The organism is Bradyrhizobium sp. LCT2 (assembly GCF_009931255.1).
Taxonomy (GTDB): domain Bacteria; phylum Pseudomonadota; class Alphaproteobacteria; order Rhizobiales; family Xanthobacteraceae; genus Bradyrhizobium; species Bradyrhizobium diazoefficiens.
In genome coordinates, this window is the sequence record NZ_CP034432.1 from 5007063 (window position 1) to 5464749 (window position 457687).

Genomic DNA, 457687 nt, shown 5'->3' on the forward strand with positions numbered 1-457687 from the left:
TTTTATGCAGGGGATCTTAAGGGGCGCGCGCGAGCTGGGTGGCGAAATAGGCGACGGTCTTGGAATAGACCTCGCTCTTGTTCCACTGCTGTAGTACCGCGAAATTCGGGCTTCCCGGCTGCCAATCCTTGCCACGCTGCCAGCCATAACCGGCGAGGTAATTGGCGGTGGAGGCGAGCACGTCGGGCGCGTTGTGCAGGAGATCGCGCTTGCCGTTGCCGTCGAAATCGACGGCGTATTTCATCCAGGATGAGGGCATGAACTGGGTCTGGCCGAGTTCGCCCGCCCAGGCGCCCTTCATGTCGGCGGGTGCGAGATCGCCGCGCTGGACGATGCGCAGCGCATCCATCAGTTCGCCGCGGAACTGCTCGGCGCGCCGGCAGTCATAGGCCAGCGTCGCCAGCGAGCGGATGGTTGCGAACTTGCCGGTGTTGACGCCGAAATCGGTTTCCAGGCCCCAGATCGCGACGAGCACCTCGCCTGGGACGCCGTAGGTCTGCTCGATGCGGGACAGCACCGAGCCGTATTGCTTCATCATGTTGGAACCGCGCGTCATGCGCGGCGGCACCATCCGGCCGGAAAACTCCTCGAAGGTCTGGGTGAAGACCTTTTGCGAGCGGTCGCGGTTGAGCACGCTCTGATCGAGCGTCACGCCGGCGAGCCCGGCGGCAATGGCCTGCTGTGAGATGCCTTTGGCCGCGGCGTCGGTCTTGAAGTCAGCAAGCCATGCGTCGAAATTGCCCGAGCCGCAGGCAACGGCGGCGAGCGCTGGCTGGGCGGAGAGGATTGACGTGGTGAGGGCTAAGGCTGCGAGAGCGAGACGAGAAATCGTCGGGGTCATCAGATGAAATGGATTCCGTGAAGTGATCTGACCGGCGAGGTCCAATCTCGGTCGGAACCGCGGCCAAAGCAAGGCGCATGACGGGGGCCGGTCCCGCCCGGAGCCGGGCAGGACCGGATGTCACGAGATCGTTAGGCGTCTGTCCGATTCCGCCACGGGAAGAGGTTGGCGGGGAAGTCGGCGGCGGGCTTGCGCGGACGATGCGGCGGAGGCGGCACAGGCCGGGCACCGGGATCGGAAACGATCACCTTGCGGTAGAGATGCCAAGTGGCATGGCCGAGCAGGGGGATCACCACGGCGAGGCCGAGGAACGCCGGGATCGTGCCGAGCGCCAGCAGCACCGCCACGATCAGGCCCCAGGCCGCCATCGGCACCGGGTTCCTGGCGACAACGCGCAGCGAGGTGACCATGGCATCGAACGCGCCGGCATGGCGGTCGAGCATCAGGGGGAACGACACGGCGCTGATGCAGAGCGCGGCGAGCGCGAACAGGAAGCCGGTGCCGCAGCCGACCACGATCAGCCACCAGCCCTGCCTGGTCGTCAGCACGCGCGTAATGAAGTCCGAGATCCCGGTCACGCCCTCATAGCCGAAGGCTGCGACATAAATCGCCTGTGCGGTTGCAACCCAGGTCACGAACAGGGCGAGCAGCAATGTGCCAAGACCGAGCATGGCCCCGAACGAAGGCGAGCGCAGCACCTCCATGGCATCCCAGGCGCTGGCCTCTTCATGGCGTTCGCGCCGGCTCGAGAGCTCGTAGAGACCCAAGGCAGCGAACGGCCCGATCAACGCGAAGCCCGCAGCCAGCGGAAACAACAGCGGCAGCACCGAATAGCCCATCACCACGCGGGCGAGCACGAGGCCCAGCACCGGGTAGATCACGCAGAGAATAATGGCGTGGCTCGGAACCGCCTTGAAATCCTCCCAGCCGCGCCTCAGCGCGTCATGCAGGTCGGACAGTTGGATCGTCCGGATGATTGGTCCCGCCGCATCAGCGGGCGGGGCCATTGTGGGGACATTGCCCTGGTAGAGTGTGGCCATGGTCGCTTGCTCCCTTGCCATGCGACCGCATCCGGCGCCGGCAAACGGCGCAAGCGGCCGCTTTTCTTGGATGATCGCGATCCCAACCAGGCGCGAATTCCGGAAGGCATCGCGAGCTGAACAGAAACCGTACTCCCAATTCCAAGTCCTGTCCCTCACGCTTGGGTGAGATTCGATGCCGCACCGCAACCTCGACGATGTCATTCGGCCGTCATTTCGCCGCAGATAAGCTGATGCTGGTTGTCGGTTCGCATGATCCGCGGGCGCAACGCAGAAACTTCGTCTATAAGTGCCACTCAAGGCCCTTCCAACGGATCCTTTTCGGGGAGAAGACATGAGCATTTTCGGGAGAATCATGAGCGCGATCTTCGGTAGCCAACCGGCTTCCGCCGCGCCTGCCGGTGGCGCAGCGCCGGCCGGTGCCCCCGCAGGGGCCGCGCCGGGCGCATCGGCGCCGGCAGCCGCGCCCATGGCGTCCGTCGACGTCGCCGCCATCGTCGACAAGGCGGTCGCCGCGCACAAGGGCGAGAAGCTGGAATGGCGCACCTCGATCGTCGATCTCATGAAGGCGCTCGACATCGACTCGAGCCTCGCCGCGCGCAAGGATCTCGCCCGGGAGCTCGGCTACAGCGGCGACACCAACGATTCCGCGAGCATGAACGTCTGGCTGCACAAGCAGGTGATGTCCAAGCTCGCTGCCAATGGCGGCAAGCTGCCGCCTGAGATCAAGCACTGACCGATCGCTCGGACGCAGCCAAGGGCCCGCGAGATCGCGGGCCCATTTGCGTTCAGGCAACGAGGTCCGCGTCCTCCGGATGCTTGTCGAGATAGTCGACGACGAAGCCGCAGCCGGCGATCACCTTCCTGCCGTCGCGGCGGATCAGCTCCAGCGCGCCCTTGACCAGCTCGGAGGCTATGCCGCGGCCGCGCAGCGCGCGCGGCGTCTCGGTATGGGTGATGATCACCGCCGACGGCGTCAGCCGGTAATTGGCGAAGGCGATGTCACTGCCGACATCGAGCTCGAAGCGGCTCCTGTCTTTGTTGTCGCGTACCGATGCCGCCATGCGTAATCCTTCCGAAGCGATGTCTGCGCTCTGATCTAGGCGCCTGAACCCGCCCTTGCCAAGGTGCGACCAAGGGAGGTTGCCGCAGGGGAGATACCCGGAAAATGCGCGTCCCGCTCAGCATCATGGCGTTGCTCGCTGCGCTCGCCTCGACGGCGCCAGCGCCGGCCGAAGGCGGTCCGGCCTGGGACGCCTGCGTCGGATTGACGAGCACGCCGGACGAACGGGTCGCGGCCTGCTCGAGCGTCATTGACACGAAGAGCGAGACCGGCCGCAGGCTCGCCGGCGCCTATTGCAACCGCGGCCATGGCCTCACCGAGAAACGCGAGCTCGATGCCGCGCTGTCCGATCTCGACGAGGCGGTCAGGCTCGATCCGGCCTACGCCTGCGCCTACAACAACCGCGGCCGCGTCTACAGCTTCAAGCGCGACTATGATCGCGCCATCGCCGATTACGACGAGGCTATCAAGCTCGATCCGTCGCTGGCGCTCGCCTACAGCAATCGCGGCGAGTCGCGCTTCAACAAGGGCGACCTCGACGGTGCCATTGCGGATTTTGACGCGGCGATCAAGCGCGATCCCAACTATGCCACCGCCTACGCCAATCGGGGCTTCGTCTACGCCCGCAAGCACGACACGGCGCATGCGCTCGCCGACTACACCATGCGGATCAAGCTTGCGCCCGATCTGCTCGCCTATATCGACCGCGGCAACGTGTATCGCGACAACGAGCAGCTCGACCGCGCCGCCGCCGACTATGGCGACGCGATCCGCATCGCTCCGACAGATGCGCGCGGCTGGCGCAATCGCGGCATGATCCGTCTCTTCCAGGGCGACAACAAGGGCGGCCTCGCCGACTACGACAAGGCGCTGCAATACGATCCGTCCGACGTGTTCTCATGGAGCAACCGCGGGCAGGCCCGCTTGCGGCTCGGCGACAAGCAGGGCGCGATTGTAGATTTCCGGAAGGCGCTGGAGTTGCGGCCCGGACTGCCCGTCGCGCATGATGCACTGCGAAAGCTTGGGGCGCTGTAGCCGGTGTGAATTCTTGACCCGTTGGACGTCACGTGGCGACCGCAAAAAATCCTCAGTGTCGCTCTTGCAAGTTCCACCGCGGTTCCCACGTCCTTGAGAGGACATACGCCCGAATGCGGCCGGCACGGTCGCTAGACATTCGGAGTGTCGTGATCGCCAGCCGCAGACGTATGCCTCTTTTGCAGGAGGTTACGATGTCGGACTTTGGTTTCTTGAATACTCATCGAACATGGGAAGACTGGTGCGGGATGCTGCTCGGTGCGCTGATTGCTGCGTCGCCGTGGTTCCCAATCCAGGATAGCTCGGGGATTGCCGGACACGACACGATGGTCCTGAACACGGTCGCAGTCGGCCTCGTCGTATTTGGCCTCAGCCAGCTCGAATATGTCGCCTTGCAGCGCTGGCAGGAGGTGGCGACCATCCTGGTCGGGCTGTGGCTCATTGTCTCGCCCCTGGTGCTTGGCTATTCCGGCGAAGGTTTTCTCCGGATCTACCACACCAGTCTGGGCGCAGTGGCGGTGATCCTCGGCGTACTCCAGTTGTGGCAGGACTGGGACATGAGTGACCAGGATTTACTGAAGCATGGGCAATAGGCTGCGGATTTCGGCAGGCCCGCCGCGCGATCGGTGGGCCTGCGCTCGCTCATCTCTTCACCAGATCCGCATAGTCCGGGTGCTTCTCGATCCACGCCTTCACGAACGGGCATTGCGGGATCAGCTTCAAGCCGGCGGCGCGGACCTGATCGAGCGCGCCTTGCACTAGTTTCGAGCCGACGCCCTTGCCGCCCAGCTCCTTCGGTACGTCCGTGTGCTCGAACGTGATGACGTTGCCGTCGAGCTTGTAATGTTCGGTCGCAAGATATCCCTCCACCTCCAGCTCGAAACGGTGATGGGCCTTGTTGTCGATGACGTCGCTCATGTCGTCTCCGGTCAGCTCTTCAGCGAGTCTGTCAGCATCTTGCGGATCGACCAGGCTTCGCCGTCGGAGGAGCCCTTGATGTCGTCGATCCGCCAGCTCCCAACCTCGCGCACGAAGTCGTAACGCACGATCAGGTCGGCGGGTTTGCGGTCGTTGCGGTGTCCGGTGATGGTCACCGCAAGTATCGCCTTGTCGGCCTCCATCTTCTCGGCGTCAACCTTGAACGACTTCACGTCAGGTTCCTGCGAGTTGGTGACGGGATCGAAATCGACCGGTCCGACGTCGCCCTTGGGCGTATGCGCATCGGCCTTGGCCCACAGCGCGACCAGCGCCTTGGAGAGATATTGGCTCTTGGCCGCCTTGTTCTCGATGACGAAGGCACCGCCGCCATCGCCCTTGCCCTTGGCGGCGCGGGTGTAGATCGCAGTCAGAATAGCGAGCGGTTCACTGGTTGCGGGAGCCTGGGCGAGGGCGGGGCCGACGCCGGCGAGGAGGACAGTAGCGATGAGGCTGCGACGGGTGAGCATGGAGTGTCCTGGTTGGGGTGCGCACGTCAGTAGAGCTTGATTGCGCCCGGCAGGTTCAAACGCGAAGGCCGATCAGAGCGGCTCTGATCGGCCTCGGCCATGCGTGCACGGGGTCGGCGGACCCAGGGCGTCTTGATCAGTATTTGGCGACGACGGGGCCGGCCGAGAAATGATAGTTGACGCCGACCCGGGCGATCTGCTCGCGGAACGGGGTCGATGTCGTGAACACGATGGCCGGAACGGTGGAGGAGGCGACGTTCAGCGTCCGCCGGCCAAGGTCGACGTAGAGGTACTCGGCCTTGAAGCTCCAGTTCGGCGCGAACATCACTTCGGTGCCGGCGCCGGCGGTCCAGCCGGTGCTCGTCCCCGAGGAGGCGCCGCTGGCGCAGATGGTCGCGCCCACGATGCATCCGCCGGTCACGTCGGTGGTGCTGAACGAGGATTTGGTGCGGCCATAGGCGAAGCCGCCGGTGCCGTAGAGCAGCCATTGCGGCGCTACCAGCACGCCGACCCGGCCACGCACGGTGCCGAACCAGTCGATGCCCTTGCTGACCGTCGTCGAGGTGGCATCGAAGCCGACCGGTGCGAGCGCCTGGGTGGTCGTGCCCTTGACGTCCGCGCCCTGGAAGTCGGCCTCGAGGCCGACCAGCCATTGCGGGGCGACCTGCCAATTGTAGCCGGCCTGGACGCCGCCGATCACGCCTTTCGCCGACGGCGACAGCGCGGTCGGAAATGAACCGGCCGCAACCAGCGCGGCGAGCGGGGCCGCCAGTGCCGGATCGGTCGACAGGACGGAAATACCCGTGGAGCCCGTGCTCCAGTCGTAGCCGACATTGCCGCCGACATAGAAGCCATTCCAGGTCTGAACCGGGGCGATCGCCTTCACCGGCATTTTGTAGGTCGGGGCAAGATCCGCGGCATGTGCCGTCCCCCAAGCCGCCCCGACAGCCACGACGCCCGCAAGCACAAGTTTCTCGAAATTCTTCATTGGCCCAATTCCCCGATTCCGACGTGGTTTTACGCTACATGGCGGCTGAACGCTGTGACCAATTGGCAACTCCGGGTCGGGATCGGAGCGCCTTCAGGCTGGATCGCACTCAAACCAGATGGAAATTGGCCGACGTCAGGCTTGCCAACGCGGTGTTGGTGATGGTGACCACGTGAGTAGCGTCGAGCGTGAGCACGGTGTCCGCCCCAACCTGATGCAGGTCCGCGAAGACGTTGGCGAGACTTCCGAACTGCGATGCCTGCAGCTGAATGTCGTCCAGGGCCGTATGGAAGTTGTTGATGGTGTTGTGACCGAAATCGCCGGCGAACACGAACGTATCCCGGCCGTAATTGCCGGCAATCAGCGTGTCGCCGGGGCCGCCGATCAGGATCTCGTGGGCGTTGAAGGTCGAGGCGGCCGTGATGGTGGCGCCGCCAGCGCTGCCGTCGAGGACGGTATTGCCATAACCGGTGGTGGCGGATCCGCCGGCGGGAACGAACACGAAGTTCTGGTTGCCGCCGATCACCTGGACGGTCAGCGTCGATGTCGAGGGCGCCGCATGGCCGTTGCTCGCGGTGTAGGTGAAGTTGTCGTAGGCGACGCCGGTGACGCCGCCGCTGGCAGCGTAGGAATAGCTGCCGTCGGCATGCACCGTGAGGCTGCTATAGGCGCCTGCGATGCTGTGATCGACGGCGCCGGCGAGCCCGTTGACCGCGCTGACCACGACGTGATCGGCGGGGTTGGTGTCGGTGTCGTTGGCGAGCAGGCCGTGCGCGGCATCGGCGGTGACGGTCTGGCCGGCGACGACACGGTTGCTGTCTGCGTGCGCCGTGACGAGTGAATCGATCACGGCAAGTCCGGTGAATGTCGTGGCGATATTGCCGAGATTGGCGGCGTTGCCGGCGAGGTCGCCGATCGCTCCGCCGTGCAGATCTATGCCCGTGACCGCCAGCGCAGATGTGAGCGTGTCGCCGGCTCCCACCGTGTAGTTGAACACGAGCTTGCTGGAATCATGCAAGGCCGCGGTCGCAGCCGCATCGAAGGTGGCGATGCCGTTATCGTTGAGCGAGAGGGTGGGCGCACCGCCCGACAAGGTCACGGCTTCGGCGAGGGCGACCGTGATCGTGACAGACTGGCCGGCTCCGACCGCGCCGCTCGCGGGCGATGCGCTGACGGCGACGATATCCGGCGCGTGCGTGTCGATCTGCAAGATCCCGGCGGGGTTGACGGTGCCGCCCGGCAAGGTGAGATCGTTTCCGGCGAGGTCGCGGATGGTCCCTGCATTGAGCAGGATCTGGTTGACCGAAAGATCGCTCGTGTTCTCACCCGCAGCCACGAGATAGCTGAAGGTCAGCACGCTGCTGCCGCTGCCGCCCGCATAGGTCGCGACGCCGCCATCGTTGAGCTGCATGGTCGGCGTGCCGCCGGTCAGATCGACGTTGACCGCTTCGCTGAGATTGAGCGTCAGGATGACGCTATGGCCGGCGTTGAGATCGCCGCTGCCTGCGACGATGCCCGCGCCCGAGGTCGCGATCGACATCACCGTCGGCGCGATCGAATCCACCCGAACGCCGGCGGTCGAGCCGACATTGTTCAGCGTGAGCACGGCGGCGTTGCCGACCGCGTCCTTGATCGTGCCGCCATTGAGAACGATCGCACTGCCGAGCGCGACGCCATTGGCATCGCTCTCGCCGGCAGCCACCGTGTAGCGGAAGGTCAGCGAGGAGGCGCTGCCTTGGCCGACATATTGGGCTTCGACGAGGCCACCGGTGTCGAGCATGATCGCGACTTCCGGGGTGCCCGTCACCGACACCGCCTCGCTGAAATTGACCGTGAAGTCGAGATTCTGACCGGCGACGTAGGTACCGTTCGCGGGCACGCTCACCGACGTCACGGCCGGGGCCGTATGCTGAACGGTGTAGACGTCGCCACCGGTGAATCCGTTCGCCACGGCGTTGCCGGCGGCATCGGCAATGCCGGTGCCTGAAGCGTTCAGGTCGAGGCGCAGCGTGCCGTCGCCGGTCACGCCGTTGACGGTCACGGTATAGACGTTGCCGCTGACGGGCGTCACGACGATGCCGGTGTCGGTGACACTGCCGGTGCGGGTCGCCGTGAAGTCGCTCGCATCGACGCCGGTGACGTCTTCCGAGAACGTCACCGTGAACTGATCGCTTCCGGCATTGTTCGGGTTCGAGCCGTTCGCGACGATCGACGAAACGCTCGGAGCGGTATGTCGAATGGTGTAGACGTCGCCGCTCGAGAAGCCCGCGCTGGCGCCATTGCCGGCAGTGTCGGTGACGCCGCTCGAGCCGCTCTTGAAATCGAGGCGCACGGTGCCGTCGCCGGTGACGCCGCCGACAGTCACCGTGTAGGTCTTCCCGTCGGCGGAGGTGATCTGGCTGATGCCGGTGGTGGAGAGGGCGATACCACCCGGTGTGTTGGTCGTGGTCAGGGTGAAATCGGTGGCGGTCAGGCCGCTGACGCTCTCCGAGAAGGTCACCGTGAACTGTTCGGTGCCGGCGTTGTTCGGGCTGGCGCCCGACGCGGCAATCGACGTCACGGTCGGAGCGGTGTGATCGATCGTGTAGGTCTGTCCGGTGAAGCCGGCAAATATGGCATTGCCGGCGCGATCGGCGATGCCGGTGCCGGACGCGTTGAGCTTGAGGCCTAGCGTGCCATCGCCCCTGACGCCGGTGACCGTCACCGTATAGACGCTGCCGCTGAAGGGCAGCACGACCATCCCGCCATATGAGACGGACCCGCCGGTGACGATAGTGAAGTCACTCGCGTCGACCGCGCTCACGATTTCGGAGAAGGTGACGGTGAAGGTATCGCTGGTCGCGTTGCTCGGATTGCTGCCGGCGGTATTGATCGACGAGACCACAGGTGCGGCGGTGTCGATCGTCAGGTGCAGGTCGGTGGCTGTGCCGGCCAGCACGGCATCGTTGCCCGAGCCGTCCTTGATGGTGCCGCCGTTCAGGAGAAGGTTCTGCACCTGCAGATCACTGCTGCTGTCGCCGGCCTGCACCGTGTAGCTGAACGTCAGCGCGGTGCCGCCGCTGCCGCCTTGATAGGTCGCGATCACATTGTCGCTGAGCTGGAGCTCTGGCGCGCCGGTGACATTCACAGGGTCGGTGAAGGCCACCGTAATGGTGACGACCTTGCCGGCATTGAGATCGGTCGCATTGCCCGTCGTCGCCGCCGTGACCGAGCTGACGAGCGGAACGTGGAGCAGATTGACCGTGCTGGTCGCGGTGTTGCTGGTCCCGTTGCTGGAGGAGCCGTCGGTCACGGTCCATTCGATGGTCCGGGAGCCGGGCGCGGTCGATCCGGGGGCGCTGAACGCGATCGATTCCAGCACGGTCTGGTAATGATCGAGCGTGTCGGTGCCGCTCAGCGTGAGCAGGCCGGTAGCGGCGTTGTAACTGCCGGTGATGTTGTTCTGGCTGATGAAGCTCAACGCATCGCCGCTGACGAAGCCGCTGGCAATCTTGATGGTTGCGCCGGTCAGATTGCCGCCACTGTCGGGGTCGGCGACGATCAACGTGCTGTCGAGCAGGGCTGCCACACTGCCGACCGGATAGTTCAGGCTGGCACCTGCGGTGACGGTCGGCGCGGTATGGACGACGCCGAGCACGCTCGCCGTCAGAGGCACCTCGCTCGAGATGAGCGTTGTGGAGGCGGTGCCGTATTGCTCGCCGAGCTCGACCTGATTGCCCTGGGAGTTCGTGCCCACGCTCGCGACGGCGCGACCGGTCAGGTCCGGGAGGGCGAAGGTGGACTGGCCGTCGCCGCCATAGGTCGTTCCGATGAGCGCAAACAGGACCTGGTTCTGTGAGATCGACAGTAGCTGGCCCTGGCACTCGGCCCAGCCGTGCGCCAGCATATAGTCGAGGTCCGTGCCGTTTCCGGCGTAGGAAATGATCTCGCCGACCCATGGAGCGGAGTCCGAGTACGAGCCGCTCTGGGAGGGAAATATTCCTTCGAGAGAGATCAGATAGTGCAGAGCGATGGAAGGCTGGTAGTTGCTGAAGTCGGCTGAAGCCCCGACTGGATGGGGCAGGTTCAACGTCGAGAGCGTGGTCGTGTCCTGGCCGATGACCGTGCCAAGTTGGAAATCGCCGATCGAGTTCGTTCCGACCCCGATGATGGTGCGGCCGGTGAGGTCCGGCAGCGCGAACGTCGTGACACCATCGCCGCCATACGTCGTGCCGATGGCGTTATAGAGGTTCGGATAGTCGGCGATGTTCAGCACCTGGCCAGCCGCCAGCAGATATCCTGTCGGCGCAAAATTGCTGAGAAACGGGACAATTTCGCCGGCTACGTCGAGCCAGTTCGAGGCTGAGCTCGCGCCCGGTCCGCCGGTGTTGATGAGATAGTTGATGGTCAGCGAAGGCTGGTCGTTGGTGAAAGCCTGCCCCGCGCCGAAGCCCGAGGGCAAATTCTGGGTCCCCAGCGTGACCGTGTCCGTGCCGTAATTGGTTCCGAGCGAAAAATTCGCGCTGTTCTCGGAGCCGACCGTGAGCTTGGCCTGGAGGTTGGGTAGCTCGAAGGTCGTCTGTCCGTTGCCGCCATAGGTCGTGCCGAACAGCGAGAACAGGGCGGTGTTCTGGGCGATCGACAGCAGCTGCCCGCTGGCAAGCGCCGTGTGGCTGGGAGCAAGGCTTCCGGCGAAGGTCCTGATGGACCCGAGATCGATGGTGCCGGGATCGGACGTGCCGTCTCCATGCGAGGGATAGGTGCCTTGAAGCGGGATCAGCTGGGTCAGCCCGAGTGAGGGCTGATCGTTGTCGATCGGGGATGCCGTGATGTTCGTGTTCGTCCCGTCCGACACCTGCCAGGTAATATCGCGAACCTGGTGCGTGCCGCCGCCGGTCGGATCGCCGTTCCCCGAAAAACTGTAGGTGATCGAGCGCAGCGCATCCTGATAGTCGGCGACCGTATCGCTCCCGCTCAGGGTGAGGATGCCATGCGCGGCGTCGTAGCTGCCGTGAATGTTGTTCTGGTCCGTGAAGTTCAGCGTGTCGCCCGCGACGAAGCCGACGAGACTCACCACGGCCGATGAGAGTGTTGAGGAGGCGCTGTCCGTTACGATCAGGTTCGGTGCGATGGACACGGCGGCGCCACCGCCGTGGAACGTCGCTGACGTGCCGGGGGTCAGGCCGATGATGCCGAGCGTCGTGCTGAAATTTGCAAGCGCCTGCTCCGCGAAGGGCGCGCTAACGGCAGCCGCTGCCGGGGTGGTCGAGACGTCGAGCGTCCAGCTTGCGGGATCGGCATTGCCGATCACATGCGTCGCCGCGTCGACGGTGACGCCGCCGGCATAGGCGGAGAGGTCGGAGATGAACTGGCTTCCGGTCGCGCCCGCGGCCGTGTCGCAGGCATAGAGGGCGAGAGCTCCGTCGGATGCGAGCGAGGCGCCGATCGCGGAGAGTGCGGCGGCATCGTTCGCGAGGTCCGCGTCGTGGATGACGGATGAGCCGATCTCAATCTCGCCCGGAGCGCCGTGACCGACGATCGAGATCGACGCGAGCCCGGTCAGGCCGTTGTTCTTGAGGATGGTTGCGATCTGGGCGAAGCCGTCGCTGGCGCCGTTGAGGACAAAAGCCTGTTCGTCCGGGGCCAGCCCGTCCAGCAAGGCATCGATGTCGGAAACGCGGGAATCAATGAAAACAACTCTTCCCATACTCACCACATTCCACGCCGAAACGGCGCATATCCACCCGGGAGCCAGCCGCCGGGCCAGCCAAACAAATGCATTAAGCAGCGATTAACTAGCGTGAAGCTTGCGCCGGAACAAGCCTGCGCGCGGCACATGCAACCGGAGCGCGACCGCCGTCCTGCGAGGCAAATGTCGCGTTTTTCCGCGTTTTTTGGCGATAGTTGTTTGAAAACGAGACATCGCGCAGGGCGCAGCGCTTCGCCGTTCATCAATGGCGGTTGATCTTCGCGCATGATCGCGCCGACCGGCGCCGGTACGCGTGACCAGCCCGCTGCGCACTGGCCCCGGTGCGGCGGCTTCCCGGCGGCTTCAAACCGATGTCTGTCAGTCCGCGGCCTTGGCCACGCGCGTATCTTCGCTCGGCTGTTGGCGGACGCAGCCCTGGCAGATGACGAGGGCGCGGTTGACCCTGGCGTCCTGCTCGGCCTCGATACCGTCCTGCGCCTGCCACCATTCCTTCGAATAGGGCTGAAGTCCGGCTTGCGAACTGTTGCGCTCGGATACCGCGGCGGATCGCGTTGTTCGCGATGGCCCCGAGGCGGGGCGCTGCTGATTGGGATCTTCGCCCGCACCGTCCCAGGCAAAGCGGGCAGGCCTGAAGGCCGGATCGGAAGCGAGATGCGCCTGCGGCGCGACGGCACATCCGGCAAGCGCCAGCGACAACAGGAGGAAGGCGGGCGCTTTGACCATGATGCGGCACTCTGTACGCGAGAACTGGCTGAGGTTGCGCCGATCATGTTTAAAAATCCCTGAACGACTGCGGCATCGCCGACGACCAATGCGCATGCGCTGTTTCATCCTCCTGCTCGCTCTGCTCGTCACCGCTGCGCGCGCCGACGACGCAAGACCATTCAACCCGGCCGACTATCCAGCCGGTGTGCAGAAGGCGCTGCGCTACGCCAACGAGGAGTGCGACAGCCAGGACGGTGGCGCGGTAACCTTTGCGCCGGACACGGTGCGCCGGATCGACCTGACCGGTGACGGCCGCGACGACTACATAGTCGATTTCCGCGACACAAAATGCGGGGAGCGCGAGACCACTTATTGCGGAACCGGCGGCTGCGTCATGAACATCCTGGTGACGCTGCCGGATGGCAGCGTGCGCCCCGTGTTCGACGGCTATGTCCGCAGCTACAAGATCGTGACGTCGCCGGTGAAGCGCGGCGCCGCGCGCACCATCCGGTTCGATCTGCATGGCAGCTATTGCGGCGGTTTTGGCGCGCAGGCCTGCGTCAAGGAGAAGACGATCACGGCGACGCCGTTCGCGTTCAAGCAGCCGTAGAGCAGGTGCGCGGCCGGCGGCCTTGCGGGGGTGCGGGCGTTGGCGATAAATGGGCAGCAAGGAGCGGGCGGCTTGCGCGCCGTCCGCAGTCGAAGAGGAAGCCCCATGCAGCCCCTGCGCATGTCCCGCCGCGTCATGAATCTCGCTCACATGCTGACCCAGAATGCGCGGCGGCATGGATCGCGTCCCGGTTTCGTCTGGGGTGACAGGTCCTGGACCTGGCGCGAGATCGACGCCCAGGTCTCGGCACTGGCGGCGGCGCTCGCCGCGCGCGGCATCGCGAAGGGCGACCGCATCCTCGTCCATTCCAAGAATGGCGATGAGATGTTCTTCTCGATGTTCGCAGCGTTTAGGCTCGGTGCGGTCTGGGTGCCCACCAATTTCCGCCTGATGCCGGACGAGGTCTCCTACCTCGCCCAGGCCTCCGGCGCGAAGGCGTTTCTGTGCCACGTCGATTTTCCCGAGCACGCGGCGGCCGTGAGCGGCGGTGCGCTCGCGTTCACCTGGAGCATTGACGGCAAGGGCGCGTTCGGCGAGGCGTCGGTTGCAGATGCCATCGCATCGCATGCGGGGCACGCGGTCGAGAACGTCGCTGTCGAGCACGACGATCCCTGCTGGTTCTTCTTTACCTCCGGCACCACGGGCCGCTCCAAGGCCGCGGTGCTGACCCACGGCCAGATGGGCTTTGTCGTCACCAACCATCTCGCCGATCTGACGCCTGGCGTCACCGAGGACGACGCCTCGCTGGTGGTGGCGCCGCTCTCGCATGGCGCCGGCGTGCATCAGCTGGTGCAGACCGCGCGAGGTGTACGCACCGTGCTGCTGCCGACAGAGAAATTCGACATCGACGAGGCGTTCCGCCTGATCGAAAAGCATCGGGTCAGCAATCTCTTCACCGTGCCAACCATTCTGAAGATGATGGTCGAGCATCCCGCCGCCGACAAATACGATCACTCCTCGCTGCGTCACGTGATCTATGCCGGCGCGCCGATGTATCGCGAGGACCAGAAGGCCGCGCTGAAGAAGCTCGGCAAGGTCATCGTGCAGTATTTTGGACTGGGCGAGGTCACCGGCAACATCACCGTGCTGCCGGCGGCGCTGCACGACCCCGAGGACGGCCCGCATGCGAAGATCGGCACTTGCGGCTTCGAGCGCACCGGTATGCAGGTCTCGATCCAGGACGACGAGGGCCGCGAGCTCGGGTCGAACCAGAGCGGCGAGATCTGCGTGATCGGTCCTGCGGTGCTCGCCGGCTATTACGACAACCCCGAGGCCAATGCGAAGGCGTTCCGCAACGGCTGGTTCCGCACCGGCGATCTCGGCCACATGGACGAGGAGGGGTTCGTCTACATCACCGGCCGTGCTTCCGACATGTACATCTCCGGCGGCTCCAACATCTATCCGCGCGAGATCGAGGAGAAGATATTGACGCATCCTGCGGTCGGCGAGGTTGCCGTGCTCGGCGTGCCCGATGCGACCTGGGGCGAGGTCGGCGTCGCCGTCTGTGTGGCGCGCGAGGGCGCGAAGGCTGTGAGTGAAGCGGAGATGGCGGCATTCCTGTCGCCCAAAGTGCCGCGCTACAAGATGCCGAAGCGGTTCTTCTTCTGGGAGGCGCTGCCGAAGTCCGGCTATGGCAAGGTGCCGAAGCGCATGGTGCGTGACGAGCTCGAGGCGCGCGGATTGCTCGACCTCGACAAGACGAAAACAGGCTGAGCGGGGGGACATGCGCAGCATCAAGCAGCCGGGCGCACCTGGCGCAGAACGCATCCAATGGGTGGAGGCGAGGGGACGCGCTTTCACGTTCATGCTTGAGGCAGGCGTGCCGCTGCTGGAAGCCGCACGCCGCGGCTTTGCGGGGGAGGGTTTTGCCGGCGGCGTGCTGAACTTCGGCCGCGGCACGCTCGGGCCGTTTGCCTATGTGATGCCGGCGCTGTCGAAGACCGGCGAGAACGCCGCGTTCTACAGCGAGACGTTCCGGCCCGAGGGCGTGACGCGCACGAAGCTCGGCCGCATGACGCTCGGCACGCGGGACGGCGCGCCGTTCTTTCATTGCCATGGGCTGTGGACCGAGGCAGACGGCAAGGCAAGTGGCGGCCATATGCTGCCGGACGAGACGATCGTGACTGAGCCGTTCGAGGTCGAGGCCTTCGGCCTCGACGGCGCGATGTTCACGGCCGAGCCCGATCCCGAGACCAATTTCAAGCTGTTCGGACCGGTTGCGGCTGCGAGCACTGGTGCGCGCACGACCAGCCGCGCCTTCGCGCTGCGGCTGCGCCCCAACCAGGACTTCGCTTTCTGCCTCGAAGGCTTTTGCCGCGAGCACGGCATTGCGCGCGCGAAGATTCATGGCGGCGTCGGCTCGACCATCGGCGCCCGCTTCACCCATGGCGGCGTGACCGAGCCGTTTGCGACGGAGCTCGCGGTGACCGCGGGTGCGATCGCGCCGGGCCCTTCGGGTGCACTCGAAGCGGCGCTCGATGTCGCGCTGATCGACTACACCGGCGGCATCGCGGAGGGGCGTCTGATCCGTGGCGACAATCCCGTGCTGATGACCATGGAATTGGTGCTCGAGGTGTTGAGCTAATCTCGGCGAGCGATCGTCAGTGAGAACGTAGCTTGGCAATGGCCAAGTACGTAGAGTCACTTAGCCCCGAGCCGGATCCCTGAAAGAGATTGAGCAAGGGGGATTGTCCCTGACCGATGCTCTGGCCGTTTTTGACGTCATACATGGCGGAGAAACGGCCCAGCAGCTTTTCGACCTTCGCGGGATCGGAAAGATCTTTGATCTTCATGAATTTGTCCACGAACTTGGCCTGCTGGTCGATTGGCATCGCCGCCATCGAGTCAGGCAAATTGAAGGTGGTCCTGAACACCTCCGAAAGAGCCTTGTCGGCAAGGATGTCGTATGCGGACGTGATCTCCCCCGCCTTTCGCTGGAAATAGAGCGCCAGGCGCACGCCGGGATTCGTATCGCCCTGCTGCTGCTCGAGGCTTTGCTGGAGATAGTTCGCCTGTGTTTCCCGCAGCTGGACTTGCTTCTGAGGACCAACCATCGCAAGGCGCGCGACATTGCCCTTGCTGTCGAAATTGAACGACGCCGCGATCTGGGCAAAGCGATGATCGCTCTCGGTGTTCGCGAAGCTCTTTGGATTATTCAGATCGGACGCGAATATCTTCTTCAGATATTCGGTGCTGACCTTCTTGGGGTCCAGGCCCTTGGCGACGAGAATGAAATCGACCATCTTCCGGTTCGCAAGCAGCTCAGAAACGCTGTCGATGCCTGCGATGGCCTCCTGATAGGACGTCGCGTCTTTCTGGGCCTGTTCCCGAACCGCTTTCTGCTGCTCAGGGCTTGCCTGTTTCAGCACTGCAATGACGTAGTCCTTCGCGGTCTGGAGGACTTTTGCCGAGTCCTGAGCCACCAAGGGGGTCGTCAGATTGCCCTTTGCGTCGAAGTTGAAGGCGCGCGCGAGCTCGACGTATCGGTTGTCCTTGAGCGTATAGACGAAGCTCTTGGGATCGCTGAGATCGCTTTCGAGGGCCGCCTTGACGGTGGCCTGCGAGACCTCTGCAGGATCGAGGCCGACGGCGCCCAGCGCAAAATCATACACGGCTGGAGTCGATACGAACGCCTGGACTGAATCGATCTTGCCGATCGCGTTTCTGAATTGAACGGTTGCGAAGGCCTCATTCAGGGGACTTGCCGCCGCATAGACGTCGGACTTGCTGTCGTCGAACCGCTTTGTCGTGAGCGTGACGTTTGCAGCAGTCTGCGCGGGCACACCCGACGGCAGCGACCCGTCAGCCGAAAACTCGAACGCGCCGGCCAGGTCTACAAAGCCACCTATCGTCGCGATCTGGTCGTTGAGGCTGGAAATGCTCTTCGTGTACGACTCCAGGTGATATTTTTCGACCAGGATCTGGACGTTCAACTGAGCCACGTCGGCGCCCGGTTGCGAGAGTTGGGCCGTGTAGTCGGCGATCTTCGTATTGGTGGCGCTCACGTCCGATTTGGCTTGAGCGAGCTGGGCGTTGAGGCCGGTCAACTGAGACGCGAAGGCGGTGTTGACGTAGCTGTTCGGATCGGATGGGTCGCTGCGCAGGACCTGGCTTATCGTGTCGGGCGGCCACTTGCTTTGATCGATCCCGAATGCCGAATAGACATAGTTGCGGAGACGATCGTTGTTCAGCAGCTGATCAGCACTGCTGATGCTGCCGATCTGGGCGCTGTAGTATTTCGTATCGTCCGCAAGTGCGTCGACCTGGCTCTTCTTGGTTGCCGTGTACAGACCGATCGTCTCGTCGGTCTGGTTCTCCGATTGCGCAACCGGCGTCGCAGTGCCGTTGAAGGAAAATGCCGCGGCAAACTCCCGATAACGCTTGTCGACCAGCTTGTTGACAAAGCTCTTTGCGTCGGAGAGGTCGCTCTCCAGCACCTTTCTCATGAAAGCCTTGGCGTAGGCCATGTCTTCCAGGCCATACGCCTTCAGTGCGTAATGATACAGGCGATAATCCTTCATGAGATCATCGACGGTCTTCACCTTGCCGATGTTGGCCTTGTAATAGGCGGCCTCTCGCGCGACGTCGGTCTGCTGTTCGACCCGCGTCAGGGATTGCTTGAGATGGTGCGAAATGTAGTTGTAGCTGAAATACGTTGATACCATCGCGCATTCCTCGCGGCTTCTTACGGTCCTGGACGTCCGTCAATCATTGCCGGGTCGCGAGGTGGGGGGCTGGCCTCATGCCAACAGATTGTCTCACAGCAACGTCTTCTTAAGGCGATTCTAGAGTACAATCTTAAGTTTTAGTTTGCGTCCAAGTGACGCGTGCCGAGTTTTGTTGCTGTATGTTTCTCAGATGCAGCTTTCGCGAAGATTGTGTTCCTGATATGTTCCGGCCGAAGTATCGACCGGAGCGGGTTGGAAGCTGGGCATGAGCCGAAGAAGCAATCGCACGATCAACCTGCCGGCGCCGTATCTGAAGCGGATCTGGCTCGATCCGTCGCAGGTTCACGATCGCGAGGCTTATCCGTTTTGCCTGCCCATCTTCCCGGATGATTTCGAGCTCAGCTTCGACGCCGCCATCACGATCATCGTCGGAGAGAATGGCACCGGGAAGTCGACGATCCTCGAGGGTATCGCGGCGCTTGCCGGCTACGACGATGCCGGTGGCGGCAAGGGCTACATGCCGGTCGATCATTCCGACGCGCGGGAGAAGATGGGTGGCCAGCTTTCCAAGGCGTTGCGCGCAAGCTGGCTGCCGAAGATCACCAACGGCTGGTTTTTCCGCGCCGAGAGTTTTTTCTCGGTGGCGCGATATCTCGACAAGGCCGCACGTGATGCCGGCCAGGTCGGACCCGATTTTCTGTCGCATTCCCATGGCGAAGGTTTTCTGCGCTTCTTCGAAGAGCGCTGCCAGCGCCAGGGCATCTTCATCTTCGACGAGCCGGAATCGGCGCTGTCGCCGGCGCGTCAGATCGAATTCCTGAAGCTCTTGCGACGCATGGACGACTCCCGCATCTGCCAGGTCATCATGGCCACCCATTCGCCGATGCTGATGGCCTATCCCAATGCGAAGCTGCTGCGGCTCGGGAAATACGGGCTGGAGCCGGTGACAGTGGAGGAGACCGACCATTACCGGCTGATGCGGGAGTTTTGTGACGACCCGCGGGGCTTCGTGGAGGCGACGCTGGCGGAATGATTGGGGGACGTCTCCCGCTTCAATGAGGCACGCGCATTGTTTTTCCACTCGCATCTGAATCGCGAACACACCTTCGCGGCCCCGCGGCATGAACTGCCCGAGCCTTGCTGTCGTCACCGCCCTCGAAAGTGCCGAGGGCGCAGGGAAGGCCGGGTGCCGGCTGGCACCCGCGGTCCGCTGTGCGCGAAATGCGCTGGAAGCAGATGCACAGCGGCATACAGGTGAAGCCGAACATCCGGCCTTCCCTGCGCAGTGGTTTTACGGCTTATGTCGTGATCTCCCCGGGGAGCGATGCACTATTGCCCCCGTCGCCTTGCGGATGGCTGACGCGCCCGCCCGGTCGGGCAGCACGTGTCACCGCAAGACTTGGCACACAGACCCCGGATGCCAGGACCACACGATTTTGCCGTACGCAGGCTGCACCGGTCGTGTGCGCGCGGGTCGTTGCTCACGGCGCGAGCCGCCCTGCAAACCACCTTCGCGCCGACGCCGCCTGCGTCCACCACGTCCCATCCCGCGTGTCGTGACGATCGCGATACGCCCCTCGGACCGGGCTGGGATGGCCGAAACATGCGACATTTCCGAATTCGCGTAAAGCGAATTGTTTTGATCGGAACGGATTGACCCCGGCCTTGTGTGTTTTGGCCGTCGGGCAACGCAAGGGATGGCGTGGATGCGGGAGCGATCCCCGCCACAGCCGTGCCACGAACCGGTCTCCCCACGGCCCGAAAATGCGCTACGATGATCGCAGCGCGCCTCAAGTCGCGCAGCTCCAGGAGTGAGGAAACGGTATGAGGATGAGAAGCGGAACGGCGGTCGCCGGGGTGGCGGCGCTGGCGGTGGCGGGGATGGCTCTGACGGCCGCATTTGAGCCGGTTTGGGCACACGGGCCGACCCGGCAGAAGGTGCGCGAATCCATCGAGATCAACGCAGCCCCGGCCAAGGTGTGGGCGGTGATCGGCAATTTCCAGGACATGAGCTGGCTCCCGCCCGTCACCAAGACCGAGGGCGAGAAGGGCAACGAGATCGGCGCGACGCGGCGGCTGACCCTGACCGGCGGGGCGACCGTGGACGAGGAGCTCTACAAGTTCGACGCGGCCGCCATGACCTATTCCTACCGGATCACCGCCGTGGACGTGAAGGTGCTGCCGGTCACCAACTATTCCTCGACGCTGACGGTGACGCCGAGCGCCGACGGCAAGGGCGCGACGCTGGAATGGGCCGGCGCGTTCTACCGCGGCTTTCCCAACAACGATCCGCCGCCGGAGCTGAGCGACGAGGCCGCCAAGACTGCGGTGAGCGGGCTCTACAAGGCCGGCCTCGAGGCACTGAAGAAGAAGATCGAGAGCGGAAGCTGACCGTGCGCGTGCTGGTCCTGGCGGCGATCGCCGCCAGCCTTGCCTGCCTCGGCAGCGCGTCCGCCGAGGAGGCCTTCGTCACCAACCAGCTCAGCGACGATCTGATGGTCGTGGACCTTGCCACCGCACGTGCGGTGGCAACAATCCCGATCGGCGGCAAGCCGGCGGGCGTCGCCGTCAGCGCCGACGGCCGCTTTGCCTATGTCACCAGCCCGGATGCCAAGGCGGTGACGGTGGTGGACGCGGCAACGCGGCAGGTTGCGGGGCGGATCGAGGTCGGCGGCGGCCCGCTCGGCATTGCCGTGGCGCCCGACGGCCGGACCGTCTATGTCGCCGACTGGTACGCCGCGGCGGTGCGGGTGATCGACGCGGCGAGCCGCAGCGTCACGGCCAGCATCGCGGTCGGCGCCTCGCCGTCGGGCCTTGCGGTAACGCCTGACGGCAAGCTGCTGCTCTCGGCCGACCGCGACGACGATAGCGTCTCGGTGGTGGACACGGCGACGCGCGCGCGCAAGGCGGTCATCAAGGTCGGCACGCGCCCGTTCGGCGTCACCATCGATACCGATGGAAAACGCGCCTACACCGCCAATGTCGGCTCCAACGACATCTCCGTGATCGACATCGCCACTGGGGCCGAGATCGGCCGCGTGCCGGTCGGGATGCGGCCCTATGCGGTGGCGCTGGCGCAGGGGCGCGGCTTCGTCACGGACCAGTATGGCGGCACCGTCAGCGTGTTCGATCTGGCGACGCTGAAGCCGGTGAAGCGCATCAATGTCGGCGACTACCCCGAAGGCATCAATGCAACCGCCGACGGCAAGCGCATCATCGTCGCCTGCTGGGAGAGCAACACGCTTGATATCATCGACGCCGCGGAGCTGAAGGTGATCGGCGAGGTCAAGACCGGCGACGGCCCGCGCGCGTTCGGGGCGTTCCTGCGGAGGACGGAGTAGGGCGGGCAGAGGCGCGGCGGACAAGTCGCTTTGCCCACCCTACGGCACTTTCGACGCGGTGAAATCCCGCAGCTTCAGGAAGAAGTCCTTCAGGATCGGGTTGCGATCCACGTAGGTCACGTAGCGGATCGGATGCCGCCTGCGGTCGATGCTCCACGTCATCTGGTCCGTGAGGACCGGAGCGGGGATGATCACGCTCGGCGCCCACATGGGGTTCAGCAGCCAGCCGACCGGCGCCATGTCCCAGATCTCCTTGGCCCAGCCCATGTGGTCGGACGAATACTCCTTGAACCGCATCGCGAGGAATGCGCCGATGCTGCCATGCGGTTCGACGTAGCGCTCGATCTCCGGCACCGTGCTGTGGAGGCGCGAGGTGACGCCCTTGCACGGCACCAGCACGAGCGGCACGCCGCTGTCGAGCAGCACCTGCGCACCGCCGACATCCTGCTTGAGGTTGAATTCGGTGGTGTCGGGCCATTCCAGCGCATGGCCGCCGAGCCAGACCACGACGATACGGTCGATGATATCGGGTGCCTTCAGAAGGGCGGAGGCGACGTTGCTGATAGCGCCGATGGCGATGACGTAGAGCGGATTGTCCTGCGTGCCCGCGCGTGCCCGGGCGATGAGGTCGTCCACGGCGGGTGCCGTCCGCGCCGTCTTGCCTGGGCCGACATACTCGGTGACGCCGCGATGAACCAGGCCTTCCGACGCGACGCTCAGACGCTCCAGCAGGCGGAGGATTTCTTGGTAGCTCAGCTCCATGCCGTGGCCGGGACTGTCCGCGCGCGCATTGAAGAACGGTGCGGCGTAGATCGCCTCGACCTCGAAGCGCTCCGGTGACAGCAGCATCTGCACGAGCGCGAATTGGTCGTCGATCTCGTTATAGGTGTCGGTGTCGAGCACGACACGTAACCGGCCGACCGGCGGTTCCAGGAGCTTGAGGCGCACTGCGTCCGTGAGTGTCATTGCCGTCTCCCTGGGCCGTGCGTGGCGATTGCGGATCAGGCTCTCTGCGGAATCCGGCACACCACTTCGGCAATGTCCTCCATCTGCGCGAACATGTGATCCGGCGCAAGCGCCCGCAACGCCGCTGGGGCCGCATAGCCCCAGCTGACCGCGCCGCAGGCGATGCCGACCGCGCGCGCCGCCTCGATGTCGCGCACTTCGTCGCCGATCGCGATGACACGGTCGAGCTCCACGCCGGCGCGCCGGATGACGCGGCGGAATTTCGCGGGCTTGCCGAAGATCGACGCAGAGCAGTCGAAATGCGCGAACAGCGCCGCGGCCTCGCCGAGCTTCTCGCGGGCATTGGCTTCGCTGTCGGAAGTCACCAGCGCGAGCTGCACGCCGTTCCCGGCCAGCGTCCGCAGCATCGTCTCGACGCCGGCAAACAGTGAAATCTCGCTAGCTGCCTCGGCCTTCAGCCGCCGCGCATGCCGCGCGATCGCCGGCAGCTTCCACAACGGCACTTCGAGCCGGCTGAGGATCTCACGGCTTGAGGCATGCCGCAGCTCCTCGACATCCTCATCCGCGACGCGACGAAAATTGAAGCGATCTGCGACATCGTTGATGGTGCGCAGGAACCACGGAAAACTGTCGGCCAGCGTGCCGTCGAGATCGAAGATGGCGAGGGAGTAGGGCATGGGGGAGTGGAAGTGTCGGGCGGACCTGCGCATCCGGTCCGCTGGCGACGCGCTGACAGATGCCATCGGAGATGCTAGATTAGGCTTCAGAGGTGACAGATGTCGGACCTACTGGCAAGGATTGCGGTCGATCCGCAGCCTGTGCATGGACGCCCATGTATTCGCGATCTGCGCATCACGGTCGCCGACGTCTTGGGACTGCTATCCGCCGGACAGTCGCGCGACAGCATTCTCGAGGACTATCCGTATCTGGAAGAGGCGGATATCGACGCAGTGCTCGCCTATGCCGCGCGTCAGGTTGACCACCCGATCATAGCGGCCAAATAGCTTGCTTTACCTGATCGACGCTCAGCTTCCCCCTGCACTCGCGGAAGCCTTACGTCGTGCTGGATACGATGCGGCTCATGTGGTCGAGTTCGGAATGGCGGCAACATCGACAATCGCGCGCTGGTGCGACAGTTTCTGAGCGCCATGCCGCAAATTGTCGAAGCCGTCGCGCGGGGCGAGGCCGTCATCGAGTTCGTCGGTGGTTAGTCATGGCAAGCGGGACCGAACCACAGTAGCGGCGAGGCTGCGCTACTCCGCCGCCTCGCTCGTGCTCCGCCGCTTCGGCTTCCTTGCCTTCTTCAGCACCGGCTCCAGGAACTTGCCGGTGTAGCTCCGCGGCGCCTTCGCGATGTCTTCCGGCGGGCCCCAGGCGACGATCTCGCCGCCGCCGTCGCCGCCTTCGGGGCCGAGGTCGATGACCCAGTCGGCCGTCTTGATGACTTCGAGATTGTGCTCGATGACGACGACGGTGTTGCCCTGCGCGACCAGCTCGTGCAGCACTTCCAGCAGCTTCTTGACGTCGTGGAAGTGCAGGCCGGTGGTGGGCTCGTCCAGGATGTAGAGCGTGCGGCCGGTAGCGCGCTTGGACAGCTCCTTGGCGAGCTTGACGCGCTGGGCTTCGCCGCCTGACAGCGTGGTGGCCTGCTGACCCACGTGGATGTAGTCGAGGCCGACGCGGTGCAGAGTCTGGAAGGTCTCGCGCACGCGCGGGACCGCCTTGAAGAAGTCGGCGGCTTCCTCGACGGTCATGTCGAGCACATCGGCGATGCTCTTGCCCTTGAACAGGACCTCCAGCGTTTCGCGGTTGTAGCGCTTGCCCTTGCAGACGTCGCAGGTGACGTAGACATCCGGCAGGAAGTGCATCTCGATCTTGATGACGCCGTCGCCCTGGCAGGCCTCGCAGCGGCCGCCCTTGACGTTGAAGGAGAACCGGCCGGGCTCGTAGCCGCGCGCCTTGGCTTCGGGCAGGCCGGCGAACCATTCGCGGATCGGCGTGAAGGCGCCGGTATAGGTCGCGGGGTTCGAGCGCGGGGTACGGCCGATCGGCGACTGGTCGATGTCGATGATCTTGTCGATGTGCTCGAGGCCCTCGATGCGGTCGTGCGGGGCGGCGCCTTCGCTGGCATTGTTCAGCTTGCGGGCGATGGCGCGGTAGAGCGTGTCGATCAGCAGCGTCGACTTGCCGCCGCCGGAAACACCGGTGACGCAGGTGAACAGGCCGAGCGGAATCTCGGCGGTGACGTTCTTGAGGTTATTGCCGCGCGCGTTGACCACCTTGATGGTGCGGCGATGGTTCGGCGGACGCCGCTCCGGCACCTCGACCTCGAGCTCGCCGGTCAGGTATTTTCCGGTGAGCGATTTCGGGTTGCGCATGATCTCGGCGGGCGTGCCTTCGGCGACGATGTGGCCGCCATGCATGCCGGCGCCCGGGCCGATGTCGAGCACGTAGTCGGCGAGACGAATGGCGTCCTCGTCATGCTCGACCACGACCACGGTGTTGCCGAGGTCGCGCAGGCGCTTGAGCGTGTCGAGCAGGCGCGCGTTGTCGCGCTGGTGCAGGCCGATCGAGGGCTCGTCCAGCACGTAGAGCACGCCGGTCAGTCCCGAGCCGATCTGCGAGGCCAGGCGGATGCGCTGGCTCTCGCCGCCCGACAGCGTGCCGGAGGAGCGGGAGAGGGTGAGGTAGTTGAGGCCGACGTCGAGCAGGAAGGTGAGGCGCTCGCGGATCTCCTTGAGGATGCGGCCGGCGATCTCGTTCTGCTGCTTGTTCAGCGCCTCCGGCACGGTCTCGAACCACTCGCCGGCCTTCTTGACCGACAGTTCGGAGATCTCGCCGATGTGCTTGGTGCCGACCTTGACGCAGAGCGCCTCGGGCTTGAGCCGAAAACCGTTGCAGGCGCCGCAGGGCACGTCGTGGAAATACTTCGCCAGCTCCTCGCGCGCCCACTCGCTCTCGGTCTCGCGGTAGCGGCGGTTGATGTTGGTGATGACGCCCTCGAACGGCTTCTTGGTGTCGTAGGAGCGCACCCCGTCCTCGTAGGAGAACTTGATCTCGTCCTCGCCGGAGCCATGGAGGATCGCGTCTCTCGTCTTCTTGGGCAGATCCTTCCACTTGGTGGTCAGCGTGAACTTGTAGTGCTTGCCGAGCGCCGTCAGCGTCTGCACGTAATAGGGTGATGACGATTTCGCCCAGGGCGCGATCGCGCCCTTGCCGATGGCGAGCTCCTTGTCGGGGATGACGAGGTCCTCGTCGACATGCTGCTCGACGCCGAGGCCGCCGCAGGCGGGGCAGGCGCCATAGGGATTGTTGAACGAGAACAGGCGCGGCTCGATCTCGGGAATCGTGAAGCCGGAGACGGGGCAGGCGAATTTCTCCGAGAACAGGATGCGCTCGGGTCCGCTCTTGTCGTGGATCTTCGCGGTCTTCTTCTTTTCCTCGGCCGGCGCGGCTGCGGGCGCATCGGCGAATTCGACAACGGCAAGGCCCTCGGCGAGCTTCAGCGCGGTCTCGAAGCTTTCGGCGAGACGCTGGCCGATATCGGCGCGCACCACGATGCGGTCGACGACGACGTCGATGTCGTGCGGAAACTTCTTGTCGAGCGTCGGCGCTTCCGCGAGCTCATGGAAGGTGCCGTCGATCTTGACGCGCTGAAAGCCCTTCTTGAGCCATTCGGCGAGCTCCTTGCGGTACTCGCCCTTGCGGCCGCGCACGACCGGCGCGAGCAGATAGAGGCGGGTGCCCTCGGGCAGCGCCAGCACGCGGTCCACCATCTGCGAGACGGTCTGGCTCTCGATCGGCAGGCCGGTGGCGGGCGAATAGGGCACGCCGACGCGCGCCCAGAGCAGGCGCATGTAGTCGTAGATCTCGGTGACGGTACCGACGGTGGAGCGCGGGTTCTTCGAGGTCGTCTTCTGCTCGATCGAGATCGCCGGCGACAGGCCGTCGATCTGGTCCACGTCAGGCTTCTGCATCATCTCCAGGAACTGGCGCGCATAGGCCGACAGCGATTCGACGTAGCGGCGCTGGCCCTCGGCATAGATGGTGTCGAAGGCGAGCGAGGATTTGCCGGAGCCGGAGAGGCCGGTGAACACCACGAGCTTGTCGCGGGGAATCTCGACGTCGATGTTCTTGAGGTTATGCTCGCGCGCGCCACGGATCGTAATTGCGCGCAGGCTCGAGCCCGCGTTCTGTTGTTGGCGCTTCGCCTTGATCACTTCATCCATCCCGGTGTCCTCAGGGAATCCCAAAGACGCGCGGCCGCGCCAATGGTGAAGGCGCGCTTTGCCCGGAACCGGGATCGGCGCCGATGGGGTTGTCAGCGAACGTAGGAAGAACAGCGGCGGATTTCCAGTGGGACTTGCGAATCGTCAACGGATTGTTGGCGTGCTGGCGGCATCTGGCAGCAGCGGAGCACCGGAACGGCCTCTCGCCCCACGATTCCCTGACGGCTCGGCTGTCCGCGAAAACAAAAAGGCCGGCACAAGGCCGGCCTTTCGTAACGCGATCGCGTTGGAGGCGAAGCTCAGTACTTCGCGACGACGGGGCCGCCGAAGGTGTAGTTGAGGCGGACGGTGCCCATGTCGACGTCCTGCTTGATGCTGTCGCTGCGGGTGGCCACGCCGAGGAAGGTGAAAGTGTCGGTGTGCTTGCCCATGAACAAGTGGTTGTATTCGACCGCGACCGACCAGTTCGGAGCGAAGCCGAATTCGATGCCGGTGCCGACGGTCCCGCCCCAGCGCGTTTCGTTCGCGGTGTCGAGCGTAATGCCAGCCAGAGTGCCGCTGAACTTGTTGTGGGTGACGGCCGCGCCGCCCTTCACGTACCAGAGCACGTTGTTCCAGGCATAGCCGACTTGGCCGGTGAAGAGGCCGATGGCGTCGATCTTGGTATTGTTCACCAGCGGGAAGAGAGCGGCGGGAGCGCTGACGTTCGAGCCCTTCAGGTCAGCCCAATCGCCCTGGGCTTCAAGGCCGAACACCCAGCTGCTGGACTGCCAGCGATAGCCGATCTGGCCGCCGACGAGAGCGCCGGTCGCATTGTGACAGCCTTCAGCCGTGACCGGAATTGCGGCGACTCCGACGGCGGTGAGATCCCAGCAATTATGGCTCGAGCCGCCACCGGCGTTGCCGCCGATGTAGAACCCGCTCCAGTTGTAGATCGAGGCCACGGCCACGGGCGCCTTGGTGTAAGGGCGGGCCGCCAGGTCAGCCGCCGAGGCAGGAGCCAACGCGCTGAGCACGAGCAGACTGGCCGAAGCCAGCACAATCCTCTTCATTTTCAAATTCCCCAGTTTCGTTTCTCTTCGTCGGCGAAAAGCAGCGGACCCAACGACCCAACTGATGCCATTGCTATACATTATTAAAGCCAAAGGTTTCACCGATGTGCCACACCTCTCCGAAAACGCTAGCGAGCGGCTGGATTGGATACTTGGGCGCGAAAAACAAAAAGGCCGGCGCGAGGCCGGCCTTTCGTGACGATGTGCGTCGGTGGCGAAGATCAGTACTTCGCGACGATCGGGCCGCCGAAGTGATAGTTCACGCCGACCTGCACGGTGTGGAAGTTGAGCGTGCCGGACGCCTGGGGAACGCCGATGTTTCCGAAATAGTTTTCGCTGCCGAGGCTGCGATAGAGGTACTCGCCCTTGACCGACCACTGCGGAGCGAAGAACGCCTCGACGCCCGCACCGACGGTCCAGCCCGAGTGGAACTTGCTGTCGGAGATGGTCAAGGCGCCCGCGGTGCCGCTGATCTTGTTGTCGATCCAGGCGTAACCGCCCGTGCCGTAGAACAGGACGTTGTTGACGGCGTAGCCGATGCGGCCGCGGACGGTGCCGAGTGCATCGGTCTTGGAGGACGCGGTGATGCCAAGCACGGTCGCCGAGGCGCTGACGTCAGCCCAAGCGGCGTCGGCTTCGAGGCCGAACACGACGTTGCCGGTCTGCCAGTTGTAGCCGGCGGTGCCGCCGACGAAGCCGCCCTTCATCTTCGGATCGGAGTCGGCCTGCCAGGCGCCGCCACCGACGATACCGAGGTAGAAGCCGGTCCAGTTGTAGACCGAGGCCACAGCCACCGGAGCCTTCGTGTACGGGCGAGCCGCGAGATCAGCAGCCGACGCGGGGGCCGCAAAAGCGAACAAACAGGCCGAAGCCAACAAAACCTTCTTCATTTTCAACCTAAATCCCAGTCCCAGTTTCTGTTGTGCCTTCCACGATCGGGAAGGGCATCGGACGCTGTGGTCCAACTGACGTCGTGCTTACACCAGCAAAGCCGCAAGTTGTGTCTCTCAAAAGCCACAACAGTCACAAAACGTAATGGTTGCTGACTTATAGCCGCCGGCATGTCGCACAAAAAAAGGCCGGCACGGGGCCGGCCTTCAATCTTCAAGTGATATCAAAGAGATATCAGTACTTCGCGATGACCGGGCCACCCCAGCGATAGTTCACGCGGACCAGGCCGATATCGACGTCCTGACCGATGCGTTCCGAGCGTGTGAAAGCGCCGGCCGGAGCCACAATGAAGTTGCCGGAGCCGGCGAAGCCGATGGTGCGATTGCCCATGAAGATGTGATCGTACTCGACGCCGACCGTCCAGTTTGGCGCGAATCCGAACTCGAGGCCGGCACCCACGGTGCCGCCCCAGCGGGTCTCGTTGGCCCGATCGAATTCGAGGCCGGTGATGACATCGTAGCCGCGGTAGCGATCGCTGACGACGGCGCCGCCGCCCTTCACGTAGAACAGCACGTTATTCCAGGCATAGCCGACTTGGCCTGTGAACAAACCGAACGCGTTGATCTTGGAGCGGTCGCGAAGACCCGTGCCGATGAACGTCGTGCTGACGTTGTCTCCGGAGAAGTCGGCCCAGTTGCCCTGGCCTTCGAGCCCGAACACCCAATTGGCCGACTGCCAGCGATAGCCGACCTGGCCGCCGACCGTGCCGCCGGTCGCGTTGTGACAACCTTCGCCAATCAGAACGCCGGTGACGGGAGTTACAAAATCCCAGCATTTGTGGGCCGAGCCGCCGCCGCCGTTGATGCCGATGTAGAAGCCGCTCCAGTCGTAGATGGCCGCGACCATTGGCGGCGGAGCCTTCGTGTAGGGACGCGCCGCCAGATCCGCCGCGCTTGCAGGAGCCGACAGGCTCAACGCCACTGCACCGATTGCACCAATCAAAATCTTATTCATTGCAGTCTCCCCAATTCCGCCGCTTCTTGAAATCCCAGAAGCGGCCAAGCAGGCGCGACGCCCATATGAAATCAATTCCGAGGCAAACGTAGCCTAACGGGTGAGCAGAGTCCGTCGCCGAAATACAACAGTCGCGCGATAAGTGCGGCGTATGTAACTTAATGAATGTTAAGTGCTTTTTGTCGTTCACGGGAACCTGAAAAGGTTCCATCTGGCGCCAGCCATTTGAGCAGTACGCGGGCACCGCTCGGGCCATACATTTCGCGCTTGCTCGAACAGGAACAAATCTGGAACGAGCCGACGGCCGATGCTATATATGGGGATAACCTGAGGGCTGGTGGGCTGATCGGTCCGCGCAAGCGTATAGGGTCGCCTCAATAGGTTGCAGAGGACCGCGGGGCGCGGTCGGGCCTTATCAATTCAGTGGCATTCGGAGTGGAGAGCGGCGATGGCGGGAAGCGTCAACAAGGTCATTCTGGTTGGAAATCTCGGCAAGGATCCTGAAATCCGCCGTACCCAGGACGGGCGGCCGATCGCGAATTTGAGCATCGCGACCTCGGAGACCTGGCGCGACAAGAACAGCGGCGAGCGCAAGGAAAAGACCGAGTGGCATCGCGTCGTGATCTTCAATGAAGGCCTCTGCAAGGTCGCCGAGCAGTACCTGAAGAAGGGCGCCAAGGTTTATATCGAGGGCGCGCTCCAGACCCGCAAATGGACCGACCAGAGCGGCGTTGAGAAGTACTCCACCGAAGTCGTGCTCCAGGGGTTCAACTCGACGCTGACGATGCTCGACGGCCGCGGCGGCGGGGGAGGCGGCAGCTTCGGCGAGGAGCCGGGCGGCGATTTCGGCTCCTCCGGTCCCGTCAGCAGCGCGCCGCGCCGCGCCGTCGCCGCCGGTGGCGGTGGCCGCAACAGCGACATGGACGACGACATCCCGTTCTGAGGCGGGCGGGCGCTTCGCCCCGAATGTTGTCGTGCTCGCGTAGGGCCGCAGGAATTCTTACCAATTGGCGGGCAGGGCTCGGTTTTTCCGAGCTTGCCTCATGTGCTGCTTCAAGCCTTTGACGGGGCATCATGTGAATGGTATTAACTGATGTTAATCCTATTCACATGGATCACTCGCCGATCGGAGGAAGCCCCGCATGAGCCTCGCGCCGCTGCTTACGGCTGCTCCGGCGATCCCGCTGCATGCCTTTGCCGCCATGGCCGCCTTCGTGCTCGGCCTGGTCCAGTTTGCCGCTCCCAAAGGCACGCTGCCACACCGGACGATCGGCTGGATCTGGGTGGTGCTGATGGCGGTCGTGGCCGCCTCCTCGTTCTGGATCCACCAGAGCCGCCTGATCGGGCCGTTCAGCCCGATCCATGTCCTGTCGATCTTCACGCTGGTGGTGCTGCCGCTCGCGGTATGGCGGGCGCACGCCCATCGCGTCGCCGATCACCGGCTGATGATGATCTTCATCTTCGCCGGCGCGCTGGTGGTGGCGGGCCTGTTCACACTGCTGCCCGGGCGCATCATGCACCGCGTGGTTTTCGGGGCCTAAGGGGCGGTTTCGGGCGGCTCGTCCGGGCCCAGCCCAGGGCGGTGCCGGGGAGGGCGTAAGTCTCTGGAAAAACAGTCGGAAAAAGCGCTTCCTTTACCCCGGCAAGGGTGGTTATCAGGGGCTCGATGCGCTATATGATTCCCAGATAAACCTCACCGGATTTCCCCTTGGCTGACGACGACGACAAGCCCGGCGACCAGCCGGCGCAACCCTCGGATATTCGCCCCGTCTCCATCTTCGAGGAGATGAAGAAGTCCTATCTCGACTACGCCATGAGCGTGATCGTGGCGCGGGCGCTGCCCGATGCGCGCGACGGTCTGAAGCCGGTGCATCGCCGCATCCTGTACTCGATGAACGAGCAGGGGCACACACCCGACAAGAAATACGTCAAGTCCGCCCGCGTGGTCGGTGACGTCATCGGTAAGTATCATCCGCACGGCGACCAGTCGATCTACGACGCCATGGTCCGCATGGCGCAGGACTTCTCGATGCGCGTGCCGCTGATCGACGGCCAGGGCAATTTCGGCTCGGTCGACGGCGATCCCCCGGCCGCCTATCGCTACACCGAAGCGCGCCTGACGAAGGCGGCGCTGGCTCTGCTGGCCGACATCGACAAGGATACCGTCGACTTCCAGCCGAACTACGACAACAACGAGACCGAGCCGTCGGTCCTGCCGGCCAAGTTCCCGAACCTTCTCGTCAACGGCGCCGGCGGCATCGCGGTCGGCATGGCGACCAACATCCCGCCGCACAATCTCGGCGAGGTCATCGACGCCTGCGTCGCGCTGATCGACAACCCAGCGCTCACCATCGACGAGCTCATCAACATCGTGCCGGGACCTGATTTCCCGACCGGCGGCGTCATTCTCGGGCGCGCGGGCATCCGCGCCGCCTATCATCTCGGCCGCGGCTCGATCGTCATGCGCGGCAAGGTCGCGATCGAGACCATCCGCAAGGAGCGCGAGGCGCTCATCATCACCGAGATCCCCTACCAGGTGAACAAGGCGACGATGGTCGAGCGCATCGCCGAGCTGGTCAAGGAAAAGAAGATCGAGGGCATCGGCGACCTGCGCGATGAATCCGACCGCGACGGCTACCGCGTCGTCATCGAATTGAAGCGCGACGCCGTGGCGGACGTGGTGCTGAATCAGCTCTACAGATTCACGCCGCTGCAGACGAGCTTCGGCGTCAACATGGTGGCGCTCGACAGCGGCCGTCCGCGGATCATGCATCTGAAGGACCTGCTGGCCATCTTCGTCGACTTCCGTGAGCGGGTCGTCACGCGGCGCACCAAGTTCCTGCTCGCCAAGGCGCGCGATCGCGCGCATATCCTGGTTGGTCTCGCGATCGCGGTCGCCAATATCGACGAGATGATCCGCGTCATCCGGACCTCGCCCGACCCGACCACCGCCCGCGACACCCTGATGTCGCGCGACTGGCCGGCCCGGGACGTCGAGGACATGCTGACGCTGATCGACGATCCGCGTCACCGCATCAGCCCGGACGGCACGATCCGGCTGTCGATGGAACAGGCGAGGGCGATTCTCGACCTGCGCCTGCAACGCCTCACCGCGCTCGGCCGCGACGAAATCCGCGACGAGCTCGACAAGCTCGCCGGCGAGATTGCCGATTATCTCGACATCCTGCGCTCGCGCGAGCGCGTGCTGGGCATCATCAAGACCGAGCTCGCCGAGGTGAAGGCCGAGTTCGCCACCCCGCGCCGCACCGTGATCATGGAGCAGGAGGGCGAGGTCGAGGACGAGGACCTGATCCAGCGCGAGGACATGGTCGTCACCGTCTCGCACGCCGGCTATGTCAAGCGGGTGCCGCTGTCGGCCTACCGGGCGCAGCGCCGCGGCGGCAAGGGCCGCGCCGGCATGCAGACCCGCGACGAGGATTTTGTCTCGCGCCTGTTCGTCGCCTCCACGCACACGCCGGTGCTGTTCTTCTCGTCACGCGGCCAGGTCTACAAGGAGAAGGTCTGGCGCCTGCCCATGGCCGCGCCGAACGCGCGCGGCAAGGCGCTGATCAACATCCTGCCGCTGGAGCAGGGCGAGCGCATCACCACCATCATGCCGCTGCCGGAGGATGAATCCACCTGGGGCAACCTCGACGTGATGTTCGCGACCACAGGCGGCAACGTCCGGCGCAACAAGCTGTCCGACTTCGTCGATGTCCGCCGCTCCGGCATCATCGCCATGAAGCTCGACGAGAATGAAGCGATCGTCGACGTGCAGATCTGCACCGAGCGCGACGACGTGCTGCTCACCGGCGCCGGCGGCCAGTGCATCCGCTTCCCCGTCACCGATGTGCGCGTGTTCACCGGGCGTACCTCGATGGGCGTGCGCGGCATTGCGCTTGGCGAGGGCGACAAGGTGATTTCGCTCGCGATCCTGCGCCACGTCGAGACCACGTCCGACGAACGCTCGGCCTATTTGAAGATGCGCCGCGCGGTGGCCGGCGAAGCCACGGCCGAGGAGCCGGCAGCGGACGCCGAAGCCGAGGAGACCTCCGGCAGCTTCCAGCTCGCCCAGGAACGCTATGTCGAGATGTCGGCGGCCGAGCAGGTTGTGCTCACCGTCTCCGTCAACGGCTATGGCAAGCGGACCTCGTCCTACGAGTACCGCACCACCGGCCGCGGCGGCAAAGGCATCGTCGCCATGAGCGTCAACAACCGCAACGGCAATCTGGTTGCGTCCTTCCCGGTGGAAGACGCGGATCAAATCATGCTGGTCACCGACAAGGGCCAGCTGATCCGCTGTCCGGTCGAAGGCATCCGCATCGCCGGCCGCTCGACCCAGGGCGTGATCGTGTTCGACACCGCCGAGGACGAGCACGTCGTCTCGGTCGAGCACATCACGGAAGAGGCCGAGAGCGGGAATGGCGCGAACGGGGAGTGACGCGTAGTCCGGATGGCGCAGGAGGTCGGTGCGAAGCGCCGACCGACGGCGCAATCCGGGACCTCTGTGCGCCTGGCAAGAATCCCGGATTACGCTTGCGCTCCATCCGGGCTACGAACTTCCCTAGATCTCCAGCTCCGTCCCGAACTCCACCACCTGCTTGGTCGGCACGCCGAAGAACGCGGCGGAGCGTTCGGCGTTGCGCTGGAGGAAGGCGAACAGGCCTTCGCGCCAGACCCACATGCCCGGGACGTCCTCGCGCGGGATGATGGTCTCGCGGCCGACGTAATAGGTGATGTCGGAGAGGTCGATGCCGGGCAGCTTGCCCTGCCGGCAGGTCAGCGTCAGCCCGTCAAAGATCGTCGGGTTCTGCATGAAGCCGTAATGCAGGATCACGCGGGTGATGCCGGGAATGATCTCGATCACCTCCGCGCGTTCCTCGTCGGGAATGTGCGGGGATTCCTCGATCAGCACGGTGACCAGCAGCACGCGTTCGTGCAGCACGCGGTTGTGCTTGACGAACTGGGTCAGCGCGAGCGGCACGCCGCGCGGAGCGGACGCCAGGAACACGGCGGTCCCGGGCAGTCTGGCGCTGCACTTGTTGACGGCGGTCTCGATCAGGTCCTCCTCGGGCTGGCGCAGCTTCGCGCGCGCCGCCTCGACCAGCTTCACGCCGCTGCGCCACGTCAGCATCATGAAGGCGACGAGGGCTGCAAGCAGCAGCGGAAACCAGCCGCCCTCGAACAGCTTGATCGAATTGGCCGAGAAGAAGATCACGTCGATGACGAAGAAGGCGCCGTTCACGGCGACCACGAGCCAGGGCGAATAACCCCACTGGATCGCAACCAGCGCAGCCAGCAGCGTCGTGATCGCCATCAGCAGCGACACTGCGATGCCATAGGCGCCTGCGAGCGCGTCCGAGCTGCCGAAGCTCAGGACCGCCCCGAGCGTTGCGGCCGCGAGCAGCCAGTTCACCAGCGGCACATAGATCTGGCCGATCGCGTCGCTGGTGGTGTGGCGGATCTGCATGCGCGGCAAGAAGCCGAGCTGGATCGACTGCTGGGTCAGCGAGAACACGCCGGAGATGATCGCCTGGGAGGCGATCACGGTCGCGACCGCCGAGAAGGCGACCAGCGGATAGTGCAGGGCGTCGGGGCAGAGCTGAAAGAACGGGTTCTCGATCATCGCGGGATCGGTGATCAGCAGCGCGGCCTGGCCGAAATAGTTCAGCACCAGCGCGGGCAGGCAGATCGCGAACCAGGCGAGCCGGATCGGCAGGCGGCCGAAATGGCCCATGTCGGCATACATGGCTTCGCCGCCGGTGACCGCGAGGAAGGCCGCGCCGAGGATCGCGAAGGAGACGTGAAAATCCTGGTGGATCAGGAATTCGACGGCGTAGAGCGGGCTGAGCGCCGCCAGCACGGCCGGCGCCTTGACGATGCCGTGGATGCCGAGCGCGGCGAGCACGGCGAACCAGGCCAGCATCACCGGTCCGAAGATGCGGCCGATGAAGCCGGTGCCCTGTTTCTGCATCATGAACAGGCCGACCAGGATGACGACGGTGACGGGCACGACGGCTGGCGCGAGCGAGGGCGCGTCCACCTTGAGGCCTTCGATGGCGCTCAGCACAGAGATCGCCGGCGTGATCGCGCCGTCACCGTAGAGCAGGGCGGCGCCGACGAGGCCGACCACCAGCAGATGCGAGCGCCAGGTGCCGGGCTGGGCGTTGCGGGCGTGGAGCAGGGCCAACAGGGCGACGATGCCGCCTTCGCCGCGGTTGTCCGCGCGCAGGATCAAGAGCGCATATTTCAGCGAGATGATCAGCAGCAGCGCCCAGAGGATCAGCGAGGCAACCCCCAGGACAGCGTCGGGGGTCACTGTCGCGCCGTGGGCGGCCGCCTTGGCGGCTTCCTTCAGGGCGTAGAGCGGGCTGGTGCCGATATCGCCATAGACCACCCCGAGGGCGCCCATGGTCATTGCAAGCGGCAGTGGATCAGGATGATGGCCGGAAGCGACTGCGGGCGTACTGGACAATGGCGACCCCTCGATGGGTTCGCGCCCGGCGGGGCATTCCGACGGGCGCGAGCATCACGCAGTCTGCGACGAGACGTCGCAAATATCCATGGGGTTTATCTTTGGGGTTTATTTTGTCGTCGATCTCGAAGGCTTACCTGACGCGAAGCTGACAGACCGGGCTACGGGGTGCGGTCGGCCGTCACGAGGCGAGCGACGCGGACGTCGGCCTTGGTGCCGGCACGGCGCAGGCACGACGCCTCAAAGTTCGGCCAGGCCTGCTGCGAGCAGTCGCGGCCGATGCTGCGGATATCGAGCCGGTCGCTCTTGGCCAGCGGCTGCGGCACGCTGGCTTCGACGGTCGGGGCAAAGCCGGGCAGGAGGGTGAGGGCCGCGGCAACACACGCAGAGATAGCGATCGCTGAAAGAGCCTTGATCATTGACTGTCCCCTGTGATGCGGCCGCCTACGCCCAGTGTGCGGCCCGTCATTCGTTGGCTGGATTAGTAACCATGGCCAGTTTCCGGACGTCTTCGCGGACGCGGGAAATGGTTTCGTTCGCGCTCCGTTTTGTTTCGTGGCCGTCCCGAGGACGAAACAAAGCGGCCGTCGCCGACACGAAAGGGAGACATTTTCCGGGAAACGGCGGGGAACCAGCCCGGCTTGCCGGGCCGGGCCGGGCGCGGTAGGACGGGGCCATGCCGCGCATTGCCTTCTACCCAGGTTCCTTCGACCCCATCACCAACGGCCATCTGGACGTGGTCCGGCATGCCGTTCCGCTGTGCGACCGGCTGGTGGTCGCGATCGGCGTCCATCCCGGCAAGAAGCCGCTGTTCTCCACCGAGGAGCGTCTGAGGATGCTCGAGGACGTCTGCGGGCCGGTGGCAACCCAGGCCGGCTGTGTGCTCGAAGCCGTGACGTTTGACGATCTGTCGGTGACCGCCGCGCGCAAGCACGGCGCGACCATCATGATTCGCGGTCTGCGCGACGGCACCGACCTCGACTACGAAATGCAGCTTGCCGGGATGAACGAGGCCATGGCGCCGGAGGTCCATACGGTGTTTCTGCCGGCCTCTCCCATGGTCCGCCCGATCACCGCCACTTTGGTGCGCCAGATCGCGGGCATGGGCGGAGATGTTTCGACCTTCGTGCCGCCGCTCGTAGCCAGTCTGCTCAAGGCCAAATTCGCCGGATAACGGCGCGCTTCTTCATCTCACCTGATCCGGAGTTTTCATGATCCGTCGTCTCGCAATTCTTGCCACGATCTTTGCCGCGCTCGTCAGTGCGGTCCCGGCGGTGGCGCAGCAACTACCGGCGAACCTCGACAAGGCCAACGCCATCGTCATCGACACCACCAAGGGCCGCATCGTCATCAAGCTGCGGACCGATCTTGCGCCCCAGCACGCCGAGCGCATCAAGCAGCTCGCGCGCGAGGGCTTCTACAACAACGTGCCGTTCCACCGCGTGATGGACGGCTTCATGGCGCAGACCGGCGACGGCCAGAATTTCAACGGCACGGGCGGCTCGAAATATCCGAACCTGAAGCAGGAATTCTCCAAGGTGCATTTCGCGCGCGGCATCGTCGGCATGGCCCGGCGCGGCGACAGCGTCGACACCGCCAACTCGCAGTTCTTCATCATGTTCGCCGACGGCGGCAGCCTCGACAACAATTACACCGTGATCGGCGAGGTCGTGCAGGGCATGGACGTCGTCGACAAGCTGAAGAAGGCACCGGCCGGTTCGCCGAGCGGCACCGTTACCGATCCCGACAAGATGGTGAAGGTGCAGGTCGCCTCCGACATCAAATAGGAGAGGCGATGGCGCGCTGCGGCAACAAGCTTCTGCTGGCCGCCGCGGTGCTGCTTGCCGGAATCTCCGGCGCGGCCGCCGAGGACGCGCAGGTCAACACCATCCAGGACGTCTTCCGGCATCTGCGCACCTGCTGGAAACCACCTCCGGCCGCCAAGGCTCGCCCACTCGACATCACCGTCGTCGTGAGCTTTAACCGGTCCGGAAACATTCTGGGCCATCCGAGGATTACCTATGAATCCGCGGATGCCTCCGACGATGACCGGCTGCAATACCGGATCGCGGTGATGGAGGCGTTGCAACGCTGCACGCCGATGCCATTTACCGATGCAATGGCCGGCGCCGCCGCGGGGCGTCCATTCGCGATCCAGTTCCGCAGCCGGAAGACTTCACCTCCAACGCAAGAGAGACGAGCATGAGCGTCACCGAAAACACATTGATCCTCGAGACCACACAGGGCCCCGTCACCATCGAGATGCGGCCCGACCTCGCACCCGGCCATGTTGCGCGCATCAAGGAGCTGGTTCGCGAAGGCTTTTACGACGGCATCGTGTTCCACCGCGTGATCGAGGGCTTCATGGCCCAGACCGGCTGCCCGCAGGGCACCGGCACCGGCGGCTCCGGCAAGAAGCTGAAGGCCGAGTTCAACAAGGAGCCGCATGTGCGCGGCACCACCTCGATGGCGCGCGCAGCAAGCCCCGATTCCGGCGACAGCCAGTTCTTCATCTGCTTCGACGACGCCCGCTTCCTCGACAACCAGTACACGGTGTGGGGCAAGGTCACCGAGGGCATGGAGAACGTCGACAAGATCAAGCGCGGCGAGCCGGTGCAGAACCCGGACAAGATCGTCAAGGCGCGGATGGCGGCGGACGCGGAATGACCGCGTAGCGGTCATTCCGGGGCGCGCGTTAGCGCGAACCCGGAATCTCGAGATTCCGGGTTCGATGCTGCGCATCGCCCCGGAATGACACGAACTAAGGCGCAACGGCGCTCATGCGCACCGACCTCTTCGATTTCGACCTGCCCGCCGAGCGCATCGCGTTGCGCCCGGCGAGCCCGCGCGACTCCGCGAAGATGCTGGTCGTGGAGCGCGGCGCGCTGCGCGACCAGATCGTTTCCGAGCTGCCGCAATGGTTGAAACGCGGCGACCAGCTCGTCGTCAACGACACAAAGGTGATCGCGGCGCAGCTCAAGGGCCGCCGCATCGGCCGCGAGACCGAGCCGAAGATCGAGGCGACGCTGATCAAGCGGCTCGACGGCTCGCGCTGGCAGGCGCTGGTGAAGCCCGCCAAGAAGCTCATTGCCGGCGATCGCATCCGCTTCGGCAACGAGGGCAAGGTCTGCCTGCTCGGCCATCTCGACGCCGAGGTCGAGGCCAAGGGCAGCGAAGGCGAGGTGACGCTGTCGTTCTCGTTCCACGGCCCGGCGCTGGACCAGGCGATCGCCGATCTCGGCAGCCCGCCGCTGCCGCCCTACATCGCCTCCAAGCGCACGCCTGACGATCAGGACTTCGCCGACTACCAGACGATGTTCGCGGCCAACGAGGGCGCGGTCGCAGCGCCCACCGCAGGGCTGCATTTCACGCCCGCGCTGGAGCAGGCGCTGCGCGAGCGCGGCATCGGCCTCAACCGCGTCACGCTACATGTCGGGGCAGGGACGTTCCTGCCGGTGAAGGTAGAGGACACCGCAGGCCACAAGATGCATGCCGAGTGGGGCACGATCTCGGCCGAGACGGCGGAGCAACTGAACGTTGCGCGGCAGAACGGCGGGCGCATCATCGCGGTCGGCACCACGTCGCTGCGACTGCTTGAGAGCGCCGCGCGCGAGGACGGCACCATCCAGCCGTTTGCGGCCGAGACGTCGATCTTCGTCACCCCCGGCTATCGCTTCCGCGCCGTCGATATCCTGCTGACCAATTTCCACTTGCCGAAGTCGACCCTGTTCATGCTGGTGTCGGCATTCTCAGGGCTGGAGACGATGCGGCAGGCCTATGCGCACGCGATTGCGCAGGGCTATCGGTTCTATTCGTACGGCGACGCCTGCCTGCTGTTTCGCGCAGGGGAGACCGAAGTCCGCGACCCGTCGTCGCCGTAGCACGGGCAAAGCGAGGCGCGCCCACCGCTTCTGCAATGATTTCCGAAGATTGGCCGGCACGGCGTTTGCGCACCGTTTCCCCTGGGATTCCGGATCCATCTTTGCTGTTTCGCAAGCAATTGAGCCTACCGTCATGCCGTTTGATGAGCGGTGGAGACGCCTGCCCGCCTGATGCGGGCGTCTTGCTGCGCGGGGAGGGCCCGCCAATCGACGGCGTCGATCAGTTGAGGAACCGTAAATTTGCTGGCTCCGGCAGCTCGCACCGAAACGGCCCTGCTCACGGAACGAACGTTCGTTGCCCTTGACGGATTGCGCGGCATCGCGGCGATCACGGTTGCGCTGCGACATGCTCCTTTCCTCTGGGAAGGCCCGGCTGCGTCGACCGGGTGGATGGGGAATAGCTACCTGGCTGTTGACCTGTTCTTCGTTCTGTCGGGCTTCGTGCTGGAGCACGCCTATCGAAGACGCTTCCGCCAGGGATTGTCGGTTCGCTCCTTCATGCTCGCGAGACTCCAGCGGCTATACCCGTTGTACGCCCTGGCATTCATCCTCTCATTGCCGTTTCTCCTCGGGCAGCTTGCAGCTGGAGCGCCGGACCGGGCGCAAACGATCCTCGGCCTCCTTTGCAGCGCGCTGATGCTGCCGACCCCCGATCCCGCCCATCTCGATGCCGATCTGTACCCGTTCAACTTCGCCGCCTGGTCGCTGTTCTTTGAAGTTGCGGCCAATCTGCTATTTGCGGCTCTCGGAAAGCGGCTCGATACGAAATCCGTGATCTGGCTCGTCGGCGGTTTCGCGCTCGCGCTCGTGGTCTGCGCCACGATGGGGTGGCTTGGGTTCGGCATCGAAGCCGACAAGCGAGGTGTCCTGGGGGGCGGACCGACCTGGGAAACTTTCGGCGCCGGCGTGATCCGGGTCGGGTTCTCGTTCTTTGCGGGCGTCCTGGTCTACCGCTTCTACGAAATGGCCCGATTGCCGGCGGCACGCCCCGGATTCGCGATCAGCGCGTTTGCTCTCGTCACCGCCATCCTTGCGCTGGATTTTCCGAGCAGTCTCGATCTCGCGCTGAGCCTGTTCTCCGTCATCGTCGTATTTCCGCTGGCCATCACGATCTGCGCGCGTTTCGATCCGCCGCGGGGCGCGTTTGCAAACATGATGCAGACCCTCGGACTGCTTTCCTACGGGATCTATGTTCTCCAGGTCGTGACGTTCCACGCCGTGGAGGCCTGCGCGCGGCATCTTGAGGTTCAATCCGCTCTTGTCGGGCTTGTCGCGATACCGGTTGTTGCAGCGGTGGCGTACGCGGCCACCGTCTTCGTCGATGTTCCTGTCAGGCTTACGATGAAACAGGCGTTGAAGGGGCTCGCGTAAGAGATGCGAGACAGGCGGACGCTTGACGCCGCCTGTCCGCTGGTCGGCTTACGCCATCACGCGCTGCGGCAAAAGCTCCGCGATCTGCACCGCGTTCAGCGCGGCACCCTTGAGCAGCTGATCCGCCGCGACGAACATCGAGATCGAATGCCCCGTGGGATCGCTGAGATCCTTGCGGATGCGGCCGACCAGGACGTCATCCTGGCCCGAGGCGTCGATCGGCATCGGGAAGTGGTTCTTCACGCGGTCGTCGACGATCTTCACGCCGGGCGCCTGCGCCATGATGGCGCGGACCTGATCCTCGCTGATCGGCTTCTCGCATTCGAACGTGATGGCCTCGCAATGGGCGCGCAGCACCGGCACGCGGACGCAGGTGACGCCGACGGCGATGGTCTCATCCTCGAAGATCTTGCGGGTTTCCTTGATGACCTTGGTCTCTTCGTCGTTGTACCCGGTCTCAGGGTCAACCGCGGTGTTGTGGTTGAAGAGATTGAAGGCGTAGGGGTGCGGCATCACCTTGGGCGTATAGACCTGCCCGTTGAGATTGGCGCGGGTCGACTCGACGAGCTCCTCCATGGCGGCGGCGCCGGCGCCGGAGGCCGCCTGGTAGGTCGAGATGATCACGCGCTTGATACGGTTCTTCTGGTGGATCGGCCAGAGCGGCACCAGCGCGGTGATCGCGGCGCAGTTCGGGTTGGCGATGATGCCCTTGTGGTCGCGGATGCGGTTCGCGTTGATCTCGGGGATCACCAGCGGCACGTTCGGATCCATCCGGAAGGCGGAGGAGTTGTCGACCACGACCGCGCCGGCCTTGACCGCGAGCGGCGCATACTTCTTCGAGATGCTGCCGCCGGCGGAGAACAGGGCGATATCGAAACCCTCGAAGGCGCGCTCGGTCAGTTCCTCGATGACCACGTTTTGCCCGCGGAACGACACCGTCTTGCCGGCCGAGCGGGCGCTGGCCAGCGCCTTGAGCTTGCCGACGCGGAAACCACGCTTGTCCATGGTGGCGATGAATTCGGCGCCCACCGCACCGGTGACGCCGACAATCGCGACGACGGGATCGTTACTCACATTCTCCTCCATTCAAGTTGAGCATGATCTCGTCGGAAAACCGGATTCCACTTTTCCGGATCATGCTGTGAGTTTTAGACAACAAAAAAGCCCCGGACCATCGAGGGCGGGGCTTCGGTAGAGCTGATGCGTTTCAGTCGACGACTACGCGCGCACGCCTCCCCGGGCCCCGAAGGCCGTGGTGGTTTTGGTCGTGCGTTTGGTGGTCGTGAACATGGCGGCGACTTATGGGGGAGAGTCTTGCGTCCGTCAATGGCTTTTCGGCGGGATTGTGGCCGCCGGCCGGGAGCCGTCTCTACTTCGTTCGGGCGCCCGGCGGCTCGAGGATGACCTCCTTGAGGTCGTCGCCGCTGATCACGACGATCGCGAAATTGAGCCGGCCACGTTCGCGCACGAGGCCGCCGCTGATCGCCTTGCCGGACGCTGCCTGCTCGGCGACGCGCACGGCATCCGCAAGGCGGTGCCGGATCGCGCCGAGTGCTGCGAGGTTGCTGCGATCGTCGCGGTCGAGCTCGGCAAGGGGCAGGGCGGCCTCTCCGCCGACGAACTCGCCGGTCGCTGCATTGATGGTGTGGCGCCAGATCCGGTCGTTGTGCAGCGTCTTCACCCGGTAGACCGGCACGCCGGAGGCGCCGTCGAAACTCACGTCCGCCGTGGTGGCGCCGGCGTGGCGGGACTCTGCGAGAGCCATGGCCTGGCTGATCGAGATCGACGAACCGCGGAAGCGCTCGATCTCGCGGCTGACCGCTTGGCGATCCGCCTCAGCGTCACCATCTGTGTCGCTGTGAAGCGCGGTCGGTGTGCCTGCGGTCACGATTGCCCGCGCGGGCGCTGCGAGGAGCAGCGCGGGCAGGGCGATCGCAAGCAGTCGTGAGGTCCATCGTTTGGCTGTCGTCATGCTCGAAACCCTCGGCCAGCGAGTGTGCCGGATGATCGTAAAGAATTCGCGGCCGGCCTTGGGCATCGGCCGGCCGCGGAGCGCTGCGGCGAGCTGTACCCGCCGCGGCGATCGAAGCGGTACGGACCTCTTTTGGGGCTGGTGAAAAAAGCGGCCCGTACCGACTTAACTAAACCATACCGTATCGTTTTATTTTGGTCAATGGCGAGGGCGTGTTCCCCCAGGGGATAGATCGCAACCTCACGGAATTGTCAGCGGGATGGGCGTCGCCGCGGCGTGCCCTTGGTGGCGTCCTGGACGCGGTCGGCCGGACCCAGCGCGCCGGCCAGGAACAGCTTGATCGCGGTACGCATCCGCTTTTCCGCGGACTTCAACTCCAGTGCCGTTCCGAATGTCGCCATGCGGTGGGTATGACCGACGACGACGTCGAGAAACACTTCCGCTGCGATGGTGGTGTCGTCGAGGTCGAGCGCGCCTTGCGCCACCAGATGGTCGAAGAAGCGTGCCGTGGTGGCGACAGCCTTGAGCCAGCCTTCCTCCATGCCGAGCTTGGCGACATCGGGGAAGTTGATGGCCTGTGACGTCATCATGCGGCTGAAGGCGACGGCATCGGGCCCGCAGGTGAAGCTCAGCATCTCGCGCCCGATCTCGACCAGCCGCTGCTCGACGGGGATGTCCGAGGCGCTGCTGAGCTGCGTCTCGGCGGCCGCCGACAGCGGCGCAAGCCAGCGCGCGATCTCGCGCCTCAGCACGGCGGCGAACAGGCCACGCTTGTCGCCGTAACGGGAATAGACGGTCGGCTTGCTCACCCGTGCCGCTTCCGCAACCGCATCGAGCGAGGTGGCGTCGAAGCCGCGATCCAGGAACAGGCGGGTGGCGACCTCGATCAGCCGCTGATCGCGCTCGATCGCGGCGGTCTTGGTCGGCCGGCCGCCGCGTGATTTCGGCACCTCGCGCCGTGCTGCTGCCGGTCTTGTCTTGGTCGCAGTCAATCCCATGCCCAATGATTCCTGCGCGGTCGTCACTGCTCTATAACGCGCAGCAACCGGGGCGTCATCGCGAATCTGGCCGAATTGGCCGTATCGTCAACGGTCTCGATACGACCTCGTTCCGGCACGGAGGTCTCATGGCAGTGCCGAAGTCCAGGCCTGGCCCGCGGCCGCCTTCTCATATCCGTACTGATAGAGCGCCCGCATATAGGCGGTGTCGAATCCTTCCGAGGGCGGTGCGGGGTAGTCGCGCGCGATGTAGGAGAGATGGAAGCCCAAATGGTTGCGCCTGGCGAAATCATAGGTCGAGAAGATGATCGAACGCGTCTGCGACTGCGTGATCGCCGACAGGCTGCGTGAGGCGACATCGACGGTGCTGTTGGACACGAGCTCGAAGTTGCGTTCGATCTTCTTGTTGACGAGGATGTAGATGTCCATCTTCGCACTGCCCGGCAGGCGGTTGCCCTGGAAGAGCAAGGCTTCCGGTAGCGTCAGCACCGGGGCCGTCACGCCGCCGTCGACGTGCATCTCCTGAAACCTGCGGCCCTGGCCTTCGGCGTCGATCATGATCGGCGGAAACACCAGGGGAATGCTGGCGGAGGCCGCCATCACGTCGCGAAACAGTTTGAGCGCCGCGGGCGTGCCGACCTCGGCGATCTTGCCCATGTCCCAGATCGCGGTGCGCTGGGTGTCGAGATCGGTCGTCACCACCAATAGCCTTCGGCCCTTGGCATTCTCGCGCGCGACTTGCGCCATGATCTCCGGCCCGACATAGCGGGCGACGAGCTCGCGCAGGCGCGTATTGCCGAACAGGCCGGATCCGAACAGCACGCGGATGATGCTGGGGTCGTTCAGGAGGCTTTCCGCGATGCCGCTGGTGTAGACCTCCTTCAACGTGTCGTCATATTGCGGGCCGAGAAACGCAAAGGGCGCGATCAGTCCGCCGGTGCTCACGCCGGAGACGACCGAGAAGGTGGGGCGGGTTCTGGCCGCGGTCCAGCCGTTGAGCACGCCGACGCCGTAGGCACCGTCCGCACCGCCCCCGGAGAGCGCCAGATAGGACTTTGACGCGTTGCTGTTGTCCTTCTCGAAGCTGAACTTCGTGACGGGGTCGTCGGCGTAGCGCCTGAGGCCATCGATATCGAGCACGCGCGAGGTGCTGGCCTCGGCGGCGGTATAGGGCGCGCGGGGCAGGGAGGTGCAGGCGCCGAGCGCCAGGCTGCACGCCAGGACCAGGAACCCGATCAGGCGGGCGCCTGTCTGCCTGTCCCGGCCATGTGAAGGGACGGGCACGTCAGTCGAATGTGAAGCGAAGGGCATCGTCGGTGGCTGGCGATCACGAATCTACCGCCGCCGGCAAACTCGCCGCGGCTTTTCGTCCAGCCCCCACCGTAAAACTACACGGTATCGTTTTGTTTAACAAGGTGGCGGGGACCATATCCGGGGCCATTTGTGTCCCAGTCTGAGGCACGGGGTGGCCGAAGTGCGGTCCCGCGGGTTGATCGGCCTTCTCCGACACGCAATAAGCACCGCCATGAATCGTCTTGACGCAGCTCTCCCCAATCATTTCGAACTGCTCGCCACCGATGGCACCGCGCGCACCGGGCGCCTGACCACGCCGCATGGCGTGGTGCGCACGCCGGCCTTCATGCCGGTCGGGACCGCCGGGGCCATGAAGGGCATGCACTGGCGCGAGGTGCGCGATGCCGGCGCCGACATCGTGCTCGGCAACACCTATCATCTGATGCTGCGCCCCGGCGCCGAGCGGATTGCGGCGCTCGGCGGCTTGCAGCGGTTCACCGGCTGGAGTGGGCCGATGCTGACGGATTCCGGCGGCTTCCAGGTGATGTCGCTTGCTGACTTACGCAAGGTCAGCGAGCACGCCGTCACCTTCCGTTCGCATATCGACGGCGCCAAGGTCGAGCTGTCGCCGGAGCGCTCGATCGAGGTGCAGCGTTTCCTCGGCTCCGACATCGCCATGCAGATGGACGAATGCGTGCGGCTGCCCGCCGAGCACGCCGATATCGAGCGCGCGATGCAATTGTCGCTGCGCTGGGCCGAGCGCAGCAAGCGCGCCTTCGAGAGCGCGCCGGACGGTTACATGCTGTTCGGCATCGTGCAGGGCGGCGACGTGCCCCAGCTTCGTCATGCGAGCGCGGAAGGGCTCGTCGCGATCGGCTTCCACGGCTATGCGATCGGCGGCCTCGCGGTCGGCGAACCGCAGGCGGTGATGCTGGCGATGATCGACGAGACCGCACCGATGCTGCCGAAAGAGCGGCCGCGCTATCTGATGGGTGTCGGCACGCCCGACGACATCATCGAAGCCGTGAAGCGCGGCATCGACATGTTCGATTGCGTGATGCCGACACGCAATGGCCGCCACGGCGTCGCGTTCACCCGCTTCGGTCAGGTGAATCTGCGCAACGCGCGTCATGCGGACGATCCGCGTCCGCTCGACGAAGAAAGCACATGGCCGTCGACGCGCAGCTACGCGCGCGCCTACCTGCATCATCTCGTCAAGGCGGGCGAGACGCTGGGGGCAATGCTGCTGTCCGAGATCAATATCGCTTACTATCAGTCCCTGATGCAGGGCATCAGGGATGCGATCGCACACGGAACGTTCGACGAGTTCTACCAGCGTACACGCGAGGATTGGGCGAGGGGCGACATCGCCCCGCGCCAGGGCGACTGAGGGTCAGTTGCACACGATCCGCTGCCTGACGGCATGCTTGGTCACGAAGCCGTAACCGCAATTGTCGCAGGTCCAGAGATAGCTGATCATGTGGTCCGAGACGTAGGCGGATGCTTCGGCGGCGACCATGGAGTCGGCGCAGACCGGACAGGTGGGCAACTCGCTACAACGCGGATCGCGGTTCAGCGCGACGGTCGACAACACTTCAGCAACTGCTGACATCGTGGTGACCTCCCTGCTTTAAGACGTAAGTCTAACATAAGCAGAATCACTTGACGAGGTCGCAACACAAAAGCGTTGGTTTTCTGATATTTGTAGCTCACGTGATTTTGCGATGCAGCGTATTTAACATGTGCCGCATTGTCGCTTGCGTGTCGCCGCAAGCTGTCTGTAACTGCGCAAGAGCCACGGCAGAAGCGCAAATTGTCGCTACAGGGAGTTCATCATGGACGCATCGTCCGCCACGCGTGCAGCGCATCAACCCGGCCGCGGCCGGATCTATGACTCGATTGTCGAAGCTTTTGGCGACACGCCGATCGTGCGATTGCGACGGCTGCCGGGCATGCACGGTGTGAACGCGACGATTTTGGCAAAACTTGAATATTTCAATCCGGCCGCGAGCGTGAAGGACCGCATCGGCGCGGCCATGATCATCGCCATGGAGAAGGCCGGTATCGTCAAGCCGGATACCGTGCTGATCGAACCGACCTCCGGCAATACCGGCATCGCACTCGCCTTCGTCGCCGCCTCGCGCGGCTACCGGCTCAAGCTCGTGATGCCGGAATCGATGTCGATCGAACGGCGCAAGATGCTGGCCTTTCTCGGCGCGGAGCTGGTGCTGACGCCGGCCGCACAAGGCATGAAGGGCGCGATCGCCGCCGCCGAGGAGCTGGTCAAGACGACGCCGAACTCGGTGATGCCGCAGCAGTTCAAGAACCTCGCCAATCCCGAGGTGCACCGCCGCACCACCGCGGAGGAGATCTGGAACGACACCGGCGGCAACATCGATTTCTTCGTTGCAGGCGTCGGCACCGGCGGCACGATCACCGGCGTCGGCCAGGTGCTCAAGCCGCGCAAGGGCTCGTTGCGGGTGGTGGCGGTCGAGCCGGAGGAGAGCCCGGTGCTATCAGGGGGACAGCATACGCCGCACAAGATCCAGGGCATCGGCGCGGGCTTCGTCCCTGATATCCTCGATCGCTCCGTGATCGACGAGATCGTCAAAATCAACTCGACCACGGCGATCGAGACCTCGCGCGCATTGGCGCGGCACGAGGGCATTCCGGGCGGTATCTCCTCGGGTGCTGCGATCGCCGCGGCGCTCCAGATCGGCAAGCGGCCGGAAGCTGCGGGAAAAACCATCCTGGCGGTGGTACCGTCCTTCTCCGAGCGGTATCTTTCGACGGCTCTGTTTGAGGGAATCTAGGACATGGCGGATCTACCGAGGCGGCCGCGCACGCTTGGCGATGCCAGGACCGAGGCCGAGGCGGCGTTCAAGAAGGTGACGGCCAAGGTCGCCGCGGCGCCGCCGAAGCAGAACGTGGCGCCTGGGATCAAGGAGCAGGTTACGCTGCGCCTCGACCAGGACGTGCTGGAGTTCTTCCAGGAGGGCGGTCCCGGCTGGCAGGATCGCATCAACGAGGCGCTGCGGAAGGCGACGGGGAAGTAGCGCCCGGTCTTTCCAGGTCGCCCAACGAAAAAGCCCGGCGCGAGCCGGGCTTTTGTATTTGGGGTTTGATCTGGCCTCAGCGGCGGAACATGCCGCCCATCATGCCGCCGACGACGCCGCCGACGAAGGCCGCGCCGGCCGCATCGCCGGGGTTGCTGCGTTGGGGAGCCGGCGCCGGTGCGCTGCTGGCCGCGGGGGCGCTGGCGCGCCGGGCCGCCTTCTGGCTGTTGTCGCTCGCAGTCGGCGGAGCAGCCACGACCTCCGAGAGCAGCGCCTTGTGCTGGAGCTTGTTGAGGTAACCTGACGAAGGATAGCCGCGCGCGGCCTGCCAGCGCTTGAGTACGGTCCGGGTCTCGTCGCTGAACACGCCAGTCTGCTTGGTGTCGAAGCCGAGGCCGGTGAGGCGACGCTGCACGTCGCGGCGCTGGTTCTTGTCGAGGCCGATCTGGTCCTCGGTAATCTGAGTGGCCTCATCGGTGAAGGTCGCAGGATCGACGCCGGCGTTGAGGGTGCGCGTCGCGGTCGAGGGGCCGCTCTTGATCGCGGCAAGCCGCGCCAACGCCAGGGCCTTGAACTGGCCGTTCGGATAGGCCGAGAGGTAGGCGTTGAGCTCTTCCGGCTTGTTGGACTCCTTCACCGAGCGCCAGTATTCGAGTTCGACGCCGTCCGAGCCGCCAGTCGCCGCTGGCACGCTGCCAGCCGCCGTCGGCGCCGCGTTGGCAACCTGGGTGGTCGGGGCCTGGTTGAGATAGACGGCGCCGATCAGGTTGGTGTGGCCCCAGGGAAGCTGGCCCTTGTGGGTCTCTTCGTTGACCTGGGCGCGCACCGACGTCATCGCCTGCTGGATCTCGATGCCGGGCTTGGTGATGTTGTCGATCAGCGCGCGGGTGAACGGGCTGTTGTTGCCCTCCTGGCCGTCGAGCGCGGTCTGGCCGGGGCCGGTTGCGAACGCGATCAGCGTGCCTTCGCCGGACTTCATCTCGGCAAGGCCGCTCTGCACGTTGACGCTGCGGGTCGCGGAGTTCGACTTGATCTTGGCGGCGAACGGATTGTCGCGGCAGGCATCGAGGAAGACGAGCTTGACCTTGGCATCGCCCATGGTCTGCTCGAGTGTCAGGTCGATGTTGATCGCAGCGCCCAGCTTGACGTCCATCTCCGACTTGATGTCGGCGTCAACCGGCAGCAGGTAGTTGGTGCCGCCGACGGCGATGCCGTGACCGGCATAGTAGAACAATGCGATGTCGGAGCCCTGCGCCTTGCGGCCGAAGTCGAGCAGCTTTTCCGTCATCTGGTCGCGGCTGAGATTGGACCCTTCGATCACGTCGAAGCCGACATTGCGCAGCGTCGCCGCCATCGCCTTGGCGTCGATCGGCGGGTTCGGCAATTGCGCGACGTTCTTGTAGGAACCGTTGCCGACGACGAAAGCAACACGGCGGTCCGCCTTCGCGGCACTGACCGACAGTGCCATGCACATCAGCGAGGCGATGAGGGTGAGATAGCGCATCTGAGATCCCCAGAATCGAATTGCAGGCAGCAACAAATTGGCGACGAACCTACACGAAAACGCCCGGCTTCGCGCTAGCGAAACGACGGTTCGCCCAACCCACTGCTTCGCGGCCGAATGTGCACGATGGAATGCCCCTTCTAACGTGATCCAGATCACGTTCGACCACTTTGTTTTTGTCGCGCGAGGCCGCGCGCCGGTTCACTGCGCGCGGGCCGGAATCGGGGCCGCCGGCTTCAGATTCAGGAGGTTGCCGAACAGGATCAGCGCCGCCCCGAGCACGGTCCAGCCGTCAAGCCGTTCTGAATACAGCAGCCAGCCGGCCGTCGCGGTGAGAGGAACCCGCAGGAAGTCCATCGGAACCACCACCGTCGCGTCCGCGTAGCGCATGGCGCTGGCGAGGCAATAATGCGCGAACGTGCCGCAGACCGAGATCACCGCCACCCAACCCCAGACATAAGTGGGCGGCCAGGCCCAGACATAGAGCGTCGGCAGGAAGCCTGCGACCGACTGCACGACCAGCATCCAGAACAGGACCGCCAGCGCGCTCTCGGTCCGGGTGAGCGATTTCACCAACGCCATGGACACGCCGAACCCGACCGCGGCGCCGAGCGCGATCAACTGGCCCTGATTGATCTCGCCGGTCGCGGGCCGCACGATGACGATCACGCCGACGAGGCCGAGCACGATCGCAGCGATCTTCCACGAGGTCATGCGCTCCGACAGAAAGCTCGCGGCGAGGATCGCCGTCCAGATCGGCATCGTGAACTCGATTGCCACCACCTGGCCGATCGGAATCAGCGTCAGCGCGAAGAACCAGCCGAGCTGCGAGACGTAGTGGATCAGATTGCGCGCGATGTGCTGCGGCAGGCGCCTCGTCCTGAGCGTCCCGAATCCGCCGGCGCGCCGGATCATCGGATACAGCATGCAGAGGCCGAGCAGCGAGCGAACCTCCATCACCTGGAAGACGTTCATCTCGCGCACGGCCTCGCGTCCCGCGACCGCCATCACCAGGGTCAGCGACAGCCACCCGGCCATCCACAATGCAGCCATCGTTTTGGACGGAGGAGTGGTCATTGGCGCGCGATGCGGAAGGAAAGGGCGTTGGAGGGCAGGCTGGTATCCGCGACATCAATACGGTTTGCAACGGCCAAAACTGCGGATGCAGCGATGCACGGGTGCGTGCTAAGGGAAGGCCAACGAGCGAAATGGGAGAAACAGCTCATGCGTATCCTGCAGCCGGCCGAGTGGAAGAAACCGCGCGGCTTTTCCCATGGCGTCGTGGTCGAGGGGCCGGGCCGCTGGGTGGTGCTGGCCGGGCAGACCGGCGGCGACGAGGCGGGCGAATACGCCCCTGACATGGCGGGCCAGGTCGCAACCGCGCTGAAGCGGATCATCAAGCTGCTGGGCGAGGCCGGCGCCGGCCCCGAGCACATCGTCCGCCTAACCTGGTACCTGACCAGCCGCAGCGAATATGAGGCCGCAGGCGCCGGCATCGGCGCGGCCTGGAAGGAGACGCTGGGCCGCAATTTCCCGCCTTCGACGCTGCTCTACATCGGAGGCCTCGTCGACGACCGGGCCAAGGTCGAGATCGAGGTGACGGCGTTCGTTCCCAGCGCATAAAAAAATCGATCCGGCGCGGGCGCCGGATCGATTGTCGTGTCGTCGTACTGGCTTAGCGCGACATCGAGATGTTGGCGCCGCGGAACTGGCTGTCCGCGCGCATCGTGACCGTCTGCTTGTTGCCGGAGGTCCGCAGCGAGATGTTTGCGTTGAAACCAGCGGCGCTGGCGACCACCTCGAAACTTCCACCGCCACCGCGGCCCTGGAGCGAGCCGCTGATGTTACGGCTGGCCTCGCTCCAACGCCGGTAATGGCGCTGCCTTCGGACCGGACGTTGGCGGCGAGGTTGAACTTGTAGGCGTCGCTGGCACAGGTCAGCGACATCTCCATGGTGGGCCCGATCGGAGCATATTTGGCCCGGCAACGGATGCGTTCGGTGGAGCCGTCATCCAGGGTGACGATCCCGCCGCCGCTCCAGCTGCCCGCGAGCGGGGCAAACGGGCCGGACTGGGCCTTGCTTTCAGTGTTCGCGAACGCTGCCGCAAGCAAAACGGCGGCCGCGATCAGCAGCCGCCGGCCTCCGGCGCGAGTCTCGATTGGTTTATTGGCGCGATGCTTCCCACCGCCCGCTGCACGGTATGCCTGCAGATGCTCCATTCCACTTCCCCGATCCGGCGTTGCCGCTGAGTTGACCGTTGGCATATGCACCATTGATCGAAACTTTCACAAGTCCCCCGCTGCCGATGGTGCCGGAAACGTTAGCGCCGGGCGCGGTGATCTTGCCGTCGGCGACTGTCAGCATGGAGCTTGCGGTCGGCTCGCAGGAACCGGACTTGGTCACGATGGTGACCTGCCAGTTGCCGTCATAGGGGGTCTGGGCGAAGGCGGTGGCGGCGAGGGTGCCGGCGAAAACTGAAGCGGCACAGAACGCCGCGATGCGACCAAAACGCATGAATTCCGTCCTTGAATTTGTCTGATATCCTGACGCTTATTCGGACGAAATGTGACGGAAATTTGTTGCAATGCCAAATCGAAAATTGTTCCTGTGGAAACAATGGTTTATTTGTGATTTTGGCTCCGATTTTTCAAGCAGAATCAATGCGGCTTCACGTTAAGGGTAAACGTCAGGACAGACTCGGCGCGGAAGTCGCGAACTGCTCGTCCTGAACCTTGGCCGGCAGTGCCTTGTGGACTTTGACGTAATCGATCACGTCGGCCAGCAATTTGAGCCCGAGCGGGGCGAGCGCGCGCTCCCAGAGTTCGCGGGCGGTCTCGCCCTTCTTGACGAAGCACCAGTCCTGCGCGGCGATGGCGCCGGCATCCATGCGATCGGCGAGATGATAGATCGTGCCGCCGGCGATCGGATCGCCTTCCTTGATGGTCCATTCCACGGCGGCCTTGCCACGGTGGCGCGGCAGCAGCGAGGGGTGATAGCCGATCCCGCCGAACCTGGCCGCGGCGAGCGCGTCCTTTCCGATCCGGGCATGGCTGTGCGCGGTAATGATCAAATCGGTGTCGGGCGCGATCTCGGAGGCGACCACCAGCTTCGGATTGGCCTGCACCACCACCTCGATGCCGGCCGCCCTGGCGGTCGCAGCAAGGCGGTCCTCGGCATCGGCCACCACGACCCGCGCGATCGACACGCTGTGCTCCCGGAGCATGTTCAGGGTGGTCACGCCGAAATGGCGGGAGCCGACGAGGGTAATGCGCATGTGTGTCCGATCCGTCTCGCAACTGCGTCATACCCCCGATAACACGTCCGGGCGCCGTGTCACCATCTGCGGGCCGTTTCTGCCGGTTATCAACAATGCGCCGGGCGCAGGAGACGGTGAATTCCGCGATTGCGCGGCCGACCGTTCCGGTGCTTGCATGCGCGCCATTGCACCGGCTCGGAGCGAGCGCATGCGCAGCGCCTGGTTCATCGTTCTTGCGACACTGATTGCGGCCACCCCGGGCCATGCCGGCGGGCCGTACCCGGCGGTCCCGCCCGAGATCGGCGTCGCGCCGTTCATCGGGCCGACCTGGGACGCTTATCGTTGCGCGGGGGGACCGGTCTATAATTTCTATGATGGCGCCTATTACGGCGAGGAGCCGCCGGCGCTCTATCGCGGCTACGCCTACCGGCCGCATTATCGCTACAGCGCCTATCGCCGACTGCCGCGGACGTACTTCTGCGTCGCCGACTAGCGTTGCCGCACGGCCACGGTCGAGCGGCAAATGATGATGTGACGGTTCCTGTGTTTCATTTCGAACAGAAGGAATCCATCCCCCCGTTAGAATGGCGATACCGGGGCTGGCGACATTTGATCCGGATCCATTTTCGAACCCGGCTTTGGCCGCTGGCCTGATCGCCAGCGGCCTTTTCATGCCGCGCGTCGCAAAATCATCTGACGGTAACGCGTTCTCAACCTGCCTGGCGTATCGACGAATCCGTCGCGGATTTGTAATGCGTACCGCGACACCGAAAATGTCCCGCCGGCGTGGGTGCGCCGCGCGGGCCTTTTTCGCCGGGACCGATTTCATGCCGAGCGCGATTGAGCAGATCGTCGACATCTATGTCCGACTGAAGAACAGGCGCGGCCTCGACGAGCTGATGATGCACAGGCAGCGGCTCGCGGTCGATCTGAAGAGCAGGTCGGGCTATGATTTCAGCCTGCCGATCGGTCAGATCGACGAGGAGATCGCGATCATCGAGGCAGGTCTCAGCCGGCTGAAGGCTGGCTCCAACGATGCCGATACGACACGTTTGATCTGACGCGCTCAGTCGCGCCGGCCGCCGTCGATGACGGTGAACAATGGCCGCGCCGGGGTCGGCTCCGCCAGCAATTCCTCCACGAGTGCGGTGGCCGCATCGACATATTTTCGCGTTGGCTTGTCGAGCTCTCGCTTCGCCTCGTCGTCGAGCGCGACCTTGGCCGCCTCGACCAGCTTGCGCATCCGCGCCGCATGATCGTCGCCGGCCGTCAGGGTTGCGCGCGCCAGCGAGCGCAGCACGAACAGCTCGCCCTCGAGGCGGAGCAGACGATCGTTGAGCCTGGTGAGGACGGCGTTGAGGTCGGCCATTTCCGCGGTTCGTCGCTGTGGATTCGTCCTGATCTAGCGGCGATCGGTGAACGGAGTGCAAACGGCATCGGCGCAATTGGGCTGATCGTCCGCATGTCGCGGTGCCGCCGTTGTGACCGGTCGCGACGTCGCGTATGCGTGGGCACAGCATGGTTCCCGCACCACATGTCAGCCCGGGTGGACGTTTGGAGCCCATGCGATGCGGTTTATCCCGATTGTGATCCTCTTGATGTCAGCATGCGGGGCTGCCGCCGCCGCGCCGGCGCGCCACGCCCGCCCGCACCACCCCGTGGTCGTCCGTCCGGCCGAGGACGCGCCGGTGCCGCCCGGCTGGTACAAATTTCCCGGGTGGCCGCCGATCCCGCCGTCGGAGAACAGGAATCTCGATCCCTCCAATTTCGGCGGAGGCTGATCGCAGCTACGCAGCGCGTCGCGCCAGATAGTCGCGCGCGAAGGCGATACCAGTCGAGGCAGCCGGGATTGGCCATCGCCTCCTTGTTGATGACCTTCTCGACGGGCTGGCCGAGCAGCAGCTTCTTGATCGGCAGCTCCTGCTTCTTGCCCGACAGCGTGCGTGGGATCTCGGCGACGGCGAAGATCTCGTTCGGCAGGAAGCGCCGGGAGAGACCGGCCTCGATCGCCTTGTTGATCTTCTCCTGCATCGCGGCGTCGAGCGCGACGCCTTCGCGAAGCACCACGAACAGCGGCATGTAGCTGTCGCGCCCGAGATATTCGAGGTCGACGACGAGGGAGTCCAGCACCTCCGGCAAGGTTTCGATCGCGGAATAGAGTTCGCTCGTGCCCATGCGCAGGCCGTGCCGGTTGATGGTGGCATCGCTGCGGCCGTAGATGATGCAGGAGCCGTCCGGATTGACCTTGAGCCAGTCGCCGTGCCGCCACACGGGGCCGCGGCCGCTGCCGTCGAAATTGTCCGGATAGGTCTCGAAATAGCTGGAGCGGTAACGCACGCCGTCCTTGTCGTTCCAGAAGTAGAGCGGCATCGACGGCATCGGCTCGGTGCAGACGAGCTCGCCGACCTCGTCCGTGACGGCGCGGCCCTGTTCGCTGAAGGCTTCGACGGCGGCGCCGAGCAGGCGACACTGCATCGCGCCGGGCGTTTGTGGCAATTCGCGGTTGCCGCCGATGAAGGCACCGGCGAAATCGGTGCCGCCGGAAATGTTCGCCCACCAGATGTCGGCCTGCGCCTTGCTGCCATTGGTCTTCGACAGTGCGGCGAAGCGGTCGTTGAACCAGGCTTGCGTGTCGGCGCTGAGCGGCGATCCGGTCGAGCCGAGGCAGCGCAGCCGCGACAGATCGCCCGCGGCGGCAAGATCGATTTCGGCCTTGGCGCAGTTGGCGAAGAACGCCGCGCCCGCGCCGAAGAAGGTCGCTTTCGATTGCGCCACGAAGCGCCATAGCGTGGTCCAGTCCGGCTTGTCCTTGGCACCGCCGGGGCTGCCGTCGAAGATGCAGCAGGTGGTGCCGCCGAGCAGGCCGCCGACTTGCGAATTCCACATGATCCAGCCGGTCGAAGAGTACCAGTGATAGCGCTCGCCGAAAGAGTTTTGGTGATAGGAGCAGCCGATGTCGTTGTGCAGGCCGAGCAGCGCCAGCACCACGATGACGATGCCGCCATGGCCGTGCACGATCGGCTTGGGCAGGCCGGTGGTGCCGCTGGAATAGACGATCCAGAGCGGATGATCGAACGGCAGCCAGGCCGGCTCGAACGCGTCAATCGCGGCGCTTGTCCCGGCGACAATATCGGAGAGCAGGGCATCCGGCGCGGCAGGCGCACCGGCCTCGCTGTGCAGGATGACATGCGCGACCGTGGGCAGCGATCGCCGCAGTTCGGCGACGACGTCGCGCCGGTCGTGCCGCCGGCCGGCATAGGTGACGGCGTCGCAGGCGATCAGCACTTTGGGTTCGATCTGCTTGAAGCGGTCGATCACGGCGGGCGCGGCCATATCGGGTGCGCAGACGCTCCAGACCGCGCCGATGCTGGCGGTCGCGAGGAACGCGATGATGGTCTCGGGAATGTTGGGCAGATAGGCCGCGACGCGGTCGCCGGGCTTGATACCGTTATCCTTCAGATGCAGCGAGAGCGCGGCCGCCTTGCGCCGCAGCTCCGGCCAGCTCGTTTCCCTCAGCCTGCCATCCTCGCCGCCGCTGACGATCGCGGGCAGGCCGGCGGCGTCGGCGGCTTCGACATGCCGGAATACCTGACGCGCGTAGTTCACCTGCGCGCCGGGAAACCAGACCGCGCCGGGCATCTTGCGCTCGGTGATCACGGCAGCGAACGGCGTCGGCGATTGCAGATCATAATAGTCCCAGATGCTGCGCCAGAAGCCGTCGAGATCGCGCACCGACCATTGCCGCATGTCTTCGTAGCTGCCGAAGGTGAGGCCACGCTGCTCGGCGAGCCAGTTGCGATAGAGGGCGATCTGGGGAACGAAAGGTGCGGTCATTGCGTGTCGGCTTCAGTTGCGGGGAAGGGGAGTTTAAGCCGTCTCGCAGCTTAGCAGAAGCCGCGGTACTAGAAGGCGGCTTTGACCGGGCTAACGGGGGCCGGCCTTCGCCAGCGCGACGTGGCAGAGATCGCAACCGTCGCTTCAACAGATTCGTCATTGCGAGCGCAGCGAAACAATCCAGGCAGTCACGCGCGGAAAGATTCTGGATTGCTTCGCTGCGCTCGCAATGACGGAGGTGTGGGGGAACGCAGTCTTGGTCTGTCAGCGTGGCGGAGCCATGCTGTCGGGGGCAAAGCCGGTCGGCAGGCCGTCGATGCTCTTCATGTTCTTCAGACCCCAGTATTTCCGCAGATTGTTGACGCCCTGCGCCGTCCAGTAGCGCACGAGGTTGCCTCGCTCTTGCTTGTAGTCGAACAGCGGCACGCCCAGACCGCACGACGTCTGCACGAGGTCAATCGAGAGGCGTACGATTTGGCGGGCGCCTGCAACTTCCTCGAACTTCGGAACGAGATCGGCGTACTCCGGCGTGCCGCGCATCAGCGATCGACCCTGACCATAGAGCCGCAGGATCATCGGATCGCCATCGAAGGCGCAAAACATGATGGTCAGCCGCTTGTCGTTCGAGGCGACCAGGTGCGCGCGGGTCTCGCTGCCGCTGCCAGTGCAATCGAGGTAGGCGACGTCAGTTTCTCCGAGCACCCGGAATGAGGACAGGCCCTTGGGCGAGACGTTGATGCGTCCCTTCGGCGGGGCGCTGGCGACGAAGAAGATCTTCTGCCGCTCGATGAAAGCCCTGTGCTCTGGCTCGATCCTTGCGAATTGCTTGCCCATTCCCGTCCGTCCTTTGCGTAGCGACGAAGCCGAGGCCGAAACTAACACGTCAAATGTACCGGTTTAAGGATACACGTTATCCTGGTATAAAGACCACCATGAAAGGACAGGATCCGATTGCTCCGGCACTCTCGCTCAGCGCGTTCTTGCGGGCGCTCCGGCAGCGCCAGTCTCCGGCGGAATTCGGTCTCGCCGCCGGACCACGACGGCGCACGCCCGGCCTCCGGCGCGAGGAGGTCGCTCAGCTCTGCGGATTGAGCGCCACCTGGTACACATGGATCGAGCAGGGGCGCGATGTGTCCGTCTCTGCTTCGACACTTGCGCGCCTCGCACGCGGATTGCGCCTGTCACGAGCCGAGCGCGGCTATCTGTTTGAGCTTGCGGGCAAGCGCGATCCGGAGCGGCCGGGCAACAGGGATGATCCACCTGAGGGGGTACTGGCCTGCGTCGATGCGATCGATGGTCCCGCCTACATCCTCGATCGCACATGGAGCGCGCGCCGTTGGAACGCGAAAGCGTCCCGACTGTTTGCGGGATGGCTCGATGCTGACGGCGAAAAAAACCTTCTGCGCTACATCTTCCTCCGGCCTGAGGCGCGAACTCTGATCCTGGACTGGACGTCCCGTGCGCATCGTGTCGTCGCAGAGTTCCGCGCCGCGGTGACGGGCTACGCCGACGATCCGGATATTCGCCGCCTCGTAGACGAACTGAGAATTGGAAGCTCGGACTTCGAGCGCTGCTGGGAGACGCAGGGGGTTTTGGCACGCGAAGGGGGCGAACGTGCGTTCGATCATCCGACCATGGGACTGCTGCGCTATCAGCAGGTGTCGCTGTCTCTTGCGGGCTGGCCCGACTATCGACTGACGATGCTTCTCTCTGCGCCAACCATACGCAATCGATGACCGGTATCGCGGCCAAACCCGCCGCGCGGCCCGCTCGCTCGTCAGCGTCCGTCTACTACCAACCCACGCCCGCCCAGCGCCGGCCGAATACCGGCGGCTTCGTCTTCACGGCTTGCCAGCCGAAGAAGTGATGCTTGCCGGACCATGCGTGCACCACGCCGCTGCAGATTTTGCATCTGAAGCTGCCGGAATGCGCTTCGCTGTGCTCTTCCCTGGTCGCGGTGTAGTTCATGCTGCAACCGGTGCAGGTGAATTCTTCGATCGTCCAGATGCTGTTGGCCATTTGCACGGAATGTTTTCTTGGGACCTCGGTGCACGGTAGGAGCGGGTCTTTGCATCGGCGTAAACTGGGGCAACGAAATCCGGTTAATCGCCGTTAGCCAAACCGGGCTCCGCTCCGAGCCAGTGCAGGATGTTCCGGGTGTTCGGAGCGCCGGTCAGTCCAAATCGCGCCGCCGACAGGTCCAAGCGCGCGCCTGGTCCGGCAGCTAGATTTCACCCAGTCGCCTCGGTCGGGAGGCGCGCAAGCGGGGGTGAGATGATGGGGACAAAGCTCGTTTTGACGGCCGCGCTGCTGTCGCTGGCAACGCCGGCATTCGCTGCGGATATCATCGCGCCTGCGCCGGTGAAGGCGCCGGTGCCGGCTGCGATCTTCACCTGGACCGGCTTCTATATCGGCGCCCACGGCGGCGGCGCCTGGAGCAAGTGGACAGGCATCGACCCGACCGATCCGACCGCGGTCTGGACCTCCGTCACCGCCAGCGGCGGCATCGTCGGCGGCCAGATCGGCGGCAACTACCAGATCGGCAATGTCGTGGTGGGCCTCGAGGGCACGGGCGCCTGGTCCAGCGTCACGCTGAACGCCGGCGGTCCGTTCGGCGGCGGCGCCGGCTTCACTTTGTCGCTCAAGAACGACTACATCGCCACGGTCGCCGGCCGGTTCGGCGTCGCCTTCGACCGCGTGCTGCTCTACGCCAAGGGCGGTGCGGCCTTCACCCGCGACAAGTACAATGCCAATAATGGCCTTGCCGGCGCGCTCGCCGGTTCTGCCTCGGGCAGCTTCAACCGCACCGGCTGGCTCGCCGGCGGCGGCGTCGAATGGATGTTCATGCCGAACTGGTCGGTGAGGGCCGAGTACAACTACATGGGCTTCGCCGCGATCACCGAGCAGCCGGCGACATCAGGCAACCTGGCGGCCACGCCGGCCAATGTGAAGCTGAACATCCAGACCGGAACGGTCGGCGTGAACTACCACTTCTAGCCGCGCAGGCGTTGCCGCAGGATCAGCCCTCGGTCCGGTCAAGCCGGAGCGGGAGCCCGCCTCGTCTTGACGCCGGATGCGGGGCTGGCAATAACGGCTTGCCCGTGCATGTGCCGGAACCAGCGTCGATGCCGCGAAGAAAGTCGTGCCCGTGAAAAGCCTCCGTCAGCTCCTGACGGGAGAGGACATCATCCAGCTCGTGATCCGGCTCGGCCTGCTCGCCCTGCTGATCATCTGGACCTTCCTGATCATCCGTCCGTTCGTGCCGATCCTGGCCTGGAGCGGCGTGCTCGCGGTCGCGTTCTATCCGGCCTTCAGCTGGGTCGCCAAGATCCTCGGCGGTCGGCCCAAGACCGCCGCGGCGATCCTCACCTTGATCACGCTCGGCATCGTCATCGGCCCTGCAACCTGGCTCGGTATCAGCGCGGTGGACGGCGTGCGCGAGCTGGCGCACCAGCTCGGCACCGGCGATCTCGCGCTCCAGTCGGCGCCGGAGCAGCTCAAGTCGTGGCCGCTCGTCGGCCCGTGGCTCTACGACCTCTGGGACCAGGCCTACACCAACATCCGCGCGGTGCTGCGCGAAGTGGCGCCCTATCTCCAGCCGCTGGCAGGACCGCTGCTGTCGTTCGCGGGCGATGCCGGCGTCGGCACGCTCCAGTTTCTGGTCTCGGTGTTCGTCGCCGGCTTCCTGTTCCCGCATGGGCCGCGGTTGGTTGCGGCCAGCCGCGGCTTCCTGTTTCGCATCGTGCCCGAGCAGAGCGAGCATTTCCTGGGGCTCGCCGGCGCGACCATCCGCGCCGTGGCGCAAGGGGTGATCGGCGTCGCGATCGTGCAGGCACTGCTCGCCGGCATCGGCTTCAAGCTCGCAGCCGTTCCGAGCGCCGGCCTTCTCGCCTTCATCGTGCTGCTGCTCTCGATCGTGCAGATCGGCGCCTTCCTCGTGCTGCTGCCGGTGATCATCTGGATCTGGACCGCCAAGGACGTCACCACGGCGCTGCTGCTCACGGTGTTTCTCGTCCTGGTCGGTTTCATCGACACCATGCTGAAGCCGCTCGTGATGGGGCGCGGCCTGACCACGCCGACCATCGTGATCTTCGTCGGCGTGATCGGCGGCACGCTCGCCCATGGCATCGTCGGCCTGTTTATCGGGCCGATCATCCTGTCGGTGGCCTGGGAGATGATGATGGCCTGGATCAGGACGGAGGACCGGGCGGGCGCGAAGGCGAGCGAAGGCTGATCTTGCGTCCTCGAACGGCGCGATCTGAACGCCGTGTCGCAGCTGGCCTGAAGGCCCGCGGCCTGTGATCAAGGCGCGTCCCGAACTTGTCTATCCGACTAGACAAGTTACGATTGGGACGATTCTATTTTCGATTACGGCAGCAATGGCGAAGTCTTCCAAGCTGGTTGCCGCCAAGCGCGGCAAGGTATTGTTGGTCAGACGCCGGTCGGACGGCCTGTGGATGTTCCCGGGCGGCCGCAAGCGCGCGCGCGAGTCCGAGAAGGACTGCCTGCGGCGCGAGATCAAGGAGGAGCTGCCCAAGCTGAAGCTCGGCCGGATCAGCCTCTGGAAGGAAGTGAAGGCCAGGAACAAGCGCTCCGGCCGCAAGATGAGCGATGCGATCTTCATCGCCAAGGGCGCCAAGGGCAGGCTCGCGATCGGCGACAAGAAGGAGATCGACCGCGCCGCCTGGCAGAAGCCGCGCGGCATCCGCCTGACCCCGACCTCGCGCTATATCCGCGACCGCCTGTTTCCGAGGAAGCCGCGGCGGCGCGGCTGAGTTCGCGTTCTCGCGAAGTGGATACCGGTTGGCGTCAAGACAACGCGTCAAAATAGGAATCCAGGGCCCCGTTCCGATTCTATCGGAACGGACAACGGCTCTAGTCTTCCCGATCCACCGATCGGTCCCGCCCGGCGAATGACCGCGAGCGCGCCGCGCGCGGCTCCGGCGCGACGCGCCTTGCCGCCTCGGCCTCGCGCTGTTCCTTGCGCGCCTTGCGCGCGTTGCGCATCGCGCGCTTGACGAAGGGGTGCTGCGAATCCTCGGCGAAAAACAGCACCACCTCGCAACTCGGACATTGCCTGGAATAGCCGTCCTGCAACCGCCCGGCGCGATCGCGGAACACGGACTTGCAGCGCGTGCACTGAATCTGGACGAAACTCATGCGCGACCGACAATGACCGATGGGAATGGATCGTCAGGTGATCCCAAATGTCTGAAGAAAGCCTGAAGGCCTTGGTGAATTCACCGGAGGTCTTGTCGCAGCCGATGTCGTGCGCACGACGGCGATGCTCGCAAGATGCGGCCGGGCGTCATCGGCCCGCCGCGACTGGCGGCAGGCAGAGGTCGTCAACAGGCTCAGGTCGTTAGAGCTGCCCGACCAGCCGCTATTGCCTGGCTGCGAGCGTGTCGAGGCAATGGTTCAGATACGCGGTGCGATCCCTGGGCAGCACCTTGTCGAGATCGGCCTTCAGCGCGCATTCACGCTGCCGCAACTGCTCGGCCCGGCGCTTCTCGGCCGCCTCGCGGAATTCGGGAGCAACCTTGTTGGGATCGACCAGCGGCTGCGAGCGGGCGGGGGACGCCGCAAGGAGTGCAATGGCGGCGACGAAAATGAATGGTTTCAAATGAGCCTCCGTAAAAGAAGGCATCCTAGCCCGCGGCGCGCGCAGGCTCAAACCGGAGGGGCGGTACCCCGTTCCGGCATGATCGGGCCGCGCCAACAACCAACAGCGCGTGTGAACCAGTTCACAAGCACGCGACACATTCGCTGCTATGAAAGCGTATTGCTTGACCATTTCATTTTGAACGAAACGCCCCAGCGTCCAAGCGCTGGGGTTTTTCGTGCTGGACATGCGAGCAGCGCGTCCTCGATCGCAGCAGCCCGTGCATCCAGAGAAGCAGGTCCCACGCCGCGTTGAATGCTTCGGAAGCGGCGAGTTCCGATCCACAGCCAAAGATTTCGGGAGCGCGATGGCGCTCCGAACGTTGCCACGAGGCGTGCGTTGGCAGGGCAAATCCCATATGGATGGCGGCGAACCGCCGAATCGACAATGAGGCGGCTCGCGTTCGGTGGGTGACAGTTTACGACCAGAGACGGATTCAAGTGAGGCTTTCCAAAAAGGCGAAGGCGACCAAGACATCGCCAAAGAAGGGCAAAGGATCGCAGCGCGCCACGATCTCGTCTTCATCGCCCCTCGGTTCGATGGCTCTGCATCTGCTTGCACAATGGAAGCAGTCCGGACGCAGCGGCATCGTTTTTCTCGCCGAGAGCGAGAACAGGGCGGAGCGGCTCGGTAGCGTCATTCACGCGCTCGATCCCGCCTGCGAGGTCCTGGTGTTTCCGCGATTGAACACTTTGCCGTTCGATCAGCTCGAGCCGTCGCACGAACTGGCAGGGCGCAGAGCCTCGGTGCTGCGACGCCTCGCGAAATCCAGGAAGCCGCTCTTTCTGGTCTCGACGGCGGAAGCCGTGATGGAGCGCCTGCCGCCGCCTGCGAGCCTGTCGCGCCTGAGCGTGAGCCTGAAGGTGGGCGGCGCGTTTTCCGAGCGGGACCTGCGCGGGCGCCTCGAAGAGCTGGGATATGATCTCGAGGACGAGCCGGATTATCCGGGCGGAGCCCTGTTTCACGGGCAGACCTTCGAGATATTTCCCGCGGGCGCGCTGGGGCCGTTCCGGATCGAGCATTCAGGCCGCGCCATCAGCCGGATCGTGGCGTTCGATCCGAAAGAGCACGACATCATCTTTGAGACCAGCGAGCTTCTCGTCGATCCCATGTCGGAGCGGCTGGCCTTCGCCGGCAAACGCGGCAAGCGCGCGACGCTGTTCGACTATTGCGGGCGCGCCAAATGGATCGCCGATGCAGGGGTGCCGTTGCACGTCGACGGCTGGCTGAGCACGATCGAGGAGGCCGCGCCTCGCGCGGAGAGGGAACGCGAATACATTGGACGGCGCGACTGGAAGCAGCTCTCCAGGGGCATGAAGGTATTGCCGCGGACGGCGTCGTTCCAGCCCATCCCGGAGTTTTCGAAGCTGACCTCCTCCAGGAAGGCGCTGCGTGCCTTTGTCGAGGAGACGCGCCGGGCCGGCTCGCGGCTGATCCTGGTCGCGGCGCAGGAGGACGACCTGCGCGTGATGGAGCGGATGGGCGGCGTCAAGGCGCAGCGCTGCGAGAATTGGGACGAGGCGGTGCGCGGGCGGAGCGGCGAGGCGGCGCTTCTGGCCGATCTCGATGCGGGCTTCGTCGTCCCGGGGAAAAAGTCGCTCGTTGTCGTGACGGCGCCCGACGTGCTCGGCAGCCGGGCGCATCATGCGCAGCCGATGGCGCGGGCCTGGAGCGCGGCCTTCGACCATGCCGACGTGCCCGAGCAGGGCACGGTGGTCGTGCATCTCCAGCGCGGCCTTGCCGTGCTCGATGGCCTGCAGACCGTGAACACGGGCGGCGGCGCACTGCGCGAGATGATCCGCCTGGTGTTCGCAGGCGACAATGCGGTTCTCGTGCCGCCGCCCGATCTGGCGCTGATGTGGCCTTACGCAACCGAGCCCGGCAAGCTTGCGCTCGACAAGGCGGACGGCAGCTCATGGTGGGCCCGCCGCACCGAGGCCGAGCGCGAAATCCAGATCGCCGGCAAGGTGCTGGCCAAGCACATCAGTCAGCGCCGCAGGCGGCGCGCCGACAAGCTGGTTCCGCCGGGATCGGCCTATGAGAAATTCGTCGCGCGCTTTCCTTATTTCACGACGGTCGACCAGGCGAAGGCGATCCGCGACGTGCTGGAGGATCTTGCATCCGGCCATCCGATGGACCGGGTGATCTGCGGCGACGTGGGATTTGGCAAGACCGAGGTGGCGCTGCGGGCGGCTGCCGCTGTGGTGCTGTCGGGCAAGCAGGTGGCGATCGCGGTGCCGACGACGGTGCTGGCACGGCAGCATGTCGCAACGTTCCAGAAGCGCTTCGCCCCGTTCGACATCGAGGTGGGGAACCTGTCGCGGGCGACATCCGGCGCCGAGCTGCGGGCGACCAGGGAGGGACTGCGCAGCGGCCGGATCAAGGTCGTGGTTGGAACGCAGGCACTCGGCGGCAAGGACGTGAAGTTCGACGATCTCGGCCTCGTCATCATCGACGAGGAGCAGCATTTTGGCGCGGCGGAGAAGGCCAGGCTTTCCAGTCTCGCCAAAAATGTCCATGTGCTGATGATGAGCGCCACGCCGATCCCGCGCACGCTCGCCGCCGGCCTTGCCGGATTCCGCGACCTCAGCGTGATCGCCTCGCCGCCGGTTCACCGGCTTCCGGTCGCAACCAGGATTGCGCCGCTGTCGGATGCGGCCATTGCGTCGGCGTTGCTGCGCGAGCAGCGGCGCCATGGCCAGAGTTTTCTGATCTGTCCGCGCATCCAGGATCTGGATCCGATGCTGGCGCGGGTGCAGGCGGTGGCCGGTGATCTTCGCATCGTGTGCCTGCACGGCAGATTGGCTGCCGACGAGATCGACGACCGGATGATGAGCTTCGTCGAGGGCAGGGCCGACGTCCTGCTCGCGACCAACATCGTGGAGAGCGGCCTCGACATTCCGCGTGCGAACACCATCGTGGTCTGCTGGCCCGAAAAGTTCGGCCTTGCCCAGCTGCATCAGCTGCGCGGACGGGTCGGACGCAGCGGCATCCGCGCGTTCGCCCATCTGCTGACCGAGACGAATTCCGGGCAGTCGGAGAAGCGGCTGGCCGTGCTCGAGGAGTTCAGCCGGCCGGGCGCCGGCTTTGCCATCAGCGAACGCGATCTCGATCTCAGAGGTGCGGGCGATCTGTTTTCGGAGCAGCAATCCGGCCATGTCCAGGTGTTCGGGCCCGTGCTCTACAGCCACCTGCTGAAAATGGCCTCGGAGAAAGTCGACGAGGAACGGGCCGCGGTGTGGGTGCCCGACCTGAACCTGCCGGTCGCGGACATGCTGCCCGAGACCTATGTGCATTCCGAGCCCGTGCGGCTCGAACTCTATGCGCGCGCCGCAAGATGCAGCAGCGAGGACGACCTCGTCGACCTCGAGGAGGAAACCTCCCGCCGCTTCGGCCCGCTGCCGAAAGTCGCGCGCGACTTCTTTGCCGCCGCGAAGCTCAGGCTCGAATGCAAGCGAAGGGGCATCATCCGGCTCGACGTCGGCCTCGGGGCGGTGGCCGCAACGTTCCTGCCCGGACGGTTGCGGAAGTCGAGAGGGAAGTCACTGCAGCGCGACGGCGATCGCGTCGTCTATCACAGCCAGATGCGCGACGCGCCGTTCGAGCGGGTTGAAGAGTTGTTCGAGGTGCTGGACGAGGGGTGAGGACGGATGCGCCGGTCTGGCGCCGTCTTCATCCAGCCGGGTCAATCAGACAGGTGACATCAGTCACTTCGAGGCGTGGTCGATCTTGTGCCCCAAATGCCCGGTGTCGTGATCGCGGCGCAACTGGCTCAGCGACGTCTCGTTCAGCTGAGCCAGGACCTCGCTGAGCTGGGTCGCATCGGGATAGCCGGCCGCAAAACCCTTTCCGTAGATCTTGCGCAACGTGCCAACCAGCGTGTTGCCGTGCTTCTTGCTGATCCCGCCATCCTTGTCCCGATGGCGGCCATCCAGGCCAGATTCCTTCATGTGTCTCTCCCTGTGTGGCGTCTTGAGCGCCTGGAGAGAGCGTGCTCCCAAATGAGTTGATTGGCAACGGCGCGGCGCGCGGGCGTTGAGCGGCGGTTCGTGCCACCGCAAGGGCGTTGCGCTCGCGTGTCTATCGCTTAGCTGTGATGCCGCGTCAGATTGCGGCGGGACGGTTGGCGCATCACATCAGCCCGAGCGGGTTGCTCGATTGGAACCGATACGATGCGCTCTGTTCTGGCCATGGGTCTATTGATCGTCCTGTGCACCGCCGCAAACGCTGCAACGACGCATCGCTCCCGCGCACATCATCCGCGCTCTCCCGCGGTTGATCGTTCCGGCGCTGACGTGAATCCGCGGGCGCGCTTCGCGGTCCCCGGCTGGAGCGATGAAGCAACGCAGCGGTGGCTGAACAGCGCCTCGTCCAATGTCGGTCGAGGCGGATAGCGGATCGGTTACGTTGTCGGCCAGCGCTGGCGACCGTCGCAGATATGGAAAAATCGGCGACGTGCTGTGAACCGGCTCACAGTCGACCTCCGAGGCCGCTGCTATGAAGGCCGCATTGCTTTACCGATTGATATTTTGAAAACGCCCCAGCGCTTCCCACCAGGCGCTGGGGTTTTCATTTGGATCACGGCAACGCCAGGAGTTCGCGAAGCGCGATCCGACGGCTGGGTGATTTCTGAAAAGGGAAGGCGGGGCGGCTACGCGGCCTGCTCCTCGAACGAGGTGTATATCCGGCCGGTTGGATCAACGATCTGAACGTCCCAGCACCCGTCCGCGACGAGCTCTCTGGCCTTCTTGAGGGCGGCCTCGAGTGACAGCCGCTTGAGGCTGACGACGCCTGCCGTGTCGAAACCGTTGATTTCAAACATGCCGCTCCCTCCTGTTTTGCTGAATCTTACACCTTTTGAGGGCGTTGTCTCGCGGCTTTGTCGCGCTTCGGAGCAGGCTGCCCATTGCTCATTCCATCGCCTGGACCCCGCAATCGGCCGGGGTGGCTGGGCCTGCCGGGCGGCTCGGCCGCTAACGTGAAATTAAGCCGAAAAGCCTACAATTTTAGACAGTTGTAGGTGGGTGCTGCGTAGAGGAGCCGTCGCGAGGACGTTCCGGCGTCGGCTTCCTTTTGCTCGCTCATGAGGTCAATGCAGATGACCACGACTTTGGAAGCGCAAGGCCTCGTCGAACAACTCGACCCCGCAGCGCTCGCGCTCGCAGCCGCAGCGCCCGAACCCGCCGCCCCGGAAGCTCCAGTTCCGGTCAAGCGCTCCAGCCGGAAATCGGTCCTGGCGCTGTCGGTGTGTGCCCTGGCCATCAACGGCTCGGCGGCCATCTATACATCGCCGCCCGATTTCTCGCCGCTGAATATCGGCAGTCTGGCCGAACTGCTTCCGCGCCGGGACGCATCGGCACCGAAACCGGATCCGGTTGTCACCGCCTTGAAGGATATCCAGTCGGCCCAGCAGCAACACACGGCTTCGCTGCAGGAGAACAACCAAGCATTGCAGCAAAATGCGGCGCTGCTGCAGCAGGACACAATGGTGCTCTTGTCTCTGCGCCAGAGCATCACGGACGAACGGTTCGACGTGAGGAAGATATCTTCGCAGCTGTCCACGCTGATCGCGAAGGTGGACTCGCTGCAAGGCGCAATGATGTCGGACGTCACGTCCTCCATTCGAAGAGCGAATGCTCGCTATGGACTGTCCGCGGCGATGCGCAAACGGATGGTCCGGCAGTCGAAGTCGGTGGGGCCTGTTTCGGTTGGAGGAGCGCCGCTGAGCATCCCGGCTGCAGTTGCGGCGCCGGAAAGCTGAAGATAGGTCGAACGAAACGCTTGGGACTGTGCCCGCACTGAACTGGCCCGCCGGTTCACGCTGGCGGGCCTCGGCGCTCCCGGCGCTCTGATCCGCAATTGAATCGGCAGCCGGGAGCCTTGGGGGCTGGAATGCAAGCCGTGCCACGCTCGCTCTTAAGCTGCAATCCGTGAGACGTCGAACTCCGGTAGTTGTACGGAGTCCATTTTCGGAACGGGGTGTTCTACTGTGAGAACACCGGCGAGATTTGAGTACCAGCCAATTTCTAGTTGTCCGGGAATGCCGCAGTGGGGGCTGGAACCACCCTGCGGCTTTTCCCGTTGGGCTTAGTTCCTAGCCGTCGCGGCGCGGAACGCCGAAGTTGTCGCAGGTGAGAGCGAAGGTTTCTTTCGCCTTCGCATCTTCAAAGCAGAAGCGCGTGCCGACATCGGCATGATCGATCCACCAATCAAGTTTACTGTCCTTTGCAATGCGGGAGGCTTCTCCTCGCAGCAGATCCAACTGTCTTCCAGCAACGTAGACGATCAGGCAATTTTCCTTGGTCATGAATGACGTCCTTATAATTGAAGCAACGGCTCAATTTGATTCCGACTAAAAATGAAAATCGTGTGGCGTCTCCCGAGAGAAGACGATCATTGATCAGACCTTCCGCCTCCGACGGAGTGCCCCTTTTGGGCAGTTCATTTCGGCACTTCACCGGCGTAAATTGAACTTGCCGACCGTGCTGGCTTTACCCCTTCCAGCCCCAGCAAGGAAAGGCAGGCGGCCCTACCACGCTATCAGCGAGGCGGGGTCGCTGCGTGTGGGGACGTGGAAAGGCAGCGCCACGGTTCACGCTGGCGGGCCTTCCGTGGGAAATTTACGGGTGGCTGTCCGCTGTGGGGTGGCGTTGCAAGCTTCGATAGCTTTCCGATAATACTCCGCCACCTTGAGAAGACCCTCACGCTCAAGATCGAGGGAAGCGATGGCTGCGTGCTCTCTGCAAGCGCGTTCGAGCCTGCGGAATTCCTTTAATTCCCGGTTCAACGACTGCTCCTCAGGCCCGAGGGACGCGATAAGCGGCGAGACCGGCAATGTATCCAATTGCCGAAAGTTCCCGCTTCATCAACTCGCACGCGAAATATGGCCTTTTTGCAGCGGTCTCACGTGCGTTCGAGCTCGCGAACTGCGGCGGCACGCCGCTCTCGAAATCTGGCCTGACCTCAGCTCCGCGGCGGCCGCAACCGGCACAGACGAAGCGCGGCTCGATACCAGAGAGGCGAACATCGTCAGGCCAGCGATCGGCGCTCAGGGTTCAGAGCGATATGATGGCCGCAATGGCAATAGACGAGGACGCCGCGCAAGCCCATCTCCCGCATCTCGCCGAAGGTGATCTTGACGGGGCGGCCGTCAACGTGCGTGGGCGTGTGGCGGTGGGCAGGGCGGGGCATGCCGCCATCGAAACGCGGCGCAGGCCAGAGTCAAATTATCAATCCCTTGGGTCTCGGAACGCGCGCGAGCTACTGCGCGTCGTGGGGGCTTCGGTCCCGCGCTCACGCCGTCGGCGCTGAACTTGAACGAGCTAGGTTCGCTTGGCGATTTTTTCTTTTGCCCTTTCTGGGCGTGGCCAGCTGTCGATCATGCTTTTCAGGCCGATCCCATCGAGTTGCAACCGCTCCCCCCGACGGCGGAAATCGGGCGGCCCAGCGCTGTTCGAACCTTCGTTGAAGGTCTAGGGGGATGGTACTCATAACCCGCCTCCGTCCTCCTGCTCTGGTCCTTAACGCGTGTCGCGGTCGAAGGCTCCTTACGCGGCCCGTCCTTGACCTGAGCGGGGTGCCGGAGTCTGATCAGCCGCATGGGGCAATATCAACACGACATCGACGAACTCGCGCGCATGGAGCGCATCTGCCTGGAACTGGCAGGGCAGGCGACCACGGCTGAGGAGCGCGCCGGCCTGCTTGTGACGGCAAACAATTGCAGGGCCGAGATCTCCGACCGTGAGAGCAGCAATCGATTTGCCAACACAAGTGCCCACACGGGGCTTTTTCAATCGGTTGATGGTCTGCCGTAAGCTATTGAATTTGCTTGGTGAGCGCGCTGGGGCTCGAACCCAGGACCCCGTGATTAAAAGTCACGTGCTCTACCGGCTGAGCTACGCGCTCCCATGGCCGCGGATGGCTTTCAAGATCGATCGCCATCGTCTTCGGACATTCGAGAAGCATGTCTTGCCGCTGCGCTGAAGCTCGCGTCGCGGGGAAAAACCGGCTGTTTCCGGATCATGCTTTCGGCCCGCGCTGTGTAGGGTGAGTGGCTGCTGAGGTCAATAGCGCGGGTGGCTGCCGCAACTCTTGGCAGGAGCGGGGATTTGCTCGCGGTGTCCGCAGCTTAAGCCGGAATTTTCAACCCGATTGGCGGCCCGCTATCCACTCCGAACGCTGCCTGTGGCTTGCCGGCGCGGAGGTTTCGCCCGCGCCGAGAAGCCATCCGGCCGTCAGTTTGCCTCGCGCCTGACCTCGTTCGGCACGGCTTGCGGCGTGCCGGCGGGGGTCGGCAGCGCGACCGGGCGCAGGCCAATCAGCTCGGCGGTGCGGATCGCGCTGTCGCGCCAGAACTGGAACGAGTTGATGCGGCTGAGCTCGAGGATGGCGATGGCGACCGCGGCCAGGAACGGCAGGCTTTGCAGCACCAGCACGCCGGCGAAGATGTAGATCTCGGTGATCTGCCGGAAACTGTTGGAGGCGATCAGCACGCCGGCGCCGATCAGGAGCAGGGCGCCGATCACGGCCTCCCAGAACGCCTGGAACTCGATCGACATCCTGGACAGGCCGCCCTTGGAGGTGCGCGCGAAGGCGATGTGCTCGGTGATCAGTCCCTGCGCGACCGCGCGCGACACCGTCCACTGCACGCTCATCGCCGCGATCATCGCGCCCAGCATCTGGCCGGGTTTGATCGCGACGCGCGCCCGGTACATCGACAGGAAATGCGCCAGCGAGACGACGAAGGCGCCGATGATCGGCAGCGTCAGGATCTTGTCGGGGATGGCGATGTCGGCAAAGGCAACGATCGGCACCCAGACGAGGTTGAGCAGCGCCACGACCACGCCGAGGCTTTCGGCTCCCAGCCAGTTCAGCCAGCCGAGGCCGTATTCGCGCTTCTGGTCCGGCGTCAGCCGGCTCCGGCCGGGCAGGAAGTGCCGCCAGTGCTTCTTCACGATCTGGAGGCCGCCATAGGCCCAGCGGTGACGCTGCTTCTTGAAGGCCTCGTAGGTGTCGGGCAAGAGGCCCTGGCCGTAGCGGTGGTTGGTGTAATGCGTGACCCAGCCGAGCTCCTGGATCGCAAGGCCGAGATCGCTATCCTCGCAGATCGTGTCGCTCGACCAGCCGCCGGCCATGTCCATCGCGGCGCGGCGGATCAGGCACATCGTGCCGTGCACGATGATGGCGTTGGCCTCGTTGCGCTGGACCATGCCGATGTCGAAGAAGCCGGCATATTCGCCGTTCATGATGTAGTGCATGATCGACAGGTCGCCGTCGCGATGTTCCTGCGGCGCCTGCACCAGGCCGACGCGCGGGTCGGCGAAAGCCGGCACGAGGTCCTTCAGCCAGTCGGGATCGACGACATAGTCGGCATCGAGGATGCCGATGATCTCGGCATCGACGGCGGTGCGGTCCATCGCGATGCGCAGCGCGCCGGCCTTGAAGCCCTGCACCTTCTCGGCGTTGATGAACTTGAAGCGTTCGCCGAGCGCGCGGCAGTGGTCCTGGATCGGCTGCCAGAAGGCGGGATCCGGCGTGTTGTTGATGATGACCACGCATTCGTAGTTCGGGTAGTTCAGCCGCGACAGCGCATCGAGCGTCTGCTTGAGCATCTCGACCGGCTCGAAGTAGGCCGGGATGTGGATCGAGACCTTCGGGTAGTAATTTTCGGGAACGTTCTCGACCGGCTTGCTCTTGGCGAGCAGCCGCTGCGGCGGCCGGCCGAAGGCGACGGCCGCGATCTCGTCGATGCGCGCCATCGCGATCAGCACCAGCGGAACAAGCAGGATCATGCCGAGCGTCAGCGCGAAGGCCGAGCCGAAGATGAAATAGTGCCCGTTCCAGAACGCGAACACGGTGGCGGCCCAGGCGCCGACGCCGTTGGCGGTCGCCGACAGCAGGAACGCCTGCCTGGCGGTCGGCTGCTGCAGCCGCAGGATCGGAAGCGACAAGAGGACGCCGACCAGCAGCGCGATCGTCATCAGCTTCCAGTAATCAGGGTTCTCCACCGGGCCGGTCCAGGCGAATTTCGGCTCGCGGCTGGCGTTGAGGATGCCCCAGTACGGACCGACGCCGCCTTCGAAGAACTTCCAGGGCTGATCGATCGCTTCGACGATGTTGTATTCCATGCCGATGGCTTCGGCGCGGCTGACGAAGTTGCGCAAGGTCAGCGCCTGCTGGAACGGACCGGGGTCGGCGTTGCGCAAGTTGTAGCCCTGGCTCGGCCAGCCGAACTCGGCGATCACGATGCGTTTGCCGGGGAACAGGTTCCGCAACAGGTTGTAGCGGTCGACGGCCTGGTCGACCGCCTGGTCCGAGCGGAAGTTTTCCCAATAGGGCAGCACGTGCGCGGCGATGAAATCGACGTTGGAGGCAAGGTCCGGATTGTCGCGCCAGATGTTCCAGATCTCGCCGGTCGTGACGGGCACGCGGACCGAGCCCTTGACCTTCTTGATCATGTCGATGAGGTCTTCGACCTTCTGCTCGCCGCGGTAGATCACCTCGTTGCCGACAACGACGCCGACGACGTTGCTGTTCTTGCGGGCAAGCTCGATGGCGGCCTTGATCTCGCGCTCGTTGCGATCCTTGTCCTTGTCGATCCAGGCGCCGACGGTGACCTTGAGACCGAACTCGGCCGCGATCGCCGGCACCAGCTCCACGCCGCCGGTGGACGAATAGAGGCGGATCGCGCGCGTCATCGTCGACAGCGTCTTCAGGTCGGCGCGGATTTTCTCGACGGTCGGGATGTTGTCGATGTCGGGATGGGCCGAGCCTTCGAACGGCGCGTAGGAGACGCTGGGGAGCAGACTCCTGAAGTCGGGCGCGGGTTCCTTGTCGCGCAAGACTCCCCACAGCCCAGCGTGAAGTGCGGACACAAGCAACAGAACGGCGGCGACAACGCGCATCGCGGCTAAACCAAAAGGGGCTGGGGTGGCAGGGAAGCGGATCTGACCCCGAGATCCGACCGAGTCCGCGGCAAATGGAGCATATCTCTGCCGCGCGGTTTCACAACTGTCATGGCCTCATGTCCTTATGAGGGCATGTCCTTTTTCGAAGAACGCGTCGCAGTGCCAATCGTTTCTATGGCCGGTCGTTCATGAACGGAGGCTGAAGCGACCCGCTGCTATTTCTGGGGCGCCGGTGTCGGGCTTGCCGCAGGCGCGGGGCTCGCGGCGGGCTGCGGGGCCTGCGCGTTGCCTGATGTCGGCGCTGCCGGCTGGGATGCCGCGGCCGCCGCCTGCTGCGGCTGGGAGGCCGGATTGATCCAGCAGGCGTGCACACGGCTGTCCAGGGTCTCGGCGACCTTGGGATCGATCTGGCCACCGAAGCGGGTCAGGCAGCGGAAGGCGGCCTGGATGTGGCCGCCGGGGCAGCCGAAGCGGTCGTAGAGGTCGAGATGGCGGAACGCGGTATCGAGGTCATCCCGCCACATTAGCCGCACCACGCGCCGGCCGAGCCAGACGCATTCGGGGTTGCCGGCCGGGCCGTTGATGACCTGGGCGGCTTCGGCGAACTCGTCGGTGCGGCGCTGGTTCTGGGCGGCATCCTTGGCGGCGGCGTCGGCGGGCTGGGCGGCGGCTTTGCCCTGATCGGGGGCGGGCGTGCCGCTCTGGGCGGAGGCGCCAGCGAGACCAGCCAAGGCCAGAAGAGAGGAGACGGCCAAGGTGGCGGCGAACTGCCGCAGGACCGCATTTCGTGACTGACGCACCCGTTGCCGCATGAATTCCCCAACTTCTCCGCTGACCGCCCGCGTCAGGATCCCGCGGACGCGTCGGTGATGGCGTCCAAATGGGTCTCCAATGCGGCGGAAAATTCCCGGCCAGTTGCATGACCTGTATTTCGAATTTTGTCCAGCAAAGTCACGATCCTAGGCCTCTGTCGAACGGCCGCAGGTAAATTCCTTGGGGGAGGGAGGGATCCGCTCCGAACCACCCCCTTGGCAGATGGCGCGCGAGCAGGTAATCGACGGCGCTTCGCGGAGGACGGAACCGATTTCACTTCGTACGCCACTGGCGCTTCTGCTCGTTTCACTGGGTGCGATTGCTGCCGTGTGGTGGTGGCTGGCCACGCCAATCACGCTCGCGCGCGCCCCGATCGACCCCGCCGACAAGGTTCAGTGCGTCTCCTACGCGCCGTTCCGCGGCGAGCAGTCGCCGCTGAACGCATGGACCCATATCGAGGCCGACCAGATCGAGCAGGACCTGCGCCAGCTCAAGGAGATCACCGACTGCGTCCGCACCTATTCGATGGAGAACGGGCTCGACCAGGTTCCGGCGATCGCCGCCAAGGTCGGCGGGCTCAAGGTGCTCCAGGGGATCTGGCTCTCCAGCAACCGCGCCAAGAATTTTGAGCAGGTCGCGCTCGCCGTTCGCCTCACGAAGGAATACCCCGACATCATCACCTCGGTCATCGTTGGCAACGAGGTGCTGCTGCGCGGCGAGATGACGACGGCCGACCTCGTCTCCTTCATCCGCGCGGTGAAGGTGCAGGTTCGCGTGCCCGTCACCTATGCCGATGTCTGGGAGTTCTGGCTCAGGAATCGCGAAGTCTACGAGGCCGTCGACTTCGTGACGATCCACATCCTGCCCTATTGGGAAGACGTTCCGGTGCGCGCGAAATTCGCGGCCGCCCATGTCGAACAGATCCGCGAGCGCATGGCGGTGGCGTTTCCGGGCAAGGAAATCCTGATCGGCGAAACCGGCTGGCCGAGCGAAGGGCGCATGCGCGAGGGCGCGCTGCCGTCGCGCACCAACCAAGCGCGCGTGGTCTCTGAAATCCTGAGCCTTGCGAAGGCGCAGAAGTTCCGCGTCAACCTGATCGAGTCCTACGACCAGCCGTGGAAGCGCAAGCTGGAAGGTACCGCGGGCGGCTATTGGGGTCTCTATGACTCCGTGCGCCGGAACCTGAAATATCCGCCGGGCGAGCCGATCAGCAATTTCCCGTACTGGAAATGGTACATGGGCGCGGGTATGGGCCTTTGCGCGCTGGTGTTCGCGGTCGCTATCATCACGCTGCGCCGGCGGCCCTGGACGCCGCGCTTCTCGACCTGGCTCGGCGTCGCCATCTCGGCGACCACGGCAGGCGTCCTGCTCGGGGTCGGCGCCGACAAGGTGTACTATGAGAGCTACGGCTGGGGCGGCTGGCTGCACTGGGGGGCGCTGCTCGCCGCCGGCATCCTGTCGCCGATCTTCTGCGCGCAGGCGCTGGTGATCGGCCGCAGCCTGCCGACCTTCCTTGATCTGCTCGGCCCGAGCGAGGGGCGGAAATGGTCAAAGCTCACCGCCGTGCTCGGCCTCACGCTGGCGGTGACGGCGGTGATCGCGGCACAGACCGCGCTCGCCTTCGTGTTCGACCCGCGCTACCACGACTTCCCCTACGCCGCGCTGACGATGGCGGTGGTGCCGTTCGCGATCCTGATGCTGAACCGGCCGCAGATCGGCGTGCGTCCGATCGCGGAAGCGGTGTTCGCAGGCGTGCTCGCGCTGTCGGCCGCCTATGTGCTCTTCAACGAAGGCCGCGACAACTGGCAGTCGCTGTGGACCTGCGCGATGTATCTGTTGTTCGCGCTCACGCTGTGGCGGGCGCGGGCCGAGCAAAGCCAAGGATGAGCAGGCCGATCGCCAGGCCCGACAGCACGACATTGTAGAGCACGATGCCGAGGCCGGCGGCGACAACGCCGACGGTGAGCAGCACGATCGACGGCCGCATCAGGTTCAGCGTCGCCACCACCAGCGCGACGATGCCGAACACCGAATTCTTGAACAGTACGGTCGAGACCGAACGAGCCTTGCACATCAGGGTCTGCAAGCCGGCGTCGCAGGCAAGTCCGACGTTCGAGTTCTCGATGCCGAGATAGCGCAGATAGATCGCATAACCGACGGCTACGAAGCCGACAACGATCAGGAACTGCACCTGGTAGGGCGTGAGGCGGAAGGGCTTTTTTGTCATGCGCGCAATATGGTCGGGATGACGGGAGGGGGCAACAGGGGCGACCAACTTTTCTGTCCGTCGCTCGCAAGCCGTTACTGGTTAGCTACCCGATCCAATCGGCACGACCATTCCCTACCGCCTGAAGAACGACGACAACGTCGATCCCGCCGAGGCCGTCTCCGGCTTGGCCGGTGCTGCCGGCTGCGCCGCAGGTGCGGGCGCGGGCTCCTCGCGCTTCGACGAACGCTTTGAGGAATAGCTGCGGCGGCGCTTGTCCGGCTTGGCGGTGGGAGCGGGCGCAGGTGCGGTCTCGGCTTGCGGCGCCGCATCCGGATTCTTCTCGGCGTTCTTTTCCTGAATCCGGTCCTGAGACTTTTCTTGTCCCTTCTCCGAACCGCCGCGCATCGATAGCCGCTGGCCGTCGAACACGGTGGTCTCGCAGTGACGATCGTTCTCGGCGAGACCCGCGCAGAGTTTTGCTGCGGCGGCCGCGTTGATCAGCGGGCCGGCGCCCAGTCGCAGCTGCATGCCGAGGCCGGTGGTGCCTTCCTTGATCATGATGATCGGCCGCAGCGTGGCAACTTCCGGATTCGATTTGGTCACGCCGCGCCAGAGCGCGCGCAGGCCGTCGATCGAGTTGGCGCCGCCGAGATCGATCGCAAAGCGCGTTTGCTGAACCGCGATCGCGGGAGCCTCGCTTTCGGTTGCCTCCGGCGGCTTGGCTGATGCGGCTGCGATTTCGGTCGGGGCGGGCTTCTTCTCGGCGGTCTTCTCGGTTGTCTTTTCAGTCGTCTCGGGCTGAGTCAATTTCGACGCGGCGGGATCAGGCGGTGCCATGATCGACTTGGAGGGCACCAGCGGAAGCATCGGCAGCGCCGATGTCGTCGCCGGCGACTGCTGCACGAGGGAGGCTGCGGCCGCGCTCTGCGGCGGCGGGCTCGACGGCTCCTTTGCAGCCTCCTTCACGGTGTCTTTGGTCGGCTCCTTCGCCTGTTCCTTTGCGGCTGCCGCGCGCGGCTTGTCGCTGGATGGAGATGGCATCGAGGCGACCGGCGCGACGCTGGGCGCCGCAGGTTGCGCGTCGGGCGCCGGCGTGTCCTGCGGCTTTGCGGTCTGCCTGGCGATGGCGCCGGTGACGGAATCGAGCCCTTGCTCGAGCACGGTGACGCGCGAATAGAGCCGGTCGCGATCAGCGTTCAGTGTCTCGACGGCGGCGGCGAGGCGGCGCGCCTCGTTCTGGCTTTCCCTGGTCAGTAGCTGGAGCCGGTCGGCCTGGCGCACGAGATCGGCGGACGCCACCTGGTCGCGCCGCCAGCCGAGCTGGGCCTGGTTGGCCATCACCGCGATGACGACGGCGCCGACGGCCGCAACGCCCCAGGAGCCCAGCCGCCACATCATGCGGCGGTCGAACGCGCTTTCCTCGGCCAGAAGTCCGGAGAATAGCCCGCCAGTCTCCTTGGTGCCGAAGGCATCCGCCAGTGGGTCGGAATCCTTTGCCATGAACGTTAAGTGCCCAGCCCCGTTCAGCTTCCCCGAATCAATCAGGGAACATTAACAGGAAAAGCGTGTCGCACTTGAATTCCGGGCGTTTGCGGGGGTAGCAAGGCGGGCAGCATGAGGGCGGCCTGCCGCCTGCCACGCCAGTTGATTCGGCCGTATCTGACAGGATCTCGATGACCGCCCGCTCCAGCCTCACGATCGTGCTTGCCGCCGGCGAAGGCACGCGCATGCGCTCACACCTGCCGAAAGTGCTGCATCCCGTCGCTCACCAGACGCTGCTCGCCCATGTGCTCGCCGCCGCCCCCAAGGGAACCGGCACCTCGCTCGCCGTCGTGATCGGCCCGGATCATCAGGCGGTGGCCGATGAGGCGAGGCGCATCCGCCCCGACGCGCTCACTTTCGTGCAAGCCGAACGGCTCGGCACGCGCATGCGGTGCTGGCGGCGCGCGAGGCGCTCGCGCGCGGCGTGGACGATCTGCTGATTGCCTTCGGCGACACGCCGCTGATTTCGGCCGAGACCTTTGCGCGTCTGCGCACGCCGCTGGCGAACGGCGCAGCGCTCGCCGCGCTCGGCTTCCGCGCCGCCGACCCCGCCGGCTATGGCCGCTTCATCGTCGAGGGCGACCGCCTGGTCGCGATCCGCGAGCAGGCCGATGCCAGCGCGGACGAGCGCAAGATCGATCTGTGCAACGCCGGCGTGATGGCGATCGACGGGCGCCGCGCGCTCGCGATCCTGGATAAAATCGGCAATGCGAATTCCAAGGGCGAATATTATCTGACGGATGCGGTCGAGATCGTCCGCGAACAGGGATGGGAGTCCGTGGTGATCGAGACCAGCGAGGACGAGGTGCGCGGCATCAACACCAAGGCTCAGCTCGCCGAAGCCGAGAGCGTGATGCAGGCGCGCTTGCGCAAAGCCGCGATGGAGGCCGGGGTGACGCTGATTGCGCCCGAGACCGTTTATCTGTCCGCCGACACCGTGTTCGGCAAGGACGTCACCATCGAGCCGTTCGTGGTGATCGGCCCGGGCGTCTCGATCGCCGACGGCACGGTGATCCACTCCTTTTCGCACATCGTCGAGACCACGCTCGGCAGGAACGTCTCGATCGGACCCTATGCGCGGCTCAGGCCCGGCACCTCGCTCGGCGACGGTGCGCGGATCGGCAATTTCGTGGAGACCAAGGCGGCGACGCTGGAGGCCGGCGTCAAGGTCAACCATCTCTCCTACATTGGGGACGCCACCGTCGGCGCCAATTCCAACATCGGCGCCGGCACCATCACCTGCAACTACGACGGCTTCAAGAAGCACAAGACCATCATCGGGCAAGGCGCCTTCGTCGGCACCAACTCCTCGCTGGTGGCTCCGGTGAAGATCGGCAACGGCGCCTATATCGGCTCCGGCTCGGTGATCACGCGCGACGTGCCCGACGACGCGATGGCGCTCGAGCGCAACCAGCAGACCATCAGGGAAGGCGGCGCGGCGCGCTATCGCGAGATGAAGACGCGCGGCAAGAAGCCGGAGAAGTGAGCGCTATTCGTCGTCGGCGAATTCGGAGAAGATCGCGCGGGTCAGGCGCCAGCCGCGTGGCTTGGCGCGCTTGGCCGGCTCGCCCTGCGGGTGCTTGGTGAAGACGGGCTTGCTTTCCTTGCCACGCTGGGGCGGCGGCCAATGGGCGAGGTGCGTGCCCGTGGTCTCGCTGGCACGCAGATACAACGACGACAGACCTTTGCGGTCGGATGAGCCTTTCATGGCCTTGTTCTCCTGACCGGAATCGTTGGTCAAACTTGTTGACAACAAGTTAACGTGCGAGGTTAAAGGCCGGCCACATCGACGCAGACCGGGCAATGGCGCCGGCGAATGCTGTCTCAATCAGCAATAATTATTGAGTATCTGGTTCCTTAGGAACTTCGCTAAAAACTGAGCGCGTCGTTTTGGCGATTTTTCGACGATTTGGGGGATATTGATCCGCATGTGCGGGATTGTCGGCATTCTCGGGCGCGAACCGGTTGCAGAGCAATTGGTGGATTCGCTCAAACGTCTTGAATATCGCGGCTACGATTCCGCGGGCGTCGCCACGCTCGAAGGCAGGCATCTCGAGCGCCGCCGCGCCGAGGGCAAGCTGAAGAATCTGGAGAAGCGGCTGGAAGCCGAGCCGCTGAAGGGCACGACCGGCATCGGTCACACCCGCTGGGCCACCCACGGCAAGCCGACCGTCAACAACGCCCATCCGCATGCGACCGACCGCGTCGCCGTGGTCCACAACGGCATCATCGAGAATTTCCGCGAGCTGCGCGAGGAGCTCGAGAAGAACGGCACGGTGTTTCACACCGAGACCGACACCGAGATCGTGCTGCATCTCGTCGACGACCTGCTCACGCGCGGCAACAAGCCGGTCGAGGCGGTGAAGCTGGCGCTGGCGCGGCTGCGCGGTGCGTTTGCGCTCGGCTTCATCTTCGCCGGCGACAACGATCTGATGATCGGCGCCCGCAACGGCCCGCCGCTCGCGATCGGCTATGGCGACGGCGAGATGTATCTCGGCTCCGACGCCATCGCGCTCGGCCCGTTCACCGACACGATCAGCTATCTCGAGGACGGCGACTGGGTGGTGCTGACCCGCAAGAGCGCCACGATTTTCGACAAGGACGGCCACGCGGTCCAGCGCGAGAAGATCAAGCACGCCGCCTCGACCTCGCTGGTGGACAAGGCCAATTACCGCCACTTCATGGCCAAGGAGATCCACGAGCAGCCGGAAGTGGTCGGCCACACGCTGGCACGCTACGTCGACATGGCGACCGAGCGCGTCTCGCTGCCGGTCAAGCTGCCGTTCGACTTCAAGAACATCCAGCGCATCAACATCACCGCCTGCGGCACCGCGAGCTATGCCGGCTTCGTCGCCAAATACTGGTTTGAGCGCTTCGCGCGCCTGCCGGTCGAGGTCGACGTCGCCTCCGAATTCCGCTACCGCGAGGCGCCCTTGCGCAAGGGCGATCTCGCCATCTTCATCTCGCAATCGGGCGAGACCGCCGACACGCTGGCGGCGCTGCGCTACGCCAAGGCCGAGGGCGTGCACACGGTGGCTGTGGTCAACGTGCCGACCTCCACGATCGCGCGCGAGAGCGAGACGGTGCTGCCGACGCTGGCCGGACCCGAGATCGGGGTCGCCTCGACCAAGGCCTTCACCTGCCAGCTGATGGTGCTCGCAAACCTTGCGATCGCGGCCGGCAAGGCTAGAGGCGAATTGTCCGACGAGGACGAGACCAAGCTCGTTCACGGCCTCGTCGAGATCCCGCGCCTGATGTCGGATGCGCTCACCACCGAGCTCCAGATCGAGAAGCTGGCGCGCGAGATCGCGAAATCGCGCGACGTGCTCTATCTCGGCCGCGGCACCAGCTTCCCGCTCGCGCTCGAAGGCGCGCTGAAGCTGAAGGAGATCTCCTACATCCACGCCGAGGGCTACGCCGCCGGCGAGCTGAAGCACGGCCCGATCGCGCTGATCGACGAGACCATGCCGGTCGTTGTCATCGCACCCTACGACCGGGTGTTCGAGAAGACGGTGTCGAACATGCAGGAGGTCGCCGCCCGCGGCGGCAAGATCATCCTGATGACCGACGCGAAGGGCGCGGAGGAGGCGACCGTCGAGTCGCTCGTCACCATCGTCATGCCCGACATGGCGGCGGCGTTCACGCCGATGGTCTATGCCGTCCCGGTGCAGCTGCTCGCCTATCATACGGCCGTCATCATGGGCACCGACGTCGACCAGCCGCGCAATCTCGCGAAATCGGTGACCGTGGAATAGGCAGAAGGGATCAGGCTGCGCTCTTCCAAAACCTGCTAGAAGACCCTAGCTTGAGTGCAGCGACTGACCTGGAACCCGAATGACCACCCGCGACGACGCGCCTGCGCCGCTTGATCCCATCCCGGAACCGCATACCGGCCTGATGGGCCGCATCCGCAACTACTTCCTGACCGGCCTCGTGGTGACGGGGCCGATCGCGATCACTCTCTATCTGGTCTGGTGGTTCGTCACCTGGGTCGACGGCGTGGTGCGGCCGTTCGTGCCGCTGGCCTATCGTCCGGAAACCTATCTGCCGTATGTCGTCCCCGGCTGGGGACTGATTGTCGCATTCTTCACGCTGACGCTGGTCGGCTTCCTCGCGGCCAACCTGATCGGCCGGACGCTGGTCGATGTCGGCGAAACCTTCCTCGGCCGCATCCCGGCGGTGCGCGCCATCTACCGCGGCCTGAAGCAGGTGTTCGAGACGCTGTTCTCGGGCAAGGGCTCGAGCTTCCGCAAAGTCGGCCTGGTCGAGTTTCCGTCGCCGGGCATGTGGTCGATCGTGCTGATCTCGCAGTCGCCGAATGAAGAGGTCGCGCGCAGCCTGCCGGGGCAGGAGGAGCACGTCTCGGTGTTCCTGCCGTGCTCGCCGAACCCGACCACGGGCTTCTTCTTCTACGTGCCCAAGAGCAAGATCGTCGAGGTCGACATGAGCACCGAGGATGCCGCGACCCTGATCATGTCGGCCGGCGTGGTGCAGCCGGGCGCGGCACCCGACCCGAAGAAGGCCGCGGCGCTCGCGGGCATGGCGAATGCCGCGCGCATCGCCAATGCGTCGGCACTCCAGCCCCAGCCTGCGAAGGTGGAGTAGGGCCATTCCCCTGCGGGATGGCCGCATTCACGCAAGCACTTTCGTCCTCTGCTAGTCTTCCGGTCGAACCGGGCGCATCGCTCGGGTGTTCGACCTGGAGTGCACGATGTCCAAAACCATTGCGATTCTCGCGCCCGGTGCCATGGGCAGCGCCGTGGCCCGCCGCCTCAGCGAAAACGGAGCGCGCGTGCTGACGTCGTTGAAGGGGCGGAGCGAAGCGACGCAAAAACGCGCGGCGGATGCCGGCATGATCGGCGCGGACGACGAGGCGATCGCCGAGGCCGACATCATCCTCTCGATCGTGCCGCCGGGCGAGGCCGTTGCACTCGCCGAGCGCCTCGCCGCGCTGATCGTCCGGCGCGCGAAGAAGCCCGTCGTGGTCGATTGCAACGCCGTCAATGTCGACACCGTGCTTAGGATCGAGGAGATCATCGGCTCGGCGCAGGCGCCGTTCGTCGATGCCGGCATCATCGGCTTCCCGCCGCAGCCCGGCGGCAAGAGCCCGGCCTTCTACATGTCCGGCGAGCACGCCGGCGAGGTGGCTGTTCTGAAGGACCTCGGCCTCGACGTGAGGATCGTCGAAGGCCCGGTCGGCGCTGCTTCCGCGCTCAAGATGTCCTACGCCGGCATCGTCAAGGGCCTGGCCGGCATCGGCTCGGCCATGGTGATCGCGGCAACGAAAGCAGGCGCCGCGGATGCGCTGCGCGACGAGCTCGCACTGAGCCAGCCCGCGGTCCTGGCCCGGCTCGAAGTCGCGCTGCCGGACATGATCCCGAAGGCCTATCGTTGGGTTGCGGAGATGCGGGAGATTTCCGGATTCCTCGGCGCCGATCATCCGGCCAACCAGATCTACGAGGGCTTTGCGCGCTGGTTCGAGCACCTCGCCGAGGACGCGAAAGGCGAGGCGGTGGATGCCGGGCTGATGAAGGCGTTTGCTGCGAGCATCGCGCAGAAGAAGGCCTAGTCGTCCGGTCTCACGTCGTTGACTTGCCGTCCATTGGCGCGGAATCCAAAAATCCCTGGACGTCCCGGTCGCGTTTCAGGCGCACGACCGGGACGTCAGCGCATGGCGGGAAGGTTGCATGAAGTCGGCCGCGGCGAAAGGGCAAGTCTTCTGAAACGGCTCTATCCACGTCGTCATTGCGAGGCTCATCTGTTATTGTCTCTGCGGAAGCAGGTCTTCTGCAACGGGAGTTCGAATGAGAGTGCTGGTGATCGGTGCAGGAGCGCTCGGAGGTTATTACGGAGCTTGCCTGGCCCGGGCCGGCGGCGACGTGACCTTTCTGGTGCGGCCCGCGCGGGCCGAGCAGTTGCGGCGGGATGGATTGCAGGTCGTGAGCCCGCACGGCGACTTTGCCGTGCAGCCGAAGATCATCCTGGCAAGCGATCTCAAGGAGCCGTTCGACGTTGTGCTCGTCGGGGTGAAATCCTATTCGCTCGACGATGCGATGGCCCAGTTTGCCCCGGCAGTCGGCGCCAACACGATGATTCTGCCGATACTCAACGGGTTGAAACATATCGACGCTCTGACTGCGCGGTTCGGCGCGGCGCGCGTCCTCGGCGGGCTCGCGAACGTCAGTGCCGGCCTCGATGCGGATGGTCGTGTCGTTCAGTTCATGGCCAATCAGACGATTGTGTTTGGTGAGATCAAGGGTTCGTTGAGCGAGCGTGCGCTCGCGTTGGAGGCACTGCTCCAGGTCCCCGGCATCGACGTGCGCGCCAGCGAAGCGATCATGCAGGACATGTGGGAGAAATTCGTCCAGCTCAGCACGCTGGCCGGCATCACCTGCCTGATGCGCGCAAGCATCGGAGACATCCTGGCCGTGCCGAACGGCGAACAGTCTATCTTTCGGTTATTCGCGGAATGCTGCACCGTTGCGACGGCTTCGGGGTTCGAGCCGCGCGCCCCGTTCATCGAGTTTGACCGAAAACTCTTCACGACCCTGGACTCGCCGCTCAAGGCCTCGATGCTGCGCGATATCGAGCGCGGCTCGATCACCGAGGCGGAGCACATCCTCGGCGATATGGCGAATCGTGCCCGTGCGCTGGGCATCGACACACCGCTGCTGGATCTCGCCCGCGCGCATGTGGCGGCCTACGAAGTGGGGCGCCGAAGAGCAGCAGGCTAACCCGCGCCAATCAGCGGGATCGCTTCGTCGCGCTCGTAGAGATACAGGAGGCACCGCAGCGCCTCGCCGCGCTCGCCCTTCAGCTTCGGATCGTCCTTGAGGATGCGTAGCGCCTCGTCGCGGGCCTGGGTGATGAGCTGGCCGTGCACCTCCGAGCGCGCGATGCGGTAGCCGGGGAGGCCGCTCTGGCGCACGCCCAGCACGTCGCCTTCGCCGCGCAGCTTCAAATCCTCCTCGGCGATGCGGAAGCCGTCGGTGGTCTCCCGGATCACCTTCAGCCGCGCCTTCGACATCTCGCCGAGCGGCTCCGAATAGAGCAGCAGACAGGTCGAGGCTTCCGAGCCGCGTCCGATGCGGCCGCGCAGCTGGTGGAGCTGGGCGAGGCCGAAGCGTTCGGCGTTCTCGATCACCATGATGGTGGCGGCCGGCACGTCGACGCCGACCTCGACCACGGTGGTCGCGACCAGCAGCCCGATCTCGTGGGCGGCGAACTGGCCCATGACGCGGTCTTTCTCGGTTCCCTTCATCTGGCCGTGGACGAGGCCGACCCGGTCGCCGAAACGCTTCTGCAAATTCTCGAAACGTTTGGTCGCATTGGTGAGGTGCTCGGTGCCCTCGGCCTCGGATTCCTCGACCAGCGGGCAGATCCAGTAGACCAGCTTGCCAGCCTGGAGCGCGCGGCCGATGCTATCCGTGACCTCGTTGAGGCGGCTCATCGAGATAGTGCGGGTCTCGATCGGCTGGCGGCCGGCGGGTTTTTCGCGCAGCTCGCTGATGTCCATGTCGCCGAAATAAGTCAGCACCAGCGTGCGCGGGATCGGGGTTGCGCTCAGCACCAGCACGTCAACGGCTTCGCCCTTCGAGGTCAGCGCGAGCCGTTCGCGCACGCCAAAGCGGTGCTGCTCGTCGACCACGGCGAGCGCAAGGTCCCGGAAGATCACGTCGTCCTGGATCAGCGCATGGGTGCCGACGAGCAGGTCGATCTCGCCCTCGGCAAGCTGGGCGATGATCTCGCGCCGTTCTTTGCCTTTTTCTCGGCCGGTGAGGATCGCGACCCGTAAGCCCGCGCGCTCGGCGAGCGGCGCGATGGTCTTGATGTGCTGGCGCGCCAGAATTTCCGTCGGCGCCATCAGCGCGGCCTGCTTGCCGACTTCAGCCACCGCTGCGGCCGCCAGCAGCGCGACCACGGTCTTGCCGGAGCCGACGTCGCCCTGGAGCAGCCGCAGCATGCGCATCGGCTGTTGCAGATCGCTCGCGATCGCCGCGGCGGCGTCGCGCTGGGACAGCGTCAACGCATAGGGCAGGGCGTCGATGATCTTGTTGCGCAGATGCCCGTCGCCGGCATTGCGTACGCCGGCCGGGCGGCGCAATTGCGCGCGGATCAGGGCCAGCGCGAGCTGGCCGGCCAGCAGTTCGTCGAAGGCGAGGCGGGACCAGAACGGCCGATCGGGCAAAATGTCCGTGAGCTCGACCGGCTGATGCACGCGGGTGAGGGCTTCCGCGATTGGCGGGAAGTGGCAGCGGCGCATCACCTCCGGGCTGATCCATTCGGGCAAGGCAGGCAATTTCTGAAGCGCTTGCGCGATCGCGCGGCGCAGTGAGCCGAGCGCGAGGCCCTCCGTCAGCGGATAGACCGGGTCGATCCCTGAGAGTTTTGAAATCGCCTCCTCGTCCAGCACGCGGTCGGGATGCACGATCTGGGGGATGCCGTCATACATCTGGAGCGTGCCGGAGACGTAGCGCTTCTCGCCCACAGGCAGCAGCTTTTCGACATAGCCGGGCTTGGCGCGGAAGAAGGTCAGCACGACGTCGCCGGTCTCGTCGCTGGCGTAGACCAGATACGGCGCCCGCGCGTTGCGCGGCGGGGGCGGGCGGTGGCGGTCGACGGTCACCTCCAGCGTCACCATGGTTCCCTGCACGGCGTCGCGAATCTTCGGCCGGGCGCGGCGGTCGATGACCTGGCTCGGCAGGTGCAGCAACAGATCGACCAGCCGCGGCGTCTCGTTGCGGCTGAGCAGGTACTGCAGCAGCTTGTCCTGCTTCGGACCGACGCCGGGCAGGCTGGTCACGGGAGCAAACAGCGGATTGAGCAGGCTGGGGCGCATCGGGGGAATCTAGGATCGTTTCGGCCCGTCATGCCCGGCTTTATGCCGTGCATCCACGTCTTTTTTCACGGCTCTGCGGGGATGGCCGGGATAAGGCCCGGCCATGACGAATTGGCAGACGGCAGTGCCACAACAAAGAGCTGACACCGGCCCCCCAAGTAGCTATATCACGCCCGCCCGGCACGTCCGGGCTTTCTGCGTTTGACTGGATCTGAGACATGACGGGAACGACACGATCGAGCAACGGGCTGGACGACCGCCGCAAGCGGCTTCTGTTCCGCTGCTGGCACCGCGGCACGCGCGAGATGGACCTAATCCTCGGCCGCTTCGCGGACGCCGAGATCGGCAATCTGTCCGATGCCGAGCTCGACGAGCTCGAGCACCTGCTCGAGGTCAACGATCCCGACCTCTATGCCGCCATCACCGGCGACAAGGTGCTGCCGGCCGATGTCACCGGCGCGCTATTTGCCCGTATCAAGGCGTTCCCGATTACGGACGGCGATTTATGAAGCAGGGGATGAAGTCGCCGGCCGAGCTGCTCACGCCCGGCCGCGCCCTGACGCTTGCCAATGTCGCGGAAGGTGCCGAAGGCCTCGTCATCTCGGATCTGGCGCGCGCCATCGCGGCGCGGCCGAAGAAGCCGGCCGTCAGCCTTGCGGTGGTCTGCCGCGACGGCGCGCGGATGCAGCAGCTCGAACGCGCGCTGCAATTCTTCGCGCCCGATCTGCCGGTGCTGACCTTCCCGGCCTGGGACTGCCAGCCCTATGACCGCGTCTCGCCGCATGGTGGCATTTTGGCCCAGCGCCTGACCACGCTGGCGCGGCTTGCGCCGCTGACCGGCAGCGACAAGCCGTTGATCGTGCTGACCACGGTCAACGCAATCGTGCAGCGCGTGCCCGCGCGCGAGCTCGTCGCGGCGCAGGCGCTGTCGGTCGCCCCCGGCAATGTCGTGCCGATGGACACCATCATCGCCTGGCTCGAGCACAACGGCTACAACCGCTCGTCGACCGTGCGCGAGCCCGGCGAATACGCCGTGCGCGGCGGCATTCTGGACCTGTTTCCGGCCGGTCTCGACCAGCCCGTGCGCTTCGACTTCTTCGGCGACAGCCTGGAATCGATCCGCTCCTTCGACGCCGAGACCCAGCGTACGCTGCTCGACATGCGCTCGCTCGACCTCGTGCCGGTCTCGGAATTCCAGCTCGTCACCGACACCATCCGCCGCTTCCGCATGGGCTATGTCGCCGAGTTCGGCGCGCCCGAGCGCGACGATGCGCTGTACGAGGCCGTCAGCGAAGGCCGCCGCCATCCCGGCATGGAGCACTGGCTGCCGCTGTTCCAGGACCGGATGGATACGCTGTTCGACTATCTGCAAGGCGCAGCGATCGCGATCGAGCCGCAGGCCGAGGACGCCGTCCGCGAGCGCTTCAAGCAGATCCTCGACTATTACCAGGCCCGCCGCGAGGCCATGGAGCATCCCGGCGGCGGCGCCATCTACAAGCCGCTGCCGCCGGACCGGCTGTATTTCACCGAAGAGGAGTGGACCAGGCGCCTCGGCGACGTCCCGCTGGCGCGCCTGACTCAATTCTCCGTGCCGGCGGATGGCACTGGTGTCGTCGATGCCGGCGCGCGCAAGGGCCGCGACTTCGCACCCGAACGCAACGACACCACCGTCAACGTGTTCGAATCCGTGGTCAGCCACGTGATGGCCTTGCAGGCGCAGCGCAAGAAGGTCGTGATCACGCTGTGGAGCGAAGGCTCGCGCGACCGCATGACCTCGATGCTGCGCGACCACAAGCTGGCCCACACCACCAGCGTCAACAGCTGGCGCACGGTGCAGGCGACCCCGCGCAACGAGACCATGCTCGCCGTGCTCGGCCTCGACAGCGGCTTCGAGACCGACGAGATTGCGCTCATCAGCGAGCAGGACATTCTCGGCGACCGCCTGGTGCGGCCGCGCAGGGCGAGCCGCAAGCTCGACAATTTCATCTCGGAGGTGACGAGCCTTGCCGCGGGCGACATCGTTGTCCATGTCGATCACGGCATCGGCCGGTTCGTCGGCCTGCAAACGCTGGACGTCGCCGGCGCGCCGCATGATTGTCTCGAGCTGCACTATGCCGCCGAAACGAAACTGTTCCTCCCCGTCGAGAACATCGAGCTGCTGTCGCGCTACGGCTCAGACCAGACCACGGTCGAGCTCGATCGTCTTGGCGGCAGCGGCTGGCAGACCCGCAAGGCGAAACTCAAGAACCGCATCCGCGAGATCGCGGGCGAGCTGATCAAGATCGCCGCTGCGCGCCATCTGCACGAGGCGCCCAAGCTGCCGGTGCAGCCGGGCCTCTATGATGAGTTCTGTGCGCGCTTCCCCTATGACGAGACCGAGGACCAGCTAGGGGCGATCGAATCGACCCTGAAGGATCTCGAACTCGGCCGTCCCATGGACCGGTTGATCTGCGGCGACGTCGGCTTTGGCAAGACCGAGGTGGCCTTGCGCGCGGCCTTTGCCGTGGCGCTCGAAGGCAAGCAGGTCGCGGTCGTGGTGCCGACCACGCTGCTGGCGCGCCAGCACGCAAGAACCTTCACCGAGCGTTTCAAGGGCTTTCCGGTGAACGTGGCCCAGGCCTCGCGCCTGATCCCGACCAAGGAGCTGAACCAGGTCAAGAAGGGCATTGCGGACGGCTCCGTCGACATCGTCGTCGGCACCCACGCGTTGCTCGGCAAGGCGATCAAGTTCCGCGATCTCGGCCTCGTCATCGTCGACGAGGAGCAGCATTTTGGCGTCACTCACAAGGAACGGCTGAAGGCGCTTCGCTCCGAGGTGCACGTGCTGACGCTGTCGGCAACGCCGATCCCGCGCACGCTGCAGCTCGCGCTCACCGGCGTCCGCGAGCTCTCGATCATTGCCTCGCCGCCGGTCGACCGCCTTGCCGTGCGCACCTTCGTCGCCCCGCACGATCCCTTGATGATCCGCGAGGCGCTCTTGCGCGAGCGCTATCGCGGCGGCCAGGCGTTCTACGTCGTGCCGCGCATCGACGACCTCCCCGAGGTCAAGGACTTCCTCGACAAGAACGTGCCGGAGATGAAGGTCGCGGTCGCGCACGGGCAGATGCCGCCCGCGGTGATCGAGGACATCATGACCGCGTTCTACGACGGCAAGTTCGACATCCTGCTGTCGACCACGATCGTCGAATCCGGCCTCGACATTCCCAACGCCAACACGCTGATCGTGCACCGCGCCGACATGTTCGGCCTTGCCCAGCTTTATCAGCTCCGCGGCCGCGTCGGCCGCTCCAAGCTCCGGGCGTACGCGCTGTTCACGCTGCCGGCGCAGCAGAAGATCACGACGCAGGCCGAACGCCGGCTCACCGTGCTGCAATCGCTGGAGACGCTGGGCGCGGGCTTCCAGCTCGCCTCGCACGACCTCGACATCCGCGGCGCCGGCAATCTCCTCGGCGAGGAGCAGTCCGGTCACATCAAGGAGGTCGGCTTCGAGCTCTACCAGTCGATGCTGGAGGAGGCGATCGTCAACCTCAAGGCCGGCGTCTCCGAGCCCGCCGCCGACCGCTGGTCGCCGTCGATCACGATCGGCATGCCCGTGCTCATCCCGGAGGATTACGTCAGCGATCTCTCGGTCCGTCTGTCGCTCTACCGGCGCCTGGCCGATCTCGACACCGAGGAGGAGATCGAGAATTTTGGCGCCGAGATGCGCGACCGCTTTGGCGTGTTGCCCGACGAGGTGCGCTATCTCTTCAAGGTCGCCGCGATCAAGGCGTTCTGCCGCAGGGCCAATGTCGAGAAGATCGACGCCGGCCCGAAGGGCGCCGTCATCGCCTTCCGCGACAATTCGTTCGCCTATCCCGATCGCCTGGTGACGTTCATCCGCAGCCACGGCCAGGCTGCGAAGGTGCGGCCCGACATGAAGGTGGTGTTCCTGCAAGACTGGGAAACGCCGGAAGATCGGCTCGCCGGCACCACCGAGATCATGCGGCAGCTCGCACAACTCGCGCAGGCCAAGAAGGCGGCCTAGCGGTCATCGTGTCCCGGACAAGCGCAGCGAAGCGGAGCGCAGAGCCGGGACCCAGTTCTTTCCTGACCGGCCATCATTCAAGTTTGGCGCGGGATGCGGACCAATTCATAAGCCTGGTCGATAAGTCCATGCGAACTACGTCACCTAATCGCACGGCGGCCCGTCGCCTATAACAAGCTTGCGAAGGGCGATCACGCCCCGCCGGCGCGCGTGCGCCCGGGAAGCAACTGCAGTGTACAGGAAATCCATCATGAAACTGCAAGCCGCGGTCGTCGCATTGCTTGCGCTGACGGCCATGCCATCGGCCCGCACGGAGGAGACTGCCGCCATGACCGGATCAAGCCCCGTGCTAACGTATGAGGATGTTCGGAAAGTCGGCCCGGCACTGGAGGCGTACACGCAGAACCGTCTCCTCGGCGATGTCTGGAAACGGCCCGGCCTCGCGCCGCGCGACCGCAGCATCGTCACGTTGGCTGCACTGATCGCGCGAAATCAGACGATCGAGATGCCATATCATTTCAATCTTGCGCTCGATAACGGTGTCAAGCCGCGCGAGATTTCGGAGATCATCACGCATCTCGCCTTCTACGCCGGCTGGGCCAATGCGATGTCGGCCGTCGCCGTTGCCAAGGACGTCTTTACCGCCCGCGACATCGGCGCCGCGCAGCTTCCGGTCGTCTCGGTGACGCCGTTGCCGCTCGACGAGGCTGCCGAGGCGCAGCGTGCTGCGTTCGTCCAGGACCAGTTCGGCGCGTCCTTTCCGGGCGTCGTGCAGTACACCACCGACGTGTTGTTTCGTGATCTTTGGCTGCGTCCGGACCTCGCGCCCAGGGACCGCAGTCTCGTCACCGTCAGCGCGCTGATCGCCAACGGGCAGATGGCGCAGCTCACGCCGCATCTCAACAGGGCGATGGACAACGGCCTGACCCAGACGGAGGCTTCGGAAGCCATCACGCAGCTGGCGTTCTATGTCGGGTGGCCCAACGTGTTTTCGGCGATGCCCGTCGCCAAGGATGTGTTCGCGAAGCGGCCACATTAGCCGTATCTCACCGCCATTGGCGCTTGGCCGAGGTGACATCTCAGTCCCGGTGGCGGAGCGCCTCGACAAGGAGTGCAAAGGCGGCTGAGGGCTGGCGCCGGCTTGGGTAGTAGAGGTGGTAGCCGGGATAGGGAGGGCACCAGTCCTCCAGCACCCTCTTGAGGCGCCCCTTGTTGATGTGGGACCGCACCAGGCCCTCCGGCAGATAAGCCAGCCCCAGGCCCGCAAGCGCCGCCTGGAGCATCTGGGTGGTGGTGTTGAAGACCAATTGGCCGTCGACCCGAACCTTCAACTCGCGAGAGCCCTTTTCGAACTCCCAAGAGTACAATCCGCCATGGGTCGGCAAGCGCAGATTGATGCAATTGTGCTCGACCAGTTGCGAAGGCTTCTTCGGCTCCGACCGGCTCCGGAAATAGGACGGAGCGCCGACGACGGCCATGCGCGCGTCGGGGCCGATTCGCACAGCAATCATGTCCCTCGCGACTTGCTCGCCATCCCGCACGCCGGCATCGAAACGTTGCGCGACGATATCCGTCAGTCCGTAGTCGCTGACGATCTCGAGCTTGATGTCGGGATATTCGCGTAACAGCTTCGCTAGCTTCGGCAGAAGGACGGCGTCGGTGGCAAATTCGGTCGCCGTAATGCGAATGGTACCGGAGGGCTTTTCCCGGAGCTCGGTCAAGGCGACGAGTTCGGTCTCGATCTCCGCGATCCGTGGCCCCACGTTGCGCAACAGACGTTCACCCGCGGCCGTCGGCGACACGCTGCGCGTGGTGCGCGTCAACAGGCGCAGTTTCAGCCGCGCCTCGAGCTCCTTGATGGTGTAGCTGAGCGCGGACTGCGAAATGCCGAGCTTCGCGGCGGCTCTCGTAAAGCTGCCTTCGCGGGCGACGATCAGGAAGGCCGCGAGGTCGTCGAGATTTCCGCGCTGCATTTATCGATCCTCCTTATAAGTCCATGCCGATCATAGTGGCTAGTCCGCATAGCCGCACGCATTAGATATGGCGCAGTCCCGCGAGGTGAGGCGAGCTCGGCATATGGATCGATCGGACGTTCCCTTCCGGCAATGCGAGAGCAGCGCTGCGGACGCCCCGAGCGCGCTGACGCGACGGAGCATGCTGTCAGGCGCTGCCGGATTGGCCATGCTGGCATCGTCGCATGCGGGCTTTGCGAGGGCCTCGGACGAGACTGGCCCGACAACGGGAAGGCAAGCAACTATGGATATCAAACGCAATGGCTCACGCCCCTCCGGCAAGGGCCCCGAAGCATGGTTCTCCGGCACGGTCCGTGTCGATCCGCTCTTTCAGCTGGGTGATCCGGTACGTCTGAGCGGCGGTCAAGTAACTTTCGAAGCCGGTGCCCGAACCATGTGGCACACCCATCCGCTCGGCCAAACCCTGATCGTCACGTCCGGCCTGGGCTGGGTGCAAAGCGAGGGGGTACCGATCGAGGAAATCCGCCCCGGCGACGTCGTCTGGTTTCCGCCCGGCGAGAAACACTGGCACGGCGCCACCGCGACAACCGCGATGACGCATATCGCCATCACGGAATCGCTCAACGGCAAGAATGTCGACTGGATGGAGAAGGTCAGCGACGAACAGTATCGCAAGTGATTGCGTGCTGGTGCGAGCGGCGCGCCGAGGAGATTGAACATGCAGATGCGCGAGCTTGGCGATAGCGGCCTTGCGGTTTCGGCCATCGGCCTCGGCTGCATGGGCCTGAACTATCATCGCGGCCCGGCGCCGGAACGGCACGAGATGATCGCGCTGGTCCGGGCGGCGGTGGAGCGCGGTGTCACCTTCTTCGACACCGCCGAAGTCTACGGCCCGTTCACCAACGAGGAGTTGGTGGGCGAGGCGCTGCAGCCGGTCCGGAAAGACATCGTCATCGCGACCAAGTTCGGCCACGATCTCGGTCCCGCCGACGCGCGGCGTTCCGGCGGGCTGGACAGCCGTCCCGAACAGATCCGGCAGGCGGCCGAAGGCTCGTTGAAGCGGCTGCGGATCGAGACCATCGACCTGTTCTATCAGCACCGCGTCGATCCCAATGTCCCGATCGAGGACGTCGCCGGTGCGGTCAAGGATCTGATCGCCGAGGGCAAGGTCAGGCATTTCGGCCTCAGCGAGGCCGGCGCCTCTACCATCCGCCGTGCGCACGCGGTCCAGCCGGTCGCGGTGATCCAGAGCGAATACTCCCTCTGGTGGCGTCAGCCCGAGACGGAGGTGTTGCCGGCTTGCGAGGAGCTGGGGATCGGCTTTGTCCCCTTCAGTCCACTGGGCAGGGGCTTCCTCACCGGCAAGATCGACGAGACCACCAGCTTCGGCGGCAATGACAACCGCGCCGGCTTGCCGCGCTTTACGCCCGAGGCCCGCAAGGCGAACCGGCCGGTCGTCGACCTGCTGGCTCAGATCGGTGCCCAGAAACGTGCCACGCCGGCGCAGATCGCATTGGCCTGGCTGCTGGCGCAGAAGCCGTGGATCGTCCCGATCCCCGGCACGACCAAGCTCGGCCGTCTCGACGAAAACATCGCTGCGGCCGCGGTCGCGCTGACACCCGACGATATCAGGCACATCGACGCCGCGGTCGCGCAGATCACCATCACAGGCGACCGTTACCCGCAGGCGGAAGCTGCACGTACGCAGCGCTGACGGCACGTACGACGACCCGACAGATCGACAGGAGAGATATCCATGAACATTTCATTCGAGGGACAGGTTGCGCTGGTGACCGGCGCTGCATCCGGGCTGGGCCTCGCCACGGCAAAGGCTTTCGCGGAATCCGGAGCATCCGTCGCGCTGGCGGACTGGAACGAGGACGCGGTGCGGGCCGCGGCGGGCGAGCTGGCCACCCGGGGTCACAAGGCCATCGCCATCCGCTGCGACGTCTCCAATGACGCGCAGGTCGAGGCGATGGTGGCGCAGACCGTTGCGGTCTTCGGTAGGCTCGATGCCGCCTACAACAATGCGGGCGTCCAGAATGTCCTCGCAGAGACCGCGGACACGACCCGTGAGGACTACGACCGCGTCATGGGGATCAATCTCCGCGGCGAATGGAGCTGCATGAAATTCGAGCTGCAACAGATGCGCAAGCAGGGCAGCGGCGCGATCGTCAATTGCTCGTCTCTCGGGGGACTTGTGGGAGGCGCCGAGCGCGGCATCTATCACGCCGCCAAGCACGGCGTCCTTGGCTTCACCAAGAGCGCGGCGCTCGAATATGCGGCACGCGGCATCCGTATCAACGCCATCTGCCCCGGGCTGATCTGGACCCCGATGGCCGACCAGATGGTTGCCGCCGGCCAGGGCGATGCGCTCAAGGCGATGGAGAAGAGCGTGCCGATGGGACGGGTCGGCCGCCCCGAGGAAATTGCGAGCGCGGTGTTATGGCTGTGCAGCGACGCCGCCAGCTATGTGACCGGCCAGTCCATCTCGGTCGACGGCGGGTTCATCATGCGGTGAATAGAGCGAACCCGGAGGCCGCCAACCGGACATATAGGTCCGAAAACAGCGACATATGGCCCCTTGCGGAATGCCCGAACAATAGCCATACTCAAGCCATCGAGTTTCGGCCGAACGACTTGGCCTCGCCGCTGACAAGCGTGCCTGACTGACGACCCTCCCTCCAGATCTCGAATTCGCTAACTGTGCTCTTGAGCGCGGTTCCAAAGACTTATCTATGTTAAAGGACGACCCCATGAATACGGGAACTGTGAAGTGGTTTAACGGCCAAAAGGGTTTCGGCTTCATTCAGCCGGATCAGGGCGGCCAGGATGTTTTCGTTCATATCAGCGCAGTTGAACGCGCCGGCATGAGCACCCTCAACGAGGGCCAGAAGGTTTCCTTCGAAATCGTCGCGGACCGCCGGACCGGCAAGTCTGCCGCGGAAAATCTGCGCGCCGTCTAGGCTGCCGCAATCGGTACTATGTTGCTTTGACCACGGATGTACTGGCAGAGCTTCTGGTTCTCTCGACCCGCGACTGGTTTACCGGCCGCGGGTTTTTTTACATCGGTTGCGGGTCGGCCCGCCCATCGAAACAGCTGAGGTCGCGAGCGTGTCTATCAATATCGATTCAGGCCAGGATTCAGATCAGGAACACGACGACGTCATGTATCCGCAGGTCCTGCCGTTTGTATTGATCCACGCGGGATGCCTCGCGGCGATCTGGTCGGGCGTCTCGTGGCAAGCCGTTGCAATCTGCGTTGCCCTGTATTGGCTGCGCATGTTCGGCATCACTGCCGGATATCACCGGTACTTCTCGCATCGGGCTTACGCCACAAGCCGGGCGTTCCAGTTCATCCTTGCCTTCCTTGCCCAGAGCAGCGCCCAGAAAAGCGTGCTTTGGTGGGCTGCCAAGCACCGCCATCATCATCTTCACTCGGATACGGCGCAAGATGTCCATTCACCCCGGCACAAGGGCTTCGTGTACAGTCATCTCGGCTGGATCTTTTACCGGCAGCACGATGCGACCGACCTCGTGAAGGTATCGGATCTGGCGTCGTATCCCGAGTTGATGTGGTTGCACCGGCTGGAGCTGTTGCCGGCGGTCGTGCTCGCGGGTCTGTGCTTCCTGATTGCCGGGTGGTCGGGGCTCGTGGTCGGATTTATGTGGAGCACCGTGGTTCTGTATCACGCGACATTCTGCATCAACTCCCTCGCACATGTTCACGGACGCAGGCGGTATGTGACCGGCGACGATTCCCGCAACAACTGGCTGCTCGCCCTGCTGACGATGGGCGAGGGGTGGCACAACAACCATCACGCCTACCAGGCCAGCGCCCGGCAGGGCTTCTACTGGTATGAGGTCGATCTGACCTACTATGCCCTGGTCGCCTTGTCCTGGCTCGGGATCGTCTGGGATCTGAAGTTGCCGCCCAGGCAGGTTCTGCGCAATGAGCATCGTTTGGGATCGCGCGTGGTCAAGCAAGCGGCCGAGCAGCTCGCCGCTCGCTTTGATCCCGAGCACATCGCGCTCGCGATCAGAACGTCGATCCACGAGACTGAATTATCGGTCCGGGACGCGCTCAGTCTGCTGCAGCACCGTGCCGACTTGCGCCTGTCCAGCATGCCGACCCGCGAGCAGTTGCTGGCTGAGGCTCAACGCATGTTCGCCAAGACCATATCCCTCGACGATATCGTCGACCGCGCCTACGAACTCCTGCACGATTCTGTCGGTTTTCTCCTGGCCACGCCCGCTCTATCGGCCAACACGAACGCGAAGAGTGGCATTTAGCGCGAGCATCCCCATATTGGGGGTATGACCAATTGGCAGAAGTCGAGTCCACGGCAACCACCCAAGACGAAGGCTGAGCTTCGCGAGATGCTGACTGAGGCAGTCCGCAACACGCAGCCCAGCCGCGAGTCGAATCGCCCAGCGAAAGCCAGGAAGATCGCGGCCGGGATGGTCCGCGCCGATCAAGCGTCCGGGGTCACCGCACCCGTTCGCTGAGCCCCGAGAAGGAGCCGCATGCGCAAGTTTGCCAAGCCCACCGAGCAAGAGCTCAAAGAAGGGCCCCAAGCCGTGTCCTTTCAGATCGCGAACGGGAACGCGCGGCAGACCTGTATTCTGCAGACCACGCTCCCAACCAAGGCGCAGGCGCAAAAATACCTTCTCGCGAATTGGCCGGCCGTCGAAAAGATGGCTCGCGACGCTCTCGCGATGGGAGCCGTTGAGGACGGCCAGATCAAGCTCATGATGACGTGAGCGTCCGAGGCCCGACGGCGGACATCAAGACGCGTATTGGATTATTGAACGCTGGCAAATGACTACGACGCCGCGCGCGAGGCGTCGGCGGACAGCCGCGCCAGCAACGACCTGGCCGTATCCGACGACGACAGCGAGTCCACGCTGACCACGGGATCGCTGCGCATCTCGTGCTTGCCGTTGGAGGTGTGCCGCATCACCGCGGAGAGACGGCGGGCGATCATGTGGGCGGTGCGGAAGTCGGTCTCGGCGAACACGACGATGACCGAGCCGTCCTTCTGCGCCGCGCCGAAATCCATCTGCCGCATCAGGCGGCTCAGGATGCGCGCAGCATCCAGTTGCGCGCGGGGATTTGAAGGATCGAAGGCGAAGCGCGCCACCGACAGGCCGCCGCCGCGGGCGAGCGTCTGCTCGACCGCCCTGGAGAAGTCGCGGGCAAAGGCTTCCGTCGTAAGCAGGCCGCTGCGCGGATCGAGCCAGCCGCCGGCGTCGATCGAGCGCAGCGTGCGGCTCAGTTGCGCTTCCATCGCGTGCTGGCGGATCAGCGGCAGCGCGTTGGCGGCGACCTTCGCCGGCTCGCCCGGAATAAGCTCGAGATTAGGCAGGTCGTAGGTCTGCACGAGCTGGTGTGCGGTGACGACCACGGGCAGGCTGCGGAAGCGGGTGTCTTCGGCGAGCACCGTGAGGAAGGCGTCGATGACGCGCGCGGTAAAACCTTCCGCGAGCACGACGCCATCGATATCGCGAGTGTTGAGATGCTTGGCTGCGGCCTCGATCGAGAGCGCGCCGATGACACCGACGCGCTCACCGAGCGCGACGGAGAGTGCGGGATAGGCCGCGCCGCGGCCGATCAGGAGCACGGTGGCATCGCGCGACGGGTCGCTCTCCGGCAGCGCGACCTTCGCCTCCGGCAGCCGGCGCAGCACGGTGGCATGAAGGGTGCGCACGCGCAGCGCGGCGCGCAGCCGCGCGCTCAGGCGGTCGGGATTGCCGCGCGAGGAGAAGGGCAGGGCGTTGTGAGGCAGCGTGCCCGCCGCGTCCAGGGCCACGAAGGGCAGGTAAAGCGATTGGTCGGCGATCTTCTTGGCGAGCAGCGCCAGATACGGCTCATATCCGCTGTTCATTGCGGCGAGAACCGCGGCCGGCTGCACCTGCTCGACCGCGCGCACCGCGCTGGCCCAGTCGGTGTCGACCACGGGGAAGAGACGGGCCTCGTCCAGCGCCGCAACGAAGGCGGGGCGCTCGGCATTGGACACAAAAAGGATCGGGCCCGCCTGGGACATCGCAAACTCTGATCACGCGACAGATGCTGCGCAATCTAGTTTGGCCGCCTTAATGCAGCGTCAACGAATGGGTCGAAAGTGCGCCTAGGCCGCCCCGGAGCGGTCGCGAAAAGCCTCAACCATCAGGGGGTTAAGCCCAAGCTCGTTGAGCGCCTCGCGGGCGCGGGCATTGTCCTGGGCCCGGCCCGCCAGCCGATGACCGGAAAGGCGGTCGGGCAGCGCGGTGAGCAGGGCGCCCTGGCCGAGCCGGCGCGCCCATTCCTGGAGGTCGTTGGAGAGGAAGCGGTAGCCGCCGACGGCCATGATGCCCGAGGGCGGCGCGGTGATGCAGATCGCACCGCTCGGACGGTCGAGCCGCGCCGCATAGCCGGTGTCGACATAGTCGCGCGGCGGCTGCGCGATCAGCGTCTCGCCGACCGGCTGCGGCGGGGCATAGGCCGCGATCGGCACCATCGCCCCGCGGAGGCCGAGCGTGCCCTTCGGCGTCAGCAGGATCTCGCCGGCGATGGAGGAGCCGGACTGTTCGCGCGGGGCACCGTGCGGCCCCGGCATTACCGCAACAGGCATGCCGTCCTCGCCGCGGCGGGCGCCAAACAATCCGGCCTCGCCGAAAAGATAGACGTCGGTCAGCGGCGCATGCGGCGCGATCCAGGCATCGCTTGCCGCCACCTGTTCGGGCGCGCGCCACAGGCCGATAACGTTGCGTAAGGTAGGCATCCGCGCCGCCAGGTCGGAATCGCCGAGCCGCAGCGCGAGCTGCGCGGGCGCGATCAGCACCTCGCATTCATGCTCGTTGATCTGCTGCTCCAGCACGTCGTTCTCGAACGGATGATGCAGCGCCAGCGCGCCGCCCGAGAGCAGCCACACCGCGAGCGAGGAGGCGAGGCCGGCGAACGACATCGGCGTGAACGCCGCCATCACGGTCGCGCCCTGCTTGATGTCGGCCTCCAGCGACATCGCAAGGCCCCCGGCGATCAGGCTGAAATGCGGCCGCGGCACCGGGCGAAAGCCTTCCGCCGTGACGTCGAAGGAGATCATCGCCGCCTTGCGGCCGTCCTGGATCACGGCGCGCGTGGTGCCGGGCGGGCGGGCCAGGACCTCGTCGAGCGAGGCCATCCCTTCGGGCAGGTCGGTGCCGAAGCCGCAGACATGGCGGATCGAGAACGCCTCGGCCGCAGCGTGCATCGCGAGGTCGGCATAGCTGACGCCGTCGACCTTGCTCATGGTGACGATGGCGCGCGCCGCGGTGCGGTTGAGCGCAGCGGTCAGTTCCGCGTGGCGCCAGAGCAGCGGCAGCACGGCGACGACGAGACCGGCGCGATGGGCGGCGAGCACCGTCAGCACGAACTCGACCGTGTTCGGCAGCTGGATTGCGATGACGGAATTGGCCGGCAGGCCCGATTCGACGAAATAGGCCGACAGCGCCTCGATGGCGGTATCGGCCTCGGCATAGCTCAGCCGCCGCGGCTGGTGCCCGGTCACGCGCGCCTTGTTGAGGGGGTCGAGCAGGGCGGTCGCGTGCGGCTGCCGCATCAGCGTGCGCTGGAACAGCGTGTCGAGCGTCGGCGATACGGCTTGCTGGTTCACGGCGTCACTTCGCTTGACTGGCCCTAAGGCTCACCCTTCGACCACCAGGTCTCCGGCAGGTAGCCGGACAGCGCAGTGGCCTTTGGCCGTTCTATCCGATTCCAGCGCGCGATCCATTGCTCGGATACGTTAAACAGGGGGATTGTGTAGAAGCCCGCGATCAGGGCGCGGTCCAGCGCGCGCACCGCCGACACGAAGGCCGTATGTTCACGGGCCTCCAGCAGGGCGGCGATCATGGCGTCGACCGCCGGATCCCTGGCGCCCATGTAGTTGCGGGTGCCCGGATTGTCGGCGGCGGCGCTGCCCCAATAGAAATACTGCTCGTTGCCGGGCGACAGCGACTGGTCCCAGCGGTTCTGGATCATGTCGAACTCGTAAGCGAGCCGGCGCTGGTCGAATTGCACGGGATCGACCGACCGTACGCTCGGCTCGATGCCGGCGCGCCTGAGGTCGCGCTGGAAGGCGAGCGCGATGCGCTCCTGGTCGCGGGTCGTCACCAGGATCTCGAACGTGAAGGGCGCCTTGGTCGCGCGGTTGCGCAGCACGGTGCCGTCGAGATCGTAGCCGGCCTCCGACAACAGTTTCAGCGCGGCGCGTAGCGTGGCCCGGTCGCGGCCGGAGCCGTCGGTCACCGGCAGGCGGTAGCTGCCGTCCATGACATCGGGCGGAATCTGTGCGGCGAACGGCTTGAGCAGCTCGCGCTCGCGCGCGTCCGCAGGCCTGCCATAGGCCGACAGGTCCGAGCCGGCGAAATAGCCGGCGACGCGCGAGTAGAGCGAGAAGAAGTAGTTGCGGTTGACCAGCTCGAAATCGAACAGCAGCGTCAGCGCCTTTCGCACGCGGATGTCGGCGAACATCGGACGGCGGGTGTTGAAGACCAGGAATTCCGAGGGCTGCGGCACGCCGGGCTTGACGGTGTCGCGGATCACCTCGCCGCTTTTGACGGCCGGAAAATCATAGCCGTCGTGCCAGCGCAGCGGCTCGTTCTCGACGCGGAAATCGTAGAGGCCGCGCTTGAAGGCCTCGAACTGGCCGTTGGCCTCGCGGAAAAAGTCGAGCCTGATCTCGTCGAAATTGTAGAGGCCGCGATTGATGGCGAGGTCGCGGCCCCAATAGTCGGGATTGCGCTTGAGCGTCACGCTGGCGCCGGGCCGCACCGCGGTGACGCGATACGGGCCGGAGCCGACAGGCCCGGTCAGCGTCGTCTCCTCGAAGGTCGCGACATCGACCGCGTGCTTCGGCAGGATCGGCATCAGGCCGAGGATCAGCGGCAATTCCCGGTCGTTGGCGCCGGTGAGGTCGAAGCGGGCGGTGAGAGGATCTGGCGCCTCGGCCCTGGCGACCTTGGCATAGTATTGCCGAAGGTTCGGTCGGCCGTGGTCGCGCAAGAGCTGCCAGGAGAACAGCACGTCCTCCGCGAGCACCGGCTTGCCGTCGGAGAAGCGGGCGCGGGGATCGAGGCGGAACGTGACATGGCTCCGCTCGTCGTCGGTCTCGACCGATCTGGCGAGCAGGCCGTAGAGCGTGAACGACTCATCCTGGCCACGCGCAAGCAGGCTTTCGACCACGTAGCCGCGGATCGGCTGCACCGCCAATCCCTTCACGATGAACGGATTGAGGCTGTCGAAGGTGCCGAGAATGCCCCAGGTCAGCCGGCCGCCCTTGGGCGCATCGGGATTGGCGTAGGGCATGTGGGTGAAATCGGCGGGCATCGCCGGCTTGCCGTGCATGGCGATGGCATGGGCCTCCTCGGCCCGTGCGCTGGCCGGCAGCCCGGCGCCGAGGGCCATAACGAGGGCCGAGGCGAGGATGATGCAATGGCGGATGCCGGGGCCCTCGAGAAGGCGTTGGAACATGAACATGGGCACACGTTGATTCGAGGACCGGCGGACCTGAATCCTATCACAGGGAATTTGGTGGGGCGCTGGCGCCAGAGTGACCAAAGACGCTTGTCGGCATTGATCTTTTCGTCGGCCACGTTAAGAAGGCGGGCAATCGCGCAAGAGCGCCGAGCCCGTCACTTATCCGCCTCATTTGACGGGGAGAGAGCCGCGCCCAAGGCGGCTTGGTTCGGCGCTTCGGAGCGGTTCGGGCACTTCCCGTTCAGAAAGGGTTTTCTGCAATGAATTTCCGTTACTTGGCCGCGTCCGTCCGGCCGCGCGGGCGACTTCTCGCCTTGTTGACGGCGACGGCGTTGGCCGTTCCGTTTGGCGCCGAGGCCCAGACCCCGGCGCCGGCTCCCGGTGCGCCCGCCGCGCCCAAGGCAGCTCCGGCCCCGAAAGCCGCTCCCAAGGCTGCGCCGAAGGCTCCGGCACCGGCCGCTCAGGCGCCCGCCCAGCAGGCTCCTCCCGCCGCGGGCGCGCCGGCGCAGCAGGGCGCAGCCCAGCCGGCAGACCAGCAGATCCAGCTGATCTACGCCCCCTGGACCAAGTTCTGCCTCAAGGGTCAGGACGCCAACGCCAAGCAGGTCTGCTTCACCGGCAAGGACGGCCGCATCGAGTCGGGCCAGCCGGTCATCGCCGCCGTCATCATCGAGCCGGAAGGCGAGCCGAAGAAGATCCTGCGCGTGACGCTGCCGCTCGGCATGCAGCTTGTGCACGGCACCCGCATCATCGTGGACAGCAATGCGCCGTTGCAGAGCCCGTACGTGATCTGCTTCCAGAACGGCTGCATGTCGGACTACGAAGCGACGCCCGAGCTCATCGCCAACATGAAGAAGGGCCAGAATCTCGTTGTCCAGGCGATCAACGCCAACGGCGCGCCGCTGACGTTGCCGCTGCCGCTCGCCGGCGAATTCCAGAAGGCCTATGACGGTCCGCCGACCGATCCGAAGGTGTTCGAGGAAACCCAGAAGAAGCTTCAGGAAGAGCTTCAGAAGAAGGCGGACGAGCAGCGCAAGAAGCTCGAGCAGAGCGGTGCTGCGCCCGGCGCGGCTCCGGCCGGCCAGAAATAATCGGGACCAGATCCTGGACATGAAAAAGGCGCTCGCTCCGAGCGCCTTTTTTATTGGCCGCTTGCCGGCGGCTTAACTCAGTTCAGCGACGGATTGCGCGGGCGGTAGCCGCCGCCCTTGTCCTTGATGAAGATCTCGGCGACCTGCGAATGGCGGATCGGCTCGCCGGATTCGTCGGGCAACAGGTTCTGCTCGGACACGTAGGCGACGTATTCGGATTCCGCGTTCTCCGCGAGCAGATGGTAGAACGGCTGGTCCTTGTGGGGCCGCACCTCCTCGGGGATCGACAGCCACCACTCCTCGGTGTTGTTGAATTCCGGATCGATGTCGAAGATCACGCCCCGGAACGAGAAGATCCGGTGGCGAACGACCTGTCCGATCTGAAATTTCGCGGTCCGCGCTTTTATCATTCCCCGTCGATAGACCAGGATTGTGGCCGATGCTAGTGGCCTAACTTCGAATTAACGTCCGCTTAAGGGGCAGATAGCTCCCAAGTCTTCAGAAGAAACTTGAGAAATGGTCGATATCCTCAATCTGGCGCTACCGTATTTCGGCTTGATCTTCGTCGGATTTGCCTGCGGCAAGATCAAATCCCTGCCGGAATCGGGCTTGGCCTGGATGAACTTCTTCCTGCTCTACGTGTCGCTGCCGGCGCTGCTGTTCGCGATCATGTCGAAGACGCCGTTTGCGGAGCTGAACAACCCACCGTTCCTGGTCGCAACCACGCTGTCGACGGTTACGGCGTTCACGCTGGCGCTCGTCGTCGGCAAGGTTCTCGGCCGCCTGACCCTGCGCGAGGCGACGCTCGCAGGGCTCTCCGGCGGCTACGGCAACATCGGCTATATGGGGCCGGGGCTGGCGCTCGCCGTGCTCGGGGCGAAGGCTTCGGCGCCGACCGCGCTGATCTTTTGCTGCGACAGCATCTTCCTGTTCACGATCGTGCCGCTCCTGATCGAGCTGTCCGACCGCGATCATCCCTCGATCGTCCATGCCTTCGGCGTGGTGCTGAAGCAGATCGTGCTCAACCCGCTGATCATGTCGGCCTGTTTTGGCGCGGCGGTGGCAGCGCTGCATATCGAGCTGCCGGTCGCGCTCGACCGCACCATCACCTTCCTCCAGAACGCTGCAGCCCCGACCGCGCTGTTCGTGCTCGGCGTGACCGTGGCGCTCCGCCCGTTCGACCGGGTGCCGTGGGAGGTGCCGGGCGTGGTCGCGGTGAAGCTGCTGATCCATCCGCTCGCAGCGTTCGGCCTGATGCTGGCGTTCGGCCCGTTCGCGCAGCCTTGGGCCGCGACCGCCGTGCTGATGGCCTCGCTGCCGCCGGCGCTCAACGTGTTCGTGATCGCCCGGCAGAATGACGCCTGGATCGAATCCGCCTCCGTGGCCGTGCTGCTCGGGACGTTTGCGTCCGTGGTCACGCTGACCAGCGTGATGTGGGCGATCCAGACCGGCCGGCTGGCGTTTCCGTGAGCGAGCTTACCGCCGCCAAGTCGGCGTCAGCCCCTCCCGCATGGCGAAGCGCCGGAGCGGGCCGATGGCGCCGAGCAGGTGCATGCCGACCGCGCGGACCGGCTGGAGCGGCAGGAAATCGTTGAGCAGGGAGCGGTTGGCGAGGTCGATCGCAAAGGTCCGGCTCAGGATGTCGGGCCGCCGGGCGCGGTCGTAGCGCTTGAGCACGTCGGGCGCGCCGGGATCCTCGCCCGAGGCGATGGCATCGCCCGCAAGTCTGGCAATGTCGGCGGCGTCGCGCAGGCCAAGGTTGAGGCCCTGGGCGCCGATCGGGGGAACCACATGGGCGGCTTCGCCGACCAGCGCGATGCGGTCGCGGCCGAAGGATTTCGGACGTTCGATCGCCAGCGGAAACAGGTTGCGGCCGGGCTCGACCGTCATGCGTCCCAGGATGGAATGCGACTGCTTCTCGATCGCGGCGGACAGCTCGTCGTCGCTTAAGCCGCGGAGGCGTTCCGCTTCCGCGGGAGCTGCGACCCAGACGATGCTGGAGCGGTTGCCGGGCAGGGGCACGAACACGCAGGGACCGTGGGGCGTGTGGAACTCGGTCGAGACATTGCGATGCGGCCGCGCATGGCCGACGTTGAAGGTGAGCGCGGTCTGCGTCAGGTCGCGCCGCGTCACCGCGATGCCGGCAGCCTCCCGGCACAGCGAATGCCGGCCGTCGGCGCCGACCACGAGGCGGGCTGCGAGGAATTGCGCGGAGGCCGTGCGGATCGCGACATCGTCGGCTTCAATGACGACGCTTTCGGCCTCGTCGTCGAAACGGACGATCCCGGGCAGCTCGGCCGCGCGCTCTTCCAGCGCCAGCATCAGCGAGCGGTTGTCGATGTTGTAGCCGAAGGCGTCGAGCCCGATCTCGTGACAGGAGAAGCGGACCTCCGGCGCCCGGAACAGCCGGCCGGTGTCGTCGACGAGGCGCATGATTTCGAGCGCGGCCGCCTTGTCCTTGCAGCGCGGCCAGACGTCGAGGCTCTCCAGCAGCTCGACGGAGGCGCCTAGCAGCGCCGTGGTGCGGTTGTCGGCATAGGGCAGGCGGCGCGCCACCAGCGCGGTCCGTGCACCCGCCTGCGCCAGCGCGATGGCCGCGCTAAGTCCCGCCGGTCCGCCGCCGATCACGGCTGCGTCAAAGAGTGTCGATGCGTCTGTCATGGAACGACATTTGACACGCCCGGCGGCAAATTCAAGCCCACCTATTTTTCCGTGATTTTGTGGCGAATTGTGCGACCGGGCGCCGCAATGGCTTATGTGCAAACCGGCCTCGTTCTGATAGCAGAAGCCATGGATACCCAGCAGGATTCCCTGAAGCCGAGACCGGCGATGCGCGCCGCGGCCTTCTCGGTGCACGTCTTCACCGCCTTCGGCGCGGCCATTGCGCTGCTGGCGATGCTGGAGGCCGTGCGCGAGCACTGGGCGGCGATGTTTCAATGGCTGGGCGTCGCTCTGATCATCGACGCGATCGACGGTCCGATCGCGCGCCGGCTTGACGTCAAGAACGTGCAGCCGAACTGGTCGGGCGACGTGCTCGATCTCGTGGTCGACTTCGTCACCTATGTGTTCGTGCCGGCCTACGCGATCGTGGCGAGCGGCCTGCTGCTGCCGGTCGCGGCTCCCTTGCTCGGCGTCGCCATCATCGTCACCAGCGCATTATATTTCGCCGATCTGCGCATGAAGGCCGATGACAATCATTTCCGCGGCTTCCCGGCGCTGTGGAACGCGGCTGCGTTCTACCTGTTCCTGCTGCACTGGCCGCCGCTGTGGTCGACGCTGCTGGTCGCGGCCCTCGTGGTGCTGACCTTCGTGCCGTTCCATGTGCTGCATCCGGTCCGCGTCGTGCGGCTGCGCTGGCTGACGATGTCGCTGATCGGGATCTGGGCGGTGCTCTCCCTTTACACGCTGGACATGGATTTTCGCGTCGGTCCCGGCGTGACGCTCGCGCTGTGCGCCATCGCGCTCTGGATCAGCTTCAGCGACGCATTGATCCGCTTCGCAAGATCCTTCGCATGATGCATCTCCTCGCCAGCCCCGAAGCCTGGGCCGCGCTGCTCACCTTGACGTCGCTCGAGATCGTGCTCGGCATCGACAACGTGATCTTCCTGTCGGTGATCGTCTCGCGCATCCCGGAGAAGCAGGCGCACCGCGCCCGCCAGATCGGGCTCGCGCTGGCGCTGGTGTTCCGCATCATCCTGCTCAGCGTTCTGGTCTGGCTGATCGGCCTGACCGCGCCGGTGTTCTCGTTTGCGGGTTACGATTTCTCCTGGCGCGACCTCATCCTGATCGGCGGCGGCCTGTTCCTGATCGCGAAGGCGACGCACGAGATTCACGCCGAGGTCGAAGCCGATGAGGGGGAGGGCGACAGGGCTTCCGGCCGCAACGCCTTCTTCTGGGTGATCGTCCAGATCATCGTCATCGACATCGTGTTCTCGCTGGACTCGATCATCACCGCGATCGGCATGGCGCAGGACATCGAGATCATGATCGCGGCCGTCGTGATCGCCTGCCTGATCATGTACCTTTCGTCGGGGCCGGTGTCGCGATTCGTCGCGGAGCATCCGACCACGAAAATGCTGGCGCTGGCCTTCCTGGTGCTGATCGGCGTCGCGCTGGTTGCGGATGGATTCCAATTCCACATCCCGCGCGGCTACATCTATTTCGCAATTGCGTTCTCGGCCGCGGTGGAGTTCTTCAACGTGCTGGCCAAGCGCAACCGCAGGAAAGCCGGCAAATAGTCGCGTTTGGTCCGTTCCATTCCAAGTCGAGTTGACAAGGTGGTCGTGATGTCTTTGGCTTGCCGCCACGACGACCGAGAGGAGGTCAGTCAATGACCAAAGCCGTCCGTGTGCACAAGGTCGGAGGCCCCGAAGCCCTGGTCTATGAGAGCGTCGACGTGCCGGCGCCCGGCCCCGGCGAGGTGCGCATCCGCCAGCATGCGGTGGGGCTGAACTTCATCGACGTCTATTATCGCACCGGCCTCTACAAGGCGCCGGAGCTGCCTTTCATCGCCGGCAACGAGGCCTCGGGCGAGGTCATCGCGGTCGGGCCGGGCGTCACGAATTTCCATCCCGGCGACCGCGTCGCCTACTACCACAATCTCGGCGCCTATACCGGCGAGCGCAATATCCCGTGGGAGAAGCTGGTCAAGCTGCCCGACCACATCACCCACGAGCAGGGCGCCGTGCTGATGCTCAAGGGGCTCACGGTCTGGTATCTTCTGCACAAGACCTTCAAGGTCGAGCCGCACCATCGCGTGCTGATCCACGCCGCCGCCGGCGGCATTGGCCTGCTCGCCTGCCAATGGGCGAGGGCGCTTGGCGCCCACGTCATCGGCACGGTCGGCTCGCGCGAGAAGGCCGAGCTTGCGGAAGCCAATGGCTGCGACCACGTCATCCTCTACAACGAGGAGGACTTCGTCGCGCGCGTCAAACAAATCAGCCGCAACGAGGGCTGCGATGTCGTCTATGACGGCGTCGGCAAAGCGACCTTCCCGGGCTCGCTGTCCTGCCTGAAGCCGCGCGGCATGTTCGTCTCGTTCGGCAATGCCTCGGGTCCGGTGCCGCCGTTCTCGATCGCCGAGCTCAACAACCACGGCTCGCTGTTTGCGACCCGGCCGAAGCTCAACGATTACGTCGGCACGCGCAAGGAATTGCTGGAAGGCGCCGACACGCTGTTTTCCGCCGTCATCAACGGCAAGCTGCACGTGCCGATCAACCACGCCTACGCGCTGAAGGATGCCGCCAAGGCGCATATCGATCTCGAAAGCCGCAAGACCACGGGCGCGTCGATCTTGAAGCCGTAGCTAACCGTGGTTCCGGGGCGGCTCGAAGAGCCGAACCCGGAATCTCGAGATTCTCAGGCGCGCAATTGCGCACCGTAGTTCGATGCTTCGCATCGCCCCGGAATGACGAGCTTGTGTATGCGCCGCTACGCCACGCGCCTCGCCGCGCCGGCCTTGGTCAGGATCGCGTCGAGGCAATCGATCATCTCGGCGATCTCCGCCCGCGTCACGTTCAGCGCCGGCATGAAGCGCAACGTGTCGACCTGCGGTGCATTCAGCAGCACGCCGGCTTCGAACGCCTGCGCGACGATGCCGGGCGCGATCGGCAGCTTGAGGTCGAGCGCGAGCAGCAGGCCGCGGCCGCGCACGCCGCCGAGGCCATGCCGGGCCGAGACCTTCTGCAACTCGCTTTCGAGCAACAGGCCGGTCTCGGTGACCGACTTCAGGAAGTCGGGCTTGCCGACCTCGTCCAGCACCGCAAGGCCGGCCGCGCACATGATCGGGTTGCCGTTGAAGGTGCCGCCCTGGTCGCCGTGCTCGAAGCAGGCCGCCCGTTCGGTCGCAAGCAGCGCGGCGAGCGGCACGCCGCCGCCGATGCCCTTGCCGAGCGTCATGATGTCGGGCGAAATCCCGGCGTGCTCGTAGTGAAAGAGCTTTCCGGTCCGGCCCATGCCGGTCTGGATCTCGTCAAGAATGAGCAGCAGACCGTGCGCCTTTGTCAGCGCGCGCAGCTCCTGCAGGAACTGATCGGTCGCAGGCCATACGCCGGACTCGCCCTGGATCGGCTCGAGCATGACCGCGACGGTGTTGTCGTTGATCAGCTTCTCGACCGAGGCGATGTCGTTGAGCTTCGCCTTCTTGAAGCCGGCGACCTTCGGCTCGAACAAGGGCTCGAACGCCTTCTTGCCTGAGGCCGACATCGTCGCCAGTGTCCGGCCGTGGAAGCCGCCTTCGAAGCTGATGATCTCGAATGCGCCGTCCTTGTGCAGGCTGCCGTATTTGCGCGCGAGCTTGATCGCGCCCTCATTGGCCTCCGCGCCGGAGTTGGCGAAGAACACCTGGTCGAAGGCACTGTTTGCGACCAGCGCCTGCGCGAGCTTGAGGCTCGGCTCGTTGTAGAAGGCCGGGCTTGGCGTCAGCAGCCGCTTGGCCTGCGCGGCAAGCGCGTCGGCGATCGCCGATGGCGAGTGGCCGAGGCAGTTCACGGCCCAGCCCTGCACGAAATCGAGATAGCGCTTGCGGCTGTCGTCCCAGAGGTAGGAGCCGGCGCCGCGGACGAACACGGCCTTGGGCCGTGCGGTGATGTCCATCAGCGCATCATACGGATGGGTGGCGGTGGTCATGTCGAACTCCTCTGGAGGGGCGGGTGGAAAATGGACGCAAAAAGCAAGAAGGCCGCACTTTGCGGGTGCGGCCTTCTCGAAAACTGGCTGAATTCAGTGCTTCAGCGGCGTCGTCGGACATGGCGCAACCCATCATCGTCGCGGGTGCGACGACGGAAAGCTGCGCGGCGGTTGGTCCGAGAATTGATCATGGGCCGCGTCCCTACAGCCGAAGGGCAGGACTTGTCAAGCGGGCGTTTCGCGAGATGCCCGCCGAGCGTGCATCGGTCAGGTCGGATGCGCAGCTTCTTCGGCGTCCTCCGCCCCCCAATCCGCAGCCGCAATCGCGCTGTCGATGAGCTCGCCGCGCATCAGCTTGAGCGGGGATGTCCAGTACAGTGCGATGTTATGGAAGGGATCGGTCAGCACCTTGAACACCCATACCAGTCCGGTTGTGACATCGCGCGCGACGAAGAGCTGGATCATGCGCGCAAGTCCGCCACCGACGCCGATCGCGAGCCAGAGCGCGCCGACATGGCGGATGAAGTCGAGACGCGTGGCGGGTGGATCGAACAGTCCGAACAGAGTGGGGAACACGTACAGCGCGAGCGGCGCGCTGCCCCAGACCAGGAGCAGGATGATCTTGCGGGTCTGGTTGTAACCGACCTTGACCGCTTCCTTGTACGCGTTGCTGACGTCGTTGACTGCGTCATAGCCGCTCGGCTCGAAGAAGAAATGCCCGGTCTGCCGTGTCAGCATCGCGAGCCAGCCGACGAGTCCCGCGAGCGCCGGATCTTTGAACAGCAGCGCATAGCAGGCGAGGAAGATCACGGCGCTGAAGAGGTGCAGCGTCTGGTTGACGGTGCTCTGGTGGTAGAAGCGGTAATCGTCGAAGCGCTGCGTGCGCAGCATGTCCGAGAGGCGGCTCATCATCAATCCTCGCTCGCGTTGAAAGCGCGGGCAGAGTTAGGACGAGTCCGTGACCTCCGCGTGAATGCACTATAGTGTCACATTCCGGCGTGCGGTCGTGCGCGGCACGATGGTTGCGCAGAGAAATTACTGCACGCCGTAACGGGCGAACACGTCGGCGATGCCGGCATTGATCGCCCTGGCCGCGGTGATGTCGCGCTCCGCGCCGTCGGCGTCACCCGTCCTGCGTTTCGCAAGGCCGCGGCCGTAGAGCGCGCTGTCGAGTTCCGGCTTTGCGCTCAGCGCCGCGTTGTAGTCCGCAATCGCGGCGTCGAGATTGCCGAGCTTGAGGTAGGTGAGGGCGCGGCTGTCCAGCGTGTAGGGATCGCCCGGGCGCATCCGGAGCGACTGCTCGCAATCGGCCAGCGCCTCCTGCAATTGTCCCAGGATCGCGCGCGTCATGCAGCGGGCATTGAACACGCCGGCATAGCTCGCATTGGCCTTGATCGCGCGATCGTAGTCTTCCAGCGCCCGCGCGTAGTCGTGGTCGTCGAAATACATGCTCGCGCGCGCATAGGCGTCGCGGTCGTTGTTCGGCGTGAGCTGGAGCGACTTGCCGAAATCGGCCAGCGCCCGGGCCCGCTCCCCCTTGTCGCGGAAGATGCGTGCACGGTTGCCGTAGGCCGGGCCGTAGTTGGGATCGAGCCTGATCGCCATGTCGAGATCGGCGAGCGCGCGATCGGCCTCGCCGTGCTCGCGATAGGCCGTGCCGCGATTGAAATAGGCGAGCGCGAATGTCCGATCGAGCTTGATGGCCTGATCGTAGTCGGCGAGCGCATGGGCGTAGTCGTTCTTGCCGATGTAGGAATTGCCGCGGTTGTTGTAGTAGAGCGCGTCATTTGGCTTGAGCCGGATCGCGCGCGTATAGTCGGCGATGGCATGGTCGCGATCGCCGAGATCGTCATAGGCAATGCCGCGATTGTACCAGGCGATGGCGTCGTTCGGATCGAGATCGATGGCGCGGTTGAGATCGGCGAGCGCACGCTCGGCGTCGCCCTTGCGCCGGAAGATCTCGCCGCGGTTGGCAAGCGCCAGCGGATTGGAGGGATTGGCTTGCAGCACCGCCGAGCAGCCGGCGAGGCGCCGGTCGTCGCCGACCTTGTCGGTGCCGAAACACCATTGCCGCGCCTGGGCGGGTGATGGCGATTGTGCAGCGGCGGGAAGTGCAAGCAGGATCAATGCTGTGCCAATCGCGCACAGCCCGGCCCGGATACCAACCTCGTGATTGTATTTCATCGATAGCCGCGCAGAAACCATTGAGCCTCTGGCGCGTTTGTGATCGAAGGACGCGAATTGGTTCGAACCGGACGCTGGTCCGTTGAGACCAACACTGGCGTGACCAACCAGACAGTATTCAGCCTTGTCCGATACGCCTTACCCGATCGACCTCGACAGCATTCGCGGCGCATTTCCGCCGGGCATCGAAGCGCCATCCCTGCTTGTCGAATTCGCCGATTGGCTGAACGGGCGCCCGTGGGGCAGCGTCGGCCGCTTCTCCCTGCAAGGCCAGTTCTCCGATCATGCGCCGATCGTCGACGGTAGTCCCCTGCGCGACAGGTTTTCGTTGTTCATGCGACTTCCGGACGGCTCGGCCGTCGGCGGGTGGTACGGTGCCGGTCTCGACCGGGACAATCCGCCGATCGTCGGTCTGGGGTCGGAGGGCGACTACGAGCTGCTGGCGCCGAGCCTTGACGGTCTGCTCGCAAAACTGACGTCTCAGCAATTCGGTAACGCCTGGAGCGACCTGCTGCCGCATGACGAGGTCGAGTGTCAGACGGTCGAGCTCGCGCGGTGGCTCGCCGGGCGGCCGGCTGGCGAGCCGATGACGCCGGACGACGCATCGTCGGAGCTTCCCGACTTTCGCGGCTTCGTGGAAAAATGGAGCCGGGATCGCGAGGACTATTGGGCCAATCACCGCCTGATGGCCGAGTTGGGCTGGCGGTTGGCTGCGCATCTGCCGAAGGGGAAGAAGCCCTGGGACAAGACGAACTTCGAGGTCGCGATATCGGGCGCGCAGTATCAGGCGCGCGTCCTCACGCGTGGACCGCAGCCGTTCGAGGAAGCTTCTTCGATCGAATCCCTGCTACGCGACCTGCGCGAAGAGATGCGCCGCGCACAGCCCGAGCTCGGGTTGTGGTACGCGATGAGTTTCGGGCTCTACGCCGACGGCCGCGTCATGCCGAACTTCGAATACGATCTGCGCCCGACCATCGACGGCGAGCCTGCGCTGCTATCCGAGGCGAAGGCCGATCTCGTCCGCGCTCCGCGCCCGGAGCGCTGGGTGCCGAAATGGCTGGCGGCATCCTGAAGCTCGGAATCCCGCGATGCTGCCGCCCAGCCGGCGCGCCGAAATCTTCTGTTGTCGTGCCATCTTGACCTCGCGGGAACGGCACCTTCGATCCCCCTTGACTTAGAGTGCGCTCGAAGGGGTATCTGTACGTGCGTCAGTACGAGAACGGGCACACATGAAGATCGGCGACCTCGCAAAACGAACCGGCTTGTCGACTCACACGTTGCGTTATTATGAGCGCATCGGGCTGCTGCCATACGCAGACCGGGATCGTTCCGGCCAGCGTGACTTTGACGCATCGATCCTCACATGGATCGAATTCCTCGGTCGGCTCAAGACCACGGGAATGCCGATCCGGGACATGTTGCGCTATGCGGCGCTTCGTGATGAAGGCGAAGCCACCGGGCCAGCCCGGCGGCAGATGCTGGAAATCCACCGGGAACAGGTTCGCACGGAGATTGCCGAACTCCAGGAATGCCTGCTCGTCCTTGATACCAAGATCGCCGGCTATGCCGGCGGCGAACAGAGGACGAAGGAAAATGACGCACGCCCAAACACAAGCCGAAAGCCGCTTCGATCGCGGCCAGCGGGCCCTGTCACGCATTGACGGCAGAGCCGGCGAAAAGGTCGTCGCCTCACTCGCCGACATCGCTCCGGATTTCGCACGATACGTGATCGAGTTTCCCTTCGGCGACATTTACAGCCGCCCGGATCTCGGCCTGCGCGATCGAGAGATCGCGACGATCGCCGCGCTGACGGCGCTCGGAAATGCCGCGCCTCAGCTCAAAGTGCATATCGAGGCGGGTCTGAACGTCGGGCTGTCTCGCGACGAGATCGTGGAGATCATCATGCAGATGGCCGTCTATGCGGGCTTCCCGGCGGCGGTGAACGGGCTGTTCGCAGCCAAGGAGGTGTTTTCCGCGCATGATGGACGGCAGGGGTCGGGAGAAGCGACATGACGAACTTCGAACACGATGTGCGCCCGACGATCGGGGGCGAGCCGGCAAAATTAGCCGAGGCACAGGCCGACCTCGCCCGCGCGCCGCGTCCGGAGCGCTGGGTGCCGAAATGGCTGGCCGAAGCCTGATCGCGACTTCGCGCTTGCGCCCGGCGCGCGCTTGGTGATGCTGCCTCAGGCAGCATCGGGGGCTCGTTTGATTAGATCGATACAGTTCGAAAAGATTGGCACGGCGCCGACGCGTCTCGGATTTTCGCTCGTTGCGAGCGGGGTTGCGGGCGATCAGTCGCTACTTTTCCTGTTCGAGTCCTCGGGAGACAGCGCATCGACTGCAGCCGCGTTGCGCGCTTCTGGCGTATTGCCGCATCCGAAGATGGAAAGGTTGAAGCGTTACGGTCTGCACAAGTCGGCTGCCGGATCGGAGCTATGGATCGATCTGCCTCCGCTTGAGCTCGGCCATTCTCATGTCGACCTCTTTCCCGACGGGCGGGTCTTGCTGGCGAGCCGCAGACACAACTGGCGGGCCGAGACCGACCACGACCTGAACGGAGTCATCTTTGATCCCCGGACCGGACGAGCAGACCGCGTCGGCCTCGGCGATGCCATCAGCGATCTCCAGATCGATGACCTCGGACGGATCTGGATTGGGTATTTCGACGAGGGTGTTTTTGGCAGTTCGGTCGGGCAGGCCGGCTTGGTTTGCTTCTCGACTTTGGGAGAGAAGGTCTGGGAATTTCCAGCAGATGCAGACCACACGATTGACGACTGCTACGCGCTCAATGTGGCGGGCCCAGAGGCCGCCATTTTCTTCTACTCGGATTTCCCGCTCTATCGGATCGGCGCAGACTTCGAATTGACCTGGAAGCAAACGAAGCTTCGAGGCTGCCACGCGTTCGCAATGTCCGAGACGGAGATTCTGTTCTCGGGCCAATACGACGATCCACCCAATGTGGCCTACATCGGACGATCGGATCGAGAGGGCATGATTCTTGTGAGGCGGGCATACCTGTTCATGCCCGACGGCTCAGCGCGACCGCGCGGCCGTTTGCAGGGCCGCGGCAGGCATCTCTATCACTTCGGCGAGGACGGGATTTACCGGGCGACGCTGGGTTGAGCCCGTTGACGGAGTGCTCTCAGAACCCTGCGACGCTGCCGTGCAGGTCGTATTGGTCGGCGCGCTCGATCTTTGCCGTGACGATCTCGCCGACGCGCAAGGGGCGGCGGCTCGACAGGTAGACCGCGCCGTCGATCTCGGGCGCATCGGCCTTCGACCGGCCCCGGGCAACGGTCGGGCCGACCTCGTCGATGATGATCTGCTGGCGCGTGCCGACCTTGCGCTTCAGCCTGCGCGCCGAGATCTTCTGCTGGCGCGCCATCAGCGCGTTGTAGCGCTCCTGCTTGACCTCAGCGGGGACAGCGCCTTCGAGCGCATTCGACGTCGCGCCGGCAACCGGCTCGTACTTGAAGCAGCCGAGGCGGTCGATCTCGGCTTCGTCGAGCCAGTCGAGCAGATAGGCAAAGTCCGCGTCGGTCTCGCCGGGGAAGCCGACGATGAAGGTCGAGCGCAGGGCAAGATCAGGGCATTCCTCGCGCCAGCGCTTGATCCGCGCCAGCGTCTTGTCCTGCGCCGCCGGGCGCTTCATCGCCTTCAGCACCTCGGGGCTCGCATGCTGGAACGGGATGTCGAGATAGGGCAGCACCGTGCCTTGCGTCATCAGCGCGATGACCTCGTCGACATGCGGGTAGGGGTAGACATATTGCAGCCGGACCCAGGCCCCGAGCTCGCCGAGCTCGCGCGCGAGGTCGAGGAATTTGGCGCGGACCTGGCGGTCCTTCCACGGGCTCTCGGCGTATTTCAGGTCGACGCCATAGGCCGAGGTGTCCTGCGAGATCACCAGCAGCTCCTTGACGCCGGCGCCGACCAGCCGCTCGGCCTCGCGCAGCACGTCATTGGCCGGGCGCGAGACCAGATCGCCGCGCAGCTTCGGGATGATGCAGAAGGTGCAACGGTTGTTGCAGCCCTCGGAGATCTTCAAATAGGCGTAGTGCCGCGGCGTCAGCTTGATGCCCTGCGGCGGCACCAGGTCGAGATGCGGATTGTGGGCGGGCGGCAGCGCGCGGTGAACCGCGTCCAGCACGCTCTCATATTGCTGCGGGCCGGTGATGGAGAGCACGCCCGGATAGGCCTGCTCGATCTGCTCGGGTTCCGCGCCCATGCAGCCGGTCACGATCACCTTGCCGTTCTCGGCCATGGCCTCGCCGATCGCCGAGAGCGATTCCTGCTTGGCGCTGTCGAGGAAGCCGCAGGTGTTGACGATGACGATGTCGGCCCCGTCATGCTTGCGGGCGAGCTCGTAGCCCTCGGCGCGCAGGCGCGTGATGATGCGCTCGGAATCCACCAATGCCTTGGGGCATCCGAGTGACGTGAATGAAATGCGGGGCGCTCTGTCCATGGTATCGCCTGGAGCCTAGATCTGAATTGTCCGGATTTAGCGATCCAACTAATTGAACCGATGGCGAAATTCAATAACTAACCTATGGGCCGGTTCCGATCGTGTGAGTGGACGAGCCGAGATGGATTGCTCCAACGTGCACGTTTTCGTTGTTATTCTGTTCTAGCGTATTTCCACGGAGCTAGACTGCGATGCGCCGCTTCATCTTCAGCATGGTTTTCGCTGTTATTTCCTGGAGCGCGATGTTTCCGGCGCGGGCTGAAGTCGACAAGATCTTACGTGTTTGCGACGGGCAAAAAGGCCTGTGCCCGGAATTCAGGCCGCGCGTGAAGGCGCCCGATGGGTGGGCGAGGGACGAGGCCGCAAGCCTCAAATACGGCGCCTCCATGTTCGTGCCCAGGGGGAAGGGATTCGGTAACGCCGAAGCAATCATCTATGCCGAAGGCCGCTACGACAAGGATCGAACCGAACTGGTTCAATGGGTCGCAACGAGCGATCAGGATTGGGCGGCGACGTCCGGCAAGAATGCCAAGATCACCTCGCTTCCCTCGGCCAGCCCCGGTGTCATCATCAACCGGTACGACAATCCGTCCCTGAAGGACCAACCGGTCGAAGTGATCGCGCATTACGTTGATGTCGACAAGGACGGCAACTCCTATGTCGTGCGGCTGGCGGTCTCCGGCAAGAACGAGAGGGCGGTGTTGGCCGCCGTGCCACTTCTCGACAGGATGATAGCTGGTGCGAGGATTCCGTGAGAGTGTAAGCCCAGATGGCAGCTGCCGTCGGGCGGGAGTGGGCGGCTTTGAAAGTTTACATTCGTTGTCTCAGGAGCATCCGAGCGACACGAAGCTGACCTTGGGCGCAGCCCTCTCTTGCATATCTCTTGATCTGCCTGATTGATCGGCAGGAGCTAGTCCTAAATGCGGTCAATTACAACCCTTTGCAGGGCGTTCCGGCGTGCTATGGATGAATCACCTGACGTGAGTGAGCCATGAGCGCCGAACAGTCGCCCAAAATCGTGATCGTCGACGAAAGCCCGATCCGGGCCGCGATCCTCGAGGAGGGGTTGCGGGAGGCCGGATTCACGCAGGTCGCCCATATCCGCGAGATGCAGAGCCTGCTGGCCCGTATTTATGCGGTCGATCCCGACATCATCCTGATCGATCTGGAAAACCCCAGCCGCGACGTGCTGGAGGCGATGTTCCAGGTCAGCCGCGCCGTGCGCCGGCCGATCGCGATGTTCGTCGACCAGAGCGATTCAGCCTCGATCCAGGCCTCGGTCGAGGCCGGAGTATCCGCCTACATCGTCGACGGGCTGAAGAAGGAGCGCATCAAGCCGATCCTCGACCTCTGCGTGTCCCGCTTCAACGCCTTCGCCAAGCTTCAGGAGGAACTCGAGCGCACCAAGTCGCAGCTCGAGGACCGCAAGATCATCGAGCGCGCCAAGGGCATCTTGATGAAGGTGAAGGGCCTCACCGAGGACGAGGCCTATGTGCTGCTGCGCTCCACCGCGATGCGCGAGAAGAAGAAAATCGGCGAGATCGCCCAGTCGATCATCACCGCGTCGGAGATGCTGAAATGACCGGACCGCTCCGCATCGGGTTCATTCCGCTGGTCGATGCCGCCGCCCTGATCGTCGCCGTCGACAAGGGCTTTACTGCCGCCGAAGGCCTCGACGTCGAGCTGGTGCGCGAGGTCTCCTGGTCCAACGTCCGCGACAAGCTCAATATCGGCCTGTTCGACGCCGCTCATCTGCTGGCGCCCGTGGCGATCGCGTCCTCGCTCGGGCTCGGCCACGTCAAGGTGCCGATCGCCGCGCCGTTCAATCTCGGCATCAACGGCAACGCGATCACGGTGTCGCCGACGCTTCATGCCGCGCTGATGGAGGAGATCGACGGCGACCGCTTCGATCCGCTCGTTACGGCGAAGGCGCTGGCTCGGGTGGTCGCCAGGCGGCGCAAGCTAGGTGCCGATCCGCTGACCTTCGGCATGACCTTTCCGTTCTCGACCCACAATTACCAATTGCGGTTCTGGATGGCGGCGGCCGGCGTTGATCCCGACGAGGATGTGCGGCTGGTGGTGTTGCCGCCGCCCTACATGGTGGACAGCCTCGCGAACGGCCATGTCGATGCGTTCTGCGTCGGCGCGCCCTGGAATTCGATCGCGGTCGATCTCGGCATCGGCCACATCCTGCATTTCGTCTCGGACATCCTCGTCCACGCGGCGGAGAAGGTGCTGGCGGTCCGCCAGACCTGGGCAGACAAGAATCCGGACGTGGTCGCTAGCCTCGTGCGCGCGGCCGTGAAGGCCGCCGAGTTCATCGAGCATCCGGAGAACCGCATCGAGGCCGCGCGCATCCTGGCGCAGCCGGAGCGGATCGGCGTCGATGCCGAGGTGATCCAGCGCACGCTCACGGGACGCCTGAAGATCTCGCCCGACGGCACCTTCCGCGAAAGCGGCCGTTACCTCCTGGTCGGACGCGAAGGGGCGGGGCGCCCGGATCCGGTCCAGGCCGCCTGGCTCTACGCCCAGATGGTGCGCTGGGGACAGACGGCGCTGGCGCCGGATGGCGTCAAGACGGCGATGGCCGTGTTCAGGCCGGATCTTTATGATGCCGCCCTGGGCAGCCGAGCGGCGCCCAGTGAGGCTCCCGCGGCGTTCGGGGCGTTCGCCGGCCCCGTCTTCGATCCCGACAATATCAGGGGGCATCTCGAGGCCTTCGAAGTCGGTCGCTGGAAGGCCTGATTCGAGCCTGCATCGTTTTTAGGCGCCTGGGCTCTTCGTCTAAATTTTGGGCTGGCTGCTCGAATTTCGTGAGAGTTCCCCACCCGCGAGTTCCCGGCGGAACTCCTAATGATCTGAAACGACAGCAATTTTCATTTCAAAGAAGCTGGCACGCAACTTGTATGTTGCACTGCGGCCAGCTTGTCACAGACGCCTGCTGAGCCGAGTCCCGCAGCAACGAAGCTGATCGGACCGTTGGGTGCAGAGCAGGCTCTTGAGCCAGCCGAGTGCCTCGCGGGTCGCGCAATTTTCCGTCGATACCACCCCGGTGGCCGCAGGAGCTTCGTTACTGACCATGAAACTCGAAACAGTCTCAGTCGACTTTACCGACGAGCAGAAGCGCTATCTCGAAGGCTTCACGACCGGTCTGCAGATCAGCCGGGTCGGTCGCGGTCTTGGTGGCGGCTCCGGCAAGGCGAATGCCGAGCCGACCGGTCCGGATGCCGTGCACATCAAGGCGCAGGACAAGGTCATCGCCTCGGGCAAGAAGCTCGCCGACCAGGAGAAGTTCAAGCGCGACGAGCATCCTTTCGACGCCTATCCGCGGCTGCGCCAGCAGGCGCTCGACAATGCGCCGCCGAGCCCGGCGGACAATTTCCGCTGGCGCTACTACGGCATCTTCTATGTCGCGCCGACGCAGGACTCCTACATGTGCCGCCTGCGCATCCCGAACGGCATCATGAAGCACTGGCAGCTGTCGGGCCTTGCCGATCTCGCCGACGATCTCTGCGGGCCGTACAGCCATGTCACGACGCGCGCCAACCTCCAGCTTCGCGAGATCCCGCCGAAGCACGCCGTGAAGCTGATCGAGGGCATCCAGGATCTCGGCCTGTGCTCGCGCGGCTCCGGCGCCGACAACATCCGCAACGTGACCGGGACGCCGACCGCCGGCATCGATCCGCAGGAAATCATCGACACGCGGCCGTTTGCGCGCGAGTGGCACTACCACATCCTCAACGACCGCTCGCTCTACGGCCTGCCGCGCAAGTTCAACGTCGCCTTCGACGGCGCCGGCAGGATCGCGGTGCTGGAAGAGACCAACGACATCGCCTTCACGGCGTTCGAGGTGAAGGATGGGTTCGGCGTCGAGCCCGGGGTCTGGTTCCGCCTCGGCCTCGGCGGCATCACCGGGCACAAGGATTTTGCGAAGTATTCCGGCATCATCGTCAAGCCGGAGCAGGCGACCGCTGTCGCCGATGCCATCGTGCGCGTGTTCATCGACCACGGCGACCGCACCAATCGCAACAAGGCGCGGCTGAAGTATGTGCTCGACGCCATGGGCCATGACGGCTTCCTGAAGCTCGTCGAAGAACGGCTGAAGACGCCATTCACGCGCGTGCCGGAAGAGGCGTTTGCGCCGCGGCCTGCGGCTGACCGCATGGCTCATATCGGCGTGCACAAGCAGAAGCAGGACGGCCTCAACTGGATCGGCGTTTCGCTGACGCTCGGCAAGCTCACCTGTGATCAGATGCGGAGCCTCGCCAAGGTCGCGCGTGACCTCGGCGACGGGGAGATCCGCCTGACGGTCTGGCAGAACCTGCTGATCCCGGGCGTGCGCGACGAGAACGTCGAGCTTGCGATTGCCGCGATCAAGCAGATCGGGCTCGCGGTCGAGGCCTCGCATATCCGCGCCGGCCTGATCGCCTGCACCGGCAATGCCGGCTGCCGCTTCGCCGCTTCCAACACCAAACGCCACGCCGCCGAGATCGGCGACTGGTGCGAGCCGCGCGTCGAGATGGACAAGCCGGTCAACATCCACGTCACCGGCTGTCACCATTCCTGCGCGCAGCACTACATCAGCGACATCGGCCTGATCGGAGCGCGGGTGCCGGTGAACGAGGATGACACGGTCGAGGGCTATCACCTCTTCACCGGCGGCGGGTTCGGCCCCGACGCCGACGTCGGGCAGGAGGTCTATCACGACCTCAAGGCCGAGGACGCGCCGAAGACGGTCGAAGCGCTGCTCAAGGCCTATATCGCTCATCGCGCCTCGCCCGACGAAACCTTCCTCTCCTTTGCGCGCCGCCATGACGGCGAGACGCTGCGCAAGCTTGCCGATGCACAGGTGTCCGCATGAACCAGATCACCCCTCCGCCGAAACTCGATATCATTCCCGCCAGCGCCCCGTTCTCCGACGCGCAGCGCTCCTGGCTGAACGGATTCTTTGCCGGGTTGCTGTCGCCTGATGTGGCTACGCCCCTGTCGGCGGAGCAGGGCGCCGCCGTCATGCAAGCCGGCGACGGCGACGATGGCGAAGCGCCGTGGCACGACCAGACCATGCCGATCGCCGACCGGATGAAGCTTGCAGAGGGGCGTCCCGTCCGCCGCAAGATGATGGCGGCGATGGCGCAGCAGGATTGCGGCCAGTGCGGCTATAATTGCCACGACTATTCGGAGGCGATCGCCACCCGCAGCGAAGCGCGGCTCAACCTGTGTGTTCCCGGCGGCAAGGAAACCGCGCGGATGCTGAAGTCGCTGTACGAGGAGCTGGACAAGGCGCCGGCGGCCAAGGCGGGTGACAAGGGGCCCGACAAGGCGGATGCGGTGGCCGCGCCCGCCGTGACCGTGACGATCGCAGAGCCCGGCCGCTCGCGCGACAATCCGACCGAGGCGACGTTCCTGTCGCGGCGCCTCCTCAACAAGGGGAAGTCGGAGAAGGAGACCTATCACGTCGAGTTCGATCTCTCCGCGAGCAAGCTCGACTACATCGTCGGCGACAGCTTTGGTGTGTTCGCGCGCAACGATGTCGGCCTCGTCGACCAGATCATCGCACTGCTCGGCGCTTCCCACACCACCAAGGTGAACGGCAAGACGCTGCGCGAGGTGCTGATCGACGACGTCTCGCTGTCGCCGGCGCCGGACTCGCTGTTCGAACTGATCTCCTTCATCACCGGGGGCGCGCAGCGCGAGAAGGCGCGGGCGCTGGCGCAGGGCGAGGATCCCGATGGCGACGCCGCCACGCTGGACGTGATGGCGGCGCTCCAGAAGTTTTCCGGCATACGGCCGCATCCCGAAGCCTTCGTCGAGGCGCTGGAGCCGCTCCAGCCGCGGCTCTATTCGATCTCGTCCTCGCACAATGCGACGCCGGGAAAACTTTCGCTGACGGTCGATTCCGTGCGCTATGTGATCGGCAAGCGCAAACGCATCGGCGTTGCCTCGACCTTCCTCGGCGAGCGCATCGCTGAGGGCGAGAAGCTCAAGGTCTATGTGCAGAAGGCGCATGGTTTCGGCCTGCCGCAGGACCCGAAGACGCCGGTTATCATGATCGGCCCCGGCACCGGCATCGCGCCGTTCCGCGCCTTCCTGCTCGACCGCAAGGCGACCGGTGCGCCGGGCAAGAACTGGCTGTTCTTCGGCCACCAGCGCAGCGATTGCGACTTCTTCTACCAGGAAGAGCTCAACGCGATGAAGACCTCCGGCCTGCTCACGCGCATGTCGCTGGCCTGGTCGCGCGACGGCGAGAAGAAGTTCTACGTGCAGGACCGCATGCGCGAAGTCGGCCGCGAATTGTGGACCTGGCTCGCCGAGGGCGCGCATCTCTACATCTGCGGCGATGCCAAGCGCATGGCCAAGGACGTCGAGCGTGCGCTGGTCGATATCGTCGCCCAGTTCGGGGCGCGCTCGACCGACGAAGCCGTCAGTTTCGTCGCCGAGCTCAAGAAGACCGGCCGCTTCCAGGCTGACGTCTACTAAGGCGCGACAAGATCAGCGTGAATCGTCCCGGCGGAGCAAGCGCCGGGCGTCACGCCGAGCGCGCGTTTCTACTGTGCATGGGGTTGTTTTCGCCATTTTTGTTTGGACCGGGTCCAGGGCCTAAAGTCCGGCTGTCATCCCACCGTCATCCGGGCCGGTTCCAACTGGCTCGGATCTTAACGAATAAGATTCTCGGAACCCGCGTGTGAAGAGAATTTGCACCTGCGACGGGGCGCCTTCAGAGAACCACCATCGCTATTTTCGCCGCCATCTTGCCTCCCGCCAGGGTTGATCCTTCATACTCGCGCAAATGGGGCGTTGGAGATCGACCATGCGCGAACTATCGGCGGAAGCCAGGCTGCACTTCTACGCGCGCTCGCTCTCGCGCCGGACCGGGGCGAGCATGCACCACGTCGGGCTCTACAGCGCCTTCGCGGTCATCGCCGCGATCGTGTTCGGCACGCTGTCGGTGCACCCGTTCTGATCACGCCCCGCGCTTGAACGGCGCGACTTCGATCCCCGCATCCTTCAACGCCTGACGCAAGGTCCGCGCGATCTCGACCGCGCCATGCGTATCGCCGTGGATGCAGACCGTATCCGTCCGCATCTTGATCACCTTGCCCGTCACGGACACCACCGCGCCGTCCTGCACCATGCGCACCACGCGGTCGGCAATCGCCTTGGCATCGTGCAGCACCGCGCCGGGCTTCTTGCGCGAGACGAGATTGCCGTCGTCCTCATAGGCGCGGTCGGCGAACACCTCGTGCACCATCGGCAGATTGGCCGCTTCGCCGGCCTTCACCAGCTTCGAATTGGCGAGCACGACGAAGATCAGGCTGGGATCGACCGCCTTGATGCCGGCGGCAATCGCCTTCGCCGTCATGTCGTCCTCGCAGGCGACGTTGGAGAGCGCGCCATGCGCCTTCACATGCGTGACCTTGTGGCCGGCCGCGGTCGCGATCGCCTGCAAAGCGCCGATCTGGTAGGCGACGAGGTTCTCGATCTCGGAGGCCTTCAGGCCCGCGATCGGATGCCGGCCGAAGCCGTGCAGGTCGCGATATCCTGGGTGCGCGCCGACCGAGACGCCGCGGGCTTTCGCCAGCTCGACCGTCCGGCGCATGATGTCGGGATCGCCGGCATGGAAGCCGCAGGCGACGTTGACCGAGCTTGCCAGCTCGATCATCGCGGCGTCGTTGCCCATCTCCCACGCGCCAAAACCTTCGCCGAGGTCGCAATTGAGATCGATCGTCTTCATGGTTGCTCTCCGCCTCTGGTCGTCTTGTCGTTACGGCTCCGCCGTGACCTGCCACGTTCCGGCATCCACCGCGCTGACCGCATAGCCCGCGACGTTAGCATCGCTGAGCGCCTCGATGTTGAGCGCGACGGTGTCGGCGGAGCGGAGGCGATCGGGCAGGCTGCGGATGGCTTGCGCGAATTTGCGCGCCTCGTCCTGTGCCTCCGCCATGCTGACAGCCTTGAAGCGGAAGGCGGTCCCCGCCGAGGTCTGCGCCAGACGGCCGACATCGGCCGTGATCACGGTTGCGATCTTCGGATAGCCGCCGGAGGTGCCGCGGTCCATCATCAGCGCGATCGGCGAGCCGTTGCCGGGCACCTGGATGCTGCCGTTGACGGTGCCGTCGGAGACGATGTTGTGGCCGTGCAGATGCTTGATCGCGGGGCCTTCGAGCCGGTAGCCCATGCGGTCGGAGGTCGCCGAGATCTTCCATTCGCTGTCCAGGAACAGCGCCTTGTTGGCGTCGTCGAACTCGTCGTCCTGCGGGCCCAGCACGACGCGGATCGGACCGCTCGCGGGCTTCGGCAGCTCGATGCGCAGTTCGGGCGCGCCGCTCGCGGCATCGACGCTGAATTCATCACCGGCCTGGAGCGGGCGCGGGTAGGGGCTGCCGAGGCCGGCGCGGGCATTGACCGCGAGGCTGCCGAACACGGGCTCGCCCTTGATCCCGCCTTCGATCGCGAGATAGGTGAAGGCGCCACCGCGGGCGAAACCGAGCGTCAGCGTCTCGCCGTCCTTCAGCGTCACCGATGTGTCCATGGCGACCGGTCGCCCCGCGACGTCGGCATTGCGCGGCGCGCCGGCAATCGCCACGCGCACGGCGCCGTCACGGGCGGTGAAGGTGGCGCCGAACGGGCCGATCTCGACACTGGCCGCGAACGGCTCGTTGCCGACCAGCGTATTCGCGGCCGCGAGCGACAGACGGTCCATCGCCCCGCTCACGGTCAAGCCGTAGCGCTGCGCACCGTGCCGTCCGCCATCCTGGACGGAGCTTGCAGGGCCGATGCTGGCGACGATGAGCCGGCTCATGCGACCACCTGCTCGGCGATGATCTCGCCGGCCTCGGCGGCGCGGTCCTGTTCCTCGAACGTCTTGTGGTCGATGGCGAAAAACGTCACGCGATCACCGGGTTCGGTCAGGAAGGTCGGATTGCGGTGGAGCTGATAGGTCCGCACCGGCGTGCGGCCGAGCAGGTGCCAGCCGCTCGGGGCAGCCAGGCACTGGATGCCGGCCTGGATGCCGCCGATCGAGATCGTGCCGGCCGGCGTCAGCAGCCGCGGGTTCTGCCGCCGCGACATGTGCAGGGATTTGTCCAGGCCGCTGAGATAGGACCAGCCCGGCGTGAAGCCGATCATGGCAACCTTGTAGTCGCCGGCGACGTGCCGGGCGACGATGTCGTCAGGCGTTGTGTTCAGCGCCTTGGCGACATCCTCGAGGTCGATGCCATGCTCGCCGCCATAGGCGACGGGGATGCGCCAGCGGCGCGTCCTGGTGGCCGGCGGCAGCGGCTGGGTCGCGATCGGGAGGAGCTTTTCGCCGAGCGCGTCGAAGCCGATCTTGCCGGGATCGTAATGCACCAGCAGCGAGCGATAGGTCGGCACGGTCTCGGTGATGCCGTCGATCGGGTTTGCCGCGAGCGCCTTGTCGAGTGCCAGCACGCGCTGGTTGGCGACATCGTCGATGGTGCGGCTGAACTCGACCGTGACGGCGCTGTCGCCACTGGGCAGAAGGCGGGGCGGGGGAAGCGTCGCGGCCATTGAACTATCAAAGCGCTGTCGAAATCGGGCTTCTCAGGAAACGCGGGCTCAGCCTTGAGTTCCGCTGATCCCTGCTTCGCGTAAATGCGCCCGCAAGTCCAATAAATTAATGCAAGGGGAAGCGATAAAGCCTTGTTATCGCGTCGCATAACCGCCCTGCGGCCCTGCGTTCTTGGCCCTTGACGGAAAGCGCCCGGCTCGCAAGATGCGCGCGTTCTTTCCCGCCCATCCGGAGCTCGTCTGTTTCCATGTCGCTGTCCCCCGAAGCCCGCAAGACCCTCGCCGGCATCACCACTGCCACCATCACCACGGTCCTGCTGAAGAAGGGCCTGCGTAACGTGTGGATGCGCGGTGCGCGCCCGCTGCGCCCGGGCCTGCCGCGGCTGGTGGGACCTGCCTTCACGCTGCGCTTCGTGCCGGCGCGCGAGGATCTGGCGACGCCGGAATCCTGGTCGTCGCCGATCTCGACCCGCACCGCGATCGAGGCGATGCCGGAGGGCTGCATCGCCGTGGTCGATGCCATGGGCATCACCGATGCCGGCATCTTCGGCGACATCCTCTGCGCGCGCATGATGAAGCGCGGCGTCACCGCGCTCGTCACCGACGGCGTCGTGCGTGACGTCGAGGGCGTGCTCGGCACCAATCTTCCGGTCTGGTGCGACGGCTATGCCGCGCCGCCGTCGGTGGCGGGCCTGACCTTCGTTGGCTGGGGCGAGCCGATCGGCTGCGGCGGCGTCGCCGTGTTCCCGAACGACATCGTCGTCGCCGACCAGGACGGCTGCGTGCTGATCCCGCAGGCGATGCTCGGTCACGTGCTCAACGAGGGCGTCGAGCAGGAGCGGATGGAAGCCTGGATCGTCAACGAGGTGAACAACGGCGCGGTGTTGCCGGGGCTCTATCCCATGAACGCCGAGACCAAGGCGCGTTACGCCGCCAGCAAGAAGTAACAGAAGCGAGGACACCATGGATATCACTGTCGCAGGCACGCGGCCGACCCGCCGCGCGCCCAAGGAAAACTTCACCGGCACCGTGTGGCAGGATCCCGTGATCATGGCGCCCGCGCCAGCACGGCTGAACTGCTCGCGCGTCGCATTCGAGCCCGGCGCGCGCACCAACTGGCATCACCATCCGCTCGGGCAGACGCTCTACGTCATCTCCGGCGTCGGGCGCGTTCAGACCAAGGGCGGGCCGATCCGCGAGATCCGCCCTGGCGACACCGTCTGGATTCCGCCGGGCGAGCTGCACTGGCACGGAGCATCGCCGACCAACGGCATGTGCCACATCGCCATGCAGGAAGCGCTCGACGGCGTCTACTCGACCTGGCTGGAGCCGGTCACCGACGCGGAGTATGGCGCCGCGCTGGGCTAGCTCTCGCGCCCCGGACAAGACGCATCGCCCCGTGGCGATGCGTCGGCGATCCGGAGCCTAAATCCGCTCCGCCGTCCACGTGCCCGTGCAAAGGGCCCCGCGCCATGTGCCGGAGCCGGACGTGCCGCTCAGCCGGCCGAAGCCGACTGCACGCTTGATGCCGGTGCTCAAGGTGACGTTGATGCTGCCGGCATCGGCGACGCGGCCGGATGCGGACACCGCGGGCAAAAGCAAAGGGGCCCGGATCACGGGCCCCTTGTCTCCGTCAAAGTGTCGAAGCCGAGCTTAGTTCACCCGCGTCCAGGTCTGGCCGCCGCAGAACATGCCGCCGAAGGCGCAGCCCTGCACGCGCAGGCGATCCGTACCCTTCATGGCGATCGTCGAATCGTAGGTCGAGCCGGTGTTGGGATCGAGGATGCGGCCGGACCATTTCTGGTCCTTGCCGGGCTTCATGTTGATCAGGACCTGCTCGCCGTTCTGGTTCGACTTGCTGTCGACCGAATAGCCACAGAGGTTGTTGCCGCATTGCTCGATGCGGACCTTGCCTTCCTTCTCCTCGGTGAGCCAGATGCCGAGCGGCGAATTGAGGTCGCGCGTCGGTGCAGCAGCGGGAGCCGGTGGCGCGACAGCGGCCGACTGAACGGGTGCGGGGGCAGGCGCCGGCGCAGGTGGCGCCGGGGGTGCGGCAGCCACGGTCGGAGCCGGCGGGGGCGGCGCCACGGGAGCCGCCTGCTGCTCGACGGGAGCAGGGGCCGGAGGCGGTGCGGGCGGAGGCACGACGGCCGTATCAGCCGGTGCAGCATTGGCGGTCGCCGGCGGCGGAGCAGGTGGCGCGGGAGGCGGTGCGGCCACGACGGGCGGCGCGGGAGCCTGCACGGCTGCGGGCGGCGCTGTGGCAGCGGCCGGTGGAGGCGCCGGAGCAGCCGGGGCTTGCGGATCGGCCTTGGCCTCTTGCGGCGCCTGCTGGCCCGGACTTGTCTCGTTCTTCTTGGCCTTCTTGGCCTTGCCCTGGCCGGTGTTGTCATAGACGCCGGGGATCGACACCGTGCCCCGGTCGGGATCGATGCGGATGGTGCGCCCGCCATATTCGAAGGTGTACTGCGCTTGCGCAGCGGTGCTCGCCAAAAGGAATGCGGCCGTGGCCAACAGCTTCCTCATTTCGCATCTCCTGAACAGATGGTCCCCGGACCGACGCATACGCCCCGGCTCGATCGCAAAAAGTGATCTAGATCACTTTCATCCGTATGAGTCGTGCTCCGGCAGGTTCGGGTTCAATACGCCTGGAACCCGTCCACAATTTGGCCGTAGCAAGCGACAGGAGGACACGGTCCAGAGCCCCGTTCCGATGGAATCGGAACGCGCGAACCGATACCCATTTCGCTCGAAGACGCTCTAGTCGAACCAGGCGGCGTAGATCTTCCTGTAGCTGCCGTCCTCCATGGAAATGTGCAGCCACTGGTCGACGAAGGCCTTCAGCGCCATGTCGCGCTGGAGCCAATAGGCCTTCTCGGAGAAGTCGAACGGTTTTTCCGGATGCACCGCGCACAGCACGCCTTGATGCTGCTTCTGCTGGTAGCGCGTCTCGGAAGCGTCCGTCATCATCAAATCGGCATTGCCCTTGGCGATCTCGTCGAAGATCACGGTATTGTCGGCGAAGACGGTGATGTCGGCGTCCTTGATGTTGGCGCGGGCGAAACGCTCGTTGGTGCCGCCGGGATTGACGATGACGCGGGTGCCCTTCTTGTCGATATCAGGGAGCGTCTGGTACTTGCCGACATCGGCGCAGCGCGCGATCGGCGTCTTGCCCTCGCGCATGATCGGCATCGAGAAGAAACCCTTCCTCTGCCGGTCGAGCGTCACCGAGACGCCGCCCATGGCGATGTCGAACTGGTCGGCCTCGAAATCCTTCATCAGCTTCGGCCAGGCCGTCGGCACGAACTCGACCTTGACGCCGAGCGCCTTGCCGAGCGCCTCCGCCATGTCGACGTCGAAGCCGCTGAACTGCTGCGTGGCCTTGTCCAGATAGGTGAAGGGCTTGTAGTCGCCGGTCATCCCGACACGTAATGTGCCGCGCTTCATGATCTCGTCGAGGCGCGACGGCGCCGCCTGCTGTGCGTGGGCCGAAAGGTTCATCAGCAGCGCCACGGCCAAAGCCGACAGGAATCGAACGGTCATCTCTTCTCCACCCAAGCCCAAGCTGTCATTGTGCAGCTCTTCAGACGTGGATTTAGACCAGATGCCCGTCGCTGGCGAGGCAGAATTGAAAGGAATCCTGAGGTGACGATCTCGATGTACGAGGCCTCGGTCGGCCTCTTTGTGCCGTACTTACGCAACCTGTCCGCGCTGCTCGACAAGGGCGTGGCCTACGCCGAGACCCGCAAATTCAACCCGGCGGTCCTGCTCGGCATGCGCCTCGCACCCAACATGTACGACCTGGCGCAGCAGGTCGGTGAGGCCTGCCGCCATGCAACGGTCGCTCCGGCCTTGCTGGCGCAGCGCGAGCCGGTGACGCTGCCGGCGCTGGAGCACGACATGGCCGGGCTTCAGGCGCGTATCGCAACGTCAATCGAGTTCATCGAGGGCCTGCCGCGGGCCGAGATCGACGCGGCGGCGGAGCTGAATGTCTTCTTCAGGCTGAAGAACGGAACCGAGCTGCCCTTCACCGGACGGACGCTGCTGCTGACGTTCAGCGTCCCGCAGTTTTTCTTTCACGTCACGACGGCCTACGACCTGTTGCGGCACGCAGGCGTCGAGCTCGTGAAGCGGGATTTTCTCGGGCCCCGCGAGCGCTAGATCGCGCTTTAGGCTTCGCCCTTGCGTTCGAACTCGGCGAGCGAGCTGCGGCCGGCGATCTCGCTGCGCAGTAGCTCGAAACGCCTGTGCGCCTCGTCCTCGTGCGTGTCGACGAAATGCACGGCGGCGTCGCTCGTCATGGGGCCGCTGATGACCGGCGCGGACTGCTCGCCGATGGTCTCGTGGACGTAGTACTGGTCGTCATCGCCGCGATGGACCGTCCATTTGAGGCGGATCGCAACCATCGGCCCGGGACCGACCTTGCTGTAGCCGTCGGCATCGGTGTGCTCCGGCACCAGCGGCTGCTCCTCGACCACCGGATGCTCATCGGCAACCGGATGCTCGTCGACGACCGCATGCTCGTCGACGACCGAATGCTCATCGGCAGCCGCCGTTTCCGTTTCGGCGTCGCGGACGACGAGGACGGGCTCGGGGTGCTCCAGGATGCTGGCGATGGTCGCCAGCGCGTGGTCGGTCGGGTCGATTTCTGCCAAGGGTCCATCCTCCAGCTCGACGTGGCCGGCAAGTCTGTCCCACTGCCGCCGCGGCTCGGCATATTACGCGGGTTTGATTAAGGCTGAGTTGGGGCTCGATCTGCACCAAAATGGGACGCATTCTGGCGTTCCGAAGGCGGGCGGATGGGCCGCCCGCCTTGCGGTTTGGTCAGCCCAGCACGTCCTGATTGATGATGTTCTGCCGGATAGGATCGCCGTCCAGCACGCTCAGGATGTTGCGCGCGGTCTGTTCGCTCATGCGGCTCACCGCCTCGACCGTGACGCCCGCGACATGCGGGGCCATGATGACGTTGGGCAGCGCGAACAGCGCGTTGCTGACCGGCGGCGGCTCCACCTCGAACACGTCGATGCCGGCGCCGGCGAGCTTTCCGGACGTGAGCGCGTCGTACAGCGCCGCTTCCTTCACGATGCCGCCGCGTGCGGTATTGATGAGATAGGATTTCGGCTTCATCCGGCCGATCCGGGCTGCGTCAAACAGGCCGACCGTTTCCGGCGTCTTCGGACAATGGATGGTGACGAAGTCGGCATGGGGCAACGCAGCGTCGAGATCGGCGACGGGCTCGTAGCCGGCGGCCTTGATCTCGGCGGCGGGCTTGTAGGGATCGTAGACCTGGACCTTCATTTCCATCGCGAGGCAGCGCTTGGCGGTGCGGGTGCCGATGCGGCCGAAGCCGATCACCAGGACGGTCTTGCCGTAGAGATCGAACGGCAGCATGCCGAGACGGTCGGCCCATTTGCCGTCCTTGACGCAGGAATGCATCTCCTGCGCGCGTTTTGCCAGTGTCAGCATCATGAACAGCGCCTGCTCGGCGACCGAGGGCGAATTCGCGCTGCCGGCGACCATCAGCGGCACCTTGCGGCGGGAGAGGGCGGGCACGTCAACCGCGTCGTAGCCGACGCCGATCCGTGTCACCACCTTCATGTCCTTCGAGGCCTCAAGCTCGGTCTCGCCGAACGCTGTGGCGCCGAGCGCCACGCCATGGACCGGGGCATGGCTCTTCAACAGGACCTCAAAATCCTTCGCTGAGATCAGGTTCGCAAATTCGACGAGCTCGATATCGTCTCGCTGAGTGAGGAGGGCGCGGGCCCCTTGCGACAAAGTTTGTGTAACGAAAATCTTCTTCTTGTTGGTCGCCATCGCTCCCTGCCTGCTCGCATTTCTTGGACCTGCGTCACAACACGACGCCGGTGTCCTCGTTTAGCAGGTGCATATTGTTGAGGTCCATCGCCAAACGCATGGGTGCCCCGTCCTTGGCGCCGGCATTGGGATCGACGCGGCCGCAGACCGGCGTGCCCTCGAGGCCGAAATAGACCAGGGTCTCCATCCCCATCGGCTCGGTGACGTCGAGCACGGTGTCGAAGCTCTCAACGCCCGGCCCCAGATGCGCATGCGCCTCAGTGAGGTGCTCGGGCCGGAGGCCGAGCAGCAGCTTGTCGGTGCGCGGCAGCGCGTTGTAGCGCGCGGCGCGGGCCGGCGGCAGCGCAAAGGCGATGCGATCGGTGAGGCGGATCTGGAGCGTGCCGCCGACGTCCTCCAGCCGGCACGGGATGAAGTTCATCGCCGGCGAGCCGATGAAGCCCGCGACGAAGCGTGTCGCCGGCTTGTGGTAGAGCTCGTTCGGCGTGCCGATCTGCTCGATGCGCCCCTTGTTCATCACCACCACGCGATCGGCCAGCGTCATCGCCTCGACCTGGTCGTGGGTGACGTAGACCGTGGTGGTGCGGACCTTCTGGTGCACCTTCTTGATCTCGATCCGCATCTGCACGCGCAGCTTGGCGTCGAGATTGGACAGCGGCTCGTCGAACAGGAAGACCTTTGGATTGCGCACGATGGCGCGCCCCATCGCGACGCGCTGGCGCTGGCCGCCGGAGAGCTGCTTCGGCTTGCGGTCGATCAGGTCGGTGATGTCGAGGAGCCGTGCGGCTTCCGTCACCCGCGCCTTGATCTCGGCCTTGGGATAGTGCTTCAGGCGCAGTCCGAACGACATGTTCTCGGCGACCGTCATGTGCGGGTAGAGCGCATAGTTCTGGAATACCATCGCAATGTCGCGGTCCTTCGGCGGCACATCGTTGACGACGTCGCCGCCGATCATGATGTCGCCGTCGCTGATGTCCTCGAGACCTGCGATCATGCGTAGCGTCGTCGACTTGCCGCAGCCCGAGGGGCCCACCAGCACGATGAACTCATGGTCGGCGATATCGAGGTCGATGCCGCGCACGGCTTCGACATCATCGTAACGCTTGACGACCTTACGCAATGCAACGTCAGCCATGAGACATCAACCCTTTGTCGCGCCGGCGGTCAGGCCGGCAATGTAGTAGTCCATCAGGAAGGCGTAGATGACCAGCGGCGGCGCTGCACCGAGCAGCGCGCCGGTCATGATCTGCCCCCAGTTGAAGACGTCGCCCTTGATCAGCGTGGTGGTGATGCCGACCGGCAGCACGAGCTGATCGATCGACGTGGTGAACACCAGGGGATAGAGGAACTGCGCCCAGGACACCGTGAAGGCGAAGATCGTGGCGGCGATCAGCCCGGGCAGGGCCACGGGAATGAATATCCGTGTCAGGGTCTGGAGCCAGGAGGCGCCGTCGATGAGGGCGGCCTCATCGAGCTCCTTCGGGATCGAGGCGAAATAGCCGATCATGATCCAGGTGCAGAACGGCACGGTCAGTGTCGGATAGATGAACACCAGCACGTACCATCGGTTGAGCAGGGGGATGCCGGTGAACTCCTGGACCACCGCGAGCATCTTGAACAGGGGGATGAACAGAAGGCTGTCCGGGATGAGATAGGTGAGGAACACACCGGTCGCGAGTGTCGCCGAGCCCCAGAACTTCATCCGCGCGAGCGCGAACGCCGCCGGGATGCTGATCAGCATCGTGACGATCACGACCACGATCGAGATGATCGACGAGTTCCAGAAGAAGCGCAGGAACTGGTTCGAGGTCAGGAGCTCGACATAGTTCGCCAATGTCGGGTGAAAGACCCACCAGGGATTGGTTGCCGCCGAGATCTCCGCGCTGCTCTTGAGGGAGGTGATCAGCATGTAGACCGGCGGCGTCAGGAAGAAGATCGCAAACAGCACCAGGAAGAAGTAGGACCAGCGTAGCGCCCAGGTGCGGTCCCGGCTCATGCTTCCGAGTTTGACCTTGCGGCTTGGTCCGGCCTTGTCGATTGCCAGCGTGCTCATCAGGCTTCGTTCCCGCGTTTGGAGACATCGCGCAGGATGAAGACCGCTGCGACGGCGAGGATGGGCACCATGAACAGCGAGACGCAGGCGCCGAGTGGAATGTCGCTGCTCTGGATGCCGACCTGGAACGCCCAGGTGGCGAACAGATGCGTCTGATCGAGCGGGCCGCCGGAGGTGAGGATGCGCACGATGTCGAAATTGGCGAAGGTGACGATCAGCGAGAACAGCGTCGTGATCGCGATGATGTTGCGCATCATCGGCAGCGTGATGAACCAGATGCGCTGCCACCAGTTCGCGCCGTCGATGGCGGCGGCCTCGTAGAGCTGGTCGGGGACCGATTTCAGCGCGGCGAGGTACATGATCAGGAAGAACGGCGCGCCGTACCAGACGTTGACGAGGATGACGGAGAAGCGCGCCCAGAAGGCATCACCGAGCCAGGGAATCGGACCGACGCCGAAGAAGGACAGCGTGTAGTTGAAGGCGCTGTAGGAGGGATCGAACAGCCAGAGCCAGGCCAGCGTGCTCATTGCCGGCGGGATGACCCAGGGGACCAGCAGCATGCCGCGCCATTTGCGCTGCTTCTTGCCCGGAATGTTGTGGACGAAATGCGCGACGATGAAGCCGATCAGCGCCTTGAAGATCACGGCGGTGATCGCAAAGATGCAGGACTGCTTCACCACCATCCAGAACGTCTCGCGCTTGAACAGGAAGGTGAAATTGCTGAGGCCCACGAATTTCGTCATCGCCTTGTTCAGCGTCGCCAGGTAGAGCGAATAGAAGGCGGGGTAGAGCACGAACAGTGCGATCAGAAGGATCAGCGGCAGCGTCAGGAAGAACGCCACGGTCGATTTCCGACCCATTACATTGCGCAGGCTCGCGTTCTTTTTGCGCGGGCTTCCGGCACGAGCGAGGCGACCTTGCTCAACGACGACATCGGCCATGGGTCAAACTTTCTGGTCAGGCTTTCTTGCGAAAGATTCAACGGTGAAGCCGGCGACCGGTCGGCTTCATTGGCTTGCGGACGGAGCGAGAGCGCGCCCCGGCGGCTCACACCCGAAGGCATGAACCGCCACGGCACACACCCGGCTCAGGTCCGCATGAAGCCCTCGCACTCGCCCTCGGCCCAGGCGAGCGCCGTTTCCAACTTCTCTCCTTGCGCAAAGCGCAGCGCCATCTTGGTCAGCGTGGCCTGGAAGTAGATCTGCTGCGCGATCTTCGGCGGCGCCGGCGATGCGGCGATTGACAGCGTCTGGTGGTTGTACGGGTTCGGGTAGTGATAGAGCGTGCCCTTCGGCGGTCCGACCTCGGCCCAGGTCTTGAACGTCGTCATGTTGGCATAGGCCGGCAGGTCATAGCCGCCGCTCGCCACGACGAACTTTTCGATCGCCGCGGGCGAGGACAGATGGGTAAGCAGACTCTTGGCCGCCTCCTTGTTCTTGCCGAAGCTCCAGACGCCCCAGAAATAGGGCAGGTACGGGGCAAAGCGTCCTTTCGGACCCGCCGGGAAGCCGTGCGTCCAGCACTGCTCGGCGACTTGCGGTGCGTCGCGCTTGGCGACCGCCCAGGCGCTCGGCGGGTTCAGGATCATCGCCCCGCGGCCCGAGATCAGCCATTTGTTGTTGGACGCATCATCCCAGGAGGGCGCGTCCGTCGGCAGCACGGCGATCAGCTTCTTGTAGAATTCGAGCGCCTGCCGCACCGCGTCGGTCTTGACCGTGACATCGCCCTTGGCATTGACGAGTTCGGCGCCAAAGGACTGGAAGATCGCGCCGGCTGTATCGACGCTGTCGGTGGTCTCGCCGAGACCGATGCCGAACGGGAAGCCGGCCTTCTGGCAAGCTTCCGCAGCCTTCAAGAACGTCTCCATCGTCCAGTTGTCGGCCTTCGGCGGACTGCCTGCCGGGTACATCTCCTGCACGTCGATGCCCGCATGCTTCTTCATCAGGTCGATGCGCGAGCAAGGGCCCTTGATCTGGCTGCCCGGTGTCGCTGGGATCGCGAGCCATTTGCCGCCCGACTGGCCCAGATATTTGACGGTGCCGTTCACCTCGCCATTCTGCTTGATGAGCGGCTCCATGACGTCGTTGAGCGGCTCGAGATTCTCCGAATAGGCGTGCGGCCACCAGCTCGGCATCTGAAGTATGTCGTGACCGGACTTGGCCTGGGCTTCGGCCGCCGCAGTCAGCTCGATCTTCTTGTTGTTGCTGGTGATGTAGTCGATCGAGACCTCGACCTTCTCCTTCGCGGCCCATTCATTGACGAGAGCCGTGGAGGCGTCGTTGGCGCCGGGCACCCAGTGGTCCCAGAAGCCGATCGAGAGCTTGCCGGCGGCATAAGCGCCTCTGACATAGGGCGCCGTGATCAGCGCCGCGGAGGACATTGCAGTGGCAGCCACAAATTGACGTCGCGTCAGTGTCTTGCGTGACATCTCGTTTCCTCGCTTGGATGTTTTATTGTTCTGGCGTTTCCTCTTAACTCTTCCGAGTTTTGCTCTTGATTTTCTTGTTGGCGTTTCTTGTTGGAATTCTCGTTGAACGTTTCTTGTTGGTGCCGTCAGCTCCGATTGCAATCACGCGAGGCGCGGCAAATTGGTAGCGCGATCAGATCATGATTGATCGCGTCTGTCGAGAAAGGCCGAACGGCGATCGTCTAGAACTAACGTTGTGCCCGACGGCGCGGCGGCGCCCGCGGTGCGGTGAGCCGGACCTGCGCCGTGGCTGCTCCTTTTGCGACGCACACGGTGCGCGAACCGGCCTGGAACGATCCGTGCGCAATTACGCCGCAGTTTCGAATAAGCCTGCATAACCGCTTCGCGCGAAAGACTTTTCGGGCGTGGACAGCAATTGGCTGCGTCTGGACCTTGAAGCGGCGGAAACGATAGTGTTGCAACCAGCGGGCGGCTTCCACCCGGATAGGCCAATCAGTTCGACGATGGAGACGAGAATGATCAACCCGGCGCCGCCAGCGCGGCTTTACCTGCGACGATGGCTCGCGCTGGGGTCCGTGCTCGCGCTGCTGCTCGGCGCAGCCGCAGTCGCGAACGCTCAAGGATTGGTCAAAGGCGTTCAGGAGGGGGCGGCAGCCGGGAACAAGGCGGCCGGTCCGGTCGGTGGCGTGCTCGGCGGTGCGATCGGCGGCGTGGTTGGCGTTTTCACCGGCGTGCTCGGCGTCGGCAACAATGGCAACCAGGCGCCGGCCGCCAAGGACGCTAACAAGGACGCGACCAAGGATGCCAAGCAGCAGCAAGGCGCCGGCAAGGACAAGGATGCCAAGAGCGCCAAGGCGGGCAAGGGGGCCAAGGCGAGCAAGGAAGCAAAGAACGCGCCGCAGGACACCAAGGACAACAAGGATGTCACGGTCCTCACCCAGAGCGGCGCGCCGCAACAGTCGGCCGAACAGATCGTCGCCAACAGCGATTCCTACATCGAGCGGATCAAGACCGAACTGAATCTCACTCCTGATCAGGAGAAGCATTGGTACGGGTTCTCCAGCGCCATGCACTACCTGGGGCATAATGGTGCGGAGCGGCTCAACCTTCGGGTTGCGCGCGCCAAGCGGGATCCGCCCGACGACATCATCGAGCAGATGCGCAACGAGGCGCAGTTCCTGATCGACCGGGCGGCCGACCAGCGCAATGTCGCCGACGCCGCCGAACCGCTCTATTCGAGCCTCGACGACAAGCAGAAGCAGGTCTTCATCCAGGAGATGGTACGCCTCAGCCACGAGCGCGGGCTGGATTGATCAAGTTGAATCGGATCGCCGGCGTACGAATTAACGGCGCTCGCCACGAATTCGTGAATCCTTTCCGCAATTCGGGTATGATTAGCTTCGCAAGCTGACTGCGGGGTTGATATGGCGGACGGACTCTCCGTTTTCCTGGTCGAAGACGAGGCGTTGATCCGGATGATGATGGCCGACATGGTGGAGGAGCTCGGCCACCATGTCGTCGCGGAAGCGGACAATGTCCGGGACGCGAGCGCCTTTGCGATGACCGCGCAATACGATCTCGCGATCCTCGACATCAACCTCATGGGGCTCTACGTCGATCCCGTCGCCGACCTGATCGAGCGCCGCGGCAAGCCGTTTCTGTTCGCCACCGGCTACGGGCCGGAACTCCTGCCGTCGCTGCTCCGCCGCAGGCCCATCCTGCGCAAGCCGATTTCGATCGACCAGCTCAAGGCGATGATCGATTCGATGTTTCCGGAAACCACGACGAAGGCGCCGCACTGAGCGACGGTGAGGGCACCGCGCTGAGCGACGGCGCCGCGCTGGGATCGCCAACGAAAATGGCCGCCCGTCGGGGGCGGCCATGCAACGAAGGAATTCGTCGGGTTCTCAGATCAGGCCGGCGGTGAGGTCGATGCCGTGCGCCATCAGGCCGAACGAGGCGACGAGGCCCGTGCAGCAGAACAGCAAGATGGTCTTGAACGAAGAATCGGCGAAACGCGTTTCGACGGCGGCCGGCATCGCGGCGAGCGAAATCATGCTCATGTTCATTCCCCCCTGTGTTGACCCCTGAATTGCATCAGGTGAGGGAACTCTTAGAGCAAAAAGTTTGAAGCGAGATTGCGAGGGATCGTTAACGGAATCGCAATCGGCTCGCGGATTCGCGCCTCCCGGCGCGGGATTGCAGGTCTCAGCCGCGACCGTTCCTCAGCACCGTGGCGATCGTATGGGCGGTCATGGCGGCCCGATCCGAGGCGCGCTGGGCGGCCAGCCGGTCTCGCGCCTTTTCCTCGATCAGGAGCTCGATCAGCGCCAGCCGTTTGTCCTCGTCGTCCGCCTCGGTCAGCAGGCGGTGATAACGGTGATAGTCGAAGCCCAGATCCGGTTTACGCATGTCACGCCCCCGCAACTACGCCGCGCACTCCGCGGGATTGTTTCCCATGGGAAACAATCGGGCAAGCACGATCCTGCGTGGAACCCCGCTTTGGATGCAATCAGCTGTGAATTAGTTAACGGACCGGACGGTCTCGGCCGGCCGCACTTCAATCAGGATTGTGGTCGGCGAACATCTTCAGCCCGACGAAGCTGGCATCGGGCTTCGTGACCAGCCGGGTCGGGATGTTGCGCAAATAGTCCTGGAAGCGCCCCTTGGCTTCGAAGCGCGCGCGGAACGCGGAGGCCGCAAGGAACTCCGGGAAGCGCGGCACGATCCCGCCGGCGATATAGACGCCGCCGCGGGCACCGAAGGTCACCGCGAGGTTGCCCGCGACCGAGCCCAGGGTGGCGCAGAACATCTCCAGCGTCGCGCGGCTGACCGGGCAGCTGCCATCCAGGGCCGCCTTGGTGATGGCGGCCGCGTCGCGGTGCGGCACCTGAACGCCGTCGATCTCCGCGAGTGCCTCGTAGAGGCTTTGCAAGCCGGAGCCCGACAGCGCGCCGCGCTCGATGGAGACATGGCCGAAACGTCGGCGCAAGGACGCGATCACGCGTTCCTCGCGCTCGTTCTCTGCCGGCAACGTCGCGTGGCCAGCCTCGGTGACGACGGCCAGCCGCGCCCCATGGCGCTCAACCAGACAGGAGACGCCAAAGCCGGTTCCGGGCCCGACCACCAGCAACGGTTCTCCGGGGAGGCCATCTTGTCCGCCGAGCGGGATCAGATCGGCGGGCCGCAAGGCGGGCAGGGACCAGGCGACCACCTCGAAATCGTTGAGCACATGGACGCTGTCGAAGCCGAGCGTTGGCTGGAGCTCGTTGCCGTCGATGACCCAGGGGCTGTTGGTCATGACGCAGCGGTTGTTGGTGACGGGGCCTGCGACGGCCAGCACGGCTCGTTGGGGCGGTTCGCCGCCGGCCCGGCGCGCCAGCACGTCGACAATGGCTTCCTGGACGGTCGGGAAGTCGGCGACCTTCACATAGTCGATCGATCCGGTCTGGTCGCCGTTGCCCGGTTCGCTTTGGCTCAGCGCAAAGCGCGCATTGGTGCCGCCGATATCGGCGAGAAGAATTTTTCCTGTCTTGCCGATACTCATGACCCTTTGGTCGCCGCGGCCTTGCCGGCCTTCGGGAACCTTTGCCTCCGCTCCTGATCCGATCCGCAGTTTGCGGACGGTTTGAGAATCCTCGCTTGATTGTGCCTAGTCAACACGGACGAGGCCAAACCGTTGCATCCTGGAGACGATCCTCGGCCGCCAGCACGATATGGCCACACGCGATCGGCGGTTGCGAAGCCGCACCGGAAGATCGACATTGGAGGGAGCGTTCGGCGCCGGCGGAGCCGGCAAATGGAATGGGGCCTTGCGATGAAGATTTCCGACCGCGACGTGCTGCTGGTGATCGACGTGCAGAACGACTTCTGCACCGGCGGGGCACTGGCCGTGCCCGGCGGCGAGAAAGTCGTGCCAGCCATCAACCGTATCGCCCAAAAATTCGCCAATGTGGTGCTGACCCAGGACTGGCATCCGAGCGACCACGTCTCCTTCGCGGTGAATCATGCGGGCAAGCAGCCGTTCCAGACCATCGAGCTGGACTACGGCAGCCAGGTGCTCTGGCCGACGCATTGCGTGCAGGGCACGGCGGGCGCCGAATTCCATGGGGAGCTGGACGTCACCCGGGCGAGCCTGGTGGTGCGCAAGGGTTTTCGGCGCGGCATCGATTCCTATTCTGCGCTGTTCGAGAACGACCACAGGACGCCGACGGGCCTGCTCGGGTATTTGCGCGAGCGCGAGTTGAAGACCGTCTTCGTCGCGGGGCTCGCGCTCGACTTCTGCGTCCGCTTTTCGGCAGAGGACGCCCGCAAGGCCGGGTGCGAGGTCGTAGTGATCGAGGATGCCTGCCGCGGCATCGACCTCGACGGCTCTGTGGCTGCAGCCCATCGGAGTTTTGTCGAGCTCGGCATTTCCGTGATCAGCTTCGAGGCATTCCTGTGAGAATCGCGAGATAGCCATGGCGGAGAAGACAGGCAAACAGCCGGGCGGGCCGGACCATGTCCCTGGTGATCCGCTGCTGTGGCCGTTTGCGGCGGCGCGGCTCGCCATGGACGCCTGGTTCGGATGGATGGAGCGCGGGCCGGACGAGCCTGCCGACAGCAGCCTGCCGTGGACGACGCCCAACACAGTCGCGCTGGAGCTTGCGACCATGCGCCTGCGCGATTGCACGCGGACGCGATCCGGCCAGCCGGCGCTGGTCTGTGCACCCTATGCGCTGCATCGGGCCCTGATCGCCGACTTCGCACCCGGCCACAGCGTGGTGCAGTCGCTGCAAGACGGCGGCATCGACCGGGTCTATCTCACCGACTGGCGCTCAGCCACGCCGGACATGCGCTATCTCTCGATCGACAGCTATCTTGCCGATCTCAACGTCGCCATCGACGAGATCGGCGTCCCGGTCGATCTCGTCGGCCTGTGCCAGGGTGGCTGGCTGTCGTTGCTCTATGCGGCGCGCTTTCCGGCCAAGGTGCGGCGGCTGGTCCTGGTCGGCGCCCCGGTCGACCTGTCGATCGATTCCTCGCTATCGCGGCTCGCCCGCAACGCGCCGGAAATGGTCTACGACCAGCTCGTCGCGCGCGGCGGCGGCAATGTCAGCGGCGAGGAGATGCTGCGCTTCTGGTCCAGGACGCCAAGCCGGGAGGATATCGCAGCCGCCCTGCAAAAGGGGCTATCCGACGAGGAAGGCGCGGCACTGCTCGCGCGCTTCGACCGGTGGAACGTGGAGACGCTCGATCTGCCGGGCACGTACTATCTCGAGATCGTCAACCGGATTTTCCGGGAGAACCGGATTGCCGACGGCAACTTCGTGGCGCTCGGCCGCGCGATTGATCTGAAGGACGTCAAGGCGCCGATCTTCCTGCTGGCCGGGCTCGACGACGAAGTGGTGCCGGCGACGCAGGCGCTCGCCACCGCCGGCTTGGTCGGCACGCCGCCAGCCTTCATTGCGGCGGCCTCCGAGCCGAGCAATCACCTCGGCCTGTTCATGGGTGCGCGGACCCACGCGCATGCCTGGCCCCGGGTCGCCCAGTGGCTGCGCGACGATCTGACCGGCGTTCTGGCCCGCAGCGCCTGAGCCCGCCGGCCAGAGCGAGGTGCAAACCCGTTATGCATGATGGCGGATGGCCTGCACGGGGCCGGATCGATGGGCTACATAGGCTGGAGCTGACGGCTGCGGCCGGCCGGAAAGAGATTAAAGGTACTGCGCTCGATGACTTTCCACTCGATCTACGCCCACGGATTTGCGCGCGTGGCGGCCTGCGTGACCACCTCCCACGTCGCCGATCCCTCGGCCAATGCCAAGGCCATCCTGGCGGCCGCCAATGCCTGCCACGAACAGTCGGCGGCGGTTGCCGTGTTTCCCGAGCTGTGCCTGTCCGGCTATGCGATCGAAGACCTGGTCAAGCAGGATCCGCTGCTCGACGCCGTCGAGCGCGGTCTCGCGGCCATCGTCGAGGCTTCCGCTGCATTGATGACCGTCCTGATCGTCGGCGCGCCGCTGCGCTTTGGTCATCGCATCTACAATTGCGCCGTCGTCGTTCATCGCGGCAACGTCCTTGGCGTGGTGCCGAAAAGCTACCTGCCGACCTACCGCGAGTTCTACGAGGGACGGCATTTCGCCTCCGGCGCCGGTATTGCCGGAGAGACGATCGCCTTCGGCGGGCTGCATGCGCCGTTCGGCGTCGATCTGCTGTTCGCGGCGGAGGACGTGCCGGGCCTGACCATCGGCGTCGAGATCTGCGAGGACATGTGGATCCCGGTGACCCCGGCCTCGGAGCTCGCGCTCGCGGGCGCCAGCGTGCTGATCAACCTCTCGGGCAGCCCGATCACGATCGGCCGTGCGCGCTCGCGCGCACTGCTGTGCCAATCGACCTCGGCGCGCTGCCTCGCGGCCTACGTCTATTCCGCCGCAGGGGCAGGGGAATCGACCACTGATCTGGCCTGGGATGGCCAGACCTCGATCTACGAGAACGGCGTGCTGCTGGCCGAGGGTGAGCGGTTCCGCCAGGGCGGCCAGATCACGTTCGCCGACGTCGATCTCGACCTGCTCAGGCAGGAGCGCGCCTTGATGGGGACGTTCGACGACAACCGCCGGCAGCGCGAGGCGTTCTTCCGCAAGGTGACGTTCGCGTTGAAGCCGCCGGCCTCCGATATCGGCTTCCTGCGCAAGGTCGAGCGCTTTCCGTTCGTGCCGAGCGACGAGAGCCTGCTCGAGCAGGACTGCTACGAGGCCTACAACATCCAGGTCGCCGGCCTCGTGCAGCGCATGCGCGCGACCGGCACCAAACGCGTCGTCATCGGCGTCTCGGGCGGGCTCGATTCCACCCACGCGCTGATCGTCGCCGCCAAGGCCGTCGACCTGCTCGGCCTGCCGCGTGAAAACATCCTCGCCTACACGATGCCGGGATTTGCCACCGGCAGCGAGAGCAAGACCAATGCGCTGGCGCTGATGAAGTCCTTGCAGACGAATTGGCAGGAACTCGACATCCGCACCACGGCAACCCAGATGCTGAAGGATATCGGCCATCCCTTCGGCAAGGGCGAGAAGGTCTACGACGTCACCTTCGAGAACGTGCAGGCGGGTCTGCGCACGGACTATCTGTTCCGCCTGGCCAACCATCACGGCGGCATCGTCATCGGAACCGGCGATCTCTCGGAGCTTGCGCTGGGCTGGTGCACCTATGGCGTCGGCGACCAGATGGCGCACTACAATGTCAATGCCGGCGTGCCGAAGACGCTGATCCAGCATCTGATCCGCTGGGTGATCGCCTCGCAGCAGTTCAGCGATGACGTCAACCGGACGCTTGCCTCGATCCTGTCGGCCGAAATCTCGCCCGAGCTGGTTCCGGTCAAGCCCGGCGAGAAACCGCAAAGCACCGAAGCCTCCGTCGGCCCCTACGAGCTCCAGGATTTCAACCTGTTCTATACGCTCCGCTTCGGCATGCGGCCGTCCAAGATCGCTTTCATGGCGCTCCAGGCGTGGAAGGATGTCGCCAAGGGCGAATGGCCGCCAGCGTTCCCGAACGATCGGCGCAAGGCCTACGAGCTTCCCGAGATCCGCCGCTGGCTCGAAGTGTTCCTGCGCCGCTTCTTCGCCTTCAGCCAGTTCAAGCGCTCGGCCATGCCGAACGGCCCGAAGGTTTCGGCCGGCGGCTCGCTGTCGCCGCGCGGCGACTGGCGTGCACCGTCGGATTCGAGCGCAGCGGCATGGCTCGAGGATCTCGACCGGAACGTACCGAACTGAATGACGCGGCGGATCGACATTGCTGGGGAGACGATCTGATGTCGGCCGGGGAAGGCTCAGAAACGGGTGAAGAGGCCAGCGTCGTCAACGGCCTTTACATCTTCGACATCGAAATGCGTGACGGCAAGCGCGGGCAGGCGCGGGGCGTGGTCGTGCTCTGCGACGGACGTATCATGGGTGGTGACAGATATTTCTACTACACCGGCACCTACACGTTCCGGAACGGGAAATGGCGTGGCGACATGATCGTCAACCAGCACACCGAAGCGGTCGGCCGGTCTCTCGTGTTCGGAGGCAGGGAGGTCACCTGCGGCTTTTCCGGCGATTATTTCCCCGGTGGCGCGGAAGTCGAGGGAATGGCGCTGGTCGGCAAGATCAGCGTGACGTTCACGGCGCGGCTGACGCTGAAGGATGCGATGTGAGCCGAGGGCGCCAGCCGGAGCTGCTGTGGAGTGGGTCTATGTGGGCCTAGCGATATGCTGGCAGGCTCGCGCTGAAGGAAAGCGCGAGGTCCGGAGTGCCTAGGAGTCCGGACCTCGTCACCTTGCCCCAGCCTTCGATCCCCCGCCCCATGTGGTCCCCCAACCCCGTGGTGCGCGATCAGAGGGTGATGCCCTTGGAAGTGGCCGCCGATCGATGTCGCGCGATGTACGCGACATCGGAATAGGATTCCATTCCGGAGCACTACGGACACGATTCAGCTTGCTTCTGCGGCAGACTGCACGTGCCTGCATCGACGCCAGCGCCGCTGCACAACATCGATGCTGGCGACGCGCGGGATGTCCACATCTGCTCGACGCTGCGGAACATCGGTTTCACGGGCCTGTCATTGAACTGGTCTAGCGCTGCTCCCGTCATTGCTGACGGTCAAAGGAGCAAGCCATGTCGAAGCCGGTGTTGGGCGCCGCACTGTCCATCAAATCGATCCCCGCGCATCGCGACTGGCTTCTGGAACGGCAGCGCGATCTCGAGATCCAGGATTTCTTCCGCGCCGATCTCCTCGATAGCGACTGGCGTGCGACCGCCGGCGACATCAAGCAGATGCTCGCGGGCTATACGGGCCGTCTCGGCATTCACGGACCGTTCTGGGGCTTCAAGATCGACAGCCACGATCCCATGATCCGGCAGGCGGTGACCAAGCGTCTGCTCCAGGGGTTGGAGGCCGCAGAGTTTCTCGGTGCGACGCAGATGGTGATCCATTCGCCGTTCACGACCTGGGACCACAACAATCTCGATCTCTATCCGGACAATCGCGGCAGTCTGGTCGAACGGGTCAGGGCGACCCTCGCCGAAGTGATCGCGCGTGCCGAGACGACCGGCTGCGAGATCGTCATCGAGAACATCGAGGACAAGGATCCGCGCGACCGCGTGCGCCTCGCCAAGGCGCTGGAGAGCGGCAAGGTCCGCGTCTCGCTCGACACCGGCCACGCCAATTACGCGCACATCTCCACCGGCGCGCCGCCGGTCGACTACTATGTCGAGGCCGCCGGCGACATGCTGACGCATGTGCATCTCCAGGACACCGACGGCTTTGCCGACCGGCACTGGGCGCCGGGCGAAGGCAACATCCCGTGGGTCGCGGTGTTCCGCGCGCTGGGCCGGCTGACCTCGAACCCGCGGCTGATCCTCGAACTCCGCAACCACGACGACGTCCGCGCCGGCGCAGCCCATCTCGCCGCGCTTGGCCTCGCAGAATAACCGACCTCATCAAGGGCAGGGCCTATCGTCATGAGCAAACTCACCCGTCGCACCATCCTGAAATCCGGCACTGCGGCTGCGGGCACGCTGTTGCTGCCGCGCTTTGCTATCGCGCAAGGCGACAATCGTCCGTCGGTGACGATCGCCGTGCAGAAGGTGACCAACGCGAACGTGCTGGACGTGCTGCGCGAGCAGTCCAATGTCGGCGAGCGCGTGTTCTTCTCCTCGATCTGGGAGGGCCTGATTTCCAAGAACTGGCGCGGCAGCCTCGAGGCCGTGCCGGGCCTTGCGACCGAGTGGCGCCGCATCGACGACCAGACTGTCGAGGTGAAGCTGCGCCAGGGCGTCAAGTTCCACAATGGCGACGAGCTGACGGCGGAGGACGTGGTCTTCTCCTTCAGCCGCGAACGCATGTTCGGCGAGACCGAGGCCAAGAGCCGCTCCACCATCCAGGCCTTCGAGAAGATCCCGACGCCGCGTCCGGGCAAGGAACTGCCGCCCGATGTGCCCGCCGTCGCGCGCCGGATCTGGCCGGACCTCGTGCGCGTCGACGCCGTCGACAAATACACCGTGCGCTTCTACAACGCGACGCCCGACGTCACCATCGAAGGCCGGCTGTCGCGCTACGGCTCCGACATCATGAACCGCCGGGCCTGGGACGAGTCCGCAAGCTATCTCGACTGGGCGCGCAAGCCTGTTACCACCGGGCCCTACCGGGTCGTCGAGCTCAAGCCCGACGTCTCGCTGACGCTGGAAGCACACGATGAATATTGGGGCGGCCGTCCGCCGCTCAAGCGCATCCGCTTCCTCGAAGTCCCAGAAGTCGCGAGCCGCATCAACGGGCTGCTCTCGGGCGAGTACCAGTTCGCTTGCGACGTCCCGCCGGACCAGATCGCCGGCATCGAGAAGAATGCGGCGTTCGAAGTGCAGGGCGGCACCATCCTCAATCACCGCCTGACCGTGTTCGACAAGAACCACGCCCAGCTCGCCAATCCGCTGGTGCGGCGCGCCTTTACCCACGCGATCGACCGCCAGGCCATCGTTGACAGCCTGTGGGCCGGCCGCACCCGGGTGCCGAAGGGCCTGCAGTGGGAATTCTACGGCGACATGTTCAACGCCGACTGGAACGTGCCGGCCTACGATCCGAAGCTCGCGCAGGACCTGTTGAAGCAGGCCAATTACAAGGGCGATCCGATCCCGTATCGCCTGCTCAACAACTACTACACCAACCAGGTCGCGACCGCGCAGGTCCTGGTCGAGATGTGGAAGTCGGTCGGCCTCAACGTGCAGATCGAGACCAAGGAGAACTGGTCGCAGATCATGGAACGTGCGCCTACGCGCGCCGTGCGCGACTGGTCGAACTCGGCCGCCTTCAACGATCCCGTCTCCTCGCTGGTCGCCCAGCACGGGCCGAACGGCCAGCAGCAACAGATCGGCGAGTGGACCAACGCCGAGCTGAACACGCTTTCGGAGTTCTTGGAAACCTCGACCGACCGCGCGGCGCGCAAGAAGGCGTTCCACCGCATGCTGGAGATCGCCGAGCGCGAGGACCCCGCCTACACGGTGCTGCATCAGAATGCGACCTTCACGGCCAAGCCGAAATCGATCAAGTGGAAGGCATCGCCCGCCTTCGCGATGGATTTCCGCGCCGGCAATTTCGAGGCCTGAGGTGTCGCCGCTGGTCAGCATTGAGGGCCTGAGCGTCGCCTTCAACGGCGTGCCGGTGCTGCGTGGCGTCGATCTCGCCCTGCGCAAGGGCGAGGCCCTCGGCCTCGTCGGCGAATCCGGCTCCGGCAAGTCGGTGACGTGGCTTGCCGCGCTGGGCCTGCTGCCGCGGCATGCGCGGGTCCTGGGCTCGGTGCGGCTCGACGGGCACGAGCTCCTGGGCGCGCCCGCGGTTGAACTCGATCGGGTCCGGGGCGGGCGGGTCGCCATGATCTTCCAGGATCCGGCGAGCGCGCTCAACCCGGTGCTGACCATCCGCAAGCAGCTCTGCGAGGCCCTGGCGCTGCATCGCGGTCTCTCCGGTGAGGCAGTGAGGGCCGAAGCCCGGCGGCTGCTCGATCTCGTCGGCATTCCCGACGCAGGCCGGCGGCTGTCCGCCTATCCGCACGAATTCTCCGGCGGTCAGGTGCAGCGCATCATGATCGCGATGGCGCTCGCCGGAAATCCCGACCTGCTGATTGCGGACGAGCCGACCACCGCGCTCGACGCCACCATTCAGGCCCAGATCCTGGAGCTGCTCTCGTCGATCCGCCGCGAGATGAGCATGGCGATGGTCCTGATTAGCCACGACCTCGGCGTCGTCGCCGAGAATTGCGACCGCGTCGCCGTGATGTATGCCGGCCGCATCATCGAGGAGGCGCCGGCCAACCAGCTCTTCGCCGATCCCGTGCATCCCTACGCACAAGGCCTGATCGGCGCGCTGCCGCCGCTCGACGGTCCGCGCCGGCGCCTCACCGCCATTCCCGGCACGGTGCCCGATCCCGCGAGTATGCCTGATGGCTGTGCGTTCGCGCCGCGTTGCGCGTTGGCGGCCGGGCCGTGCGGCCTCGCCGCGCCGAGCCTGGCACCGATCACGAACGACCGCGCGGTCGCGTGCATCCGGGCCGAGGCCTCGCGCCGCGCACTGCTTGGGATCGCCGCCGAATGAGCGCGCCGCTCGTCGAAGTGTCCGCGATCTCGCGCAGCTACAGCATGCGTTCCGGGATGTTCGGCCGGAGCACGGCCGTCCATGCGGTCGATGGCGTCTCGCTGGCCATCCCCAAGGGCGAAACGCTGGGCCTCGTCGGCGAGTCCGGCTCGGGTAAATCCACCACGGGTCGCATCGTGCTTGGCCTCGAGCCGCCCGATCGCGGCGAGGTGCGGTTTGACGGCAAGCCCATGGCAGCGCCTGGCACGCAGGCGTGGCGCGCGCAGCGGGCGCGCATGCAGATGATCTTCCAGGATCCATTGGGAGCGCTGGACCGGCGCTTGCCGGTCGCGACACAGATCCGCGAGCCCTTGGACATTCATGGCCTCGGTACGCCGGGCGAACGCGATGAGCGGGTGCGCGAATTGCTGCAGGCGGTCGAACTGACGCCTGCGCATGGCGCGCGCTATCCCGGCGCACTCTCGGGCGGACAACGCCAGCGCATCGTGCTGGCGCGGGCGTTGGCGACAAAACCTGATTTCCTCGTCTGCGACGAGCCGGTCAGCGCGCTCGATGTCTCGATCCAGGCGCAGGTGGTGAATTTGCTCGCCGATCTTCAGGGACAGCTTGGTCTCACGCTGCTCTTCATCAGCCACGACCTGCGCGTCGTCCGCCAGATCAGCAATATCGTCGCCGTGATGTATCTCGGCCGCATCGTCGAGATCGGCAGCGCCGACGATCTCTTTGCGCGGCCGGAGCATCCCTATACGCAGGCACTCGTCTCGGCCTCGCCGGCGCCGGGCCGCCGCAGCGCGGGCCGCATCGTACTGGCGGGCGATCCGCCGAACCCGGCCGCGCGCCCCCGAGGCTGCGCCTTCCATCCGCGTTGCCCGCGCGCGATCGCGCGCTGCGCGAGCGAGGTGCCGGCGCTCTCGGCCGTCGGCGGTGACAGGCAGGTCGCCTGCCACCTCGTCACGGGCGCCCAAACGCGGGACGCCGCGTGATGGGACGCTATTTCGCCATTCGCATCGGACGCGCGGCGCTCACGATCGTGCTCGTCGTCACCTTCGCCTTCGTCGTGCTGCGGCTGTCAGGCGATCCGGCCCTGATGATTTTGGGACCGGAAGCGCCGCCGGAGGTGATCGCTGCATTCCGCAAGGCGTGGGGGCTGGATGATCCCATCTGGTTCCAGTATCTCGATTACTTCAGCGCCATCGCGCGAGGCGAGCTCGGCCGCTCCATGCGCGACGGCCGTCCCGCGATCCAACTCGTCCTTGAGCGGATCCCCGCAACATTGGCGCTGACGCTGCCGGCGTTCTTCTTCAAGGTCGCGCTCGGCGTTCCCGCCGGCATCTACGCCGCGCTGCATCGCGGCTCTGCGATCGACCGTGCCGTGATGATGACGGCGGTCGCCGGGTTCACCGTGCCGAGTTTTGTCCTTGCGCTGCTGCTCGTGCTCGTCTTCGCCGTGCAGCTGGGCTGGCTGCCGTCGGGCGGGCAGGACAGCTGGCGTCACGCGATCCTGCCGATCGCGACGCTGAGCCTTGGCGGCGCAGCGGTGCTGGCGCGCTTCACCCGCAGCGCGATGCTGGAGGTGCTGGTCCAGCCCTATATCCGTACGGCTTCCGCCAAGGGTGTGCCGTGGCGCAGGGTGGTGACCTCGCATGCGCTGCCAAATGCGGCGATCCCGACCGTCACCATTCTCGGCTTCATGGTGGGAACGCTGATCGCGGGCGCCGTCGTGGTCGAGAGCGTGTTTTCGTGGCCGGGGGTAGGGCGCCTGCTTGTCGTCGCCGTCGCCAACCGCGACCTCGCGGTCGTGCAATGCATCCTGCTGCTGGTTGCGTTGACCATGGTCACGTCGAACCTGGTCGTCGACTTCCTCTACGGCTTCCTCGATCCGCGGCTGCGCGCCAAGGGAGCGCATGCATGACCGACGCGACGCTGAAGGACACCGAAGCGTTTTCAAGCGAAGTGGACACCGGTTCGCGTAGAGAAAACGCGTCAAAACTGGAATCTAGAGCCCCGTTCCGATTTCATCGGAACGGAAAGGGCTCTAGCGTCCGCCGCCGCATCAGCCTGCCGGCGATCCCGGTGTCTGTCGCGCTTGCGGTCACCTGGATCGTCGCGATGCTGGTGATTGCGGCCTTCGCCGAGAAGATCGCGCCCTATGGCTACACCCAGCTCGACCTGCGCAATCGTCTGGCGTCGCCCGGCAATGTCGCGCACTGGCTCGGCACCGACGAGCTTGGCCGCGACGTGCTGTCGCGCCTCCTCGTCTCGATCCGCATCTCGCTCCTGATCGCCTTCGGCGCCACCGCGATCTCGGCGATTGTCGGCACCACGCTCGGCTTTTTCGCCGCGCATTTCCGCGGGACCGTCGAGCAGCTCGTGCTGATGCTGACCGATTTCCAGGCCAGCATGCCCTTCCTGATCATGGCGCTGGCCGTGCTCGCCTTCTTCGGCAATTCGCTGCCGCTGCTGATCGGCCTGATGGGCCTGTTCGGCTGGGAGCGCTACGCCCGCATCGCGCGGGGACTGGCCATCTCCGCCAACGCCCAAGGCTATGCCGCCGCGGTCCGTCAGCTCGGCGCGACGCCGTCGCGGATTTACCTCCGGCACATCCTGCCCAACATCGCCTCGACCCTGATCGTGTCGACGACGCTGGTCTTCCCCGAGGTGATCCTGATGGAGTCGGGCCTGTCCTTCCTCGGCCTCGGCGTGCAGCCGCCGATGACCAGCCTCGGCAACATGGTCGGCTACGGCCGCGAATACCTTACCCGGGCGCCCTGGATCATGCTGGCGCCGGCGACCACCATCGTCGTCACCACGCTGGCGGTCTCCGTGATCGGCGACTGGCTGCGCGACCGGCTCGATCCCACTCTGCAATAGCGCGACTGGCGAGAGGCGAGCGCCGAACTACCCGAGCTTCTAGCTCGGGATATCGAGCTTCCTGCCGCGCCCGAGCGCGAATTGACCGACCGGGCCTTCTATATGGAATTCCAGCTCCGTCATTGTCGCGAACAGGTCGATGTTGGTGCTCCCGATGGCGCAGCCGCCGAGGTCCATATCGGTCGCGGCCAGGTAAAACGTCTGGATCAGGCTGCCGACATCCTTCAGGATCAACGAATATGCGATTGAGCTGTATTTCCAGGAGACCCGCCCAAAGCGCGCCGCGATCGTGATCAGGATTTGTGGCTGACCCGGCGCGTCCATGGCGAACTGGGCTGCCACCGCGTGCGCCTGGAGTTGTTGGGTGGAGGCGCTGATCGCCACCAGCGCGTGGCTCCCTGCATCGTAGTGGTAGAGTCCGCGCGCAAGTCCTTCGCAGTTCGAGACCGTCAGGTACAATTCCAGCTCGTAGGCGCTGCCCGCCGACGGATATGGCCTCGTGCTGTAGGTGACGTCGGGACCGCCGTCAAAATACGGGCCGCTCTTCCATTCGGACACGACGCGCGCGGTGGTGTCGAGAAACTGTGCGAGTTCGCCGAGCGTGACAGGATTCTTGTCGTCGAAATCTCGTGTTGAATGGCGTTCGCGCAACAGCTTCGGGAAGAGAGAGATCGGCTCCGGGGAGGAGAATTTGCGTAGGTCGATCTTGCTGCCGGGCCAGGGCGGGCGCACCGCAGGCAGCGGCGGAACGATGCTCGCATAGGTGAAAGCGGCGCCGACCGGATTGGCTTGCCGCCCCTCCGTGCTCCGCGTGTGAAACACCAGGTCATGGAAATCCCAGAGAACGAGATTGCCGTCGCCTTCATTCACTCGCAGGCCTTGTCCGTCTTTCGCATCGAGCTTGAGCAGGATCCGGCTTTCCACCAACAGTTCGAGCAGACAGAGATTGAAAGTGGCTGCCTTCCGGTTGAGCTTGCCGATCTTCTGAGGCTGCGACAGCGCAGCAAGGGTGGCGGCGACGGTGGGATCGCCAATCCGGAACAGCGCGCCGGCGCGTGGCGATTCCAGAACCATCTCATTGCCGCGCCGGCGCAGATAGGCAAAGCGTGACAACACAATGGTATCACGGTTGCCCAGCTTCGCGCGTCGCGGCCAGTATTCGGGGACTTGAGGCTCGATGACCACGAGGTCCCGCTCGTCGCGCGAGGAGGCGAGGCGGTATTCCAGAAGCCCCTGCCGGGCCAAGCGGTGTACCAGGGCGTCGACGTCTCTCGCGACGGCGCTCTTGCCTGCAAAGGACGCGAGCGGAAGGCCGGTGCTCAGATGTCGCGCGCGGTCTATCGCGGCCTTACTGAATTGTCCGAGGTTGACGGAATAGTCGCCCAGAAAGGCGACGAGGTTTCCGTCCGGCTGCATCTGGAGGGAGAAGCGATGGCTCAATCGGGCAGCAATGTCTGGCGCGATCTTCCTGGTCGGCTTTTTCCGGGGAGCGCGCACGAAAGGGCAACCCTTCAGGTGTGTGGGAGGAACGAAGTCAGATCGCTTTCCAGTCGCGGCCGGTCCAACAATCCGAGCTTCACCGGCACATCGTAAAGGCGGCCCGGTGCGAAGCGGCGATAGAAATGACGCAAGCCGGGAACGAGCACTCTGACGACCGGAACCTCGACGTCGGGACGTGTCTGGTCGAGGACGAGGAAATCGTAGCCTGCACGGGCGGCGATCTCGACGCAGGCAATGACCTGGTCACGCGTATTGTCGTGGAGCTTGAGGCTCGGCGCCGGGGGGACGATCGGGCGGTCGCTCGGTGTCAGGAACGGGTAGTTTTCCAGGCGCAGCGGCGTGACACCGTCAAGGGTCGGCTTCTCGCCGCTTGCGCCGCCCATCATGCCGACGGACATAAATTGGGTCAGTTCGGTGAGGGAGCGCAGCAGGGCTATGTGGCGGTCGAAATGCGCGCCGGAACCGAACTCGATATTTTCGTGTCCATTCTGCATCCAGTGCATGATAGCCACGTAAGTCGGAATGCCGAGGTCGGTGGTGACATCGAGCACCCACAGCTTGCGCCCGGCATCCGCAAATTGAGCCTGGAGATCCCGGACATAGAAATCGTCGAATTGCTCGAGATCGACCGCGGCGCGCTGCACCTGATTATACCACCAGATCGCGTAGGCATCGCGCTCGATCAGTTCCAGGAAGCCCTGAACGATGGCTTCGTCGCGGGTATTACCGGCCGCGCAGCCGTTGGAATCCGTATGAAAGCCGCCATAGAAGAAGTACAGCAGGCCGGTCGGCAGATATTTGAAGCGTTTGTCGCGCAACGATGAGACCGGCGACCACTCGGTCCTCGTCGAGGGATCGAACGGCTCGGGAACCGGATGGGGATCGTCCGGCTGCTGGAGAAACCTGTTCTTGAACTGTGTTTCGCTGAAGAGCTGGACGTCGTTGGGAAGAAGCGCGTCGCCGGGCGCGAAATCGACAAAGCGGCGCGTCGTCCTGATCTCATCGCCTTGGAAAATGCCCGAATAACGTTCGATCGATTCCATCAGCGCGCTGGCCTCGCCCTGCTCGGCAGTCGAGCCCTTGCCAAAGCTGCCCCCGCTCAATCCGGACCTGAGCTGGTCGATGCTGTGGGCCGGCGCGGAGAAATTATGCTGGGCGAAGTAATTGGTGTTCATCGGCAGATCGGCCTCGATCCGCTCAAGCCGCGTGACCACGCCGGTCAGCGGGCTCACATGCTTGCGGAAGCGCGACACCGTGGCCCGCGACGTCATGGTGCGATATCCACCGCTGGTCATGACGAGCTTCTTGCCTTCGGCGATCTCGACCAGGGCCGGGGATCGGCGCGGGTTGTGCAGCTTCTTGCTGCCGCAGGTTGGGCATTGCGGGCGTCGCGCGACATAGTGCTTTGCGATGACGGCGCCGGCCAGGTCGAAGCTTGCGATGTGATCGCGCAGATCAGTGCGAAAGCCCGAGGCGATTGCCTTGGCGATCTCGACGGCTGCGAAATGGATTGCGGTCCGTCCGACGGGATGGTTGACGAGCGGCGATATGGCGACCGCACGCGCCGGTCCCCGGTCAAGAAACCCCTTGATCTCCCTGTTGCGGATCATGCGATCGAACAGGCAAGTCCAGCACGAGCTTTCGCCCGGTTTGAACATGGGCCCGACCAGCGGAAACGCGCCGGACGGCTGCACCAACAGCCAATGCGTCTTGCCGGCTACGCGTTCCTGGTTCAGTTCGGCGAGCCGGCGGTCAAGATAATCGTTCACCAGCGTGATCGTGAGCTTTGGCGAGCGCTTGGCGATTTGAACGCCGAGCCTACTCAAGGCCGCGGTCAGCTCCTTGGCGCCTTTGACGTCAATCGACTCGATCTGCACGGAGCAACTGCGAAGATTTTGCTCCGCGACTTCCGGAGACAGGCCGAGGCTTGCCCAAAAACCGCCGACGGCTTCGTCGAATGCTGGCGATACCCGCGCAACGACATATCGGCGATCGAGGAGCCGCTTGATCGCCTCCTCGATCTTGTCGGCCGGGAAGCGCTTCGAAAGCTGGCGAATGATCGCCGGCCTGGCGTTGCCATGTTCTCCGATCGCGGTGGCCAAGGCGCAGTAGAGTTCGCCGTGCAGGAAGAACTTGCGATCCTCGGAATAGAGGCAAACCGCATCGGGAGGCAGTAAGTAGGCGGTGAAGTTCGGTGCAAATCGGAGGAGGTCTTTGCGGGTCTGCCGCGGGACGCGGGTCTTGCTATTGGCATTCATTGCGTCAGCACGCCGATCCGGTTGCCGTTACGTCAGATCGCCGGCGCAAGATGGATCGTCGTGCCCGCGCGCTGGTATTTTCCCAGAGAGTTGAAACAAATTCGCCCGTCACCGGCAAGCCATCGATGCAAGCGCCGTAGAGAAACCAAGCATTTGGCCGGCCGTGACAAAGGGGCCGGCCAATGAGATATGTCGGCTTGTGGACAGGCGTTCCGGAACGCGCCGAGGCCTAGCACCAGCGGCAGCGCCCCCACGATGCGCAGCAACCCGCGCATGATACGGCGCACCCTACAACACCAACAGCACATCCAGCACACCGGCAACCGACGCCACATCGGCAACCGCGGCAACCTCGACAGCCTCTGCAGCCGCGGCAACCACCGCATCCGCGCCATGCCAACTGCACGCGGCTACCGACGTTTTCCTTGTCGAAGAGATGGAAGGTGGCGAGGCTGACGTCGGCCATTTCCTCTTCATCGAGCGTGATTGCCTGACCCGGTACAAGGTTCGGCATATGCTGTACGTCGGGTGCCGGCACGGCCGATGCCGATGCGCCTCCCGCTAGCGAAAAAGTCAGGCCTGCCGCCCCGAACGCAGGCACGGCGACTTTGGTTACTCGCTTCTTCGTTTTAGAAGATCGCTTCGCCTGCCGCATGGTCGAACCTCCGTGCATTGCAAGAAGCATCCCAGCCGCGCTAACTCTACGCCCGGAAAATAGGGCAGGCAACAATTGCGCGCCCAAAAGCGTGGCGCCGCACGTTCAGAGTGTATTCATCTTCATGAACAGCATTGGCCCGACCCGTTGACACAGGGCATCACCGATCCACGTACATGGCGGGCGCGCACGGAGTGCAGCTTGGTGCGGTGCCGCAATCGCATCCAGGCTTGAACGGAGAGATCGGCGTGGCAGATCAACTCGGACGTTTCGCTTGGTACGAACTCCTGACCACGGATGTCGCGGCAGCAGGCGCATTTTATCGCAAGGCGGTCGGCTGGGGTTTGAAGGATGAGTCGACTCCGAAGCTGGCTTACACGGTGGTTCGCAGCGGCAGCGTTCCGGTCGGCGGACTTTTGGATATCCCGGACGAGGGGCGGAGATTGGGGGCAACGCCGAGATGGATGGGTTACGTCGCCGTCGATGACCTGGACGGGACCGCCGCACAGATCAGGCGTCTCGGAGGCACGATCTTTGTGCCGCCGACCGACACCAACATTGGCCGAATAGCAGTCGTTGCCGATCCGCAGAAGGCGACGTTCGGTCTGATCGAGGAACCGACACATGGCCGATCGAAGCCGGGCGGGCTGGACGAGCCGGGGCGCGTCGGTTGGCACGAGCTATTGGCCGGCGACCGGACCGTGATCTTCGATTTCTACAGAGCATTATTTGGTTGGCAGAAGGCCGACGCTCAAGCCGATCCAGCGGACTGGTATCAATTGTTTTCGGCGGACGGACAAACGGTCGGCGGCATGCTGACGAAACTTCCGAGCGTAGCGCAGCCATGCTGGCTGCATTACTTCAATGTCGACGACATCGGCGCTGCGACTAAGCAGGTGAATGCCGGTGGAGGCCGGATCCTCCAAGGTCCGATCGAATTGCCCGATGGCTGCTGGATCGCACGATGTGTCGATCCCCAGGGCGCCCTGTTTGCACTGCAGGGGGCCCGAGGTCAGGCGGGCATCGAGCCATCCTCGGCCTCGGAAGTCGGGTGGTCCGCCAAGTGGGGCGACGTTGCCTCACAGGGGAGAATTGTGCTGCCCAAGCCGAAGCGCTAGCTACAGCGTCTGCCCGGCGCCGGCGCGTCCTTCCAATAGGCCGCGCCGGGAGCAGGGGAGGCCTGCGAAAGACCGATCCGGCCCTGTCCGGCCCAAGTTCCCGTTGCGCCAGCCGACCCCGTGCGCTATCCGGCCGGAAAGGCCTGAGGCGGCTTCCATTTTCCCGCCGGCCAGCCAAACCGAGGACGGAAACCGCCATGCCAGCCTATCGCTCCCGCACCACCACCCACGGCCGCAACATGGCGGGTGCCCGCGGCCTCTGGCGCGCGACCGGCATGAAGGATGCGGACTTCGGCAAGCCGATCATCGCGGTCGTCAACTCCTTCACCCAGTTCGTGCCTGGCCATGTCCATCTCAAGGACCTCGGCCAGCTCGTCGCCCGCGAGATCGAGCAGGCCGGCGGCGTCGCCAAGGAATTCAACACCATCGCGGTCGATGACGGTATCGCCATGGGCCATGACGGCATGCTCTACAGCCTGCCGTCGCGCGAGCTGATCGCCGACAGCGTCGAATACATGGCCAACGCCCATTGCGCCGACGGCCTCGTCTGCATCTCCAATTGCGACAAGATCACGCCCGGCATGCTGATGGCGGCGCTGCGGCTCAACATCCCGGCCGTGTTCGTCTCGGGCGGGCCGATGGAGGCCGGCAAGGTCAAGCTCCAGGGCAAGACCAAGGCCGTCGACCTCATCGACGCCATGGTTGCCGCGGCGGACTCCAAGGTCAGCGACGAAGACGTCAAGGTGATCGAGCGCTCGGCGTGCCCGACCTGCGGCTCCTGCTCGGGCATGTTCACCGCGAATTCGATGAACTGCCTGACCGAAGCGCTCGGCCTCGCGCTGCCCGGCAACGGCTCGGTGGTCGCGACCCATGCCGACCGCAAGCGGCTGTTCGTCGAGGCCGGCCATACCATCGTCGATCTCGTCCGCCGCTATTACGAGCAGGACGATGCCTCGGTGCTGCCGCGCAACGTCGCGAACTTCAAGGCGTTCGAGAACGCGATGACGCTCGACATCGCGATGGGCGGCTCGACCAACACCGTGCTGCATCTGCTTGCGGCGGCTCACGAAGGGCAGGTCGCGTTCACCATGAAGGATATCGACCGGCTGTCGCGCCGTGTTCCCGTGCTCTGCAAGGTTGCGCCGTCGGTTGCCGACGTCCATGTCGAGGACGTGCACCGCGCCGGCGGCATCATGGGCATTCTCGGCGAGCTCGATCGCGCCGGCCTGATCGATACGTCGGTCTCGACCGTGCATGCGCCGACCATGGCTGACGCGCTGGAGCGTTGGGACATCAAGCGCTCCAAGAGCGAGGCGGTGCGCACCTTCTATCGTGCCTCGCCCGGCGGCATCCCGACGCAAGTCGCATTCAGCCAGGAGCGTCGCTACGACGAGCTCGATGCCGATCGCGAGAAGGGCGTCGTGCGCGATCTCGAACACGCCTTCAGCAAGGATGGCGGTCTCGCCGTGCTCTACGGCAACCTCGCACAGGACGGCTGCATCGTGAAGACTGCCGGCGTCGACGCCTCGATCCTGAAATTCTCCGGCCCCGCGCGCGTGTTCGAGAGCCAGGACGCGGCCGTCGAAGGCATTTTGGGCGGCAAGGTCGTCGCCGGTGAGGTCGTGGTCATCATCTACGAAGGCCCGCGCGGCGGCCCCGGCATGCAGGAAATGCTGTATCCGACCAGCTATCTGAAATCGATGGGCCTCGGCAAAGCCTGCGCGCTCGTCACCGACGGACGCTTCTCGGGCGGCTCGTCCGGCCTGTCGATCGGACATCTGTCGCCGGAAGCCGCCGAGGGCGGCAACATCGGCCTGGTGCGGACCGGCGACCTTATCGCGATCGACATTCCGAACCGCAGCATCACGCTGGAGGTTTCCGACGAGGAGCTCGCCAAGCGCCGCGCGTCGGAAGAGGCGAAGGGGGACGCCGCCTGGCAGGCGACGGGCCGCAAGCGCAACGTTTCCACCGCGCTCCAGGCTTACGCTGCGCTCACCACCAGCGCCGCGCGCGGCGCGGTGCGCGAAGTGAAGCGCCGCTCGAACTGAGCGCGGCTTGCGCGCGCGCGATCGCGGGTGCCGCGGTCGCGCATGGTCAACAAGTCCTGAATGGCCGGCGAGAGCCGGCCGTTCGCATTAAGGATGCCTCAACGAAGTTCGGCAGCTCAGGATTTTTGCCGCGTATACTGCTACGACCTTCGCAAATCCATTTCGGGCAACTGGGGCACCACCACAATGTCTCGTACTCTTGCTGTCGTTTTCTCAACAGCCGTCGCCGCGCTTTCCATGACGGGCGCAGCCTCCGCGGGCTGCTATAATTGCTACGCGCCGCCGCCGTGCCAGACCTGCTACCAGCAGCAATACGTCGCGCCGCAATACCGCACCGTCGACGAGACCGTGATGGTGTCGCCCGGCGCAACCGTTGCGCACCGCACGCCCGCGCAGTACCGCACCGTGATGGTGCCGCAGACTGTGATGGTCGCCCCGCCCGGCGTCCAGTACGAGCGCATCCCGCCGCAATACGCAACGCGCCAGCGCGTCGAGATGGTCTCGCCCGGCTATTCCTATTACGCCCCGGTGCAGATGGGCTGCGCGTCCTGCGGCTACTGAGCCAAGCCAGCAACGAACAATTCCATGCGGCGCTCCTCACGGGGCGCCGTTTTGCTTTGGGGCAGCAAACGAGGCCCGGAAACGGAGGCGACTCCAAACCGGGCCTCGCAACCAGCGACGCCCTGGGAGATGTCGCCAGTGTCCGGGATTGCTGAGAAACCCAGGCTAAGGGAACAGGCTGACGCTCGCCTGACAGATCAGGGCGGTCGAGGGGGACGAGGGGCCAACTTCGCGTTGCCTTGCGCCGTCGACTACGTTAAGCGACAGCCATTCCGGGTTTGGAAGGGTGGCCGAGTGGTTTAAGGCACCGGTCTTGAAAACCGGCGTGCCTGCAAGGGTACCGTGGGTTCGAATCCCACCCCTTCCGCCAGTATATTGTTCTCCTCTGTTCGTAGTCGTTCGAACTCCACAGCAAAATCAGTGACTTGCGCCGAAAGACTGTACTTTGCAGTTCGCCGGTGTTCCTCCTAATCGGGTCACTGACCGTGGTTTTTGCCCGTGGGTTCGGAGGACGGTTTTTCCCGGAGGAACAATGGCTGGAAGGCTCAAACCGCTCGACGTGGAGCGTCAAACCAAGCCCGGCAAATACGCCGATGGCGATGGACTCTACTTGATCATTACCGGACCAACATCGAAGAGCTGGTCATACAGATATTGGAAAGACGGCAAGGAGCGCTGGCACGGCCTCGGCTCCTTGAAGGAAGTATCACTAAAGGATGCGCGGCTGGCACGGGATGCGGCGCGGCTGCGCGTGAAAGGCGATCGCAGCACCGCTGGCGTGGACATAGTGCAGGAGAGGCGAAAGGCACGTGAAGAGGCGAAAGCCGTCGAGGCCAAGGTTGTGTTGCAGACGTTCGAGGAATGCGCGGAAGCCTACATCCGGATGAATTGGTCGACCTGGAGCGAGAAGCATCGCGATCAGTGGCCGTCCTCCCTCAAGCGTTACGCCTATCCCACGATCGGCAAGCTAACCATCCAGGAGATCAAGCCGAGCCACATCCACGATCTGCTCAAGCCGATCTGGGTGGAGAAACGCGAGACTGCGAACCGGGTCCGCGGCCGGATTGAAACGATTATCGCAAAGAACGTTGATATCGACGATCCAGACTTCCGCAATCCGGCCGAGCTTACGAGGCAGTTGCGCGAAAAGCTACCGAAGCGCCCCAAGCGCGTCGTCCGCCATCATCCGGCCTTACCGTACGCTGAGGCGCCGGCGTTCATGAGGCTCCTTGCCGGTGCGCCGGGAACAGCTGCCGCCATGCTACGCTTCCTAGTCTTCACGGCTTGCCGCACGAACGAGGCCGTCGAAGGGCATTGGTCTGAGATCGATCGCCCAGGCTCGACCTGGAAAATCCCCGGCGAGCGAATGAAGATGGACCAGGACCACTACGTCCCTTTGACGGATCCCGCGTTGGCGGTCCTCGACGAGATGCGAGACGGCCGCCAAGGCGAACTAATTTTCACCAATCCCGAAGGCGGGGCATTCTCTGAAAACGCGATGCTCGCGGTACTTGATCGTCTCGGCTACGGATACGTAACGGTGCACGGTTTCCGGTCGACCTTCGCAACCTGGGCTGAGGAATGCACCGACTATCCGGACGGCGTACGCGAGGCCGCGCTGGCCCACAAGTACAAGAGCGAGACTACCGCAGCCTATCAGCGAGGCCAGAAGTTGGAGAAGCGCCGGGCGTTAATGAAGGATTGGGCCGTATTCCTGAGCGGCGCCAATGTGACCCAATTGGAAGACCGGAGGACAGGGTAGGGCGTAGAGCGGCTGCAGCTAGGACACTGAGGGTCAGAAGCGTTGGTTGCGCCCAATCTCGATGGGACGCGTGCGAGGGGAGCTGCCCATTAGGGCCGATGAAATTCGACCGCTCGCTGCTTCAGCGATACTCTTGCCTCGAAGCCTGCGAGAAGCCACGCCCTCGCTTGCGTGTGCCCCGCCTTGCGCGAGCTCTCATTGCCCCACCACGCACTAAACTTGTGGGCAGACGCAGGTAACGGCCTTCCGAGCAGCGCTTCTATTTCTGAAAATGTGAACCGAACGGTTTGCCCTCGCACGCTATCCAGCTTCGCTCGCAGTGGATCGTAAACGGACATAGCCCGGCTCGTCACGTTGCTTTGTCGACGCGACTGGCGGCGATGAAGTCCCGCGCGGCAAGCTCCAGGTCGAGATCGGTAATCCGTTCAAAGATACGAGCAGCGATTTCCTCTGACTCTTCGGCGGTCAACGACCGAATGCCGCGCAAAGAAAGCTCGTCTCTGAGAACCTTCGCCACAATGAATTTGATCACCATCTGGATCTATGATCCCAAAACATGATCCAACCGCAACCGGAGGGCGAACGCAAGTAGTTGAGCAGTTTTCCCGCGGGCTCCGGCCTAGCCGTCTCGGCAGGGTATGCCGAAGCTGTCGCAGGCACTCGCGAAGGCCTCTTTTGCCTTCGCATCTTCAAAGCAAAAGCGCGTGCCGACGTCGGGACGATCAATCCACCAGTCGACCTTGCTTCCTTTTGCAATGCGGGAGGCTTCGCCGCGCAGCAGATCCAATTGTTTCCCGGCGGCGTGAACGATCAAGCAATTTTCCTTTGTCATGAATGCTTTCCTGAAATAGGTCCACCATGCGACCGCTTTCAGGTGACCTAGCCGAAGCGGCTATCCGGGCCACGTGATCGGTCGCGGTGCACTTCGTTTGACAACGAGCTGACTAATATCTCCAGCTTCGATTGTTCTTCGTTCAAGCGCCTTTCGACAAACTGGCGCTCAAACTCCGTCAGGCTGGTTTGCAATAAGTGGCGATAGCGTCGAATATTGTTGCGATGTGCACGCGCCAACTGGTCGTCAATCATCATCGTCTTCCTTTGACGGCTACTATCTCATTCCTTTTTGCTTCACGGGGTGAGGTGGCCCCGAGGCAACATTCCAAGACGTCGCTGGAGCGGAGTATCTTCGCTCCGTGACGCCGGCAATCCCCGGCCGGGGCTTTAAATCCCGGCCCTCTAATTCTGGCGGACTTCGATGACAGAAACAAGAAATACTCGAAGGGCACGGTGCCCGCAGCGCTCTCGCTCACGCTAATGGGCTTTTCTTTTGCAATCTGTGAACCAGTTCACAATCGCAGCGGGGCATTGGCTGCTATCGATCTGCCATTGCCAGAACCTAATCATGATTTGAAAAACGCCCCCGGCGCGCAAGCGCTGGGGGTTTTTGCACCTGCGAGGGACTACGCTGACGGCCCTATCACGTCGTACTCGAGGCCACCCCCTCAGGATCGTTCTCCCCAAACACGTTTCTGCGGCGTCGAGCGCAGCAAAGACCTTGATGTGATTGACGTCGCCAACCTGTTTGGCGGTATTCACGTAGACGAAGACGACGGTCATCGATCCCTCTTCAGCTTGCGCCGGCCCCAATGCGGCACTTTTCCCTTCGGATTGAACTCGGGGACGTGGCGCCGGTTCAATGCTCGCATAACGCCGGTCCGGGCAAACATCGTCGGGCCGCCTTCCTTATGCGACCAGGATCAGCGGCTGCATCGCGGCCTGCCATTCGGGCGCGTCGTGCTTCTTCTTCGGCAAAGCAGGGATGTATACGCCGGCATCGAGCAGCGTCGTCAGCGTGCGTCCGCCGGCCACAAAAATAGGTTCGTCGAACGCGCGGGAGCAGGTCATCCGCAGCGGTGGTTGTGCGGGAGAGCGTCGTGCAGACTTGGGCTCGCGCGGACCAATCCTAGTCCTCGGAGAAGTAAATAGGTTCGGGAAGATCAAAAGCTATGTATAAAGCTATCCCGAAAAGAGCCAATAAAATCAAAGCTGTGCAAAGCAAAAGCAGCCACAAGGCTTGGTTCCTCAATCTGAAGTGCTAGGATTAGCTAGCAGCTCAGAAGAGCTATTTGACGAAACTCAACTCGCCCTCGCGGGGGAACCTCACGGCTAGGCGGCCTCAAACGAGGGAACGACGAGAGGCCACCAACTGAGGCGGCCTCTGCCTGTCGTCTCGCTTCTATTGGGAAACGGCCATCATCGTCGCTTCGCCGTCGCCGCGCAGGATCGCGCCGCGCTGGCCACAAGCGTTGCAGACGAATCGCGGCTCGATCTGGGACAGCCGGATCTCGTCAGGCCACTGGGCGGCCGAGAGCTTCACGTTATGACCGCAGCGGTAGTCCTGGCAGAAGACGATCAGGTCGCGCACTCCGGTCGAGCGCATCTCGCCGAGCGTTATCTTGAGGGGCCGCCCGTCGGGTTCACTGGCGTTGTTTCAGCGGGCAGGGCGAGGCATGCCGCCATCAAAGCGGCATCCGAAGGGGTCTCCGCAAATTATCAATCCCTTGGGCCGCGGAGCGCGCGCGAGCTACTGCGCATCGTGGGTGTGGAAAGCCGCCGATCAATCGAACGATGGAGACCATCGGCCCGCCATGTTGGCGGGCCTCTCATGCTAAAAGCGATTCCAGCCGATCGCGCCCGCCCGATTGCCCGATTCAAAATGTGAATTAGTGCACCGACTTGCCTGCGGAATAAGGAGAAGCTGGAGGGGTTAATTCAATAGTTCAATTGTGGGTGAATCTGTGGAAACTGCGAAGCGGTGCCAAGCCCAAGCAGCTGAATGCCTCCATTTAATGCAATCGGCGCAGAGCGAGACCGAAGCCAGACTCCTCAAATCGCTATCGCAAAGCTGGATTCGCATCGCCAATCAGATCGATCGATATCAATCTCTCGTCTCAAGCGGTAAGGCGCGAACAGACAAATCTACAATGGATCACACGCGCAGCTGAACGATCCATTCGGAGCCGGGGAATCCGCGGGGCGACAAGCCTGACGCTCCGGGCGTCAGGCACCTGAGATGACCACTGTCCAATTCAAGGACAATTCGTGTCGGCGAGGAGCTCACCACCGTGCTATTGATAACCGTTTCATCACCTAGCACGATTGGTAAGTAGATGCCTTCGGGGGGAAAGTGCGACGCTTGGCGCTGGTCCTCAGCCAAACCTTGACGCCCGTTCCCAGCGTCCAGGAGCGCGTATGGCCCGCCCACTCCAACTGATCGCCCCACAGATTGCGAAGGCACTTTAGAGACTTTCCGCGACCGAACTTGACATCCGACAACACCCAAAGCCGCGGGATTGCCGAATGCTAAGTTGGGTCGGGATACGCTCGGAACGCGAGCGAGGCACTGCGCGTCGTGGGTGTGGGCAACGTCGACCCTTGACGATTTGCCACCATCGGGAGTCTGATCCGGCGCATGGGGCCGGATCGGCGCGTCATCGACGAGCTCAGGGCGTTCGAGCGGCTTTGCATTTGAGCTGGCCGCCGGCGCGACCATGCCGGAGGAGCGGGCAGGGCTCGAGTTCAACTGCTACCGTGCCGAGGCCAGTTGCCTCCAAACCCGCTTCATCAAGAAATGGTCGGCGGCCGCGGCAGGAGCGCCGGCTTCGGTGGCCGCTTCTTCGGATCCTTGTGGTTGAAGTGCCCGCGGGTAGGAAGCGGGATCAGGCAACGCTTGCATATCTTTCGGAGCGTGAACTCCGAAATGCCGAGGCCAGCGGCCGCCCGGATCAGTGTCTTGCTCCAGACGAGATCGCGGTGCGGCCAGCTCAATTCCTCGACGGCTGTTTCCAGCCATAGGACTGGCGCGGAATTCGGCCAGTGACGTCGAGGTCCTTCTCGTCAGAGAGGCGCCAGGCCGCCACTCCGAAGCAGACGGTCAAAACTACCGCGGTAACTAGCAGAAGCGTCGACAGAAACTGGCTCACGCCTACACCCTCTGAACGTGGCGCGTAGCTGAGCGTCCATGAACTGTCGATTCGGAAAATGCAGACGCGCTGACCTAACGGCAGAATGTCCCCAAGCTTCTAGTTATCCGCTCAAAGCCATGCGTCCCTCCGCGGTAATTCGGTATTCGGTTTCGCCCGATGTTTGGGGGATTGCGTCAATCAGGCCCAGCTCCACTAGGCGCGCGACGAGCTCGTGATCGAACAGCGGGGTGCTGATCCACGGTTCGGAGGTCAGTTGCTTCAAGAACGCGCGCTCGATCTCGGTTAGATCCACGGTTGCCTCTCTGGAGAAAACTCCAGCCGACTTGGCGTCGTTCCACCCGATGTAACCGAGCCAATCAAGAAGGACCGAAAGCGCTTATCAGTCCGATCGCAATGGGGACCAGCCCCACGACGGTCCATAGGGCGGGCGAGCTGGAGCCCAGGCCAGCAACAAAGATCCAGACACCAAAGCCCACAATGAGCGCCGAAATGGCGTAGGCGAGTGCTTTTTCCATCGGCCGATCCACGAGAAACAAAGGATCGATGCGCCTGTACGACCCAGAACGGGGTGAAACGTTCCTTCGTTCCAAGGGCAGTCGAGTATGACCATTGGCTGAGGCGCATCATCGTACCGGCTCCGGATCCGTACTTCTTTCGATACTATTCAACAGCGGCAGCGCCGGCTTGGGCGGTCGCTTCTTCGGATCTTTGTGGTTGAAGTGCCCGCGGGTGGGGATAGGGATCCGCAAGCGCTTGCAGAGGTGCCGGAGGGCGAACTCCGATATTCCAAGATCGGCGGCCGCTCGTATCATGGTCTTAGTCCAGACTAGGTCTCGGATCTCGGCGCGGCTCATGTCTCTCCGCAGGTGACGTCGACCAACCGAGATCTTGCGGCTCTTGGTCTCGCGCGGCCGCTTGATGCCGTGCTTTCGTTCGAACGCTTTGGTGGCCTTGTCCTCCATTCGCGATCGGTGGCGCGCCAGGCGCTCGGATAGGGATATGGGAACGGGGCGCACGCCTTCTTCAATTTGTAGAATCGGCGCGCCCAGGACTGCTGCTCTTTGTCGTCGAATGGATAGAAGGGCAGGTCGATGGCGCGGGCCCACGGGATGTGTTCCGGGACATACCCGGGTCTCTTTCGATCGAAGTCCCACCACGGGGCATCTGAAAGACGATTGCGTCGCTCGCGTATTGACAGGTGGTCGATTGCCTCGGCGCAGTACATCGAGACGAGTATCGTGAGACGCCCGACTCGCTTGTGTCCCACTGAAGTGAGACAGCGGGATTGCTTGAAAAGTCGAGATTTTAAGCAGGCTTCCCTTCAAAATTCACCGTGACAATCGCGTGAGACGCCGACCATCTAAACTGTGTTGTCACTTATGTCCGCGTTGTTGCTCACTAGCGCTGATGCGCACAATCTGAATTCTACCGGCCAATCGCTGGGCGCTGAGAGCCTCAAGAACCCAACGGAGACCGTAACGGAGACCGTCGCTGGTAGTTGGATAATCGTTTCATTCGCTATCGGGCGGACGTCCGAAGTTGTGCTTTGGGCAGCCTGTGACGTGACCTGGGAGGGGCGGGCTGCGCAGCCGCTAAGGGGAAGACCGTAGCTCCGACACGTAGCTCCTGGTGTCTGGGTCAGGGAGCCCAACGGAATCAACGGCGTATGGGAGGAGGGAGTATCCGTTGATCTGGAAAATCCACACCACCACTTCGCAAGACGAACTAGTACAGATGCAAGCCGCCTGTGGATCGTGCTTGGGGCAACTCGCGCGACATGCGGGCGAATTTTTCAAATACTTGTTGCCAATGCCCCTGCAAGACTTTGGTAATGTTGGATAACTTGGAGAACAACTTTCAGGGTAACTCCCTCGCGAAAAGTGTGCCAGGAGCGGTATCTTCAGTGTGTTTCGGTGATAGGCCGCGTTACATCAACTTAGGTGTGTTCTGAATCGAGCGCCTTGCTGTTTAGTCGAATAACGATGAACAGCTAGGTGCATCAATGTTCGGAACGAAAACAGCAAGCCGTCCCGCCATCGTCGCGACTGTCAATGAAACGATGGCAGCGCTGCGCATCGGCCGCGCGAAGATCTATGAGCTTCTGAATTCCGGAGCGCTGGAAAGTTACCTGGAAGGAGCTGCTCGGAAGATCACTTGGCGCAGCATCGACGCATACGTCGAGCGCCGTTTGGCGGAAGAATCCGAGCGCCGGGGCATTGAGTAGCTTCATGCAGCCCGCGATCAGATCTCCCGCAATGGTGACGTCGTCGAGCCGGCGCATGGATGCCGTGACGAGACAGGTGCCTTTCCCTAGCGAAGGGAGGATTTTAGGCATTTCAATGCACTTAGGCCGGATTTTGAGCCAACCGCCCTTCATTGAACCTCAACGTGTTTCAGCTCCGGCCCCCAAACGGATTGCCGTGGAAGGTAAGGAGAGCTCGTCTGCAACGACACCCTGCCGAGCGAACAAACACGAGTTCGGCGTAGCCATTCCCGAACCGGACCCGCCGGACAAAAGAAAGCGCCCCCCGAGGGCAAATCGGGAGGCGCCGGCATTCTTTAGTACTTGGGCAGCTGCTAATTCTCCATACCCGAACGAAAAGCTTCGTTCAAGCGCCCCTGCAGCTTGGGGGCATCAATGAGCGAGAAGTTCGATTGGGATGACGAATGCCTCGTTGTGCCGTTTCACCCGGCGCAAAACAAAACGGCCGTATACACAAATCTGTACGGTGACATCGTGCTACGGCAACACGACCCGGACTCCTGGAAGGATGATGAAGATAACATCCTAATATTCCGGCCGGAGAATGTTGAAGCGATCGTTCGCGCGATCATTGAGGAGGCCGAACTTCCTTACGTTTTGGTGGACACTTCCGACGGGAATACTGGCCCGACGGTCCAAAAGAAGGACAGCACGGCTGCGGAACGCCAGCGCCGCCGCCGCGCGAAGCTTCGCGAGCGCCGTGACCCTAACCGTGACAAGAGTGATGCTGTCACGAGTGTCACGGCTGCTCATCCGCCTGATCGGGTCCAACTCGCGCTCGTTCGCACTGCCGAGGAAGACAAGAAAGATATCCAAGACACGGCGCTTACGCGCTGACCGAACCGCCGCGTTCGGTCGGCCGTGGGCTCCGCGATTGCGGGTCTGCTCGGTGGCTCCCGCCGCAATCCAGGTACTTCAGCCGACCGTCGCGAGAATAGCGACGAGTCGAGATCGGCCATGATCTCGTCGCCGGGGAGGGGAGAGCGCAGCTCTCTCTCCCGCCGATGAATGACCGCGAGGTGCCGCCCCTCAAAGCGGCAAGCTCCCGCCGGTGGGCTTACGATCGAATCGAACCGGAATCAAAATACGCGGGTTCAGGTGTCCCCATTCCTCCCCGCGGCCTTCAGGTGCCCGGCAACCCCGGGAGTGGTTGAAGGCAAGTCACAGCCGTCAGCGGGATGACAACCCGATCCGGCCGACTTGCGGGATGAGCCGAAAAAATCATCCCAGTCGTCACGCCCCTCCACAAGGCGCGACGGGCGGACGCGGCGGGGCCAACGCCGCGCGAACCCACGAGGGTTCGGAGGGCAACCAAGTACGCGAGGCCGAGTGGGCCTTCTCCCTCGTCAGGAGCTTCAGAATGGGAGTTTTTCCAGACTGAAGGCGGAAAGGGGCGAAGCTATGCCCGCCTGAGCAATGCAGGGGGTCTGTCGAGCTTAATGAGACAACCGATTTGTTCGCCGGCGGGCTCAGTACAAGCGAGTCACCCTCTGAGAAGGCTGAGACAGTAGGTGAGACACCTACGAATTAGCGGGGTGTCTCACCGCTGAGGCAAGCCGTAGATAGAAAAACATGTGGTTTTGTTGTTGAGGTGGCCTCAATAAAGTCAACGACGGCCCGGCGCGCGCAGTAATGGACATTCTCGCATCGAATCCTACCGGCAAAAAACACGAGTCACCTCGGTGAGACAGGTGTCTCAGGCGCGTCAGACGAAAACGCAAGGTGAAATAAACACTTAGGGGTGAGACTCCACATCGAGCGGTCCATGAGACACTAGAAGCGCTTCAGCCACGTATTTGCGTATTTCGCGACCAGGTATGTCCAGCACGGAGCAGCTCGGGTGCTCACTCGGTGATAGCCACCGAGCGCGCCGCCGACCGGGATGGCCGCAATGGTGACCCAAAGCGCGATGCTGACGTGAGAGGCGGCGATCTCGGCCGGACAGCCCCTTTCGGTGAGAAGCAACGGACCGAACGCGAACACATTGGCGAAGGTGGCGCTGGCGGTGCCACCGACGAAGCCTGCGAGGGCCACCGCGGCCGTGACGGCCGCGCTTGGGAAGGCCGTTGGACAACGCCGCGCGCGGTCGCGCCTACTTCGGCAGCGTGAACAGTAGGATCAGCGCCATCAGGGTCAGGATCACCATTGCTTCCTGCTGCATATTCGGCGGCAGTGATCGGAAATTCGTGCATATTTCCACGTGCGTCATGGCAAACAGTATAGGACTGCTGTTCAATTACATGTGCGATCGTGTCCGTCGTCGTTGCGGTCGCTGGCTTTACGGATCAAGTCGCCCCGATGGAGTATCGTAAAGGTCCGTTGTGTACGACTGCGAACATTGGAGTTGCACCTCGACAAGCCTGGATGATAGCGGGGCCGTCGGGCTCGCGTCTGTTGGTGGCGTGACGTCTACGGCCGCAGGTGTGCTTGTGGCCACATCTGTAGACGCGGGTGTAGCCGAAGGGTGTAGTCCAGTTCAGCTAGTGGTCGATGTCTGCTCGCCCCAGCACACCCCATGGGCTGACTGGGAGCGCCGACGAGGGCCAACGATCACGAAGCAGCCAATCGCAGATGTCTGATGCTATATCCTCTCTCTGATACAGCGATGAGTGCTGTAGGAGACGTTGGAATATCAGGGAGGTGAGTACTGACCGAGATTGATAGACGATCTGCCGGATGGGCGAGCCCAACGCCGACCTAGAACGGCCTGACCACATCTCGGCTCTGCCCCACGTGACGTTCGGTCGAGTGGTAACTTTTATGCTCGCGAGCGCATAATCCGACAATTTGTCGTCCCAGTATCCGGCACGCCGAATGATGCCAAGGAGCAAGGCAGGAATCACGAAAAAGGAAAACGCCACAGGCATCAAAAAGAAAGGAGCCTCTAGTAGCACTGCTACGGGCGGGGCGATTGGACCCAACAGGTGCCTAAGCGTCCTCAGAGCCGGTCCGAGCGCTTCATAAATGCTTTGGGTTGCCGCAACTAATGATGCTCCATCTGCGGACTCGATAGCAAGCCTAGTGTGCCTGTTGGAGGTACAGCGAAGAAGTCGATCAAGCTCAATGCGTCCGCCCTCGGGATTGGCTTCTCCGGCGCGCCCCCTCGGTCGATGGAGATCCGCGGAAACTCTGGGAGCTTCCATATTCTGCGCTGCCGCTCAGCTTTAGCCTCTTCGAGAGCCGCGTCCTTGAAATGCGTAAGCTTAAGCTTCATTTCAGCGACCTGGTCAGCTGACGAGCTTCCAAGAATGTTTTCAGTAGCAAGGGCGTACCTCTGCGCGCAGAGCTTAATGTAATACTCAGGTTCGAATTGTCGGATCATCGGGAAACGCCGCGAGCGGAGTGGAGCAGGGCGGACAAGAACGGTTCAGTCCGCCGGTCCCTCGCGCTACTCCCATATTGCAGGTAATCAGCTTCCCTTCGGTCTGCGAGTCCTCCTCGTACCTGGAGCGAAAATTTCCTGAAAGGACACGCCTAGCGCTTTGGAAACATGCCAGAGCGTTACGATGGTGGCGTTGCGGGTCCCAAGCGTGAGACGTTGAGCGCGAGCGCGCAGTCCTCCGGGCGAGATATCGATCTTGTCCCTTTTCGCCCCGTCATATTCTGCAAATTATGGCTTTCCCAGATGCGGCTTGGATCGGTGCTTCTTCTTCGGTTGGGTTCCGGCCGTATGAGCACGGTCTGCTCCAGCCAGTTCATGAGATCTCTGTCGGTGGTGGTCCCCTCGGCGGAATCCTCAGCCCGTCATTGCTGGACATAGGCGGCCCCGAAGCACTCGATGCTGATGCCAGCAGCGCCGCCTCTTCCGGTCGCGGGTGCGGCGAATCTTTCGGCATCATCACGGCGATCCCTTTGTATCTTGGTGGATTTTTCATTTTGGCTCGAACGCGAGCACGTGGGCAGGGCCGCCGGTACGGTAGCGTGAACGCCACTTCTTGAGAATCGGTGCGAGATCGTGTATCGTCACGTCACCGCGACGCAGCAATGCGGGCGCTTCACCCTCTCCTACCAAGGTGAGGGGCGACTACGCAGGGATTATCGGTTTGCCCGATCGCTCTGTACGTCTTGGGATCGCTTGTTGAAGCTGTCGCCGCCTTCGGTGACGCCGGATTTAGGTCCGGAAAGCGGAGGGAGGATGCGCATGGAGCAATCAAAAATCTCCTTGGCACGCCTCGGATCGCCAACCACGTGTTGCGGTCGGAAAAGCTGCGTGCTGTCGGCCGCCAGCCAAGGAGTGAAATATTTGTCCCCAAGCTCACTAATGAAGGAAGTCCGGCGCGCGCTTTTGCGCGAGGGATTCACCGCGACCAAGACTCGCGGTGGTCACTGGCGCTTTGAACATCCGCAGATGTGCGGACCCGTATTCGCGCCCGACACGCCTTCCGATTATCGCGGCGTCAAGAATCTGAAGGCGCTGCTGCGGCGCAAGCTGCGCGCCGCTAACGACAACTAGACCCATTAACCACCGGGCCGCCCCCTCCAGCGGGCGGCCCGCCCTTTTTGAACAACAAATTGTGGCGAGGGGCGCTCGGCCGCCGGCCTCACCCAGGAGACCAAAAATGATCAAGTTGATGTCAAACGATCACGTCCTTCCCCGGCCTGTTGAGCGGTTGCCGGATTATGCGCATGCGAAGGCTCGCCAGAACCTCGCAGAAAAGATCGTCGACGCCTTCGGCCTCTCCGAAGCGTCGGCGAATGCGATCGCCAATGCGGTCGTTGATCCGAGCGAAGTGCGCAAATCGATCGGCGATACGATCGATCCCGATGTGGAGAAGATTCCCGTTCCGGGTGGCACATTACTCGGCATCCGCACGAGCGTGTGGGCGCGGCGCGCCATGCCCGATCCGCGCAATCCTCGGACGCTGCCGTCGCGGCGACATCCTTTCGCCATCGACCCCGGGACGGGCGGCGAGGATTCGAAGTTTCGTCCCGTGCCCGAGCCGCGCTCGCTCGACCCGGCGGAACGGTACAAGGCGGAGCTCGCGGTGGACATCGAGAACCGCCACCACCTTACTTGGGCGGCGCAGCAGGCGGCGAGCTTCGTGCTCACGGAAAATGACTGGCGTGCGTCGATCGAATCGCAGGGTGTAATGGAGGCCGTCTGGCTGGTTGCGACGACCTATTTGCATGCCGATGAATCCGCACCAGCCACCACGCTTACCACCGTCGAGGGCTCGTCGCGCGCAACGGCGGTTCACAACATTCTCGGCATCCATTCGGCCGACGTCCCTTATGACGACGGCGACGCCAAGCTGCGGGCCTATATCCGCAAGCTGAACGACGCTTTTGATCGCGGCGAACGCGATCGCGAAATTCAGGTTTCGCTGCGGTGCGAGCGGATTCCGGCTTTGATCCTGGTCGGCTTCCGGCCACATCCTGAAGGCGTCACCGGCTTCCCGACGGCGGTGAAGTCGCTCGTAGCGCTCCGCCACGTCGACCCGCCCAAGCCCTGGGGTGAAGGGCCGGAGAACGAATCGCTCGCAGATGAAGTGCTCGATGAGCTCTATCGGCGCGATCTGATTTCGGAGGCGCAGCGCGACTATTATGCTGGCTCGTGCACCCGCGCCGAAGCGCGCGCCGCGCACTTGCCTGACGATCCTGTCCAGCGCGCGGCACAGATCGTACGACTGTTCACCAGCAAGGATGAACGGGTGGATGAAGCCATTCGCGTGGCGGTGACGAGCCAGTCGACGCGCAAGCGCATCACCTCGAAGCTGATGAACGAATTGGCGACTGCGCTGGTCCTGCGCGCTGTCGCTGACGATCGCAGCAAGGTCGACCAGATTCGCCGCTATCTGCGCCATGCGTTCAGCAAGTCGGCGCATCGCGAGAACTGGCAGGCGACTGGCCGATCGACGGAGCAGCTCGTGCATCAGGCGCTTGCGGAAGTGCGCGAATCGATCGGCAATGGTGGCACTGAAGAGCCGGGCCCCGCGTCGCTTGAGCTTGCAGTTCGCGCCTCCTATCCGCTCGTCGTGTCCGGTCGTCTCAACGCCGACCGGGGTTCTTCGGGCAACGACCAGCCCGACCGACGCACGCCGGGTGAGGTGCTTGATGCGATGCGCCGCTCGCTGCATGGCGTTCGTCAGCTCGGCCAGGCGCTGCAGGATTTCGAGCAGTCGCAGCCACCTCGCGCGGTCGACGAGGACGGCAGGGTGAAGCGCACTTCGGACGGATCGTCGGATCAGACCCTGAGCGACATCTACCTGCGTAATGAGTTCCCCCCACCCGGCAAGGCGAAGGCGGCGCGACCGGGCAATACGCCGACCGACCGGTACAACAATGCGCTCGAAGCGCTCAGCAAGGCCTTCCAGGATCTCGATCAGCGGTTCGAGGCGTTGTCCAAGGTGGTCGGCGATGATGGCCAGCCGATCGTCGATGCTCGCGGTGTCGATCTTCGGCTTACGGAGTCGTGGCGTGAAATTCTTCGCCGCGTGGACGAGGAAACGGTGATTTGGGCGCGCTCGTTCAGGAAGATGTATGGCACAAAGATCGACTTGGCCGAGGCGCGTGTCGAAAGCGACAGGAATGCCGGAGATCTCGACGATCCTTATGCCGATGTCGGTGACGACGAAAGCGAGCGCGTCACCATGAGCGAGCTGCAGGACGAAGACGTCCTCCGATAGTGTTGCGAGATGGGCCCGGCCACATTGGCCGGGCCCCGTGCGGCGACACGGATCGTTCAATGGACGTCGGTCCCCGACGTCACCTGGCGCGGGAGGCATGAATGACCCAAGCGGCTAAGAGCCAAGCTATGCCGCCTCAGCGGCAATGTGACCTGCGAAGAACGTGACAAAGGTCTTGAGGCTAGTCAGCTCTGACATGTCGGCGAAGTCGCCTGTGGTAAGCCCCGCAGCCCAACAAGAAATCCCCTAGTCCAGGATCCTCCGGCACCCCCGAAGAAACGCTAGAAATCGTCGCCAATAATTCTGGGACGCTTGCCCGCAACAGTTTCGTGCTGTCCGGATTTTGAGGCGCGCAAGCGGGCGTTCGTTAGGGCTCGCTCCCAAGCTTGCCGTGGTTCGTTTTGTCGCGTTGAGTTCACCGTGCCAGAGAACTCGAATTCGCCGTGTACCGGGCACTTGACCGCATATCCGTCGAACGTGACGCCAAGTTCTTCGGCGTCAAATTGGCAAATTGGGCATATCATTAGGAACTATCTCGCATGCTTATTGAGGAAGTGACCGTTGATAAGGGCCCGTCGCCACCAGCTCCGGATTGAGTTCCGCCCAGCTCTTTCGACCCTCGACCTTTCCGATCGCCTCGCGCTTGCGCTGACGCGCAGCGCGAAGCTTCGCGACCGTGGTCGCTTTCTCAAACTGAGCGATGGCACCAAGCACTTGGCGGACGAGTACTGCCGTTGGGGTATCCTCGATGAAGAAGTCGGGCGAGCTTGTCGGGATCAGCGTGACACCGAGGCTGCGCAGATGATCGTGTCCGGCTAGCTGGACTGCCAAGTCGCGCGCAAAGCCGTCAGGGCTCTCGACTAGGATCGTCCTGACACCATCGCCAGCGATGCGGTTGAGCATCGCCGCAAAGCCAGCCCGCTCGGCGATGGGATCGGCACCGCTCACCGCCGCGTCGTAGAATTCGTCGACGAGCTCGTAACCGTTCGCGTCTGCGAAGCTCTCGATCGCAGCGCGTTGCCGGCGATCACTATCCTTATCGGCGCCCACATTCGCTGCCGAAGAAGTCCTAAGGTAAGCAATAGCTTCGACCAATTTTTGCTTTCGTTTCATGGCCTTATGGCCCTTTCGTGTACAGATTTCTTGAGAAAGCGATGCGTCGCCTGCAGGACGAGCGTCGCTTCGCCTGCACCAAAACTTGAAGGTCACGAGACGAGGTAGGGGGACTCAGGGACGTCGGCGGAACGGGGCTCCTCCAACCCTAGCGTCCCAAGCCGATGAATTGTGAGCCAAATCTCGCAATCCGCACAAAAGAGACATGCGTAACTACGGTAGCAAGCTACGGATATCCCGCCTGCGTTCCGTCTCTCTCAGCATCCTACAGGGACAAACCGCGCCCAACACCACTGAGCACGCCGCCAATCATAAGAAGGAAAAGACAGGCGATTAGAAATCTCAGCCGTTGCCCCCGTCGAGCATTGGGAACGCCATCGCCTCTGTCCGCCGGTTGGTTAGAAGCGGATCATGATGTTCACTGTTGTGCTGAAATTGCGGGCCGGCCGCCCAGGCTACCATAGATCACCGGCTTGCCCCGACTAAACACAACTCCCTGGGCAAAAGCGCTTAAGCCGAAGGCGGAGTTATAGAGCGAGATTGTGCCTCCATCGGCACTGAGCTTGAGAAGCGAGAATTCAAGCAGTTCATTGCCGTCATCGCCCCATCGTTTGGTCGTTACTTCCGGCGACACCGCGCCTAGGCGTCTTACGCCAATCGGCCGTTGACGCTTGACCGCGAAGAGGGTTTCGCCATCCGTGACCGTCAGCGACTGAATGTTAGAGGGAAACGGGTCATCATCTTTCCATAGCGGAGATGATGTCAGCTCCGGGGTGACTTGCAGAAGAAGCCCTTTGCCGCTGTCCTCACACGGTCCGCGCGTCTGGCCGCCGATCCTGAGCCCTTGTTGGTCGCCTTCCGCGGCAACGACCTGCAAATCCGGAATGGTTAGCGTCCTCTTAACCTCCAAGGTCGCTGCGTCTAGAAGGTAGATGGTTGACTCGAGCGGCCCCTGACACAGGGTCGGCAGGCCAAACAAAGCCTCGCTCGAGCCGAAATTGCCGAACTGCCGCGAGTTGACGATTAGGGCGAGATCCGGGCCGACTCTTGAGAGCAGTGCCCATTGCCCGATGATGAACTCGGACATCCCAACCTTAATTTCCTTTCGTGCGGCCTCGTGGCCATCGGGGTCAAACCGGACGAGGTGCGCAATGCGATCTTCCTTTGACGAATATGTCGATCCCGACAACATGACGATGTCGTTGCCGACCTTCAGTGAACCGTACGGCATATCGTCCACGAGGTCCGGCCATGCCTTCTCCCAGACCAGCGTGCCATCCGGCGTAAATCGTCTCACAATCGGATAGGGGTGTACGGACACCTTATATCCGAACGCATAGACCTGAGATTGATCGACAAGAAGTTTGCCGGCGCCGATCTCATGCGACTTGGAAAAAGCGGGCGCGCTGTTCGATGTCGCGTCCCTGATGATGCTTGCCATCGTCTTTCCGTCCCAGTCGCCCATGACGGAGAGCACCAATCGGTCCGCGAGCGGTCTGGCATCAAAAACTTCGCCCACATCATCACTGCCAAGGTGCCGGTAATCGACGGTCGTCGCGGTCGCGCGCGCATCCTGTTCGATCTGGGAGGCGCCATAGCCGAACACGATGAACGGCGCCCAGAAGCGGGGATGATGATGGGCCCTGTCAGCTTTGGCGAGGTAGCGCTCAATGCCGTCGGAAAGCGCCAGAGACGCGCTCTTGTTCTGCTGCCCGTTCCAGGACCGGAAGAACTCCAGCATCAGATCGTGGGTGGCGTTGGTTTCCACCGTCCAAAGGGAGGCCAATAATGTTGGCGTTCCCGCAACCGAAAAGGCGGCAGCAAGATCGGTGATACCGATATTGGCGGCCGAGGTATCGATACGTGCCGTATTGCAGGCCGACAGCACGACCAGCCGCGCCTCGAGCGGAAGACGCGTGATCTCTGACGCCGTCAGCAAACCATCGTCGAAACTGTCAGAGAGATCATTCGGCGTCAAAACAAGAGATGCCTCGTTCAGGCCAGGCACATCGTTTCGCAGTAGCCCATGCGTCGCGAAATGGATGATATCGTATTTGCCAAGTTCCTTGCTGCGAAAATCCTCTTCCGACGCGTCCGTGCCAAGCAGTACGTCTCGTTTCGGAGCCTTTAGAAGGCTGGCCACACTATGGACCTCATCGGCCGTCTCCGGCAGTGATCCGAGTTCGCTCAAAGCGCCTCGTAGCGAAGCATTCGTAGTGCCTCCGCGGGTCAAGCTGGCCTGCGTTGTGACGCTCGCAAGCGACGGGTCGCCAATCCCCAGATAGGGAAGTGGCGCGTGCTGGTGTACGACGGATGCACGCATACCCAGAAAGTGACGCGCTGAAATCGAAGTGGCGAAGCGATATGTCTTCCCAAGCCAGCGCGCCGCTGACAGATCATAGCCGTCGCCCCTTTGGGGTGGCGCTTCCTCCAGCAACGCGGCGAACGGAATGCCCGCGAGTTCGTCGGGAGGTGCAACATTGACCAGCGAACCCGGCGGCACACAGGCGTCGAGGCCCTTGAACATGAGATCCTTGAGCCGAATCGCCGCTTCGACCGGGTACTGGCTGTCGAGCGTCTCGTCGGCCGCGCGCTCCTGCGTCAGTGCCAGGCGCAACAGCTTGGCATCGTGGATCGCTTGCTGTGGATCTATGTCCGACACCGAATAAAGCGCTGTCGATCCGGAGATGCAAAGCCGTCCCATACCTTTGAGTGTCAGAAAGTAAGTCAAAAAGACTTCGTGCGGTTGCAAGACCGGTTGAATCTGAGCAACACGCGGATAGCCGATCGCCTTCGCATAATCCTCTCCTTTTGCGAGCGTCTCACCCAGCTGCGTAACCGTCTGGGTCAGGTGCGCGTAGGTCGTGATCAGATACCCGGCTTCCTTCTTGTCGCCCGCCATGAGAACCTTGATCTGATCGAACTCCCATTGTCGCTTTTGCTGCAGCAAGAGATAGTAAGAGCGCACCGCCGCACGGGCCCGCTCCGTCTTTTGCGCCCCGATTAGGACGGCGAAGTCGCTGGTCTGGTGCCGAAGCGTGCGGGACAGCATCTCGCTGCCCTTGAGCGCAAGATCAGCAGCATCCGCAGGCGGGAACTCCGCCAGCGTTGTGAGAGCCGACTCGATTACGAGCAGATCGATCAACGTCGGAAGCTGAAATCCCTCAAAGCGGCGGGTCAAGAATGTCTCGAAAACCTCAATCCGCTCCCGCGCCGCCGTCTGCACAAGCGCGGCGGCTTCGGCCTTCGAGGTTTCTGCGGTAATGAGCCCGAGTGCGAAATGACGGTAGGATTCGATGTCTTCCTCGATCAAACCCTTCAACTGCCACTCCTCGGGCAGCGATCCAAAGAGAGGCTTCCAGACCTGCATGCGCGCGCGATCCTTGAAACTGTCGATCAGCAAATCCGACAGCGCAAAGTAAAATTCTTGCAAAGTTTCAAAATGACCGCGCGCGAGGATCGCCTCTCGCTGCGGCTGAAGGGGGTGGCGTGCATGAACGGCGGCGGCCTCGTCGGGAGTGCCTTCGAAGAGGGTCGACAGTGAAGCCAGGCTGTTGCTCGTTGAGGTCCGGTACAGCTTAATGCTGTCGTTGATATCCAGACGATCGTTGACCCGGATCCCTTCTTCGAGAAAGCCCGCGACCTGTTTGGAACGGGTGGTCATGGCGATCAGTTTGGTAATCAGCATCACGTAGTTGGCAAATATCGGCCCTTCATGATTGAGATTGGCGGCCATGTAAGGGTCGATGAGACGCGCAAGCGTCTGCGCGCTTGCAATATCCTGTTGCGTGATTAGAGACTCGAGCAACTCGGCCAAAACCTTGCAGATGCTGTATTTGTCCTTGGGATCAATCAGCAAGAGACTGACGACCGCGCTTGAATAAGCCTTTTCGACCAGCCGATATTCGTTCGAGCGCAAAAAGTAGGTCACAGCTGCCAGATTGGCGGACGCAGCTGGGTATGGCGTTGCCGCCGGATTGAACGCGACTTTATTGTCCCGGAAAATTCCCTTCAGTATCTCTGGGTTGTTGGCCCAGACCTGGGCGCGGACAAAGTAAGCATAAAGATCGGAAAACAGCGGTTTGAGCGCATCGTCATCTTTGACAATCTCATAAGCCGCGACCTCGGCTTCCAACGCACAGCCGAGCTCGTACGCTGTCGAGCACATCTCTGTCAGGTCGCGAAGCAGATATGCCTTTGTGCGCTTGTCGGTCTCCTGCTTGGCAAGCTCCGCGATCTCCCGGGCCGCTTCGCGCACCTGGCCGTGATGAAATTTCTGGTAGGCAGCCTGTTTTCGGCTTTCCAAATCCGGAGCGGACTGTGAAAATGCTCGCGAGGCGGGAACGAGCTGGAAGATTGTGCAGAGCAGCATCGCTGCCAGCACGGGCATCAGGGCAGGGGGGCCCGATCTTATGAAGCGCGCAACGTTGTCAGCCGTCATTGCCATCGCTCTTGCGGATCCTGCCGTGGCGCAGGCGGACATGGTTGGCATGGCCCTCCCGGCGTCTCCCGATAACGCTAGCACACTCTCCGTCGAGAGCAGCCCCGAACTTTACGATCTCGGAGGTCTCACAGCCAAGGCCACGACCAAATATACCGGTGCCAAGCTTGTCGATGCGCCTTACACCGGACGGGGCCGCCACGACTCTGAAATCTACCGCGCGCTCTCATCCTCGGTCGTCATCGTAGTCACCGACGACAGCATCGGTTCAGGCTCCTATATCGGGGGCAGCAACAGCGTCCTGACGAACTGGCACGTCGTCAAAGGCTTTCAGAAGGTTGGCCTACTCTTCAAACCGCCGTCCGAGGGAAGCAAGCCATCCGAGGCCGACTTTGAGATCGCAGAAGTGATCAAGATCGATCCGGGCCGCGACCTGGCACTCCTGCGTCTTGCCTCGGTGCCCCGCGACGTCAAGCCGATCATCTTGGGCTCGGAGTCCGACATTCAAGTCGGCGCCGATGTGCATGCGATCGGGCATCCGACCGGCGAAGCCTGGACCTACACCAAGGGCTTCATCAGCCAATACCGCAAGGACTATGAGTGGCGCACAGAGGAGGGGGCCCACAAAGCCAGCGTGATCCAGACCCAGACACCGATCAACCCCGGCAACTCGGGAGGGCCGCTGCTCTCCGACGACGGCAAGCTTATCGGCGTGAATGCGTTCAAGGCCAAGGGCGAGGCGTTAAACTTCGCGATTGCGATCACCGATGTGCAAGTCTTTCTTGCCAAAGCCGGGCAGCCGATCCTTGCGAAGGCACCATCGACCTGCAAGTCGATAAAACTGTACGATGGAAGGGACCGGCAGGATATCGCGACACTTGTTCAGTTCGATACGAACTGCGATGGCAAGCCGGACTATTCCTTCGTCACACCTGACGACCGCACCAAGCCCATCTCGGCGCATCTCGACACGAATTTCGACGGTAAAACCGATATCTCCGTCGAAGATCGCAATCGAGACCAGAAGTGGGACATCTCCTTTCATGACGTTGATTTCGACGGAAAGATTGATCTCGTCGGCTATCATGCCGACGGCAAGCTTACACCCTCGCGCCTCGACAAATACGTCCCCGGCACCCGCTATTGAGGATCCGCGTTGCGTGCAAAACAAAGTGTTATCGTAGCTGCGCTGGCGTTGCTCAGCTTCTACTTGCTGCCGTCACACGGCGAGACGGTCAATGTCAAATATCGCGGTCCGGTCGATCTCAAGAGCTTTGCCTGCAACGATATCAGCCGCAGCAGTTTCATCACGCGCGTCTGCTACGACCGCGCAGAGCGGTACATGATCATCCGCCTCAATGCGATCTACTACCATTATTGCGAACTGCCGCCCGCCATATTGCGCACATTCCTCGACGCGCCATCGATGGGCTCATTTTACAACCAACGTATCAAGGGAACGGGTCTTGATGGCCCATTCGATTGCCGCACGCACCCTGTGCCTGAATACTGATTCTATCGCGCCGCGCGCGAACGTAAGGAGGGCTCGATGTCCGCCTGGTATTATGTCGATGAGCACAGGCAAACCATCGGCCCACTGCCGCGGGAACGCCTGATCAGTCTCTTGCGCGAGATGGCGCGTCCCGGTGATGTTTTCGTCTGGCAGGCAGGATTCGACGCCTGGAAGAAGGTCTCGCAGGTCGAGGAATTGCTCCCGCCGCTGGCCGCCATACCTCCACCGCCGCCAGAGCTCCAGCCCGGTCTGGCGCTGAGCGCCGATGACTCAGGCGGTGGCGGGGTGACCAAAACCGCGACACGCGCCAAAGACGCGCTCCAGGCAATCGGTGGCTATATGCTTGTCATGGCGGTGGGCATTGGTTTCGTCACACTGCTGATGATGCTCTTTTACGGAGCTACCTGGGCATCCGAGAATCTGCTCCGTTACGTCAGCCTAGCCGCGCAGTGGGCCATCGTGACCTGTATCGTGATATTGGCGCCACTCGCGGTGTTCCGACGAACGCGCATCATAAGCGCTTTCGGGTTTTTCTCGTCATCTTACATTTTCGGCACCTGTCTCTGGATGATGGGCCTGCTCAGCGCCTATTTTTACTGGGGACTGAAATCTATCATCATCGGCATGTGCCTGTTTGGCGTAGGCGTCGTGCCGGTGGCGCTTCTGGCCTCGCTCTTCAACAGCGACTGGACAGCAATCGCGATGATGCTGACAGGCGTCGCGCTCACATACGGCACGCGTATGCTGGCACTATGGATGTTTGAGAAGGTTTGATCAGTCGCGGGATGGCGGTCGTAACTCGCTTCTAGGCGCTAGGCGAGGGGCTCTTTAGCGAGGATGGTCGTTGTCCACAACCAAAGCGTGCGCCAACGGCTTGAAGTTGAGCTCCCCTCTCCAGTTTGTGATCGGGATAGGTCACTATTGTACAGAGTTGGGATCGGATCCGAGTCCTGCTCAAACCCGATCGGCATCGTGCCCGAGGCGGCGCCGGTCGACCGCTCGTCCGTTCAGCAGGCCGGCTTGCAAATCGTGATTGTTCAGCCGCCCGGAATCGCCGCCAGCGCGCGCCGCGCATCATCGGCCCGGAGCCGGTGCAACAGCTCAGGCACGAGTCAGCCCAAATTGAGCGTTGAGCAGCAGGGCAACAAGCTGCCTGAAGCAAGAATCCAACAAATTACATTAACCGGCTCAGACTCGCTTCAAGTAAGCCATTGAATTAATTGTAAAAAACATCGATGCGGCGACCCCGCTAATCCTATGGGGCGAATCAATTACATAACGGAACTGTGTCAAGCGTAGAATGGAACGTACCGAGCGTTTCTGTTGGCTTGTTCCTCACTAAGCGGCCTGATCAAGCCGGCTTCGATGGTGTCTCGGATTACAATTGACGCTTGGGGGTATTGGCTGTCGGGCAGTCCAAGCCGCTTCCGAAAGCTGGCGTTGCTCATTGGTTCATTCGACTCAAATCGAAGACAGGCATGCTGGTAGCACGCTCGGACACGCCCTTCCTTGGACATTTCGGCAAAGCTACCCGGCCGATAGATGATGACCACCGTCGATCCTTCCACCTCTCTGAATAACGGCGCCGGAAGGGCATCTTTCTCGATGGCTTCCAGCGCTCGATCAATGCCACTGCCTCTTTCCTCGCATAATCCAATCCTCCGCATCATCGCAGCAAGCCTCTCATTTCGAGATTTTGACGGCGCATCGATAAAACGGTTTGGGTCGACGAGAGGCGCGCCCGGATTTGTAATCTGCACCTTGTCTTTGAACACTTCGACTGTTGGATGCCCGGGTTGGGTGAAATCCTGATGGATCAACGCATTCGCGATCAGCTCGCGGGCCGCAATTTCCGGGATCGGATATTTGTTCTGCCTGATCCCTGTAATCATAATTTCCTCGTGCGGCATGCGTGTCATCACATGTTGAAGTAACCTCTTAAAACCTATTGCATAGCCGAGCTGCCCGGTAACATCTCCTACCGCGTCGAGTTTCTTTGTTCGTTTGTACTCGATGACCCTCGGAGCCTTTCCCGCCACACTCGGTATCGTCGATAAGTTCTTCGCCGCGAGCAGCGCGAACAAATTGGTCACATCAAGTCGGCCCTGCCGATCATCAATGAGCAATCCCATCCCCATTAATTGCTCGATGGTCGACTTTCGCGAGCGCGCCTGGACGCCAAGCATTTCCAACAGCGTCTCCGGTTCAAACAGCGAAAACACTTCATTGGGGGTAACGTGATGAAGGGCAACACCCTGCTCAAAGGCAAAACTCGACGTGGCGAGCCAAAGCGCGCGTTCGCGCTCCGGATACTCGCCGAGCGGCTTCAAAACCGAGTCTACCCTAATGAACGCGTCCTTCCTGTACCGCACAGGCCGTTGATAGGCCGGGTCAATGGCAATTAGTTCGACAGTCTTGTCTTCGATCTGAATGGTTACGAATTCTAAGTTGAGGTGAGGATCCAAGGCGCGAGTGAGCCAATGCTCGAAGACCTCGTTGCCGACCTTCTCGGATTTGAGACTGATCGCCGTTCCAACGATGTTGTGGGTTTCGTTTTCAATTCCAAATGCGAGGTAAGCGCGTCGCTCACCCTTTAGGATAGCGGAATTGGCGAGGCCGGACACGTACCGCGCGACGTCGTCCGGGTCAAACTTGTTGACCTTGAATTCCACCCATTCAGTTTCGCGCGGAAGCCCACAAAGAGATTTCAGGAGCGCTTTGGAGTCAGAGATTTTCACTGAGGTGCACGTCTAGAGAGCAGATAATGGCGCGACTCGCTTCAGGCCAGATAAGCTGGCGAATCCTGCCAGCAAGATCAGGGCGCACGCAAGAGATAAAGCTGTTCCCCTGAGGTGGGCGAACCAATCGGCTATTTGCCCGGCTGGAATTCTGCGCTGCGCATCTCCTGCTTCACCTTTTCCCATTCGCCCTTCAGGACGGCCCGTCCAGCGTCCATCAAAGGAGCGTCTAGCGCTTGGCGTTCTGTGCTCCTTTCGCGGTTGTAAATTTCGTCCGTGATGTCCCAAAGCTTCCGCTGAATCGCATCTTCCTTGTTCAAAAGTAGATCGAGTTGAGTGCCGAGCAAAACGATCTTCTTCAATCCCTCGTCGTTAGACTTCTGTCGACTTTTTCGCTCGTCCACATCTGAGACTGCCTCAAGAACATCCTTGTCCTCCAAGTTCATGAGAATCGCGTGGTATTCCGCGAGCGTGTCTCTCAGGTTGTCCATCCAAGATATCCGAAGCTTGGCAATTTCCCGAAAACCCGCGGTTTTAGCAGTCAACATGGCGGCGTTCGCGGACGTCTGGCTAGCTGCCGCCTGTTTTCTCCCGATCCACAGTGTGACCAGCGGACCACCTACACCGCTGATGAAAGCGAATACGGCGGCCAGGATAGCAACGACAGCCTGAGGGCTATTGAGTACGTCCGCGAGAAGGTGGTCAACCTTGAAAGCGTCGTCGTAGCATTCGAGCCGTCGAGCCGCGTCAAGGATGGTTTTACAGCTTTCCGCCTGTGCCGAAGTCGTCCAGCATGCAGCCAAAAACAAAACTACAATTCTGAGCATACCCTGCCTTCTTGAAAAGCACGTCAATCCAATCGCAACCGGAGGGCGAATGCAAGGGAAGATGCTTTAGGGGCGCGTTATCGCTCTGAGCTATTCGCCCCGGCTACGAAAACCGCGCGCCACCCAAAGTCCCAACCAGCCGAGGGCAAATAATACCACCGGCGGGCCCAGCACGACCGTTGGGTAAACGAGGGGCGGCAGAGGGTATAACCGTTCGCGGGCGGGAAGGAAGTCGCACCACGGCCCAGTCTTCGGGCATCTCGCGTGCTGCACTCATCTTCATGCTGCGCCCAGTGCGCCGCCGACATACGCGCCGGGGCATCAGTATTCCAAACAAATACTGCCGCTACTCCTGCAGTGCAGAGGCAAAGAATCCGGCTGTGAGTAGCCAGCCGGTCGGACCGGTATAGTTGACCGCCGAGACTTGGCTCGATGCAAAGACGATATTGACGTCGCTGGAGGAGACGGCGGTCGCGCCATATCGATCGCAACTGGCCGACGCCACGGTCATGCCGTTGCCAGACGCATAACGCCAAGCCTCGGATGCACCCTCAGCGGCTTTGTTGGCTGGCGCCCCAAGCAGGCGAGCACTTGTTCCACAGCGCGGATCACCGCTCCTCCAAACCGTGAAAGCCAAGCCATTGGAGTGTCGACAATCTATCCGGTGCTACGCTGTTTTCTGCTGAGTAGCTACGGTGATGAGCTACGAGTCCACCGACCGTGCCCGGAGTGACGATTGCAGCTCGCGAGCTAATGAGGGTCGGACTGTTCTGAGAAAGAACAGTCGTTCGCTAAGCGCAACCAAGGTCGGAGCGCCTGGTCATGCTATTAGCAGTAAGGGCCGCGATCTGCCGGAAGTGAGAGAGTGGGAGGCCCGCTTCCGGCGCGCCGGTAGCGGGCCTCGTATAGTCTTTCTCTGTTCGCAGCGAGCTTTCGATAGGTCTTTGCCTGTGCCGCTTGGTTTTGTCCGGCGTGCGGCATCGGGCTGATAATTCGGGTCTGATCGTTGATGCCTTCTCCGGCAGCCGAACCAAGCTCGCCCAGTGTAAGCCTTTTTGTTGATGGCTAGGAGCTGGCTCAGCCCGTTCGGAAATTGATTCTTTAAGGGGGCCAATGTACAGGAGGTGTGCACCCGGCCAAGCACAACCATACTGATCTACCGGGGAGCTATGGGGCGTGTCTCGTGGTCCGAAAGCTCAATCTGCTGCGCAATGTTGGGAAGTTTGACAACGTTGCCGCCGGCGCTCAACTTCCATTCAGCCGATTAACCGTGATCTATGCAGAGAATGCGCGCGGGAAGACGACACTGGCCGCGATCCTGCGGTCGCTCGCATCCGGTCGGGCGGAGCTCGTTACTGAGAGAGCGCGGCTCGGTGCCACACATCCACCGCATGTGGTCGTTGACACCGGCGTTGGCGCGCCTGCTATATTCCAGAACGGAGCCTGGACCCGCACCGCACCCGAGATCGTCATTTTCGATGACGTCTTCGTCGCGGAGAATGTCTGCTCCGGCATGGAGGTCGGTACGACTCACCGGCAGAACCTCCACGAATTGATCGTCGGAGCTCAGGGCATAGCCCTGACGAGGGCACTGCAGGCGGAGGTCGATAGGATCGAGGTCCATAATGCCGAGCTCCGGGAGCGGGAAAGCGCGATACCGGCTCGGCTTAGGGGCAGCCTCTCGGTTGACACGTTCTGCGCACTAGCGCCGGTGGCCCACTTGCCGCGGGCGATTGAGGAGGCGGAGCGCCGTCTCGCCGCGGCACGCGACGCCGTCAAAGTCGCAGAGACGCCAACCTTACCGTCGCTCTCACTGCCGAAGATAGACCTCGATGCGCTCCGGGACCTGCTTGGCAAGGGCGTTCCCGATCTCGACGCGAGCGCCCTGGGGCGAGTACAGAACCATCTCAGCCAGTTGGGCCGCGGAGGCGAGGCGTGGGCGGGAGAGGGAATGGAGTTTGCTGGTCGTCTTGCTGAACACGGGCATGGCGAATGCCCCTTCTGCGCTCAAAATCTGGCGGGCTCTCCGGTCCTTGCTCACTACCGCGCTTACTTTGGGCACGCCTACAACGGCTTAAAGCGCCAGATCACAGATGCGGCCCGCGCCTTCCGGGCGGCTCAATCCGGTGATGTCCCGGCGGCGTTCGAGCGCAACATACGCGAGATTGTGGAGCGCCTGACGTTCTGGAAAGCGTTTGCCGAGGTTCCGACCATCGAGATCGACACAGCGGCGATCGCGCGAACATGGAAGTCAGCCCGGGAAACAGTTGAGCGCTTGCTTGAAGCAAAGGAATCCGCGCCGCTAGACCCTACGAGGGTGCCGGCCGAAGTCGAGCGCGCGATCGCGGAGCACAACGCCCAGTGCGACAGAATTCGCGAGATCTCGGATCAGCTAAACGCCGTCAACACCCGGCTGGAAACTGTGAAAGAGCAGGCGCGCGAGGCCAATGAAGCGACGTTGGCAAACGATTTAGCCAATCTACGAGCGGTCGAAGCGCGACACGATCCGACGATTGCACCGCTCTGCGATGCATACTTGACGGAAAAGGTGGCGAAGACTGCCACCGAGCAACGGCGGAGAGCTGCTCGGACTGCGCTCGATCAACACCGGCAAGCCGCCTTTCCCGCTTACGGGATCGCAATCAATGACTTCCTCCAGCGCTTCAACGCTAACTTTCGGGTTGGTCCGGTGGACCCTGCGAACACGCGCGGCGGTTCGACGGCAAACTATACCCTATTAATCGATGGAACTCCTGTTCCGCTGACGGCCGATCCAGGAGCGCCAAGTTTCAGCAACACTCTCAGCGCCGGAGACCGCAACACACTGGCGCTCGCTTTCTTCTTCGCAAGCCTCCAGAACGATCCGCAGCGTGCACAGAGAATTGTCGTCATCGATGACCCGATGACGAGTCTCGATGAGCACCGCACGCTGCATACGCTGCAGGAGGTCGACCGTCTGGCGCGTGACGTGGCCGGTATGGTGGTTCTCTCGCACTCGAAGCCGTTTCTGCTCGGCGTGTGGGACAAATGCCAACAATTGCAGAAAGCCGCCATGGAGGTCCGACGTTCAGGGCTCGGTTCGACTCTAGCTGCATGGGACGTGAATGCTGCGATGGTGACCGAGCATGACCGGCGGTACGCGGCAGCGGTGGAGTATCTGGACCAAGCTGACCCGGTCACCGAACGTCGGGTCGCCGAATCGCTGAGACCGATGATGGAGTCATTCTGCCGCGTTGCCTATCCAAACATTTTCACCCCCGGCAGTATGCTCGGCCGGTTTCAAGATCTTTGCGAGACGCGAGCCGGCACCCCTCAAGAGATCATGAGCGCGACCAATGCGCGGGAGTTGCGCGCGCTGCTGGATTACGCAAACCGGTTTCACCACGATACGAACGCCGCATACGCGACCGAGCTAATCAATGACGCGGAGCTGTCGGACTTTACTCGCAGGACACTCGCCTTCATCCGCCGATCATAGGGTGGGCTCTCAACATCGTTGATCGTAGGAGCTCTTGCTGACTAGGTCGGCGTTCGCAGCTCCTTCAGTGACGTTGTTAGCTGCTTATACTGCACAGCAGTCTAAAGTTAGTAGTTATGGTAGAGAAGGGGAGCCGTGGTGGGACGCCGCAAAAAATCAGCAGGCAAAACAGACCTCGTCGCGACAGGGTCATCTGCCACTGACAGAGAGACTATTCGAATTCTCTTTAAACAAGCTTGGGTTGCAAGCGCGGGGATTGGAGTGCGTGACATTGACTTTACCCTGATCAATTGGCCTGAGGCAGCACGAGCCATCGATAGGGCGTCGGAAATACTTGCACTAGATCCGGAAAAATATCGGGTGCTTTCAAACTTCCTTGCTGATGCGCCGGACCGTGAAGCTGCCCAGGTGATCCGTGAGACGATCGACCGATGGGTAGCGAAAAACTGGGCTATATTCGAGACCGAGTGGCGAAGCGAGGCGCTCAAGCGTTTCGAGGGAAACGGCTCTGGATATCGGGCTTTCGAAGACTTCATAGATCGATGGCCGCAGTTAGCTTCCGACACGAAATTGCTGGCGGATGTTATCGAAGCGTTCGACCGAGATCCGCGCGATATGGAGGAAAAAGTCGAGAGGCTCAGAGCCCTTACCGGCCCAATCGCATCGGTCAAGATCGTGATTGACGCAGTCAACCGGAATAACGCCGGGCCCAAGGTCTCGCGCGAGCTCGCGTCATTGATCGCCGAATGGGCGGGCAAGACCGTTTGGGGCCAATTGCAGTACGCAATATGGCGCAACGACACCCGAACATACCGCGCCCAGGCTGAGCTGATAGTGTCCGATTCGGTAAAAGCGGTTGCCGCGCATCTTGCGCAATTCGGATTGACAACAGGTTTCGTGCATCGCAGATTTCGGGTTTCCGATCTTTCAGCGGAAACTAGGGCGACGTGGCGCAGATCGCTGCGAGCTGCCATCGGCACGGATTTCGAGCTTCGTGAGGTGGTAACTGAGGTTCTACTTTGGTTTGGGCTATTGGGCGACGATCGTGCCGTTTTGTTCACCATTCTTGAGCTTTACTCCGAGGGCCTCAACAAAGCCATGGAGTCGTTTCGCGATCATCCATCCGAGATTGTGCAACTTCGCGCAAAAGCGGTTCTAGATTTGGCGAACGGAGAGCCTGACGCGGCCGAACTATTGTGCATCCCTCGGGGCGTGCGAGTGGACGCCGGCAAGCCAAGAGAGCAGCAGAGCGTTACCTGGATAGGCGACGCGCGTATTGAGGGTTTGATCAAGAGGGCATTAGGTGACGCCGCGCGAGAATTCGGAGAGGAAGTCCGCAGAACGGTGGATAGCGGTGAGGAATCCCATGTCGCAATTCTGTTTGAACGCCTCCGCCATGCCCTACGCGAAATCAGCGCTCGCCTAGCGGCAACGGCGGCAGAGACAGACGCGAGCGAACGATTGGAGCTCAAGCTCGAACATCGCATCGTGGGGAAGCACGAGGAGGGCGGCGAAGGTGTTGGCACTGACCGTTTTTCGGCGGACGTTTGTCTGATTTTCGAAGCTCGCTATGCCGGGGCGCAGCCTTTCGCCCGGCGCGCATCCTTCCTTCAGGCCAAACGGCTACATCGCCGTGGGTCAGCGCGAGATATCGAATATTACCCGGTTGACCCTACCCAACTTGAAGACTTGGCCGGCCAGACATTAGCGAGCTTTCTCCTGCTTATCGGTCCCACGAGCGAAGGAATAGACATGCCGATTATTCCAGCTCGGCTTTTTCTCGACCTCGCGGAGCGCGGCATGCAAGCGAACCAAATTAGTCCGCCAGCAGCGGCGCGGATCGCGCAGAGTCTCTCCACGTGGCTGGTGGAAGACGTCATCGGTCTGTGGACGGGGGACTGGAATGATGCGATCGTTAATCGTGCTGCCGGCAGCGAGGGCCGCGAGCCCTACCTCCTCGCTAATTTGTCGGCCGAAATTGTCCGGAGAGGCCCAGATGGGTGGCTCTGATGAAGGCGATCGCTTTGAAGCGTCGGTAGCTCCTTTAATGACTCGAGCCGACGTTACCGTCCCTAACGCCTAATTATAGAAGCGCGGTCTGGACCAAGGCTTGTGTGCTGACAATAGAGCCCGCCAGGGTTCGTGCTGGCGGCCGATACTCACGAGGATATCCACTCCTCCGCACCAGAGGTGTCAACCTACAGAAATGGCAATGATTTTCTACATATCGAACTAAGCTCGTGCAAATAACTACGGTAGTGATCTACAAGTGAGCGCACGCCAGAACTCAGAGTTTGAAGCTCCACGATCACCGGGGAGGCGGCCCTAGCCCGGCTGGGCGGGTATGCAGGTTGCCGCGCGTCTGGGAATAACTACAGCTGACCGTGCGCAGCTCAAGCTCCGCACGATCAGGGCTGTCGCCAAAGCCGTCGAGCAACGCCGGGCTAGGCGCCGCGAAATCCACTGGCTGGCCTAAAAGCGGACGCGGCGCGCGCCGGACGCGCCCCAGAAAGGAATTTGAGAGGCAATCCGCTGAACAACAGCAGCCGTGTCTTACTCTAGGAATCAGCGGGCGGACTTGGTACCGCCGGTGTGCCTAGTCCTCAGGCCATTTCTTCAGCATTTCCTCGAGGTACGCGCGCGCCAGCTTTCGTGCCCGCCTTTTCCGATCGTCCGCTTTCTCCGAGGATCCCAGCCGTGGCGTACCCAATCCGACGTCGACACTGACGATGTCATTGTACTCGCCACCCGGCGAGAAGGTGACCCGAAATCGGTGCGGTGTGTCCGGTCGAGCGGTCGTAAGGACCTTTCCGATATTGGCTGGCGGCGGACGGCGGAGGATACGAGACATAAAGCTAACTCCAAACGGCCGGCTTGGCAGAGGTCCGGCTACACCACAGGTAGAGTATATATATATATCGATCCCGCTCCTGTGCACCAGACGATGGTCAACCAGCCACGCCACCACATGACCTTCCGTGCGTTGGCGCTTTCGACCGAGACCGCGCATGTTCGCGGCGGGAGTGCGATCACACCGGTCACAACCGACGCAAAGCCAGCTGAAGAGCGGCGGGCTTCAAAACGCGTGGCGCGCTCCACGATCTACGGGATCGCCCTGGCGACTTGGTCGATTAGGCAAGAAAGAGCGCCGGCTCGATCCCGAATAGCTTGGAGCTCGCTAGTCGATCGGGTAGTGCCGGTCTTGCTGCGTCGAGCGGTGGTAGCTTGATAGCCAGGCTGAACATAGCCTCGGGCATAGACTCCCTCAAATAGCGCATGAACGAAGGCGTTGCGGTCCTCAGCAACTTCTTCGTATTCTTTTGCCGCTATTGATATCTGGGCGGCGATGCGCGGATCCGGGATTCGGCCGGTGAGTGCCTTCGCCCAGAGCTTCGCTTGTTGCTTCGCCGTTTCCGTCGTAATTTTCTTGGCTGCAATTGGATCGGCACGCTCTGCCGACTCAATCACCAAACTCTCGACCAGACCCATGATCTCTACCAGTTCGCCAAGCAGGGCATGTTGATCGCGTGTAAGCACCAATGGTCGAGCCGGATCCATGAGCCAGTTTCTCGCTTGTGTTAATCGCTCTCCCGGCCAAAAATGGCGGTCTCCTGCGGCGATATTGCGGAGACCGGAAAATACACCGCTACGTCCATCCCGCCAAACGGGCCTTCTCATCGCCAACCGCATGCGTTTCGAACTGTCTCGCGGACCTTACTTGGCCCATTGCCATCGTCTATCACTCCACCTGCCTTAAGCAGCACGCAGAACCCAACTGAATGTCTGGTACAGTGGCCTGGCCGCGGTAAAAACCGCTCTATCGGGTCGACCTCATACGGCCATTGGCGCGGAACATCGCCCATCATGGCACTCCTGCTGCGAGTAGTGGGTGGGGCGATTGTTCGCTTATCCCGGCAATCCACAGCCGCAATCCGCCTGATGACAGCGTTGCTATGCTAAGTCCGTTCCGGGCCATGGTTCGGAGAGTTCGAAATGGTGACAGTCACGAGCGTGCTCGTCGGCCTATTTTCAGGGTTCGTCGGTTGGATCCTGAGCGAGTTCATTGCAAAGCCATTGCGCCGCGCTCTAGACATGGCGGCCGATGCCAAGGCAAGCCTCATCGAGTACACCAACGTTTCCGCGAGATTTGATGCTTACGGAAAATCGACAAAGCTGTCTGACGAACAAGAGAAGCGTCTTGCGGAGTCAGAAAAAAAGTATCGGCGGCTCTCGGCGGAGTTTTACGCGTTTGCACAGACGGACAAGGCAGCGCATCTTATATTGAAGCATCTACTGCTTGATGCGGAAGGGGCGGCGACCGCCCTGATGCAACTCTCGAATAACGTCGGACAATACGGTGGTGGAAGGAAATCGGCGACGGATGAAGCGAAGAAAGCGCTGAAGGTTACGTTGGTCTAGCGAGTCGACCCGCGGCATTCCCGGCCCAATTCGTCGAATGTCCAGGAATGTCAAGGGCAAGTATGGGGCTCGAGAGCGCCGAATGCGCTACGAAGCATCACCTTTAATTCGCTCCGATCGTTCTTCTTAGTCCCTGGCGAAAAACCAATGTGCGCGTGAGATTTGCCTTCATCGGGGGCGTGCTCGACGGTCAAGCAGGCTCCCGTTGCGCTTTTCAGCGATCGGATATCGCTCACCTTGCCGGTGATCGATCCGAAGTACGTTGATCGATCTTTGCCTTTGGCGCGATCAGATGCCTGCTTTGCGCAACCGGAAGAGTGGACCTCGTCGATTGTCGGCGCTTTGGCGCGCCAGAGCACGGACTCGCACTGACCTTGATCGGACGGAAACTGAAATATGTTGTCCCAAACAAGATCTTTCTCTTCCTTCCTCATCGAAGGCTCGAAGAGTAGGCGCGAGACCAGGTCATCGTCTGAGATATTCTCCGCCGCCACGATTTCTCACTTCGACGGAAGAAGCTCTAGGATCGGTTGCGGAATTCGAACGCCGAGGAAACGTTGATCGTCGACGTGCTTTACATCGGCGGTGCCCAACCCGCATGCTAGGTGCAGCGCACGCTTCTCGACCGTAAGCACACACTTTGGTTTGCCGGGATCATCCCAGACAAACATGACATCACCTTCGCCATCTGGAGCGACCTTCGGGAGAGGGGTCTTGCCGGGAAGGCAATCCAAAAACTTCTCCGCGCTCAGAGCGGACATCTCGTTAACGCGCGTCGATGAGCCGTTCCAATTTGGAGCCGACTTCTTCATGCTTCGAATGGCTTCCGTAAGGCGCGCCTTCTTCGCTTCAAACTGGGCCTGCTCAGGCGACTTCGTTGTCGGGCTAATGGGGCCATCGGTTGTGGAAGCGTAGAAACTCGTGACATATGCCGGTTGCCCTCCGCTAGTGCCGGCATAAATTTGCGGAATGATGCCATTGATTAAGACATCAGCCCAAAGCGTGCCGCTGCCGGCAAGGCCGACGACCTCAACAGGGGAGCCGCTATTAAGCGAGTACCGCCTGGTCTCAATATCTTTTGGCAAACTCATTTCAGTTTTCCAGAAAGCAGTTGCTTTAAACTGTTGGTCCCGGCTGAGTCGAACGTTGTCCAAACATCTTCGTGCAAAACATCTAATGCTTCGGCAATTTTGGGGGCAGTTGGTTCGTTAAGTTCAGTCGTGATTCGATCTATGTCCATGACGGTCGTGCCGTAAGGCCAATCGGGACCAGCCGGCTCTCCCGTAACTGTCACAACGCGGAGATCCGAAGGAGTTGGACTTGTTTCGAGGCGGCCCAAGAAATGCCCTTGCGAGGATAGCAGAGCTTCAGGCAGATCGCTGGTGGGCTGCAACCAATCGCTGGGTCTCGTGAGTTTCTCAGTGTGCGTAATGCGATTAATGTAGCGCAGGCCGATTTTGGTGACTGTACTCGACTTGATGTGGGTCGAGTACAGCTCCCAAAGCTCGAGCAGTTTTCGTCGAAAAACGTCCCACCCTGGATAAACCTCGTTTGATTGGTAGACAAAGTTGACTGACGAGACTTGGACGAACCGCTTTCCATCCGAAGTCGCAAAACGGAACGCGCCGGCATTCTGACTACGGAGGAGCTCGGGTGCCATCGTAGGTTGCTGCGACACAACAAACTGGAGCTGCGTCGGTACTGCCTGCATCTCGGGAAATTCGCCAGCGAAGAGGGGATAGATAATCCCGGTTTGAAGTTTCACCTCGGCTTCAGATACGAAGCCGATCTCGCACGTCACTTGGACGATCGTTGGTTTCGGATAACTCGGATGCTTGGTGGTCAAGACGGGACCCAGACACGGAATCGCGGGGAGCCCCATTAGGTCATCAATGCCGGTTGCGAGTCAAACCGGCGAGGGGATCCCGAATCGCTAGTCAGACCGCCTGAGAAACCTGATATGGCGATTTAACCCAATCTTTACAAGGCGTCGTACCGCTTCCGGTCGACTGGGAGAGGGGGCCTTGCTGCTCAATCCACCCGTCAATTTCTGCGAGCGTCGGTTCGGGCATGCGTACTACCACGGGTTCGCCTTCTCCGTCGGCTCAAATCCGAACCAAGGATCTGCCCATGGCCCAAGCTAAGCCTGCTTCATGGCGCGCATCTGCCTGGATCTGGCAGAGGAGAGCAGGTACCCGGAGAGGCCGGCGCGCTGCGGGAGATGGCCGCAAACTACGGGCGCGGGGCCGCAAAACGGACCGTGGTTAAGACCGTAGATTGCGCGCGGCGCGTGCGGAAAAGGCGAGCAATCTCAGCGAGATTGACAGGACACCCCTTCCGCCAGTTTCGACCGAAATGTGTAGGGCCGAACTTCGGGCGGCCGGTTCACGCCGGCGGGCCTCCTTTAAAATTCGTTAGTTGGGGGTGCTGCCGCTCTTGGCCTTGGACGAATGTTTCACTACTGATTTAGGCGGTGCGGCCAGCTTCTTCGACGCTTCGTCGCCGCGGGCAGTTCCCCACGGATCTACGGCCTTTTGGTCAGGAACGTTGCCGAGGGAGCGTTGATAGGCGCGCTCAGCCCGAATGTCGTCCGCCTTCTGCGTCTCCGTCTTGTCCTGGGACTGTTCGCCATACATTGGAACATGGTCCTGCGCCAATGCGGTCGGTGCGATCAGAGCAAACATGACAGCGACGGCGATTTTGCGCATCGAGAAAACCCCCGGTTCTGCGACGAGCATAACATCGCGCCGATTGCGGCATCAATGGGCGCGGTTTGACAGACACCCCTTCCGCCATACGATCGGTCGGGCTTTCCCGGGCAGGTAATCGGTGAACCAGACGTCCAATCCGGCCGCGCTCGACAAGCTCAAGCTTCGCATCCAGGCGTTGCGCGCCAAGACGATCGCCAATGGCTGCACCGAGGAAGAGGCGCTGTCGGCCGCCGCCAAGGTCGCCGAGCTGCTGGATCGCCACGATTTGTCGCTCTCCGACGTCGACCTGCGGGCGTCGCCGTGCGAACGGAGGGTCTTTGAGACCCTTCGCAAGAAGCGAATTCCTCTGGACGATTGCATCGGCGCGATCGCTCATTTCTGCGATTGTCGGGTCTGGCGCGAGAAGAATGCGGCCGGCGAGAGCAGCTATGTGTTCTTTGGTCTCGGCGCGGATGTCGAGGTCGCGCATTATCTGGCCGAATTGATCGACGGCGCCGTGCGCGCCGAGCTTGGTCGCTTCAAGACCTCGGTCGACTACAGCAGGTTCCGGCACCAGGAGCGGCATCTGGCCAATGCCTCCTTCGCGCTCGGCATGGTGGCGTCAATCGCGCACAGGCTGGTGGCGATCAAGGCCAGTCGCGATCAGGTCAACGAAAGCACCGGCCGCGGGCTGGTCGTCCTCAAGACCTCGGTGGTCGATGCGGAATTCGACAAGCTCGACCTCAAGCTCCGGACCCAGCGCAGCACCGGCCGGATGGTGTCGATGACGGCCTATGAAGCCGGCGGCGCCGCGGGCGGGTCGCTGGCCATCAATCCCGGCCTTGGCGAGTCGCAGTCACGGACCGCTCCCAAAGGAAGCTGAACGCATCGGGGCAAGGGACGATGCGCCGATGGATTTCGGAATAATAGCAGCATACCCCTGTTTTGCCCGACGTGCCAAAGGGCCTTGCGGGGGTGGGACGCTCAAGCTGTTGATCCCAAACGCATTGGCTACTGTGCATGGGGTTGTTTTCGAAAATTCCAGTGGGCCGCGCCGAAATGCCCGCTCGTCGGCGTTAAGCCGGCGCGCGCAAAGAAATAGGTCGAGCCGGCTCTCGATGGCGCCTTTAACTATCTGATATTTCGTTTCTTTATTCGGTTGCGGCAGGGCTTCCGGTTCGGTTCGGGGAACTCTTTCGCTGCGTCCGCGTTGTCTTGCCATGACCGAAGATCTTTCCTTCCGACGCAAACCCTTGACCCCCGAACAGCGTCAGGCGCGCGATGCGGCACGCCGGATCGAGGCTGAAAAGGCCATGCGCGACCACGAGGAGGCGCAGAAGCAGTTCTACGCCAACAAGGAACGGTTGCGGGCCGAGCGGCTCGCACGCGAAGCAGCGACGGCAAAGGACTGACCGAACGCGGTCGCCGCGCCAGAACCTCCCGGATGGATATTTCAGCCGGGCCGGACCTAGTGCCGTTGCGGCGTGCGCGTCGTGCTGAAGGCGAGCTTGAGCGCCTGGACGGCGCCTGCCAATGCCCCGCGGGGCGATTGGGCCTCGATCGCTTCGGCTGCGATGCGGCAATCGTCGGCGACCTTGAGCAGTCCGTGTCGTGCAAGGTCCATGGTGGAGAGGGCGGCCTGCTCCAGGCAGACCCGTTCAAGCCGTCGAAACTCCCGCAGCTCTCTGTTCATGCGTCAGCTCTCGATGTCCCCGGGCTATGCGGCGCTGAGTCCACTTAACAAAGAGTAAACGCTTTCCCGTAGCTGGTCTGGCTGGCGCGGAGCTGGCGGCTGCCGTGATGGCCGGGCCTGCCGCAAGCGGCGGGCTTGACGGCGTTTGGCTTCCGCCGGAAGATTCAAATGATCCTCAACTGACGTGAAAGACGGAGACGTTCGCTCCCAGCCAGTCCGATCCGCAGCAGCGAAAACGAAATGGAGCTGACCATGACCACGTTCGACAAGCGCGAGCAGGGCTTTGAAGCCAAATTCGCCCACGACGAGGAGCTCATATTCAAGGCCACGGCCCGGTCGAACAAGTTGCTCGGGCTCTGGGCCGCCGGCCAGCTCGGGCTCAGCGGCGATGCCGCCAAGAGCTATTCCACGGCGCTGGCGACGGACCATCTGGAGAGCCGGACGATGGACGAGGTCATGGACAAGGTGTCAGGCGATCTCGCCGCCAAGGGGGTGGCGCGCGAGCAGGTCGCCGCGAAGTTCCAGGAATGCCTGCATCAGGCCATTCAACAACTCGAAGCCAAAGAGTAAGCGCCGCGCAGTTAGGCGCTCACAGCACCATGTGGGCGATCTCGATGGGCTCGCCGCCGAGGCCGTGAGAGAACTGCCCTCTGCCAGGCGGTGGGACGCAAGGTGAGCGGGCTGGTCCTACTCGGCATGCTTGTTGCGCATTCCGGAATCGCTGAGCTTGTCGACGTAGGCGATGCCTAGCGCCGAGACGATGAAGGTGATGTGGATCAGCACCTGCCACATCACGCCAGTCTCGGTGAAGCCGGCGCGGTTCGAGCCGAGATTGCCGGCCTCGATGAAGGTGCGCAGCAGCGCGATCGAGGAGATGCCGATGATGGCCATGGCAAGCTTGATCTTCAGCACGCTCGCATTGACGTGGCCGAGCCATTCCGGCTCGTCGGGATGGCCCTGGAGATCGAGCCGCGAAACGAACGTCTCGTAGCCGCCGACGATGACCATCACCAGCAGATTGGAGATCATCACGACGTCGATCAGCGCCAGCACGCTCATCATGATCTGCTGTTCGGTGAGATCGAGGGCGTGCCAGGACAGATGCCAGAGCTCCTTGAGGAACAGCGCGATGTAGACGCATTGCGCCACGATCAGTCCGAGATAGAGCGGCAGTTGCAGCCAGCGCGAGCCGAAGATGATCATCGGCAGCAGGCCGAGGCGCGGCGAGGGCGGGCGGGCCTCGGTCGTGGGGGCAGGCTCAACCGACATTCAGGCAGCATCCTCGCATCGAGATGATCTCGCTTTCACGTAGCCCGGCAAGATGGCCGGCGAAAGACGCGCGGTGCGCTTGCAGCCTTCCGGGGATCGTGCCGTTTCGTGCTACCGTGCCGGGCGGCCGTCGCGACGGCCTGGATCGCGGGAGGCGGGACGTGCGGAGCGGCTTTAGCAGTGGGCCCGGGAGGATCGCGCTTGTTGCGGCGATAATGATGCTTGGCGGGGGCGAGGTGTCGGCTACGCCGTTGACGCCGTTTCGCTACGAGGCGCAAGCGCAGCGCCATTGTCCGCATGACAAGGTGGTCTGGCTGGATTTCAGGAAGGGCGTCTACTACGCCAGGGGCCAGAAGCGATACGGCCAGGGTTTTGACGGCAGCTTCGTCTGCCTCGGCGAGGCCCGCGACAGCTTCTATCGTCGCTCGCTGCTCGGCCTGCGCTGAGCGGCGCGCGTCGGAGCGCGAAAACGATCCGGCCTATTTCCGGTCGGGCAGCTTCACCGGGATATGCGGGGAGGTGCTGATGACCCTGGGACTTCCGTCCGGATAGGTCCGGCCGCCGCGGATCAGCGACTCCAGGACCAGGAAGAATTTCTCGGCAAGCATTGCGTCACCTTCGTTGGTGATGGCCTCTTGAAATGAGTCGAGGCGCCGAACGCGGAAATTCAATCAACTAAACGGGAGCGGGACAATTCCGGGACAAACACCCGTGTTGCGGGGCCGTACGGTCGTGGTCGGAAACGCCGGGAAAGGGGGGCTGTGATCAGCCGAAGGCCAACGCCACCAGGCTCGAGCACAACAGCACCAGACCGCCTGCGGTCAATGCCAGGAAGCCATCGGATACGAGGTCATGGTTACGCATTGGACACCTGCCGCTCTCGTCTGCGATGCTCGATCGGATCGCTTGAAATTGCCCGAACGTGCCGTCTTGAAAGAGGTGATGCTTGCCGCCCGCGCGAGTGCCTCAGGCCCTCGTACGGTAACCTTCAAACGCATGGGCCAGGAAGATCCCCGCGCTTACCAGACCCATCAGTGCCGAAACCGTCTCGATCATCGTTAAATTCCAAATCCCGCCCTTGCATGCGAGAGAACGCGTGCGGCCTTGCACAGTCAAAAGAATTCCAGTGAGTGGCGCGACAATGGGGGTGGAGTGAGGATTTAGCGCAACAGAATGTCCAGGAGTGGCACAGAGCAGGTGCCTGTGCTCCGTAGATGAACGGGGGAAAGCGAACGCGCCGTTTACCATCTCCGTGCGATCGCCGCGGGCTCCCCATTTCCGCCGTGTTCGGGTTGCGATATCGTCCGACGTCCGAAGCGGTGGTGGGCCGCCTCGGAGCAAAGGACCGGACAGCGCACCCCGTCGAAGCGGGGTGGGTACGCCTCCGGCGAAATGGTATTTGGGGCGAATGGGGATCCGACGGTCAGATTCGGTATTGCGGGCCGCGCGTGGTGTTGCGGCGGCCGCGACCTGCCTCGCGCTCGCCAATTGCGCGTCCTCCAACAAATTCGCCAGCCGCGTCGACCCGAAATATGGCGTATCCTCGAGCCCCCGGGTCGTGGCTTTGGGTGATCCGGTCCCCAAGGGCGGCGGCACCTACCGCGTCGGCAAGCCCTACGTCGTCGCCGGCCGGACCTATGTGCCGGAGGAGGACGTCAACTATCGTGCCGAGGGCATGGCGTCCTGGTACGGCGACGATTTCCATGGCCGCCTGACCGCCAATGGCGAGGTGTTCGACATGGCCTCGCTCACGGCGGCGCATCCGACCCTGCCGATGCCGTCCTATGCCCGGGTGACCAACATCTCGAACGGCAAGTCACTGATCGTCCGCGTCAATGACCGCGGTCCCTATCACGGCAACCGGCTCATCGACGTCTCGAACAAAGCCGCCGAACTCCTTGAATTCAAAGGCAATGGCGTCGCCAAGGTCCGCGTCGAATATGTCGGCCGGGCGCCGCTGGAAGGTTCCGACGACCGCCAGCTGATGGCGACCCTGCGCACCGGGATCCCGGCGCCGTCGCCTTCGATGGTCCGGGTCGCCTCGGCAAGGCCATTCGTGCCGGAGCTGCCCTCGTCGAACCGTGGCGCCATCCGCGGCGAGGTTCCGATGCCGGAGGGGCGGCCCTACAGTCTCGGCAATACCTCGGCCGACATGGCCTCACTCAATGCGACCTCGGAAATGTCGGCCTCGAGCCGCAGCCGGGGCCGGCCGCTCCAGAACGCGCGCGCCGTGTCCTATGACGAGGACGGCCGCTACGCCACCGAAAGCGCGCCCTCGGCCGCCTATGCCTCCGACGGCGCCGCCGAGGCCCGCAGCATTCTGAGCGGCCGCGGCCTCTACTAAACCCGGACAATCACCGAGCGGTTCTGACGTCGCTGGCTAACGCCTAGAACAGGATTCGCGCCGGTTTTACCTTCGGCGCGGATTCGCCGAGACGGAGCAGGCGGGCGCCGCTCACATCGCAATGAAGAAGGACATCGGCTAGCGCGCCGACGCTTCGCGCAGGAATTTCACGAGCGCAGCGTTGACCTCGTCGGGCCGCTCCTGCTGCACCCAATGGCCGGCGCCTTCGATGATCAGTTTTCGTGTGAGATTTGGCAGCACGCGCTCGAGTTCGTTGACGCGCTTGGCGCCGATCAGGCCTGTGATGACGGCGTCTTTCGAACCGGCAATGAAGAGGGACGGCTGGTGGATCTGCGCATCCTGCCAGGGCGCCGTCAGCTCCCAGTTGCGGTCGAGGTTGCGATACCAGTTCAGCCCGCCGCGGAAGCCGGATTTGCGGAATGTCTCGGTGAAGTAGGCGAGGTCGGCCTCGCTCAGCCAGTCCGGTAGCGGCTCATCGGCAGTCGCGTGGCCGAGAAAGCCCTTGCCCTCCTGCACGAACATGGCCGCGGAGGGATCGGCAAGGCCGCGTCCGCCGAGCACGATGCGCATGGTGCGGGCGACGTCGCGCTCGAGCTCGGCTTCGGCGACGCCGGGCGCCTGGAAATACTGCCAGTAGAAGTTGGTCACGCCGCCCTGACGCAGCAGCTCGAGCGGCTTGCCGCGGCCGCGGAATGGCGGCGGCACGCTCAGGCCGGCCACCGCCGTGAAGATGTCGGGGCGGAACAGCGCCGCGTGCCAGGCGACCGGCGCCCCCCAATCGTGGCCGACTACCATGGCCTTGCTCTCGCCAAGCGCCTGCACGAGGCCGACGATGTCACCGACCGTGTCGAAGATCGAATAGGCGCTCACGTCGGCCGGCGCCGCGCTCTGGCCGTAGCCGCGCATGTCGGGGGCGACGACGTGAAACCCGGTGGCCGCCAGTGCCGGGATCTGGTGGCGCCAGGAGTAGGACAATTCCGGCCAGCCATGGCACAGCATCACCAGCGGTCCCTGGCCGGCCTCGCGGATGAACAGATCGATCCCGTTGGCCTTGATCACGCGGGTGGAAGACATCGCTTTTCCGCCTTGTTTCAGGGGTTTGGTCGAGAAATATAAGGTGGCACGATAGGGGCGTGACGGGAATCGTGCAATCTCGGGTTCCGGCACCAGCCTCGTGTTGTTCGCGCCGGTTCCAACTGTTAGAACGCCGCTCTCAGGGCTTGGCCATGGCATTTCGTTTCATTTCGCTCCGTCGCAGCCGCTTCACCTCCGGCATGCTGGTGCGCGCGCTTGTCGCCGGGCTGCTGCTCGCGAGCCTCGGATGGTGCGGCGTGCTCTACGCAGCCAACCAAAGCATCCAGGGCGCCAAGAAGGCGGAAGATACCGGCTTTGACGGCGATGCCCCCACCGCGATCCTGATCGAGGCCTCCAGCGGCAGCGTGCTGTTCGAGAAGAACGCCGACGAGCTGCGCGCGCCGTCCAGCATGATGAAGCTGATGACGGCGGAGGTTGTCTTCAACGCCATCCAGAAGGGCGACATCAAGCTGACCGACGAATACCGGATCAGCGAGAACGCCTGGCGCAAGGGCGGGGCGCCGTCGGGCGGCTCGACCATGTTCGCCGCCATCAACAGCAAGGTCTCGGTCGACGATCTCCTGCATGGCGCGATCATCCAGAGCGGCAACGACGCCTGCATTGCGCTGGCCGAAGCCATGGCGGGCAATGAGCGCATCTTTGCCGCCGACTTCATGACCAAGCGAGCCCGCGAGCTCGGCATGACCAAGTCGACCTTCGGCAACTCCAACGGTCTGCCCGACCCCGGCAACAAGATGACGGTGCGCGAGCTCGGCATCCTCGCCCGCCACATCATCCTGGACTTTCCGGAGTTCTACAAACTGTTCGGCGAGAAAGAGTACACCTGGAACAAGATCCGGCAGCCCAACCGCAATCCGCTGCTCAACTCGATGGAAGGCGCTGACGGCCTCAAGACCGGCTACACCAAGGAGGGCGGCTATGGCATGGTCGGCTCGGCCGTGCAGAATGGCACGCGGCTGATCGTCGTCGTCAACGGGCTCGAAGACCCCGAGGATCGCGCCACGGAAGCCAAGAAGATGCTGGAATGGGGCTTTCGCAATTTCGAGACCCGCACGCTGATCGCGGCCGACCAGCCCGTCGGCTACGCAAAAGTGTTCGGCGGCGAGAGCCGTTCGGTGAAGCTGGTCGCCAAGACACCCGTGAAGGTGATGGTGCACAAGAACGGCAGCGACAAGCTGATCGCGCGCGTCGTCTATAGCGGTCCGGTGCGGGCCCCGGTCGAAGCCGGCCAGAGGGTCGGCGTGGTGAAGGTCTGGCGCAGCGGCAACATCGCGGTGGAGACGACGGTCTATGCCGCCGAGGCAGTCGCCACCGGCTCGACCATGCGCCGCGCCATCGACGGCGCCAGCGAGCTCGTGATCGGAATGTTCCGCGCAGGCGCCGAGAAGCTCTGACCATGAGTGACAGTGCGGTACAGCGGCCGTCCGGACGCGGACGCTTCATCACCTTTGAGGGCGGCGAGGGGACTGGCAAGTCCACCCAGATCAAGAAGCTCGCCGACCGCCTCAAGGCAGCAAGGATGCGCACCCTTGTGACGCGCGAGCCGGGCGGCTCGCCGGGTGCCGAGATCATGCGCCATCTGGTGCTGTCGGGCATGGGCAAGCTGCTCGGCCCCGAAGCCGAGACGCTGCTGTTCGCGGCCGCGCGCGATGACCATGTCCACACCGTGATCGAGCCCGCGCTCAAGCAGGGCATTTGGGTGCTGTGCGACCGCTTCGCCGACTCGACGCGCGCCTATCAGGGCAGCCTCGGCAGCGTTTCTCCCGGTCTGATCAACGCGATGCAGCGCGTTACGATCGGCGATCTCAAGCCTGACCTCACCATCATCCTCGACCTGCCGGTCGAGATCGGTTTGCAGCGCGCCGCCGCCCGTCGCGGCAGTGGCACGCCTGACAGGTTCGAGGGCGAGCAGCTCAGCTTCCACCAGGGCCTGCGCGAGGCCTATCGCAAGATCGCCGCGGACGAGCCCGCGCGCTGCGTGTTGATCGACGCCAATTCCGATCCGGATACGGTCGCAGGCCGCGTCTGGAACGCACTGCGCGATCGTCTCCTTCCGACGCCGGCCTCGGTGGTGTCGGTATGAGCCCGCGTCAGGCAGAGCGCGAGAGCGCCATTCCGCATCCGCGCGAGACCAGCCGTCTGTTCGGCCATCGCGAAGCCGAGACGGCGCTGCTGTCGGCCTATCGCAGCGGGCGCATCCCGCATGCCTGGCTGATCGGCGGGCCGCAGGGGATCGGCAAGGCGACGCTGGCCTACCGCATGGCGCGCTTCGTGCTGGCGCACGGCCAGCCGCTGGCGGACGTCGTACAGCGCGCCGAGAGCCTGGCAGTCGACCCTGATGACGCCGTGGCGCGCCAGGTCGCCGCAGAGTCCCATGGCGGGCTGCTGACACTGGAGCGCACGGCGAACGACCGCGGCGTGATGCGCACCGTGATCACCGTGGATGAGACGCGCGAGACGATCTCGTTCTTCGGCTCGACGGCAGCAGCCGAAGGCTGGCGCGTCTGCATCGTCGATACGGTCGACGAGCTCAATCCGAATGCGGCTAACGCGCTTCTGAAGATCTTGGAGGAACCGCCGCAGCAATCGCTGTTCCTGCTGGTGAGCCACGCGCCCGCGCGCGTGCTCGCCACAATTCAGTCGCGCTGTCGCAAGCTGCGCCTGCGGCCGCTCGGAACGGACGAGGTGATCAGTGCCGCCGCGGAAGCGGCCGGCCTCGCTCCGACCGACCTGGCGTTGCGCGAGGCGGCGGAGGCTTCGGAGGGCAGCGTCGCGCGGGCGCTGACGCTGCTCGGCGGCGATGCGCTGAAACTCCAGCAGCGCACGGCGGCACTGCTTGCGCGATTGCCACAGGTCGATCCGCGCGAATTGCACACGCTCGGCGATTCGCTCGGCACCAGCGACCGCGTCGCGCTTGCGGCCTTCATCGACGGCATCGACCGCTGGATCGCGGAACGGCTGCATGCGGATGAGGCCAATGCCAACCAGAACCTGCCGCGCCTTGCGCGCCTAGCTGAGGTATGGGAAAAGATCGTCCGCGCCGCGCGCGACACCGAAACCTACAATCTGGAGCGAAAGCCCTTGGTTTTCTCGGTGTTCGGCTGGCTGGCGGACGCAACGCGCTAGAGCATGATCCGGAAAAGTGTGTAGCGGTTTTCCGAGAGGATCATGCTCAAAACAATAACCTAACGCAGGTTCGCTTCCAAATTTTGAGAAGCCGGTAAAGGAATTCGTCGTGGCAACGCGAGCTAAAAAATCCGTCAAGCGCAAGAGCGGCAAGAAAGCTGCGAAGAAGGCCACCAAAAAGGCCGTGAAGGCGCTTGCGCGCAAAGCTGCCAAGAAGGTCAAGAAGACCAAGAAGGCTGCCGCCAAGAAGGGCGTGAAGAAGAGCGCTGCGAAGACGGCAAGGAAGGCCGGCAAGAAGGCTGCGAAGAAGCAGGTCGGCGCCAAGAAGGCGGTGAAGAAAGCGGCCAAACAGCCGGCCAAGTCTCCTACAAAGAAGGCTCCTGCGAAGAAGGCAAAGGTGACTGCGGCTGCCGTGACCGCCGCACCGACGCCTGTCGCCACGCCGCCGAAGGCTGTGAAGCCCAATGTGTCGAAACCCAAGGCGCCCCGCGCGCCGAAGCCGGTTGCGGCTCCGCAAGCCGCCGTGCCCGCAGCGGCCCCCGCGCGCGACAACGTCTTCTACATCACGACCGCGATCGCCTATCCCAACGGCAACCCGCATATCGGCCACGCCTATGAGGCGATCGCCACCGACACGCTGGCACGCTTTGCGCGGCTCGACGGCAAGGACGTGTTCTTCCTGACCGGCACCGACGAGCACGGCCTGAAGATGATTCAGACCGCGCAGAACGAGGGCCTGACCCCGTCCGCGCTCGCGGCCCGTAACGCGGCCCGCTTCAAGGCGATGGACGAGCGGCTCAACGTGTCGTTCGACCGTTTCATCCGCACCACCGAAGAGCAGCACCACCGCTCCACCCAGGAGATCTGGCGGCGCATGGAAGCGAACGGCGACATCTATGCCGACACCTATGCGGGCTGGTACTCGGTGCGCGACGAAGCCTACTACGCCGAAGACGAGACGCGCCTGAACGACGACGGCGTGCGCCTCGGGCCGCAAGGCACGCCGGTCGAATGGGTCGAGGAGAAGAGCTACTTCTTCCGCCTGTCCGCCTATCAGGAGAAGCTGCTCAAGCTGTACACCGATAATCCCGATTTCATCGGCCCGGACTCGCGCCGCAACGAGGTGGTGAGCTTCGTCAAGGGCGGACTGCGCGATCTCTCGATCTCGCGCACCACCTTCGACTGGGGCGTCAAGGTGCCCGGCGACGAAGAGCACGTGATGTATGTCTGGGTCGACGCGCTCACCAACTACATCACCGGGGTAGGCTTCCCCGACGAAAGCGACAAGAACTGGCGCTACTGGCCGGCCGATGTGCACATCATCGGCAAGGACATCATCCGCTTCCATGCGGTGTACTGGCCGGCGTTCCTGATGTCGGCCGGCATTCCCGTGCAGAAGCGGGTCTATGCCCACGGCTTCCTGTTCAACAGGGGCGAGAAGATGTCGAAGTCGGTCGGCAATGTCGTCGATCCCTTCAACCTCGCCGACCAGTATGGCGTCGACCAGATGCGCTATTTCTTCCTGCGCGAGGTGCCGTTCGGCCAGGATGGCAACTACAACCACGAGGCCATCGTCGCGCGCATCAATGCCGATCTCGCCAACGATCTCGGCAACCTTGCACAGCGCTCGCTGTCGATGATCGCCAAGCAACTCGGCGGCGTGCTGCCGGAGCCGGGTGAGTTCAGCGACAACGACAAGGCCATCCTGGCGATGGCCGACGGCATGATCGCAGCAAGCCGCGAGGCGATGGCGACGCAGCAGATCCATCATTGGCTCAACGCCGTATGGGCCGTGGTCGCGGAAGCCAACCGCTATTTCGCGGGCGAGGCGCCGTGGGCGCTCGCCAAGACCGATCCTGCCAGGCAGAAGACGGTGCTCTATGTCACCGCCGAGGTCGTGCGCCAGATTGCGATCCTGGCCCAGCCGGCGATGCCGACCGCCTCGGGATTGCTGCTCGATAGCCTCGGTGTCCCCGGGGGCGAGCGCAATTTTGCGGCGCTCGGCGGCGCCAAGCGCATCGCGCCCGGCTCGACGCTGCCCGCGCCGACGCCGGCCTTCCCGCGCTACATCGAGCCGGCGGCCTAAGGCGTTCGCGCGATGCTTGTCGACAGTCATTGCCACCTGGATTTTCCCGATTTTGCGGAAGATCTCGACGGGATCGTGTCACGTGCGCGAGCGGCCGGCATCGGCCGCATGGTCACGATCTCGACGCGGGTGCGAAAGTTGAACCAGCTTCTGGCCATCGCCGAGCGCTACGACGACGTCTACTGCTCGGTCGGCACCCATCCGCACAACGCGGACGAGGAGGACGGCATCTCGCCGGACGAGCTGATCGCGTTGACGCAGCATCCCAAGGTCGTGGCGCTCGGCGAGGCCGGGCTCGACTATTTCTACGACAACGGCTCGCCGGAAGCGCAGGCGAGGGGCTTTCGCGCCCACATCGCGGCCGCGCGCGCGACCGGCCTGCCGCTGGTGATCCACACCCGCGAGGCGGACGAGGATTGCGGCCGCATCCTGGAAGAGGAGGTAGCACGCGGATCGTTTCGCGCCGTGCTGCATTGCTACACCGGCGGGCGCGAGCTGGCGCTGAAGGCGGTATCGCTCGGCCTGTACATCGGCTTCACGGGCATCCTGACCTTCAAGAAGTCGGAGGCGCTGCGCGCGCTCGCGGCCGAGTTGCCGGCTGACCGTATTCTGGTTGAAACAGACTCGCCCTACCTTGCGCCCGGCAAGTTCCGGGGCAAGCGCAACGAGCCGGCCTATGTGGTCGAGGTCGCAAAAGTGCTGGCTGAAGCGCGTGGCGTGTCGTTTGATGAGATCTCGCGCCAGACCACCGAAAACTTCTTCCGCCTGTTCTCCAAGGTGACAGCTTGATTCCGGGAGCCGCATGACGCTGACGCTGACGATCCTGGGCTGCGGCTCCTCCGCCGGCGTGCCGCGCCCGGCGCTCGGCTGGGGCGCCTGCGACCCGAGCAATCCGAAGAACCGCCGCCGCCGCTGCTCGCTGCTGGTCGAACGGGCGTCCGAGCACGGCACCACGCGGATCGTGATCGACACCTCGCCGGATCTGCGCGAGCAATTGCTCTCGACCAATGTCGACCACATCGACGCGGTGTTCCTGACCCACGAGCACGCCGACCAGACCCACGGCATGGACGACCTGCGCTCGGTCGTCATGCACATGCGCCGGCGTATCCCGACCTACTTCAACCAGTCGACCGCCAAGGACATCCTGTCGCGGTTCTCCTATTGCTTCATCGCGCCGGAGGGCAGCGACTACCCGCCGATCCTGACGCGGCATTCGATCGAGGCGGGCGAAAACCAGACCATTCTGGGGAAGGGCGGCGCCGTGACGATGACGGCCTTCCTGGTGCAGCACGGCAACATTCCCGCGCTCGGCTATCGCATCGGGGACGCCGCCTACACGCCCGATCTCAACGACATCCCGCGCGAGAGCTGGGGCGCGCTGGAAAACCTCGACCTCTGGATCGTCGACGGGCTGCGCTACACCAGCCATGTCAGCCATTTCAGCATCAACGACGCGCTGTCCTGGATCGAACGTTTCAAGCCGAAGCGCGCCGTCATCACCAACATGACGGCCGACGTCGATTACGAAGTCATCCGGCAGTCGCTGCCGCCGGGCGTGGTGCCGGCGTACGACGGCCTGCGGCTGGAGACACACTGAGCGCAGCAGCCTTGAAACGGGAGATCAGCTCAGGCGGTTATTGCCTTCGCCGATCCCACCTCGTTGCGCAGCAGGAATTTCTGGATCTTGCCCGTGGACGTCTTCGGGATCGGCCCGAACACGATTGCCTTCGGCGTCTTGAAGCCGCTCATGTGCGAACGGCAGAAGGCGATGATCTCGGCCTCGGTCGCGCTGGCGCCGTCCTTCAGCTCGACGAAGGCGCACGGCACTTCGCCCCATTTCGGATCGGGCTTGGCGACCACGGCGGCGAACAGCACCGCCGGGTGCTTGTAGAGGATGTCCTCGACTTCGACCGAGGAAATGTTCTCGCCGCCCGAGATGATGATGTCCTTGGAGCGGTCCTTGATGATGACGTAGCCGTGCTCGTCGAGCACGCCGAGATCGCCGGTGTGAAACCAGCCGCCCTCGAAGGCCTCCTTCGTCGCCTTCTCGTTTTTGAGGTAACCCTTCATGACGATGTTGCCGCGGAACATGACCTCGCCGATGGTCTCGCCGTCGCGCGGCACCTCCTGCATGGTCTGCGGGTTGATGACGGTGACGCCTTCCTCGAGCGGGTAGGGCACGCCCTGCCGGCGCTTCATCCGCGCACGTTCGGCCGGCGGAAGCTCGTCCCAGCCGGGCTGCTCGGCGCAGACGGAGGCGGGGCCGTAGACCTCGGTCAGGCCATAGACGTGGGTGAGCTTGATGCCGATGTTTTCCGCGCCTTCCAGCACCGCAACCGGAGGCGCGGCGCCGGCGATCAGGCCGACGACGCGGCGGGCGGCATTACCCGTTGGCGTTTCCTTGGGCGCGTCGGGGGCGTTGATCAGCGTGTTGTAGACGATCGGCGCGCCGCACATGTGGGTGACGCCGTGCTGCTTGATCAACTCGAAGATCTTGGTCGGCTCGACCTTGCGCAGGCAGACGTTGATGCCGGCCGAGGCCGCGATGGTCCAGGGGAAGCACCAGCCGTTGCAATGGAACATCGGCAGCGTCCAGAGATAGACCGGATGCTGGCCGAGATTGCCGGCCAGGATGTTGCTGACGGCGTTGAGATAAGCGCCGCGATGATGCGTGACGACGCCCTTGGGATTACCGGTCGTGCCCGAGGTGTAGCTCAGCGCGATCGCGTCCCATTCGTCCCTGGGCGGGATCGCGGTGAAATCAGGATCGCCCTGCGCGACCGCGGCCTCATACTCGATCTCGCCGATGCGCATTCCGCCCTTGAAGGCGGCATCGTCGACGTCGATCACGAACGGCTTCGGTCCGCTCATCTGCGCGAGCGCGTCGGTGATGACGCTAGAGAACTCGGGATCGACCAGGATGATCCTGGCCCCGCCATGATCGAGCTGAAAGGCTATCGACGGTGCATCGAGGCGGATGTTGAGCGCATTGAGCACGGCGCCGGTCATCGGCACCGCGAAGTGCACCTCGTTCATGGCCGGGATGTTCGGCAGCATCGCCGCCACGGTGTCGCCGACGCCGATGCCTTTGCCGGCGAGCCAGGCCGCAAAGCGCCGGCAGCGCTCATAGGTCTGCGCCCAGGTGAAACTGCGGCCCTCATAGACCGTGCTGACGTGATCGGGATAGACCGCGGCGCTGCGCGCGAGGAAGCTCAGCGGGCTCAGCGGCACGTAGTTGGCGGGCGTCTTGTCGAGGCCGATATTGTACGGGTTCTGCCGTTCGCTCATCGACACCTCCTCAAAGTGCTTCAAAGAAATCCGATCGAGATCCAGGGGAAGATCGCGACGATGATCAACCCCACCAGCAGCGCCAGCAGATAGCCCCAGATCGGCCTGATGCCTTCGGCCGGGTCAACGCGTCCGATGGCGCAGGCGGCATAATAGCCGACGCCGAAGGGCGGGGCGAATAGCCCGATACCCATGGCCAGAATGATCACCATCGCATAGTGCACCTCGTGCACGCCGACGGCGCGGGCGATCGGGAACAGCAGCGGCCCGAACAGCACGATCGCCGGGATGCCCTCCAGCACGCTGCCGAGAATGGTGAAGGCCAGGATGGACACGGCGATGAAGGTCGCCGCACCGCCCGGCAGTCCCGTCATGGCCGCCGCCAGCGAGCGCGAGAAGCCGGATTGCGTCAGGCCCCAGGCCATGCCGGTGGCTGTGCCGATAATCAGGAGGATCGCGCCCGACAGCGCCGCGGTCTCGACCAGCATCGGAAACAGCCGCCGCCAGTCGAAGCGGCGATAGACCAGGAGGCCGACCAGGGCGCCATAGACGATGCCGATGGTGGAGACTTCGGTGGCGGTGGCGATGCCCTCGACCACGGCGTAGCGGATCACGAAGGGCAGCGCGAGCGCGGGCAGGGCGACGATGAAGGTCCTGCCGATCTCGCCCCCCGTGGCACGGCGGACATGGCTCATGTCTTCGTGTCGGTAGCGCCACCACACCAGCATGCAGAGCGTGATCGCGAGCACGACGCCGGGCAGCAGGCCGCCGGTGAACAGCGCCGCGATCGAGACGCCGGTGACCGAGCCGATCGTGATCAGCACGAGGCTCGGCGGAATGGTCTCGGTCTGGGCCCCCGTCGCCGCTAGCAGCGCGACGAGATCGCCGGGGCGGGCGCCGCGCTGTTTCATCTCCGGGAACAGCACGGGCGCGACCGCGGCCATGTCGGCGGCCTTGGCGCCGGAGATGCCGGAGACCAGGTACATGGCGCCGACCAGCACGTAATGCAGGCCGCCGCGGACATGACCCAGCAGGCTCGCCAGGAACGCCACCATGGCCCGCGCCATGCCGGTCATCTCGATCAGCAGGCCCAAGAACACGAACAGCGGCACCGAGAGCAGGATGAGATGGCTCATGCCCTCGTCCATCCGCCCGACCAGCACCATGACGGGCGTGCGCGTGGTCAGCACCAGATAGCCGAAGATCGCGAGGCCAAAGCCGAACGCAATGGGAACGCCGGCAAAGACGCAGAAGCCGGCGACGCCGACGAAGAAGATGACGAGGTTGAGATTGCCGAGCGGCCGCAGATATGGCTGCGCCAGCCAGAACAGGCCGACGATGACGGCAACGGAGATCACGGCCGTCAGCACCATGCGGACATCGGCGGCGCGCAGCAGCCGCAGCAGCGCGAACGCCGCCATCAGGCAGATGCCGGCCGGCAGCGCGGCGGCCCGCCAGATGTTCGGGATCTGGAGCGCCGGCGTGGTGATGAAGCTTTCCTCGTAAGCGTAGTCCCAGGACGGCCACACGATCAGCGCCAGAAACGCCAGCGCCGCAGCGGTCGCGACCAGGTCGAGATAGGCCCGCATCGCGGGTCCGGCGCTTGCGACCACGGCGGTCATGCGCATGTGCTCGGAGCGGCGGAATGCGACCGCCGCGCCCAGCATGGCCAGCCACAGGAACAGGATCGAGGCGAGCTCGTCCGACCAGATCAGCGGTCGGTGCAGGCCGTAGCGCGCGACCACGCCGGCAAACAGGATCGCGATCTCGGCGACGACCAGGGTCGCCGCGGGGATCTCGACGGCGAGGCCGAGGAGGCGTTCGAGCGAAGCCAGCAACGAAGGTCGGCGAGGGGACTGAACAGCCACCTCGCCCGCCGCTTCGGTCACCTCAACCTCGACATGAGCCATGACGGCCCCAACGCGTTACGAGAGCTTGCCGACGGCCTTCTCCAAGAGGTCCCAGGCCTGATCGCCATATTTGCCCTTCCACTCGGCATAGAAGCCGGCGGTCCGCAGCTTGTCGCGGAACGGCGCGACCGCGGGCTGGTTGAAGGTCAGGCCCTTGGCCGCGAGCTCCTGCTGGAGATTGGCATTGAGCTTGGCGGTATCCTCGCGCTCCTTGACCGCGGCGGCGTTGATGTTCTTGGCGACGATCGTGCGGACGTCCTCCGGCAGCGCGCTCCAGGCGCGGCGGTTGGCCAGGAACCAGAAGCCGTCCCACATGTGGTTGGTCAGCGAGCAGTATTTCTGCACCTCGTAGAGCTTTGCGGTCGAGATGATCGCCAGCGGGTTCTCCTGGCCCTCGACGATCTTGGTCTGGAGTGCGGAATAGACCTCGCTGAAATTGATCGAGGCGGGCGCTGCATCGAACGCCTTGAACATCGAGGTCCACAGCGGCGACACCGGCACGCGGATCTTGAAGCCCTTGAGGTCGTCGGGACCGGTGATCGGCCTGGTCGAGGACGTGGTCTGGCGGAAGCCGTTGTCCCAGATCTTGTCCATGACCTCGAGGCCGGCCTTCTTGATCTCGCCGCGGACATGGGCGCCGAGATCGCCGTCCATGGCCTTCCAGACCGTGTCGTAGTCCGGGAACGCGAAGCCGATGCCGTTGATGGACGCGGCCGGAACCAGGGTCGACAGGATCAGGCCCGACAGCGTGAAGAACTCGACGCCGCCGGAGCGGATCTGGCTCAGCATGTCGGTGTCGGAGCCGAGCTGGTTGTTCGGAAAGATCTGAAGGTCGAACTTGCCGTTCGTCTCGCTCTTGATCGCCGCCGCCATCTCCCTGGCGCGCACGTTCAGCGGATGGGTGTCCGGCAGGTTATTGGCGTATTTGTAGCTGAACTCGGCGCTCTGGGCGCGGGCCACATGGGGCGCGCTGAGGCCGCCCAGGACCGCGGTCGCGGCGGAGGCCTTGAGAAGCGTGCGTCGGGAAAAGCTCATGGGTCTGCTTCCTCGGAAGGTTTGTTGTTGTTCTGAGACGCAAACCTATACGGATGGAAAGTCAGAAGGTCATCTGCGATCTCGCGAAGCCTCGCTTATTGCAGCCGGACCACGTCACCGCAATATCGCTTTCGGCACATGGAGCCGGATTCAAAAAGCGAAAAACAACCCCATGCACAGTAGCCGTCAAGAGTTGGGACGACGTTCGAGGGCCGAGCCGAAAGTCGCGCCGGAGCGAAGCCGGGATGGCAGGAATTCCGTCTAAATATTTGATCTGATTGTATATAAATATATTCCATAATATACCTTATGCGAATCATGGATATGGTCGTGCAGGTCAGGCCAGCCAAATCCGCAGCTATCCAGAACCCCGCTCCCGGCGGACAATCGCGGCGCGCTGCGACGATCCGACGGTCGCTCGGATGGTCGCAGGCAAGAACACAGGCGGTCCAAACCGTCGCCTATTGGGAGGTCCATCATGGAGCTGAACGTCGCCGGCGCGACCGGCTCGCGCGCCATTCCATTCGATGCCGCCAAGCTCGACCGCCTGATGGAAGCAGCCGGCCTCGACGTACTCATCGCGACCTCCAAGCACAACGTACAATACCTGCTCGGGGCCGAGCGCGCGATCTTCTTCGACTACATGGATGCCATGGGCGTCAGCCGCTATCTGCCCGTCCTGGTCTATCCCAAGGGCGCGCCGGAAAAGTCCGTCTATGTCGGCCACCGGCTGGAGACCCATCAGCGCGCCGTGGCGCCGCCCTGGGTGCCGCAGGTCCGGACCGAGTCCAGCGGCTCGGTCGATGCGATCACGCGGGCCGTTGCGGCCTTGAAGGACGCCGGTGTGCCGATGAAGCGGGTCGGGGTCGAGATGGCATTCCTGCCGATGGATGCGGGCCAAGCGCTTGCCGACGCCCTGCCCGACGCGGCGCTCAAGGACGCCCTCCTCGTCCTGGAGCGTCTGCGCGCGGTCAAGTCTGCGGACGAACTGGCCAGGCTGAAGACGGCGTCTGAACTGGTGATCGCCGCGATGCTGGAGGTGATCGTCGGGCACGGTCCCGGCACGACCAAGCAGCAATTGTCGGACGCACTGCGCGTCGCCGAGGTCAACCGCGGGCTCACCTTCGAATACTGCCTGCTGGCCTGCGGCAACAGCCACAACCGCGCGCCGTCGGCGCAGCGCTGGGAGCAAGGCGAGGTGCTGTCGCTCGACTCCGGCGGCAATTTTCACGGCTATATCGGCGACCTCGCCCGCATGGCGGTGCTGGGCGAGCCCGACGGCGAGTTGAGGGACTGCCTGGCCGAGATCGAGGCAGTGCAGCGCGCCGCCTTCGCCGCCGTCCGGCCGGGCGCCATGGGCGGCGACATCTACGTCGCGGCCGAGCGGCAGCTCGCCCAGATCACACAGCGCGATTGCACCGAATTTCTGGCCCACGGCATGGGCCTCGTCAGCCACGAGGCCCCTCACCTGACCGCCACGGGTCCGGTTCCCTATGACGACACGGACGCGCGGCTGCCGCTCGAAACAGGCATGGTGGTGTCGATCGAGACCACGATGAAGCATCCGAAGCGCGGCTTCATCAAGCTCGAGGACACGGTGGTGGTGACGGCGACGGGCCACGAAATTTTTGGCGAAGGCGGCCGCGGCTGGAATCGCGGTGGGAGTGCGCTTTGATCTGACTGGGTCGCACGCCGGCTGAGGCACTCTGCGTGATTTCTTGCGCACGGCTTCCGCCCAAGCGCATTGTTTTTCGTTCCATCAGTGCACGCGCAAAAAACAAATCGGCGATCGCGGGAACCCTTGTCGGCCCGCCCTGTTCATTCTTTGTCCGATCCGGACGCGTAACAATTGGTGGATACTATGAAAAGAATTTTATTGGCGGCAGTCGCCGTTCTCGCATTCGCTTCTCCGTCAGTCGCAGCTGAGACGGGCAAGACCGTTGGCCAATCGCCCTCCTCGTTCTACCTGGCTCAGGATACCGCGACCATGAAGTGTCAGATCGTCGAGAGCCAGCCTGCCGGCGGCACCATGAAGGTTGTCGGCGCCGCTCACACGACAAAGGCTTCGGCAGAAGCAGCTATGAAGGCGGACAAGACTTGCGCCAAGTAAACTTGTGCCAAGTAACTTGCGCCAAGTAATCGGCTAAGTCGGAGCGTGAGTACGGAGGCGGGTCTGTGAGTTCGTTAGAACCACGAATCCTCAAATCCGCCGCCACCAGCGCCCCTCAAGAGTGCCCCGCGTCGAGCTTCTTTCTCGGCCAGTGGCACGCAAGTGACTTGCCGCTTGAGATGCTCCAAATTCGAAAGGATACGATCATGAACCAGCAGACAATGAAATGCGTGGTTGCCGTCTCGTTCTTCGGCGCGGCGATCCTCGGCTCGGTGCTCCCGTCAGGGGCAGCTCCGATCTCGCCGAGCACGAGTCTCCTGAAGCAAGCGGTTTCTTCGTCCGCAGTGACAGAGGTCTACTACAGACGCCACTACCGCGGTCGCGGCTACTACGGCGCTCCCGGGGCCGCAATCGGGCTCGGCATCTTGGGCGCCGCGGCTGGAGCCGCCGCCTATGGGGCCTACGGGTCCAGCAATTACGGGCCCGGGTACTACGAGCCAAGGTACGCTGCGCCAGGGTACTACGGCGACGCCTATCCCTATCGCCGCCAATACTACTCCCCGTACTGAGGGCACGAATGACGCTGTTTGGGCGCGGCAGTCTCTGTCACTGACCCTTCCCAATCAGCGTGCCATCGAGCGCGCGCTTGATCACCCGTTGCGGCTACGTGCTGAACCGTAATGCCAGATACTCGCGTGAGGGGACGATCAGCGGCTGAGGGCGGCCGCGGCTGGAATCGCGGCGGCACTGCGCGCTAGGCTGAAATCATCGTATTGAGCGCTCTCATGCTCGGCGCAAACAGGACCGCAACCCCCTTGAAACGGATGAATTCCTCCAACCGAAAGGTCACGGAGGCGTTGTCCTTCAGAGGGACACCGAACTGGGTTTCAGCCTTCGGATATCGGCGATTCCCGGTCAGGGCATCCTGGGCGTTGTATCCGTTCGGGAGCTTCTTGTAGGCATCGGCGAACTCCGTCTTCTGCATCCATCTCAGGATCGTATAGAATTGCTCGTTGATCCTGGCGAAGTAGAAGAGCCCGACGATGCCGCGGTCTTTGCCATCGTCCTGCACGCTGTCCAGGCGGGGCCCATAGGAGAATCCGCGTCGGATGACGCGCGGCGGCCCTTTCGGAAAGCGAACGTGATTGGCATATTTCATCGGCTGATCGCGGCAATTGGCAATTCGAATGTGGGCCCCGAGCGGGCATTTGACGCCATCCGGATCGTCGCCATAGCCGAATGAATCATCCAATTGCGGGGTCGACGGCGGTGCGTCCGGAAACCTGGACAGCGGCGATCCATGCCGCCAGCGTCCCATGAGCTTTGCGGCGATCCACTCCTCGGCCAGTTCCGGGCCGACATGCGGCGCCGCCAGCGGCGCGTTGTCCTGGAGGAATTTGTTGAAGCCCGCGACGTCCTGATACACCCACGACAAGCCGACAAAGGAGCCATCCCGCGCAAAGTCCTGCCATGGGCCCGGATTGTGTGGCGCCGTTGGAAAGTCTTCGTTCGGATAGCCGACGACGATCTCGCGACAGTTGACCATGCCGGGCGTGCCAGCGTCCTGCCAGTCGATGTTGGGGGCGGTGATTCCATCCCGGTAGCCGAAATGCAGGCGGCCGTCGGCCGGCAGGCTGCCGGACAGCGCGCTGTCGTCCCAACCTTCGAGCGTTAATTCCTGCACACCGAAGCTTGCCGCCGACTGTCGCAATTCTGCGAGGCAATCGGATTTCTGCTCGGCTGTGTCGAACCCGATGTGGATGGCGAGATCGACATCACCCGACTTGAAATTGCCATCCCACCACGCAGCTGGAGCGCTGGTTCCGGAGAAACCGAGTTGCTCCGCGACGCCGCCGTCCGGCGCCTGCGCCGGATCCACGAAAAAGACGTCGAACTCCCGACGGCCCTGCGCCACGTCGAAGCCGGGACGCCCCGCCATCAGCGCCTCTATACCTTTCCAACTGAACATGAAGTGGAAGGCCGGCCCAGCGGGGTCCGGCGCCCTTCCCGCCGCAGTCCGCGGTATCCATTGCTGCAGGAACGCCCTGGCACGGCCGGCGTCGCCGAACTTGAACAGCAGCACCGCGAGCAGCGGCTTGGTGGAGCTTCGGGCAATGATCGCCTGCAAATTGGCAATATCCACCATCGCGTCTGTCCTTGTGGGAACGCTCAATAGCCAGCCACAGAGCCGGGCACGTCGCTCAACAGGCGAGCGAATGTGCCCGCAATGCTATTTCCCGAGCTTTGTCAGGATCTCCTCGACCGTCATGTGGTCATAAGCCGAGAACAGCCAGCCGGACGGATTGCCGTTGATGTCCGTCGAGCCATCGGTCGCCTTGCCCAGCGAACGCTCGTTGCGATTCTTGGAGAATTCGAAAAATGCATTGGGGTTGGTGACGTCCAGCTCCTTGTCGCCCATATCTGCCAGCGAAAATATCGCCGCAAAGACCGGGGTGAGCTCGCGCCGGAAGAATTCGGTGTATTCCTGATGCGAGCCCTCATATTCGGTGATGACCTGGATGTACTCGTTGCCGATGACGACGACGCGCGCGAAATGAACGATCCTGGATTTCTTCAGCGCCGCTTCGATCAAGGGCTGAACCTTGTCGGCGAAGATCGCCTCGAGGTTCTTCAATTGCGCCTGTGTCGCGGCATCCTGTTTGATCTTCAGCGTGAGATTGAGCGCATGGGTCATGGGAAATGTCCTTAAAAAATACAACTTTGGGATGTTATCATTGCAGCAGGGAATTGAAAGCGAATCTTTTCGCCGAATGCGGATGCCCCGCGTCATTATGGCGTCTGTGCTGACATTTTTGGTTGTCCTTTGATGTGCAAAGGACACCGGCCGGCCAAGGTCGTGACGATGCAGCAAAGCTAGCGCAGCGGCAGCAGGTCCAACTGGCTCTGCGCCTTCTTGACGGCGGCCGCGAACCAGCTCTGGCTTGGCGCTTCCTTGGCGAAGCACGCCGTGAAGGCCGTCATCGCATTATCTTCGCGGGTCATGTCGCCGCGCGGATCCTTCTTGTCGACGGGCCTCGCCATCATCTGCTTCCAGACCTTCTCGCAGGCCGGGATCGGCGCCGTCTTCACGGCGTCCGATGAGGCGAGAAAGAAGACCTTCTCGCCCTGGATCGCGACGACGTCGATTTCATGCGGTGGTCCCTTCAGGTCGCCATTGCCGCGCACGCCGAGCACGGCAACCGCGGCGCTCGCGGATGCGGGCTTGGTGACCGGCAGCTCGGCGTATTTGGCGAACGCCGAGTCCTGGATCGCTTGATAGTAGAAGCGATCCGACTTGAATGCGGCGCCGATCTCCTGCGGCATGCCGTCCTCGCGATGCTCGCGCAGCCAGTGCTTGAGCAGCGCCATGGTCGTCACCACGGCTTGCAACTTGTCGCCTTCCGACGCGAAGCCGAGCCCATCGAGATGGCCGAAGCCTGAGTCACCCTTGAAAAGCGTATCGGCGTTCGACTTGCCCTCTGCCGGCAGCCCCTTGATCGCGACCGGTCCCACCAAGCCGCGCAGCACGCCTGTCAGCTCGTTGAGCGCCGCATCGTGCTGCCTGGAGGTCTCGTCGTTTTCCGCAGCCTTCGAGAACTTTGCGATGTAGCGATCGCGCAGCTCGAGATAGCGCTGCTCGGGAGTGGCCGCATGGGCAGGCGCAGCTAGGACGAGCAGGCAGAGTAAGGCAAGGCACTTCATATCGATCCCACGAAGCAAGAGCTGTCTTCAGTCTTGGTGCCTCTGTTTCGCGGGAAGGTTCATCCGTGGTGGTCACCGCGCCGTCGTGGGGCCCTGCTGCGCCGGCGTAAATGGACCGCTATGGTCAACGGTTCTTCGAATATACCGGCTCGCGATGAACTTCGCGGCCGTTCTCATCGATGACGACGATCCGGAGATCTGGATGTCCTCCCGGCCTCTTCGTGCGAACGTCTTCCGCCAGGCTCTTGCTGTGGGCAATGGCGGCGCCGTCGCTTCCAAACTCCAGACCCGACTTGTCCCGAGCCGGAACGCCATCCTTCATGTCGAAATAGTAAGTGCGCATCACAATCCTCTCGCGTCCACCTGTCCTGGAGTGCCTGGCCCTCTTATCGGAGAGGAAAGCAAACATGGGCCTCCTAGCCCTGGCTGACGCAACTGCAAATCGGGTTAAACACCCCGCGAAGCTAGCGAAGGTTCCCAGGGGTGGATTTGATTCCGATCAACGCGTAAGCCGTTGCGATCACCGGCGGGGGCGTGAGCGCCCTACTCCGCCGGCGTGAGCTGCCGGCTCAGGCGCATCGCGGCGGTCTCGCGCACCCGGACACGGGCGCGGCGCTTGCGCCACCAGATCACGACGCCGGTGACCGAGAGCGCGGCCACCACCAGCCCCATGATCGAGATCAGGATGCGGCCGAACAGTCCGACTATGCGGCCTGAATGCAGCGGAAACTGCGCCTGCACGAAGATGTCGGCGGCGGTGCCGACCCAGGGCAGACGCGCGCCGAGCGGACGGCCGTCCTCGCTGTCGTAATAGAGCTGCGCCGGGCCGACGCCGCCGGCGCCGTGGTCGTCGCCGGGATGGAAGTAGGCGGCGGCATAGACCCCGTGAGCGGGGCCGTAGCTGAGCGCGCCGACCGGAGTGGACCACCCTCGCCCCTTGCCGTCGGCCGCCGCGCGCGCGGCGATGTCGGCAAATGTCACCTTGGGCTCGATCGGATTGTCGAGATCGCGGTACGGCCGCTGCTCATACGGCGTGGGCGTGTAGTTCGACACTATCTTCATCAGCGGCGAGAACACCTCGAAATAGAGGTTCAGCGAGAACGCCGTGAAGGCGATGACGAACAGCACGCCCCAGGTCCACAGGCTGAAGGCGCGGTGGATGTCGAAATTGATCCGGTAAGCGCTGCCCGACGTCTTGATGGTCCAGGCCGGCGCCCAGCGCGCCCAGAAGCCGCGTTCGAGCTGGCGCGTGACTTGCGGCGCCCGCGCGGCCTTCGCGCTGCGCCGTGACGGCAGGGTCAGGTAGAAGCCGACGAAGCAGTCGATGGTCCAAATGATGGCGATGATGCCGAGCAGGCGCATGCCCCAGCGGTCGCTGCCCCAGAACTCCGGGATGTGCATCGTGTAGTGCAGCTTGTAGAGGAACGAGACGAAGTTCTCCCGCGTCACCGGCCACACCGCGCCCCAATAGCGCCGCCCCAGCTCGACGCCGGTGTTGGGATCGAGGAAGACCTGATTGTAGTCGAGGGCATAGCGCTTGCCGGTCGCGGGATCGATCCGCGGCATGATGAAGAACCACAGCGAGTGGCCCTCCTCCGGCGTCATGAAGAGATAGACGACGCGCGCGCGGGGATCGCGCTGCTCGATCAGCTTGGCGAGCTCGATCGAGGGAATGGCCGGTCCCTTGCTGGTGACGTCGAACAGGTGGCTGTTCAGGACGTCGTCGATCTCGTGATCCCAGGAAATGATCGCGCCGGTGATGCCGGAGAAGAACAGGAATCCGGCCGTGAGCAGTCCCGCCCAGCGATGCAGCCTGCCGAATATCGCTCTCATCGTCGTCTCTCACCAAACAGGTCCGGTCCGCTTGCCGGATCGTTTTCAATTTGAACTCACCAGCGATAGGTCAGCTTGCCGATGGCCTTGCGTCCCTCCGCGTAGAAGCAGCCCGACAGGCTGTAGCAGGCGGCGACATAGCGCGTGTCGGCAAGGTTGGTGACGTTCAGCGACAGGCGCCAATTGTCCCTGGTGTAGGCAACAAGCGCATCCAGCACGGTCGAGGCTCCCACCTTGAACGTGTTGGCATCGTCACCCCAGGTCGCGCCGACATAGCGGACGCCGCCGCCGAACTGGAGGCCGGCGAGCGGCCCGTTCTGAAGCGTGTAGTCACTCCACAGCGAGGCACGGTTGAGCGGCACGGTGACCGGCGCCTTGCCGACATTCACCGGATCCTGCGTGAGCATGGCGTCGACATAGGCATAGGCGGCGCGCAGGTTCCAGCCGTCGGCGAGCGACATGGTAGCTTCGAGCTCGATGCCGCGCGATTTCACCTGACCGGTTTGCTCAGCAACGTTCAGCGGAGGCGCGTAGGTGACGACGTTGTCGCGCGTCAGGTCGAAGGCGGCGAAGGTGAACAGCGCGTTCCATCCGATCGGCTGGTACTTGACGCCGACCTCGTACTGCACGCCGGTTTCAGGGTTAAGCAGCTGGCCGCGCGGTCCGGTCGCGAGCACCGGCAGAAACGACTCGGAATAGCTGAAATACGGCGCGATGCCGTTGTCGAAATTGTACATCACGGCGGCGCGGCCAGTGAAGGCCGAAGCATCCTTCGAGACCGATTTGTCGAAGATACCGCTGTCGACCTGCGTGGTGACGAAATCCTGGCGACCGCCGAGCTGGAACGACAGCCGGCCGAGCCTGATCTGGTCCTGCGCGTAGAGGCCGACCTGCGACTGCTTGACGCCGGTGTTGTCGCTCATCGCGCCGATGGTCCAGTCGTAGCTGTAGACCGGGTTGAACACGTTGATCTCCGGCGCCGACGTCGTGACGCTAAAGGCGGTGTCGCGGAAGGAGGTGTTGCGATAGTCGATCCCGACCAGCGTGGTGTGGCTGAGGATGCCGGTGGTGAACTTGCCCTGGAGCTGGTTGTCCACCGCGAAGGAGTTGATGTACGAGTTGCTGTAGCTGCCGAAACGCGCGAGCTGCCCCGCGGCCTCGTCGGTATAGCCTCCGCCGTAAAACACCTTTTCCTCGTTGTGCTGATAGGCGTAGCGCAGGTTCTGCCGGAACGTGATGTTGTCGGTGAAATTGTGCGAGAGCTGGTAGCCGGCGGTTGCGATCTCGGTGTTGAACGCGTTGAAGCTCGGCACGCCCGCGAAGAACGAGACCGGGATGGTGCGGCCGTTGTTCGGCCACACCGTGCCTGAGGCGGGCAGGAACTGGAGGCCCCACCCTGCCCGGTCCCTCTGGTAGTTGGCCAGAATCGTGATGGTGGTGTCCTCGTTCGGCCTGAAGGTGATTGCGGGCGCGATGAAGACGCGGTTGTCCTTGGTGAAGTCGACCTGGGTCTCGCCGTCACGCACCACGCCGGTCAGGCGCCACAGCACGGTGCCGTCCTTGTTGGCGGGGCCGCCCATGTCGAACTGGCCCTGATAGCGGTTGAAGCTGCCGCCGGAGACCGAGACCTCGCCGAACTGCTGCGCGGTCGGCAGCTTGGTCACGTAGTTGAGGATGCCGCCGGTGCCGCTGCCGCCATACATCGCGGAGGACGGCCCCTTGAGGACCTCGAGGCGCTCGGCGCCGTAGGGATCGAGGCCGTTGAAGTGCACGTAGTTGCTCGATGGGATTCGCAGGCCGTCGACGTAGAGGCCCGACATGGTGGTGTCGAAGCCGCGGATCTGGAGGGCGCCGAAGCGGGTGTCCGAACCGCCATTGACGTCGCCGCTGACACCGGCGGTGTAGCGCAGGGCCTCGCCGATCGAGACCGCGCCCTGGTTCCTGACCTGGTCGGTGGTGACGACGGACACCGACTGCGGCGTTTCGATCAGCGGCGTATCGGTCTTGGTGGCGGTGCCGCTGCGCGTGGCGACGAACCCGCGCACCGGACCGTTGGCGCGTTCGCCGGTGGCGCCGTTCGAGGCCGACCGGGTTGGCGCGGCTTGCTGCGCGGGAGCGTGACGATTGGTGCGGGAGCTGCGCGTCGTTGCCGACCGTCGCGACGAAGCAACCGCCGCGGGACGGGCACGCTGAGCCGGCGCTTCAACGGAGACCGCGGGAATTTGCGTCTGCGCCTGCACCGAACCGAAGGGGGCGACGAGAGAAAATGTGCTGACGGCGCCGAAGAAAAACACCTGAAGCTGTCGAAGACGCGTTTGGGAACGCGAAGGAAGTTGGAAGTTGGTCACGTCTTGCGAGGCCCCACGCACTGCCGGCTTTGCCGGTATCGTTCTTGATGCCCCGCCCTAACGCAGGCGATTTCGGAGTGCGATAGGAACAGCGTTAGAATTTCTCCAGAGCTGTGCGCAGCAACTGCGGCGAATGCGCCCATGCGCGACCCAACGTGCATGTGCTCCGGATTTGGAATCCTTCTAGACGAACACGGTCGATCGACCGGACAGGACATTCGCCGACATCGAAGGCGAGCGCGGAGAACGAATCCTTTACCATGCCCGCCAGGCTCGATTGAGCCTGAGGAACCCAGGAGGTAGATTCAGCTGCGGGATACTTCATTCATTTTGCGGAACGCGCCGCAACGTTCTGCGCCAGCGCGTGCTGGGCACCCGGGGTTCGACGTCCATGAGCGAATTGCGCGCTGCGACCAGGCAACCGACCGCGAGGACCGGGATCATCGAGTTTGACGGCGCCAGAGGCATCGTCAGCATCCCCTGCACGATCTCGGACGTATCAGGCACGGGCGCAAGGCTGAAGCTCGACTGGTCGCTGTCGTTTCCGAAGGAGGCCACGCTGATCTTTGCCGACGGGCTGCGAAAACCCTGTCGTGTGGCATGGCAGAAGCGCAGACTGCTCGGCGTCGCATTCGCGGACGGTGTTGCGAGCCTGGACGAGCAGGCCCTCATGATGACCGAAGCAGAGCAGGCTCTGCACCGGCAGCATATTGGTGCGCAGGTGCGCGGCGCGCGCGAAGCACGGGCTATACCGAGCTCCAGATTGCGAATTTCATTGGCGTCTCGCCCGATTACGTGTCACGTGCCGAGAACGGCGAGGTCAGCATCCCGCTCCACCAACTCACCCACATTGCCGATCTGTTGCTGGTCGACCTCGACAGCCTGGTTGCCGGCCCGCCGTCGATCGGATTGCCCACCGCGAGCGAGGTCGAACTGGCGGCGGAGTGAATTCACGCTGACGAAGGCGACATCACTCGCTGGCTGCAGCCGCGAGCGTTACCGGAAAGCGCATTGAGCTCTCCGGTGTGTAGAAGCTTGTGTCAGCGATGCCGCAGCCGGCGATTGACCCGGCCCGCCAGATAGTCGCCGGCGCTCTGGATGAGCTGGACCAGTGCGATCAGCACGACGACGACGGCCAGCATCATCTCCGGCATGAAGCGCTGGTAGCCGTAACGGATGCCGAGATCCCCCAGACCCCCGCCTCCGACGGCGCCGACCATGGCGGAGTAGCCGAGCAGGCTCACCACCGCGAGCGTCAGGGCCAGCAACAAGCCGGGCAATGCCTCGGGGATCAGCACCTTGAACACGATCTGCATCGGGGAAGCCCCGAACGAGGACGCGGTCTCGATCAGGCCGCCGTCGACCTCGCGGATCGCGGCTTCGACGAGGCGCGCGATGAACGGCGTCGAGGCGATGGTCAGCGGCACGATCGCCGCGGTCGAACCGATCGAGGTGCCGGCGACGAGCCGCGTGAACGGGATGATGGCGACGACCAGGATGATGAAGGGCGTCGAGCGCGTCGCATTGACGACGATGCCGAGCACGCGATTGACGACGGGGGCCGCGAACAGCTCCCCTTTCCGGCTGGTCGCCAGGAACACGCCGAGCGGCAGGCCGAAGGCGGTACCGAGCAGCGCTGCGATACCGACCATGTACAGGCTTTCGAAGGTGGCCTGGATGATCAAATTGATGAGTTCAGGCGACATAGCCGAGACGCTCCGCCGGGAATTGATATTGAGAGAGCCAGGCGAGCGTCCGCGTCACCGCGTCTTCGCCGCTGGAAATACCGAGAGGGATACCAAGGGTGAGCGAGCCCACATGCTGGCCGCCGATCTCGTCGATACGCGCCGCAAGCAGCGCAACGTCGAGGCCGAGCTCGCGCGCGAGCCGCGCCACCAGCGTGTCGCCGGCCCCCGCCCCGCGCACCTGGACGCGGATCACGGCCTGCCCGCTGGCAGACGGCTCCGACACGATCCGGCTCGCCAGCGACACCGGCAGGCTGTCGCCGACCACTTCGGCCAGGAAGGACTGCGTGATCGGATGTTTGGGACGGGTGAAGATGTCGGCGACGTGGCCGCTCTCGACGACATGGCCGGCATCGAGCACCACGACTTCCCTGGCGAGCTGGCGCACCACGGACATCTCGTGGGTGATCAGCACGATGGTCACGCCAAGCTCGCGGTTGATGTTGGCAAGCAGATCGAGGATCGCGCGCGTGGTCTGCGGATCGAGCGCGGACGTCGCCTCGTCCGACAGCAGCACGCTCGGCCGTGTCGCCAGCGCCCGCGCAATGCCGACGCGCTGCTTCTGGCCGCCGGACAGTTCCGAGGGATAACGGTCGTGCTTGTCGGCGATGCCGACCAGCGCCAGCAGCTCGGCGACGCGGGCCTTGATATCCGCCCTGGCCCAGCCGGCGATCTCGAGCGGCAACGCGATGTTGTCGGCCGCGGTGCGCGACGACAGCAGGTTGAAATGCTGGAAGATCATGCCGATCGAGCGCTGCGCCAGCCGCAACTCGCGGCCCGCCAGCGCCGAGATATCCTTGTTGTCGACGATCACGCGTCCCGTGGTCGGCTTCTCCAGCCCGTTGATCAGCCGGACCAGGCTCGACTTGCCGGCGCCGGAGCGGCCGATCACGCCGGTGATCGAGCCGCGCGGGATCGCGAAGTCGATGTCCTGCAGGGCGTTGACGCCGGGCTTGCCGCGATAGGCCGGATAGGTCTTCGAAATGCCTTCGAAACGGACCATCGCGTCCGGCGCGGTCGCGGCAGGTGAAATCGCATCGCGCGTTTCGATCCTCTGTCCGATCGCGAGCGATTGGTGGGCGTTCATGGCGGCGGCCTTCTTGTACAATAGTTCGCTTGCCGCGTGTCCCAGGGGGCGCACGGGAACCAGGTCGCATCGCGCGACGGGGAATGAAACTGCGACCGGGCGCCCGGGTCGAGCGCGCTGCACCGCAGCATGCACCATCGCCCGAACGGGTCTTTCTTGCAATGTCAGATATTTGCGGGGAGTTGGACGAAGTTTTCCCAATCCCGCCCCGGCGAAGAAAATTCATCTGCCGGGGGCATCAGTCGCGCCGCCCGGCTCAGTGGACCTGCAACCAGGGCAGCACGATCAGCAGAAGGCCTGCGAAATAGAGCAGCCCGAAGACCAGGCCAAAACCCCAGAACTGGCCCTTCCCGATATAGCCGCTGCCGAAATACATCGGCGCCGGCCCCGTGGCGTAAGGCGAGATCACGCCCATCAAGCCGAGCGAATACATGCAGAGCATGGCGAGCGTCGTGACCGGCAGGCCGGGAATGCCCGAGCCGACCGCGAGCACGACAGGCAGCACGGCGGCGGCATGCGAGGTGATGCTGGAGAAGAAATAGTGGATCCAGAAGAACAGCGCGACCAGCAGGATCATCGCGGTTGACGGCGACAGCCCGGCGAGCGGCTTTGCGTACTCGGTCGCGAACCATTTGATGAACCCGATCTCGTTGAGGCCCGAGGCCAGCGTCAGCAGCGAGGTGAAATAGAAGAACACCTCCCAGGCGCTCTTCTCGCTGACGATGTCGGCAAACTCGATCACGCCCGTGACCAGCATCAAGGAGATCACGATGAAGACGACGGTGGTGGCGTTGACGAAATTCGAGCCGAGCAGCGGCACGTTGATGTCCGGGCTGGAGCCCGCGATCCACAGGAACATCGCGAGCACGATCAGCGCCAGCATGATCCATTCGTTGCGCGACATCGGGCCCATCTCGCTGAGCTCCTTTGCCGCCCATTCGGCGATTTCCGGGCTGCGCTTCACTTCGGGCCGGCACACCAGATAGCTGAGCAGCGGGACGAGGATCATCAGGAGGATGCCGAGCGGCGCAAAGCCGATGAACCACTGGCCCCAGCTCACCTCGACCCCGACGGTCTTCTTGGCGATGGCGAGCGCCGCCGCATTGGGCGCGAGCGCGGTGAAGAACAGCGAGCTGGTGACCGCGGTCGCCGCGAACGCGGTCCACATCACATAGGTACCGATCCTGCCGGCGGTCGGTCCCGGCTCGGAGCCGTAGATGCGCGGGATGTTGCTGATGATGGGATAGACGATGCCGCCGCTGCGCGCGGTGTTGGAGGGCGTTGCCGGCGCGAGCAGGAAGTCCGACATCGCGACCGCATAGCCGAGGCCGAGCGTGTTGCGGCCGAGCTTTTGCACCAGCACCAGCGCGATGCGCCGGCCGAGCTGGCTCTTGCGATAGCCGATCGAGAACACGAAGGCGCCGACGATCAGCCACACCGTGCTCTCGGCAAAGCCCGCCAGCATCCAGCGCAGCGACTTGGTCGGATCGGGATCGATATAGCCGCCGACGCCGGCGACCGTCAGCCCGATCAGGCCGACCGCGCCGACCGGCATCGATTCCAGGATGAGCCCGGTGATGACGGCCGCGAACACCGCAAAGTAGTGCCATTGATTGACGTTGAGCCCTGATGGCACCGGCCACAGATAGATCGCCAGCCACACCACGAGCGGTGCGATCAGCTTCCAGCGAAACCCTTTCGCCTTAGGTGCCTGTGAGCTCGCGGCCATGGGCCCTCCCCCTCGATTGTCGTTGCGTCGTGCCGCCCGTTGGCCGGGCCGCTTTTGTCCCTGCGCGGCGTATAAGGACTGTCCGCGGCGCGATCAATGGCTTGACGCGGGTTCTGCCGCCCGGTGCCTGATTTTCCCTCGCGGTCACAAATGCCCGGTGCGCCGGTGCTCCGGCTCGCTGCCATGGACCGGAAAGCGGATTGTGGTGCCGATGGTGATCCAGTTGGCGTTCTCGCCGGTGATGTTGCGGCCGTAGATCACGTCGACGGAGAAGATCTCGTTCGGCCGGTAGCGGACGCCGGTCTGGAAGCGCGGCTGCACGGCGCTCGCGATTTCGGACGCGCCGGCCTGGCCAAAGGCCTCGATCGTCCACTGCAACGTGTCGGTGAACTTCCAGTCGAAGCCGATGCCGTAGGTCAGATAGTGGCGATCGACCGTGCGATCCCAGAGCCAGCCGCCATTGATGTTGACGCGCATGGTCTCGGACAGGCGGAAGGTCGCGGGGATGACGGCAAAGGCGGACAGCGCCTCGCCGGTCGCCGCATCGAATGATCCGCCGCCATAAGCCGACAATCCCCACCGCCCGATGCCGGTGGGGATGAAATTCGTCTTGGCTTTCGGAGCGACCGTCGTGCTCCAGTCGCCGTCGCTGCGGGCCCGGATGGTCTGCATGCTCAGCTCGATCGGCCTGAAAGGATCGACGACGCAGGAGGGATTGGCGACTGCCTCGACATCGGTGTTTGAAGCCGTCGACAGCCAGCTTTCGACCTTGCAGGAGCCGACCTCCGAGATGTCGGCGGCATCCACCGCATAGGCGCCATTCGCGGCGCGCGCATCCTGCGCTGCGAATACGACAAGAGCCGCGATTGCGGCGGTTATTCCGGTTCGTGCAGCCCATCCCATGGCCCGATGTTAGCAGAGTCTTCGCCTCGACAAGGCCCGGATTCTGGGACTATCTTCCGTCCATGAGCGACCATCATCATCACCACGATCACGACCATTCCGAACTGTCCGAGACCGAGCTGCGCGTGCGCGCGCTCGAGACGATCCTGACTGAAAAAGGCTATGTCGAGCCGGCGGCGCTCGATGCCATCATCCAGGCCTACGAGACCAGGATCGGCCCGCACAACGGTGCCCGCGTCGTCGCCAAGGCCTGGACCGATCCGGCCTTCAAGCAGGCGCTGCTCGAGGATGGCTCGAAGGCGATCGGCACGCTCGGCCATGTCAGCCGCGTCGGCGACCATCTCGTCGTGGTCGAGAACACGCCGCAGCGGCACAATATGGTCGTGTGCACGCTGTGCTCCTGCTACCCCTGGGAAATGCTGGGGCTGCCGCCGGTCTGGTACAAGGCCGCGCCCTATCGCTCGCGTGCGGTGAAGGACCCGCGCGGCGTGCTCGCCGATTTCGGCGTCGCGCTGCCCAAGGATATCGAAGTTCGCGTCTGGGATTCCACCGCCGAGACGCGCTTCCTGGTGCTGCCGATGCGGCCCGGGGGTACGGAGGGCTGGAGCGAGGAGCAACTCGCCGAGCTCGTCACGCGCGATTCCATGATCGGCACCGGATTCCCCAAGACGCCGGGAGCGCCGTCATGAACGGCGTGCACGACATGGGCGGCATGGACGGGTTCGGCAAGGTCGAGCCCGAGCCGAACGAACCGATGTTTCACGAGGAATGGGAATCCCGCGTTCTCGCGATGGTGCGCGCGATGGGCGCGGCCGGCGCCTTCAACATCGACACCTCGCGCTTCTATCGCGAGACGCTGCCGCCGCACGTGTATCTGTCGAGCTCCTATTACAAGAAGTGGTTTCTCGGGCTCGAGGAGATGCTGATCGAGAAGGGCTATCTCACCCGCGAGGAGGTCGCCGCCGGCCACGCGATCCAGCCTGCGAAGGCGCTCAAGCATGGCAAGTTCGACCTCGCCAATGTCGAGCGCGTCATGGTGCGCGGCAAGTTCGCCCGCCCTGCCCCGGCGCCAGCGAAATTCAACATCGGCGATTGCGTGCGGGCGAAAAACATCCATCCGGCGACGCACACGCGGCTGCCGCGCTATGTCCGTGGCCATGTCGGCGTGGTCGAGCTCAACCATGGCTGCCACGTCTTTCCGGATTCGGCGGCGATGGACCTCGGCGAAAATCCGCAATGGCTCTACACGGTCGTGTTCGAGGGCAGCGATCTCTGGGGCGCGGATGGCGATCCGACCTCGAAGGTCTCGATCGACGCGTTCGAGCCGTATCTGGACCTGGCGTGATGAGCAGCACGCTTGCTGCCGCCGCGACCGCGGCCATTCCGAGCATTCCGCGCGATGACGACGGCCCGGTGTTCCGCGCGCCCTGGGAGGCCCATGCGTTCGCGATGGCCTTGAGCCTGCACGAGCGCGGCGTGTTCACCTGGCCGGAATGGGCCGCAGCCTTGGCCTCCGAGATCAAGCGCGCGCAGGCCGCCGGCGACCCCGATACGGGCGAAACCTATTACCTGCATTGGCTCGCCACGCTTGAGGGATTGGTTGCGCGCAAGGGCGTCGCATCCACGGAGACGCTGCACCGCTACCGCGACGCCTGGGACCACGCCGCCGACAGGACGCCGCACGGCAAGCCGATTGAGCTGAAGCCGGAGGATTTTAGGTAAGCGGCGGCTACACCCGTCATTGCGAGCGCAGCGAAGCAATCCAGAATCTTTCCGTGGAGGGATTCTGGATTGCTTCGTCGCAAGGGCTCCTCGCAATGACGCCGGAGGTTCGGGCCCTACCTGCCCGCCACATACTCCCGCCACCCCTTCGCCCGCAGGCTGCACGCCGGGCACTCGCCGCAGCCGTATCCCCACTCATGCTGCGCGCCGCGTTCGCCGAGATAGCAGGTGTGCGACTGTTCGCGGATGAGATCGACGAGGCCCTCGCCGCCGAGGTCATGCGCGAGCTTCCACGTCGCGGCCTTGTCGATCCACATCAGCGGCGTATGCAGCTCGAATTTACGGGCCATGCCGAGCGAGAGCGCGGCCTGCATGGCGCGGACGGTCTCGTCGCGGCAATCGGGGTAGCCGGAATAATCGGTCTCGCACATGCCGCCGACGATGTGGGTGATGCCGCGCCGGTAGGCCAGCGCCGCGGCAAAGGTGAGGAACACCAGATTGCGGCCGGGCACGAAGGTGTTGGGCAGGCCGTCCGTGCCCATCGCGATCGCGACGTCGCGCGTCAGCGCCGTGTCCGAGATCGCGGCTAAGGTCGGGATCGACAGCGTGTGGCTCTCGCCGAGCTTGTCCGCCCAATCCGCGCGCAGGCCCTTGAGGCCATCGAACAGACGATCACGGCAAGCGAGCTCAACAGCATGGCGCTGGCCGTAGTCGAACCCCAGCGTCTCGACGCGCGCGAAGCGGCTGAGCGCCCAGGCAAGGCAGGTGGTGGAGTCCTGCCCGCCGGAGAACAGCACCAGGGCGGTTTCGGATGAAAATGCGTCACTCATGGCCCCGCGCTTTAGCACTGCGGAACGGGCCCGCCAATCGGTGGAAATCGGCCCGTTCCGTCGCGCCGCGCTGGGATCGGCGGGCCGCTTTTGGCATAAGGCTGGAGACCCAGGAGCAATGGCCCGCAATGACCCCTTCCCGCGACATTTCCCGCCTGATCGAGATCATGGCCGCGCTGCGCACGCCGGTGACCGGCTGTCCCTGGGACCTCGAGCAGAATTTTGCGACCATCGCGCCCTACACGATCGAGGAAGCCTATGAGGTGGTGGACGCCATCACCCGCGGCGATCTCGACGATTTGCGCGAAGAGCTCGGCGACCTCCTGCTCCAGGTCGTGTTCCACGCCCAGATGGCTTCGGAGCAGAACGCGTTCGCCTTTGGAGACGTGGTCGAGGCCATCACCCGCAAGATGATCCGGCGGCATCCCCATGTCTTCGCCGACAAGGACGGCAATCTCGCCTCCTCCCACGTCAAGGAAGTCTGGGACCGCATCAAGGCCGAGGAGAAAGCCGAGCGCGCCGCGCGCCGGCCGCCGGAGGAAGCTCCGTCGCACAAATCCCTGCTCTCGGGCGTGAAGGCCGGCCAGCCTGCGCTGACCCGCGCCATGGAGCTGCAGCGCAAGGCCTCCACCGTCGGCTTCGACTGGAACGACCCGCGCGCGGTGTTGGCAAAGATCCGCGAAGAAGCCGACGAGATCGAGGCCGCGCTGGATCGCAATGACAAGCAGGAGATCGCCGAAGAGACCGGCGATTTGATGTTCGCCCTCGTCAACCTCGCCCGCCATGTCGATGCCGATCCGGAAGCCGCGCTGCGCGCGACCAACGCAAAGTTCGAGCGCCGCTTTGCCTATATCGAGCGCTCTCTGGAAGCGCAGGGCCGGACGCTGGAGCAGGCGTCGCTGGCGGAAATGGACGCGCTGTGGAATGCGGCGAAGACGGCAATCTGATGCGGGGGGCGCGACGTGGAAATCAGGCAGGACGATCCGACGGCCCCCTATGTCGCCTATTTGTTGGCGCATCATCTGGAAGAGCTCCGCAGCGTCATGGGCGAGCATGCGCAGGCGCTGGACGCGAGCGGTCTTTCGGCTGCGAGCGTCACGTTCTGGACGGCCTGGCAGGGTGATGTGCTGGCTGGATTCGGGGCTTTGAAGCAATTGGATGAGACGCACGGCGAAGTGAAGTCGATGCGCGCTGCGCCCACTGCGCGGCGTAGCGGGGTCGGACGCGCTCTGCTGCACCACATCATTGCCGAGGGCCGCAAGCGAGGATATCAGCAACTCAGTTTGGAGACGGGCACAGCGCCGCTGCACGCTCCCGCCATCTCGCTGTACCGGAGCGCCGGTTTCGTATCCTGCGAGCCGTTCGCTGACTATCAGGCGAGCCCGCACAACCAGTTCATGCGCCTCGACCTGTCCAAGTGATCTTCTCGGTTCGTAGCCCGGTCGGAGCGAAGCGCAATCCGGGACGCGAAGCGTGGCTTACGCCGACAGACGCGGCACGGCGTCGAACCGGTTCACCACGATATCGCGCTTGGTCTCGTCCACCCGCACGGTCATGTCGAAGCGGCCGTCGTGCAGCTCCTTGGTCAGCACCTCGGAATTGCGGTGCAGCCAGCTGATTCCGGCACCGTCGCCGGCGTCGATCGAGAGATCGAGCGTGGTGCGTTTGGCCGCAAGCCGCTCCTCGATCGCGGCGAGCAGCGCGTCGACCCCCTCGCCTGACACGGCCGAGACCAGCATCGCCGGATGATCCTCCGGCCTGCGCGCGGCGATGTTCAAGAGCTCTTCGCGCTGCTCGGCGTCGTAACGGTCGATCTTGTTCCAGACCTCGATGATGCGGCCGGAATCGTCGGGATTGATGCCGAGCTGGCGCAGCACCGCGTCGACGTCGCTCTGCTGCGCCTCGGCGTCCTCATGCGAGATATCGCGGACATGCAGGATGACGTCGGCTTCCAGCACCTCCTCCAGCGTGGCGCGGAAGGCGGCGACGAGCTGCGTCGGCAGATTGGAGATGAAGCCGACGGTGTCGGACAGCATCGCCTTGCCGCCATGCGGCAGGGTGAGCGCGCGCAGGGTCGGATCGAGGGTTGCAAACAGCATGTCGGCGGCCTGCACGTCGGCGCGCGTCAGGCGGTTGAACAGCGTCGACTTGCCGGCATTGGTGTAGCCGACCAATGCGACGACGCGATACGGCACGCGCTGGCGCCCGGCGCGATGCAGCCGCCGCGTCGCCTGCACCTTCTTCAGTTCGCCCTCGAGCTTGGAGATGCGCTCCTGGATCAGGCGGCGGTCGGCCTCGATCTGCGTCTCGCCGGGACCGCCCATGAAGCCGAAACCGCCGCGCTGGCGTTCCAGATGGGTCCAGGATCGCACAAGGCGCGAGCGCTGGTAGTTGAGATGCGCGAGCTCGACCTGGAGCGAGCCTTCCTTGGTCTTGGCGCGGCGGCCGAAGATTTCCAGGATCAGGCCGGTGCGGTCGAGCACCTTGGCGTGCAGCTCCTTCTCGAGGTTGCGCTGCTGGATCGGCGCCAGCGCGCAATCCATCACCACGAGCTCGACGTCGAGGCTCTTGGCCAGCGCGGCGATCTCCTCGACCTTGCCCTTGCCGATATAGGTGGCGGGACGGATCTGGCTGATCGGCGCGATGATGGCGTCGGCGATGATGAGATCGATCGCGCGCGCGAGGCCCGCGGCTTCATCGAGCCGGGCCTCGGCGTCACGCACGACATGGCTTTCCGATTGCGCGTCGGTACCGCCCGCGCGCACACGCAAGTAGGGGCCGATGACAAGCACCCGCCCCGTTTGCTTAGCCCCTGCCGGCCGCGAACGGTCGGCATCCCCGTCGAAATTCCGGGGTTCCAATCAGGTCACTCTCAAGCCGGCTGATCCTCGCCGCCTTCGAACAGCTGGATCGGAGCGCCCGGCATGATGGTCGAGATCGCATGCTTGTAGACGAGCTGCGAGTGACCGTCGCGCCGAAGCAGCAAACAGAAATTGTCGAACCAGGTCACGATGCCCTGGAGCTTCACTCCGTTGACCAGAAAGATCGTCAGTGGCGTCTTGGTTTTGCGAACGTGATTAAGGAAGGTGTCCTGTAGGTTTTGTGCGCGGTCTGCCGCCATTGTTTTTTTCTCGCTTTGAGTTTCTTTTTATTGCACCGGTTGCGGCCCTCTTTGTGAAATTCGGGGCCTCTTCCGGTTGCCGCTCCTCATGAGATCCCCCTCGGAGGAACAGCGGTTCGATTAGAGGACAGGTCGGGATATTAGGCAAGCCGCTTCACGCGGCAGCCCATGCCCTATTGCCCCGAAAAACTACGGAAATCGATGATTTTCCTCGCTTATCCCTGACGAGCCGCCACGACGTCGCGGCGATTTCTGTATGCGGGCCGGTATCCAATTCGCTCGCAGCGTTCTAACCGACGCCGAGTGCCTTCAGCTTTCGATGCAGTGCCGACCGTTCCATGCCAACGAACTCAGCCGTGCGAGAAATATTTCCTGAAAAACGGCTGATCTGTGCAATCAAATAGTCGCGCTCGAACACTTCGCGCGCTTCGCGCAACGGCAGGCCCATGATGTGCTCACCATTGTTGCTGGTCGGCATCGCCGGCACCATCGAGCCGACGTCCTGCGGCAGCATGTCGGCGGTGATGATGACCTCCGGTCCGCCCGCGGCTAGAATCATGACTCTTTCAACGTTGTTGCGGAGCTGGCGCACATTGCCGGGCCAGACATGCGATTGCAGCACTGCCATCGCGTCCTGTCCGATCTGCCGCTTGGGCAGGCCGCTGCCGGCCGAGATCTGCTCCATGAAGTAGTCGATCAGCTCCGGAATATCCTCGCGCCGCTCCGAGAGTGCGGGCACGCGGATCGGCACGACCGAGAGGCGATGATAGAGGTCCTCGCGGAAATGGCCGGCCGCGATCTCCTCCTCCAGGTTGCGCGCCGTCGAGGAGATGATGCGCACGTCGACCTGCACTTTGCCGGTGCCGCCGACGCGCTGGAACGACTGCTCGACCAGCACGCGCAAGATCTTGTTCTGGGTCTCGCGCGGCATGTCCGCGATCTCGTCGATGAACAGCGTGCCGCCATGCGCCTCTTCGAGCGCGCCCGGCTTGCGCGGCTGCTCGCCATTGGACTGCTCGACGCCGAACAGCTCGTGCTCCATGCGCTCGGGCGTGATCGCGGCGGCGTTGATGACGACGAAGGGACCGTCGGCGCGGCCCGAGGCCGTGTGCAGCGTGCGCGCAGTCAGCTCCTTGCCGGCGCCGGCGGGGCCGACGATCAGGATGCGGCTGTTGGCCTTGGCCGCGCGCTCGATGGTCTGGCGCAGCTGGTTCATGCTGGGCGAGCGGCCGACCAGCGAGCTTGCACTCGGTGCGAGCTGCTTCAGCTCCTTGACCTCGCGCTTGAGCCGCGAGTTCTCCAGCGCTCGGTTGGCGACCAGGATCAGCCGGTCCGCCTTGAACGGCTTCTCGATGAAGTCGTAGGCGCCACGCTTGATTGCGGCGACCGCGGTCTCGATGTTGCCGTGGCCGGAGATCATCACGACCGGCAGGTCGGCATTGTCCTTCTTGACCTGCTCCAGGAGCTGCAAGCCGTCGAGCTTGGAGCCCTGGAGCCAGATGTCGAGGAACACCAGATGCGGCCTGCGGTTGGCGATTTCGGCCTGGGCCGAGTCGCTGTCGCGTGCAGTCCGGGTGACGAACCCCTCGTCCTCGAGGATGCCCGCAACGAGATCCCGAATATCGGCCTCATCATCGACAATCAGAATTTCACTTGCCATGGGTCGCGCCTGTCTTGTCAGCTGCCTGTTGAGGCTTCGATCTTCGTTGAATCATTGGTCTTTTCAGCCGGCTCTTTGGTTTCGGCTGCCGGCCCTTTTGTTTCGGTGCCCTTGATGGATTCCTTGGCGATTTTCGCTTCCTTCGCCGCATCCTTGACCGTTTCCGCGGTCGCTTCCTCGCGCGTATTCTTGACGGCCGGCGCCTGCTCGGTCCCTTCGGTCTTCGCCGGCGTGCCGGAGATCGCAAAGCGCATCCGCATCCAGGCGCCGCGCTGGCCTGCGCGGAAGTCGGAGGCGTCCTTCAACTCGATGCGCCCGCCATGGTCTTCCAGCACGCGGCCGACGATCGCAAGGCCAAGGCCGGTGCCCTTAGCCCGCGTCGTCACATACGGCTCGAGCAGCCGCGAGCGCGCCACCTTGGGCAGGCCGATGCCATTGTCGATGACGTCGATCAGCACGTCCTCGCCCTCGCGCGACACCACGACGTCGATGCGGCCCTTGCCGAGCTCTTCCGGCGGGACCTGCTCGATTGCCTCGGTGGCGTTCTTGACGATGTTGGTGACCGCCTGCGAGATCAGCCGGCGGTCGAACTGGGCGCGCAACGGATCTTCCTTGAACTCGGCCTCGATATCGAGCTCGGGGTGGGCGACCTTCATCAGGAACACCGCCTGCCGCACGGTGTCGACGACGTCCTCGCCCTCCATCACCGGTTTCGGCATCCGCGCGAAGCGCGAGAATTCGTCGACCATGCGCCTGATGTCGTCGACCTGGCGCACGATGGTGTCGGTGCACTGCTCGAAGATCTGCTTGTCCTTGGTCTCGGTGATGTCCTTGCCGAACTTGCGGCGGATGCGCTCGGCCGAGAGCTGGATCGGCGTCAGCGGGTTCTTGATCTCATGGGCGATGCGGCGCGCCACATCGCCCCAGGCCGAGGTGCGCTGTGCCGACACCAGCTCGGTGATGTCGTCGAGCGTGATGATGTAGCTGTCGTGCGGCTGGTTCTTCTCGGCGCTGACGCGGACCGAGAGGTTGCGCTCCTGTCCGTCGCGGGTGATCGTGATCTGGCCCTGCACCAGGCGCTGGGTGCCTTCCCGCGCCGTCTTCATCATCTCGTCGAGCTCCGGCAGGACGTCGGAGAGCGCATGGCCGAGCGTCTCCGCTTCGGAGTGCCCGATCAGCTTCTCGGCGGAGCGGTTGAGGATGCCGACGCTGCCCGAAGTATCGACGCCGATGATGCCGGCGCTCGCCGAGGACAGCACCGCTTCGATGAAGCGGCGACGGCTGTCGATGAGGTCGCTGGCGTTGACCAGTTCGTCGCGCTGGCTGCGCAATTCCTGCGTCATCTTGTTGAAGGTTTCGCCGAGCTGGGCGAGATCGCCCTCCGACTGGTGCACCGGCACCTTCACGTGAAGGTCGCCGGTCGAGACCGTGTGGGCCGCGTTCATCAGCCGCCGGATCGGCGAGACCAGCGAGTTGGCGAAGTTCAGCCCGATCAGCACCGAAGCCATCAGGATGGTCAGCGCGATCACCGCGAACATCAGCGCGAAGGCGACCTGGATGCCGAGCCGCCGCGACTCGATCTGGGCATATTCGGCGACGCTGACCTCGGTCTGCTTGAGCTGGTTGACCACGTTCGGATCGAGCGGCCGCGCGACATAGAGGAAGGTGTCGCTGAAGGCGCGCAGGCGGATCACCGCGGCGACGAAGCTCGCATCCGGCAGCACCGCGATCTCGGGCTCGGACTCGTTGACGTTGCTGAGGAAGTCCGGCGCCGGCGGCGAATAGGCCAGCCGCATGCCGGTGTCGGCGGATTCCAGGATGTTGGTGTTCTTGTCGATGATCATCGCGCCCGGCAGATTGCGGGAGCTGGCACTGGCCGTCAGCAGCTCGCGAAACGACCGCCGATCCTGGTCGTAGAGCGGCCGGGCGTGCGCGATATCGTTGGCCATGCCGAGAATGTCGCCGCGGATCAGCTGCGCATGGTCCTGCATATAGGCCCGCGCGATGTTCAGCGAATTCTGGATGACCTCCTTGGTCGGCCCGGAGAACAACCGGTCGAGGCCGCGCTCGAGGGTGACGTTGGCGACGACGGAAACCAGCACGGCCGGCAGCACCGCCACGATCGAAAAGAGGCTGACGATCTGGACATGGAGACGTGCCGCCGCCCTGCCCCGCCGGCGCGCCAGGATGAGCTGCCAGAGCTCGCGGACGATGATCCCGACCAGGAGCAGGATCGTGCCCGCATTCATCAGATAGAACGTGCGGACCACCTCCGGCGTCGGATCGATCCTAGTGAGGCCAGTCAGGACCAGGAAGGTCAGCAGGCCCGACAGCAGCGCCAGCGCCACGGCAAAGGGCGCCAGCCAGCGTCGCGGCGACCAGCGTCGGGGCTCTTCAGCTGGGGCCGTGTCAAAGGATGCGGCCGAGGTGTCTGCGCTGGTCATTCCGGCAATGGGTGCTGAAAACAGGGGTCCGCGGCGGCGGCGGATACTGATGTATTCGTACCACATTGTTGCCGAATTGCGACAATTCCGCGGCGCCCCCACCGCGACGGACCGGCGCATCCACAGGGCGCGCCGGGTCAGCGGGAACGGAATCCGTCCATTCCGGCTTGACTGGGATGGACAGGTTCTTTCTCGCGATAATGGTCGCGGCCGTTCTGCTGCTGATCGTGGCTTCCGACCTGCTGGTCAACGGCCCCGGCAGACAGGCACCGGCTGACGTGGCCATGCTGCCGGCATCAGCCCGACTGGTCAGATAGGCGAGAGACCGCACCCCGCGGTCGAATGCCCCATTTGAATGTTCCAGCGGAACAATTTAGTCCGATTCGGACTTCTGCTCACCGCGTCAGCCATCAAGGCCAGCGCGATCCGGACAGGCTCAGCTCCGCCTTGGTTAGGGGGAGCTGAGCCACCGCCCGAGGCGGCGAGCTAGAACTAGCCCCCGCTCCGATAGACCTGGATGTCGAGGTCCCGGATCTTCTTGCGCAGGGTGTTGCGGTTGAGGCCGAGCAGGTCCGCGGCGCGGATCTGGTTGCCGCGGGTCGCCGCCAGCGCGGCCGTGAGCAGCGGCACCTCGATCTCCTTGAGGATGCGGTGATAGAGGCCCGGCGGCGGCACGCCGTTCGGAAAGCCCTGGAAGTGCGAGGACAGATACGCCTCCACCGCGCCGCCGAGATTGTCGACGCCCTGCTGGACCGCAGCACCCGGGCTGACCGAGGGCGGCGCAAGCTCGCCGTCGATGACGGAGGCCGTGATCACGTCCTGCGGATAGAGCGCCGCGAGGCGCCGGGCGAGATTTTCGAGCTCGCGCACGTTGCCGGGCCAGCGGTGCTGCTTCAGCCGCTCCAGCGCCAGCGCATCCAGCTTCTTCGGCGGCAGGCCGTCCTTCTCGGCCAGCGCGAAGAAGTGGCGCACGAGATCCGGCAGATCCTCGATGCGCTCGCGCAAGGGAGGCAGCCGCAACGGCACGACGTTGAGTCGGAAGAACAGGTCCTCGCGGAACAGGCCCTGCTGGATCAGCACGCGCAGATCCTTGTTGGAGGCCGCAACGATCCGCACGTCGGTCTTGATTGGGGTGCGGCCGCCGACGGTGGTGTATTCGCCCTGCTGGAGCACGCGCAGCAGGCGGGTCTGCGCCTCCATCGGCATGTCGCCGATCTCGTCGAGGAACAGCGTGCCGCCCTCGGCCTGCTCGAACCGGCCCGAGGCGCGGGTGTTGGCGCCGGTGAAGGCGCCGCGCTCATGGCCGAACAGCTCGGACTCGATCAGGTCGCGCGGGATCGCCGCCATGTTGACGGCGACGAACGGGCCGTTGCGGCGCTTGCCGTAATCGTGCAGCGCGCGCGCCACCAGCTCCTTGCCGGTTCCGGACTCACCCGTGATCATCACAGTGAGGTCGGTCTGCATCAGGCGCGCCAGCACGCGGTAGATTTCCTGCATCGCTGGCGAGCGGCCGACCAGCGGGATCGCCTCCATCTCGGCATCCTCGTCCGGCGTCGAGGTTCGCTCCTTCGGCTCGGCGAGCGCACGGCCGACGATGGCGATCAGCTCCTTCAGGTCGAAGGGCTTCGGCAGATACTCGTACGCCCCGCGCTCGGAGGCGCGGATCGCTGTCATGAAGGTGTTCTGCGCGCTCATGACGATGACGGGCAAATTCGGCCGCATCTTCTTGATCCGCGGCAGCAGGTCGAAGGCGTTTTCGTCCGGCATCACCACGTCGGTGATGACGAGATCGCCCTCCCCCTGGCTGACCCAGCGCCATAGCGTTGCGGCATTGCCGGTGAGCCTGACCTCATAGCCGGCGCGGGACAGAGCCTGATTGAGAACCGTGCGGATGGCGGTGTCGTCATCTGCAACGAGAATGCTACCTGCGGGCATTGTTAATCCTCATTTTGCCCCCTGTGATGCAGACGACGACTTCCCGGCAGAGCCGTCGCGACTGCTGTGATCGGCGTGTTTGACCGATGTGGAATACATCGGCATCAGCACGCGGAAGGTGGTCTTGCGCGGCTGAGATTCGCATTCGATGATGCCCCCGTGATCGCCGACGATCTTTGCGACCAGGGCGAGGCCCAGACCCGAGCCGGTCTGCTTGGTGGTCACGAAGGGATCGAACAGGTTGGGCAGAAGATCGTCCGGCACGCCTGGTCCGTTGTCCCTCACGCAGAATTCGAGCGGCAAGGATACCCGGGATTTTTGACCGGGGACTGACAGGCGCACGCCGGGGCGGAACGCGGTGGTGAGTTGGATCTCGGCATCGGGCACGTCGATCAAGGCTTCGGCGGCGTTCTTCACGAGATTGAGGAACACCTGGATCAGCTGATCCTGGTTCGCCAGCACCGGCGGCAGCGAGGGATCGTAGTCCTCGATGAAGCGGATGTTGCGGGCAAAGCCCGACTGCGCCAGCCGCTTCACGTGATCGAGCACCGAATGGATGTTGACCGGCCCGCGCACCACGGGACGCTCGTCGCCGAACACCTCCATGCGGTCGACCAGCGTCACGATGCGGTCGGCCTCGTCGCAGATCAGCCGCGTCAGCATGCGGTCCTCGGACGAGGCCTGCTGCTCCAGCAGCTGCGCCGCGCCGCGGATGCCGGAGAGCGGATTCTTGATCTCATGCGCGAGCATCGCTGCTAGCGCTATCACCGAGCGCGCGGCGCTGCGATGGGTGAGCTGCCGATCCATCTTGTCGGCGATGGTGCGCTCCTGAAGCATCACCACGATATGGCCGGGCCGCTCGGTGAGCGGGGCGACGTGCAGATCGACCTGGCGATCGCCGCCCATGCGGGGCGTGCCCAAATCGACCTTGTATTCGTTCACCGGCGAGTTCGACGAGCGCACCTGGTCGATCAGCGCCAGCAAGGGGCTGCCGAACGGCACCAGCTCTTTCAGCGACTGCCGCTTCAGGAATTGCGTCGAGATCTCAAAGAAGGCTTCGGTTGCGATGTTGGCGGCGACGATCTTGCCGTCCGGCCCGATCAGGAGCACGGGATTGGGAAGCGCGTCCAGGATCGCATCGCTGTCGGACGGTAGCGGCCGACGTTGTTCAGCGGCTGAGCTCATGCAGCAGCGCTCCATGCGAAGTCGTCGAAGGCATCTTGCAGTGACTGGTGGACGAGGCGGGGATCTTCGGACGTCAGAATTGTCCGGCGCCAGGATTTCAGCTTCTCGACCGGCGCGCGGCTCGCATCGGCGGCGACGTCGAGCGCCCAGCCGAGATGCTTGCGGGCATGCTTGAGACCGACGCGCAGGCCGTAGAGCGCGCACACGCCTTCATAAAGCGTGCGGACATAATGGAGTTGCGTCGCGAGCGACGGCGTGGCTTCCGCCGCCCCGCCCTTCAGGCGCCGGCCGATCTGGCCGGGCAGCCAGGGCTGGCCCTGTGCGCCGCGGCCGATCATCACGGCGTCGGCGCCGGAGGATTCGAGCGCCGCGAGCGCCTTCTCGTACGAGGTGATGTCGCCGTTGACGATGAGCGGAATCGAGATCGCCTCGCGCACGGTGCGGATCGCATCCCAATCGGCCTCGCCCTTGTAGAACTGGCAGCGGGTGCGGCCATGCACGGTCACGAGCTTGATACCCGCGGCTTCCGCGCGCCGCGCCAGTTCCGGCGCATTGCGGCTGCGGTCGTCCCAGCCGAGCCGCATCTTCAGCGTCACCGGCACCTTCACCGCCGCGATCGTCGCATCGATCAGGCCGACAGCGTGGTCGAGATCGCGCATCAGGGCCGAGCCGGACTGGCCGCCCGTGACGTGGCGGGCCGGACAGCCCATATTGATGTCGATGATATCGGCGCCTTCCGCTTCGGCGATCCGGGCGCCTTCGGCCATCCAGTGCGCCTCGCAGCCGGCGAGCTGCACCACGTGCGGACCGATTCCGGTCGCTTCGCAGCGCAACCGGGACATCCGGTGGCCGTTGGCGAGCTCATCGCTGGCGGTCATTTCGGACACCACCAGACCTGCCCCAAGCTCGGCGACCAACCGCCGGACGGGCGAGTCAGTCACTCCCGACATCGGTGCCAGGAAGACCGGGGTGGCGACCTCAATATCGCCTATTTTCAAGGGCTTGGAGCCTGATCCTGCCGAGCCGGTCACAGTGGTCTCATTCACTCGCAGGGCCTCATCGCACCTGCCATGACCTATCTTGCGCACAATTCTTGTGCAGTCAAGCGTCATGCCTACAGTTTAGACAGTTCTGCAAATCTTTCAAGTGCAGTGCAGCAAATTGCTGTTTCCCACAATCCAGGGAAACCCCCTTTTTTTGCGGGCCTGCCGTGCTAGAGGCATGCCGGCAATCACCCACTTCCGACTCTTTCATTAGCAACTGAGTATTTGAGTCCTATGGCGAAATCACAGCACACCGCAGTCGTTCTTGTCGCGGCAGGTCGCGGCCTGCGCGCCGGTGCCGGCGGGCCGAAGCAATATCGCGAGATCGGCGGCCAGCCCGTGATCTATCGCGCCATGGAAGCCTTCAGCCGCCACCCCGACGTGTTTGCAGTGCAGCCCGTGGTCAACCCCGACGACAGCGCCATGTTCACGGCAGCGGTCGCAGGATTGAAGCACGAGCCGCCGACCAATGGCGGCGCCACGCGCCAGGCCTCGGTGCTTGCCGGTCTCGAAGCGCTCGCAAAGCACCAGCCCGACATCGTCCTGATCCACGACGCCGCGCGTCCCTTCGTCTCGGACGGTGTGATCTCGCGCGCGATCGATGCGGCGAGCCGCACCGGCGCCGCGATCCCCGTCGTTCCCGTCACCGACACCATCAAGCTCACCGGCGCGAGCGGCAACGTCGAGGACACGCCGGATCGGGCCCGCCTGCGGATCGCGCAGACGCCGCAATCCTTTCGTTTCGACGTCATCCTCGAGGCGCATCGTCGCGCGGCGAAGGACGGACGCAGCGATTTCACCGATGATGCCGCGATTGCCGAATGGGCGGGATTGACGGTTGCAACCTTTGAAGGCGATGTTGCCAACATGAAGCTCACCACTCCCGAAGATTTCGTGCGCGAGGAAGCGCGCCTGGCCGCCCAGCTCGGCGACATCAGGACCGGCACGGGCTACGACGTCCACGCCTTCGGCGAAGGCGACCACGTCATGATCTGCGGCGTTCGCGTGCCGCACAGCAAGGGGTTCCTGGCGCATTCCGACGGCGATGTCGGCCTGCATGCTCTGGTGGATGCCATCCTCGGCGCGCTGGCCGACGGCGACATCGGCTCGCACTTCCCGCCGAGCGATGCGAAGTGGAAGGGCGCCTCCTCCGACCAGTTCCTGAAATACGCCATCGAACGCGTCGCCCAGCGCGGCGGCCGCGTCGCCAATCTCGAGGTGACGATGATCTGCGAGCGGCCGAAGATCGGCCCCCTGCGCGACACCATGCGCGCGCGCATCGCCGAGATCTCCGGCGTCGACATCTCGCGCGTCGCGGTGAAGGCGACGACCAGCGAGCGGCTCGGCTTCACCGGCCGCGAGGAAGGCATCGCGGCCACCGCGAGCGCCACCATCCGCCTGCCGTTTAACGAGAAGACTTGGAGCGTCTAGGCCATGGCCGGCAGCGACGCACGCGCCCTCTCCCGCTCGCTGCTCGATTTGTGCCGGATGCGCAAGCTGACGATCGCCACGGCCGAGTCCTGCACCGGCGGGCTCGTTGCCGGCGCGCTGACCGACATCCCCGGCTCCTCCGACGTGATCGACCGAGGCTTCGTCACCTATTCCAACGACGCCAAGCGCGCGATGCTCGGCGTTGAAGCAGGCACGCTCGCCAATTTCGGCGCGGTCAGCAAGGAGACCGCAACCGCGATGGCGATCGGCGCGCTGGAGCGTGCCGGTGTCGACCTCGCGGTCGCCATCACCGGCATCGCCGGCCCTGGCGGCGCCACGCCCGGCAAGCCGGTCGGCCTCGTGCACTTCGCCGCCGCCGCACGCGACGGCCGCATCATCCACCGCGAGCACCGTTTCGGCGCGATCGGCCGCACCGCGGTGCGTCAGCGCTCCGTCGTCGAGGCGCTGCGCATGCTGATGGATCTCGCCCGCGGCCCGCAAGTCACGGCCAAGCCACAACGCGCCGCCGCGAGCCGCTTGCGCCCCCGTGTGACACGCTCGCCGCGCCGGCATGCGGCAAAGCGCAGGCCGTCGCGGTCACCGCGGGGGTGAGTCCCGTAGCCCGGGTGAGCGAAGCGATACCCGGGACGCCGCAGCAGAAGTCCCGCATGTCGCCAGATCGGTGTCCGCGATTTCCTTGAAGATCGTCAGAGTAATGTGGTCCACGGTCAATCCCTGTAGGCCACTCAACATCCGTTAGCTTCAGCGTAGCGATCTTCCGCCTTCTGAACCCAGCTGTGTTTTGTGTCGAGGTCAATGGAAGCACGAAACAAGGCTCGGGCAAGACGCGCGGCGAGACTGAGATGCCGCGCTTGCTTTTCAAAAAGCACGCAAATCTTGTCGAATCCGATCGTTATATGCAGTGCAAGAGCGCGACCAAACGTCATCGTCCCCATCCGAACTTGCGCGCGACCATATTGGCGCAATAATGCCGCTCTATGTTGTGGTCCGGAATCAACCGGCCCAGCCTTCTGGAGGGCGACGAATTGTTCGCTCGCACCACTGCTCTGGCCATTGCCATCTTGGCCGCCCTTGACGGCGCAGCCGCACAAACGGCCAACCAGCCGCCGGATACGATGGCGGCGCGGGTCGAGGCCTGCACGCCCTGTCACGGCAACAAGGGCGAAGGCACCAGCGACGTCTATTTCCCGCGCCTCGCCGGCAAGCCCGCCGGTTATCTCTACAACCAGCTCCTCGCCTTCCGCAGCGGCCGGCGCAAATATCCGCCGATGAACTATCTGCTGGAATTCCTGCCCGATCCGTATCTGGAGGCGATGGCGGAGTATTTTGCCACCGAGCACCCGCCGCTGCCGCAACCGGCACCGAGCGAGGTCAGCAAGGACGTGCTGGCGCAGGGCGAGCAGCTTGCGACCAGCGGCGATGCGGGCCGCAACATTCCGGCCTGTGTGAGCTGCCATGGTCCCGGACTCACGGGCATGCAGCCCGGCATCCCCGGACTACTCGGCTTGCGCGCGCCTTACATCAGCGCCCAACTCGGCGCCTGGCGCTACGGCAACCGCACGGCGAAATCGCCCGACTGCATGCAGCTCGTCGCCGGCCATTTGACCGAGGCCGACGTCACCGCCGTTGCAGCCTGGCTCGCGACGCGGCCGGCGCCCGCGAACCCGGCTCCCGTGCCGAAAGGCACCTACGCGCTGCCTTTTGGCTGCGGCAGCCAGCCCAACTGACGAGGCGGATGATGGGCTCAAGACTGTCGATCACGCTCCTCGCTCTCGCCGCGTTCACGACGGCCACGCAGGCGCAGGACAAAGACAAGACCGGCGATATCATCGCGCGCGGCGAATATCTCGCCCGCGCCGGCGATTGCACCGCCTGCCACACCGCACCGGAAGGCCGTCTGTTCGCCGGCGGCCGCGCCATGCCGACGCCGTTCGGCACGCTCTACACCTCCAACATCACGCCCGATCCGGAGACCGGGATCGGCAAATGGAGCGCGGACGATTTCTACAGGACGATGCACAATGGCCGCTTCCCGGATGGCGGGCTGATCTATCCGGCGATGCCGTTCGCCTCCTACACCAAGGTGACGCGCGCCGACAGCGACGCGATTTTCGCCTACCTGCGCTCGATCCCGCCGGTCAGCCAGAGGAACAGGCCGCACGAGTTGCGCTTTCCCTATGACAACCGCCAGCTCATCCTCGGCTGGCGCACGCTGTTCTTCAGCGAGGGCGAGTTCAAGCCGGACCCGACCAAGTCTGCCGAGTGGAACCGCGGCGCCTATCTGGTCGAGGGCCTCGGCCATTGCGGCATGTGTCACTCACCGATCAACGCGCTCGGCGGCACCTCGCAATCGGACGCCTTCAAGGGCGGCCTGATCCCGATGCAGAACTGGTACGCGCCCTCGCTCACGTCCAACCGCGAGGCGGGCCTCGGCGACTGGAGCATCAAGGACATCACCGACCTGCTCCAGACCGGCGTTTCGGCCCGCGGTGTCGTCTACGGCCCGATGGCCGAAGTCGTGCACAACAGCCTGCAATATCTGAGCGACGAGGACACCAAGGCGATGGCGGTGTACCTCAAGGGCATCTCGGAGCCCTCCCCGCCGCCGCCGGCGAGCTCGGCGCTGCCGACCACCGAGAGCAGCCTGCTAATCAGCCTCGGCAAGACCGTTTATGACAAGAACTGCGCGAGCTGTCATGGCACGCAGGGCGAAGGCAAGCCGCCGCACTGGCCGCCGCTCGCCAACAACCAGTCGATCGAGATGCAGTCGGCGGTCAACCCGATCCGCATGGTGCTCAACGGCGGCTATCCGCCGGGCACCAAGGGCAATCCGATGCCTTACGGCATGCCGCCGTTCGCGGGCCTGCTCTCCGACAATGAGGTCGCCGCCGTCGTCTCCTACATCCGCACCGCCTGGGGCAATCGCGGCACGCCGGTCTCGGCCCGCGAGGCCAACGAGCTGCGCTCCGCACCGCTGAACTGAGGACGCTAGAGATCCATCATGATCAATTCCGATCCGCCGACCAGCCCAGCCGCGGCCGACGAGGCTGTCGAGGAGGTCGTCGCGCAAGGCCCGTCCGGCGCGATCGTGCTCGCCGGCATCGCTACGGCCTGCGTGGTCGCGATGTGGCTCGCCTTCTATCTGTTCGTCTTCCTGCCGCGCGGATCGCTGCAATGAGCGCAGAGGACACCCATGGCAGCGCCGAGGTCGCGGCCCGCGTCGAGCGGCGCTGGGCGACCATCGCCGTGATCATCATCGTTGGTATGGCGGTGCTGGCGGCGTTCGCCGGCATCCATCGCGCGACCATGCCGCAACCGCGTGTCGAGACCACCGATCCCTCGCGGATTCATCTTTCCGGTGAATTCGTCGAGAGCAATCTCGGCAGCGTGCTGGAGGCCAACGGCAACGTCACGGTGCGCGCGATCGGCCAGCAATATTCCTTCACGCCGGCCTGCATCGTGGTGCCTGTGGACACGCCGATCACGCTCCGCGCCACCAGCGCCGACGTCGTGCACGGCATCCTGATCCAGGGCACCAATGTCAACACCATGCTGGTGCCGGGCTACATCTCAGAGCAGCTGATGCGCTTTACCAGGACCGGCGACTATCTGATGCCCTGCCAGGAGTTTTGCTCCTTCGGCCACGAGGGCATGTGGGGCAAGGTCAAGGTGATCGACAAGACCGACTTCGCCGATCGGGCGAAGGGCGGCGGGAGGCTGAGCTGTGTTGGCCAATAGGAAGCTCATCCTCGCCCATTTCTGGTTTGCGTTTGCGCTGTTCGGCGTCGCGCTGACGCTCGGCGCCTGGCAAATGTTCATCCGCAGCCCGATCGGCACCTGGCTCTCCAACCCCGAGCTCTACTACCGCTCTCTGACGGCGCACGGCACGGTGATGGGCTACGTGTTCCCGACCCTGGTCGCGATGGGTTTTGGCTACGCCATCAGCGAGTCCGCGCTGGAGCAGCGCCTGGTCGGCGTGCGCTGGGCCTGGGCCGGCTTCTGGCTGATCGTTGCCGGCAGCATCATGGCCGTGATCCCGGTCGCGCTCGGGCGCGCCTCGGTGCTCTACACCTTCTATCCGCCGCTGATCGGCAACGTCTTCTACTATCTCGGCGTCGTGCTGGTCGTGGTCGGCTCATGGATCTGGGTCGCGCTGATGTCGGTCAATCTGCGCGTCTGGCGAAAGGCCCATCCCGGCGCCCCGGTGCCGCTCGCGATGTTCGCCAATGTCGCGGGCTCCTATCTGTGGGCGTGGACCGCGGTCGGCGCCGCGCTCGAGCTGTTGCTCCAGATCATTCCGGTCGCGGCGGGGCTGAAGGCCACCATCGATGCCGGCCTCGCCCGCGTGTTCTTCTCCTGGACGCTGCACGCCATCGTCTATTTCTGGCTGATGCCGACCTACATCGCCTATTACACCATCGTGCCGCGCGCGATCGGCGGCCGGGTCTATTCCGACACCATGGCGCGGATCTCCTTCATCCTGTTCCTGGTGGTGGCGATGCCGATCGGCATGCATCACACCTTCGCCGATCCGCAGGTCGGCGCCGGCTTCAAGTTCATCCATTCGGCCTTCACCGCACTGGTCGCACTGCCGACGCTGCTGACCGTGTTCACGATCTGCGCCTCGGTCGAGATCGCCGCGCGCCTGCGCGGCGGCCGCGGCCTGTTTGGCTGGATTCGGGCGCTGCCATGGGACAATCCGATGATGCTGGCGCTCGCGTTCTCGTTCGTCATGCTCGGCTTCGGCGGCGCCGGCGGCCTCATCAACATGAGCTATCAGCTCGACGCGTCGATCCACAACACGCAGTGGATCACCGGCCATTTCCACCTGATCTTCGGCGGCGCCATCGTGATCATGTATTTCGCGATCGCCTATGATCTGTGGCCGCATCTGACCGGGCGCGAGCTGACCGACCTCCGCCTGATCCGCACCCAGCTCTGGCTGTGGTTCATCGGCATGATTGTCACGACCTTCCCGTGGCATTGGGTCGGCATCCTGGGCATGCCGCGCCGCATGGCCTATTTCGACTTCGGCGATCCCGCGATCGCGCCGCAGGCGCTCTCCGTCACATTCTCCGCGATTGGCGGTTTCATCCTGCTGACCTCGGGCGTCCTGTTCCTGGTCATTCTGGCCCGAGGGATGCGTGCGCCTCAGGCTGATGCCGGCCCCTATCGCTTCGCGCTGGCGGTGCATCAGCCGGCGACGGTGCCGGTCGCGCTCAACACCCATGCGCTGTGGGTGGCGCTGATGATCGCCCTGACCATCACCAATTACGGCTATCCGATCCTGACGCTGGCACTGACCGAGGGCACGTCGGTGCCGGCCGTCTATGTGGGAGCGCAGTGATGAGCACGCGCGACCTCTTCACCTTCCGTAACGGCCATTTCAAGATTGGCGTTGGCATCACCGCCGCGATCCTCGTCGTGACGGCGATCGCAGGCTTCATCGTGCTGCCCTTCGCGCAGCCCTGGGTGCAGTTCGCCAATGTCTGGGATGCGATCTGTAGCGCCGCCGGCGTGCCGCGGCGCGCGGCAAGCGTGACGGCGCCCGAGCAGAGCATGCGTCTGTCGGAGGTCGTGCTCACCTCGCACACGCTGTCGCGTCCGAGCCAGGAGGCGATTGGCCGCGGCGCCACGCTCGCGCAGCGCTGCGCGATCTGCCACGGCCCGACCGGCATCAGCCGCGCGGACTCGCCCAACCTCGCCGGTCAGTATGCGGCCGTGATCTACAAGGAGCTGCACGATTCCCGCTCCGGCGCGCGCACCAATGCCGTGATGTCGCCGTTTGCCGTCAACCTGACCGACCAGGAAATCGCCGACCTCGCGAACTACTACGCCTATCTGCCGCGGCTCCCGGCCTATCACCCGACGCCGCTTCTGCCGAAACCCAACATCGTCATCTACGGCGCGCCGATCCGCGGCATCGCGCCGTGCGGCGCCTGCCATGGCAGCCTCGACAACAAGACCGGCAGCCCGTGGCTGGAGGGGCAATCCGAGGCCTATATGAAGGCGCAGCTGCAGGCCTTCGCCTCAGGCGAGCGGCGCAACGACATCAGCCAGCAGATGCGCAACATCGCCCGCGCGATGACGCCACAGGAGATCGAGCAGGCCGCGGCGTATTATGCCTCGCAGCCGCCGGATATCGTGAAGGCCGTTGATTGAGCCCCGCTGTCATTGCGAGCGTGGCGAAGCAATCCAGAATCCATCCGCGGAAAGGCTCTGGATTGCTTCGTCGCAAGGGCTCCTCGCAATGACGGCGGAGAGGCTACGCCTTACGTCGACGCCAGCTTCGGCCGGCCGTAGATCGCATCCGCGCGCTTCTCGAACGCGGTGGAAAACCGCGCGAACGCGGCGTCGAACATCGAGCCCATCAGCATCGCCAGCATGCGGCTCTTGAACTCGTAGGCGAGGAAGAACCCGACGTCGCAGACGTCCTCGCCCTTGGGCTCGAACGTCCAGCGGTTTTCCAGATTACGGAACGGGCCTTGCAGATATTCGACGAGGATTTTCAGGTTGGCGCGGTCGAGCGTCACGCGGCTGGTGAAGGATTCCTTGACCAGCTTGAACGACACCGTCATGTCGGCGACCAGCACCTCGGTGCCGTCGGGCTTCGCCATGCGCTGGCGGACCTTCAGCGCGCTGCACAGCGGCACGAACTCCGGGTAGCGCTCGACATCGGCGACCAGATCAAACATCTCGGACGCACTGTGGTTGACGCGGTGCTTGCTCGAAACTCGATGCATGATACGTCAGCGGGCGTGAGCTGCCCGCGCAGCCTTCAGTCTCGCGAAATCCTCGCCGGCATGATGCGACGAGCGGGTGAGCGGACTCGCCGACACCATCAGGAAGCCCTTGGTGTAAGCGACCTTTTCATAGGACGAAAACTCGTCCGGCGGCACGTAGCGCATCACCGCGTGATGCTTACGGGTCGGCTGGAGATATTGCCCGATGGTCAGGAAGTCGACATCGGCCGAGCGCAGATCGTCCATCACCTGCTGCACCTCGTGGCGCTCTTCACCCAGGCCCACCATGATGCCGGACTTGGTGAAGATGGACGCATCGAGCTCCTTGACCCGCTGCAACAGCCGGATCGAATGGAAGTAGCGCGCGCCGGGGCGTACCGTGAGATAGCGCGACGGCACGGTCTCGAGATTGTGGTTGAAGACGTCGGGCCTCGCCGCGACGACGACCTCCAGCGCGCCTTCCTTGCGCAGGAAGTCAGGCGTCAGGATCTCGATCGTGGTCGAGGGGCATGCGGCGCGGATGGCGCGGATGGTCTGGGCGAAATGCTCGGCGCCGCCATCGGCGAGGTCGTCGCGGTCGACCGAGGTGATGACGACGTGGGCGAGGCCCAGCTTGGCCACGGCCTCGGCGACGTTCTGCGGCTCGGCCGCATCCAGCGCGTTGGGCAGGCCGGTCTTGACGTTGCAGAAGGCGCAGGCACGGGTGCACGTGTCACCCATGATCATGAAGGTCGCGTGCTTCTTGTCCCAGCACTCGCCGATATTCGGGCAGCCCGCCTCCTCGCACACCGTGTGCAGGCCGTTCGCCCTCACGATGTTGCGGGTGTCGGCATAGCCGCGGGTGTTGGGCGCGCGCACGCGGATCCAGTCCGGCTTCGGCGGTGAAGCGGAATCGGGGCGATTCACCTTTTCGGGGTGGCGCGGGCGCAGCGGGTTCGAGATGGTATCGACAATAACGACCATGAGGTGTCCGGTCTGTTCAGGTCCTACCTAGTCGGTCTTGCCCGGCATCGCAACCCGGCTCGCACCGCTTCAGGGAACATGGCAGATATGGGCAATATCCTGCTCTGTTCTCAGACGATTCTCACCTCGAATGGCTCCAACCTCGAAGACTTCTCCCCCGCGGCTCGGCAAGCCCCTGAAGCGCGCCTTTTTTGGCCGCAGCGTCCGCGAGGTCGCCCACGACCTGATCGGCGCCACCATGCTGGTCGATGGCGTCGGCGGCCTCATCGTCGAGGTTGAGGCCTATCATCATACCGAGCCGGCGGCGCACTCCTACAACGGCCCGACGCCACGGAACCAGGTCATGTTCGGCCCGCCCGGCTTTGCCTATGTCTACCGCTCGTACGGCATCCACTGGTGCGTGAACTTCGTCTGCGAGGCGGAAGGCTCGGCCGCGGCGGTGCTGATCCGGGCGCTGGAGCCGACGCACGGCATCGCCGCAATGCGCCGCCGCCGTCATCTCCAGGACTTGCACGCGCTGTGCTCGGGCCCGGGCAAGCTGACGGAGGCGCTCGGCATCACCATCGCGCACAATGCCCTGCCGCTGGACCGGCCGCCGATCGCGCTGCATGCGCGGACGGAGGATTTGGAGGTGGCGACAGGCATCCGGATCGGCATCACCAAGGCTGTCGAGCTGCCCTGGCGCTATGGCGTCAAGGGCTCGAAGTTTCTGAGCAAGCCGTTTCCGAAGTAGTTGTCATTCCGGGGCGCGTCGAAGACGCGAGCCCGGAATCTCGAGATTCCGGGTTCGGCTCTTCGAGCCGCCCCGGAATGACAGCGAGGCTACGACGCCTGCTTGAGCCGCTCCAGCGCCTCCAGCAGCTTGGCCTTGCGGGCCAGCGCCGCCTCGCGCTTCTCACGCTCCTCCTCGACGACCTCCTCGGCCGCGTTGGCGACGAACTTCTCGTTGGCCAGCTTGGACTCGGCGCGCTTGATGTCGGCGTCGGCCTTGCCGATCTCCTTGTCGAGACGGGTGCGTTCGGCGGCAACGTCGATCACGCCCTTGAGCGGCAGCGCGGCCACCTCGCCGCGCACCAGGAGCTGGACGGCGCCGTCAGGCGCGCGGTCGGCGAAGGAGATGTCCGACAGCCGCGCCATACGCTTGATGACGTCGGTCCAGCGCGGCGCGCGTTCCCTGGTCTCGGCCGACGCGCCGGCGAGGACCAGCGCCGTCAGCGTCGCCGGCGGGATGTTCATCTCGGCGCGCACCGAGCGGATCTGCGTGACGAGGTCGATCACCCAGCCGATCTCGGCTTCAGCCTTGGGATCGGTGAAGTCGGCATGGTCGAAGATCGGCACGATCAGGGCCGGCGAGATCAACGGATCGGTGGGACCTGCGGCTGCGGCGAACATCGCCAGTTGCTCCGGCGTCGGCTCGGCCGGCTTCAGCGGCCACGCGGCCAGCGCCAGCAGGCCGTCGCGCTTCGCCGTCACCTCCCACAGCTCTTCGGTGATGAAGGGCATGAAGGGGTGCAGCAGCTTCAGGATCTCGTCACGTGCCCAGGCGACCATGGCGCGGGTCTCGTCCTTGGCGGGGCTGTCCGGGCCAAGCAACACGGGCTTTGCGAGCTCGACATACCAGTCGCAATAGACGTTCCAGACGAAGCGGTAGATCGCGCCGGCGGCATCGTTGAAGCGATAGGCCTCGATCGCCTCGGTCACCTCGCGCGTGGTGTGTGCGCTCTCATGCGCGATCCAGCGATTCAGCGTCTCCTTCGCCTTCGCCGGCTCGAAGCCTTCGGGCACGGCGCAGTGGTTCATCTCGGCAAAGCGGGACGCATTCCAGAGCTTGGTCGCGAAATTGCGGTAGCCCTCGACGCGGCTGGTGGCGAGCTTGATGTCGCGTCCCTGCGCCGCCATCGCGGCCAGCGTGAAGCGCAGCGCGTCCGCACCGTATTCGTCGATCAGGTGGAGCGGATCGATGACGTTGCCCTTCGACTTCGACATCTTGGCGCCCTTCTCGTCGCGGACGAGGGCGTGGATGTAGATCGTCGAGAACGGCACTTCCTTCATGAAGTGCAGGCCCATCATCATCATGCGGGCGACCCAGAAGAAGATGATGTCGAAGCCGGTCACCAGCGCGTTGGTCGGGTAGTAGCGCTGCACCTCGGGTGCGTCTTCGGGCCAGCCCAGCGTCGAGAACGGCCACAGCGCCGAGGAGAACCAGGTATCGAGCACGTCCTCATCGCGGGTGATGAAGCCCTCGCGCTTGTTGCGGTCGAGCGCCATCTCGCGGCCCTGCTCGGCCGTGATGACCTCCTGCTCGACGTAGTAGCCGAGCGCGTGGCTGATCGCCTCCTCCTCGGTCTCGGCGACGAACACCTTGCCGTCCGGCCCGTACCAGGCCGGAATCTGGTGGCCCCACCAGAGCTGGCGCGAGATGCACCAGGGCTGGATGTTCTCCATCCACTCGAAATAGGTCTTTTCCCAGTTCTTCGGCACGAAGCTGGTTTCGCCCGAACGCACCGCCGTGATCGCGGGCTTTGCGAGTGTCTTGGCGTCGACATACCACTGGTCGGTCAGGTACGGCTCGATCACGCTGTTGGAGCGGTCGCCGTGCGGCACCATGTGGGTGTGCGGCTCGATCCGCTCGACGAAGCCGAACGATTCCAGCCGCTCGACGATGCGCTTGCGCGCAACGAAGCGGTCAACCTTGTTGAACTCCTCGGCGAATTGCGCGGCGCCTTCGGGCAGGTCGCGCAGGTAGTCCTCGTTGTCGAGGAGATCGAGGCAACCTTCCTTGTCGAGCACGCTGATCCGGCGCAGGCCATGGCGATTGCCGACCTCGAAGTCGTTGAAGTCGTGCGCCGGCGTCACCTTCACCGCGCCCGAGCCCTTCTCCGGATCGGAATAGTCGTCGGCGACGATCTCGACCTTGCGGCCCACCAGCGGCAGAATGACGTGCTTGCCGATCAGCTTCTGATAGCGCTCGTCATCGGGATGCACGGCGACGCCGGTGTCGCCGAGCATGGTCTCCGGGCGCGTCGTGGCGACGACGATGAAGCTGGAGGGATCCTCGGGGCTGAAGGTCTTGCCCTCGATCGGATAGCGCAGATACCAGAGGCTGCCCTTCACCTCGGTCTGCTGCACTTCGAGATCGGAGATCGCGGTCAAGAGCTTGGTGTCCCAGTTCACCAGCCGCTTGTCCTTGTAGATCAGGCCGTCGCGGTGCAGCTCGACGAATACCTTGATGACGGCCTTGGACAGGCCCTCGTCCATGGTGAAGCGTTCGCGCGACCAGTCGCAGGACGCGCCGAGGCGCTTGAGCTGGTTGATGATGGTGTCGCCGCTCTCGGCCTTCCACTGCCAGACCCGCTCCAGGAACTTCTCGCGGCCCATCTCGCGGCGGCCAGGCTGCTGGCGCTCCATCAGCTGCCGCTCGACCACCATCTGGGTGGCGATGCCGGCATGGTCGGTGCCGGGCTGCCACAGCACGTCGCGGCCGCGCATGCGCTCGAACCGGCACAGAATGTCCTGGAGCGTGTTGTTGAGGGCGTGGCCCATATGCAGCGAGCCCGTCACGTTCGGTGGCGGGATCACGATGGTAAAGGGCACTGCGTCGCGGCGGTCGGGGCGGCCGGCCTTGAAGGCAAGGCTGTCCTCCCACACCACGGACATGCGGGCTTCGATATCGGCGGGCTGGTAATTTTTCTCGATCATGGGGCTGCTAGAAAGCCGCGCGCGGGGGGCAAGTCAACGAAAAGGTCAACGGAGAGCCTGGCGGCAAAACGGCTTCCCGGCCCGGTCGAGAGGCCAAATGTGACGTACAAGCGGGGCTTTATGAGGGCTCCGCGACCGGCGCTACCTGCCGCCGCGCGAGACCCGCTCGATTTCGGCCTTCACGATGCGTTCAACGAGGCCCGGCAGGTTGTCGTCGAGCCACGACTTCAGCATCGGGCGCAGCATCTCCTTGACCAGGTCCTCCAGCGTCCGCGCGTTGCTGCTGAGCACCGTATGAGCCAGCGAGTTGAAGGCGGATTCGACCGCCGAGACCGTCGATTGCGCCAGGATCGGCTGCTGCGGCGGCAGCGGCGGCGCATCGAAATCCACCGACGCGTAGGACGGCGGCGGCGACGGGCGTGGTGGGGGCGATTCGGCGAATTCGAGATCGTCGCGCGGCTCGACCTTGCGGAAGCTCGGCGGCGGCGGAGGCGGCGTCGGCTCCGGGTCCATCGCCATGTCGTCGGTCAATTCGAGCACGTCGGGCTCGGGCTCGGGCTCCGGCTCGGGATCCGGGGCGCGGACCTCGGGCGCTGACGTGGCTGTGTCGAGCCCCGCCAGCAGCGCATCGATATCGTCCTGGCTGTTTGGCCCGGCATCCGCCGCAGGTGCAGGCGGCGGGGGCGGCGCCGGCTTTGCCGCCGGCGGCGGGGCGGGCTTCTCGGCAGCGGGCTTGGCGGGTGCGACCTTGGATGGCGGAATGTCGTTCATCGGCTTCGGCGGCGCTGCCGGCGCCGCGGCTTTCTCGGGCTTCGCGGTGTCTGCCGGCGGCGGCTTGGCCTCGTCGTCGGCAATGATGCGCCGGATCGAGGCCAGAATCTCCTCCATCGAGGGTTCTGTGACCTTTGCAGGCTGCGTCATCTCCGACTCCACATCATCAACGCCCTCGCATGCGTTGTTTTACACCAAGCACGGCAGGATTGGCCGGTTCCGCAACGGACGCCCCGACATTTTCGTCGCGGCAGGCCGACTTGTCCCCAGATCACGGCTCAACGTGCGGCGGTGCGCCCCTGCCCTCGGCACTCAAGCTTTACGCACACGACATCAGGTGCGGGGGCGAATCGACCCGCATCTTCTTGGCAAGGCTATGTCAGGGATTTTGATGATTGCAAGCAAAGCGCCGGTCGGCCTCGGCTGTTTGCGAGGCTGACCGGACACTTATGGGAATCAGCGCCCGTCGGGCGTGCGCACACCAGCCCAGCTGTCGCGGATCTGCTGGTAGTGCACGCTCGGATCGTAGACCGTGGTGTTGAGACCGAGCACCTGCGGCGCGAGGCGGCCGACCGCGTTGAGCACCGAATAGGACGCCACCACGCGGTCATGCTGCGCAGTGACGAGCGCAACGCGTGCGTTCACCAGCGCCTGCTGCGCGTTGAGCACGTCGAGCGTGGTGCGCTGGCCGGCCTTGGCTTCTTCGCGCACGCCGTTCAGCGCGATTTCGGAGGCCGTGACCTGCGCCTGCGCGGACTGCACCTGCGCCTTGCCGGCTTCCAGCTGGCCCCAGGCCTGCACTACGTTGGCGCGGGTCTGATCGCGAGTGGTTTCAAGATTCAGGCGTTGCTGCGCCAGGTTCTCTTTCGATTGGCGGATGAGCGAATATTCTGCGCCGCCCTGAAAAATCGGCACGGAGGCTGTCGCGATAGCGGAGGCCGTATTCGTCCGGAAAACCGTCAGGGTCTGCTGGTAGGATGTGCTGACGGCAGCCTGGACCGTGACCGTCGGCAGCAGCGCGCCTTCGTTGATCTTGACCTGGAGATAGTTGACGTCGATGCCGTACATCGCAGCGGTGACGCTGGGGTTCTCCACCAGGCCAAGATTGACGGCGGAGGCGATCGTCGCGGGCAGGAAACGATCGACCGGCGAGCCCGGGGCAAGATTCGTCGGCTCGTTGCCGATGATGCGGCGGAAATTCGCGCGCGTCGTCGTGAGATTCGATTCGGCGGTCAGCGCCTGGGTCCTGCCCGCAGCCAGCTGCGCTTCGGATTGCGCCACGTCTGTGCGCGTAACTTCGCCGACATTGAAGCGATCGCGCGTTTGCTTGAGCGTCTGTTCGAGCACGCGCACGTTGCTGCGCTGAACTTCGAGCGTTGCCGCATCACGCAGGTAGTCCATGTAAGTTGTGGCGGCCTGCAGCAGCACCGTCTGCTCAAGCACACGCAGCGCCTCGCGAGACCCTGAGACCTGGCTCTCCGCAGCACGCGTCCTGTTGGCGGTCTGATTGCCGTTGTAGAGCGTCTGGTTGACGGTCAGGCTGGCGGCGTTGGGCTGAAGCAGACCGGAGATCGACCTGGCGCCGGGGGGGACGACGTTCTGCTGCGCCTGGATATCCTGATATTGATACCCAGTGCCGAGGGTCACATTGACCTTGGGGCGGTAGCCCGACAGCGCCTGCGGCACGTTTTCGTCAGTCGAGCGCACCTGGGCGCGCTGTGCGTTGAGCTGCGGATTGTTCTGATAGGCGCGCACCAAGGCGGCCTCGATCGTGTCCGCCAAGGCAGGCGTCGGCCCGGCAAGCGCCAGCACCAAGACCGAAACCGCAGCTCCGGTGAAGAGCTTCACCCCATGCATCCCAAAAATTCCGTTCATTCTAACGTCCGGCTCGTGCCCGCGAGCTGGGTTACCGTCTACCGAGTGGAGTCGTTGCCCCGTCGCAACATAGGACGCGGATTGGCGCGACGGAACTACCTCAAGGTAGTTCTCGGTGGAAACTCTTCACGTGCAGCATCCCGGCCACACTTCTGATTCAGAACGGGATTTTAACGGGCTTTGGAGCGTCAGAAGACGAAGGCGGCGGCCCGTTCCAGCCCTGGGAGGACCGGCGCAGCGGCATCGAACAGCGCCCGATGGCCGAATTCGCCGTGGGTATGGGTCACGATCACGGCTCGCGGCGGCCGGGATTCGGCAGATACCCCCACCAGACGCCCGCCTTCCCTAAGCTGCCCGAGCAGCCCTTCCGGCGTCACCTCGACAGCGCCATTGAGGATAATGACATCATACGGTGCGGCAGAGGGGTCACCCTCGGTGCAGGAAGCGGCCTTGCAAGTGACATTGGTAAGCCCGAGGGCGGCGAAGGCGTCCTTGGCTTTGGCAACCAGGGCCGAATCGCATTCCGTCGCGGTAACCCGACCCGCCAGCTTGGCGGCCAATGCCGCGAGGTAGCCCGTGGCGCAGCCGACGACCAGCACGTTGTCACCCTCGCCGATCTCGGCCGCCTGGAGCAGCTTACCGGTCAGCTGCGGCTTGATCAGGAACCGCTTGCCACCGCCCTCGCTCACATCGAGGTCGAGGTCGAGATAGGCCAAGGCCTGGCGGCTGGCCGGCACGAAGGCCTCGCGCGGAACCGTGAGCATGGCGTCGAGGACACGGCGATCAGTGACGTCGTTGGTGCGCACCTGGCCATCGACCATTTTGAGGCGCGCGGTCGAGAAACCGGACATTTGCGGACCCTGAAATGCGGACGATGCCGCGGACGAAAGTTGCCGGCATCTTTGGAACATGCCCGGCGAAAACGCAACATGGCCGTTGGCCTCCGCCGGCCAACGCCTCCGCGACTCGCCGCATCAGGGGGCGATGGACTATTCGATCGTCACCGCGAGGCGGCCGATCAGAGCGGCGACCTCGTCCAGCCGCGCCGAATCGGGCGTCTCGACCGCGCGCGCCAGGCAGGCGATGCATTCGTCGTCGCTGAGCTCGGGAATGTCGGCCGGCAGAATCGAGGGAGCCAGGTGGGCACGGTCGATCTGGATGTGGGGCATGGGAATCAGCTCCGTAAGAGTCCGGCCCTGCCAAGCTTGATTTGAATTAAGTCGATTTGGTGCCAAGCCGCACGGAGGCGAAGCTGCGGTCGGGACACGTTTGCTTGAACACTATTCTGCGTCGGATTCGGGCACGCACCGTGTTGAGAGATGGCCCGAGCGACATCGCGCGCCACATCAAGGCACGACTGCAAGCTACTGAAATTAAGGCGGAATTTGGCTCCCCGGGCTGGATTCGAACCAGCGACCATCCGATTAACAGTCGGATGCTCTACCGCTGAGCTACCGAGGAAAAGGCGAACCGTTCGTTCGCGCGCGGCTGCGTATAACAAAGCCGGTTGCGCTTGCAAAGGACGAATTCGTCATCTTCCGCAACGCGCCTGAGGAAGGGCCGGACGGCCCCTCCTCCGGGCCATGTCGGGCGGAAAACTATTCGGCGACGAAGGACGTGGTCTTGGTGCCGGAGTCGTAGCGCAGCCGCAGCGCGGTGAACTTGCAGAGGTTGACGTTCTTCCAGAGCACCGACTCGTCGTAGTTCTGCCAGTCGACGCGGATGTTCCAGACACATCCCTCGTCGTCATCGTCGAACTCGACATAGGTGCTCGCCTGGTTCTGCAAAACCTTGTCGAGCTCGTTGTCCCATTCGTCCAGGCCATCGTCCGGCGCGTTGAAGCCCAGGAATTTGATGGCATAGCCGGTCTCGTTGACGACGGTGACGTTGCGGGCGTCCGCCGCGAACGACGGTGTGACGGCGATCGAAAGACCGATCGCGACCAGTGCAGCCAGAAAATACTTCATGTGAAATTCCCCCGATCGAAACAGGCTTTAAGCGCCTGTCGTCGATCGGCGCAGGCGCCGCGGCAACCAATGGCGTTGCCTCCAACGGTTCGTCCGGAGCGTGATCGAAAGGTTCAACACGCCTCGATCAGCACTCCGGAGCTGTGCGCGACGCGAGACGCGCACGGGGATTTCTTATCGATTCGAATTCTCCGCAGCAATGAACGGGCGTTCATAGATCGGCGGCGTTCGTTTTCTCCGCCGCGGGCGCCGGCACAGCGGCACCGTTGCTCTTGCCCGTCACGGCGCCGACCAGCGCCTGCACGGGATCATCGCCCGGCGCAAAGCCGCTCTGGCGCAGGATCTCGTCGATCATCGGACGCAGCGCGTGCACCTTGAGCAGCTCGCCCGCGAGCCCTTCGCCGAAGCCGACATTGCCTCCGCCGGCGCCGTTGCCGCCGAATGCGCCGCCGGTGTGCAGGATGCGGACGTCCTTCAGGTTGGCGATCGGCTTGACCATCTCGGCGAGGGCCGACGGCATGATCTCGATCCGCTTCTTGGCGATCTCGAAGTCGATGACGTTGTTGCCGAGCTTGTTCTGCGCCTCGTTCTTCATGGTGATGACGGCAGCTTCCGCCTCGCCGATGTTCCGGACGCCGACCGCCTTGATCTTGTTGGACTCGGCCTCCGCCGTCGCCAGCGTCTTGGTGGCCTCGGCGCGATCGAGCGCGGCTCTCTTCTCGGCTTCGGCCGCCACGATCACCTCGGTCGATTTCCGCTCGGCCTCGGTGCGCGCGGCAAGCACCTGGGTGAGACGGGCACGATCGGCGACCTCGACGGCACGCGCGGTCACGACCTTTTCCTCCGCGGAGACGGCGATCGCCTCGGCCGTCTTGGCCTCGGCGACGGCTTCCGAGGTCTGCTTGCTCTTGGCCGCGATCTGGATCTCGTTCTCCTGGGTCGCGATCTGGATCTCGCGCTGCGCGTCGGTCTTGCGCTTGTTGATCGCCAGATCCGACTCGATCACGGCGGTCTCCTTGACCTGCTTGGCGCCGGCCTCCTTCTCGGCGACCGCCCGGTCGGTGTCGATGCGGGCGTTCTCCTCGGTCAGGCGCGCGGTCTGCGTCGCCGTCGCGACTTCCGCACGGGTGCTCGCGGTCTTGTTGGCGATGTCGCGCTCCTGGGAGAGCTCGGCTTCCTTCTTGGTGCGTTCGATGGTCAGCGTCTGCTGCCGCGCCTCGAGGTCCTTCTGGGCGATCGCCACCTCGTTGTCTCGCACGATGGCGTTGCGGTCACGCCGGCGGGTTTCGGTGATGGTCTTGAGCTGGGTGAGACCTTCGGCGTCGAAGAAATTTTCAGGGTTGAAGAACTTCACATCCGTCTGGTCGAGCTTGGTCAGCGACACCGATTCAAGCTCGAGACCGTTCGATTTTACGTCCGACTCCACGGTCGCCTGCACGTGTTTGACGAAATCGCTGCGCTTTTCCTGCAGTTCGAGGATGGACATGGTGGCCGCCACCGAACGCAGGCCGTCGACGAATTTTGCCTCGACCTGGTTACGCAGGGCTTCGGCGTCATTGGTCAGCGCGCCCAGCGTCTGGCTCGCGAGCGCAATACTCTCGTCGTCGGGACGGACGCGCACGTAGAACTCGGCCACGATGTCGACGCGCAGGCGGTCCTTGGTGATCAGGGATTCCCGCTCCTTGCGCTCGACGGTGAGCCGCAACGTCTTCAGATTGACGCTGGCATAGGAGTGGAAGATCGGCAGGATCATCGCGCCGCCGTCGAGCACGACCTTCTTGCCGCCGAGGCCGGTGCGCACGAAGGCCTCGTCGCGCGTGGCGCGCTTGTAAAGGATGGTGAAGACGATCCCCAGGACGACGATCAGCGCGACGCCGATCATGGCCGGGACTGCGATGTCGAACATGACTTTCTCCGCTAATGAGCTTGGCTGGCTAAGTGCTTAGAGTCGGCTTGGACGGCTTGAGTTCATCGTCGGCCTTGACCGCGACGAAGCGGGTGCCGGCGCGATCCACCAGCAGGACCATGGTTCCCTGCTCCAATGGTCCAGATGCGGGCGCTGCGACCGCCCAGACGAAGTGCCTGTTGCCGTGGACGTCGGCGACGCTGACACGGCCCGGCGGCCCCTGGTCGAGCGGACCGATGACGACCTCGCCGACGCGGCCGACGAGGTCGCCGAGACCGACGACATAGCTTTCATCCTTGGGAATGACCCGCGCGATGCCGCGGCTGGCGGCGCGGACCAGCGGAACCGAGACGGCGACGGCCCCGATCGAGGCGACCGTCGCCGGCATGGGACCGGCGACCATCCGCGCGACGTCCTGGATCAGGAAGCCGGTGATCGAGAACGCGCCGAGCGCCAGCAGCAGGAAGATCAGCAGCGGCACGCCACCGACATTGATCCAGGAAATGGCGTTGAGCACGCCGTTGTCGCTGGGGTGACTGAAATCGATGCTGGTGCCCAGCATCTCGCTCAACGAGGCCCCGACCAGCATCGTGACCACCTCGAGCGAGCCGACGATGACGATCATGGCCGCCGCGATCGCGAACGGCCGGACCTCGGGCGCCATGACGTGTTCGAGCAGTGCGCTCATGACACATTACTCAGGAGCGCGACTTCAACCGCGCCAGCCTCGCTGCAATCTCCTTGTCGCGATGCAACGTGCTGAGTTCGTCGATGTCGCTTGAAAACGGGATGGCAGCCGGCACGCCGGTGGCGCGCGCCACCGCCCTGCCCGCACGCAGCGCCTTCGCCGCAGCCGAGGCACCACCGGGCTTCCGGGGTGACGTCGCGGCCTGATGGCTTGCGTGGGCCTCGCTCTTTTCGAGATCCGCGCGGCGCTGCTCGGCATCCTGCAAGGCCGACAGCACGGCGCGCAGCGACGTCACGCTACTCTCGATCTTCTCGTTATTCTCGTCAATGGCGCGGGAGAGCACCTCGAACTGCGCCTCCAGATCCATCTGGCGCGCGATGCCGGCGCGCGCAAGATCATCACGCCCGTCCGCGATCACGCTCTCGATCTTGGCCGTGAGATCGGTCATCTCGCGCTCGATCTCGGTGCGCCGCGCGTTGAGGCGGTATTCCTCGGCGCGCGCCGCCGCGAGCGCGTCGCGGGCCTCAGCTTCGGCGCGCTCGATCTCGCGGATGGCCTGGCCGACCACTTTCAGCTTGTTCTTGCCTTCCGCCTGCTCGATCGCGTCATAGGCGATCCCGGCGATCAGGCGCCCGACCCGGGACAGGAAATTGTCGGGGGCGGCAGCGATGGTATCCATGGCATTCTCCTCCTCTGGCAGACTGTTCGGCGTGACGCCGTAGTGAACTTCAAAGCCGTCGTCGGTGCGGATCAGGTGTGCGGGCGCGCTCTGCCCCCAGCCCTCGGCGTAACCGGCGTAGTCAAAGGGCACGCTGAAGCGCCCTTGCACGGTCGCAATCGAAATGGTGGCGGGCCCCTTGATCTTGGCGAGCTTGTCGTCGAGCGGCAGGCGGCGCCCTTGCGCGGCGCGATAGTCGGCGCGGTCGCGCAGACCCAGCGTCACCAGCCGCGACGGCAGTGCGGTTGCTTTCCGGATCGGCTCATAGGCATGGGCGTGGAGCAGGACCACGTTGGAACCCACGTTATGGGTCCGCGCAACCTCGTCCAGGATCTCCATCATGTGGTCATAGGCCTGGAATGTCGCCTCCATGGCGGCCTTGGCGGCCGGGTCAGGGGCAAGCCTGTAACGCAGCGCGGACGGCGCGTTTCGGGGCGACTGGCTCATGGAAAGCACTAAAGCACCATTTTGGTGCTTTACAAGGGGGAAGGCCGATCACGTTCCACTGATCCTTATGCACTCTATGAGTTGGTCGCCGACGGGCTTTGGCGCGTTCAAGGCTGGCGATCACCCCTAGATCACAGCCGATCAAGACTTCTTGCACGCGCGGGTTGCAATTTGAGGCGAAGTGGAGGGAGCGTTCGGCAACGGTGCTTGGTGCTTGCTGCTCGCTCTCGTGTCCCGGACGCGCTGCAACGTGAAACGTTGCGGCGCAAAGCCGGGACCCAGGAAGCCGCACCGTACGCTGTGGCATGGGCCCCGGCTCTGCAGCGCGTCACTTCGTGCTGCGCAGCGTCCGGGGCACGAGACCAGAATTGGGGCTCGACTCTCTTAGCTAGCGTCGTCATTGCGAGCGCAGCGAAGCAGAATCTTTCCGCAGCGGCAGTCCGGATTGCTTCGCTGCGCTCGCAATGACGGAGTATTCGTAGGATGGGTAGAGCGAAGCGAAACCCATCAAAGCTCTTTCTGCGCGCGCCGAAGCATGATGGGTTTCGCAAGTGCTCTACCCATCCTACGACCTTGCAGACACACCTTCGTATCCTCGCGGCTCATCTCGCCCGAGCTTTGCTTCATCGCGTCGCCCTCATTTGTCAAAGGGCGCAGGGAAGACCGGGTGCCGACTGGCACCCGAGGTCCACTGTGCGAAAGGTGGCTACAAAATCTGCACAGCGGCATACAGGTGAAGCCCAACACACGGCCTTCCCTGCGCAGTGGTTTGACGGCTTATGCCGCGCTCTCCCCGGGGAGCGATGCACTATTGCCCCCGTCGCCTTGCGGATCGCTGATGCGCGTGCCCGGTCGGGCCGCCGCATCACCACAAGACTTGGCGCACAGACCCCGGGCGCCAGGACGACACGGTTTTGCCGTACGCAGATCACACCGGTCGTGTGCGCGACGGCCTTCGCTCACGGTTGCCCGCCCTGCGATGCCCATCGCGCCGATGTGACTAGCGTCCACCGCAGCTCACCCCGCGTGTCGTGACGATCGCGATACGCCCCTCTGACCGGGATGAGGTGGCGCACGAATACGCCAAAGCCGAATTTCGGTAAAGTGGAATCTTTTCGCCTGAGCGGATTGACCCGCGGCTTGGGTGTCTTGCCCGACGGGCAACGCAAGGGATTGTGGGGTCGCAGGGTGGGTTAGCGCAGCGTAACCCCACCCTGTCTATCTCCGCAGAAGCAGAAGTGGTGGGTTACGCCAGCCGACCAGCGCTTCGCGCAGCCGCTCGGCTAACCCACCCTACAAAGCACACATGCCTCACGGCCGCCGGCACACCAGGTCGATCTCGATCAGCGCGTCATAGGCAAGCCCGGTGACGCCGACGCAGGTGCGGGCCGGCAGCCGGTCGGGCGCGAAGTAGGTGCGGTAGGTCTCGTTCATCGCGGCGTAGTCTTCCTTGAAACGCGTGAGGTAGATCCGCGTCATCACGACGTGCTCGAGGCCGAGATCGATGCCGGCCAAAACCACTTTCAGGTTCTCCATCACTGCTCGCGTCTGCGCCACGATGCCGTCGGGCAGCACGCCCGGCGACTGCGGCGTGTCCGGCATCTGGCCGGTGACGAAGACAAAGCCGTCGGTCTCGACGGCGTGGCTGAAGGGCGCGACCGGCTTCGGTCCGCCGCTGATCATGTGGAATTTCACTTGGGATATCCTTGGGGTTAGGAGGCGTTCTCGAACAGGCGCTTGCTGAGGATGGCGTGCACGCCCCAATTGCCATCGACGACTTGCGTGACGCCGAAATCGACGGCGGCCGACATCAGCGCGATCGCCTCGTCCTCGCTGAGGCCCTTCACGTTCATCAGGAAGCGCCGCATCTTGCGGAAGGCATCCTTCATGGCAAGGTCGAGCGAGGACTTGGCGTAGACCTCGCTCTGCCCCTGCGCGCCGAACTCGGCGAGATAGTTGGGATGGCTGAAGCCGGTCAACACCCAGTCGGTCGCGGTCTCGATCAGGGGATAGGAGAGATCGGCGAAAGGCTGGCCGGCAAGGTCGGCCTTCTTGTGCAGGATCACCTCGAAGGTGCCGGTCATCGAGCACTCGATCGCGGTGCCGCTGAGTTCGCCGTCGCCCTGGGCTGCGTGGGGATCGCCGACCGACAGCAGCGCGCCGGGGACGGAGACCGGAAGATAGACGGCCGCCCCCTTCCCCAGCCGCCAATTGTCGAGATTGCCGCCGAAATAGGACGGCGGCACGGAGTCGACGAAATCGACCTCGCGCGGCGCCACCGCGATCACGCCGAAATGCGGCCGCAAGGGAATGCGGATTCCGTCGAGCACGGCGTGGCGGCGCTTGATCGTGGCGGGCATGACGGGAATGCCGGGATAGTCGTAGGTCGCGTGCACCACGCCGAACGGATCGGTCTGGGGCTCCCAGCGGTAGGAATACAGCGCGCGGGCGTGCGGCGCGTCGGTGTCGTCAAATATCTCGTAGATCGTCACGGCTTCGCGCGGCTTCGGACCGCCGAGAAACTCGTTGTAGTGATAGCCCCACCACGCCGCGACCGAGGAGCCGAACACGCGGCCGGCATGGATCGGATTGCGGCTTGCGCGCGGCACGATGTCGAGGATGCGCACTTCCAGAACGTCGCCGGGCTGGGCGTCCTTCACCGCGACGGGCCCGGTGCAGATGTGCACGCCAAACCCCTCGCCGGCGCCGCGGCCGAACACGCTGGCATCCATCGGCCCTGCCCCGCGGCGATCGACGTTCTTTCGATCGCGCGTCCATCCGAACACGCTCTCGGCGCCGGCATCGCCCGCGATCATCATGTCGGGTGCGTCGGAGGCGTGTTGGGTCAGCGTCTCGATGGTGATGGTGTCACCCGAAGCGATCTCGATCTGTGGCGGCAGTGAGCGGCTGAAATAGCCCCAATGGACGCGGCTGGCCCCGACCGGGAGATGGTGATGCCTGCGCTCCGTTGTCGTGCGCTCCTCGGCGCCGGCACACGCGACGCTGCTGCGTGCCTCCACGCTTGGATGCACCCGGAGCTGCGCCAGCGCCTCCTGCGGCCAGCCACGCTGACCGGCGACGCCGTGCTGCGAGGTCGCCCGCTCCGCCTCCTGCTGGCGGAACTCGCGCGGCGGCAGGCCGAAGCGATGGCGGAAGGCGCGGCTGAAATGCGCGGAATCGCCAAAGCCATAGGCGTAGGCGATCTCCGAGATCGAGCGATGCGCCTCCGCCGGATTGGACAGGTCGGCCCAGGCGCGCTGGAGCCGGCGTTCGCGGACGTAGTGGGTGAAATTATCGCCGACCGTCTCGAACAGCTTTTGCAGGTAGCGCTCGGAAATCCCCTCGGCCTCAGCGACGCGCGCGGGCACCAGCTCGGGATCGTCGAGCCGGCGCTCGATGGTCTGGCAGATCCGGTGCAGGAGCGCCGCCTGTGTCGCGCTCGAGCCAGCCTCGGACGTCGAGGCCGCCAGTTGATGCGCGAGCGTCAGGAGGAGATCGACGAGGCTCTGCGCGACCGCATTCCATTCGGCATCGCTCAAGCTGTCGAGCGTGCGCGCGGTCGCATCGAGCAGGCGCGCGAACACATCGGCAAAGCCGCCGGGCGGCACGACGCGGGGCTCGCCGAGCCGCGGCTTGCCCGAGAAGCGCCCGTGCAGCGCTTCGGAGGTCACCGACAGCACGATCGCGCGCATGTCGCGCTGGAACACGATGCTCCAGTCCCCGATGCGCGGCAGCAGCACGAGATGTCCGACGGGAACGATGCGGTGGCCGCCGGCGCTCTTCAGCACCATGCCGTCCTCGACCGGCATCAGTGCGATCGGAATGTCTTCGTTGAATTGCGAGAGCGGACCGATGGTCTGCGCGCCCGCGGCCATGCGCGTCAGCGCGACGCCCGCAGTATGGCGATGCGATGCGGTTGCATGTCCGTCAAGGAAGGAATGGCCGGTCGCCGGTTGCAGGCCGACGGCAGCCAGCACGTCCCGCCAGGCTTCGGGGCGGTCGTCTTGCGCGTAGGACTCGCTCGTGAACGGCCGGAAGCTCATCGGATCAACCCAGATTGCAGTTGATCGAAGCAACCTCTGTGCCAGACGCACGCGATCCTCCGTCGCTGCGACGGGCCGCAAATGGGGCTCGTTGGTCATCTGCTCATTCCGAAAACAGTCTAACTTTCAACATGTTAGAGCATGATGAGCTCGTCTTGACGCTCGTCATTCCGGGGCGTGCCCAAAGCGCGAACCCGGAATCCATCGGGCGCAGAAGACGGTGGTGAAATGGATTCCGGGTTCGACGCTTTGCCTCGCCCCGGAATGACAAGACGGAGAGATCTAATCGCACCGGAAGATGTTCTTGCGGATCGTGCCGTGGACGCCCCAATTGGCATCGACCACCTGGGTGACCCCGAAATCGGCGCCGACCGACAGCAGCGAGATCGCCTCGTCCTCGCTGAGGCCGTGCACGGTCATCAGGAACCGGCGCAGCTTGCGGAACGCATCGCGCATCGCACGGTCGAGGCTACTGTGATTGGCGATCTCGGTTTGTGCGTCGGCCCCGAGCGCGGCGAGATAGTTCGGAAAGGTGAAGCCGTAGAACGACCAGGCCTGCTCGGTCTCGAGCATCGGATGGTCGAGGCCTTCCAGATTGGTGCCGGCCAGATCGGCCCTCTTGTGCAGGATGAATTCGAAATCGCCGGTCAGCGAGGTCTCGATCGCGGTGCCGCCGAGCTCGCTGTCGCCCTGGGCGGCGTGGGGATCGCCGACCGAGAAATAGGCGCCGGGAACCGCGACCGGATAGAACATTCGCGCGCCCTTGCCGATGCGCCAGTCGTCGATGTTGCCGCCGGTGTAGCTCGGCGGGATCGAGCTGACGAAATCGGCTTCCGACGGCGCAAGGCCCATGGTTCCGAAATGCAATCGTGCGGGCACCTTCATGCTCGCGAGGATGTTCTCGCGCTTCCTGATGGTGGCGTGGTCGACGCGGACCCCGGGATAGTCGATGGTCGGATGCACGATGCCATCAGGGTCGGTCTGCGGCGTCCAGACATAGTTGTAGACCGCCTTCGCGTAGGGCTCGCCCGAGGTGTCGAGCTCGAAGATGGTGACGACCTCGCGCGGCTTCGGCTCCTCGATCAGGTCGTGGTAGTGAAAGCCCCAGTTCGCTGCGACATTGGAGCCGAAGCAGCGGCCGGCATGGCAGGCGCTGCAGCTCGGCCGCGGCCTGATATCGAGGATGCGCACTTCGAGAATGTCGCCGGGCTCGGCGCCTTCGATCGCGACCGGGCCGGTGAGGAGGTGCACGCCGATCCCCTCGCCCGCGCCGCGGATGAACGGGCCTTCGACGGGGCCGGAGCCGCGCCGCGCCACCGCCTTGTGCTCGCGCGTCCACTGGAACACGCTCTCGGCGCCGGGATCGCCCTGGATCATGCGCTCGTAATCGTCGTTGGCGTGATGGGTCAGCGTCTCGATGGTGGCGCGGTCGCCCGAGCGCAGCGTCAGGGCCGGAGCGACCGTCTTGGAGAAATAGCCCCAGTGAACGGTTTTCGGCGAAACCGGCAGCGTGAAATGCGTCATGAGGTGGCCTCTTCGGGAGTCTTGAACCTTGTGGAGACTGCGCTCATCGGACCGCCTCCGGCGTCTTGTCGGCTTCCATTACGCTGAGGAAGCGCGCGGTGAGCGGATTGCGGGGGTTGGAGAGCACCTCGTGCGCCGGCCCCTCCTCGATGATCGTGCCGCCGCTCAGGAAAGCGACGCGGTCGGCGACTTCATCGGCGAAGCGGATCTGGTGCGTCGAGATGATCATGGTGAGACCGTCGTCGATGGCGAGGCGCCGGATCACCTCCAGCACCTCGTTGACGAGCTCGGGATCGAGCGCGGAGGTCGGCTCGTCCAGCAGCAGCACGCTGGGGTTCGGCGCAAGCGCCCGCGCAATGGCGACGCGCTGCTGCTGGCCGCCGGAGAGATGCCGCGGCAGCGCATCGGCGCGGTGCGACAGCCCGACCCGGTCGAGCAGCTCGGTGGCGCGGCGCTCGGCATCGATCCGGGGCATGCCGTGGACCCATCGCAGAGGACCGGCGATGTTCTCCTTTGCCGACAGATGGGCAAACAGATTGAACTGCTGGAACACCATGCCGACGCCGACCGTCGCCCGCTCGTTGGCGATCGCCCGCGGCGACAGCAGCTTGCCGTCGTCGTCAAAACCGAGACGCCGGCCGCCGACGCGCACGGTGCCGGCGTCCCAGTTTTCGAGATGATTGATGCAGCGGAGCAGCGTGCTCTTGCCGCAGCCACTGGGGCCGAGCAGCGCGACCACCTCGCCGACGCGGACCGTGAGGTCGAGACCTCTAAGCACCTTTTGCGGGCCATAGCTCTTGGTGAGGTCCTTGGCCTCGACCGCGATGTTGTTGCGCGCGATCGTCGCGGCGCGCCGGGTGCGCTCCTCGCGGGTCAGCGCCAGCGGCGCGGTGTCCGCGAGCTCTGCTTGTGCGGGCTCCGGATCATCAACGGTGACGGCTGCAAGTTCGAGCTTGGTGCCGAGATCGACGCGGCGCCACGGCAGGTAATCAGCAAGCTTGCGCTCGCGGCCCTTGGCACGGTCGAGATCGAGCAGCCATTCGACGAACAGCTGGATGACGCTGATGGTGGCGGTCAGCACGAGATACAGAAGGCCCGAGGCGAAGAAGATCGAGAAGAAGTCGAAGGTCGAGGACGCCAGCTGGGTCGAGCGCAGCGTCAGCTCCTGGACCGCGACGACGGAGGCGAGCGAGGAATTCTTCAGCGCGCTCACCGCCTCGTTGCCGAAGGCCGGGATCATGGTGCGGATCGCCTGCGGCGCGATCACCCGCCACATCAGGATCCGCGGCGTCATGCCGAGCGCCTGCCCGGCGGTCACCTGCCCGCGGTCGACGCCGAGCACGCCGGCCCGCAGCATCTCGGCGATGAACGGCGCCTCGTTGCAGGCGAGCGCGAGGCCGGCCGCCAGCACCGCCGGCAGCTTGATGCCGATATGCGGCAGCGCGTCGTAGGCGAACACCATCTGGAGGATCAGCGGCGTGCCGCGGAAGATCACGGTGTAGGCCCTGGCGATCGCCGCCAGCAGCCAGAAGCGGGAGAGCTGCATGCCGGCGAGGATCAATCCGAGGATCAATCCGCCGCCGAGCCCGAGGGCGGTCACCTCGAGGGTGAGCTCGATGCCCTCGAGCAGATACGGCATGCTCAGGTAATGGAGGAACAGCGACATCAGTCAGCCGTCAGGATGTCCGGCTCCTTGAAGTTGTTCACGTCGAGCCCATGCTTCTTGAGAAGCTCCATATGCGTGCCGGCCTTCTGCACCTCGATCAGCGCGGCGAGCACGGCGTCGCGGAATTTCGGCTTGTCCTTCGGGACGGCAATGCCGACCGAATACGGGATCGTCACCGCGATCGCCTTCTCCAGCTTGTCCGGATAGGCCTTCACCGCGCTGTCGACGGTGTTGACGTCGTTGACATAGGTGTCGGCGCGGCCGGCGAGGATGGCCTGGATGCAGTTGGCGTTGTTGTCGTAGAGCTGGATGGTCGGCTCCGCCTTCCCGGCCTTCTTGCATTCCGGGATCAGCGCCTGGATCAGGGGCACCTCGACGTAGCCGGTGTTTTCCGCGGCGGCCGCACCGCACATCGACATGTTGATGCCGTTGATGCCCTTCGGATTACCCTTGGCGACCAGCACGCCGTCGAACACCTTCGAATAGGTGATGAAGTCGGCGGCCTTGGCGCGCTCCTTGGTGGCGTAGATGTCGGAGATCACGATGTCGGCCTGTCCGGCGGCGAGTGTGGTCAGGAGCGCCGCGAACACCACGGGCTTGTAGGTCAGCTTGAAGCCGAGGCATTCGCCGATGGCCTCGCCGAGATCGATGTCGAAGCCGATATATTTGCTGGGGTCTTTCGGATCGATGGTCTCATAGCCCGGCGTGTGCGGGTTGATGGCGTTGACGAGCGTCTTGCCCTTCCAGTCCGGATATTTCTCCTGGAGCGCGGCGCAGGCGGCGGGCGCAGCGGCCTGCGCGCTCAGCGGGGTCGCGGCGAGAACGCCGAGAGCGATGGCGGCGCCGAGCGCGACCTTGCGCCACGGCAACGATGCGCGTGCGATCCCCCGCCGCACGTTCCGCGGTACTTGGGGCAATACCCGTCTCTCCATCTCCAGCTCCTTCGAATTGTCATGGCACTGGCCATGTTCCAGATCTCGGGAGCGAGCCTAGGTGGAGTGCGCCGGGGAAAGCTTGTCCGCGGGCGTACAAAAAATTGGATGGAGGGGGCCCGCAATTTGGGCAAGCCGCTGCACAAAAACTGTTCGCAGGCTTTGCGCGCGGTGAATCGATATTCCGAATTCGGCGGAACCAAATGATCTCGTATCACGCAGGGGTCTGCACGATCAGGGAACCATTCGATTGGGTCATTTGACAGAGATGTGACGCGTTACGGACGTATCTGCGTGCGATATCCGAAGCAGATCACCGCCCCTCCACAGCCTGTCCGCAGCATATCCACAGGGTGACTATGCCGGATTCGCGAGGCCGCACGAGCCACTTGCTGCGCACAAACTCACAGACCCGCTATGTCAGCCGCCGGCCTGATCGAACACGGAACGGCAAGCCTCGCTCAAGCTTGACCGGTTACGGCGCAGGCAGGCCGTGATGGCGCGGACATTGGGGATCTCGCCGGCGCAGAGCCGGTAGACGTCGGGGGTGCAGGCCCGGCGCTGCTCCGCCGTTCCCTGCTGCGCGTGAGCCGCGGAGGCAAACAGCGTCAGGAACAGTCCGACCGTGGAGGCGCGGCGCGCCCGGCTCTTCACACCCGCAAACCGCAAGAACCTTGCCTTCATGACGAAGTCTCCTGTCTGCCCTGCCCGCCCCGGCCAGCGTTGGCCGATGTGTGCAGGGGTAGGAGAAATAAATCGCGGAGAATGTGATCCCTTTCACACGGGCAGCCAGCCCGGGACGCCTAAGTTCCCGCGGGGATTTTCAGGAATCGCTAACCATACGGGACCTGATCGCCGGATCGTTAAAATGCGAACGATCGGCTCAATCGGGCAACAAACCGGCTTTGCGACATTGCGCCATCCGCGTTCCGGAGGGTGCGATGAGCGAAGCCGAATTCAACTTGCTGCTGGATGCCGTCCGCGACGCCATCGTCCATGACGATTTTGCGCCCGCGCCGGAGGAGGAATTCGTGCCCCGCTCGTGGAGCTTCGACGCAACGCCCAAAGCCGCCAACGACAATGAGGGCGCCTGGCCCATGCTGCCGTTTCCCGACGGCTGGTACGCGGCCTGCTGAGGGTACCTTCACCGTGAACGAATGCGCCCGCCTGCTGGGCGGTTTGGCATCGCCATGCGCCGGAACCCGGCGCGGCCACGATCAATTCTTGACGCGCTCCTCGCCGTCCTGCGGCACCCGGTCGGGTGCGGCCGGCGGAAAGATGCTGTCATAGATCGCACGGGCCTCGCGGATGAGGCGGGCCCGCTCCAGCTCGGATTTCGGGACAAATCGAACGACGTCGCTCACGTGCTCTCCAGTTTTCAGGGTTCGTGACGCATCACTTCGCAGATGCGAAGTCTATGCCATCGGGCCTGAATCGCTGGTTTCCGCCAAGCCCCGGGCAAACCCGGTGGCAGCGTCCCGCCCCACCGCGACAGCCGACGGCGAGCGGCATCGGTGGAACCTGCGCCGAATTTGATTTTTGGCTGAAAAATCAGAAGCTTGTGATGGAGGCCACGACCAGAATTGAACTGGTGTACACGGTTTTGCAGACCGTTGCGTAACCACTCCGCCACGTGGCCCCGTAAGGGCGGACCAATATAGGGGATCAATGGCTTAGGCAACCCCGACCGGGCGGCTAAGCCTTCGCGCCAGCGAGATATCGGCCGAGAATCTCCTCGGTCGCGCCGGCAGCGGCGAACCAGCAGGATCGCGCGGATGATGTAGGCCGAAGTCAGGCTCGCTTGCCCCGCCGGACACCGCGCCGGCGGTCCTTGACCACCGGCTTCGGCGCCAGTTCAGGCATCTCCGCCTGCACCTCGCGATAGCGCGTCAGCATCCGCTCGAAGCTCGCATGCAGCGTCTCGGCGATGTCGGGGCGCCGCTCGAGGCCTGCCAGGATCGCAGCAGCCGCTTCGATAGTCGACAGCCCGTCCTTGCGCGGCTCCTTGCGCAGGCGCCCGTAGCGCGAGGGGCGCGACGGGTTGAGGATCACGCGCTGGCATTTGAGCATCCACGGATTGCGCCACCACAGCGCCTTGGCCTGGCTCCAAGTGCCGTCGAGCAGCACGACGCCTTCGAGCTTGCCGAGGATCGCGCGCTGGTTGTCCGCGACCTCGCCCTTGCGGTTGAGCGCGACGATCTCGGCCTCGGCTTCGAGATCGGCCGCGCGGGCCGAGCCAAGATAGAGCACGGCCCAGTGGGAGGCATTCTCGACCGGCTGCCCGAGCGCCTTGGACAGGCTCGGCCAGGACAGGCCGACGCGCACCACGGCATTGGGGAAGTGCTTCGCAGTCAACCGCGCGGTACCGAGCGCCCTGTCCTGCTCCTGCGGATGCTGGAGGATCAAGAGGCCGAGGCGATTTTCAATGGGCGCGACACTGTCGCAGATGCACAGCGGCATCGGCTTCTGGCAGTGCGGACATTCGGGGATCGGGTCGGCCGGCGCGGCGGCAGTAGGGTTCGACATGGCCGCCGCTATACGCTTTGCACGGCGGTTCAACAACCTATTCCGCCGGTGCGGGCAGCGGACGCGGCCCTGTTCGCCGCCGCAGGCGGTCGATCAGCAGGTAGATCACGGGCGTGGTGTAGAGCGTCAGGATCTGCGAGACGAACAGGCCGCCGATGATGGTGATGCCGAGCGGACGGCGGAGCTCGGTGCCGGGCCCGGTCGCAACGACCAGCGGAATGCCGGCGAACAGCGCCGCCATCGTCGTCATCAGGATGGGGCGAAACCGGGCCTGGCAGGCCTCGAAGATCGCCTCCGCCGAGGACAGGCCGCGCTGGCGCTCGGCGTCGAGCGCGAAGTCCACCATCATGATGCCGTTCTTCTTGACGATGCCGATCAAGAGGATGATGCCGACGAAGGCGATCACCGTCAGCGGCGTGTTGGTGATCTGCAGGGCCAGCAGCGCGCCGAGGCCGGCCGAGGGCAGCGTCGAGATGATCGTGAGCGGATGGGCGAGGCTCTCATAGAGCACCCCGAGCACGATATACATCGCCACGAGCGCACCGAGGATCAGCAGCGGCTGGCGGCCGCTGGTCCTGGCGAAATCGCCGGCATTGCCGTCGAAGCTGCCGCGGATGCCTTCCGGCATATGCAGCTCCTCGACCGCGCGCTGGATGTTCTGCGTCGCGGCCTGGAGCGGCACGTCGGGCAACAGGTTGAACGACACCGTGGTCGAAGGAAATGACTGCGAATGATAGACCGCGAGCGCGGCAAGGCCGCGCGTCGCGCGCACCACGGCCGACAGAGGCACCTGCACGTCGCCGGCGCCGGCGACATAGATGCGATCGAGGTTCGAGGGATCGACCTGGAATTTCGGGTCGATCTCCAGCACGGTCATGTACTGGTTGCGCTGGGTGTAGATGATCGAGATCTGCCGCTGCGAGAACGCGTTGTTCAGCGCGTTGTCGATGTCCTGAACCTTGACGCCGAGCGCCGAGGCCTTCTGGCGGTCGATGCTGAGCGTCAGCTGAAGCCCGCCGGGATCGCGATCGCTGGAAATGTCGGTGATGCCTTCGACGCTCTCCATGCGCTTGGCGACGATCGGCGCCCATTTCTGCAACAGGTCGAGATCGGTCGAGGAGAGCGTGTACTGGTAGTCGGAATCGCTCTGTCGTCCGCCGGCGCGCACGTCCTGGGCGGCGAACATGAAGAGGCGGATGCCGGGCACCGGGAACAGCGCGCGCCTGAGACGGTCGATCACGACCTGTGTCGAGACGTGGTCGCGCTCCTCCGGCGGCTTCAGGCTGATGAACATGGTGCCGCGGTTCGAGGTCGCCGCCCCCGGGCCCCCGCCTCCGCTGCCGACGGTCGAGCCGATGCCGGCCACGGCCGGATCCTGCATCACGATGTCGGCGAGCCGCTGCTGGAGGCCGAGCATCGACTGGAACGAGATGTCGGCCGAGGCGCGCGTCGCGCCGATGACGAAGCCGGAATCGTCGGTCGGGAAATAACCCTTGGGGACCTTGATGTAGAGCGTCACCGTGAGACCGATGGTGGCGAAGAACACCAGCAGCGTCAGCAGCGGGAATTCCAGCACGGTGCGCAGGGTGCGGGTGTAGAAGGCGACGATGCGCGACAGCGAGCCCTCGATCAGGCGATCGAACAGCGTCGCCGTGCCGGAGGTGGTCTGCCGGATGTAATGGGCGCAGATCATCGGCGTCACGGTCAGCGACACCAGCGTCGAGACCAGGATCGCGAATGTGAGCGTCAGCGAGAATTCGCGCAGCAGGCGGCCGACGATGCCGTCCATGAAGATCAGCGGGGTGAAGGCGGCGATCAGCGACAGGCTGATCGACACCACGGTGAATCCGATCTGCTTCGCCCCCTCCAGCGCCGCCTCGAACGGCCGCATGCCGTGCTCGAGATTGCGGAACATGTTCTCGATCATGACGATGGCGTCGTCGACCACGAAGCCGACGGAGATCGCGAGCGCCATCAGAGACAGATTGTCGATCGAGAAGCCCGCGACCCACATCCCGGCGCAGGTGCCGGCCAGCGCCAGCGGCACCGAGATGCCGGCCGCGATCGTCGGCGTCATCCGCCGCAGGAACACGAACACGACGAGCATCACGAGGATGGCGGTTGCCAGCAGGGTCCACTGCATGTCGAGGACGCTGGCGCGGATCGTGCTGGTGCGATCGACCAGGGTGGAAATGTCCACGCCGGCCGGAATCCATTGCTTCAGCTCGGGGATCAGCGCCTTCACGCGGTCGACGGTGTCGATGACGTTGGCATCGCCCTGCTTGGTGATCTGGATCAGCACCGCCGGCTGCTTGTTGAACCAGGCGATCGAGCGGGCGTTGCGGACGGAGTCCTCGATTTCGGCGACGTCGGAAAGCCGGACGAAATTGCCGTTGGAGCTCTTGATGACGATGTCGCGGAACTCTTTCGCGGTGCGCATCTGCTTGTTCAGCGACAGCGTCTCGCTCTGGCGCTCGCCGTTGAAGATGCCGACGGGACCAAGCGGATTGGCGTTGACGATTGCGGTCCGCACGTCGTCGGTGGCGATGCCGGCGTTCGACAGCGCGACGGGGTTCAGCTGCACCCGCACGGCCGGCTGGTCGGCGCCGCTGACCGTCACGTCGCCGACCCCCGGCACCTGCGAGATGCGCTGCGCCAGCACCGTATCGGCGACGTCGTAGATCGCGCTCGCCGACAGTGTCTTCGAGGTCAGCGCCAGCACGAAGACGGGCGCGCCGGCCGTGTTCGCTTTCCGGAAGCGCGGGAGGGTCGGCAGATCGCTCGGCAGGTCCACCAACGAGGCGTTGATCGCGGCCTGCACGTCGCGCGCGGCCTTGTCGATGTTGCGGCCGATGTCGAACTGGAGCTGGATGTTGGTGACGCCGAGCGACGACGTCGAGGTGATCTGGTTGATGCCCGATATCTCACCTAACCGCCGCTCCAGCGGCGAGGCCACAGTCGCCGCCATCACGGAAGGGTCGGCGCCGGGCCGGCTGGCCGAGACGAAGATGGCGGGGAAGTCGACGTTCGGGACCGAGGCGACAGGCAGGAACTCGTAGGCGACGACACCCAGCAGGAACAACCCGATCGACAGCAGCGTGGTCGCGACCGGGCGGCGGATGAAGGGCTCCGAGATCGATGCCATCACTGCATCCCCTCGGTCGCGCCCGCGACCGGCGGGCCGCCGGACTCGGCCGGCGGCAGCGCCTGCTCGAGGCGGCGGTTGATGCGGTCGAGCGCCAGGTAGATCACGGGCGTGGTGTAGAGCGTCAGGAGCTGGCTCAGCAGCAGGCCGCCGATGATGGAGATGCCGAGCGGAAAGCGCAGCTCGGCGCCGGTGCCGCTCTCGATCGCCAGCGGCAGCGCGCCGAACAGCGCGGCCAGCGTCGTCATCATGATCGGGCGGAAACGCAAGAGACACGCCTGCACGATCGCCTCGTTGGGCGACATCCCCTGCCCGCGCTCGGCCTCGAGCGCGAAGTCGATCATCATGATCGCGTTCTTCTTGACGATGCCCATCAACAGGATGATGCCGATCAGGCCGATCACCGAGAGATCCTGTCCGCACAGGACCAGCGCCAGGATCGCGCCGACGCCGGCCGAGGGCAGCGTCGAGAGGATGGTGATCGGATGGATGTAGCTCTCATAGAGCACGCCGAGCACGATGTAGATCGTGATGACGGCGGCGAGCAGCAGCCAGGGCTGGCCGGCGAGCGCCTTGGCGAATTCGGCCGCGTCACCCGCATAGACCCCGACGATGCTGTTGGGCATTTCGATGCGGGTCTCGATCGTCTTCACCGCTTCGACGGCATCGCCGAGGGCCGCGCCGGGCGCGAGGTTGAAGCTGAGCGAGATCGCCGGGAATTGCGCCTGGTGCGAGATGGCAAGCGGCGCCGTGGTGCGCTTCAGCGTCGCCACCGCCGACAGCGGCACCTGGGCGTTGGGCGCGCCGACGGTGGCGCTCGCGGCGCCCGGCAGATAGAGCTTCGACAGGATCGAGGGATCGCGCTGGTACATCGGCAGCGCCTCCAGCACGACGCGGTACTGGTTGGCCTGGCCGTAGATGGTCGAGATCTGCCGCTGCGCGAAGGCGTCGTTCAGCGTGTCGGTGATGCCTTGCAGGCTCACGCCGAGCTGGCCCGCCCGCGTTCGATCCACATCGAGCTGCGCCCGCAGGCCGCCCTCCTGCGCCTCCGAGGAAACGTCGCGGAACAAGGGATCGCGCCGCATCTCCGCAACCAGCTTGCGCGCCCATTCCGACACCAGCGCCGCATCGGTGCCGGTCAGCGTGTACTGGTATTGCGAGCGGCTCGACTGGGTCGAGATCTGCACGTCCTGCACCGGCTGGAAATAGACGGTCATGCCGGGGATGCCCGACACCCTCTGCTTCAGCCGGGTCACGACCACGCTGACGTCGTCACGCCGCTCGCCGCGCGGTTTCAAGGTCATGACGAGACGGCCGACATTGGTGGTCGGATTGACCGAGCCGGCGCCGATCACCGAGACGACGCCGACCACGTCGGGGTCTGCCTTGATGGCGTCGGCGGCCTCGGCCTGCCGCTTCTGCATCTCCGCGAACGAGACGTCGGGTCCGGCCTCCGTCACCGCCGTGATCGAGGCGGTGTCCTGAAGCGGCAGGAAGCCCTTTGGCGCCACGACGTAGAGGACGAGGGTTGCGATCAGCGTGGCGAAGGTCACGACCAGCGTGGCGCGCTGGCGCTCCAGAACCCAGAGCAGCGTGCGGTGATAGAACTCGACGGTGCGGTCGATGAAGCGGCTGATCGCAGCGAGGCCCGGTACCGCCACTTCCTCATGGGCGTGCCTCAGCAGCCGCGAGCACATCATCGGCGTCAGCGTCAGCGAGACCACGGCCGAGGTCACGACCGCGATCGTCAGCGTCAGCGCGAATTCGCGGAACATGCGCCCGACGAGGCCCGACATGAACAGAAGCGGGATGAACACCGCGATCAGCGACACCGTCAGCGAGATCACCGTGAAGCCGATTTCGCTCGCGCCTTTCAGCGAAGCCTCCATCGGCCCGTCGCCATTCTCCATGTGGCGGACGATGTTCTCGATCATCACGATGGCGTCGTCGACGACGAATCCGGTGCCGATGGTGAGCGCCATCAGCGACAGATTGTCGAGGCTGAAGCCGGCAAAATACATGATGCCGAAGCTCGTGATCAGCGACAGCGGCAACGCCACGCCGGCGATCAGCGTGGCCCTGAGCGAGCGCAGGAACAGCAGCACCACCAGCGTCACCAAGACGACGCTGAGGATCAGCGTGAACTGCACGTCGCGCACCGAGGCGCGGATGGTGACGGTGCGGTCGGAGACGATGGTGAGGTTCACGCCGGCCGGGATCGCGCGCTGGACCTTCGGGATTTCGGCGCGGATCTGGCTGACGACGTCGATGACGTTGGCGCCGGGTTGGCGCTGGATGTCGATGATGACGGCCGGCGTGCCCTGGTACCAGCCGCCGGTGCGGTCGTTCTCCAGGCCATCGACGATCTGCGCGACGTCGGCGATCGTGACCGGCGAGCCGTTGCGATAGGCGATGATGACAGGCTTGTAGGCCTCGGCGGCGGCGATCTGGTCGTTGGCGGCGATGATGTAGGATTGCTGCGCGCCGTCGAGCGAGCCCTTCGGGCCCGAGACGTTGGCATTGGCGATCGCGGTGCGCAGATCTTCCATGGCGATGCCATAGGCCGCCAGCCGCGCCAGATCCGCCTGGATGCGCACGGCCGGCTTCAGCCCGCCGAGCACGGAAACGCGCCCGACGCCGGAGATCTGGCTCAGCCGTTGTGCCAGAAGCGTATCGGCGATGTCGCTCATCGCCCGCAGCGAGATCGTGTCCGAACGCAGCGCCAGCGTCATGACTGGCGCATCCGCCGGGTTCACCTTGGCGTAGGTCGGCGGATAAGGCAGCGTCTTGGGCAGCACGCCGGCTGCGGCGTTGATCGCGGCCTGGACGTCCTGGGTCGCGCCGTCGATGTCGCGGTTGAGGTCGAACTGGAGCGAGATCTGGCTGACGCCGAACGAGCTCGTCGAGTTCATCGCCGACAGCGACGGGATCTGGCCGAGCTGCCGCTCCAGCGGCGCGGTAATCAGCGAGGCGATCACGTCGGGGCTGGCGCCCGGCAGCTGCGTCGTCACCTGCACGGTCGGGAAGTCGACCTGCGGCAGCGCCGAGACCGGGAGCGAGAAATAGCCCAGCAGCCCGCCGATCAGGAGCGCGATGCCGAGCAGCGAGGTCGCGATGGGACGGCGGATGAAGGGTTCGGAGACACCCATGGGATGCGCCTGCCGCTCAGGCGGCTGTTGTCGGGATCATGGCTGCTTGGCTCCACTTCCCGTTGCCCCGGGTCCCGGTGCCGGCCCGGTCTGTCCCTTCTGGTCGCCTTCGCTGCTGCTCCGCTTGGCGCGGGGCTCGCCGTCCTTTTGGCCGTCCTTGGCGCCATCCTTTTTCTGAGCGTCCGGCCCGCGCGAGCGCTTGCGCGGCGCGAGGTCGGCCGACGGCGTCTGGTCGTCGCGTCCGACGACGACCTTTGAGCCATCGGACAGATTGGCAAAGCCTGTCGTCACGACGCGGTCGTTCGCCGACAGGCCGCTGGCGATCACCGCGTCATGCTCGTTCTGCTGCGTCACCGTCACGGGCTTGGCCGAGACGACGTTGTCTTCGCCGATGACATAGCTGAAGGTGCCGATCGGACCGCGCTGGACCGCCGACGTCGGGACGACCAGCGCCTGCATCAAGGTCTCGACCTTGAGGCGGACATTGACGAACTGGCCCGGCCAGAGCTGGTAATTGGCGTTGGGGAACTCAGCCTTGAGCCTGAGCGTGCCGGTGGTCTGGTCGACCTGGTTGTCGATGCCGGTCAGCTTGCCGGTGTCGATCACGGTGACGCCGTCATTGCCGAACACGTCGACTGCGAGCGCGCCCTTGGCGGCGGCCGCATTGACCCGCATGATCTGCTGCTGCGGCAGGCTGAACCACACCGCGATCGGCTGCAATTGCGTGATGACGACGAGGCCGGTGGTGTCGGCGGCGTGGATGATGTTGCCCTGGTCGACCTGGCGCAGGCCGGCGCGCCCCGAGATCGGCGCAACGATCTTGGTATAGCTCAGCGTCGCCGCCGCATTGTCGATCGCGGCCTGGTCGGCCTTCACCAGCGCCTCGGTCTGGGCGACCAGCGCGCGCTGCGTATCGGCCTGCTGCTTGGAGCCGGCGTTGGAGGCGGCGAGCTGCTCATAGCGGGTGAGGTCAATGCGCTGGTTGGCGAGCTGGGCCTGGTCCTGCGCCTTCTTGGCGACCGCCTGATCGTACGTCGCCTGATAGAGCGCGGGATCGATCTCGCCGACCACGTCGCCCTTCTTGACGTCCTGGCCTTCGGTGAAATTGACCGCGATCAGCTTGCCGTCGACCTGCGAGCGCACGGTCACGGTGTTGAGCGCGCGGATCGCGCCGACGCCGTCGAGATAGACCGGGACGTCCTGGATGCGGGGCGTTGCCGCCAGCACCGGCACCGGCAGATCGGGGCGCTGGTTGCGGCCGTTCGCCTGCTGCGGCTGCTGATGCCACACGGTCCAGCCGAGATAGCCGAGGCCGCCGAGGATCGCGAGCGTGACCAGAGTCAGGATGAAGCCGCCGCGCGACGATTTCGTCACCGTCCCCGCCTTCGCGTCATCCTTCTTATCCGGCTTAAAGAGCATTGACCGGTTTCTCCATCCTCGGTTCCCAGCCGCCGCCGAGCGCCTGATACAGGCTGACGATGGCGAGAAGCCGTGCGAGTTGGGCCTGCGACAGCGCGTCTTCCGCCTGAAACAGGGTCAGCTGGGTGTTGAGCACGGTCACGATATCGGCGGTGCCGGCGCGCAATTGCTGCTCCGACAGATCGAACGCGCGCCGCGAGGCGGTGACGACATCGCGCTGCAATTGCAGCTTGATCGTAGTCTGCTTGATCGAGAACAGCGCATTGTCGACGTCGGCGAAGGCCTGGACGATGGTCTTGCGGTAGGTCTGGAGCAGTTCGTCCTGCCGCGCCTTGGCAAATTCGAAATTGCCGAGGATCTTGCCGCCGTCGAAGATCGGCTGGGTGGCACTGTCGACCAGCTGGAAGAAGGCCGCATGCGGCTGGAACAGCGACACCAGCGCCGAGCTCTGATAGCCGCCATTGCCGGTGAGCTGGATGGTCGGAAAGAACTGCGCGCGGGCATTGCCGATGTTCGCGGTGGCCGAGGCGAGCTGCGCCTCCTGCCGGCGGATGTCCGGCCGCTGCGTCAGCAGCTCCGACGGCAGGCCAGGCGTCACGCGCGGGATCGCGATCCGGTCCAGGGAGCCGCCGAGCACGCGCACGCTCTCGGGCGGGCGCGAGACCAGCACGGCGAGCGCGTTGACGTTCTGGTCGAGCGTCTGGCGCAGCGGCGGCACCAGCGCCTTCTGGTTGGCGACCACGCTCTCCTGCTGGGCAACGTCGAGATCGGTGCCGGTGCCGGCCTTGCGACGCTCCTTGACGGCATCGAGGATGCGTTGCGCGCTCGCGATGTTGCGCTGGGAGGTCCTGAGGCGATCCTGCGAGGTCAGCACCTGGAAATAGGCGTTGGCGACACTCGCCAGCGTCGTGAGCGCGACGACGTCACGATCGAAACGGTTGGCGTTCGCTGTCTCCTCCGCGGTCTGGAGTGCGTCGCGATTCTGGCCCCAGAAATCGAGCTGGTAGCTCGCGCTCAGCGAAGCCGAATAATTGACGACCTCGCGGCCGCCGTTGGTGAGACCCGAGGACGACGAGCCCGAGGTGCGTGAATAGGTTTCCGATCCGCCGGTCGACACGCTCGGCAGCAGCGCGGCGCCCGCCTGCCGCGCCTGGGCGTCCGCCTGGACGATGCGCGAGACGGCGGCGGCGATGTCGAGGTTGACGGTCTGCGCCTCCTCCATCAGCTGCGTCAGCTCGGCGGAACGGAAGCCGCGCCACCAATCCAGCGACGGCGGCGTATCCCCCTTCCCGGCGTATTTGTACTGCGTGGGAACATCGAGCGCGGGATCCGGAAGATCCTGCGTCAGCACGCAACCGCCTGAACCGGCGGCGAGGCACAGCACCGCAAGCCAGCGCGCCGCACGACGCGTCCGGGACGCAGAACCCAGAGACCGCCGCATGACGGTCGCCAGAACATGCTGTGTCACTTCCACCCCCCGCCGGGCAGACCGAGCCGCCACCGCGCAGCCGGATTAACCGATTCGCGGCCGGACAGTCGGGGGGCTTCGTGTAGCTCGATCACAACGGTGATGCTTTCAGCGGAACTTTGAGCTTCATACTAGCCGGGCGCGGAACAGCGGGACAGTCCCGCAGGTGCGAGATGGCGACCCGGATGCGCGGATATCCGCGCCATGAAAGTGCAAGATATGGCTGTCTTGCAAAGACTTCTCGTATTTTTCCGCCATCGCGAAGCGGATTCAAGCTTACCAAGATTTCATGTGATATTGGCGCCACACCCACACGGATCCGTTTGATCCGGCGGAGCATTGGTCGGCAACAAGCTTTATGCGGCTTTGGCTCCACCTCAAACCGCGGCGGGCCATCGTCACGAAGCCGGCAGTGATCGAGAAGGAATATGCAGCTGTTGTGCAGATGTGTCGTCCGCCATCTCGCCCCGGCGGAGATTGGGCGCCAAGGTTGATCGCGACGACCATTATCTTCCATGCCCTGACAGTTGTCGGACAAATCATTCCACCGAAATCCGGCGCCACAGCTCAGGATCGCCCTCGCCGATCTTCCCCCGAAATATGGTTGCCCGGAGGAGCACTTCCACCCGTTTCGCCGCAGCGCAAAAGCCTTCCCCTTTGGCCTTCCAGGCACTAGGTTCTGGCCAACCTGATCAACCCCTTGCCAGTGATTTCCCCCTGACATGACCATTCGAAACGACGTTGTCGAAGCCATTGGCAACACCCCGCTGATCAAGCTCAAGCGCGCCTCGGAGGCGACCGGCTGCACCATTCTGGGCAAGGCCGAGTTCATGAATCCGGGCCAGTCGGTGAAGGACCGCGCCGGCAAGTGGATGATCCTGGAGGCCGAGAAGCGCGGCGAGCTCAAGCCCGGCGGTCTCGTGGTGGAAGCGACTGCCGGCAATACCGGCATCGGGCTCGCGGTCGTGGCGAGTGCCCGCGGCTATCGCACGCTGATCGTGATCCCGGAGACGCAGAGCCAGGAGAAGAAGGACTTTCTCAAGCTGTGCGGCGCCGAGCTGATCGAGGTGCCGGCGCTTCCTTACGCCAATCCCAACAACTACCAGCATGTCGGCCGCCGGCTCGCCGACGAGCTGCGCAAGACCGAGCCTAACGGCGTGCTGTTCGCCGACCAGTGGAACAATCTCGACAATGCGAAAGCGCATTACGAGTCCACGGGGCCGGAGATCTGGGAGCAGACCGGCGGCAAGGTCGACGGGTTCGTCTGCTCGGTCGGCAGCGGCGGCACGCTCGCCGGCGTCAGCCGCCTTCTGAAGGAGAAGAACAAGAACGTCCGGATCGCCTGCGCCGACCCGCACGTGCCGGGATGTTCGAGTATTTCAGGACCGGCGAAGCCAAGGCGACGCCGGGCGGTTCGATCACCGAAGGGATCGGCCTCAACCGGGCGACCGCGATCGTCGAGAGCGCGAAGGTCGATGACGCCTATCTCATTCCCGACACTGACGCCGTCACGGAGATCTACGACCTGCTCCAGCACGAAGGCCTGTGCCTCGGCGGCTCGACCGGCATCAACATCGCCGGCGCGATACGCCTCGCCAAGCAGCTCGGCCCCGGCAAGACCGTCGTCACCGTGCTCTGCGATTCCGGCAGCCGCTATCAGTCAAAACTGTTCAATGCGGACTTCATGCGCGCCAAGAACCTTCCGGTGCCGGAATGGCTGGAGAAGCGCAGCAACATCAAGCCGCCCTTCGTTTGATCGTCGCGGTTCGGCTGGTTCACGCCACCTCGCCGCGTTCCGAGGCAACCGCACAATAGTCGCGCCAGAACTGGCGATAACCCGCTTCGACCTCGCGCGTGTAGATCTCGACATTGCCGGCGGGCGAGGCCGCGATCTGAGCCGGCAACTCCGCGCGCAACTTCGCCAGATGAGCGGGCTGCGCCGCAAATTTGCACGCGATCGCGGCATAGCCCGCGTCGTCATCGGCAACCCAGTCGGCAAGACCGACGGCCGCCACGATGGAGGCACCGGCGCGCGAGGAGGCACCTTTACCGAGCTTGGCGACGACCGGAACGCCCGCATAGAGGGATTCCCAGGTGCTGACGCCGCCATTTTGCGGGAACGTGTCGAGCGAAATATCGACATTGGCAAAGGCCCGCAGATGCTCGGCGCGCGGGCTCGAGCCCAGGCAAGTGATGTTTGCTTCGGCGACGCCATGCGCCACGAACCGCGCGATCAGGCGGTCGCGCACCAAGGGATCGTCAAGCATAGTATGCTTGATGATGATTTTCGACCCGGTCACCTCACGCATGACGCGCGACCAAACGCGGATCGCCTCATCCGAAATCTTGTAAATCCGGTTGAACACGCCGAAGGTCACGTAGCCATTGCGGAGCATCGGAAGCTCCGAGGGCGGCACATCCAGGATCGGATCGATCGTGATCAGGCAGGGCAGATCATGGACCTTCTCGGCCAACAGATGGCGGGCCGATTGCGGAATGAAGACCGGATCCGCGAGCACATAGTCCATGGTCCGAAGGCCAGTGCCGGTCGCGTGTCCGAATCCAGAGACCTGGATGGGGGCCGGCTTCCGCGCAAAGACAGGGAGCCTGTTGCCGGTCGTGTGTCCGGACACGTCGATCAGGATATCGACCTTGTCGGCCTCGATGCGATCGGCCAATTGATCGTCCGAGAGCCGCCCGGCCTCGACCCAGACGTCCGCCAGCGACTCGAATTTGGCGGTCACTTCATCTCGTACCGGTGAGCACGAATAGCAGACGATTTCGAATTTGCTATGATCGTGATGAGCGAGCACTGGCAACAGCGTGAACCCTGCCGAGTGGAACCAGAACTCGGCAGCGACATAGCCGATCACGATCCTCCTGTCGGGATCGAACTGCCGGGGCGCGAGCTTCCTTTGCGCCAATTTGACGCCGATTGCGTCCCACCACTGCGTTCGGGCGGCCTGCTGAACAGCGAAATCGGCGTCGGAGAGATAGTCCAGGAAAAAGATCTTCCGCCCGATCAGGCTGGCATCCGTCACAATGGCCAGCGCGGCATCCAGCAATTCGATCGCTGGTGCGATCTCTCCCTGGTTTGCAAAACAAGCACTCATCAGCGCCATCGCGCTCGCGGAACGCGGATTTTCCTCCAGCAACGTGGTGCAGGCCAGGATCGCCTGCGCCGTATTTCCCACGGCGAGCGAGACTTGCGCCTTCCCCTGCAAGGCCACCTCGAGCTTGGGCGAAATCGCAAGGGCTGCGTCAAAATCCGCAGCCGCCTGTTCCAACCTCGACATCTCAAAATTGAGCCGTCCGCGGTTCGCCAGGATCTTCGCCGAACCAGGCCTGATCGCGAGCGCCGCCTCGAGCGCGCCCTTTGCCTCGTCGAAGTTCTTGAGCTCGATATTGACCAACCCTTTGCCGACGAGCGCCTCCACGTTTCGCGGCTGAAACAGCAGCGCCCGCTCGAAACTTTGCCTGGCGCGATCAAGCTGGCGCAGCGCAAGCTCGGCCAGGCCACGGTTGCAGAACGCGTCGGCATAGTCAGGCTTTAGCCTGATCGCGCGATCGTACATCTCGATCGCCTGCTCGGGCAGGTTCATGTTGAGCAAGGTATTGCCGAGGCCGGTCAGGGCCGGCGTGAAATTCGGCTTCAGCGCGATCGCCTTCTCCTGGCATGCGCGAGCGGCCTCGAATTTCTGAAGGACGACGTACACGGCCGCGAGATTGTTGTGGGCCTCGTGCGAACGCGGATCGATCGCGATCGCGCGCTCGAGCAGCTGTTGCGCCTCTTCCAGGCGCCCGCCCTGTTGCACGCTCAGGCCGAGCAGGTGCGTGGCGTCGAAATGATCCGGAACGGCTTGCACGATCTGGCGGCAGAGCGCCTCGGTCTCCGCATACCTGCCCTGGCCATAGGCGCTTGCCGCGGCAGAGATGACGGCGTCCGCCTGCTTTTTCAATTTCTTCTGCAATCGCGCATTCTGGAATGCGCGCGCGCCGGCGCTGCTCTGCAAGGTGTCTCTCCGGAAGATGGCCCGCGGCGAGTCTAACTGATTCGCGCGGCGGGCCGGCCGGTCGGGGGGACCGGAAATCCTTCCGGGCTATTCCGGGGCTCGCTGCAGGATCAGGAACCGCCAGGTGCGTCTGCCCCGCTTACCGCAGCGTCGCCGCTCTCCGAGGTGACGACACAATAGTCTCGCCAGAATTGGTGGTAACCCGCTTCGAGCTCACGCGTGTAGATCTCGACATTGCCGGCGGGCGAGGCTGCGATCTGAGCCGGCAATCCCGCGCGCAACTTCGCCAGATACTCGGGCTGCGATGCAAACTTGCGGGCGATCTCGACATAGCCATCGTCATCCTCGGCGACCCAGTCGCCGAGACCGACGGCGGCCACGATGGAGGCGCCGGCACGCGAAGAGGCTCCAATGCCGAGCTTGGCGACGACGGGAACGCCCTTGTAGAGGGATTCCCAGGTGCTGATGCCGCCATTCTGTGGGAACGTGTCGAGCGAAATATCGATCTTGTCAAAGGCCATCAGGTGGTCGTTGCGCGAGGTGGTGCCGAGGCACGTGATATTCTCCTCGGCAATGCCCTGCGCCACGAAACGCGCGATCAGGCTGTCGCGCAGCAGGGGATCATCGAGCAGACCGTGCTTGAGGACGATCTTGGATCCCGGAACCTCGCGCATGATCCGCGACCACACACGGATCGCATCATCCGATATCTTGTAGATGCGGTTGAACACGCCGAAGGTGACGTAGCCGTTGCGGAGCATCGGCAACTCGGACGGCTGCAGATCCGAGACGGGCTCCATCGTGATCAGGCACGGCAGATCGTGGATCTTTTCGGGAAACAGATGCCGGACCGACGGCGGAATGAAAACGGGATCCGCGAGCACATAGTCCATGGTCTGCATGCCCGTGCCCGTCGCGTGTCCGAACCCAGTGGCCTGGATGGGGGCAGGCTTTCGCGCGAAAACCTGCAACCTGTTACCGGTCGTATGGCCCGAAACGTCGATCAGGATGTCGACATTGTCAGCCTGAATGCGATCGGCGAGTTCGTCGTCCGAAAGGTCCCAGGCGTCGACCCAGACGTCCGCCAGCGACTTGAACATGGCGGTGTACTCGTCCGCTCCCGGCCAGGAATAATAGCAGATGATCTTGAAGTTGGCGTGATCATGATGGCGCAGCACCGGTAGCAAGGTGAGGCCCGCCGAGTGTTGCCGGAATTCGGCAGCGACATAGCCGACCACAATCTGCTTGTCCGGATCGAGCGGCCGCTTCGGCAGCGTCCGCCGCGGCAGCTTGGAGCCGATCAAGTCCCACCAATCTCGTCGTACCGCCTGCTGGAGCGCGAAATCGGCCTCGGCGCGGTAGTCCTGCAAGAAGATCTTGCCCCTGATCGCATCTCCATAGTCCGGGCGGATCGCCAGCGCGCGATCGAGATATTCGATCGCGGCGTCCATCTCTCCCTGATTTGAATGAGAAAATCCCATCAGCGCCAAGCCGACCTCGGAGCGCGGATTTTGCTCGATCAAGGCCGTTGCGGCCGCCATCGCCTGCGCGGTCTTCCCCATCACGAGGCAGGCCTGTGCCTTGCCCCGGAGGGCCAGTTCGAGCTTGGGCGAAATGGCAAGCGCGGCCTCGAAATCCGCAAGCGCCGGCTCCAGGCGCTGCAACTCGTAACTGAGCCGCCCTCGCTGGGCCAGAATCCTCGGCGAGCCGGGCTTGATCGCGAGCGCCGTGGCAAGCTTGGCTGCCGCCTCCTCGTGGTGCCGGAGCTCCATGCTGACCATGCTGCTGCCGACAATTGCCTCGGCGTGACGCGGCTGAAACAGCAAGGCGCGATCGAAACTTTCCTTGGCGCGCATGATCTGTCCAAGCACTATCTCGACCATTCCGCGATTGCAGAACGCATCGGCGTAGTCCGGCTTGATCTTGATTGCGCGCTCGTGCAGTTCGAGCGCCTGTTCGTACTGCCCCAGATGCATCAGCGTATTGCCGAGGTTGGTCAGCGCGACCACGAAATTCGGTTTCAGCGCGATGGCCCTCTCCTGACACCGCCGCGCCTCCTCGAAATTACCGAGGTCGAAGTGCACGGTCGCCAGGTTGTTATGGGCGTCATGCAGGCGCGGATCGAGCGCAATCACGCGCTCGAGCAGCTCCCGGGCCTCCTCCAGGCGGCGGCCGTCATGCGCACACATCCCGAGCAGGTGCAAGGCGTCGACATGATCCGGAAGCGCTTTCAGGATCTCACGGCATAGCGCCTCTGTCTCGGCAAATTTGCCTTGGCCATAGGCGGCGGCCGCGGCGGAGATGATGGCATCCGCCTGCTTCATCAACTTCTTCTGCAATCGCGCGTTCTGGAATGCGCGCGCGCCGCCGCTGTTCTGCAAGGTTACTCTCCGGAGGATGGCCTTACCGAGAGTCTAACTGATTCGCGGCCGAGGCCGCCCGATCGGCTGGACCGGCAACACCCCCGGGATCTTCCGGTCCCCCGCGCGGGATCTGGCTCGGGACCAGCCTCGGGCATGCACATCCAAAGCTGATGTCGATGATCTCAGGCCTCGGACGTCGCGGTCCGGCGCGGCGGACGTGCCTACGCAACGTCGCATGTTTCCGAGGCCTCGGCACAATAGTCGCGCCAGAACTGGCGATATCCCGCCTCGACCTCACGCGTGTAGATCTCGACGTTGCCGGCGGGTGAATTGGCGATCTGCGCCGGCAGATCCGCGCGCAGCTTCGCCAGATGGGCAGGCTGCGCGGCAAATTTGCACGCGATCGCGGCATAGCCCTCGTCGTCATCGGCAACCCAGTCGCCGAGACCGACGGCCGCCACGATGGAGCCGCCGGCGCGCGACGAGGAGCCATTACCGAGCTTGGCGACGACCGGGACGCCCGCATAGAGGGATTCCCAGGTGCTGATGCCACCGTTTTGCGGGAAGGTGTCGAGCGAAATGTCGACATTGGCAAAGGCCCGCAAATGCTCGCGGCGCGAGGTCGAGCCCATGCAGATGACGTTCTCCTCGGCGATGCCCTGTGCCACGAACCGCGCGATCAGACCGTCGCGCAGCATCGGATCGTCGAGCAGCCCGTTCTTGATGATGATCTTCGATCCCGCCACCTCACGCATCACCTTCGACCACACCCGGATGGCCTCGTCCGAGATCTTCAAGATGCGGTTGAACACACCGAAGGTCACATAGCCGTTGCGGAGCATGGGAAGCTCCGAAGGTGGCACGTCCAGGATGGGATCGATCGTGATCAGGCTCGGCAGGTCATAGACCTTTTCGGCCAGCAGGTGGCGCGCCGACTGCGGAATGAAGATCGGATCCGCGAGCACGTAGTCCATCGTCTGAAGGCCCGTGCCTGTTGCGTGCCCGAAGCCCGTGACCTGGATGGGGGCCGGCTTCCGCGAGAAAACATGGAGCCTGCTGCCGGTCGTATGTCCGGACACATCGATCAGAATATCGATCCCGTCGGCCTGGATACGATCGGCCAGTTCATCGTCCGAAAACTGCGCGGCCTCGACCCAGACGTCTGCGCAAGCCTTGAACTTCTCGGTCATCCCATCCTGCAACGGCCAGCAGGAATAGCAGACGATCTTGAACTTGGCGTGATCGTGATGGCGCATCACCGGCAACAGGGTGTACGCCGCCGAATGCTGCCTGAATTCCGACGCGACATATCCGATCACGATCCGTCTGTCCGGATCGAGATCGCGCGGCGACAGGGTCCTTTGCGGAAGCTTGGCGCCGATCTGATCCCACCAATATTTTCGTGCCGCCTGCTGGACCACGAAATCGGCCTCCGGCAGGTAATCCAGCACGAAAATCTTGTATCCGATGGCCTCCGGAAAGTCCGGCGCGATCGCCAGCGCCGCATCGAGATATTCGAGCGCCGTCGCGATATCTCCCTGGTTCGCATAGCAAGAGGCCAGGAGCGACATGCCCGCCTCGGATTGCGGATTGACCTCAAGCAGGGTCTTGACGCCCGCCATCGCCCCCGCCGTGTTCCTCACCATAATGTCGACCTGCGCCCTCCAGCACAGCGCGAGCTCGTTCCGTGGCGATTGCGCCAGCGCTGCATCGAAATCCGCGGCCGCCTGCTCCAGCCGGTACAGGGTCAAATGGAGCCGTCCGCGCTGCACCAGAATCCGCGGTGAGCCCGGCTTGAGCGCGAGCGAAGCTTCGAAGGCGGCCTCCGCCGCCTCGAAGTGCCGGAGCTCGAGGCTCACCATAGCCTTGCCGGCGATCGCTTCGGCGTGACGCGGCTGAAACGACAGGGCGCGATCGAAGTCCACCCCGGCGCGCTCAAACTGGCCGATCATCAGTTCCGCCATCCCGCGGTTGCAAAATGCATCGGCATAGTTCGGCTTCAGCCTGATGGCGCGCTCGTGCAGTTCGATCGCCTCCTTGGCGAGGCCGAGGTGCAGCAGCGTATTGCCGAGATTGGTCAGGGTGATCGGACAATTCGGCTTCAGCGCAATCGCCTTCTCCTGGCATGCGCGGGCATCCTTGAACCTCTCGAGCGCGAAATACACGGCCCCGAGATTGCCATGGGCATCGGGCGAACGCGGATCGAGTGCAACGGCGCGCTCAAGCAGGAATTGCGCGTCCTCGAGCCACCCGCCGTCGAACGCGCGCAGGCCGAGCAGGTGCGTGGCGTGGAAGTGATCCGGAACCTCCTTCAGGATCTCGCGGCAAAGGATCTCGACTTCGTCAAATCTGCCCTGCCCAAGCGCCTCGATCGCGAAGGACATGACGGCGTCCGCCTGCTTCCTCAGCTTCTTTTCCAATCGCGCATTCTGGTATGCGCGCGCGCCGACACTGCTCTGCAAGGTCTCTCTCCGGAGGATGGTCCGAAAAGAGGCAAGCTGATTCGCATGGTGCGAAGCTGGTGGGTCGGTTGGAGCAGCGAGGCCGCCGGATTTTCAGGCGCTCACCGCAGAATCTGGCTCAGGAACAGTTTCGTGCGGGCGTGCTGGGGGGCGGCAAAGAACTCGTTCGGGGTATTGGCCTCGATGATCTGGCCGGCGTCCATGAACACGACGCGGTTGGCGACCTCGCGGGCAAATCCCATCTCGTGGGTCACGACCAGCATGGTCATGCCCTCCCCGGCGAGGTCAACCATGGTGTCGAGGACCTCCTTGACCATCTCGGGGTCGAGCGCCGAGGTCGGCTCGTCGAACAGCATCACCTTCGGGTTCATCGTCAGCGCGCGCGCGATCGCGACCCGCTGCTGCTGGCCACCGGACATCTGGCCCGGAAACTTGTTGGCCTGGTGCGGGATCTTGACTCGCTCCAGGAATTTCATCGCGGTTGCCTCGGCATCCCTCTTGGGGATGTTGCGGACCCAGATCGGCGCCAGCGTGCAATTGTCCAGAACCGTCAGATGCGGGAACAGGTTAAAGCTCTGGAACACCATGCCGACCTCGCGGCGCACCGCGTCGACATGCTTGAGGTTCGGCCCGAGCGCGATGCCGTCGACGACGATCTCGCCCTCCTGGAATTCCTCCAGTGCGTTGATGCAGCGGATCAGCGTGGACTTGCCGGAGCCCGAGGGCCCGCAGATCACGATGCGCTCGCCCTTCTTCACCTCGAGGTCGATGTCGCGCAGGACGTGAAATTCGCCGTACCATTTGTTCAGGCCGGAAATCTTGACGATGGGGTCGGACATGGTGGCCTCGATCAGTTGCGGCGGTGGGCGTTGAGGCGGTGCTCGACGAACAGCGAGTAGCGTGACATTCCGAAGCAGAACAGAAAATAGATGATCCCCGCGAACGCGAAACCCGTGAACGCCGTGGACGGCGTCGACCATTTCGGATCCGAGAACGAGGCCCTGAGCGAGCCCAGGAGGTCGAACAGCGCCACGATCGAGACCAGCGAGGTGTCCTTGAACAGCGAGATGAAGCTGTTGACGAGGTTCGGAATGACGTGGCGCAGCGCCTGCGGCAGCACGATCAGCGAGGTCGTCTTCCACCAGGACAGCCCGAGGGCCGCCGCAGCCTCGCCCTGCCCGCGCGGGATAGCAGCAAGCCCGCCGCGAACGTTCTCGGCCTGATAGGCGCCCGTGAACAGCGCGATGCCGATCAGCGCACGCACCAGACCGTCAACCGTGAAATTGCCGGGCAGGAACAGAGGCAGCATGTAGGTCGCGAAGAACAGCACGGTGATCAGCGGCACGCCGCGCCAGAACTCGATGAAGGCGATCGAGAAGATCCGGATCAGCGGAATGGTGGAGCGGCGGCCCAGCGCCAGCGCGATGCCGATCGGCAGCGAGGTGACGATGCCGGTGACGGACACCACCAGCGTCACCAGCAGGCCGCCCCACAGGCTCGTCTCCACGACCGGCAGCCCGCCATGATCGAGCCCCATCAGCTTGATCACGATGGCGATGGCGACGAAGCTGGCAATGCTCGATGCGAGCGCACGCCAGCCGGCGCGCACACCACCGCCGAGAAGGAAGGCGATCAGGGAGACGATCACCGCGGTGATGGCGAAATCGACCCAGACCGACTGGCCCGTTCCCTGGAGCTGATCGCGCAGCCAGGTCAGCGGAAAGATCAGCCAGTAGATCGCCGTGCCGACAAGCACGACGAGGTTGCCAACGACCCACAGCAATGGGGCGATGGCCGACGTCTTGCTGAGATTGAGCAGGGCCTGCCCTGCCCCGATGATGCTGTCGTCGAACAATTGCAGGAGGCCGGCCGTCCAGCTCAGGCCAAAGCCGGTGATGCCGCCGCCGCGCAGCAGGAAGAATGCGACCACCGGAAAGGCGAAGAAGAACAGGCCGGCGTTCAGCCCTTTCGACGGCAGGCGCGGAACGAGCAGCGGCACCAGCAGGACTGCCGCCAGGATGAGCGTGAGGTTGACCCGCCAGCGCTCGGCCTCGGGATAGAAGCCGTAGATCAGTTGCGGCAGCTTGGCCTGGATGTAGGGCCAGCAGGCGCCGACCGCAAATCCGGCATTCTCGGCCAGGCAGGCCGTGCGATCCTTGCCGGCCCAGACCGCATCGACCATCAGGAACCTGACCGAGGGAATGATGGTGAACCAGAGCAGCAGGGCGCCCACGATCGTGAGCAGAATGTTGGTCGGCGAGTTGAACAGGCGCGTGCGCATCAGGCCGACGAAGCCCGTGGTCTTCACCGGCGCGGGACGCTCGGTGAGCAGGTCCTGGCGAACGAAGCTGGACGAGGTGATGTCGGTCATGCGCCCAGACTCCGGCTGACGCGCCAACCGTAGACGCTCATGACGGCGCTGGTGACGAGCGAGATCAAGAGATAGACGCCCATCGTCATGGCGATGATCTCGATCGCCTGTCCGGTCTGGCTCAGCGAGGTGCCGGCGAACACCGACACCAGGTCGGGATAGCCGATGGCGACCGCCAGCGAGGAGTTCTTGGTGAGGTTGAGATACTGGTTGGTCAGCGGCGGCACGATGACGCGCATCGCCTGTGGCACGACGATCAGCCGGAGCGTTGTGCCGCGGCTCAAGCCCAGCGAGGACCCCGCCTCCATCTGTCCCTTGTGCACGGACAGGATTCCGGCGCGCACGATCTCGGCGATGAAGGCGGCGGTATATGTCGACAAGGCGACCGTCAGCGCCACGAACTCCGGGATGATCCGCGACCCGCCGGCAAAATTGAAGCCCTTGAGCTGCGGCAGCTCGAAGGTGAAGGGCAGACCGAACACCAGCATCGTGACCAGCGGCAGCCCGAACAGCAGGCCCAGCACATAAGGCCAGATGCGGATCACCTGCCCGCGCTGGAACAGCGCGCGCCGCGCATGGAAGCGCAACGCCAGCGATGCGACGATGCCGAGGACCAGCATCGCCAGGAACGGCTCGAACCCGCTCTCGCCGATCGGACGGGGAATGACGAGGCCCCGATTGCTGACGAAGGCGATGCCGAGCAGCGAAATGCTCTGCCGCGGATTTGGCAGCGCCGCGAGCACCGCCAGGTACCAGAACAGGATCTGGAACAGCAGCGGCAGGTTGCGGATGATCTCGACGTAGAGCTCGCCGATGCGCGACAGCAGCCAGTTGGGCGACAGCCGGCACAGCGCGACGATAAAGCCGATCACGGTGGCGAAAAAGATGCCCACCACCGAGACCACGAGCGTGTTCAGAAGCCCGACGATGAACACGCGCAGGAACGTGTCCGAGCCAGTGTAGGAGATCAGGGTCTGGTTGACGTCGAAGCCGGCATTGTTCCTGAGGAAGCCGAAGCCGGCGGCAATGTGCTGGTTTTCGAGGTTGGCGCGGGCGTTGGAGACGATCTCATAACCGATCCAGCCCAGGATCGCCGCGAAGGCAAACTGGACGGCGACGCCGTTCCAGCCTGCCTTGCCGCCCAGAATGCGCCTGATCTTCAGCGCGATCTGGGCCGGCGGTTTTCGAGCCTCGGTGCTCATCGCCGCGTGCCGCTCAAGCGGGATCAGCGGATCGGCGGCGCGTACTGGAGACCGCCCTTGTTCCAGAGATTGTTGAGGCCGCGATTGATGGCGAGCGGCGAGCCCGCGCCGACGTTGCGATCAAACACCTCGCCGTAATTGCCGACCGCCTTCACGATCCGCACCACCCAGTCTTTCGTCAGGCCGAGCTGTTCGCCGAAATTGCCGTCGCTGCCGAGCACGCGCTTCAGCTCAGGGCTTTCGAGTTTCGCCTTCTCGTCGACGTTCTTCGAGGTCACCCCGAGCTCCTCGGTGGTGACGAGGGCAAACAGCGTCCATTTCACGATGTCGAACCACTGGTCGTCGCCGTGGCGCACCATCGGGCCGAGCGGCTCCTTCGAGATGATTTCGGGCAGCACCATGTGGTCATTGGGATTGGCGAGCTTGAGGCGGTTGGCATAGAGGCCCGACTGGTCGGTGGTGAACACGTCGCAGCGGCCGGCCTCATAGGCCTTGACCGTCTCGTCGTTGGTGCCGAACGCGATCACCTCGTACTTCATGTTGTTGGCCTTGAAGTAGTCGGCCAGATTCTGCTCGGTGGTGGTGCCGGTCTGCACGCAGACCGAGGCGCTGTTGAGCTCGAGGGCGGAATTCACCTTGAGCGACTTCTTCACCATGAAGCCCTGCCCGTCATAATAGGTCACGCCGGTGAAGTTGGCGCCCAGCGAGGTGTCGCGCGAGATGGTCCAGGTGGTGTTGCGCGAGAGCACGTCGATTTCGCCGGATTGCAGCGCCGTGAAACGGTCCTTGGCCGAGGTCGGCACGAACTTGACCTTGGTCGGATCGTTGAAGATGGCGGCCGCGATCGCACGGCAGACGTCGACGTCGAGCCCGGTCCAGTTGCCCTTGTCGTCGGGCGCGGAGAAGCCCGGCAGGCCCTGGCTGACGCCGCAGGACAGCGTGCCCCGGTCCTTGACGGTCTTGAGCGTTTGCGCATCGGCGGCTTGGGCAGTCAGGCCGGCGGCGAGAGCAAGAGTGAGAGCCAGGGTTACGCGTTTCATGGGGGGAAGGCCTTTCAAGGGTCGTCTCAAGGTCAGGAATGTTGTCTCAGGATCGTCTCTGCCAGGGTGAGCCTTGCAAGAGTCATGCTGGAAAACCTTGCCGAACACTCGCCGATCTCGGGAGGCCATACCTTAATCCCCGCCGCAGGCGCCCGCCATTATGGCTGTGGCGCAAGGTCCGGTCAGACGATGGATCGAAGGTCGCGGCAGGCCCCTCAACATGCGGCGACTGAATAGCACCTACGCATCACAGAACGACTGGCGAGCCGGGTCAAGGGGTTGACGGGACTCTTCTGTGTTCTGTTATTAACGACAGCGGCCTTTCGGCCGGCCAGCGGGGCGCATCGCGCCCGGCGGAAACGCAGTTTTGAAAGCAGGCGCATGGATTCCTCGCACCCCTCCCAGCAGCAGGCCGAGACCCGGCTGGTCACCTCCGGCCGCGACACCAAGGCGCAGAAGGGGTTTGTCAATCCGCCGGTGTTCCACGGCTCGACCGTGCTCTATCCGACCGCCGAGGACCTGCATGCCCATCGCGGCGAGTTCACCTATGGCCGCCACGGCACCCCGACGACCAGGGCGTTCCAGGACACGCTGATGGCGCTGGAGGGGCCGCAATGCGCCGGCGTCGGCATCGTGCCATCCGGGCTGTCGGCGATCTCCACCACCCTGCTCTCGGTGCTGAAGACCGGCGACCACATTCTGGTCTGCGACAATGTCTATCGGCCTTCGCGCAATTTCTGTAACGGCATGCTCGCCCGCTACGGCGTCGAGACCACCTATTTCGATCCGCTGATCGGCACCGGCATCGACAAGATGTTCAAGCCCAACACGCGTGCGGTGCTGGTGGAGGCGCCGGGCTCGCAATCGTTCGAGATGCCCGACATCCGCGCCATCGCCGAGGTCGCGCATGCGCGCGATGCGCTCGTCATCGACGACAACACCTGGGCCACCCCGCTCTATCATCGCTCGCTCGAGCAGGGCGTCGACATCAGCATGCAGGCGGCGACCAAATATATCGGCGGCCATTCCGACATCATGTTCGGCACCATCTCGGCCAACGCAAAAGCCTGGCCGCAGATCGCCGAGGGCATCCGCCTGCTCGGCGTCTGCGCCGGCCCCGACGACGTCTTCCTGGCGCTGCGCGGCCTGCGCACGCTGTCGGTGCGATTGGCGCAGCATCATCGTTCCGGCCTCGACATGGCGCGCTGGCTCGCGGCCAGACCCGAGGTCGCGCGCGTGCTGCATCCCGGGCTCGAGACCGATCCGGGTCATGCGATCTGGAAGCGCGACTTCACCGGCGCCTCGGGCCTGTTCAGCATCGTGCTGAAGCCGGCCCCGCAGAAGGCCGTCGACACCATGCTCAACACGCTCAAGCTGTTCGGCATGGGCTTCTCCTGGGGCGGCTTCGAAAGTCTTGCGATTCCCTTCGACTGCGACGGCTATCGCACCGCGACCAAGTGGGCGCCGGGCGGCCCTACCCTGCGTCTGCATATCGGGCTCGAAAGTACCGACGACCTCAAAGCGGATCTCGATCGCGGCTTCGCTGCCCTCAAGACAGCAATGTGAGCCTGCTCAAAAGGCATCGCGCCTGAGGTCGCGGCAACGCGCGCCGCGGGAACGTGCAGCCGCCGCAAACGTTAACGCCGACGCGCCAACAAATGGTTTGATCCTCAAGCATTTGGCGCTAGCCTCACCAATCGACTCTCATCCGGACACGGAGCATGGGAACGTTGGTTCTGCTTGATCTGATGGGCGGCGTGGCGCTGTTGCTGTGGGGCCTGCACATGGTCCACAGCGGAATCCTGCGCGCCTTCGGCCCGGACCTCCGCCGCCTGCTCGGCAAGGCGCTCGGCAACCGCGTCAGCGCGTTCGCCGCCGGCCTCGGGCTCACCGCGCTGCTCCAGAGCAGCACGGCGACCGCCCTGATCACCAGTTCGTTCACCGCCGAGGGCCTCGTCAGCCTCGCCGCAGCGCTTGCCATCATGCTGGGGGCCAATGTCGGCACGACGCTGATCGTGCAGGTGCTGTCGTTCAACATTGCTGCCGTCGCGCCCGTGCTGTTCGTGCTCGGCCTCGTCGCCTTCCGCTCCGGACCGCGCTCGCGGATCAAGGACGTCGGCCGCGTCTGCATCGGCCTCGGATTGATGCTGCTGTCGCTGCACATCCTGCTCGACACGCTGGCGCCGGCCGAGAACGCACCCGGCGTGCGCGTCGTGATGTCGGCGATCACGGGTGATCCCATCCTGTGCATCGTCATCGCGGCGCTCGTCACCTGGGCGGTGCATTCGAGCGTCGCCAGCGTGCTGCTGATCATGTCGCTGGCCTATTCGCAGTTCATCACGCCCTACGCGGCCCTGGCTCTGGTGCTCGGCGCCAATCTCGGCAGCGCCATCAACCCCGTGTTCGAAGGGGCCAGGCGCGACGATCCCGCGAGCTACCGCCTGCCGGTCGGCAATCTCGTCAATCGCGTGATCGGGATTGCACTGGTGCTGCCATTCCTGAGCGTGATCGCGGAGCACATGCACGCCTGGCAGCCGGATCTCGCCAGGATGACGGCCGCCTTCCACATCGCCTTCAATGTCGGCACCGCCATTATCTTCATCGGCCTGCTCGATACCATGTCGCGCCTGCTGACCCGCCTCCTGCCCGCCCGCATCCAGGAGACCGATCCGGCCCGCCCGCGCTATCTGGACGAGACCGCGCTGGAGACGCCGTCGCTGGCGCTCGCCGACGCCGCCCGCGAAACGCTGCGGATGGGCGACTTCGTCGAGGTGATGCTGCGCAAGGTCATGGCCGCGATGATGACGGGCGACCGCGCCCTGGTCGACCAGGTCTCGAAGATGGACAATGTCGTCGACGGCCTGGATGAAGCCATCAAGCTTTACGTGACGAAACTCATGCGGGGCAGCCTCGACGAGAGCGAGGGGCGGCGCGCGATGGAGATCATATCCTTCGCCATCAACCTCGAACACATCGGCGACATCATCGACAAGAGCCTGAGCGAGCTTGCGACCAAGAAGATCAAGCGCCGCTTCCAGTTCTCGGCCGAGGGCTCCGAGGAGCTCGCCGCCTTCCACAAGCGCACGATGGAATCGCTGCGGATCGCCTTCGGCGTGTTCATGTCGGGTGATGCGAATGAAGCGCGCAAGCTGCTGGTGGAGAAGACCACGCTGAAGAACACCGAGCTTGCCGCCGTCGAGCGCCATCTCGACCGCCTGCGCGAGGGCCGCCCCGAGACCATCGAGACCACCTCGCTGCACCTCGACGTGCTGCGCGATCTGCGCCGCATCCATTCGCACATCTGCTCGGTCGCCTATCCCGTGCTGGATGCCGCGGGCGAGCCGTATCGCAGGACCGAGACCGAGACAGCCGCCCTACCCGCCTCAGGCGCGGCCTCGGCGTTGCCGCGCTAGCCCGGCGCGAACAAGAACCGCGCCGCCCGCCAGCAGCAGGCCCGCGCCGCAAAGCAGGACCGGAGCGATCCACAGCGTCAGGAACGACAGCAGCCGCGCATCCTCGGGCCGCCGTGGATCGTAGGCTATCTTGACCTGCTCGCGGTCTGAATAAGGCTGAGCGGTCGAGCCCGACGAGGACGTGAACGTCACCGAGCGCCCGTCGATCGTCGTGAATTGAAACGACGGATAGAGAAACGTTCCGCCATGATTCCCGCCGGTCCGCGCGACGGCACCCATGAACCGCGCTTCGGTCTGCTCGGCCCGCACAAGGAACGCGACGGTGCTGCCGAGCTCGAACAGGCCGAGCCCGAGTAACAGCAGGCCGACCAGAAAGACCGACGTGAACAGGACGGCTTGTAACTTGTTCATGCCGATGAGGCACACAAGAGCGAGCTATTCGCTCGAGACCTGCTTGCCGTTGATGATGATGAAATAGACGTTGCGGAGGTAGACGACGAGGCCAAGCGCCTGGCCCGCGATGAACACGGGATCCTTGCGATAGAGCGCGTAGACCAGGAGCAGCGCACCGCCGCCGACCGAGAAGAACCAGAACGCGACCGGCATGACGCTCTTGCGCGCACGTTCGGACGCGATCCACTGCACCACGAAGCGCATGGTGAAGAACGCCTGCGCCACGAAGCCCAGGATCACCCAGGCGTCGAATTTCACGACGAAGACGTCGTGCAGATAGTTGAGAAGGCTAGTCATGAGGTGTCACCTCGGTCACGTCGGGCGTCGGCTTCTTGCGTCGGATCAGCCACCACACGCCGGCCAGATCCATGATGCCGATCCATAGCCGGTCGAAGAAACCGTAATTTGACACGCCGGAGCGGCGCGGCCGGTCGATCACGTCGACATAGGCGATCTCGTAGCCTTCACGCCGCACCAGTGCCGGCAGGAAACGGTGCAGCCCGTCGAAATAGGGCATCGCGAGGAAGACCTCGCGCCGGAATGCTTTCAGGCCGCAACCCGTGTCGCGCGTGCCGTCCTTCAGGATGCCGTTGCGGACCTTGTTCGCCACGCGAGACTGGAATTTCTTGAAGCCCGTGTCCTTGCGTCCGACGCGCTGGCCCGCGGCGAGCCCGACATGGGCGCCCTTCTCGACCGCCGCGATCAGGTCCGGCAGGAACGCCGGATTGTTCTGGCCGTCGCCGTCGAGCGTGGCCACGATCGCGCCGCGCGCGGCACGCACGCCGCTGCGCACGGCAGCGGACTGGCCGCCGGATTTCGCATGTCGGAGCTGACGCAGATTGCCCCGCTGCGCCATGATGGCCTTGAGCCGCTCGCCGGTCGTATCGGTCGAACCGTCATTGACGTAGATGATCTCGTAATCCCAGCGGCTGTCGAGCGCCGCGGTGATCTCCTCGATCAGGGGCGCGATGTTGTCGGCTTCGTTGCGCACGGGAACGACGATGGAAACCGAAGGCTGGGACGTCGACAAATGAGGCTCGTGGTTGGAATTGGCCTGCGCCTCGGGGAACCGGCGGCCCCGGCAGGCAGCCGCTTTTATGGGGCGGAGGCCCCGCGGGCAACCCTTTTGAGGCGGCCGCCGACCGGTCCTGGAATGGCCAAGATGCTGCCATCGGCGCGGATGGCGAAGCCGAGCCTACGGGCCGCGAACCAGTAGCGGACCGCCATGGCGCCGACCATGCCGACCAGGGCACCGGCCACGACGTCGCTCGGATGATGCGCGAGCAGCACCAGGCGCGTCAGCAGGATCACGATTGCGTAAGTGAACATGAAGACGCGCAGCCGCGGCCAGAGTGCGGATACCGCGAAAGCGAGCGCGAACGCCGTCACCGCATGGCCGGACGGCAGGCTGGCATAGGCCCCGCTGCCCTCGAACGGGATGAAGTTGAACGGGTCGGCCTTGCCGCCGACGAACGGACGTCCGCGGCCAATGAGATATTTCAGGATCTCGGCGATCAACACCGAGAATGCAACGGATAGAAACAGGAACTGGAGCCGCGTACCGAGGCCGAGCAGCAACGCGCGGCGGGTGCCGTAAAGGCCGGCCGCAACGAGCGCCACGGCCACGAGGGCGACGGCCAGCGCCGAGAGCACATACTCGTCCTTGCCGAAATCGGTCAGGATGCGGATCGGCCACAGGCCGGGCGTGCCGCGCGCCGGCATCAACTGGATCTCAGTCAGGTCGAACGCCAGCATCAGCGCGATGACCAGGGCCGCGCCCGCTGCGCTGAGCCATAGCGAATGGCGCGCCAGCTTTCGCGCGGCCTCGGCGCGGCGCGAATGCGAGGGCGAACGCACGAGCTGCGCCAGCGCACGCCCCGTCACGGTCAGAAACTGCGCGGGATAGCTCGGCCGCGGCGCGATGTTGGTCGAGGCCGGCATCCTATTCGGTGCCTTCCGAGCGGAAGATCGAGATCGAGATCGCGCGCCCTTGCGAGAAATTGTAGCCGTCGATGCGGGCGCCGACCTTGTAGCGCAGCCCGATCGCCTCGGCGCGCTGCACGAAGCTGCGCTCCGAGCGCTGCTCGATCAGCGCGAAGCGGCAGCTGCCCTGCCGCAGGAAGTCCGCTGCGCCCGAGCCGTCGGTGAGCAGCGTCTGGGTGCCCGTCAGGAACACGAGGCTCGGCTCGTGATAGCCGGCGGCGGCCGCCTTCGGCCCGACGCAGGTTACGTTGCGCAGAGCACGCGCGACCTCGATGCTCGGAAACACCGGCGTCAGCGACGGCAGCACGATGCCGTAGACCACGACCGCAAGCATCAAGGCTGCGACCAGCGCGTTCAGCACCGAGCGCTCGGCGTGGTTGGTGTCGAACAGCCACCAGGCGAACAGGCCGAAGATCAGCGACGCCGCGATGAACGGCCAGGCCACGAAAGCCGGCTGCCGCGTCAGCATCACCGCGCCGACCACCGCGATGATCGAGGCGGCCGCGGGGATTGCGAACCACCAGGCCGAGCCGCGCATCAGCCAGGAGCGCGACAGCACGCGCCGCTCCAGCGCGCCGACGGTCAGGATCGCGATCGCCGGGTACAGCGGCAGCACGTAATGCGGCAGCTTGGTCAGCACCGCCTCGAACACGATCCAGGACGGGACCAGCCAGGCCAGCAGAAATTGCGCACCGGGCTCACGCCGCGCCCGCCACACCGCAGGCGCCGCCATCGCGGCGAGCGGCGCGCCCGGCCAGAAGGTGATCCAGAACAGCGCGAGGTACAGTCCGGGCGGCGCGCCATGGGATTCCTGCGCGCCGATCTTGCTCAGCATGTCGCCGCCGACGGAGTCCGCGAAGAAGGCATCGCCCGCGCGCCAGAAGATCGCGACGAACCAGGGCAGCACCAGCACCAGCATCCACATCAGGCCCCAGAGCGGGCGCAGCTTCCACAGCCAGGAGGCATCGCGGTCCTGGATCGCCAGTGCGACGATGGTCAGGCCGGCGAACATCAGGATCAGCGGCCCCTTGATCAGGATCCCGACGGCGAGCGCGGTCCAGAAGATCGCGGGCCAGCTCCAGGGCGGATGTGTCTCGTCCTCGGCGCGCTGCCACGACAGATAGGCCCGCGCCATCGCGCCCATCGCGGCGGTCACGCAGAACAGCAGCATCGCATCGGTCTTGGCGAGCCGCGCCTCGACGCCGAGCAGCACCGAGGCGCACATCAAGAGCGCCGCGAGCACCGCACCGCGCCGCGTGACGAAGCCGAGCGCCGCCCAATAGGTCATGAGCACGGCGCCGATCGCCCCCAGCAGCGACGGCAGCCGGTAGACCCAGATCCGCAACTCGGCCTTCGGCAGCTTGAGTGCCGCGGCGGCTTCGACTGCCGCAGATTGCAACCAGTAGATGCCGACCGGCTTCTTGTAGCGGACGTCCTCCTGGAAGCGGATGTCGACATAGTCGCCGCTCTCGACCATCTGCTTGGTGGCCTGCGCAAAGCGCGCCTCGTCGCGGTCGACAGGCGGGATCGTGAAGAAGCCCGGCAGGAACAGCAGCAGTGCGCACAGCACCAGAAAGGCCACCGCGCGGGCGTGGCTAGCCGTGACGACATCGAGCATCGACACCAGCCGGCTACCCGGATTTACGGGCGATTTCGGCTCGCGGGGGGCTCCAAAACGGGGGCTTGGGTAGGTCTCGGCCATTGGTTCCGCTTACGCTGAAACCGTCATTCCGACAACCGCTTAAGGCCGGGTCATTGAATTCGAATGACAACTGTGTCCGCGGCGCCAGTGGCATCGATCACGGTGAGCCGCGCAAAGCCCGGACCAGGCGGATCAATCAGGCGCTGGCGGCGCCCGTCGATCTCGCCGAGCGCCGTGCCATTAACCATGACGGTCATGGGCAGAACGCCGCCGGCGACCTTGACCGGCATGGCTGCGGCCTCAGAGCCACCCGACCGATCGACGTCGATCCGCGAGCCGTTCAGCGGGAACTGAATGTGCAGCGCCTGCTCGCTGCCGGTCCGCACCAGTTCCCCGACCGGGCGGAACCGTTTCAAGGGCAGCGGCAGCTTGGCGTTGCTGGCGACCAGGGTTCCCTTGGGCGGCTTCGGCAGCGGGGCCAGCGTCTTACCGGTTCGGGCGAAGGCGTCGAACAGGATGGGCGCGGCGGCGACACGGCCGATCAGGCCGGGAACCGGCGCCCCATCGGGCCGACCGACCCAGACGCCGATGGTCATGCGGCCATCGAAGCCGACCGACCAGGCGTCGCGAAAGCCGTAGGATGTGCCGGTCTTGAAGGCGATCCGGTTGTGGGCGGCGTTTTCCGGCGGCGGCGTACCCAGCAGCACATTGCCGACCTGCCAGGCCGCGACCTGATCGAGCAGCCGCAGCGGCTCGCGGTCGTCTCTGGCAGCCACGACCTCGCGCAGCGGCTTGGTGGTTCCAAGGCGGGCAAACCCAGCATAGAGCTGCGCAAGGTCCTGAAGCGTCACGCCGACGCCGCCGAGCCCCATGGCAAGCCCTGGCGCTTCGTCCTTGGGCAGGATGAGATTGCCGCCGGCCTGCCGCAGCCGCGACGCCAGCCGGCTCGCGCCGACGCGGTCGAGCAGCACGATCGCCGGCACATTCAGCGACAATTGCAGCGCCTTCTTCACCGGCACGGTGCCCTGGAACGTCATGTCGAAATTTTCCGGCGCGTAGGAGCCGAAGCGGACGGGCCGGTCGTCGATCAGGCTGTCGGGATGGACGAAGCCGTCCTCGAAGGCGAGGCCGTAGATGAAGGGCTTGAGCGTCGATCCCGGCGAGCGGATGGCGCGCGTCATGTCGACCTGCCCTGCCCGGCTCTCGTCGAAATAATCAGCCGAGCCGACGCGCGCGAGCACGTCGCCGCTCTCGTTGTCGACCACGATGATGCCGACCGAGATGTTCGCACCGAGCGCAACCGCGCGGTCGCGCGCCAGCGGCTCCAGCACCTTCTGGAGATTGGCGTCCAGCGTCAGCTTGATGACGGGCGTATCCTTGACCGTCGCAAGCGCGGTGTCGGACGCATGCGGCGCCAGGACCGGCATCGGCTTGCGCAGCTTCGGCACCGGCACGGCCTTGGCCTGCTTTGCGTCATCGAGGCTGACCACGTGCTCCTCGACCATGCGGTCGAGCACGCGGTCGCGGGCCTTGAGCGCCGCATCGGGATAGCGGTCGAGCCGGCGCGTCTCCGGCGATTGCGGCAGCGCCACCAGCAATGCGGCTTCAGCCAGCGAGAGCCGCTTCGGCTCCTTGCCGAGATAGGCGATCGAGGCGGCGCGGATGCCTTCGAGATTGCCGCCATACGGCGCGAGCGCGAGATAGAGGTCGAGGATTTCGCTCTTGCCGAGGGTCCGCTCGATCTCGATCGCGCGGACCATCTGCCGCAGCTTCGCATAGAGCGAGCGCTGCCGCCGCGGCTCCATCAGCCGTGCCAGCTGCATGGTAATGGTCGAGCCGCCGGACACGATCTGGCCGCGCGTTCCGAGCTGCAACGCGGCGCGGCCCAGCGCCAGCGGATCGATGCCGTCATGGGCATAGAAGCGCTGGTCCTCATAGGCGAGCAGCAGCTTGAGATAGATCGGATCGACGTTCGTCCTGGCGTCGACCGGAAGCCGCCAGCGGCCGTCCGCCATGGCGTAGGCCCGCAGCAGCTTGCCGTTGCGATCGACGATGGTGGTGGAGACCTGGCGCGCTTCGTCGAGCGGGAGCGGGCCGAGGGAGTAGACCCAGCCGACGAAGGCGGTGATGGCGAGGATGAGTGTGAAGGCGAGGACGGAAAGGATGCGCATGGTGGTGCGCCCTCCTTCTCCGTCACTCCGGGGCGGCTCGAAGAGCCGAACCCGGAATCTCGAGATTCCGGGTCTGGTCCTTCGGACCATCCCGGAATGACGAGACACTTGGTTGGCTTCGCTCATCTGCGCTCCACTCACTTCGCCGCCCGTACCTCGACGTTCCCCGTGCCCGTCCGCCCGTAGCGCGAGGGGTTGTACATGTCCTCGACATAAGCCTGCGGCAATACGTATTTACCCGGCGAAACGGCGCGGACAACATAGGCGACGGTGAAGACCGACTTGGAGTCCGAGGCCCGGTCAACGGCCGCCGTGAAGCGGTCGTCGCGGAACTCGGTATCCTCGGGCTCCTCGCCGTCCTCGATCCAGTCCAGCGTACCGCTGTCGCCGGACGAGACCAGCTTCGGATTGTCGATCTCAAGGCCCGCCGGCAGATAGTCGGACACCATGATGTGGCCGTACTCAGGCTTGGCCTCGGTGATCTTCAGCACCACCGCGAAGCGCTGGTTCTGCTTGACCTTGCTGATGTCGGCGGGCTTGCCGTCGAGCGTGAAGTAATTGCGCTCGATCTTGAAGCCGTTGGAGGCCGCCGGCTCCGGCGTCACCGGCGAGCCCGACACCGAGACCACCGCCTGCACCGGCGCATCGCCGGTGTTGGTGATCTTCAGCGGCTTGCCGCTCAGCGTGTCCGCCTTGTAGCTGCGGTAGAGCGCGGTCTTGACCGGCTGGCCGTCGACCTCGATCGACAGGTTCTCCTTGGCGAGCGCCCGCGCCGCCAGCACCAGCCACGCGTTCTCCTGCGTGGAGGTGTAGGGCGTCAGCCCGCGCGCGGTCTCGACTCGCGACACCGCCTGCGTCAGCGTCGCCCTCGGCGCGTTGCCTTCGCTGGCAAGCGAGACAAGCGCCGCCGCATCGCGAAGCTGCGAGCCGTAATCGGTGCGGCCGAACTCCAGCACCGGCTTGGGCGCGAGGCTGTCGAGCGCAGCGCCATAGACCCGCTCCGCGCGGTTACGGTCGCCGACCAGCGCGAGCGCCGCGGCGAGCTGCGACTTCGCAATCGGCGTCGCGAGGTTGCTCAGCTTGGTATCGGCGAGATAGCGGAGGTCGCCGATTGGAGCCGCGCCGTTCCGTGCAAGCACGTAGAGGCCGTAGGCGAGATCGCGGCCGCCGTCCTTCTCCGGCTCATTGCCGTTGACGACGGAGTTGCGGACGCGGTCGAGCGCGTTCTTGAACAGCACGTCCGGCACCGCAAAGCCCTTCTCGCGGGCCCGGGTCAGGAAGTCCGTGACGTACGCATCCAGCCAGGCGTCGTCGCCGCCGGCCGACCACAGTCCGAACGAGCCGTTCGAGCCCTGTCGCGCCAGGAGCCGCTCGATCGCGTCGCGGATGCGCTGGTCGACCTCGGTGTCCATGGCGAGATGGGCGCCGGCCGCAAGCTCGTTGACATAGAGCAGCGGCATGGCGCGGCTCGTGATCTGCTCCGAGCAGCCATAGGGATAGCGGTCGAGCGCATTCAGGATCGTCGCCGCATCGAGCGCCGTGGACAGGCTCGCCGAGACCGAGACGCTGCCGGTGCCCGGCACGAGGTCGGAGAACATGTCCGAGGTCAGCGTCAGGCTCTCGCCCTTCGCCAGCGTCCGGATCGAACGCCGCGCCAGTACCTGCGTCGCCGCCTTGACGTCGAACGCATAGTGGCGTGCGAGTGCAAGGCCGTTCGGCCCCTTGATGTCGACGTCGAGCGTCGCCTGCCCCGCTGCGGTCGCATCGAGCGCAAGCGAGAACGCGTTGCGCTGCTTGGCGGCGAGCTTGACCGTGGTCGCGGGATTGCCGGTCATCTTCACCGGGCCGCTGGTCTTCACGTTGATGACGTAGTCGCCGGCCTGGCCCTCGACATTGTCGATTTCGAGGTTGACCGTGCCGTGGTCGCCATTGAGCAGAAAGCGCGGCAAGGTCGTGGTCAGCACGACGGGATCGCGGATCACGACGTCGGTGTTGGCGCGGCCGAGCTTGGTCGCGGTCCACGCCACCGCCATCACGCGCGCGGTGCCGGCGAACTCCGGAATGTCGAAGCTCACCTCGGCGGTGCCGTCAGCGGCGACGGTGACGATGCCCGAATAAAGCGCGAGTGGCTTTTGCGAGGGCGGCGAACCTTGCAGCTCGGCCGCGCCGGCATCGCCGCCGGACTTGATCTGGCCGCGCGTGCCCGACATGCCGTCGATCAACTGCCCGTAGAGATCGCGGATCTCCGCGGAGAGGCGGCGCTGGCCGAGATAGTAATCGTCCGGCGCCGGCGGCTTGTAATTGGTGAGGTTGAGGATGCCGACATCGACCGCGGCGATGACGATCTTGGCGTCCTCGCCCGGATTGAGCCCGTCGAGCCTGACCGGGATCTTCAGCATCGCGTTCGGCCGGATCAGCGCCGGCGGCGTCAGCTTCACACTCAGCGTGCGGGTCTGCTTGTCGATGCCGAACCATTTCAGGCCGATGGCGCGGCCCGGCATGCGCTGGGCGGCGGCATCGAGCGGACGGCGCAGCGTCGCCACCACATAGGCGCCGGTGCCCCAGTCCTTGCCGACCGGGAGCTTCACCTGCGCGGTGCCTTCCTTGACGTCGATCGTCTGCGTCGTCAGCAGGCGGTCGCCGAGCACGTTGACGGTGAGCTTGCCGGCGCTGCGCACGTTGACGGACACCGTCATGGTGTCGCCGGAGGCATATTGCGGCTTGTCGATCGAGGTCTCCAGCAGGTCCGGCGTATCGGCGCTGCCGTCGGAATACCAGCCGACGTCGAACTGCACCGAGGTCACCGGCCCGTCAGCGTCGCTCGACTTGACGTCGAGCCGGTAGCGGCCGGGCCGCGGGCTCAGCGAGACCCGCGACGGCTTATCGGAGGCGATGGTGAGGTCGCCGTCCGCGACGCGCGAGGTCGACTTGACCGGCTCATACTCCCAGTAATTGTTCTGGCGATACCACTGGTAGCGCGACTCCATCTTCAGGAGCTCGTAGCGCAGGCCGTCACGCGGCAACGTCTTGCCCTCGGGCGAGACGAACACGACGTCGAACTCGGCCTTGTCGCCTTCGGCCACGTTCTTGTCGCCGAACAGCGGCTTGACGCCGATCAGGGCGCTCGCGGGCGCGACCGGCAGCACCAGCTTGCGCTCGACGGCGCGGCCGCCGGTCTCAACCATGCGGACGAAGATCTGCGCCTCCTGCGGGCGGGTCGAGGCCGGCTGCTTGTCCAGCGTCACCGGGAAGGTGGCAACGCCGTTGGCGTCGGCCTCGGGCAGGTTCTCAAGCGGCGTGCGCTCGTTCGAGGTGGTCTCCTCGTCGGCGACGCCGAACTGGTAGCCGGCAAAACCCGGACGTTCCGAAGCGGGCGCGATCAGCATGTCGCCTTCGAGCTGGAGACCCGAGGCGGGTGCGCCGTAGAGGAAATGACCGTCGGCCTTAAGCTCCACTGGAGCGTTAGCTTTGATCAGCTTGTCCTTGGCAGACAATTCGAATTCGATCCGGTCGGGGACATAGTCCTCGACCATGAAGGTGGTTTCGCCGACCGACGAGCCCTTCGGATCGGTGAAGGCGCGCACCCGCCAGGTCCCGGTCGGCACAGCCGAGTTGAGCGGCACGGACAGCGCGCGGCCGCCGGCGCCCTGGTCGGACAGTACGGCGCGGCGGTATTCGACGCCGTCAGGGCGCTCGACCACCAGGGTCATCGGCCCGCCGGTGACGGCATTGCCCTGCCCGTCGCGCAAGAGCGCGGTGAGATAGACGGTCTCGCTGGAACGGTAGACGCCGCGCTCGGCATAGACGAAGGCATCGGCGCCAACAGGCACCACGCGGCCCGCCACGCCACGGTCACTGAGGTCGAAGGCCGAGGTCTTCAGGCTCAAGAAGGCATAGTCGGCCTTCTCGCCCGTCACCGTCAGCATCGCCGGCGACAGGCCGCCCTCGCCGCGCGCAAGGCCGGCCTCGAACAGCACATGACCGGAATCGTCGGTCTTGCGGGTGGCCAGGATCTCGTTGTTGCGCGCGACCAGTCGCACCTCGGCTTTGCCGACCGGCTCGGTCGAGGCCAGCGAGTTGATGAACACGTGGATGCCGTCGTTGCCGGAATAGGCCGACACGCCGAGATCGGAGACGATGAACCATTGCGTGGCGAGCTGGTACTCGTCGTCCGAGCCCGGGCCCTTGGCCGCGGCGGTCATCACATAGACGCCCGGCTGGAGCTCGCCCAGTGCCTGGTCAACGGGGAATGCCGTGGTGACGTCCTGGTTCAGCGTCATCGCGGTCGCGAGCTCGCCGGTCCAGACTTTCACGCCGCGCTCGTCGCCGAGATCGCTGAGCTGATACTTGGACAGCGTCTTCTGGAAGTCGCTGTCGACCACCGTGTTGATCAGGTTGCGGTCGCCGATCCGGAAGACGTTGATGTTGACCGCGGGCGTGTTGACGCTGACCACGGGAATGCCGCGCTGGCCGGTCCTGGGCAGCACATAGGCGCGGCCGGTGAAGCGCACGAAGGGCTTGCGGTCGCGCACATAGACGTTGAACTCGGCCGATTTCGGCAGCCCCTCCTTCACCGTGGACGGCAGGCCGGCGCGCAGATTGATGTTGTAGCGCTCGCCGTGCTTCAGGCCGTCGACGCAGAGCTGCTTGCCTTCGGCCGACAGCGCCGGCTTGTCCTGGCCCGCAAGCGCGAGGAACGGCGCAAAGTCGGTGCGCTTGGCGAGCTCCTCCGAGAACTGGAAGCAGGCGCGCGGACTGGCCGAATCCGAATCGACGGTATAGTCGAGCAGGCGGAAGCCGTGCTCGTCGCGCATCTTCTCGTATTGGCCGCGGACGTCGGCGACCTCGCGCATGTCGAGCGACAGCCGCAGCGCGTCCAGCGCCGGCCGCCACAGCTTGCGTTCGGCCAGCGACTTGCCGAGCACGGCGAGCGCGTCGGCCTCCTCGCCCGGATTGCCGGCGCGCTGATAGGCGATGTAGGCCGCCGTCGAGGCGCGCTCCAGCAGGAACGTCTGCTCGCTCGAGTTCTTCGGCCAGATCTGGAAGATCACCTTGGCAAGCCGCAGCCAGTTGCCGGCATCCTCAGGCGTCGTGGCCGCAATCTGGCCGAGCACCGACAGGCCGGCACGGTAATCATTGCGCCGGAAGGCGGCGTCAGCATCCGTGCGCAGCGTCGCGTTGGTCTTGGCGACCGGTCCCGCCTCGCTCTTGATCTGCGCCTCGAGCTTGATCGCGGAATCGGCGAGATCGTCGCGTTTGAAAGCCTTGTCGGCGGCTTGCGCAGCCGAAAGGCCGAGCGCCAGCGCGGCGCAGATTGTGACGGCGCGAACAAGACCGATCATGGATGGACTCCCGGAAATCGCGGACGAACGCCGCTTGTCGCATGAAATGCGTGGAAAGGTGACGGACTCAAGGCGATGGAACCAGAGGTGCAAAACGTCGCATTCGCCATGACAAGGCAGGCCCAGAGGAGACCGATCAAGATACCGCCGCGCACGCCGTCCTGATGGCGCAGCAATATCTAGCCGGTCGACCGGCGGCCGTGTCCCGGAAGCTGTTCAGCGTTCCCGGCGATGTAATCCATCGTCCGGTCCGCTGCCGCTCAACCCGGCACCCTGACACCCCACCGTTCCGTTTTGTCGCGCCATTGAGGAAAACGGTTCGGTTCAGGCTTGGCGGACGTGCGGATTTTTCATATTTGGCGTGATAGAAGACCGGCAGACGGTAGCCGAGGCCGGCTCAAGAGCGGCCTCAAGACGGTCCCATAGCTCAACTGGATAGAGTAGCGGATTTCTACTCCGCGGGTTGCAGGTTCGAGTCCTGCTGGGATCGCCAGTCTTAACTCTCCGTGCGGATCGGCTTCGTTCGGGCTGAGCCGAGCCGACGAGAGCCAGAAATCACCCCGGCCCGCGATCTCTGTGGCGGCGTGATTTGCAGATCCAGCGCACTTCAACAAAGCGTGCGCGGGCCTGTCCAGGCGGCGAGAGAATCCTACCTATCCGGCATGCAGAAAGGTGTCGAAGGTTTTGTGATGCCGTCATCTGAATGGACAAGAATGGCTGTCGCGTCCGGAATTGCCGTCGGCGCAATGTCGTTTCTGGCGATCGATGCGGGCGTGGACTTGAACTCCGGCGGGATCGCAAGACACCTCGCGGCGGCCCAAGCTTCCATTATGAACGTCGCGGCGAGCCAGCATCAGCTGGCCTTCGCCGTTCGTTCGCTGGCGGGCGGGAGCGACCAGAATCGCCGTTCGGCGGATCGACCATGCTTCCAGGATTACGAGCACGGGTCGAAACCGGTAGGAATCGATCGCGGCGTGTAACGTCGCTTGCGGTGGATCGCAGGCTCAAGGATTCGGCCGACAGTCGTCGGCTCGATCCGACTATTCCGTCGGTTCATCGTCGCGCCGGTCGCGTGCCAGCTGATGCCAGGCAATGGCGAGCTCGATGAGTCTCTGCCGGTCCGGGCCTTCTGATGCCGCGGCGCGCTTCATTGCCGCCTCGGCTTCGTGCTGTGGATCGTACTTGTTACACATGGGCGGATTCTAGCCGTCCGATCTGGACAAGTGCATGGCAATTTCGTCCGTATGATTGCGGATAATCAGCGTTGTCGTGAGCGTTTTCCACACGCTTCAATTGCACCTGATATGAAACTGCACCCGCGGTTTTAAAGCGCCCCACGGCGACCGTGCGACGCCCATACCGCACGAAACCGTGAGACTCGCCGTCATTCGGACGGATGTGAATTGCGTCACAGCCTGCGCCCGGCGTCTCGGCTAGAACATCTCAGCGCTCCCAAAGGCGGGAGAAGGCAGAGGTGGTCTTGCGGTCATGACACGAGAAGCAGCAGCCGAGGCTCACGTCCCCACACCGCGAAAAAGGTCCGACGTGTTCGGCGTCACCTTTCTTGCGACCATCGGCATCGTGATGCTGGCCTGGATCGCGGGCCTGGTCTGGGGCCTCATGGCGTTCATGACCTGGCTGGTGTCGTAGGCGCGCGGCAATCAGTCGTTCCGCCGCGGCGCCACGCAAAGATGACAAACCCAGGTAAAAAAGAAGCGGGCCTTTCGCCCGCCTCTTCGTTTCAGAGCTGCCTGGACCTCAGTAACACGCGCGAGGATCGGCCTGCACATACTGGCCGCTCGGATAGCGGTAGTAGCAATTGCCCTCGGCCAGGTAGTAGCCGGGACGCGAGGCAGCCGTAGCACCGGCGATCGCGCCGGTGGCGCCGCCGATCACAGCGCCCGCGGCCGCGCCCGTCGCGTTGCCCGAGAGCAGACCGCCGAGCACGCCGCCGACGATGGCGCCGCCAAGCGCGCTCGCGCCGGGATCGGCCGGCGGCGGCGGAGGCGGCGGTTCGTAGGCAACCGGCGGCGGGGCGTAAGCCACCGGCACGTCGTCGTAATATTCCTCAGAGATATAGCCGGGCGGACCGGCCATCCGCTGCGGATAATAGTACCAGACGCCGCCGACATCCCACCACCAGCCGGAGCGGCCGTTGTGGACCTCGTGGCGCCAGCGCCCGCCATCCCAGGCGACGTGGCCGCGATAGGCGTGTCCGCCCCAGTCGCGCGCCGGTGCGGGCCCCCTGGCGTAGTTACGTCCGGGCGGCGGGCCGCCCGCATTGTGCGGACCGGCCCCGGGGCCCGCATGGGGCTGGCCGCCGGGCTGCGGCGCAGGCCGGGCCGCCTGCTGCGGCGGCGGGCCCTTGCGCATGTTCTGATTGTTCTGGGACGGTAAGCCCGGAGCTGGCGCTGCCGGAAATTGGCCGGCGTCCCTCGGTGGCCTGGCTTCCTGCGCCTGCGCCGAGAGCGCGAGCAAAGACATGGCCGAAACCAAGGGAATGATGATCTTCTTGCTGCTGGACGCACTCATGCGTGCTTGCCCCCCTACTCTTTCGATTGCCGTGGTCCCAGCGCGATAGACGATTCGCCGCGCGCTGGGCTGATGCCGGCTGACATAACTGACCTGCCTGATCGGCGAAGTCCCGTTACAAATGATTAAGATCACGGCGATTTTTCGGTCCAAAGAGCTGCAGCGGACAGCGTTGGAGGACTTCTAGCGGGCCGGCTCGATCACGTTGCAATTGCTTCGCCCCGACATCAGGCAGTCCTGCATCTTGCTGGCGGCGGTGAGATCGCGGGCCAGCCACCAGCCGACCCCGAGGATCACGATCGCGATGATCAGGCCGGCGACCGCGCCGCGGCGGTTGTCACCGGATTGAGGTCTTGGCGGGGATTTTGGCCCGTCAACCGGTTCAGGCTTGGGTTCGGGCTTGGGCTCAGACTCGGACTTGGTCATGACGGGATGATCACGGAGGCGAGCCGGCTTTAACACCTCTGCGGCGTCGCGTCACATCGCAAGTTCCGGTTCAGCCTCGGGTCGCCCGGATCGCATCCTTGCGCGAGGTTTCGACCGCGGGGATCGCCTCACGGACGCGTGGTGCGCAAGTCGTGAGCACGAACGCGGTCTGGCTGCACTCCCAGTCGGCGCCCAGGACGGCACTTTCGATCGGCTGCGGACGGGCGAGCAGGAACGCGGCGCCGGCCAAGGCGGCGACAGCGACGGTGATTGCGAGCGCCTTCAGGCTCAATCGGAAGATCATCATGCCCGTGCTCCCTCTCGTTGGCGCGGACGCTAGGCGCCGCTCCGCGTGCTCCCTTATGAGGGACATCACAATTCGGCAGTTTTTCCGGGCTACGAGGATCGTCGGGAGGCGATTTTCGTCTACCTGGTCGGCTGCGATTTGGGTGGCGTTGCGACGCGCGGCGATGTACACGCATCTGCGTCGCGTGGCGCCTGCTATGCCCAGCCGACGTACCAACACGCAGTGATGTAGGGTCGAAAGCGAGGAAGACAAGGCTCGTCGATGAGTGGATTCAGGGAACCAGGTTTCGCAGACCGGCAAAAGGCGGCGCAGGACGCCCGCAAAAATCTTTTGAACAAATTCAAATCCCAACCGGGACCGGATGATCCGTCGGTTGCGGCGAAGCGTGCCGAGCGTGAGGCGCTCGCGGCCAAGCGCGCCGAGGCAAAAGCTGCGCGCGAGGCGGAAAAGGCCGAGCAGAAGCGCCTTGAGGAAGAAGCCAAGGCCGCGGAAGCTGCGCGACTTGCGCGTGAGGCCGAGGAAGCGGCCGCCCAAGCGGCTGCGCTCGAGGCCGAACAGAAGGCCAAGCGCGACGCCCGTTACGCCGCCCGCAAGGCCAAGCGCAAGTAACGTTCACAAGTCACATTCAGTTGAACTTGAACTGAGACATCGCTCCGGGGCGGTCCGCGGGACCGCCCCGGACTTTCGAGAGCGCGCGTCTGCCTTGCGCAAACGCCTCCCGCGACGATGGAAGATCAGTTCTTCTTCATCATCCCGTCGTCTTTCTTCATCCCGTCCTTCGACATGTGATCCTTCTTCATGCCGTCGTCCTTGGTCATGGCATCCTTCTTCATGCCTTCCTTGGACATGGTGTCCTTCTTCATCATGCCGTCCTCCTTGCCCATCTTGTCTTGGGCAAAGGCGGCCGGCGACAGTGCGAGGCCAAGCGAGAGAGCGGCAACCGAGACGCCGAGCGCGATGCGGGTGCGAATGGTCATGATTGGTCTTCCCTTCGAGATGGTGTTTGTCAGCGACGGACGCCGCTATTCAATCTCGACGGATTGCCACGCGGCGTTGTTACGCGGTCGCTGATAAATTTCTGCGCGCCGCCGCCGTCCCTCGTTCCGCCTGACCTAGGAGGACCAAAAGTGTGCAGCGCAGCACGGCCGACACTTGCCGCGGCATTCGGTCTCGAACTATCAGATGAGAGAACATCGGGCGAAAGACCGGCTAGGATGGGCCCAGGCACCGGTCTCACAAGGCCTGACCCAAATCACACCAAACAAGAACCGTCCAAGGGAATCACACCATGCTCACGCGCCGCCACCTGCTCGCGACCGCCGTCGCGGCACCCGCCATTCTCCGCTTCGGCACTGGCACCGCGCATGCCGCGACCACGCTGAAGATCTCGCACCAATTCCCGGGCGGCACCATCGACAAGGGCGATTTCCGCGACCGGCTCTGCCGCATGTTCGCCGCCGAAGTCGCCAAGCGCAGCAATGGCGACATTGCCGCTGAGATCTATCCGAACTCCTCGCTGATCAAGACCAACGCGCAGTTCTCCGCGATGCGCAAGGGCGCGCTCGATATCTCGCTCTATCCGATGCCTTACGCCGGCGGCGAATTGCCGGAGACCAATATCGGCCTGATGCCGGGCCTCGTCACCACCTACGACCAGGGCATGCGCTGGAAGAAGGAGCCGGTCGGCAAGGCGCTCTCCGACTTCCTCGCCGACAAGGGCATCATCCTGCTCACCTGGGTGTGGCAGGCCGGCGGCCTCGCCAGCCGCTCCAAGCCTATCGTCGCGCCTGAAGACGCCAAAGGCATGAAGGTGCGCGGCGGCTCGCGCGAGATGGACATGGTGCTCCAGACCGCCGGCGCCTCGGTGCTGTCGGTGCCTTCGAACGAAATCTACGCGGCGATGCAGACCGGCGCCTGCGACGCCGCTCTCACCTCCTCCACCAGCCTGATCTCGTTCCGGCTCGAAGAGGTCGCGAAGTCGCTGACCTCGGGCGCGGGCGCTTCCTACTGGTTCATGCTCGAGCCCTTGATGATGTCGAAGGCGATCTTCGACAAGCTACCGAAGAACCAGCAGGACGTGCTGCTCGCGGTTGGCGCCGAGCTCGAAGTCTTCGGCCGCAAGGGCGCGCAGGACGACGACGTCGAGGTCGCAAAGGTCTACGAGAAGGCCGGCGCCAAGGTCTCGGTGCTCGATGCCGCGACCGTCGGAAAGTGGCGCGACATCGCCCGCGACACCGCGTGGAAGGATTACGGCGCCAAGACCGCGACCGCCGCGAACCTGCTCAAGCTCGCCACCGACGTCGCGGCATGAGCCACGGTCCGCTTCCGGATCGTGACGACCAGGCCAACGCTGCCGCAAGGACCGGCCTTGCGGCGGCGATCGATCGCGGTCTCGCCATCCTCAACAGCATCATCGTCGTGTTCGCGGCGATCGCGCTGGTCGCGGCCTGCGCCATCCTGAGCTACAGCGTGCTGAGCCGCGCCTTGTTCAAGGCCGCCAATTACTGGCAGGACGAGGCCGCCGTGTTCCTGCTGGTCGGCGCGACCTTCATGACGGCCGCCTATGTGCAGCAGAACCGCGGTCATATCGGCATCGAGGCTTTCGTCGGCCTGCTCTCGCCGCTGGCGAACCGGATCAGGCTCTGGCTGGTCGATGCCGCGACATTCATGTTCTGCGCCTTCTTCACATGGAAATCCTGGACGCTGGCCCATGAGGCCTATGTCGACGGCCAGGTCTCGAACTCGATGTGGTCGCCGCCACTCGCCATTCCCTATTCGCTGATGGCGCTCGGCATGAGCCTGCTCTGCGTCCAAATTCTCGTGCAGCTTGCGCTGCCTTTCGCAGGAGCCAGGCGTCCATGAGCGTTTTCGGTATTGGCCTAGCTTACGCGATTGCGACGCTGGTCGTGATGTTCTCGGGCATGCCGATCGCCTTCGCACTTGGCGCGGTCGCGGTCGTGTTCATGGGCATCTACATGCCGTCGGCCTCCCTCGATACGGTGACGCAGAACGTCTACGAGGAAATGGCCTCGATCACGCTGCTGTCGATCCCGCTCTTCATCCTGAAGGGCGCGGCGATCGGCAAGTCGCGTGCCGGCCAGGATCTCTATTTGGCCCTGCATGCCTGGCTGCATCGCGTCCCCGGCGGGCTCGGCGTCGCCAACGTGTTCGCCTGCGCGCTATTCGCGGCGATGGCGGGCTCGAGCCCAGCGACCTGCTCGGCAATCGGCTCGGCCGGCATCCCCGAGATGCGCAAGCGCGGCTATTCCGGCGGCTTTGCCGCGGGCATCATCGCCGCCGGCGGCACGCTCGGCATCCTGCTGCCGCCCTCGATCACCATGATCCTGTTCGCGGTCGCGGCGGAAAAGTCACTCGGGCGTCTCTTCCTCGCCGGCATCGGGCCGGGCCTGCTGCTGGTGTCCCTGTTCGGCACCTATGCCGTGATCCGCTTCCGCCGGGAATATGCAGCCGCTGAGGCCATCTACAGGAAAGGCGGACCGGAAGCCGCAATTCTCGCCCGCGACGAGTACACGCTGGCCGAGCGTTTCAGCGTGCTGCCGCGTGTGATCCCGTTCGTGCTTCTGCTCACCGGCGTCATGATCGCGCTCTATGGCGGCTATGCCACGCCGTCGGAGACCGCCGGCCTCGGCGGCCTCCTCGCGCTGGGGCTGATCGCCGCGATCTACAGCGTGTGGCGGCCGAGCGACCTTGCGCCGATCATGAAGTCGACGATCCGGGAATCGACCATGCTGATGATGATCATCGGCATGTCGCTGCTCTATTCCTACGTGATGAGCTATCTGCACATCTCGCAATCGGTCGCCGAATCCGTTGTCGCGATGCACCTGCCGCGCTGGGGCCTGTTGTTCGCGATCCTCGTCATGGTCGTCGTGCTCGGCTTCTTCCTGCCGCCGGTCTCGATCATCCTGATGACCGCGCCGATCATCCTGCCGCCCTTACGCGCCGCGAACTTCGACATCATCTGGTTCGGCGTGGTCATGACCATCGTGATGGAGATGGGGCTGATCCACCCACCTGTGGGATTGAACATCTTCGTCATCCGCAACGTCGCGCCCGATATTCCCCTCAGCGAGGTGATCTGGGGCACCCTCCCCTTCGTGCTGCTGATGATGCTCGCCGTGCTGCTGCTGTGCTTCGTGCCGGGGATATCGACCGCGCTGCCGGATCTCGTGATGGGGCCGGACGGGAGCAGGTAGCGGCAATCGCAACTTCCGTAGGGTGGGCAAAGCGTAGCGTGCCCACCAGAATGTACGACGCCTAGACGGTGGGCACGGCGCTATGCGCCTTTGCCCACCCTACGATTTCTCCTTCCGCCGTGATTTCGGCGCGATCGTGCTGCCGGCCACGACCTGCAACAGATCCTTGCGCACGGCCTCGATGTGCCGCTCCAAAAACCGGCAGGCCTCATCGACCTTCTGCGCGCGGCAGAGCGCGATCAGGTGGGCGTGCTCTTTCTCGGCCGTCCCCATCGCCTTGGTGTTGGAGAGCTGCAGGCGCGTGTAGCGGTCGCTGGTCTGGAGCAGCGACAGCACGATCGCGCGCGTGCGCGGCTGCGCGGCGTGGACGTAGAGCGCCATGTGGAAGTCGGCGTTGAGCTGGCCCCATTCGCTGACGTTGCGCGCCTTGATCGCCTTCTCGAAACTCTTGTGGATGTCGTCGAGCCCCGCGAAATCCTCCGCGGTGAAGCGCGGCGCCGACTGCGCCAGCAAGCGCGGCTCCAGGATGCGGCGGAGGTCGAACACGTCGTTGATCTCGTCCAGTGACAGCTCCGAGACGATGGCGCCCTTCTGCGGAACAATGCGCACCAGCCCTTCGGCCTCGAGCTGGAACAGCGCCTCGCGCACCGGAATGCGGCTGACGCCGTAGGCATCGCCAAGCGCATCCTGGCGCAATTGCGATCCCGCCGGATAGGTGCCGTCGAGGATCGCCTGCCGGAGCTGGTCGACGATCGCAGCCGACAGGGTGCGATGCTTCAGAGGCTGTTTCATCTGACCTTCCGTCTTTCTTCGCGACTCGTCCGGCAGAAAGCGGTCCCTCTCTTGCATGTTGAGGGCGCCAGCAAAAGCCAGCCCCCCCACAAAACCAGGTGCCCAGCAAAAGCGCGTCCTGCCGCCGAAATGACCGCAATCTCCGTTTGACACCCAAAATGTATAAATTATACATTTTGCCTTGGCACGAGAATTCTGACGGGGGATTGGGGCCTTTGATGATCGAAGGGACGATGCCGGATACGAGCGCGTTCAGCGCCCGGTGGATTGTGATCAGGGGTTCGAGCGCACTGCTGGCCTTCGAACGTCTGGCGCTGATGGGCCTGATGTACCTGCTCACCGCACTGATCCTGGTGAACGTGGTCACCCGCTACTCGCATTTCCCGATCTACTGGATCGATGAATCGGCAGTCTATTGCGTGGTCTGGCTGACCTTCATCGGCGCCTCCGCCATGACGCGGTTGCGGCTGGACTTCGCCGTCACGATGCTGACGGAGCGTCTTTCGCCGCAGCACCAGAAGATCGCCAAAGTGATCTCGACAGGTCTCGTCGTCGTGTTCGGCATCGCCCTGATCGTCACCTGCGTGCTCTGGATGGACCCGATCGGGCTCGCACGCGCCGGCTTCGACGGGCGCAAGCTCGCGGCCGAAACCTTCAACTTCCTCTACACCGAGCACACCCAGACGCTGAACTGGCCGACCTGGGTGCTCTATTTGACGCTGCCGATCTTCGCGGTGTCGATGACCATTCACGGCCTCGCCAATCTACTTGAAGATCTCGAGCTGGTCCCGCGCACGCCGCTGAGGGGCTTCCAGCTCTCCGAACTCGACGGGGTCAACTGATGATCACGTCTGCCGCCTTCGTCGCGATCATGCTGGTCGGCGTGCCGATCGGGCTCTGCCTGTGCCTCGCCGGCCTCGTCTACATCGCCGCATCCGGCAATCCGGTGCTGTTCCAGTCCTATCCGCTCCAGCTGTTCGGCGGCGTCGACAGCTACGGCCTGATCGCCATTCCGCTCTTCATCCTGATCGGTGAGATCATGAACGGCGGCGGCATCACCCGCCGCATCGTCGACATGGCGATGGCCTTCGTCGGCTCGCTGAAGGGCGGGCTCGCCTACGTCAACATCCTCGCCAACATGTTCATCTCCTCGATCCTGGGATCTGCGACCGCGCAGGTCGCGATCATGGCCCAGATCATGGTGCCGGAGATGGAGAAGAAGGGCTACGATAAGACTTTTGCGGCGGGCCTCACCGCCTATGGCGGCATGCTCGGGCCGATCATCCCGCCCTCGGTGATGTTCGTGGTCTACAGCGTTCTCGCGCAGGTCTCGGTCAGCGACATGCTGATCGCCGGAATCGTGCCGGGCGTCATCCTGACCGTGATGTTCTGCCTCGTCATCGCGCTGATGGGATACATCTACAATTATCCCCGCGCCGACTATCAGACGCCGCGCCAGCGCGTCATGACGATCCTGCGGACGTCGCCCACCCTGCTGATCCCGATCGTCATCGTCGGCACCATCCTCGGCGGCCTCGCCAACGCAACGGAATCCGCAGCCGTCGGCGCCGTCGCCGCGGCGCTGGTGGGAAAATACTGGACCAAAGAGTTCGAGTTCTCCCAGCTGCCGCAGATGATGCTGCGCAGTGCCATCTATTCGGCCATCGTGCTGTTCCTCGTCGCCGCCGCCGCGGTGTTCTCCTGGGTCCTGATCTTCGGCAAGGTGCCGCAGGAGACCGCCGGCTGGATCCAGTCGGCCGCCAAGGACCCGATCAGCTTCATGCTGATCTGCAACGTCATCCTGCTGGTGATCGGCACTGTCATCGACGGCATACCCGGCCTGATCATGACGGTGCCGATCCTGCTGCCGGTCGCAACCGACGTCTATCACATCGACCCCCGGCATTTCGGCGTCGTCGTGGTGATCAACCTGGTGCTCGGCCTGTTGTCGCCGCCGTCGGGCTCTGCTTCTTCGTCGCGGCCGCCGTCACCGGCGCCAAGCCCGGCAAGATGTTCATGGTGACGCTGCCCTTCTTCGTCATCTCCTGCGTCCTGCTGGTGCTGCTCTCGCTCTTCCCTTCGCTCTCGCTGATCCTCGTCAAATAGGCCCGTCCAAAAGGAGCCCGACCATGCCGCTTTCACGTCGCCGCTTTCTCGCCGCCAGCGCAGCCGCATCGGTGTTCGCGCCGTCGCTGGCGCTCGCCCAGGCCAAGGAATTCCGCCTCGGCCTGATCACGCCGAACGGTCATTCCTGGAACAAGGCCGCACTCAAATTCGGCGACGAGCTCAAGGCCGCCACCAACGGCCGGCTGACGCTGACCGTGTTCCACTCCGGCCAGCTCGGCAACGAGCCCGCGATGATGCAGCAATTGCAGTCCGGCGCGCTCGACATGGGCTTCATCCAGGCCGCCGAGCTCGGCTCGCGCGTCCCGCACATCGCCGCGATCAATGCGCCCTACATCGTCCGCTCGACGCCGGCGGTCGCGAAATTCGTGCGGCATCCCGCGGCGGTGAAGCTGTTCGACGTGCTGCCGCAGGAGACCGGCACGATCGGGCTCGGCTGGGGCATCACCGGCATGCGCGCCGTGTTCTCCTCCAGGGACCTGAATTCGCTCGCCGACATCAAGGGCATGAAGCTGCGCATCAACCCGACGCCGGTCTATCGCGATTTCTATTCCTCGCTTGGCGCGGCGCCGACGCCGATTCCGACGCCGCAGGTGTTCGACGCGATGGCCAACGGCCAGGTCGACGGCCTCGAGGCCGATCTCGAATTCTCCTGGAACCAGCGCTTCGACAAGGTCTCGAGGGTGATCCTCCAGATGAACGCCGTCTTCATGCCGATGGCCGCAGTGGTCTCGGGCCGGGTCTGGCAGTCGCTCCCCGCAGCTGACCGCGAGCTGATCGCCAAGACGGTCAAGTCGACGCTGGACGCGCAGATCGACGAGCTCGCCGGCAACGAGCCCGCGCTGATCGAGAACTTCAAGAACGCGTCGATCCCGATCCGCCAGGTGCCGGCCGGCGACACCGAGGCGGTCATTGCCGAGTTCGACAAGATCTGGCTGCCCAAGGCTCCGGTCCTCGCCGAATTGCGCAAGGTCGGCGCCACGCTCTGATCCCGCCCGCCATCCTCTTCACCACAGCCGGCGGCCCCAGCCCCCCGCCGGCAAAACTTACTTGGAGTTAGACCATGAGCCGCCGCGTTTCCTGGGAAGGCGTCTTCCCGGCCGTCACCACGCAATTCCACGACGATCTCTCGCTCGACATCGACGCGACCGCGAAGGTGATGGACGGACTGATCCGCGACGGCGTCTCCGGTCTGATCGTCTGCGGCTCCGTCGGCGAGAACACGTCGCTGGATCGCAAGGAGAAGGTCGCGATCATGGAGACGGCGAAATCCGTCGCGGCCGGGCGCGTGCCCGTGCTGTGCGGCATCGCCGAGTTCACCACGGCCTTCGCGGTCGAGACGGCGAAGGAAGCCGCGCGCGTCGGCATCGACGGCGTCATGGTGATGCCGGCCCTGGTCTATTCGTCGAAGCCGCACGAGACCGCCGCGCATTTCCGCGCCGTTGCCACCGCGACGGACCTTCCCGTGATGCTCTACAACAACCCGCCGATCTACAAGAACGACGTCACCCCCGACATCCTGGCCTCGCTCGCCGACGTCGAGACGGTCGTCTGCTTCAAGGATTCCTCCGGCGACACGCGCCGCTTCATCGACACAAGGAACATGGTCGGCGACCGCTTCGTGCTGTTCGCAGGCCTCGACGACGTCATCGTCGAGAGCGTCGCCATGGGCGCCGTGGGCTGGGTCTCCGGCATGTCGAACGCCTTCCCGCGCGAGGGAGAGACGCTGTTTCGCCTGGCCAAGGCGGGACGCTATGCCGAGGCGATGCCGCTCTACGAATGGTTCATGCCGCTCTTGCATCTCGATGCGCGCCCGGACCTCGTCCAGTGCATCAAGCTGTGCGAGCACATCATGGGCCGCGGCACGGCGCTGACCCGTCCGCCGCGCCTCGCCCTGCTGCCGCAGGAGAAGGCCGAGGTCGAGGCCATGATGGTCAAGGCACTCAAGAGCCGGCCGCGTCTGCCGGATGTCGGGCTGAAGGCGGCCTGACCGCGCGTTTCGTTGTCTCGTAGGGTGGGCAAAGCGAAAGCGTGCCCACCATTTCCAAATTCGATCGCGGAGAGATGGTGGGCACGGCGCTATGCGCCTTTGCCCACCCTACGAAAATTAGGACGTAGTTCGCTTCTTCTTCGCATTCAGCGCGGACGCCACGCGGCTCACGGGCGGCTTGCCCAGCACGCCGCTCATCTCGTTCGTCGCCGCCAACAGCTTCTCCATGTCGACGCCGGTGCTGATACCCATGCCTTCGAGCATGTAGACGACATCCTCGGTCGCGACATTGCCGGTCGCGCCGGGGGCGTAGGGGCAGCCGCCGAGCCCACCGGCGGCGGCATCGATGACGCGGACGCCCTGCTCCAGCCCGGCATAGAGATTGGCGAGCGCCTGGCCGTAGGTGTCATGAAAGTGCATCGCGAGGTTGGCGGCGGGGATGTTGGCGCTGACGGCGCGCAGCATTTCCTTCGCCTTGGCCGGGGTGCCGACGCCGATGGTGTCGCCGAGCGAGATCTCGTAGCAGCCGAGGTCCCACAGCGTGCTAGCAAGATCGGCCACCGCCTTCGGCTTGATCTCGCCGTCGAACGGACAGCCCAGCACGCAGGAAATGTAGCCGCGCACCTTGATGCCGTCGGTCTTGGCGCGCGCCAGCACCGGCTTGAACCGTTCGATCGACTCCGCGACCGTGCAGTTGATGTTGGCCCGCGAAAAGCCTTCGGAGGCTGCCGCGAACACCGAGACCACCTTCGCGCCCGCGGCGCGGGCGGCGTCATAGCCCTTCTCGTTCGGCACCAGCACGTGGAATTCGGCACCCGTTATATGGCTCACGCCGCGCAGCACGGCATCGGAGCTTGCCATTTGCGGGATCGCCTTGGGCGACACGAAGGCGCCAACCTCGACCGTATTGAGGCCGGCTCCGACCAGCGCCTCGACGAAGGCGATGCGGGCCTCGACGCTCACGGGCGTCTTCTCGTTCTGGAGGCCGTCGCGCGGCCCCATCTCGATGATGCGGACGGGCTCGCTCATCTCATTCTCCTGAAGGCTCGACCACGGCGAGCTCGACGCCCTCCTGCACGATGTCGCCGACCTTGCACTTGATCGACGTCAGCACGCCGGCATAGGGCGCCCGCAGCGTCTGCTCCATCTTCATCACTTCGAGGGTGAGGATCGGCGCGCCCTTCTCCAGCGTTGCGCCCTCCTCGGCCAGCACGGCGACGACCGTGCCCGGCAAGGGTGCCGCGATCTTGTCCGCGCCGGCCTGCTCCTCGGTCTCGCCGCCGAACGGATCGACCCAATGCAGGTCGAAGCGGCCGTGGCGCGTGCGCAAATAGAGCTCATGGCCGTCGATCACGGCGGCGACCTGGGATTTGACGCCGTCGAGCGTCAGATCGAAGCCGCCATCGCGCGGCGCGATCGCAAATGCCAGCTCGCGGTCGCCGATCACAAGCGTCGACGGCCCGCTGCCGTAGTTGAGGGTGATCTTCTGCTCAGGCCCATGGCCAACGCGGAAGGCAAAGCTGCGCTGACGCCGGCCGACCGGCATCCAGCCGAACGTCTGCCAGGGCGAATTCGCCTCTGCCTGCGCGGCCTGCCGTTCGTCGTTCACGATCGCGGCGACCGCGGCGCAGAGCTCGAGCTCGCCGGGCGCAGGCGTCGCCTGCGTCAACACCGCCAGCTCGCGCTCGATGAAGCCGGTGTCGATCGCATTCGCCCGCACTTTTTGATGCGTGATCAGCGCCGACAGGAACGGGATATTGGTGACGATGCCGCGAACGTCGGAGTCCTCCAGTCCGCGGTTCAGCCGCTCGATCGCGACATCCCGGGTCGGTGCCCAGGCGATCATTTTTGCGAGCATCGCGTCATAGTACGGCGAGACGCTGTCGCCCTCGCGATAGCCCGCGTCGATGCGCAGGCCGCCGGTCTCTGCGGGCAGCCGCCAGGTCGAGATCTTTCCGACCGAGGGCATGAAGTTCTTGGTCGGATTTTCGGCGTAGACGCGCGCCTCGACCGCGTGGCCGTTGAGGCGGATCTCGTCCTGCCGCAGCGGCAACGCCTCGCCGAAGGCGACGCGCAGCTGCCATTCGACGAGGTCGATTCCGGTGATCAGCTCGGTCACGGGATGCTCGACCTGGAGACGCGTGTTCATCTCGATGAAGAACACGTCCTTGCCGTCGGAGACGAACTCGATTGTGCCGGCGCCGACATAGTTCACCGCGCCGGCCGCCTTTCGCGCCGCGGCGCAGACCGTCTCGCGCTGTGCCGCATTGAGGGTCGGCGACGGCGCTTCCTCGATCACCTTCTGGTGCCGGCGCTGCAGCGTGCATTCGCGCTCGAACAGCGAGAGCAGATTGCCGTGGCTGTCGCCGATGATCTGCACCTCGATGTGGCGGGGATTGTCGACATATTTCTCGATCAGCATGCGGTCGTCGCCGAACGCGGCCTTGGCCTCGCGCTTGGCGCTGACGATCGCGGGCCCGAGCTCGGTCGCCGAGCGCACGATCCGCATGCCGCGGCCACCGCCGCCGGCGGACGCTTTCACCAGGATCGGGAAGCCGATCTGGTTCGCGGCCTTCGCCAGCGTCGCCTCGTCCTGGGCCTCGCCGTGATAGCCGGGCACCAGCGGCACGCCCGCCTTCTCCATCAGCGCTTTCGAGCCGGACTTCGAGCCCATCGCCGTCATCATCCCGGCGGTCGGCCCCACGAAGACCAGCCCCGCGTCGAGGCAGGCATGCGCAAACTCGGCATTCTCCGACAGGAAGCCGTAGCCGGGATGCACGGCCTCCGCCCCGGTCTTTCGCGCGGCTTCGATCAGACGCTCGACATTGAGATAACTGTCGCGCGCCCGCGCGGGGCCGAGCAGTACGGCCTCGTCGGCGAGCGCGACATGCATCGCGTCGCGGTCGGCCTCGGAATAGACCGCGACTGTGCGCAGGCCCATGGCGCGGGCGGTGCGAATGACGCGGCAGGCGATCTCGCCGCGGTTGGCGATCAGGAGGGTGCGAAAACGGCGGTAGAGCTTTGAGCGGTCCATCGCATCACATCCTGAACAGGCCGAATTTCGTCGGTTCGATCGGCGCATTCGACGCCGCCGAGAGGCCAAGCCCGAGCACGAGCCTGGTGTCGGCCGGGTCGATCACGCCGTCGTCCCACAGACGCGCGGTCGCGTAGTACGGATGGCCCTGGCTCTCATATTGCGCGCGGATGGGCTCGCGGAACTTGTCTTCCTCGTCCTTGGACCAGCTATCGCCCTTGGCCTCGATATTGTCGCGCCGGACCTGGCTCAGCACCATCGAGGCCTGCTCGCCGCCCATCACCGAGATGCGCGCGTTCGGCCACATCCAGAGAAAGCGCGGTGAGTAGGCGCGGCCGCACATGCCGTAATTGCCGGCGCCATAGGAGCCGCCGATCACCACGGTGAATTTCGGCACCGAGGCGGTCGCAACCGCCGTCACGAGCTTGGCGCCGTCGCGCGCGATGCCGCCGGCCTCGTACTTCTTGCCGACCATGAAGCCGGTGATGTTCTGCAAGAAAACAAGAGGAATGCCGCGCTGGCAGCACAGCTCGATGAAATGCGCCCCCTTCAGCGAGCTCTCGCTGAACAGGATGCCGTTGTTGGCGATGATGCCGACCGGATAGCCCCAGATATGGGCGAAGCCGCACACCAGCGTCGTGCCGTAGAGTTTCTTGAACTCGTCGAATTCCGACCCGTCCACAACGCGCGCGATGATGTCGCGCACGTCGAACGGCTTGCGGCCATCGACCGGCACCACGCCGTAGATCTCCTCGGCCGCGAACAGCGGATCGCGCGGCGGATGCATGTTGAGGTTCGGCCGGCTCGACGGCTTCAGGGTGCCGACGATGCGACGGGCGATGCCGATCGCGTGGGCGTCGTTCTGCGCGTAGTGATCGGTCACACCTGATTGCCGCGAATGCACGTCGGCGCCGCCGAGCTCCTCCGCGGTCACCACCTCGCCGGTCGCCGCCTTCACCAGCGGCGGGCCGCCGAGGAAGATGGTGCCCTGGTTGCGCACGATGATGCTCTCGTCCGACATGGCCGGCACATAGGCGCCGCCGGCGGTGCAGGACCCCATCACGATCGCGACCTGCGGGATGCCTTGCGACGACATCTGCGCCTGGTTGTAGAAGATGCGGCCGAAGTGGCGCTCGTCCGGAAAGATCTCGTCCTGGAGCGGCAGGAAGGCGCCGCCGGAATCGACCATATAAACGCAGGGAAGATTGTTCTGCCGCGCGATGTCCTGCGCGCGCAGATGCTTCTTCACAGTCATCGGATAATAGGTGCCGCCCTTGATGGTGGCGTCGTTGGCGACGATCACGCATTCGCGGCCCGAGATGCGCCCCACCCCCGTGACGACGCTCGCCGAATGCACGTCGCCGCCATAGAGGCCGTAGGCCGCCAGCGGCGACAGCTCCAGGAACGAGGTCCCGGGATCGACCAGCAGGTCAACGCGCTCGCGCGCCAGCATCTTGCCGCGCGAGGTGTGGCGGTTGCGCGAGGCCTCGCCGCCGCCGCCCGCAACCTGGCTGAGCTTTTCGCGCAAGTCCGCGACGAGGGAGCGCATGGCCTCGGAATTGCGCGCAAAGTCTGACGAAGACGGATCGATGCTGGAATGGAGCGGCATGTTGTCCCGCGTTTCTGGTGATCTGGTGAGAGGCCGCGGCCAGGTGGGACCACGGCAATTCCAAGTGCGCCGGACCTACGCCGTCTCGGCCATCAGCTCGCGGCCGATCAGCATGCGGCGGACCTCGGATGTACCGGCGCCGATCTCGTACAGCTTGGCGTCGCGCCACAGCCGTCCGACCGGAAATTCGGATGTATAGCCGACGCCGCCGAGCGCCTGGATCGCCTCGCCCGCCATCCACGTCGCCTTCTCCGCGGAATAGAGGATCGCAGCCGCGGCATCCTTGCGCAGGGTCCGCGCGTGGTCGGCGCGGTCGCAGGCGCGCCCGACCGCATAGACATAGGCGCGCGTGGCCTGCCAGGTCGCATACATGTCGGCGAGCTTGCCCTGCATCAGCTGGAAGTCGCCGATCGGCTGGCCGAACTGCTTGCGCTCGTGCATGTAGGGCACCACCGCGTCCATGCAGGCCGCCATGATCCCGAGCGGGCCGCCCGAAAGCACGGTGCGCTCATAATCGAGGCCGGACATCAGCACCTTGACACCCTCGCCCACCTTGCCAAGCACGTTCTCCGCCGGCACCTCGCATTCGTCGAAGAACAAGGGATAGGTGTTGGAGCCGCGCATGCCGAGCTTGTCGAGATGCTGGCCGTGGGTAAATCCCTTGAAGCCCTTCTCGACGAGGAAGGCAGTCATGCCGCGCGGGCCCGCCTCCGGATCGGTCTTGGCATAGACGACCAGCACGTCCGCGTCGCCGCCATTGGTGATCCACATTTTCGAGCCGTTGAGCACGTAGCGGTCGCCGCGCTTGTCGGCACGCAGCTTCATCGAGACGACGTCGGAGCCGGCGCCGGGCTCGGACATCGCCAGCGCGCCGACATACTCGCCGGAGATCAGTTTTGGCAGATAGCGCTCGCGCTGCGCGTCGTTGCCGTTGCGGCGGATCTGGTTGACGCAGAGGTTGGAATGCGCGCCGTAGGACAGGCCCACGGCTGCCGACCCGCGCGAAATCTCCTCCATGGCGACGATATGGGCGAGATAGCCCATGTTGGAGCCGCCATATTGCTCCGGTGCCGTCATGCCGAGCAGGCCGAGGTCGCCAAGGCGCTTCCAGAGATCCGCCGGGAACAGGTTGGCCTTCTCGATCTCGGCGGCGCGCGGGGCGATCTCCGCCTCCACGAAGGCGCGCAGCGTGTCGCGCAGCATGCTGATGTCTTCGCCCAGATCGAAATCGATGCTCGGGATGTTCAAGGCGATTCCTCCGTATTCTTGTCGGGTCCGAACCTACCCCCGCCCGGGCGTCCTGGCGGTCGAAAAGGTTGCATTTTCCGCCAACTTTGGCGAGGATTTTTCATGCCGTTCCAAGCCGCAACCGCGACGCCCCGCCGCGCCATGACCCCAGCCGCCTTCGTCCGCGGCGTGGTTGCCGCTTATGCCGTTTACGGGCGGGATCCGGCCGAGGCATTGGGCAAGGGGCAGGTCACCGAGGATCTCGTTCGATCCCAGGACGGACGGGTGACGGCGGCCCAGTTCGAGGCGCTGGCCGGCCACGCCATGCGCGAGCTCGACGACGAAGCGCTCGGCTGGTTCTCGCGCCGGCTGCCTTGGGGAACCTATGGCATGCTGTGCCGCGCCTCGATCACGGCCCCCAATCTCGAAGTCGCGCTAAAGCGCTGGTGCCGGCATCATCGCCTGCTGACCGAGGACGTGCTGTTCGAGCTCTCGTTTGGTGATGAGACCGCGACCATCTCCCTTCGCGAGCAGCGCGATCTCGGCCCCTTGCGCGAATTCTGCCTCGTCACCCTGCTCCGCTATGTCCTCGGCTTCTCCTGCTGGGCCGTCGATTCCGCGATCGCGCTGCGTGCGGCCGAGTTTCCCTATTCCGAGCCGGGCCACGTCTCGGTCTATCCGACGATCTTCTGCAGGCATTTGAGCTTTGATGCGGATGGCGCCCGCATCGTGTTCGACAAGCACTATCTTTCACTGCCGCTGACCCGCAGCCCGGCCGATCTCGACAGCATGCTCAAGGGCGCGCTGCGGCTGACCGTGCTGCCCTATCGGCGCGACCGGCTGCTGGTCGAGCGCGTGCGCCGCGTGCTGCGCAATGCGCGCGGACGCAGTCTCGGCGCCGAGGATGTCGCAAGCGAGCTGGCCCTCTCCACCCGCACCATGCACCGGCGCCTGCGCGAGGAAGCGACCTCGCTGCGCGATCTGAAGGAAGAGACAAAATTCGAGCTCGCCAAGCAGGAGTTGATGCGCGGCCGCACCCCGATCAAGCGGATCGCGGAGATCGCCGGCTTCCGCAACGAGAAGAGTTTTTCCCGCGCCTTCCGCAGCTGGACCGGCGCCTCACCGCGCGAGTTTCGCGGAAGGTATCGCTGATGCGCGCCGAAGCGCATTGTTGTCTGCATGTCATAAGTTACGGCCCCCGAGATCACTCTCGGAGGCCGCAATGTCCCGGATCCGGTCTCGACGTCAGGCGTTAGTTTTGCGCGCCCGAACGAGGCTTGGTGCGCGACTGCGTCTGCTTCGGCTGGAAGGCGAGCGCGTCGTTGGTGGTCTTCGCGCCGCCGGCCTGCGAGCACGAGCCGCCGATGCCGCCGGCCGCCTGCCGGCAGGCTTCCATCGTCGGATAACCGCAGCCGTGAGCGGCCTGGGCGCCGTTGGTAATGCAGTAATCGTCGGCCTTCGCAGCCGGTGCCGACAGAACAAAAAACGCAGACGCACACAGCGCCGCAGCAGACGCTGCGATCGTCTTCGAAGTCGATGTCATGATGTCTTTTCCTGCTTAGGGTCCCACAAAAGCATCCCCAGCGTGCGATGCAGGCTGAGGCTCACACCCTGCATCTAGGCAGCGCGCAGGGACCGACAATCACGATCCGGCGCATTGCAGGGCTTCGCAAATCACATGTCAAACTTATGTGAGTTACTAAGATATATAGTTCCACTATGACGCCCTTACCGGTCCTCGCGCCCCATGACGTGGATCGGCCTGAAGCAGCCCAGGATCAGACGCTTCGGATCGAACGGAATGTCGCCCGCAGCCTCAAATCGCTTGTCGTCGCCCATCCCGGCTTCGGCGGCCTCGAGCGTTGCCTTGTCGGGCCAGACCTGCCAGGTGAAGACGATCTTCTCGCCGTCCTTCGCATTCACGGCGCGGCGAAAGTCGGTGTGCGTGCCACTGGGGACGTTGTCCTCCCAGGACTCGACGATCTCCAGACACCCGTATTCCCTGAACAGCGCCGCGCCGTTCTCCGCCCATCGGCGATAGGCCTCCATCTTGTCCTCCGGCACCGGAATGACGAAGCCTGCGATATACATGATTTCAGCTCCTTCGCAGTCTCTGTGAGCCTCACACCGGCGGAGCGATCTCCTATCCCGCCGCCGCAACCTCCTGCAACGGCAGCGGCACGTCCTTCGCGACGCCCAGCACCGGAAAGCTGCGGACGTTCTTCACATCGGGCATCGCGGCGAAATGCAGCAGCTGCTGGCGCATGCTCTCGACGCTCGGCGCGACGCATTTCAAGAGATAATCGGTGTCGCCCGAAATCCGCCAGCACTGCTGGATGCGCGGGATCGCGGCGATCGAGCCCTCGAACGCCTCCAGCACCGGCTGGGCCTGGCTGCCGAGCTGGATCGAGACGAACGACACCACCTCATAGCCGAGCAGCCGCTCGTCGATGACGGCGCGCACCGCCCGGATCACGCCGCGGCTGAACAGCGATTTCAACCGCCGCAGGCAGTTGGGCGCGGACACGCCGACGCGCAGCGCCAGCTCGTTGTTGCGAACCCGCCCGTCCTGCTGCAGCTCGGATAAGATCTTCAGATCGACGCCGTCGAGCTGGTCACGCCCGGCCATCCCCCACCTCACCCTGATCCCGTGATGCCGGGACCAGCGAAGCATGAGGCGGAATTGGTGCCAAGAGCCATCCCCAAGGGCGCGGCGCTATCGAGTTCGGGGGGATACCTCCCCACCGTCATGGCCGGGCATAGCCGTCTGAAGGACGGCGTCGCTTCCGCTCGCCTATGTCCCGGCCATCCACGCTCTTTCACGCGGCCCAAAACGTGGATGCCCGGGACAAGCCCGGGCATGACGAGTACGTCGCGTCGTATGAAGTCGGAGCAGCCACCTGCCCCCTCAATGCGTCCAGGGCTCGCCGCGCCGGAACGAGAAATTGTCGGCATAGGCGACCGGCCGGCGGATCGAATCCTGGGGCTCGATGACCTGGTAGGCGATGCCCTTGCGCTCGCAATAGGCGACCGCCTCTTCCTTGCTGTCGAAGCGCAGCGTGATCTGCTGCTTCATGTCGCCGGACGAGGTCCAGCCCATCAGCGGCTCGACCGCACGCGGCTGCTCCGGCTCGTAGTCGAGCTGCCATTCCCGGGTCTTGGACCGGCCGGATTGCATCGCGTTCTTGGCGGGCTTGAAAATGCGTGCGGTCATGGGGTGGTCCGGGCCTTTTCGTCTTTTCGTTCGATTTCGATGCGTCAGGGTGGCAGTTGGTGGAAACCTCAGGGATAGTATAGAGACACCGATCGGGAACTGATCGGTGATTCCGGCCCCCCGGACACCCTTACCGACGGTATAGTCATTATGCTGCACCGTGACAATTCCGTACCCGCCTTCCGCGCCGGGATTCAGCCCGGCCGCACTGCCTCGCCGACATCAGCGCATCTATCCCCTCCGAGAGCTCCCGTCGCATGGCCTTCCTGAACATCAACGCTACGCTCCCTGAAAAAGGCCGTGACCTCCGGCTCGACCTGTTTCGCGGCGTCGCCAACTGGGCGATCTTCCTCGACCACATCCCTGACAACGTCGTGAACTGGATCACGACGCGCAATTACGGCTTTTCCGACGCGGCCGACCTGTTCGTCTTCATCTCCGGCTACACCGCCTCCTTCGTCTATGCGCGCATGATGCTGGAGCGCGGCTTCATCGTCGGCGCCACGCGCCTGACCAAGCGGGTCTGGCAGCTCTACGTCGCCCACATCATCCTGTTCGTGATCTACATCGCCTCGATCAGCTATCTGGCGCTGCGCTTCGGCGATTCAGATATGATCAACGAGTTCAACGTCGCCGGCCTCGTCGACAACGCCACCGAGACGCTGCGCCAGGGCCTGTTCCTGCGCTTCAAGCCGCTCAATCTCGACGTGCTGCCGCTCTACATCGTGCTGATGGGACTGTTTCCGCCGGTGCTGTGGTTCATGCTGCGCAAGCCCGATTTGACGATGGTGCTGTCGATCGTGCTGTGGCTCGCCGCGCGCCATTTCGGCTGGAACCTGACCGCCTATCCGGCCGGCCAGTGGTACTTCAATCCATATGCCTGGCAGGTGCTGTTCGTGTTCGGCGCCTGGTGCGCGATGGGCGGCGCGCGGCGCTCGATGACGCTGATCAATTCGCCGATCACGCTGTGGCTCTGCCTCGGCTATCTCCTGTTCGCGCTGGTCATGACCATGGCCGGCCGCTTCCCCGCCATCGGCGGCATGTTCCCGGAATGGCTGTTCTCGGCCTTCAACCCCAACGACAAGACCAACCTTGCGCCGTACCGCTTCATCCATTTCGTCGTGATCGTGATCCTGGTGATCCGCTTCGTGCCGAAGGACTGGCCGGGCCTGGAATGGAAGGTGTTCGATCCCTTGATCGTCTGCGGCCAGCAATCGCTCGCGGTGTTCTGCGTCGGCGTGTTCCTGTCCTTCGTCGGCCATTTCGAGCTGTCGATGAGCTCGGGCTCGCTGTTCGCGCAGCTCTTCGTCAGCATCGCCGGCATCGCGATCATGACGACGGTGGCGTATTACATCTCGTGGTCGAAGCGGCAGGACAAGCCGCTGAAGCCCCCGCCGTCCAAGCCGGCGCCCGCAACGAAGGCCGCCTGAGCCGGGACGCCCGTTCGTCCGGGCGCACCGTTCCGACGCCGCTGTCGGTTCGTCCGGGATTGGATTGACCTGCGTCAACCAGGGCCGGCGCCGGCCGAACTAGTGTCGCCGCGACTCGCGCCGCCGCATCGACGTCGGCGCTTCCTCCCGGACAAGGCCAAGCACATGCCCTCTCATTTTCACGCCATTGTATGGATCGACCACACGCAGGCCCGGATCTTCCATCTCGGCCTGAGCGGCTCCGACGAAATCACGCTGCATCCGCATCTGGCAACGCGTCATCTCCATCACAAGGCCAATGAGATCGGCAGCGGCCATGCCGCGCCTGACAAGACGTTCTACGCTGAGGTGACCAAAGCCCTCGCCGATGCCGGCGAAGTCCTGATCATCGGCCCGGCCAACGCGAAGACCGAGCTCGCCAGCCACATCCGCGCCAACGCGCCAGATGTCGCCAAGCGGATTGCCGCAGTGGAAACGGCCGACCATCCTTCCGACAACGAGATCGTCGCTTACGCGAAACGTCACTTCAAATTGCCGCTGCCGCGCGTGCAGGCACCAACCTGAAAGCGGGATGACGATTTACGATCGCATCGCTTCAGGCCGCTTCTTCGCTGTCGAACTCGGTGAATTTCTTGTAGATCCAGTCGCGGCCGTCGTGCCGGCGCCAGACCTTGCCGTAAACGAGCTGCCCGTTGATCGAGCGGCGCGGCACGATCACGGTCCAGAGGTGCCAGATTTCGGTCCAGCTCGACTGCGGGCTGGCCGTTTTTAAGTTGCGATCGAAAGACATGACACAGAACTCACAGGATACGCGCGCCGCGACGAACTGTGATCTTGTATGAGCACGAATTCCAGGCAGCCCATCGCGAGCCGGCACCGATCTCATAACGATCGCCAAAGTGGCCGCAACAACCGCTCGCCCTTAACCTAACCCATCAACCTTACCAGTCGCGAACTGGTGGCCGGGCTGGTTGAAAGCCGGCGCCGGTTTTTCTACAATGCCTGCGCGATTTGAGAGCGAGTGCGCCGTTTTCGGGACCCGCGATTCAATTTGAGCTGACGTCGCGTTTTTAAAGAGCTTGGAATTTGAAGACGACTTGGATTTTGAGGAAGACTCGGAAGTTTTGAAGACTCGAAGGTTTAAGACTCGGACGTTTTGAAAAAAGACATACTGGCTGGGGCGACCACAATGAATTTGCAGTGTGCATGTCTGCGCTTGGCGGTGCGATCGACGCCGCCTGTCCCGGCCGTCAGGACGTCGGCTCACGAACCGCCAAGGGCCGCCAACGACAACCAGATGGTCTGGCCGTTCGTGCCGTTTCCGCCCGGCTGGCACGCCTCGAGCTGATTGGGCAATTCTGAAGAACGCGACGTCTGAAGATCGCGACGCCTGCAAAAAAGACGTTTGAAAAGCGCAACGCCGCGCAAGCGGAGTATTATCGCTTGGCGGCGTCCGTTAGGCATTGGGCGCTGAAATCCCCAACATCCATATGTCCATGGCGACAGCCAAAGGTTCGATGAATCCTTGGTAATTCCGCGCCGGGCCGACCGCGCCAATGCCTTGAAAAATCGCGCGGAAGTCGGGCTGCGCAAGCAACGAGCGCGAGGGCTTCAGGCCGAACGCGCCGGGTCTGCAAAGCAGGCGCTGGCCGCGTGAGAAAGTTCGATCCGGCACGCATGTTCCGCGCCGGACGGCCGCAACCAATCGCCGCGCGGCGCGTTGCAGCTTCTTCCCATCCGTCCGGGGTCATGGCGAGCGCCAACGATCAGCGCGCGCCCGCCATGGACGGACGGTCATCGCGTCTCACGTCCGTGTGAGCTGGAGCCCGGTCGGTGAATTTCGTCGAGCGAGAAGAGACCAATGAACAACGGGCCGCAAGGCAAGGGGGATGCTGTGAGCCAGATCGATACGACCGAGAAACTCTCCGAGGCGCCGGAGCCCGGAGACTCGCTGTTCGCACTCTGCGGACTCGGCGTCGCCGGGATCGTCATGCTGGGCTGGATCTGCGCCCTCGCCTGGATCGCCTGGCGCCTCGCCGATTGGCTGCTGTTCTGAGCCGGGATCCGCAAGTCGAAATTTCGAAGGAAATGAAGGAGGTTCGACCTAGGGACTGGTCGGGGCAGCTGGATTCGAACCAACGACCTGCAGTACCCAAAACTGCCGCGCTACCAGGCTGCGCTATACCCCGAATGTCCGGCGAGCCCTGTCGATACACGCTTCCCAAAGCGCCAGCAAGGCCGGAAAGGCCGCCATCGGATGGCTCTATTTGCCGCCGAACAGCGGGTGGCCGACGCGGTCGCCGGGGCGGATGCCGTATTTCTGCGCCGTTCCCGCCACCACCTCCAGAACGGCCCGCGCGGGGCCCTTGGACGAGATGATCTTGGTCGACAGCGGCTCGGTGTTCTCGGCAATGCGCAGGATGCGGCCGTCGGCGCGGATGAAGATCATGTCGAGCGGGACATAGGTATTCTTCATCCACATCGACACTTCCTGCTCGGGATTGAAATCGAACAGCATGCCTTTGCCGTCAGCCAGCTCCTTGCGGTACATCAGGCCGGTCTGCTTCTCCTCCTCGGTCGTTGCCATCTCCACCGAGAACACCTGCACGCCGCTTTTGGTGACGATCTCGAGCGGCTGGAAGCTCGCGGCGCGGACAGGTCCGCCCGCCACGACAACGCCGGCGATGAGCAGGATGGCGGCAAGCCAGCCCTTCGCAACGGACCAGACAGCCTTTCGATCAAGATTCATGGGATGGCACTCAGGGCGTGGGAATGGAACAGTCCTACGCGGCGACCGTCCGAAAAGCCAGAGGCGCGCCGGTCAGCCGGCGCGCCTCTGCTCACGATTGCGGGAACTGGCGATCCTGCCGCCGCTAGTGCGACTGCGGTCCGGGCGATCCGGTCTCGGGATGGATCTCGGCCGCCATCATGCCCTTGGAACCAGGCCCGAAGCGGACCAGGACATATTGGCCGGGGCGCAATTCGGTCATACCGAAGCGGCGCAGCGTCTCCATGTGCACGAAGATGTCGGGCGTGCCCTCGCCGCAGGTCAGGAAGCCGAAGCCGCGCAGCCGGTTGAACCATTTGACCTGGGCCCGCTCCAGCCCGCTGGTCGGGGTGACCGTGACGTGGGTGCGCGGCGGCAGCATCTGCGCCGGATGGATCGCGGTCGACTCATCCATCGAGACCACGCGGAAGGCCTGGTAGCCCTTCGCGCGCTGGATGCATTCGACGACGATGCGCGCGCCCTCATAGGCGGTCTGGAAGCCGTCGCGTCTAAGCACGGTGACATGCAGCAGCACGTCCGGCCAGCCATTGTCGGGAACGATGAAGCCGTAGCCCTTCGACGCGTCGAACCATTTGATGACGCCGTGGACTTCGACGAGGTTGGCGCTGGCCTCGCCAAGGCCGGTGAACGGGCTGAGCCCGCTCTCGCGGCCGCTGCCGTGCTCGCCCGGCGTCATGCGCCCCGGCGACGTGCCCTGTCCGGGAACTCCAAGCTTTTTGGACTCAAATCCGTCCGACGACCCCATAACCCCGGACCCCACACTGCCATGCAACCCGCCACATTGGCGGAGCTCGAATCACGCGTCTTAAGAGAATGTTCTCAATTCGACGCGACGCGAATCTTTCGACTCAAAAGATAACACTCCCGGTTGCGGCGCATAGACAAAAAAGAGATTCGCCGGAACCTATGAACAGCTTGCACAGCCGCGAATCAAACTAACGCCTCAATTGCCGACAAAGGGTCCGAGCGTTTCGCCGATGTCGTGGCGGATGACGAGGTCGGCGATGTCGTCCTGCTCGGTCGGCTCGCGATTGATGATCACCAAACGTGCACCCGCGCGCTTCGCCATCATCGGAAAGCCCGCCGCCGGCCACACCACGAGCGAGGAACCGATCGCGATGAAGAGGTCGCAGGCGCGCGACAGCGCGGTTGCGCGCTGCATCTCCTCCTCCGGCATCATCTGGCCGAACGAGATCGTGGCGGTCTTCACCGGCTCGTCGCACACGGTGCAGTTGGGAGCGCCGTCCTGGTCGAATCGGCGCTTCACCCAGTCGAGCTGATAGGTCTGCCCGCATCCGACGCATCGCGCATAAGTAGTATTTCCGTGAAGTTCAATCACGTGCTCGTGCGCGAAGCCCGAGGCCTGGTGCAGATTGTCGATGTTCTGGGTGATGACCGCGGGGACCTTGCCGGCGCGGTAGAGCGAGGCGAGCGCGCGATGGCCGCGGCCGGGCCTTGCCGCCGCGAAGGTCTCCTCCATCGCGAAGCGCCGGCGCCAGGATTCGTCGCGCGCCTCTTGGCTCGCAACGAATTCGTCGAACGGGATCGGACGGTTGCGCGTCCAGATGCCGCCCGGCGAGCGGAAGTCGGGGATGCCGCATTCGGTCGAGATGCCGGCGCCGGTGAACGGTACGATGGTCTTCGCCTCGGCGATCATGTCGCCGAGACGTTCAACGCCGCTGCGAAGATCCGATGCAATCAATCGCACGCCTCCCGCTTTGGTCTTGCGCTAGCTGCAAGATGCGCAAGCGACAAGATTGTTGACGCTGTTATCAACTGCGAACGCAGGTGCGCTCGGCAATTTTTTCCGCCCATCGCATATCACAATCCTGCAATGCCTCCTCCCCATTGACGCCCCAATCAGAAGCGCCAATGCATGTGTTATTGCGACTCAAGGTCCGGTGCGGCGGCAGCGCTTGAGGACACTCGTAAACACGACCCTGTAAAAACAACCCGAGTAACATCGTCCAAGTGTGAACAGAGGGGATGGACATGACCGAAGACGAACAACGCAAGATCCGTGAACGCGAAGAGATCGCCGCCCGTGTCGCCGCCTTCCGTGCCACCCAGGAGAAGTTCAAGCGCGAGCGCGAAGAGTATTTCGTGTCGACGCTTGAGAACGCACGCAAGGTCGAGCGACCCTCGCTCTGGCCGTAGCACGCGCCTGATCGCCACGCATGAAAAAAGCCCGGAGCATCGCTCCGGGCTTTTCACTTACCCCCGCCGTTACCAGTGACGGTAATAGTGGCGGCGATAGTAATACGGTCCGTCGCCATAATAGGCGTACGGGCCAGATCCGTAATAGTAGCCCGGGCTGTCATAATAGCCGTAGCCAGGGCCGTAATAGCCGTAGGGGTGGGACGCGGCGATCGCGCCCGCGGTGATCGCGCCGGCGGCAAGACCGAACGCGAGGCCCGGGCCGATGCCGCGGCCGCGCGCCTCGGCAGGCGCAGGCGCCGCCACCGCGGTCACGCCGACGGCTGCGACGGTGGCCAGAACTGCCAGTGTCTTTTTCATGAGCTCCTCCTTCGCGTCTGGGGTGACAACGCGAGTGCCGTTTGATGGTTGCGCGCGGCGCGGAACCGGAGCCGGTCAAAAAAAATCGATGCGAGGCGGAACGAAATCGCCGTGCGGCGGTTGGAATTGCAAGTGCGAAGCCTCCGCTATCCGGTGAAGGCCCAGCACGAAAGCCCCGTCAGTATCCTCCGCGATGCTGGCGGGGTTTTTGTTCCACGGGAGCAAATGGGCAGCAGAGAACAACGGCTGCCGGCGGGGCGGAAGGCCGAGGAGGAAGGATTGCCGATATCCGCTTTGCTTGCCCGGATCCGCCGGCTCGTTCCCGGATCCGGCGATCGACATTACGACGAGATCGTCCGCAGTTTCGGTGTCGGCGCGCTGCGCCCGCCGCCGACGCCGATGAGCGACGGCGAGCTGGCGCGGGCCATCGCCGAGTTCCTCAGGGAACAGCCCTCCTCCGAGTCCGTCGCGACCCTCGGCCGGCGGCTCGACCCCTCCTCCCGGCTCTAGGCGGACTTCTTGCTAGGCGGATCTCTTTTGCGCGAGCCGGGAACAAGCGCCGCGCATGCAAGTTGAGGTTGTCTTCACGCAAGTGAGGTTCGACATGTTCGACATGCCCGTGTGGCTCGAAGTCTTGCTCAACCTGTCCGGCTATGCCGGCTTCGTCGCGCTCGCGAGCCGCGGCACCTCGTGCCCGCGCGCAGCGGCCGACGACCGGATCGGTGGTGACGAGCGCTAGTTGGTGTGCGGCGCCTGGCCTGCCGTGCGCACCAGCCGGTCGGCCTTGACCGCGACGCGCGTGTCCTCGGCTTGCTGCCGCAGCGAAAAACTGATTAGCACGAAAGCGAGACAGAACAGCGTGCCGACGATGGCAACGCGCCGGTAGGTGTGGCGGTCGCCTTGATAAAAGGACGGCTCTGAAAAAGGTGTCATGGCAAAGTGGCTTCTTGGCAAAGTCGTTTCTTGTCGTTGCCAGACACCTACTCCAACCCGCGGCAAGCGCAACGCGATTGGGCTTTTAACCTAACCGAATAGGGTTATCGTTTCCCGCGCAAGCTTTCGTTAGGAGTTGGCGCAGCGCCGTTTGGATCTCGGCGGGCCGCTTGAGGCATCGCGCGATCGCCGAGGCAGGCCCGCCCCTCGCCGACCGTTTTTGTTCCAGCTTCGCCCGCATTTCGTTCTCGAAGAACGAATCGGAATCGAAGAAATCGGCGCGGAGCAACTCTTAACGAGTGGTGTCGCGCGCGAAGATTCTCGTCACATCGTCTCGGCCGGCGTCGATCGCAGCGGCAGCACCTGCGGCACCGATCGCGCGCCGTTGCGCAGTCTCGCGTATGGCCTTGCACTCCTGTCAGACCAAAACACTTTTGCGATTTCGGCGAACATCCCGATCAACCAGCATGCATCCATGTCGCTCTCTCCTCGCTCATCTCCTGCGCGAAAGACGAGAACGGCACTGTGCGAGACTTCAGGCTGTCTCGTTCTGACACGCACGCTCGCATCGACATCGAGGACGCGCAACTTGTTCTGCATCCGACTCCATTTCGTTCTCGAAGAACGAATCGGAGTCGGGAAAATAAGTGAGAATCGATTCCTAACGATCGATGAAACCGCGTGCGCTCACGTCTTCGCCGGCAGACATCTTCGGTGATGAAATATCGAGACCGCCGCAACCACGATGGCGATCTCGTGCGCCATCGCGGCCGGCGTCCGCCCGCGCGCGCATCACGCCGCGCGCTTCTCCTTGCCCTTCTCGGAGAAGCATTCGAGAATCTGGATGCGGAGTTCTTCTGCGGCCGGCCCCTCGACCTTCCTGAGCTCGTTCCAGAGTCTGATCACTTCGCGCTGTTTTTCGACGGTCATGAGTCACCTCCCAAAGGATTCCAAAAGATGGTGGCCCATAGGAACAAAATGAGAACAAAAAGTCCAGCCCCCTCGCGCGATTTCCCGGGCCCATCGTCTTGAACCTTTTGGGCGCCGCAAAGACCCATCGAGGCTGGGGATTTCAGCGCCCAGTCATACGGCAGCGCCGCCTGACGAACATACTCCGTCACGGCGGCGCTGTTGCTTTTTGGATTTTCTACCCCAGGTTTGATCTACGGCTGACGGCCAGGCGCTGAAATCCCATCGCCGTCAGTTTGGAAAGCCCCGCGCGAAAGCGCGGGGTTTTCTCTTTCTCTTCTTCGGAAGGCTGAACCTTTTACTGGGCTGGCGCGTCTCATGCCTGAAGCTTCCCCCAGGCTTCATCCCCATCAGAAAGCCCCGCTCCCCCCAGGCGGGGCTTTCGCTTTTGCGGACATCGCGCCGCCCAAGACAAAAACAAAGAGACAAAACAAAGAGCCCCGCTCCGACATCATCGGAACGGGGCTCTGGGCACGCAAGCGGTGCGCGATGGCAGGATCAGACGGCGTCCTTGGCGACCTTCAGGGGCGATGCCTTCACCGACTTGCTCGCGGGCTTGGCCGCAAACTGCATCGGCTCCTTGGTGAAGGGATTGACGCCCATGCGGGCTTCGGTCGCCGGCTTGTTCACGACCGACATCTTCACGAAACCGGGAATGACGAACTCGCCGGACTCGTTGAGCTCCTTGTAGCCGACCGTCGCCATGTACTCGATGACCGACTTCACGTCGTTCTTCGCAAGCTGCGTGCCCTCGGCAATCGCGTCGATCAATTGAGTCTTGGTCATCTTCGCCATGTCAAACGTCCTTCTGAATGGGGTGCGCGCGGGCTGTGGGGTAACCGTGCCGGGCACGCGACAAAGCCGCGCAGCGCGCTTTGTGTTCATGCCAGCGGTCAGGAAGTCACCGGGCTTAGAACCCATCGGGGCCGAAAACGCAAGCCGCAGTTTGACGTCGGTTCCGCCTGTTTCGGCGGGATGACAGCGCTTACATCGACCCGCGCCGAATCGAATTCAGCAATGTCCATAGAGGGTTCTGCCGGTTCGCCAGCAGGCAGCAGCGATGCCCGTATTTGCCGAAGTCACGAAAGCCCCTAACTGGTTCTCTTTCGAAAGCATTTGTTGCATAGTGCCGCATGGCCAAAACAAAAGTGACGTTTAGAGCGGTCCGGATCGCCGATGGCGACTGGAAGATCCTGGCGGACTACCCCGACCACGAACAGCGCGAAATCACCGGCTTCACCAGCAAGGCGGATGCCGACGACTGGATCAACGGCGATCGCAAGATCGCGTGGCTCCGGTCCCAGGGCTACGCCAAGTGACTTAGCGCAAGTGACTTAACGCAAGTGACGTAGCGCTCGCGCGCGACAACGGCGTTCACGGGCGGCCGCAAGCCACCTCATCCAGCCAGCTCAGCAAGACACCTCACCGTGAAACCTGTGGTTCGAGCCGTGTTGTTGACACTTCAGTAACCCAACGCATCCAAGCTCCCCTTGGTATCGTTGCGTTGGAGTATCCCCACAGTGCTGGATTTTCACGAGCTGCGTGAACTCGCGGCCGATGTTCGCGTGTTTGTCGATGTCGCCGAAGACAAGGCCGAGGCGCTCAGAGCCGTCATCGCGGCCTATGACGTCGTGCTGGCGATCTTCCCCTCCGAAAAGGGCATGGGCCTCCACGTCATCAAGGGCAAAGCGATCCTGGACAAGATCGCCAAATCACGCAGCCATGCGACCTACAGCCATACGGCGATCGCGGTCCCTGACCTCGAGCATGCCGAAGTGCTCAAGCTTCTGACGGCGCCCGCCGAGCAGCGGATCGCTGCCTAAGCGCAGACGGCGAGAAATTCAGCGGCAGGCCGCACCAGGTTCGTTCGCCGTTGCTCGGCGCCGAACCGGTCGAAGCCTCGGTTCTCGGGAGCCGAGGGCCTGCCTAGTGGTTCATCACAGTGATTATGACTCTTTGGCGGTGGCTGGATAGGCGCGGCCGAGTTTGGTGCGGGCTTTTTCTGTTGTGAACATCCATTTGATGCGGGCTCGGGTTTTATTCCGCCTCTTTTGCCATGCTGCGATCTCGTTTCGGAGCCTTTTGGGATCGTCGATGCGGCGGCCGAGACACTGACGCTGTAGCACGCTGATCTCGCACTCGACCATATTGAGCCAACTGGCGTGCTTCGGGGTGAAGTGGAATTCGAGGCGGCGCAGGATGCGCCGGGCCTCGGCGGGCGCGAAGGCCTCATACAGCGCCCCAGGCTTGTGGATCGACAAATTGTCCTGCACGACACGGATGCAGGCGGCGTCGGGATAATGGACGTCGACGAGATCACGCATGCAGTGGGCGTAGTCCACGGCGGCGCGGCGGTCGGTGACCTTGACGTTGCGCCAGCCCCGATGTGGATCGAAGGTGACGAAGAGATTGGCGGTGCCGTTGCGGCGATACTCGTAATCGTAGCGCTCGCGCTGTCCCGGTTGGGCCGGGACCGGCTGGCGCACCTCGCCGATCAGCTGGATGGGGGTCTCGTCGAAGCAGACCAGCGGCCGGGCGGGATTCTGCGTCTCGGCGTAGAGGTCGAGCACGTCCTCCATGCGGGCAACGTATTCGCCGTCGACATGGGGAATGCACCACATGTCCCTGCGCCACGGCTTGAGGTCGTTCTCGGCCAGCCGGCGACGCACGGTCTCGCCCGACAGGCTGTTGTGATCGGTGAGCTTGACCATCGTGTCGGCCAGCAGCGTCAGCGTCCAGCGTTTGCAGCCAGCGGGCGGCTTGGCGCATGCGGTCGCCACCAGCAGGGCTTCCTCCTTGCCGGTCAGCTTGCGCTCAGCGCCCGGACGCGGCTCCTCGCTCAGGGCCCGCTCCATATTGCCTTCCACGAAGCGGCGCCTGGTCCGGCCGACGGTGGAGAGGCTGACACTCACGGTCCGGGCAATCTCCTCGTCGCGGCAGCCTCCATCGGCCGCCAGCAAAATCTGCGCCCGCTTAAGCTTGCGGGCGGCGTGCTTGCCGCCGCCGAGCATCGCCGTCAGTTCGTCGCGCTCGGCTTGGCTCAATTCGACCCGATAACGTACATTCATGCTTTGCCTCCTTGTCGGAGGCCGGGACGAATCCAACGATGAGTCAAAAATCAGGCGCGCGCTTCACCGAGAAGCAGGGTTATTACCTGGCCTTCATCCATACCTACGCCCATATGTTCGGACGTCCCCCGCCGAAGCCGACATCCAGCGCCACTTCCGCGTCAGCCCGCCTTCGGTCCATCAGATGATCGTCACCCTCGAACGAAACGGCTTCATCCGACGTCAACCCGGCGTCCCCAGAAGCATCGAAATCCTCGTGCCACCGGAAAGCTTGCCGATCCTCGAATGGCTCGGTATCAAAACGTCAAAATCACTGTGATGAACCACTAGCTCTCGCTGGGCAAGCCATCGCGAACCATCCCGCCGACGGCTCCGCCCAAAATGACGGACACTGTGACGGGCCATACAGCCGCCATCACGATGACAGCTCCAAAGGGAACGTCCCTGTTGGGGCGATCGTAGGATTCCATGGCCGTGAAAACGAACAGGGCTATCAGGCAGCCGATCGCGTATGTCTTCTTCCAGCTCATGTGATGAAGCCCTTTTGAAGCCGAGCATTGGTCGCGCCGGCATTTCCGTGGGTTCATCCGCGCCGTCGCGATCCGGTGGCCGTGCACTAAATTCGTTCGCCCGATAGATCCGGCCTGCCAAAGCCCGCTATTGCGGCCTAGAGAAAGACTGCCAAAAGGCATCGGGAGAAAGCGATGGCCCAGTTCCAGCCTATCGAGCCATACGAGACTGGATTGCTGGATGTCGGCGACGGCCACCAGATCTACTGGGAATGTTGCGGCAATCCCGCGGGCAAGCCGGCGCTTTTCCTGCATGGCGGTCCGGGCACGGGCTGCTCTGTTGGTCAGAGACGATTTTTCGATCCTGATGTCTACAGGGCCGTGCTGTTCGATCAGCGTGGCTCCGGTCGCAGCCTTCCGCTCGCAAGTCAGTCGGGTTCGAACCTGGCAAGCAATACCACCGCTCACCTTGTCGCGGACATCGAGAGGCTGCGCGAGCTGCTCGGTGTCGAAAGCTGGATCGTCCTGGGCTTGTCCTGGGGCACCACGCTTGGCCTCGCCTACGCACAAGCGCATCCGCGACGCGTGAAAGCGATGCTGCTCGGATTCGTGACGACGACATCGCGTGCAGAGGTGCAATGGATCACCAACGATGTCGGGCGCATCTTTCCAAGGGAATGGGAGCGCTTTTCCGAGACTGTCCCCCGGCATCTCCGCGGCATGCCGCTCGTCGATGCCTACGCAATCATGCTTGCCGATGCCGACGAGACCGTTCGCGACAGAGCCGCCCGGGCATGGTGCGAGTGGGAGGACGCGCACGTCTCGCTCACCCCGGGACATCGGCCAAATCCCCGATTTGACGACGCGGAGTTTCGACTGCGCTTTGCGCGTCTGGTCACTCACTATTGGCGCCACGCCGCATTTCTCGAAGAGGATCAATTGATCCGCGACGCATCGAGATTGAACGGCATTCCCGGCGCCCTGATCCATGGCCGTTTCGACGTCAGCGGACCGTTGTCCACGGCGTGGCAACTGCACAAGCGATGGACGACCTCCAGGCTGCATATTCTCGAAGACGCCGGCCACGGCGGCGGCAATGAGTTCATGCCCTTGGTCATCAGAACTCTGGATCAGTTCGGGAAGCTGTAGGCGTGTGAGCCGTTACGGCGTGGGACCGCCGGGCGAATGAATTGAGGTACTGTCACCATAGTCCCGCGCCTTGCCCTAGCGACAGGGCGGGCTAGCATCCCCTGCAAACACATCGCGCATTACGGTGACAGTGCACTAAACTGGCAGCGCCCAGCGTCACAGAGAACTGCCTCGCATTGGATGGAGAGTTTGATTGTCGCCGTAATTCCGCGATTGCAGTGATGCTGACCACCGGCTCCAAATCCTTGTGTAAAGCGCGGATGACTACTTGTGGCTTTGTTTGCCACTTCTATGATCGACGCGGTTTAACCGTGGGATTTTCAAAATGAGATTTTGTAAGACGTTGTTGCTCACTTCGCTGGCGTTGAGCTTCGCAAGCGCGGCTCAGGCCCGTATCAATTGCCATCACGATCCTGTTTGTCAGGCACAACGTGACGGCACTACCGTTGCAGAAGCCAAACGCAAAGACGGCGCGGCGACTGCATGCCTGCGCGCTGTCGGATATACACAGGAGGATTGGCACGCCTATCGGGTCCCCGCCGGTCCAGCTGGAAAGGTTAGGTCCTGCTTTGCACGGCACGGGCTTCCGACAGACTAAACCTCACGGGAGCTACGGTGACAGTGCACTGAATTTATTCGCGGCCACGCCGCTGGTTTCGCGGCAATTGAGTGCACTGTCACCGTAATGCCCAACGATATCTCAGTTCGTCAAACATCGCATTTGCCTATGGCTTCAGCGTACCAGCTCTCAAGAACGCCAGAACGCCGATCGCAGCACCCAGGACGCCCGTCGATGCGGTGACCAGACTGATAAAGAGGGTTGCGTGAGATTGGAAAAGCTCCCAGCGCTCCTTCCGTTCGGCATGGAGGTTCGAACGAAGCTTCGAGATGCCCGCAGCAGTCAGATGGCGGGAGCCGAACGTCTCGGACACCGTTCAGGAATCCTCACCCGGAATCTCCACGAAGCGACGACGAGCCTGAGCGACGTAGAACTGAGTGGTGAGGACGCTGATGTCGTCGTCGACCTCATCGATATCCATTTGAGCGCCATCGCGGATCGCCCCCCGAACATGCGAACTCTCCTTCTTCGCCAACGACGCCGCGACGTCGCGCCTCACCTGAGAGGTGATCTTGTCTCTCCGGCGTTGCAACTCCCAAAGCTGCATCCGATATTTCAGACGGTTGAACATAAAGCCCCTAAGGAACATCCGTTTCCTACTACCACTAATTGATCGCGGGAGTTGCCACGACTACCCCCTCGCTTAAGTGGCAATCTTGGCAAGGTACCCGCACAATGATAGGCAGTACAGGGAATTGGAGTGAAGTCTCGTTACTGTGGGGGTGCAAACAGGGGGGACCATGAACGCCAAAAACGAGCGGCTAAAAATTCAGGCTAACTTTTGGAACGGACTGGCGATCGCCGCGGCTGCGGCTGGGATCATCGTGCCGTTCTTGCAAGCCTATTCGAATGACGAGTTGTGGAACGCCCAAGTGTTCCCTCACCTCTCAAAGCTAGCCATCAACACTTTCCTGCCGATGGCCATCGCGATCTTTTTTGCCTATCTCTTCCACTCGATCGCGAAATCCTGCGCCGATCGAATTTCAGACGATTAAGACTGGGGTCTGAAGCATCCGCAATTTCAGTTTTGCGACCTCGTCGACCAACTCAGCAAATTGAGTCTCACTAAGTGCAGAGCTGAGCGATCTTCAAAAACAACTGAATGTCCCGCGGTCCACGCGGCTCACTACTCTTTAGGCGCCTTCATCAGTTGGACGTTTGCGAAGTTGATTGCGACTTCGCGGTTGTGCAAATCGATTCCGTTGGCGCGCGCGACAAAGAAATGGATGTGCGTATCCGACCAACTAAAATTGTAAACGCACATTTCCTCGGATTGGAATCCGGTATTGCGCTCTGGCATCGCGAATTGGTTTACACGCGGCGATGGCACTTTCTCGCCGCCATAGAACATGCCGCCCCCATTGCTGAAAGAAACACTCACCAGTTGTTCTCCGGGTATCCCGTCGACGCCAAGGATCGTAATACGCAGGGTGTTTGATCCAACCTTATCCTCCCAATAAGAGCCGATATTGATCTTGACCTCTCTTATGGTCACGTCGCGAGGATCGAACTCGTCAAGCTTCGGTTTCCTGGCCTCGAACGTCGGTATAGATACGCTAGCGGGCTTACTCAGCACGGTGGCTGGCGCCGGCGCGACAGCGATTTCCGGTGGCTTGGCTTCACTACGAAACTCAGGAAACCGCGTCTCACTGAACACGTGGCGCGTAATTGCATCGAAGATTGGCATCATCGCTTGGAATACGAGCCACCAAACACCAACAATAGCCATAGGTACAATGATAAAGGGCAACCCCAACTGGATTCCGTTCACCCCAGTCTTGAATATGTCTGGATACTGCACTGAAAGCGCAATGATTGTACCGACCGTAGTCACGACCATCGAAAAGACGGCGCAGAAAACCTGCACTATTTGACCTCGATTCGAAAACCACCTGCCCGACATCTTCGCCCCCTGATATGGCGCATGAACTTATCGTTCGGACTTGCCGGCCGCTACCTGCAGTGGCGCCGTTATGCACCGTCCAGCAATTCAACTCAGACCACGCCACGACAGGCGCCTTCGCCGCCTTCAAGAGGTCGTCATGCGCGGCGGGATCATTCTTTCGCACCGTCTCGATAGTTCACCTGCCGTCGCCCTCACGCGCATGTGCACGCGCCCCCTGCCCCTTGTCGCATTTTGCTGCTATTCATCGCCCCCGCCCGAAACCAAAAACCCTCCATCCGTTCAAGGGAGTAACAACCATGCGATACCTCCACACCATGCTGCGCGTGCGCAATCTCGATGTCGCGCTGAAGTTTTACCAGGATGCGCTGGGCTTGAAGGAGGTGCGGCGGATCGAGAACGACAAGGGGCGCTTCACGCTGGTGTTCCTGTGCTCGTCGGATGATCTCGAGGCGCTGAAGAAGCAGCCGCAAACGCGCGGCGCGCCGCTGGTCGAGCTCACCTACAATTGGGACGAGGAGAAGTACGGCGAGGATCGCTTCTTCGGCCATCTCGCCTATGAGGTCGACGACATCTACGCCACCTGCGAGAAGCTGATGAAGGCCGGCGTAACCATCAACCGGCCGCCGCGCGACGGCAACATGGCCTTCGTCCGCTCGCCCGATCTGCACTCGATCGAGCTGCTCCAGAAGGGCGAGCCGAAAGCGCCGCAGGAGCCGTGGTCATCGATGCCGAACACCGGCCACTGGTAGGGCCTTTTCCATAGGAACAAGCCCTCGCCGCGCACGTTCACTCCTCGACAACATGATTGGAGGAGGACGCAATGGGACGAGGATTGTTGCTGTGGATGCTGGGCGTGCCGATCCCGGTAATCCTTCTGCTCTGGCTGTTCTTCGGCCACTGACGAGCTGGTTCAACCTGCAATGAAAGCTCTGCCCATGGCGGAGCTTTTTGCATGAGGGGCGCGCCGCAAATGCCGTCGTCCGGCACAGGAAATTCCGCTATCACCCGCACAATTGAAAACGCCGCGGGAGACGCTTCATGCCTGACACCAAGCTGACGATCTGGGGCCGCGCCAACTCGGTCAACGTGCAGAAGGTGCTGTGGTCCCTCACCGAGCTTGGCCTTCCCTACGAGCGCATCGATGCCGGCATGCAATACGGCAAGACCCGCGAGGCCGAGTATCTCGCGATGAACCCGAATGCGCGGATCCCGACGCTGGTCGAGGGCGACTTCGTGCTGTGGGAATCCAATTCCATCATGCGCTATCTCTGCCTCGCGCATGGACGCGGCACGCCGATCTATCCGAACGCGCCGAAGCAGCGAGCTTCCATCGACCGCTGGCTCGACTGGACGCTGTCGGCGGTGCAGCCGGTCGACCGCCCGGTGTTCTGGGGCATCGTGCGCACGGCGCCCGCCGAGCGCGACATGATCCAGGTGCAGCGCGATGCCGATGCCGCCGTCGAGGTCTGGGCGATCGCCGATCGCCTGCTCTCGACGCGCCGCTACATGGAGGGCGACCAGTTCACGCTCGCCGATATCGCGATCGGCGCCTATGCGCGGCGCTGGCTCGGCGTCGAGGGCATCACCCGGCCGGCGCAGCCGAACCTGACGCGCTGGCTCGCCGAGCTCGGCAAACGCCCCGGCTTTGCCCAGTTTGTCGCACCGCCGATGTCGTGAGCCGCTGGCGCGGCTTAACCTGCGAAGAGCGCGCAAGGAATCGCCATTTTGGCGCACGCGGCCGGCGGCATCGCCGCACTTGACGGCTAATGTGCATGGGGTTGTTTTCGCAACTTTTTGTTTTGGCGTCCGTGCCTAGAGCCAGCCGCGCTCGACCAGCAGCACGCAGATGATCAGCACCAGCGTCACGACAGCAGTGGCGAGCCGCGCCGGCCAGCTCAGGCCGCGGCCGACCCACCACAGCAGCGCGCAATACATCAGCACGGGGACGACGATATCGAGCCGCAACAGATCCGGCGGCATGCGGCTTTAGCGCCGGACCGCGGCGTCGACGCTGATCGAGCCGCCGATCTTCACGCAGGTGCCGGTGCCCTCGACCATGTGGTAGCCACGGCCATAGGACGCGCATGCGCCCGCCTTCGCCGTCCCGCCCGTGCCCTTCAGCGGCAAGGTCTTGCCCGCCTGCCGCGGCTCGGCGGCCGGAAGGCGCAAGGCTTCGGCCGCGGCTGCGGACGTGGCCAGCAACGAGATCAGGATGAGGAGCTGTGTGCGCATGCGAGCGTTCTAGCCCGGCGAGCCGCGGCGCGCAGCATCTGATGTCAGATGAACTTGATCCCGGCCGACTTGCCGCGGCGCCAGACCACCTGGCAGTTCCGCCCGGTGCGGGCATCGCGCGCGAAGGCCAGCCGGATCACGCCCGGAAGCTGGCTTGCGTCCTCGTCCAGGGTGATCTTGGCGCCCGAGCTCGAGATGTCCTGGACCAGGCAATGCCGCGCCGCGAACCCGCCGTCGAGCGTGATCCAGGCGTGCTGCGACAGCAGCTTGCGGTCTGCGCGCTTCTTGGGCGGTGGCATTGGCGTGAAATCTCCCGCTCCAGCGCTACCTCAGGGAGCCCTAAGAAACCGTTGAAATCGGGTCCGAATCATCCCCTCGCCGGCGCTGTCCACGGTTCCAAAAGACCGTTCCCGAACGGCTTGCCCACGGGCCGAAAGGACACTATACGTTCGCCCGCTGCAAGCCGCCGGGCACGACTCGCGCGGCCGCGGCCGTGCCGTCAAAAGCGGCGGGGCTTAGCGTTTGCTCCCTTCGTCTATCGGTTAGGACGCCACCCTTTCACGGTGGAGAGAGCGGTTCGATTCCGCTAGGGAGCGCCATCCGCGCCACGGCGCGCGGGCGATGCGGCGAAATTCACCGCCATGCCCGTGAACCTCTCCGGCCCTCACCTCCGACCAACATCCTGTTGGAACCGGTGTGGACCCATGGAGCAGCGCAAATCCCCCTCGGACGGCCAATCCGGCATTGCCTCGCCGGCACTGCCGCCCTGGATGCAGCGCACGACGCCCTACACACCGGACCGCCGCGCCAGGATGCTGGAGCACATGGCGCGAGCGAGGTCGCTTCCGCCGCGCCAGGCCGCGACCGCGCCGGAGCCCTCGCGCGTCAGCGGCATGCACATTCTCGGCGACGCCTACGGCTACGCGGTTCTGTTCGGACTGATGGCCCTCCTCTTCATGTCGCGGGTTCCGCTCTACCTCGGCGCCTTTCTCTTCTTCGCCGACGGTGAGCGCATCGAGCGCGCGCTCGCAGCGATCGGCATCCGGCTCGAGCCCGATGCGCTCGGACCCGACGTCATCAAGAGCTTCGCATACCTGTTCGGCTGGTTCGCGCTGCTCGCGTCCTTCAAAGGCTCGGTGCCTGCCTGGCTGGCGCCGTGGATCCCCCCAGCCGAGTCATGGGCGTTCCTTGCCGGCATCGCCCTCGCGCTCGCCATCGTCGAAGCATTCGCAACGCGCGCGCTGCGGCACGCATTGCCGTGGTTCGGATTGAACGTTGGTGCGGAGAGTCTGGCCTGGAAAACGACCAGGCTCCTTGTCGCCGTGGCCGTGCTGGCCTGTCTCGTTCTGCTCGGCTCTCTCTGAACGCCACGACCGAGCCGTCGCTCTCAATGACGGTGTTGTGAACTTGCGTGCCCCATAATCGGGACCTTATGCCGCTTTCGCCGGTGCGTGACCGGGCCACGCGTTTACCGGAAATTTACCCCTGCTCCTGAACGGCGGTATCATTTACTTAGAATTTGACCGCTACCGTGGAAGTACGGAAATACTCCGAAACCCGATTGGCGCGGATGTCCATCGCAGAATTCCTCAGGCAGCGTGCAGTGGAAGTCACCGTGAGCGGCAGCTACTCGCTGCCGCGCTGGTACGATTGTGAGGGCAAGCTCCGCACCTTCGCCTGCCGGACCAAGCGCGTCTCGCCATTCCGCATGATCGTGGACGTGCCTGTCGTCGGCAAGATCGGGGAGCGCGTGACCTCGTACTTCCAGGATTTCGGCGAATTCCAGTGCACGATCAGCGCGACGCTGAAGTCGGGCTTCCTGATGGAACTCGACATGACGCGGGCGCGGCGCGCCTGGATGTCGGAGAAGCTGACCTGGCTGGAGAAGAAGCAGAGGGACGCCAGCGTCCAGGAGTTGCGCAATGACGCCCGCTTCGTCCCGCAGGTCTCGCACACCTTCCTGACGCTCGCCGACGGCAGCACCCATCCCTGCTTCATCATCGACGTCTCCACCGCCGGCGTCGCGATATCCTGCGAATACGATCCGCCGATCGGTACCCCGCTTGCGGTCGGCGCCTGCGTCGGCCGCGTCATCCGCAAGTTCGACAACGGCTTTGCGGTCAAATTCGCCGAGAAGCAGCAGTGGGACGACGTCGTCCGCCTGATCGCGCGCTCGCCCGTGCCGCAGCCGGCCTGAGACCGGCTGGCTCCATCTTAACTCTTTCTTAACGAAACGCTGGAGGTGGCGAGCCCTGCACGATAGGGTGTGAACCAGTACGGCCGCAATCATTGCGGGCCTAACGTATTGGAAGTCCCGGAATGTCTATCGCTGACGCTGAGTTCGCCCAGGCAAAGACCGCTCAGAGCGCGCCCACCGCCGCCAAGCCGCAGCTTCCCCCCGGTGTCGTGACCGAGGGACCGCTCGTCAAAGCCAAGCTGCGCGAAAGCTATCTCCTCCTCGGCATCCTCTATGTCGGCGCGGTCGCGGGCATCATCTGGGCCGTCACGCAGGGCGTCGGCAAGGTGGAGCTGTTTACGTTTGCCTGGATGTTCGCGCTGACGACATTCGGCATCGGCGCCGGCATGCACCGTCTGTTCGTCCATCGCAGCTTCCGCACCGGCCCGATCATGCGCGTCTTCTTCTGCGCCATCGCCCAGATGGCGGTGCAGGGCTCGATCGCCAAATGGGTCGCAAACCACCGCCGCCACCATCTCTATGCCGATGACGTGGGCGACCCCCACAGCCCGCAATTCGACGGCTTCGGCAATCGCTATGTCAGCGCGCTCAAGGGCTTCCTGCACGCCCAGGGCAGCTGGGTATTCGACCAGGCGACCACCGACAACGAATACTATGCCAAGGACATCCTCGCCGACCCCATCGCGATGTTCTTCGTCCGCACTCGCTGGGTCTGGTACGGGATGTCGGCCGTCTTCATCCCCGGCTTCATCGGCTACGTTTTCGGCGGCGTGCACACCATGATCGGCTGCGTGCTGTTCTCCGGCCTGCTCCGGGCCTATCTGCTGATCCTCGTCAGCCAGCTCACCGGCTCGGTCTGTCACGCCTACGGCTATCGCCGCTTTGAGGTCGACGACGCCTCGACCAACGAGTTCGTGACCACGATCCTCACCTTCGGCGAGGGCCTTCACAACAACCATCACCGCTTCCCGCGGGACGCCTATATCTCGCACGCCTGGTGGGAGATCGATCTCAACGGCCTGATCATCTTGGGCATGGAGAAGATCGGCCTCGTCCACGACGTCTTCCACGCCTCGCACCGTCAGCTGGAGCGGGCGTCGGAAGCGCAGGCGGCCTCGACGCGCTGACCGGCAGGCGGCGGCCCTCCGGGGCCGTCTTGCCTCCGCATCTCTGCCCTATCGCGGCCCCATTGCGGGATCAGCTTTTGAGGGTCTGTGCCTCGCGCCGGACCTCATTTGCAGATTTGCGATCGGGGGACCGAATGGCAGTCGACAAGATCACCTGGGACAGGGTCGGCCGGGTTACCGAGCCCGGACGCTACATGTACACGTTCGGCTGGCTCACCATCACCGCCGGCGATCTCGAGATCTGGAAGCAATACCCGCAGGCCGCGTTCACGCTGCTCGCGCAGCACGCCGAGCCGGACGAGTCCATCGGGGAGGAATTCCATCTCGGCGCCTTCGACATCGCCCCCGAGGCGGCGCCGCCGTTCACCACGCACTGAAGGCTGGCAGCGGCAGCCCCGATCGCCCTGCGCCAACGCGCCGATTCGAGCCTCCGCAAGCAACGCCTGGTAGGAGGCGCGGTCGCGCCGAGCGCAGGCCGCTGCAGGAACGCATGGCATGCACGTTGCTTGGCAATCGCCATGATCCATGTCGCCGCCGTCGATCAAGCCTTCCTGCTGCTGTTGATCGTGTTCTGCCTGGGCTCGTGTCTCGTGCGCGTCTTCTGGCAGCTGGAGCAGGTGCGGGCTCGCCGTACCGCCACATCGTCCCGCCGGCGCACAAGGAAGCGTGACTAGGCCGATCTACCCGGCCGCGCGTTGTTCTGGCGGACGACACGCCTGCCAGACTCGCCGCCGGGAGACGAGCATCGTGAATCGAAGAAACCGGTGCATTTCCTTGATTTGGCTTGCCAATCGCGGCCCGATCCTGGACATGCGATCGCGACTATCCAGGACCAACAGGCGCGTTGATGACAACAGGCCCGATACGCAATTGATTGTCGCTGCATTCGGTCCCTGCGGTGCGGATGAACGGGAGCTGTCACGCCCGTTAAGCGAGGCGACAGCAAGCGCATGACACATGGTCGCAGCGGTGATTGTAGATAAGCGGATCAAGGGAACCTATTTTCGGCGCCGATGTATCTGATTGAAGCTTTACCCACCGTCATCGGAACTGCCGCCATCGCCCCGGCGCTGCTGATGCTGTGGCTCGTCATTGCCGCCGAAGAGCGCCCGGGACCACCGGCCCAGGTCTGGACCGCGTTCCTGCTCGGCGCGGCCAGCATCTCGCTGCTGGGCCTCGCCCGCGCCCCCTTCGCCAAGATGGTTGCAGCCCCCGACAATCCCTGGGCGGCGCTGGCGATGCATTCGATCTTCGGCGTCGCGCTGCCCGAGGAGGCCGTCAAGGTGGTCGCCATCGTGCTGGTCTCCTCGACCAAGCGGCGGACCTTCGCCAATCCGATGGACACCGTGGTCTATGGCGCCGCGGTCGGCCTCGGCTTCGCCGCCTACGAGAACCTCGCCTATCTCGTCCAGCATGCCGAGATGTGGCGCTCGCTCGCCGCCTTGCGCAGCGTCCTCACCGTGCCGTTCCACGGCGCGCTCGGCATCATCGCCGGCGCTTACCTGACGATCGCCCGTGCCGGCACGGCGCTGGGCGCAAACCGGCACCATCGCGACTGGGCCCGTCTCTCCAGCCGCCTGCTGATCTTCGCCGGCCCGCTCGCGCTGCACTCGGCCTTCGACTTCCCGCTGCTGACCCTCCAGCGCATGCCGGATCTGGACCCGACGCTGCGGATGTGGCTGGGCGCCGCGAGCCTCCTGGTCGGCTTCAGCTCGATCGCCTTCGCCATCCGCCTGGTGCGGCGCGTCGCGCGCCACCACGCGCCCCGCACGGACGTTGCGCGGGAGCGGCTCAGCCAGTTGCGCCGGATGTGGGCGCTGCTGCTGGCCGGCGGCGGCGTCGGCTTTCTCGGCCTCGCCTTCGTGCTGACCTCGATCCACCACTGGCTGATCAACCCCGAGCGCAATCTGACGCTGGCCCTGATCCCGATCGGCTTCGTCTCGATCCTGCTCGGCCTCGCGCTTCTGATTGTCACAACGGCGATCTATATTCTCGGCCGCAACCGCATTCGCACCAGCGGCGAAGGTTTTTCGTCCGCGCACGGCGGCGGTTGAGCCGCGGGATGGCAAGCCCGCTGCGCGCATACTAGATTGAGCACATACCCTTCGATCCGGAGCCTGCCGATGACATCGCCTGAAGATCTTTCACGGCTGCAATCCGCGATGAGCAAGACTGTGAAGGCGCATTGGAAGGCCTTCCTGTTCGAGGGCATCCTGCTCGCCGTTCTCGGCGTCGCCGCACTGATCCTGCCACCGCTCGCAAGCCTTGCCATCGCGATCTTCCTCGGCTGGATGTTCTTGATCAGCGGCATCGGCGGGCTGATCGTGACCTATTGGGCGCGCAGCACGCCGGGCTTCTGGTGGTCGCTAATCTCGGCCGCGCTGGCCGTGCTTGCCGGCATGCTGCTGCTGGCGCGGCCGATGCAGGCCGTGCTGACGTTGACCATCGTGCTCGGTGCCTATTTCCTCGCCGAGGGCGTCGCCACCATCATGTACGCACTCGAGCACCGCCGCGAACTGAGCGGCCGCTGGTCGTGGCTCCTGATCTCCGGTCTCGTCGACATCGCGATCTCGTTCATGGTGATCACGGGGCTGCCAAGCTCGGCGGAATGGGCGATCGGCGTGCTCGTCGGTATCAACCTGCTGTTCGGCGGCGCCACCCTGATCGGCATGGCGCTGGCGGCACGCAACAGCAACACCTGAGGGGTCTCGTCGTCCGTCAAGCCGATTGGGGGGTGACAACCCGCCAATGGCACGCTATATGGCCTGCCATGATCACCGTTGCCACCAGCTATTTTTGGTACTTTAGCTACGACAGCTCGCTGGCGGCAGGAGGATCGCGCTCAATCTGAAATATTGAAGCAAACGTCCGAACAGCCGCCAGACCTGGCGGCTTTTTTATTGGCCGGCAGGTTCAACCAAGCAGGAGCCCGCCGTGCTGAGCACGACTGACGATCTTCGTATCCGTGAACTGAAAGAGCTGAGCACGCCGGATGAGGTGATGCGAGAGGTCCCGCGCACGCTCACCGCAACGCGTGTGGTGATGGCGGCGCGCAACGCCATCCATGCCATCCTCACCGGCCAGGACGACCGCCTGCTGGTGGTGGTCGGCCCGTGCTCGGTGCATGATCCCCGGGCCGCGCTCGACTACGCCGAGCGTCTGACAAAACTGCGCGAGGACCTCGCCGACCAGCTCGAGATCGTGATGCGGGTCTATTTCGAGAAGCCGCGCACCACCGTCGGCTGGAAGGGCCTGATCAACGACCCCGATCTCGACGGCAGCTTCGACATCAACAAGGGCCTGCGGCTGGCGCGCAACGTGCTGTCAGCGGTGAACAATCTCGGCCTCCCGGCCGGCGCCGAATTCCTGGACATGACGACGCCGCAATACATCGCCGACCTCGTGTCCTGGGCCGCGATCGGCGCGCGCACGACCGAGAGCCAGATCCATCGCGAGCTGGCCTCCGGGCTGTCCTGCCCGGTCGGCTTCAAGAACGGCACCGATGGCAATGTGCGGATCGCGGCGGACGCGGTGAAGTCGGCCTCGCATCCGCATCATTTCATGGCGGTGACCAAGCTCGGCCGCTCGGCGATCGCCTCGACCGCGGGCAACGAGGACTGCCACATCATCCTGCGCGGCGGCAGCACGCCGAACTACGATGCGGCAAGCGTCGCGGCGGCCTGCAACGAGCTGGCGAAATCCGGCGTCGCGCCGCTGGTGATGGTGGATGCGAGCCACGCCAATTCGAGCAAGAAGCCGGAAAACCAGCCGCTGGTCATGGCCGACATTGCCGGCCAGATTTCCGGTGGCGAGAACCGCATCATGGGCGTGATGATCGAGAGCAATCTCGTCGCCGGCCGCCAGGACGTGGTTCCAGGCAAGCCGCTCACCTACGGCCAGAGCATTACCGACGGCTGTATCGACTGGGCGACCACGGCAACTGTGCTCGAGCAGCTCGCCGATGCGGTCGAAATCCGGCGCAACGCCCAGCACGCGGGGCTGCACGAGCGCTCGGCGTAAGGCCAAAGCAAACGCGGGCGGGGCGAGCTGTCGCGCCCTGCCCGCACCGACGCGGCCTAGCAGCCGCGGCAGATGCTCTTGATCTTCTTGTCGAGCGCCTGGTTTTCCTTGCTGAGGGGATCGTTCGGGTCGCTCAAATTCTTCTCGTTCGGCACGTCTCCGGCGCGCGGCTGCCGATGACCGACGGGTGCAGGCGGCAAATTGCCCGCCGACGGTCCCGACGTGGTGGTCGATCCCTTGCTGCCGGTCTGCGCCACTGCCGCGCCGCCGAGCAAGATCACGAGCGACACGGCCACGATGATCCTCTTCATTTCCGTTCCTCCATGCTCAAACCGGCGTCCACTCCGTCACCACTCACGTCTCGGGCGGATAGAGATGAACGTCCCCGCAATAGTCCACGATACGATAGCGCGTTTCCGTCGCCGCTTCACGTGCGTCGGGTGCGGTATTTTGTGCCGCCAACACATAGTTCGGCCCCACCGGCGACTTGCCGGCACCCCCGGGAATGTCGATGACGTAGTCAGGCTGACAAAGTCCTGACACCCGTCCGCGCAGCTGCCGCATCAGCTCCTGCCCCTCCGCCAGCGTGGTGCGCAGATGCGCAGTGCCAGGTGCGAGATCGCCGTGATGCAGATAGTACGGCTTGATCCGGCATTCGACGAAAGCTCGCATCAAATCCGACAAGGCCGTGACGTTGTCATTGACGCCGCGCAAGAGCACGGACTGGCTGACCATGGGAATCCCGGCATCGACGAGCCGCGCGCAGGCTGCGCGGGCGCCTTCCGTGAGCTCGCGTGCATGATTGGCATGCAGCGCAACCCAGGTGGTCGCGCCCGCAACCTTCAGCGCTGCGACCATCTCGTCGCTGACGCGCGCGGGGTCGGCGACGGGCACGCGGGTGTGAAGGCGGATGATCTTGACGTGATCGATGCCGGCGAGATCGGCCATGATCTCGCTCATGCGGCGCGGCGACAGCATGAGGGGATCGCCGCCGGTCAGGATCACCTCCCAGATCTCGTCGTGCGCGCGGATGTAATCAATGGCAGCACAATAAGCGCTGTCCGAGAGCGCGTTGTCCTTGCCGGGGCCGACCATCTCGCGGCGGAAGCAGAAGCGGCAATAGACCGCGCAGACGTGAACGAGCTTGAACAGCACGCGATCGGGATAGCGGTGCACGATGCCCGGGACCGGCGAATGCGGGTGATCTCCGATCGGATCGGCGCTCTCGCCCGGCTGCATCTCGAGCTCCGCGGCGGTCGGCACGAACTGGCGGGCGATGGGATCGTCAGGATCGGATGTGTCGATCAGCTCGACCAGCGCCGGCGTGATCGCGACCGCATAGCGCGCGGCAACGCGCTCCAGTGCGGGCAGCGCCGCGGCAGGCGCGAGGTGCTCGGCCACGAGCTCGGCCGGCTCGCGCAAGGTGCGTGCAAGATTGGTCTTCGTCATGTTTCACTTAGCGTTTCATTTGCGGGCGGCGTCCACACCACCTGATCAATCCGCGTTGCGCCGCTGGCCAGCATCACCAGCCGGTCGAAGCCGAGCGCGACGCCGCTCGCCTCCGGCATTGCGGCGACCGCGGCCAGAAAGTCCTCGTCCAGCGGATAGGCTTCGCCATAGCGGCGCTGCTTCTCCGCCATCGATTCGGTGAAGCGCCGGCGCTGCTCTTCGGCGTCGGTCAGTTCGCCAAAACCGTTGGCGAGTTCGACGCCGCAGGCATAGACCTCGAACCGTTCGGCGACCCTGGGATCGCCGGCCTTCACGCGCGCCAGTGCCGCCTCGGGAGATGGGTATTCGAACAGAATGGTCAAACGCCCCTGTCCCAGATGCGGCTCAACATGCTCGACCAGAACCTTGCTGAAGATGTCCGACCAGGTGTCGTCCCCGGCCACGCGGATCTTGCCGCCGGCCATTTGGGCGAGCGCGGCACGGTTACCCTCGTCACCCGAGATTGTCGACAGCAGATCGATGCCGGCGAACCGTTCGAAGGCGCCTGCGACCGTCAGGAGCTCCGGCTCGGCGAAGGGATCGGCGGTCCGGCCGCGGAAGGAGAAGGTCCCGATCCCGGTCGCCTGCGCCGCGCGGGCGATGACCACGACGGTGTCGGCCATGATGGCGTCATAAGGCGCACCGGCCCGGTACCATTCCAGCATGGTGAATTCGGGCAGATGCAGGTCGCCGCGCTCGCGGTCACGGAACACCCGGGCGAACTCGAAGATTCGGGGCTCGCCGGCCGCCAGCAGCTTCTTGCAGGCAAATTCCGGGGAGGTCCGCAGGTAGCGGCTGGCCCGGCTGCCGTCGGGCCGCACGATCTCGGTCCGGGGGGCGTGCAGATGGGTCTCATTGCCCGGGGAGACCTGAAGAACGGAGGTTTCGACCTCCATGAAGCCCTGCTCGGCGAAAAAGCCCCGTAAAGCCCCGGTCACGGCTCCCCTCGCCTGGAGGAACGGCCGCCGGTCGAGGTGGCGCTCGGGCGACCAGAACGGCGAAATCGGCTTGTCCCCAGCCATTAACCGACCACCCCAGCCATCAGCAAAGTGCTGGCATCCAACGGCAAAATCAGTATGTTGCGGCCCGAAACGGGCGCCGAGGTCTGATTTGAGGCCCCAAGTCCCCCATCAATTTGACCACGTCCTGGCCGGAGCCGGGCCAAGCAAGCAGGAAATACAGCTTTGAGAGTCATCGCCAGTTCTATTCGCAAGGGCAACGTGATCGAGCAAGACGGCAAGCTCTATGTCGTCGTGAGCGCCGAGAACATCCATCCCGGCAAGGGCACCCCCGTCAGCCAGATCGAAATGCGCCGAATCTCGGACGGGGTAAAGATCTCCGAGCGCTACAAGACCACCGACCAGGTCGAAAAGGCGACGATCGAAGAGCGCAACTTCACCTTCCTCTATGAAGACGGTGACGGCTACCACTTCATGAACCCTGAGACCTACGACCAGGTCCAGGTCTCCAAGGACGTGGTCGGCGACGCGGCCGCCTATCTTCAGCCAGACATGACCGTCAAGCTGTCGACCCACGACGTCAACGTGGTCTCGCTCGCGCTGCCGCAGCGCGTGACGCTGGAAGTGGTGGAGACCGAGCCGGTGACCAAGGGCCAGACCGCCTCGTCTTCCTACAAGCCCGCGGTGCTTTCCAACGGCATCCGCACCACCGTGCCGCCGCACATCGCCGTCGGCACCCGCATCGTGGTGATGACCGAGGACGGCTCCTACTCCGAGCGCGCCAAGGACTAAGCCAGGGATCGAGGATCGGAACAGGTGCCGCCGGGGGGCGAGACAGTGGATAGGAAGAGTTTCCGCTTCGTCTCGCTTCTTTTGGCGTCGCTGTCGCTCCTCACCGCCACTCCGCTCGCTGCGGACGAATTCCGCAGCCCCTCGCTCACGGCCCTGCGCGTCGATTGGCGCGCAGCGCTCGACCAGCTCCGCACCGAGATCAACAGCCACCCCCGGGCCGCGGACGATTTCATCTTCGTGCCTCGCCGTTCCGTGCCGCGCTACGATCCGCGCGCGATGCCGGCGCTGGTGCAGCTCAACGCAATCTCCTCCCAATTCTTCACCGGCATTGCCCGCAGCTCCGTGCCCGTGCTGCTGCCGTTCGACGCCGGCGCCTATCGCGAGGCCCAGCGCAACGGCGCACCGCCGAGCCTGTCGCTGTCGCGCTATCAGGCTGATTTCAACCCCGTCGATATGTTCGACGCCGGCCCCGCCGGATATAGCGCGAGCTTCTCGCTCGAACCCGGCGCCGGTGACGGCATGCCGACGCGTGTCTTCGCAAGACCCGTCGAGGTGCAGATCACGGGCTCTGCGCTGCTCTATGACATCGCCGATCCCGCCGGCGGCAAGGGTGAGCCGGTCAAGCCGCTTGCAGCCCATTATCCGGACCTGCGCAGGTTCATCCGCGAAGGCTATGTGCGCTACGCCTTCACTCGGTTCGGCGTCGCCTATGTCGTCTCCATCCAGTGCCTGGACAGTGTCGCAAAACCGCGGCGGCTTGCCTGCAAGGAGGCCTATCCGGTTGCCGAACGCTTCCTGAAGGCGCTGCGCGTCGCCGGCGGCCAGCGCATGCGGCCGCTGATGGACGTTGCCTCCGACATCATCGATCGTCCTTCAGGGCGCTCGGCCGATTTCAGCTACCGGCCGAGCGGCGACATCATCCCGAACACCGGCTACCGCAACAAGAGCGGCCATCCGGACGTGATGGCCTATGCGCAGATCCGCTTCCCGCTGGAGAAGGCGCCCGCTTTCGTGCGCTCGCAATCCTACGGCAGGCGCGACAAGAACGAGAGTCCGACGGCCTACCCCTGGCGCGACAATTTCTGCGAGTCCCGCAGCTTCGAAGTCGGGCAATGCGGCGGCGGGTACGGCCACCAGGGCGAGGACATCCGCGCCGCCGAGTGCCCGCCGCCCGGCGAAGGTCGCGCCCCCTGCGATCCCAAGCAGCGCGCCGTCGTCGCCGTGCGCGACGCCATCGTGATCCGCGCGTCCAAGGACCAGGCCGCGACGCTCGAGATCAACAGCCGCACCGAGCACATGCGCTTCCGCTACATGCACATGAACCCGCAGGTGATGAACGCCGACGGCGTGCTCAACGGCCGCATCGTGACCGAAGGCGAGAAGATCGGCGTGGTCTCGAACTATCTCGACCATCCCGCCGGCACGTCGATGCATCTGCATTTCGACGTCCAGGTGTTCACCCGCGACGGCTGGATCTGGGTCAGCCCCTACGTCACGCTGGTCTCCGCCTATGAGCGGCTGATCCGTGCCCGCGGCCGCGAGGTCGGCCCGGAGATCGCGGGCGGCCCGCAGCCTGTGGCACATGCGCTGCCTGAGGACGTGATCAAGCCGGATCAGCGCGAGGGCTCGAGCAGCGAGGAGAATTGAGGCAACTCGCGCCTCACCACGCGGCGCGCCTCGATGACGATCTCATGACGCCCCTTTCGGCGCACGAGGCTTAAGCGGATCGGCGTCCCGACCTCCCCGAACGACCCGGCCTTCTCTGGCCCCAGAATTGCTTGGCTTCCGCAAGCAAACTGGAGAAAGGGAAGCACATGCGTTGTCTTACCACGGCGGTCATCGTGGCCGTCGCATTCGCCGTGCCGGCTCATACGCAGGAATTGACCGGTACGCTGAAGAAGATCAAGGAGACCGGCGCGATCACGCTCGGGGTGCGCGACAGTGCAGTGCCCTTCAGCTATATCGACGAGAAGCAGAAGACCGTCGGCTACGCCATCGACATCTGCATGAAGATCGTCGAGGAGATCAAGGCCGAGTTGAAGCTGGACAAGCTCGCGGTCAACGAGAACCTCGTCACCTCGTCCAACCGCATTCCACTGATGGCGAACGGCACCATCGACCTCGAATGCGGCTCGACGACCAATAACGCCGACCGCCAGAAGCAGGTGTGGTTCACCAACACGCATTTCCTCACGGCGAGCCGCTTCGTGTCGAAGAAGGCTTCGAAGCTCGATCAGGTCGATGACCTCAAGGGCAAGGCCGTCGTCTCGGTCGCGGGCACCACCAACATCACCCAGCTCAACAAGGCCAACGCCGCGCGCGCGCTCGGGATCAACGTCATGAATGCAAAGGACGTCCCCGAGGCGTTCCTGATGGTCGAGACTGACCGGGCCGAGGCCTTCGTCATGGACGACATCCAGCTCGCGGCCATGATCGCCTCAGCGAAGGATCCGTCGCTCTACGCCATCAGCTCCGGCGCCTTCTCCGATCCGGAGCCCTACGGCATCATGCTGCGCAAGGACGACGCACAGTTCAAGGCCGTGGTCGATCGTGCCACGGCAAAACTCTACAAGAGCCCGGAGATCGAGAAGATCTACAACAAATGGTTCATGGAGCCGGTGCCGCCGCGCGGCCTGAACTTCCACGTGCCGATGCCGGTGTCGATGAAGAAGTCGTTCGAGCACCCGTCCGACAATCCCGATCCGGCGTCGTATGGTGGCTGACGAGATCGCGGAGCACGCCGATCGTATAGTCGGGATGCGCGAAGCGACATCCGGGATGTTCACGACAACTGTTCCCGGGTGTCGCTTCGCTCGCCCGGGCTACGAACTAGTCCAGAAACGTCGTTAGCTGCGCGCCCTCGTCCGCCACGAACACCGCGATCAATTCCGCCGGCTGCGTGGCGCTGGCATTCGCCGACACCAGATGCGTCGCGCCGGGCGGCTCGAAGAAGGACTGGCCGACGCCAAACGTCTCGACCGGGCCGCCACCGAGCTGGGAGCGGATCTCGCCCTTGGTGACGTAGGCGGTCACCGAGCCCGCGTGGCGATGCGGCCGCGTAAATCCGCCGGGGCCGTAGAAAACGCGCACGATGGTCACGCGCTTGCCCGGCACGTTCGGCAATGCATAGGAGCCGATCGGCTCGACCTTGTCGAGCGGCGAACTCTCCGCGGCTGTCGCGCAGAGCGGCGCGAGCGCGCCGGATACGGTCTCCATCGTCAGCGGCAGCGCCTTGCCGATCGCGAGTGCGCAGGCGAGCCCGCCGACAACGGCCAGCGCCATTGAACGCGACGGCACCGGGCGTTGCGTGGTGGCCAGACTCATTGCTGTCATGACAACCTCCCCGTTTTCCCTGATGGCAATCAGGATGCGGCGGCATTCGTTGCGACCGGCCGCTTCGCCGGCGTCCAGCGATAGGCCGCGCCAAACCGGTTCCAGACGTTGATCGAGGCGACCGCCGAGGTCAGGTACATCAGCTCGGACTCGGAGAATTCGCTGGTCACTTCCGCGTAGACCTCGTCGCTGACGCCGTCGGGCAGGAAGGTCAGGGCTTCGGTCCAGGCCAATGCCGCACGCTCGCGCGCCGAGTAGATCGGTGCCTCGCGCCAGACCGCGACCAGATTGAGCTTGTCCACCGGCACGCCGATGCGCTCCGAGAGCAGGATATGATGCTGCACGCAGAAGGCGCAGCCGTTGATCTGCGAGGCGCGCAACTTGACCAGCTCGAGAAGCTGCTTGTCGAGGCCGGCCTTGGCCGCAGCCTGGCCCAGCGCCAGCACCAGATCATACGCATCGGGCGCGATCCGCTTGAAATCCTCATATTCGCTGCGGGCGTGTGACATTGCCGTGCACCTCATGTTATTGTAAGAGTACTTATACTGTATAAGAGCTCTTATATGCCGCGCAAGGCCGCTGACTTCACAAGATCGAAAAGCCCGCGGAAGGCCTCCGCCGCTTCCGACGGGAGTGCGGTCCGCGTGCCCGCCCCGGGGGAAGGCAAACGCGGCGAGCAAGGCTATCTCGGCTATCTGCTGCGCCAGGCCCATGCCGCGGTCCGCCTGACGATGGAACGGACGCTCGCCGATCTCGGCGTGACCTCGCCGCAATTTGCCGTGCTGACAATGCTGAACGCCTATCCGGGCCTGTCGGGCGCCGACGTCGCCCGCCTCACCTTCCTGACGCCGCAGACGGTCGGCGTCATCATCCGCAACCTCGAACGCGACGGCGCGATTGCGATGACGCCTCATCCCGTCCACGGCCGCATCCAGCAATGGACGCTGACGCCGCGCGGCGCGACGCTGCTCAAGGCTTGCCGGGATCGGGTAATCGCGCTGGAGAAGCGCATCGCCCGGAATCTGGATAGCAAGGCGGAAACAACGGTCCGGCGCTGGCTCGCCGGAATCGCGGCCGATTTGCAGGACGACTAGACCGCGCCGGGACTAGCCCTGGTCGCCGAAGCCTCCGTCGCCGCCATCGGCATCCGACAAGTCGCCGACGGCGCCATCGCCCTGAATGCCTCGGCCAAAGTTTTCCGCAATGATCATCAGGATCACGACGAACAGCCCTGCGCCGAACGGCCAGGGATTGGCACGGATGATGTCGAACAGCTCCCGCATGCGCGCATTCTGCATGACAAGAGCGAGCCGACCGTAAAGCGGCTGACCGAAAAATCGGGGAACGTGCGGCGGGGCGCCTGTTCCCTACGTTCCAGGAACCGGCTCACAGGAGCCTTGTTTCCCGCTACAATGTGTCCATGAAACAAGCTGATTCCTCGCCCACCCGCCGCACCTTGCTGAAATCCGCGCTCGGCGCGGCAGCCTTCGCCGCGTCACCCACCTACGCCCTCGCCACGCCGCCAGGCTTCGACGAATGGCGCGAGAGCTTTCGCGCACGCGCAATGGCGAAGGGCATTTCGGCCGCGACCTGGCAGCGCGCGATGGCGCGGGTCGAGCCCGACATGAGCGTGTTCAAGCAGATGCGCAACCAGCCCGAATTCCACGAGCAGGTCTGGCAATACATCAACCGCCGCGTCTCCGACTGGCGCATCATCAACGGCAAGATCGCGCTGAAGAACAACGAGGCCCTGCTCGCCCGCATCGAGCGCGACTTCGGCGTCGAGCGCGGCACGCTGCTGGCGCTGTGGGGCGTCGAGTCCGCTTATGGCGATCCGCTGGTGCAGCAGAACCACATGACGCCGGTGTTTCCCTCGCTCGCCGCGCTCGCCTGGAACGAGCCGCGCCGCAAGGCCTATTGGGAGACCGAGCTGATCAACGCGCTACGCATCGTCGACAAGGGCTGGAGCACGCCGGAGGAGATGAAGGGCTCCTGGGCCGGTGCGATGGGGCATTCGCAATGGATGCCCGAAGTCTGGCTCAATGTCGGCATCGACTATGACGGCGACGGCAAGGTGTCGCCATTCGGCAAGCCCGACGACGCGCTGGGCTCGACGGCAAAGTACCTCGTCAATCGCGGCAAGTGGCGCCGCGGCGAGCATTGGGGCTACGAGGTGCGCGCATCCGGCGACATGAGCGGCAGCCGCACCTATGCGGCATGGCAGGCCGCCGGCGTCACCCGCGCCGACGGCCAGCCGTTTCCGCAAGCCTCCGCGACCGCACAGATCTGGACGCCGGTCGCAGGCGGACCGACCTTCCTGCTGGGGCCCAATTTCTACTCGGTGAAGAGCTACAATCCCTCGATGAACTATGCGCTGGCGATCTGCCATCTCGGCGACCGCTGCCTCGGCGCACCGCCTTTCATCCAGCCCTTCCCCGGCTCCGAGCGTGCGCTGACGCTGGCCGAAGTGCAGGAGATGCAGACGCGACTGACCAAGGCCGGGTTCGACACCGGCGGCACCGACGGCCGCGTCGGCAACGACACCATGAAGGCGATCAAGGATTTCCAGCAACGCGCGGGGATCACGCCGGCGGACGGCTATGGCGGGCTGAAGGTGCTGGCGCGGCTGCGGCAGGGGTCGTAGGAGCTGGTCATTCCGGGGCGCGCGAAGCGCGAACCCGGAATCCATCGTGCAGCAAGCGACGCAGAAAAATGGATTCCGTGCTCGCGCCAAGTGGCGCGCCCCGGAATGACACTGTGGGTGACGCGCCCCCTGCCTCAGTGCCTGTACTGCGGCTCCTCGGCATCAAGCTGTCTACGGATCGCAGCCAGGTGCAACCGCGCGGATTCGGAATCGCCCTCGCGCATCTGCTTGTAGGTCTCGGCCGCAATCGCGGGATCGACGGGCAACACCTTGCGCCCCGTCGACATCGCCAGCACCTGCACCTCGGCGGCGCGCTCGAGGTAGTAGAGATCGTCCCAGGCTTCCGCGATGGTCGGCGCCAGCACCATCACGCCGTGATGCTTCATGAAGACGATGTCGGCATCGCCGACGGCGGATGCGATCCGCGCGCCTTCGCGGTTGTCGAGCGCAAGGCCGTTGTAGTCGCGGTCGACCGCGGTGCGGCCGTAGAATTTCAGCGCGGTCTGCCCCGCCCAGATCAGGGGATCGCCCTCGGTCATCGACAGCGCGGTGGCGTAGGGCATGTGGGTGTGGAACGCGACCTTGGCGCGCGGCAGGCGCTTGTGCATCTCGGCGTGGATGTAGAACGCCGTTGCCTCGGGTACGCCCTCGCCGTCGAGCACGTTGCCGTGGAAGTCGCAGATCAAGAGCGTTGACGCGGTCAGCTCGCGGAAGGCGTAGCCGTAGGGGTTGACGAGGAACAGGTCGTCGTGGCCCGGCACCACGGCCGAGAAGTGGTTGCAGATGCCCTCCTCAAAGCCGTTGCGCGCGGCCATGCGGAAGCAGGCGGCGAGATCCTCGCGCGCGGTGCGGATCGCGTCGGTGGCAAGGTCCGGCCGGTTCGAGCGGAATGGCGCCGGCGTGGATGACGAGGAGTGAAGGCTGTGCGCCATGGCGAAGGACACCTTTGTCGGTCGAGAGCTGCCCGCCTTGTACAGGGCCGACGCCTGCGCGTCAGCCCCCGCGGGCGCCACCCTGCCCTTCGCAGCCCGCGCGGCGGCTTATTGCCGCCGCGGCACGCCGCCGGCGTTCATACCGCCGTCGATCACGAGCTCGCTGCCGGTGACGTAACGCGAGGCATCTGACGCCAGATACAGCACGCCGGAGGCAATCTCCGCGGCCTGCCCGGCGCGGGCAAGCGGCGTGACGCCCCGGGCCCGTTCCTCCGGATCGATCGGCGCATTGCCCTGGTTGCCGGTCGCCCCCGTCGGGATCTTGCCCCAGATCGGAGTGTCGATGATGCCGGGATGAACGGAATTGACGCGAATGCCATCGCCCACGGCCGCGCACTCCATCGCGATCGATTTCGCAAACAGCCGCACGCCGCCTTTGGTCGCCGAATAGGCCGACAACCCCGGCGCGCCGCGCAGGCCCGCCAGCGAGGACATCATGACGATCGAGCCGCCGCCGGTCTTGCGCATCAAAGGCAGGCAATGCTTGACCGAGAGAAACACGCCGTCGAGGTTGATCGCGTTCTGCCTGCGCCAGTCACCGAGCGTCATGTCGACGATCGAGGGCACGGCAATGCCGATGCCGGCATTGGAGACCATGATGTCGAGCTGGCCGTAGCGCTTGGCGATCTCGGCGACGATCTCGATCCAGCGTTCCTCGCTGCTGACGTCCTGCTCCAGGAAGATCGCCTTGCCGCCGGCCTTTGTGATGCGCTTGGCGAGCTCGGGGCCGCGCAACTCGTCGACGTCGGTTGCGATGACGGTGGCGCCCTCGCGCGCGAACAGCTCGACGATCGCCTCGCCGATGCCGGAGGCGCCGCCCGTCACCAGCGCGACCTTGCCCTCAACCTGCCCTGCCATGTTCACTCCCTTTTCTTGTTGTTTGAGGCCGCTACTTAATCACGGATGGCCCCTGGTCCGGTAGCGCGACGTCGATGACGCGGAACTGCACACGCTCGGCGCCCTGATAGCGGTCGACCGACAACGATCCCGCGACATGCAATTGCTGACCGCGATTGGCGACCAACGCGTTGCCGAGTTTTTGTCCGACCGAACGGAAGGCGATGCCGTTGACGATGGCGCCATCGCCGGACTTGAAGCGCAAACGCAGATGCGCCTGGCCGACCTCATCGGCATAGACGAGCTGATGCGCCGGCAGCGCCAGCACGGCTTCCGGATTGCCGCTGCCAAAGGGCCCTGCGCGGTTGAGCGTCGCCGCAAGCTCCGTCGTCACTGCGCGCGCAGAGACGGCGCCGTCGATATAGAGCTCGTTGACGTGGCGCGCCTGGGCGACGTCGCGCGCCAGCGCATTTTCAAGATAGGCGCGGAATTCGGCGAGCTTCTCCTTGCGCAGCGTCACGCCCGCGGCCATCGCATGGCCGCCGCCTTTGAGCAGGATGCCGTCGGAGACCGCCTGCCGCACCGCCTTGCCGATGTCGACGCCGGCGATCGAGCGGCCCGAGCCGGTGCCGATGCCGCCGGGCTCGAGTGCAATCGCAAAGGCGGGCCGCGAAAACTTCTCCTTCAGACGGGAAGCGACGAGGCCAACCACGCCGGGGTGCCAGCCTTCGGACGCCGTGACGATGACGCCGAGCTTGTCCTCCAGTCCGATCGAGGCCAGCGCCTCGGCCTCGGCTTGCGCTTCCGCGGCCTGCTCGATGACACGGCGTTCGGTGTTGAGGCGATCGAGTTCAGCCGCGATCCGCGCGGCTTCGACGCTGTCGCCTTCGAGCAAGAGCCGCACGCCGAGATCGGCGCGGCCGATCCGGCCGCCGGCATTGACCCGCGGCCCCAGCATGAAGCCGAGATGCCAGGCCTCCGGCGGGCCGTTGAGCCGCGCCACGTCCATCAGCGCGGTGTGGCCGACATGATCGCGCCGCCGCATCGCGATCAGCCCCTTGGCGACGAAGGCGCGGTTGAGTCCGATCAATGGCGCGACATCGGCGACCGTGCCGAGCGCGACGTGATGCAGCATGCCCAAAAGGTCTGGCTCGGGCACCTCCGCATTCCAGAAGCCACGCTGGCGCAGCTCGCGGTTCACCGCGACCAGCGTCACCAGCACGAGGCCCACGGCGGCGAGATGGCCAAGGCCCGAGAGATCGTCGAGCCGGTTCGGATTGACCAGTGCGTCGACCACCGGCAGCTCCGTGCCGGCCTGATGATGATCGATCACGACCACGGACATGCCGAGGCGCTTGGCCTCAGCCAGCGGCTCGATGCTGGTGGTGCCGCAATCGACGGTGACGAGCAGCGTGGCGCCCTTCGCCGCCAGCCCCCGAACGGCTTCGACGTTCGGGCCGTAGCCCTCGAAGATCCGGTCGGGAATGTGGATCAGCGGATCGAGCCCGCAATGGCGCAGGTGCCAGGCCAGCAGCGCCGCCGAGGTCGCGCCATCCACATCGTAGTCGCCGAAGATCGCGACCTTCTCGCCCTTCGCCGCGGCATCGGCGATGCGCTTTGCGGCGGCCTCCATCTCCGTCACCGTGAAGGGGTCCGGCATGAGCTTGCGGATGGTCGGGTCCAGAAAGTCCGGCACCGCGTCGATATCGACCCCGCGCCCCGCCAGAACCCGCGCCAGCAGTTCCGGCAACTGGTGCCGCTGCACAATGGCGAGCGCCTGGGCCGCCCCGCGGGCGTCCAGCCGGTCGCGCCAGAGCTTGTCGGTGAGCGAGCGCGTCACCCCCAGGAACGCCTGGGGCGCTTCGACGGGCAAGGCGGTGGCGGGCGGCGTCATAACGAGCGGCAATCTGTTGGGAACTCGAGGTTCGGGCGAACACGCGAGGCGCCCGGTCACTGGCTTAAGGGGATTGGCCAGGAAACCCCGGCGATTTGCAACGGCTGGGGGGCACAAAGCAGTGGATGGCCGGCCGACAGGCCGGAGTGACTACCATTTAGGCATTTCGCCGGACAGCAAATTAAGCGGGCGTTAGGCGGAATCCTCGAAAAAGAATCGTATTCGATCTGTAAGCGATTGTTCCGGGTTCATTGCAGATCAGGCCTCATTGCCAAGGGAACTCCCCGATGTCTGCTGCGCTGGGTCTGAAAGCCAAGCCGATTGCCGCCGAACCCGCTGACGACGATTCCGACATTTCCGCGCTGATCAATCGCCTCACCGCGGAGGTCAACCAGATCGCGGTCGACAAGACCAAGGCGATCCAGCAGATCACCAACCAGATGAAGATGCTGGCGCTGAACGCGCTGATCGAGAGCTCGCGCGCCGGCGCGCAAGGTGCGGGCTTCGCGGTGGTGGCGCAGGAGGTGCGCGGCGTCGGCCAACAGGTCGAGACCATCGCGCGCGAGCTCGAAACCCAATTGACGAAGCGCACCGGCGATCTCGTCGCCTCGATCGACCGCATGAGCCAGCGCTCGCGCGGCGAGCGCATGGTCGACCTGTCGCTCAATGCGGTCGAACTGATCGACCGCAACCTCTATGAGCGCACCTGCGACGTGCGCTGGTGGGCGACCGACTCCGCCGTGGTGGATTGCGCGGCCTCGCCTGCTCCGGCGGCAGTCACCTACGCCTCGCAGCGCCTCGGCGTCATCCTCGGCGCCTACACCGTCTATCTCGACCTCTGGCTCTGCGACCTCGACGGCAACGTCATCGCCAATGGCCGCGCCGACCGCTTTCGCGTCGTCGGCCAGAACATCGCCCACACCAAATGGTTTCGCGAGGCGCGGACGTTGCGCTCCGGCGACGACTATGTCGCCGGCGACGTCGAGAACCAGCCGCTGCTCGGCAACGCGCAGGTCGCGACCTATTGCGCCAGCGTCCGCGCCGGCGGCCAGGCCAACGGCTCGCCGATCGGCGTGCTCGCCATCCATTTCGACTGGGAGCCGCAGGCCCGCGCCATCGTCCAGGGCGTGCGCGTCGGCGACAGCGACAAGGCGCGCGTGCTGCTGGTCGACTCCAATTTCCGCGTGATCGCGGCCTCCGACGGCCATGGCATTTTGAGCGAGCGCATCTCGCTGTCGCTGAACGGCCAGCGCTCCGGCTTCTATCACGACCGCTCGAGCACGATGATCGCGTTCCATGCGACACCCGGCTACGAGACCTATCGCGGCCTCGGCTGGTATGGCGTGATCATCTGCGGAGCCTGAGGCCAGGATCCGTCCGCTCGATAAAAAATCGCAAAACAACCCCATACACAGTAACCGAGCGTTGTTTTCATTAGTGTTTTGCCCGCAGCTCAAGCTGTTTTGACGCGTCGGGCAAAACAGTGGCATTATTCGACTATTCCGAAATCCGAAAACGCGCTCGTTGCCTTGGGCCGGCGACCGCCGTGTGAGCGGCCCCTCACTTGGCGCCCTCCACAAAGGCGACCGGCGTGCCTTTCGCGACGCTCCCAGCGACGCGTTCGGCGTCCCAGTTGGTGAGACGCACGCAGCCGTGAGATTCCGCTTTGGAAATCTTGTCCGGCGATGGCGTGCCGTGAATGCCGTAGCCTTCGGCGGACAAGTTGATCCACACCGTTCCAACCGGATTGTTCGGACCTGGCTTGATGGTAAAGGGCTTGCGCGAACGGACGCCCTTGAAGTGATAGGCGGGATTGTAGCGATAGAGCGGATTCTTGCTGACTTCGGTGACCTTGAGCGTGCCTGAGGGCGACGGCTTGTCCTCGCTTCCCACAGTCGCCGGATAAAATCCGATCATCGCATTCGACTTGTCGAACAGTTTGACGGTCTGCCTGACCTTGTCGACCTCGACCCTGTCTGCCTTCGCAGGCGCCCCCTCTCCCGCACTGGCAGTGTCCACCACGACGATGGTGTCGCCGGCGCGATCAAAACGACGCCCGGGGTTGAGCGCCGCCAGGAGCTGCTCGCTCATGTGAAATTTCTCGGCCAGGGCTTCGCGCGGACTGGTGAAGCCGAGCTTCGGGATGTCCTTCATGTCCTCCATCTTCGACGGCAGCTTGTTCAGGAAAGGACCCGCCACGTCCCGCTCGGTGATGGTGTAGGTCAGCGTGACCGGCCGCTCGTCCGCCCGCAGCGCCTTCCAAACCTCCTCCGTCGGAGCCTCCGAGCCCGGCAACTGCCGGGCTTCCGCATAGGCGCGTAGCGCCTTCTTCGCATTCTCCCCGAACCTGCCGTCGATCTCGCCGGGCGAGAAATGCGCCCTGTCCAGAAGCACTTGCAACCGCACGCCCGCCGGAGTCGGCTTTTCGTTCGAGAGAGTCTTCTTCGATGGCTCGGCGGACTCGATGACGGCCGGGCTGATCTCGGCCGCGAACGCGGGTGCTGCCGCCAGAACAAGGATCAGAACGATGCAGAATACCCGGGCGCGATCGACCGACCGGGCGCTCATCATCGTCCTTCGCGACCCGCGATCGCCCATGTGCCAGCTCCGGGATGGAGACATTCACCGAATTGGCAACTCGGAGCGACCACGGAAGTTTCTAGTTTTTCCCGAGGGCGACTGGCGCAGCCGACGAGCTAGTGCCCGTGGTCGATCACCCAGCACGGCGCCCGGCCATCTCCGCCGCGAGCAGCAGCGCGGCGCGGCTGGCGCCGATCGATGCGATGCCCTGGCCTGCGATGTCGTAGGCGGTGCCGTGCGCGGGCGTGCAGATCGGGAATGGAAAGCCGCCGAGCAAGGTCACGCCGCGATCGAAGCCCATCAGCTTCATCGCGATCTGGCCTTGGTCATGATACATCGTCAGCACCGCGTCGAAGGCGCCGCCCTTGGCGCGCAGGAACACGGTGTCGGCCGGGAACGGCCCCTCCGCGGCAATGCCCTCGCGCTGGCCGGCCGCGACCACCGGCTCAATCATGTCGATCTCCTCGCGGCCGAAATTGCCGCCGTCGCCGGCGTGAGGATTGAGACCCGCAACCGCAATGCGCGGGCGCGCAAAGCCGGCGTTGCGCATGCAAGCATCGGTCAGTTTCAGCGCGCGGTGGATGCGTTCGCTGGACAGCTTTGCAGCCACATCCCTAAGCGGGATGTGGGACGTGACCCGCGCGTTCCAGAGCCGGTCCAGCACGTTGAACTCGCTGGCCGGCGTCTGGAGGCCGACCACCTCCGCGGAAAACGCGATCTCGTCGTCATACTCGGCGCGGGCAAGGCGCATCGCCTGCTTATTGAAGGGGGTGAAGCAGACCGCATCGACGCGGCCGTCGCGGCCGAGTTCGAGCGCGTGCCGGTAATTGGTCAGCGCGAATTTTCCGCCGGCAAGCGTCGCGGTCTTCGGCTCGACGTCCCTGGGGTCGAGGTGGCGAAGATCGACAAACAGCGCGTCGCCCTGCGCGATCGAAGGTCGGCCCCCTGCTCCACCATGGTCAGGTCCGGCTTGACGCCCGCAACGTGCGCGCCCTCGTCGAAGATGCGGCGGTCGCCGATCACCACGAGCCGGCAGCTCGCGCGGATGTCGCCCTCCACCACGAGCTTCGCCGTCAGCTCCGGGCTGATGCCGGCGGGATCTCCCATCGCCAGTGCAATGAGCGGCTTTGCGGTCATATGATCACCTTCTCCTGAGCTGTCGTCTCATTCCTGTCGGATGGCGTGGGCTTGCGCAGCAAACGCGCGAGCTGCAACGCGAGCGGAAGCAGCAGCAGCGCGATGCCGGCCACGATCAGGCACGTCACCAGCTTGTTCGCAAAGAAGATCCCGAGCGATCCCTTCGACATCAGCATCGACTGCCGGAACGCATCCTCGGCCTTGTCGCCGATGACGATCGCGAGCACCAGCGGCGCCAGCGGATAGAACAGCTTCTTGAAGAGATAGCCGACGACACCGAAGCCAAGCATCATCACCACGTCGAGATAGGAGTTCGACACCGAATAGGCGCCGACGACGCAGATGATCACGATCAGGGGCGCGATGACCACGAACGGGATTCGCATCAAGGCGGCGAAGACCGGAACGGTCAGCAGCACCAGCGCAACCGCGACGATGTTGCCGACATACATCGAGGCGATCAGGCCCCAGACAAAATCCTTCTGGTCGACGAACAGCATCGGCCCTGGATTGAGGCCCCAGATCATGAGCCCGCCCATCATGACGGCCGCGGTCGCCGAGCCTGGAATGCCGAGCGAGAGCATCGGCAGCAGCGCGCTGGTGCCCGCGGCATGATCGGCCGTCTCCGGCGAGATGATGCCTTCGACCTCGCCGGTGCCGAAATATCGGCCGCGGCGCGAGAAGCGGCGGGCGATGCCGTAGCTCATGAAGGATGCGGCGGTCGGGCCGCCCGGCGTGATCCCCATCCAGCACCCGATCGCGGCGCTCCGCAGCAGCGCAACGCTATGCCGCGGAAGGCGGCCGACTGCGCGAAACACCTCGCGCCAATCGATCTTCGAGGAGACGGCGCGGGCATGGAATTCCTCCTCGACGGCAACCAGCAGTTCGCCGATGCCGAACAGACCCATCACCGCGACGACGAAGTTCACCCCCTTGACCAGCTCGTCGATGCCCATGGTCAGCCGGACGCTGCCCGAGACGGTGTCGATGCCGATGGCGGCGATCGCAAAGCCGATCGCGAGCGCCACGACGGTCTTGATCGGGGCCGCCCCGCCCATGCCGACGAAACTCGCAAAGGCCAGGAAATAGACCGCAAAATATTCCGCCGGCCCGAAGGCGAGCGCGACCTGCGCCACCCAGGATGCGAGGAAGGTGATCAGGATGACGCCGACCAGCGCGCCGAACGCAGCCGAACCAAAGGCGGTCGCGAGTGCCGTCGTCGGCCGGCCGTCCCGCGCCATCGGATAGCCGTCGAAGGTGGTTGCGACAGAGGACGGCTCGCCGGGAATGTTGAACAGGATCGAGGTCACCGAGCCGCCGAACAGCGCGCCCCAGTACATGCTGGAGAGCAGGATGATCGCCGACACCGGCTGCATGCCGAAGGTCAGCGGCAGGAGCAGCGACACCCCGTTCGGCGCGCCCAGCCCCGGCAGCACGCCGACGAGAATGCCGAGCAGCACGCCGACCGCCATCAGCAGCAGATGCGGCACGGTGATCGCGATGGTGAAGCCGTGCAGGAGTTCCCCAAGATTGTCCATCGGCCTCTCCGTCAGATGCCGAACGCGGCAGCGAGCGCGCCATGCGGCAGGCTGACCTGAAACATGCGCTCGAACACGACGTAGAGCGCGAGCGCCGTTGCCGCCGCCATCGCCAGCGCGCGTGGCACGGATTGGTGCCTCGGGATCGCCAGCACGGCGAAGACGTACAGGCTTGAGGCGATGTACATCCCGACCAGCGGGATCGCGGCAACGAAGATCGCGGCCGGCACGAACAGGCCGGCAAGCCGGCGCAGCTCGATCGGTGTGATCGCGATGGGAACGCTTGCGAGCGTCGTCGCCGGCAGAAGACCTCTCACCAGATTGTAGAGGCTTCCGAGCACGATGATGATGCCGGTCAGGAACGGGAACGTGCCGGCGTCCACGCCCGCGCTCGACCAGCCGATGCCGTTGTCGAGGCTGGAGACGACGACGGCCACACCAAAGCTGCCGGTTAGGATAGCGGTCGCAAGCTCAAGCGCGCGGCGTGAGATCATCGAGGGCTCCGTTCGAGCGGCGTGCCACGGCCAGTGAATGACGCACGCGTTTTCCAAGCCATCAAGTGTCGTCCGGGCGTTCGCCGGGACGACAGTGGAGATTGTGGCACGATGGTCGCCTCACTTGACCAGCCAGCCCTGCTCACCCGCAACCTGCTTGACGTGCTCGAGGTCCTCCTTGATGAACTTGTCGAACTCGGCGCCGGTCAGGAACGTGTCGACCTGCGAGGTCTTCTCGATGTAGTCCTTCCATTCCGGCGTCGCCTGCACCTTCTTCATGAGGTCGACATAGAACGCGGCCTGGTCCGGCGTGACCTTGCCGGGCAGCCACACCGTCCGCGGCTGCTCATATTGCTTGATGTCGAGCCCCTGCTCGGCGCAGGTCGGAACGTCACTCCAGCCTTCAGTCGCGGTGACCTTGGGACCCTGCGGCAGCCGTTTCGGGCTGAAAACGCAAAGCGGTCGCTGCGTGCCGCCACGCCATTGCCCGAGGCTCTCGCTGGGATTGTTGACGTGGGAGTCGAGGTGTCCGCCGGCGAGCTGCACGGCGGTCTCGGCGCCGCTCTTGAAGGGGATGTAGGTCAGCTTGACCTGACCGGCCTTCTCGATCATGCGGGTCAGCACCTCGTCGGTGTCCTTCGACTGCGCGCCGCCCATCTTGAATTCGCCCGATGCGGCCGCCTTCAGATAGTCCCCTGCCGTCTTGTAGGGCGCATCCTGCTTGACCCAGAGCAGGAACTCGTCCTGCGCCATCGCCGCGATCGGGGTGAGATCGGTGTAGTTGAAGGCGACCTTGGAGACGAGCGGCTGCTGCCAGGCGTTCGACGTTCCGAAGATCACCTTGTAGGGATCGCCTGCGGACGCCTTGCCGTAGACATAACCTTCGGCGCCGCTGCCGCCGCCCTTGTTGACGACGACGATGGGCTGCTCCGTCAGCTTGTACTTGGTGACGATGTTCTGCACCGCGCGGGCGAGATTGTCGGTGCCGCCGCCCGGTCCGGCGGTGGCCACGAACTCGATCGGCTTTTGCGGTTGCCAGGCCGCAAACGCCGGGACCGTGCCGGCGAGCACGGTCGCGGCTGCGGAAAGCAGAAGTGTTGACGTCCGACCCATGATTTCCTCCAGCTCTTATGTTCTGTTTTATTTGTTGTATCGAACCGGTCAGGCGACGCGTTCCTCGCGTCTGTCTGCGGCTGAAACGATTGCGCCTTCTTGCTCGAGCGCTTCGATCTGCTTCTGGTCGAACCCATGTTCGGCCAGCACCTCGCGGGTATGCTCACCGTAGACCGGCGCGCCCGAGAGCACTTTGCCTGGGGTCTCCGAAAACTTGACGGGAAGCCCGATCGTCTTCACGGGACCGAGCGTGGAATGCTCGACCTCGACGACCATCTCGCGCGCCAGCGTCTGCGGATCGCGGAGCGCCTCCAGCATGTCGTGCACGGGGCCGCACGGCACGCCCTTCTCGTCGAGTGCCGCAAGCCAATACGCCCGCGACCGGGTACGGAAGCGCTCGCTCAGGACGGCCTCGAGCTCCTTCAGATGCGCCATGCGGTCGGCCCCGGTGACGAAACGCGGATCGGAGGCAAGCTCGCCCGCACCGAGCGCTTCCAGCATCAACAGCCAATGCTTCTTGTTGGCGCCGCCGACCACCAGCCAGCCGTCCGAGGCCTCGAAGGCCTGGTACGGCGCGTTGAGCGGATGCGCCGAGCCCATCGCGCGCGGTGCGGTGCCTGCGGCCAGCGCGATCGTGGACTGCCAGTAGGTCTGCACCAGGGCCGCCTCGTAAAGCGAGGTCTCGACCCACTGCCCTTCGCCAGTCTTGAGGCGATGCGTATAGGCGGCAAGGATACCCATGCTCGCGAGCAGGCCGGCGGTGATGTCGGACAGCGGCGGGCCGCATTTGACGGGCGGACCATCCGGGCGTTCGCCGGTAAAGCTCATGATGCCGCTCATCGCCTGCGCGACGAGGTCAAAACCGCGGCGGTGTTTGTAGGGGCCGGTGCGGCCGAAGCCCGACAGCGAGCAGTAGATCAGCGATGGATACTGCTTGTGCAGGTCTTCATAGCCGAAGCCGAGGCGCTCCATGGCGCCCGGCGCGAAATTCTCGACCAGCACGTCGGCGTCCGCGATCAGCCGCCGCAGCACCTTCTTGCCGCCATCGGTCTTGAGGTCCAGCACGATGCCGCGCTTGTTGCGGTTCATCATCAGGAAGGAGGCCGCCTCATCGCCGATCTTGGGCGGCACCGAATGGCGGGTGTCGTCGCCGTTCGGCCATTTCTCGATCTTGATGACATCAGCGCCCATGTCGGCGAGCATCAAGGTGCAGGTCGGCCCCGCCATGACATGGGTGAGATCGATGACCTTGAGGCCGGCAAGCGGTCCCGAACGGCGAGAGGTGGATTGCGATCGATCGCTTTGCATCGGCCCGTCCTATTGGCCGCGCCATTGCGGCGCGCGCTTGTTGAGGAAAGCATCGAGCCCTTCGCGAAAATCCTGGCTCGTGTAGCACATCAGGATGAGGTCTTCCCCCTCGTCCCGGGTCAGCCGCCTTTGCAGGCGCGCCACTGCCTGCTTGGTCGCGGTCAACGTCAGCGGCGCGTGGCTGGCCAATAGCCGGGCGACCTCGTCGGCGCGCCTGTCCAGGGCCGCAAGATCCTCGACGACCTCGCCGAGCAGCCCGACGCTGGCGGCTTCAGCGGCGTCAATGAGGCGCGCGGTGAAGATCATATCCTTGACGCGCGCGGCGCCGATGAGCGCGGTGAGACGGCTGACATTGGACATCGACAAGCAATTGCCGAGCGTCCGGGCGATCGGAAATCCGATTCTGGCGCTGTTCGTGCCGATGCGCAGGTCGCAGGCCGCGGCGATGCCCGCCCCGCCGCCGGTGCAGAACCCGTTGATCGCGGCGATGGTCGGGACCCGGCACTGCTCGAGCGTGGTGAGCACGCGGTCGATCCGGTTCTCGTAGTCGATCGCGTCCTGTGGCGTCTTGAACTCGCGGAACTGGTTGATGTCGGTGCCGGAGGCGAAGGCCTTGTCGCCGGCCCCGCGCAGCACCAGCACCTTGAGCGAATGATCGCGGTCGGCCTCTTCGCAGATCGCCGCAAGCCGTTCGTACATGGCGAAGGTGAAGGCATTGCGCGCCTGCGGACGGTTGAAGGTGATCCGCCCGATGCCGTCCTGACGTTCAAAAACGAGGTCGTCCGCCTCCGCAGCGTGGTCCATTTCCTCATACCCTCTTGTTTTTTACATTTTTGAATGCAAAATTTACAATTATCAAGATGAAACTTCCGAATATGAGCCGATAACTTCCTTTTTGCATTCAAATCGGAGAGCTGGTCCATGCTTCATGAGGAGGTCGTCGGCCGCATCCGCGCCATCCTGCTCGACGGCGAAATCCCGCCGGGCGCGCGGATTCCCGAGCGCGAGCTGTGCGACCGGCTCCAGATCTCGCGCACGCCGCTGCGGGAAGCGCTCAAGGTGCTCGCCGCCGAAGGTCTCGTGCAGCTCTTGCCTCATCGCGGCTCGCGCGCGGCGAAGCTGACCGACAAGGACATGCGCGACCTGTTCGAGGTCTGCCAGGGCCTCGAGGCCCTCGCCGGCGAGCTCGCCTGCGAGCGGATCAGCGACGCCGAGATCGACGAGATCGCCGCTGCGCACACGGACATGGTTCGGCATTATCGCGAGGGCGACCTGATCCAGTACTACCGCGGCAACCGCGCCATCCACGAAGCCATCGTCGCCGCAGCCGGAAATCCCGCACTGACCGGGCTCTACGCCTCCGTGACGGCGCGCATCCGCCGCGCGCGCTACGTCACGCCGATGACGCCGCAGCGCTGGGCGTTCGCCGTGAAGGAGCACGAGGCGATCCTGAACGCGCTGCAGCGGCGCGACGGCGCCGGCCTCTCCCACATCCTGCGTGCGCATCTCCGCCACAAGCGCGAAGAGGTCTTGCAGGCCGGCTTTGCCGAAACGGAAGCAAGCGACCTCGCGCTGCGGATCGCGTGAGATCACGCCCGGCCTATTCCCTGCGCTTTCGGCGCTGCCCATGGCTAGGCCGGGGAGTAGCCGAGTGAAGCCCGATGGCGAACACGGCCTATGCGGACGCGTGCCGTCGTGACGCGAAAAGATTCCTGCAGTCCTGCCGCGTCGGGCGGTCAGGAGACACAATCGCGACACAATCATTGATTGCATTGCGGCACCGCGTGGCTGGATCGTGCTGACGAAAGCAACGTCGGCAACCGGTGTCTTTTGTCGCGCGCCGGAATTGCATCGCGCACTTTGACAAGCCGCGCTGACCCGCAAATCAATTCCACTTGCTAGCTTGTCTGAACCGGCGCAGCATTCCACCGCTGGCCTCAGGCCGAACACAACGCGCGAGACAATCGCGCAGCTCAAAAGAAGAATGGAGGAAACGAATGACACTCGATGTCTCACGTCGATCCCTGCTCGCACTCGGCGCCGGCCTTGGCGCCAGCGCAATGCTCGGCAGCAGTGCGATGGCACGCGCTCCCAAGCTCGGCACCCAGACTCCCTATTGGCACCGCTTCATTCTCGGCGACGCCGAAGTGACCGTCGTCTCCGACGGACCGCTGCCGCTCGGCGATCCCTCCGGCACCTTCACCGGCGTTTCCAAGGAAGAGGTGAAGAAGATGCTCGCCGACAATTTCCTGTCGTCGGACAATGTCGTGCTCGAGCAGAACTCGCCGATCGTGAACACCGGCGACAAGCTCATCCTGTTCGACACCGGCATGGGCAGCTCCAAGATGTTCGGCCCCACCACCGGCCGGCAGCAGAAGAGCATGATGGAGGCCGGTATCAAGCCGGAGGACATCGATGCCGTGGTCTGCTCGCACGCGCATATCGATCACATCGGCGGCATCGTGGATGCCAACAACAAGCCGCTGTTTCCGAACGCGCAGATCTACATCTCCCAGACCGATTTCGACTTCTGGACCGATGAAGGCAAGATGGGGAGCCCGGCAAAGGACTTCGTCGTGCACGCCCGCAAGAACCTGCTGCCGGTCCGCGACCGCATCGTGTTCTTCAGGGACGGCCAGGAATTCCTGCCCGGCGTGCAGGCCATCTCCGCGCCGGGCCACACCGTCGGCCACACCATCTTCATGGTCAGCTCGGCCGGCAAGTCCTTCGCCTTCCTCGGCGACCTCTCGCACCATTCCGTGCTGCTGCTGGAGCGGCCGCGGATGGAATTCTCCTACGACACCGACCCGAAGCAGGCAGCCGAGTCGCGCGTCAAACTGCTCACCATGCTCGCGGCCAACAAGACGCCCGTGATGTCCTATCACTTCGCCTGGCCCGGCTACGGCCACGTCGCCAAGGCGGGTGACGGGTTCCACTACTATCCCGAACCGATGCAGATGACGTTGTAGCCGGTGATACCAAGCCCGGGTCGCGCATGTGCGGCCCGGGCCGTTCGCTTGATCTGACCGACAGAGGGGAATGATCCCTGACCGGTTCCTGTCGCGTCGCAACGACACTTCTGGAGCATTTTTCGGCAAGGCAGGCCCGTTCCAGGCAAGAGCTCGCCTCACTGCTCGGATAAGAGTCCCCTCGCATCACTTTCGTCGACGAGAGCTCGTGACGCCCCTTTGGCCTGACGCCGCTCACGCTCGCAAAATGCTCAGGAGACATGCCATGAAGATCGTCGTGATCGGCGGCAGAGGATTGATTGGATCCAAGCTCGTGTCGAAACTCAAGCAGCAAGGCCACGAGGTCATAGCGGCCTCTCCAAAAACAGGCGTGAACGCCGTGACCGGGGAAGGCCTCGCTGCCGCGCTGGCAGGCGCGGATGTCGTGGTCGACGTCGCCAACGCGCCGTCCTGGGAGCCCGCCGCCGTGCTGGAATTCTTCCAGCGTTCGAGCCAGAACCTCGCCGCGACCGAGGCCGCAGCAGCCGTCAAGCATCATGTCGCGCTGTCGATCGTGGGAACCGATCGCTCGCCCGACATCGCCTATTTTCGTGCCAAGCTCGCGCAGGAGACCATCGTCAAGGCATCTCCGGTCCCCTACTCGATCGTTCGCGCCACGCAGTTTTTTGAATTCCTCGGGGCCATCGGCGAAGCGGGAGCGATTGACGGCAAGATCGTCGTGCCATCGGCGTCGTTTCAGCCGATCGCATCCGACGACGTGGTTGCTTCCCTCGCGGAGGTCGCGACGGGACGGCCGCTCAACGGCACGATCGATATCGCGGGACCGGAAAAAGCTCCCTTCAACGAGTTCGTCGCGCGCCGCCTGAAAGCATCGGGCGACAGCCGCCCGGTGGTGGGAGACGCCAAGGCAGGATATTACGGTGCCCCCATCGAGGACACCTCGCTGGTCCCGCTCGGCGAGGCGCGGCTCGGGAAAACGTCGCTCGCAAAATGGCTCGCGACGGCTTGAGGATCTGCGATCCCAAGGTCGCTGCAACCACGGCAATGAAGGAAATCCCATGCGCAGATTGCTGATCGCAACGGCGGCTTACGCCGCATTCGTCCTGGCGGCCCAGGCAGCCGAGACGCAGCCCGCAGCGAAGTCGGCCAAGGTGACTGTCGTGTTTGACCAGGTCCTGCCGAATGCTCCCGGCAAGAGCATGAAGGGCGTGCTGGTCGAGTATGGTCCCCGAGGCTCCTCACCGGCCCACACCCACGCGCGCTCCGCGTTCATCTATGCCACGGTGCTCGAGGGAGCGATCCGCAGCCAGGTCAATGACGAGCCCGCCAAGGTCTTTCACAAGGGAGAGAACTTCTCCGAGAAGCCCGGCGATCGCCATGCCGTCAGCACCAACGCCAGCGATACCGAGCCGGCGAAGCTGCTGGCCGTCTTCGTGGTGGACACCGCCGATACCGAGTTGACAACGCCGATCGCGAAGTAGCGCGCGGGCCAAGGCGCTTCGGCGCAAGATGTCAGCAGCCGAGCCTGTCGGCGATCCCGCCGAAATCCTTGGCGACGATGTCCCAGTTGCCGGTGGCTTCGAAGTCGACCTTCTGCAACGGCCCGTACTCCGTCGGCCGCGCCACGAACGCGGTCTTCAGGCCGTTGTTCTGCGCGGCGGCGAGATCGCCGTTGTGGGCGGCGACCATCATCACCTCGCCCGGCTTGAGGCCGAGCAGGCGCGCGGCGCCGAGATAGGTCTCGCGATCGGGCTTGTAGTGCTCGAACAGCTCGGCCGACATGACGAGGTCCCACGGCAGGCCGGCGAACTTCGCCATGTTGGTGAGCAGCGCGACGTTGCCGTTCGACAGCGGCGAGATGACGAATTTCGACTTCAGCCGCGTCAGGCCGGCGACGCTGTCGGGCCAGGGATGCAGGCGATGCCAGCCCTTGGTAAGGTAGTCGAGATCGGCTTCGGTGAGGCCCTTGATCGAGAATTGCGCGACCAGCTTTTCCAGCGAGCGGCGGTGTAGATCGTCGAGCATGACATAGCCGCGCTCGGGATGTTTGCGCACGTCGTCCATCGAGGCCATGTACATGCCGCGCCAGCCGTCCACCAGGGCGGTCCAGTCGGCGCTGATGCCGCGCTGCCTGCTCCACCACATGAAGTCGGTGATCAGGCTGGTGCGCCAGTCGACGACGGTGCCGAACACGTCGAAGACCAGGGCTTTGACGGCGGAGAGATCGGACATGGGCGCTTCCTCTTTTTGCTTTTGTCTTTGTCATTCCGGGGCGCGCGGAGCGCGAACCCGGAATCCAGAGGTTGTCGGCGCGAGATTCCGGGTTCTCCGGGCCGCGCTTCGCGCGGTCCCGTTCGCCCCGGAATGACGGCAAACGTCAGTCCAGGTGGAACTTCGCCAGCTCGCGGTGCTCGGCCTTGATGTAGCGCACGGTGCCGGTGACGGAGCGCATCACCACCGTCTCGGTCTCGATCACGCCGTCCTTGCGGAACTTGACGCCCGACAGCAGCGAGCCGGTGGTGACGCCGGTGGCGGCGAACAGGCAGTCGCCGCGCGCCATGTCCTCGATGCCGTAGATCATCTTGGGATCGTTGACGCCCATCTTGGCGGCGCGCTCGCGCTTCTCGTCGGAATCGAGGATGAGGCGGCACTGCATCTGGCCGCCGATGCATCGTAGCGCCACGGCCGCGAGCACGCCTTCCGGCGCACCGCCGGTGCCGAGATACATGTCGACGCCGGTGTTGTCGGGGTCGGCGCAATGGATCACGCCGGCGACGTCGCCGTCGGTGATGAGGCGCACCGCCGCGCCGGTCGAGCGCACGCTCTCGATGATGCTGGCATGGCGCGGGCGGTCGAGCACGAGAACGGTGATGCCGTCCGGTTGGACACCCTTGGCCTTGGCGAGGCGGCGGACGTTGTCAGCCGGGCTCGCATCGAGATCGACGACACCCTTGTCGTAGCCCGGTCCGATCGCAAGCTTCTGCATGTAGACGTCAGGAGCGTGCAGCAGCGTGCCGCCGTCGGCCATCGCCATGGTGGCGATCGAGCCCGGCATGTTCTTGGCGCACAGCGTGGTGCCCTCGAGCGGGTCGACCGCGATGTCGACCTGCGGACCGGCATTCATGCCAACCTTCTCGCCGATGAATAGCATCGGCGCCTCGTCGCGCTCGCCCTCGCCGATCACGATGGTGCCCTCGATCGGCAGCTTGTTGAGCTCGCGCCGCATCGCGTCCACGGCGGCCTGGTCGGCCGCCTTCTCGTTGCCGTGGCCGCGCAGCCGCGCCGAAGACACCGCCGCCCGCTCGGTCACCCGCACGATCTCCAGCGTGAGGATGCGCTCGAGCAACGCGTGCGGCGGGACTGAAATATGGGTCGACATCGGCTAACTCCTTCGAAACGTTTCTGGACGGAAATCTCCGCCCGCATCAACTCGTAACACCCACAGTTCGTTCGAACCGTGTCATTGCTTGAGCCTGCTCTTTCCGGAAAACCGCTTCACACTTTTGCGCGGGCGCGGCTCACCGGGTCTGGAGCATGCTCTAGTTCTTCTCGATCCGGATCACCTGCGGCCGGCCGCTGATCACCTTGTCGCGCTGCACGGCGGCGAGCGCGCGGCGCACCGCGTCCTCGTGCGTCGCATAGGTGATCAGGATGACGGGCACGGGGACCGCCTTGCCGTTCGCCGACGCAGTGCCGCCATTCGGATGACGCTGCACGATCGACTCGATCGAAATCTTCTGTTCTGCCAGCCGGGTCGCGATTGCCGCCGCAGTGCCCGGGAAATCGCGCGCCAAAAGGCGGATGTAGTAGCCGCCCTCGTGGCGCTCCATCGGCGCCTTTTTGGTGTCGCGCAAATGCGAGATCGGCCGGCCGAACGGATTGGCGCGGATGCCGCGCGCGACGTCGGCGATGTCGGCGACAACGGCCGATGCGGTCGCGGCACCGCCTGCACCGGGGCCGACCAGCGTGATCGGCGGAATGCCCTCGCCATCGATCGTGACCGCATTGGTGACACCCATCACCTGCGCGATCGAGGAGGATTTTGGAACCATGGTCGGGTGCACGCGCTGCTCGATGCCCTTGGCGGTGCGAACGGCAACGCCGAGCAGCTTGACGCGGTAGCCGAGATCGGCGGCCGCGCGAAGATCTTCCGGCGCGATGGAGGAGATACCTTCGACATACACCGCGCTTTGAGCAACTTTCGTGCCGAAAGCGAGGCTGGCGAGAATGGCGAGTTTTTGCGCGGTGTCGTGGCCGTCAACGTCGAAGGACGGATTGGCCTCGGCATAGCCCAGCCGCTGCGCGTCCTTGAGGCATTCGGCAAACGACAGGCCCTCCTGCTCCATCCGCGTCAGGATGTAATTGCAGGTGCCGTTGAGGATGCCGTAGACGCGGTTGATGCCGGTTCCCGCCAAGCCCTCGCGCAGCGTCTTGATGACGGGAATCGCCGCGCCGACGGCTGCCTCGAAATTCAGCGCGCCGCCGTGCTTTTCGGCGGCCTTGGCGAGCTTGAGGCCGTGCTTGGCCAGCAGCGCCTTGTTGGCGGTGACGACGGACTTGCCGGCATTGAGCGCAGCCTCGACCGCGGAGAGCGCGGGATCGCCGGCGCCGCCCATCAGCTCGACGAAGCAATCGACCTCCGGATGGGTGGCGAGCGCCATCGGATCCTTCACCCATTCGACGCCGCGCAGGTCGACAGCGCGCTTCTTGGCCTTCGAGCGCGCGGTGACGGCGACGACGCGGATGCCGCGGCCGCTGCGGCCCGCGAGCACGCGTCCCTGCGTTTCAATCAAACGGACAACTTCGGCACCCACGGTGCCGAGCCCCGCTATGCCCACTTTCAGGGGTGCGACCATGATGCTTATCGAAAACCTGTCGAAGAGAATTAGCGCCGATTGGCGAGCGGAACGACGTTGTGCAACGTTTCGATGCCGCTTTCAAGGAAGCGGCGCACGCCGCGCGCGGCTTGCCTGATCCGTTGCTCGTTTTCCACCATGGCGATGCGGACATATCCTTCACCATGCTCGCCGAAGCCGACGCCGGGCGACACCGCGACGCCGGATTTCTCCACCATCAGGGTCGCGAACTGCATGCTGCCGACGCTGCGGAACGCTTCCGGCAGCGGCACCCAGGCGAACATCGAGGCCTCCGGCGGCGGAATCTCCCAGCCGGCGCGGCCGAACGACTCCACCAGCGCATCGCGGCGCTTGCGGTAGGTGTCGCGCATCTCCTTGATGCAATCGTCGGGGCCGTTCAGCGCCGCGGTCGCGGCGACCTGTACCGGCGTGAAGGCGCCGTAATCGAGATAGGATTTGACGCGGGCAAGCGCCGCGATCACGCGCTCATTGCCGACCGCAAAGCCCATGCGCCAGCCGGCCATCGAATAGGTCTTCGACATCGAGGTGAACTCGACGGTGACGTCCATCGCGCCCGGCACCTGGAGCACCGAGGGCGGCGGGTTGTTCTCGTCGAAATAGACCTCGGCATAGGCGAGATCGGACAGGATCAGGATCTCGTGCTTCTTCGCGAAGGCCACAAGGTCCTTGTAGAAGTCGAGGCTTGCGACATAGGCGGTCGGGTTCGAGGGATAGCAGACGACGAGCGCCAGGGGCTTGGGGATCGAATGCACGATCGCCCGTTCCACCGCCTCGAAGAACTGCGGCGTCGGCTCGGAGGGTACCGAGCGGATCACGCCGCCCGCCATCAGGAAGCCGAAGGCGTGAATCGGGTAGCTCGGGTTGGGGCACAGGATGACGTCGCCCGGCGCGGTGATCGCCTGCGCCACGTTGGCGAAGCCCTCCTTCGAGCCCAGCGTCGCCACCACCTGGGTGTCGGGATTGAGCTTCACGCCGAAGCGGCGGGCATAGTAGCCGGCCTGGGCCCGGCGCAGGCCGGGGATGCCTCGGGAGGCCGAGTAGCGGTCGGTGCGCGGCTTGCCGAGCGTCTCCTTGAGCTTCTCCAGCACGTGCGGCGGAGCCGGCAGGTCCGGATTGCCCATGCCGAGGTCGATGATGTCGGCGCCGGCGTTCCGCGCGGCCGCCTTGGCCCGGTTGACCTGCTCGAACACGTAAGGCGGAAGGCGGCGGATGCGGTAAAACTCTTCCATGGCTCTCTGGGCTCCGGGCACCCGGTCAGGACAGAATCGACAGGCTAGAACGGCCGTTCGGAGACGCGCTCGCCCCCTTCGCAAAAATTGCTCAAAATCAAACGTTTAGAGCAACTTCCGACGACGGGGGCTGAAGTCGTTCGCCCTGACTCTCGGCTGAACTGAGGTCTTTTTAGCACGCCAAGGCGGTCGCGCCAGCGATTACCTTGCACCGCCTCATTTGGCATCCTTGGCGGCGACCGCCTGGCGGTCGCGCGCGGCGGCAAGCTCGGCCTCGATCTTGGCGCGCTGGTCCGGCGGGATGACCGCCTGATCGCGCTCCGGCGGCAGATCATGCACCGGCAAATAGGTGCCGGGCTCCCTGGAATGCGCCTGCGCATCCGCAGGCGTCATATCCGCGAGCTGACTCGAGCAGCCGCCCAGCGCGAACGCCACGCTCAGCAGCGCGCCGCAGATCAGCAGCGACTTTTGCAGGTCCCTCAACGCCAACACTTGGGAAAATCCCCTACTCGTCCCAAAGCACGGCCCCGGGCAACCTTACCCAAGACCACGCCCAAGCTCAAACCATTGCTGCCCAAATGGTCCGAGCGAGAAAACACCCCGGCACTACCAAACCGAGCGGTGCGGCTCGATTGTGACGGAACCAAGAAAATTTGTCGCAGTGCAACACATCTTCGAGAGTGTTTAACGTCAAACATGCGAGCTTCGCGGTGACGAATACGGAATGAATCGTTACTGTTCTGCTCATGAGTATGGCCACGACCGACACGCCCAAACCCGAGACGAAGTTCGATGCGGAAGCCTTCGCGATGAATGTCGCGCGGGCGATGGAGAGCGGCGGCAAGGCGCTGGCCGCCTTCCTCAAGCCGCGCGAGAGCGGCGAGGTGCAGGACCGTCCGCCGGCCGAGCTTGCCGAAGTCATCAAGGCCTTCACATCGGTCGCCGAATACTGGCTGTCGGACACCTCGCGCTCGTCCGATCTCCAGACCAAGCTCGCCAAGGACTATCTCGACCTCTGGGGCGCGGCGGCGCGCCGCATGGCCGGCCAGGACGCCCCGCCCGCGATTGCGCCCTCGCCGCGCGACAAGCGTTTCGCCGATCCGGAATGGAAGTCGAACCAGTTCTTCGATTTCGTGATGCAGCTCTATCTGCTCACGACCAAATGGGCGCAGGACCTGGTGCGTGACGCCGAGGGGCTCGACCCGCAGACCCGCCGCAAGGCCGAGTTCTACGTCCAGCAGGTCACCAACGCGCTGTCGCCCTCGAACTTCGTGCTGACCAATCCGGAAGTGCTGCGCGAGACGGTGGCGAGCAGCGGCGAGAATCTGGCGCGCGGCCTGAAGATGCTGGCCGAGGACATCGCGGCCGGCAAGGGCATGCTGAAGATCCGCCAGTCCAACCCGGACAATCTCGTCGTCGGCGTCAACATGGCGACGACGCCGGGCAAGGTGATCTACCAGAACGAGATGATGCAGCTCATCCAGTATTCTCCGACCACGGAGAACGTGCTGCGCACCCCGCTCCTGATCGTGCCGCCCTGGATCAACAAGTTCTACATTCTCGATCTCAAGCCGGAGAAATCCTACATCAAGTGGTGCGTCGACCAGGGCATCACCGTGTTCGTGATCTCATGGGTCAATCCCGACAAGCGGCTCGGCAACAAGAGCTGGGAAGACTACATGAAGGAAGGCCCACTCACCGCGATGGACGTGATCGAGAAGGTCACCGGCGAGATGAAGGTGCACACCGCCGGCTATTGCGTCGGCGGCACGATGCTCGCGACCACTCTGGCCTGGCTCGCCGAGAAACGCCGCCAGCGCGTGAGCTCGGCGACGTTCTTCGCGGCACAGGTGGACTTCACCCATGCCGGCGATCTCCTCGTGTTCGTCGACGAGGAGCAGATCGCATCGCTCGAGCACGACATGAAGACCGCCGGCGTGCTCGAAGGCTCGAAGATGGCGATGGCCTTCAACATGCTGCGCTCCAACGATTTGATCTGGTCCTATGTCGTCAGCAATTACCTGAAGGGCCAGCAGCCGAGCGCGTTCGACCTGTTGCACTGGAATTCGGATGCGACGCGCATGACCGCGTCGAACCATTCCTACTACCTGCGCAATTGCTATCTGGAGAACCGGCTGTCAACGGGCACGATGGTGCTCGACAACACGCTGCTCGATCTCTCCAAGGTCAAGGTGCCCGTCTACAACCTCGCCACCCGCGAGGACCACATCGCGCCGGCCGAGTCGGTGCTGTACGGCTCGCAATTCTTCGGCGGCCCGGTGAAATATGTGCTGTCCGGCTCGGGCCACATCGCCGGCGTCGTCAACCCGCCCGCCTCGAACAAGTACCAGTACTGGACCAACGACACCATCAAGGACGTCAACGTCGCCGAGTGGATGAAGGGCGCGGTCGAGCACAAGGGCTCGTGGTGGCCGGACTGGCGGCAATGGCTCGGCGAGCTCGACCCCGAGGAGGTCCCGGCGCGCGCAGTCGGCAGCGAGGCGCTCCCCCCAATCGAGGATGCACCCGGCAGCTATGTCAGGGTTCGCGCATAGCGGAATCTCCTGCGCTTGTATAAGCTCGCCTTCAGCACAGTGATGAATGAGGGGACCGGGTTATGACGCGTGAATTGTTCTGGCTGACACTGACGGTGATTTTCACTGGCATCCTGTGGGTCCCCTACATCCTCGACCGCTGCCAGGTTCGCGGGCTGTCGGGCGCCATGGCAAACCCCTCCCGCAGCGACAAGCCGCAATCGCCCTGGGCGACGCGACTCATGTTCGCGCATGACAACGCCGTGGAAAATCTCGTGATCTTCGCACCGCTGGTGCTGATCCTGAACGCGATCGACTATTCGTCGAAATGGACCGTTCTCGCTTGCGCGGTCTATTTCTGGTCGCGCGTCGCACATCTGATCGTCTACGCGATGGGAATCCCGGTGTTCCGCACCCTGGCCTTCACCGTCGGCTTCCTCGCGCAGGCCGTGCTGGCGCTGGCGATCTTCAAGGTGCTTTGAGCATCCGAAAAGCAGGCGCAGGCCCCTGCGATCTGCGATATTGTCACGCGGGCTGAGGCAACCGAAGCGAGGATTCCGGATGCGGACCCTTCTTTCAGCCATCGCGATGATCGCGCTCGCCGGATTTGGCGGCGAGGTGCAAGCGCAATGCTCCGAACTGATGCGCCTGCGCAGCGAAGCCATCGAAGCCACCAAGCCGATGAACCGTGGATTGATGCCGGACCGCTGTAACGCTTACATCCGCGCATCGCTCGCCTGGAGTTCCCTGCACGCCTACGCGCAAGACCATCAGGAGGCGTGCGACATCTCCAGCCGCTCGCTCGGTGAAATCGAAAAGTCTCACCACGACGCGGTGGTGGCGCGTGACAATGTCTGTGCGGGCCGTCCCGTTCGGCCGTTTCCGGCGGACGTGATTTTGCGCTGAGTTTTGGCGCGGCACGAAGAGCCCCGGCAGCCGCGTATCTTGCTGCCGAGCATTCCCGGCGTCATGGCGAGGCGCGAAGCAATCCAGACTGTCGCCGCGGAAAGATTCTGGATTGCTTCGCTTCGCTCGCGGCGACGGTGGAGAGAGAGCCTTGCCCCTACTCTTCCGGCAGCCCCAGCATCAGCCGCATGTTCTGCACGGCCGCGCCCGAGGCACCCTTGCCGAGATTGTCGAGCCGGGCGACCAGCACGGCCTGGTGATATTTGTCGCTGCCGAAGACGTAGAGCTCGAGCATGTTGGTCTCGTTCAGCGCCTCCGGCTCGAGCCGGCCGCCCTTGCTCGCCTCGTTCTGGAGCGGCATCACCGAGACGTATTTCGAGCCGGCGTAGCGTTTCGCCAGCGCGGCCTGGAGATCGGCACCGCTGGGCTTGCCCGGCAGCGTGTCGAGCTGGAGCGGCACCGAGACCAGCATGCCCTGCCGGTAGTTGCCGACCGAGGGAATGAAGATCGGCCGCCGCGTCAGGTTCGAATAGAGCTGCATCTCCGGCAGATGCTTGTGCTCGAAGCCGAGGCCGTAGAGCTCGAAGGACGGCGCGCTGCCGTCTTCGAAGCTCGCGATCATCGACTTGCCGCCGCCGGAATAGCCGCTCACCGCGTTCACCGTGACGGGATAGTCTGATGGCAACAGCCCGGCATCGACGATCGGCCGCAAGAGCGCGATCGCGCCGGTCGGATAGCAGCCGGGATTGGAGACCTTCTTCGCGGCCTTGATCTTGGCGGGCTGATCCGGCGTCAGTTCCGGAAAGCCGTAGGCCCAGTCGGGCGCAACCCGGTAGGCGGTCGAGGCGTCCAGCACCTTCGGGCCCGACGGCCCCATGCTGTCGATGAGCGCAACCGTCTCCTTGGCGGCCTCGTCGGGCAGGCAGAGGATGACGAGATCGACCTCCTCCATCAGCGCCTTCTTCACCGCGGGATCCTTGCGCTTGTCGTCGGCGATCGTCTTCACCGCGACGTCGCTCTGGAGCTTCAGCCGCTCGTTGATGCCGAGCCCGGTGGTGCCGGAGCCGCCGTCGACGAAGACGGTGGCGGGCTTGGTCGCAGCGCCCGCCTTCGGGGCCTGTTTGGTATCAGTAAGGCTCATGGCACGCTCCTTTCGAGCTTGTTGGTTTCGGCCGCGAAGGCTTCCGGCCTCACGTCCTGCATCAGTTGCGCGATCTCCCTCGCGTCGGCGGCGGGTTGCGCACCGAGCGCGTTGGCGATCGCCGTATAGTCGGCGTCCGATTTGTGCTGGTTGAGCTTGAAGCTGCCTTCGACCTCTTCAACCGTCATGACCAGGCCCACGATCCCCTTCTTCATTGCCTCGAGCCGGCCCGCCGTCATCTTGCCCGACGTCCACGGCTTCTTCGGCAAGAGCCAGCTCTCGAACTTGTCGCTGAGCGTATCGATCTGCACCGACAGCTCGTCATCCGACAGCAGCCGCACCGACCCGGTCAGATGCACCGACTGGTAGAGCCATGTCGGCACCTGGTCCGGCGAGACGTACCAGTCCGGCGATACATAGGCATCGGGGCCGTTGACCACGAGCAGCCAGGAGGTCGCGCCGTCCGCAAGCTTTAGCAGCGGATTGTGACGGGCGACATGAAAGGCGGCCTGCGGCGTGCCGTCGGCGGCATAGGTCAGGTAGAACGGCAGCGGCGAGGCGACCGGCTTGTGGCCGTCGAAGGCGCACATCGTGCCGAAGCCGCGCTCCTCAGCGAATTTCAGGCTCGCGGCGCGGTCCTGCTTGAAAAAAGGTGGGGTGTACATCGTGGTCTCCTGCTGGGCCTCCTTGGGGGGCCGCCGGATCAGATCGCGCTGACAGGAGAAAGAATGCCGCGGATCGGGTCCAGCGGCAAAGACGATGATCTCAAACGCGATCGACCGCCCAAACCGCTAAAGAGCGGCGGCGGCGACGGGCGAACAGGATGGTCGCGGCGTTGATCATGGCGCGGGGCTATAGGGCCAGATCCGGTTCCCGTCAAGGTTCAGGCGTCAGATCACGCGCCAGATCCATTCCATGATCTTCGCGATCACGTCGCCGAACAGCAGCAGCGCCGCCGACCAGACCAGCGCCGAGACGAAATTGGCGGCCTGGAAGCTCCAATAGGGCATCTCGAAAATGCCGGCAGCAAGCGGCACGGACGCGCGCAAGGGGCCGAAGAACCGGCCGATGAAGATGCTGGGCACGCCCCAGCTCCGCACGAAGGCCTCACCCCTGGGCAGAAGTTCCGGATAGCGCGAGAGCGGCCACATCTGCGCGACATGCTCCTTGTAGCGATAGCCGAACCAGTAGGAGACCCAGTCGCCGAGCGCCGCGCCGAGGCCGCCGGCAATCCACACCGGATAGAAGCTGATGCCGCTGACCCCGATCAGCGCGCCGATCGCCACCAGTGCGCCCCAGGCCGGAATGAGCAGCGAGATGAAGGCGAGCGACTCCCCGAACGCCAGCAGGAACACGATCGGAGCCGCCCAAGCCTCGTGAGCACGCACGAAGTCGGCCAGTGCGTGCGCAAACTGCTCCATGCCAGAATAGCCTTCCCGCCCCGTCTCAAGGTCCTGCTCAGTGAAAAAGACTGGTAAGCCAGGGACTTGTGTGACATCAAGTCACAAAACCCGGCTGAGCGTCGACCTCACCGTCAAATTGCCGGGAACGGAGCGGCCCGCGGCGTAAAATCGCCGGGATTAGCTCCCAACCCCAGCCCCCGCCGGCCCTGCGGTGACCTTTCCAGGCCAGCCGTGTCATAGTCGCCCGAACCGATTCGCCGCCCGCGCGGCCCTCAAAACACATCAAAATTCATGTCCAAGCAGTTGAAACCAAAAGCAAAAGACGACTTTTTCGGCGGCAACGAGCCGAAGCCCCGCGCCGCCGCCAAGGCGTCGCCACGCGCGGGCGGCGCGGAAGCCGACTACACCGCGGCCGACATCGAGGTGCTCGAAGGCCTGGAACCGGTGCGGCGCCGACCCGGCATGTATATCGGCGGAACCGACGAGAAGGCGCTGCATCACCTGTTCGCCGAAGTCATCGACAACTCGATGGACGAGGCGCTCGCCGGGCACGCGACCTTCATCGGCGTCGAGCTCAGCGCGGACGGCTTTCTCACCGTCACCGACAACGGCCGCGGCATCCCGATCGATCCGCATCCGAAGTTTCCGAAGAAGTCGGCGCTCGAAGTCATCATGTGCACACTGCATTCGGGCGGCAAGTTCGACAGCAAGGTCTACGAGACCTCGGGCGGCCTGCACGGCGTCGGCATCTCCGTCGTGAACGCCCTCTCCTCCCTTCTCGAGGTCGAGGTCGCGCGCAGCCAGAAACTCTACCGCATGACGTTCGAGCGCGGGCACCCCAAGGGCAAGCTCGAGGATCTCGGCAAGATCAACAACCGCCGCGGCACGCGCGTGCGCTTCAAGCCCGATACCGACATCTTCGGCGCCAAGGCCGCGTTCAAGCCGCAGCGCCTGTTCAAGATGACGCGTTCAAAGGCCTATCTGTTCGGCGGCGTCGAGATCCGCTGGAACTGCGCGCCCGAACTGCTCAAGGGCATCGACGACGTGCCGGCGGAAGCGACTTTCCACTTCCCCGGCGGCCTGAAGGATTATCTCGCCGCCGCGATCCACGCCGACACGCTGGTGCATCCCGACATCTTCTCCGGCAAGTCGGGCCGCAACGGCGCGCATGGCGCCTGCGAATGGGCGGTCGCCTGGACCGCGGATGCCGACGGCTTCCTCTCGTCCTACACCAACACGGTGCCGACGCCCGATGGCGGCACGCATGAATCCGGCCTGCGGAGCGCGCTGCTGCGCGGCCTGAAGGATCACGCCGAGCGCGTCGGCCAGGGCAAGCGCGCCTCGTCCATCACGTCGGAAGACGTGATGGTGGGTGCGGCGGTGATGCTCTCGGTGTTCGTGCGCGAGCCTGAATTCCAGGGCCAGACCAAGGATCGGCTCGCTACCGCCGAAGCGCAACGCATCGTCGAGCAGGCAATGAAGGATCCGTTCGACCATTGGCTGTCGGGCAATCCGAACCAGGCCAACAAGCTGCTCGACTTCGTGATCGACCGCGCCGAGGAGCGCCTGCGCCGCCGCCAGGAGAAAGAGACCGCGCGGAAAACCGCGGGCAAGAAGCTGCGCCTGCCCGGCAAGCTCGCCGACTGCAGCGACGCCGGCACCGAAGGCTCCGAGCTGTTCATCGTCGAGGGCGACTCGGCCGGCGGCAGCGCCAAGCAGGCACGCGACCGCAAGACCCAGGCCGTGCTGCCGCTGCGCGGCAAGATCCTCAACGTCGCTTCTGCCGGCAAGGACAAGCTGACGGCGAACGCCCAGCTTTCCGACCTCGTGCAGGCGATCGGCTGCGGCACGCTCGCGCAATATCGCGAAGAGGATCTGCGCTATCAGCGTATCATCATCATGACCGACGCCGACGTCGACGGCGCCCATATCGCCTCGCTGCTGATCACCTTCTTCTACCGGCAGATGCCGCGGCTGATCGACGAGGGCCACCTCTTCCTCGCGGTGCCGCCGCTCTACAAGCTCACCCACGGCTCGAAGTCGGTCTACGCCCGCGATGACGCGCACAAGGAGGCGCTGATCAAGAGCGAGTTCAACGCCAACGCCAAGGTCGAGGTGAACCGCTTCAAAGGCCTTGGCGAAATGATGCCGGCGCAGCTCAAGGAGACCACCATGGATCCGGCCAAGCGGACCATGCTGAAGGTGGTCCTGCTGGCCGACGACCGCGACACGACCGCGGATTCGGTCGAGCGTCTGATGGGCACCAAGGCCGAGGCGCGATTTGCCTTCATCTCGGACAAGGCCGAATTCGCGAACGAAGACCTGCTCGACGTCTGAATCCGCGCACCGACGTCGTATCGCGCGTCCGACAAAGGCCCCGGCATCGCCGGGGCTTTTTCGTCAGGCACAGGCCCTTTCCAGCGACGCCTCGGCCGATTCGGGCGGGCGACTCGCGGGTACCAGGACCGAAGCACACGTTGCCTTCCTCTCGGACAACCTCGAATTCGCCAAGGGAAGCGTCGCTGGACATCCGAGCGACGCCTTCCTAGAGCATTGTAATTCAAAGGGAATTTTGCCTTTATCGCTTTGTCGGCCAAGGTGTGTCTGTCGTACAACTACGGAGGCTTTTCAGGCGATTGTGTCCGCGCAGCAACAGCTTTTCGGCAGGAAGCGGCTATAGTCCGGGCATCAGATGACTCGGACTTCAGTGCGCTCGCGTCTGCCACACAGACCAAAGGTTGGGGATTTCAACATGAAGAAGTTTTTGCTCGCTTTGACCGCCGTGGCGGCGATGACGGGATCGGCCTCGGCGGCCGACCTCGGTGCGCGTCCCTACGTTAAGGCCCCGGCCCCGGCCCCGGTTGCCAGCTGGACCGGCTTCTACATCTTCGGCGGTGCCGGCGGCGGTCTGTGGAATGCCGACAGCAGTGTCCAGACCTTCCCTGGTGCTGTTCTCTCCTCGCGTGACCAGCGGCTGGGCGGCAGCGGTTGGTTCGGAACCGTCGGCCTCGGCTATGACTGGCAGTTCAACGGACGCTGGGTGGCTGGCCTCTTCGCCGACGGTCAGTTCGGCGACATCCGCGGCTCTCTCAGCGATCCCAATTTCGCAACCGAAGGTCGCGAAAAGCTGCGCACCAGCTACGCAGCGGGCGCACGGTTGGGCTACCTGGTCGCTCCGAATGTTCTTTCCTACGTGAATGCTGGTTACTCGGGTTCGGAGTGGTCGGGCACGACCCAGTCGTCCCTGTTCACCCCGTTCGCTGCGGTTGATACCACGAAGTCGTTCCGTCGCGACGGCTGGTTCATCGGCGGCGGCGTCGAGAACAATCTCGACCTTTTCGGCATCTCGGCACCGGGCTGGTTCATGAAGACCGAATACCGTTCGGCTTTCTACGATCGCGTGACGCTGCCCCAGACCTTTACCGCTGCCAACGGCGGTGGTCCGACCGGCACCGCCCTCACCTTCAAGCCGTGGGTCCAGACCATCAGCACGTCGCTGGTCTACCGCTTCAACTGGAGCGGCCCGGTCGTCGCCAAGTACTGATCCGAACGCAAGTTCAGACGTCAAAGCCCCGGCATCGTCCGGGGCTTTTTCGTTGCGGGAATGCCCGCGGCCGACGACCGCCTTCAGCGACTTGCAGGCGCAGGCGAGCTGACTTCGATCTCCGCCCGGTCCGTATTGGTGATCGCCCTACCCCGAGCAGCGCGCATCGCCGTGGCTCCCGCTCACGCCGGACGCTTGTGCGAGCGCCGCCGTTGTATCCGAACCGCAGCTACGGTTACTGTGCGCCCAAGTTTTCGTGGCCGCGGCAGTCGTTCATGCCTTAGGCCGCGGCGGAACCAGACCAACGGGGAGGAATGCATGCGCAGATTTCTGCTGATCGCAGGCCTGTTTGTCCTCGCCGTCGGGCTGCTCTGGATCGGACAGGGCACGGGCACCGTTCCCTGGCCGCGATCGAGCTTCATGGTCAACCAGCTGCAATGGGCCGGCTATGGTGCTGCCATGGCCGGGTTCGGGCTGGTCCTGATCTGGCAAAGCAACCAATAGAAGAAACCAGGAAGTGAAAGCATGACATCCAGCCGGTTCGATCTCCGCGGCAAGGTCGCGATCGTCACAGGAGGCAATGGCGGCATCGGGCTCGGCCTGGCGCACGGGCTCGCCGATGCCGGCGCCAATATCGCCGTGGTCGGGCGCAACGAAACCAAGTCGGCCACCGCCGTTGCCGATCTCAGACAGCGCGGCGTGAAGGCGATCGCCGTCACCACCGACGTGACCGACCAGGCGGCGGTCGCAGCCATGATCGACCGCGTCGTCAAGGAGTTCGGCCGCATCGACATCCTCATCAACAATGCCGGCATGAGCATCCGCAAGCCGCCGCACGAGCTCGAGCTCGACGAGTGGAACAAGGTGATCGACACCAACCTCACCAGCGCCTTCGTGTGCTCGAAGCTGGCCTATCCGGCGCTGAAGGCGTCCGGCAACGGCAAGGTGATCAACATCGGCTCGATGATGTCGATCTTCGGCGCCAGCTTTGCGACGGCCTATGCGGCGAGCAAGGGCGGCATCGTGCAGTACACGCGCGCCTGCGCCAATGCCTGGGCGCCCGACAACATCCAGGTCAACGCCATCCTGCCGGGCTGGATCGACACCGACCTCACCCGCGGCGCGCGGCAGCAGGTGTCGGGCCTGCACGAGCGCGTGCTGGCGCGCACGCCTGCGGGGCGCTGGGGCGAGATCGACGACTTCGCCGGCATCGCGGTGTTCCTCGCCTCACCCGCCTCGAACTTCGTCACGGGTACCGCGATCCCCGTTGACGGCGGATTCTCGGTCATGGCCTGAGGCGCAGGCTCGCTGCACGCAAAAAGAAGCCCCGGCGATGCCGGGGCTTTGAATTTGTCAGTGATCGTCTTTTTCTGCTGCTTGGTCGTTGGTTGCTCAGTAGCGCGCGATGACCGGCGCGTCGAACTTGTAGCTCGCGCGCACGACGGCCCACTGAAGGTCGCGCGGCTTGGCGTCGAAGGTGTAGTTGGTCGTGGTGCCGCCGAGCTGATAGGTCTGGCTGCCGAAGGCCGCGTAATTGTATTCGAGGCCGACGATCCAGTTGCGGGTGACGCCGTATTCCCAGCCGGCGCCGACGGTCCAGCCGTTGGCCCAGTGGGTCTGACCGCCCGAGCCCGTCGCCGGGCCAACCGTATCGCTGACCGACAGGCGGTTGTTCACGCCCGCATAGCCGCCCTTGATGTAGAACAGGTTGTTCTGCACGGCGAAACCAGCGCGGCCGACGACGGTCGCAAGCACATTGGCGCGCCAGGAGAACACGTCGTCACCGGCACCGAACGCAGTATTCAGGAACGACCCCTTGTTATCGAGGCCGGAGATCGTGCCTTCCATGCCGAACACGTAGTTGTTCGCCTGCCAGTTGTAGCCGATCTGCGCGCCGCCGAGGACGCCCGAGTTGCGCTGACGATAGCCCTGTCCCGGAACCAGATCGCCGAAGCCGCCGCTGTTGCCGTTGTTGATGAACTGCTCGTTGGTCCAGGCGCCACCGATGTGGCCGCCGACATAGAAACCGGTCCAGTTGAACAGCGGCTCGACATAGGCGGGCGCCTTCGTGTAGCGCGCACCGAGATCGGCGGCGGACGCAGCGCCGGTCGAAACCAGCGCGGTCGTGCAGGCGAAGGCGGCAATCAATTTGTTACGCATGGTACACCCCGTGTCCTTTGATGGGCGCACGCTCACACGCAGGTCTTACTCAAATTTGAATCAACAAAGTTAAGACGCCGGATTGGCAGGTTGCGGTGCTTGAATCCGTCTGCGCTGTTGCACGCCCGCAACGCGCTACGCGCGATTTAACGCGAAATTATCCCTACCCGATTGCAGCGCTACGATGCCGGCGCGGCCTTGGACTGAACGTGCTCGGGCCGCACGCCGAGCGCGATCAGGCGCGCCGGGATGCCCTGGAGCCATGGCAGCGCGGTGATCAGGCGCACGATCAGCGGCACCTTCAACGGCCGGTCGCCGCCCTGCAGGGCGCCGCTGATGATGTTGTTCTGCACGATCACCTGCATGGCTTGCGTCATCTTCACCGGGAACTCGCGCCGGCGGCGCACGGCGTCGAGCTCATCCTCGGACGGGCAGCCGTGCTGAAGCTTGTCCGCGAGCAGGTTGGCGGTCGCCACCGCATCCTGCACGGCGAGATTGACGCCGACGCCGCCGACCGGCGACATCGCATGCGCGGCGTCGCCGATGAGAAGCAGGCCCGGCCGCGTCCAGCGCGCCAGGCGGTTGATCGCGACGGTGAGCAGCTTGATGTCGTCGAAGCTCTTCACGTCGGCAATGCCGCTTCGGAGGATCGGCGCCATGCGCACGACGTCGTCGAGCAGCGCCTGCAATCCCCTCGCCTTCACCGCATCGTGCTGCCCCTTGGCGATGACGTAGGCGCATTGCCAGTAGTCGCCGCGGTCGAAGGTGATCATCATCTTGCCGGGCTCGACGCGCGCGAACACACTTTCCGTCTCGTCCGCCTTGCGGCCGGCGCGAAACCACAGCACGTCCATCGGTGCGCCGATTTCCACGACCTCGAGACCGGCGCGCTCGCGCACCGTCGAATGCCGGCCGTCGCAAGCGATGGTGAAATCCGCCTCGATGTCGATCGGTCCCTCCGGCGTCTTTGCCCGCACGCCGGCGAACGTCTCACCGCGGCGGATCAGGTCGACGGCTTCCGTGTTCATCATCACCCTGAGCGAGGCGAAGCGCTTGCCGGCCTCGCGCAGGAAGTTCAGGAAGTCCCATTGCGGCATGAAGGCGATGAACGGGTACTTCGTGTTCAGCCGGCTCAGATCGGCGATGCGCACCGGCGTACCGCCGAACAGGCCGTCCATCTTCTGCAAGCGCTGGTGCGGCAGCTTCAGGAAACCGTCGATCAGGCCGAGCTCATCCATCACCTGGAGCGTCGATGGATGCACGGTGTCGCCGCGAAAGTCGCGAAAGAAATCCGCATGCTTCTCCAGCACCACGACGTCGATGCCCGCGCGCCCCAGGAGATAGCCGAGCATCATGCCGGCGGGTCCGCCGCCGACGACGCAACACCGGACTTTTACGGAGGAACTCGGGTTCAAGGCCGCCCCTCATTTACGACTTAAGTTTTCTGTGCGGTGCAGCAAGCAAGTTTAATTTGCCGCAGCTGTGAATGCCCGTTAGCGTTGCAACGAATTTCGATTTCTTTCAGGAAATTGCGGTGCGGACTATCCTCATACTGCTCGGCGTCTGGATCCTGATCAACGTGCTTTTCGTCGTGATCATGATCCCGCCGCGGAAGTCGCATCAGCGGCAGACCGGCACGCTTGCGCCGGTGCCCATCGACCAGAACGGCTATCCGTTCGAGGAACCGGAGAAGCTCCTGCTTCGCCACGTCATCATTTCGATCGCGATGGGCGCGCTCTTCTCGCTGGCTCCCCCCTTGATCGAAGCCGTCGAGTCCATCAAGCGCCGCATCAGGAAGCGCCGCGCGTAGCGGCGGCGGGCGCCGCCTGCGCGACACCTCAGTTGTTGCTGCGGTTCGCCGCGCGAAAACTCTTGATCTCCGATACGCTGCCGTCGCGATAGGTCAGCTCCACCGAGACGAACTGCGTGGCCGGAGCGAGCTTCATGTAGAGCGGCATGCCGGCGGTGATCGCGCTGGGGTCGCGCATGTCACACCCCGGCATCTTCAGCACCTGGTTGGGTACCGCGGTGTCGATGCCGATGCGCACCTCGCGGATGGCGCAGCGGTAGGACACGAGGTGCGTGTAGTAGACGAGCAGCCCGTTGAACTCGCGGAATGACAGCCAGCTCGTCGCGGTCATGTCGAGGATCTTGCGCTGGTCGCGGATCAGCGCGGCCTCGGGATCGAACCTGATCGGGAACGGGCCCTGCATGTCGCCCGACTGATCGACATAGCGGACCTCGATGGTGCCGGCCTGTGCATCCGGCGGCAATTCGATCGACGGGTTCGGCATCCGCTTGCGCGTGCGCGGATCGAGCGTGTCGATGAATCCGGTCTCGCGGAAATCGCCATTGCCGGCCATGCGCCAGGAAATGCCGAGCGTCGGATCGGCGAAGGAGAACACCACGCTCCAGCCGCCATTGTGGCGCGAGAAGCTCGCGATCGGCGCGTTGGTGGTTTCCTCCTTCTGCACGCGCGGCACCGACACCGGCGGCAGCGCCGCAAGCTTCTGCGCCGGCGGATCGGCCGGCCGCGCAGCCGCGTCTTTCGCGATACCGCTCAAGAAGACGTCGTCGACCATCTGGTCGAAATAGACCGGCACCTGCCTGTGCTTGACGGTGTCGGCCATCTCGCTGACGAGACGGCGGGTGCGCTGCGCCACCTGCACGAGGTTCTCGCCGGGTTGCAGCAGCTCCTTGGCGAAGGTGCGCGTGAACACCGAATTGGGATCGGCGTCGTCGTTGGAGAGGCGATCGAGCGCGGTCTGGCGGGGACCGGCCGAGAACACGGAGAACACGCCTTCGGGCAGCTGCATCATCGGCGCGAGCCCGCCGCCGCCGGCGACCGCGCGGGTCCCTTTGCGCTCGAACGGATTGTTGCGGCAAGCGTCGAACACCAGGATCGAGGTCCGCGCCTTCTTGTTCTGAAGGCGCTCGACGATGCGGTCCGCCAGGATGGAGGCGTCGCGCACCAGCTCTTCCTGCCCTTCCGTCGCCGCCGGCACGTCGGTCGGCAGCAGGTAGTTCTGGCCCGCGATCTCGAAACCGTGGCCGGCATAGAAAAAGAAGGCGGTGTCGCCGGGCTCGATCGCCCGGTCGAACGCGAGCAGCGTCTCGGAGAATTGCTGCCGGCTCTGGTTCTCCGCGACCATCACCGAGAAGCCGAGCTGCTTCAGCGTGTCGCCCATGGTGCGGGCGTCGTTGACCGCCTTGAGCAGTTTCGGGACGTTCCTGTAGTCGTTGTTGCCGACGACGAGCGCGACGCGCTTCTCGGCACAGGCGGGAAGCGCGAAGCCGCCCAGGCTCGCCGCGAGGCCAAGGGTCGCCAGAATTCTGAAAAGCCGACGCGTCATCGAAAAATTCCCGTTGCAGGACGGCTTACCGCCGGCGACCCTCGTACAGTCCATTGGCGACCTTCGGCCGTTGTTGTCATAGTCGGTCCAGCCATAGCGGCGGTTCAACCGGCGCAGCCACCGGTTCCATCGTCTGGGCCTATGGCAAGAACAGCTGGAATCTGCTTTTTCTTAGGCGCAATTCCGTTCGCGGACGAGGGGCTATCGTGTATCGCTGGTGCACTGACGAGGTCGACCCGCAGGAGCGCTTCGACTATTGGCGCGAGGTGCGCGCCAAGGGCCTGTTCGGCGTCACCGCCGAGCTCGAGCGCGAACGGCGCGCGGACTTCTTCGGCGAATTCTCGCTGCGCCAGCTCGGCGGTGGCGGTCTCGTCGAGCTGAAGGCCTCGCACTACACGGTCGAGCGCAGCACCTCCGACATCGCCTACACACCCGGCGACAGCATCTGCGTCTACCAGCAGCTCGGCAGCGGCGGCTGGTTCGGCGGCATGCGCGGACCCGACTTCGCGATCGCCAATGGCAGCTTCGCCACCAGCCATACCGACCTGCCCTATCGCACCGCGCCACTCGGCGCCGGGGGCTTCCACCTGCGCATCCTGAAGATCCCGGTGAGCCACATCCCCGCGCAGGACAGGCGCATCCGCGAACTCACGCCGAAGACCTTCAATGACCATGCGCTGGCGCCCCTGCTCGCGGCCTGCTTTGCCGATCTCGGCGAGGCCGCCGCTGGCGATGACGGTGCTGCCGATGCGACCTCCCTTGTCCAGGCCTCCTTGGTTCAAGCGCTGGCCCATCTGGCGCTGATCGAGCGCGGCATCGTGCGCCCCGGCAGCCGGCTCGGACAGGCTGCGCTGCGGACCGCCCGTCTCTCGCAGGCGCGGCGCCTGATCGCGCGCCACCTGCAAAACCCGGACCTGGCGCCGTCGATGGTGGCCGACCTGCTCGGCGTTTCCGTGCGTCACCTGCACATGCTGTTCGAAGCCGCGGAGAAAAGCTTCTCGCAGACCGTGACCAACGAGCGCCTGAAGAGAAGCCGCCGCCTGCTGCGCGAGGCGCCGGAGCGGTTGATCGCCGACATCGCGACCTCCTGCGGCTTCGAGAGCCTGGCGACCTATTACCGGGTCTTCAACGCCGCCTATGGCATGGCCCCCGGCGACTTCCGGGCCCGGGTCCCAGAGGGGCATTAGGCGCCGCCTCCGCCCGGCCAATGGCCGAGGCGAAAAACCCCAGCCGGGCCCGCTATTTGGGTAAAACCTCAGGGTTTTTAGGGCCTTCCCGCGCCTGCTCCATTGACTTTGGCCAATTCCCGCCTATGTTCCGGGGCGACGCAGCTCGGATCGAAGAGCGATTCCTGAGCCTTGCGCTTTGTTCGCGTGAGTCAGCACCCCCAGCTTCCTAGAGAGCGCGCCGTTTCGGGGTGGAACGCGACCAGCCTTATTACCCTCGATTCCGAACGGCGGTTTCGACCAGAGGCTCAATGTCCTTTTCAAATCTCGGACTATCCGAAAAAGTCCTCGCCGCAGTGGCGGCCACCGGTTACACCACCCCCACCCCCATTCAGGAACAGGCGATCCCTCACGTCCTCGCACGCAAGGACGTCCTCGGCATCGCCCAGACCGGCACCGGCAAGACCGCGGCCTTCGTGCTGCCGATGCTCACCATCCTCGAAAAGGGCAGAGCCCGGGCGCGCATGCCGCGCACCCTGATCCTGGAGCCGACCCGCGAGCTCGCGGCACAGGTCAAAGAGAATTTTGATCGCTACGGCGCCGGCCAGAAGCTCAACGTCGCCCTGCTGATCGGCGGCGTCTCGTTCGGCGACCAGGATGCCAAGCTGACGCGCGGCGTCGACGTGCTGATCGCAACCCCGGGCCGCCTGCTCGACCACACCGAGCGCGGCGGCCTGCTGCTCACCGGCGTGGAACTGCTCGTCATCGACGAAGCCGACCGCATGCTGGACATGGGCTTCATTCCCGACATCGAGCGCATCTGCAAGCTCGTCCCGTTCACGCGGCAGACCCTGTTCTTCACCGCGACCATGCCGCCGGAAATCCGGCGCATCACCGAGACCTTCCTGCACAACCCGCAGAAGGTCGAAGTCTCCAAGCCCGCCACCACCGCCGTCACCGTCACGCAGTCCCAGGTCCCGGCCGGGCGCGAGGCGCATGAAAAGCGCGAACTGCTCCGCCGCCTGCTGCGCGAGGCCAAGGATCTCAAGAACGCGATCATCTTCTGCAATCGCAAGCGCGAAGTCGCGATCGTGCACAAATCGCTCCAGAAGCACGGCTTCAGCGTCGGCGCGCTGCACGGCGACATGGACCAGCCGGCCCGCATGGCCGCACTCGAGCAGTTCCGCAAGGGTGAGCTGCCGTTGCTGGTCGCCTCCGACGTCGCGGCCCGCGGCCTCGACATCCCCGAGGTCAGCCACGTCTTCAATTTCGACGTCCCTCACCATCCCGACGACTACGTCCATCGCGTCGGCCGCACCGGCCGCGCCGGCCGCAGCGGTACGGCGATCTCGATCGTCACGCCGCTCGACCAGAAGTCGATGGTTGCGATCGAGAAGCTGATCGGCCAGAGCATTCCGCGCGCTGAAGGCGACTACGAAGTGCACGTAGAAACCGGCGATGCGACCGACCGTCCGCGCGAGCAGCGCGGCCGCGAACGTTCACGCGGCGGACGCGGCAAGCCGCAACGCGGCCGCGACCGTGAGCGCAGCCACGAGCCGCGCGAGGCGCGGCCTTCAGCCGAAGCACGCCCCGCCCCCGAGGCGAGGCCCGCACGCGAGCCGAGACCTCCGCGCGAAGCCAAGCCATCACCCGAGCCGCGTCACGGCTCGCGCCCGCAGGCCAATGCGTCGCATGTGCCGTCGATCGGCCGTCCCGAACCGCGCCGCCAGCGCGAGGCCGACACCGAGCCGGGCGATCATTCCCACCTTCCGGCGTTTCTGTTGCGCCCGGTCCGCTCCCCCGCCGGCGCCTGAAGCGCGACGCGTTTCAGGTTGGTTGAGACAGAGCGCCGCACACGTTTTCAGACGCATTCGTGAACGTATATTTACGGGTCGTTCACGATCGTCCGTTAGCCTACGAACATAATTTAAGCATTGCTGCGGTCGACGATGCATTGGCCGCCGTGGGGTATGTTCCGTGGTCAAGGTGCTTGACGAACACGAACGCACGATGGCGTTCGCCGAGGTGGCGCTCGGCCAGATCCGATCGCTTCGGCAGACGGCAATTCCCCGCAATTACGAGATCTGGTACGTCTACGCGACCGGCTACAACGCACCGCTCAACAAGATCATCAACGAGACGCTGGCCCGCCACGGCAAGCTGACCGAAGCCGATCTCGAGCAGATCTACGAGACCTATCTCTCCCACATCAAGACCACCGACCGCATCGACAAGGTCGGTGCGCGCGTCATCGGCGAGATCGATGACGTGATGAAGGTTCTCGGCGATGCGCTCGGCATGACCGGCTCCTACGACGCCAGCCTGTCGAGCGCGACAGAACGGCTGTCGTCGGCCAAGAGCCGCGAGCAGATCAAGGCGATCGTCGAGACGCTGGTGCGCTCGACCAGCGAGATGCGTGAGACCAACAAGGCGCTGGAAGACCGGCTGACGCTGTCCAGGAACGAGATCAGCAATCTCCAGCAGAGCCTGGAGGCGATCCGTGCCGAGAGCCTGACCGACCCGCTCACGGGCCTCGGCAACCGCAAGTATTTCGATCGCATGATCGGCATGGCCGTTCAGAGTGCGCTCGCATCGGGCGAGCCGCTGTCGCTGCTGCTGTTCGACATCGACCACTTCAAGTCGTTCAACGATTCCTACGGCCATCTCACCGGCGACCAGGTGCTGCGCCTGGTCGGCCTGTCCATGAAGCAGACCATCAAGGGCCAGGACATCACCGCGCGCTATGGCGGCGAGGAGTTCGCCGTCCTGCTGCCCAACACCGCGCTGCGCCAGGCCCTCACGGTCGCCGACCACATCCGCCGCGCCGTGATGGCGAAGGAGTTGAAGAAGAAGTCCACCGGCGAGATTCTCGGCCGCGTCACCATCTCCGTCGGCGTCTCCATGCTCAAGCCGGGCGACGACACCGACGCGCTGATCGAACGCGCCGATGCCTGCCTCTACGCCGCCAAGCGCAACGGCCGCAACCGCGTGATCTGCGAAGCGGATCCGGAATTTGCCGTTGAGACGCACAGCCGGGTGGCGTGACGGAAGCACCGCGCCGAACCGCGCGCGCTTGACATTCCTTCCTGACGGGCGACATCTTCCGCGCTGGCTCAACGCGCCTGACGCGAGGACATGTCGTCTTGCCCAACCCTCATGATTTCCACACGCCGCAACCGTCCTACACCAGGGACGAGCTGCTGAGGTCGAGCGAAGGCGGCTATTTCGGTCCCGGCAATGCGCAATTGCCGGCACCGCCGATGCTGATGATGGACCGCATCTCCGAGATCAGCCTGGACGGCGGCGAGTTCGGCAAGGGCCATATCGTCGGCGAGCTCGACATTGTACCGGGCCATTGGTTCTTCGACTGCCACTTTCGCGGCGATCCGCTGATGCCGTCCTCTCTCGGGCTCGACGCCATGTGGCAGATGATCGGCTATTGGCTCGGCTGGTCGGGCTCACCGGGCAAAGGCCGCGCCATCGGCGTCGGCGAGGTGGAATGTACGGGCGAGATCACACCGACCGTGCAACGCGTGCGCTACGAGGTCGCCATGCGCATGGTTCGGCGCGGCAAGCTGGTGCTCGGAATTGCCGATGGCCGGGTGCTTGCCGACGGCGCCTGCGTCTTCACGGCCAAGGACATGCGGGTAGGCCTGACCAAGGCGGTGGAGTGAAGTCCTGTAGGGGTGGGCAAAGGCGCGCAGCGCCGTGCCCACCATGTCTCTCCGCACCAGCACCTCAACGGTGGGCACGCTTCGCTTTGCCTACCCTACGAACCGCTTTCTTGGCTGGCCGCTTCCTCGCAACGGGCTTCTTCGGCGCGACCTTCTTCGACGCCTTCTTGCCCTTGGGCCGCTGCTTCACCTTGGCGCGCTGGGCGGCGGCGAGCGCCGCCCTCGCCCATTGCGCAAGCTCCTGGGAATCGTCGAACAAGCGCGCGGGCAGCTCCCAGTAGGAGTTGACCGTCACGGTCTTGGCGCGGGTCGAGTACTGGAACGGCTTTGAGCCTTCTGTCTCGAAGTCCGGGATGGTCAATTCGTCGGCACGCAAGAACAGGCCCGCGCGCAGGGCGAGCGCGAAGTTGGCACCGTCGGCGGAGATGCCGTAGCCGGAGAACATCTTGCGGATGGTGACAGGGCCGAAATCGGCGAACAGGTCGATCAGGAATTCGCGGTCCATGGCCCCCCTCTCCTCATCGTCGTCCTGGCCTAGTGCGCAATTGCGCACGGGAGCCAGGACCCATTACCCCAGGGAGGAGTTTAGCGAAGACTCGAAGTCACGCTACGCGGCACCGGCACTTCCCACAATCGAGAGATCACGCGGTATGGGTCCTGGCTTTCGCCAGGACGACGGCGGAGTGAAACGAGAGAGCCGGGCCTACCCGTCGATCTTGGCCGGCCGCAGCTCGACCGATTCGCCGCAGCCGCAGGCGGAGACCTGGTTGGGGTTGTTGAAGACGAACTGGGCCTGCATCTTGTCGGCCTTGTAGTCCATCTCGGTGCCGAGCAGGAACAGGACGGCCTTGGGATCGACCAGGATCTTGACGCCCTTGTCCTCGACGACCTCGTCGGTCGGGCGGACATCATGGGCGTACTCGACGTGTAGGACTGACCGGCGCAGCCGCCGTTCTTCACACCGACGCGCAGGCCGACGATCTCGGAATCGGCGCGCTGGGTCAGCTCGCTGATGCGCTGGGCGGCGGCATCCGTCAGCCGCATCACCTGCGGGCGCGGCCGCCGCGGCTTCGGAGTGGAGGATGCTGGTGTTGCCTGTGTCATGTCAGTGATGTGGTCCGTTGCGGAGCAAATTCAATGCCAGGAATGAAAAGCAGAACGTACGCGTCACCACATGTTGAGCACGAGGCGGGCCTCGTCGCTCATGCGTTCGGGCGTCCACGGCGGCTCCCATACGACCTTGACGTCGACCACGCCGACGCCGGGGACGCTGGCGACGGCGTTTTCGACCATGGTCGGCAGCTCGCCGGCGGCCGGGCAGTTCGGCGTCGTCAGCGTCATCTGCACGTCGACGGAGCGGTCGTCCTTGATCTCGACCTTGTAGATCAGGCCGAGCTCGTAGATGTCGGCCGGAATCTCCGGATCGAACACGGTCTTGAGGCCCGCGATGATCTCGGTGGTCAGCCGCTCGGTTTCCTCCGGCGGCAGCGCCGACCGGGTTTCCATCGGATTGGCTTTGATTTCGGCCGTGTCACTCATGCGAACAAATCCCGCGCCTTCAAAAGCGCCTGTGCCAGATGATCGACTTCTTCCCGCGTATTATACATGCCGAACGAGGCCCGGCATGTAGCCGTCACGTTGAACCGCTCTAAAAGCGGCATCACGCAATGGGTGCCGGCGCGCACCGCGATGCCCTGGCGGTCGATCACGGTGGCGACGTCGTGGGCATGCGCGCCCTTGAGCTCGAAGGAGATCACCGGGCCCTTGCCGCGGGCGGTGCCGATCAGCCGCAGCGAGTTGATCTCGCGCAGCTTCTCCTGGGCGTAGGTGACGAGATCGTGCTCGTGCGCGGCGATGCGCTCCTTGCCGATCGAATTGACGTAGTCGATCGCGGCGCCAAGGCCGACGGCCTCGACGATCGCGGGTGTGCCGGCCTCGAACTTGTGCGGGGGATCGCCGTAGGTGACGACATCGCGCGAGACCTCGCGGATCATCTCGCCGCCGCCGTTATAGGGGCGCATCGCGACGAGATGGTCGTACTTGGCCCAGAGCACGCCGATGCCGGTCGGGCCGTAGACCTTGTGGCCGGTGAAGACGTAGAAGTCGCAGCCGAGATCCTGGACATCGACGGGCATATGCACCGCGCCCTGGCTGCCGTCGACCAGCGCGGGGATGCCGCGGGCGTGGGCGATCTTCACGACGTCCTTGATCGGGACGATGGTACCGAGCGCGTTCGACATCTGCGTGATCGCAACCAGCTTGGTCTTCGCCGTCAGGAGCTTCTCGAACTCCTCGATGAGGAAATTGCCCTCGTCGTCGACCGGCGACCATTTGATCACCGCGCCCTGTCTTTCCCTGAGGAAATGCCAGGGCACGATGTTGGAGTGGTGCTCCATGATCGAGATGACGATCTCGTCGCCCTCTTTGATGTTCGGCCCGCCCCAGGACGAGGCGACCAGGTTGATGGCCTCCGTCGCGTTGCGGGTGAAGATCACCTCTTCGGTGCGGCCGGCGTTGATGAACTGCGCGACCTTGGTGCGGCCGCCCTCATAGGCTTCGGTCGCGGCGTTGGCGAGGTAATGCAGGCCGCGATGCACGTTGGCGTATTCGCTCGTATAGGCCTGCGTCATGCGGTCGAGCACGACTTGCGGCTTCTGCGCGGAGGCGGCGTTGTCGAGATAGACCAGCGGTTTGCCGTAGACCTGCATGGCCAGCGCCGGGAAATCCTGGCGGACGCGGGCGACGTCGTAGGAGCCGTTCCTGACTGCCGGATGCGTGCTCATGACCGCCGCTCCAGCCAGCGCTCGGCAATGCCGATCACGTGCTCGCGCAAGCCGTCATCGGCGATCTGCTCGATCGCCTCGCCCACGAAGGCCTGGATCAGCAGCGCCTGGGCCTGCTTCTCAGGCAGGCCGCGCGCCTTCAGATAGAACAGCAGGCTGTCGTCCAGCGCGCCGGCGGTGGCGCCGTGGCCGCAGGAGACGTCGTCGGCAAAGATCTCGAGCTCGGGCTTGTTGTCGGCCTCGGCTTCGTCCGAGAGCAGCAGCGCCCGCGTCATCATCTTGCCGTCGGTCTTCTGCGCATCGGGACGGACGATGATGCGGCCCTGGAACACCGAATGGGCGCGGTCGTCGATCACGGCGCGGAAGATCTCGCGGCTGACGCAATTCGGCACGGCATGGTCCACCACCAGCGTGGTGTCGCCATGCTCGGTCTTCTGCAACAGGTTCACGCCATTGATCGCGAGATCGCTGCCCTCGCCCGCCAGCGTGATGAAGCCCTGGAGGCGGCTGACGGCGGCGCCGCTGGTCATGTTGAAGAAATTGACCTTGGTGTTGGCGCCGACGGTGACGAATTGCGAGGTGATGTTCACCGCGTCAGGCGCGTCGTCCATCAGGCGGATATGCGCGACGTCGGCGTTGTCGCCGATCGTCACGATCACGGCGTCGCTGACCTGGTAGGCCTTTGCACCGGCCGCAACGAAGCTTTCGATGATGGTGGCGCGCGCGCCATTCCCGACCGCGACCTGCGAGCGGGTGAAGGCCGAAGCGGAAGCCGCGGTCGCGATATGAATGATCTGGATCGGCGCGGACAGCTGCGCGCCATCGGCAATCGACAGCACGACGCCGTCGGTCGCCAGCGCCGCGTTCAGTGCGATCACGGCGTCGATGGACGCCGTCATCAGGAGAGTGGCATCCTTCTCCAGCGTCTCCCGGAGCGTCTTGAAGCCTACCTCGGAGGCAAGCGCCTTGACGTCGGAAAGGTCGGCCGCGAACACGCCATCGACCAGCACCAGCTTGCGCGCGCCTTCGATCGCGTGCGCCTTCACGGCGTCCGCAGCGCGCTTCAGCGCGGCCGCATCGGGCGCTGCCGCAAGCGGCAGCACCTCGCCGACCAGCGCGCGCAGGTCGGTGTATTTCCATTCCTCGATCCGGCGGTGCGGCAGGCCGAGACGCTCATAGGTCTCGAACGCCTCGCGGCGCACCGCTACGACCGCCGGCGAACCCGGCAGGCGGCCTTCGGCGCTGGCGAAGAGATCGCTCACCGCGCGGCCGTTTCCGGTCTTTGCCACAGCAACGTTCATCTCCAACAATCCTTACGCGTCCTCGAACTGGGCGTAGCCGGAATCTTCCAGCTCCAGCGCCAGCTCCTTGCCGCCGCTCTTCACGACGCGGCCCTTCGACATCACGTGCACGAAATCAGGCACGATGTAGTTCAGCAGCCGCTGATAATGGGTGATGACGACCATCGCGCGCTTGGGCGCGCGCAGCGCGTTGACGCCGTCGGCCGCAATCCGCAGCGCGTCGATGTCGAGGCCGGAATCCATCTCGTCGAGAATGCACAGGCTCGGCTCGAACAGCGCCATCTGAAGCACCTCGTTGCGCTTCTTCTCGCCGCCGGAGAAGCCGACATTGACGCCGCGCTTGAGCATGTCCTGCGGGATGTTCAGCGACTTCGAGACTTCGCGGACCTTCTTCAGGAAGTCCGGGGTCGAATATTCGCTCTCGCCGCGCGCCTTGCGCTGCGCGTTCAGCGCGGTGCGCAGGAAGGTCATGGTGGCGACGCCGGGGATTTCCACCGGATACTGGAACGCCAGGAACACGCCCTTCGCGGCGCGCTCGTCCGGGGCCATCTCCAGGAGGTCCTCGCCCTTGAACAGGATCTGGCCGCCGGTGACTTCATAACCGGGCTTGCCGGCGATGACGTGGGAGAGCGTCGACTTGCCGGAGCCGTTCGGCCCCATGATCGCGTGCACCTCGCCTTCGTTCACGGTCAGCGTCAGCCCGTGGAGGATCTCACGCTCCTCGACGCGAACCTGCAGGTCTTTCACTTCAAGCAAAGCAGTCATCATTCTTCCTTTTGATCGGGCGGCAGCCAGTGTGGCCGCGGCGGGATCCTTATTCCCGTGAAGATCGTCCCAACGCCGACCAGCTCGCTGCCCACGCCGACCGCCCACACAAACGTCACTAGGGTTCCGATAACGCTCCCTACGACAGCGCCGAGATATCCACTCGATAGTCCCGAGATGCGCTCGACCAGTATGGCCAGTCCCAATCCGATTCCGGCACCAACCGGCAGCAGAACCAAGACGAACAGTCCAACCAGCACAGGCCTCTGCACATTTCGGAACATCGCAACTAGCCTACGCTGCCCTCCAGCGAGATCGAGATCAGCTTCTGCGCTTCCACCGCGAACTCCATCGGGAGCTGCTGGAGCACGTCCTTGACGAAGCCGTTGACGACGAGGCCGACGGCTTCCTCTTGCGAAAGGCCGCGCTGGATGCAGTAGAACAGCACGTCCTCGGAGATCTTCGAGGTCGTCGCTTCGTGCTCGAACGTTGCCGAGGAGTTCTTCGCCTCGATATACGGCACGGTGTGCGCGCCGCATTTGTCGCCGATCAGCAGGGAATCGCAGGCCGTGAAGTTGCGCGCGCCGGTGGCTTTCCGGTGCGCGGTCACGAGGCCGCGATAGGTGTTCTGCGATTTACCCGCCGCGATGCCCTTGGAGATGATGCGGCTCGATGTGTTCTTGCCGAGATGGATCATCTTGGTGCCCGAATCGACCTGCTGGAAGCCGTTCGAGATCGCGATCGAGTAGAACTCGCCGCTGGAATTGTCGCCGCGCAGGATGCAGCTCGGATACTTCCAGGTGATGGCGGAGCCGGTCTCGACCTGGGTCCAGGAAATCTTGGAGCGGTCGCCGCGGCAGTCGCCACGCTTGGTGACGAAATTGTAGATGCCGCCCTTGCCTTCCGAATTGCCGGGATACCAGTTCTGCACCGTCGAATATTTGATCTCGGCGTCATCGTGCGCGACGAGCTCGACCACGGCCGCGTGCAGCTGGTTCTCGTCGCGCTGCGGCGCGGTGCAGCCTTCGAGATAGGACACGTAGGAGCCCTTGTCCGCGATGATCAGCGTGCGCTCGAACTGGCCGGTGTTGCGCTCGTTGATGCGGAAATAGGTCGACAGCTCCATCGGGCAGCGCACGCCCGGCGGCACGTAGACGAACGAGCCGTCGGAGAACACCGCCGAGTTCAGCGTCGCATAGAAATTGTCGGAGGTCGGAACCACCGAGCCGAGATACTTTTGCACCAGCTCGGGATGCTCGCGGATGGCTTCCGAGATCGGCATGAAGATCACGCCGGCCTTCTTCAGCTCCGCCTTGAAGGTGGTGGCAACCGAGACCGAGTCGAACACCGCATCGACCGCGATCTTGCGCCGGGCCGGGTCTTCCTCGCCCACCTTCGGCTCGACGCCTTCGAGCATGGCGACTTCCCGCAGGGGAATGCCGAGCTTCTCGTAGGTCTTCAGGATCTCCGGATCGATCTCGTCGAGCGAGGTGATCGACTTCTTCGGCTTCGGCGCCGAATAGTAATAGAGGTCCTGGAAATCGATCTTGGGATAGTCGACGCGGGCCCAGGTCGGCTCGGTCATGGTCAGCCAGCGCCGATAGGCCTCGAGCCGCCACTGGAGCATCCAGGCGGGTTCGTTCTTCTTTTCGGAGATGAACTTGACGGTCTCTTCCGACAATCCCTTGGGGGCCTTGTCGGACTCGATCAGGGTCTCAAACCCATAACGATACTGATCGACGTCGATGCGCTTCACGCGCTCGACCGTCTCTTGCACGGCTGGCATTCTATCCTCCGCTCGCGGTTTCAAGGACCGCGGTGGATCAAACTCGGACGAGTATTACGATGTTTTCTGGCCGAAAGCACGCGCTTAGAACCGTTCAAGCCGTGTTTCGTCGCTTAGTCTCTAAGTAGGGTATTACCGAGCTTTCGCCAAGCCTCTAACGCCCTATTGATGTCGTCCGGTTCTGTAGACCAGCCCAGACTGAGGCGCACCGCTCCCTGGGCCACGGCTGGATCGAATCCCATGGCGGACAGCACGTGGGACGGCTGGACCTTGCCCGAGGAACAGGCGGAGCCGGAGGAAACAGCGATGCCTTCGAGGTCGAAGCCGATCACCGCGGTTTCGGCCTTCAGGCCGGGGGCGGTGAACAGGATGGTATTTGGCAACCGCTCGGTGTCGTCAGAGAAGATCGTCGCTCCAGCGATCGCCCGGATGCCATTTTCCAAGCGATCTCTGAGGCTTGCCATCCGCTTTGCATCCTCCGGAAAAGCCTGAAGCGCGACCTTCACGGCCGCGCCGAAGCCGGCAATGCCCGCGACATTCTCAGTTCCCGCGCGCCGGTTCAGCTCCTGCCCGCCGCCGCGCAGCACCGGCTCCAGGCCCGCGAGCCCTTCGGCCACGACCAGCGCCCCGATGCCCTTGGGACCGCCGATCTTGTGTGCAGAAAACGTCGCAAGGTCCGCACCTACCGCATTAATATTGAACGGAATTTTGCCCAGCGCCTGGATCGCGTCGATATGCAGGAGGCCCCCGGCCTCATGAACGATCCGGGCGGCTTCCGCGACCGGCTGGAGCGCGCCGGTCTCGTTGTTGGCCGCCATGATGGAGACCAGGGCCGGCGGGCCGTCCTTCAGCAGCGCCCTGAGGTGGTCGAGATCGACCACGCCGGCGCGGGTCACCCTGATATGACCGACCTTGTCCGCCGGGAACCGGCCACCCGCCAGCACCGAGGCATGCTCAACGGCGGAGACCAGAAGCCGCTCGACAGGGCCGCCGGATGGCCCCCGCAGACCGGGCGACAGCGCCAGCGCATTGGCCTCGGTTCCGGCGGAGGTGAAGATGACGTTCCGCGGCAACGCCCCCACCGCCGCGGCAAGCGTGACGCGAGCCTCCTCGACCAGCCGCCGCGCCTGTCGCCCCTCGGCATGAACCGAGGACGGATTGCCGATCAGGTCGAAGGCAGCGACCATCGCCGCCCGCGCCTCGGGGCGCAGCGGCGTGGTCGCATTCCAGTCGAGATAGACGCGGCTTGGCATGGCGCCCTCTTAGCACCTTTTATCATCGCGCCAATCGCGAGCCGTCGCAGATCAGGCCGGCTGTTGCCGCGCAATCCCCGCCGCGGAACGGAACTCCATTCGCAATCCGAACAGCGGCCGCAGCCAGACGATCCGGCGCGCGATCTCGTAGCTGACCAAACACGTGAGCGCGGTGCCGGTAATCACGATTGCGGCCTCGCTTCCGGCTGACAGCCCGCTGTCCCGCAGCGCGTGCGCAATCACGATAATCGCGGTCTGATGTACGATGTAATAGGGAAAGATCGCATCGGTCAGATAGCGGCGCACGGGGCTGTCGGCCGTCAAATGGCGTCGGGCAAAGCCGAGCACCGCCGCCATCGCCAGCCATTGGTAGCAGCCATAGACCGAACCGGCGAACCAGCTCAGCATCGGCGACCGCGGGAACAGGCCGGCATAAACGAGGGCGAAGGCGGCGAAGCAGGCGGCTGCAAGCGTCAGCGCCACCCACCGTTGCCGCTCGATGTCGCGCCAGATGCTGTTCTCGCGCGCGAGCAGGAAGCCGATCAGAAACGCGGTCGCATAGTCTGCGTGATTGTACCAGTCGCCGAACAGCGCATGGGTCGACGGGAAGATTGGCGAGAGAAACAGCCGCCAAGCTGCAAACAGCAGGCACGGCAGCAACAGCAGCCATGGTCCGGCTGGCGCGGCCGCCACCCTCTCGCCGATCCAATCCGCGGCTGCCGGCCACAACGCCAGCACGCCGACCAAGACCATGGTGTAGATCCAGAGATAGACCAAGAACCAGAGATGGTTCCAGGTCGGCTGTACGATGCAGGGGTTCGGACAGAATTGCGAGCTGAACGCGAGGTAGTGCCGGATGTAAAAATCGACGAAGCCTTCTGGATAGCCGAGGCTCTCGACGATCTGGAGGTAGGATTGCGGCGGCACGATCACGAGCATGCCGAAGATCAGCGGGATCAAAAGCCGCGCCGACCGCGCGCGGGCGAAGGCGGCGAGCCGGTACTTTCCCAGCATGAAGCGGCTGGCCACCCCGGAGACCAGGAACAGCAACGACAGCCGCCAGGGATTGAGGAACAGCATTACGGGCTCGAGCCAGGTCAGCCGATGCACGCTCTTGATGTGAAATCCCCACGACACGTAGAGCATGCCGACGTGGTAGAAGATCAACAGCCCGAAGGCTAAAATCCGCACCCAATCCAGATCGATGCGCCGTTCCGAGATCGAAATTTGCTGCGGTGTTGACATGGTGTTCCGCTCCTTCACGGGACGACAAACGCGGTTTTCGGGCCATGGCTGACGGCCAAAATGCCCCCGAAACGAAGCGCGTCGAGACGGTTTGGGATCAGGACCGGGCGCGCGGGGACGAGGCGTCGGCGCCCGGGACAAGCGGTTGGCGCGGCGGGATCAGCGGCGGCGATTGGACGATTTTCGGTGCGATCGCGGCCGTCGCGTTCGCCATCGGAATCGTCAATGCACTCTCCGGCGCGCAGGACGCCGCCTGGCGCGGCGACAGCTATGACATTGGCCGGCGACTGTTCTGGGAACTGTCGAGCATCATCGTCATCCTGCTGCTGGTGCCGATCCTGGTGCTGGCCGTCCGGCGCATGCGCCAGCCACGGGGGCTGGCGATACGCATCGGAATCGCTGCGGTCGCCCTGCTCGGCTTCTCGGCCCTCCACATCACCGGAATGGTCTGGGTCCGGAAGCTCGCGCTCTGGTTCGCGGGAAGCGCCTACGACTTCCATTTCTCGCTCGCGGTGATCCTGTACGAGTTCCGCAAGGATGCCGTGACCGCTTCGCTGCTCGGAGCAACACTCTGGCTGATCGAAAGCCGACGAGAGCTGAGGAAGGCCGCGCGCGCGGCGATGTTTATGCCTGCCGCTCCACTGGAGCAGCCGCCCCCCGGTTTGATCTGGCTCCGGGACGGCGCCAGCCGTATTCGCGTCGCACCGCGCGACATCCTGTGGGTCGCCTCCGCCGGCAATTACATCGAATACAGCCTCGCCGACGGCACCCAGCGCCTGATCCGCGGCACGCTCGCCGCGACCGAAAACGACCTCGCCCGCTTCGCCATCGTGCGCATTCACCGGACAAGGCTCGCCAATCTCGACCGGGTGCGTGGCGTGGAGTTCAAGCCGTCAGGGGATTTCGAGCTCACCTTCGACACCGGGCAGACGCTGGGAGGCAGCCGCCGCTACCGGCCCGCGGTCGCCTCGCTCGGAGACCGCACCGCCTTGTGTGAATCGCCTCCGAAGGCGCCCGACAGCCGATAAACAATCGTGATTCCAATTGGTTGTCGGCGCAATGGCGCTCCCCGTCATCACCTTGTTCGATCTCGGCCGCTGTTGGCGTGACATGCGGACGACAGGTTAAGCTCTTGAGCCCATTGCGATATGTCGAAGATGCTTGCTTTTTGACCCACGCCTCATGTTAGAACGCGCGCGTCAGTTCACCGCGCGCCGCTCGCGCATCATCCGAGGGCGCCACCGCTTCCTTCCATTCGCGCTTTCGTCGGCATCACTGTCGATGAGGCCACAATCGGTTGATTGCCAAGGACCGCTTCTCCACGGAATCAACCAAGAGATCATCGATGCCTGAAGTTATTTTCGCCGGCCCCGCCGGCCGTCTCGAAGGCCGCTACCACCCGGCCAAGCAGAAGAACGCGCCGATCGCGATGATCCTGCATCCGCATCCGCAGTTTCACGGCACGATGAACCATCAGATCGTGTACCAGTGCTACTACGCCTTCGCGCACCGCGGCTTTTCGGTGCTGCGCTTCAATTTCCGCGGCGTCGGCCGCAGCCAGGGCTCGTTCGACCACGGCACCGGCGAATTGTCGGATGCGGCGGCAGCGCTCGACTGGGCGCAGACCATCAACCCCGAAGCGCGTGCCTGCTGGGTCGCCGGCTTCTCCTTCGGCGCCTGGATCGGCATGCAACTCCTGATGCGCCGTCCCGAGGTCGAGGGCTTCATCTCGATCGCGCCGCCCGCCAACCTCTACGACTTCTCCTTCCTCGCGCCCTGCCCGTCCTCGGGCCTGATCGTGCATGGCGAGAAGGACGCGGTGGTGCCGCCCAAGGACGTGAACACGCTGGTCGAGAAACTGAAGACGCAGAAGGGCATCGTGATCGACCAGCAGGTCATCCCCGGCGCCAACCATTTCTTCGACGCCAAGCTCGAGCCGCTGATGGAAACCATCACGGCCTATCTGGACATGCGTCTGGCGAACGTGCGCTGAGGCCCCAAATGGGCTCGTTCGTCGCCTTGCTGCGTGCCGTGAATGTCGGCGGCACCGGCAAGCTGGCGATGAGCGAGCTCAAGGCGATGTGTGAGGATCTCGGCTTTGCCGCCGTGCGCACCTATATCGCCAGCGGCAACGTCGTCTTCACCAGCCGCAAATCAGAAGCTGCGATCAAGAGCGCACTCGAACAGCGCCTCCATGCCTACGCCGGTGCGCCGGTTGGCGTGCTTGTGCGCAGCGCCGCCGAAATGGCGCAAGTCGCGACCGATAATCCCTTTCCGAAAGCCGCGCCCAACCGCACGGTTGCGATCTTCCTCGACAAGGCTCCGCCCGCGGATGCGCTGTCCGGGATTCGCGGCCAGAAGAACGAGGAGCTGCGCCTCGGCCGCCGCGAGATCTACGTCCACTATGGCGACGGCATGGGGACATCGAAGCTCGTCATCCCCGCCGCGAAAACCGGCACCGCGCGTAACATGAATACGATCGCGACGCTGGCCAGGATGGCCGCGGAGCTCTAGGCCAGCTTCAGCGCGGCGATCCCTGTCAGCACCAGCACGATACCGGCGATCTTCATTGCACTCAGGGTCTCGCCGAACAGCACCACGCCCATGACGAAGGTGCCGGCAGCACCAATGCCGGTCCAGACCGAATAGGCGACGCCGACCTCGAGCACCTTCAGCGCGCGTCCGAGCAGGAACACGAAGGCCGCGAGCAGCGCGAGCGACGCGATGCTCCAGCCCGGCCGCGTGTAGCCTTCCGCATATTTCATCGAGATCGCCCAGCCGACATCGAGCACGCCGGCGATCACCAGCATGAGCCAGGCCAATGATGGTGACATCGGTGCGGGCTCAGGCCGCGAGCTTGAGCAGGTGCGCGTCGTGGCGCACGAGGAAGGCGCGGAGCAATTGCGGATAGTCCGCGCCGACCGCGCTCCGCACGCTCGGACGCTTCGTAAGCTCAGTCCGCCACGCCCGCACCTTCGGCACATCTCTGAAGATGCCGAGCTCGGTCAGGTCGTCGAACACGTCGAAATAGCGGAAGATCGGGGCGAACACCGCATCGACCAGGCTGAACTGCGCGCCGGCGAAGAACGGACCTGTGCCGAGCGCAGCCTCAACCCGTGCGAACTTCGCGGCAAGCGCCTGACGCTTGCTCTCGAACGTCGCGGGATCGGTCGTCGTCTCCAGCCCCCAGAGATCGCCGAGGATCGCCGAACCGAACTCCATCCAGGCGCGGTGCTCGGCACGGCTCAGCGCATCCGCCGGATGCAGCTTCGCGCCCGCTTGCGTCTCCTCGATGTATTCGCAGATCACGTTGCTCTCGAACAGCGCGACCTCGCCCTTGTCGGTCGTCACCACCAGCACCGGCACCTTGCCGAGCGGCGACAGTTTGAGAAACCAGTCGGGCTTGTTGGCGAGATCGATGTCGACGCGCTCGAACGGCACGCCCTTCTCTTTGAGCGCGATCACCGCGCGCTGCACATAGGGGCAAAGCTTGTGGCTGATCAGTTTGAGCGAAGCGGTCATGGCCAATCCCGGCGGTTGGATGCAACTGCACCCATAATAGATGCATCTGCATCTATCCGTCAAGATCCATGCACTTGCATCAACCTACCTTGTTCTTAGGGCCTGGACCTCAGGGCCGCACGATCACCCCGCCCGTCATCGGCATCGGCACGCCCGTGGTAGCCGGATAGGACAGAGGCAGGCCCTTCAGCCCACGCGCGGCGAGGAAGCCGAACGCTTGGGCCTCGATGGCGTCGGAGGCCCATCCGAGGGCCTCGGCGGCCTCGACGGTGGCCGACCCCACCCGCTCCCGCAACATCCGCAGCATGGTGAGGTTGCGGGCGCCGCCGCCGCAGACGATCCAGCTTCGCGGCCGCCGCGGCAGCAGCGGAATGATGCGGGCGATGGCGGCCGCGGTGAAAGCTGTCAGCGTCGCGGCGCCGTCGGCCGGCGGCACGTCGCCAAGTTTCAGCGCGGCAAAATCGTTACGGTCGAGCGATTTTGGCGGCGGCAGCGCGAAGAACGGTAATTCCAGCGCCCGCGCGATCCAGGCCTCATCCGCCTTGCCGAGCGCGGCGAACTTGCCCTCCGTGTCGAACGCCTGGTTCATGGTGCGGTACATGAAATCGTCGAGCAGCGCGTTGCCGGGCCCGGTATCGCAGGCGATCAACGTGTCGTTGCCGTCGATATAGGTGATGTTCGAGACGCCGCCGATATTGACCACGACGATCGGCCCTTCGCGCTCGAGCGATTGCGCCAGCGCCCGGTGATAGACCGGCACGAAGGGCGCGCCCTGCCCGCCGGCCTCGACGTCGGCGGCGCGGAAGTCGTGCATCACGGGGATATGGATCGCCCTGGCCAGCGCCGGCGCGTCGCCGATCTGCACCGTCAGCCGCTTCTCGGGCCGATGCAGCACGGTCTGGCCGTGAAAGCCGACGATGTCGATGTCCTCCGGCCTCATCCGGTTCTGGGCCACGAAGGCGGCGACGGCTTCGGCATGCGCCTGCGTCACTGCGCGTTCGGCCTCGGCCAGTATCCCCGGCCGGGCATCGCGCCGCGTCAGGTGCACGGCCTCGCTCAGCGCCTGGCGCAGCAGGTTGCGCTCGACCGGGCTGTAGGGCCGGTAGCCGGACGGACCGAACGCCTTCACTTGCTTTCCGTCGGTTTCGATCAGCGCGACATCGACCCCGTCCAGCGAGGTGCCGCTCATCAAACCGAGTGCCGTCAACATCATGGATCAGCGTCCTCAATACCCCCTCTGGCATGCCGATCTTGTGCCAGAGGGACACATCTTATAATGCCACAGCGCCGAGTGGCGGGCAGCAATCGAGTTCCCACGGAAGACCGTTAAATTGCTCCCGAAACAGTAAACCAAGAATTGTCAGGCACGCCGACAGATGACTGCATTTAAATCGGATTTCCTCAATATCCTGCAGGAACGTGGATTCATCCATCAATGCTCCGATTTCGAGGGGCTGGACGCGCTCGCCGCCAAGGGCGAGGCCACCGCCTATGTCGGCTACGATTGCACCGCCCGCTCGCTGCATATCGGCAACTACCTGACCATGATGATGCTGCACTGGCTCCAGCAGTCCGGCAACAAGCCGATCACCCTGATGGGCGGCGGCACCACCATGGTCGGCGATCCCTCCGGCAAGGACGAGACGCGTGCGATGCGCACCGTCGCCGAGATCGAGGCCAACAAGGAATCGATCCGCGGCGTGTTCGCAAAGGTGCTGCGTTACGGCGACGGCAAGAGCGACGCCGTCATGCTCGACAATGCGGAGTGGCTGACCAAGCTGAACTGGATCGAGATGCTGCGCGACGTCGGCCGGCACTTTTCGGTCAACCGCATGCTGACCATGGACTCCGTCCGGCTGCGCCTCGAGCGCGAGCAGGAGATGAGCTTCATCGAGTTCAACTACATGGTCTGCCAGGCCTACGACTTCGTCGAGCTCGCCAAGCGCACCGGCTGCAAATTGCAGATGGGCGGCTCGGACCAGTGGGGCAACATCATCATGGGCGTCGACCTCGGCCGCCGCATGGGCACGCACCAGTTGTTCGCGCTGACGACGCCGCTGCTGACGACGGCCTCCGGCGCCAAGATGGGCAAGACCGCGCAAGGCGCGGTGTGGCTCAACGCCGACCAGTTCTCGCCGTACGACTTCTGGCAGTACTGGCGCAACACCGAGGACGCCGACGTCGGCAAATTCCTGAAGCTGTTCACGACGCTGCCGATGAGCGAGATCGGCAAGCTCGAGGCGCTCGGCGGCTCGGAGATCAACGAGGCCAAGAAGGTGCTCGCCACCGAGGCGACCGCGCTCTTGCACGGCCGTGACGCAGCGAATGAGGCGGCTGAAACCGCGCGCCGCACCTTCGAGGAAGGCGCGCTCGCCGAAAGTCTGCCAACGGTGGAAATTCCGCGCGGCGAGCTCGACGCCGGCTTCGGCGTGCTCAACGCCTTCGTCAAGGCGGGCCTCGTTACGTCCAACGGTGAGGCGCGGCGCCAGATCAAGGGCGGCGGCCTGCGCGTCAACGACGAGCCCGTCACCGACGAGAAGATGGCGCTCTCGGCGGCCGATCTGACGCCTGAGGGCGTGATCAAGCTGTCGTTCGGCAAGAAGAAGCATATCCTCATCAAGCCTGCATAGGCGTATGAGCTTTTCGCTGCTTGTCAGGGCGCGCCGAAGCGCGCTCCCTGATCGGCAATGGATCAGAAGACGCCCAGGGAATCGCGCAAGGATGGCGTCGCGGCGACGCCGGGAGGCGCCGTGCGCGTCGCACTCACCGTGCTCGCACTCTGCTTCACGCTGGCCGTGCTGGGCCGTGGGCTCGGCGACAGTTTTACGGTATTCCTGAAGCCGATCTCGGAAAGCTTTGGCTGGGACCGCGCACAGATCGTCTCGGTCTATTCGCTCACATGGCTCGCGAGCGGTCTCACCGCTCCCTTCGTCGGACGGCTGTTCGACCATTCCGGGCCGCGCATCGTCTATGCGCTCGGACTATCGCTGCTCGGCGCGGCATTCCTGATTGCGGCGCACGCACAGCACCTGTGGCAGTTCCAGCTCTCGATCGGCCTCTGCGTCGGCATCGGCGTCGCCTTCATCGGCATCGTGCCGAACTCGATCCTGCTCGGCCGCTGGTTCGGGTCGCGCCTGCCGACCGCGATGTCGGTGGTGTATTCGGCCATGGGCGGCGGCGTGCTGGCGCTGCTGCCGGCCTCGCAGCTGCTGATCGATCACATCGGCTGGCGCGGCACCTACCAGCTGTTCGGCTTTGCAGCATTGGGCCTGCTGGTGCCGCTGCTGCTGCTGCCGTGGCGGCTGTTCGCCACGGGCTCGCCGCATGTGGTGAAGAGGACCGATCCTGACTTCATCGACAACGGCTGGACGCTTCTCGGCGCGATGCGCCATCACGCCTTCTGGGCGCTGTTCTCGACCTTCTTCTTCACCGCCGTCGGCATGTACGCGATCGCCGCGCAGATCGTGGCCTATCTGATCGACGCAGGCTTCCCGCCGCTCCAGGCCGCGACGGCCTGGGGTTTCTCCGGCGTCGTGCTTGTGTTCGGCATGTTGGGGGTCTCCGCGCTCGACGGCCTGATCGGGCGCAGGCCTTCCGTGCTGTTGAGCTACGCGATCTCGATCCTCGGCATCGCCCTGCTCTGGCTGCTGCAATACGTCCCCAACATCCTGGTGCTCAGCGGATTCGTCGTCTGCTTCGGCAGCATGATGGGCTCGCGCGGCCCGCTGATCAGCGCGACCGCGATGCGGATCTTTCAGGGCAAGCGGGTCGGCACGATCTACGGCACCATTTCGATCGGCAGCGGGCTGGGCTCGGCGTTCGGCTCCTGGAGCGGTGGCCTGATCCACGACGCGACCCACGGCTACAACGCGTTGCTCGCCTTCGCACTTGCGAGCGTGGTGCTCGGGATGATTCCATTCCTGGTTGTCCCCGCCTTGCGGCGGTAGGTATGTCCGAGGTAACCTGCACCCCTCCGCGCCACCGGGAAATTACGGGCTCGCGCGACATGGCCACCCGCGAATAATCCGAACTCGCCGGGCTCAATTGCCGGTCTGCGGTGTTTTGTCCAACATGACGAAAAAGTCAGCGTGGATTAGGCGCGTACGGCTTGCAGGGTGGAACCGAATGCGATTCAAGTCGCTTGGGAATTGGATGGAAGGGCGCAAATCATGAACTTCAACTATCTCTCTCGCTATCAACCGGCTCTGCTGAGCCTGTTTCGTTTCATCACCGGACTGCTGTTGTTCCAGTACGGCATCGCAAAACTGTTCAAGTTTCCGGCGCTTCCCTACTTCGCCGACATTCCGCCGCTGATCTACGCGGCCGGCACGCTTGAACTGGTGCTCGGCGCGGCCCTGATGCTCGGCCTGTTCACGCGGATCACGGCGTTCATCCTGTCGGGCGAAATGGCCTTCGCCTACTTCATGGGCCACATGCTCAAGACCGGCTCGCCGGTGTTCCTGCCGCTGCTCAATGGCGGTACCGCCGCGATCCTGTTCTGCTTCGCCTGCCTCTATCTCTCGGCAGCCGGCGGCGGCTCGATCAGCGTCGATGCCGTCATGGGCAAGGAGAGCGACGCATCCGGCGAGGCCTACGCCCGGCGCTGACGCGCCCGCGGATCAATCCGCAAGCAGGACGGCACCCGCAGATCTGCCGGTGCCGTCCTAGCGCGCTCCCAGCACGTTCCAGATGAGAACGAGGGCCGCGACGAGCAGCACGGACATGATGATGCGATGAACGAATCGATTCATTGCAGGTCCTGCCAGGCTCTGTAGCCACCAAAGTCCGAGATCGATTTTTTCCAGCGCATGAACCGGTGCCTCCCGGCGCGTGGCGGTTTGCCTGCACGGTTGCGCACAAGCCTGCGAATGCCGTTCCGCGCGGCAGGCCGCCGCATGCCTCCATTCATGATTGGTAAGAACTTCATGCTACCGATGCGAGCAATAATAACCATTCCGTAGAGGCTGCGATGAAGCTGCTGAGTCATCTGAAGATCCGCACCAAGCTGGCCAGCATGGTCTGCCTCGCGGCGCTCACTGTCACGGCCATCATCGGGGTATCGACCGTTCTCAGCAAGAGCCGCATGATGGAGGACCGCGTCCAGCAGATGCGGACCGCGGTGGAGCTCCTCTACAACTACGCGCAATCGCTCCAGGACGAGGTGACCGCCGGCAAGCTGACGCAGGCCGAGGCCAAGGCCCTGTTCCACCAGCGCGGCCGTCGCATGAGCTTCAATAGCGGCCAGGGCTATCCGGTGGTCTACAATCAGGACACGTCCCTGATGGTGAACGGCGCCAATCAGCAGCTCGAAGGCAAGATCACGGGCGCCAAGGACTCCAATGGCGTGCTGATCGCCGACGCCATCCTCAAGGCTGCCGACCAGGCCGCGCCGGGCGGCGTGACCTCCTATCTCTATCCCCGCCCCGGCCAGACCGAGCCGGTCCGCAAGACCGTGTACGCGCGCAAATTCGCGCCCTGGAACGTGACCCTCAGCTACGGCCTCTATGTCGACGACATCGACGCCGACGTGCGTGCCTTGACGCTGGAGCTAGCCGTCATCGGCGTCGGCCTGATGCTGCTGATGGCGACGCTGTCCTGGCTGATCGCCCGCGACGTGCTCGGCGCGCTCGACCGCCAGAAGAACCGCATGCAGGAGATTTCCGAAGGCGCCATCGACAAGCCGGTCGAGGAGACCGGCCGCGGCGACGAGATCGGCCGCATGGCCGAGACGCTCGAAGTGCTCCGGCAGACCGCGCTCACGGCGCGCAACCTCGAGGCCGAGCAGGTCGCCGCCAAGACCCGCAGCGAGCAGGAGAAGCGCGACGCCCTGATCGCGCTCGCCGACCGCTTCGATGCCTCCGTCGGCCAGCTCGTCGGCCTGATGGCCTCCGGCTCCGGCGAGCTCGAGACCACCGCAAAGTCGATGTCGTCCACCGCCGAAGGCACCAACCGCCGCGCCGCATTGGTCGGCTCGGCCGCCACCGAAGCCAGCCAGCGCGTCCAGACCGTCGCGGCCGCCGCCGAGGAGCTCTCCTCCTCGATCACCGAGATCAGCCGCCAGGTCGCGCAATCGGCCGAGGTCACCGGCCGCGCCGTGGACAACGCCCGCCGCACCGACACCATCGTCCGCGCACTCTCGGACGGCGCTCAACAGATCGAGCATGTCGCCGAGCTGATCTCCAGCATCGCGGCGCAGACCAATCTGCTCGCGCTCAACGCCACCATCGAGGCCGCGCGCGCCGGTGAAGCCGGCCGCGGCTTTGCCGTCGTCGCCTCCGAGGTGAAGTCGCTGGCAAGCCAGACCGCCGAGGCCACCCGCGAGATCGGCGACAAGATCGCCCAGATCCAGGGCGCGACCAAGGAGGCCGTGGACGCCATCGGCGGCATCACCGCCACCATCGAGGAAGTCAGCCGGATCGCCACATCGATCGGCGCGGCCATCGAGGAGCAAGGCGCCGCCACCGCCGAGATCGCGCGCAGCGTCTCGCAGACCGCGGAGGCGACCAAGGAGGTCACCACCAATATCGGCGGCGTCAGCACCGCGGCCAACGAGACCGGCAACGCCGCCGGCATGGTGCTCGCGGCGGCCAGCAGCCTCTCCAAGCAGGCCGAGCAGCTCTCGGGCGAAGTCGGCACCTTCCTGGCAGGCGTGCGCGCGGCGTAAGCGGCGCGACGTCTGCGTTGGCCTGACCGCGACGATGCATCGACGAATCGATGCCCGGCCCGAGCCTGCATGATCGCGCGAACACGATCCCGATCGAATTTTTTGGACATGACGCCGCAGGCGTCGGCATCCTGCCTGCATATGCGTGTCCATGGCTGCGCGAATTTCGCCGCGTCTGAACACGCCATGCCCTGCGTTCAGGAATGGTAAGCACTTCCTGATACGGCTGCGCGAGAACAAGCAACATACAACCGTTCGCGAGGCCGTCATGACGCTGCTCAGTCACCTGAAGATCCGCACCAAGCTGGCCAGCATGGTCTGTCTTGCGGCGCTCACCGTGACCGCCCTCATCGTCGCGTCAGCCTATCTCAGCAAGACCCGCATGCTCGAAGATCGCGCGCGCCAGATGCAGACGGCGGTCGATCTGCTTCACGGCTTCGCGCAATCGCTCCAGGACGAGGTCGCCGCCGGCAAGATGACGCTCGCCGAGGCGCAGGCCCAGTTCAAGCTGCGCGGCCGACAGATGAAGTTCAACGGCGGCCAAGGTTATCCCGTGGTCTACACCGCCGATTCCACTGTCATGATGAATGGCGGCGCGCCTCAGCTCGAGGGCAAGAACAACGGCATCAAGGATGCCAATGGCATCGTCATCGGCGACGCCACGGTGGCCGCGGGCAAGCAGGCACCGGAAGGCAGTATCCTGTCCTATCTGTTCCCGCGTCCCGGCGAAACCGTTCCAGTCCGCAAACTGGTGTTCGCTCGCCAGTTTGCACCCTGGAACGTCGCGATTGCCTACGGCCTCTATGTCGACGACATCGACGCCGACGTGCGTGCCTTGACGCTGGAGCTAGCCGTCATCGGCGTCGGCCTGATGCTGCTGATGGCCGCACTGTCCTGGCTGATCGCCCGCGACGTGCTCGGCGCGCTCGACCGCCAGAAGAACCGCATGCAGGAGATTTCCGAGGGCGCCATCGATAAGCCGGTCGAGGAGACCGGCCGCGGCGACGAGATCGGCCGCATGGCCGAGACGCTCGAAGTGCTCCGGCAGACCGCACTCACGGCGCGCAACCTCGAGGCCGAGCAGATCGCCAACAAGACCCGCAGCGAGCAGGAGAAGCGCGACGGCCTGATCGCGCTCGCCGACCGCTTCGATGCCTCCGTCGGCCAGCTCGTCGGCCTGATGGCCTCGGGCTCCGGTGAACTCGAGACCACCGCAAAGTCGATGTCGTCCACCGCCGAAGGCACCAACCGCCGCGCCGCATTGGTCGGCTCGGCCGCCAATGAAGCCAGCCAGCGCGTCCAGACCGTGGCCTCGGCGGCGGAAGAGCTTTCGTCCTCGATCACCGAGATCAGCCGCCAGGTCGCGCAATCGGCCGAGGTCACCGGCCGCGCCGTGGACAACGCCCGCCGCACCGACACCATCGTCCGCGCACTCTCGGACGGCGCCCAGCAGATCGAGCATGTCGCCGAGCTGATCTCCAACATCGCGGCGCAGACCAATCTGCTCGCGCTCAACGCCACCATCGAGGCCGCGCGCGCCGGTGAAGCCGGCCGCGGCTTTGCCGTCGTCGCCTCCGAGGTGAAGTCGCTCGCAAGCCAGACCGCCGAAGCCACCCGCGAGATCGGCGACAAGATCGCCCAGATCCAGGGCGCGACCAAGGAAGCCGTGGATGCCATCGGCGGCATCACCGCCACCATCGAGGAAGTCAGCCGGATCGCCACCTCGATCGGCGCGGCCATCGAGGAGCAAGGCGCCGCCACCGCCGAGATCGCGCGCAGCGTCTCGCAGACCGCGGAGGCGACCAAGGAGGTCACCACCAATATCGGCGGCGTCAGCACCGCGGCGAACGAAACCGGCAACGCCGCCGGCATGGTGCTCGCGGCAGCCAGCAGCCTCTCCAAGCAGGCCGAGCAGCTCTCGGGCGAAGTCGGCACCTTCCTGGCAGGCGTGCGCGCGGCGTAAGTTTCCGGACGCCTAAACCTCCGCATTCGTCATGGCCGGGCTTGTCCCGGGCATAACGAGCTATTCAAGCTTGTCGCTAGCGCCGCGCGAGGCTGCAACCGCTCGACAGCGGCCTTGCTGACCCCGTCGGGCTGTCGCCGGATTGTGCCGACGGCAACTGCTCGTCGAACGGCGTGTTCTGCTTGCCGGTGTTGAATTCGAAGATCTTGCGGAACAGGCCGGGCGCCATCGCCGAGATTGGATTGACGCGCATCACGGGCGCGGCCGGCGTGCCGACGACCTCATAGGTCACGCCTATCAAGCCCTCGTTGTTGCCGCCGCCGAGGAAGATGCCGAACAACGGGATCTGGCCGAAGATGTTGTTGACGCCGTACATCGGCACGAAGGTGCCGCTCATGCAGACCTGGTTGCCGGGATAGTCGATCGAGCCTTCGATGGTGCCGCCGATCATCGGTCCCTTGACGACGCCGTCGCGGATCGTGAGCGCGCCGTTCTGCCGGGTGAACTCCGCTCGCAGCGCGGTGAAGGACACGCCGCTCTGCGCGCCATTGGGACCGCCCGCCGCCACGCGATCGAGCTGATCCATTCCCTTGACCGTGAAGTCGCGTACATTGATCAGGCCTTCCCTGGTCGTAGGCTCTGACGTCGGCGGCTCCATCGCCACCACCATCTGGCCGCCGAAGACCTTGTTGGTGGTATCGGTGAAGCGCAGCAACGCGCCGGCATCGTTGGTCTGGAGATAGATCACCTCGCGGGCACCCTGGGCACGGCCGCCGCGCAGATCGGCCGCCACCGGCGTATCGCGGCCGATCTTGCCGCTCAGCGTGAAGGCTTTGACGGCGCCGCTGCGCCGCGACATCTTGGCATCGACGCTGCGCATGGCCTCGCCGTTGAATCCGGCGACGGCGCCGAGCTTCACGTCGATGTCGAAATCGACGTTCTTCATCTTGCTCTTGGCATCGTCCTTGGAATTGCCTGAGATCGCCGACTTCAGGAAACCGCGACCGTCGAACACGTCGCCGCGCATCGTGCCGCGCACCACGCCGTCCTGGCTGCGCTCGACCTTCAACGACGCCTTGTCGCCGTCGGATGGCGCGTAGATCGGGAAGTTCGCGTTCATGAGGTCGCCGTTCGGGTCCACCTCGAGCGAGCCCTTGATCGAGGCGCCACCGCCTTCGATGACGATGTCCTCGAAGCGCGTCGATTGCGCGGTCGGCACCACCTTGAAGCTGGCCTTGCCCGACTTGCCCGGCAGCTTGACCCAGCCAGGCAGGATGTTGTCGAGCTTGACCGAGGTCAGGTCGGCCTCGACGCCGAGCTTGGTGGTCTGGTCCGCGCCGCCCGCGATCTTGCCCGAGAGCTTGATCGGCAACGAGCCACTGACGGCCGGGCTGAGATCGAAGCCGAGACGCGCGCGGCTCGCATCGTCCAGCGTCGCCTGCAGGCGGACGTCGGCATCGCCCTCGGCCTGCTTGCGATAGTCGAGCGAGGCCGCCTGCCCGTTGATCTTGACGTCGCCCTTGACCTGGTAGCCCTGGTTGCTCGCGACGATCTTCAGATTGTTGGCCTCCAGCTTCTGGTTCATCACCAGCTTGTCGGCGGCAAAGCCGTTGAGATCGGCGGTGACGGCGTAGGTGGTGTCGGCCTTGGTCAGCTCGCCCTTGACCGGCAAGCCGAGCTGGATGTTCGCCGAGAACGTTCCCTTGCTGGTGTTGGGATCGACGACGGTCGCCGACAGATCGCTCAGCCGGTCATTGGCGAGCATTTCGGCCGCCGCAGGCACGGGTCCGTCGACGCGAAACCTGGTGCGCGAGGGCGAGGGTTTGGGTGCCATGTCCGGCACCTCGAAGACGAAGTCGGAGATCGTGACCTTGCGGCCGGCGGGCGTGTCGGCAATGCCCTGCCCGATGCTCACGGTGGCGGTGCGCCCGGTCACGCGCGCCTTCAAATCGGCATCGTGCACGACAGGCATGCCGTCCACCGGACGGACCGCGACGCCGCTCGCCACGATGTTGACCGAGAGGCCGTCGTCGGGAATGGGCGGACCCTTCCGTGGGAGGTTCCTGGTCGGCGAATTGACGCCAATCTCGATGCGCTGGAGCGTGCCGCGTTCGATCCGCTCGATCACCCATTCGCGCAATTCCGGAACGACGAGCGTCGGCCACATCCGCTTGAGCGCGGAAGCCGACATCGGCGTTCCCGCAAAGCCCAGCGTGAGCCGCGGCTCGCCGGAATAGTCGATAGCGCCGGTGCCGGCGACGCCGATCTCGCCATTGCTGATGTCGGCCTGCGTCAGCAGGAGGCGCTTGTGGTCGGTATCGAAGCGAAGACCGATCGCAATGCGGTTGAAGACGAGCGGCGGCTCGTTGTCGATGCCGCCCAGCAGGATCGAGCCGCCGCTGAAGCCGAGCTGCCAGTCGTTGATGCTGCCGTTGGGCGGCTCCAGATGCGCCAGCAGCGTCAGGCGGTTCGCACCCGAGAGAATCTTGAACGGTGCGACCAGCACGCGCCGATTGGAGTCCCACTCGACATTGATCTCGGCCGAATCGATCGCCATCGGATAATCGGGCGTGTCGGTGTCGATGATGTTGCCTGCGCCGACCGTGATCTTGCCGCGGAAGAAGGTCGGCACGCCGTCGCGGCCGAGCTCGCCCTTGAGCTCGCCGGTCAGCGGCAGGTCCGCGGTATAGGTGAGATCCTTGACCCGTAGCGCCAGCAGGATGTTGGCGGTGGAAACCTTGTCGGCGCGGATGTCGACCGAGCGCACGCCGTTCTCGGCGGGACCGATCGTGGCACGCAGCGACCATGGGCGCGCGCCCTCCTCGCCGAGGCTGAGCGCGACGCCGCCGCGGCTCGGCCGGCGCAGGCTGAGCGTGATGTTCTCGAACGTCCATTTGCTGCCGCGCTGCTGATCGTCGACGATCAGATTGCCGTTCTTCAGACCGATCTCGTTGAGGTTCTGGCCGTCGAGGCCGGTCATGCTCAGGCTGTCGAGCCAGTCGAGGCCCTGGAGAATGCCGCTCTGCGCAGTCGCCTGAGGCGCCGCCTGGGATGCATCGGGGCTTGCAGGCGCGGTCGCGAACGGCGGCGGCGGGACTCCGTTGCGCGGGAATGTCGGCGGCAGGCCGGCGTCCTTCTTGGAGGCCACGCCGGTTGCCAGCGGTTTTGCGGTATCACCGGCCGACACCGTGACGGTCCCGTCGGGCGCGATGCGGATCGCAAGCTCGGCGTCGACGAGATTGAGGCTTTCGGCGCGCAGGTGCCCCATCAGCAGACCCGCACCCGACAGCTTGACCTCGGCCTTCGGCGCGGTGGCGACGATGGCGTGGTCGTGGTCGCGAACGACGATGTCGCGGATGCGCACGGCGATACGGATCCGCCCGGCCCGCTCGATCTGCGTGCCGCCGACCTCCACAGTATTGCCGTGGCCGATGTTGTCCTCGATCGCCGCTGCAAGCCAGGGCGTTGCGATGTCGAGATTGATCGGACCGGTCCCGAGCCGCCACCACAGCGCGCCGAAACAGCCGACGAAGATGACGGCCAAGGCGCCGACGACGATAGCCAGCCGCTTCAGCCAGCGATCGGCCGCCAGCCAGCGGCGCACCGTCCCAAACCCGTCACCGAAGCGATGGAAGCCCGAATTGGAACGCGACAACAGCCGGCGCGCACGATAGCCCGCCGCCGCTTCCTGATCCGGGTCCCAGTCGGCATCGTCCCATTCCTGCGGCTCCGAATGACCGCCGCGCCGATCGAAATCCCGATTGTAATCCTGGGGCGACTTATTCCTTGCCATTGCCTCTCGATACAGGCGCCCATCGTGGGATTGAGCGCCGCCGGGACCGCAGCCGTCGACCGGGAGCGAACGCCCCTGCGCCGGCGTTGCCGCCATACCTCGAATATTCCTGCTGTTCGTCATTTCGCCCCGGGAGCGCGTTCAACGAGCAGTGGGGTGGTGCGTGGAATTCCTTGTAACCATACTCCGGCGTCGTCAGACTTGCCCAGCCGAGGGCGCGAGTCCGGTACACCGGACGAGAGCTGCAATACCGCTTTGGTTGACCCGCCGAAAGCGTCGAAAGGAAGGCGTATGTCCAAGAAATCCCAAAAGAAATCGTCCAAAACGCCCTCCGGCACGACAGCGGCAAAAAAGAAGGCCTCGAAAACCCGGGCAGCGACTCAAACAAAGTCCGCGAAAACACAGCGGACACCGGCGAGCAAATCAACCGGGAGCATAGCAAAAGCAGCATCGCATGGCGCCGCATCGAAACAGTTAAATTCCTCCAGATCGGCCCCTGCGTCCGCGGCCAAGCAGGTCCTGACCGAGGGGCAGAAGGCCCCAGCCTTCCGCCTGCCCCGCGACGGCGGCGGCGCGGTCACGCTGTCGGATTATGCCGGCCGGAAGCTCGTCCTGTTCTTCTACCCCCGCGCCGATACGCCCGGCTGCACCAGGGAGGCCATCGACTTCACGCGCCTGGCCGACGCCTTCACCGCGGCCGGGACGGCCGTGATCGGTATTTCCGCGGATTCGTTAAAGGCCCAGGAGAAATTCCGCGACAAGCACAGCCTCGGCATTCCGCTGATCTCGGACGAGAAGCACGAGATGCTGGAGGCGTATGGCGCCTGGGGCGAAAAATCCATGTATGGCAAGAGCTTCCTCGGGATTCTTCGCACCACGGTGCTGGTCGGAAGCGACGGCAAGGTGGCCAGGATCTGGCGAAACGTCCGGGTCGACGGCCATGCCGACCAGGTGCTGGAGGCGGCAACAAGTCTTTAACCAGACCTTTAAATACGGCTGTTCCCATTTCCGGAAAATTAACCATGACCGGCCCAGATTGCTGCGGCAATTAGGCCGTACGGACTCATCCGACCGGCGCGGGAGTGCCGATGTCGAAAAGTTCTGCCCAATACTCGCAGTACCCCCAACATCATCCTCACGACCACGGACGGGCCCTCCATCGCCGTCCGGCCGCCGCAGCAGCGGCAATTGCGATTCCCCTGCCCGCGACCGACGACGCCTACACCATCGTCCATGCCGGCAAGCAGGTGCGCTTCGGGCCCGTGGTGTTCTGGATCGTGGTCGGCACGGTCGTGCTGCTCGGACTCTGGTCGGCCGCGACTGCCACCTACTTTGCCTTTCGCGACGATGTTCTGACCCGGCTGATCGCCCGCCAGGCCGAGATGCAGTACGCCTATGAGGACCGCATCGCCGAGCTGCGCGCCAAGGTCGATCGCACCACCAGCCGGCAGCTGCTCGACCAGGAACAGTTCGACCAGAAGCTCGACCAGATCATGAAGCGCCAGACGGCGCTGGAGTCCCGGGCCACGGCGCTCGGGGCCATGCCTGACGTGACAGGCTCGATTCCCCGTTCGACCCCGCAGCGTGGCGACGCCGGCCAGAGCACGACGCAGGGCACGCCAAAGCCGTCGCCGATCAGCGACACCGTGATCTTCGTGGCGCCGCCGGATCGCGAAGCGCGGCTCGAGTCGCGCGCGCCGGCGGTCATGGCCCCACAGGCCAATCAGTTCGCCAAGAACCAGGGTTTCGACAATGTCCTGGTCCGCCTCACCACCTCGCTCGATCAGGTCGAGCGTCGTCAGATGGCGGCGCTCAGCGCCGTCGAGGACGGCATGGATTCGCGCATGCGCCGGATGCGCGGCGTGGTCAGCGATCTCGGCCTGAACCTCGCCAGTCTCGAAGCCGCCGTGCCGCGGACCGCGATGGGCGGGCCGTTCGTGCCCGTCAAGCTGACGGCCAATGCCGGGCCGTTCGAGAAGCAGCTCAATCGCATCAACGTCACCCGCGCCGAGATGGATCGCCTCAATCGCACGCTGGCGCTGGTGCCCTATCGCAAGCCCGTCATCGGCGAGGTCGAGTTCACCTCCGGATTCGGCGTGCGCAGCGATCCGTTCCTGGGGCGGCCTGCAATGCATACCGGCCTCGACTTCCGTGCCGCCACGGGCGATCCGGTACGCGTCACCGCCAACGGCAAGGTGGTCTCGGCCGGCTGGTCCGGGGGCTATGGCCGCATGATCGAGGTCGATCACGGCAACGGACTTGCGACCCGCTACGGCCATCTCTCCGAGATCAACGTCAGGGTCGGCGAGATCGTGAAGATCGGCCAGGTCGTCGGTCTCGTCGGCTCGACCGGCCGTTCCACCGGTCCGCATCTGCACTACGAAACCCGCATCGACGGCGAAGCGGTCGATCCGCAGAAGTTCCTGCGCGCGGGCGTGCGTCTCAGCGCGGGCTAGAACGCGCCCCTGCCCTCATTGAACATTCGTGAGCGCTTCAGGCGCGAGGCTGACACGCCTTCAGGAAGAATTTGAGTCCTGCTTCGATCTCCTGCTCGATCGCCTCCTCCGTGAGATCGCTGAGGCCCAGTACAATCAGCAGCGGTAGTTCGCCGCGGACCAGGCTCAGGAATTGTTTGGCGGCTTCCATCGGATCGTCAAACTCCAAGACCTTCGCAGCCCTGGCTTCTTCGAGGAATTGAGCGAGCCGCCGAATCGTCGCCTCGGGTCCGCTTTCATAGAAGAGCCGGGCGAGCACGGGAAACCGACCGCTCTCGTTGGCGATGATGCGGACGAAGGCAACGTCCTTTCGATGGATGAAGGTGTGGAGGTATTGCCTGGCGAAATCCCGCAGCGCCTCAGACAGTCCGGCGGACAGTTTGGGCACCTGCAAATCGCGTTGCAGGCTCTCGCACTCCGCCACGATCAGCGAGGCGAACAAAGCCTCCTTGCTCGGGAAATACGCGTAGAGCGTGGCCTTCGACACGCCGGCGGCTTTCGCGATGGCGTCCATACTGGTTGCGGAAAAGCCCTGCTCGAGAAAAAGCTGCCACGCCGCTCGGATGACGATGTCCATCTTGCGGCCCGCTGGTGCGCTCTCCTTCTCGTGAACAGGATGGGCGATCGTTTCGATCAAGGGTGACTCTCCGTCGGCTCGCGAATCGGTGTCGTAGGCGTCAACGCGCACAATGGCTGCGTCTCAACAGCTTGAAAGAACTAAAGAGACGCCCTGAGCACGACACAGGTAGCAAAACTTCTTTACGGTACACAACGAAACTAAACAGTTCAGTCCCATTGACAACACCTGCTTGCTCGGTCAAGTACTGAACGGTTCAGTTTCGATATGAGCCTTGGATGCCGTTCAGAACATTCCTCCGTAGAGGCGCCATAATACCGTTAGCCCAAGCCGCGATCGCCCTCGCCGGCTGTGCCGTCGGCCCGAATTTCGAGGCGCCGGACGCCCCGCCGGTCAGCGGCTACACTGCGGGCGGATTCTCCGCGACCAAGGGCGCAGACGGGCCTGGCGGAACGGCACAGCGGATCGTGAACGGCGCGGACGTGCCGGCGGTCTGGTGGCAGGTGTTTCGCTCACGGCAGATCGAAGCCTTCGTCCGGGAAGCAATCGACAACCATCCGGACCTTGCCGCGGCGCAAGCGGCGCTGCGCCAGGCTCGCGAAGTTGCGGCGGCAGACACCAGCGCCCTGATGCCGTCGATCACCGGGGAAGGCAGTGCGACGCGCAGCCAGGTGCCGCTGGCACAGTCCGGGCAGACCGGACCGTCATCGCTGTACACCCTCTACAAGACCTCGGTCCCGGTTTCGTTCACGCCGGACATCTTCGGTGGCAAAGCGCGCGGGATCGAGGCGGATCTCGCCAATGCGGACTATGAGCGCTTCCAGCTCGAGGCGACCTATCTCTCATTGACGGCAAACGTCGTGACGACCGCGATCAGCGATGCGTCCTACGCGGCGCAGATTCGCGTGACCCAGGAACAGATCGACGGTCAGCGTCAGCTGGTCGCGTTGCTCGAACAGCAGTTTGCCCTCGGCGCCGTCGCCAACAGCGATGTCCTGACTCAGAAGGCCCAGCTGGCGCAGACGCTTGCGACGCTGCCGCCGCTGCAAAAGTCGCGCGCGCAAAATCGCAACCAGCTGATGGCGTATCTCGGCAGACTGCCGAGCCAGGACCGAGGCGAGGCCGTGCCGCTGGCAAACCTGCGCCTGCCGCGCGATCTGCCGGTCAGCGTACCGTCGCTGCTGGTGCGGCAGCGTCCGGACATCCGAGCTGCCGAAAGCCAGATGCATCAGGCCAGCGCGAATGTCGGTGTTGCCACGGCCAACATGCTGCCGAACGTGACGCTGTCAGCTTCGGGCGGCAGCTCTGCGCTGGCGCTGTCGGGACTCTACGGCCCGCAATCGGCGGCCTGGAGCGTGGCGGCAAGTGTCACCGGCCCGATCTTCGATGCCGGCTCGCTGTTCCACACCAAGGAGTCCAAGGTCGCCGCACTGGAGCAGAAAGGCGCGCAATATCGCTCGACCGTGATCACCGCGTTCCAGAATGTCGCCGACGCGCTCCGCGCCATCCAGTCGGATGCTGATCTGCTGAAGGCCCAGATCGAGGCGGAGAAGACCGCCGCGGAGAGCCTGAAGATGTCGCAGGCCCAGTTCAAGGCCGGCTCCACCACGTTCATCTCCGTCATCAACGCCGAACAGACGCTGCTGACCGCGCGCATCAACCGCGTGAAGGCGCAGGCCTCGCGCTATGCCGACACCGTCTCGCTGTACCAGGCACTCGGCGGCGGCTGGTGGAATCGCGTCGATGAGTCCCCCGCCTCCGAAGTAAAGCCCGCGGGCGTTGCCGCGATATTCACCCCCGCGGGGGCCCTGCCGGCTCAGCCGACCCCGCCCGCCAACTGATGCGAAAGCCCGAAGCCATGTTGAAGCGCATGATTATCATGTTGTGTGTCGTCGGTGCGGTGTTCGCCGCCCTCGCCTGGTTCGTCAGCTTCCGCGCCGGCATGATCAAACAGGCCATGGCCGCGCTCGCCGATCCCCCGCAGACGGTGTCGACGACCGCCGCGCAGCTCAGCGACTGGCAATCCGCATTGACCGCCATCGGCACGTTTCGCGCGGTGAACGGCGCCGATCTGTCGCTGCAACAGTCTGGCATCGTGGACGGCATTCATTTCGAATCCGGCAAGGATGTCGGCGCCGGTGACGTGTTGCTCGACCTGCGCAAGCAGGACGACGTCGCCAAGCTGCAGTCGTTGCAGGCCACCGCCGACGGCTACGCCATCACATTGCGGCGCGACCAGGGTCAGCTGAAGATCAATGCGGTCAGCCAGGCGACGGTCGACAGCGATGTCGTGAACGAGCGCAACGCGCTGGCGCTGGTCGCCCAGCAGCAGGCGCTCATGGACCAAAAGACGCTGAAGGCACCTTTTGCCGGGCGTCTCGGCGTGCGTCAGGTCGATGTTGGCCAGTATCTGACCGCGGGCACCACCATCGTCACGCTACAGGCGCTCGACCGGCTCTTTGTCGACTTCACGCTGCCGCAACAGGCACTCGACCAGGTCAAAGTCGGACAGGAGGTCACCGCTCGCATCGACGCCTTTCCGGACCGCAGCTTCAAGGGCGTGGTGCAGGCGTTCAATTCCAAGGTCGATCAGGCCAGCCGCAACGTTCAGGTCCGCGCGATTTTCGACAATACGGATCGCAAGCTCCTGCCCGGCATGTTCGCGCGGATCGATGTCCGTGTCGGACACCCCACGAGCTATCTCACGCTGCCGCAGACCGCCATCGTCTACAACACCTATGGAGAGTCGGTATTCCTCGCCGTCAAGAGCGACGCACCGGACAAGCAGGGTTTGATAGCCCGCCAGACCTTCATCAAGACCGGCGCCACCCGTGGCGATCAGGTGGCGGTGATCTCGGGTCTCGATCAGGGCGCAACCGTCGTCACCGCGGGCCAGGTCAAGCTGCGCAACGGCACCCTGCTGAAAGTCGACAACTCCATTCCCCTGGCGAACGATCCCAATCCGGCACCTGCCGATCAGTGAGGAACGAGAACGTGTCCTTTACCGACATCTTCATTCGCCGGCCGGTGCTTGCGATCGTCGTCAGCCTGATGATCCTGGTGCTGGGTCTGAAGTCGATGACCTCGCTGCCGATCCTGCAATATCCGCGAACCCAGAACGCGATCGTCACCGTGACGACGACGTACTACGGCGCCGATCCGGCGGTCGTTGCCGGGTTCATCACCACGCCGCTGGAAAACGCCATCGCCCAGGCCAATGGCATCGACTACATGACGTCGACCAGCCAGCCCAGCACCTCCACCATCACCGTCAACCTGCGGCTGAATTTCGACTCCGGCAAGGCGCTGACCGAGATCAACACCAAGGTGAACTCGGTGCTCAATCAGCTGCCGAGCGGCGTCCAGCAGCCGGTGCTGACGGTCAAGGTCGGCCAGACCATCGACGCCATGTATCTCGGCTTCAGCAGCGACGTGCTGGCGCCGAACCAGATCACCGACTACCTGATCCGCGTGGTGCAGCCCAAGCTGCAGGCCGTATCCGGCGTGCAGACCGCGGAGCTGCTCGGCAACAAGACCTTCGCGCTGCGCGCCTGGCTCGATCCGATCAAGCTTGCCGCCTACGGGCTGACCGCATCCGACGTATCGACCGCGCTGTCCAGCAACGACTACATCGCCGGGCTCGGCACCACCAAGGGCCAGATGGTGCAGGTCAATTTGACGGCCGCGACCAACCTGAAGTCGTTGCAGGAGTTTCGCGACCTCGTCGTCAAGCAGGCCGGCGCTTCCAACGTCAAGCTGTCCGACGTGGCGAACGTTACGCTGGGCTCCGAGGATTACGACTCGTCGGTCGGCTTCAACGGCAAGCGCGCGGTCTATATCGGCATCCAGGTGGCGCCAAACGCCAACCTTCTCGACGTCATCAAAGGCGTCCGTGCCGTCTATCCCGACATCAAGGCGCAGCAGCCGGAGGGGCTGAACTCCGAGATCATCTACGACTCCACCGATTTCGTGAACAGCTCGATCGACGAGGTGATCCATACCCTGCTCGAAGCGCTTCTGATCGTCACCGTGGTCGTCTTCCTGTTTCTCGGATCGTGGCGTTCGGTGCTGATTCCGGTGATCGCCATACCGCTGTCGCTGGTCGGCACCTTCACGATGCTGCTGGCGCTAGGCTTCTCGATCAACCTCCTGACGCTGCTGGCGCTGGTGCTCGCGATCGGCCTCGTGGTCGACGACGCCATCATCGTCGTCGAGAACGTCAACCGGCATCTGGCCGAGGGTACGAAGCCGTTGCAGGCGGCGATCATGGCCGCGCGCGAGCTTGCGGGTCCTATCGTGGCCATGACCGTCGTGCTGATCGCGGTCTACGTGCCGATCGGCTTCCAGGGCGGCTTGACCGGAGCGCTGTTCACGGAGTTCGCCTTTACCCTTGCCGGCGCCGTTGCAGTGTCGGCCGTCGTCGCGTTGACGCTGACGCCGATGTGCTGCGCCTTCATCCTCAAGCCGCCGAATACCGGCAAACCGACGCTCGACGACCGCATCGTCGGGTTCATCGATGCACGGATGGAGGCGTTGCAACACCGATACCGACGGTTGCTCGAAGGCAGCCTGGCGACGATTCCGGTCACGGTCGTGTTCGCCGCCTTGATCTTGAGCAGTATCTACTGGCTCTATTCCAACTCCAAGAACGAGCTGGCGCCGGAGGAGGACCAGGGCGCGATCCTGATGCAGTCGACGCTGGCACCGAACGCAACACTTCAGCAGAAGCTGCTGTATTCCGCCGAGGTCTACCGGCGCATTTCCGCCTATGCTGAAACGGCGGGCGTGTTTCAGCTCGATCTCACCGGCAGCTCGATCGCGGGATGGGTCCTGAAACCCTGGGACAAACGCGACAAGACTGCGGCGGAACTGCAGCCGGTGCTTCAGCAGGAGATGGCGGGGGTTGCCGGCGCCAAGATCGTGGCGTTCCAGCTGCCGCCGCTGCCCGGAGCGAGCGGCCTTCCGATCCAGTTCGTGATCCAGACCACGGACCCGTTCGACCGGCTCGATGGCGTCGCGAAAGCGTTCACCGCCGAGGCCCTGAAGAGCGGCAAGTTCATCTTCCTCGACAACGACCTGAAGGTGGACCAGCCGCAAACCACGGTGCTGATCGATCGCGAAAAGACCGCTCAGCTCGGGCTGAAGCTCAGTGACGTCGGTGGTGCGCTCGGCAACATGCTGGGCGGCGGGTATGTCAACTATTTCGGCCTGGACGGCCGCTCCTACAAGGTCATTCCCCAGGTCGAGCAGCGCCAGCGACTGAACGCCGATCAGGTGCTGAACTACTACATCAAGACCTCGGACGGCACGTCTGTTCCGCTGTCGACGGTGGCGTCGCTGAAGACGACCACCGTTCCGCAATCGTTGAACCATTTCCAGCAGGTCAATGCCGCCACCATTTCCGGCGTGGCCATGCCCGGTGTGATCACCGGCGAAGCGCTCGCGACGCTGAAGGAGATCGCGGACCGGACCCTGCCCAAGGGCTACACCATCGACTATGGCGGTCAGTCACGGCAGTTCATCCAGGAATCATCCGGATTCGCCGCCACCTTCGGGTTTGCCCTGATCGTCATCTTCCTGGCGCTGTCGGCGCAGTTCGAGAGTTTCCGTGATCCCCTGATCATCCTGGTCTCGGTACCGATGTCGATCGCGGGCGCGCTGATCTTCATCATGCTGGGAATCAAGGGCGCGAGCCTCAATATCTACACCGAGGTCGGCCTCGTGACTCTGATGGGGCTGATCAGCAAGCACGGCATTCTCATCGTCGAGTTCGCCAACGAGCTGCAGCATGCCGGCCGCTCCAAGCGCGATGCGGTCATCGAAGCAACCGCGATCCGGCTGCGCCCGATCCTGATGACGACAGCGGCCATGGTGATCGGCGTGATGCCATTGATCACCGCTACCGGTGCGGGCGCAGCCTCACGCTTCAACATGGGGCTGGTCATCGCCTCGGGACTTTCGATTGGAACGTTGTTCACCCTGTTCGTGGTGCCGGCGTTCTACATTCTGCTTGCGGCCGACCATTCCGCGGCGACGGGCGACGACGCGGTGAAACTCGATGCGGCCGGACTCGGAATGAACGGCGAGCCGCGCACCGCCCTATGATGAAGCAAGGCTCGCCGCACCATGCGCTCCACCTGGGTTCCTTTAGCGCCGGCCACCGCCCATCCCGCCTCCGGGACCACCAAAACCGCCACCACCCATTCCACCGCCAGGTCCCATGGACCCGCCGGGGCCCATGGGACCAGTGGGCGAGCCAAGACCGCCGGGGCCCGACGGACCGCTCGGTCCTGTCGGTGCAGAGCCGGGCGCCGGACCGGGGCTCGATCCCGGCGCAGGCGCACCGGGGGCGCCGGGCTGGCCGCCGCCCGGAGTCACGGCGCCGCGATCCGGATGCATGATAGAGCCGCCGGGCGACCGGTTGGGATTGCCGGCACCACCCGGCCCCTGCGGCGGCGATCTCGGGAATTGGCCGACAGCCTGTGCGGAGTCGACCTGAAGGCCGCGCGCGCGATCGAACGAGCCGTTGACCACCATGCGGGCTTCGCCGGCCGCGGGCCCGAAACGCGAGCCGTCACGGGCGACGAGCCCGGAGCCGAGCTGGAGGTTTGCGCCCATCCGCTGCACATAGGCCTCGATCGACAGGCGGCTTGCGCCGACGAGATCCGAAAAATCATCGATACGGGTGCGCGCGGCCTGCATCGCGCCCTGGTTTGCGCTGCCTTCGATCTGGACGCGGTGGCCGACGAGCAAGGGATCGACACCGTTCAGCCTCAGCCCGCCGATATGCAGACCGTCAGGGCCGCGCTCGACCAGGCCCGTGACGCGCGCAGCCGCATCGCGTCGCGGCTCGACCAGGCTTGCGACGATCACGCCGTCGGTACGGCGCAAGCCGTAGACCGCGACCTGCGCGCCCGCATGGAGCTTGCTCTCCTTGCCGCTGGTGACGATCTTCTGACCGAGCACCGTCAGCTCGTTGCCCTTCACCTGTTCGATCGGACCCGAGACCTCGCTCGCGATCGCGATGCTGCGCGTGACCAGCGTGCCGTCAGCCCGACGGGTCGCGACCACGCGCGCAAGCTGGCCGATGCGCAGCGAATTGGCGCTGGCCGCCTCGCCGTCGATTCGGACCGGAACGTCGCTCGCATAGGTGATGCGCTCGCCATTGACGTAGATACTGCCGAAGCGCTGGATCACGCCGACGATGCCGGTGCCGCCGATGCCGTGATCATCGCCTCGCGTGATCCCGGTGCCGCCGATGCCCTGATCGGTGCCGCGCCTGACCTGCGCGTGGGCAATGGCCGTGCCGGCGAGCCAGAATCCCGTCAGCAGCAGACGGCGGGAGATGAGCGGCGCCCGGCTCATGAAGAACCGCCTTCTTTGCCGCTATCCTTGGCGCTTTCCTTAGCGTTTTCCTTGGCCTCGCCCTCTTCGTCGGCGTCCTCGCAATAGATGTAGATGCCGAAATTCCAGCGGGCGTCGCCGCCCTTGTCCTTGGCGAGCGCGCGGTTGGCTTCGCGGTTGGCGGTCTTCAGCGCGTCCATGGCGAGTTCGCGCGAGCGCGCCTCGAGGCGCCGCGCCAGCTTCGGCGAGATGTTGTTGTAGTGCACTGCGCGTTCGAGGAAGCGCGGCGCGGCGCCTGAGACGTTCTGCGCGGCGGCCGCGATGTGGTCGTGCAGGTTGCGGCCGAGATAGTGCCATTTGCTGTCGTCCTCGCCGCTCGGAACGAAGGCGGCCTCGACCAGCTCGATCTCGTCAGCCTCGTTGATGGTGACGATCTTGCGGTCGACCCATTCGTCGAGCACCGCACGCGGGCGCACGTCCTTGGTGACGGAGGCGACGAGCTGCTCGAACGACGGCGCATCGCCCTCGGCCGTACGCGGCAGCGCGAGCGGCTCGCCTTTCGCGTCGGTGAACTCCGGCGCGGCGAGCCAGCGCGCGATCACGGCGCTCGTCAGCGACACGGCCGCCGGCGCCTCGTGCACGGGCGTGCCGGCGCCGCGCAGCCGCGCCACCTCCTTGCGGTGAATGCCGGTGAGCAGGCTGACGCGGCTGTCGGTCTGCTCTTTTCCTTCCAGCGCGAAATCGTGCTCGGCGACGTTGACGAAAAGCTCGCGAAGCAATTGCGCCAGCGCCGGAAAGGTCATGCCGCTGCGGATGCACAGCCGCACGAGCGGGCGCAGCAGCCGCGCCAGCGGAGCGTGCAGCTTCCCCGCAGCATTCGGCTGTGGCGCGCTCGACTTGTCAGCCGCCTTGGACCCGGACTTGGCATTCATGTCTGAATTGTACCGATGCATCACGTGGGACACAATCCCACTTTTTTCCACTCTCCAATTGACGTGGTAAATTTTCCCACATATACGAGACGCCACTGAGGGCGCGACGTAAAGGGAATCACACCCATGGCTGACCGCTTGGTCCGCAACTTCATTTCGCTGCGTGCTATGCCGGCCCTCGATCGGGGGCTCGGCGTCATCGAACCGATGCTGCCGGCGCTTCTGCGCGGCGTCATCTTCATCTCGGTGCTGGCCGCACCGTTCGTTGCCGCGCTACTCGCAGGCTGACCGCTGCCATGCATCACATCAGCGAGTCCCCGCGCCGTCCGTCGGTGCTGCACATCTTCAAGATCTACTATCCCGACCTGTTCGGCGGCACGCTCACGGTGATCCGCGACATCTGCGCCAGCCTGAAGGACGCTTTCGCCTCAGCCGTGCTGGTCTGTTCGCAATCGGCCGAGCGGCGCGAGATCGTCGTCAACGACGTTCCGGTCGAGCGCGTCCGCTCGTTCGGCAACGTGCTGTCGCTGCCCGCGGCTCCCACCTATCCCTGGCGGCTATGGCGCAAGATCGCCGAGCACGACCTGCTCGCGCTTCACGCCCCCTTCCCGCTCGCCGACCTCGTCTTTGCCTTCGGATTTGGCGCCAAGCGGCCGCTGGTGGTGCATTGGCACGCCGACATCGTCACCCATGCCGGCCTGCGCTGGTTCATCGAACCCCTGATGCGGCGAACGCTGCGTCGCGCCAAGGCGATCATCGTCTCGGACCACGTGCTGGTCGACAACACGCCGCTGCTGCGCGAATTCGAGGACAAATGCCATGTCGTGCCGTTCGGCATCGACATCACGGGTTACGACTGGCCGAAGATCGAGCCGCACCATGTCAATGATCGCGGCCGGCTTGTGCTCGCCTGCGGCCGGCTGGTGCCCTACAAGGGCTTCGACGTGCTGATCCGCGCCGCGGCGGCGCACAATTTCGAGACCTGGATCATCGGTGAAGGTGTCGAACGGCCGCGGCTCGAGCAACTGATCCAGGAGCTCGGCCTCGGTGACCGCGTCCGCCTGCTCGGCTCGGTGGACGATTGCGAACGCATCAAGCTGATGTGCCTGGCCGACGTCTTCGTGATGCCGTCGGTGACCAATGCCGAGACCTTCGGCCTTGTCCAGCTCGAGGCCATGGCCGCCGGCCGGCCGGTCGTGAACACGGCGCTCGACACGGCGGTGCCGCACGTCGCCCGCCACGGCATGGAGGCGATCACCGTTCCGCCCGGCGATGCCGAGAAACTGGGTGAGGCGATCGACACCCTGATCCGCGACCCCGAGCGCCGCCGCAGCATGGGACTTGCGGCGCGCACGCGCGCCCTCACCCGCTATTCGGCCACGGCCTTCAAGCAGGGCATGGAGACCGTCTACCGCGACGCTGTCGCCGCCCCGAGCGAGGAGCGATCGGCAATCTCCGAGCCGCCGCAAGCGACCGGCTGGCTGGACACGGTCCGGATCGCGGCGGCGCTGGCCTGGTCCGACATGCGGCACCGCTACGTCCGCTCGCTGCTCGGCCCGTTTTGGATGTCACTGCAGATGGCGATCGTGGTCGCCGTGCTCGGCTCGGTGATCGGCCAGATGTCGAATGGCAACATGATGACACGCCTGCCGATGCTGGCGCTGTCGATGACGGCCTGGACCTTCCTTAACGGCGTGGTACTCGATGCGACTACGGCGCTCCAGAACTCCGCGAGCCTGATCCGCGACCGCGCGCTGCCGCCCGTCATCTTCCTCCTGCAATGCACCTTCCGCCAGGCGCTGTTCGCACTCCACAACGCCTGTGTTCCGCTGGTGCTGTGGCTCCTCCTCTCGCCCCACGACCTCTCTCACGCGCTGGCGGCACTGCCCGGTCTGCTGCTGTTCGTGGCCTGCACCTTCGCCCTGAGCCTCGTTCTCGGCGCCATGGCGACGCGCTATCGCGACCTCAAGCCGATCATCGAATCCACCCTGATGCTCGCCTTTCTCGCTTCGCCCGTGATCTGGTCGTCGGACATGATCAACCACCGCTCGACGGTGATGCGGCTCAATCCGCTGACGCATCTGTTCGCGGTGTGGCGCGAGCCGCTGGCGGGCGGCGCTGTCGATCCGGTCAGCATCGTCTACGTCCTCGTCGCGCTGGCGCTCCTGGTCTTTGCGAGCGTGCTGACGCTGGTCCACCTGCGCAAAGCCGCATTCTGGATCTGACGCATGGTCTCGATCAACCTTCGCAACGTCTGTCTCGACTATCCGCTCTACGGCGCCTACGACTTCTCGCTGAAGCGGCGGCTGCTCGGGCACATCATCCGCGAGCCGGGCGAGATGCGGATCATCCGCGCCGTCGACAATGTCACGATCAAGGCCGAAGCAGGCAGCCGCATCGGGCTTGCCGGTCCCAACGGCTCCGGCAAGTCGACGCTCCTGCGACTGATCGCCGGCGTCTATCCGCCGAGCAGCGGCAGCGTCTCGCTCCAGGGCAACGTCGTGCCCCTGCTCGGCCTCAACGCCGGGGTCAACCTGGATTTCGTGGCCGAGGACAACATCGCGCTGCTGCTGCGGATCAGCGGCCGCAAGCCGACCCGCGCCGTGATCGACGATATCTGGGCTTTCACCGAGCTCGAGGCGCGCATGCAGCGGCTGCCGCTGCGGATGTTCTCCTCGGGAATGCTGATGCGGGTGTTGTTTGCGACCGCGACGGCCTTTCCGGCCGACATCCTGCTGCTCGACGAATGGCTCAGCGTGGTCGACGAGCACTTTGCGGAGAAAGCACAGGAGCGGCTGCTGCACATGGTGTCGCAGGCGGCGATCGTAATCATCGCCTCGCACGACCAGCCGCTGCTGCGCCGCACCTGCACCAGCATCATCAACCTCGATCACGGCCGCATCGCCTCGACCGTCACGGTCGAGCCGCCGGCAACGCACTCTTTCGAGCTCCGCGAGAAACGCGCATGAAACAGAACATCCTGGTCGTCTCCGAGTCGCTCGGACAACCAAACCACAAGCGCGGCATCTTCCATTTCACCCGGGAGTTGGTGCGTTCGCTCGCCTCGGAGGGCCACGAACTCACGCTGTTGGTCGAGACCTCGAAGCGCTACCGCAAACTGTGCCGGCGCGAGCGACGCACAAAGCTGTTCGCGGCGCAGGCGCGCAACATCGAGCTGCTGGCGCTTTATCGCTTCCTTGACGAGATCAACGTGAGCGGGCCGGTGACGCTCAGCGGCACGCGCCGCAAATTCGACTGGCTCCGCCAAAGGGGCGGCATGTTGCTGTCGCGGGACAACATGCTCTGCCTCCTGCGCGCGATCGGCCTGCGCAGCCTGAACGCGCGACTGATCGAGAACCGGCCCGCCGCGCTCGAATACATTCCGCCGGATCTGAGCCACCTCGAACTGTTCGGCGACTTTCAGCTCGAGCCCGGATTCTTCAACTATCAGGATTCCTCGGCCTTCTTCCTGCTGCCGCCGCCGCGGATAGATGCGCGCGACTACGACGTGATCGTCGTGGACACCCCGACCCGCGTGACGATCAAGCGCAGGCCGGACGCCAAGGTGATCTGCGTCGTCCACGACCTGTTGCCGCTCACCGATCTCAAGCTCAGCGACATCGCCACGCGGCAGTTCCTGGCGCGAATCCGCACCAGCCTGCGCCAGGCCGACGAGCTCGCCTTCGTTTCGAACTACAGCATGATGCGGTTCAGGGAACTGTTGCCGCAATTTGCGCACCTACCGGCGCGGGTCGTGTATCCCCGCACCCGGTTCGACGCCCCGGATGTCCTGCACCTCCCAGCCCCGTCGGGGCGTCCGGGGCGGCCGAGCTTCGTCGTCATCGTCTCGAACGAGCCGCGCAAGAACGTCGCCGCCGTCATCCGTGCCTTCCGTGGTGTGCCCCAGGCCGATCTCGTCGTGATCGGCTATGCCGGCGAGATCAGCCGGATGCGCAACCTCCCGCCGAACGTCCGCTTCGCCGGCTATGTCGACGAGCACGAGAAGGCCGCCCTGATCGCGGAGGCGCATGGCCTGATCATGCCGAGCCTTGCCGAAGGCTTTGGCGTGCCGATCATCGAGGCGCTGGCCGCGAACACGCCGGTGCTGTGCTCGGATATCGTGGTGTTCCGCGAAGTCGCGGGCGAGCTCGCCGATTATTTCGACCCGTTCTCGACCGACTCGATCGCCGCCTCCGTCACCCGCGTGCTGACGCGGCAGGAGGAGTGGCGCGGCAAGATCCGCGCGAGGCGCCACGAGCTTGCCGAACGCTTTGGCTATGAGACCCAGGCCCGCGATTTCCTCGGGCGCGAGATGCGCACGGAAAGCCTCGTCGCCGCACCGCTCGCATCGTACGGATGACGGCCGAATCCGCTGCGTGGTCCGGGCCTGCCGATCGGCAAGGCGGCCGGAAAGGATGGCAGAGCTGGCGCAACTCGGCCGCGCTGCTCCGGGCGGCAGATGTGCTCGTCATCCTGATCGCGGCATCGCTGCCGTGGTCCACAACGGCACCTTCGATCTTCGTCGGGCTGTGGCTGCTGGCGGTCACCCCGACCATCGACTGGCGCGACTATGCGTACGAGCTCACGCGGCCGGCGTTTGCCCTGCCGTTCGCGCTCCTGCTGCTCGCACTCCTCGGCGTGCTGTGGTCGGACGGCGCCTGGCCGGACCGGCTGCATGCGATCAAGCCGGTCGCAAAGCTCGTGCTGATTCCGCCGCTGCTATACCATTTCAGCCGGTCCGAGCGCGGCTTCCAGGTTTGCCTTGCTTTTCTCGCCTCCTGCGCGCTGCTGGCGGTGTTCTCCTGGGTCGTGCTGCTCAATCCCGCCTGGAAGATCGCCGCGACGGCGTCATCAGGCGTTCCCGTCAAGAACTACATCGACCAGAGCCAGGAGTTCACGCTCTGCGCCTTTGCACTTGCATTGCCCGCGCTCACCTTCTGGCGCGGCGGACGCGTGATCGCGGCGACCGCCTGCCTCGGATTGATCCTGCTGTTCGCGACCAACATGGTGTTCGTGGCCGCGGCCCGCACGGCGCTGCTCTACATCCCGGTGCTGCTGGCCCTGTTCGCCTGGAAGCATCTGAGCCGGCGGGCAGCGCTGGTCCTGCTCGCGGGCGCGGTCGCCGCGAGCGCGCTCGCCTGGACGACCTCGTCCTATCTGCGCCAGCGCATCACCGACATCGCCGTCGAATACCGCCACGGCCATGAGGACATCAGCCGCGCCTCGACCGCCCAGCGGCTGACCTATTGGCGCAAGTCACTTCATGCCTTTACCGAAGCCCCTCTGATCGGCCATGGCACCGGCGCGATCAAGCGCCAGTTCGAACGCGCCGCCACGGGCGAGAGCAGCCTCGACGCGGAGATCGTCAGCAATCCGCACAACCAGACCCTCAACGTCGCGGTGCAATGGGGCCTCTTGGGCGTCGTCCTGCTCTACGCGATGTGGATCGCGCAGCTTCGCCTGTTCCTGGGCGAAGGGCTTGCCGCCTGGATCGGCCTTGCGGTCGTCGCGCAGAACATCGCGAGCTCGCTATTGAACTCGCATCTGTTCGATTTCCACGAGGGATGGATGTATGTGCTGGGCGTCGGCGTGGCCGGGGGCATGGTCCTAAAGGTTCAGGCCCGCAGCCGGCCGTGACTATGGGCTGCGCTCGTGGCCGACTTCGCCGGTGATGACGTCGCCGAACAGCTCCCAGGCCTGCCCGTTGAAGCGCATCAACTGCATCTGCTCGATCGGGAAGTAATCATCGGGCGAGGTGTTGACCATGATGCCCGGCAGCATCAGGTCGGTGTGGAAATCCTTCAGGTTCGCGGCCTGCTTCATGACGTTCTCGCGGGTGAGATTGTCGCCGCACTGCTTCAGGACCTGCGCCATCGCCTCGGCCTGCACGTAGCCGTAGATGTTGTTGGAGTTGGCCTTGTCGCCATCGGGATAATATTTGTCCATGAATTCGCGCCACTTCACCACCGCCGGGTCCTTGTCCCAGGTCGGATCGGTCGGGTCCTTCAGATAGACGGTCGAGATGATATCCTTGGAATAGTCGAGCCCGGCGGGCTTGAGCACTGAGGCAACCGAGGTCGCGGTGTTGGCCAGGAAGAATTTTGGCTTCCAGCCGAGCTCGCCGACCTTGCGGATCGCCTGCGCCGACCCTTTCGGCGCCGCCCACGAGAAGAAGATATCCGCGCCGGAATCATGCAGCGCGACGATCTGCGAGTCGATCGAGGGATCGCTGACCTCATAGGACTTGTCGGCGATGATCATGCCGGCCTTGTCGCCGAGCCCGTCCTTCAGACCCTTGAACTGGTCCTTGCCGGCGTCGTCGTTCTGCCAGAACACCGCGATCTTGCCGTTCGGAAAGTTATCGCGGATGTATTTGGCGTAGATCCGGCCCTCGCTCTGGTAATTCGGCTGGAAGCCCATCGTCCAGGGAAAGTTCCTGGGATCGCCGAACTTGGTGCCGCCGGACGCGACGAAGAGCTGCGGCACCTTCTTGGCGTTCATATATTTCATGATCGCGGAGTTCGAGGGTGTGCCGAGCGGCTGGAAGATCAACAAAACCTCGTCGCTCTCGACCAGCTTGCGCGCCTGCTCGATCGCCTTCGGCGGCGAATAGGCGTCGTCATAGCTGATGAAGTTGATCTTGCGGCCGTTGATGCCGCCCTGGTCGTTGATCATCCTGAAGAACGCGGCCTCGGTCTTGCCGATCACGCCATAGGAGGACGCCGGCCCGCTATAGGGCATGATGTTGCCGATCTTGATGTCGGTGTCGCTGGCGCCGGGGTCGTATTTCTTCTGCGCCGAGGCCGGTGTCGCGGCCAGCACTCCGGCAGCAAGCATGGCGAGGGCAGCAAGGCTCTTGCGACGACCCGGCATCGTTCTCTCCCCTGTGTTTGTAGTCTTGTTTTGCAGAGAGTGTCGCAAGGTGGCTTGCCGCTGGCAAGCGCCGCAATTTTCCGCGAGGTGAAACGGTGGAGCTAGAACTTACGCGACGCGCTGCAGCATTCTCAGAACGCGCCCGTCGATCACGAGCAACGCACTGCCAATGACAATGGCGCCTGCGATCTCGCGCATGGAGATCGGCTCGCCCAGCAGCAGCCATCCCAGCAGAATGGCGGTGACGGGAATTAGCAGCGTCACCAGCATGACATTGGTCGCGCCCGAACGGCGCAGGATCTGAAAGAAGACGATGTAGGCGAGCGCCGTCGACAAGCCGGCAAGTCCAAGCACCGCGAGCCAGGTTGTAAGGCCCGGCATCGGGAGATGCCACGGCTGTTCCACCGCACCGGCGACGACCGCCATCATCACCGTCGATGCCATCAATTGAAACGTCGCCGTTCCAAGCGGCGGAGAGTCCTTCAACAGCCGCCGCGCCGCCAGCGCCGCAAAACCGTAGCTGAGCGCGCCGCCGAGGCAAAGCAGGATGCCGACCCCCTGCCCCGGCCGCGTCTCGATGCCCCAGCCGCGCAGGATGACCACGCCGACGACGCCCAGCGCCACGCCGGCAACTCGTCGCATCTGCAGGGCTTCCTCGCCCGCCATCGCCATGACGATCACCGTGAACAGCGGCGTGGTGGCATTCAGGATCGAAGCCAGCCCGCTTGGAATGAAGGTCTGGCCGATCACGATCAGCGAGAACGGGATGACGTTATTGAGCAGCCCGATCGCGAAGAACGGTTTCCAGCCCAACGTGCCCCTGGGAAAGCCGATACCTTGAACACGGAGCAGCGGCAAAAGAATGGCCGCACCCAGCGCGACGCGCAGGAACACCAGGGTGAGCGGCGGCAATTCCCGCAAGCCCGCGCCGTTGAAGAAGAACGAGCCGCCCCAGAGGATCGAGAGCACGGCAAGCAGCGACCAGTCTCGCGCGTCGATCCGGTTGTCGTTCGGGGGCATGGCGTCTCACATCGGCAGTTGACCTCCGCCTAGTATGGCGCGACGCGCTTTGCCACCCGATTTCCGAGAAGCGAAGACTGAGAAAGCGCGGCTCGCCGTCAGTCGGAGCGCAGCTTGTGAATCAACGCATTTTCCGGAACAGGTTCGAGAGTCCATTCAGCGGCAATGCACTCGAACGTCTCATCGCGAAAATAGAACAAGAAGTGACGCGACGAGGTCGCCCCCCGCTCGCAATCCTCCAATCTAACGGATCCATCAAATGGGGATCAGGACCTGCGATCTCGTAGAATTCGCCCCACGCCGGCGCCAGCTTGCTGTAGCGGCATTGGCCACGATACCAACCTTCGTCATTGGTTGCTCCGAGGCGATACCGAACGCAATTCACGAAGCGGAGGACACCTTCATCGTCCTCTGCAAACGATGTGAAGCGAAAGGGGTTCAGCAGGAAGCGAAGAACGACATCATGACCTGATACGGCTACGTGCGGATACGGGGCGTTCGGCTCCGCATTCCACCCCTCGTTCAACTTTCGAAATGACAACCGCCCCGACATGTCGCCTCAGACAGTAGTGAATGAGCGAGAACACCGGCTAAGACGGCTTCTTCGGCCGCGACACCAGCTCGATCATCTTGCCTTCGTCGTCATCAGGCATCGCAGCTTTCGCCCGCGCATAGGATTCGACCGCCGCGCGCGCCACCAGCGGCTTGTCGGCGAGCAGGCTCTCGGCGAGCTTCACGGCGTAGGCGGCATCCTTGTGCCGCAGCGCCGAGGTGAAGGTCGCGCCGCTGAAGTCGCGGGCGACCATGCGCTTGGAATGACGCTGGACCTGCGGGCTCGCAGCAACGCCGGCCTGAATCGATTCCAGCACCAGGGTCATGTCGAGCCCGGCCTGCTCGGCGATCGCGAGCCCTTCGGCGAGTCCGGCAATCTGGATCGCGCCCATCAGATTGTTGATGAGCTTGTAGACCGTGCCGGAGCCGACCGCGCCGAAATGGCGGATGGTCGAGCCGATCGGTTCGAGATAGGGCCGCGCGCGTTCGAGGTCGGCGGCATCAGCCCCGACCAGCAAGGTCAGCTTTCCGGCGGCCGCGGCATCCGGCAATCCCGTCACGGGACAATCGATGTAGATCAGCCCGCGCGCGTTGAGCTCGCGGCCCATCTCGCGCGCGTGGTCATAGGAGACGGTGGAGCATTCGATCGCGATGGTGCCGGCCTTGGCCGTCTTGGCCGCGCCCTTCGGCCCCAGCCAGACCGCGCGCGAGGCCTCGTCGTCGGCGACCATGGTCACGACCGCGTCGGCATCGATCGCGGCATCCTCAGGCGAGGTCGCCCATTGCGCGCCGCGCGCGATCAGATCTTCCGCTTTTGTCTTGCTGCGATTCCACAGCATCACCGTGAAGCCGGCATCGAGATAGCGGCCGGCCATGCCATGGCCCATCCGTCCAAGCCCGATGAAGGCGACGCGGGGCATGGCTAGTCCACATCCTCGATGTCGGCGCCGGTGGTTCCGAAGGCGCGCTGCGCCAGCGTCGCGGCCATGAACTCGTCGAGATCGCCGCCGAGCACGCCCGACGTGTCGGAGGTCTGCACGCCCGTGCGCAGATCCTTCACCATCTGATAGGGCTGCAGCACGTAGGAGCGGATCTGGTGGCCCCAGCCGATATCGGTCTTGGCGGCCTGGTCGGCCGCCGCCTTCTCCTCGCGCTTCTTCAGCTCCATTTCGTACAGCCGCGCGCGCAGCATGTCCCAGGCCTGCGCCCGGTTCTTGTGCTGCGAGCGGCCGGCCTGGCAGACCACCGCGACACCGGTCGGGATATGCGTCAGGCGCACCGCGGATTCGGTCTTGTTGACGTGCTGGCCGCCGGCGCCGCCCGACCGCATGGTATCGACGCGGACATCGGATTCCTTGATGTCGATCTTGATGCTGTCGTCGATGACCGGGAACACCTGCACGCTGGAGAACGACGTGTGCCGCCGCGCGTTGGAATCGAACGGCGAGATGCGCACCAGACGATGCACGCCCGCCTCGGTCTTCAGCCAGCCATAGGCATTGTGGCCTGAGACCTGGATCGTCGCCGACTTGATGCCGGCTTCTTCGCCCTCGGACTCTTCGAGATACTCGACCTTGAAGCCGTGCGTCTCCGCCCAGCGCGTGTACATGCGCAGCAGCATCTGCGCCCAGTCCTGGCTTTCGGTGCCGCCGGCGCCGGCGTGGACCTCGAGATAGGAATCGAAGCGGTCGGCTTCGCCCGACAGCAGCGCCTCGAGCTCGCGCCGCGCGACTTCCTTCTTCAGGGCCTTCAGCGCAGCTTCGGCTTCGGCGACGACGCCGTCATCGCCCTCGGCTTCGCCGAGCTCGATCATGCCGATGTCGTCTTCGAGCTCCTGCTCGACCTTGCCGATGCCCGACAGCGAATCCTCCAGCGAGGTCCGCTCCTGCATCAGCTTCTGGGCCTTCTGGGGATCGTTCCAGAGGTTGGGATCTTCTGCGAGCTTGTTCAGCTCAGCGAGGCGCGCCGTCGATTTCTCGACGTCAAAGATGCCTCCTCAGCAGCCCGACTGACTGCTTGATCTCTTCTACCAACCGTTCGATTTCGGCGCGCATGTCGTTCTCGTGTCTCGCGGAATTGGTTCCGCGTGTAATTCAAGATCGGGATGTAGCGGCGACGGCTGCAAAGCGCAACCGCCGCCGCGACAAACGTCTGCCTTGTCCTAAGCCTTAGTACAGCCCGCCGGTGCCCGGCCGCATGAAGAAGCCGGAATCCGGCTGCTGCTGCTGCGACGCCGGCACGCCGCCGCGTCCGTCGGCGTCGGCAACGCCGATGACCGAATAATTGTCCGGCGGCGCCGTGCCCGGCTTGAAGGCTTCGAGGATGGTGCCGCCGGTCTCACCCGGGCCGGCGCGCATGCCGGTCTTGGCGACGACGCGCACGAGCTTGATGCCGGCCGGCACCTTGAACGGCACCGCCGGCTTGTCGGCGAGCGCGAGCTTAAGGAAATCGCGCGCGATGGGAGCAGCCAGATGGCCGCCGGTCGCAGCGTTGCCTTTGCCGAGCGCACGCGGCTTGTCGTAGCCCATATAGATCGCGACGGCGACGTCGGGCGAGAAGCCGACGAACCAGGCGTCCTTGGCCTCGTTGGTCGTACCGGTCTTGCCGGCGATCGGCTTGCCGACCTCCTTGACCACGGTCGCGGTACCGGCCTGGACCACGCCCTCCATCAGTTCGGTGATCTGATAGGCGGTCATGGAGTCGAGCACCTGCTCGCGGCGGTCGATCAGCTGCGGTTCGTTCTGGTTCTTCCAGCCGCCCGGCGCGTCGCAGCCGCGGCATTCGCGCTGGTCGTGCTTGAAGATGGTGCGGCCGTAGCGATCCTGGATACGGTCGATCAGGGTCGGCTTCACGCGGCGACCGCCATTGGCGAGCATCGAGTAGGCCGTGACCATGCGCATCGCCGTCGTCTCGCCGGCGCCGAGCGCGTAGGAGAGATAGTTCGGCAGCTCGTCATAGACGCCGAAGCGGCGGGCATATTCGCCGATCAGCGGCATGCCGATGTCCTGCGCGAGGCGCACCGTCACGGTGTTGAGCGACTGCCGCAGCGCGTTGCGCAGCGTCACCGGCCCCTGGAACTTGCCCGAGGAGAAGTTTTCCGGTCGCCATACGCCGGCGCCCTGGCCCTGGTCGATTTCGATCGGCGCGTCGAGCACCACTG

421 protein-coding genes, 7 tRNA genes and 10 pseudogenes (1 of these 438 running past the window's edge) are annotated in these 457687 nt (G+C 64.4%); 203 read left to right on the plus strand and 235 right to left on the minus strand.

The genetic code is table 11. The annotated features are described in order from the left end of the window. Positions 1–16: 16 nt before the first annotated feature. Positions 17–841: a lytic murein transglycosylase gene (locus EI171_RS24145; protein WP_011087492.1), complete on the minus strand. Its 825-nt coding sequence runs from the start codon at positions 839–841 to the stop codon at positions 17–19. A 131-nt stretch (positions 842–972) separates the two neighbouring features. Continuing rightward, positions 973–1881, minus strand: coding sequence for a DUF2189 domain-containing protein (locus EI171_RS24150; RefSeq protein WP_038967264.1), 909 nt, complete (start codon positions 1879–1881; stop codon positions 973–975). Positions 1882–2215: 334 nt separating this feature from the next. On the opposite strand from EI171_RS24150, the gene EI171_RS24155 reads away from it, so the two are divergent. Then, on the plus strand, positions 2216–2617 hold the full coding sequence (locus EI171_RS24155) for a DUF3597 domain-containing protein (RefSeq protein ID WP_161534859.1): 402 nt from the start codon (positions 2216–2218) through the stop codon (positions 2615–2617). Between the two features lie 52 nt (positions 2618–2669). Here the strand turns inward: EI171_RS24155 and EI171_RS24160 are convergent, their stop codons facing one another. Further along, positions 2670–2945: a GNAT family N-acetyltransferase gene (locus EI171_RS24160; RefSeq protein WP_028171861.1), complete on the minus strand. Its 276-nt coding sequence runs from the start codon at positions 2943–2945 to the stop codon at positions 2670–2672. A 104-nt stretch (positions 2946–3049) separates the two neighbouring features. Here EI171_RS24160 and EI171_RS24165 point away from each other — a divergent pair, with 104 nt between their 5' ends. Further along, positions 3050–3979 (plus strand): tetratricopeptide repeat protein, encoded by a 930-nt coding sequence (locus EI171_RS24165; protein ID WP_161534860.1) that lies wholly within the window; start codon positions 3050–3052, stop codon positions 3977–3979. Between the two features lie 194 nt (positions 3980–4173). Next, the gene (locus EI171_RS24170) at positions 4174–4572 is read left to right on the plus strand and encodes an SPW repeat protein (protein WP_038967269.1); all 399 of its coding nucleotides are present in this window, start codon (positions 4174–4176) and stop codon (positions 4570–4572) included. A gap of 49 nt (positions 4573–4621) precedes the next feature. Here the strand turns inward: EI171_RS24170 and EI171_RS24175 are convergent, their stop codons facing one another. From EI171_RS24175 to EI171_RS24195, 5 genes are all read right to left on the minus strand, one after another. Then, complete coding sequence (locus EI171_RS24175; RefSeq protein ID WP_028171864.1) at positions 4622–4897, minus strand: GNAT family N-acetyltransferase; 276 nt, start codon at positions 4895–4897, stop codon at positions 4622–4624. Between the two features lie 11 nt (positions 4898–4908). Then, positions 4909–5424 (minus strand): DUF3828 domain-containing protein, encoded by a 516-nt coding sequence (locus EI171_RS24180; RefSeq protein WP_161534861.1) that lies wholly within the window; start codon positions 5422–5424, stop codon positions 4909–4911. A gap of 136 nt (positions 5425–5560) precedes the next feature. Then, positions 5561–6412, minus strand: coding sequence for an outer membrane protein (locus tag EI171_RS24185; RefSeq protein WP_011087483.1), 852 nt, complete (start codon positions 6410–6412; stop codon positions 5561–5563). 109 nt (positions 6413–6521) lie between these two features. Next, complete coding sequence (locus tag EI171_RS24190) at positions 6522–12098, minus strand: tail fiber protein (RefSeq protein WP_161534862.1); 5577 nt, start codon at positions 12096–12098, stop codon at positions 6522–6524. Positions 12099–12458: 360 nt separating this feature from the next. After that, the gene (locus EI171_RS24195; RefSeq protein ID WP_246740254.1) at positions 12459–12932 is read right to left on the minus strand and encodes a hypothetical protein; all 474 of its coding nucleotides are present in this window, start codon (positions 12930–12932) and stop codon (positions 12459–12461) included. Here EI171_RS24195 and EI171_RS24200 point away from each other — a divergent pair. The 3 genes from EI171_RS24200 to EI171_RS24210 all read left to right on the plus strand — a co-directional run bounded on the left by EI171_RS24200 (position 12919) and on the right by EI171_RS24210 (position 16000). Beyond that, on the plus strand, positions 12919–13416 hold the full coding sequence (locus EI171_RS24200) for a hypothetical protein (RefSeq protein ID WP_161534863.1): 498 nt from the start codon (positions 12919–12921) through the stop codon (positions 13414–13416). The two genes, EI171_RS24195 and EI171_RS24200, sit on opposite strands and share 14 nt — an antisense overlap. A 105-nt stretch (positions 13417–13521) precedes the next feature. Beyond that, positions 13522–15129, plus strand: coding sequence for an acyl-CoA synthetase (locus tag EI171_RS24205; protein ID WP_161534864.1), 1608 nt, complete (start codon positions 13522–13524; stop codon positions 15127–15129). A gap of 10 nt (positions 15130–15139) precedes the next feature. Then, a complete protein-coding gene (locus tag EI171_RS24210; RefSeq protein WP_161534865.1) occupies positions 15140–16000 on the plus strand; it encodes a PCC domain-containing protein in 861 nt (286 codons plus the stop codon). 16 nt (positions 16001–16016) lie between these two features. On the opposite strand, the gene EI171_RS24215 is transcribed toward EI171_RS24210, so the two are convergent. Next, positions 16017–18080, minus strand: coding sequence for a DUF1217 domain-containing protein (locus EI171_RS24215; RefSeq protein WP_161534866.1), 2064 nt, complete (start codon positions 18078–18080; stop codon positions 16017–16019). A 268-nt stretch (positions 18081–18348) separates the two neighbouring features. On the opposite strand from EI171_RS24215, the gene EI171_RS24220 reads away from it, so the two are divergent. The 3 genes from EI171_RS24220 to EI171_RS24230 all read left to right on the plus strand — a co-directional run bounded on the left by EI171_RS24220 (position 18349) and on the right by EI171_RS24230 (position 21424). Beyond that, positions 18349–19116, plus strand: coding sequence for an AAA family ATPase (locus tag EI171_RS24220; protein ID WP_011087476.1), 768 nt, complete (start codon positions 18349–18351; stop codon positions 19114–19116). Between the two features lie 791 nt (positions 19117–19907). Further along, entirely contained in the window at positions 19908–20474 is a 567-nt protein-coding gene (locus EI171_RS24225) for an SRPBCC family protein (RefSeq protein WP_011087475.1), read from the plus strand. Positions 20475–20476: 2 nt separating this feature from the next. Beyond that, positions 20477–21424 carry a cytochrome D1 domain-containing protein gene (locus tag EI171_RS24230; RefSeq protein ID WP_161534867.1) on the plus strand — a complete coding sequence of 316 codons (948 nt, stop codon included), beginning with the start codon at positions 20477–20479 and terminating at the stop codon, positions 21422–21424. Positions 21425–21463: 39 nt separating this feature from the next. Here EI171_RS24230 and EI171_RS24235 read toward each other — a convergent pair whose 3' ends face one another. Then, positions 21464–22390, minus strand: a complete 927-nt coding sequence (locus EI171_RS24235) for a nucleoside hydrolase (RefSeq protein WP_161534868.1) — start codon at positions 22388–22390, stop codon at positions 21464–21466. 35 nt (positions 22391–22425) lie between these two features. Beyond that, positions 22426–23067, minus strand: a complete 642-nt coding sequence (locus EI171_RS24240) for an HAD-IA family hydrolase (protein WP_161534869.1) — start codon at positions 23065–23067, stop codon at positions 22426–22428. A 99-nt stretch (positions 23068–23166) separates the two neighbouring features. Between EI171_RS24240 and EI171_RS24245 the strand changes: the two genes are divergently transcribed. Both EI171_RS24245 and EI171_RS46785 read left to right on the plus strand, forming a co-directional pair. Beyond that, complete coding sequence (locus EI171_RS24245; RefSeq protein ID WP_161534870.1) at positions 23167–23394, plus strand: DUF433 domain-containing protein; 228 nt, start codon at positions 23167–23169, stop codon at positions 23392–23394. 1 nt (position 23395) lies between these two features. Further along, entirely contained in the window at positions 23396–23533 is a 138-nt protein-coding gene (locus EI171_RS46785; protein ID WP_157839442.1) for a DUF5615 family PIN-like protein, read from the plus strand. A gap of 110 nt (positions 23534–23643) precedes the next feature. Here the strand turns inward: EI171_RS46785 and uvrA are convergent, their stop codons facing one another. The 4 genes from uvrA to EI171_RS24270 form a co-directional block, all read right to left on the minus strand. Then, positions 23644–26619 (minus strand): excinuclease ABC subunit UvrA, encoded by a 2976-nt coding sequence (gene uvrA, locus EI171_RS24255; protein WP_011087470.1) that lies wholly within the window; start codon positions 26617–26619, stop codon positions 23644–23646. Between the two features lie 299 nt (positions 26620–26918). Further along, on the minus strand, positions 26919–27671 hold the full coding sequence (locus EI171_RS24260; protein WP_011087469.1) for an outer membrane protein: 753 nt from the start codon (positions 27669–27671) through the stop codon (positions 26919–26921). Positions 27672–27892: 221 nt separating this feature from the next. After that, the gene (locus EI171_RS24265; protein ID WP_110116095.1) at positions 27893–28561 is read right to left on the minus strand and encodes an outer membrane protein; all 669 of its coding nucleotides are present in this window, start codon (positions 28559–28561) and stop codon (positions 27893–27895) included. A 235-nt stretch (positions 28562–28796) separates the two neighbouring features. Then, a complete protein-coding gene (locus EI171_RS24270) occupies positions 28797–29576 on the minus strand; it encodes an outer membrane protein (protein WP_028171880.1) in 780 nt (259 codons plus the stop codon). A gap of 448 nt (positions 29577–30024) precedes the next feature. On the opposite strand from EI171_RS24270, the gene EI171_RS24275 reads away from it, so the two are divergent. From EI171_RS24275 to gyrA, 3 genes are all read left to right on the plus strand, one after another. Next, positions 30025–30519: a single-stranded DNA-binding protein gene (locus EI171_RS24275; protein WP_011087466.1), complete on the plus strand. Its 495-nt coding sequence runs from the start codon at positions 30025–30027 to the stop codon at positions 30517–30519. 199 nt (positions 30520–30718) lie between these two features. After that, on the plus strand, positions 30719–31117 hold the full coding sequence (locus tag EI171_RS24280) for a DUF2306 domain-containing protein (RefSeq protein ID WP_110116094.1): 399 nt from the start codon (positions 30719–30721) through the stop codon (positions 31115–31117). A 167-nt stretch (positions 31118–31284) separates the two neighbouring features. Further along, the gene (gene gyrA, locus EI171_RS24285) at positions 31285–34017 is read left to right on the plus strand and encodes a DNA gyrase subunit A (RefSeq protein ID WP_028171882.1); all 2733 of its coding nucleotides are present in this window, start codon (positions 31285–31287) and stop codon (positions 34015–34017) included. Between the two features lie 123 nt (positions 34018–34140). Here gyrA and EI171_RS24290 read toward each other — a convergent pair whose 3' ends face one another. Together EI171_RS24290 and EI171_RS24295 are read right to left on the minus strand one after the other, a co-directional pair. Continuing rightward, positions 34141–35994 (minus strand): potassium transporter Kup, encoded by a 1854-nt coding sequence (locus EI171_RS24290; RefSeq protein WP_011087463.1) that lies wholly within the window; start codon positions 35992–35994, stop codon positions 34141–34143. Positions 35995–36212: 218 nt separating this feature from the next. Continuing rightward, on the minus strand, positions 36213–36470 hold the full coding sequence (locus EI171_RS24295; protein WP_008131028.1) for a hypothetical protein: 258 nt from the start codon (positions 36468–36470) through the stop codon (positions 36213–36215). 257 nt (positions 36471–36727) lie between these two features. Between EI171_RS24295 and coaD the strand changes: the two genes are divergently transcribed. The 6 genes from coaD (at position 36728) to EI171_RS24325 (ending at position 41303) form a co-directional block, all read left to right on the plus strand. Beyond that, on the plus strand, positions 36728–37225 hold the full coding sequence (gene coaD, locus EI171_RS24300; RefSeq protein ID WP_011087462.1) for a pantetheine-phosphate adenylyltransferase: 498 nt from the start codon (positions 36728–36730) through the stop codon (positions 37223–37225). 37 nt (positions 37226–37262) lie between these two features. Continuing rightward, on the plus strand, positions 37263–37838 hold the full coding sequence (locus EI171_RS24305) for a peptidylprolyl isomerase (RefSeq protein WP_161534871.1): 576 nt from the start codon (positions 37263–37265) through the stop codon (positions 37836–37838). 8 nt (positions 37839–37846) lie between these two features. Further along, a complete protein-coding gene (locus EI171_RS24310) occupies positions 37847–38257 on the plus strand; it encodes a hypothetical protein (RefSeq protein ID WP_161534872.1) in 411 nt (136 codons plus the stop codon). Beyond that, positions 38254–38718, plus strand: a complete 465-nt coding sequence (locus EI171_RS24315) for a peptidylprolyl isomerase (RefSeq protein WP_011087459.1) — start codon at positions 38254–38256, stop codon at positions 38716–38718. Before EI171_RS24310 ends, EI171_RS24315 begins: the two co-directional genes overlap by 4 nt. 113 nt (positions 38719–38831) lie before the next feature. Next, the gene (gene queA / locus EI171_RS24320; RefSeq protein ID WP_161534873.1) at positions 38832–39932 is read left to right on the plus strand and encodes a tRNA preQ1(34) S-adenosylmethionine ribosyltransferase-isomerase QueA; all 1101 of its coding nucleotides are present in this window, start codon (positions 38832–38834) and stop codon (positions 39930–39932) included. A 240-nt stretch (positions 39933–40172) separates the two neighbouring features. Beyond that, positions 40173–41303, plus strand: a complete 1131-nt coding sequence (locus EI171_RS24325; protein WP_161534874.1) for an acyltransferase — start codon at positions 40173–40175, stop codon at positions 41301–41303. 48 nt (positions 41304–41351) lie between these two features. Here the strand turns inward: EI171_RS24325 and EI171_RS24330 are convergent, their stop codons facing one another. The 4 genes from EI171_RS24330 to EI171_RS24345 all read right to left on the minus strand — a co-directional run bounded on the left by EI171_RS24330 (position 41352) and on the right by EI171_RS24345 (position 45557). Next, positions 41352–42389 (minus strand): aspartate-semialdehyde dehydrogenase, encoded by a 1038-nt coding sequence (locus tag EI171_RS24330; protein ID WP_161534875.1) that lies wholly within the window; start codon positions 42387–42389, stop codon positions 41352–41354. 283 nt (positions 42390–42672) lie between these two features. Continuing rightward, positions 42673–43275, minus strand: a complete 603-nt coding sequence (locus EI171_RS24335) for a PepSY domain-containing protein (protein WP_028171890.1) — start codon at positions 43273–43275, stop codon at positions 42673–42675. A gap of 251 nt (positions 43276–43526) precedes the next feature. Further along, complete coding sequence (locus tag EI171_RS24340; RefSeq protein ID WP_060912132.1) at positions 43527–44273, minus strand: TetR/AcrR family transcriptional regulator; 747 nt, start codon at positions 44271–44273, stop codon at positions 43527–43529. Between the two features lie 126 nt (positions 44274–44399). Then, positions 44400–45557 (minus strand): patatin-like phospholipase family protein, encoded by a 1158-nt coding sequence (locus EI171_RS24345; RefSeq protein ID WP_371740251.1) that lies wholly within the window; start codon positions 45555–45557, stop codon positions 44400–44402. Positions 45558–45798: 241 nt separating this feature from the next. Here EI171_RS24345 and tgt point away from each other — a divergent pair, with 241 nt between their 5' ends. Continuing rightward, on the plus strand, positions 45799–46956 hold the full coding sequence (gene tgt / locus EI171_RS24350; protein WP_161534876.1) for a tRNA guanosine(34) transglycosylase Tgt: 1158 nt from the start codon (positions 45799–45801) through the stop codon (positions 46954–46956). A 3-nt stretch (positions 46957–46959) separates the two neighbouring features. Here tgt and EI171_RS24355 read toward each other — a convergent pair whose 3' ends face one another. After that, positions 46960–47178 carry a hypothetical protein gene (locus tag EI171_RS24355; protein WP_028171894.1) on the minus strand — a complete coding sequence of 73 codons (219 nt, stop codon included), beginning with the start codon at positions 47176–47178 and terminating at the stop codon, positions 46960–46962. A 223-nt stretch (positions 47179–47401) separates the two neighbouring features. On the opposite strand from EI171_RS24355, the gene cysK reads away from it, so the two are divergent. Both cysK and EI171_RS24365 read left to right on the plus strand, forming a co-directional pair. After that, positions 47402–48379, plus strand: a complete 978-nt coding sequence (gene cysK, locus EI171_RS24360; protein ID WP_028171895.1) for a cysteine synthase A — start codon at positions 47402–47404, stop codon at positions 48377–48379. A 3-nt stretch (positions 48380–48382) separates the two neighbouring features. Further along, positions 48383–48622 (plus strand): BrnA antitoxin family protein, encoded by a 240-nt coding sequence (locus EI171_RS24365; protein WP_161534877.1) that lies wholly within the window; start codon positions 48383–48385, stop codon positions 48620–48622. A 76-nt stretch (positions 48623–48698) separates the two neighbouring features. Here EI171_RS24365 and EI171_RS24370 read toward each other — a convergent pair whose 3' ends face one another. Next, positions 48699–50126 (minus strand): caspase family protein, encoded by a 1428-nt coding sequence (locus tag EI171_RS24370; RefSeq protein ID WP_028173937.1) that lies wholly within the window; start codon positions 50124–50126, stop codon positions 48699–48701. Between the two features lie 201 nt (positions 50127–50327). Then, complete coding sequence (locus EI171_RS24375) at positions 50328–51203, minus strand: DMT family transporter (protein WP_161534878.1); 876 nt, start codon at positions 51201–51203, stop codon at positions 50328–50330. A gap of 147 nt (positions 51204–51350) precedes the next feature. On the opposite strand from EI171_RS24375, the gene EI171_RS24380 reads away from it, so the two are divergent. Further along, on the plus strand, positions 51351–51749 hold the full coding sequence (locus tag EI171_RS24380; RefSeq protein WP_011087447.1) for a RidA family protein: 399 nt from the start codon (positions 51351–51353) through the stop codon (positions 51747–51749). 52 nt (positions 51750–51801) lie between these two features. Here the strand turns inward: EI171_RS24380 and EI171_RS24385 are convergent. The 3 genes and pseudogenes from EI171_RS24385 to EI171_RS24395 form a co-directional block, all read right to left on the minus strand. After that, a pseudogene (locus tag EI171_RS24385) lies at positions 51802–52346 on the minus strand (hypothetical protein). Then, positions 52291–52641, minus strand: coding sequence for a hypothetical protein (locus EI171_RS24390; RefSeq protein ID WP_038967470.1), 351 nt, complete (start codon positions 52639–52641; stop codon positions 52291–52293). The pseudogene EI171_RS24385 and the gene EI171_RS24390 overlap by 56 nt, the downstream one beginning before the upstream one ends. Before the next feature lie 172 nt (positions 52642–52813). Then, positions 52814–53401, minus strand: a complete 588-nt coding sequence (locus EI171_RS24395; protein ID WP_011087445.1) for a formyltransferase family protein — start codon at positions 53399–53401, stop codon at positions 52814–52816. Between the two features lie 190 nt (positions 53402–53591). On the opposite strand from EI171_RS24395, the gene EI171_RS24400 reads away from it, so the two are divergent. Continuing rightward, entirely contained in the window at positions 53592–53876 is a 285-nt protein-coding gene (locus tag EI171_RS24400; RefSeq protein WP_028173940.1) for a hypothetical protein, read from the plus strand. Between the two features lie 334 nt (positions 53877–54210). Then, complete coding sequence (locus EI171_RS24405) at positions 54211–54444, plus strand: hypothetical protein (protein ID WP_028173941.1); 234 nt, start codon at positions 54211–54213, stop codon at positions 54442–54444. 5 nt (positions 54445–54449) lie between these two features. Here EI171_RS24405 and EI171_RS24410 read toward each other — a convergent pair whose 3' ends face one another. Beyond that, on the minus strand, positions 54450–54752 hold the full coding sequence (locus EI171_RS24410) for a hypothetical protein (protein ID WP_028173942.1): 303 nt from the start codon (positions 54750–54752) through the stop codon (positions 54450–54452). A 199-nt stretch (positions 54753–54951) separates the two neighbouring features. Here EI171_RS24410 and EI171_RS45805 point away from each other — a divergent pair, with 199 nt between their 5' ends. Continuing rightward, positions 54952–55164, plus strand: coding sequence for a hypothetical protein (locus EI171_RS45805; RefSeq protein WP_246740255.1), 213 nt, complete (start codon positions 54952–54954; stop codon positions 55162–55164). 6 nt (positions 55165–55170) lie between these two features. On the opposite strand, the pseudogene EI171_RS24415 reads toward EI171_RS45805, so the two are convergent. Both EI171_RS24415 and EI171_RS24420 read right to left on the minus strand, forming a co-directional pair. Continuing rightward, positions 55171–57217, minus strand: a pseudogene (locus EI171_RS24415) (acetoacetate--CoA ligase). 264 nt (positions 57218–57481) lie between these two features. Continuing rightward, positions 57482–58051 (minus strand): pyridoxamine 5'-phosphate oxidase family protein, encoded by a 570-nt coding sequence (locus EI171_RS24420; RefSeq protein WP_161534879.1) that lies wholly within the window; start codon positions 58049–58051, stop codon positions 57482–57484. 98 nt (positions 58052–58149) lie between these two features. On the opposite strand from EI171_RS24420, the gene EI171_RS24425 reads away from it, so the two are divergent. Then, positions 58150–58953: a helix-turn-helix transcriptional regulator gene (locus EI171_RS24425; protein ID WP_161534880.1), complete on the plus strand. Its 804-nt coding sequence runs from the start codon at positions 58150–58152 to the stop codon at positions 58951–58953. Between the two features lie 55 nt (positions 58954–59008). On the opposite strand, the gene EI171_RS24430 is transcribed toward EI171_RS24425, so the two are convergent. Then, on the minus strand, positions 59009–59236 hold the full coding sequence (locus tag EI171_RS24430) for a hypothetical protein (RefSeq protein WP_161534881.1): 228 nt from the start codon (positions 59234–59236) through the stop codon (positions 59009–59011). A 255-nt stretch (positions 59237–59491) separates the two neighbouring features. Between EI171_RS24430 and EI171_RS24435 the strand changes: the two genes are divergently transcribed. The 3 genes from EI171_RS24435 (at position 59492) to EI171_RS24445 (ending at position 61992) form a co-directional block, all read left to right on the plus strand. Next, entirely contained in the window at positions 59492–60214 is a 723-nt protein-coding gene (locus EI171_RS24435; RefSeq protein WP_246740256.1) for an outer membrane protein, read from the plus strand. A gap of 145 nt (positions 60215–60359) precedes the next feature. Further along, positions 60360–61451, plus strand: coding sequence for an AI-2E family transporter (locus EI171_RS24440; protein ID WP_060912142.1), 1092 nt, complete (start codon positions 60360–60362; stop codon positions 61449–61451). A gap of 145 nt (positions 61452–61596) precedes the next feature. After that, positions 61597–61992, plus strand: coding sequence for an NUDIX hydrolase (locus EI171_RS24445; protein WP_028173949.1), 396 nt, complete (start codon positions 61597–61599; stop codon positions 61990–61992). A 100-nt stretch (positions 61993–62092) separates the two neighbouring features. Here the strand turns inward: EI171_RS24445 and EI171_RS45810 are convergent, their stop codons facing one another. Next, positions 62093–62275, minus strand: coding sequence for a hypothetical protein (locus tag EI171_RS45810; RefSeq protein WP_231166484.1), 183 nt, complete (start codon positions 62273–62275; stop codon positions 62093–62095). A gap of 325 nt (positions 62276–62600) precedes the next feature. Next, on the minus strand, positions 62601–62840 hold the full coding sequence (locus tag EI171_RS24455; RefSeq protein ID WP_028173951.1) for a hypothetical protein: 240 nt from the start codon (positions 62838–62840) through the stop codon (positions 62601–62603). A 578-nt stretch (positions 62841–63418) separates the two neighbouring features. Between EI171_RS24455 and EI171_RS24460 the strand changes: the two genes are divergently transcribed. After that, complete coding sequence (locus tag EI171_RS24460; protein WP_161537071.1) at positions 63419–66523, plus strand: DEAD/DEAH box helicase; 3105 nt, start codon at positions 63419–63421, stop codon at positions 66521–66523. Between the two features lie 63 nt (positions 66524–66586). Here EI171_RS24460 and EI171_RS24465 read toward each other — a convergent pair whose 3' ends face one another. Further along, positions 66587–66829 carry a hypothetical protein gene (locus EI171_RS24465; protein ID WP_011087435.1) on the minus strand — a complete coding sequence of 81 codons (243 nt, stop codon included), beginning with the start codon at positions 66827–66829 and terminating at the stop codon, positions 66587–66589. A 701-nt stretch (positions 66830–67530) separates the two neighbouring features. Beyond that, positions 67531–67701, minus strand: coding sequence for a hypothetical protein (locus tag EI171_RS44855; RefSeq protein ID WP_165448161.1), 171 nt, complete (start codon positions 67699–67701; stop codon positions 67531–67533). A gap of 270 nt (positions 67702–67971) precedes the next feature. On the opposite strand from EI171_RS44855, the gene EI171_RS24470 reads away from it, so the two are divergent. Continuing rightward, a complete protein-coding gene (locus tag EI171_RS24470; protein WP_161534883.1) occupies positions 67972–68640 on the plus strand; it encodes a hypothetical protein in 669 nt (222 codons plus the stop codon). Between the two features lie 333 nt (positions 68641–68973). Here EI171_RS24470 and EI171_RS24475 read toward each other — a convergent pair whose 3' ends face one another. Then, positions 68974–69186 (minus strand): hypothetical protein, encoded by a 213-nt coding sequence (locus tag EI171_RS24475; RefSeq protein WP_161534884.1) that lies wholly within the window; start codon positions 69184–69186, stop codon positions 68974–68976. A 631-nt stretch (positions 69187–69817) separates the two neighbouring features. After that, positions 69818–70070, minus strand: a pseudogene (locus EI171_RS24480) (hypothetical protein); the annotation flags it as partial. 407 nt (positions 70071–70477) lie between these two features. On the opposite strand from EI171_RS24480, the gene EI171_RS24485 reads away from it, so the two are divergent. After that, a complete protein-coding gene (locus EI171_RS24485) occupies positions 70478–70693 on the plus strand; it encodes a hypothetical protein (RefSeq protein ID WP_161534885.1) in 216 nt (71 codons plus the stop codon). Positions 70694–70708: 15 nt separating this feature from the next. Here the strand turns inward: EI171_RS24485 and EI171_RS24490 are convergent. The 3 genes from EI171_RS24490 to EI171_RS24500 all read right to left on the minus strand — a co-directional run bounded on the left by EI171_RS24490 (position 70709) and on the right by EI171_RS24500 (position 74598). Further along, positions 70709–70784: transfer RNA gene (locus EI171_RS24490), tRNA-Lys, on the minus strand. A 329-nt stretch (positions 70785–71113) separates the two neighbouring features. After that, positions 71114–73783 (minus strand): glycosyltransferase, encoded by a 2670-nt coding sequence (locus EI171_RS24495; RefSeq protein WP_161534886.1) that lies wholly within the window; start codon positions 73781–73783, stop codon positions 71114–71116. A 218-nt stretch (positions 73784–74001) separates the two neighbouring features. Further along, entirely contained in the window at positions 74002–74598 is a 597-nt protein-coding gene (locus EI171_RS24500) for a hypothetical protein (protein WP_011087384.1), read from the minus strand. A gap of 223 nt (positions 74599–74821) precedes the next feature. Between EI171_RS24500 and EI171_RS24505 the strand changes: the two genes are divergently transcribed. Next, on the plus strand, positions 74822–76486 hold the full coding sequence (locus EI171_RS24505) for a beta-(1-6) glucans synthase (RefSeq protein WP_202633005.1): 1665 nt from the start codon (positions 74822–74824) through the stop codon (positions 76484–76486). On the opposite strand, the gene EI171_RS24510 is transcribed toward EI171_RS24505, so the two are convergent. After that, positions 76446–76826, minus strand: coding sequence for a hypothetical protein (locus EI171_RS24510; RefSeq protein ID WP_011087382.1), 381 nt, complete (start codon positions 76824–76826; stop codon positions 76446–76448). The genes EI171_RS24505 and EI171_RS24510 overlap by 41 nt on opposite strands. Positions 76827–76940: 114 nt before the next feature. After that, positions 76941–78308, minus strand: coding sequence for a hypothetical protein (locus EI171_RS24515; protein ID WP_161534888.1), 1368 nt, complete (start codon positions 78306–78308; stop codon positions 76941–76943). 173 nt (positions 78309–78481) lie between these two features. Between EI171_RS24515 and glmU the strand changes: the two are divergent. Continuing rightward, positions 78482–79836 (plus strand): annotated as a pseudogene (gene glmU / locus EI171_RS24520) (bifunctional UDP-N-acetylglucosamine diphosphorylase/glucosamine-1-phosphate N-acetyltransferase GlmU). 3 nt (positions 79837–79839) lie between these two features. Here glmU and EI171_RS24525 read toward each other — a convergent pair. Beyond that, positions 79840–80058, minus strand: a complete 219-nt coding sequence (locus tag EI171_RS24525; RefSeq protein WP_028173960.1) for a hypothetical protein — start codon at positions 80056–80058, stop codon at positions 79840–79842. A 220-nt stretch (positions 80059–80278) separates the two neighbouring features. Between EI171_RS24525 and glmS the strand changes: the two genes are divergently transcribed. From glmS to panE, 4 genes are all read left to right on the plus strand, one after another. Next, a complete protein-coding gene (gene glmS / locus EI171_RS24530) occupies positions 80279–82105 on the plus strand; it encodes a glutamine--fructose-6-phosphate transaminase (isomerizing) (RefSeq protein ID WP_161534889.1) in 1827 nt (608 codons plus the stop codon). Positions 82106–82184: 79 nt separating this feature from the next. Further along, the gene (locus EI171_RS24535) at positions 82185–82955 is read left to right on the plus strand and encodes a DUF502 domain-containing protein (RefSeq protein ID WP_011087377.1); all 771 of its coding nucleotides are present in this window, start codon (positions 82185–82187) and stop codon (positions 82953–82955) included. A gap of 106 nt (positions 82956–83061) precedes the next feature. Beyond that, complete coding sequence (locus tag EI171_RS24540; protein WP_161534890.1) at positions 83062–83919, plus strand: NAD(P)-dependent oxidoreductase; 858 nt, start codon at positions 83062–83064, stop codon at positions 83917–83919. Between the two features lie 235 nt (positions 83920–84154). Then, positions 84155–85084, plus strand: coding sequence for a 2-dehydropantoate 2-reductase (gene panE / locus EI171_RS24545; protein ID WP_011087375.1), 930 nt, complete (start codon positions 84155–84157; stop codon positions 85082–85084). Here the strand turns inward: panE and recG are convergent. Further along, entirely contained in the window at positions 85081–87189 is a 2109-nt protein-coding gene (gene recG, locus EI171_RS24550; protein WP_161534891.1) for an ATP-dependent DNA helicase RecG, read from the minus strand. The two genes, panE and recG, sit on opposite strands and share 4 nt — an antisense overlap. 218 nt (positions 87190–87407) lie before the next feature. Between recG and EI171_RS24555 the strand changes: the two genes are divergently transcribed. The 3 genes from EI171_RS24555 to EI171_RS24565 all read left to right on the plus strand — a co-directional run bounded on the left by EI171_RS24555 (position 87408) and on the right by EI171_RS24565 (position 92252). Next, positions 87408–87698, plus strand: coding sequence for a succinate dehydrogenase assembly factor 2 (locus tag EI171_RS24555; RefSeq protein ID WP_011087373.1), 291 nt, complete (start codon positions 87408–87410; stop codon positions 87696–87698). Then, on the plus strand, positions 87695–91213 hold the full coding sequence (gene mfd, locus EI171_RS24560) for a transcription-repair coupling factor (RefSeq protein WP_161534892.1): 3519 nt from the start codon (positions 87695–87697) through the stop codon (positions 91211–91213). The genes EI171_RS24555 and mfd overlap by 4 nt, the downstream gene beginning before the upstream one ends. A gap of 250 nt (positions 91214–91463) precedes the next feature. Beyond that, positions 91464–92252, plus strand: coding sequence for a carboxymuconolactone decarboxylase family protein (locus tag EI171_RS24565; protein WP_161534893.1), 789 nt, complete (start codon positions 91464–91466; stop codon positions 92250–92252). A 40-nt stretch (positions 92253–92292) separates the two neighbouring features. Here EI171_RS24565 and EI171_RS24570 read toward each other — a convergent pair whose 3' ends face one another. Continuing rightward, positions 92293–93186 (minus strand): LysR family transcriptional regulator, encoded by an 894-nt coding sequence (locus EI171_RS24570; RefSeq protein WP_161534894.1) that lies wholly within the window; start codon positions 93184–93186, stop codon positions 92293–92295. 283 nt (positions 93187–93469) lie between these two features. Here EI171_RS24570 and EI171_RS44860 point away from each other — a divergent pair, with 283 nt between their 5' ends. From EI171_RS44860 to EI171_RS24600, 6 genes are all read left to right on the plus strand, one after another. Then, on the plus strand, positions 93470–93865 hold the full coding sequence (locus EI171_RS44860; protein WP_202633006.1) for a cupin domain-containing protein: 396 nt from the start codon (positions 93470–93472) through the stop codon (positions 93863–93865). A gap of 39 nt (positions 93866–93904) precedes the next feature. Continuing rightward, a complete protein-coding gene (locus tag EI171_RS24580; protein ID WP_161534896.1) occupies positions 93905–94900 on the plus strand; it encodes an aldo/keto reductase in 996 nt (331 codons plus the stop codon). Positions 94901–94942: 42 nt separating this feature from the next. Continuing rightward, on the plus strand, positions 94943–95707 hold the full coding sequence (locus tag EI171_RS24585; protein ID WP_161534897.1) for an SDR family NAD(P)-dependent oxidoreductase: 765 nt from the start codon (positions 94943–94945) through the stop codon (positions 95705–95707). A gap of 235 nt (positions 95708–95942) precedes the next feature. Beyond that, positions 95943–96152: a cold-shock protein gene (locus EI171_RS24590; RefSeq protein ID WP_028173969.1), complete on the plus strand. Its 210-nt coding sequence runs from the start codon at positions 95943–95945 to the stop codon at positions 96150–96152. A 202-nt stretch (positions 96153–96354) separates the two neighbouring features. Continuing rightward, entirely contained in the window at positions 96355–97479 is a 1125-nt protein-coding gene (locus tag EI171_RS24595; protein ID WP_051000369.1) for an acyl-CoA desaturase, read from the plus strand. Between the two features lie 234 nt (positions 97480–97713). Beyond that, complete coding sequence (locus tag EI171_RS24600) at positions 97714–97950, plus strand: hypothetical protein (RefSeq protein WP_161534898.1); 237 nt, start codon at positions 97714–97716, stop codon at positions 97948–97950. 62 nt (positions 97951–98012) lie between these two features. Here EI171_RS24600 and EI171_RS24605 read toward each other — a convergent pair whose 3' ends face one another. The 3 genes from EI171_RS24605 to EI171_RS24615 all read right to left on the minus strand — a co-directional run bounded on the left by EI171_RS24605 (position 98013) and on the right by EI171_RS24615 (position 102682). Further along, positions 98013–99233, minus strand: a complete 1221-nt coding sequence (locus tag EI171_RS24605; protein ID WP_028173973.1) for a hypothetical protein — start codon at positions 99231–99233, stop codon at positions 98013–98015. A gap of 84 nt (positions 99234–99317) precedes the next feature. Next, positions 99318–100820, minus strand: coding sequence for a class I adenylate-forming enzyme family protein (locus tag EI171_RS24610; RefSeq protein WP_161534899.1), 1503 nt, complete (start codon positions 100818–100820; stop codon positions 99318–99320). Between the two features lie 23 nt (positions 100821–100843). After that, the gene (locus EI171_RS24615; protein ID WP_161534900.1) at positions 100844–102682 is read right to left on the minus strand and encodes an extracellular solute-binding protein; all 1839 of its coding nucleotides are present in this window, start codon (positions 102680–102682) and stop codon (positions 100844–100846) included. 260 nt (positions 102683–102942) lie between these two features. Here EI171_RS24615 and EI171_RS24620 point away from each other — a divergent pair, with 260 nt between their 5' ends. Continuing rightward, entirely contained in the window at positions 102943–103773 is an 831-nt protein-coding gene (locus tag EI171_RS24620; protein ID WP_161534901.1) for an invasion associated locus B family protein, read from the plus strand. 77 nt (positions 103774–103850) lie between these two features. Here EI171_RS24620 and hspQ read toward each other — a convergent pair whose 3' ends face one another. Beyond that, a complete protein-coding gene (hspQ, locus tag EI171_RS24625) occupies positions 103851–104183 on the minus strand; it encodes a heat shock protein HspQ (protein ID WP_011087359.1) in 333 nt (110 codons plus the stop codon). A 106-nt stretch (positions 104184–104289) separates the two neighbouring features. Here hspQ and EI171_RS24630 point away from each other — a divergent pair, with 106 nt between their 5' ends. Next, entirely contained in the window at positions 104290–105243 is a 954-nt protein-coding gene (locus EI171_RS24630; protein ID WP_161534902.1) for an AEC family transporter, read from the plus strand. Between the two features lie 6 nt (positions 105244–105249). Here EI171_RS24630 and EI171_RS24635 read toward each other — a convergent pair whose 3' ends face one another. Beyond that, positions 105250–106434, minus strand: a complete 1185-nt coding sequence (locus tag EI171_RS24635) for a UbiH/UbiF family hydroxylase (protein WP_161534903.1) — start codon at positions 106432–106434, stop codon at positions 105250–105252. Positions 106435–106521: 87 nt separating this feature from the next. On the opposite strand from EI171_RS24635, the gene pcsA reads away from it, so the two are divergent. The 3 genes from pcsA (at position 106522) to EI171_RS24650 (ending at position 109078) form a co-directional block, all read left to right on the plus strand. After that, positions 106522–107289, plus strand: a complete 768-nt coding sequence (gene pcsA, locus EI171_RS24640; RefSeq protein ID WP_028173978.1) for a phosphatidylcholine synthase — start codon at positions 106522–106524, stop codon at positions 107287–107289. Then, positions 107286–108011 (plus strand): TerC family protein, encoded by a 726-nt coding sequence (locus tag EI171_RS24645; RefSeq protein WP_028173979.1) that lies wholly within the window; start codon positions 107286–107288, stop codon positions 108009–108011. Before pcsA ends, EI171_RS24645 begins: the two co-directional genes overlap by 4 nt. 92 nt (positions 108012–108103) lie before the next feature. Then, positions 108104–109078 carry a quinone oxidoreductase gene (locus EI171_RS24650; RefSeq protein WP_028173980.1) on the plus strand — a complete coding sequence of 325 codons (975 nt, stop codon included), beginning with the start codon at positions 108104–108106 and terminating at the stop codon, positions 109076–109078. Positions 109079–109203: 125 nt separating this feature from the next. Here the strand turns inward: EI171_RS24650 and EI171_RS24655 are convergent, their stop codons facing one another. The 3 genes from EI171_RS24655 to EI171_RS24665 form a co-directional block, all read right to left on the minus strand. Then, positions 109204–110400, minus strand: a complete 1197-nt coding sequence (locus tag EI171_RS24655) for an acetylornithine transaminase (RefSeq protein WP_161534904.1) — start codon at positions 110398–110400, stop codon at positions 109204–109206. A gap of 267 nt (positions 110401–110667) precedes the next feature. Next, positions 110668–111309 (minus strand): hypothetical protein, encoded by a 642-nt coding sequence (locus EI171_RS24660; protein ID WP_161534905.1) that lies wholly within the window; start codon positions 111307–111309, stop codon positions 110668–110670. 126 nt (positions 111310–111435) lie between these two features. Then, complete coding sequence (locus EI171_RS24665) at positions 111436–112584, minus strand: tetratricopeptide repeat protein (RefSeq protein WP_246740257.1); 1149 nt, start codon at positions 112582–112584, stop codon at positions 111436–111438. Between the two features lie 124 nt (positions 112585–112708). On the opposite strand from EI171_RS24665, the gene EI171_RS24670 reads away from it, so the two are divergent. The 5 genes and pseudogenes from EI171_RS24670 to EI171_RS24685 all read left to right on the plus strand — a co-directional run bounded on the left by EI171_RS24670 (position 112709) and on the right by EI171_RS24685 (position 115710). Next, on the plus strand, positions 112709–113656 hold the full coding sequence (locus EI171_RS24670; RefSeq protein WP_028173984.1) for a hypothetical protein: 948 nt from the start codon (positions 112709–112711) through the stop codon (positions 113654–113656). Positions 113657–113813: 157 nt separating this feature from the next. Next, complete coding sequence (locus tag EI171_RS24675; RefSeq protein ID WP_028173985.1) at positions 113814–114245, plus strand: MerR family transcriptional regulator; 432 nt, start codon at positions 113814–113816, stop codon at positions 114243–114245. Continuing rightward, a complete protein-coding gene (locus EI171_RS24680) occupies positions 114178–114597 on the plus strand; it encodes a carboxymuconolactone decarboxylase family protein (protein WP_038967418.1) in 420 nt (139 codons plus the stop codon). The genes EI171_RS24675 and EI171_RS24680 overlap by 68 nt, the downstream gene beginning before the upstream one ends. Continuing rightward, a pseudogene (locus EI171_RS46465) lies at positions 114594–114725 on the plus strand (hypothetical protein); the annotation flags it as partial. The gene EI171_RS24680 and the pseudogene EI171_RS46465, both read left to right, overlap by 4 nt. A gap of 37 nt (positions 114726–114762) precedes the next feature. Then, positions 114763–115710, plus strand: coding sequence for a hypothetical protein (locus EI171_RS24685; protein WP_249163363.1), 948 nt, complete (start codon positions 114763–114765; stop codon positions 115708–115710). A 19-nt stretch (positions 115711–115729) separates the two neighbouring features. Here EI171_RS24685 and rimO read toward each other — a convergent pair whose 3' ends face one another. Then, positions 115730–117049 carry a 30S ribosomal protein S12 methylthiotransferase RimO gene (gene rimO / locus EI171_RS24690; RefSeq protein WP_161534907.1) on the minus strand — a complete coding sequence of 440 codons (1320 nt, stop codon included), beginning with the start codon at positions 117047–117049 and terminating at the stop codon, positions 115730–115732. A 191-nt stretch (positions 117050–117240) separates the two neighbouring features. Between rimO and EI171_RS24695 the strand changes: the two genes are divergently transcribed. The 6 genes from EI171_RS24695 to EI171_RS44865 all read left to right on the plus strand — a co-directional run bounded on the left by EI171_RS24695 (position 117241) and on the right by EI171_RS44865 (position 124010). Next, positions 117241–117804: a hypothetical protein gene (locus EI171_RS24695; protein WP_161534908.1), complete on the plus strand. Its 564-nt coding sequence runs from the start codon at positions 117241–117243 to the stop codon at positions 117802–117804. 236 nt (positions 117805–118040) lie between these two features. After that, complete coding sequence (locus tag EI171_RS24700) at positions 118041–118631, plus strand: ANTAR domain-containing response regulator (RefSeq protein ID WP_011087344.1); 591 nt, start codon at positions 118041–118043, stop codon at positions 118629–118631. Then, the gene (locus EI171_RS24705; RefSeq protein WP_011087343.1) at positions 118628–119794 is read left to right on the plus strand and encodes a CmpA/NrtA family ABC transporter substrate-binding protein; all 1167 of its coding nucleotides are present in this window, start codon (positions 118628–118630) and stop codon (positions 119792–119794) included. Before EI171_RS24700 ends, EI171_RS24705 begins: the two co-directional genes overlap by 4 nt. Before the next feature lie 334 nt (positions 119795–120128). Next, complete coding sequence (locus tag EI171_RS24710; protein WP_038967420.1) at positions 120129–121910, plus strand: NirA family protein; 1782 nt, start codon at positions 120129–120131, stop codon at positions 121908–121910. After that, positions 121907–123526, plus strand: coding sequence for a sulfite reductase subunit alpha (locus EI171_RS24715; RefSeq protein WP_161534909.1), 1620 nt, complete (start codon positions 121907–121909; stop codon positions 123524–123526). The genes EI171_RS24710 and EI171_RS24715 overlap by 4 nt, the downstream gene beginning before the upstream one ends. 331 nt (positions 123527–123857) lie before the next feature. Further along, entirely contained in the window at positions 123858–124010 is a 153-nt protein-coding gene (locus tag EI171_RS44865; protein WP_014495196.1) for a hypothetical protein, read from the plus strand. Here the strand turns inward: EI171_RS44865 and EI171_RS24720 are convergent, their stop codons facing one another. The 3 genes from EI171_RS24720 to pxpB are packed head-to-tail and all read right to left on the minus strand — an operon-like array spanning position 124011 to position 126577. After that, positions 124011–124781, minus strand: a complete 771-nt coding sequence (locus EI171_RS24720) for a LamB/YcsF family protein (RefSeq protein WP_011087339.1) — start codon at positions 124779–124781, stop codon at positions 124011–124013. Positions 124782–124811: 30 nt separating this feature from the next. Then, positions 124812–125849 (minus strand): biotin-dependent carboxyltransferase family protein, encoded by a 1038-nt coding sequence (locus EI171_RS24725; protein WP_161534910.1) that lies wholly within the window; start codon positions 125847–125849, stop codon positions 124812–124814. Next, on the minus strand, positions 125846–126577 hold the full coding sequence (pxpB, locus tag EI171_RS24730) for a 5-oxoprolinase subunit PxpB (protein WP_161534911.1): 732 nt from the start codon (positions 126575–126577) through the stop codon (positions 125846–125848). Before pxpB ends, EI171_RS24725 begins: the two co-directional genes overlap by 4 nt. A 248-nt stretch (positions 126578–126825) precedes the next feature. Between pxpB and EI171_RS24735 the strand changes: the two genes are divergently transcribed. Both EI171_RS24735 and EI171_RS24740 read left to right on the plus strand, forming a co-directional pair. After that, positions 126826–127524, plus strand: a complete 699-nt coding sequence (locus tag EI171_RS24735; RefSeq protein WP_161534912.1) for a ribonuclease activity regulator RraA — start codon at positions 126826–126828, stop codon at positions 127522–127524. 16 nt (positions 127525–127540) lie between these two features. Continuing rightward, complete coding sequence (locus EI171_RS24740) at positions 127541–127945, plus strand: cupin domain-containing protein (RefSeq protein ID WP_028173993.1); 405 nt, start codon at positions 127541–127543, stop codon at positions 127943–127945. A gap of 57 nt (positions 127946–128002) precedes the next feature. Here EI171_RS24740 and EI171_RS44870 read toward each other — a convergent pair whose 3' ends face one another. From EI171_RS44870 to EI171_RS24750, 3 genes are all read right to left on the minus strand, one after another. Then, the gene (locus EI171_RS44870) at positions 128003–128194 is read right to left on the minus strand and encodes a hypothetical protein (protein WP_202633230.1); all 192 of its coding nucleotides are present in this window, start codon (positions 128192–128194) and stop codon (positions 128003–128005) included. Positions 128195–128230: 36 nt separating this feature from the next. Further along, the gene (locus tag EI171_RS24745; protein WP_161534913.1) at positions 128231–129103 is read right to left on the minus strand and encodes a DUF2147 domain-containing protein; all 873 of its coding nucleotides are present in this window, start codon (positions 129101–129103) and stop codon (positions 128231–128233) included. Between the two features lie 234 nt (positions 129104–129337). After that, on the minus strand, positions 129338–130120 hold the full coding sequence (locus EI171_RS24750; protein WP_011087332.1) for a transporter substrate-binding domain-containing protein: 783 nt from the start codon (positions 130118–130120) through the stop codon (positions 129338–129340). 114 nt (positions 130121–130234) lie between these two features. Between EI171_RS24750 and EI171_RS24755 the strand changes: the two genes are divergently transcribed. Then, positions 130235–130738, plus strand: coding sequence for a DUF1993 family protein (locus tag EI171_RS24755; RefSeq protein WP_038967429.1), 504 nt, complete (start codon positions 130235–130237; stop codon positions 130736–130738). 8 nt (positions 130739–130746) lie between these two features. Here EI171_RS24755 and EI171_RS24760 read toward each other — a convergent pair whose 3' ends face one another. The 6 genes from EI171_RS24760 to EI171_RS24785 all read right to left on the minus strand — a co-directional run bounded on the left by EI171_RS24760 (position 130747) and on the right by EI171_RS24785 (position 136872). Then, on the minus strand, positions 130747–131232 hold the full coding sequence (locus EI171_RS24760; RefSeq protein ID WP_028173998.1) for a hypothetical protein: 486 nt from the start codon (positions 131230–131232) through the stop codon (positions 130747–130749). A gap of 169 nt (positions 131233–131401) precedes the next feature. After that, a complete protein-coding gene (locus EI171_RS24765; RefSeq protein ID WP_028173999.1) occupies positions 131402–132391 on the minus strand; it encodes a hydroxyacid dehydrogenase in 990 nt (329 codons plus the stop codon). Between the two features lie 34 nt (positions 132392–132425). Continuing rightward, positions 132426–133526 carry an ABC transporter ATP-binding protein gene (locus EI171_RS24770; protein WP_011087328.1) on the minus strand — a complete coding sequence of 367 codons (1101 nt, stop codon included), beginning with the start codon at positions 133524–133526 and terminating at the stop codon, positions 132426–132428. Between the two features lie 6 nt (positions 133527–133532). Continuing rightward, a complete protein-coding gene (locus EI171_RS24775; RefSeq protein WP_011087327.1) occupies positions 133533–134444 on the minus strand; it encodes a carbohydrate ABC transporter permease in 912 nt (303 codons plus the stop codon). Continuing rightward, positions 134444–135385 (minus strand): carbohydrate ABC transporter permease, encoded by a 942-nt coding sequence (locus tag EI171_RS24780; protein ID WP_028174000.1) that lies wholly within the window; start codon positions 135383–135385, stop codon positions 134444–134446. The genes EI171_RS24775 and EI171_RS24780 overlap by 1 nt, the downstream gene beginning before the upstream one ends. A 146-nt stretch (positions 135386–135531) precedes the next feature. After that, entirely contained in the window at positions 135532–136872 is a 1341-nt protein-coding gene (locus EI171_RS24785; protein ID WP_011087324.1) for an ABC transporter substrate-binding protein, read from the minus strand. A 515-nt stretch (positions 136873–137387) separates the two neighbouring features. On the opposite strand from EI171_RS24785, the gene EI171_RS24790 reads away from it, so the two are divergent. Both EI171_RS24790 and EI171_RS24795 read left to right on the plus strand, forming a co-directional pair. Next, positions 137388–138185 (plus strand): Spy/CpxP family protein refolding chaperone, encoded by a 798-nt coding sequence (locus tag EI171_RS24790; protein WP_161534914.1) that lies wholly within the window; start codon positions 137388–137390, stop codon positions 138183–138185. Positions 138186–138296: 111 nt separating this feature from the next. Further along, positions 138297–138674 (plus strand): response regulator, encoded by a 378-nt coding sequence (locus EI171_RS24795; RefSeq protein ID WP_161534915.1) that lies wholly within the window; start codon positions 138297–138299, stop codon positions 138672–138674. Positions 138675–138779: 105 nt separating this feature from the next. Here EI171_RS24795 and EI171_RS44875 read toward each other — a convergent pair whose 3' ends face one another. From EI171_RS44875 to glk, 3 genes are all read right to left on the minus strand, one after another. After that, a complete protein-coding gene (locus EI171_RS44875; protein ID WP_165448160.1) occupies positions 138780–138935 on the minus strand; it encodes a hypothetical protein in 156 nt (51 codons plus the stop codon). Between the two features lie 145 nt (positions 138936–139080). Continuing rightward, complete coding sequence (locus tag EI171_RS24800) at positions 139081–139284, minus strand: hypothetical protein (RefSeq protein ID WP_038967431.1); 204 nt, start codon at positions 139282–139284, stop codon at positions 139081–139083. A 148-nt stretch (positions 139285–139432) separates the two neighbouring features. After that, positions 139433–140419 (minus strand): glucokinase, encoded by a 987-nt coding sequence (gene glk, locus EI171_RS24805; protein ID WP_161534916.1) that lies wholly within the window; start codon positions 140417–140419, stop codon positions 139433–139435. A 252-nt stretch (positions 140420–140671) separates the two neighbouring features. Here glk and pncA point away from each other — a divergent pair, with 252 nt between their 5' ends. From pncA to EI171_RS24855, 10 genes are all read left to right on the plus strand, one after another. Continuing rightward, positions 140672–141316 carry a bifunctional nicotinamidase/pyrazinamidase gene (pncA, locus tag EI171_RS24810; RefSeq protein WP_161534917.1) on the plus strand — a complete coding sequence of 215 codons (645 nt, stop codon included), beginning with the start codon at positions 140672–140674 and terminating at the stop codon, positions 141314–141316. Positions 141317–141332: 16 nt separating this feature from the next. After that, positions 141333–142448 (plus strand): alpha/beta fold hydrolase, encoded by a 1116-nt coding sequence (locus tag EI171_RS24815; RefSeq protein WP_161534918.1) that lies wholly within the window; start codon positions 141333–141335, stop codon positions 142446–142448. A gap of 135 nt (positions 142449–142583) precedes the next feature. After that, positions 142584–144617 carry an NAD(+) synthase gene (locus EI171_RS24820; protein WP_161534919.1) on the plus strand — a complete coding sequence of 678 codons (2034 nt, stop codon included), beginning with the start codon at positions 142584–142586 and terminating at the stop codon, positions 144615–144617. 38 nt (positions 144618–144655) lie between these two features. Next, positions 144656–145039, plus strand: a complete 384-nt coding sequence (locus EI171_RS24825) for a GrlR family regulatory protein (protein WP_161534920.1) — start codon at positions 144656–144658, stop codon at positions 145037–145039. A gap of 460 nt (positions 145040–145499) precedes the next feature. After that, entirely contained in the window at positions 145500–146315 is an 816-nt protein-coding gene (locus EI171_RS24830) for a sugar phosphate isomerase/epimerase (RefSeq protein ID WP_161534921.1), read from the plus strand. Between the two features lie 30 nt (positions 146316–146345). Beyond that, a complete protein-coding gene (locus EI171_RS24835) occupies positions 146346–147983 on the plus strand; it encodes an ABC transporter substrate-binding protein (RefSeq protein WP_161534922.1) in 1638 nt (545 codons plus the stop codon). Between the two features lies 1 nt (position 147984). Then, the gene (locus EI171_RS24840) at positions 147985–148968 is read left to right on the plus strand and encodes an ABC transporter ATP-binding protein (RefSeq protein WP_028174009.1); all 984 of its coding nucleotides are present in this window, start codon (positions 147985–147987) and stop codon (positions 148966–148968) included. After that, positions 148965–149951, plus strand: coding sequence for an ABC transporter ATP-binding protein (locus EI171_RS24845; protein WP_011087313.1), 987 nt, complete (start codon positions 148965–148967; stop codon positions 149949–149951). The genes EI171_RS24840 and EI171_RS24845 overlap by 4 nt, the downstream gene beginning before the upstream one ends. Continuing rightward, on the plus strand, positions 149951–150880 hold the full coding sequence (locus EI171_RS24850) for an ABC transporter permease (protein WP_161534923.1): 930 nt from the start codon (positions 149951–149953) through the stop codon (positions 150878–150880). Before EI171_RS24845 ends, EI171_RS24850 begins: the two co-directional genes overlap by 1 nt. After that, a complete protein-coding gene (locus EI171_RS24855) occupies positions 150877–151839 on the plus strand; it encodes an ABC transporter permease (RefSeq protein ID WP_011087311.1) in 963 nt (320 codons plus the stop codon). The genes EI171_RS24850 and EI171_RS24855 overlap by 4 nt, the downstream gene beginning before the upstream one ends. A gap of 39 nt (positions 151840–151878) precedes the next feature. Here the strand turns inward: EI171_RS24855 and EI171_RS24860 are convergent, their stop codons facing one another. Then, the gene (locus tag EI171_RS24860) at positions 151879–153255 is read right to left on the minus strand and encodes a SagB family peptide dehydrogenase (protein ID WP_161537073.1); all 1377 of its coding nucleotides are present in this window, start codon (positions 153253–153255) and stop codon (positions 151879–151881) included. Positions 153256–153350: 95 nt separating this feature from the next. Further along, a complete protein-coding gene (locus tag EI171_RS24865; protein ID WP_011087309.1) occupies positions 153351–155597 on the minus strand; it encodes a TOMM precursor leader peptide-binding protein in 2247 nt (748 codons plus the stop codon). Positions 155598–156500: 903 nt separating this feature from the next. Here EI171_RS24865 and EI171_RS24870 point away from each other — a divergent pair. From EI171_RS24870 to EI171_RS24890, 5 genes are all read left to right on the plus strand, one after another. Next, positions 156501–157370 (plus strand): VOC family protein, encoded by an 870-nt coding sequence (locus EI171_RS24870; RefSeq protein WP_231166481.1) that lies wholly within the window; start codon positions 156501–156503, stop codon positions 157368–157370. A gap of 197 nt (positions 157371–157567) precedes the next feature. Beyond that, positions 157568–159418, plus strand: a complete 1851-nt coding sequence (ilvD, locus tag EI171_RS24875; RefSeq protein ID WP_011087307.1) for a dihydroxy-acid dehydratase — start codon at positions 157568–157570, stop codon at positions 159416–159418. Positions 159419–159655: 237 nt separating this feature from the next. Next, the gene (locus EI171_RS24880) at positions 159656–159979 is read left to right on the plus strand and encodes a hypothetical protein (RefSeq protein ID WP_038967435.1); all 324 of its coding nucleotides are present in this window, start codon (positions 159656–159658) and stop codon (positions 159977–159979) included. 280 nt (positions 159980–160259) lie between these two features. Then, positions 160260–160349, plus strand: a tRNA-Ser gene (locus tag EI171_RS24885). Between the two features lie 162 nt (positions 160350–160511). Continuing rightward, positions 160512–161741 (plus strand): integrase arm-type DNA-binding domain-containing protein, encoded by a 1230-nt coding sequence (locus EI171_RS24890; RefSeq protein ID WP_038967915.1) that lies wholly within the window; start codon positions 160512–160514, stop codon positions 161739–161741. A 349-nt stretch (positions 161742–162090) separates the two neighbouring features. On the opposite strand, the gene EI171_RS24895 is transcribed toward EI171_RS24890, so the two are convergent. From EI171_RS24895 to EI171_RS24925, 8 genes are all read right to left on the minus strand, one after another. After that, positions 162091–162276: a hypothetical protein gene (locus tag EI171_RS24895; RefSeq protein WP_161534924.1), complete on the minus strand. Its 186-nt coding sequence runs from the start codon at positions 162274–162276 to the stop codon at positions 162091–162093. A gap of 84 nt (positions 162277–162360) precedes the next feature. Further along, a complete protein-coding gene (locus EI171_RS24900; protein ID WP_038967917.1) occupies positions 162361–162573 on the minus strand; it encodes a hypothetical protein in 213 nt (70 codons plus the stop codon). 47 nt (positions 162574–162620) lie between these two features. After that, the gene (locus EI171_RS24905; protein ID WP_083860175.1) at positions 162621–162827 is read right to left on the minus strand and encodes a hypothetical protein; all 207 of its coding nucleotides are present in this window, start codon (positions 162825–162827) and stop codon (positions 162621–162623) included. Between the two features lie 657 nt (positions 162828–163484). Next, positions 163485–163610, minus strand: a complete 126-nt coding sequence (locus EI171_RS46470; protein WP_256380383.1) for a hypothetical protein — start codon at positions 163608–163610, stop codon at positions 163485–163487. 367 nt (positions 163611–163977) lie between these two features. Beyond that, positions 163978–164166 (minus strand): hypothetical protein, encoded by a 189-nt coding sequence (locus EI171_RS24915; RefSeq protein WP_244442011.1) that lies wholly within the window; start codon positions 164164–164166, stop codon positions 163978–163980. A gap of 1661 nt (positions 164167–165827) precedes the next feature. Then, the gene (locus EI171_RS24920) at positions 165828–166019 is read right to left on the minus strand and encodes a hypothetical protein (protein WP_038967921.1); all 192 of its coding nucleotides are present in this window, start codon (positions 166017–166019) and stop codon (positions 165828–165830) included. A 64-nt stretch (positions 166020–166083) separates the two neighbouring features. Continuing rightward, complete coding sequence (locus EI171_RS44880) at positions 166084–166242, minus strand: hypothetical protein (RefSeq protein ID WP_192816611.1); 159 nt, start codon at positions 166240–166242, stop codon at positions 166084–166086. Between the two features lie 108 nt (positions 166243–166350). Continuing rightward, the gene (locus EI171_RS24925) at positions 166351–166689 is read right to left on the minus strand and encodes a hypothetical protein (RefSeq protein ID WP_161534925.1); all 339 of its coding nucleotides are present in this window, start codon (positions 166687–166689) and stop codon (positions 166351–166353) included. 1040 nt (positions 166690–167729) lie between these two features. Between EI171_RS24925 and EI171_RS24930 the strand changes: the two genes are divergently transcribed. Both EI171_RS24930 and EI171_RS24935 read left to right on the plus strand, forming a co-directional pair. Continuing rightward, the gene (locus tag EI171_RS24930) at positions 167730–167951 is read left to right on the plus strand and encodes a helix-turn-helix domain-containing protein (RefSeq protein ID WP_202633008.1); all 222 of its coding nucleotides are present in this window, start codon (positions 167730–167732) and stop codon (positions 167949–167951) included. Positions 167952–168365: 414 nt separating this feature from the next. Then, positions 168366–168827 carry a hypothetical protein gene (locus tag EI171_RS24935; RefSeq protein ID WP_161534926.1) on the plus strand — a complete coding sequence of 154 codons (462 nt, stop codon included), beginning with the start codon at positions 168366–168368 and terminating at the stop codon, positions 168825–168827. 936 nt (positions 168828–169763) lie between these two features. Here the strand turns inward: EI171_RS24935 and EI171_RS24940 are convergent. Next, positions 169764–170024: a hypothetical protein gene (locus tag EI171_RS24940; RefSeq protein ID WP_161534927.1), complete on the minus strand. Its 261-nt coding sequence runs from the start codon at positions 170022–170024 to the stop codon at positions 169764–169766. Positions 170025–172068: 2044 nt separating this feature from the next. Here EI171_RS24940 and EI171_RS24945 point away from each other — a divergent pair. Beyond that, the gene (locus tag EI171_RS24945) at positions 172069–172443 is read left to right on the plus strand and encodes a type II toxin-antitoxin system HicA family toxin (RefSeq protein WP_161534928.1); all 375 of its coding nucleotides are present in this window, start codon (positions 172069–172071) and stop codon (positions 172441–172443) included. Positions 172444–172600: 157 nt separating this feature from the next. Next, entirely contained in the window at positions 172601–174616 is a 2016-nt protein-coding gene (locus tag EI171_RS24950; protein WP_202633009.1) for a hypothetical protein, read from the plus strand. 543 nt (positions 174617–175159) lie between these two features. Here the strand turns inward: EI171_RS24950 and EI171_RS24955 are convergent. After that, positions 175160–175729 carry a recombinase family protein gene (locus tag EI171_RS24955; RefSeq protein ID WP_161534929.1) on the minus strand — a complete coding sequence of 190 codons (570 nt, stop codon included), beginning with the start codon at positions 175727–175729 and terminating at the stop codon, positions 175160–175162. 418 nt (positions 175730–176147) lie between these two features. Next, positions 176148–180170: a CHAT domain-containing protein gene (locus EI171_RS24960; protein WP_161534930.1), complete on the minus strand. Its 4023-nt coding sequence runs from the start codon at positions 180168–180170 to the stop codon at positions 176148–176150. Here EI171_RS24960 and EI171_RS24965 point away from each other — a divergent pair. Genes EI171_RS24965 through EI171_RS24975 form a run of 3 tightly spaced genes read left to right on the plus strand, consistent with a single transcriptional unit; the run spans position 180142 to position 182457 of the window. Then, entirely contained in the window at positions 180142–181317 is a 1176-nt protein-coding gene (locus EI171_RS24965) for a S1C family serine protease (protein ID WP_161534931.1), read from the plus strand. The genes EI171_RS24960 and EI171_RS24965 overlap by 29 nt on opposite strands. Before the next feature lie 9 nt (positions 181318–181326). Next, on the plus strand, positions 181327–181683 hold the full coding sequence (locus tag EI171_RS24970) for a KTSC domain-containing protein (protein ID WP_246740258.1): 357 nt from the start codon (positions 181327–181329) through the stop codon (positions 181681–181683). Positions 181684–181719: 36 nt separating this feature from the next. Further along, positions 181720–182457 (plus strand): DUF4339 domain-containing protein, encoded by a 738-nt coding sequence (locus EI171_RS24975; protein WP_161534932.1) that lies wholly within the window; start codon positions 181720–181722, stop codon positions 182455–182457. Positions 182458–182972: 515 nt separating this feature from the next. Here the strand turns inward: EI171_RS24975 and EI171_RS24980 are convergent. Together EI171_RS24980 and EI171_RS24985 are read right to left on the minus strand one after the other, a co-directional pair. Continuing rightward, positions 182973–184355, minus strand: a complete 1383-nt coding sequence (locus EI171_RS24980) for an ATP-binding protein (RefSeq protein WP_161534933.1) — start codon at positions 184353–184355, stop codon at positions 182973–182975. A gap of 197 nt (positions 184356–184552) precedes the next feature. After that, a complete protein-coding gene (locus tag EI171_RS24985) occupies positions 184553–185248 on the minus strand; it encodes a hypothetical protein (RefSeq protein ID WP_161534934.1) in 696 nt (231 codons plus the stop codon). A 1183-nt stretch (positions 185249–186431) separates the two neighbouring features. Between EI171_RS24985 and EI171_RS24990 the strand changes: the two genes are divergently transcribed. Both EI171_RS24990 and EI171_RS24995 read left to right on the plus strand, forming a co-directional pair. Continuing rightward, a complete protein-coding gene (locus EI171_RS24990) occupies positions 186432–188726 on the plus strand; it encodes an AAA family ATPase (protein ID WP_161534935.1) in 2295 nt (764 codons plus the stop codon). Positions 188727–188987: 261 nt separating this feature from the next. Further along, positions 188988–190736, plus strand: a complete 1749-nt coding sequence (locus EI171_RS24995) for a hypothetical protein (RefSeq protein ID WP_161534936.1) — start codon at positions 188988–188990, stop codon at positions 190734–190736. Positions 190737–191828: 1092 nt separating this feature from the next. On the opposite strand, the gene EI171_RS25000 is transcribed toward EI171_RS24995, so the two are convergent. Next, positions 191829–192284, minus strand: coding sequence for a hypothetical protein (locus tag EI171_RS25000; RefSeq protein ID WP_161534937.1), 456 nt, complete (start codon positions 192282–192284; stop codon positions 191829–191831). Positions 192285–192719: 435 nt separating this feature from the next. Here EI171_RS25000 and EI171_RS25005 point away from each other — a divergent pair, with 435 nt between their 5' ends. Continuing rightward, on the plus strand, positions 192720–193145 hold the full coding sequence (locus EI171_RS25005; RefSeq protein ID WP_161534938.1) for a hypothetical protein: 426 nt from the start codon (positions 192720–192722) through the stop codon (positions 193143–193145). Positions 193146–193195: 50 nt separating this feature from the next. Here EI171_RS25005 and EI171_RS25010 read toward each other — a convergent pair whose 3' ends face one another. The 4 genes from EI171_RS25010 to EI171_RS25025 all read right to left on the minus strand — a co-directional run bounded on the left by EI171_RS25010 (position 193196) and on the right by EI171_RS25025 (position 195853). Further along, complete coding sequence (locus EI171_RS25010) at positions 193196–193639, minus strand: hypothetical protein (RefSeq protein ID WP_161534939.1); 444 nt, start codon at positions 193637–193639, stop codon at positions 193196–193198. A 6-nt stretch (positions 193640–193645) separates the two neighbouring features. Continuing rightward, complete coding sequence (locus EI171_RS25015) at positions 193646–194236, minus strand: hypothetical protein (protein WP_161534940.1); 591 nt, start codon at positions 194234–194236, stop codon at positions 193646–193648. Further along, a complete protein-coding gene (locus tag EI171_RS25020; RefSeq protein ID WP_161534941.1) occupies positions 194233–194991 on the minus strand; it encodes a TIGR04255 family protein in 759 nt (252 codons plus the stop codon). Before EI171_RS25020 ends, EI171_RS25015 begins: the two co-directional genes overlap by 4 nt. A 568-nt stretch (positions 194992–195559) precedes the next feature. Next, complete coding sequence (locus EI171_RS25025; protein WP_161534942.1) at positions 195560–195853, minus strand: hypothetical protein; 294 nt, start codon at positions 195851–195853, stop codon at positions 195560–195562. A gap of 121 nt (positions 195854–195974) precedes the next feature. On the opposite strand from EI171_RS25025, the gene EI171_RS25030 reads away from it, so the two are divergent. Continuing rightward, complete coding sequence (locus tag EI171_RS25030) at positions 195975–196718, plus strand: DUF2786 domain-containing protein (RefSeq protein ID WP_161534943.1); 744 nt, start codon at positions 195975–195977, stop codon at positions 196716–196718. 337 nt (positions 196719–197055) lie between these two features. Then, a complete protein-coding gene (locus tag EI171_RS25035; protein ID WP_028174031.1) occupies positions 197056–197247 on the plus strand; it encodes a hypothetical protein in 192 nt (63 codons plus the stop codon). Positions 197248–197303: 56 nt separating this feature from the next. Here EI171_RS25035 and EI171_RS25040 read toward each other — a convergent pair whose 3' ends face one another. Beyond that, a complete protein-coding gene (locus EI171_RS25040) occupies positions 197304–197528 on the minus strand; it encodes a hypothetical protein (RefSeq protein WP_060912232.1) in 225 nt (74 codons plus the stop codon). Positions 197529–197780: 252 nt separating this feature from the next. On the opposite strand from EI171_RS25040, the gene EI171_RS25045 reads away from it, so the two are divergent. Further along, entirely contained in the window at positions 197781–198098 is a 318-nt protein-coding gene (locus tag EI171_RS25045; protein ID WP_202633011.1) for a DUF1476 domain-containing protein, read from the plus strand. Positions 198099–198215: 117 nt separating this feature from the next. Here the strand turns inward: EI171_RS25045 and EI171_RS25050 are convergent, their stop codons facing one another. After that, entirely contained in the window at positions 198216–198797 is a 582-nt protein-coding gene (locus EI171_RS25050; RefSeq protein WP_011087294.1) for a TIGR00645 family protein, read from the minus strand. A 215-nt stretch (positions 198798–199012) separates the two neighbouring features. On the opposite strand from EI171_RS25050, the gene EI171_RS25055 reads away from it, so the two are divergent. Beyond that, positions 199013–199243: a hypothetical protein gene (locus tag EI171_RS25055; protein ID WP_085966842.1), complete on the plus strand. Its 231-nt coding sequence runs from the start codon at positions 199013–199015 to the stop codon at positions 199241–199243. Between the two features lie 33 nt (positions 199244–199276). Here the strand turns inward: EI171_RS25055 and EI171_RS46475 are convergent, their stop codons facing one another. Continuing rightward, positions 199277–199405: a hypothetical protein gene (locus EI171_RS46475; protein WP_256380384.1), complete on the minus strand. Its 129-nt coding sequence runs from the start codon at positions 199403–199405 to the stop codon at positions 199277–199279. Between the two features lie 800 nt (positions 199406–200205). Between EI171_RS46475 and EI171_RS25060 the strand changes: the two genes are divergently transcribed. Then, positions 200206–201141, plus strand: coding sequence for a septal ring lytic transglycosylase RlpA family protein (locus EI171_RS25060; RefSeq protein WP_049832503.1), 936 nt, complete (start codon positions 200206–200208; stop codon positions 201139–201141). 138 nt (positions 201142–201279) lie between these two features. Here the strand turns inward: EI171_RS25060 and EI171_RS25065 are convergent, their stop codons facing one another. After that, complete coding sequence (locus EI171_RS25065) at positions 201280–202236, minus strand: alpha/beta fold hydrolase (RefSeq protein ID WP_161534945.1); 957 nt, start codon at positions 202234–202236, stop codon at positions 201280–201282. Between the two features lie 152 nt (positions 202237–202388). Between EI171_RS25065 and EI171_RS25070 the strand changes: the two genes are divergently transcribed. The 6 genes from EI171_RS25070 (at position 202389) to EI171_RS25095 (ending at position 209069) form a co-directional block, all read left to right on the plus strand. Beyond that, positions 202389–203651: a D-alanyl-D-alanine carboxypeptidase family protein gene (locus EI171_RS25070; protein WP_161534946.1), complete on the plus strand. Its 1263-nt coding sequence runs from the start codon at positions 202389–202391 to the stop codon at positions 203649–203651. 2 nt (positions 203652–203653) lie between these two features. Continuing rightward, complete coding sequence (gene tmk, locus EI171_RS25075) at positions 203654–204340, plus strand: dTMP kinase (RefSeq protein WP_028174037.1); 687 nt, start codon at positions 203654–203656, stop codon at positions 204338–204340. Continuing rightward, positions 204337–205383: a DNA polymerase III subunit delta' gene (locus tag EI171_RS25080; protein WP_011087288.1), complete on the plus strand. Its 1047-nt coding sequence runs from the start codon at positions 204337–204339 to the stop codon at positions 205381–205383. The genes tmk and EI171_RS25080 overlap by 4 nt, the downstream gene beginning before the upstream one ends. Before the next feature lie 109 nt (positions 205384–205492). Continuing rightward, positions 205493–207469: a methionine--tRNA ligase gene (gene metG / locus EI171_RS25085; protein WP_097532087.1), complete on the plus strand. Its 1977-nt coding sequence runs from the start codon at positions 205493–205495 to the stop codon at positions 207467–207469. A 12-nt stretch (positions 207470–207481) separates the two neighbouring features. Next, complete coding sequence (locus EI171_RS25090; protein ID WP_011087286.1) at positions 207482–208258, plus strand: TatD family hydrolase; 777 nt, start codon at positions 207482–207484, stop codon at positions 208256–208258. Positions 208259–208271: 13 nt separating this feature from the next. Then, positions 208272–209069 (plus strand): MBL fold metallo-hydrolase, encoded by a 798-nt coding sequence (locus EI171_RS25095; RefSeq protein WP_028174040.1) that lies wholly within the window; start codon positions 208272–208274, stop codon positions 209067–209069. A gap of 29 nt (positions 209070–209098) precedes the next feature. Here EI171_RS25095 and EI171_RS25100 read toward each other — a convergent pair whose 3' ends face one another. From EI171_RS25100 to EI171_RS25110, 3 genes are read right to left on the minus strand one after another with little or no spacing between them, the layout of a single operon-like run. Continuing rightward, the gene (locus tag EI171_RS25100; protein ID WP_161534947.1) at positions 209099–210760 is read right to left on the minus strand and encodes an acyl-CoA synthetase; all 1662 of its coding nucleotides are present in this window, start codon (positions 210758–210760) and stop codon (positions 209099–209101) included. A gap of 20 nt (positions 210761–210780) precedes the next feature. Next, positions 210781–212670, minus strand: coding sequence for a TRAP transporter large permease subunit (locus EI171_RS25105; protein ID WP_161534948.1), 1890 nt, complete (start codon positions 212668–212670; stop codon positions 210781–210783). A 15-nt stretch (positions 212671–212685) separates the two neighbouring features. Next, positions 212686–213705: a TRAP transporter substrate-binding protein gene (locus EI171_RS25110; RefSeq protein ID WP_011087282.1), complete on the minus strand. Its 1020-nt coding sequence runs from the start codon at positions 213703–213705 to the stop codon at positions 212686–212688. Positions 213706–214183: 478 nt separating this feature from the next. Here EI171_RS25110 and EI171_RS25115 point away from each other — a divergent pair, with 478 nt between their 5' ends. The 3 genes from EI171_RS25115 to EI171_RS25125 all read left to right on the plus strand — a co-directional run bounded on the left by EI171_RS25115 (position 214184) and on the right by EI171_RS25125 (position 216384). Continuing rightward, a complete protein-coding gene (locus EI171_RS25115; protein WP_161534949.1) occupies positions 214184–215380 on the plus strand; it encodes a Xaa-Pro peptidase family protein in 1197 nt (398 codons plus the stop codon). Positions 215381–215692: 312 nt separating this feature from the next. After that, positions 215693–215815 (plus strand): hypothetical protein, encoded by a 123-nt coding sequence (locus tag EI171_RS46480; protein WP_256380385.1) that lies wholly within the window; start codon positions 215693–215695, stop codon positions 215813–215815. 221 nt (positions 215816–216036) lie between these two features. Continuing rightward, entirely contained in the window at positions 216037–216384 is a 348-nt protein-coding gene (locus tag EI171_RS25125; RefSeq protein WP_244441990.1) for a hypothetical protein, read from the plus strand. A 185-nt stretch (positions 216385–216569) separates the two neighbouring features. On the opposite strand, the gene EI171_RS25130 is transcribed toward EI171_RS25125, so the two are convergent. From EI171_RS25130 to EI171_RS45820, 7 genes are all read right to left on the minus strand, one after another. Beyond that, positions 216570–217961: a hypothetical protein gene (locus EI171_RS25130; RefSeq protein WP_161534950.1), complete on the minus strand. Its 1392-nt coding sequence runs from the start codon at positions 217959–217961 to the stop codon at positions 216570–216572. Between the two features lie 84 nt (positions 217962–218045). After that, entirely contained in the window at positions 218046–218510 is a 465-nt protein-coding gene (locus EI171_RS25135) for a hypothetical protein (protein WP_161534951.1), read from the minus strand. 179 nt (positions 218511–218689) lie between these two features. Then, positions 218690–219517, minus strand: coding sequence for a hypothetical protein (locus EI171_RS25140; protein WP_161534952.1), 828 nt, complete (start codon positions 219515–219517; stop codon positions 218690–218692). Positions 219518–219641: 124 nt separating this feature from the next. Continuing rightward, positions 219642–219860 carry a hypothetical protein gene (locus tag EI171_RS25145; RefSeq protein ID WP_038967569.1) on the minus strand — a complete coding sequence of 73 codons (219 nt, stop codon included), beginning with the start codon at positions 219858–219860 and terminating at the stop codon, positions 219642–219644. Positions 219861–220060: 200 nt separating this feature from the next. Then, on the minus strand, positions 220061–221350 hold the full coding sequence (fsrB, locus tag EI171_RS25150) for a siderophore utilization protein FsrB (RefSeq protein WP_161534953.1): 1290 nt from the start codon (positions 221348–221350) through the stop codon (positions 220061–220063). 56 nt (positions 221351–221406) lie between these two features. Then, entirely contained in the window at positions 221407–223395 is a 1989-nt protein-coding gene (locus tag EI171_RS25155) for a TonB-dependent siderophore receptor (RefSeq protein WP_161537075.1), read from the minus strand. A gap of 624 nt (positions 223396–224019) precedes the next feature. Then, positions 224020–224256 carry a hypothetical protein gene (locus EI171_RS45820; RefSeq protein WP_246740666.1) on the minus strand — a complete coding sequence of 79 codons (237 nt, stop codon included), beginning with the start codon at positions 224254–224256 and terminating at the stop codon, positions 224020–224022. On the opposite strand from EI171_RS45820, the pseudogene EI171_RS25160 reads away from it, so the two are divergent. Beyond that, positions 224141–224646, plus strand: a pseudogene (locus tag EI171_RS25160) (helix-turn-helix domain-containing protein). The gene EI171_RS45820 and the pseudogene EI171_RS25160 sit on opposite strands and share 116 nt — an antisense overlap. A 92-nt stretch (positions 224647–224738) precedes the next feature. Here the strand turns inward: EI171_RS25160 and EI171_RS25165 are convergent. From EI171_RS25165 to EI171_RS25180, 4 genes are all read right to left on the minus strand, one after another. Then, the gene (locus EI171_RS25165) at positions 224739–225404 is read right to left on the minus strand and encodes a methionine ABC transporter permease (protein ID WP_161534954.1); all 666 of its coding nucleotides are present in this window, start codon (positions 225402–225404) and stop codon (positions 224739–224741) included. Beyond that, complete coding sequence (locus EI171_RS25170) at positions 225394–226530, minus strand: methionine ABC transporter ATP-binding protein (RefSeq protein ID WP_161534955.1); 1137 nt, start codon at positions 226528–226530, stop codon at positions 225394–225396. Before EI171_RS25170 ends, EI171_RS25165 begins: the two co-directional genes overlap by 11 nt. Before the next feature lie 256 nt (positions 226531–226786). Beyond that, entirely contained in the window at positions 226787–228259 is a 1473-nt protein-coding gene (locus tag EI171_RS25175) for a DASS family sodium-coupled anion symporter (protein ID WP_161534956.1), read from the minus strand. Positions 228260–228403: 144 nt separating this feature from the next. Then, positions 228404–229162, minus strand: a complete 759-nt coding sequence (locus EI171_RS25180; protein WP_161534957.1) for a hypothetical protein — start codon at positions 229160–229162, stop codon at positions 228404–228406. Between the two features lie 62 nt (positions 229163–229224). Between EI171_RS25180 and nthA the strand changes: the two genes are divergently transcribed. The 3 genes from nthA to EI171_RS25195 are packed head-to-tail and all read left to right on the plus strand — an operon-like array spanning position 229225 to position 230884. Continuing rightward, positions 229225–229851, plus strand: coding sequence for a nitrile hydratase subunit alpha (gene nthA / locus EI171_RS25185; protein ID WP_028174055.1), 627 nt, complete (start codon positions 229225–229227; stop codon positions 229849–229851). Next, positions 229848–230507: a nitrile hydratase subunit beta gene (gene nthB, locus EI171_RS25190; protein WP_161534958.1), complete on the plus strand. Its 660-nt coding sequence runs from the start codon at positions 229848–229850 to the stop codon at positions 230505–230507. Before nthA ends, nthB begins: the two co-directional genes overlap by 4 nt. After that, a complete protein-coding gene (locus EI171_RS25195) occupies positions 230507–230884 on the plus strand; it encodes a nitrile hydratase accessory protein (RefSeq protein WP_161534959.1) in 378 nt (125 codons plus the stop codon). Before nthB ends, EI171_RS25195 begins: the two co-directional genes overlap by 1 nt. Positions 230885–231000: 116 nt before the next feature. Here the strand turns inward: EI171_RS25195 and queC are convergent, their stop codons facing one another. After that, positions 231001–231714, minus strand: coding sequence for a 7-cyano-7-deazaguanine synthase QueC (gene queC, locus EI171_RS25200; RefSeq protein ID WP_161534960.1), 714 nt, complete (start codon positions 231712–231714; stop codon positions 231001–231003). A 128-nt stretch (positions 231715–231842) separates the two neighbouring features. Between queC and mazG the strand changes: the two genes are divergently transcribed. Together mazG and EI171_RS25210 are read left to right on the plus strand one after the other, a co-directional pair. Next, positions 231843–232661, plus strand: coding sequence for a nucleoside triphosphate pyrophosphohydrolase (gene mazG / locus EI171_RS25205; protein ID WP_011087265.1), 819 nt, complete (start codon positions 231843–231845; stop codon positions 232659–232661). Between the two features lie 15 nt (positions 232662–232676). After that, positions 232677–233135, plus strand: coding sequence for a GNAT family N-acetyltransferase (locus EI171_RS25210; protein WP_011087264.1), 459 nt, complete (start codon positions 232677–232679; stop codon positions 233133–233135). 57 nt (positions 233136–233192) lie between these two features. Here EI171_RS25210 and hflX read toward each other — a convergent pair whose 3' ends face one another. The 7 genes from hflX to dusB all read right to left on the minus strand — a co-directional run bounded on the left by hflX (position 233193) and on the right by dusB (position 243057). Continuing rightward, positions 233193–234575 (minus strand): GTPase HflX, encoded by a 1383-nt coding sequence (gene hflX, locus EI171_RS25215; protein WP_161534961.1) that lies wholly within the window; start codon positions 234573–234575, stop codon positions 233193–233195. An 11-nt stretch (positions 234576–234586) separates the two neighbouring features. Then, on the minus strand, positions 234587–234835 hold the full coding sequence (gene hfq / locus EI171_RS25220; protein ID WP_007591126.1) for an RNA chaperone Hfq: 249 nt from the start codon (positions 234833–234835) through the stop codon (positions 234587–234589). Positions 234836–235124: 289 nt separating this feature from the next. Further along, positions 235125–236495, minus strand: a complete 1371-nt coding sequence (locus EI171_RS25225) for a sigma-54 dependent transcriptional regulator (protein ID WP_060912251.1) — start codon at positions 236493–236495, stop codon at positions 235125–235127. Positions 236496–236512: 17 nt separating this feature from the next. Further along, positions 236513–238939 (minus strand): PAS domain-containing sensor histidine kinase, encoded by a 2427-nt coding sequence (locus EI171_RS25230; protein ID WP_060912252.1) that lies wholly within the window; start codon positions 238937–238939, stop codon positions 236513–236515. 492 nt (positions 238940–239431) lie between these two features. Further along, entirely contained in the window at positions 239432–240874 is a 1443-nt protein-coding gene (gene ntrC, locus EI171_RS25235; RefSeq protein ID WP_028174062.1) for a nitrogen regulation protein NR(I), read from the minus strand. A 9-nt stretch (positions 240875–240883) separates the two neighbouring features. Continuing rightward, positions 240884–242059, minus strand: coding sequence for a nitrogen regulation protein NR(II) (locus tag EI171_RS25240; protein ID WP_011087259.1), 1176 nt, complete (start codon positions 242057–242059; stop codon positions 240884–240886). Next, the gene (gene dusB / locus EI171_RS25245) at positions 242056–243057 is read right to left on the minus strand and encodes a tRNA dihydrouridine synthase DusB (protein WP_161537076.1); all 1002 of its coding nucleotides are present in this window, start codon (positions 243055–243057) and stop codon (positions 242056–242058) included. Before dusB ends, EI171_RS25240 begins: the two co-directional genes overlap by 4 nt. 279 nt (positions 243058–243336) lie before the next feature. On the opposite strand from dusB, the gene EI171_RS25250 reads away from it, so the two are divergent. Together EI171_RS25250 and EI171_RS25255 are read left to right on the plus strand one after the other, a co-directional pair. Further along, positions 243337–244533 carry a bifunctional 2-C-methyl-D-erythritol 4-phosphate cytidylyltransferase/2-C-methyl-D-erythritol 2,4-cyclodiphosphate synthase gene (locus tag EI171_RS25250; RefSeq protein WP_161534962.1) on the plus strand — a complete coding sequence of 399 codons (1197 nt, stop codon included), beginning with the start codon at positions 243337–243339 and terminating at the stop codon, positions 244531–244533. 3 nt (positions 244534–244536) lie between these two features. Beyond that, the gene (locus EI171_RS25255; RefSeq protein WP_028174064.1) at positions 244537–245145 is read left to right on the plus strand and encodes a CinA family protein; all 609 of its coding nucleotides are present in this window, start codon (positions 244537–244539) and stop codon (positions 245143–245145) included. 134 nt (positions 245146–245279) lie between these two features. Here the strand turns inward: EI171_RS25255 and EI171_RS25260 are convergent, their stop codons facing one another. Further along, a complete protein-coding gene (locus EI171_RS25260; RefSeq protein WP_129557617.1) occupies positions 245280–245480 on the minus strand; it encodes a hypothetical protein in 201 nt (66 codons plus the stop codon). Between the two features lie 189 nt (positions 245481–245669). Here EI171_RS25260 and EI171_RS25265 point away from each other — a divergent pair, with 189 nt between their 5' ends. The 6 genes from EI171_RS25265 to EI171_RS25285 are packed head-to-tail and all read left to right on the plus strand — an operon-like array spanning position 245670 to position 250716. Continuing rightward, a complete protein-coding gene (locus EI171_RS25265; protein ID WP_231166733.1) occupies positions 245670–246281 on the plus strand; it encodes a c-type cytochrome in 612 nt (203 codons plus the stop codon). An 11-nt stretch (positions 246282–246292) separates the two neighbouring features. Then, the gene (locus tag EI171_RS25270; RefSeq protein ID WP_161534963.1) at positions 246293–247537 is read left to right on the plus strand and encodes a cytochrome c; all 1245 of its coding nucleotides are present in this window, start codon (positions 246293–246295) and stop codon (positions 247535–247537) included. 18 nt (positions 247538–247555) lie between these two features. Next, positions 247556–247732: a hypothetical protein gene (locus EI171_RS44885; RefSeq protein ID WP_202633012.1), complete on the plus strand. Its 177-nt coding sequence runs from the start codon at positions 247556–247558 to the stop codon at positions 247730–247732. Continuing rightward, positions 247729–248292 (plus strand): cytochrome C oxidase subunit II, encoded by a 564-nt coding sequence (locus EI171_RS25275; protein WP_161534964.1) that lies wholly within the window; start codon positions 247729–247731, stop codon positions 248290–248292. The genes EI171_RS44885 and EI171_RS25275 overlap by 4 nt, the downstream gene beginning before the upstream one ends. Continuing rightward, positions 248279–249901 (plus strand): b(o/a)3-type cytochrome-c oxidase subunit 1, encoded by a 1623-nt coding sequence (locus EI171_RS25280; RefSeq protein ID WP_161534965.1) that lies wholly within the window; start codon positions 248279–248281, stop codon positions 249899–249901. The genes EI171_RS25275 and EI171_RS25280 overlap by 14 nt, the downstream gene beginning before the upstream one ends. Then, positions 249901–250716 (plus strand): c-type cytochrome, encoded by an 816-nt coding sequence (locus EI171_RS25285; RefSeq protein WP_161534966.1) that lies wholly within the window; start codon positions 249901–249903, stop codon positions 250714–250716. Before EI171_RS25280 ends, EI171_RS25285 begins: the two co-directional genes overlap by 1 nt. Positions 250717–250826: 110 nt before the next feature. Here EI171_RS25285 and EI171_RS25290 read toward each other — a convergent pair whose 3' ends face one another. Both EI171_RS25290 and lipA read right to left on the minus strand, forming a co-directional pair. Beyond that, entirely contained in the window at positions 250827–251297 is a 471-nt protein-coding gene (locus EI171_RS25290) for a type II toxin-antitoxin system RatA family toxin (RefSeq protein ID WP_161534967.1), read from the minus strand. 6 nt (positions 251298–251303) lie between these two features. Next, complete coding sequence (gene lipA, locus EI171_RS25295) at positions 251304–252260, minus strand: lipoyl synthase (RefSeq protein ID WP_092182026.1); 957 nt, start codon at positions 252258–252260, stop codon at positions 251304–251306. A 130-nt stretch (positions 252261–252390) separates the two neighbouring features. On the opposite strand from lipA, the gene EI171_RS25300 reads away from it, so the two are divergent. Further along, positions 252391–252993: a DNA-3-methyladenine glycosylase gene (locus EI171_RS25300; protein ID WP_161534968.1), complete on the plus strand. Its 603-nt coding sequence runs from the start codon at positions 252391–252393 to the stop codon at positions 252991–252993. A gap of 89 nt (positions 252994–253082) precedes the next feature. Here the strand turns inward: EI171_RS25300 and EI171_RS25305 are convergent, their stop codons facing one another. From EI171_RS25305 to EI171_RS25380, 16 genes are all read right to left on the minus strand, one after another. Then, positions 253083–255959, minus strand: a complete 2877-nt coding sequence (locus EI171_RS25305) for a valine--tRNA ligase (RefSeq protein WP_161534969.1) — start codon at positions 255957–255959, stop codon at positions 253083–253085. Positions 255960–256100: 141 nt separating this feature from the next. Next, on the minus strand, positions 256101–256880 hold the full coding sequence (locus EI171_RS25310; RefSeq protein WP_161534970.1) for a PopZ family protein: 780 nt from the start codon (positions 256878–256880) through the stop codon (positions 256101–256103). A 306-nt stretch (positions 256881–257186) separates the two neighbouring features. After that, entirely contained in the window at positions 257187–258587 is a 1401-nt protein-coding gene (locus EI171_RS25315) for a TolC family outer membrane protein (protein WP_028174076.1), read from the minus strand. 206 nt (positions 258588–258793) lie between these two features. After that, positions 258794–259456: a protein-L-isoaspartate O-methyltransferase gene (locus EI171_RS25320; protein ID WP_161534971.1), complete on the minus strand. Its 663-nt coding sequence runs from the start codon at positions 259454–259456 to the stop codon at positions 258794–258796. A 138-nt stretch (positions 259457–259594) separates the two neighbouring features. Further along, positions 259595–259774: a hypothetical protein gene (locus tag EI171_RS25325; protein WP_011087243.1), complete on the minus strand. Its 180-nt coding sequence runs from the start codon at positions 259772–259774 to the stop codon at positions 259595–259597. A gap of 217 nt (positions 259775–259991) precedes the next feature. Further along, positions 259992–260066: transfer RNA gene (locus EI171_RS25330), tRNA-Asn, on the minus strand. A 137-nt stretch (positions 260067–260203) separates the two neighbouring features. Next, positions 260204–260572 carry a hypothetical protein gene (locus tag EI171_RS25335; RefSeq protein ID WP_161534972.1) on the minus strand — a complete coding sequence of 123 codons (369 nt, stop codon included), beginning with the start codon at positions 260570–260572 and terminating at the stop codon, positions 260204–260206. A gap of 211 nt (positions 260573–260783) precedes the next feature. Next, positions 260784–262478: a flotillin family protein gene (locus EI171_RS25340; RefSeq protein ID WP_161534973.1), complete on the minus strand. Its 1695-nt coding sequence runs from the start codon at positions 262476–262478 to the stop codon at positions 260784–260786. Positions 262479–262506: 28 nt separating this feature from the next. Further along, a complete protein-coding gene (locus tag EI171_RS25345; RefSeq protein WP_011087241.1) occupies positions 262507–263166 on the minus strand; it encodes an OB-fold-containig protein in 660 nt (219 codons plus the stop codon). A gap of 10 nt (positions 263167–263176) precedes the next feature. Then, positions 263177–264340 (minus strand): PspA/IM30 family protein, encoded by a 1164-nt coding sequence (locus EI171_RS25350; protein WP_161534974.1) that lies wholly within the window; start codon positions 264338–264340, stop codon positions 263177–263179. Positions 264341–265642: 1302 nt separating this feature from the next. Beyond that, positions 265643–266026, minus strand: coding sequence for a RidA family protein (locus EI171_RS25355; protein ID WP_011087239.1), 384 nt, complete (start codon positions 266024–266026; stop codon positions 265643–265645). A 17-nt stretch (positions 266027–266043) separates the two neighbouring features. Continuing rightward, positions 266044–268374 (minus strand): acetamidase/formamidase family protein, encoded by a 2331-nt coding sequence (locus tag EI171_RS25360; RefSeq protein WP_028174079.1) that lies wholly within the window; start codon positions 268372–268374, stop codon positions 266044–266046. 282 nt (positions 268375–268656) lie between these two features. After that, positions 268657–269898: an acetamidase/formamidase family protein gene (locus tag EI171_RS25365; protein WP_161534975.1), complete on the minus strand. Its 1242-nt coding sequence runs from the start codon at positions 269896–269898 to the stop codon at positions 268657–268659. 43 nt (positions 269899–269941) lie between these two features. Beyond that, positions 269942–271564, minus strand: a complete 1623-nt coding sequence (locus EI171_RS25370; RefSeq protein WP_161534976.1) for an amino acid ABC transporter permease/ATP-binding protein — start codon at positions 271562–271564, stop codon at positions 269942–269944. After that, on the minus strand, positions 271564–272496 hold the full coding sequence (locus tag EI171_RS25375; protein WP_161534977.1) for an ABC transporter substrate-binding protein: 933 nt from the start codon (positions 272494–272496) through the stop codon (positions 271564–271566). Before EI171_RS25375 ends, EI171_RS25370 begins: the two co-directional genes overlap by 1 nt. A gap of 420 nt (positions 272497–272916) precedes the next feature. Next, entirely contained in the window at positions 272917–273180 is a 264-nt protein-coding gene (locus EI171_RS25380; protein WP_028174083.1) for a hypothetical protein, read from the minus strand. Between the two features lie 257 nt (positions 273181–273437). On the opposite strand from EI171_RS25380, the gene EI171_RS25385 reads away from it, so the two are divergent. After that, complete coding sequence (locus tag EI171_RS25385; protein ID WP_028174084.1) at positions 273438–273632, plus strand: hypothetical protein; 195 nt, start codon at positions 273438–273440, stop codon at positions 273630–273632. 81 nt (positions 273633–273713) lie between these two features. Here the strand turns inward: EI171_RS25385 and EI171_RS44890 are convergent, their stop codons facing one another. From EI171_RS44890 to EI171_RS25415, 7 genes are all read right to left on the minus strand, one after another. Then, positions 273714–273860, minus strand: coding sequence for a hypothetical protein (locus EI171_RS44890; RefSeq protein WP_165448159.1), 147 nt, complete (start codon positions 273858–273860; stop codon positions 273714–273716). A 201-nt stretch (positions 273861–274061) separates the two neighbouring features. Further along, positions 274062–274135: transfer RNA gene (locus tag EI171_RS25390), tRNA-Cys, on the minus strand. A 152-nt stretch (positions 274136–274287) separates the two neighbouring features. After that, positions 274288–275022 (minus strand): tRNA-uridine aminocarboxypropyltransferase, encoded by a 735-nt coding sequence (locus EI171_RS25395; RefSeq protein WP_028174085.1) that lies wholly within the window; start codon positions 275020–275022, stop codon positions 274288–274290. A 37-nt stretch (positions 275023–275059) separates the two neighbouring features. Beyond that, positions 275060–278167 carry an efflux RND transporter permease subunit gene (locus EI171_RS25400; protein ID WP_161534978.1) on the minus strand — a complete coding sequence of 1036 codons (3108 nt, stop codon included), beginning with the start codon at positions 278165–278167 and terminating at the stop codon, positions 275060–275062. Beyond that, complete coding sequence (locus tag EI171_RS25405) at positions 278167–281316, minus strand: efflux RND transporter permease subunit (RefSeq protein WP_161534979.1); 3150 nt, start codon at positions 281314–281316, stop codon at positions 278167–278169. Before EI171_RS25405 ends, EI171_RS25400 begins: the two co-directional genes overlap by 1 nt. A 36-nt stretch (positions 281317–281352) precedes the next feature. Further along, positions 281353–282735 carry an efflux RND transporter periplasmic adaptor subunit gene (locus EI171_RS25410; protein WP_161534980.1) on the minus strand — a complete coding sequence of 461 codons (1383 nt, stop codon included), beginning with the start codon at positions 282733–282735 and terminating at the stop codon, positions 281353–281355. Continuing rightward, positions 282725–284176, minus strand: coding sequence for an efflux transporter outer membrane subunit (locus EI171_RS25415; RefSeq protein ID WP_246740259.1), 1452 nt, complete (start codon positions 284174–284176; stop codon positions 282725–282727). The genes EI171_RS25410 and EI171_RS25415 overlap by 11 nt, the downstream gene beginning before the upstream one ends. Positions 284177–284925: 749 nt before the next feature. On the opposite strand from EI171_RS25415, the pseudogene EI171_RS25420 reads away from it, so the two are divergent. Beyond that, positions 284926–285959 (plus strand): annotated as a pseudogene (locus tag EI171_RS25420) (cysteine synthase A). Between the two features lie 19 nt (positions 285960–285978). Here the strand turns inward: EI171_RS25420 and EI171_RS25425 are convergent. The 7 genes from EI171_RS25425 to EI171_RS25455 form a co-directional block, all read right to left on the minus strand. After that, the gene (locus EI171_RS25425) at positions 285979–288216 is read right to left on the minus strand and encodes a glycosyltransferase family 41 protein (protein WP_161534982.1); all 2238 of its coding nucleotides are present in this window, start codon (positions 288214–288216) and stop codon (positions 285979–285981) included. Positions 288217–288326: 110 nt separating this feature from the next. Then, positions 288327–290597 carry a glycosyltransferase family 41 protein gene (locus EI171_RS25430; protein WP_161534983.1) on the minus strand — a complete coding sequence of 757 codons (2271 nt, stop codon included), beginning with the start codon at positions 290595–290597 and terminating at the stop codon, positions 288327–288329. A 203-nt stretch (positions 290598–290800) separates the two neighbouring features. Beyond that, positions 290801–293041, minus strand: a complete 2241-nt coding sequence (locus EI171_RS25435) for a tetratricopeptide repeat protein (RefSeq protein ID WP_161534984.1) — start codon at positions 293039–293041, stop codon at positions 290801–290803. A 101-nt stretch (positions 293042–293142) separates the two neighbouring features. Next, a complete protein-coding gene (locus EI171_RS25440) occupies positions 293143–293880 on the minus strand; it encodes an amino acid ABC transporter ATP-binding protein (RefSeq protein WP_028174094.1) in 738 nt (245 codons plus the stop codon). A gap of 11 nt (positions 293881–293891) precedes the next feature. Then, the gene (locus tag EI171_RS25445) at positions 293892–295412 is read right to left on the minus strand and encodes an amino acid ABC transporter permease (protein WP_161534985.1); all 1521 of its coding nucleotides are present in this window, start codon (positions 295410–295412) and stop codon (positions 293892–293894) included. Next, positions 295409–296614, minus strand: coding sequence for an amino acid ABC transporter permease (locus EI171_RS25450; protein ID WP_060912270.1), 1206 nt, complete (start codon positions 296612–296614; stop codon positions 295409–295411). Before EI171_RS25450 ends, EI171_RS25445 begins: the two co-directional genes overlap by 4 nt. A gap of 23 nt (positions 296615–296637) precedes the next feature. Continuing rightward, complete coding sequence (locus EI171_RS25455; protein ID WP_011087218.1) at positions 296638–297654, minus strand: amino acid ABC transporter substrate-binding protein; 1017 nt, start codon at positions 297652–297654, stop codon at positions 296638–296640. 381 nt (positions 297655–298035) lie between these two features. Here EI171_RS25455 and metC point away from each other — a divergent pair, with 381 nt between their 5' ends. Next, positions 298036–299220 carry a cystathionine beta-lyase gene (gene metC, locus EI171_RS25460; RefSeq protein ID WP_161534986.1) on the plus strand — a complete coding sequence of 395 codons (1185 nt, stop codon included), beginning with the start codon at positions 298036–298038 and terminating at the stop codon, positions 299218–299220. A gap of 155 nt (positions 299221–299375) precedes the next feature. Beyond that, the gene (locus tag EI171_RS25465; protein WP_060912272.1) at positions 299376–301067 is read left to right on the plus strand and encodes a Na/Pi cotransporter family protein; all 1692 of its coding nucleotides are present in this window, start codon (positions 299376–299378) and stop codon (positions 301065–301067) included. Here EI171_RS25465 and EI171_RS25470 read toward each other — a convergent pair. From EI171_RS25470 to EI171_RS25500, 7 genes are all read right to left on the minus strand, one after another. Further along, on the minus strand, positions 301038–301493 hold the full coding sequence (locus EI171_RS25470; RefSeq protein ID WP_097532085.1) for a DUF3592 domain-containing protein: 456 nt from the start codon (positions 301491–301493) through the stop codon (positions 301038–301040). The genes EI171_RS25465 and EI171_RS25470 overlap by 30 nt on opposite strands. A gap of 9 nt (positions 301494–301502) precedes the next feature. Next, complete coding sequence (locus EI171_RS25475) at positions 301503–301817, minus strand: lipid-A-disaccharide synthase N-terminal domain-containing protein (protein WP_011087215.1); 315 nt, start codon at positions 301815–301817, stop codon at positions 301503–301505. Continuing rightward, positions 301810–302550 carry a glycosyltransferase family 2 protein gene (locus EI171_RS25480; protein WP_028174100.1) on the minus strand — a complete coding sequence of 247 codons (741 nt, stop codon included), beginning with the start codon at positions 302548–302550 and terminating at the stop codon, positions 301810–301812. Before EI171_RS25480 ends, EI171_RS25475 begins: the two co-directional genes overlap by 8 nt. A 65-nt stretch (positions 302551–302615) precedes the next feature. Next, entirely contained in the window at positions 302616–303461 is an 846-nt protein-coding gene (locus EI171_RS25485; protein WP_161534987.1) for a phosphatase PAP2 family protein, read from the minus strand. A 1-nt stretch (position 303462) separates the two neighbouring features. After that, positions 303463–305205, minus strand: a complete 1743-nt coding sequence (locus tag EI171_RS25490) for a glycosyltransferase family 39 protein (RefSeq protein WP_011087212.1) — start codon at positions 305203–305205, stop codon at positions 303463–303465. A gap of 50 nt (positions 305206–305255) precedes the next feature. After that, a complete protein-coding gene (gene pbpC / locus EI171_RS25495) occupies positions 305256–307316 on the minus strand; it encodes a penicillin-binding protein 1C (protein WP_161534988.1) in 2061 nt (686 codons plus the stop codon). A 137-nt stretch (positions 307317–307453) separates the two neighbouring features. Beyond that, positions 307454–312658 carry an alpha-2-macroglobulin gene (locus EI171_RS25500; RefSeq protein ID WP_161534989.1) on the minus strand — a complete coding sequence of 1735 codons (5205 nt, stop codon included), beginning with the start codon at positions 312656–312658 and terminating at the stop codon, positions 307454–307456. Positions 312659–313074: 416 nt separating this feature from the next. Between EI171_RS25500 and EI171_RS25505 the strand changes: the two genes are divergently transcribed. The 3 genes from EI171_RS25505 to EI171_RS44895 all read left to right on the plus strand — a co-directional run bounded on the left by EI171_RS25505 (position 313075) and on the right by EI171_RS44895 (position 314308). Continuing rightward, a tRNA-Arg gene (locus EI171_RS25505) sits at positions 313075–313151 on the plus strand. A 169-nt stretch (positions 313152–313320) separates the two neighbouring features. Next, on the plus strand, positions 313321–313638 hold the full coding sequence (locus EI171_RS45825; protein WP_246740260.1) for a hypothetical protein: 318 nt from the start codon (positions 313321–313323) through the stop codon (positions 313636–313638). A 508-nt stretch (positions 313639–314146) separates the two neighbouring features. Beyond that, complete coding sequence (locus EI171_RS44895) at positions 314147–314308, plus strand: hypothetical protein (RefSeq protein WP_202633013.1); 162 nt, start codon at positions 314147–314149, stop codon at positions 314306–314308. Positions 314309–314416: 108 nt separating this feature from the next. Here EI171_RS44895 and EI171_RS25515 read toward each other — a convergent pair whose 3' ends face one another. The 3 genes from EI171_RS25515 to EI171_RS25525 all read right to left on the minus strand — a co-directional run bounded on the left by EI171_RS25515 (position 314417) and on the right by EI171_RS25525 (position 315923). Then, positions 314417–315190, minus strand: coding sequence for a hypothetical protein (locus EI171_RS25515; RefSeq protein WP_028171348.1), 774 nt, complete (start codon positions 315188–315190; stop codon positions 314417–314419). Between the two features lie 183 nt (positions 315191–315373). Beyond that, positions 315374–315616, minus strand: coding sequence for a hypothetical protein (locus tag EI171_RS25520; protein WP_161534990.1), 243 nt, complete (start codon positions 315614–315616; stop codon positions 315374–315376). 70 nt (positions 315617–315686) lie between these two features. Next, positions 315687–315923, minus strand: a complete 237-nt coding sequence (locus EI171_RS25525; protein ID WP_028171346.1) for a hypothetical protein — start codon at positions 315921–315923, stop codon at positions 315687–315689. A gap of 261 nt (positions 315924–316184) precedes the next feature. On the opposite strand from EI171_RS25525, the gene EI171_RS25530 reads away from it, so the two are divergent. Continuing rightward, a complete protein-coding gene (locus EI171_RS25530) occupies positions 316185–316532 on the plus strand; it encodes a DUF6481 family protein (RefSeq protein WP_028171345.1) in 348 nt (115 codons plus the stop codon). A gap of 125 nt (positions 316533–316657) precedes the next feature. Here the strand turns inward: EI171_RS25530 and EI171_RS25535 are convergent, their stop codons facing one another. Continuing rightward, positions 316658–316900, minus strand: a complete 243-nt coding sequence (locus EI171_RS25535) for a pentapeptide MXKDX repeat protein (protein ID WP_161534991.1) — start codon at positions 316898–316900, stop codon at positions 316658–316660. Positions 316901–317211: 311 nt separating this feature from the next. Here EI171_RS25535 and dctP point away from each other — a divergent pair, with 311 nt between their 5' ends. The 3 genes from dctP to EI171_RS25550 are packed head-to-tail and all read left to right on the plus strand — an operon-like array spanning position 317212 to position 320140. Then, complete coding sequence (dctP, locus tag EI171_RS25540) at positions 317212–318234, plus strand: TRAP transporter substrate-binding protein DctP (protein WP_011087202.1); 1023 nt, start codon at positions 317212–317214, stop codon at positions 318232–318234. Further along, positions 318231–318785 carry a TRAP transporter small permease gene (locus tag EI171_RS25545; RefSeq protein WP_060912279.1) on the plus strand — a complete coding sequence of 185 codons (555 nt, stop codon included), beginning with the start codon at positions 318231–318233 and terminating at the stop codon, positions 318783–318785. Before dctP ends, EI171_RS25545 begins: the two co-directional genes overlap by 4 nt. Next, complete coding sequence (locus tag EI171_RS25550; RefSeq protein ID WP_011087200.1) at positions 318782–320140, plus strand: TRAP transporter large permease; 1359 nt, start codon at positions 318782–318784, stop codon at positions 320138–320140. The genes EI171_RS25545 and EI171_RS25550 overlap by 4 nt, the downstream gene beginning before the upstream one ends. A gap of 99 nt (positions 320141–320239) precedes the next feature. Here EI171_RS25550 and EI171_RS25555 read toward each other — a convergent pair whose 3' ends face one another. Beyond that, entirely contained in the window at positions 320240–320932 is a 693-nt protein-coding gene (locus tag EI171_RS25555) for a GntR family transcriptional regulator (RefSeq protein WP_161534992.1), read from the minus strand. Between the two features lie 233 nt (positions 320933–321165). On the opposite strand from EI171_RS25555, the gene EI171_RS25560 reads away from it, so the two are divergent. From EI171_RS25560 to EI171_RS25575, 4 genes and pseudogenes are all read left to right on the plus strand, one after another. Further along, positions 321166–321774 carry a TRAP transporter small permease gene (locus EI171_RS25560; RefSeq protein ID WP_161537077.1) on the plus strand — a complete coding sequence of 203 codons (609 nt, stop codon included), beginning with the start codon at positions 321166–321168 and terminating at the stop codon, positions 321772–321774. Continuing rightward, positions 321774–323038 (plus strand): annotated as a pseudogene (locus tag EI171_RS25565) (TRAP transporter large permease). The gene EI171_RS25560 and the pseudogene EI171_RS25565 overlap by 1 nt, the downstream one beginning before the upstream one ends. A gap of 23 nt (positions 323039–323061) precedes the next feature. Beyond that, the gene (locus EI171_RS25570) at positions 323062–324045 is read left to right on the plus strand and encodes a TRAP transporter substrate-binding protein (protein ID WP_161534993.1); all 984 of its coding nucleotides are present in this window, start codon (positions 323062–323064) and stop codon (positions 324043–324045) included. Between the two features lie 74 nt (positions 324046–324119). Continuing rightward, positions 324120–325046: a dihydrodipicolinate synthase family protein gene (locus EI171_RS25575; protein ID WP_161534994.1), complete on the plus strand. Its 927-nt coding sequence runs from the start codon at positions 324120–324122 to the stop codon at positions 325044–325046. A 117-nt stretch (positions 325047–325163) separates the two neighbouring features. Here the strand turns inward: EI171_RS25575 and EI171_RS25580 are convergent, their stop codons facing one another. The 4 genes from EI171_RS25580 to EI171_RS25595 form a co-directional block, all read right to left on the minus strand. Continuing rightward, positions 325164–326075 (minus strand): hydroxymethylglutaryl-CoA lyase, encoded by a 912-nt coding sequence (locus EI171_RS25580; RefSeq protein ID WP_161534995.1) that lies wholly within the window; start codon positions 326073–326075, stop codon positions 325164–325166. Position 326076: 1 nt separating this feature from the next. After that, positions 326077–328080 (minus strand): acetyl/propionyl/methylcrotonyl-CoA carboxylase subunit alpha, encoded by a 2004-nt coding sequence (locus EI171_RS25585; RefSeq protein WP_161534996.1) that lies wholly within the window; start codon positions 328078–328080, stop codon positions 326077–326079. A gap of 4 nt (positions 328081–328084) precedes the next feature. Further along, entirely contained in the window at positions 328085–329689 is a 1605-nt protein-coding gene (locus tag EI171_RS25590) for a carboxyl transferase domain-containing protein (protein ID WP_161534997.1), read from the minus strand. A gap of 75 nt (positions 329690–329764) precedes the next feature. Continuing rightward, positions 329765–330937 (minus strand): isovaleryl-CoA dehydrogenase, encoded by a 1173-nt coding sequence (locus tag EI171_RS25595; RefSeq protein WP_038967131.1) that lies wholly within the window; start codon positions 330935–330937, stop codon positions 329765–329767. A gap of 102 nt (positions 330938–331039) precedes the next feature. Between EI171_RS25595 and EI171_RS25600 the strand changes: the two genes are divergently transcribed. Continuing rightward, complete coding sequence (locus EI171_RS25600; protein WP_161534998.1) at positions 331040–332068, plus strand: AraC family transcriptional regulator; 1029 nt, start codon at positions 331040–331042, stop codon at positions 332066–332068. 100 nt (positions 332069–332168) lie between these two features. Here EI171_RS25600 and EI171_RS25605 read toward each other — a convergent pair whose 3' ends face one another. From EI171_RS25605 to EI171_RS25620, 4 genes are all read right to left on the minus strand, one after another. Beyond that, the gene (locus EI171_RS25605) at positions 332169–332459 is read right to left on the minus strand and encodes a DUF3551 domain-containing protein (RefSeq protein WP_161534999.1); all 291 of its coding nucleotides are present in this window, start codon (positions 332457–332459) and stop codon (positions 332169–332171) included. Positions 332460–332644: 185 nt separating this feature from the next. Further along, the gene (locus EI171_RS25610) at positions 332645–333007 is read right to left on the minus strand and encodes a DUF1428 domain-containing protein (RefSeq protein ID WP_161535000.1); all 363 of its coding nucleotides are present in this window, start codon (positions 333005–333007) and stop codon (positions 332645–332647) included. Positions 333008–333059: 52 nt separating this feature from the next. Beyond that, complete coding sequence (locus tag EI171_RS25615) at positions 333060–333545, minus strand: Lrp/AsnC family transcriptional regulator (RefSeq protein WP_161535001.1); 486 nt, start codon at positions 333543–333545, stop codon at positions 333060–333062. Positions 333546–333824: 279 nt separating this feature from the next. Then, entirely contained in the window at positions 333825–334130 is a 306-nt protein-coding gene (locus EI171_RS25620; RefSeq protein ID WP_028171332.1) for an ETC complex I subunit, read from the minus strand. 257 nt (positions 334131–334387) lie between these two features. On the opposite strand from EI171_RS25620, the gene EI171_RS25625 reads away from it, so the two are divergent. Both EI171_RS25625 and EI171_RS25630 read left to right on the plus strand, forming a co-directional pair. Next, positions 334388–335560, plus strand: coding sequence for an OpgC domain-containing protein (locus EI171_RS25625; protein WP_011087185.1), 1173 nt, complete (start codon positions 334388–334390; stop codon positions 335558–335560). Positions 335561–335725: 165 nt separating this feature from the next. Then, positions 335726–336124 carry a hypothetical protein gene (locus tag EI171_RS25630; protein WP_028171331.1) on the plus strand — a complete coding sequence of 133 codons (399 nt, stop codon included), beginning with the start codon at positions 335726–335728 and terminating at the stop codon, positions 336122–336124. 31 nt (positions 336125–336155) lie between these two features. Here the strand turns inward: EI171_RS25630 and EI171_RS25635 are convergent, their stop codons facing one another. Further along, entirely contained in the window at positions 336156–336350 is a 195-nt protein-coding gene (locus EI171_RS25635; RefSeq protein WP_028171330.1) for a hypothetical protein, read from the minus strand. Positions 336351–337421: 1071 nt separating this feature from the next. Here EI171_RS25635 and EI171_RS25640 point away from each other — a divergent pair. After that, positions 337422–337616, plus strand: coding sequence for an RNA-binding protein (locus EI171_RS25640; RefSeq protein WP_231166472.1), 195 nt, complete (start codon positions 337422–337424; stop codon positions 337614–337616). A 56-nt stretch (positions 337617–337672) separates the two neighbouring features. On the opposite strand, the gene EI171_RS25645 is transcribed toward EI171_RS25640, so the two are convergent. From EI171_RS25645 to EI171_RS25660, 4 genes are all read right to left on the minus strand, one after another. After that, positions 337673–337749: transfer RNA gene (locus EI171_RS25645), tRNA-Pro, on the minus strand. Between the two features lie 74 nt (positions 337750–337823). Next, entirely contained in the window at positions 337824–338309 is a 486-nt protein-coding gene (locus EI171_RS25650; RefSeq protein WP_161535002.1) for a DUF192 domain-containing protein, read from the minus strand. 124 nt (positions 338310–338433) lie between these two features. Continuing rightward, positions 338434–339093, minus strand: a complete 660-nt coding sequence (locus EI171_RS25655) for a cold-shock protein (RefSeq protein WP_038967130.1) — start codon at positions 339091–339093, stop codon at positions 338434–338436. A 198-nt stretch (positions 339094–339291) separates the two neighbouring features. After that, entirely contained in the window at positions 339292–340050 is a 759-nt protein-coding gene (locus EI171_RS25660) for an NAD-dependent protein deacetylase (RefSeq protein ID WP_161535003.1), read from the minus strand. A 290-nt stretch (positions 340051–340340) separates the two neighbouring features. Here EI171_RS25660 and EI171_RS44900 point away from each other — a divergent pair, with 290 nt between their 5' ends. Further along, on the plus strand, positions 340341–340505 hold the full coding sequence (locus EI171_RS44900) for a hypothetical protein (RefSeq protein WP_164933808.1): 165 nt from the start codon (positions 340341–340343) through the stop codon (positions 340503–340505). Positions 340506–340574: 69 nt separating this feature from the next. On the opposite strand, the gene EI171_RS25665 is transcribed toward EI171_RS44900, so the two are convergent. After that, the gene (locus EI171_RS25665; RefSeq protein ID WP_011087180.1) at positions 340575–340865 is read right to left on the minus strand and encodes a hypothetical protein; all 291 of its coding nucleotides are present in this window, start codon (positions 340863–340865) and stop codon (positions 340575–340577) included. 111 nt (positions 340866–340976) lie between these two features. Here EI171_RS25665 and EI171_RS45830 point away from each other — a divergent pair, with 111 nt between their 5' ends. Then, entirely contained in the window at positions 340977–341375 is a 399-nt protein-coding gene (locus tag EI171_RS45830) for a hypothetical protein (protein ID WP_231166471.1), read from the plus strand. Positions 341376–341430: 55 nt separating this feature from the next. Beyond that, a complete protein-coding gene (locus EI171_RS44905; protein WP_074076975.1) occupies positions 341431–341604 on the plus strand; it encodes a hypothetical protein in 174 nt (57 codons plus the stop codon). Here EI171_RS44905 and EI171_RS25675 read toward each other — a convergent pair. From EI171_RS25675 to EI171_RS25680, 4 genes are all read right to left on the minus strand, one after another. Further along, complete coding sequence (locus EI171_RS25675; protein WP_011087178.1) at positions 341601–341798, minus strand: hypothetical protein; 198 nt, start codon at positions 341796–341798, stop codon at positions 341601–341603. The two genes, EI171_RS44905 and EI171_RS25675, sit on opposite strands and share 4 nt — an antisense overlap. Before the next feature lie 324 nt (positions 341799–342122). Then, entirely contained in the window at positions 342123–342398 is a 276-nt protein-coding gene (locus tag EI171_RS44910) for a hypothetical protein (RefSeq protein WP_202633231.1), read from the minus strand. A 192-nt stretch (positions 342399–342590) separates the two neighbouring features. Next, positions 342591–342728 (minus strand): hypothetical protein, encoded by a 138-nt coding sequence (locus tag EI171_RS44915; protein WP_165448157.1) that lies wholly within the window; start codon positions 342726–342728, stop codon positions 342591–342593. Between the two features lie 537 nt (positions 342729–343265). Further along, a complete protein-coding gene (locus EI171_RS25680; protein ID WP_027542683.1) occupies positions 343266–343562 on the minus strand; it encodes an HU family DNA-binding protein in 297 nt (98 codons plus the stop codon). A gap of 338 nt (positions 343563–343900) precedes the next feature. Here EI171_RS25680 and EI171_RS25685 point away from each other — a divergent pair, with 338 nt between their 5' ends. After that, a complete protein-coding gene (locus EI171_RS25685) occupies positions 343901–344086 on the plus strand; it encodes a hypothetical protein (RefSeq protein ID WP_027542681.1) in 186 nt (61 codons plus the stop codon). Between the two features lie 201 nt (positions 344087–344287). Continuing rightward, entirely contained in the window at positions 344288–344590 is a 303-nt protein-coding gene (locus EI171_RS25690) for a hypothetical protein (protein ID WP_161535004.1), read from the plus strand. Positions 344591–344713: 123 nt separating this feature from the next. On the opposite strand, the gene EI171_RS25695 is transcribed toward EI171_RS25690, so the two are convergent. Next, positions 344714–345835 (minus strand): IS630 family transposase, encoded by a 1122-nt coding sequence (locus EI171_RS25695; RefSeq protein WP_161532241.1) that lies wholly within the window; start codon positions 345833–345835, stop codon positions 344714–344716. Here EI171_RS25695 and EI171_RS25700 point away from each other — a divergent pair. After that, a complete protein-coding gene (locus EI171_RS25700) occupies positions 345834–346154 on the plus strand; it encodes a LexA family protein (RefSeq protein ID WP_371740233.1) in 321 nt (106 codons plus the stop codon). The genes EI171_RS25695 and EI171_RS25700 overlap by 2 nt on opposite strands. A gap of 7 nt (positions 346155–346161) precedes the next feature. Here EI171_RS25700 and EI171_RS25705 read toward each other — a convergent pair whose 3' ends face one another. Further along, positions 346162–346365, minus strand: coding sequence for a hypothetical protein (locus EI171_RS25705; RefSeq protein WP_161535005.1), 204 nt, complete (start codon positions 346363–346365; stop codon positions 346162–346164). Positions 346366–346539: 174 nt separating this feature from the next. On the opposite strand from EI171_RS25705, the gene pip reads away from it, so the two are divergent. After that, on the plus strand, positions 346540–347493 hold the full coding sequence (gene pip, locus EI171_RS25710; RefSeq protein WP_161535006.1) for a prolyl aminopeptidase: 954 nt from the start codon (positions 346540–346542) through the stop codon (positions 347491–347493). Positions 347494–348218: 725 nt separating this feature from the next. On the opposite strand, the gene EI171_RS25715 is transcribed toward pip, so the two are convergent. Further along, the gene (locus EI171_RS25715; protein ID WP_161535007.1) at positions 348219–348425 is read right to left on the minus strand and encodes a hypothetical protein; all 207 of its coding nucleotides are present in this window, start codon (positions 348423–348425) and stop codon (positions 348219–348221) included. A 3-nt stretch (positions 348426–348428) separates the two neighbouring features. Beyond that, positions 348429–348683 (minus strand): hypothetical protein, encoded by a 255-nt coding sequence (locus EI171_RS25720; RefSeq protein WP_161535008.1) that lies wholly within the window; start codon positions 348681–348683, stop codon positions 348429–348431. A gap of 169 nt (positions 348684–348852) precedes the next feature. On the opposite strand from EI171_RS25720, the gene EI171_RS25725 reads away from it, so the two are divergent. Further along, on the plus strand, positions 348853–349107 hold the full coding sequence (locus tag EI171_RS25725) for a hypothetical protein (protein ID WP_161535009.1): 255 nt from the start codon (positions 348853–348855) through the stop codon (positions 349105–349107). A 131-nt stretch (positions 349108–349238) separates the two neighbouring features. Here EI171_RS25725 and EI171_RS25730 read toward each other — a convergent pair whose 3' ends face one another. Then, positions 349239–349979: a hypothetical protein gene (locus tag EI171_RS25730; protein ID WP_161535010.1), complete on the minus strand. Its 741-nt coding sequence runs from the start codon at positions 349977–349979 to the stop codon at positions 349239–349241. 335 nt (positions 349980–350314) lie between these two features. Here EI171_RS25730 and EI171_RS25735 point away from each other — a divergent pair, with 335 nt between their 5' ends. After that, entirely contained in the window at positions 350315–350767 is a 453-nt protein-coding gene (locus EI171_RS25735; RefSeq protein WP_161535011.1) for a VOC family protein, read from the plus strand. Positions 350768–351056: 289 nt separating this feature from the next. Further along, positions 351057–351695 carry a glutathione S-transferase family protein gene (locus tag EI171_RS25740; protein WP_161535012.1) on the plus strand — a complete coding sequence of 213 codons (639 nt, stop codon included), beginning with the start codon at positions 351057–351059 and terminating at the stop codon, positions 351693–351695. Positions 351696–351830: 135 nt separating this feature from the next. On the opposite strand, the gene EI171_RS44920 is transcribed toward EI171_RS25740, so the two are convergent. From EI171_RS44920 to EI171_RS25750, 3 genes are read right to left on the minus strand one after another with little or no spacing between them, the layout of a single operon-like run. Then, positions 351831–351998 carry a hypothetical protein gene (locus EI171_RS44920; protein ID WP_011087169.1) on the minus strand — a complete coding sequence of 56 codons (168 nt, stop codon included), beginning with the start codon at positions 351996–351998 and terminating at the stop codon, positions 351831–351833. Between the two features lie 6 nt (positions 351999–352004). Continuing rightward, positions 352005–352250, minus strand: coding sequence for a porin (locus EI171_RS25745; RefSeq protein ID WP_161535013.1), 246 nt, complete (start codon positions 352248–352250; stop codon positions 352005–352007). A 44-nt stretch (positions 352251–352294) separates the two neighbouring features. Then, complete coding sequence (locus EI171_RS25750) at positions 352295–352549, minus strand: PilZ domain-containing protein (RefSeq protein ID WP_028171312.1); 255 nt, start codon at positions 352547–352549, stop codon at positions 352295–352297. Positions 352550–352774: 225 nt separating this feature from the next. Between EI171_RS25750 and EI171_RS25755 the strand changes: the two genes are divergently transcribed. The 9 genes from EI171_RS25755 (at position 352775) to EI171_RS25790 (ending at position 359594) form a co-directional block, all read left to right on the plus strand. Next, positions 352775–352849: transfer RNA gene (locus EI171_RS25755), tRNA-Glu, on the plus strand. 105 nt (positions 352850–352954) lie between these two features. Continuing rightward, positions 352955–353614, plus strand: coding sequence for a hypothetical protein (locus tag EI171_RS25760; protein WP_161535014.1), 660 nt, complete (start codon positions 352955–352957; stop codon positions 353612–353614). A gap of 206 nt (positions 353615–353820) precedes the next feature. Beyond that, positions 353821–354447: a PilZ domain-containing protein gene (locus EI171_RS25765; RefSeq protein WP_161535015.1), complete on the plus strand. Its 627-nt coding sequence runs from the start codon at positions 353821–353823 to the stop codon at positions 354445–354447. A gap of 122 nt (positions 354448–354569) precedes the next feature. Next, on the plus strand, positions 354570–355574 hold the full coding sequence (locus EI171_RS25770) for an acyl-CoA desaturase (RefSeq protein ID WP_011087165.1): 1005 nt from the start codon (positions 354570–354572) through the stop codon (positions 355572–355574). A gap of 134 nt (positions 355575–355708) precedes the next feature. Further along, the gene (locus EI171_RS25775) at positions 355709–355951 is read left to right on the plus strand and encodes a hypothetical protein (RefSeq protein ID WP_038967122.1); all 243 of its coding nucleotides are present in this window, start codon (positions 355709–355711) and stop codon (positions 355949–355951) included. A 141-nt stretch (positions 355952–356092) separates the two neighbouring features. After that, positions 356093–356248 (plus strand): hypothetical protein, encoded by a 156-nt coding sequence (locus EI171_RS44925; RefSeq protein WP_202633014.1) that lies wholly within the window; start codon positions 356093–356095, stop codon positions 356246–356248. A 339-nt stretch (positions 356249–356587) separates the two neighbouring features. Then, complete coding sequence (locus EI171_RS25780; protein WP_011087163.1) at positions 356588–357628, plus strand: PrsW family glutamic-type intramembrane protease; 1041 nt, start codon at positions 356588–356590, stop codon at positions 357626–357628. A gap of 69 nt (positions 357629–357697) precedes the next feature. Then, on the plus strand, positions 357698–358276 hold the full coding sequence (locus EI171_RS25785) for an HdeD family acid-resistance protein (RefSeq protein ID WP_011087162.1): 579 nt from the start codon (positions 357698–357700) through the stop codon (positions 358274–358276). A 232-nt stretch (positions 358277–358508) separates the two neighbouring features. Beyond that, positions 358509–359594, plus strand: a complete 1086-nt coding sequence (locus EI171_RS25790; protein WP_161535016.1) for a 3-deoxy-7-phosphoheptulonate synthase — start codon at positions 358509–358511, stop codon at positions 359592–359594. Between the two features lie 56 nt (positions 359595–359650). Here the strand turns inward: EI171_RS25790 and EI171_RS25795 are convergent, their stop codons facing one another. The 3 genes from EI171_RS25795 to epmA are packed head-to-tail and all read right to left on the minus strand — an operon-like array spanning position 359651 to position 362104. Then, positions 359651–359905 (minus strand): hypothetical protein, encoded by a 255-nt coding sequence (locus EI171_RS25795; protein WP_028171306.1) that lies wholly within the window; start codon positions 359903–359905, stop codon positions 359651–359653. A 43-nt stretch (positions 359906–359948) separates the two neighbouring features. Next, positions 359949–361043, minus strand: a complete 1095-nt coding sequence (locus EI171_RS25800) for a lysine-2,3-aminomutase-like protein (protein WP_161535017.1) — start codon at positions 361041–361043, stop codon at positions 359949–359951. Next, positions 361040–362104 (minus strand): EF-P lysine aminoacylase EpmA, encoded by a 1065-nt coding sequence (epmA, locus tag EI171_RS25805; RefSeq protein WP_028171304.1) that lies wholly within the window; start codon positions 362102–362104, stop codon positions 361040–361042. Before epmA ends, EI171_RS25800 begins: the two co-directional genes overlap by 4 nt. Positions 362105–362266: 162 nt before the next feature. On the opposite strand from epmA, the gene efp reads away from it, so the two are divergent. The 3 genes from efp to EI171_RS25820 all read left to right on the plus strand — a co-directional run bounded on the left by efp (position 362267) and on the right by EI171_RS25820 (position 365556). Next, positions 362267–362833 (plus strand): elongation factor P, encoded by a 567-nt coding sequence (gene efp, locus EI171_RS25810; RefSeq protein WP_011087158.1) that lies wholly within the window; start codon positions 362267–362269, stop codon positions 362831–362833. Between the two features lie 24 nt (positions 362834–362857). Continuing rightward, positions 362858–364480, plus strand: coding sequence for a peptidoglycan DD-metalloendopeptidase family protein (locus EI171_RS25815; protein WP_011087157.1), 1623 nt, complete (start codon positions 362858–362860; stop codon positions 364478–364480). A gap of 167 nt (positions 364481–364647) precedes the next feature. After that, complete coding sequence (locus EI171_RS25820) at positions 364648–365556, plus strand: amino acid ABC transporter substrate-binding protein (RefSeq protein ID WP_161535018.1); 909 nt, start codon at positions 364648–364650, stop codon at positions 365554–365556. A gap of 106 nt (positions 365557–365662) precedes the next feature. Here the strand turns inward: EI171_RS25820 and EI171_RS25825 are convergent, their stop codons facing one another. Then, positions 365663–366166: a cupin domain-containing protein gene (locus EI171_RS25825; RefSeq protein ID WP_028171302.1), complete on the minus strand. Its 504-nt coding sequence runs from the start codon at positions 366164–366166 to the stop codon at positions 365663–365665. Positions 366167–366195: 29 nt separating this feature from the next. Continuing rightward, on the minus strand, positions 366196–366675 hold the full coding sequence (locus EI171_RS25830; RefSeq protein ID WP_028171301.1) for a carboxymuconolactone decarboxylase family protein: 480 nt from the start codon (positions 366673–366675) through the stop codon (positions 366196–366198). Positions 366676–366729: 54 nt separating this feature from the next. Here EI171_RS25830 and EI171_RS25835 point away from each other — a divergent pair, with 54 nt between their 5' ends. Next, positions 366730–367260 (plus strand): MarR family winged helix-turn-helix transcriptional regulator, encoded by a 531-nt coding sequence (locus EI171_RS25835; protein ID WP_161535019.1) that lies wholly within the window; start codon positions 366730–366732, stop codon positions 367258–367260. A gap of 12 nt (positions 367261–367272) precedes the next feature. Here EI171_RS25835 and EI171_RS44930 read toward each other — a convergent pair whose 3' ends face one another. Then, a complete protein-coding gene (locus EI171_RS44930; protein WP_166466011.1) occupies positions 367273–367449 on the minus strand; it encodes a hypothetical protein in 177 nt (58 codons plus the stop codon). A 137-nt stretch (positions 367450–367586) separates the two neighbouring features. Here EI171_RS44930 and EI171_RS25840 point away from each other — a divergent pair, with 137 nt between their 5' ends. Beyond that, positions 367587–368810 carry a lytic murein transglycosylase gene (locus tag EI171_RS25840; protein WP_161535020.1) on the plus strand — a complete coding sequence of 408 codons (1224 nt, stop codon included), beginning with the start codon at positions 367587–367589 and terminating at the stop codon, positions 368808–368810. 134 nt (positions 368811–368944) lie between these two features. Here the strand turns inward: EI171_RS25840 and EI171_RS25845 are convergent, their stop codons facing one another. The 3 genes from EI171_RS25845 to recJ form a co-directional block, all read right to left on the minus strand. After that, positions 368945–369742: an aldolase gene (locus EI171_RS25845; protein ID WP_161535021.1), complete on the minus strand. Its 798-nt coding sequence runs from the start codon at positions 369740–369742 to the stop codon at positions 368945–368947. Between the two features lie 108 nt (positions 369743–369850). Then, complete coding sequence (locus EI171_RS25850; RefSeq protein ID WP_161535022.1) at positions 369851–370660, minus strand: SDR family NAD(P)-dependent oxidoreductase; 810 nt, start codon at positions 370658–370660, stop codon at positions 369851–369853. 31 nt (positions 370661–370691) lie between these two features. Next, the gene (gene recJ / locus EI171_RS25855) at positions 370692–372533 is read right to left on the minus strand and encodes a single-stranded-DNA-specific exonuclease RecJ (protein ID WP_161537078.1); all 1842 of its coding nucleotides are present in this window, start codon (positions 372531–372533) and stop codon (positions 370692–370694) included. A gap of 287 nt (positions 372534–372820) precedes the next feature. On the opposite strand from recJ, the gene EI171_RS25860 reads away from it, so the two are divergent. Then, the gene (locus EI171_RS25860; RefSeq protein WP_161535023.1) at positions 372821–373897 is read left to right on the plus strand and encodes a methyl-accepting chemotaxis protein; all 1077 of its coding nucleotides are present in this window, start codon (positions 372821–372823) and stop codon (positions 373895–373897) included. A 196-nt stretch (positions 373898–374093) separates the two neighbouring features. On the opposite strand, the gene EI171_RS25865 is transcribed toward EI171_RS25860, so the two are convergent. The 7 genes and pseudogenes from EI171_RS25865 to EI171_RS25895 all read right to left on the minus strand — a co-directional run bounded on the left by EI171_RS25865 (position 374094) and on the right by EI171_RS25895 (position 381507). Then, complete coding sequence (locus EI171_RS25865) at positions 374094–375101, minus strand: L,D-transpeptidase family protein (RefSeq protein ID WP_161535024.1); 1008 nt, start codon at positions 375099–375101, stop codon at positions 374094–374096. A gap of 145 nt (positions 375102–375246) precedes the next feature. After that, positions 375247–376250 (minus strand): annotated as a pseudogene (locus tag EI171_RS25870) (4-hydroxythreonine-4-phosphate dehydrogenase PdxA). Beyond that, a complete protein-coding gene (locus tag EI171_RS25875; protein ID WP_028171292.1) occupies positions 376247–377788 on the minus strand; it encodes a tripartite tricarboxylate transporter permease in 1542 nt (513 codons plus the stop codon). The pseudogene EI171_RS25870 and the gene EI171_RS25875 overlap by 4 nt, the downstream one beginning before the upstream one ends. An 11-nt stretch (positions 377789–377799) precedes the next feature. Further along, positions 377800–378282 (minus strand): tripartite tricarboxylate transporter TctB family protein, encoded by a 483-nt coding sequence (locus tag EI171_RS25880; protein WP_038967116.1) that lies wholly within the window; start codon positions 378280–378282, stop codon positions 377800–377802. Between the two features lie 120 nt (positions 378283–378402). Continuing rightward, the gene (locus EI171_RS25885; RefSeq protein ID WP_161535025.1) at positions 378403–379395 is read right to left on the minus strand and encodes a tripartite tricarboxylate transporter substrate binding protein; all 993 of its coding nucleotides are present in this window, start codon (positions 379393–379395) and stop codon (positions 378403–378405) included. A 48-nt stretch (positions 379396–379443) separates the two neighbouring features. Further along, positions 379444–380703 carry a CaiB/BaiF CoA-transferase family protein gene (locus EI171_RS25890; RefSeq protein WP_161535026.1) on the minus strand — a complete coding sequence of 420 codons (1260 nt, stop codon included), beginning with the start codon at positions 380701–380703 and terminating at the stop codon, positions 379444–379446. 9 nt (positions 380704–380712) lie between these two features. After that, positions 380713–381507: an enoyl-CoA hydratase/isomerase family protein gene (locus EI171_RS25895; RefSeq protein WP_161535027.1), complete on the minus strand. Its 795-nt coding sequence runs from the start codon at positions 381505–381507 to the stop codon at positions 380713–380715. A gap of 117 nt (positions 381508–381624) precedes the next feature. Here EI171_RS25895 and EI171_RS25900 point away from each other — a divergent pair, with 117 nt between their 5' ends. The 4 genes from EI171_RS25900 to EI171_RS25915 all read left to right on the plus strand — a co-directional run bounded on the left by EI171_RS25900 (position 381625) and on the right by EI171_RS25915 (position 385153). Continuing rightward, positions 381625–382290: a GntR family transcriptional regulator gene (locus tag EI171_RS25900; protein ID WP_161535028.1), complete on the plus strand. Its 666-nt coding sequence runs from the start codon at positions 381625–381627 to the stop codon at positions 382288–382290. 410 nt (positions 382291–382700) lie between these two features. Then, positions 382701–383672, plus strand: coding sequence for an MBL fold metallo-hydrolase (locus tag EI171_RS25905; protein WP_161535029.1), 972 nt, complete (start codon positions 382701–382703; stop codon positions 383670–383672). A gap of 265 nt (positions 383673–383937) precedes the next feature. Continuing rightward, positions 383938–384681: an SDR family oxidoreductase gene (locus tag EI171_RS25910; RefSeq protein ID WP_161535030.1), complete on the plus strand. Its 744-nt coding sequence runs from the start codon at positions 383938–383940 to the stop codon at positions 384679–384681. Positions 384682–384730: 49 nt separating this feature from the next. After that, positions 384731–385153, plus strand: coding sequence for a cupin domain-containing protein (locus tag EI171_RS25915; protein ID WP_161535031.1), 423 nt, complete (start codon positions 384731–384733; stop codon positions 385151–385153). Positions 385154–385184: 31 nt separating this feature from the next. Here EI171_RS25915 and EI171_RS25920 read toward each other — a convergent pair whose 3' ends face one another. The 5 genes from EI171_RS25920 to EI171_RS25940 all read right to left on the minus strand — a co-directional run bounded on the left by EI171_RS25920 (position 385185) and on the right by EI171_RS25940 (position 390270). Continuing rightward, positions 385185–385904: a haloacid dehalogenase type II gene (locus EI171_RS25920; RefSeq protein ID WP_161535032.1), complete on the minus strand. Its 720-nt coding sequence runs from the start codon at positions 385902–385904 to the stop codon at positions 385185–385187. Between the two features lie 145 nt (positions 385905–386049). Continuing rightward, positions 386050–387051 carry a class II fructose-bisphosphatase gene (glpX, locus tag EI171_RS25925; protein ID WP_011087135.1) on the minus strand — a complete coding sequence of 334 codons (1002 nt, stop codon included), beginning with the start codon at positions 387049–387051 and terminating at the stop codon, positions 386050–386052. A gap of 160 nt (positions 387052–387211) precedes the next feature. Beyond that, a complete protein-coding gene (locus EI171_RS25930; protein WP_011087134.1) occupies positions 387212–388528 on the minus strand; it encodes a homoserine dehydrogenase in 1317 nt (438 codons plus the stop codon). A gap of 29 nt (positions 388529–388557) precedes the next feature. Then, a complete protein-coding gene (locus EI171_RS25935) occupies positions 388558–389778 on the minus strand; it encodes an LL-diaminopimelate aminotransferase (protein ID WP_028171284.1) in 1221 nt (406 codons plus the stop codon). A gap of 216 nt (positions 389779–389994) precedes the next feature. Next, entirely contained in the window at positions 389995–390270 is a 276-nt protein-coding gene (locus EI171_RS25940) for a hypothetical protein (RefSeq protein WP_028171283.1), read from the minus strand. A 254-nt stretch (positions 390271–390524) separates the two neighbouring features. On the opposite strand from EI171_RS25940, the gene EI171_RS25945 reads away from it, so the two are divergent. The 3 genes from EI171_RS25945 (at position 390525) to EI171_RS25955 (ending at position 393218) form a co-directional block, all read left to right on the plus strand. Further along, on the plus strand, positions 390525–392333 hold the full coding sequence (locus EI171_RS25945) for an alpha/beta hydrolase (RefSeq protein WP_161535033.1): 1809 nt from the start codon (positions 390525–390527) through the stop codon (positions 392331–392333). A gap of 62 nt (positions 392334–392395) precedes the next feature. Continuing rightward, entirely contained in the window at positions 392396–392794 is a 399-nt protein-coding gene (locus EI171_RS25950) for an MAPEG family protein (protein ID WP_011087131.1), read from the plus strand. Positions 392795–392873: 79 nt separating this feature from the next. Next, on the plus strand, positions 392874–393218 hold the full coding sequence (locus EI171_RS25955) for a hypothetical protein (RefSeq protein ID WP_038967113.1): 345 nt from the start codon (positions 392874–392876) through the stop codon (positions 393216–393218). A gap of 157 nt (positions 393219–393375) precedes the next feature. Here EI171_RS25955 and argC read toward each other — a convergent pair whose 3' ends face one another. The 3 genes from argC to EI171_RS25970 form a co-directional block, all read right to left on the minus strand. Next, the gene (argC, locus tag EI171_RS25960) at positions 393376–394359 is read right to left on the minus strand and encodes an N-acetyl-gamma-glutamyl-phosphate reductase (protein WP_161535034.1); all 984 of its coding nucleotides are present in this window, start codon (positions 394357–394359) and stop codon (positions 393376–393378) included. Further along, positions 394356–395024, minus strand: a complete 669-nt coding sequence (locus EI171_RS25965) for an FMN-binding negative transcriptional regulator (protein ID WP_060911858.1) — start codon at positions 395022–395024, stop codon at positions 394356–394358. The genes argC and EI171_RS25965 overlap by 4 nt, the downstream gene beginning before the upstream one ends. 225 nt (positions 395025–395249) lie before the next feature. Further along, positions 395250–395780 (minus strand): DedA family protein, encoded by a 531-nt coding sequence (locus EI171_RS25970; RefSeq protein WP_011087128.1) that lies wholly within the window; start codon positions 395778–395780, stop codon positions 395250–395252. A 273-nt stretch (positions 395781–396053) separates the two neighbouring features. Here EI171_RS25970 and parE point away from each other — a divergent pair, with 273 nt between their 5' ends. The 4 genes from parE (at position 396054) to EI171_RS25990 (ending at position 400602) form a co-directional block, all read left to right on the plus strand. Continuing rightward, complete coding sequence (gene parE / locus EI171_RS25975) at positions 396054–398099, plus strand: DNA topoisomerase IV subunit B (RefSeq protein ID WP_011087127.1); 2046 nt, start codon at positions 396054–396056, stop codon at positions 398097–398099. A 415-nt stretch (positions 398100–398514) separates the two neighbouring features. Continuing rightward, entirely contained in the window at positions 398515–399306 is a 792-nt protein-coding gene (locus EI171_RS25980; protein WP_028171277.1) for an outer membrane protein, read from the plus strand. Positions 399307–399624: 318 nt separating this feature from the next. Then, a complete protein-coding gene (locus EI171_RS25985; protein ID WP_027542625.1) occupies positions 399625–399810 on the plus strand; it encodes a hypothetical protein in 186 nt (61 codons plus the stop codon). A 21-nt stretch (positions 399811–399831) separates the two neighbouring features. After that, the gene (locus tag EI171_RS25990; protein ID WP_060911855.1) at positions 399832–400602 is read left to right on the plus strand and encodes an SDR family NAD(P)-dependent oxidoreductase; all 771 of its coding nucleotides are present in this window, start codon (positions 399832–399834) and stop codon (positions 400600–400602) included. 96 nt (positions 400603–400698) lie between these two features. Here EI171_RS25990 and EI171_RS25995 read toward each other — a convergent pair whose 3' ends face one another. Both EI171_RS25995 and EI171_RS26000 read right to left on the minus strand, forming a co-directional pair. Continuing rightward, on the minus strand, positions 400699–401466 hold the full coding sequence (locus EI171_RS25995; protein WP_038967110.1) for an outer membrane protein: 768 nt from the start codon (positions 401464–401466) through the stop codon (positions 400699–400701). Positions 401467–401645: 179 nt separating this feature from the next. Next, positions 401646–402881: an FAD-dependent oxidoreductase gene (locus EI171_RS26000; protein WP_161535035.1), complete on the minus strand. Its 1236-nt coding sequence runs from the start codon at positions 402879–402881 to the stop codon at positions 401646–401648. 119 nt (positions 402882–403000) lie between these two features. Between EI171_RS26000 and EI171_RS26005 the strand changes: the two genes are divergently transcribed. Continuing rightward, positions 403001–403276, plus strand: a complete 276-nt coding sequence (locus tag EI171_RS26005; RefSeq protein ID WP_161535036.1) for a hypothetical protein — start codon at positions 403001–403003, stop codon at positions 403274–403276. Between the two features lie 28 nt (positions 403277–403304). Here EI171_RS26005 and EI171_RS26010 read toward each other — a convergent pair whose 3' ends face one another. After that, positions 403305–404819 (minus strand): caspase family protein, encoded by a 1515-nt coding sequence (locus tag EI171_RS26010; protein WP_028171273.1) that lies wholly within the window; start codon positions 404817–404819, stop codon positions 403305–403307. Positions 404820–405025: 206 nt separating this feature from the next. Between EI171_RS26010 and EI171_RS26015 the strand changes: the two genes are divergently transcribed. The 4 genes from EI171_RS26015 (at position 405026) to fabA (ending at position 409659) form a co-directional block, all read left to right on the plus strand. After that, the gene (locus EI171_RS26015; protein ID WP_161535037.1) at positions 405026–406006 is read left to right on the plus strand and encodes a helix-turn-helix domain-containing protein; all 981 of its coding nucleotides are present in this window, start codon (positions 405026–405028) and stop codon (positions 406004–406006) included. A gap of 290 nt (positions 406007–406296) precedes the next feature. Continuing rightward, positions 406297–407799, plus strand: coding sequence for a DEAD/DEAH box helicase (locus EI171_RS26020; RefSeq protein ID WP_161535038.1), 1503 nt, complete (start codon positions 406297–406299; stop codon positions 407797–407799). A 163-nt stretch (positions 407800–407962) separates the two neighbouring features. Next, positions 407963–409030, plus strand: coding sequence for a GGDEF domain-containing protein (locus tag EI171_RS26025; RefSeq protein ID WP_161535039.1), 1068 nt, complete (start codon positions 407963–407965; stop codon positions 409028–409030). A 98-nt stretch (positions 409031–409128) separates the two neighbouring features. After that, positions 409129–409659 carry a bifunctional 3-hydroxydecanoyl-ACP dehydratase/trans-2-decenoyl-ACP isomerase gene (fabA, locus tag EI171_RS26030; protein ID WP_161535040.1) on the plus strand — a complete coding sequence of 177 codons (531 nt, stop codon included), beginning with the start codon at positions 409129–409131 and terminating at the stop codon, positions 409657–409659. Positions 409660–409723: 64 nt separating this feature from the next. Here the strand turns inward: fabA and EI171_RS26035 are convergent, their stop codons facing one another. From EI171_RS26035 to EI171_RS26075, 9 genes and pseudogenes are all read right to left on the minus strand, one after another. Next, positions 409724–410164, minus strand: a complete 441-nt coding sequence (locus EI171_RS26035) for a TfoX/Sxy family protein (protein ID WP_161535041.1) — start codon at positions 410162–410164, stop codon at positions 409724–409726. 198 nt (positions 410165–410362) lie between these two features. Continuing rightward, positions 410363–410703, minus strand: a pseudogene (locus EI171_RS26040) (HesB/IscA family protein). 123 nt (positions 410704–410826) lie between these two features. Continuing rightward, complete coding sequence (locus tag EI171_RS26045) at positions 410827–411198, minus strand: SUF system Fe-S cluster assembly protein (protein WP_011087115.1); 372 nt, start codon at positions 411196–411198, stop codon at positions 410827–410829. Beyond that, entirely contained in the window at positions 411195–412442 is a 1248-nt protein-coding gene (locus EI171_RS26050) for a cysteine desulfurase (RefSeq protein ID WP_161535042.1), read from the minus strand. Before EI171_RS26050 ends, EI171_RS26045 begins: the two co-directional genes overlap by 4 nt. After that, positions 412439–413743 carry a Fe-S cluster assembly protein SufD gene (sufD, locus tag EI171_RS26055; RefSeq protein ID WP_161535043.1) on the minus strand — a complete coding sequence of 435 codons (1305 nt, stop codon included), beginning with the start codon at positions 413741–413743 and terminating at the stop codon, positions 412439–412441. The genes EI171_RS26050 and sufD overlap by 4 nt, the downstream gene beginning before the upstream one ends. 12 nt (positions 413744–413755) lie before the next feature. Then, positions 413756–414508 carry a Fe-S cluster assembly ATPase SufC gene (gene sufC / locus EI171_RS26060; protein ID WP_161535044.1) on the minus strand — a complete coding sequence of 251 codons (753 nt, stop codon included), beginning with the start codon at positions 414506–414508 and terminating at the stop codon, positions 413756–413758. Between the two features lie 289 nt (positions 414509–414797). Further along, positions 414798–416294 carry a Fe-S cluster assembly protein SufB gene (sufB, locus tag EI171_RS26065; RefSeq protein WP_011087111.1) on the minus strand — a complete coding sequence of 499 codons (1497 nt, stop codon included), beginning with the start codon at positions 416292–416294 and terminating at the stop codon, positions 414798–414800. 113 nt (positions 416295–416407) lie between these two features. After that, complete coding sequence (locus tag EI171_RS26070; RefSeq protein ID WP_011087110.1) at positions 416408–417547, minus strand: cysteine desulfurase family protein; 1140 nt, start codon at positions 417545–417547, stop codon at positions 416408–416410. A 51-nt stretch (positions 417548–417598) separates the two neighbouring features. Continuing rightward, on the minus strand, positions 417599–418792 hold the full coding sequence (locus EI171_RS26075; RefSeq protein ID WP_161535045.1) for an acyltransferase family protein: 1194 nt from the start codon (positions 418790–418792) through the stop codon (positions 417599–417601). Between the two features lie 44 nt (positions 418793–418836). Between EI171_RS26075 and EI171_RS26080 the strand changes: the two genes are divergently transcribed. The 3 genes from EI171_RS26080 (at position 418837) to EI171_RS26090 (ending at position 421306) form a co-directional block, all read left to right on the plus strand. After that, complete coding sequence (locus EI171_RS26080) at positions 418837–419820, plus strand: LytTR family DNA-binding domain-containing protein (protein ID WP_202633015.1); 984 nt, start codon at positions 418837–418839, stop codon at positions 419818–419820. Positions 419821–420137: 317 nt separating this feature from the next. After that, a complete protein-coding gene (locus tag EI171_RS26085; RefSeq protein WP_008143006.1) occupies positions 420138–420785 on the plus strand; it encodes an alpha/beta hydrolase in 648 nt (215 codons plus the stop codon). Between the two features lie 8 nt (positions 420786–420793). Further along, positions 420794–421306, plus strand: coding sequence for a DUF1697 domain-containing protein (locus tag EI171_RS26090; RefSeq protein WP_028171262.1), 513 nt, complete (start codon positions 420794–420796; stop codon positions 421304–421306). On the opposite strand, the gene EI171_RS26095 is transcribed toward EI171_RS26090, so the two are convergent. From EI171_RS26095 to EI171_RS26105, 3 genes are all read right to left on the minus strand, one after another. Further along, positions 421303–421626: a multidrug efflux SMR transporter gene (locus tag EI171_RS26095; RefSeq protein WP_011087106.1), complete on the minus strand. Its 324-nt coding sequence runs from the start codon at positions 421624–421626 to the stop codon at positions 421303–421305. The genes EI171_RS26090 and EI171_RS26095 overlap by 4 nt on opposite strands. A 10-nt stretch (positions 421627–421636) precedes the next feature. Next, complete coding sequence (locus EI171_RS26100; RefSeq protein ID WP_161535047.1) at positions 421637–422314, minus strand: glutathione S-transferase family protein; 678 nt, start codon at positions 422312–422314, stop codon at positions 421637–421639. Between the two features lie 109 nt (positions 422315–422423). Beyond that, positions 422424–423527 (minus strand): anhydro-N-acetylmuramic acid kinase, encoded by a 1104-nt coding sequence (locus EI171_RS26105; RefSeq protein ID WP_161535048.1) that lies wholly within the window; start codon positions 423525–423527, stop codon positions 422424–422426. 163 nt (positions 423528–423690) lie between these two features. Between EI171_RS26105 and tyrS the strand changes: the two genes are divergently transcribed. The 3 genes from tyrS (at position 423691) to EI171_RS26120 (ending at position 426921) form a co-directional block, all read left to right on the plus strand. Continuing rightward, on the plus strand, positions 423691–424944 hold the full coding sequence (gene tyrS / locus EI171_RS26110) for a tyrosine--tRNA ligase (protein WP_161535049.1): 1254 nt from the start codon (positions 423691–423693) through the stop codon (positions 424942–424944). Positions 424945–425001: 57 nt separating this feature from the next. After that, the gene (locus EI171_RS26115; RefSeq protein ID WP_161535050.1) at positions 425002–426261 is read left to right on the plus strand and encodes an MFS transporter; all 1260 of its coding nucleotides are present in this window, start codon (positions 425002–425004) and stop codon (positions 426259–426261) included. A gap of 222 nt (positions 426262–426483) precedes the next feature. Then, on the plus strand, positions 426484–426921 hold the full coding sequence (locus tag EI171_RS26120; protein ID WP_038967103.1) for a DoxX family protein: 438 nt from the start codon (positions 426484–426486) through the stop codon (positions 426919–426921). 140 nt (positions 426922–427061) lie between these two features. Here EI171_RS26120 and EI171_RS26125 read toward each other — a convergent pair whose 3' ends face one another. Then, positions 427062–427301 carry a hypothetical protein gene (locus EI171_RS26125; protein WP_161535051.1) on the minus strand — a complete coding sequence of 80 codons (240 nt, stop codon included), beginning with the start codon at positions 427299–427301 and terminating at the stop codon, positions 427062–427064. Here EI171_RS26125 and EI171_RS26130 point away from each other — a divergent pair. After that, the gene (locus EI171_RS26130) at positions 427284–428978 is read left to right on the plus strand and encodes a methyl-accepting chemotaxis protein (RefSeq protein WP_161535052.1); all 1695 of its coding nucleotides are present in this window, start codon (positions 427284–427286) and stop codon (positions 428976–428978) included. The two genes, EI171_RS26125 and EI171_RS26130, sit on opposite strands and share 18 nt — an antisense overlap. Positions 428979–429246: 268 nt before the next feature. Then, entirely contained in the window at positions 429247–430941 is a 1695-nt protein-coding gene (locus tag EI171_RS26135; RefSeq protein WP_161535053.1) for a methyl-accepting chemotaxis protein, read from the plus strand. Positions 430942–431017: 76 nt separating this feature from the next. On the opposite strand, the gene EI171_RS26140 is transcribed toward EI171_RS26135, so the two are convergent. After that, entirely contained in the window at positions 431018–434830 is a 3813-nt protein-coding gene (locus EI171_RS26140; protein WP_161535054.1) for a DUF3971 domain-containing protein, read from the minus strand. A gap of 195 nt (positions 434831–435025) precedes the next feature. On the opposite strand from EI171_RS26140, the gene EI171_RS26145 reads away from it, so the two are divergent. Next, the gene (locus EI171_RS26145) at positions 435026–435712 is read left to right on the plus strand and encodes a peroxiredoxin (protein WP_161537079.1); all 687 of its coding nucleotides are present in this window, start codon (positions 435026–435028) and stop codon (positions 435710–435712) included. Positions 435713–435822: 110 nt separating this feature from the next. Continuing rightward, the gene (locus tag EI171_RS26150; RefSeq protein ID WP_202633016.1) at positions 435823–437190 is read left to right on the plus strand and encodes a M23 family metallopeptidase; all 1368 of its coding nucleotides are present in this window, start codon (positions 435823–435825) and stop codon (positions 437188–437190) included. A gap of 37 nt (positions 437191–437227) precedes the next feature. Here the strand turns inward: EI171_RS26150 and EI171_RS26155 are convergent, their stop codons facing one another. Then, positions 437228–437866, minus strand: coding sequence for a TetR/AcrR family transcriptional regulator (locus tag EI171_RS26155; RefSeq protein ID WP_060913074.1), 639 nt, complete (start codon positions 437864–437866; stop codon positions 437228–437230). Positions 437867–438084: 218 nt separating this feature from the next. Here EI171_RS26155 and EI171_RS26160 point away from each other — a divergent pair, with 218 nt between their 5' ends. From EI171_RS26160 to EI171_RS26170, 3 genes are read left to right on the plus strand one after another with little or no spacing between them, the layout of a single operon-like run. Continuing rightward, positions 438085–439647: an efflux transporter outer membrane subunit gene (locus tag EI171_RS26160; RefSeq protein ID WP_011087094.1), complete on the plus strand. Its 1563-nt coding sequence runs from the start codon at positions 438085–438087 to the stop codon at positions 439645–439647. Between the two features lie 17 nt (positions 439648–439664). Continuing rightward, positions 439665–440789, plus strand: coding sequence for an efflux RND transporter periplasmic adaptor subunit (locus tag EI171_RS26165; protein WP_028171251.1), 1125 nt, complete (start codon positions 439665–439667; stop codon positions 440787–440789). Between the two features lie 11 nt (positions 440790–440800). After that, entirely contained in the window at positions 440801–443911 is a 3111-nt protein-coding gene (locus tag EI171_RS26170) for an efflux RND transporter permease subunit (RefSeq protein WP_161535056.1), read from the plus strand. A 42-nt stretch (positions 443912–443953) separates the two neighbouring features. On the opposite strand, the gene EI171_RS26175 is transcribed toward EI171_RS26170, so the two are convergent. Continuing rightward, complete coding sequence (locus EI171_RS26175; RefSeq protein WP_060911843.1) at positions 443954–445171, minus strand: DUF5666 domain-containing protein; 1218 nt, start codon at positions 445169–445171, stop codon at positions 443954–443956. After that, entirely contained in the window at positions 445168–446082 is a 915-nt protein-coding gene (locus EI171_RS26180) for a DUF6502 family protein (RefSeq protein WP_161535057.1), read from the minus strand. Before EI171_RS26180 ends, EI171_RS26175 begins: the two co-directional genes overlap by 4 nt. Positions 446083–446208: 126 nt before the next feature. Here EI171_RS26180 and EI171_RS44935 point away from each other — a divergent pair, with 126 nt between their 5' ends. The 5 genes from EI171_RS44935 to EI171_RS26200 are packed head-to-tail and all read left to right on the plus strand — an operon-like array spanning position 446209 to position 451719. Beyond that, a complete protein-coding gene (locus EI171_RS44935; protein WP_202633017.1) occupies positions 446209–446370 on the plus strand; it encodes a hypothetical protein in 162 nt (53 codons plus the stop codon). A gap of 8 nt (positions 446371–446378) precedes the next feature. Then, the gene (locus EI171_RS26185; protein ID WP_161535058.1) at positions 446379–448307 is read left to right on the plus strand and encodes a glycosyltransferase; all 1929 of its coding nucleotides are present in this window, start codon (positions 446379–446381) and stop codon (positions 448305–448307) included. A 3-nt stretch (positions 448308–448310) separates the two neighbouring features. Further along, the gene (locus EI171_RS26190; RefSeq protein ID WP_011087088.1) at positions 448311–449051 is read left to right on the plus strand and encodes an ABC transporter ATP-binding protein; all 741 of its coding nucleotides are present in this window, start codon (positions 448311–448313) and stop codon (positions 449049–449051) included. Next, a complete protein-coding gene (locus tag EI171_RS26195) occupies positions 449048–450442 on the plus strand; it encodes a glycosyltransferase family 1 protein (protein WP_161535059.1) in 1395 nt (464 codons plus the stop codon). Before EI171_RS26190 ends, EI171_RS26195 begins: the two co-directional genes overlap by 4 nt. Beyond that, on the plus strand, positions 450439–451719 hold the full coding sequence (locus tag EI171_RS26200; protein WP_161535060.1) for an O-antigen ligase: 1281 nt from the start codon (positions 450439–450441) through the stop codon (positions 451717–451719). The genes EI171_RS26195 and EI171_RS26200 overlap by 4 nt, the downstream gene beginning before the upstream one ends. Here the strand turns inward: EI171_RS26200 and EI171_RS26205 are convergent, their stop codons facing one another. Together EI171_RS26205 and EI171_RS26210 are read right to left on the minus strand one after the other, a co-directional pair. Continuing rightward, positions 451720–452955 (minus strand): ABC transporter substrate-binding protein, encoded by a 1236-nt coding sequence (locus EI171_RS26205; protein WP_161535061.1) that lies wholly within the window; start codon positions 452953–452955, stop codon positions 451720–451722. It abuts the gene before it with no gap. Positions 452956–453063: 108 nt separating this feature from the next. Further along, positions 453064–453975 carry a DMT family transporter gene (locus tag EI171_RS26210; RefSeq protein ID WP_161535062.1) on the minus strand — a complete coding sequence of 304 codons (912 nt, stop codon included), beginning with the start codon at positions 453973–453975 and terminating at the stop codon, positions 453064–453066. A gap of 259 nt (positions 453976–454234) precedes the next feature. On the opposite strand from EI171_RS26210, the gene EI171_RS26215 reads away from it, so the two are divergent. Beyond that, a complete protein-coding gene (locus EI171_RS26215; protein WP_161535063.1) occupies positions 454235–454447 on the plus strand; it encodes a hypothetical protein in 213 nt (70 codons plus the stop codon). 118 nt (positions 454448–454565) lie between these two features. Here the strand turns inward: EI171_RS26215 and EI171_RS26220 are convergent, their stop codons facing one another. The 3 genes from EI171_RS26220 to EI171_RS26230 form a co-directional block, all read right to left on the minus strand. Beyond that, complete coding sequence (locus EI171_RS26220; RefSeq protein ID WP_161535064.1) at positions 454566–455447, minus strand: NAD(P)-dependent oxidoreductase; 882 nt, start codon at positions 455445–455447, stop codon at positions 454566–454568. A gap of 2 nt (positions 455448–455449) precedes the next feature. Then, a protein-coding gene (prfB, locus tag EI171_RS26225) for a peptide chain release factor 2 (RefSeq protein ID WP_161535065.1) occupies positions 455450–456581 on the minus strand; the annotation gives its coding sequence in 2 pieces (ribosomal slippage) (positions 455450–456511 and positions 456513–456581; 1131 coding nt in all). 114 nt (positions 456582–456695) lie between these two features. Beyond that, on the minus strand, positions 456696–457687 hold the 3' end of the coding sequence (locus EI171_RS26230; RefSeq protein WP_161535066.1) for a penicillin-binding protein 1A. The gene runs 1516 nt beyond the window's last position; only the last 992 of its 2508 coding nucleotides appear in the window; its start codon lies beyond the right edge, outside the window; it ends in the stop codon at positions 456696–456698.

Coding starts and splice junctions, on each gene's coding strand:
- EI171_RS24145 (WP_011087492.1), bottom strand. CDS start 841: ATGACCCCGACGATTTCTCGTCTCGCTCTCGCAGCCTTAGCCCTCACC.
- EI171_RS24150 (WP_038967264.1), bottom strand. CDS start 1,881: ATGGCCACACTCTACCAGGGCAATGTCCCCACAATGGCCCCGCCCGCT.
- EI171_RS24155 (WP_161534859.1), top strand. CDS start 2,216: ATGAGCATTTTCGGGAGAATCATGAGCGCGATCTTCGGTAGCCAACCG.
- EI171_RS24160 (WP_028171861.1), bottom strand. CDS start 2,945: ATGGCGGCATCGGTACGCGACAACAAAGACAGGAGCCGCTTCGAGCTC.
- EI171_RS24165 (WP_161534860.1), top strand. CDS start 3,050: ATGCGCGTCCCGCTCAGCATCATGGCGTTGCTCGCTGCGCTCGCCTCG.
- EI171_RS24170 (WP_038967269.1), top strand. CDS start 4,174: ATGTCGGACTTTGGTTTCTTGAATACTCATCGAACATGGGAAGACTGG.
- EI171_RS24175 (WP_028171864.1), bottom strand. CDS start 4,897: ATGAGCGACGTCATCGACAACAAGGCCCATCACCGTTTCGAGCTGGAG.
- EI171_RS24180 (WP_161534861.1), bottom strand. CDS start 5,424: ATGCTCACCCGTCGCAGCCTCATCGCTACTGTCCTCCTCGCCGGCGTC.
- EI171_RS24185 (WP_011087483.1), bottom strand. CDS start 6,412: ATGAAGAATTTCGAGAAACTTGTGCTTGCGGGCGTCGTGGCTGTCGGG.
- EI171_RS24190 (WP_161534862.1), bottom strand. CDS start 12,098: ATGGGAAGAGTTGTTTTCATTGATTCCCGCGTTTCCGACATCGATGCC.
- EI171_RS24200 (WP_161534863.1), top strand. CDS start 12,919: ATGCGCTGTTTCATCCTCCTGCTCGCTCTGCTCGTCACCGCTGCGCGC.
- EI171_RS24195 (WP_246740254.1), bottom strand. CDS start 12,932: ATGAAACAGCGCATGCGCATTGGTCGTCGGCGATGCCGCAGTCGTTCA.
- EI171_RS24205 (WP_161534864.1), top strand. CDS start 13,522: ATGCAGCCCCTGCGCATGTCCCGCCGCGTCATGAATCTCGCTCACATG.
- EI171_RS24210 (WP_161534865.1), top strand. CDS start 15,140: ATGCGCAGCATCAAGCAGCCGGGCGCACCTGGCGCAGAACGCATCCAA.
- EI171_RS24215 (WP_161534866.1), bottom strand. CDS start 18,080: ATGGTATCAACGTATTTCAGCTACAACTACATTTCGCACCATCTCAAG.
- EI171_RS24220 (WP_011087476.1), top strand. CDS start 18,349: ATGAGCCGAAGAAGCAATCGCACGATCAACCTGCCGGCGCCGTATCTG.
- EI171_RS24225 (WP_011087475.1), top strand. CDS start 19,908: ATGAGGATGAGAAGCGGAACGGCGGTCGCCGGGGTGGCGGCGCTGGCG.
- EI171_RS24235 (WP_161534868.1), bottom strand. CDS start 22,390: ATGACACTCACGGACGCAGTGCGCCTCAAGCTCCTGGAACCGCCGGTC.
- EI171_RS24240 (WP_161534869.1), bottom strand. CDS start 23,067: ATGCCCTACTCCCTCGCCATCTTCGATCTCGACGGCACGCTGGCCGAC.
- EI171_RS24245 (WP_161534870.1), top strand. CDS start 23,167: ATGTCGGACCTACTGGCAAGGATTGCGGTCGATCCGCAGCCTGTGCAT.
- uvrA (WP_011087470.1), bottom strand. CDS start 26,619: ATGGATGAAGTGATCAAGGCGAAGCGCCAACAACAGAACGCGGGCTCG.
- EI171_RS24260 (WP_011087469.1), bottom strand. CDS start 27,671: ATGAAGAGGATTGTGCTGGCTTCGGCCAGTCTGCTCGTGCTCAGCGCG.
- EI171_RS24265 (WP_110116095.1), bottom strand. CDS start 28,561: ATGAAGAAGGTTTTGTTGGCTTCGGCCTGTTTGTTCGCTTTTGCGGCC.
- EI171_RS24270 (WP_028171880.1), bottom strand. CDS start 29,576: ATGAATAAGATTTTGATTGGTGCAATCGGTGCAGTGGCGTTGAGCCTG.
- EI171_RS24275 (WP_011087466.1), top strand. CDS start 30,025: ATGGCGGGAAGCGTCAACAAGGTCATTCTGGTTGGAAATCTCGGCAAG.
- EI171_RS24280 (WP_110116094.1), top strand. CDS start 30,719: ATGAGCCTCGCGCCGCTGCTTACGGCTGCTCCGGCGATCCCGCTGCAT.
- EI171_RS24290 (WP_011087463.1), bottom strand. CDS start 35,994: ATGACCATGGGCGCCCTCGGGGTGGTCTATGGCGATATCGGCACCAGC.
- EI171_RS24295 (WP_008131028.1), bottom strand. CDS start 36,470: ATGATCAAGGCTCTTTCAGCGATCGCTATCTCTGCGTGTGTTGCCGCG.
- coaD (WP_011087462.1), top strand. CDS start 36,728: ATGCCGCGCATTGCCTTCTACCCAGGTTCCTTCGACCCCATCACCAAC.
- EI171_RS24305 (WP_161534871.1), top strand. CDS start 37,263: ATGATCCGTCGTCTCGCAATTCTTGCCACGATCTTTGCCGCGCTCGTC.
- EI171_RS24310 (WP_161534872.1), top strand. CDS start 37,847: ATGGCGCGCTGCGGCAACAAGCTTCTGCTGGCCGCCGCGGTGCTGCTT.
- EI171_RS24315 (WP_011087459.1), top strand. CDS start 38,254: ATGAGCGTCACCGAAAACACATTGATCCTCGAGACCACACAGGGCCCC.
- queA (WP_161534873.1), top strand. CDS start 38,832: ATGCGCACCGACCTCTTCGATTTCGACCTGCCCGCCGAGCGCATCGCG.
- EI171_RS24330 (WP_161534875.1), bottom strand. CDS start 42,389: ATGGAGGAGAATGTGAGTAACGATCCCGTCGTCGCGATTGTCGGCGTC.
- EI171_RS24335 (WP_028171890.1), bottom strand. CDS start 43,275: ATGACGACAGCCAAACGATGGACCTCACGACTGCTTGCGATCGCCCTG.
- EI171_RS24340 (WP_060912132.1), bottom strand. CDS start 44,273: ATGGGATTGACTGCGACCAAGACAAGACCGGCAGCAGCACGGCGCGAG.
- tgt (WP_161534876.1), top strand. CDS start 45,799: ATGAATCGTCTTGACGCAGCTCTCCCCAATCATTTCGAACTGCTCGCC.
- EI171_RS24355 (WP_028171894.1), bottom strand. CDS start 47,178: ATGTCAGCAGTTGCTGAAGTGTTGTCGACCGTCGCGCTGAACCGCGAT.
- cysK (WP_028171895.1), top strand. CDS start 47,402: ATGGACGCATCGTCCGCCACGCGTGCAGCGCATCAACCCGGCCGCGGC.
- EI171_RS24365 (WP_161534877.1), top strand. CDS start 48,383: ATGGCGGATCTACCGAGGCGGCCGCGCACGCTTGGCGATGCCAGGACC.
- EI171_RS24370 (WP_028173937.1), bottom strand. CDS start 50,126: ATGCGCTATCTCACCCTCATCGCCTCGCTGATGTGCATGGCACTGTCG.
- EI171_RS24375 (WP_161534878.1), bottom strand. CDS start 51,203: ATGACCACTCCTCCGTCCAAAACGATGGCTGCATTGTGGATGGCCGGG.
- EI171_RS24380 (WP_011087447.1), top strand. CDS start 51,351: ATGCGTATCCTGCAGCCGGCCGAGTGGAAGAAACCGCGCGGCTTTTCC.
- EI171_RS24390 (WP_038967470.1), bottom strand. CDS start 52,641: ATGCGTTTTGGTCGCATCGCGGCGTTCTGTGCCGCTTCAGTTTTCGCC.
- EI171_RS24395 (WP_011087445.1), bottom strand. CDS start 53,401: ATGCGCATTACCCTCGTCGGCTCCCGCCATTTCGGCGTGACCACCCTG.
- EI171_RS24400 (WP_028173940.1), top strand. CDS start 53,592: ATGCGCAGCGCCTGGTTCATCGTTCTTGCGACACTGATTGCGGCCACC.
- EI171_RS24405 (WP_028173941.1), top strand. CDS start 54,211: ATGCCGAGCGCGATTGAGCAGATCGTCGACATCTATGTCCGACTGAAG.
- EI171_RS24410 (WP_028173942.1), bottom strand. CDS start 54,752: ATGGCCGACCTCAACGCCGTCCTCACCAGGCTCAACGATCGTCTGCTC.
- EI171_RS45805 (WP_246740255.1), top strand. CDS start 54,952: ATGCGGTTTATCCCGATTGTGATCCTCTTGATGTCAGCATGCGGGGCT.
- EI171_RS24420 (WP_161534879.1), bottom strand. CDS start 58,051: ATGGGCAAGCAATTCGCAAGGATCGAGCCAGAGCACAGGGCTTTCATC.
- EI171_RS24425 (WP_161534880.1), top strand. CDS start 58,150: ATGAAAGGACAGGATCCGATTGCTCCGGCACTCTCGCTCAGCGCGTTC.
- EI171_RS24430 (WP_161534881.1), bottom strand. CDS start 59,236: ATGGCCAACAGCATCTGGACGATCGAAGAATTCACCTGCACCGGTTGC.
- EI171_RS24435 (WP_246740256.1), top strand. CDS start 59,492: ATGATGGGGACAAAGCTCGTTTTGACGGCCGCGCTGCTGTCGCTGGCA.
- EI171_RS24445 (WP_028173949.1), top strand. CDS start 61,597: ATGGCGAAGTCTTCCAAGCTGGTTGCCGCCAAGCGCGGCAAGGTATTG.
- EI171_RS24460 (WP_161537071.1), top strand. CDS start 63,419: ATGGCTCTGCATCTGCTTGCACAATGGAAGCAGTCCGGACGCAGCGGC.
- EI171_RS24465 (WP_011087435.1), bottom strand. CDS start 66,829: ATGAAGGAATCTGGCCTGGATGGCCGCCATCGGGACAAGGATGGCGGG.
- EI171_RS44855 (WP_165448161.1), bottom strand. CDS start 67,701: ATGTTTGAAATCAACGGTTTCGACACGGCAGGCGTCGTCAGCCTCAAG.
- EI171_RS24470 (WP_161534883.1), top strand. CDS start 67,972: ATGCAGATGACCACGACTTTGGAAGCGCAAGGCCTCGTCGAACAACTC.
- EI171_RS24475 (WP_161534884.1), bottom strand. CDS start 69,186: ATGACCAAGGAAAATTGCCTGATCGTCTACGTTGCTGGAAGACAGTTG.
- EI171_RS24485 (WP_161534885.1), top strand. CDS start 70,478: ATGGGGCAATATCAACACGACATCGACGAACTCGCGCGCATGGAGCGC.
- EI171_RS24495 (WP_161534886.1), bottom strand. CDS start 73,783: ATGCGCGTTGTCGCCGCCGTTCTGTTGCTTGTGTCCGCACTTCACGCT.
- EI171_RS24500 (WP_011087384.1), bottom strand. CDS start 74,598: ATGCGGCAACGGGTGCGTCAGTCACGAAATGCGGTCCTGCGGCAGTTC.
- EI171_RS24505 (WP_202633005.1), top strand. CDS start 74,822: ATGGCGCGCGAGCAGGTAATCGACGGCGCTTCGCGGAGGACGGAACCG.
- EI171_RS24510 (WP_011087382.1), bottom strand. CDS start 76,826: ATGACAAAAAAGCCCTTCCGCCTCACGCCCTACCAGGTGCAGTTCCTG.
- EI171_RS24515 (WP_161534888.1), bottom strand. CDS start 78,308: ATGGCAAAGGATTCCGACCCACTGGCGGATGCCTTCGGCACCAAGGAG.
- EI171_RS24525 (WP_028173960.1), bottom strand. CDS start 80,058: ATGAAAGGCTCATCCGACCGCAAAGGTCTGTCGTCGTTGTATCTGCGT.
- glmS (WP_161534889.1), top strand. CDS start 80,279: ATGTGCGGGATTGTCGGCATTCTCGGGCGCGAACCGGTTGCAGAGCAA.
- EI171_RS24535 (WP_011087377.1), top strand. CDS start 82,185: ATGACCACCCGCGACGACGCGCCTGCGCCGCTTGATCCCATCCCGGAA.
- EI171_RS24540 (WP_161534890.1), top strand. CDS start 83,062: ATGTCCAAAACCATTGCGATTCTCGCGCCCGGTGCCATGGGCAGCGCC.
- panE (WP_011087375.1), top strand. CDS start 84,155: ATGAGAGTGCTGGTGATCGGTGCAGGAGCGCTCGGAGGTTATTACGGA.
- recG (WP_161534891.1), bottom strand. CDS start 87,189: ATGCGCCCCAGCCTGCTCAATCCGCTGTTTGCTCCCGTGACCAGCCTG.
- EI171_RS24555 (WP_011087373.1), top strand. CDS start 87,408: ATGACGGGAACGACACGATCGAGCAACGGGCTGGACGACCGCCGCAAG.
- mfd (WP_161534892.1), top strand. CDS start 87,695: ATGAAGCAGGGGATGAAGTCGCCGGCCGAGCTGCTCACGCCCGGCCGC.
- EI171_RS24565 (WP_161534893.1), top strand. CDS start 91,464: ATGAAACTGCAAGCCGCGGTCGTCGCATTGCTTGCGCTGACGGCCATG.
- EI171_RS24570 (WP_161534894.1), bottom strand. CDS start 93,186: ATGCAGCGCGGAAATCTCGACGACCTCGCGGCCTTCCTGATCGTCGCC.
- EI171_RS44860 (WP_202633006.1), top strand. CDS start 93,470: ATGGATATCAAACGCAATGGCTCACGCCCCTCCGGCAAGGGCCCCGAA.
- EI171_RS24580 (WP_161534896.1), top strand. CDS start 93,905: ATGCAGATGCGCGAGCTTGGCGATAGCGGCCTTGCGGTTTCGGCCATC.
- EI171_RS24585 (WP_161534897.1), top strand. CDS start 94,943: ATGAACATTTCATTCGAGGGACAGGTTGCGCTGGTGACCGGCGCTGCA.
- EI171_RS24590 (WP_028173969.1), top strand. CDS start 95,943: ATGAATACGGGAACTGTGAAGTGGTTTAACGGCCAAAAGGGTTTCGGC.
- EI171_RS24595 (WP_051000369.1), top strand. CDS start 96,355: ATGTATCCGCAGGTCCTGCCGTTTGTATTGATCCACGCGGGATGCCTC.
- EI171_RS24600 (WP_161534898.1), top strand. CDS start 97,714: ATGCGCAAGTTTGCCAAGCCCACCGAGCAAGAGCTCAAAGAAGGGCCC.
- EI171_RS24605 (WP_028173973.1), bottom strand. CDS start 99,233: ATGTCCCAGGCGGGCCCGATCCTTTTTGTGTCCAATGCCGAGCGCCCC.
- EI171_RS24615 (WP_161534900.1), bottom strand. CDS start 102,682: ATGTTCATGTTCCAACGCCTTCTCGAGGGCCCCGGCATCCGCCATTGC.
- EI171_RS24620 (WP_161534901.1), top strand. CDS start 102,943: ATGAATTTCCGTTACTTGGCCGCGTCCGTCCGGCCGCGCGGGCGACTT.
- hspQ (WP_011087359.1), bottom strand. CDS start 104,183: ATGATAAAAGCGCGGACCGCGAAATTTCAGATCGGACAGGTCGTTCGC.
- EI171_RS24630 (WP_161534902.1), top strand. CDS start 104,290: ATGGTCGATATCCTCAATCTGGCGCTACCGTATTTCGGCTTGATCTTC.
- EI171_RS24635 (WP_161534903.1), bottom strand. CDS start 106,434: ATGACAGACGCATCGACACTCTTTGACGCAGCCGTGATCGGCGGCGGA.
- pcsA (WP_028173978.1), top strand. CDS start 106,522: ATGGCTTATGTGCAAACCGGCCTCGTTCTGATAGCAGAAGCCATGGAT.
- EI171_RS24645 (WP_028173979.1), top strand. CDS start 107,286: ATGATGCATCTCCTCGCCAGCCCCGAAGCCTGGGCCGCGCTGCTCACC.
- EI171_RS24650 (WP_028173980.1), top strand. CDS start 108,104: ATGACCAAAGCCGTCCGTGTGCACAAGGTCGGAGGCCCCGAAGCCCTG.
- EI171_RS24655 (WP_161534904.1), bottom strand. CDS start 110,400: ATGACCACCGCCACCCATCCGTATGATGCGCTGATGGACATCACCGCA.
- EI171_RS24660 (WP_161534905.1), bottom strand. CDS start 111,309: ATGAGCCGCCTCTCGGACATGCTGCGCACGCAGCGCTTCGACGATTAC.
- EI171_RS24665 (WP_246740257.1), bottom strand. CDS start 112,584: ATGAAATACAATCACGAGGTTGGTATCCGGGCCGGGCTGTGCGCGATT.
- EI171_RS24675 (WP_028173985.1), top strand. CDS start 113,814: ATGAAGATCGGCGACCTCGCAAAACGAACCGGCTTGTCGACTCACACG.
- EI171_RS24680 (WP_038967418.1), top strand. CDS start 114,178: ATGACGCACGCCCAAACACAAGCCGAAAGCCGCTTCGATCGCGGCCAG.
- EI171_RS24685 (WP_249163363.1), top strand. CDS start 114,763: ATGCTGCCTCAGGCAGCATCGGGGGCTCGTTTGATTAGATCGATACAG.
- rimO (WP_161534907.1), bottom strand. CDS start 117,049: ATGGACAGAGCGCCCCGCATTTCATTCACGTCACTCGGATGCCCCAAG.
- EI171_RS24695 (WP_161534908.1), top strand. CDS start 117,241: ATGCGCCGCTTCATCTTCAGCATGGTTTTCGCTGTTATTTCCTGGAGC.
- EI171_RS24700 (WP_011087344.1), top strand. CDS start 118,041: ATGAGCGCCGAACAGTCGCCCAAAATCGTGATCGTCGACGAAAGCCCG.
- EI171_RS24705 (WP_011087343.1), top strand. CDS start 118,628: ATGACCGGACCGCTCCGCATCGGGTTCATTCCGCTGGTCGATGCCGCC.
- EI171_RS24710 (WP_038967420.1), top strand. CDS start 120,129: ATGAAACTCGAAACAGTCTCAGTCGACTTTACCGACGAGCAGAAGCGC.
- EI171_RS24715 (WP_161534909.1), top strand. CDS start 121,907: ATGAACCAGATCACCCCTCCGCCGAAACTCGATATCATTCCCGCCAGC.
- EI171_RS44865 (WP_014495196.1), top strand. CDS start 123,858: ATGCGCGAACTATCGGCGGAAGCCAGGCTGCACTTCTACGCGCGCTCG.
- EI171_RS24720 (WP_011087339.1), bottom strand. CDS start 124,781: ATGAAGACGATCGATCTCAATTGCGACCTCGGCGAAGGTTTTGGCGCG.
- EI171_RS24725 (WP_161534910.1), bottom strand. CDS start 125,849: ATGAGCCGGCTCATCGTCGCCAGCATCGGCCCTGCAAGCTCCGTCCAG.
- pxpB (WP_161534911.1), bottom strand. CDS start 126,577: ATGGCCGCGACGCTTCCCCCGCCCCGCCTTCTGCCCAGTGGCGACAGC.
- EI171_RS24735 (WP_161534912.1), top strand. CDS start 126,826: ATGTCGCTGTCCCCCGAAGCCCGCAAGACCCTCGCCGGCATCACCACT.
- EI171_RS24740 (WP_028173993.1), top strand. CDS start 127,541: ATGGATATCACTGTCGCAGGCACGCGGCCGACCCGCCGCGCGCCCAAG.
- EI171_RS24745 (WP_161534913.1), bottom strand. CDS start 129,103: ATGAGGAAGCTGTTGGCCACGGCCGCATTCCTTTTGGCGAGCACCGCT.
- EI171_RS24750 (WP_011087332.1), bottom strand. CDS start 130,120: ATGACCGTTCGATTCCTGTCGGCTTTGGCCGTGGCGCTGCTGATGAAC.
- EI171_RS24755 (WP_038967429.1), top strand. CDS start 130,235: ATGTACGAGGCCTCGGTCGGCCTCTTTGTGCCGTACTTACGCAACCTG.
- EI171_RS24765 (WP_028173999.1), bottom strand. CDS start 132,391: ATGGCGACCAACAAGAAGAAGATTTTCGTTACACAAACTTTGTCGCAA.
- EI171_RS24770 (WP_011087328.1), bottom strand. CDS start 133,526: ATGGCTGACGTTGCATTGCGTAAGGTCGTCAAGCGTTACGATGATGTC.
- EI171_RS24775 (WP_011087327.1), bottom strand. CDS start 134,444: ATGAGCACGCTGGCAATCGACAAGGCCGGACCAAGCCGCAAGGTCAAA.
- EI171_RS24780 (WP_028174000.1), bottom strand. CDS start 135,385: ATGGCCGATGTCGTCGTTGAGCAAGGTCGCCTCGCTCGTGCCGGAAGC.
- EI171_RS24785 (WP_011087324.1), bottom strand. CDS start 136,872: ATGTCACGCAAGACACTGACGCGACGTCAATTTGTGGCTGCCACTGCA.
- EI171_RS24790 (WP_161534914.1), top strand. CDS start 137,388: ATGATCAACCCGGCGCCGCCAGCGCGGCTTTACCTGCGACGATGGCTC.
- EI171_RS24795 (WP_161534915.1), top strand. CDS start 138,297: ATGGCGGACGGACTCTCCGTTTTCCTGGTCGAAGACGAGGCGTTGATC.
- EI171_RS44875 (WP_165448160.1), bottom strand. CDS start 138,935: ATGAGCATGATTTCGCTCGCCGCGATGCCGGCCGCCGTCGAAACGCGT.
- EI171_RS24800 (WP_038967431.1), bottom strand. CDS start 139,284: ATGCGTAAACCGGATCTGGGCTTCGACTATCACCGTTATCACCGCCTG.
- glk (WP_161534916.1), bottom strand. CDS start 140,419: ATGAGTATCGGCAAGACAGGAAAAATTCTTCTCGCCGATATCGGCGGC.
- pncA (WP_161534917.1), top strand. CDS start 140,672: ATGGAATGGGGCCTTGCGATGAAGATTTCCGACCGCGACGTGCTGCTG.
- EI171_RS24815 (WP_161534918.1), top strand. CDS start 141,333: ATGGCGGAGAAGACAGGCAAACAGCCGGGCGGGCCGGACCATGTCCCT.
- EI171_RS24820 (WP_161534919.1), top strand. CDS start 142,584: ATGACTTTCCACTCGATCTACGCCCACGGATTTGCGCGCGTGGCGGCC.
- EI171_RS24825 (WP_161534920.1), top strand. CDS start 144,656: ATGTCGGCCGGGGAAGGCTCAGAAACGGGTGAAGAGGCCAGCGTCGTC.
- EI171_RS24830 (WP_161534921.1), top strand. CDS start 145,500: ATGTCGAAGCCGGTGTTGGGCGCCGCACTGTCCATCAAATCGATCCCC.
- EI171_RS24835 (WP_161534922.1), top strand. CDS start 146,346: ATGAGCAAACTCACCCGTCGCACCATCCTGAAATCCGGCACTGCGGCT.
- EI171_RS24845 (WP_011087313.1), top strand. CDS start 148,965: ATGAGCGCGCCGCTCGTCGAAGTGTCCGCGATCTCGCGCAGCTACAGC.
- EI171_RS24850 (WP_161534923.1), top strand. CDS start 149,951: ATGGGACGCTATTTCGCCATTCGCATCGGACGCGCGGCGCTCACGATC.
- EI171_RS24855 (WP_011087311.1), top strand. CDS start 150,877: ATGACCGACGCGACGCTGAAGGACACCGAAGCGTTTTCAAGCGAAGTG.
- EI171_RS24860 (WP_161537073.1), bottom strand. CDS start 153,255: ATGCAGCCGGACGGAAACCTCGTCGCCTTTCTGGGCGACTATTCCGTC.
- EI171_RS24865 (WP_011087309.1), bottom strand. CDS start 155,597: ATGAATGCCAATAGCAAGACCCGCGTCCCGCGGCAGACCCGCAAAGAC.
- ilvD (WP_011087307.1), top strand. CDS start 157,568: ATGCCAGCCTATCGCTCCCGCACCACCACCCACGGCCGCAACATGGCG.
- EI171_RS24880 (WP_038967435.1), top strand. CDS start 159,656: ATGACGGGCGCAGCCTCCGCGGGCTGCTATAATTGCTACGCGCCGCCG.
- EI171_RS24890 (WP_038967915.1), top strand. CDS start 160,512: ATGGCTGGAAGGCTCAAACCGCTCGACGTGGAGCGTCAAACCAAGCCC.
- EI171_RS24895 (WP_161534924.1), bottom strand. CDS start 162,276: ATGGTGATCAAATTCATTGTGGCGAAGGTTCTCAGAGACGAGCTTTCT.
- EI171_RS24900 (WP_038967917.1), bottom strand. CDS start 162,573: ATGACAAAGGAAAATTGCTTGATCGTTCACGCCGCCGGGAAACAATTG.
- EI171_RS24905 (WP_083860175.1), bottom strand. CDS start 162,827: ATGATTGACGACCAGTTGGCGCGTGCACATCGCAACAATATTCGACGC.
- EI171_RS44880 (WP_192816611.1), bottom strand. CDS start 166,242: ATGGAAAAAGCACTCGCCTACGCCATTTCGGCGCTCATTGTGGGCTTT.
- EI171_RS24925 (WP_161534925.1), bottom strand. CDS start 166,689: ATGGAGGACAAGGCCACCAAAGCGTTCGAACGAAAGCACGGCATCAAG.
- EI171_RS24930 (WP_202633008.1), top strand. CDS start 167,730: ATGTTCGGAACGAAAACAGCAAGCCGTCCCGCCATCGTCGCGACTGTC.
- EI171_RS24935 (WP_161534926.1), top strand. CDS start 168,366: ATGAGCGAGAAGTTCGATTGGGATGACGAATGCCTCGTTGTGCCGTTT.
- EI171_RS24955 (WP_161534929.1), bottom strand. CDS start 175,729: ATGAAACGAAAGCAAAAATTGGTCGAAGCTATTGCTTACCTTAGGACT.
- EI171_RS24965 (WP_161534931.1), top strand. CDS start 180,142: ATGAAGCGCGCAACGTTGTCAGCCGTCATTGCCATCGCTCTTGCGGAT.
- EI171_RS24960 (WP_161534930.1), bottom strand. CDS start 180,170: ATGACGGCTGACAACGTTGCGCGCTTCATAAGATCGGGCCCCCCTGCC.
- EI171_RS24975 (WP_161534932.1), top strand. CDS start 181,720: ATGTCCGCCTGGTATTATGTCGATGAGCACAGGCAAACCATCGGCCCA.
- EI171_RS24985 (WP_161534934.1), bottom strand. CDS start 185,248: ATGCTCAGAATTGTAGTTTTGTTTTTGGCTGCATGCTGGACGACTTCG.
- EI171_RS25000 (WP_161534937.1), bottom strand. CDS start 192,284: ATGGATCCGGCTCGACCATTGGTGCTTACACGCGATCAACATGCCCTG.
- EI171_RS25005 (WP_161534938.1), top strand. CDS start 192,720: ATGGTGACAGTCACGAGCGTGCTCGTCGGCCTATTTTCAGGGTTCGTC.
- EI171_RS25015 (WP_161534940.1), bottom strand. CDS start 194,236: ATGAGTTTGCCAAAAGATATTGAGACCAGGCGGTACTCGCTTAATAGC.
- EI171_RS25025 (WP_161534942.1), bottom strand. CDS start 195,853: ATGCGCAAAATCGCCGTCGCTGTCATGTTTGCTCTGATCGCACCGACC.
- EI171_RS25035 (WP_028174031.1), top strand. CDS start 197,056: ATGACCGAAGATCTTTCCTTCCGACGCAAACCCTTGACCCCCGAACAG.
- EI171_RS25040 (WP_060912232.1), bottom strand. CDS start 197,528: ATGAACAGAGAGCTGCGGGAGTTTCGACGGCTTGAACGGGTCTGCCTG.
- EI171_RS25045 (WP_202633011.1), top strand. CDS start 197,781: ATGACCACGTTCGACAAGCGCGAGCAGGGCTTTGAAGCCAAATTCGCC.
- EI171_RS25050 (WP_011087294.1), bottom strand. CDS start 198,797: ATGTCGGTTGAGCCTGCCCCCACGACCGAGGCCCGCCCGCCCTCGCCG.
- EI171_RS25055 (WP_085966842.1), top strand. CDS start 199,013: ATGATGCTTGGCGGGGGCGAGGTGTCGGCTACGCCGTTGACGCCGTTT.
- EI171_RS46475 (WP_256380384.1), bottom strand. CDS start 199,405: ATGCTTGCCGAGAAATTCTTCCTGGTCCTGGAGTCGCTGATCCGCGGC.
- EI171_RS25060 (WP_049832503.1), top strand. CDS start 200,206: ATGGGGATCCGACGGTCAGATTCGGTATTGCGGGCCGCGCGTGGTGTT.
- EI171_RS25065 (WP_161534945.1), bottom strand. CDS start 202,236: ATGTCTTCCACCCGCGTGATCAAGGCCAACGGGATCGATCTGTTCATC.
- EI171_RS25070 (WP_161534946.1), top strand. CDS start 202,389: ATGGCATTTCGTTTCATTTCGCTCCGTCGCAGCCGCTTCACCTCCGGC.
- tmk (WP_028174037.1), top strand. CDS start 203,654: ATGAGTGACAGTGCGGTACAGCGGCCGTCCGGACGCGGACGCTTCATC.
- EI171_RS25080 (WP_011087288.1), top strand. CDS start 204,337: ATGAGCCCGCGTCAGGCAGAGCGCGAGAGCGCCATTCCGCATCCGCGC.
- EI171_RS25090 (WP_011087286.1), top strand. CDS start 207,482: ATGCTTGTCGACAGTCATTGCCACCTGGATTTTCCCGATTTTGCGGAA.
- EI171_RS25095 (WP_028174040.1), top strand. CDS start 208,272: ATGACGCTGACGCTGACGATCCTGGGCTGCGGCTCCTCCGCCGGCGTG.
- EI171_RS25100 (WP_161534947.1), bottom strand. CDS start 210,760: ATGAGCGAACGGCAGAACCCGTACAATATCGGCCTCGACAAGACGCCC.
- EI171_RS25105 (WP_161534948.1), bottom strand. CDS start 212,670: ATGGCTCATGTCGAGGTTGAGGTGACCGAAGCGGCGGGCGAGGTGGCT.
- EI171_RS25110 (WP_011087282.1), bottom strand. CDS start 213,705: ATGAGCTTTTCCCGACGCACGCTTCTCAAGGCCTCCGCCGCGACCGCG.
- EI171_RS25115 (WP_161534949.1), top strand. CDS start 214,184: ATGGAGCTGAACGTCGCCGGCGCGACCGGCTCGCGCGCCATTCCATTC.
- EI171_RS46480 (WP_256380385.1), top strand. CDS start 215,693: ATGAAGTGTCAGATCGTCGAGAGCCAGCCTGCCGGCGGCACCATGAAG.
- EI171_RS25125 (WP_244441990.1), top strand. CDS start 216,037: ATGAAATGCGTGGTTGCCGTCTCGTTCTTCGGCGCGGCGATCCTCGGC.
- EI171_RS25130 (WP_161534950.1), bottom strand. CDS start 217,961: ATGGTGGATATTGCCAATTTGCAGGCGATCATTGCCCGAAGCTCCACC.
- EI171_RS25135 (WP_161534951.1), bottom strand. CDS start 218,510: ATGACCCATGCGCTCAATCTCACGCTGAAGATCAAACAGGATGCCGCG.
- EI171_RS25140 (WP_161534952.1), bottom strand. CDS start 219,517: ATGAAGTGCCTTGCCTTACTCTGCCTGCTCGTCCTAGCTGCGCCTGCC.
- EI171_RS25145 (WP_038967569.1), bottom strand. CDS start 219,860: ATGCGCACTTACTATTTCGACATGAAGGATGGCGTTCCGGCTCGGGAC.
- fsrB (WP_161534953.1), bottom strand. CDS start 221,350: ATGAGAGCGATATTCGGCAGGCTGCATCGCTGGGCGGGACTGCTCACG.
- EI171_RS25165 (WP_161534954.1), bottom strand. CDS start 225,404: ATGTCGCCTGAACTCATCAATTTGATCATCCAGGCCACCTTCGAAAGC.
- EI171_RS25170 (WP_161534955.1), bottom strand. CDS start 226,530: ATGAACGCCCACCAATCGCTCGCGATCGGACAGAGGATCGAAACGCGC.
- EI171_RS25175 (WP_161534956.1), bottom strand. CDS start 228,259: ATGGCCGCGAGCTCACAGGCACCTAAGGCGAAAGGGTTTCGCTGGAAG.
- EI171_RS25180 (WP_161534957.1), bottom strand. CDS start 229,162: ATGGGATGGGCTGCACGAACCGGAATAACCGCCGCAATCGCGGCTCTT.
- nthA (WP_028174055.1), top strand. CDS start 229,225: ATGAGCGACCATCATCATCACCACGATCACGACCATTCCGAACTGTCC.
- nthB (WP_161534958.1), top strand. CDS start 229,848: ATGAACGGCGTGCACGACATGGGCGGCATGGACGGGTTCGGCAAGGTC.
- EI171_RS25195 (WP_161534959.1), top strand. CDS start 230,507: ATGAGCAGCACGCTTGCTGCCGCCGCGACCGCGGCCATTCCGAGCATT.
- queC (WP_161534960.1), bottom strand. CDS start 231,714: ATGAGTGACGCATTTTCATCCGAAACCGCCCTGGTGCTGTTCTCCGGC.
- mazG (WP_011087265.1), top strand. CDS start 231,843: ATGACCCCTTCCCGCGACATTTCCCGCCTGATCGAGATCATGGCCGCG.
- hfq (WP_007591126.1), bottom strand. CDS start 234,835: ATGGCGGCAGACCGCGCACAAAACCTACAGGACACCTTCCTTAATCAC.
- EI171_RS25225 (WP_060912251.1), bottom strand. CDS start 236,495: ATGGCAAGTGAAATTCTGATTGTCGATGATGAGGCCGATATTCGGGAT.
- EI171_RS25230 (WP_060912252.1), bottom strand. CDS start 238,939: ATGACCAGCGCAGACACCTCGGCCGCATCCTTTGACACGGCCCCAGCT.
- ntrC (WP_028174062.1), bottom strand. CDS start 240,874: ATGCCCGCAGGTAGCATTCTCGTTGCAGATGACGACACCGCCATCCGC.
- EI171_RS25240 (WP_011087259.1), bottom strand. CDS start 242,059: ATGAGCTCAGCCGCTGAACAACGTCGGCCGCTACCGTCCGACAGCGAT.
- EI171_RS25250 (WP_161534962.1), top strand. CDS start 243,337: ATGGCGAAATCACAGCACACCGCAGTCGTTCTTGTCGCGGCAGGTCGC.
- EI171_RS25255 (WP_028174064.1), top strand. CDS start 244,537: ATGGCCGGCAGCGACGCACGCGCCCTCTCCCGCTCGCTGCTCGATTTG.
- EI171_RS25260 (WP_129557617.1), bottom strand. CDS start 245,480: ATGACGTTTGGTCGCGCTCTTGCACTGCATATAACGATCGGATTCGAC.
- EI171_RS25265 (WP_231166733.1), top strand. CDS start 245,670: ATGGCGGCGCGGGTCGAGGCCTGCACGCCCTGTCACGGCAACAAGGGC.
- EI171_RS25270 (WP_161534963.1), top strand. CDS start 246,293: ATGGGCTCAAGACTGTCGATCACGCTCCTCGCTCTCGCCGCGTTCACG.
- EI171_RS44885 (WP_202633012.1), top strand. CDS start 247,556: ATGATCAATTCCGATCCGCCGACCAGCCCAGCCGCGGCCGACGAGGCT.
- EI171_RS25275 (WP_161534964.1), top strand. CDS start 247,729: ATGAGCGCAGAGGACACCCATGGCAGCGCCGAGGTCGCGGCCCGCGTC.
- EI171_RS25285 (WP_161534966.1), top strand. CDS start 249,901: ATGAGCACGCGCGACCTCTTCACCTTCCGTAACGGCCATTTCAAGATT.
- EI171_RS25290 (WP_161534967.1), bottom strand. CDS start 251,297: ATGCATCGAGTTTCGAGCAAGCACCGCGTCAACCACAGTGCGTCCGAG.
- lipA (WP_092182026.1), bottom strand. CDS start 252,260: ATGGTCGTTATTGTCGATACCATCTCGAACCCGCTGCGCCCGCGCCAC.
- EI171_RS25300 (WP_161534968.1), top strand. CDS start 252,391: ATGGCTCCAACCTCGAAGACTTCTCCCCCGCGGCTCGGCAAGCCCCTG.
- EI171_RS25305 (WP_161534969.1), bottom strand. CDS start 255,959: ATGATCGAGAAAAATTACCAGCCCGCCGATATCGAAGCCCGCATGTCC.
- EI171_RS25310 (WP_161534970.1), bottom strand. CDS start 256,880: ATGACGCAGCCTGCAAAGGTCACAGAACCCTCGATGGAGGAGATTCTG.
- EI171_RS25315 (WP_028174076.1), bottom strand. CDS start 258,587: ATGCATGGGGTGAAGCTCTTCACCGGAGCTGCGGTTTCGGTCTTGGTG.
- EI171_RS25320 (WP_161534971.1), bottom strand. CDS start 259,456: ATGTCCGGTTTCTCGACCGCGCGCCTCAAAATGGTCGATGGCCAGGTG.
- EI171_RS25325 (WP_011087243.1), bottom strand. CDS start 259,774: ATGCCCCACATCCAGATCGACCGTGCCCACCTGGCTCCCTCGATTCTG.
- EI171_RS25335 (WP_161534972.1), bottom strand. CDS start 260,572: ATGAAGTATTTTCTGGCTGCACTGGTCGCGATCGGTCTTTCGATCGCC.
- EI171_RS25340 (WP_161534973.1), bottom strand. CDS start 262,478: ATGTTCGACATCGCAGTCCCGGCCATGATCGGCGTCGCGCTGATCGTC.
- EI171_RS25345 (WP_011087241.1), bottom strand. CDS start 263,166: ATGAGCGCACTGCTCGAACACGTCATGGCGCCCGAGGTCCGGCCGTTC.
- EI171_RS25360 (WP_028174079.1), bottom strand. CDS start 268,374: ATGAGCTTCCGGCCGTTCACGAGCGAGTCCTACGCGCAAGACGACCGC.
- EI171_RS25365 (WP_161534975.1), bottom strand. CDS start 269,898: ATGACGCATTTCACGCTGCCGGTTTCGCCGAAAACCGTTCACTGGGGC.
- EI171_RS25370 (WP_161534976.1), bottom strand. CDS start 271,564: ATGTCGCTGTTCCTCCATTACCTGAGCATGCCGTATCTGCTCGAGGGC.
- EI171_RS25375 (WP_161534977.1), bottom strand. CDS start 272,496: ATGGAGAGACGGGTATTGCCCCAAGTACCGCGGAACGTGCGGCGGGGG.
- EI171_RS25380 (WP_028174083.1), bottom strand. CDS start 273,180: ATGAAGGCAAGGTTCTTGCGGTTTGCGGGTGTGAAGAGCCGGGCGCGC.
- EI171_RS25385 (WP_028174084.1), top strand. CDS start 273,438: ATGAGCGAAGCCGAATTCAACTTGCTGCTGGATGCCGTCCGCGACGCC.
- EI171_RS25395 (WP_028174085.1), bottom strand. CDS start 275,022: ATGTCGAACCCTACTGCCGCCGCGCCGGCCGACCCGATCCCCGAATGT.
- EI171_RS25400 (WP_161534978.1), bottom strand. CDS start 278,167: ATGGCATCGATCTCGGAGCCCTTCATCCGCCGCCCGGTCGCGACCACG.
- EI171_RS25405 (WP_161534979.1), bottom strand. CDS start 281,316: ATGGGTGTCTCCGAACCCTTCATCCGCCGTCCCATCGCGACCTCGCTG.
- EI171_RS25410 (WP_161534980.1), bottom strand. CDS start 282,735: ATGCTCTTTAAGCCGGATAAGAAGGATGACGCGAAGGCGGGGACGGTG.
- EI171_RS25415 (WP_246740259.1), bottom strand. CDS start 284,176: ATGCGGCGGTCTCTGGGTTCTGCGTCCCGGACGCGTCGTGCGGCGCGC.
- EI171_RS25440 (WP_028174094.1), bottom strand. CDS start 293,880: ATGTCCGACCCCATCGTCAAGATTTCCGGCCTGAACAAATGGTACGGC.
- EI171_RS25445 (WP_161534985.1), bottom strand. CDS start 295,412: ATGACCGACATCACCTCGTCCAGCTTCGTTCGCCAGGACCTGCTCACC.
- EI171_RS25450 (WP_060912270.1), bottom strand. CDS start 296,614: ATGAGCACCGAGGCTCGAAAACCGCCGGCCCAGATCGCGCTGAAGATC.
- EI171_RS25455 (WP_011087218.1), bottom strand. CDS start 297,654: ATGAAACGCGTAACCCTGGCTCTCACTCTTGCTCTCGCCGCCGGCCTG.
- metC (WP_161534986.1), top strand. CDS start 298,036: ATGGATTCCTCGCACCCCTCCCAGCAGCAGGCCGAGACCCGGCTGGTC.
- EI171_RS25465 (WP_060912272.1), top strand. CDS start 299,376: ATGGGAACGTTGGTTCTGCTTGATCTGATGGGCGGCGTGGCGCTGTTG.
- EI171_RS25475 (WP_011087215.1), bottom strand. CDS start 301,817: ATGACTAGCCTTCTCAACTATCTGCACGACGTCTTCGTCGTGAAATTC.
- EI171_RS25485 (WP_161534987.1), bottom strand. CDS start 303,461: ATGCCGGCCTCGACCAACATCGCGCCGCGGCCGAGCTATCCCGCGCAG.
- EI171_RS25490 (WP_011087212.1), bottom strand. CDS start 305,205: ATGGCCGAGACCTACCCAAGCCCCCGTTTTGGAGCCCCCCGCGAGCCG.
- pbpC (WP_161534988.1), bottom strand. CDS start 307,316: ATGCGCATCCTTTCCGTCCTCGCCTTCACACTCATCCTCGCCATCACC.
- EI171_RS25500 (WP_161534989.1), bottom strand. CDS start 312,658: ATGATCGGTCTTGTTCGCGCCGTCACAATCTGCGCCGCGCTGGCGCTC.
- EI171_RS45825 (WP_246740260.1), top strand. CDS start 313,321: ATGCAGAAAGGTGTCGAAGGTTTTGTGATGCCGTCATCTGAATGGACA.
- EI171_RS44895 (WP_202633013.1), top strand. CDS start 314,147: ATGACACGAGAAGCAGCAGCCGAGGCTCACGTCCCCACACCGCGAAAA.
- EI171_RS25515 (WP_028171348.1), bottom strand. CDS start 315,190: ATGAGTGCGTCCAGCAGCAAGAAGATCATCATTCCCTTGGTTTCGGCC.
- EI171_RS25520 (WP_161534990.1), bottom strand. CDS start 315,616: ATGACCAAGTCCGAGTCTGAGCCCAAGCCCGAACCCAAGCCTGAACCG.
- EI171_RS25525 (WP_028171346.1), bottom strand. CDS start 315,923: ATGATGATCTTCCGATTGAGCCTGAAGGCGCTCGCAATCACCGTCGCT.
- EI171_RS25530 (WP_028171345.1), top strand. CDS start 316,185: ATGAGTGGATTCAGGGAACCAGGTTTCGCAGACCGGCAAAAGGCGGCG.
- EI171_RS25535 (WP_161534991.1), bottom strand. CDS start 316,900: ATGACCATTCGCACCCGCATCGCGCTCGGCGTCTCGGTTGCCGCTCTC.
- dctP (WP_011087202.1), top strand. CDS start 317,212: ATGCTCACGCGCCGCCACCTGCTCGCGACCGCCGTCGCGGCACCCGCC.
- EI171_RS25545 (WP_060912279.1), top strand. CDS start 318,231: ATGAGCCACGGTCCGCTTCCGGATCGTGACGACCAGGCCAACGCTGCC.
- EI171_RS25550 (WP_011087200.1), top strand. CDS start 318,782: ATGAGCGTTTTCGGTATTGGCCTAGCTTACGCGATTGCGACGCTGGTC.
- EI171_RS25555 (WP_161534992.1), bottom strand. CDS start 320,932: ATGAAACAGCCTCTGAAGCATCGCACCCTGTCGGCTGCGATCGTCGAC.
- EI171_RS25560 (WP_161537077.1), top strand. CDS start 321,166: ATGCCGGATACGAGCGCGTTCAGCGCCCGGTGGATTGTGATCAGGGGT.
- EI171_RS25570 (WP_161534993.1), top strand. CDS start 323,062: ATGCCGCTTTCACGTCGCCGCTTTCTCGCCGCCAGCGCAGCCGCATCG.
- EI171_RS25575 (WP_161534994.1), top strand. CDS start 324,120: ATGAGCCGCCGCGTTTCCTGGGAAGGCGTCTTCCCGGCCGTCACCACG.
- EI171_RS25580 (WP_161534995.1), bottom strand. CDS start 326,075: ATGAGCGAGCCCGTCCGCATCATCGAGATGGGGCCGCGCGACGGCCTC.
- EI171_RS25585 (WP_161534996.1), bottom strand. CDS start 328,080: ATGGACCGCTCAAAGCTCTACCGCCGTTTTCGCACCCTCCTGATCGCC.
- EI171_RS25590 (WP_161534997.1), bottom strand. CDS start 329,689: ATGCCGCTCCATTCCAGCATCGATCCGTCTTCGTCAGACTTTGCGCGC.
- EI171_RS25600 (WP_161534998.1), top strand. CDS start 331,040: ATGCCGTTCCAAGCCGCAACCGCGACGCCCCGCCGCGCCATGACCCCA.
- EI171_RS25605 (WP_161534999.1), bottom strand. CDS start 332,459: ATGACATCGACTTCGAAGACGATCGCAGCGTCTGCTGCGGCGCTGTGT.
- EI171_RS25610 (WP_161535000.1), bottom strand. CDS start 333,007: ATGTATATCGCAGGCTTCGTCATTCCGGTGCCGGAGGACAAGATGGAG.
- EI171_RS25615 (WP_161535001.1), bottom strand. CDS start 333,545: ATGGCCGGGCGTGACCAGCTCGACGGCGTCGATCTGAAGATCTTATCC.
- EI171_RS25620 (WP_028171332.1), bottom strand. CDS start 334,130: ATGACCGCACGCATTTTCAAGCCCGCCAAGAACGCGATGCAATCCGGC.
- EI171_RS25625 (WP_011087185.1), top strand. CDS start 334,388: ATGGCCTTCCTGAACATCAACGCTACGCTCCCTGAAAAAGGCCGTGAC.
- EI171_RS25630 (WP_028171331.1), top strand. CDS start 335,726: ATGCCCTCTCATTTTCACGCCATTGTATGGATCGACCACACGCAGGCC.
- EI171_RS25635 (WP_028171330.1), bottom strand. CDS start 336,350: ATGTCTTTCGATCGCAACTTAAAAACGGCCAGCCCGCAGTCGAGCTGG.
- EI171_RS25640 (WP_231166472.1), top strand. CDS start 337,422: ATGAACAACGGGCCGCAAGGCAAGGGGGATGCTGTGAGCCAGATCGAT.
- EI171_RS25650 (WP_161535002.1), bottom strand. CDS start 338,309: ATGAATCTTGATCGAAAGGCTGTCTGGTCCGTTGCGAAGGGCTGGCTT.
- EI171_RS25655 (WP_038967130.1), bottom strand. CDS start 339,093: ATGGGGTCGTCGGACGGATTTGAGTCCAAAAAGCTTGGAGTTCCCGGA.
- EI171_RS44900 (WP_164933808.1), top strand. CDS start 340,341: ATGACCGAAGACGAACAACGCAAGATCCGTGAACGCGAAGAGATCGCC.
- EI171_RS25665 (WP_011087180.1), bottom strand. CDS start 340,865: ATGAAAAAGACACTGGCAGTTCTGGCCACCGTCGCAGCCGTCGGCGTG.
- EI171_RS44905 (WP_074076975.1), top strand. CDS start 341,431: ATGCAAGTTGAGGTTGTCTTCACGCAAGTGAGGTTCGACATGTTCGAC.
- EI171_RS25675 (WP_011087178.1), bottom strand. CDS start 341,798: ATGACACCTTTTTCAGAGCCGTCCTTTTATCAAGGCGACCGCCACACC.
- EI171_RS44910 (WP_202633231.1), bottom strand. CDS start 342,398: ATGCAGAACAAGTTGCGCGTCCTCGATGTCGATGCGAGCGTGCGTGTC.
- EI171_RS44915 (WP_165448157.1), bottom strand. CDS start 342,728: ATGACCGTCGAAAAACAGCGCGAAGTGATCAGACTCTGGAACGAGCTC.
- EI171_RS25680 (WP_027542683.1), bottom strand. CDS start 343,562: ATGGCGAAGATGACCAAGACTCAATTGATCGACGCGATTGCCGAGGGC.
- EI171_RS25685 (WP_027542681.1), top strand. CDS start 343,901: ATGGCCAAAACAAAAGTGACGTTTAGAGCGGTCCGGATCGCCGATGGC.
- EI171_RS25700 (WP_371740233.1), top strand. CDS start 345,834: ATGCTTTGCCTCCTTGTCGGAGGCCGGGACGAATCCAACGATGAGTCA.
- EI171_RS25695 (WP_161532241.1), bottom strand. CDS start 345,835: ATGAATGTACGTTATCGGGTCGAATTGAGCCAAGCCGAGCGCGACGAA.
- EI171_RS25705 (WP_161535005.1), bottom strand. CDS start 346,365: ATGAGCTGGAAGAAGACATACGCGATCGGCTGCCTGATAGCCCTGTTC.
- pip (WP_161535006.1), top strand. CDS start 346,540: ATGGCCCAGTTCCAGCCTATCGAGCCATACGAGACTGGATTGCTGGAT.
- EI171_RS25720 (WP_161535008.1), bottom strand. CDS start 348,683: ATGTTCAACCGTCTGAAATATCGGATGCAGCTTTGGGAGTTGCAACGC.
- EI171_RS25725 (WP_161535009.1), top strand. CDS start 348,853: ATGAACGCCAAAAACGAGCGGCTAAAAATTCAGGCTAACTTTTGGAAC.
- EI171_RS25735 (WP_161535011.1), top strand. CDS start 350,315: ATGCGATACCTCCACACCATGCTGCGCGTGCGCAATCTCGATGTCGCG.
- EI171_RS25740 (WP_161535012.1), top strand. CDS start 351,057: ATGCCTGACACCAAGCTGACGATCTGGGGCCGCGCCAACTCGGTCAAC.
- EI171_RS44920 (WP_011087169.1), bottom strand. CDS start 351,998: ATGCCGCCGGATCTGTTGCGGCTCGATATCGTCGTCCCCGTGCTGATG.
- EI171_RS25745 (WP_161535013.1), bottom strand. CDS start 352,250: ATGCGCACACAGCTCCTCATCCTGATCTCGTTGCTGGCCACGTCCGCA.
- EI171_RS25750 (WP_028171312.1), bottom strand. CDS start 352,549: ATGCCACCGCCCAAGAAGCGCGCAGACCGCAAGCTGCTGTCGCAGCAC.
- EI171_RS25760 (WP_161535014.1), top strand. CDS start 352,955: ATGGAGCAGCGCAAATCCCCCTCGGACGGCCAATCCGGCATTGCCTCG.
- EI171_RS25765 (WP_161535015.1), top strand. CDS start 353,821: ATGTCCATCGCAGAATTCCTCAGGCAGCGTGCAGTGGAAGTCACCGTG.
- EI171_RS25770 (WP_011087165.1), top strand. CDS start 354,570: ATGTCTATCGCTGACGCTGAGTTCGCCCAGGCAAAGACCGCTCAGAGC.
- EI171_RS25775 (WP_038967122.1), top strand. CDS start 355,709: ATGGCAGTCGACAAGATCACCTGGGACAGGGTCGGCCGGGTTACCGAG.
- EI171_RS44925 (WP_202633014.1), top strand. CDS start 356,093: ATGATCCATGTCGCCGCCGTCGATCAAGCCTTCCTGCTGCTGTTGATC.
- EI171_RS25780 (WP_011087163.1), top strand. CDS start 356,588: ATGTATCTGATTGAAGCTTTACCCACCGTCATCGGAACTGCCGCCATC.
- EI171_RS25785 (WP_011087162.1), top strand. CDS start 357,698: ATGACATCGCCTGAAGATCTTTCACGGCTGCAATCCGCGATGAGCAAG.
- EI171_RS25795 (WP_028171306.1), bottom strand. CDS start 359,905: ATGAAGAGGATCATCGTGGCCGTGTCGCTCGTGATCTTGCTCGGCGGC.
- EI171_RS25800 (WP_161535017.1), bottom strand. CDS start 361,043: ATGACGAAGACCAATCTTGCACGCACCTTGCGCGAGCCGGCCGAGCTC.
- epmA (WP_028171304.1), bottom strand. CDS start 362,104: ATGGCTGGGGACAAGCCGATTTCGCCGTTCTGGTCGCCCGAGCGCCAC.
- EI171_RS25820 (WP_161535018.1), top strand. CDS start 364,648: ATGCGTTGTCTTACCACGGCGGTCATCGTGGCCGTCGCATTCGCCGTG.
- EI171_RS25825 (WP_028171302.1), bottom strand. CDS start 366,166: ATGACAGCAATGAGTCTGGCCACCACGCAACGCCCGGTGCCGTCGCGT.
- EI171_RS25830 (WP_028171301.1), bottom strand. CDS start 366,675: ATGTCACACGCCCGCAGCGAATATGAGGATTTCAAGCGGATCGCGCCC.
- EI171_RS25835 (WP_161535019.1), top strand. CDS start 366,730: ATGCCGCGCAAGGCCGCTGACTTCACAAGATCGAAAAGCCCGCGGAAG.
- EI171_RS44930 (WP_166466011.1), bottom strand. CDS start 367,449: ATGCGGGAGCTGTTCGACATCATCCGTGCCAATCCCTGGCCGTTCGGC.
- EI171_RS25840 (WP_161535020.1), top strand. CDS start 367,587: ATGAAACAAGCTGATTCCTCGCCCACCCGCCGCACCTTGCTGAAATCC.
- EI171_RS25845 (WP_161535021.1), bottom strand. CDS start 369,742: ATGGCGCACAGCCTTCACTCCTCGTCATCCACGCCGGCGCCATTCCGC.
- EI171_RS25850 (WP_161535022.1), bottom strand. CDS start 370,660: ATGGCAGGGCAGGTTGAGGGCAAGGTCGCGCTGGTGACGGGCGGCGCC.
- recJ (WP_161537078.1), bottom strand. CDS start 372,533: ATGACGCCGCCCGCCACCGCCTTGCCCGTCGAAGCGCCCCAGGCGTTC.
- EI171_RS25860 (WP_161535023.1), top strand. CDS start 372,821: ATGTCTGCTGCGCTGGGTCTGAAAGCCAAGCCGATTGCCGCCGAACCC.
- EI171_RS25865 (WP_161535024.1), bottom strand. CDS start 375,101: ATGAGCGCCCGGTCGGTCGATCGCGCCCGGGTATTCTGCATCGTTCTG.
- EI171_RS25875 (WP_028171292.1), bottom strand. CDS start 377,788: ATGGACAATCTTGGGGAACTCCTGCACGGCTTCACCATCGCGATCACC.
- EI171_RS25880 (WP_038967116.1), bottom strand. CDS start 378,282: ATGATCTCACGCCGCGCGCTTGAGCTTGCGACCGCTATCCTAACCGGC.
- EI171_RS25885 (WP_161535025.1), bottom strand. CDS start 379,395: ATGGGTCGGACGTCAACACTTCTGCTTTCCGCAGCCGCGACCGTGCTC.
- EI171_RS25890 (WP_161535026.1), bottom strand. CDS start 380,703: ATGCAAAGCGATCGATCGCAATCCACCTCTCGCCGTTCGGGACCGCTT.
- EI171_RS25895 (WP_161535027.1), bottom strand. CDS start 381,507: ATGGACCACGCTGCGGAGGCGGACGACCTCGTTTTTGAACGTCAGGAC.
- EI171_RS25900 (WP_161535028.1), top strand. CDS start 381,625: ATGCTTCATGAGGAGGTCGTCGGCCGCATCCGCGCCATCCTGCTCGAC.
- EI171_RS25905 (WP_161535029.1), top strand. CDS start 382,701: ATGACACTCGATGTCTCACGTCGATCCCTGCTCGCACTCGGCGCCGGC.
- EI171_RS25910 (WP_161535030.1), top strand. CDS start 383,938: ATGAAGATCGTCGTGATCGGCGGCAGAGGATTGATTGGATCCAAGCTC.
- EI171_RS25915 (WP_161535031.1), top strand. CDS start 384,731: ATGCGCAGATTGCTGATCGCAACGGCGGCTTACGCCGCATTCGTCCTG.
- EI171_RS25920 (WP_161535032.1), bottom strand. CDS start 385,904: ATGTCCGATCTCTCCGCCGTCAAAGCCCTGGTCTTCGACGTGTTCGGC.
- glpX (WP_011087135.1), bottom strand. CDS start 387,051: ATGTCGACCCATATTTCAGTCCCGCCGCACGCGTTGCTCGAGCGCATC.
- EI171_RS25930 (WP_011087134.1), bottom strand. CDS start 388,528: ATGGTCGCACCCCTGAAAGTGGGCATAGCGGGGCTCGGCACCGTGGGT.
- EI171_RS25935 (WP_028171284.1), bottom strand. CDS start 389,778: ATGGAAGAGTTTTACCGCATCCGCCGCCTTCCGCCTTACGTGTTCGAG.
- EI171_RS25945 (WP_161535033.1), top strand. CDS start 390,525: ATGAGTATGGCCACGACCGACACGCCCAAACCCGAGACGAAGTTCGAT.
- EI171_RS25950 (WP_011087131.1), top strand. CDS start 392,396: ATGACGCGTGAATTGTTCTGGCTGACACTGACGGTGATTTTCACTGGC.
- EI171_RS25955 (WP_038967113.1), top strand. CDS start 392,874: ATGCGGACCCTTCTTTCAGCCATCGCGATGATCGCGCTCGCCGGATTT.
- argC (WP_161535034.1), bottom strand. CDS start 394,359: ATGAGCCTTACTGATACCAAACAGGCCCCGAAGGCGGGCGCTGCGACC.
- EI171_RS25965 (WP_060911858.1), bottom strand. CDS start 395,024: ATGTACACCCCACCTTTTTTCAAGCAGGACCGCGCCGCGAGCCTGAAA.
- EI171_RS25970 (WP_011087128.1), bottom strand. CDS start 395,780: ATGGAGCAGTTTGCGCACGCACTGGCCGACTTCGTGCGTGCTCACGAG.
- parE (WP_011087127.1), top strand. CDS start 396,054: ATGTCCAAGCAGTTGAAACCAAAAGCAAAAGACGACTTTTTCGGCGGC.
- EI171_RS25980 (WP_028171277.1), top strand. CDS start 398,515: ATGAAGAAGTTTTTGCTCGCTTTGACCGCCGTGGCGGCGATGACGGGA.
- EI171_RS25985 (WP_027542625.1), top strand. CDS start 399,625: ATGCGCAGATTTCTGCTGATCGCAGGCCTGTTTGTCCTCGCCGTCGGG.
- EI171_RS25990 (WP_060911855.1), top strand. CDS start 399,832: ATGACATCCAGCCGGTTCGATCTCCGCGGCAAGGTCGCGATCGTCACA.
- EI171_RS25995 (WP_038967110.1), bottom strand. CDS start 401,466: ATGCGTAACAAATTGATTGCCGCCTTCGCCTGCACGACCGCGCTGGTT.
- EI171_RS26010 (WP_028171273.1), bottom strand. CDS start 404,819: ATGACGCGTCGGCTTTTCAGAATTCTGGCGACCCTTGGCCTCGCGGCG.
- EI171_RS26020 (WP_161535038.1), top strand. CDS start 406,297: ATGTCCTTTTCAAATCTCGGACTATCCGAAAAAGTCCTCGCCGCAGTG.
- EI171_RS26035 (WP_161535041.1), bottom strand. CDS start 410,164: ATGGACCGCGAATTCCTGATCGACCTGTTCGCCGATTTCGGCCCTGTC.
- EI171_RS26045 (WP_011087115.1), bottom strand. CDS start 411,198: ATGAGTGACACGGCCGAAATCAAAGCCAATCCGATGGAAACCCGGTCG.
- EI171_RS26050 (WP_161535042.1), bottom strand. CDS start 412,442: ATGAGCACGCATCCGGCAGTCAGGAACGGCTCCTACGACGTCGCCCGC.
- sufD (WP_161535043.1), bottom strand. CDS start 413,743: ATGAACGTTGCTGTGGCAAAGACCGGAAACGGCCGCGCGGTGAGCGAT.
- sufC (WP_161535044.1), bottom strand. CDS start 414,508: ATGACTGCTTTGCTTGAAGTGAAAGACCTGCAGGTTCGCGTCGAGGAG.
- sufB (WP_011087111.1), bottom strand. CDS start 416,294: ATGCCAGCCGTGCAAGAGACGGTCGAGCGCGTGAAGCGCATCGACGTC.
- EI171_RS26070 (WP_011087110.1), bottom strand. CDS start 417,547: ATGCCAAGCCGCGTCTATCTCGACTGGAATGCGACCACGCCGCTGCGC.
- EI171_RS26075 (WP_161535045.1), bottom strand. CDS start 418,792: ATGTCAACACCGCAGCAAATTTCGATCTCGGAACGGCGCATCGATCTG.
- EI171_RS26080 (WP_202633015.1), top strand. CDS start 418,837: ATGGCTGACGGCCAAAATGCCCCCGAAACGAAGCGCGTCGAGACGGTT.
- EI171_RS26085 (WP_008143006.1), top strand. CDS start 420,138: ATGCCTGAAGTTATTTTCGCCGGCCCCGCCGGCCGTCTCGAAGGCCGC.
- EI171_RS26090 (WP_028171262.1), top strand. CDS start 420,794: ATGGGCTCGTTCGTCGCCTTGCTGCGTGCCGTGAATGTCGGCGGCACC.
- EI171_RS26095 (WP_011087106.1), bottom strand. CDS start 421,626: ATGTCACCATCATTGGCCTGGCTCATGCTGGTGATCGCCGGCGTGCTC.
- EI171_RS26100 (WP_161535047.1), bottom strand. CDS start 422,314: ATGACCGCTTCGCTCAAACTGATCAGCCACAAGCTTTGCCCCTATGTG.
- EI171_RS26105 (WP_161535048.1), bottom strand. CDS start 423,527: ATGATGTTGACGGCACTCGGTTTGATGAGCGGCACCTCGCTGGACGGG.
- tyrS (WP_161535049.1), top strand. CDS start 423,691: ATGACTGCATTTAAATCGGATTTCCTCAATATCCTGCAGGAACGTGGA.
- EI171_RS26115 (WP_161535050.1), top strand. CDS start 425,002: ATGGATCAGAAGACGCCCAGGGAATCGCGCAAGGATGGCGTCGCGGCG.
- EI171_RS26120 (WP_038967103.1), top strand. CDS start 426,484: ATGAACTTCAACTATCTCTCTCGCTATCAACCGGCTCTGCTGAGCCTG.
- EI171_RS26130 (WP_161535052.1), top strand. CDS start 427,284: ATGAAGCTGCTGAGTCATCTGAAGATCCGCACCAAGCTGGCCAGCATG.
- EI171_RS26125 (WP_161535051.1), bottom strand. CDS start 427,301: ATGACTCAGCAGCTTCATCGCAGCCTCTACGGAATGGTTATTATTGCT.
- EI171_RS26135 (WP_161535053.1), top strand. CDS start 429,247: ATGACGCTGCTCAGTCACCTGAAGATCCGCACCAAGCTGGCCAGCATG.
- EI171_RS26140 (WP_161535054.1), bottom strand. CDS start 434,830: ATGGCGGCAACGCCGGCGCAGGGGCGTTCGCTCCCGGTCGACGGCTGC.
- EI171_RS26145 (WP_161537079.1), top strand. CDS start 435,026: ATGTCCAAGAAATCCCAAAAGAAATCGTCCAAAACGCCCTCCGGCACG.
- EI171_RS26150 (WP_202633016.1), top strand. CDS start 435,823: ATGTCGAAAAGTTCTGCCCAATACTCGCAGTACCCCCAACATCATCCT.
- EI171_RS26160 (WP_011087094.1), top strand. CDS start 438,085: ATGCCGTTCAGAACATTCCTCCGTAGAGGCGCCATAATACCGTTAGCC.
- EI171_RS26165 (WP_028171251.1), top strand. CDS start 439,665: ATGTTGAAGCGCATGATTATCATGTTGTGTGTCGTCGGTGCGGTGTTC.
- EI171_RS26175 (WP_060911843.1), bottom strand. CDS start 445,171: ATGAGCCGGGCGCCGCTCATCTCCCGCCGTCTGCTGCTGACGGGATTC.
- EI171_RS26180 (WP_161535057.1), bottom strand. CDS start 446,082: ATGAATGCCAAGTCCGGGTCCAAGGCGGCTGACAAGTCGAGCGCGCCA.
- EI171_RS44935 (WP_202633017.1), top strand. CDS start 446,209: ATGGCTGACCGCTTGGTCCGCAACTTCATTTCGCTGCGTGCTATGCCG.
- EI171_RS26185 (WP_161535058.1), top strand. CDS start 446,379: ATGCATCACATCAGCGAGTCCCCGCGCCGTCCGTCGGTGCTGCACATC.
- EI171_RS26190 (WP_011087088.1), top strand. CDS start 448,311: ATGGTCTCGATCAACCTTCGCAACGTCTGTCTCGACTATCCGCTCTAC.
- EI171_RS26195 (WP_161535059.1), top strand. CDS start 449,048: ATGAAACAGAACATCCTGGTCGTCTCCGAGTCGCTCGGACAACCAAAC.
- EI171_RS26200 (WP_161535060.1), top strand. CDS start 450,439: ATGACGGCCGAATCCGCTGCGTGGTCCGGGCCTGCCGATCGGCAAGGC.
- EI171_RS26205 (WP_161535061.1), bottom strand. CDS start 452,955: ATGCCGGGTCGTCGCAAGAGCCTTGCTGCCCTCGCCATGCTTGCTGCC.
- EI171_RS26210 (WP_161535062.1), bottom strand. CDS start 453,975: ATGCCCCCGAACGACAACCGGATCGACGCGCGAGACTGGTCGCTGCTT.
- EI171_RS26215 (WP_161535063.1), top strand. CDS start 454,235: ATGGGGATCAGGACCTGCGATCTCGTAGAATTCGCCCCACGCCGGCGC.
- EI171_RS26220 (WP_161535064.1), bottom strand. CDS start 455,447: ATGCCCCGCGTCGCCTTCATCGGGCTTGGACGGATGGGCCATGGCATG.